At 37.3% G+C, this 461,373-nt stretch carries 435 protein-coding genes, 8 tRNA genes, 3 pseudogenes and 1 riboswitch (1 of these 447 cut by a window edge); of the genes and pseudogenes, 178 read left to right on the top strand and 268 right to left on the bottom strand.

Going from position 1 to position 461,373, the window contains the following annotated elements:
* Positions 1-64: 64 nt before the first annotated feature.
* The 5 genes from msrB to AC106K_RS02460 all read right to left on the bottom strand — a co-directional run bounded on the left by msrB (position 65) and on the right by AC106K_RS02460 (position 3,365).
* Positions 65-1,174: a peptide-methionine (R)-S-oxide reductase MsrB gene (gene msrB / locus AC106K_RS02440; protein WP_482443258.1), complete on the bottom strand. Its 1,110-nt coding sequence runs from the start codon at positions 1,172-1,174 to the stop codon at positions 65-67.
* Between the two features lie 17 nt (positions 1,175-1,191).
* Positions 1,192-1,638, bottom strand: a complete 447-nt coding sequence (locus AC106K_RS02445) for a DUF417 family protein (RefSeq protein WP_482443259.1) — start codon at positions 1,636-1,638, stop codon at positions 1,192-1,194.
* An 80-nt stretch (positions 1,639-1,718) separates the two neighbouring features.
* On the bottom strand, positions 1,719-1,988 hold the full coding sequence (locus AC106K_RS02450; RefSeq protein WP_482443260.1) for a hypothetical protein: 270 nt from the start codon (positions 1,986-1,988) through the stop codon (positions 1,719-1,721).
* Positions 1,989-1,996: 8 nt separating this feature from the next.
* Positions 1,997-2,551 carry an RNA polymerase sigma factor gene (locus AC106K_RS02455; RefSeq protein WP_482443261.1) on the bottom strand — a complete coding sequence of 185 codons (555 nt, stop codon included), beginning with the start codon at positions 2,549-2,551 and terminating at the stop codon, positions 1,997-1,999.
* A gap of 22 nt (positions 2,552-2,573) precedes the next feature.
* Positions 2,574-3,365 (bottom strand): hypothetical protein, encoded by a 792-nt coding sequence (locus AC106K_RS02460; protein ID WP_482443262.1) that lies wholly within the window; start codon positions 3,363-3,365, stop codon positions 2,574-2,576.
* A 113-nt stretch (positions 3,366-3,478) separates the two neighbouring features.
* Here AC106K_RS02460 and alaS point away from each other — a divergent pair, with 113 nt between their 5' ends.
* From alaS to AC106K_RS02490, 6 genes are all read left to right on the top strand, one after another.
* The gene (gene alaS, locus AC106K_RS02465) at positions 3,479-6,082 is read left to right on the top strand and encodes an alanine--tRNA ligase (RefSeq protein ID WP_482443263.1); all 2,604 of its coding nucleotides are present in this window, start codon (positions 3,479-3,481) and stop codon (positions 6,080-6,082) included.
* An 870-nt stretch (positions 6,083-6,952) separates the two neighbouring features.
* A complete protein-coding gene (locus AC106K_RS02470; RefSeq protein ID WP_482443264.1) occupies positions 6,953-8,431 on the top strand; it encodes an alkaline phosphatase PhoX in 1,479 nt (492 codons plus the stop codon).
* 66 nt (positions 8,432-8,497) lie between these two features.
* Positions 8,498-10,312: a cytochrome-c peroxidase gene (locus AC106K_RS02475; protein WP_482443265.1), complete on the top strand. Its 1,815-nt coding sequence runs from the start codon at positions 8,498-8,500 to the stop codon at positions 10,310-10,312.
* 230 nt (positions 10,313-10,542) lie between these two features.
* On the top strand, positions 10,543-12,867 hold the full coding sequence (locus tag AC106K_RS02480; protein WP_482443266.1) for a hypothetical protein: 2,325 nt from the start codon (positions 10,543-10,545) through the stop codon (positions 12,865-12,867).
* Between the two features lie 75 nt (positions 12,868-12,942).
* Positions 12,943-13,179 carry a hypothetical protein gene (locus AC106K_RS02485; protein WP_312299881.1) on the top strand — a complete coding sequence of 79 codons (237 nt, stop codon included), beginning with the start codon at positions 12,943-12,945 and terminating at the stop codon, positions 13,177-13,179.
* Positions 13,180-13,187: 8 nt separating this feature from the next.
* Positions 13,188-14,657 (top strand): M20/M25/M40 family metallo-hydrolase, encoded by a 1,470-nt coding sequence (locus AC106K_RS02490; RefSeq protein ID WP_482443267.1) that lies wholly within the window; start codon positions 13,188-13,190, stop codon positions 14,655-14,657.
* A 159-nt stretch (positions 14,658-14,816) separates the two neighbouring features.
* Here the strand turns inward: AC106K_RS02490 and ilvA are convergent, their stop codons facing one another.
* The 7 genes from ilvA to folP form a co-directional block, all read right to left on the bottom strand.
* Positions 14,817-16,079 carry a threonine ammonia-lyase IlvA gene (gene ilvA / locus AC106K_RS02495; RefSeq protein WP_482443268.1) on the bottom strand — a complete coding sequence of 421 codons (1,263 nt, stop codon included), beginning with the start codon at positions 16,077-16,079 and terminating at the stop codon, positions 14,817-14,819.
* Between the two features lie 15 nt (positions 16,080-16,094).
* Positions 16,095-17,141 carry a ketol-acid reductoisomerase gene (gene ilvC, locus AC106K_RS02500; protein ID WP_482443269.1) on the bottom strand — a complete coding sequence of 349 codons (1,047 nt, stop codon included), beginning with the start codon at positions 17,139-17,141 and terminating at the stop codon, positions 16,095-16,097.
* A gap of 42 nt (positions 17,142-17,183) precedes the next feature.
* A complete protein-coding gene (locus AC106K_RS02505; RefSeq protein ID WP_482443270.1) occupies positions 17,184-17,465 on the bottom strand; it encodes an ACT domain-containing protein in 282 nt (93 codons plus the stop codon).
* Positions 17,466-17,484: 19 nt separating this feature from the next.
* Positions 17,485-19,206 carry a biosynthetic-type acetolactate synthase large subunit gene (gene ilvB, locus AC106K_RS02510; protein ID WP_482443271.1) on the bottom strand — a complete coding sequence of 574 codons (1,722 nt, stop codon included), beginning with the start codon at positions 19,204-19,206 and terminating at the stop codon, positions 17,485-17,487.
* Positions 19,207-19,216: 10 nt separating this feature from the next.
* Positions 19,217-20,896, bottom strand: coding sequence for a dihydroxy-acid dehydratase (gene ilvD, locus AC106K_RS02515; protein ID WP_482443272.1), 1,680 nt, complete (start codon positions 20,894-20,896; stop codon positions 19,217-19,219).
* A 179-nt stretch (positions 20,897-21,075) separates the two neighbouring features.
* The gene (locus AC106K_RS02520) at positions 21,076-21,948 is read right to left on the bottom strand and encodes an aminotransferase class IV (protein WP_482443273.1); all 873 of its coding nucleotides are present in this window, start codon (positions 21,946-21,948) and stop codon (positions 21,076-21,078) included.
* A 370-nt stretch (positions 21,949-22,318) separates the two neighbouring features.
* Positions 22,319-23,185 carry a dihydropteroate synthase gene (gene folP, locus AC106K_RS02525; protein WP_482443274.1) on the bottom strand — a complete coding sequence of 289 codons (867 nt, stop codon included), beginning with the start codon at positions 23,183-23,185 and terminating at the stop codon, positions 22,319-22,321.
* A 391-nt stretch (positions 23,186-23,576) separates the two neighbouring features.
* On the opposite strand from folP, the gene AC106K_RS02530 reads away from it, so the two are divergent.
* The 6 genes from AC106K_RS02530 (at position 23,577) to AC106K_RS02555 (ending at position 29,202) form a co-directional block, all read left to right on the top strand.
* Entirely contained in the window at positions 23,577-24,143 is a 567-nt protein-coding gene (locus tag AC106K_RS02530) for a DUF1599 domain-containing protein (RefSeq protein ID WP_047096948.1), read from the top strand.
* Position 24,144: 1 nt separating this feature from the next.
* On the top strand, positions 24,145-25,254 hold the full coding sequence (locus AC106K_RS02535; RefSeq protein ID WP_482443275.1) for a BT_3928 family protein: 1,110 nt from the start codon (positions 24,145-24,147) through the stop codon (positions 25,252-25,254).
* Between the two features lie 110 nt (positions 25,255-25,364).
* Positions 25,365-25,715, top strand: coding sequence for a TerB family tellurite resistance protein (locus AC106K_RS02540; RefSeq protein ID WP_482443276.1), 351 nt, complete (start codon positions 25,365-25,367; stop codon positions 25,713-25,715).
* A gap of 22 nt (positions 25,716-25,737) precedes the next feature.
* Positions 25,738-26,142, top strand: coding sequence for a hypothetical protein (locus tag AC106K_RS02545; RefSeq protein WP_482443277.1), 405 nt, complete (start codon positions 25,738-25,740; stop codon positions 26,140-26,142).
* 13 nt (positions 26,143-26,155) lie between these two features.
* Positions 26,156-26,917 (top strand): triose-phosphate isomerase, encoded by a 762-nt coding sequence (gene tpiA / locus AC106K_RS02550; protein WP_482443278.1) that lies wholly within the window; start codon positions 26,156-26,158, stop codon positions 26,915-26,917.
* Positions 26,918-27,264: 347 nt separating this feature from the next.
* Entirely contained in the window at positions 27,265-29,202 is a 1,938-nt protein-coding gene (locus AC106K_RS02555; RefSeq protein WP_482443279.1) for a T9SS type A sorting domain-containing protein, read from the top strand.
* 172 nt (positions 29,203-29,374) lie between these two features.
* On the opposite strand, the gene AC106K_RS02560 is transcribed toward AC106K_RS02555, so the two are convergent.
* Positions 29,375-30,643 carry an esterase-like activity of phytase family protein gene (locus tag AC106K_RS02560; protein ID WP_482443280.1) on the bottom strand — a complete coding sequence of 423 codons (1,269 nt, stop codon included), beginning with the start codon at positions 30,641-30,643 and terminating at the stop codon, positions 29,375-29,377.
* A 260-nt stretch (positions 30,644-30,903) separates the two neighbouring features.
* A riboswitch (cobalamin riboswitch) is annotated at positions 30,904-31,095 on the top strand.
* A 66-nt stretch (positions 31,096-31,161) separates the two neighbouring features.
* On the opposite strand from AC106K_RS02560, the gene AC106K_RS02565 reads away from it, so the two are divergent.
* Positions 31,162-32,274 carry a T9SS type A sorting domain-containing protein gene (locus AC106K_RS02565; protein WP_482443281.1) on the top strand — a complete coding sequence of 371 codons (1,113 nt, stop codon included), beginning with the start codon at positions 31,162-31,164 and terminating at the stop codon, positions 32,272-32,274.
* 324 nt (positions 32,275-32,598) lie between these two features.
* Here the strand turns inward: AC106K_RS02565 and clpP are convergent, their stop codons facing one another.
* The 3 genes from clpP to AC106K_RS02580 form a co-directional block, all read right to left on the bottom strand.
* Positions 32,599-33,282 (bottom strand): ATP-dependent Clp endopeptidase proteolytic subunit ClpP, encoded by a 684-nt coding sequence (gene clpP, locus AC106K_RS02570; protein ID WP_047097798.1) that lies wholly within the window; start codon positions 33,280-33,282, stop codon positions 32,599-32,601.
* A gap of 113 nt (positions 33,283-33,395) precedes the next feature.
* Positions 33,396-35,381: a DNA primase gene (gene dnaG / locus AC106K_RS02575; protein ID WP_482443282.1), complete on the bottom strand. Its 1,986-nt coding sequence runs from the start codon at positions 35,379-35,381 to the stop codon at positions 33,396-33,398.
* A 150-nt stretch (positions 35,382-35,531) separates the two neighbouring features.
* Positions 35,532-36,272 carry a T9SS type A sorting domain-containing protein gene (locus AC106K_RS02580; RefSeq protein WP_482443283.1) on the bottom strand — a complete coding sequence of 247 codons (741 nt, stop codon included), beginning with the start codon at positions 36,270-36,272 and terminating at the stop codon, positions 35,532-35,534.
* 159 nt (positions 36,273-36,431) lie between these two features.
* Here AC106K_RS02580 and tsaE point away from each other — a divergent pair, with 159 nt between their 5' ends.
* From tsaE to AC106K_RS02625, 9 genes are all read left to right on the top strand, one after another.
* Complete coding sequence (tsaE, locus tag AC106K_RS02585; RefSeq protein ID WP_482443284.1) at positions 36,432-36,833, top strand: tRNA (adenosine(37)-N6)-threonylcarbamoyltransferase complex ATPase subunit type 1 TsaE; 402 nt, start codon at positions 36,432-36,434, stop codon at positions 36,831-36,833.
* 68 nt (positions 36,834-36,901) lie between these two features.
* Entirely contained in the window at positions 36,902-38,092 is a 1,191-nt protein-coding gene (locus AC106K_RS02590; protein WP_482443285.1) for an alanine dehydrogenase, read from the top strand.
* Positions 38,093-38,464 carry a hypothetical protein gene (locus AC106K_RS02595; RefSeq protein ID WP_482443286.1) on the top strand — a complete coding sequence of 124 codons (372 nt, stop codon included), beginning with the start codon at positions 38,093-38,095 and terminating at the stop codon, positions 38,462-38,464.
* A gap of 19 nt (positions 38,465-38,483) precedes the next feature.
* Positions 38,484-39,257, top strand: a complete 774-nt coding sequence (locus tag AC106K_RS02600; RefSeq protein WP_185287361.1) for a histidine kinase — start codon at positions 38,484-38,486, stop codon at positions 39,255-39,257.
* Positions 39,232-39,942 carry a LytR/AlgR family response regulator transcription factor gene (locus tag AC106K_RS02605; RefSeq protein WP_482443287.1) on the top strand — a complete coding sequence of 237 codons (711 nt, stop codon included), beginning with the start codon at positions 39,232-39,234 and terminating at the stop codon, positions 39,940-39,942. Before AC106K_RS02600 ends, AC106K_RS02605 begins: the two co-directional genes overlap by 26 nt.
* A 108-nt stretch (positions 39,943-40,050) precedes the next feature.
* Positions 40,051-40,440 carry a hypothetical protein gene (locus tag AC106K_RS02610; RefSeq protein WP_482443288.1) on the top strand — a complete coding sequence of 130 codons (390 nt, stop codon included), beginning with the start codon at positions 40,051-40,053 and terminating at the stop codon, positions 40,438-40,440.
* Between the two features lie 97 nt (positions 40,441-40,537).
* A complete protein-coding gene (locus AC106K_RS02615; protein ID WP_482443289.1) occupies positions 40,538-42,814 on the top strand; it encodes a cation:proton antiporter in 2,277 nt (758 codons plus the stop codon).
* 95 nt (positions 42,815-42,909) lie between these two features.
* The gene (locus AC106K_RS02620; RefSeq protein ID WP_482443290.1) at positions 42,910-43,407 is read left to right on the top strand and encodes a hypothetical protein; all 498 of its coding nucleotides are present in this window, start codon (positions 42,910-42,912) and stop codon (positions 43,405-43,407) included.
* Positions 43,408-43,442: 35 nt separating this feature from the next.
* Positions 43,443-43,964 carry a hypothetical protein gene (locus tag AC106K_RS02625; RefSeq protein WP_482443291.1) on the top strand — a complete coding sequence of 174 codons (522 nt, stop codon included), beginning with the start codon at positions 43,443-43,445 and terminating at the stop codon, positions 43,962-43,964.
* 284 nt (positions 43,965-44,248) lie between these two features.
* Here AC106K_RS02625 and AC106K_RS02630 read toward each other — a convergent pair whose 3' ends face one another.
* Positions 44,249-44,902: a hypothetical protein gene (locus tag AC106K_RS02630; protein ID WP_482443292.1), complete on the bottom strand. Its 654-nt coding sequence runs from the start codon at positions 44,900-44,902 to the stop codon at positions 44,249-44,251.
* A gap of 297 nt (positions 44,903-45,199) precedes the next feature.
* Here AC106K_RS02630 and AC106K_RS02635 point away from each other — a divergent pair, with 297 nt between their 5' ends.
* The 6 genes from AC106K_RS02635 to AC106K_RS02660 all read left to right on the top strand — a co-directional run bounded on the left by AC106K_RS02635 (position 45,200) and on the right by AC106K_RS02660 (position 50,623).
* Positions 45,200-45,853 (top strand): hypothetical protein, encoded by a 654-nt coding sequence (locus AC106K_RS02635; RefSeq protein ID WP_482443293.1) that lies wholly within the window; start codon positions 45,200-45,202, stop codon positions 45,851-45,853.
* Positions 45,850-46,731, top strand: coding sequence for a DUF5991 domain-containing protein (locus AC106K_RS02640; protein WP_482443294.1), 882 nt, complete (start codon positions 45,850-45,852; stop codon positions 46,729-46,731). The genes AC106K_RS02635 and AC106K_RS02640 overlap by 4 nt, the downstream gene beginning before the upstream one ends.
* 167 nt (positions 46,732-46,898) lie before the next feature.
* Entirely contained in the window at positions 46,899-47,741 is an 843-nt protein-coding gene (locus tag AC106K_RS02645) for a prephenate dehydrogenase (RefSeq protein WP_482443295.1), read from the top strand.
* Positions 47,742-48,108: 367 nt separating this feature from the next.
* A complete protein-coding gene (locus tag AC106K_RS02650) occupies positions 48,109-48,375 on the top strand; it encodes a DUF2089 family protein (RefSeq protein ID WP_482443296.1) in 267 nt (88 codons plus the stop codon).
* A gap of 17 nt (positions 48,376-48,392) precedes the next feature.
* Positions 48,393-48,974, top strand: a complete 582-nt coding sequence (locus AC106K_RS02655) for a YIP1 family protein (protein WP_482443297.1) — start codon at positions 48,393-48,395, stop codon at positions 48,972-48,974.
* A gap of 5 nt (positions 48,975-48,979) precedes the next feature.
* Positions 48,980-50,623 carry a serine hydrolase domain-containing protein gene (locus tag AC106K_RS02660; RefSeq protein WP_482443298.1) on the top strand — a complete coding sequence of 548 codons (1,644 nt, stop codon included), beginning with the start codon at positions 48,980-48,982 and terminating at the stop codon, positions 50,621-50,623.
* A 204-nt stretch (positions 50,624-50,827) separates the two neighbouring features.
* Here AC106K_RS02660 and AC106K_RS02665 read toward each other — a convergent pair whose 3' ends face one another.
* From AC106K_RS02665 to AC106K_RS02695, 7 genes are all read right to left on the bottom strand, one after another.
* The gene (locus AC106K_RS02665; protein ID WP_482443299.1) at positions 50,828-52,246 is read right to left on the bottom strand and encodes an L-serine ammonia-lyase; all 1,419 of its coding nucleotides are present in this window, start codon (positions 52,244-52,246) and stop codon (positions 50,828-50,830) included.
* A gap of 101 nt (positions 52,247-52,347) precedes the next feature.
* Positions 52,348-53,691 carry an ammonium transporter gene (locus tag AC106K_RS02670; RefSeq protein WP_482443300.1) on the bottom strand — a complete coding sequence of 448 codons (1,344 nt, stop codon included), beginning with the start codon at positions 53,689-53,691 and terminating at the stop codon, positions 52,348-52,350.
* Positions 53,692-53,789: 98 nt separating this feature from the next.
* On the bottom strand, positions 53,790-54,440 hold the full coding sequence (locus AC106K_RS02675) for an alpha/beta hydrolase (protein WP_482443301.1): 651 nt from the start codon (positions 54,438-54,440) through the stop codon (positions 53,790-53,792).
* Between the two features lie 288 nt (positions 54,441-54,728).
* The gene (locus AC106K_RS02680) at positions 54,729-55,355 is read right to left on the bottom strand and encodes a YceI family protein (protein ID WP_482443302.1); all 627 of its coding nucleotides are present in this window, start codon (positions 55,353-55,355) and stop codon (positions 54,729-54,731) included.
* A gap of 78 nt (positions 55,356-55,433) precedes the next feature.
* Complete coding sequence (locus AC106K_RS02685) at positions 55,434-56,000, bottom strand: YceI family protein (protein WP_482443303.1); 567 nt, start codon at positions 55,998-56,000, stop codon at positions 55,434-55,436.
* Positions 56,001-56,146: 146 nt separating this feature from the next.
* The gene (locus tag AC106K_RS02690; RefSeq protein WP_482443304.1) at positions 56,147-57,196 is read right to left on the bottom strand and encodes a glucokinase; all 1,050 of its coding nucleotides are present in this window, start codon (positions 57,194-57,196) and stop codon (positions 56,147-56,149) included.
* Positions 57,197-57,312: 116 nt separating this feature from the next.
* Positions 57,313-57,876, bottom strand: coding sequence for a hypothetical protein (locus AC106K_RS02695; RefSeq protein ID WP_482443305.1), 564 nt, complete (start codon positions 57,874-57,876; stop codon positions 57,313-57,315).
* A gap of 383 nt (positions 57,877-58,259) precedes the next feature.
* On the opposite strand from AC106K_RS02695, the gene AC106K_RS02700 reads away from it, so the two are divergent.
* On the top strand, positions 58,260-59,639 hold the full coding sequence (locus tag AC106K_RS02700; protein ID WP_482443306.1) for a DUF1800 domain-containing protein: 1,380 nt from the start codon (positions 58,260-58,262) through the stop codon (positions 59,637-59,639).
* Positions 59,640-59,685: 46 nt separating this feature from the next.
* Positions 59,686-60,870 (top strand): DUF1501 domain-containing protein, encoded by a 1,185-nt coding sequence (locus AC106K_RS02705; RefSeq protein WP_482443307.1) that lies wholly within the window; start codon positions 59,686-59,688, stop codon positions 60,868-60,870.
* 310 nt (positions 60,871-61,180) lie between these two features.
* Here the strand turns inward: AC106K_RS02705 and AC106K_RS02710 are convergent, their stop codons facing one another.
* The 3 genes from AC106K_RS02710 to AC106K_RS02720 all read right to left on the bottom strand — a co-directional run bounded on the left by AC106K_RS02710 (position 61,181) and on the right by AC106K_RS02720 (position 62,936).
* Entirely contained in the window at positions 61,181-61,318 is a 138-nt protein-coding gene (locus AC106K_RS02710) for a hypothetical protein (RefSeq protein ID WP_482443308.1), read from the bottom strand.
* Positions 61,319-61,400: 82 nt separating this feature from the next.
* Complete coding sequence (locus tag AC106K_RS02715; protein ID WP_482443309.1) at positions 61,401-62,420, bottom strand: helix-turn-helix transcriptional regulator; 1,020 nt, start codon at positions 62,418-62,420, stop codon at positions 61,401-61,403.
* A gap of 180 nt (positions 62,421-62,600) precedes the next feature.
* Positions 62,601-62,936: a HopJ type III effector protein gene (locus tag AC106K_RS02720; protein ID WP_482443310.1), complete on the bottom strand. Its 336-nt coding sequence runs from the start codon at positions 62,934-62,936 to the stop codon at positions 62,601-62,603.
* Positions 62,937-63,680: 744 nt separating this feature from the next.
* On the opposite strand from AC106K_RS02720, the gene AC106K_RS02725 reads away from it, so the two are divergent.
* The 3 genes from AC106K_RS02725 (at position 63,681) to AC106K_RS02735 (ending at position 66,708) form a co-directional block, all read left to right on the top strand.
* Entirely contained in the window at positions 63,681-64,481 is an 801-nt protein-coding gene (locus tag AC106K_RS02725) for an RtcB family protein (protein ID WP_482443540.1), read from the top strand.
* A gap of 114 nt (positions 64,482-64,595) precedes the next feature.
* A tRNA-OTHER gene (locus tag AC106K_RS02730) sits at positions 64,596-64,707 on the top strand.
* Between the two features lie 249 nt (positions 64,708-64,956).
* Positions 64,957-66,708 carry a hypothetical protein gene (locus AC106K_RS02735; RefSeq protein WP_482443311.1) on the top strand — a complete coding sequence of 584 codons (1,752 nt, stop codon included), beginning with the start codon at positions 64,957-64,959 and terminating at the stop codon, positions 66,706-66,708.
* Positions 66,709-66,878: 170 nt separating this feature from the next.
* Here AC106K_RS02735 and cobC read toward each other — a convergent pair whose 3' ends face one another.
* Genes cobC through cobT form a run of 3 tightly spaced genes read right to left on the bottom strand, consistent with a single transcriptional unit; the run spans position 66,879 to position 69,223 of the window.
* Positions 66,879-67,433: an alpha-ribazole phosphatase gene (gene cobC / locus AC106K_RS02740; RefSeq protein ID WP_482443312.1), complete on the bottom strand. Its 555-nt coding sequence runs from the start codon at positions 67,431-67,433 to the stop codon at positions 66,879-66,881.
* A complete protein-coding gene (locus AC106K_RS02745; RefSeq protein WP_482443313.1) occupies positions 67,418-68,200 on the bottom strand; it encodes an adenosylcobinamide-GDP ribazoletransferase in 783 nt (260 codons plus the stop codon). Before AC106K_RS02745 ends, cobC begins: the two co-directional genes overlap by 16 nt.
* Positions 68,201-69,223 carry a nicotinate-nucleotide--dimethylbenzimidazole phosphoribosyltransferase gene (gene cobT, locus AC106K_RS02750; RefSeq protein ID WP_482443541.1) on the bottom strand — a complete coding sequence of 341 codons (1,023 nt, stop codon included), beginning with the start codon at positions 69,221-69,223 and terminating at the stop codon, positions 68,201-68,203.
* A 300-nt stretch (positions 69,224-69,523) separates the two neighbouring features.
* Between cobT and AC106K_RS02755 the strand changes: the two genes are divergently transcribed.
* The 11 genes from AC106K_RS02755 to AC106K_RS02805 all read left to right on the top strand — a co-directional run bounded on the left by AC106K_RS02755 (position 69,524) and on the right by AC106K_RS02805 (position 78,587).
* On the top strand, positions 69,524-70,273 hold the full coding sequence (locus AC106K_RS02755) for a nucleotidyltransferase domain-containing protein (RefSeq protein WP_482443314.1): 750 nt from the start codon (positions 69,524-69,526) through the stop codon (positions 70,271-70,273).
* Between the two features lie 16 nt (positions 70,274-70,289).
* Positions 70,290-71,021 carry an ATP-grasp domain-containing protein gene (locus AC106K_RS02760; RefSeq protein ID WP_482443315.1) on the top strand — a complete coding sequence of 244 codons (732 nt, stop codon included), beginning with the start codon at positions 70,290-70,292 and terminating at the stop codon, positions 71,019-71,021.
* A gap of 4 nt (positions 71,022-71,025) precedes the next feature.
* Positions 71,026-71,460, top strand: coding sequence for an AAA family ATPase (locus tag AC106K_RS02765; RefSeq protein WP_482443316.1), 435 nt, complete (start codon positions 71,026-71,028; stop codon positions 71,458-71,460).
* Complete coding sequence (locus tag AC106K_RS02770) at positions 71,450-72,232, top strand: tRNA(His) guanylyltransferase Thg1 family protein (RefSeq protein WP_482443317.1); 783 nt, start codon at positions 71,450-71,452, stop codon at positions 72,230-72,232. The genes AC106K_RS02765 and AC106K_RS02770 overlap by 11 nt, the downstream gene beginning before the upstream one ends.
* Before the next feature lie 73 nt (positions 72,233-72,305).
* Positions 72,306-72,437 (top strand) — tRNA-OTHER (locus tag AC106K_RS02775).
* Positions 72,438-72,540: 103 nt separating this feature from the next.
* A complete protein-coding gene (locus AC106K_RS02780) occupies positions 72,541-73,917 on the top strand; it encodes a TROVE domain-containing protein (protein WP_482443318.1) in 1,377 nt (458 codons plus the stop codon).
* Between the two features lie 43 nt (positions 73,918-73,960).
* On the top strand, positions 73,961-74,878 hold the full coding sequence (locus AC106K_RS02785; RefSeq protein WP_482443319.1) for a WG repeat-containing protein: 918 nt from the start codon (positions 73,961-73,963) through the stop codon (positions 74,876-74,878).
* A gap of 75 nt (positions 74,879-74,953) precedes the next feature.
* Complete coding sequence (locus tag AC106K_RS02790) at positions 74,954-75,907, top strand: hypothetical protein (protein WP_482443320.1); 954 nt, start codon at positions 74,954-74,956, stop codon at positions 75,905-75,907.
* A complete protein-coding gene (locus AC106K_RS02795) occupies positions 75,904-76,614 on the top strand; it encodes a tunnelling fold family protein (protein WP_482443321.1) in 711 nt (236 codons plus the stop codon). Before AC106K_RS02790 ends, AC106K_RS02795 begins: the two co-directional genes overlap by 4 nt.
* Before the next feature lie 6 nt (positions 76,615-76,620).
* Positions 76,621-77,532 carry a hypothetical protein gene (locus AC106K_RS02800; protein ID WP_482443322.1) on the top strand — a complete coding sequence of 304 codons (912 nt, stop codon included), beginning with the start codon at positions 76,621-76,623 and terminating at the stop codon, positions 77,530-77,532.
* Complete coding sequence (locus AC106K_RS02805) at positions 77,529-78,587, top strand: nucleotidyltransferase domain-containing protein (RefSeq protein ID WP_482443323.1); 1,059 nt, start codon at positions 77,529-77,531, stop codon at positions 78,585-78,587. The genes AC106K_RS02800 and AC106K_RS02805 overlap by 4 nt, the downstream gene beginning before the upstream one ends.
* Before the next feature lie 152 nt (positions 78,588-78,739).
* On the opposite strand, the gene AC106K_RS02810 is transcribed toward AC106K_RS02805, so the two are convergent.
* Positions 78,740-79,084 carry a TfoX/Sxy family protein gene (locus tag AC106K_RS02810; RefSeq protein WP_482443324.1) on the bottom strand — a complete coding sequence of 115 codons (345 nt, stop codon included), beginning with the start codon at positions 79,082-79,084 and terminating at the stop codon, positions 78,740-78,742.
* Between the two features lie 169 nt (positions 79,085-79,253).
* On the opposite strand from AC106K_RS02810, the gene AC106K_RS02815 reads away from it, so the two are divergent.
* The 6 genes from AC106K_RS02815 to AC106K_RS02840 all read left to right on the top strand — a co-directional run bounded on the left by AC106K_RS02815 (position 79,254) and on the right by AC106K_RS02840 (position 87,266).
* The gene (locus AC106K_RS02815; RefSeq protein ID WP_482443325.1) at positions 79,254-79,769 is read left to right on the top strand and encodes a DUF2975 domain-containing protein; all 516 of its coding nucleotides are present in this window, start codon (positions 79,254-79,256) and stop codon (positions 79,767-79,769) included.
* Position 79,770: 1 nt separating this feature from the next.
* Complete coding sequence (locus AC106K_RS02820) at positions 79,771-79,974, top strand: helix-turn-helix domain-containing protein (protein WP_047097842.1); 204 nt, start codon at positions 79,771-79,773, stop codon at positions 79,972-79,974.
* A 208-nt stretch (positions 79,975-80,182) separates the two neighbouring features.
* On the top strand, positions 80,183-81,055 hold the full coding sequence (locus AC106K_RS02825; RefSeq protein ID WP_482443326.1) for an ABC transporter ATP-binding protein: 873 nt from the start codon (positions 80,183-80,185) through the stop codon (positions 81,053-81,055).
* Between the two features lie 2 nt (positions 81,056-81,057).
* Positions 81,058-84,303: an ABC transporter permease/M1 family aminopeptidase gene (locus AC106K_RS02830; protein ID WP_482443327.1), complete on the top strand. Its 3,246-nt coding sequence runs from the start codon at positions 81,058-81,060 to the stop codon at positions 84,301-84,303.
* 102 nt (positions 84,304-84,405) lie between these two features.
* On the top strand, positions 84,406-84,846 hold the full coding sequence (locus AC106K_RS02835; protein WP_482443328.1) for a MarR family winged helix-turn-helix transcriptional regulator: 441 nt from the start codon (positions 84,406-84,408) through the stop codon (positions 84,844-84,846).
* 5 nt (positions 84,847-84,851) lie between these two features.
* On the top strand, positions 84,852-87,266 hold the full coding sequence (locus tag AC106K_RS02840) for a TonB-dependent receptor domain-containing protein (protein ID WP_482443329.1): 2,415 nt from the start codon (positions 84,852-84,854) through the stop codon (positions 87,264-87,266).
* A gap of 327 nt (positions 87,267-87,593) precedes the next feature.
* On the opposite strand, the gene AC106K_RS02845 is transcribed toward AC106K_RS02840, so the two are convergent.
* On the bottom strand, positions 87,594-89,834 hold the full coding sequence (locus AC106K_RS02845; RefSeq protein WP_482443330.1) for a polyribonucleotide nucleotidyltransferase: 2,241 nt from the start codon (positions 89,832-89,834) through the stop codon (positions 87,594-87,596).
* A 441-nt stretch (positions 89,835-90,275) separates the two neighbouring features.
* Between AC106K_RS02845 and AC106K_RS02850 the strand changes: the two genes are divergently transcribed.
* Both AC106K_RS02850 and AC106K_RS02855 read left to right on the top strand, forming a co-directional pair.
* Positions 90,276-91,691, top strand: coding sequence for a sugar MFS transporter (locus AC106K_RS02850; RefSeq protein ID WP_482443331.1), 1,416 nt, complete (start codon positions 90,276-90,278; stop codon positions 91,689-91,691).
* A gap of 225 nt (positions 91,692-91,916) precedes the next feature.
* Positions 91,917-92,276 (top strand): DUF4260 domain-containing protein, encoded by a 360-nt coding sequence (locus AC106K_RS02855; RefSeq protein ID WP_482443332.1) that lies wholly within the window; start codon positions 91,917-91,919, stop codon positions 92,274-92,276.
* 283 nt (positions 92,277-92,559) lie between these two features.
* On the opposite strand, the gene rpsO is transcribed toward AC106K_RS02855, so the two are convergent.
* Positions 92,560-92,829 (bottom strand): 30S ribosomal protein S15, encoded by a 270-nt coding sequence (gene rpsO, locus AC106K_RS02860; RefSeq protein WP_045494446.1) that lies wholly within the window; start codon positions 92,827-92,829, stop codon positions 92,560-92,562.
* Between the two features lie 173 nt (positions 92,830-93,002).
* Here rpsO and AC106K_RS02865 point away from each other — a divergent pair, with 173 nt between their 5' ends.
* The 4 genes from AC106K_RS02865 to AC106K_RS02880 all read left to right on the top strand — a co-directional run bounded on the left by AC106K_RS02865 (position 93,003) and on the right by AC106K_RS02880 (position 96,675).
* A complete protein-coding gene (locus AC106K_RS02865) occupies positions 93,003-93,551 on the top strand; it encodes a pyruvate decarboxylase (RefSeq protein ID WP_482443333.1) in 549 nt (182 codons plus the stop codon).
* Positions 93,552-94,248: 697 nt separating this feature from the next.
* Entirely contained in the window at positions 94,249-94,419 is a 171-nt protein-coding gene (locus AC106K_RS02870) for a hypothetical protein (protein WP_156172927.1), read from the top strand.
* Between the two features lie 169 nt (positions 94,420-94,588).
* Positions 94,589-95,911, top strand: a complete 1,323-nt coding sequence (mgtE, locus tag AC106K_RS02875; protein ID WP_482443334.1) for a magnesium transporter — start codon at positions 94,589-94,591, stop codon at positions 95,909-95,911.
* Positions 95,912-95,937: 26 nt separating this feature from the next.
* The gene (locus AC106K_RS02880; RefSeq protein ID WP_482443335.1) at positions 95,938-96,675 is read left to right on the top strand and encodes an ABC transporter substrate-binding protein; all 738 of its coding nucleotides are present in this window, start codon (positions 95,938-95,940) and stop codon (positions 96,673-96,675) included.
* On the opposite strand, the gene AC106K_RS02885 is transcribed toward AC106K_RS02880, so the two are convergent.
* From AC106K_RS02885 to AC106K_RS02895, 3 genes are read right to left on the bottom strand one after another with little or no spacing between them, the layout of a single operon-like run.
* Positions 96,672-99,020, bottom strand: coding sequence for a mechanosensitive ion channel family protein (locus tag AC106K_RS02885; RefSeq protein WP_482443336.1), 2,349 nt, complete (start codon positions 99,018-99,020; stop codon positions 96,672-96,674). The two genes, AC106K_RS02880 and AC106K_RS02885, sit on opposite strands and share 4 nt — an antisense overlap.
* A gap of 51 nt (positions 99,021-99,071) precedes the next feature.
* Entirely contained in the window at positions 99,072-99,521 is a 450-nt protein-coding gene (locus AC106K_RS02890) for a GAF domain-containing protein (RefSeq protein ID WP_034692242.1), read from the bottom strand.
* 12 nt (positions 99,522-99,533) lie between these two features.
* Positions 99,534-100,961, bottom strand: a complete 1,428-nt coding sequence (locus AC106K_RS02895) for a TonB-dependent receptor (RefSeq protein ID WP_482443337.1) — start codon at positions 100,959-100,961, stop codon at positions 99,534-99,536.
* A gap of 54 nt (positions 100,962-101,015) precedes the next feature.
* Here AC106K_RS02895 and AC106K_RS02900 point away from each other — a divergent pair, with 54 nt between their 5' ends.
* From AC106K_RS02900 to arsB (AC106K_RS02925), 6 genes are all read left to right on the top strand, one after another.
* Positions 101,016-101,783, top strand: a complete 768-nt coding sequence (locus AC106K_RS02900; RefSeq protein ID WP_482443338.1) for an MBL fold metallo-hydrolase — start codon at positions 101,016-101,018, stop codon at positions 101,781-101,783.
* Positions 101,784-101,875: 92 nt separating this feature from the next.
* Positions 101,876-101,955: transfer RNA gene (locus tag AC106K_RS02905), tRNA-Leu, on the top strand.
* Between the two features lie 154 nt (positions 101,956-102,109).
* Positions 102,110-102,436, top strand: coding sequence for an ArsR/SmtB family transcription factor (locus tag AC106K_RS02910; protein WP_482443339.1), 327 nt, complete (start codon positions 102,110-102,112; stop codon positions 102,434-102,436).
* A gap of 58 nt (positions 102,437-102,494) precedes the next feature.
* Positions 102,495-102,947 (top strand): DUF6428 family protein, encoded by a 453-nt coding sequence (locus AC106K_RS02915; RefSeq protein ID WP_482443340.1) that lies wholly within the window; start codon positions 102,495-102,497, stop codon positions 102,945-102,947.
* A gap of 27 nt (positions 102,948-102,974) precedes the next feature.
* On the top strand, positions 102,975-103,586 hold the full coding sequence (locus tag AC106K_RS02920; protein ID WP_482443341.1) for an arsenate-mycothiol transferase ArsC: 612 nt from the start codon (positions 102,975-102,977) through the stop codon (positions 103,584-103,586).
* A gap of 21 nt (positions 103,587-103,607) precedes the next feature.
* On the top strand, positions 103,608-104,642 hold the full coding sequence (gene arsB / locus AC106K_RS02925; protein ID WP_482443342.1) for an ACR3 family arsenite efflux transporter: 1,035 nt from the start codon (positions 103,608-103,610) through the stop codon (positions 104,640-104,642).
* Positions 104,643-105,031: 389 nt separating this feature from the next.
* Here the strand turns inward: arsB (AC106K_RS02925) and AC106K_RS02930 are convergent, their stop codons facing one another.
* The 21 genes from AC106K_RS02930 to AC106K_RS03030 form a co-directional block, all read right to left on the bottom strand.
* Positions 105,032-106,126 (bottom strand): T9SS type A sorting domain-containing protein, encoded by a 1,095-nt coding sequence (locus tag AC106K_RS02930; protein WP_482443343.1) that lies wholly within the window; start codon positions 106,124-106,126, stop codon positions 105,032-105,034.
* Positions 106,127-106,770: 644 nt separating this feature from the next.
* On the bottom strand, positions 106,771-106,935 hold the full coding sequence (locus AC106K_RS02935) for a hypothetical protein (protein ID WP_482443344.1): 165 nt from the start codon (positions 106,933-106,935) through the stop codon (positions 106,771-106,773).
* A gap of 965 nt (positions 106,936-107,900) precedes the next feature.
* Entirely contained in the window at positions 107,901-108,668 is a 768-nt protein-coding gene (locus AC106K_RS02940; RefSeq protein ID WP_482443345.1) for an FRG domain-containing protein, read from the bottom strand.
* Positions 108,665-109,276, bottom strand: coding sequence for a hypothetical protein (locus AC106K_RS02945; RefSeq protein WP_482443346.1), 612 nt, complete (start codon positions 109,274-109,276; stop codon positions 108,665-108,667). The genes AC106K_RS02940 and AC106K_RS02945 overlap by 4 nt, the downstream gene beginning before the upstream one ends.
* Complete coding sequence (locus AC106K_RS02950; protein WP_482443347.1) at positions 109,273-111,024, bottom strand: patatin-like phospholipase family protein; 1,752 nt, start codon at positions 111,022-111,024, stop codon at positions 109,273-109,275. The genes AC106K_RS02945 and AC106K_RS02950 overlap by 4 nt, the downstream gene beginning before the upstream one ends.
* Before the next feature lie 225 nt (positions 111,025-111,249).
* Positions 111,250-111,465, bottom strand: coding sequence for a hypothetical protein (locus AC106K_RS02955; protein ID WP_482443348.1), 216 nt, complete (start codon positions 111,463-111,465; stop codon positions 111,250-111,252).
* A gap of 197 nt (positions 111,466-111,662) precedes the next feature.
* Positions 111,663-112,607 (bottom strand): hypothetical protein, encoded by a 945-nt coding sequence (locus AC106K_RS02960; RefSeq protein WP_482443349.1) that lies wholly within the window; start codon positions 112,605-112,607, stop codon positions 111,663-111,665.
* A 3-nt stretch (positions 112,608-112,610) separates the two neighbouring features.
* On the bottom strand, positions 112,611-113,981 hold the full coding sequence (locus AC106K_RS02965) for a DUF4280 domain-containing protein (RefSeq protein WP_482443350.1): 1,371 nt from the start codon (positions 113,979-113,981) through the stop codon (positions 112,611-112,613).
* A gap of 107 nt (positions 113,982-114,088) precedes the next feature.
* A complete protein-coding gene (locus AC106K_RS02970; RefSeq protein ID WP_482443351.1) occupies positions 114,089-114,616 on the bottom strand; it encodes a hypothetical protein in 528 nt (175 codons plus the stop codon).
* Between the two features lie 155 nt (positions 114,617-114,771).
* Positions 114,772-115,167, bottom strand: coding sequence for a hypothetical protein (locus AC106K_RS02975; protein ID WP_482443352.1), 396 nt, complete (start codon positions 115,165-115,167; stop codon positions 114,772-114,774).
* On the bottom strand, positions 115,139-116,434 hold the full coding sequence (locus AC106K_RS02980; RefSeq protein WP_482443353.1) for a hypothetical protein: 1,296 nt from the start codon (positions 116,432-116,434) through the stop codon (positions 115,139-115,141). The genes AC106K_RS02975 and AC106K_RS02980 overlap by 29 nt, the downstream gene beginning before the upstream one ends.
* Positions 116,422-117,120, bottom strand: a complete 699-nt coding sequence (locus AC106K_RS02985; RefSeq protein WP_482443354.1) for a hypothetical protein — start codon at positions 117,118-117,120, stop codon at positions 116,422-116,424. The genes AC106K_RS02980 and AC106K_RS02985 overlap by 13 nt, the downstream gene beginning before the upstream one ends.
* Before the next feature lie 18 nt (positions 117,121-117,138).
* Positions 117,139-118,767: a T6SS phospholipase effector Tle1-like catalytic domain-containing protein gene (locus tag AC106K_RS02990; protein ID WP_482443355.1), complete on the bottom strand. Its 1,629-nt coding sequence runs from the start codon at positions 118,765-118,767 to the stop codon at positions 117,139-117,141.
* Positions 118,768-118,779: 12 nt separating this feature from the next.
* Entirely contained in the window at positions 118,780-119,901 is a 1,122-nt protein-coding gene (locus AC106K_RS02995; protein ID WP_482443356.1) for a DUF2931 family protein, read from the bottom strand.
* Positions 119,902-119,951: 50 nt separating this feature from the next.
* Positions 119,952-121,811: a type VI secretion system Vgr family protein gene (locus AC106K_RS03000; protein ID WP_482443357.1), complete on the bottom strand. Its 1,860-nt coding sequence runs from the start codon at positions 121,809-121,811 to the stop codon at positions 119,952-119,954.
* A 267-nt stretch (positions 121,812-122,078) separates the two neighbouring features.
* A complete protein-coding gene (gene tssD, locus AC106K_RS03005; protein ID WP_047096374.1) occupies positions 122,079-122,483 on the bottom strand; it encodes a type VI secretion system tube protein TssD in 405 nt (134 codons plus the stop codon).
* Between the two features lie 387 nt (positions 122,484-122,870).
* Complete coding sequence (locus tag AC106K_RS03010) at positions 122,871-123,566, bottom strand: VIT1/CCC1 transporter family protein (protein ID WP_482443358.1); 696 nt, start codon at positions 123,564-123,566, stop codon at positions 122,871-122,873.
* A gap of 113 nt (positions 123,567-123,679) precedes the next feature.
* Positions 123,680-124,600, bottom strand: coding sequence for a carbohydrate kinase family protein (locus AC106K_RS03015; RefSeq protein WP_482443359.1), 921 nt, complete (start codon positions 124,598-124,600; stop codon positions 123,680-123,682).
* Positions 124,601-124,661: 61 nt separating this feature from the next.
* Positions 124,662-125,387, bottom strand: coding sequence for a hypothetical protein (locus tag AC106K_RS03020; RefSeq protein ID WP_482443360.1), 726 nt, complete (start codon positions 125,385-125,387; stop codon positions 124,662-124,664).
* A gap of 89 nt (positions 125,388-125,476) precedes the next feature.
* Complete coding sequence (locus tag AC106K_RS03025; protein ID WP_482443361.1) at positions 125,477-126,823, bottom strand: MFS transporter; 1,347 nt, start codon at positions 126,821-126,823, stop codon at positions 125,477-125,479.
* A 6-nt stretch (positions 126,824-126,829) separates the two neighbouring features.
* The gene (locus AC106K_RS03030; RefSeq protein ID WP_482443362.1) at positions 126,830-128,266 is read right to left on the bottom strand and encodes a mannitol dehydrogenase family protein; all 1,437 of its coding nucleotides are present in this window, start codon (positions 128,264-128,266) and stop codon (positions 126,830-126,832) included.
* 486 nt (positions 128,267-128,752) lie between these two features.
* Between AC106K_RS03030 and AC106K_RS03035 the strand changes: the two genes are divergently transcribed.
* The 6 genes from AC106K_RS03035 to AC106K_RS03060 all read left to right on the top strand — a co-directional run bounded on the left by AC106K_RS03035 (position 128,753) and on the right by AC106K_RS03060 (position 135,038).
* Positions 128,753-129,598: an RteC domain-containing protein gene (locus AC106K_RS03035; protein WP_048499058.1), complete on the top strand. Its 846-nt coding sequence runs from the start codon at positions 128,753-128,755 to the stop codon at positions 129,596-129,598.
* 248 nt (positions 129,599-129,846) lie between these two features.
* Positions 129,847-130,200, top strand: a complete 354-nt coding sequence (locus tag AC106K_RS03040) for a helix-turn-helix domain-containing protein (protein WP_482443363.1) — start codon at positions 129,847-129,849, stop codon at positions 130,198-130,200.
* Between the two features lie 12 nt (positions 130,201-130,212).
* Entirely contained in the window at positions 130,213-130,521 is a 309-nt protein-coding gene (locus AC106K_RS03045; RefSeq protein WP_482443364.1) for a helix-turn-helix domain-containing protein, read from the top strand.
* Between the two features lie 85 nt (positions 130,522-130,606).
* Entirely contained in the window at positions 130,607-132,067 is a 1,461-nt protein-coding gene (locus AC106K_RS03050) for a DUF3945 domain-containing protein (protein ID WP_482443365.1), read from the top strand.
* 6 nt (positions 132,068-132,073) lie between these two features.
* Positions 132,074-134,167 carry a type IA DNA topoisomerase gene (locus AC106K_RS03055; RefSeq protein WP_482443366.1) on the top strand — a complete coding sequence of 698 codons (2,094 nt, stop codon included), beginning with the start codon at positions 132,074-132,076 and terminating at the stop codon, positions 134,165-134,167.
* Positions 134,157-135,038 carry an ORF6N domain-containing protein gene (locus AC106K_RS03060; protein ID WP_162031335.1) on the top strand — a complete coding sequence of 294 codons (882 nt, stop codon included), beginning with the start codon at positions 134,157-134,159 and terminating at the stop codon, positions 135,036-135,038. Before AC106K_RS03055 ends, AC106K_RS03060 begins: the two co-directional genes overlap by 11 nt.
* A gap of 92 nt (positions 135,039-135,130) precedes the next feature.
* On the opposite strand, the gene AC106K_RS03065 is transcribed toward AC106K_RS03060, so the two are convergent.
* The 8 genes from AC106K_RS03065 to AC106K_RS03100 all read right to left on the bottom strand — a co-directional run bounded on the left by AC106K_RS03065 (position 135,131) and on the right by AC106K_RS03100 (position 139,422).
* A complete protein-coding gene (locus AC106K_RS03065; RefSeq protein WP_078704224.1) occupies positions 135,131-135,340 on the bottom strand; it encodes a GDCCVxC domain-containing (seleno)protein in 210 nt (69 codons plus the stop codon).
* Positions 135,340-135,942, bottom strand: coding sequence for a mercuric transport protein MerTP (merTP, locus tag AC106K_RS03070; RefSeq protein WP_003002375.1), 603 nt, complete (start codon positions 135,940-135,942; stop codon positions 135,340-135,342). Before merTP (AC106K_RS03070) ends, AC106K_RS03065 begins: the two co-directional genes overlap by 1 nt.
* A gap of 5 nt (positions 135,943-135,947) precedes the next feature.
* On the bottom strand, positions 135,948-136,313 hold the full coding sequence (locus AC106K_RS03075; RefSeq protein ID WP_003002377.1) for an ArsR/SmtB family transcription factor: 366 nt from the start codon (positions 136,311-136,313) through the stop codon (positions 135,948-135,950).
* Between the two features lie 82 nt (positions 136,314-136,395).
* Positions 136,396-136,812: a bleomycin resistance protein gene (locus AC106K_RS03080; protein WP_482443367.1), complete on the bottom strand. Its 417-nt coding sequence runs from the start codon at positions 136,810-136,812 to the stop codon at positions 136,396-136,398.
* 87 nt (positions 136,813-136,899) lie between these two features.
* Entirely contained in the window at positions 136,900-137,931 is a 1,032-nt protein-coding gene (gene arsB, locus AC106K_RS03085; protein ID WP_482443368.1) for an ACR3 family arsenite efflux transporter, read from the bottom strand.
* A gap of 3 nt (positions 137,932-137,934) precedes the next feature.
* Entirely contained in the window at positions 137,935-138,549 is a 615-nt protein-coding gene (locus AC106K_RS03090; protein ID WP_072885949.1) for a low molecular weight phosphatase family protein, read from the bottom strand.
* Between the two features lie 19 nt (positions 138,550-138,568).
* Positions 138,569-139,033, bottom strand: a complete 465-nt coding sequence (locus AC106K_RS03095) for a DUF6428 family protein (RefSeq protein ID WP_003002385.1) — start codon at positions 139,031-139,033, stop codon at positions 138,569-138,571.
* A gap of 59 nt (positions 139,034-139,092) precedes the next feature.
* Positions 139,093-139,422 carry an ArsR/SmtB family transcription factor gene (locus AC106K_RS03100; RefSeq protein WP_482443369.1) on the bottom strand — a complete coding sequence of 110 codons (330 nt, stop codon included), beginning with the start codon at positions 139,420-139,422 and terminating at the stop codon, positions 139,093-139,095.
* Positions 139,423-139,648: 226 nt separating this feature from the next.
* On the opposite strand from AC106K_RS03100, the gene AC106K_RS03105 reads away from it, so the two are divergent.
* Both AC106K_RS03105 and AC106K_RS03110 read left to right on the top strand, forming a co-directional pair.
* A complete protein-coding gene (locus AC106K_RS03105) occupies positions 139,649-140,086 on the top strand; it encodes a DUF1896 domain-containing protein (RefSeq protein ID WP_047094741.1) in 438 nt (145 codons plus the stop codon).
* A complete protein-coding gene (locus AC106K_RS03110; protein WP_482443370.1) occupies positions 140,073-145,511 on the top strand; it encodes an N-6 DNA methylase in 5,439 nt (1,812 codons plus the stop codon). The genes AC106K_RS03105 and AC106K_RS03110 overlap by 14 nt, the downstream gene beginning before the upstream one ends.
* Positions 145,512-145,517: 6 nt before the next feature.
* On the opposite strand, the gene AC106K_RS03115 is transcribed toward AC106K_RS03110, so the two are convergent.
* From AC106K_RS03115 to mobC (AC106K_RS03175), 13 genes are all read right to left on the bottom strand, one after another.
* Complete coding sequence (locus AC106K_RS03115) at positions 145,518-146,339, bottom strand: RteC domain-containing protein (protein ID WP_088583401.1); 822 nt, start codon at positions 146,337-146,339, stop codon at positions 145,518-145,520.
* 261 nt (positions 146,340-146,600) lie between these two features.
* Entirely contained in the window at positions 146,601-148,874 is a 2,274-nt protein-coding gene (locus AC106K_RS03120; RefSeq protein ID WP_482443371.1) for a multicopper oxidase family protein, read from the bottom strand.
* Positions 148,875-148,887: 13 nt separating this feature from the next.
* Positions 148,888-149,343 carry a heme-binding domain-containing protein gene (locus tag AC106K_RS03125; RefSeq protein ID WP_482443372.1) on the bottom strand — a complete coding sequence of 152 codons (456 nt, stop codon included), beginning with the start codon at positions 149,341-149,343 and terminating at the stop codon, positions 148,888-148,890.
* A gap of 32 nt (positions 149,344-149,375) precedes the next feature.
* Positions 149,376-149,795 carry a hypothetical protein gene (locus AC106K_RS03130; RefSeq protein WP_070566707.1) on the bottom strand — a complete coding sequence of 140 codons (420 nt, stop codon included), beginning with the start codon at positions 149,793-149,795 and terminating at the stop codon, positions 149,376-149,378.
* A gap of 26 nt (positions 149,796-149,821) precedes the next feature.
* The gene (locus tag AC106K_RS03135) at positions 149,822-150,346 is read right to left on the bottom strand and encodes a DUF305 domain-containing protein (RefSeq protein ID WP_076390110.1); all 525 of its coding nucleotides are present in this window, start codon (positions 150,344-150,346) and stop codon (positions 149,822-149,824) included.
* Between the two features lie 11 nt (positions 150,347-150,357).
* The gene (locus AC106K_RS03140; protein ID WP_482443373.1) at positions 150,358-151,023 is read right to left on the bottom strand and encodes a DUF3347 domain-containing protein; all 666 of its coding nucleotides are present in this window, start codon (positions 151,021-151,023) and stop codon (positions 150,358-150,360) included.
* Between the two features lie 6 nt (positions 151,024-151,029).
* Positions 151,030-153,150, bottom strand: a complete 2,121-nt coding sequence (locus AC106K_RS03145) for a heavy metal translocating P-type ATPase (RefSeq protein ID WP_448345694.1) — start codon at positions 153,148-153,150, stop codon at positions 151,030-151,032.
* A gap of 18 nt (positions 153,151-153,168) precedes the next feature.
* On the bottom strand, positions 153,169-153,414 hold the full coding sequence (locus AC106K_RS03150; RefSeq protein ID WP_228451958.1) for a phosphoribosylpyrophosphate synthetase: 246 nt from the start codon (positions 153,412-153,414) through the stop codon (positions 153,169-153,171).
* A gap of 74 nt (positions 153,415-153,488) precedes the next feature.
* On the bottom strand, positions 153,489-154,370 hold the full coding sequence (locus tag AC106K_RS03155) for a DUF3347 domain-containing protein (RefSeq protein ID WP_024566627.1): 882 nt from the start codon (positions 154,368-154,370) through the stop codon (positions 153,489-153,491).
* A gap of 726 nt (positions 154,371-155,096) precedes the next feature.
* A complete protein-coding gene (locus AC106K_RS03160; RefSeq protein WP_024566625.1) occupies positions 155,097-155,318 on the bottom strand; it encodes a heavy-metal-associated domain-containing protein in 222 nt (73 codons plus the stop codon).
* Positions 155,319-155,417: 99 nt separating this feature from the next.
* Entirely contained in the window at positions 155,418-157,835 is a 2,418-nt protein-coding gene (locus tag AC106K_RS03165; RefSeq protein ID WP_482443374.1) for a heavy metal translocating P-type ATPase, read from the bottom strand.
* 85 nt (positions 157,836-157,920) lie between these two features.
* Positions 157,921-158,484 (bottom strand): helix-turn-helix domain-containing protein, encoded by a 564-nt coding sequence (locus tag AC106K_RS03170; protein WP_482443375.1) that lies wholly within the window; start codon positions 158,482-158,484, stop codon positions 157,921-157,923.
* Positions 158,485-158,622: 138 nt separating this feature from the next.
* On the bottom strand, positions 158,623-160,623 hold the full coding sequence (gene mobC, locus AC106K_RS03175; protein ID WP_482443376.1) for a conjugal transfer protein MobC: 2,001 nt from the start codon (positions 160,621-160,623) through the stop codon (positions 158,623-158,625).
* Between the two features lie 207 nt (positions 160,624-160,830).
* Between mobC (AC106K_RS03175) and nhaA the strand changes: the two genes are divergently transcribed.
* Genes nhaA through AC106K_RS03190 form a run of 3 tightly spaced genes read left to right on the top strand, consistent with a single transcriptional unit; the run spans position 160,831 to position 164,357 of the window.
* On the top strand, positions 160,831-162,162 hold the full coding sequence (gene nhaA / locus AC106K_RS03180) for a Na+/H+ antiporter NhaA (RefSeq protein ID WP_482443377.1): 1,332 nt from the start codon (positions 160,831-160,833) through the stop codon (positions 162,160-162,162).
* 9 nt (positions 162,163-162,171) lie between these two features.
* Complete coding sequence (locus tag AC106K_RS03185) at positions 162,172-163,038, top strand: ion transporter (RefSeq protein ID WP_047098924.1); 867 nt, start codon at positions 162,172-162,174, stop codon at positions 163,036-163,038.
* A 14-nt stretch (positions 163,039-163,052) separates the two neighbouring features.
* Positions 163,053-164,357, top strand: coding sequence for a DUF389 domain-containing protein (locus tag AC106K_RS03190; protein ID WP_482443378.1), 1,305 nt, complete (start codon positions 163,053-163,055; stop codon positions 164,355-164,357).
* A 1-nt stretch (position 164,358) separates the two neighbouring features.
* Here the strand turns inward: AC106K_RS03190 and mobB are convergent, their stop codons facing one another.
* Both mobB and mobA read right to left on the bottom strand, forming a co-directional pair.
* On the bottom strand, positions 164,359-165,642 hold the full coding sequence (gene mobB, locus AC106K_RS03195; RefSeq protein WP_047098922.1) for a conjugal transfer protein MobB: 1,284 nt from the start codon (positions 165,640-165,642) through the stop codon (positions 164,359-164,361).
* Positions 165,643-165,644: 2 nt separating this feature from the next.
* A complete protein-coding gene (gene mobA / locus AC106K_RS03200; protein ID WP_482443379.1) occupies positions 165,645-166,082 on the bottom strand; it encodes a conjugal transfer protein MobA in 438 nt (145 codons plus the stop codon).
* A gap of 731 nt (positions 166,083-166,813) precedes the next feature.
* Between mobA and AC106K_RS03205 the strand changes: the two genes are divergently transcribed.
* The 18 genes from AC106K_RS03205 (at position 166,814) to AC106K_RS03290 (ending at position 182,010) form a co-directional block, all read left to right on the top strand.
* Positions 166,814-167,581 carry a ParA family protein gene (locus AC106K_RS03205; RefSeq protein ID WP_482443380.1) on the top strand — a complete coding sequence of 256 codons (768 nt, stop codon included), beginning with the start codon at positions 166,814-166,816 and terminating at the stop codon, positions 167,579-167,581.
* Positions 167,582-167,585: 4 nt separating this feature from the next.
* Positions 167,586-168,035 carry a DUF3408 domain-containing protein gene (locus tag AC106K_RS03210; protein ID WP_031504351.1) on the top strand — a complete coding sequence of 150 codons (450 nt, stop codon included), beginning with the start codon at positions 167,586-167,588 and terminating at the stop codon, positions 168,033-168,035.
* 11 nt (positions 168,036-168,046) lie between these two features.
* Complete coding sequence (locus AC106K_RS03215; RefSeq protein WP_482443381.1) at positions 168,047-168,682, top strand: conjugal transfer protein TraD; 636 nt, start codon at positions 168,047-168,049, stop codon at positions 168,680-168,682.
* A 158-nt stretch (positions 168,683-168,840) separates the two neighbouring features.
* Positions 168,841-169,134, top strand: a complete 294-nt coding sequence (locus tag AC106K_RS03220) for a helix-turn-helix domain-containing protein (protein ID WP_072885921.1) — start codon at positions 168,841-168,843, stop codon at positions 169,132-169,134.
* Between the two features lie 4 nt (positions 169,135-169,138).
* Complete coding sequence (locus AC106K_RS03225; RefSeq protein ID WP_072885920.1) at positions 169,139-171,430, top strand: Piwi domain-containing protein; 2,292 nt, start codon at positions 169,139-169,141, stop codon at positions 171,428-171,430.
* Positions 171,418-172,323 carry a hypothetical protein gene (locus AC106K_RS03230; RefSeq protein ID WP_088264065.1) on the top strand — a complete coding sequence of 302 codons (906 nt, stop codon included), beginning with the start codon at positions 171,418-171,420 and terminating at the stop codon, positions 172,321-172,323. The genes AC106K_RS03225 and AC106K_RS03230 overlap by 13 nt, the downstream gene beginning before the upstream one ends.
* Positions 172,324-172,521: 198 nt before the next feature.
* Complete coding sequence (locus tag AC106K_RS03235; RefSeq protein ID WP_002978490.1) at positions 172,522-172,827, top strand: DUF4134 domain-containing protein; 306 nt, start codon at positions 172,522-172,524, stop codon at positions 172,825-172,827.
* A gap of 11 nt (positions 172,828-172,838) precedes the next feature.
* Positions 172,839-173,168: a DUF4133 domain-containing protein gene (locus tag AC106K_RS03240; protein ID WP_048499039.1), complete on the top strand. Its 330-nt coding sequence runs from the start codon at positions 172,839-172,841 to the stop codon at positions 173,166-173,168.
* A complete protein-coding gene (locus tag AC106K_RS03245) occupies positions 173,165-175,669 on the top strand; it encodes a TraG family conjugative transposon ATPase (protein WP_482443382.1) in 2,505 nt (834 codons plus the stop codon). The genes AC106K_RS03240 and AC106K_RS03245 overlap by 4 nt, the downstream gene beginning before the upstream one ends.
* 26 nt (positions 175,670-175,695) lie before the next feature.
* Entirely contained in the window at positions 175,696-176,328 is a 633-nt protein-coding gene (locus tag AC106K_RS03250) for a DUF4141 domain-containing protein (RefSeq protein ID WP_024566596.1), read from the top strand.
* 3 nt (positions 176,329-176,331) lie between these two features.
* Positions 176,332-177,327 carry a conjugative transposon protein TraJ gene (traJ, locus tag AC106K_RS03255; RefSeq protein WP_024566595.1) on the top strand — a complete coding sequence of 332 codons (996 nt, stop codon included), beginning with the start codon at positions 176,332-176,334 and terminating at the stop codon, positions 177,325-177,327.
* A 19-nt stretch (positions 177,328-177,346) separates the two neighbouring features.
* The gene (gene traK, locus AC106K_RS03260) at positions 177,347-177,970 is read left to right on the top strand and encodes a conjugative transposon protein TraK (RefSeq protein WP_024566594.1); all 624 of its coding nucleotides are present in this window, start codon (positions 177,347-177,349) and stop codon (positions 177,968-177,970) included.
* A 12-nt stretch (positions 177,971-177,982) separates the two neighbouring features.
* Positions 177,983-178,411, top strand: a complete 429-nt coding sequence (locus tag AC106K_RS03265) for a hypothetical protein (RefSeq protein ID WP_116096923.1) — start codon at positions 177,983-177,985, stop codon at positions 178,409-178,411.
* Between the two features lie 39 nt (positions 178,412-178,450).
* Positions 178,451-178,714: a nitrogen regulatory IIA protein gene (locus AC106K_RS03270; RefSeq protein ID WP_443655651.1), complete on the top strand. Its 264-nt coding sequence runs from the start codon at positions 178,451-178,453 to the stop codon at positions 178,712-178,714.
* The gene (traM, locus tag AC106K_RS03275; RefSeq protein ID WP_474470604.1) at positions 178,701-180,044 is read left to right on the top strand and encodes a conjugative transposon protein TraM; all 1,344 of its coding nucleotides are present in this window, start codon (positions 178,701-178,703) and stop codon (positions 180,042-180,044) included. The genes AC106K_RS03270 and traM (AC106K_RS03275) overlap by 14 nt, the downstream gene beginning before the upstream one ends.
* A gap of 24 nt (positions 180,045-180,068) precedes the next feature.
* Complete coding sequence (traN, locus tag AC106K_RS03280) at positions 180,069-180,968, top strand: conjugative transposon protein TraN (protein ID WP_275153938.1); 900 nt, start codon at positions 180,069-180,071, stop codon at positions 180,966-180,968.
* Positions 180,969-180,988: 20 nt separating this feature from the next.
* A complete protein-coding gene (locus tag AC106K_RS03285; RefSeq protein ID WP_275153937.1) occupies positions 180,989-181,549 on the top strand; it encodes a conjugal transfer protein TraO in 561 nt (186 codons plus the stop codon).
* 11 nt (positions 181,550-181,560) lie between these two features.
* Positions 181,561-182,010, top strand: a complete 450-nt coding sequence (locus AC106K_RS03290; protein ID WP_275153936.1) for a DUF3872 domain-containing protein — start codon at positions 181,561-181,563, stop codon at positions 182,008-182,010.
* 195 nt (positions 182,011-182,205) lie between these two features.
* On the opposite strand, the gene AC106K_RS03295 is transcribed toward AC106K_RS03290, so the two are convergent.
* The 3 genes from AC106K_RS03295 to AC106K_RS03305 form a co-directional block, all read right to left on the bottom strand.
* On the bottom strand, positions 182,206-182,760 hold the full coding sequence (locus AC106K_RS03295) for a dihydrofolate reductase family protein (RefSeq protein WP_482443383.1): 555 nt from the start codon (positions 182,758-182,760) through the stop codon (positions 182,206-182,208).
* Positions 182,761-182,846: 86 nt separating this feature from the next.
* Positions 182,847-183,269 carry an rRNA adenine methyltransferase gene (locus AC106K_RS03300; protein ID WP_116096909.1) on the bottom strand — a complete coding sequence of 141 codons (423 nt, stop codon included), beginning with the start codon at positions 183,267-183,269 and terminating at the stop codon, positions 182,847-182,849.
* Between the two features lie 75 nt (positions 183,270-183,344).
* Positions 183,345-183,911, bottom strand: coding sequence for a Crp/Fnr family transcriptional regulator (locus AC106K_RS03305; RefSeq protein WP_116096907.1), 567 nt, complete (start codon positions 183,909-183,911; stop codon positions 183,345-183,347).
* A 193-nt stretch (positions 183,912-184,104) separates the two neighbouring features.
* Between AC106K_RS03305 and AC106K_RS03310 the strand changes: the two genes are divergently transcribed.
* The 3 genes from AC106K_RS03310 to AC106K_RS03320 all read left to right on the top strand — a co-directional run bounded on the left by AC106K_RS03310 (position 184,105) and on the right by AC106K_RS03320 (position 185,419).
* The gene (locus AC106K_RS03310) at positions 184,105-184,416 is read left to right on the top strand and encodes a helix-turn-helix domain-containing protein (protein ID WP_002995989.1); all 312 of its coding nucleotides are present in this window, start codon (positions 184,105-184,107) and stop codon (positions 184,414-184,416) included.
* Between the two features lie 28 nt (positions 184,417-184,444).
* Positions 184,445-184,690 carry a helix-turn-helix domain-containing protein gene (locus tag AC106K_RS03315; RefSeq protein ID WP_443655652.1) on the top strand — a complete coding sequence of 82 codons (246 nt, stop codon included), beginning with the start codon at positions 184,445-184,447 and terminating at the stop codon, positions 184,688-184,690.
* 279 nt (positions 184,691-184,969) lie between these two features.
* The gene (locus tag AC106K_RS03320; protein WP_116096903.1) at positions 184,970-185,419 is read left to right on the top strand and encodes a response regulator; all 450 of its coding nucleotides are present in this window, start codon (positions 184,970-184,972) and stop codon (positions 185,417-185,419) included.
* Here AC106K_RS03320 and AC106K_RS03325 read toward each other — a convergent pair.
* The 7 genes from AC106K_RS03325 to AC106K_RS03355 form a co-directional block, all read right to left on the bottom strand.
* Complete coding sequence (locus tag AC106K_RS03325; RefSeq protein WP_482443384.1) at positions 185,416-186,396, bottom strand: bacteriophage abortive infection AbiH family protein; 981 nt, start codon at positions 186,394-186,396, stop codon at positions 185,416-185,418. The genes AC106K_RS03320 and AC106K_RS03325 overlap by 4 nt on opposite strands.
* A 29-nt stretch (positions 186,397-186,425) precedes the next feature.
* On the bottom strand, positions 186,426-187,001 hold the full coding sequence (locus tag AC106K_RS03330; RefSeq protein ID WP_275153933.1) for a hypothetical protein: 576 nt from the start codon (positions 186,999-187,001) through the stop codon (positions 186,426-186,428).
* Positions 187,001-188,152: a HEPN-associated N-terminal domain-containing protein gene (locus tag AC106K_RS03335; RefSeq protein ID WP_275153932.1), complete on the bottom strand. Its 1,152-nt coding sequence runs from the start codon at positions 188,150-188,152 to the stop codon at positions 187,001-187,003. The genes AC106K_RS03330 and AC106K_RS03335 overlap by 1 nt, the downstream gene beginning before the upstream one ends.
* 291 nt (positions 188,153-188,443) lie before the next feature.
* A complete protein-coding gene (locus AC106K_RS03340) occupies positions 188,444-188,938 on the bottom strand; it encodes a DUF1281 family ferredoxin-like fold protein (RefSeq protein ID WP_482443385.1) in 495 nt (164 codons plus the stop codon).
* 2 nt (positions 188,939-188,940) lie between these two features.
* Positions 188,941-189,348, bottom strand: a complete 408-nt coding sequence (locus AC106K_RS03345) for a hypothetical protein (protein ID WP_482443386.1) — start codon at positions 189,346-189,348, stop codon at positions 188,941-188,943.
* Between the two features lie 51 nt (positions 189,349-189,399).
* The gene (locus AC106K_RS03350; RefSeq protein ID WP_482443387.1) at positions 189,400-190,473 is read right to left on the bottom strand and encodes a DUF932 domain-containing protein; all 1,074 of its coding nucleotides are present in this window, start codon (positions 190,471-190,473) and stop codon (positions 189,400-189,402) included.
* Positions 190,474-191,052: 579 nt separating this feature from the next.
* On the bottom strand, positions 191,053-192,303 hold the full coding sequence (locus AC106K_RS03355) for a site-specific integrase (protein ID WP_482443388.1): 1,251 nt from the start codon (positions 192,301-192,303) through the stop codon (positions 191,053-191,055).
* 280 nt (positions 192,304-192,583) lie between these two features.
* Here AC106K_RS03355 and AC106K_RS03360 point away from each other — a divergent pair, with 280 nt between their 5' ends.
* Positions 192,584-193,588 (top strand): LacI family DNA-binding transcriptional regulator, encoded by a 1,005-nt coding sequence (locus AC106K_RS03360; protein WP_482443389.1) that lies wholly within the window; start codon positions 192,584-192,586, stop codon positions 193,586-193,588.
* A 13-nt stretch (positions 193,589-193,601) separates the two neighbouring features.
* On the opposite strand, the gene AC106K_RS03365 is transcribed toward AC106K_RS03360, so the two are convergent.
* Entirely contained in the window at positions 193,602-193,910 is a 309-nt protein-coding gene (locus AC106K_RS03365; protein ID WP_482443390.1) for a low affinity iron permease family protein, read from the bottom strand.
* Between the two features lie 214 nt (positions 193,911-194,124).
* On the opposite strand from AC106K_RS03365, the gene lgt reads away from it, so the two are divergent.
* Positions 194,125-194,961: a prolipoprotein diacylglyceryl transferase gene (gene lgt / locus AC106K_RS03370; protein WP_482443391.1), complete on the top strand. Its 837-nt coding sequence runs from the start codon at positions 194,125-194,127 to the stop codon at positions 194,959-194,961.
* 111 nt (positions 194,962-195,072) lie between these two features.
* On the opposite strand, the gene AC106K_RS03375 is transcribed toward lgt, so the two are convergent.
* Positions 195,073-195,828, bottom strand: a complete 756-nt coding sequence (locus AC106K_RS03375) for an SDR family oxidoreductase (RefSeq protein ID WP_047096383.1) — start codon at positions 195,826-195,828, stop codon at positions 195,073-195,075.
* 730 nt (positions 195,829-196,558) lie between these two features.
* Between AC106K_RS03375 and AC106K_RS03380 the strand changes: the two genes are divergently transcribed.
* Positions 196,559-196,987 carry a cold shock domain-containing protein gene (locus AC106K_RS03380; RefSeq protein WP_047096384.1) on the top strand — a complete coding sequence of 143 codons (429 nt, stop codon included), beginning with the start codon at positions 196,559-196,561 and terminating at the stop codon, positions 196,985-196,987.
* A 241-nt stretch (positions 196,988-197,228) separates the two neighbouring features.
* On the opposite strand, the gene AC106K_RS03385 is transcribed toward AC106K_RS03380, so the two are convergent.
* The 8 genes from AC106K_RS03385 to queG form a co-directional block, all read right to left on the bottom strand.
* Positions 197,229-198,671, bottom strand: a complete 1,443-nt coding sequence (locus AC106K_RS03385; protein ID WP_482443392.1) for a TolC family protein — start codon at positions 198,669-198,671, stop codon at positions 197,229-197,231.
* Positions 198,652-201,774, bottom strand: a complete 3,123-nt coding sequence (locus tag AC106K_RS03390) for an efflux RND transporter permease subunit (RefSeq protein WP_482443393.1) — start codon at positions 201,772-201,774, stop codon at positions 198,652-198,654. The genes AC106K_RS03385 and AC106K_RS03390 overlap by 20 nt, the downstream gene beginning before the upstream one ends.
* A gap of 28 nt (positions 201,775-201,802) precedes the next feature.
* Positions 201,803-202,891: an efflux RND transporter periplasmic adaptor subunit gene (locus tag AC106K_RS03395; protein WP_482443394.1), complete on the bottom strand. Its 1,089-nt coding sequence runs from the start codon at positions 202,889-202,891 to the stop codon at positions 201,803-201,805.
* 60 nt (positions 202,892-202,951) lie between these two features.
* Positions 202,952-203,284 (bottom strand): hypothetical protein, encoded by a 333-nt coding sequence (locus AC106K_RS03400; protein WP_482443395.1) that lies wholly within the window; start codon positions 203,282-203,284, stop codon positions 202,952-202,954.
* A gap of 687 nt (positions 203,285-203,971) precedes the next feature.
* On the bottom strand, positions 203,972-204,424 hold the full coding sequence (locus tag AC106K_RS03405; protein WP_482443396.1) for an SRPBCC family protein: 453 nt from the start codon (positions 204,422-204,424) through the stop codon (positions 203,972-203,974).
* Positions 204,425-204,434: 10 nt separating this feature from the next.
* Positions 204,435-205,085, bottom strand: a complete 651-nt coding sequence (locus AC106K_RS03410) for a murein L,D-transpeptidase catalytic domain-containing protein (RefSeq protein WP_482443397.1) — start codon at positions 205,083-205,085, stop codon at positions 204,435-204,437.
* Between the two features lie 2 nt (positions 205,086-205,087).
* The gene (locus AC106K_RS03415) at positions 205,088-205,771 is read right to left on the bottom strand and encodes a TIGR02117 family protein (protein WP_082126163.1); all 684 of its coding nucleotides are present in this window, start codon (positions 205,769-205,771) and stop codon (positions 205,088-205,090) included.
* Positions 205,772-206,130: 359 nt separating this feature from the next.
* The gene (gene queG / locus AC106K_RS03420; RefSeq protein WP_482443398.1) at positions 206,131-207,069 is read right to left on the bottom strand and encodes a tRNA epoxyqueuosine(34) reductase QueG; all 939 of its coding nucleotides are present in this window, start codon (positions 207,067-207,069) and stop codon (positions 206,131-206,133) included.
* Positions 207,070-207,382: 313 nt separating this feature from the next.
* Here queG and AC106K_RS03425 point away from each other — a divergent pair, with 313 nt between their 5' ends.
* From AC106K_RS03425 to AC106K_RS03435, 3 genes are all read left to right on the top strand, one after another.
* Entirely contained in the window at positions 207,383-207,682 is a 300-nt protein-coding gene (locus AC106K_RS03425; RefSeq protein WP_047096392.1) for a rhodanese-like domain-containing protein, read from the top strand.
* Positions 207,683-207,710: 28 nt separating this feature from the next.
* On the top strand, positions 207,711-208,328 hold the full coding sequence (locus AC106K_RS03430; protein WP_482443399.1) for an HD domain-containing protein: 618 nt from the start codon (positions 207,711-207,713) through the stop codon (positions 208,326-208,328).
* A 196-nt stretch (positions 208,329-208,524) separates the two neighbouring features.
* Positions 208,525-209,010 (top strand): hypothetical protein, encoded by a 486-nt coding sequence (locus AC106K_RS03435; protein WP_482443400.1) that lies wholly within the window; start codon positions 208,525-208,527, stop codon positions 209,008-209,010.
* Between the two features lie 36 nt (positions 209,011-209,046).
* On the opposite strand, the gene AC106K_RS03440 is transcribed toward AC106K_RS03435, so the two are convergent.
* The 11 genes from AC106K_RS03440 to AC106K_RS03490 all read right to left on the bottom strand — a co-directional run bounded on the left by AC106K_RS03440 (position 209,047) and on the right by AC106K_RS03490 (position 219,076).
* Positions 209,047-209,892, bottom strand: coding sequence for a GLPGLI family protein (locus AC106K_RS03440; RefSeq protein WP_482443401.1), 846 nt, complete (start codon positions 209,890-209,892; stop codon positions 209,047-209,049).
* A 165-nt stretch (positions 209,893-210,057) separates the two neighbouring features.
* Positions 210,058-210,828 (bottom strand): alpha/beta fold hydrolase, encoded by a 771-nt coding sequence (locus AC106K_RS03445; protein ID WP_482443402.1) that lies wholly within the window; start codon positions 210,826-210,828, stop codon positions 210,058-210,060.
* A gap of 8 nt (positions 210,829-210,836) precedes the next feature.
* Entirely contained in the window at positions 210,837-211,781 is a 945-nt protein-coding gene (locus AC106K_RS03450; RefSeq protein WP_482443403.1) for an NAD(P)H-dependent flavin oxidoreductase, read from the bottom strand.
* A gap of 101 nt (positions 211,782-211,882) precedes the next feature.
* Positions 211,883-212,389: a hypothetical protein gene (locus AC106K_RS03455; protein ID WP_482443404.1), complete on the bottom strand. Its 507-nt coding sequence runs from the start codon at positions 212,387-212,389 to the stop codon at positions 211,883-211,885.
* Positions 212,390-212,523: 134 nt separating this feature from the next.
* Complete coding sequence (locus AC106K_RS03460; protein ID WP_482443405.1) at positions 212,524-213,891, bottom strand: peptidylprolyl isomerase; 1,368 nt, start codon at positions 213,889-213,891, stop codon at positions 212,524-212,526.
* A gap of 86 nt (positions 213,892-213,977) precedes the next feature.
* Entirely contained in the window at positions 213,978-214,901 is a 924-nt protein-coding gene (locus AC106K_RS03465) for a PfkB family carbohydrate kinase (RefSeq protein ID WP_047096397.1), read from the bottom strand.
* Positions 214,902-214,929: 28 nt separating this feature from the next.
* Entirely contained in the window at positions 214,930-215,487 is a 558-nt protein-coding gene (gene gldD, locus AC106K_RS03470; RefSeq protein ID WP_482443406.1) for a gliding motility lipoprotein GldD, read from the bottom strand.
* A gap of 44 nt (positions 215,488-215,531) precedes the next feature.
* On the bottom strand, positions 215,532-216,566 hold the full coding sequence (gene mutY, locus AC106K_RS03475; RefSeq protein ID WP_482443407.1) for an A/G-specific adenine glycosylase: 1,035 nt from the start codon (positions 216,564-216,566) through the stop codon (positions 215,532-215,534).
* Positions 216,567-216,707: 141 nt separating this feature from the next.
* Positions 216,708-217,169 carry a hypothetical protein gene (locus AC106K_RS03480; protein WP_482443408.1) on the bottom strand — a complete coding sequence of 154 codons (462 nt, stop codon included), beginning with the start codon at positions 217,167-217,169 and terminating at the stop codon, positions 216,708-216,710.
* A 77-nt stretch (positions 217,170-217,246) separates the two neighbouring features.
* Positions 217,247-218,608, bottom strand: a complete 1,362-nt coding sequence (locus tag AC106K_RS03485; RefSeq protein WP_047096401.1) for a DUF5458 family protein — start codon at positions 218,606-218,608, stop codon at positions 217,247-217,249.
* 21 nt (positions 218,609-218,629) lie between these two features.
* On the bottom strand, positions 218,630-219,076 hold the full coding sequence (locus AC106K_RS03490; protein ID WP_482443409.1) for a type VI secretion system contractile sheath small subunit: 447 nt from the start codon (positions 219,074-219,076) through the stop codon (positions 218,630-218,632).
* A gap of 353 nt (positions 219,077-219,429) precedes the next feature.
* On the opposite strand from AC106K_RS03490, the gene AC106K_RS03495 reads away from it, so the two are divergent.
* Positions 219,430-220,476 carry a hypothetical protein gene (locus AC106K_RS03495; RefSeq protein WP_047096403.1) on the top strand — a complete coding sequence of 349 codons (1,047 nt, stop codon included), beginning with the start codon at positions 219,430-219,432 and terminating at the stop codon, positions 220,474-220,476.
* Between the two features lie 65 nt (positions 220,477-220,541).
* Here the strand turns inward: AC106K_RS03495 and AC106K_RS03500 are convergent, their stop codons facing one another.
* The 4 genes from AC106K_RS03500 to AC106K_RS03515 form a co-directional block, all read right to left on the bottom strand.
* The gene (locus tag AC106K_RS03500) at positions 220,542-222,638 is read right to left on the bottom strand and encodes a M13 family metallopeptidase (protein ID WP_482443410.1); all 2,097 of its coding nucleotides are present in this window, start codon (positions 222,636-222,638) and stop codon (positions 220,542-220,544) included.
* A 558-nt stretch (positions 222,639-223,196) separates the two neighbouring features.
* Positions 223,197-225,254 carry a M13 family metallopeptidase gene (locus tag AC106K_RS03505; protein ID WP_482443411.1) on the bottom strand — a complete coding sequence of 686 codons (2,058 nt, stop codon included), beginning with the start codon at positions 225,252-225,254 and terminating at the stop codon, positions 223,197-223,199.
* Between the two features lie 228 nt (positions 225,255-225,482).
* Positions 225,483-228,881 (bottom strand): trifunctional glycoside hydrolase family 18/polysaccharide deacetylase/glycosyltransferase family 2 protein, encoded by a 3,399-nt coding sequence (locus tag AC106K_RS03510; protein WP_482443412.1) that lies wholly within the window; start codon positions 228,879-228,881, stop codon positions 225,483-225,485.
* A gap of 90 nt (positions 228,882-228,971) precedes the next feature.
* On the bottom strand, positions 228,972-230,222 hold the full coding sequence (locus tag AC106K_RS03515) for a CinA family nicotinamide mononucleotide deamidase-related protein (protein ID WP_482443413.1): 1,251 nt from the start codon (positions 230,220-230,222) through the stop codon (positions 228,972-228,974).
* A 114-nt stretch (positions 230,223-230,336) separates the two neighbouring features.
* Between AC106K_RS03515 and AC106K_RS03520 the strand changes: the two genes are divergently transcribed.
* Complete coding sequence (locus AC106K_RS03520; protein ID WP_482443414.1) at positions 230,337-230,810, top strand: DUF7832 domain-containing protein; 474 nt, start codon at positions 230,337-230,339, stop codon at positions 230,808-230,810.
* 285 nt (positions 230,811-231,095) lie between these two features.
* On the opposite strand, the gene AC106K_RS03525 is transcribed toward AC106K_RS03520, so the two are convergent.
* The 6 genes from AC106K_RS03525 to AC106K_RS03550 all read right to left on the bottom strand — a co-directional run bounded on the left by AC106K_RS03525 (position 231,096) and on the right by AC106K_RS03550 (position 236,241).
* A complete protein-coding gene (locus AC106K_RS03525; protein ID WP_482443415.1) occupies positions 231,096-231,635 on the bottom strand; it encodes a lipocalin family protein in 540 nt (179 codons plus the stop codon).
* Positions 231,636-231,708: 73 nt separating this feature from the next.
* A complete protein-coding gene (locus tag AC106K_RS03530; protein ID WP_482443416.1) occupies positions 231,709-232,443 on the bottom strand; it encodes a LytR/AlgR family response regulator transcription factor in 735 nt (244 codons plus the stop codon).
* Between the two features lie 75 nt (positions 232,444-232,518).
* Positions 232,519-232,950, bottom strand: coding sequence for a DUF6326 family protein (locus tag AC106K_RS03535; protein WP_482443417.1), 432 nt, complete (start codon positions 232,948-232,950; stop codon positions 232,519-232,521).
* 11 nt (positions 232,951-232,961) lie between these two features.
* Positions 232,962-233,651 carry a DUF4386 domain-containing protein gene (locus tag AC106K_RS03540; protein ID WP_482443418.1) on the bottom strand — a complete coding sequence of 230 codons (690 nt, stop codon included), beginning with the start codon at positions 233,649-233,651 and terminating at the stop codon, positions 232,962-232,964.
* Between the two features lie 94 nt (positions 233,652-233,745).
* Positions 233,746-234,474, bottom strand: a complete 729-nt coding sequence (locus tag AC106K_RS03545) for a PA3715 family protein (protein ID WP_482443419.1) — start codon at positions 234,472-234,474, stop codon at positions 233,746-233,748.
* Positions 234,475-234,486: 12 nt separating this feature from the next.
* Positions 234,487-236,241, bottom strand: a complete 1,755-nt coding sequence (locus tag AC106K_RS03550; protein ID WP_482443420.1) for a tetratricopeptide repeat-containing sensor histidine kinase — start codon at positions 236,239-236,241, stop codon at positions 234,487-234,489.
* A 535-nt stretch (positions 236,242-236,776) separates the two neighbouring features.
* On the opposite strand from AC106K_RS03550, the gene AC106K_RS03555 reads away from it, so the two are divergent.
* From AC106K_RS03555 to AC106K_RS03565, 3 genes are all read left to right on the top strand, one after another.
* On the top strand, positions 236,777-237,451 hold the full coding sequence (locus AC106K_RS03555) for an SIMPL domain-containing protein (RefSeq protein WP_482443421.1): 675 nt from the start codon (positions 236,777-236,779) through the stop codon (positions 237,449-237,451).
* A 324-nt stretch (positions 237,452-237,775) separates the two neighbouring features.
* Positions 237,776-239,377, top strand: a complete 1,602-nt coding sequence (locus AC106K_RS03560; RefSeq protein WP_482443422.1) for a DUF4139 domain-containing protein — start codon at positions 237,776-237,778, stop codon at positions 239,375-239,377.
* 19 nt (positions 239,378-239,396) lie between these two features.
* Positions 239,397-240,587 carry a VWA domain-containing protein gene (locus AC106K_RS03565; protein WP_482443423.1) on the top strand — a complete coding sequence of 397 codons (1,191 nt, stop codon included), beginning with the start codon at positions 239,397-239,399 and terminating at the stop codon, positions 240,585-240,587.
* 109 nt (positions 240,588-240,696) lie between these two features.
* Here the strand turns inward: AC106K_RS03565 and AC106K_RS03570 are convergent, their stop codons facing one another.
* The gene (locus AC106K_RS03570; RefSeq protein WP_482443424.1) at positions 240,697-241,902 is read right to left on the bottom strand and encodes an NAD(P)/FAD-dependent oxidoreductase; all 1,206 of its coding nucleotides are present in this window, start codon (positions 241,900-241,902) and stop codon (positions 240,697-240,699) included.
* 115 nt (positions 241,903-242,017) lie between these two features.
* Between AC106K_RS03570 and AC106K_RS03575 the strand changes: the two genes are divergently transcribed.
* A complete protein-coding gene (locus tag AC106K_RS03575) occupies positions 242,018-242,398 on the top strand; it encodes a SpoIIAA family protein (RefSeq protein WP_482443425.1) in 381 nt (126 codons plus the stop codon).
* 132 nt (positions 242,399-242,530) lie between these two features.
* On the opposite strand, the gene AC106K_RS03580 is transcribed toward AC106K_RS03575, so the two are convergent.
* Complete coding sequence (locus tag AC106K_RS03580; RefSeq protein WP_482443426.1) at positions 242,531-243,733, bottom strand: MFS transporter; 1,203 nt, start codon at positions 243,731-243,733, stop codon at positions 242,531-242,533.
* Between the two features lie 177 nt (positions 243,734-243,910).
* Here AC106K_RS03580 and AC106K_RS03585 point away from each other — a divergent pair, with 177 nt between their 5' ends.
* Entirely contained in the window at positions 243,911-244,810 is a 900-nt protein-coding gene (locus AC106K_RS03585) for an AraC family transcriptional regulator (RefSeq protein WP_482443427.1), read from the top strand.
* 401 nt (positions 244,811-245,211) lie between these two features.
* On the opposite strand, the gene lipA is transcribed toward AC106K_RS03585, so the two are convergent.
* Positions 245,212-246,078: a lipoyl synthase gene (lipA, locus tag AC106K_RS03590; RefSeq protein ID WP_047096421.1), complete on the bottom strand. Its 867-nt coding sequence runs from the start codon at positions 246,076-246,078 to the stop codon at positions 245,212-245,214.
* A gap of 107 nt (positions 246,079-246,185) precedes the next feature.
* On the opposite strand from lipA, the gene AC106K_RS03595 reads away from it, so the two are divergent.
* Entirely contained in the window at positions 246,186-246,824 is a 639-nt protein-coding gene (locus AC106K_RS03595; RefSeq protein WP_482443428.1) for a hypothetical protein, read from the top strand.
* A 192-nt stretch (positions 246,825-247,016) separates the two neighbouring features.
* On the opposite strand, the gene AC106K_RS03600 is transcribed toward AC106K_RS03595, so the two are convergent.
* The gene (locus tag AC106K_RS03600) at positions 247,017-247,577 is read right to left on the bottom strand and encodes an RNA polymerase sigma factor (RefSeq protein WP_065396932.1); all 561 of its coding nucleotides are present in this window, start codon (positions 247,575-247,577) and stop codon (positions 247,017-247,019) included.
* A gap of 229 nt (positions 247,578-247,806) precedes the next feature.
* Here AC106K_RS03600 and tyrS point away from each other — a divergent pair, with 229 nt between their 5' ends.
* Positions 247,807-249,102 (top strand): tyrosine--tRNA ligase, encoded by a 1,296-nt coding sequence (gene tyrS, locus AC106K_RS03605; RefSeq protein WP_482443429.1) that lies wholly within the window; start codon positions 247,807-247,809, stop codon positions 249,100-249,102.
* Positions 249,103-249,294: 192 nt separating this feature from the next.
* On the opposite strand, the gene AC106K_RS03610 is transcribed toward tyrS, so the two are convergent.
* Positions 249,295-249,801 (bottom strand): outer membrane protein, encoded by a 507-nt coding sequence (locus AC106K_RS03610; protein ID WP_482443430.1) that lies wholly within the window; start codon positions 249,799-249,801, stop codon positions 249,295-249,297.
* Between the two features lie 186 nt (positions 249,802-249,987).
* Between AC106K_RS03610 and AC106K_RS03615 the strand changes: the two genes are divergently transcribed.
* Positions 249,988-251,982 carry a sensor histidine kinase gene (locus tag AC106K_RS03615; protein WP_482443431.1) on the top strand — a complete coding sequence of 665 codons (1,995 nt, stop codon included), beginning with the start codon at positions 249,988-249,990 and terminating at the stop codon, positions 251,980-251,982.
* A complete protein-coding gene (locus AC106K_RS03620) occupies positions 251,972-252,610 on the top strand; it encodes a response regulator (RefSeq protein ID WP_482443432.1) in 639 nt (212 codons plus the stop codon). The genes AC106K_RS03615 and AC106K_RS03620 overlap by 11 nt, the downstream gene beginning before the upstream one ends.
* Positions 252,611-252,659: 49 nt before the next feature.
* Here AC106K_RS03620 and AC106K_RS03625 read toward each other — a convergent pair whose 3' ends face one another.
* Complete coding sequence (locus AC106K_RS03625) at positions 252,660-253,091, bottom strand: hypothetical protein (RefSeq protein ID WP_482443433.1); 432 nt, start codon at positions 253,089-253,091, stop codon at positions 252,660-252,662.
* Positions 253,092-253,335: 244 nt separating this feature from the next.
* Here AC106K_RS03625 and AC106K_RS03630 point away from each other — a divergent pair, with 244 nt between their 5' ends.
* The 3 genes from AC106K_RS03630 (at position 253,336) to AC106K_RS03640 (ending at position 255,948) form a co-directional block, all read left to right on the top strand.
* A complete protein-coding gene (locus AC106K_RS03630) occupies positions 253,336-253,974 on the top strand; it encodes an alpha/beta hydrolase (protein WP_482443434.1) in 639 nt (212 codons plus the stop codon).
* A 123-nt stretch (positions 253,975-254,097) separates the two neighbouring features.
* Positions 254,098-255,417 (top strand): retropepsin-like aspartic protease, encoded by a 1,320-nt coding sequence (locus tag AC106K_RS03635; RefSeq protein ID WP_482443435.1) that lies wholly within the window; start codon positions 254,098-254,100, stop codon positions 255,415-255,417.
* 3 nt (positions 255,418-255,420) lie between these two features.
* Positions 255,421-255,948 (top strand): hypothetical protein, encoded by a 528-nt coding sequence (locus tag AC106K_RS03640; protein WP_482443436.1) that lies wholly within the window; start codon positions 255,421-255,423, stop codon positions 255,946-255,948.
* Here AC106K_RS03640 and AC106K_RS03645 read toward each other — a convergent pair.
* The 3 genes from AC106K_RS03645 to AC106K_RS03655 all read right to left on the bottom strand — a co-directional run bounded on the left by AC106K_RS03645 (position 255,941) and on the right by AC106K_RS03655 (position 257,964).
* Positions 255,941-256,969 (bottom strand): L,D-transpeptidase, encoded by a 1,029-nt coding sequence (locus AC106K_RS03645; RefSeq protein WP_482443437.1) that lies wholly within the window; start codon positions 256,967-256,969, stop codon positions 255,941-255,943. The genes AC106K_RS03640 and AC106K_RS03645 overlap by 8 nt on opposite strands.
* Positions 256,970-257,238: 269 nt before the next feature.
* The gene (locus AC106K_RS03650; protein ID WP_482443438.1) at positions 257,239-257,526 is read right to left on the bottom strand and encodes a hypothetical protein; all 288 of its coding nucleotides are present in this window, start codon (positions 257,524-257,526) and stop codon (positions 257,239-257,241) included.
* An 18-nt stretch (positions 257,527-257,544) separates the two neighbouring features.
* Positions 257,545-257,964 carry a hypothetical protein gene (locus tag AC106K_RS03655; RefSeq protein WP_482443439.1) on the bottom strand — a complete coding sequence of 140 codons (420 nt, stop codon included), beginning with the start codon at positions 257,962-257,964 and terminating at the stop codon, positions 257,545-257,547.
* A 203-nt stretch (positions 257,965-258,167) separates the two neighbouring features.
* Between AC106K_RS03655 and AC106K_RS03660 the strand changes: the two genes are divergently transcribed.
* On the top strand, positions 258,168-258,350 hold the full coding sequence (locus tag AC106K_RS03660) for a bacteriocin-like protein (protein WP_482443440.1): 183 nt from the start codon (positions 258,168-258,170) through the stop codon (positions 258,348-258,350).
* Positions 258,351-258,513: 163 nt separating this feature from the next.
* Here AC106K_RS03660 and AC106K_RS03665 read toward each other — a convergent pair whose 3' ends face one another.
* The 5 genes from AC106K_RS03665 to AC106K_RS03685 form a co-directional block, all read right to left on the bottom strand.
* The gene (locus tag AC106K_RS03665) at positions 258,514-260,169 is read right to left on the bottom strand and encodes an SWIM zinc finger family protein (RefSeq protein WP_482443441.1); all 1,656 of its coding nucleotides are present in this window, start codon (positions 260,167-260,169) and stop codon (positions 258,514-258,516) included.
* 3 nt (positions 260,170-260,172) lie between these two features.
* Complete coding sequence (locus tag AC106K_RS03670; RefSeq protein WP_482443442.1) at positions 260,173-263,517, bottom strand: WGR domain-containing protein; 3,345 nt, start codon at positions 263,515-263,517, stop codon at positions 260,173-260,175.
* Positions 263,518-263,562: 45 nt separating this feature from the next.
* On the bottom strand, positions 263,563-265,077 hold the full coding sequence (locus AC106K_RS03675) for a retron St85 family RNA-directed DNA polymerase (protein ID WP_482443443.1): 1,515 nt from the start codon (positions 265,075-265,077) through the stop codon (positions 263,563-263,565).
* A 439-nt stretch (positions 265,078-265,516) separates the two neighbouring features.
* A complete protein-coding gene (locus AC106K_RS03680; protein WP_482443444.1) occupies positions 265,517-266,356 on the bottom strand; it encodes a GLPGLI family protein in 840 nt (279 codons plus the stop codon).
* A 131-nt stretch (positions 266,357-266,487) separates the two neighbouring features.
* Positions 266,488-267,144 carry a hypothetical protein gene (locus AC106K_RS03685; RefSeq protein ID WP_482443445.1) on the bottom strand — a complete coding sequence of 219 codons (657 nt, stop codon included), beginning with the start codon at positions 267,142-267,144 and terminating at the stop codon, positions 266,488-266,490.
* Between the two features lie 351 nt (positions 267,145-267,495).
* On the opposite strand from AC106K_RS03685, the gene AC106K_RS03690 reads away from it, so the two are divergent.
* Entirely contained in the window at positions 267,496-268,680 is a 1,185-nt protein-coding gene (locus AC106K_RS03690; RefSeq protein ID WP_482443446.1) for a hypothetical protein, read from the top strand.
* A gap of 339 nt (positions 268,681-269,019) precedes the next feature.
* On the opposite strand, the gene AC106K_RS03695 is transcribed toward AC106K_RS03690, so the two are convergent.
* Positions 269,020-270,111: a hypothetical protein gene (locus tag AC106K_RS03695; protein WP_482443447.1), complete on the bottom strand. Its 1,092-nt coding sequence runs from the start codon at positions 270,109-270,111 to the stop codon at positions 269,020-269,022.
* 739 nt (positions 270,112-270,850) lie between these two features.
* Here AC106K_RS03695 and AC106K_RS03700 point away from each other — a divergent pair.
* Entirely contained in the window at positions 270,851-271,468 is a 618-nt protein-coding gene (locus tag AC106K_RS03700) for a Crp/Fnr family transcriptional regulator (protein ID WP_482443448.1), read from the top strand.
* A gap of 465 nt (positions 271,469-271,933) precedes the next feature.
* Here AC106K_RS03700 and AC106K_RS03705 read toward each other — a convergent pair.
* From AC106K_RS03705 to mobC (AC106K_RS03850), 30 genes are all read right to left on the bottom strand, one after another.
* A tRNA-Asp gene (locus AC106K_RS03705) sits at positions 271,934-272,007 on the bottom strand.
* Between the two features lie 30 nt (positions 272,008-272,037).
* Positions 272,038-272,111 (bottom strand) — tRNA-Asp (locus AC106K_RS03710).
* Positions 272,112-272,143: 32 nt separating this feature from the next.
* Positions 272,144-272,217: transfer RNA gene (locus AC106K_RS03715), tRNA-Asp, on the bottom strand.
* A gap of 298 nt (positions 272,218-272,515) precedes the next feature.
* Complete coding sequence (locus AC106K_RS03720) at positions 272,516-273,598, bottom strand: AcrVA2 family anti-CRISPR protein (RefSeq protein ID WP_024566025.1); 1,083 nt, start codon at positions 273,596-273,598, stop codon at positions 272,516-272,518.
* A gap of 103 nt (positions 273,599-273,701) precedes the next feature.
* On the bottom strand, positions 273,702-275,732 hold the full coding sequence (locus AC106K_RS03725; protein ID WP_482443449.1) for a hypothetical protein: 2,031 nt from the start codon (positions 275,730-275,732) through the stop codon (positions 273,702-273,704).
* Positions 275,725-276,207 carry a hypothetical protein gene (locus tag AC106K_RS03730; protein ID WP_024566023.1) on the bottom strand — a complete coding sequence of 161 codons (483 nt, stop codon included), beginning with the start codon at positions 276,205-276,207 and terminating at the stop codon, positions 275,725-275,727. The genes AC106K_RS03725 and AC106K_RS03730 overlap by 8 nt, the downstream gene beginning before the upstream one ends.
* A 9-nt stretch (positions 276,208-276,216) precedes the next feature.
* Complete coding sequence (locus AC106K_RS03735) at positions 276,217-277,140, bottom strand: hypothetical protein (RefSeq protein WP_024566022.1); 924 nt, start codon at positions 277,138-277,140, stop codon at positions 276,217-276,219.
* 228 nt (positions 277,141-277,368) lie between these two features.
* Positions 277,369-282,537 carry an Eco57I restriction-modification methylase domain-containing protein gene (locus tag AC106K_RS03740; RefSeq protein WP_482443450.1) on the bottom strand — a complete coding sequence of 1,723 codons (5,169 nt, stop codon included), beginning with the start codon at positions 282,535-282,537 and terminating at the stop codon, positions 277,369-277,371.
* Positions 282,530-283,210, bottom strand: a complete 681-nt coding sequence (locus AC106K_RS03745; protein WP_024566020.1) for a hypothetical protein — start codon at positions 283,208-283,210, stop codon at positions 282,530-282,532. Before AC106K_RS03745 ends, AC106K_RS03740 begins: the two co-directional genes overlap by 8 nt.
* Positions 283,211-283,282: 72 nt before the next feature.
* Positions 283,283-285,553: a hypothetical protein gene (locus tag AC106K_RS03750; RefSeq protein ID WP_024566856.1), complete on the bottom strand. Its 2,271-nt coding sequence runs from the start codon at positions 285,551-285,553 to the stop codon at positions 283,283-283,285.
* A gap of 57 nt (positions 285,554-285,610) precedes the next feature.
* Positions 285,611-286,300: a hypothetical protein gene (locus AC106K_RS03755; RefSeq protein WP_024566425.1), complete on the bottom strand. Its 690-nt coding sequence runs from the start codon at positions 286,298-286,300 to the stop codon at positions 285,611-285,613.
* 13 nt (positions 286,301-286,313) lie between these two features.
* Positions 286,314-287,198, bottom strand: coding sequence for a M23 family metallopeptidase (locus tag AC106K_RS03760; RefSeq protein WP_080666757.1), 885 nt, complete (start codon positions 287,196-287,198; stop codon positions 286,314-286,316).
* Positions 287,199-287,200: 2 nt separating this feature from the next.
* Positions 287,201-289,189 carry a type IV secretory system conjugative DNA transfer family protein gene (locus AC106K_RS03765; protein ID WP_024566427.1) on the bottom strand — a complete coding sequence of 663 codons (1,989 nt, stop codon included), beginning with the start codon at positions 289,187-289,189 and terminating at the stop codon, positions 287,201-287,203.
* A complete protein-coding gene (locus AC106K_RS03770) occupies positions 289,189-289,551 on the bottom strand; it encodes a hypothetical protein (protein WP_024566428.1) in 363 nt (120 codons plus the stop codon). The genes AC106K_RS03765 and AC106K_RS03770 overlap by 1 nt, the downstream gene beginning before the upstream one ends.
* Positions 289,552-289,562: 11 nt before the next feature.
* Positions 289,563-290,432, bottom strand: coding sequence for a DUF4138 domain-containing protein (locus tag AC106K_RS03775; protein WP_024566429.1), 870 nt, complete (start codon positions 290,430-290,432; stop codon positions 289,563-289,565).
* Positions 290,433-290,436: 4 nt separating this feature from the next.
* Positions 290,437-291,651, bottom strand: a complete 1,215-nt coding sequence (gene traM, locus AC106K_RS03780) for a conjugative transposon protein TraM (RefSeq protein WP_024566430.1) — start codon at positions 291,649-291,651, stop codon at positions 290,437-290,439.
* A 35-nt stretch (positions 291,652-291,686) separates the two neighbouring features.
* Entirely contained in the window at positions 291,687-292,040 is a 354-nt protein-coding gene (locus AC106K_RS03785) for a hypothetical protein (RefSeq protein ID WP_024566431.1), read from the bottom strand.
* Between the two features lie 2 nt (positions 292,041-292,042).
* The gene (traK, locus tag AC106K_RS03790) at positions 292,043-292,657 is read right to left on the bottom strand and encodes a conjugative transposon protein TraK (RefSeq protein WP_024566422.1); all 615 of its coding nucleotides are present in this window, start codon (positions 292,655-292,657) and stop codon (positions 292,043-292,045) included.
* A 41-nt stretch (positions 292,658-292,698) separates the two neighbouring features.
* On the bottom strand, positions 292,699-293,934 hold the full coding sequence (locus tag AC106K_RS03795) for a TraJ family protein (protein ID WP_024566432.1): 1,236 nt from the start codon (positions 293,932-293,934) through the stop codon (positions 292,699-292,701).
* Between the two features lie 2 nt (positions 293,935-293,936).
* Entirely contained in the window at positions 293,937-294,767 is an 831-nt protein-coding gene (locus AC106K_RS03800) for a hypothetical protein (protein WP_024566855.1), read from the bottom strand.
* A 3-nt stretch (positions 294,768-294,770) separates the two neighbouring features.
* Complete coding sequence (locus AC106K_RS03805) at positions 294,771-295,436, bottom strand: hypothetical protein (RefSeq protein ID WP_024566854.1); 666 nt, start codon at positions 295,434-295,436, stop codon at positions 294,771-294,773.
* Positions 295,437-295,442: 6 nt separating this feature from the next.
* Positions 295,443-296,165 (bottom strand): hypothetical protein, encoded by a 723-nt coding sequence (locus tag AC106K_RS03810; RefSeq protein ID WP_024566502.1) that lies wholly within the window; start codon positions 296,163-296,165, stop codon positions 295,443-295,445.
* A 9-nt stretch (positions 296,166-296,174) separates the two neighbouring features.
* A complete protein-coding gene (locus tag AC106K_RS03815; RefSeq protein ID WP_024566503.1) occupies positions 296,175-296,828 on the bottom strand; it encodes a hypothetical protein in 654 nt (217 codons plus the stop codon).
* Entirely contained in the window at positions 296,815-299,901 is a 3,087-nt protein-coding gene (locus AC106K_RS03820) for a TraG family conjugative transposon ATPase (protein WP_024566441.1), read from the bottom strand. Before AC106K_RS03820 ends, AC106K_RS03815 begins: the two co-directional genes overlap by 14 nt.
* A 10-nt stretch (positions 299,902-299,911) precedes the next feature.
* Positions 299,912-300,226, bottom strand: coding sequence for a DUF4133 domain-containing protein (locus AC106K_RS03825; RefSeq protein WP_024566442.1), 315 nt, complete (start codon positions 300,224-300,226; stop codon positions 299,912-299,914).
* Between the two features lie 3 nt (positions 300,227-300,229).
* Positions 300,230-300,550 carry a DUF4134 domain-containing protein gene (locus AC106K_RS03830; protein WP_029728815.1) on the bottom strand — a complete coding sequence of 107 codons (321 nt, stop codon included), beginning with the start codon at positions 300,548-300,550 and terminating at the stop codon, positions 300,230-300,232.
* A 113-nt stretch (positions 300,551-300,663) separates the two neighbouring features.
* The gene (locus AC106K_RS03835) at positions 300,664-301,203 is read right to left on the bottom strand and encodes a hypothetical protein (protein WP_024566558.1); all 540 of its coding nucleotides are present in this window, start codon (positions 301,201-301,203) and stop codon (positions 300,664-300,666) included.
* A 38-nt stretch (positions 301,204-301,241) separates the two neighbouring features.
* Positions 301,242-301,895: a ParA family protein gene (locus AC106K_RS03840; RefSeq protein WP_024566473.1), complete on the bottom strand. Its 654-nt coding sequence runs from the start codon at positions 301,893-301,895 to the stop codon at positions 301,242-301,244.
* 59 nt (positions 301,896-301,954) lie between these two features.
* Positions 301,955-303,445: a relaxase/mobilization nuclease domain-containing protein gene (locus AC106K_RS03845; protein ID WP_024566853.1), complete on the bottom strand. Its 1,491-nt coding sequence runs from the start codon at positions 303,443-303,445 to the stop codon at positions 301,955-301,957.
* Positions 303,442-303,801 carry a plasmid mobilization relaxosome protein MobC gene (gene mobC / locus AC106K_RS03850; RefSeq protein ID WP_024566520.1) on the bottom strand — a complete coding sequence of 120 codons (360 nt, stop codon included), beginning with the start codon at positions 303,799-303,801 and terminating at the stop codon, positions 303,442-303,444. The genes AC106K_RS03845 and mobC (AC106K_RS03850) overlap by 4 nt, the downstream gene beginning before the upstream one ends.
* A gap of 933 nt (positions 303,802-304,734) precedes the next feature.
* On the opposite strand from mobC (AC106K_RS03850), the gene AC106K_RS03855 reads away from it, so the two are divergent.
* From AC106K_RS03855 to AC106K_RS03865, 3 genes and pseudogenes are all read left to right on the top strand, one after another.
* Complete coding sequence (locus AC106K_RS03855; RefSeq protein WP_139173984.1) at positions 304,735-304,884, top strand: DUF1016 N-terminal domain-containing protein; 150 nt, start codon at positions 304,735-304,737, stop codon at positions 304,882-304,884.
* Between the two features lie 60 nt (positions 304,885-304,944).
* Positions 304,945-305,022: pseudogene (locus AC106K_RS03860) on the top strand (DUF1016 N-terminal domain-containing protein); the annotation flags it as partial.
* Positions 305,022-305,435 carry a PDDEXK nuclease domain-containing protein gene (locus tag AC106K_RS03865; RefSeq protein ID WP_051354964.1) on the top strand — a complete coding sequence of 138 codons (414 nt, stop codon included), beginning with the start codon at positions 305,022-305,024 and terminating at the stop codon, positions 305,433-305,435. The pseudogene AC106K_RS03860 and the gene AC106K_RS03865, both read left to right, overlap by 1 nt.
* A gap of 122 nt (positions 305,436-305,557) precedes the next feature.
* Here the strand turns inward: AC106K_RS03865 and AC106K_RS03870 are convergent, their stop codons facing one another.
* The gene (locus tag AC106K_RS03870) at positions 305,558-305,947 is read right to left on the bottom strand and encodes a response regulator (protein WP_024563766.1); all 390 of its coding nucleotides are present in this window, start codon (positions 305,945-305,947) and stop codon (positions 305,558-305,560) included.
* 298 nt (positions 305,948-306,245) lie between these two features.
* Between AC106K_RS03870 and AC106K_RS03875 the strand changes: the two are divergent.
* Positions 306,246-306,545: pseudogene (locus tag AC106K_RS03875) on the top strand (heavy-metal-associated domain-containing protein); the annotation flags it as partial.
* Here AC106K_RS03875 and AC106K_RS03880 read toward each other — a convergent pair.
* Both AC106K_RS03880 and AC106K_RS03885 read right to left on the bottom strand, forming a co-directional pair.
* Entirely contained in the window at positions 306,464-307,516 is a 1,053-nt protein-coding gene (locus AC106K_RS03880) for an SAM-dependent methyltransferase (RefSeq protein WP_024563767.1), read from the bottom strand. The pseudogene AC106K_RS03875 and the gene AC106K_RS03880 overlap by 82 nt on opposite strands.
* Complete coding sequence (locus AC106K_RS03885) at positions 307,503-307,940, bottom strand: DUF1896 domain-containing protein (protein ID WP_024563768.1); 438 nt, start codon at positions 307,938-307,940, stop codon at positions 307,503-307,505. Before AC106K_RS03885 ends, AC106K_RS03880 begins: the two co-directional genes overlap by 14 nt.
* Before the next feature lie 232 nt (positions 307,941-308,172).
* Between AC106K_RS03885 and AC106K_RS03890 the strand changes: the two genes are divergently transcribed.
* The 3 genes from AC106K_RS03890 to AC106K_RS03900 are packed head-to-tail and all read left to right on the top strand — an operon-like array spanning position 308,173 to position 309,355.
* A complete protein-coding gene (locus tag AC106K_RS03890; protein WP_024563769.1) occupies positions 308,173-308,547 on the top strand; it encodes an ArsR/SmtB family transcription factor in 375 nt (124 codons plus the stop codon).
* On the top strand, positions 308,544-309,146 hold the full coding sequence (merTP, locus tag AC106K_RS03895) for a mercuric transport protein MerTP (RefSeq protein WP_024563770.1): 603 nt from the start codon (positions 308,544-308,546) through the stop codon (positions 309,144-309,146). Before AC106K_RS03890 ends, merTP (AC106K_RS03895) begins: the two co-directional genes overlap by 4 nt.
* Complete coding sequence (locus AC106K_RS03900; protein WP_080666754.1) at positions 309,146-309,355, top strand: GDCCVxC domain-containing (seleno)protein; 210 nt, start codon at positions 309,146-309,148, stop codon at positions 309,353-309,355. The genes merTP (AC106K_RS03895) and AC106K_RS03900 overlap by 1 nt, the downstream gene beginning before the upstream one ends.
* 96 nt (positions 309,356-309,451) lie before the next feature.
* Here the strand turns inward: AC106K_RS03900 and AC106K_RS03905 are convergent, their stop codons facing one another.
* The 11 genes from AC106K_RS03905 to AC106K_RS03955 form a co-directional block, all read right to left on the bottom strand.
* Positions 309,452-310,117: an ORF6N domain-containing protein gene (locus AC106K_RS03905; protein ID WP_024566510.1), complete on the bottom strand. Its 666-nt coding sequence runs from the start codon at positions 310,115-310,117 to the stop codon at positions 309,452-309,454.
* Positions 310,118-310,142: 25 nt separating this feature from the next.
* A complete protein-coding gene (locus AC106K_RS03910) occupies positions 310,143-310,469 on the bottom strand; it encodes a DUF6660 family protein (protein ID WP_316928746.1) in 327 nt (108 codons plus the stop codon).
* Positions 310,470-310,527: 58 nt separating this feature from the next.
* Positions 310,528-310,935: a Fur family transcriptional regulator gene (locus AC106K_RS03915; protein WP_024563773.1), complete on the bottom strand. Its 408-nt coding sequence runs from the start codon at positions 310,933-310,935 to the stop codon at positions 310,528-310,530.
* 1,187 nt (positions 310,936-312,122) lie between these two features.
* Complete coding sequence (locus AC106K_RS03920; RefSeq protein ID WP_236617493.1) at positions 312,123-314,780, bottom strand: multicopper oxidase domain-containing protein; 2,658 nt, start codon at positions 314,778-314,780, stop codon at positions 312,123-312,125.
* Complete coding sequence (locus AC106K_RS03925) at positions 314,780-316,927, bottom strand: copper-translocating P-type ATPase (protein ID WP_482443451.1); 2,148 nt, start codon at positions 316,925-316,927, stop codon at positions 314,780-314,782. The genes AC106K_RS03920 and AC106K_RS03925 overlap by 1 nt, the downstream gene beginning before the upstream one ends.
* A 95-nt stretch (positions 316,928-317,022) precedes the next feature.
* Positions 317,023-317,310 carry a DUF305 domain-containing protein gene (locus AC106K_RS03930; protein WP_482443452.1) on the bottom strand — a complete coding sequence of 96 codons (288 nt, stop codon included), beginning with the start codon at positions 317,308-317,310 and terminating at the stop codon, positions 317,023-317,025.
* 51 nt (positions 317,311-317,361) lie between these two features.
* The gene (locus tag AC106K_RS03935) at positions 317,362-317,508 is read right to left on the bottom strand and encodes a hypothetical protein (RefSeq protein WP_236617491.1); all 147 of its coding nucleotides are present in this window, start codon (positions 317,506-317,508) and stop codon (positions 317,362-317,364) included.
* A gap of 4 nt (positions 317,509-317,512) precedes the next feature.
* Entirely contained in the window at positions 317,513-317,986 is a 474-nt protein-coding gene (locus tag AC106K_RS03940) for a heme-binding domain-containing protein (RefSeq protein WP_024563777.1), read from the bottom strand.
* Positions 317,987-318,228: 242 nt separating this feature from the next.
* Positions 318,229-318,816: a DUF3347 domain-containing protein gene (locus AC106K_RS03945; protein WP_024563778.1), complete on the bottom strand. Its 588-nt coding sequence runs from the start codon at positions 318,814-318,816 to the stop codon at positions 318,229-318,231.
* A 17-nt stretch (positions 318,817-318,833) separates the two neighbouring features.
* A complete protein-coding gene (locus tag AC106K_RS03950) occupies positions 318,834-319,259 on the bottom strand; it encodes a hypothetical protein (RefSeq protein ID WP_024563779.1) in 426 nt (141 codons plus the stop codon).
* A 6-nt stretch (positions 319,260-319,265) separates the two neighbouring features.
* Positions 319,266-320,144, bottom strand: a complete 879-nt coding sequence (locus tag AC106K_RS03955; RefSeq protein WP_024563780.1) for a DUF3347 domain-containing protein — start codon at positions 320,142-320,144, stop codon at positions 319,266-319,268.
* A 1,111-nt stretch (positions 320,145-321,255) separates the two neighbouring features.
* Here AC106K_RS03955 and AC106K_RS03960 point away from each other — a divergent pair.
* The 10 genes and pseudogenes from AC106K_RS03960 (at position 321,256) to AC106K_RS04005 (ending at position 334,088) form a co-directional block, all read left to right on the top strand.
* On the top strand, positions 321,256-321,741 hold the full coding sequence (locus tag AC106K_RS03960; protein WP_024563782.1) for a hypothetical protein: 486 nt from the start codon (positions 321,256-321,258) through the stop codon (positions 321,739-321,741).
* A gap of 240 nt (positions 321,742-321,981) precedes the next feature.
* Positions 321,982-322,359, top strand: a complete 378-nt coding sequence (locus AC106K_RS03965; protein WP_148305492.1) for a hypothetical protein — start codon at positions 321,982-321,984, stop codon at positions 322,357-322,359.
* Positions 322,360-322,624: 265 nt separating this feature from the next.
* Entirely contained in the window at positions 322,625-323,212 is a 588-nt protein-coding gene (locus tag AC106K_RS03970) for a DUF3347 domain-containing protein (RefSeq protein WP_024563784.1), read from the top strand.
* A gap of 61 nt (positions 323,213-323,273) precedes the next feature.
* Positions 323,274-326,468: pseudogene (locus tag AC106K_RS03975) on the top strand (efflux RND transporter permease subunit).
* A gap of 16 nt (positions 326,469-326,484) precedes the next feature.
* Positions 326,485-327,732, top strand: coding sequence for a TolC family protein (locus tag AC106K_RS03980; protein ID WP_482443453.1), 1,248 nt, complete (start codon positions 326,485-326,487; stop codon positions 327,730-327,732).
* Complete coding sequence (locus AC106K_RS03985) at positions 327,729-328,913, top strand: efflux RND transporter periplasmic adaptor subunit (RefSeq protein WP_024563788.1); 1,185 nt, start codon at positions 327,729-327,731, stop codon at positions 328,911-328,913. Before AC106K_RS03980 ends, AC106K_RS03985 begins: the two co-directional genes overlap by 4 nt.
* Before the next feature lie 6 nt (positions 328,914-328,919).
* A complete protein-coding gene (locus tag AC106K_RS03990; protein WP_024563789.1) occupies positions 328,920-330,140 on the top strand; it encodes an efflux RND transporter periplasmic adaptor subunit in 1,221 nt (406 codons plus the stop codon).
* Between the two features lie 930 nt (positions 330,141-331,070).
* Positions 331,071-331,412 carry a heavy-metal-associated domain-containing protein gene (locus tag AC106K_RS03995; RefSeq protein WP_029728820.1) on the top strand — a complete coding sequence of 114 codons (342 nt, stop codon included), beginning with the start codon at positions 331,071-331,073 and terminating at the stop codon, positions 331,410-331,412.
* A gap of 51 nt (positions 331,413-331,463) precedes the next feature.
* Positions 331,464-333,695, top strand: coding sequence for a TonB-dependent receptor (locus AC106K_RS04000; protein ID WP_024563791.1), 2,232 nt, complete (start codon positions 331,464-331,466; stop codon positions 333,693-333,695).
* Between the two features lie 159 nt (positions 333,696-333,854).
* On the top strand, positions 333,855-334,088 hold the full coding sequence (locus AC106K_RS04005; RefSeq protein WP_024563792.1) for a hypothetical protein: 234 nt from the start codon (positions 333,855-333,857) through the stop codon (positions 334,086-334,088).
* Between the two features lie 411 nt (positions 334,089-334,499).
* Here AC106K_RS04005 and arsB (AC106K_RS04010) read toward each other — a convergent pair whose 3' ends face one another.
* The 8 genes from arsB (AC106K_RS04010) to AC106K_RS04045 are packed head-to-tail and all read right to left on the bottom strand — an operon-like array spanning position 334,500 to position 339,968.
* A complete protein-coding gene (arsB, locus tag AC106K_RS04010; protein WP_024566852.1) occupies positions 334,500-335,531 on the bottom strand; it encodes an ACR3 family arsenite efflux transporter in 1,032 nt (343 codons plus the stop codon).
* Between the two features lie 6 nt (positions 335,532-335,537).
* Complete coding sequence (locus AC106K_RS04015) at positions 335,538-336,029, bottom strand: GNAT family N-acetyltransferase (protein ID WP_024566851.1); 492 nt, start codon at positions 336,027-336,029, stop codon at positions 335,538-335,540.
* Between the two features lies 1 nt (position 336,030).
* Positions 336,031-336,642, bottom strand: a complete 612-nt coding sequence (locus AC106K_RS04020; RefSeq protein ID WP_024566850.1) for an arsenate-mycothiol transferase ArsC — start codon at positions 336,640-336,642, stop codon at positions 336,031-336,033.
* 15 nt (positions 336,643-336,657) lie between these two features.
* Positions 336,658-337,431 carry a metallophosphoesterase family protein gene (locus tag AC106K_RS04025; RefSeq protein ID WP_024566259.1) on the bottom strand — a complete coding sequence of 258 codons (774 nt, stop codon included), beginning with the start codon at positions 337,429-337,431 and terminating at the stop codon, positions 336,658-336,660.
* Position 337,432: 1 nt separating this feature from the next.
* Positions 337,433-338,494 (bottom strand): ArsO family NAD(P)H-dependent flavin-containing monooxygenase, encoded by a 1,062-nt coding sequence (locus AC106K_RS04030; RefSeq protein ID WP_265429367.1) that lies wholly within the window; start codon positions 338,492-338,494, stop codon positions 337,433-337,435.
* A 47-nt stretch (positions 338,495-338,541) separates the two neighbouring features.
* The gene (locus AC106K_RS04035; RefSeq protein WP_024566257.1) at positions 338,542-339,015 is read right to left on the bottom strand and encodes a DUF6428 family protein; all 474 of its coding nucleotides are present in this window, start codon (positions 339,013-339,015) and stop codon (positions 338,542-338,544) included.
* 55 nt (positions 339,016-339,070) lie between these two features.
* Positions 339,071-339,637 (bottom strand): hypothetical protein, encoded by a 567-nt coding sequence (locus AC106K_RS04040; protein ID WP_024566256.1) that lies wholly within the window; start codon positions 339,635-339,637, stop codon positions 339,071-339,073.
* Between the two features lie 4 nt (positions 339,638-339,641).
* On the bottom strand, positions 339,642-339,968 hold the full coding sequence (locus tag AC106K_RS04045) for an ArsR/SmtB family transcription factor (RefSeq protein WP_024566255.1): 327 nt from the start codon (positions 339,966-339,968) through the stop codon (positions 339,642-339,644).
* A gap of 622 nt (positions 339,969-340,590) precedes the next feature.
* Here AC106K_RS04045 and AC106K_RS04050 point away from each other — a divergent pair.
* The 3 genes from AC106K_RS04050 (at position 340,591) to AC106K_RS04060 (ending at position 342,206) form a co-directional block, all read left to right on the top strand.
* Positions 340,591-340,953, top strand: a complete 363-nt coding sequence (locus tag AC106K_RS04050; RefSeq protein ID WP_024566254.1) for a hypothetical protein — start codon at positions 340,591-340,593, stop codon at positions 340,951-340,953.
* A gap of 152 nt (positions 340,954-341,105) precedes the next feature.
* Positions 341,106-341,795: a hypothetical protein gene (locus AC106K_RS04055; RefSeq protein ID WP_024566253.1), complete on the top strand. Its 690-nt coding sequence runs from the start codon at positions 341,106-341,108 to the stop codon at positions 341,793-341,795.
* A 189-nt stretch (positions 341,796-341,984) separates the two neighbouring features.
* Positions 341,985-342,206, top strand: coding sequence for a hypothetical protein (locus AC106K_RS04060; protein WP_024566252.1), 222 nt, complete (start codon positions 341,985-341,987; stop codon positions 342,204-342,206).
* Positions 342,207-342,424: 218 nt separating this feature from the next.
* Here the strand turns inward: AC106K_RS04060 and AC106K_RS04065 are convergent, their stop codons facing one another.
* Positions 342,425-343,465 carry a PDDEXK nuclease domain-containing protein gene (locus AC106K_RS04065; RefSeq protein WP_024566251.1) on the bottom strand — a complete coding sequence of 347 codons (1,041 nt, stop codon included), beginning with the start codon at positions 343,463-343,465 and terminating at the stop codon, positions 342,425-342,427.
* Between the two features lie 286 nt (positions 343,466-343,751).
* Here AC106K_RS04065 and AC106K_RS04070 point away from each other — a divergent pair, with 286 nt between their 5' ends.
* Together AC106K_RS04070 and AC106K_RS04075 are read left to right on the top strand one after the other, a co-directional pair.
* The gene (locus AC106K_RS04070; protein ID WP_024566250.1) at positions 343,752-344,648 is read left to right on the top strand and encodes a phospholipase D-like domain-containing protein; all 897 of its coding nucleotides are present in this window, start codon (positions 343,752-343,754) and stop codon (positions 344,646-344,648) included.
* Between the two features lie 226 nt (positions 344,649-344,874).
* Complete coding sequence (locus AC106K_RS04075) at positions 344,875-345,348, top strand: PH domain-containing protein (protein WP_024566249.1); 474 nt, start codon at positions 344,875-344,877, stop codon at positions 345,346-345,348.
* A 186-nt stretch (positions 345,349-345,534) separates the two neighbouring features.
* Here AC106K_RS04075 and AC106K_RS04080 read toward each other — a convergent pair whose 3' ends face one another.
* The 10 genes from AC106K_RS04080 to AC106K_RS04125 all read right to left on the bottom strand — a co-directional run bounded on the left by AC106K_RS04080 (position 345,535) and on the right by AC106K_RS04125 (position 350,636).
* A complete protein-coding gene (locus tag AC106K_RS04080; RefSeq protein ID WP_024566248.1) occupies positions 345,535-346,341 on the bottom strand; it encodes a PRTRC system ThiF family protein in 807 nt (268 codons plus the stop codon).
* Positions 346,338-347,048, bottom strand: a complete 711-nt coding sequence (locus tag AC106K_RS04085) for a PRTRC system protein B (RefSeq protein WP_024568778.1) — start codon at positions 347,046-347,048, stop codon at positions 346,338-346,340. Before AC106K_RS04085 ends, AC106K_RS04080 begins: the two co-directional genes overlap by 4 nt.
* 27 nt (positions 347,049-347,075) lie before the next feature.
* A complete protein-coding gene (locus AC106K_RS04090; protein ID WP_024568777.1) occupies positions 347,076-348,242 on the bottom strand; it encodes a hypothetical protein in 1,167 nt (388 codons plus the stop codon).
* A gap of 78 nt (positions 348,243-348,320) precedes the next feature.
* Complete coding sequence (locus AC106K_RS04095) at positions 348,321-348,539, bottom strand: PRTRC system protein C (protein ID WP_024568776.1); 219 nt, start codon at positions 348,537-348,539, stop codon at positions 348,321-348,323.
* Positions 348,540-348,567: 28 nt separating this feature from the next.
* Entirely contained in the window at positions 348,568-348,741 is a 174-nt protein-coding gene (locus AC106K_RS04100; protein ID WP_482443454.1) for a hypothetical protein, read from the bottom strand.
* The gene (locus AC106K_RS04105) at positions 348,738-349,292 is read right to left on the bottom strand and encodes a PRTRC system protein E (protein ID WP_024568775.1); all 555 of its coding nucleotides are present in this window, start codon (positions 349,290-349,292) and stop codon (positions 348,738-348,740) included. Before AC106K_RS04105 ends, AC106K_RS04100 begins: the two co-directional genes overlap by 4 nt.
* Positions 349,293-349,303: 11 nt before the next feature.
* The gene (locus AC106K_RS04110) at positions 349,304-349,768 is read right to left on the bottom strand and encodes a hypothetical protein (protein WP_024568774.1); all 465 of its coding nucleotides are present in this window, start codon (positions 349,766-349,768) and stop codon (positions 349,304-349,306) included.
* A gap of 26 nt (positions 349,769-349,794) precedes the next feature.
* Complete coding sequence (locus tag AC106K_RS04115; RefSeq protein ID WP_080666752.1) at positions 349,795-349,992, bottom strand: DNA-binding protein; 198 nt, start codon at positions 349,990-349,992, stop codon at positions 349,795-349,797.
* Positions 349,993-349,994: 2 nt separating this feature from the next.
* Positions 349,995-350,204, bottom strand: a complete 210-nt coding sequence (locus AC106K_RS04120; RefSeq protein WP_080666751.1) for a hypothetical protein — start codon at positions 350,202-350,204, stop codon at positions 349,995-349,997.
* A 33-nt stretch (positions 350,205-350,237) separates the two neighbouring features.
* Positions 350,238-350,636: a single-stranded DNA-binding protein gene (locus AC106K_RS04125; RefSeq protein WP_024568773.1), complete on the bottom strand. Its 399-nt coding sequence runs from the start codon at positions 350,634-350,636 to the stop codon at positions 350,238-350,240.
* Between the two features lie 753 nt (positions 350,637-351,389).
* Here AC106K_RS04125 and AC106K_RS04130 point away from each other — a divergent pair.
* Positions 351,390-351,566, top strand: a complete 177-nt coding sequence (locus tag AC106K_RS04130; protein ID WP_024568772.1) for a histone H1 — start codon at positions 351,390-351,392, stop codon at positions 351,564-351,566.
* Positions 351,567-351,643: 77 nt separating this feature from the next.
* Here the strand turns inward: AC106K_RS04130 and AC106K_RS04135 are convergent, their stop codons facing one another.
* From AC106K_RS04135 to AC106K_RS04175, 9 genes are all read right to left on the bottom strand, one after another.
* Positions 351,644-352,477 carry a toprim domain-containing protein gene (locus AC106K_RS04135; protein ID WP_050019641.1) on the bottom strand — a complete coding sequence of 278 codons (834 nt, stop codon included), beginning with the start codon at positions 352,475-352,477 and terminating at the stop codon, positions 351,644-351,646.
* 421 nt (positions 352,478-352,898) lie between these two features.
* Entirely contained in the window at positions 352,899-353,996 is a 1,098-nt protein-coding gene (locus AC106K_RS04140) for a hypothetical protein (RefSeq protein ID WP_024568771.1), read from the bottom strand.
* Between the two features lie 66 nt (positions 353,997-354,062).
* Complete coding sequence (locus AC106K_RS04145) at positions 354,063-354,269, bottom strand: hypothetical protein (protein ID WP_024568770.1); 207 nt, start codon at positions 354,267-354,269, stop codon at positions 354,063-354,065.
* 57 nt (positions 354,270-354,326) lie between these two features.
* Complete coding sequence (locus AC106K_RS04150) at positions 354,327-355,034, bottom strand: helix-turn-helix domain-containing protein (RefSeq protein WP_071447188.1); 708 nt, start codon at positions 355,032-355,034, stop codon at positions 354,327-354,329.
* 2 nt (positions 355,035-355,036) lie between these two features.
* Positions 355,037-355,288: a DUF3853 family protein gene (locus tag AC106K_RS04155; protein ID WP_050019637.1), complete on the bottom strand. Its 252-nt coding sequence runs from the start codon at positions 355,286-355,288 to the stop codon at positions 355,037-355,039.
* The gene (locus tag AC106K_RS04160; protein ID WP_071447186.1) at positions 355,285-355,848 is read right to left on the bottom strand and encodes a hypothetical protein; all 564 of its coding nucleotides are present in this window, start codon (positions 355,846-355,848) and stop codon (positions 355,285-355,287) included. Before AC106K_RS04160 ends, AC106K_RS04155 begins: the two co-directional genes overlap by 4 nt.
* A gap of 19 nt (positions 355,849-355,867) precedes the next feature.
* A complete protein-coding gene (locus AC106K_RS04165) occupies positions 355,868-356,128 on the bottom strand; it encodes a helix-turn-helix domain-containing protein (protein ID WP_069214546.1) in 261 nt (86 codons plus the stop codon).
* A 164-nt stretch (positions 356,129-356,292) separates the two neighbouring features.
* Positions 356,293-357,144 carry an RteC domain-containing protein gene (locus AC106K_RS04170; RefSeq protein ID WP_050019635.1) on the bottom strand — a complete coding sequence of 284 codons (852 nt, stop codon included), beginning with the start codon at positions 357,142-357,144 and terminating at the stop codon, positions 356,293-356,295.
* Positions 357,145-357,212: 68 nt separating this feature from the next.
* Positions 357,213-358,859: a helix-turn-helix domain-containing protein gene (locus AC106K_RS04175; protein WP_071447183.1), complete on the bottom strand. Its 1,647-nt coding sequence runs from the start codon at positions 358,857-358,859 to the stop codon at positions 357,213-357,215.
* 304 nt (positions 358,860-359,163) lie between these two features.
* On the opposite strand from AC106K_RS04175, the gene AC106K_RS04180 reads away from it, so the two are divergent.
* The 4 genes from AC106K_RS04180 to AC106K_RS04195 are packed head-to-tail and all read left to right on the top strand — an operon-like array spanning position 359,164 to position 361,384.
* Positions 359,164-359,391, top strand: coding sequence for a hypothetical protein (locus AC106K_RS04180; RefSeq protein WP_050019633.1), 228 nt, complete (start codon positions 359,164-359,166; stop codon positions 359,389-359,391).
* 17 nt (positions 359,392-359,408) lie between these two features.
* Complete coding sequence (locus AC106K_RS04185; RefSeq protein WP_157837397.1) at positions 359,409-359,576, top strand: hypothetical protein; 168 nt, start codon at positions 359,409-359,411, stop codon at positions 359,574-359,576.
* 9 nt (positions 359,577-359,585) lie between these two features.
* Positions 359,586-361,091: a MauE/DoxX family redox-associated membrane protein gene (locus tag AC106K_RS04190; protein ID WP_050019632.1), complete on the top strand. Its 1,506-nt coding sequence runs from the start codon at positions 359,586-359,588 to the stop codon at positions 361,089-361,091.
* 23 nt (positions 361,092-361,114) lie between these two features.
* A complete protein-coding gene (locus tag AC106K_RS04195; protein ID WP_050022320.1) occupies positions 361,115-361,384 on the top strand; it encodes a DUF6520 family protein in 270 nt (89 codons plus the stop codon).
* Positions 361,385-361,422: 38 nt separating this feature from the next.
* On the opposite strand, the gene AC106K_RS04200 is transcribed toward AC106K_RS04195, so the two are convergent.
* The 3 genes from AC106K_RS04200 to AC106K_RS04210 all read right to left on the bottom strand — a co-directional run bounded on the left by AC106K_RS04200 (position 361,423) and on the right by AC106K_RS04210 (position 368,317).
* The gene (locus AC106K_RS04200; protein ID WP_071447181.1) at positions 361,423-363,963 is read right to left on the bottom strand and encodes an alpha/beta hydrolase family protein; all 2,541 of its coding nucleotides are present in this window, start codon (positions 363,961-363,963) and stop codon (positions 361,423-361,425) included.
* Entirely contained in the window at positions 363,950-365,335 is a 1,386-nt protein-coding gene (locus tag AC106K_RS04205) for a RagB/SusD family nutrient uptake outer membrane protein (RefSeq protein ID WP_071447179.1), read from the bottom strand. The genes AC106K_RS04200 and AC106K_RS04205 overlap by 14 nt, the downstream gene beginning before the upstream one ends.
* 114 nt (positions 365,336-365,449) lie before the next feature.
* Positions 365,450-368,317, bottom strand: coding sequence for a SusC/RagA family TonB-linked outer membrane protein (locus AC106K_RS04210; RefSeq protein ID WP_071447177.1), 2,868 nt, complete (start codon positions 368,315-368,317; stop codon positions 365,450-365,452).
* Between the two features lie 652 nt (positions 368,318-368,969).
* On the opposite strand from AC106K_RS04210, the gene AC106K_RS04215 reads away from it, so the two are divergent.
* Complete coding sequence (locus tag AC106K_RS04215) at positions 368,970-369,299, top strand: hypothetical protein (protein WP_069214539.1); 330 nt, start codon at positions 368,970-368,972, stop codon at positions 369,297-369,299.
* Positions 369,300-369,514: 215 nt separating this feature from the next.
* Here AC106K_RS04215 and AC106K_RS04220 read toward each other — a convergent pair whose 3' ends face one another.
* The 9 genes from AC106K_RS04220 to AC106K_RS04260 form a co-directional block, all read right to left on the bottom strand.
* Positions 369,515-369,709, bottom strand: a complete 195-nt coding sequence (locus AC106K_RS04220; protein ID WP_139119575.1) for a hypothetical protein — start codon at positions 369,707-369,709, stop codon at positions 369,515-369,517.
* A gap of 941 nt (positions 369,710-370,650) precedes the next feature.
* Positions 370,651-371,901 (bottom strand): chloride channel protein, encoded by a 1,251-nt coding sequence (locus AC106K_RS04225; RefSeq protein WP_071447176.1) that lies wholly within the window; start codon positions 371,899-371,901, stop codon positions 370,651-370,653.
* Positions 371,902-371,964: 63 nt separating this feature from the next.
* Positions 371,965-372,333 (bottom strand): DUF488 domain-containing protein, encoded by a 369-nt coding sequence (locus tag AC106K_RS04230; RefSeq protein WP_071447174.1) that lies wholly within the window; start codon positions 372,331-372,333, stop codon positions 371,965-371,967.
* A gap of 86 nt (positions 372,334-372,419) precedes the next feature.
* On the bottom strand, positions 372,420-372,821 hold the full coding sequence (locus AC106K_RS04235) for a cytochrome C (RefSeq protein ID WP_071447172.1): 402 nt from the start codon (positions 372,819-372,821) through the stop codon (positions 372,420-372,422).
* A 10-nt stretch (positions 372,822-372,831) separates the two neighbouring features.
* Positions 372,832-373,092 (bottom strand): hypothetical protein, encoded by a 261-nt coding sequence (locus AC106K_RS04240; protein WP_050022327.1) that lies wholly within the window; start codon positions 373,090-373,092, stop codon positions 372,832-372,834.
* Positions 373,093-373,113: 21 nt separating this feature from the next.
* Positions 373,114-374,109 carry a cbb3-type cytochrome c oxidase subunit II gene (locus tag AC106K_RS04245; protein ID WP_071447171.1) on the bottom strand — a complete coding sequence of 332 codons (996 nt, stop codon included), beginning with the start codon at positions 374,107-374,109 and terminating at the stop codon, positions 373,114-373,116.
* Positions 374,109-375,842: a cbb3-type cytochrome c oxidase subunit I gene (locus tag AC106K_RS04250; protein WP_071447169.1), complete on the bottom strand. Its 1,734-nt coding sequence runs from the start codon at positions 375,840-375,842 to the stop codon at positions 374,109-374,111. The genes AC106K_RS04245 and AC106K_RS04250 overlap by 1 nt, the downstream gene beginning before the upstream one ends.
* A gap of 92 nt (positions 375,843-375,934) precedes the next feature.
* Positions 375,935-376,534 carry a Crp/Fnr family transcriptional regulator gene (locus AC106K_RS04255; protein ID WP_071447167.1) on the bottom strand — a complete coding sequence of 200 codons (600 nt, stop codon included), beginning with the start codon at positions 376,532-376,534 and terminating at the stop codon, positions 375,935-375,937.
* Between the two features lie 47 nt (positions 376,535-376,581).
* Positions 376,582-377,466: an AraC family transcriptional regulator gene (locus AC106K_RS04260; RefSeq protein WP_071447165.1), complete on the bottom strand. Its 885-nt coding sequence runs from the start codon at positions 377,464-377,466 to the stop codon at positions 376,582-376,584.
* A 98-nt stretch (positions 377,467-377,564) separates the two neighbouring features.
* Between AC106K_RS04260 and ccoN the strand changes: the two genes are divergently transcribed.
* The 3 genes from ccoN to ccoG are packed head-to-tail and all read left to right on the top strand — an operon-like array spanning position 377,565 to position 381,500.
* Complete coding sequence (gene ccoN / locus AC106K_RS04265; protein WP_071447163.1) at positions 377,565-379,826, top strand: cytochrome-c oxidase, cbb3-type subunit I; 2,262 nt, start codon at positions 377,565-377,567, stop codon at positions 379,824-379,826.
* 11 nt (positions 379,827-379,837) lie between these two features.
* Positions 379,838-380,014, top strand: coding sequence for a cbb3-type cytochrome oxidase subunit 3 (locus tag AC106K_RS04270; protein ID WP_083383414.1), 177 nt, complete (start codon positions 379,838-379,840; stop codon positions 380,012-380,014).
* Positions 380,015-380,042: 28 nt separating this feature from the next.
* Positions 380,043-381,500 (top strand): cytochrome c oxidase accessory protein CcoG, encoded by a 1,458-nt coding sequence (ccoG, locus tag AC106K_RS04275; protein ID WP_071447161.1) that lies wholly within the window; start codon positions 380,043-380,045, stop codon positions 381,498-381,500.
* Positions 381,501-382,189: 689 nt separating this feature from the next.
* On the opposite strand, the gene AC106K_RS04280 is transcribed toward ccoG, so the two are convergent.
* From AC106K_RS04280 to AC106K_RS04300, 5 genes are read right to left on the bottom strand one after another with little or no spacing between them, the layout of a single operon-like run.
* Positions 382,190-382,534, bottom strand: coding sequence for a hypothetical protein (locus AC106K_RS04280; protein ID WP_071447293.1), 345 nt, complete (start codon positions 382,532-382,534; stop codon positions 382,190-382,192).
* 13 nt (positions 382,535-382,547) lie between these two features.
* Positions 382,548-382,961 carry a hypothetical protein gene (locus AC106K_RS04285; protein ID WP_034870146.1) on the bottom strand — a complete coding sequence of 138 codons (414 nt, stop codon included), beginning with the start codon at positions 382,959-382,961 and terminating at the stop codon, positions 382,548-382,550.
* 23 nt (positions 382,962-382,984) lie between these two features.
* Positions 382,985-384,574 (bottom strand): efflux MFS transporter permease, encoded by a 1,590-nt coding sequence (locus AC106K_RS04290; protein WP_071447294.1) that lies wholly within the window; start codon positions 384,572-384,574, stop codon positions 382,985-382,987.
* Positions 384,575-385,633, bottom strand: a complete 1,059-nt coding sequence (locus AC106K_RS04295; RefSeq protein ID WP_071447295.1) for an HlyD family secretion protein — start codon at positions 385,631-385,633, stop codon at positions 384,575-384,577. It abuts the gene before it with no gap.
* Between the two features lie 3 nt (positions 385,634-385,636).
* Positions 385,637-386,959 carry a TolC family protein gene (locus AC106K_RS04300; protein WP_071447296.1) on the bottom strand — a complete coding sequence of 441 codons (1,323 nt, stop codon included), beginning with the start codon at positions 386,957-386,959 and terminating at the stop codon, positions 385,637-385,639.
* Between the two features lie 133 nt (positions 386,960-387,092).
* On the opposite strand from AC106K_RS04300, the gene AC106K_RS04305 reads away from it, so the two are divergent.
* From AC106K_RS04305 to AC106K_RS04355, 11 genes are all read left to right on the top strand, one after another.
* Entirely contained in the window at positions 387,093-387,884 is a 792-nt protein-coding gene (locus tag AC106K_RS04305; RefSeq protein ID WP_071447297.1) for a helix-turn-helix domain-containing protein, read from the top strand.
* 624 nt (positions 387,885-388,508) lie between these two features.
* A complete protein-coding gene (locus tag AC106K_RS04310; RefSeq protein ID WP_071447298.1) occupies positions 388,509-388,895 on the top strand; it encodes a group III truncated hemoglobin in 387 nt (128 codons plus the stop codon).
* A 527-nt stretch (positions 388,896-389,422) separates the two neighbouring features.
* A complete protein-coding gene (locus AC106K_RS04315; protein ID WP_069214536.1) occupies positions 389,423-389,854 on the top strand; it encodes an RrF2 family transcriptional regulator in 432 nt (143 codons plus the stop codon).
* A gap of 55 nt (positions 389,855-389,909) precedes the next feature.
* Positions 389,910-390,371 carry a hypothetical protein gene (locus AC106K_RS04320; RefSeq protein WP_071447299.1) on the top strand — a complete coding sequence of 154 codons (462 nt, stop codon included), beginning with the start codon at positions 389,910-389,912 and terminating at the stop codon, positions 390,369-390,371.
* A complete protein-coding gene (locus AC106K_RS04325; protein WP_069214534.1) occupies positions 390,352-391,128 on the top strand; it encodes a class I SAM-dependent methyltransferase in 777 nt (258 codons plus the stop codon). Before AC106K_RS04320 ends, AC106K_RS04325 begins: the two co-directional genes overlap by 20 nt.
* Before the next feature lie 16 nt (positions 391,129-391,144).
* Positions 391,145-391,567, top strand: a complete 423-nt coding sequence (locus AC106K_RS04330) for a c-type cytochrome (protein WP_083383417.1) — start codon at positions 391,145-391,147, stop codon at positions 391,565-391,567.
* A 43-nt stretch (positions 391,568-391,610) separates the two neighbouring features.
* Positions 391,611-392,336, top strand: a complete 726-nt coding sequence (gene ric, locus AC106K_RS04335; RefSeq protein ID WP_071447300.1) for an iron-sulfur cluster repair di-iron protein — start codon at positions 391,611-391,613, stop codon at positions 392,334-392,336.
* A gap of 12 nt (positions 392,337-392,348) precedes the next feature.
* On the top strand, positions 392,349-394,592 hold the full coding sequence (locus AC106K_RS04340) for a nitric-oxide reductase large subunit (RefSeq protein WP_071447301.1): 2,244 nt from the start codon (positions 392,349-392,351) through the stop codon (positions 394,590-394,592).
* 79 nt (positions 394,593-394,671) lie between these two features.
* Positions 394,672-395,124 carry a hemerythrin domain-containing protein gene (locus AC106K_RS04345; protein WP_071447302.1) on the top strand — a complete coding sequence of 151 codons (453 nt, stop codon included), beginning with the start codon at positions 394,672-394,674 and terminating at the stop codon, positions 395,122-395,124.
* A 193-nt stretch (positions 395,125-395,317) separates the two neighbouring features.
* A complete protein-coding gene (locus tag AC106K_RS04350) occupies positions 395,318-395,509 on the top strand; it encodes a hypothetical protein (protein WP_482443542.1) in 192 nt (63 codons plus the stop codon).
* Between the two features lie 7 nt (positions 395,510-395,516).
* Positions 395,517-395,765 (top strand): hypothetical protein, encoded by a 249-nt coding sequence (locus tag AC106K_RS04355; RefSeq protein ID WP_139174032.1) that lies wholly within the window; start codon positions 395,517-395,519, stop codon positions 395,763-395,765.
* Between the two features lie 250 nt (positions 395,766-396,015).
* Here the strand turns inward: AC106K_RS04355 and AC106K_RS04360 are convergent, their stop codons facing one another.
* From AC106K_RS04360 to AC106K_RS04475, 24 genes are all read right to left on the bottom strand, one after another.
* The gene (locus AC106K_RS04360; RefSeq protein ID WP_482443455.1) at positions 396,016-397,371 is read right to left on the bottom strand and encodes a site-specific integrase; all 1,356 of its coding nucleotides are present in this window, start codon (positions 397,369-397,371) and stop codon (positions 396,016-396,018) included.
* Between the two features lie 133 nt (positions 397,372-397,504).
* Positions 397,505-397,578 (bottom strand) — tRNA-Asp (locus tag AC106K_RS04365).
* A 35-nt stretch (positions 397,579-397,613) separates the two neighbouring features.
* Positions 397,614-397,687: transfer RNA gene (locus AC106K_RS04370), tRNA-Asp, on the bottom strand.
* A gap of 130 nt (positions 397,688-397,817) precedes the next feature.
* On the bottom strand, positions 397,818-398,135 hold the full coding sequence (trxA, locus tag AC106K_RS04375; RefSeq protein WP_482443456.1) for a thioredoxin: 318 nt from the start codon (positions 398,133-398,135) through the stop codon (positions 397,818-397,820).
* Positions 398,136-398,218: 83 nt separating this feature from the next.
* Positions 398,219-399,394, bottom strand: a complete 1,176-nt coding sequence (locus AC106K_RS04380; protein ID WP_482443457.1) for a cysteine desulfurase family protein — start codon at positions 399,392-399,394, stop codon at positions 398,219-398,221.
* A 2-nt stretch (positions 399,395-399,396) separates the two neighbouring features.
* Positions 399,397-399,864, bottom strand: coding sequence for a hypothetical protein (locus AC106K_RS04385; RefSeq protein ID WP_482443458.1), 468 nt, complete (start codon positions 399,862-399,864; stop codon positions 399,397-399,399).
* 24 nt (positions 399,865-399,888) lie between these two features.
* Positions 399,889-400,476, bottom strand: a complete 588-nt coding sequence (locus tag AC106K_RS04390) for an HAD-IB family hydrolase (protein ID WP_047099028.1) — start codon at positions 400,474-400,476, stop codon at positions 399,889-399,891.
* Positions 400,477-400,480: 4 nt separating this feature from the next.
* Positions 400,481-401,206, bottom strand: coding sequence for an SDR family NAD(P)-dependent oxidoreductase (locus AC106K_RS04395; RefSeq protein ID WP_047099027.1), 726 nt, complete (start codon positions 401,204-401,206; stop codon positions 400,481-400,483).
* The gene (locus tag AC106K_RS04400; RefSeq protein ID WP_047099026.1) at positions 401,206-402,525 is read right to left on the bottom strand and encodes an FAD-binding oxidoreductase; all 1,320 of its coding nucleotides are present in this window, start codon (positions 402,523-402,525) and stop codon (positions 401,206-401,208) included. The genes AC106K_RS04395 and AC106K_RS04400 overlap by 1 nt, the downstream gene beginning before the upstream one ends.
* Positions 402,522-403,409 (bottom strand): decaprenyl-phosphate phosphoribosyltransferase, encoded by an 888-nt coding sequence (locus AC106K_RS04405; RefSeq protein ID WP_482443459.1) that lies wholly within the window; start codon positions 403,407-403,409, stop codon positions 402,522-402,524. The genes AC106K_RS04400 and AC106K_RS04405 overlap by 4 nt, the downstream gene beginning before the upstream one ends.
* A gap of 38 nt (positions 403,410-403,447) precedes the next feature.
* On the bottom strand, positions 403,448-404,296 hold the full coding sequence (locus AC106K_RS04410; RefSeq protein WP_482443460.1) for a hypothetical protein: 849 nt from the start codon (positions 404,294-404,296) through the stop codon (positions 403,448-403,450).
* 1,128 nt (positions 404,297-405,424) lie between these two features.
* Positions 405,425-406,114: a YiaD family glycine zipper/OmpA-like lipoprotein gene (locus AC106K_RS04415; protein ID WP_047099024.1), complete on the bottom strand. Its 690-nt coding sequence runs from the start codon at positions 406,112-406,114 to the stop codon at positions 405,425-405,427.
* Between the two features lie 26 nt (positions 406,115-406,140).
* Entirely contained in the window at positions 406,141-406,632 is a 492-nt protein-coding gene (locus AC106K_RS04420; RefSeq protein WP_047099023.1) for a lipocalin family protein, read from the bottom strand.
* Between the two features lie 124 nt (positions 406,633-406,756).
* The gene (locus tag AC106K_RS04425; protein ID WP_482443461.1) at positions 406,757-408,463 is read right to left on the bottom strand and encodes a S8 family serine peptidase; all 1,707 of its coding nucleotides are present in this window, start codon (positions 408,461-408,463) and stop codon (positions 406,757-406,759) included.
* Between the two features lie 173 nt (positions 408,464-408,636).
* Entirely contained in the window at positions 408,637-409,251 is a 615-nt protein-coding gene (locus AC106K_RS04430) for a WbqC family protein (RefSeq protein ID WP_482443462.1), read from the bottom strand.
* Positions 409,252-409,262: 11 nt separating this feature from the next.
* A complete protein-coding gene (lepB, locus tag AC106K_RS04435) occupies positions 409,263-409,940 on the bottom strand; it encodes a signal peptidase I (RefSeq protein ID WP_482443463.1) in 678 nt (225 codons plus the stop codon).
* Positions 409,940-411,595, bottom strand: coding sequence for a signal peptidase I (lepB, locus tag AC106K_RS04440; protein ID WP_482443464.1), 1,656 nt, complete (start codon positions 411,593-411,595; stop codon positions 409,940-409,942). Before lepB (AC106K_RS04440) ends, lepB (AC106K_RS04435) begins: the two co-directional genes overlap by 1 nt.
* A 135-nt stretch (positions 411,596-411,730) precedes the next feature.
* Positions 411,731-412,432, bottom strand: coding sequence for a 4-hydroxy-tetrahydrodipicolinate reductase (gene dapB / locus AC106K_RS04445; RefSeq protein WP_185290165.1), 702 nt, complete (start codon positions 412,430-412,432; stop codon positions 411,731-411,733).
* A 61-nt stretch (positions 412,433-412,493) separates the two neighbouring features.
* Positions 412,494-413,132: a DUF5683 domain-containing protein gene (locus AC106K_RS04450; protein WP_482443465.1), complete on the bottom strand. Its 639-nt coding sequence runs from the start codon at positions 413,130-413,132 to the stop codon at positions 412,494-412,496.
* Positions 413,132-414,022 (bottom strand): ParB/RepB/Spo0J family partition protein, encoded by an 891-nt coding sequence (locus AC106K_RS04455; protein ID WP_047099018.1) that lies wholly within the window; start codon positions 414,020-414,022, stop codon positions 413,132-413,134. The genes AC106K_RS04450 and AC106K_RS04455 overlap by 1 nt, the downstream gene beginning before the upstream one ends.
* A 62-nt stretch (positions 414,023-414,084) precedes the next feature.
* On the bottom strand, positions 414,085-414,858 hold the full coding sequence (locus tag AC106K_RS04460) for a ParA family protein (RefSeq protein ID WP_047099017.1): 774 nt from the start codon (positions 414,856-414,858) through the stop codon (positions 414,085-414,087).
* Positions 414,859-415,023: 165 nt separating this feature from the next.
* Positions 415,024-415,872, bottom strand: a complete 849-nt coding sequence (locus AC106K_RS04465; RefSeq protein WP_482443466.1) for an energy transducer TonB — start codon at positions 415,870-415,872, stop codon at positions 415,024-415,026.
* Between the two features lie 582 nt (positions 415,873-416,454).
* Entirely contained in the window at positions 416,455-416,745 is a 291-nt protein-coding gene (locus AC106K_RS04470) for a hypothetical protein (protein ID WP_482443467.1), read from the bottom strand.
* Between the two features lie 122 nt (positions 416,746-416,867).
* Positions 416,868-418,154, bottom strand: coding sequence for an adenylosuccinate synthase (locus AC106K_RS04475; RefSeq protein WP_047099014.1), 1,287 nt, complete (start codon positions 418,152-418,154; stop codon positions 416,868-416,870).
* Positions 418,155-418,310: 156 nt separating this feature from the next.
* Here AC106K_RS04475 and AC106K_RS04480 point away from each other — a divergent pair, with 156 nt between their 5' ends.
* The 6 genes from AC106K_RS04480 (at position 418,311) to AC106K_RS04505 (ending at position 422,044) form a co-directional block, all read left to right on the top strand.
* Positions 418,311-418,937 (top strand): hypothetical protein, encoded by a 627-nt coding sequence (locus tag AC106K_RS04480; RefSeq protein WP_482443468.1) that lies wholly within the window; start codon positions 418,311-418,313, stop codon positions 418,935-418,937.
* 9 nt (positions 418,938-418,946) lie between these two features.
* Positions 418,947-419,873: an alpha/beta fold hydrolase gene (locus tag AC106K_RS04485; protein WP_482443469.1), complete on the top strand. Its 927-nt coding sequence runs from the start codon at positions 418,947-418,949 to the stop codon at positions 419,871-419,873.
* A 42-nt stretch (positions 419,874-419,915) separates the two neighbouring features.
* Positions 419,916-420,461 carry an AAA family ATPase gene (locus tag AC106K_RS04490; protein ID WP_482443470.1) on the top strand — a complete coding sequence of 182 codons (546 nt, stop codon included), beginning with the start codon at positions 419,916-419,918 and terminating at the stop codon, positions 420,459-420,461.
* A gap of 122 nt (positions 420,462-420,583) precedes the next feature.
* The gene (locus tag AC106K_RS04495; RefSeq protein WP_482443471.1) at positions 420,584-420,742 is read left to right on the top strand and encodes an HTH domain-containing protein; all 159 of its coding nucleotides are present in this window, start codon (positions 420,584-420,586) and stop codon (positions 420,740-420,742) included.
* Between the two features lie 33 nt (positions 420,743-420,775).
* A complete protein-coding gene (locus AC106K_RS04500) occupies positions 420,776-421,294 on the top strand; it encodes a HEAT repeat domain-containing protein (protein WP_482443472.1) in 519 nt (172 codons plus the stop codon).
* 126 nt (positions 421,295-421,420) lie between these two features.
* A complete protein-coding gene (locus tag AC106K_RS04505) occupies positions 421,421-422,044 on the top strand; it encodes a hypothetical protein (RefSeq protein WP_482443473.1) in 624 nt (207 codons plus the stop codon).
* A 62-nt stretch (positions 422,045-422,106) separates the two neighbouring features.
* Here AC106K_RS04505 and AC106K_RS04510 read toward each other — a convergent pair whose 3' ends face one another.
* On the bottom strand, positions 422,107-423,699 hold the full coding sequence (locus tag AC106K_RS04510) for an ABC-F family ATP-binding cassette domain-containing protein (RefSeq protein ID WP_482443474.1): 1,593 nt from the start codon (positions 423,697-423,699) through the stop codon (positions 422,107-422,109).
* A gap of 195 nt (positions 423,700-423,894) precedes the next feature.
* Between AC106K_RS04510 and AC106K_RS04515 the strand changes: the two genes are divergently transcribed.
* The 5 genes from AC106K_RS04515 (at position 423,895) to AC106K_RS04535 (ending at position 427,576) form a co-directional block, all read left to right on the top strand.
* Entirely contained in the window at positions 423,895-424,449 is a 555-nt protein-coding gene (locus AC106K_RS04515) for a phosphoribosyltransferase (RefSeq protein WP_047099007.1), read from the top strand.
* 157 nt (positions 424,450-424,606) lie between these two features.
* Positions 424,607-425,185, top strand: a complete 579-nt coding sequence (locus tag AC106K_RS04520; protein ID WP_047099006.1) for an adenylate kinase — start codon at positions 424,607-424,609, stop codon at positions 425,183-425,185.
* A gap of 64 nt (positions 425,186-425,249) precedes the next feature.
* Complete coding sequence (obgE, locus tag AC106K_RS04525; RefSeq protein WP_047099005.1) at positions 425,250-426,233, top strand: GTPase ObgE; 984 nt, start codon at positions 425,250-425,252, stop codon at positions 426,231-426,233.
* A gap of 126 nt (positions 426,234-426,359) precedes the next feature.
* Positions 426,360-426,848: a DUF6438 domain-containing protein gene (locus AC106K_RS04530; protein WP_482443475.1), complete on the top strand. Its 489-nt coding sequence runs from the start codon at positions 426,360-426,362 to the stop codon at positions 426,846-426,848.
* 77 nt (positions 426,849-426,925) lie between these two features.
* Complete coding sequence (locus tag AC106K_RS04535; RefSeq protein WP_482443543.1) at positions 426,926-427,576, top strand: porin family protein; 651 nt, start codon at positions 426,926-426,928, stop codon at positions 427,574-427,576.
* Positions 427,577-427,648: 72 nt separating this feature from the next.
* Here the strand turns inward: AC106K_RS04535 and AC106K_RS04540 are convergent, their stop codons facing one another.
* From AC106K_RS04540 to AC106K_RS04550, 3 genes are all read right to left on the bottom strand, one after another.
* Positions 427,649-429,136: a T9SS type A sorting domain-containing protein gene (locus AC106K_RS04540; RefSeq protein WP_482443476.1), complete on the bottom strand. Its 1,488-nt coding sequence runs from the start codon at positions 429,134-429,136 to the stop codon at positions 427,649-427,651.
* A gap of 611 nt (positions 429,137-429,747) precedes the next feature.
* Positions 429,748-431,451 (bottom strand): T9SS type A sorting domain-containing protein, encoded by a 1,704-nt coding sequence (locus AC106K_RS04545; RefSeq protein WP_482443477.1) that lies wholly within the window; start codon positions 431,449-431,451, stop codon positions 429,748-429,750.
* A 21-nt stretch (positions 431,452-431,472) separates the two neighbouring features.
* The gene (locus tag AC106K_RS04550) at positions 431,473-432,615 is read right to left on the bottom strand and encodes a hypothetical protein (protein WP_482443478.1); all 1,143 of its coding nucleotides are present in this window, start codon (positions 432,613-432,615) and stop codon (positions 431,473-431,475) included.
* Between the two features lie 291 nt (positions 432,616-432,906).
* On the opposite strand from AC106K_RS04550, the gene AC106K_RS04555 reads away from it, so the two are divergent.
* Positions 432,907-434,211: a DEAD/DEAH box helicase gene (locus AC106K_RS04555; protein ID WP_047097997.1), complete on the top strand. Its 1,305-nt coding sequence runs from the start codon at positions 432,907-432,909 to the stop codon at positions 434,209-434,211.
* A 58-nt stretch (positions 434,212-434,269) separates the two neighbouring features.
* Here AC106K_RS04555 and AC106K_RS04560 read toward each other — a convergent pair whose 3' ends face one another.
* The 8 genes from AC106K_RS04560 to AC106K_RS04595 all read right to left on the bottom strand — a co-directional run bounded on the left by AC106K_RS04560 (position 434,270) and on the right by AC106K_RS04595 (position 442,461).
* Positions 434,270-435,418, bottom strand: a complete 1,149-nt coding sequence (locus AC106K_RS04560) for a hypothetical protein (RefSeq protein ID WP_482443479.1) — start codon at positions 435,416-435,418, stop codon at positions 434,270-434,272.
* A 2-nt stretch (positions 435,419-435,420) separates the two neighbouring features.
* The gene (locus AC106K_RS04565) at positions 435,421-436,188 is read right to left on the bottom strand and encodes a TatD family hydrolase (protein WP_482443480.1); all 768 of its coding nucleotides are present in this window, start codon (positions 436,186-436,188) and stop codon (positions 435,421-435,423) included.
* 5 nt (positions 436,189-436,193) lie between these two features.
* On the bottom strand, positions 436,194-436,715 hold the full coding sequence (locus AC106K_RS04570) for a DUF4269 domain-containing protein (protein WP_482443481.1): 522 nt from the start codon (positions 436,713-436,715) through the stop codon (positions 436,194-436,196).
* Positions 436,716-437,666, bottom strand: coding sequence for a GSCFA domain-containing protein (locus AC106K_RS04575; RefSeq protein WP_482443482.1), 951 nt, complete (start codon positions 437,664-437,666; stop codon positions 436,716-436,718).
* 77 nt (positions 437,667-437,743) lie between these two features.
* On the bottom strand, positions 437,744-438,715 hold the full coding sequence (locus AC106K_RS04580; protein ID WP_062676428.1) for a polyprenyl synthetase family protein: 972 nt from the start codon (positions 438,713-438,715) through the stop codon (positions 437,744-437,746).
* 101 nt (positions 438,716-438,816) lie between these two features.
* Positions 438,817-439,959, bottom strand: a complete 1,143-nt coding sequence (locus AC106K_RS04585; RefSeq protein ID WP_482443483.1) for an inorganic phosphate transporter — start codon at positions 439,957-439,959, stop codon at positions 438,817-438,819.
* Between the two features lie 12 nt (positions 439,960-439,971).
* Positions 439,972-440,610, bottom strand: coding sequence for a DUF47 domain-containing protein (locus tag AC106K_RS04590; protein WP_027374906.1), 639 nt, complete (start codon positions 440,608-440,610; stop codon positions 439,972-439,974).
* Between the two features lie 153 nt (positions 440,611-440,763).
* On the bottom strand, positions 440,764-442,461 hold the full coding sequence (locus tag AC106K_RS04595; protein ID WP_482443484.1) for a DEAD/DEAH box helicase: 1,698 nt from the start codon (positions 442,459-442,461) through the stop codon (positions 440,764-440,766).
* A gap of 227 nt (positions 442,462-442,688) precedes the next feature.
* Here AC106K_RS04595 and AC106K_RS04600 point away from each other — a divergent pair, with 227 nt between their 5' ends.
* From AC106K_RS04600 to AC106K_RS04620, 5 genes are all read left to right on the top strand, one after another.
* Complete coding sequence (locus tag AC106K_RS04600) at positions 442,689-443,999, top strand: TolC family protein (RefSeq protein WP_482443485.1); 1,311 nt, start codon at positions 442,689-442,691, stop codon at positions 443,997-443,999.
* Positions 444,000-444,002: 3 nt separating this feature from the next.
* A complete protein-coding gene (locus tag AC106K_RS04605; protein ID WP_482443486.1) occupies positions 444,003-445,271 on the top strand; it encodes an efflux RND transporter periplasmic adaptor subunit in 1,269 nt (422 codons plus the stop codon).
* 101 nt (positions 445,272-445,372) lie between these two features.
* Positions 445,373-446,122, top strand: coding sequence for an ABC transporter ATP-binding protein (locus AC106K_RS04610; protein ID WP_482443487.1), 750 nt, complete (start codon positions 445,373-445,375; stop codon positions 446,120-446,122).
* Positions 446,123-446,145: 23 nt separating this feature from the next.
* Positions 446,146-447,375 (top strand): ABC transporter permease, encoded by a 1,230-nt coding sequence (locus AC106K_RS04615; protein ID WP_482443488.1) that lies wholly within the window; start codon positions 446,146-446,148, stop codon positions 447,373-447,375.
* Positions 447,376-447,458: 83 nt separating this feature from the next.
* Complete coding sequence (locus AC106K_RS04620) at positions 447,459-448,124, top strand: DUF2461 domain-containing protein (RefSeq protein ID WP_482443489.1); 666 nt, start codon at positions 447,459-447,461, stop codon at positions 448,122-448,124.
* A 66-nt stretch (positions 448,125-448,190) separates the two neighbouring features.
* Here AC106K_RS04620 and AC106K_RS04625 read toward each other — a convergent pair whose 3' ends face one another.
* Together AC106K_RS04625 and AC106K_RS04630 are read right to left on the bottom strand one after the other, a co-directional pair.
* Complete coding sequence (locus tag AC106K_RS04625) at positions 448,191-449,981, bottom strand: DUF262 domain-containing protein (protein WP_482443490.1); 1,791 nt, start codon at positions 449,979-449,981, stop codon at positions 448,191-448,193.
* On the bottom strand, positions 449,971-451,332 hold the full coding sequence (locus AC106K_RS04630) for a DUF262 domain-containing protein (RefSeq protein WP_482443491.1): 1,362 nt from the start codon (positions 451,330-451,332) through the stop codon (positions 449,971-449,973). Before AC106K_RS04630 ends, AC106K_RS04625 begins: the two co-directional genes overlap by 11 nt.
* Before the next feature lie 218 nt (positions 451,333-451,550).
* Between AC106K_RS04630 and AC106K_RS04635 the strand changes: the two genes are divergently transcribed.
* The gene (locus AC106K_RS04635; protein WP_482443492.1) at positions 451,551-452,345 is read left to right on the top strand and encodes an FkbM family methyltransferase; all 795 of its coding nucleotides are present in this window, start codon (positions 451,551-451,553) and stop codon (positions 452,343-452,345) included.
* Between the two features lie 9 nt (positions 452,346-452,354).
* Entirely contained in the window at positions 452,355-453,854 is a 1,500-nt protein-coding gene (locus AC106K_RS04640) for a lipopolysaccharide biosynthesis protein (protein WP_482443493.1), read from the top strand.
* A gap of 150 nt (positions 453,855-454,004) precedes the next feature.
* Here the strand turns inward: AC106K_RS04640 and AC106K_RS04645 are convergent, their stop codons facing one another.
* From AC106K_RS04645 to AC106K_RS04665, 5 genes are all read right to left on the bottom strand, one after another.
* A complete protein-coding gene (locus tag AC106K_RS04645; RefSeq protein WP_482443494.1) occupies positions 454,005-455,147 on the bottom strand; it encodes a cytochrome-c peroxidase in 1,143 nt (380 codons plus the stop codon).
* Position 455,148: 1 nt separating this feature from the next.
* Positions 455,149-456,738 carry a DUF6850 family outer membrane beta-barrel protein gene (locus AC106K_RS04650; protein WP_482443495.1) on the bottom strand — a complete coding sequence of 530 codons (1,590 nt, stop codon included), beginning with the start codon at positions 456,736-456,738 and terminating at the stop codon, positions 455,149-455,151.
* The gene (locus AC106K_RS04655) at positions 456,728-458,071 is read right to left on the bottom strand and encodes a DUF4876 domain-containing protein (RefSeq protein WP_482443496.1); all 1,344 of its coding nucleotides are present in this window, start codon (positions 458,069-458,071) and stop codon (positions 456,728-456,730) included. The genes AC106K_RS04650 and AC106K_RS04655 overlap by 11 nt, the downstream gene beginning before the upstream one ends.
* An 18-nt stretch (positions 458,072-458,089) precedes the next feature.
* Positions 458,090-460,786, bottom strand: a complete 2,697-nt coding sequence (locus tag AC106K_RS04660; protein WP_482443497.1) for a TonB-dependent receptor plug domain-containing protein — start codon at positions 460,784-460,786, stop codon at positions 458,090-458,092.
* Positions 460,787-460,997: 211 nt separating this feature from the next.
* A protein-coding gene (locus AC106K_RS04665) for a hypothetical protein (RefSeq protein ID WP_482443498.1) crosses the window boundary here: on the bottom strand, positions 460,998-461,373 show its 3' end. Its footprint extends 671 nt past the window's final position; only the last 376 of its 1,047 coding nucleotides appear in the window; its start codon lies beyond the right edge, outside the window — the gene reads right to left on this strand; the stop codon is at positions 460,998-461,000.

The following is a 461,373-nucleotide window of genomic DNA, read 5'->3' on the forward strand; positions in this document are numbered from 1 at the left end:
GCGGCTGAACCGAAGGTTCAGCCGCCCCACTCAATCAGAGATTCAAAAATCTCCTTCTTTCATCTTACTTTTTATCTAACAACGGAAGATATTTTCCGTATCCTTTTGTTTCCATTTCCGCTTTTGGGATAAACTTCAGTGAAGCACTGTTGATACAGTAACGAAGCCCTCCTTTATCTGCAGGACCATCCGTAAAAACGTGTCCTAAATGAGCATCCCCGGTTTTACTTCTTACTTCCACTCTGGTCATTCCGTGCGTACGATCCAGCTTTTCGTCAATTAAATTCTTGGTAATCGGTTTTGAAAAACTTGGCCATCCACAACCGGACTCAAATTTATCCGTTGAAATGAATAACGGCTCACCAGTCGTAATATCAACATAAATTCCTTCACGGGTTTCATCCCAGTATTCATTCTGGAAAGGTCTTTCGGTACCGTTTTCCTGAGTGACATTATATTGTTCTGCTGTCAGTTTTTGTTTTAAAACCTTTTTATCCTGTTTTTGATATGAGGTTGCTTTGGGAGCTGCCGGAAGCGGGTTTGCTTTTTTGGCCATTTCAAACAAGCCCGGTTCGATATGACAGTACCCGCCTGGATTTTTATCCAGATAATCCTGATGATAATCTTCTGCTCTATAGAAGTTTTTCAACGGAATGGTTTCTACCAATATCGGCTTACTGTAGTTTTTTGCCAGTTTCTGTACTTCACCTTTCACCACTGCTTCATCGGTTTTATCTGTAAAATAAATTCCTGTTCTGTACTGATTTCCCCTATCATTTCCCTGTTGATCTTTAGTGGTAGGATCAATGGTTTTGAAATACAGATCGATCAGCAATTTCAGGTCAACCTGTTCAGGATCATATTTTACTTTTACAGTTTCTGCAAAGCCTGTGGTATGGCTTACCACCTCTTCATAAGTAGGATTTTGGGTATTTCCATTAGCGTACCCTACCTCAGTACCTACTACCCCACGAATCTGCTGAAAGAAATGCTCTGTTCCCCAGAAACATCCACCTGCAAAATAAATCTCTCTTGCGTTCTTATTGTCCATAATTTCCTGTTTTTCTTTTTTATTTTCGACTTCAGTGGGCTTTGTTTTTTTAAAAAGCCCGGATCCTGCAGCAAACACTGCGATACCCAGAATGATTCCGAGTACGATTAATATATTTTTCATATTTAGCTTTTTACTCATTATTTATTATTTTGAACGATCATCAATCCAAATCCTAAAAGCATAAGATCTTTCAGAATAAAGAAGTCTGTCACAGGCACTCCATCTACCACTTTCCAAATTCCAGGAGTCGTAAAAAGATAGCTCAATGTTACCAGAAACGTAACGATCATTCCTATTCCTGCATATTTTTTTAATACAGCAAATTTCGCACTAAATATCAGGAGTAAGGCAATGATAATTTCTATCACGCCGATAAGGTTTGACACTGCCTGAACACTCATTATCTTATATACGAAAAAAGTTAAGAAATGGTTTTCAACCAGAGGTTTTATCGCTGCTGCTTCTGTAGGGGTAAATTTGAAGATTCCGATCCAGAGTAAAATAAGGGCTGCCCCAAAAAGTGAAATGTAATATCCTGCTCCGGATAATTGATTGTGATTCGATTTCTGTACTGTTCCGACCATACTTTTAAATTTTTAAATGAATACTTCGTTGTTTTCAGAAGTATAGTCGGTGGCTTTTTAAAATCCTGACAGAAATTTTCTCAGAAATTTAATTTATCGATCATTTTATTTTTAAAATCCTGAATTTCAGACTCATTAATTTCTGTTTTCTTTTCTGAAAGTGTCTTTTCAAAAATAGAATCCAGCACTTTAAGCTTTTCATTATACATCTTACACCATTTGCAGATCATAATGTGCAGGCTAAGCTTTCGGTTCTCTTTGGGTGAAATAGAACGGGCATTCCGCTTTTCCATCAGCAGAGTGGCCTCGCTGCATGGCAGAAATAATATATGTAGAATTTTTCTTATCATTGTATATGTTATCCTTTTGAAAACCAGTTAAATTCCAGACATTCCCGAAGCTGCATCCGGGTTCTTTGAAGGATCTTCCATAGATTAGTCGTTGAAACATTCAATTCCTGACTTACTTCCGGTGCTTTTTTTTCTTCAATATAATACATTTTCAACAAAATTTTCCATCTGGCAGGCAATTCATCCATGCATTCTTCCAGCGTTTTATTAAAGTCTGCATTATCCAAAAGCTCATCCCCGGTGACTGATACATCCCAGTCTTTCAAAACATTATTACTTTTCCAGGATCCGGTCTCATCAAAAAAGTGATCAAGTCTGATATTCGGTTCGGATTTATATTTTTTTCGGTAAAAATCGGCAACTTTTCTGTTCAGAATAGCCATCAACCAGGTTAAGGGCTGACTTTTTCCTTCAAAAGAATCATAGGACGAGTAAGCTGCCAGAAAAACATCCTGAACAATATCCTCTGCATCTTCCTTATCCGAAAGCAAATACACTGCTTTTTTCAAAAGGGGACCGGAATATTGGTCTATCCAGCTTTTAAGGACTTCATTCTTCATCATCTTTATTTTTTATCCGGAAGAATTATAGTTCCAGTTTTAAATCATAATATCTCAGAATATTCATAGGTGAGCCATCTTCAGCAATAGCCGGTGCCACTTTCTTGTTCTTGTAATAGGCTTTCAGAGCACTTACCACACTCATATCAAAGAAAAAATCATTGGAGGACATATAAATCTGCTTTACAATAAGTTCTCCTTTGGTCGTAACATTATAAATGATGGTCATAGGCCTTGTCTTTGAAGAATCTGCATTATCTGAAATTCCGTTGGAGGATATTGCATTGGCCACATGCTTTTTCCCGCATTCATTGAGTTCATGCGGATTATCAGAAAATTTTTCACATCCAGGAAAAACAGTATACCGTTTCATCTGTTTATTGGCATCATAAACCTTGTATTTTTGGAAGATTCCAACATCTTTATTGTATTTGATATAGGAACCGTTAATTTTATCTATAGCCTGAGTATAGAAAAGATTCGACAGCTTTTCATCTTCCTTCACCTTGAGAACGACGTGGTCTTTTTCGAAATTCCTAAACTGAATCAAAAGTAACGAATCTGCTTTTAGAATTTTATTTTCAACGGGAGTTCCAGGTGATAATGCAGAAACCTTTCCAGTAGTCCTGCTTTCCTTTAATTTCCGCGCTTCATCCCCTATCGCCAGGATTTCCAAAATGGAGTTGACTGTCTTTTCCTGCTTTTTCAAACTGGTCTTTAATTCCGGATCTTTTATGGCATTGATTTCATTAAACATAAATGCTTTCTGGGCAAAGGAAAGGTTGAATATTACAATAAAAAATAAAATGAGTCTCATTAAACAGCTTTAAGAAATCAAATATATAAGAATCGCTAGTTTCAACAAAGTGTTTTTTTCTTTAAATTTGCATCTTATCAAAATTTGATATTTAAAAAAGCAAAAGCAATACTATGACATCACAAGAGATACGTCAAAAATTTTTAGATTATTTTAAAAGTAAGGAGCACTTGATCGTTCCTTCAGCTCCTATTGTGCTGAAAGACGACCCTACCCTTATGTTTTCCAACTCCGGAATGACACAGTTCAAGGATTTTTTCCTTGGCTACAAAACCCCTACCGCCCCTAGAATTGCCGATACTCAAAAGTGTCTGAGAGTTTCAGGGAAGCACAATGACCTGGATGATGTAGGTAGAGATACTTACCACCACACCATGTTTGAGATGTTAGGAAACTGGTCTTTCGGGGATTACTTCAAAAAAGAGGCTATTGCTTTTGCCTGGGAATTACTGACTGAAGTATACGGAATTCCAAAAGAAAATTTATACGTAACGATCTTCGAAGGAGATGCATCAGAAAATCTGGACAGAGATCAGGATGCTTATGATTTCTGGAAATCTCACATTTCACAAGACAGAATCATCAACGGAAATAAAAAAGATAACTTCTGGGAAATGGGTGAAAGCGGACCATGCGGACCGTGTTCAGAAATCCATATTGACCTGAGAACTCCTGAAGAAAAAGCAGCGGTTCCGGGAATTTCCCTTGTGAATCAGGACCACCCGCAGGTAGTGGAAGTATGGAACCTGGTTTTCATGGAGTTCAACAGAAAAGCAGATAAATCTCTGGAAAAACTTCCTGCTCAGCACGTAGATACGGGAATGGGCTTTGAGCGTCTTTGTATGGCGCTTCAGGGAAAATCTTCCAACTATGATACGGATGTTTTCACACCGCTTATTGCTAAAGTTGAAGAACTTTCAGGGAAGAAGTATACCGGAATTTTAGAAAACGAAAAAGATATTGCCATCCGTGTGGTGGTAGACCACATCAGAGCGGTTTCTTTTGCAATTGCAGACGGACAATTGCCTTCCAACGGAGGAGCCGGTTATGTGATCAGAAGAATTTTAAGAAGAGGAATTTCTTATTCTTACAGATTCCTGGATATGAAAGAACCTTTCCTTTACAAATTGGTTGCTGTACTGCAGGAACAAATGGGAGCTTTCTTCCCGGAACTTGAAAAGCAAGGAAAATTGGTGGCTGAAGTGATCAAAAGTGAAGAAGATTCATTCTTGAAAACAATTGAAAACGGCTTGATCAGAGTAGAAAAGCTGATCCAACAGACAATTGCAAACCACCAGAAAGTATTACCAAGCGAAGAAGTTTTTGAATTGTATGATACATATGGTTTCCCTGATGATTTAACAAGAATTATTGCTGAAGAAAAAGGCTTAACAATTGATGAAGACGGATTCAAAGCTGAAATGAAGAAACAGAAACTTCGTTCAAAAGCAGATTCTGCTCAAAAAGTATATGACTGGGTAAATCTTGAATCAAAGCCTGAAACATTTGTAGGCTACGACCAGATTGAGTCTGAAACGTATATTACAAGATACAGAAAGGTAGAAAACAAAGATGGTGAATTTTATCAGGTAGTCCTGAGCAGCTCTCCTTTCTACCCTGAAGGTGGTGGACAGGTTGGTGATAAAGGGGTATTGGAAAATGCAACCGAAAGCTTTGAGGTATTGGAAACCAAAAAAGAAAACGGATTGATCATTTCCCTTATCAACGGTCTTCCTAAAGATGCCGGAGCTCTTTTCTATGCTAAGGTAAACGCTTCGGAAAGAAAGAATTCTCAGGCCAACCACTCTGGGACTCACCTTCTGCACGAAGCTTTAAGAGAGGTTTTAGGAACTCACGTAGAACAGAAAGGTTCTTATGTAGGTCCTGATTATCTTCGTTTCGACTTCTCTCACTTCAATAAAATGACTGAAGAAGAATTAGCTTTAATTGAAGAAAAAGTCAATAATAAGATCAAAGAAAGCATTGCTTTACAGGAATTCAGAAGTATTCCTATCCAGGAAGCTTTGGATAAGGGAGCGATGGCTTTATTTGGTGAAAAATATGGTGACAATGTAAGAATGATCCAGTTTGGAAGTTCAAAAGAACTTTGTGGAGGAACTCACGTAAAGAACACCAGTGAAATCGGTCACTTTAAAATTACTTCTGAAGGTTCTGCAGCTGCAGGGATCAGAAGAATTGAGGCGATCTCAGGAGATAAATCTGAAGAATATTTCAAAAATCTTGAAAAACAGATCATCGAACTTTCTCAGTTGCTAAAGTCTAAAGATGTTGTAAGATCTATCGAAAAACTGATCGAAGAAAATGCATCATTAAAGTCTGAAGTAGATGCTTTGAAAAAAGAAAAAGCAAAAGGAGAAATCGGTGAATGGAAGAATGCCTATGAGCAGAAAGGCAATAAGCAGCTTTTGGTAAAGAAAACTTCTCTGGACGCAGGGTCTGTAAAAGACATCGTATTCCAATTGAAGAAAGATATCCCAACTTCTGTGACGATCATTCTTTCTGATGCGGACGGAAAACCTATGATTACTGTAGGAGTTTCTGACGATCTTGCAGCAGATTACCAGGCTGGAGCTATCGTAAAAGATCTTGCAAAAGAGATCCAAGGTGGTGGCGGTGGAAACCCTGGCTTTGCAACAGCTGGTGGTAAGAACCTTGACGGACTGGAAAATGCTTATCAGAAAGCATTGAATATTTAAGAATAGTATCACTATTATACATTTTAAAACAGGCTGTTTCATTTTTTGAGACAACCTGTTTTTCTTTTTATTTAACGCTAAGGTTCGCAAGAAATGTCTCATGCTATTCTAAACATTTCGTTCGCAAAGGCACTCTATTCAGCAAAAAAAGCAATGATTCAACAGCTGAGTGTAACGCCTTTGCGAACGAAAAAAAATAGATAAATAAAAACTTTTGCGCACTCTGCGTTATATTATGAATCTGTGAGCTTTTTTTTGCCACGGATCCACGATTTTTTTTTGTTTAACGCTAAGGTTCGCAAGAAATGTCTCATGCTATTCTAAATATTTCGTTCGCAAAGGCACTCTATTCAGCAAAAAACGCAATGATTTAATAGCTGAGTGTAACGCCTTTGCGAACGAAAAAAAATAGATAAATAAAAACTTTTGCGCACTCTGCGTTATATTATGAATCTGTGAGCATTTTTTTGCCACGGATCCATGAATTCTTTTTTGTTTAACGCTAAGGTTCGCAAGAAATGTCTCATGCTATTCTAAACATTTCGTTCGCAAAGGCACTCTATTCAGCAAAAAACGCAAGGATTCAATAGCTGAGTGTAACGCCTTTGCGAACGAAAAAAGATGAATAAAAACTTTTGCGCACTCTGCGTTATATTATGAATCTGTGAGCATTTTTTTTGCCACGGATCCACGAATTTATTTTTATCAATGGAAAATCGAGGGGTGTTGTATTTTATTTATATTCATTCTAATTATTGATCTTCGCTTAACAAATCAGCATTCAATCTTAAACTATTTGTTTCGTCCTCTTAAAATGTAATTCACAATAGAACTTTAGTTTTGTCTTAATCGAAATTCAAAAAAACAATTATGAAAATTAACAAAACTATTGGAGCTTTAGTCTTTGCAGCGCTGGCTTTTCAAAGCTGTAATGATGACAATAACGGGGATACGAGTACCCCTGTGAATGACAAAATCAAAATTGAAAACTTTTCCAAGGAATCCGCTTTTGTCTATGGAATGCCTGGTTTTGAAAATTTAAATATTACCACATTAATCTCCAGTTCCGATGTTCTTCCGGGCTCTCCTGATTTCGTTTTCGGAGGCCAGCCGGACGGGATGGGAATCATGAAGGATCCTAATTCTGACGGCTATCTGATGATTACCAACCATGAAATCAAGCAATCCGTATCAAGAGTATATCTGGACAAGACCTTCAAACCTTTCAAAGGAGAATATATCCTGAATGGAAAAGGAGGATTCACAAGATTATGTTCTGCCACTCTTGCCACTCCTGAGACTCATGGTTTCAGCGCATTTCTTACAGCAGGTGAATCAGGTGAAGAAAGTATGGTTCATGCTTTAAGCCCATTGGCACCTACTTCCCAGGCAGCAGATAAAACCAGAGTAAAGCCGGCATTGGGAAAAGCTTCTATGGAAAATGCTGTTCCGCTTCCTAAAGACGTTTCTAATGGTAAATCCTATATTATCATCGGTGAAGATCAGTCTTATTCTACGTCTCATCAATCTGCAGGACAGCTGATCATGTATGTAGCCGATACGCAAGGTGATCTGGATAACGGGAAATTATATGCATTGAAGAGAACCAACAACAATTATACGGAAACGGATATGACAAAAGGAAGCAGCTATGACGTAGAGTTTGTTGAGATTCCTAACGCTAAAAACCTTACCGGAGCACAGATCAACCAGAAAAACATCGATAATAATGCCATCCGTTTCTCAAGAGTGGAAGATGTAGACTACAGAAAAGGAGCTGGAAAAGGAAGAGAAATCTACTTTACAGCAACCGGAGAATCTTCTGACGGAATCAATCCTAAACCGGGATTAACGATGTGGGGAAGAGTGTACAAGCTTGTTTTAAATACCAATAATATGCTAACCGGGAAACTGGAAGTAGTCGCTGAAGGTGATTCTAATCCTGGTAACAACCTGATCAATCCTGATAACCTTTGCGTTACTGAAAACTTTGTTTACATTCAGGAAGACGGCGACTCTTACTATAAAGCAGCGAAGCATGATTCTTACATCTGGCAGCTGAATATCGCAACGAAACAATACAAGCCATGGCTGAATATGCAGCACAACAGAAATAATGCAGCATGGCAGACTGCTTATAACCAGTCCGGAGATCTTCAGAAATTCGGTTCATGGGAATTTGGAGCAATGGTTGATATTTCTGACATCATTGGTGTTCCTAATACATTTGCTGTGAATATCCATTCTCACACATGGCAGTTGGATAAATTTTTAAATCCTGACGGTTCCGGCATCAACACCAATAAAGAAGGTGGACAGACTGTCATCATCAGAAACGTAGAAAAATAGTTTTAATCATTCAATAAACCTCCAAAGTATCAATAGAAAAATTTCTGTTGATACTTTTTCATACTTATGAAGAAGCTTTCAAAATACCCAATCCTTTTATTTCTATACTCAGCGGCGGCACTTTTTATTCTCTCCTACTGCAAAGGAGAAAAACAACAACCCATAAGTGAAGATCTGGGCTCGGTAAAAAAAGAAATCCTGAAAACAAATTCCGAATTTGAAAAACAGATTGGTGAACTCACCCGTCTTGTTTCCAATAATGCAGAAGAAAAGGTGATTCAGCAGAAATTTGAAGCGCTTCGCAAAACCTATAAAGGAATGGAATGGGCCATAGAATATTTCCTCCCTTATTCTGCCAGATTTATCAACGGTCCTGCCCTGCCTGAAATTGAAATGGACGAACATACTGAAATAGAACCCGAAGGCCTGCAAGTCCTTGAAGAAATGCTGTATCCTTATGACAAAGCCAATAAAGATGAAGTCATCAGATTTCTTACAAAGCTTAGCAGCAAGTCTAATGCGATCAGTGTCAATTTTCAGGCGATTACCATTGACAAAAGCCAGACCTTTGATGCCCTGCGACAGGAAGTTTTCAGAATCTCAAGTTTAGGGATTTCAGGATTTGATACGCCTGTTTCCGGAACGTTTTTAAAGGAAATACCTTATTCGTTGGAAGGAATCAGGCAGACTTTACAGCAAATTGCTACAGATAAGTCTAAAGATAAAGTATTAAAAAGTATTAATACTCAAATTGATACGATCATCAGCATTCTGAAAAAGAATACAGATAAAAACACATTTGATTATGCAGGTTTCATCCCTGATCATCTGAATCCTCTGGCTTCTTTAATGCTGGATTTTCAAGAACAGGAAAAAATTGGAAATGTGGACGTCACGACTGCTCTGAATAAAAATGCAGCCACTTTTTATTCGAAAAATGCGTTTAATCCTGATGCATTCAGCCCTGGAAAACAGTATGCTTATTCTGAGGAGAAAGCAGCTCTCGGGAAAAAGCTCTTCAATGATAAAATTCTTTCAAATCATAATAACAGAAGCTGTGCCACCTGTCATATCGCTGAAAAAGCATTTACTGATGGTCTTCCTCAATCGATGTCGCTTGGTAATACAGCACTTTCAAGGAATGCACCATCTCTTAATTATGCAGGGCTTCAGCATGGTCAATTTTGGGATATGAGAAAAGATGATCTGGAAGGACAGAGTTCTGATGTCATTTCCAATAAGGACGAAATGCATGGCGATCTTCATACCATTTTGTCGAAAATCAACCAGGACAAAAATTATCTTTCAGAATTTAAAAAGATTTATAAAACCTCCCAAACTGAAACGTGGCAGCTTCAGAATGTACTGGCAAGCTACATCCGTTCTCTGGCGAAATTCAATTCTGATTTTGATGATTATATGAGAGGAAACAAATCTGCCATGACCAAAAATCAGCAAGAAGGTTTTAATCTTTTTGTAGGGAAAGCCCAGTGTGCCATCTGTCATTTTCTTCCTCTGTTCAACGGAACAGTACCCCCAACTTTCAAAAAAACGGAACAGGAAGTACTTGGAGTAGCTATCAATGGAGAGAATAAGGTTTTTGATCAGGATCCCGGCAGAGGAAAGTTCCACGAAACGGTTGCTACCCTGCAGCATTCTTTTAAAACTCCTACGCTCAGAAACATCAGCAAAACGGCTCCTTATATGCATAACGGAGGTTACAGAACGCTGAAAGAGGTGATGAATTTCTATAACAAAGGCGGTGGTAAAAGTTTTGGATTTAAAGTTGAAAATCAAACGCTTTCAGATAGTCCGCTACAGCTCAGTGATGCGGAAATAGACGCTATTATTGAATTTATGAAAGCTTTGGATGACCGATAAACCTGAGAATCAGACTGGCATTGATTGACTTCATCAGATTCCGGGATTTTGAATCATTAAAAATTATCCATTGAAAGATTAGATCAAATCAATGTTAACCTCTCTTAAAAACTTTTCTAAGAGAATAAATATTATTAATTTTGACCTTGTTTTTTTACATGAAAAGGGGTTTACTGTTATTATTTTTTCTGATGTTCTTTTTGGGGTATTCGCAATCAAAAATAAAGGTTGTGGATGACACCAGCCAAAAGCCTGTCTCCAATGCAAAAATATCATGTAATAACAAAGTTCTTGGTTATACTGATGAACAGGGCACCCTGGAATTTAAAACAGATTGCAGAAGCATCAGTATTGATGCCGATTCTTATCAGAAAGAGACTGCCGCTGTAGAAAGCAGTATGGAAGTTTCCCTGCTCAAAAAGAGTTCGAAAACAACCGCTATCGAAGCAGTAGTCATTGAAGATAAAAGTGATCCCAGAGCTTTAGAAATTCTGAAAAAAGTAAACAAACTCTTCAACGAGAACTCTCCGAAAAGTTTAAAATCCTACTCTTATAAGTCTTATGAAAAAATATCTCTGGATATTGATGAAGACAGCATTTCTCAATTCCAGGAATATTTTAATGACCTGAATGTTTTCAAGAAGAAGAGAGAAAAGGATTCACTGAATAACATCAATGCGAGAAAGATATTTTCAAAAAGCAAACTCTTCCTTTGGGAAAGAGCACAGGAATTCTTGTACTCAAAAAAATATGGGGAAAAGATCAATATTCTTGACAATAGGATTTCAGGACTGAAACAGCCTATCTATGAAATGATCGCCCTTCAGCAGAGTAACAGAGATGTTGTTCCAGAGCAGGTGAAACCGGAAAACAGAGGGCTTTACAAGTTCTTTCTGTCAGATACCATTGAAATTGACGGAAGGAAAAATTTTGTGATCAGATTCCGTGAAGTGAATTATAAAAATCCGGACCGAAAAAGAAAGTACAACGGAGCGATCTATGTAGATACGGAAACCTACGGAATAAAAAAGATCGAGAATATCAGTAAAAACAAAAATGACGGGATCATCACCAGTACCTGGGTGTTTTATAACAACAAATGGTTTCTTGCCCACGAAAAAGCAAAGCTTAAAATGGGTAAAATGGCTATGGATGACAAAGACCGTTTCAATAAAAAGGACAAGAAAAGTTTTGGAACGTATGCTTTCCTGACCTCCAGATATTTTGATTTTGAATCTCCTATCGACGAGAATCCGAAAGACTTTAAAGGATACACCTTCTCTGTAAAGAGCATTGACGGGCATTCTCTGGACAAATACAGAACTGATCCTTTAACCAGCAGAGAGCAGAATACCTATAAAACCATCGACAGTTTAGGAAAACAGTATAAAATAGACAGTAAAGCTCAGATATTATCCGGATTACTGAATGGGCAAATCAGGGTAGGTTCTGTAGATTTTGCTGTAGATGAAGTGGTGAATTACAACTCTTATGAAGGTTTCAGATTGGGATTAAAGGCCAAGATCAATGAGAACTTCAATCCTTACTTTTCACCGGATTATTATTTTGCCTATGGGGTAAAAGACAGAGCGTGGAAATATGGTATGGGGATCGATGTGAAAACCACTCTGGAGAAAAACTCAATTTTCAGATTTGAATTTTACGATGATGTAACGGCTTCGGGAGAGTTTAACCGAAAGCTCTGGAATTTCAAAATGAGAATGATGAACTTCGGGAATAACCTGAACAATGATAAATATTTCCACTTCAAAGGAGCTTCATTATCTTATCTGAATGATGTAACGAACGGCCTTACCCTGGCTTTAGCCGTAAGAAGAAATATAGAAGGAGCAGAATTTGATTATCAGTTCAGAGACCGTGGAACTTCCTACAAAAACTTCAACACATTATTTACCTTAAAATACTCTCCGAATTCTACCAATATCATGACTCCGCAGGGAAAATCTCTGATCGATCAGAAGTATCCTGAGCTCTATTTCAACTATGAGCAGAGTTACAGGCTACTGGGTGGAGACTTCAATTACTCCCGTTTTGATGCACTTTTTGTTCATAATTTCAAAACACCGATCGGGACTACCGGTTTCAGACTCTACGGAGGAGTGGTTCTGGGAGAAGCGCCGATCTGGAAAAACTTTACGATGAACGGACTGGCTTCCCCGGGGAAAGATTTCAACTTCAACCTTACCTCTTATCTTGGGTTTGCCACTCTTGAAGGGGGTAAATATTATAATGACAAATTTGTAGCCTATTATTTCACCCACAAACTTCCTTGGTATTTCAAAAGCTTTGGTCACAATGTTTCCAGCTTTGATTTTGTATTAAGAGGAACCATCGGAGATATGAAACACAGAGAATACCATCAGTTTAAGTTCAGAAAGCTAGACCACCTGTATCAGGAAGTAGGTCTGGAATGGAACAATTTTCTTTCCAGCTATTTTAATCTTGGGGTTTTCTACAGAGTTGGGTATTACGCTACGCCTCATTTCAAAGAAAATTTTGCCATTCAGTTTAAGCTGAAGTTTTTGGAATTTTAAGATTCCGGGAAATGCAAAATCTGTAATTTTGAAATATTTTTCAAAAGCATTCAACGACACTATATAAAAAAGAACATGCAGAAAATCGAAATCAAAGCAGAACAGTTTTTTGAATTATTAAAATTAAAAGACACGCCGATGTGGGAAATTTTCTCCCAGATGATCGATGGAAATGAAAAGGAGATTATCTTTTTAGACAATGAAGACAAGATCCTTTTTAATTATATTTTACCTTCTAATCAGGAAAAACTGGAAGAAGACAGAAAAGAGTTTTCTAAACAATTCTCTGATAAACTTGCTAATATGAACTAAAAAGACAGATGAATAAAAACTATATTCTTTCACTGCTGGGCCTGTTTCTGTTCAGTATCGGAAATGCTCAAAGCTATAAAAAACCGTTGGTTTCTGCCATTAAAGAAGCTGACCTCAGAAAAGACATGTACGAACTTGCCGCCGATCAGTTCTGGGGACGGGAAGCGGGAACACTGGACGAGTTAAAAGTATCGATGTGGCTGGCTGATAAAGCTAAAGAAGCCGGAATGAAACCTGCAGGAGACAATGGTACATTCTTCCAGTTTTTTGATATGTACAGACATCAGATTATCCCACAAAGCAGCTTGAAAATAGGAGATCAGAATCTTAAATTATGGAAAGACTTCCTTGTTGCTGAACCCGTAAATGCATCTTTGGATGCTGAAATCGTGTACGCCGGAAATGCTGAACCTGAAGATCTTTCTAAACTGAACATCAAAGGTAAAGTGCTTGCTGTAAACGCTTCCGATAAGAATATTTCGAAAGATATGACCCTTTTCGTAAGAAGATACCCCGGGTTTGTCCGCACCAAATATTATAATAAAGCTTCCGAACTGGGTGCTAAAGCTATTATTTTCATTACCGATGATATTTCTGAGCAAAGCTGGGTAGAAGTACTTCCTCAAATGACAAGAGGCAGCTATGGTGTGGAAGGTTTAAGAGAAAAAATCACCAATAATCTTCCTGTATTGTGGATCAAAAGAGAAAATGCCGGCTGGGTAAAAAATAACCCTAAAGTAGCATTGAACCTGATCACGGAAACGTATAAATACCCTTCTGTAAACATCATCGGAAAAATAGAAGGAACTGATCCGGTTCTTAAGAATGAATATGTATTACTGAGTGGTCACCAGGATCACGACGGAATCAGACATCCGGTAAAAAATGACACCATCTACAACGGAGCCGATGATAATGCCAGTACCTGTGTAGCCATGCTGGCCATGGCAAGAGCCTATAAAAAGCAGCCTGGGAAAAGAAGTATTTTATTTGTATTTCACGGGGCTGAAGAAAGAGGATTATTGGGTTCCAGATGGCATGCAGCTCACCCTGTCGTTCCGAAAGAGAAAATTGTAGCCGTACTGAATGGCGACATGATCGGAAGAAACGACAACAATGAGGCGGCTTTATTGGGGGGAAATGCACCTCATAAAAATTCGGATGACCTTGTAAAAATGGCCGAAGAAGCCAATAACGAAAGTACAAAGTTTAAATATCTGAAAGACTGGGATTCTCCCAACCACGCTGAATATTTCTACTTCAGAAGTGATCACCTTCCCTATGCCAAAATCGGGATTCCTGCTGTATTCTTTACCAGTGTCCTGCATGATCAGTACCATACACCACAGGATGAATCTGAGAACATCAACTATAAAAAGCTATATAAAATGACTGAATGGATGTACAGAACATCCTGGAAAGTTGCGAACGAAACGGAACGCCCGAAAGTGCTCCCGAATTTTTCGCTTGAAAGATAAAAACAAAAAAGCTTCACAGATTGTGAAGCTTTTTTCATCATTGGGTTTTAGAATCTGTGTTTAATACGAAATAATTGAATAGGGATTGGCTATTAAGAATGGTCTTATTTAAAGATATTCTTCTTCATTATTCTTAACAACCTAATGATGCTGAATGGTTCAGATAAGCAGGTTCATCAGCGACGGATCATTGTTCAGATAGTTGACAAAAAAATCATATTCTTTCATTTTACTGATCAATGGGGAAAAGTCTTTGTTTTGCTTTAAAGCGATTCCTACTACAGCAATTCCTTTTTCTTTTGAATTTTTCTGAGTGTACTCAAAATATGTGATGTCGTCATCAGGCCCCAACACATCCATTACAAAAGTTTTCAATGCTCCGGGACGCTGAGGAAACCTGACCAGAAAATAATGCTTCAGGCCGGCATACAATAATGCCTTTTCTTTGATTTCCTCCATCCTGGTGATGTCGTTATTGCTTCCGCTGATAATGCATACTACATTTTTACCTTTTATCTCTTCCCTATACTTTTCCAGGGCTGCTACAGAAAGTGCTCCTGCAGGCTCTACAACAATTGCGTCTTTATTATATAATGAAAGAATAGTCTCACATACCAGCCCCTCATCTACCGTTACCATATCAGACAGCACTTCTTTACAAAGCTCAAAAGTGACTGCGCCTACCTGCTGCACAGCTGCACCATCTACAAACCTGCTTATTTTTTCAAGAAGTACGGGCTCTCCTTTTTCCAGTGCCTTTTTCATACTTGCAGCGGCTGAAGGTTCTACCCCAATAATCCGGGTTTGTGGTGACAGCTCCCGAAAAACGGTACACACCCCTGCAGCCAGTCCTCCACCCCCAATGGGTACGAAAAGATAATCTATAGGTTCCTCCGTCTGTTCCAGAATTTCCATTCCTACGGTCGCCTGACCCTCAATAATCGCCGGATCATCGAACGGGTGAATAAACACTCCGTTATTTTCTCTGCAAAATTTCACGGCAGCATCTTTCGCTTCATCGAAAGTATCCCCATACAGTACTACTTCAATAAAACTGCCGCCGAACATCCTTACCTGTTCCAGTTTTTGTCCGGGAGTAGGCAGCGGCATGAAAATCGTTCCTTTCACTTTCATTCTGTTGCATGCAAACGCGACTCCCTGAGCATGGTTTCCTGCACTGGCACAAACAACTCCTTTCGCAAGGCTTTCAGGGGTCATAGTGGCCATTTTGTTATAAGCTCCTCTGATCTTATAAGATCTTACCTGCTGAAGGTCTTCTCTTTTAAAGCTTATGTTTGCTCCATAAATAGCAGAAAGATTATTATTGCTGGCTAAAGGGGTTCTGATCACTACATTTTTAAGCCTTTCCTCCGCCTTGCAGACATTCTCCAGAACGGAGGAGCTTACTTCTTCTTTCATCATTTTTTTTCAGATTGATTAATTATTCTCCGGTCTGAGGCTTCGTACGGTTTTTCCGGCTTTCCACATTTCACTTTCTCTTAGCTCAGTAAGCTCAGCTTCCAGTTTTTCTCTGTAATCCGGCTTGCTGTTACTGTCGATGGATCTTTGGGCTTCGTTACCTTTCGCCACATTGTCATACAATTCTTCAAATAAAGGCGAAGTAGCATCTCTGAAACGCTTCCACCAATCCAATGCTCCACGCTGAGCAGTGGTACTGCAGTTCGCGTACATCCAGTCCATTCCGTTTTCCGCAACTAACGGCATCAGGGATTGGGTAAGTTCTTCCACAGTTTCATTAAAAGCTTCTGAAGGGCTGTGCCCATTTTTTCTTAAAACATCATATTGTGCGGCAAAAATTCCCTGTACAGCTCCCATCAGTGTTCCTCTTTCCCCGGCAAGGTCACTGTATACTTCTTTTTTAAAGTCTGTTTCAAACAGATAACCACTTCCAATTGCAATTCCCAGCGCTGTTACTCTTTCTCTTGCTTTTCCTGTAGCATCCTGATATACCGCAAAACTGCTGTTCAATCCTCTGTCCTGCAGGAACATTCTTCTTAATGAAGTTCCGGATCCTTTGGGTGCTACCAGAAATACATCTACGTCGGCAGGAGGAACAATTCCTGTACGCTCATTGAAAGTAATCCCGAAACCATGTGAAAAATATAATGCCTTCCCTGGGGTAAGATGTTGTTTTACTTTAGGCCAGTATTCGATTTGTGCGGCATCACTCAGAAGGTAGCAGATAATGGTCCCTTTTTCCAGTGCTTCTTCAATCTCAAATAAAGTTTCTCCCGGTACAAATCCGTCTGCCACTGCTTTATCCCATGATTTTGAGTTTTTTCTCTGCCCTACAATCACATTGATTCCGTTATCCTTCTGATTAAGTGCCTGGCCAGGTCCCTGTACTCCATAGCCGATAACAGCTACTACCTCATCTTTTAATACTTCCTGAGCCTTTTTTAGGGGGAACTCTTCTCTTGTTACTACGTTTTCTTCAACTCCTCCAAAATTCAATTTTGCCATTTTTTTTGATTTTATTTATTATTTTTTTGATGTAATGTATGTTTAGCTGGCATATTCCATTGCCGTAAAATGTGGATTCTTGTGATAATGTACTTCCAGCACATCTACCTGTTTTTCCATTTGTCTTGTGATTTTTTGTACTGATTCTTCTGTTTCCCGAATAACGATGACAAACTTTTTTACGCATTCGGTCTCAGAAGGTCCTACATTAAAGGTGACCATCGAAATTCTCCTTCTTGAAAAAATGGCGTTGATCCGGCTGATCAGGCCTAAATAATCTTCTGTATACGCTGTAATGGTATATTCTTTATGTTCTGTTCTCATTTTTGTCTCTTTTAAAAATTTATTTATCATTCAGTACGATCTCTGAAACACTTTTCCCCTGTGGAATCATAGGAAATACATTATGCTCTTTTCCCGTCATCACTTCAAGAAGGAAAGCTCCTTTATGATCAAGCATTCTGCGCAGAGCAGTTTTCAATTCTTCTCTTTGGGTCACTTTGAAGCCTTCTATACCATAACCTTTGGCCACTTGTACAAAATCCGGACTCTGAATATCTACAGACGAATATCTTTCCTCATGAAATAACTCCTGCCACTGCCTTACCATCCCCAGATAGCTGTTGTTGAGAATTAAAATTTTAACATCAGGGCGATACTGCATAATGGTTCCCAATTCCTGTATATTCATCTGTACTCCCCCATCTCCCATTATCGCAATGACCGGACGATTCTTTTCTCCATAGGCTGCTCCGATAGCTGCAGGAAGGCAAAATCCCATCGTTCCCAATCCGCCGCTTGTCACATTCGTCCGTGAATATCTGAAACTCGAATATCTGCAGGTAACCATCTGATGTTGTCCTACATCGGTAACAATCACTGCATTCCCATCCGTCATTTCATTAAGACATCTGATCACTTCCCCCATTGTGATTTCTCCTTCCAGAGGGTATAATTCTTTACGGATCAGTGTACTGTCCTCAATTTCAAAACAGTATTTAAACTTCTGATGCCATTCGGTATGGTCTCTTTTTTTGATCAAAGCAGTAAGAAGCGGTAAGGTTTCTTTACAGTTTCCCAGTACAGGTACGTCTGCTTTTACATTCTTATCAATCTCCGCATTATCAATATCCAGATGAATGATTTTGGCCTGCTTCGCATACTGATCCAGTCTTCCTGTCACCCTATCATCAAAGCGCATTCCCACTGCCATGAGTACATCACACTCATTGGTCAGTACATTGGGACCGTAATTTCCGTGCATCCCTACCATGCCGACTGCCTGAGGATGATCTGTAGGGACAGCGCCCATACCCAGAACAGTCCACGCTACCGGAATTCCTGATTTTTCAGCAAATTCCAGAAATTCTTTTTCCGCTTTCCCCAGCATAATACCTTGTCCGGCAATCACAAAAGGTTTTTCCGCCTGATTGATCAGATCTGCTGCTTTTTCGATGTTTTCTATCCTGGGAACGGGATCCGGTTTATAGCTTCTCAAGGAGTGACATGGAGAATAGCCTTTAAATAAGACATGCTGCAACTGGGCATTTTTAGTAACATCAATCAATACAGGACCGGGTCTGCCAGATCTGGCAATATAAAAAGCCTTCGCCAGTACTTCCGGAAGCTCATTGGCATTGGCCACCTGGTAGTTCCATTTGGTAACAGGACTTGTAATATTCATCACATCGATTTCCTGAAAAGCATCCGTCCCTAGAAGGTGTTCGAAAACCTGTCCTGTAATGCATACCAAGGGGGTATTATCCAATAAAGCATCCGCTAAACCGGTGACGAGATTGGTGGCTCCCGGGCCACTTGTTGCCAGTACCACTCCGACTTCCCCTGATACCCTCGCCAGTCCCTGAGCCGCATGTACGGCAGCCTGCTCATGGCGGACCAGAATGTGCTCCAGTTTTCCCTTGTAGTCGTAAAGGGCATCATAAATAGGAATAATGGCTCCCCCCGGATACCCGAATACTGTTTTTACCCCTTCCTGAAGAAAGGCTTCCAGTATGATCCGGCTTCCGCTAAGTTCTCTTTCGATAGATCTGTTTAAATGCTCCATGATATTGTGATTATGAGATTTCATCCGTTACACAGCCTTCAGCAGCTGATGACACGGTTAATGCATATTTATAGAGTAATCCTTTCTGTACTTTAAGGGAAGGTTTTTGCCATCCCTGTTTTCTTTTTTCAATTTCCTGTTCTGATACTTTGAGCTGTATGGTATTGTTTACCGCATCTATTTCAATGAGATCGTCATTTTCCACAAAGGCAATCAAGCCTCCTTCATAGGCTTCCGGAGTAATGTGCCCCACCACAAAGCCGTGGGTTCCGCCACTGAATCTTCCATCAGTGATCAGGGCAACACTGCTTCCCAATCCTGCTCCGATCAGAGCGCTCGTTGGTTTCAGCATTTCAGGCATACCGGGTGCTCCTTTAGGACCTTCGTTTCTAATGACGATGACGTCTCCATGCCGAACCGTTCCATCCTGAATTCCTCTGATCAGGTTTTTCTCACCATCAAATACTCTTGCTTTGCCTACAAAGCGCTCTCCTTCTTTTCCGGTGATCTTGGCCACACTTCCTTTTTCCGCAAGATTACCATACAATATTCTCAGGTGGCCGGTTGCTTTTACCGGTTCCGAGAGAGACCGTATGATCTTTTGTTTATCGAAATCAAGATCGGGAACATGTTCCAGATTTTCAGCCAGTGTTTTTCCCGTGACAGTCAGACAGTCTCCATGCAATAATCCCTGATTTAAAAGATATTTCATTACCGCCGGTATTCCTCCGTGCTCATGCAGATCCTGCATCAAATATTTTCCGCTTGGTTTAAGGTCTGCCAAAACCGGAGTACAGTCACTCATTTTCTGAAAATCATCCTGATTCAGTGGTACACCAACGCTTTTGGCCATTGCTATAAAATGCAGTACGGCATTGGTACTGCCTCCAAGAATCACGATCATACGCAAGGCGTTCTCAAAAGCTTTACGCGTCATGATGTCCGATGGTCTGATGTCTTTTTCCAGCAATATTTTCAGATATTTTCCCGCTTCATGGCATTCATCCTGTTTTTCTTTGCTTAAAGCAGGATTTGAAGAGGAGTATGGAAGGCTCATTCCCAATGCTTCTATTGCTGAAGCCATAGTATTGGCTGTATACATTCCGCCACAGGCTCCTGCACCGGGACAGGAATTTTTGATCACCCCATTAAAATCTTCTTCGGAGATTTCTCCGGCAATCTTCTTCCCTAATGCTTCAAAAGCTGAAACAATATTGAGCTGTTCTCCTTTATAGCATCCCGGAGCAATGGTTCCGCCATATACCATGATAGAAGGTCTGTTCAGTCTTCCCATCGCGATAATGGTTCCAGGCATATTTTTATCACAACCCGGTAAAGCGATAATCCCGTCGTAATACTGTGCCCCGCAGATGGCTTCAATACTGTCTGCAATCACATCACGGCTTACCAGTGAATAGCGCATCCCATCTGTACCGTTGCTCATCCCGTCACTTACTCCTATGGTATTAAATATCAGCCCAACCAGTCCATAATCCCATGTTCCTTTCTTCACCATTTTAGCAAGATCGTTGAGGTGCATATTGCAGGTATTTCCGTCATACCCCATACTTGCAATACCGATCTGTGCCTTGTGCATATCTTCTTCTGTAAAACCTATCCCGTACAACATGGCTTTTGCGGCGGGCTGTTCGCTATTCTGCGTGAATGTTTTTGAATATTTATTTAGCATATTTATTCTGCTTTTTCTGTTCTTTTCATCTTTTTATGATGAAGTTTTTATTTAATTCCGGTCCAAAACTACAGCTTGTTATATTTTTTTCATTTTCCTTTTTTAAGAAAACTACAATACTCAACCGTTTAAAAAACAAACGTATCTTACTGATAATTAAATTTTTAAATTCTGAAAATTTACAATGACAGAACTCTTACCCTTTTTAAATAGGCCTGTTGTACACGAGCACTTGCTGTGTCCGTCCAGTTTTTTGTAAAAGGAACATCATCAAGTGAATCCAGAGCTACGATTTCTGCAGCTGTACCACAGAAAAATCCGGCATCTGCACCGCGCATTTCTTCCGGTTTAAAAAATGTTTCTTTTACGGGAATATCGAGTTCACTACAGATCTCCAAAACGGTCTGTCTTGTAATTCCCGGAAGGATACTTCCTTTAGCAGGCGTAAACAGCATTCCGTCTTTTTCATAGAATACATTGGCTCCGGAACTTTCGGCAACGTTTCCGTTTTCATCCAATACAAGGGCTTCGTCATACCCTTTGTCTTTGGCATCCTGACAGGCCAAAATGGAGTTGACGTAATGTCCTCCTACTTTCGCTTCCACTTTGAAGGCTTTAGGGTTCGGACGTTGGAAGTCTGAGGTCATGATCTTCATTTTATCTGCCAGGTATCCGTTACTCCACTCCCAGGCTAGTAGAGAGAGGTAGGATTTTTTTCCTTTTGAAAGGGACATATTGGGTGAACATGTAACTAATGGACGGATATAAGCATCTGTGAAACCGTTTTTTTCTAAAAGCTCATAGGTAAGTGCCGTAAGCTCTTCTACGGAATAATCGAAAGGAATATGCATCAGTTCTGCTGATCTTTTCAGTCTTTCATAATGTTCTTCTGCTTTAAAAATCCTTGTTCCATGGTCTGTGCTGTAGGATTTAATACCTTCAAAAACAGAGTATCCATAGTGAAGTGATTGTCCGTAAAGATCGGTTCCTGCCTCGCTGGCTTTCATAAAGTTTCCGTCGAAATAGATAACGGTGTCGTCGTTGTAATACATGCTATAGGGGTTTAAAATTGAATAAAAGGAATAAAAAAAGCCCTCTCACGCTGTGAGAGGGCTCAATATATGTACAGTCATACACGTTCCTTCTCACAGACGTAAGGGAATAATAATGACGATAATAATTACTGCTAATAACTGATACATATGCTGTACAAATAAAAAAATTAAAACAAAAAAAAGCCGCTTCAAATATGAAACGGCCGTATATAATTTAAATTAAAAATCTATTTTTAAAATGCCGTTTCCTTACTGTTGTAAATGACAACAGCTGCAATAGAAATGACAATAATATTTTTCTGATTCGTAAAATTCATGTTGCAAATGTATAAACTTTTTAATTACTCACAAGTTTTTTTAACACTTTTTATTTTTTCTGCAAAAAATAAGTAAGTGTTTCCTTTGCTTCAGCAACATCGTGAACTCTTAAAATTTTGGCTCCCTGTTCCAAAACTTTCAGGTGGAGTTTTTGGGTTTCTTCATTAATATCCAGTGGTGATTTTCCGAGAGGTTTGTAGATGAATGATTTTCTGGAAATCCCTATCAGTAAAGGTAATCTTCCCCAACCCAAATATTCGGTTTCACTGATCATTTTCATCTGGTCTTCCACTGTTTTTCCAAAGCCGAAACCGGGGTCCAGAATGATGTCATTTACTCCTTTTTCCAGGAGTGTATTTACCTTCTCAGAAAAATACCGGTTTACCTCCAATGTGATGTCTTCAAACCTGATTTTTTCATGCATCGTTTCGTAAGACGGATTGACGTGCATCAGAATGTAAGGAAGCTTTGTTTCTGCCGCAGTATCAAACATTTTTTCGTCATACTGTCCGCCTGAAATATCGTTGATAATGTCAATTCCTTCATCATATCCAAATCTCACGGTATCAGCATAAAAAGTGTCCAGGGAGATCAAGGCTTCCGGGAACTCTTTTTTGATCTGAGAGATCATATTTCCGATTCTGCTGATCTCTTCCTCACTGCTTAGAAATTCTGCATTGGGGCGCGTAGACTGTGGGCCAATATCGATAATTTCTGCTCCGTCTTTCAACAGTTTCTCAGTCTGTTCCAAAGCTGCCTTTTTATTGTTAAATTTCCCGCCGTCAGAAAAAGAATCCGGAGTAAGATTGAGAATTCCCATGATCTTTGGAGTGTCCAGCAATATCAGTCTTCCGTTGCAATTGATGGAATAGGTTTGGGAGTGAGAGGGTTGGAGAGTCGGAGAGTTTGAGAGCATGTGAGAGGGGGATTGATAAATGATGAATGATTTTTTGATTATTGCAAAATTAAGAATTTGTGAGATGTATTTAGGGAAAAATTGAGATAGAAATAGATGGAGATAACAGATAGCAGATAACAGACATCAGATAGCAGACAACAGATAATAGATAATAGATAATAGATAATAGACGAAGAGATGAGAGACTTGAGAGACTTGAGATATTGTCCTCAATCAGCAAGTTTCCTCTTTGCTCCCTTCTCTCTTTCAGTCTCCTTTCCTCTTCAGCTTCCTTTTGCCCTTCCTCCCTTTAGCAATTTCGCCCTCTCGGCTTTCTTCGCCTTCTCAACCTCCTTCCCCTTCTAAAATTTCAAACCGAATTCGTATATTTGGAAGATTAAGAAAATTTATGCTAAAAACATCAGTACAATTCGAGAAAGTTATCAGTCAGTGTCGTGATCTTTTCGGTAAAAAACTACAGGATTACGGTGCAGCATGGAGGGTTTTAAGACCGAGTTCCATTACGGATCAGATCTACATCAAGGTCAACAGAATCCGCACGCTGCAGATGACCGATATAAAAATGGTGGATGAGAGTGAGGAAGACGAATTCATCGCAATTGTCAACTACTCTATCATTGGACTTATTCAGCTTGAAAAAGGACTTTCCAATGATTTCAACGAAAATAAGGAAGAAATTATAGGTCTGTATGACAAATATGCCGGTGAAGCGAAAGCTTTAATGGAAAGAAAAAATCATGATTATGGTGAGGCATGGAGAGATATGAGAATTTCTTCGATCACTGATCTTATTTATCAAAAGGTACTGAGAACTAAACAAATTGAAGACAACCAGGGTAAAACCATCGTTTCTGAAGGGCTTGATGCCAACTATTTCGATATGCTGAACTATGCTGTTTTCTGTCTGATTAAATTCTCTGAAAAAAATAATCAATTCGAACCCAAAACTATTTAATATGATCAAAGGTTTATTACGCTTTATTATTGCTGTCATTTTTATCCTTTCGGGCTTTGTAAAAGCTGTGGATCTGGTAGGATTTTCTTTCAAAATGGAAGAATATTTCTCACCTGCTGTTTTCAATATGCCGTTTTTTGAAAAATTTGCGCTGCTGTTTTCCATTATTGTAGTGGTGCTTGAGCTTTTCCTCGGATTTATGTTATTGTTGAAATTAAAGCTGAAATTTACCTTATCATCATTAATAGCTCTTTGTGTATTCTTCGGATTCCTTACTTTTTATTCTGCTTACTTCAATGTGGTAACGGATTGCGGATGCTTCGGTGATGCGATCAAATTTACGCCTTGGCAGAGTTTCTTTAAAGATGTAGCCCTTCTGGCGGGTCTTATTCTACTGTTTGTATTATACAGAAAAGAATTCCGTAAAAAGGATGAGTATGGAGTAACCAGAAAAGAGCCATCTAATAAGTTTAAATATATTCTTTTAGGTATTTTTTCTCTGATTATGATTTACATTATGGCTCAAGGCATTATGCATGAACCTATGATTGATTTCCGTGATTATAAGATCGGAACAGACATCAAAGGAGAAAAGGCTAAGATCAGTAAAAATCCTTCTGAATATAAAACGTTCTACTCTCTGAAAAATCAGAAAACCGGAGAAGTATTAAGAGTCAATCAGGATGATTATATCAAAGAAACCAAATACTGGGCAGAAGGCTCACCATGGAAGATTGAGGAGGGAAAAAATGAATCTGTCCTTGTAAAGGAAGGTTATAAATCTGAGATCGTAAAATTTAAAATAGAAGATCCTTCAGGAATGGAACTTACAGAGGAAATCATCACGGCACCAAAAGCTGTTCTGGTTTTTTCTTATCATCCCAAAGAGGTTTCTGCTGACCTTCTTCAAAAGGTAGAGGCCAAAGTGAATGCTCAGAAAGGAGCCCTTATCTATGGTATTTCTACAGAGCCAAGGACTTTTAAAACCATCAAAAATGCCATGATGGATGGTACAGCAATCAAAACGATTGCCCGCAGCAATCCGTTTGTCCTGATCCTTGAAAATGGAAAAATCATAGACAAACAGCCTGCAAAGGACTATGTAAAATAAATCTGAATCGCCAGTTTTACCTTGCTGGTGAATGATGAATTTCAAAAAAACTTAAAGATTAAAATCTGGAGGTAGTATAACTTTAAACACTAAACTTAATTATAAAACTTATGCAAAAATCAAATAAATCAATAGCAGGTTACCATTTATTAATGATCCTTTCTTCTGTAGACGGAGAGTTTGCTCCTGAAGAAGGAATGCTTGTACAGCAATACCTGGCTGATGAATTTCCGTTCAGAATGAATCTTGACAATGAATTGGAAACACTTGCGCTTTTACAGCCTGAGGAATGGAAAGATCACTTCGAATTCCACGCAAGATGCTTCCATGATGATTCTACAGAAGATGAACGTGTAAAGTTTGCTCAGTTTGCCAAGTCCCTGATTAAAGCCGATAATAAGGTAACTGAAGAGGAACATACCTTCTATGTTCTGCTGAAAAACTTATGGGGATTATCATAAACATTGATTTAAAGAAAAAACCATGAAAAAATTATTTGTGTTATCTCTGTTGGCTATAGCAACGGGATTAACAGCTCAAAAGAAGGAATATGATCCCAAAGTAATGGGATGTTATAAAGGATCAGAAGTCAATCAACAGATGGAAGGAGTCTCAAAATATTGGGTATCATGCAGACTGGAGAAAGGCAAAAGTATCTTGATGTTTGTAGCCATCAATCAGGATGGTAATGTGGTACAGGAAACGGAAAACGGCAGCTGGTGGACTAAAGACGGAAAATACTATGAACTTCACAACACAGATAAGGTGACCGATATTTATAATTATGAGGTCCTGCCTAATGGTGATGTTAAGTTTCAATCTATCGAAATGATGGGTAAAAAAGACAATACCTATTCTTTCATTGATACAAAAATAAACGAAGATTAAATAAAAAATAATTATGAGAAGAAAGATAGTTGCAGGCAACTGGAAAATGAACAAAAATGTAATTGATGCACAACAATTGATGATTCAGTTACTAAGCTATAAAAACAACAATACTACCAACTGTGAGGTATGGATCGCTCCTCCTTCTTTGTATCTGATGATGGCAAAAGACATCTTTGAAAAGGATGAAATCGGCGTGTTTTCTCAGGATATGAGCGAGCATGAAAGTGGCGCTTACACAGGGGAAATCTCTGCAGATATGCTGGAATCTATTGAAGCAAACGGATCTTTGATCGGTCACTCTGAAAGAAGACAATACCACGGAGAAACTGATGCTCAATGCAACAAAAAGATCAAATTGGCTTTGGACAAAGGGCTTACTCCTATCTATTGTAATGGGGAAACGCTTGAGCAGAGAAAGGCAGGTCAGCACTTTGACGTAGTAAAGAACCAGACTGAAGAGGCTCTTTTCACACTTTCTGCTGAAGAAATTAAAAAAGTAGTGATTGCTTATGAACCGGTTTGGGCTATCGGAACGGGAGAAACGGCAACACCAGAGCAGGCTCAGGAAATCCATGCTCACATCAGAAGTATCATCGCTGCGAAATACGGGCAGGAAGTAGCTGACGAAATCTCTATCCTTTACGGAGGTTCTGTAAAGCCGGATAATGCTAAAGAAATTTTCTCTCAGCCTGATATTGACGGAGGTCTTATCGGAGGAGCGGCGTTAAAGCTTGAGGATTTCTCTAAAATTGTTGAGGGATTTAATTCCTGAATATTTCCAAAATAAAAGAAAGAATGATATTTCTTAAAAAGTCATATCATTCTTTTTTAAAAAGTTAGATGTCAAGGGCAGAAAATTACATTAAAAATGCATTCATCGCATTACTTTTTTGCTGCGTTCTAATCAAGATTTCTAAAAAAAGCACCATACATAAGGAATGTAATATCATTGTTTTTATATAAAAAAACCAAAAAAAACTGCTTTTTTTAGATTTTCATACTGAAAAATATTAAAAACTCAGGAATTCATCATTTTTTTTAGCAACATACTATTATTTAGCTATATTGCATTACTGATAATATGTAAAATCACATTATACAGTTAAAAAAACATTAAAAATGAAAAAAATTCTACTTACACTTAGTGTGAGCTGTTTTACGATGGCTTACACTCAAACTTTGAATTTCGTAGATTCTAAGTTTAAAGCTTTGATGCTCACTTCTAATTCAACCAATGAGATTGCTAAAGACCAAAGTGGAGCCAGCATAGCAATTGACACCAATGGAGATGGAGAAATACAGCTTTCTGAAGCGCAACAGGTAAAAATTCTTACAATAAAGCAGGATAAAAATTTCAAGTATATAGATCCTTCAGGAGCTATTTGGGATCCAGATAATATTAATACAACGTATTATTTGGATCATCTACCCGATGGTATTACTGATGTATTACTCTTCCCGAATGTAGAAGAATTGTACCTTGCCGATACTAAGGATGCTACCATTAGCTTTGTCAACAACTCCAAAATAAAAAAAGTAAAAGACTTTGATGCCCAAGGTTTTACCGGTTCATTTAATATTAATCTAACTTTCGATAATTGTACAGCTTTACAGGACTTAAATAATGTAGTTAATTCTAATTACAATTCCTATGGAAACCAAGTAAACCTAACCATTAAAAACTGTTCTCAAATTAACAGCGATGTAATTCTTCAAGCTTCACTTCTTAAGGAATTGTATCTGGAGAACTCCAGCATCAGTACATTTGCTTGTCATGGTGAGTTCCTACAAAAAATAACAATAACTAATGATACTTCAATTACTAAAGTTTCTGCCTATGAAGAGATAGCTTTGGGTTCTTCGTCTGTAAATCGTTACATTGATTTCAAAGCCACTAACTGTCCTAATTTATTAGAAATCAAATCAGATTCAAATTATTTTAATAACAGAGGGCAATATTTTAACCCAATCAGCCTCAGCGCCTGTCCTTCTTTGAAGAAAATCTTAGGGGTGAGCTCCCCTACCTTAGATTTTTCAAATTTCGGATTAATTAATTTGGAAGAATTAGATTGTTCATATTATAATAAAAATGGTTACACTGGGTCAATGGTGGGAGGCGCACAATATGCTGTTGGGAATTTAACCTCATTAAATTTATCCGGCCTTCCTAAACTTAAAATTTTAAGAGCATTTAACCAGCCCATTACATATGCAAATTTTACTGCTGCACCCAGTTTAGAAAATATAGATATTACCAATTCCTCTGGTTTTATGAATACTGTAGATGTAAGTAACCTGACCAATTTACATACTCTAAAAACAAATACAATTTTCACAAATTTTGATCCATATCCTAATTCCAGGGTATTAAAAAGCATTACAGCGGAAAATTGTACCGCTTTAGTGAATTTAGATTTTCAGACTCATCATTCTTTAGAATCACTTAATTTATACAATTGTTCCGGTTTACAATCTTTAATTCTTCCATCTTTTTATCAATCCTATTTTCCCAATTTAAGTTATTTAAATATTAAAAAGTGTTATTCTTTGAAGACATTGGAAGTTTCCAGAACTCCACTTACTTCTATAGATGCTTCAGACTGCTCACTTTTAGAAAATTTTTATTTAAGTTATGTAGACAATTTACTATTTGTTAATATTAAAAATAATTCTATAGAAACAAATACCTCATTTAATAATTACAATAGTAATTTATCTATGTGTGTAGATAATGCGCAACTTGCCAGTCTGCAAACGACTTATCCAGATATTACATTTACTTCAAATTGTGGATCTACATTAGGCACAGACTCTCATGATTTTGATAAAAATGAAATAAAATTATATCCAAATCCTGCAAAAGATTTTGTAGAATTAAAATCTAAAGAAAACATTAAGAATATTCAATTGTTTGATGAACAGGGGAGATTAATCATCAACAGAAATTATAATCAAAACCTCATCAAAATAGATTTATCTTCTCAAACCAGTGGTATTTATTTACTAAAAATAAAAACTGATACATCTGAATCTGCAAAGAAAATTATTAAAAAATAAATTATTGTCTGTTTATCTATCAATTCCGGCTTATCAATCCATATGAGTATTAGTCAGAAATTTCTTATTACAGGCTTTTTTTATCCATAATTTTCTTTAAAAATAAAAAAACTTGATAAAATAAAAACGGCGGAATCTTCGATTCCGCCGTTTTCCGTTAAAAAAAATCTAATTATTGAATATCGACTACATACATTGTTCCTTTATCTACCTTTCCTGTTTTAGGCAGAATTTTCGCCTTAGGATTACCGTTTCCATCATCTACCACTCCAAAATCATCATCATTGAAAACAGCCAGTTTATTATTTCCTAAATAAACGATTCCTTCAAATTTATCATGTTCATATCCCAGTTTTTTCACCAGATCCACTGCCAGTGTCTTTGAAACCGCTTTAATCCCTGCATTGGTAATTTCATCCCATGAACATTGCTCCAAAGCTTTACCGTTTATCTTCATTCCGTCTACAGCGTTAATGTCTGTTCCGGTTACATCTGTAGCATTGGCCAGGTTGATTCTGTATACTTTTTTAATACCTCCCTGAGATCCGAAATTACCGTCTCTTTCGATCACTAAAAATTCATTATTGCTTAATGCTGTAATATCGCACACTGAGTCAGAAGCTCCACCATCCTGTCTGTATAGAAACTGTTTGGTCTGTCCTGTATTAGTATCAAATGTCACAATTCTTGTGAGCGTGGTATTGGTTGCCAGTGCCTTTGTAGGGACAAACATCATCGACTGTATGGTACCTACCAGCGTTCTTCCGTCCGGGGTCATACAAAGTCCTTCCATTCCTCTATTGGCTCTTCTTTTGGCCAGCACGGCAGGCAATTTTCGGGGTCCGGTATTCACACCGATCGGGCTTATTCTCTCCATCTCCATTCCTTCTGCACTGTAATGAACGATATGAGGGCCATATTCATCAGAAACCCAGAATGTACCATCCGGTGCAGCCACGATACTCTCACTGTCTAATCCATAATTATCCGTTCCTAAGATATTTCCCGAAGCATCATAGGCAATTTCTCCTGTACTTCCCATACCTACAGGGTTTGGAAGGCCTGTGATAGGTTTTCCGGCTGGATTTTTAAGCTTTATATATTTGATCACTTCAATATTTCCGTCTGCATTCACTTTGAAATGCATAATGGTAGGTGTAAAATCAGGAGTAAGGAATTTCTTCCCGTTCAGATAATCCGTATTAGGACCTCTGTCTGTAATGACATAAAACTCACCTTTTCTGGTAGGATGGGCTGCTGCCCCGGAACCAAACCCGCCATTGATCACATCTACCCCATTGATGGTAGCCAGTTTAGTGAACGGAAATTCCTGAGGAAGTTTAGAATAATTGATGGCAATATCCTGGTTGTTCAGCGTATCGTCATCTTTACATGATGCCAATGCAGCCAACATCAAAACAGATAATAGTAGTTTTTTCATATTCTCTTTTATGGCTGCGAAAATATACATTGATTGTAAACTGATCTTGAATATAATGATAATTGTATTTTAACAATAGAACCTGTAAAATGAATTCAATATAAACATTAATACATCGAATTACAATCTGAAAATACAAACAGAAACCCAAATTATTTATGAATTTATAAAAAAACTCTTCTCTAACAACATACTGAGCCCTTTAATAACAGAAAACCGCATTATAATTCACAAAATGAACCTCAAAAATTTATATGATATATTTGCAGCGTTTTTAAGGTTGAACATCGTTCATTAATAGGGAATCAAGTGAGAATACCATTCAATTCTTGAGCTGTACCCGCAACTGTAAGCTGTTTTACCTGTAGCTATATAATACCACTGAGCCAATTGCTTGGGAAGGTTTGCTATAGGATGTGAGCCAGGAGACCTGCCTTGAATACATTTTAACTTCAGGAAGACATGTATGTTTTTTCTGTCTATAAGTTTCGGGAATAAAACTTTAATTTAATTATATCATGAGAAAAATCTATTTCTTCTTCTTACTGCTTAGTATGCAGTTTTTCTTCGCCCAATTTACAGAAAACGACATTAAATTCTGGGTGGGAACAGGTTCTAAAAAGGCTTATTTCATTGCCGATTTCAATGACAACAACAGTCCAAAATCTTATGCATGGGGGTATCGTTTTGATGCTAACAATTTAAACGCGGAAGACATGATCAATGCTATTATATCTGCAGAACCTAAAATGGAAGCGGATATTCCTTCAGGATTTCTATACAGTTTCAAATACAATCATCATGCCCCAAGCACCGATGATAGTTGGATAACCTGGACTGGCCTAAGTGCCGGGAATATGTCTAATCAAAATAATGGCGTAGGATATACAACTTTAAAAGATGGGCTATGGTTTGGGATCAAATATGGTTTGGATGATGTGAATATTCCTCCTTCCACTCCTGTTCCTGCCTACAGCTCTCAATGGTATACTTCATCTCAGATTACCAACTGGATTGGAACCGGAACCAATAAAAGTCTTGTTGTTCTAGATTTTGGAACCAATAGCTCAAACGGTAATGCCCATTCTTTTGTTTTTGGAATCAAATACAACGGTACCTTAACAGCTGAGCAGGCACTACAGCTGATCCAGTCTCAGACTTCTTATTTTAATTTTACATCAGCCAACAATCAGGTTTCTACTCTTTCATTAAACAGCTTTACCGGAAATACTTCCGGATCAGGTAGCTGGAAAGTGTACAAAGGAAAAGATCTGTCGAGCTGGCAGAAAAAAAACAATCTATCTCAAATTCAATTAGGTAATAATGACTGGCTGGGCTTAAGTTTTGGAGAAAGAAGACCGTTTACCCCTACAGAAGCAGCCAATGCTACGCTGGGAGTTTCTCAGGTCAATAAGAAAATTGTGGGTGTTTATCCTAATCCGGCAAGTGATTTTATCAAGATCGAAACTTCAGAAAACCTGAAAGAGGTGAATGTTTATTCTGTGACGGGTCAGAAAGTGATGACTTCACAGGCTTCAAAAATCAATATTCAGGCTTTAAATAAAGGAATTTATTTTGTTGAGATTAAAACTTCTGAAAGTTCTACAATCCACAAGATGATTAAGAAATAAAAAAGCACTCTTGAGGTGATTTTTTGGGAGGGAGTGACAAACTTCTGCACAAAAAGTGCTGTTACCATTGCCTGAATTGGCTTTATTTTTTTAGCCACGAATGCACGAATTTTTTATTAGTACATTCTAAGACATCTGCAAATTATATCTTGTTAAATTGATAAAAGGTTCGTCTCTTTTTACAACAGCAAACCTTCTATAGACAAGGTTCCAAAATACTGCATTAATAATAGAATTATGTTCTCTGCTATTTTATTCGTGCATTCGTGGCAAAACAAAAAACGCATCCATTGGATGCGTTTTTATATATGATTCTAAGATCAATTATTTTTTCTCAGCTCTCTGTAGAACCTCATCTACCATTCCAAAGCTCTTCGCTTCTTCTGAAGTCATCCAATAATCTCTGTCAGAAGATTTCTCTACCCACTCATAAGGCTGTCCTGAATGGTGAGCGATAATGTCATAAAGCTCCTGCTTCAATTTCAACATCTCTCTAAGGTTGATCTCCATATCAGAAGCTACTCCCTGAGCACCTCCTGAAGGCTGGTGGATCATTACTCTTGAATGCTTAAGCGCAGAACGTTTTCCTTTTTCTCCGGCAACCAATAATACAGCTCCCATTGAAGCGGCCATTCCTGTACAGATTGTTGCCACATCAGGCTTGATGATCTGCATAGTGTCATAAATACCTAAACCGGCATATACGCTACCACCAGGCGAGTTGATATAGATCTGAATATCTTTTGAAGGGTCTGCACTCTCAAGGAATAAAAGCTGTGCCGTAACGATGTTGGCTACCTGATCATCAATTCCTGTTCCCAGGAAGATAATTCTGTCCATCATCAAACGGGAGAAAACGTCCATCTGAGCAACGTTCAATCTTCTTTCTTCCATGATGTACGGAGTAAGGTTCGTTGGACCATACATTCCCATATACTGATCGGTAACAAGACCGTTGTTTCCTAAATGTTTTACAGAGAAGTCTCTGAATTCCTTTTTAATGTCCATATTTCTATTATGTATTATTTTAACTAATATTTTCGAAGTTTAAATTACAATATTTATTCCTAAAATTTTATAGGACTTTTTGTCACAGAATCTTAGCAAACCTTGTCTCTAAACTACCTTCTTCGATCTACATAGATACCTTTGATGGGTGAATACTCGATAATATTACTCAGTCTTATCGAAGCCTGTTTCAGCAAAGTAATCTTTTTGATCAGCTCATAGTACTTCATTTCATCGGTATTGCTGTACTGATCGAGTTCTTTTGCCGTTTCAGTAATCAGATAATCAATATATCTGTACTTGTGCAGCAATACATCTCCCTGAATCTGATCAGCCACTTTATCTCCATAATTGGGCGGATAAATGTTTCTGGAAGCCCAGTTTTCAAGCTCATCCAACGGCATCAGAGCATCCACGACTTTACTGGTGATCTCTTCGTCCATAAAAGATACAAAAAAGTTTCCACTTCTCAGCTCATCTTTCTGAATCCCCTCCCTTACCTGATTGATAATGATCTCATTTTCTTTGACTAAAAATGTATACTGCTCTTCTTCAAAATGATGAAGGATCTCCTCAATGACTGTAATCTGGTATTCTTCATTCTGCTCGTTTCTTCGCTTCAGAATTATATCTCCAAACATCAGCATATGATCAACCAGCTTATTCTCCATAAACAGGACATCAAACAGGAAAGGATCTTCTCTTTCCTTATCCGGTGGGACAATCTCCATCTTGGGAGCCGCCTTTTCCTTTTGCTGCTGCTGAACGTGATGGGTCTGATTCTGGGTAATCTGCTTCTGAACATCCAGTTCATTGAAAAGACTCTGCTCAGAGAGTCCAAATTTATTGGAAACCTCTTTAAGGTAAACCTCCCTTTTCAGCGCATTCTGTACAAAGGAAACCGATTTTACAATATCCCGTATCGCTTCTGCCTTTTTGATAGGGTCATTGCCTACATCACGTAAGAGAATTTCCGCTTTGAAGTCGATGAAATCCATCGCTTCATTTTCAATATATTTCTCAACATATTCCTGCGGATGTTTTCTGGCGAAAGAATCCGGGTCATCCCCATCCGGGAATAGCAAGACACGGATATTCATCCCTTCTGTCAGCAGCATATCAATGCTTCGGAAACTGGCTTTGATCCCGGCATTATCTCCATCGAAAAGGATCGTGACATTTTCTGTAAGCCTTTTGATAAGTTTGATCTGCTCTGTAGTCAGGGAAGTTCCCGAACTGGCCACCACATTCTCTATTCCGGACATGTGAAGTGAAATCACATCCATATATCCTTCTACCAAAAGACAGCCGTTCTTTCTTGAAATGGCCTGCTTACTTTGGTTTAATCCATAAAGGACATTCGACTTATGATAGATTTCGGTTTCAGGTGAATTGAGGTATTTTGCCGTTTTGACATTGCTCTTCAGAATCCTCGCTCCAAATCCCAGTACTCTTCCGGAAAAACTGTGAATCGGGAAGATAACCCGCTCCCGGAAACGGTCAACGCCTCCCGGAGTATTCTCAGGGAAAATAGAAAGTCCTGATTTTTCAAGGATTTCTTTGGTATATCCTTTCTCCAAAGCATAAGCGGTGAAAGCATTCTTCTTTTCCGGAGAATATCCCAACTGGAATTTTCGGATAATATCATCTTTAAGCTCTCTTTCTTTAAAATAAGAAAGCCCTATACTTCTTCCTTCCTGGCCATCCCAAAGTATTTCCTGAAAATAGGTATTGGCCACCTCATGAATCTTGTACAGAAGGTCTTTTTCCGTCTGTGCATTCTTGGCCTCTTCAGAAATTTCACGCTGATCTTCCTCGATCTCAATGCCATATTTTTTGGCAGCATGACGAAGGGCTTCCGGATAGGTAAAGTTCTCAATTTCCATCAGGAAAGAGATCGCTGTCCCTCCTTTTCCGGTAGAGAAATCCTTCCAGATCTGCTTACTGGCAGAGACTACAAAACTTGGTGTTTTCTCTTCATGAAACGGGCTGAGCCCCTTATAATTAGACCCTGCTCTTTTCAACTGCACATACTCACCCACAATCTCTTCTACTCTGATCGTGGAGAATATTTTATCTATGGTCTGCTTGGAAATCATAGTACAAAAATACACATAAAAAAAAACCTTACAATTATATAAATATACTTATACCTGACATGGTATAAAGTATAACAAGATCAGACCGGTGCTAATAACAAAAAAGATCTCCTTTACGAAGATCCTTATATTCTATTATTAAAAGTAAATTTATTTTTTTATAAATACCTTCGTTGAGGTATTACCAGACTTGTCTGTAAATTCTACAATATAATTTCCTGTACTTAGATTTTCTACAGATATTGAGTTATTATTAATTCTCGGACTTTCTATTTTTTTACCTTCCATTGTATAAATGGTAGCAGAAATGATATTTTTTTCTGATTTGAAATTCAAGTTTTTTTCTGCAGGGTTTGGATACACTCCTGTTTGCTTATTTTTCTTTTCTATATCAGCTGTTGAAAGAGTAAGAGCTGTTACATTCAAAGTATAAGCAACAGTTTGTGGAGAAGGCCATGAAGAAATCAGGATATAATAGGTTTGGCCCGCAGTGACGGCAAAATTATCTACAATTAAATCGTCCCCGTCAGAAACAATTCCTTCACAGGCAGCATAGTTTAAGCCAATATCTGCACAGCTGTTATAAACAAATAAACCTGTCCATCCAATTCCACCGGGGATTTCAATTTTAATCGTACCCGTAGAAGTTGCTGTATAAGAATAAATAACATCATTTCCTCCATGGTAATAATTACCAAATTCATCTGCAGACCCACTACATGCAGGACTATTGTCAGGATCCGGATCATAATTATCTGCATAATTGGCTGTATCATCCGTAGTAGTATACGGCAAAGAACTTATAACAATAGGATTTGTGCAGGTTGTCCCTACCTGAGCCTCCGTTATTCCGAAAAAAGAAATAAATAAAGCTAAGTAAATGTTTTTCATAATAAATATTTAGTGTTCAATCAAATATACATATTTGTTAGTAAAAAATTAAAACAAACACCCGAAAAACAGTAAAAAATCACAACAAAAATCAAAATACAACAATTATCATCAATTCAATTTATTATAAAAAACATAATTTAGACTTAAATTTGACAAATGAAAATACAATCATTACAGGAATGGCAGCATATTGTAGATGAAATCATTCCTAATCTAAAACACAGCATACTTCTTTTGAAGGGAAATCTGGGAGCCGGGAAAACCACTTTCACTCAGTTTCTGCTTAAAAATCTGGGCAGCGAAGACGAGGTGAACTCCCCTACCTATTCTATTGTGAATGAATACAACACCCCCAAAGGAAAAGTATATCATTTTGATCTTTACCGCCTGAAAAACATCGAAGAAGTATACGATATTGGGATCGAAGAATACCTTGATAATTCTTTTCTATGCATCATCGAGTGGCCGGAAGTCTATGAAGAAGAGCTGTATGGGCTCAACTACCACACAATGAGCATTGTGAACACGGGTGAAAACAGAGAAGTTTCATTCGATTAAATATTATGTATCTTTGCTCATTAATTGAGTGTAAAAAAACAATCTGTAAGACATAATTTAATTTAAGGATGAGTACAAATATTTTTACTCCTTTCACAGAAGAAGAATTGATGCCGAAAGAGGAAAAATTGGAGGTTATAAAAAAAGGAAAACAGTTCAGTATTGGGATTCCTAAAGAAACCTGTCTCAACGAAAGGAGAACCTGCATTACTCCTGACGCCGTACAGGTGTTGGTAGAGCACGGTCATGAGATCATTGTTGAATCAGGAGCCGGACAAGGTTCGTTTTTTACAGATTTACAATATTCAGAATCGGGGGCGAAGATCACCAATGATCCTAAGGAAGCCTTCGCACAGGACCTCATCTTAAAGATTAACCCTCCCACCGAAGAGGAAATTGATTATATGAAAGCGAATACCTATCTGGTTTCGGCACTTCAGATCAACCTCAGAGACAAGGAATATTTCTTAAAGCTTGCAGAGAAAAAAATAAATGCCATCGCTTTCGAATTTATCGTTGATGAATACAAGCAATTGGCTTTGGTAAGACTCATCGGTGAAATTGCAGGAACCGTTTCCATTTTATATGCTTCTGAATTATTAGCCTTATCAAACGGTTTAATGCTTGGAGGCATCACAGGGGTAAGACCTGCAGAAGTGGTGATTCTTGGAGCAGGAATTGTAGGGGAATTTGCGACAAAAGCTGCCATTGGTTTGGGAGCCAGTGTCAAAGTTTTCGACAATTCACTTTCTAAACTGAGAAGGCTTCATACGATGGTAGACAGCCGCGTCCCAACTTCCATTATAGATCCTAAAGAACTCAGCAAAAGCTTAAGACGTGCTGACGTTGTGATAGGCGCTCTTCCAAGATTAAATATGACGCCTATCGTGACCGAAGATATGGTCATGAAAATGAAAAAAGGCAGTGTCATCATCGATATTACCATAGACAACGGTAAGGTGATTGAAACCTCAGAACTTACCACAATGGAAGATCCTTACATCATCAAACATGGTGTTATCCACTGCGGGCTTCCAAACCTTACTTCCAGAATGCCTAGAACAACAACAAAGGCCATTTCAAATTTCTTCCTTTCCTATATTTTGAATTATGATGAAGAAGGCGGTTTTGAAAATATGCTGATCCGCAAAAACGAAATGAAGCAGAGCTTATATATGTACAAGGGAAGACATACCAAAAAGATCATCTGTGACCGTTTCGGACTTACGTACCACGATATCAATCTTTTAATTTTCTAAATGAAAAAACTGAAATTTTATGCAATAGGCTTCGTTCCGGGGCTACTGATTGTATTTTTTATTTTAAACAAAAAAGGAGCAAGCTGCAGCGGATACCTTCCAAACAGCCGTGTAATTGCAGAAACCCTTTCCAAAGAATTCAAATATTCTGAAGAGGTAAAAACAGCGATGGCTGATTATAAGATCGATGAAAAATTCATCAAAGACAGCATCATTACCAACGGAAAAGTAGATTTTGACAAAAGCCACGCACAAAAGAAACCGTGCCCGGATTATCTTCTGACCTATCCTGAAAAAAATCCGTCTTACGAGATTACGTTTGACAAATGTGAAGAAACGGTAACGGTAATCAACCTGAAGAAGCTTAAATAATTTCTTTTAACAGACCGATATGGGAGGCAATTACTACATGATTCATGATTATCTGATATTCATCGGAGTTTTTGCCATTTTCCTTTTTCTGACAACCAGTATTTATCTATTCAGCCAGCATCAGAAACTGAAAATTAAAAATGCTAAACTGTCTGAAGCCAATAAGATCATCGAACAGCGATTGAATGAAGTGAGGCTGGAACATATCGGTACAAAGCTGAACCCCCACCTTTTCAAAAATATTCTGAACTCGGTTCAGTCCCATGCTTACCAGACTTATATGTCTTTGGACAAGCTGGCGAATGTGCTGGATTATATTTTATACGAAAGCAATAATAAGTTTGTAAGCCCGAAAGAGGAACTAACTTTTGCCTTAAGCCTTATTGAAATCAACAAGATCAAAATAAATCCTTTATTTGATTTCAGGATCAAATCCAGAATCAATAAATCCGATTCTGTATATGAAGAAAAGGTTTTTGCTCCGCTGATCTCTGTTGATCTCATTGAAAATGCCTTCAAACATACCGACTTTCTGGCTCAGGATTCGTTTATTTCCATTTCGATGGAGCTTGAAAACGGCATTTTTACCATGAAGGTCAGCAACAAAGCTTCTCTGAAAAATATTCTTGAAAAAGAAAAAAGCGGCTTTGGAAGCCAGTCTTTTGATCAAAGGCTTAAAATGATCTACAGTACCTATTATCAGTTGGAAAGAAGTTCAAAAAACGGAATCTTTACTGCAGAATTAAAAATCAATTTAGGAGAATTCTATGATAAAATGCGTTATTCTGGATGATGAATTGCTGGCAATAAGCTACCTGAAACTTCTATGTGAACAGATTGATGATGTAGAAGTCATCAAGGCATTCAACGATCCTAAAATTTTTCTGAAAGAAATTGATACCCTCGACTGCAATCTCTGCATTCTGGATATTGAAATGCCCGGAATGACAGGTCTTCAGGTAGCCGAACTGATCTCCGGTTCCAAAAAGATCATCTTCACAACCGCTTACAAAGAATATGCAGCAGAAGCCTTCGATCTGAATGTGGTAGACTATGTAAGAAAACCCATTAAAAAAGAACGCCTGATCCAGGCTTTTGAAAAGGCTAAAGAGCAGATCGCTACCGTTCAGAAAAAAACCTTTATCGAATGGAATACCAACATCGGAAAGACCATTATTCCTACCGAACAGATTGTCTACATCAAAACTTCAGAAATTGACAGCCGGGACAAGGATATTACCCTGAATGACGGAACAGTCATTGTTTTGAAAAACCTTAACTTCAAAAATCTCCTGGAAATGCTTCCTTCCAAAGATTTTGCACAGATCAATAAAAAAGAAATCATTGCACTATCTTCCATCAAAGTATTTACCACAAACGAAATTATCACTACCATCCTTACCGAAGGTGAAAACTTTTTAAGACTCCAGATTGGAGAAACCTATAAGAACTCACTGATGGAATGGTTCGGAAAATAAACCCTTCAAACATTTACGGTTTCATTACATAAAGCTTTCTCTTCATTACATCCCTGTTATTTGTAGCATTGTCCCAACGTACTTTTACTTCCGATTAAATGATTAATAATGAAAAACTGTCTTTATGCAGTAGGAATTCTCCTATCCGGGCTGTGCTTTTCTCAGGAAACCGCTTCAAAGGTCAAAGCCTCATTTTTTGAGGGAATCGCAGTTGCCGGATATGTAGATCATGGGGCATTCATCAACTTTACAGGGCCTAACATCAGCCTCACCCACAAAAACATAAAATGGATCGCAGGAATGCTGCCATCTCTCAGAATCAAAGAAGACCGCTCACCGGGAACAAAGAACAGCCCCGTGATGCCTACTTTGGGAGTTGGATTTACGATGGTTTACAAAAAAATGGTATTCCAGATTCCGGTCTATTATAACGCCAAAACCCCGGATCAGAACGGAAATTGGAAGGTAGGAGCCGGCATTGGTTATTCATTCAAATAGGTTTTATTACATTTTTTAGAACATTCGTTACATTTTAAAAAAAAGAGTATTTAACATAACTATATTCTTATCAACTTTGCATTAAAATATTGGAATCATGAATTTGGGGAAATACAGAAATTTAATTTTCTACATCACTACTATAGCCGTTTTTTCCTGCCTGATGTACTTCTTTATCATAGAAGGACAAACGCTGGAAATCAAAGAAAATATTGTCACCAAAACCAGCAGTGGTTCTACCTGGGAAAACTTTCAGGAGTCTTTTAAAACCAATCTTCATCATCCGTTGGCTTTATTACTGGCCCAGATCGTCACCATCATTCTGACGGCAAGACTTTTTGGATGGATCTGTATGAAGATCAAGCAGCCCAGCGTAATAGGGGAAATGATTGCCGGAATTGTTCTGGGGCCCTCTCTTGTAGGAATGTACTTTCCTGAGTTTTCAGCCTTTCTGTTTCCAAAAGAATCGTTAGGTAATTTACAATTTCTCAGCCAGATAGGTCTTATTCTCTTCATGTATATTGTGGGAATGGAACTGGATCTGAGTGTACTGAGAAAAAAAGCTCATGACGCTGTGGTGATCAGCCATGCCAGTATCATTATTCCTTTTGCATTGGGAATTGGTCTTTCTTATTTTATTTATCAGGAATTTGCGCCTACAGGAATTCAGTTTACTTCTTTTGCTTTATTTATAGCAATCTCTATGAGTATTACGGCATTTCCGGTATTGGCAAGAATTGTACAGGAACGGAATCTCCAGAAAACCAAATTGGGAACCATCGTTATTACCTGTGCTGCGGCAGACGATATTACAGCGTGGTGTATTCTGGCAGCGGTTATTGCCATTGTAAAAGCAGGTTCTTTTACCAGCTCCATCTATGTAATCATTATGGCCATTGCCTATGTATTTTTAATGATTAAGATTGTAAGGCCTTTCCTGAAAAGAATCGGGGACCTTCAGGCAGGTAAAAATACCATTAACAAACCGATGGTAGCCATTTTCTTCCTGACACTTATTCTCTCTTCCTATATAACGGAGGTTATCGGAATCCATGCATTGTTCGGAGCTTTTATGGCTGGGGCTATCATGCCTGAGAACACAAAATTCCGTACCTTATTTATTGACAAAGTAGAAGATGTGGCATTGGTATTACTTCTTCCGTTATTCTTTGTTTTTACGGGACTCCGTACACAGATCGGCCTCTTGAATGACAGTCACCTGTGGATGACAGCGGGATTCATTATCCTGACTGCTGTTCTAGGAAAGTTTGCTGGAAGTGCACTCACCGCCAAATTTGTCGGCATCAACTGGAAAGAAAGTTTAACAATCGGAGCCCTTATGAATACGAGAGGTTTAATGGAACTTATTGTATTGAATATCGGATATGACCTTGGTGTATTGGGACCTGAGATCTTTGCAATGCTTGTGATCATGGCTTTGTTTACCACATTCATGACAGGCCCTGCATTAGACTTTATTAATTTTGTTTTTAAATCTAAAAAAGAAGAAGAACCTGTACATGAGAACGATTCGAAATACAGAGTACTTCTATCTTTTGACAAACCTGAATCCGGAAGTACCCTGCTGAAGCTTGCCCACGATTTTACCAATAAAATGAACGGAAATAAAAGCATTACCGCCATGAATATTGCTCCGGTAGATGAAATGCATGCTTATGATATTGATGAATATGAAGACTCTCAGTTTCAGAATGTCATCGAAACGTCCCAAGAGCTCAATCTGGAGGTCACTACCTTTTTCAAAGCCTCTACCGATATAGAAAATGATCTTACCAGCATTACCAACAAAGGACATTATGATCTTCTTCTGATCATGCTCGGAAAATCTATGTACGAAGGAAGTTTATTGGGAAGACTATTAGGATTTACAACGAAGATCATCAACCCGGAAAAACTCCTGAACACCGTGAAAGGAAAGGGAAATATCTTCAACAATTCGCCTTTTGACGATTTTACCCTTCAGATTTTAGACAAAACCAATATCCCGGTAGGTGTTCTGGTAGAAAAAGACTTTCAGACTGCCAACAAGGTATTTGTTCCGATCTTCAACCTGAGTGATTTTTATCTGCTTGAATACGCCAAAAGGCTTATCAATAATAACAATTCACAGATCATCATCCTGGATGCTGCAGGACAGATCAGAAATAATATTGAAGTGAAAGAACTGATCAGAAGCATCGAGCAGGTAGCTCCCAATCATATTACATTGTATAATGAAAAGAAGATTGAAAAAGAGTTCCTGAATGCTCAGGATCTGATGCTCATCAGCAGCAAAAGCTGGAAAAACCTGATTGATACCAAAAGTCTGTGGCTTTCTGATATTCCATCAACATTGATTATTTCAAATCCATAACACACACCGATATTTCTATTTCTAAGAAGCTGTAAATATTATCTGTTGTCTGTAAAGAAAAAACAGGTATATTTATAGCTTCAATTTTTTGGGACATGCTGATTCACAGTGAAGAGGGAACGATAGAGCTGGAAACCTTTAATACAAAGCTATATAAGGGAATGTTGTTTGAACAGCTGCAACAGACTGATTTCTATAAAGGAAAATATCATTCGGTGTGGGATGTAAAAACGGGATATTTTTGGTATTATTTCAACACCATAGAAGTAAAAGGATACCAGGTTTACCTGAACCTCTGCTTTTTAGGAGATCAGCTGGACAGCATCCATATGAATACCTGGGAAAACAGTGATGCCAAAGACTGGAACGATTGGACAGAAAAAAAAGAAATGCAGATCTATGAACGGAACAATACATTTCTGAAGCTGATCCTCGGAATGTCTCCCACCCAAAAAAAGAAAACACCTTATCCAAGCTGTTCTTTCCTGTTCCCCTGGGGAAGTGTATGGTCAGTCTACGATCCCCGAAGCGCCAGCAGCCTGATGGGAATCAGCTTTAACGGAGAAGAAAAAAAACAAATAAATAACTTATAACCAAAGAATAAGATCGTAATATGTGCCGATATGCCATGATGGTTTACAAACGTCATTATGCCTGTTTCAACTGCCAGAAAACATTCAAACGCCGGGTTTTAAAAGACGTGGACAGAGATGCTGCTATTTCTGTAGATGCCAAATGCCCGGAATGCGGAAATCTGATGGCCAGTATGGGACTGGATTTTGAATCCCCCGCAAAAAACGATCATAAACAATGGGCTCATATCCGGAATCTGTATACCGTAGGAATTACTTTTCATTCTTGTGGCTGCTCAGGACCGGGATACATTCCTCAGGACCGCAAAGCGATCATCACTTATCTGGAGAAGATCCGCTCAGAATATATGCATGAACTGGTTTTCTGGAGATACCGCAGAGAACCTGAGAACAAAAGAGAACGTGAAATAGAATATCAGAAAAACGGCCGACACCTGTGGGCCGTCAGCAATAATGCATTCAAACAAACCGTGACCAATCAGGAAGGGATCAACTATTGGATCGGAAAGATAAAAGAAGTTGAAGAGCGGCTGAATCTTATCCGGGAGACGAAATAATTTACATCCCTGAACCTTATATTGAAATAATTCATAAAAAATCCACTCCAAGAAAGACCAGCATCGGCACGTTATCATTTCATTCAATAGGAACGGACTTTAGTCCGTTTTACAAAAAAACATTTTCCGATTGGCTTTAGCCAAAACTTACATATACTGTCGTTTATACTGAAACATTACAACTGAAGACGTCACATTCCCCTCCTTCGGAGGGGTGGCAAAAATTCAAAGAATTTTTGACGGGGTGGTTCCTTCCCCTCCCCTGGTTCCCCCTCCCCCTCTTTCTACTTCTCTTTCAACAGCTTCAACAACCTTTTCAGATCCTCCCGCATACTCTTCTCTTCCTCAGCCATATATTCTCCACTAAAAGGAGCCCCACAATCCTGACTGTTCACAACATGAATCAGATTGCCTTTCTCAAAATAATTTCTGGTTTCCATGATCTCTGATTTCTTGAAATCAAAAGTTTCCGTATCATTATTTTCTTTCATGACTTTAACGTCATAAAAGATCGGACGATTGTATTGGTAATCTTTTTGAAAAACAAAAGACAGCTGACCGTTTAGCAGGTAATATTCTATCAATCTCTGCCCCATTTCCCCATAATGTCTCGCAAGAATCTTTTCCAGTCGATTATTTTTAAAGAAAAAGGTAGCCTCACCTCCTTCTGCCGATTCTCCTTCAATACTTTTTTTGCGAATGGATGTCCATTTTGTAATAGAATTGATCCTTTTAAAATTAGCCTGAATAGGTTTCAACCGGTCCTTTAAATACTCATTGGCCGCAATATCGTCTTCATGAGACGCTGCTTTGATCTTTACCGTATCTTTTTTAATCTTACCGGAATGACCTGAAAATTCATCATTGAAACTTCCGGCATATCCAAAATTGATAAAGACCAGTAAAATAAAAATTCCAAACGCATATCTGCTTTTCATGACGGTGTGTTTTTACGTTATTTAATGAAAATTAAAATTATTAAAAATAAACAAGATGATAGGGTACTAAACGATACAGAATGCTAAATTTTATACAGACGTAACATTAAAATCACTCATTGATAACCCGGAAATTATACCTGATTTCAGCCATTTTTTATCAACTTTCCAGGTACTACTTCATCTGAAGTAACGATAAAACTTATATTTACTTTGAAAAGGACAGCGTTACCATTATGAAAAGAATATTCCCAATTTATTTTTCACTGTTTCTTACCAATAGTAAAAATCTGGTGAATGGAGGAAAAAGCTTTAAATACTGTAAAACTGATGTCCAAAACAGATAGCCATTTTTTAAAAAACAATATGATGATCAAAAAACAATATCCCGCCTACTTTATCCTCTTCTTTGTCTGTATAGCGTGCCTGTTTTCATGCAGGAAGACTCAAACACTTACGCAAGAGATTAACAACCGTGACAGTATAGCTGTACAGACCTATCTGAGTAAGGTTTATCACCAAAAGATCAAAGATACCATCAAGGGATTCTGGACGTATTCGAGTTCTGACAGATCAGACTCTTTATGGCAATTCGGTTTAATTTTTCAGAAAGGTAAAGAGAATGATAGCATTTACGGTACCTATCATTTGATCAGACAGGGAGATAAGCAGGAAGATGGATTGCTCAAAGGCATACTGATCAAAGAAAAAATAACCGCAGAGCTTTACCATCCTAAGGAATTTCCCGGTGAAAAAAGCAAAATAGAGCTTACAGAATGGGATGAAGGAAGTTATAATGCGATGCTGCTAGACTTTATCAAAGTCCCGGAAAGGCTTTCTTATTTATCGGGAACATTTATCTTACAAAGATTTGGACGCCGTGAACCTGAAAGAGTTATAGGTTGCGCATATCCGGGACATATAAAACGACGCAAACGCACTTCCAAATGAAAAAAATCAGTTTCGTTATCCTCAGCTTATTGATGCTGGCAGGCTGTAAAAATGATTCAAAACAAGCTTCCAAAGAAACCCGCAACACCGAATCTTCCGGAAAAGGCCGTCTTGTGGTAAAAGCAATAGATACAAATTTGTCCGGTACCTGGAAATATATAAAAAAAGCCCCGGGAGCCGAAGTGCCTGAAGAAATGCTGACAATAAAGATGGTACAGAGTGGGAATCTTATAAAAGCTCAATATTGTGCCATTACCCGCAGTGGCGGAAAAATCGACTGTGAAAATGATCCGGTAAATAATATTACAGGAACCCTTAAAGACGGAAAGGTAACTGCTGAGTTTTTCAGCTTCTTCGGTTCTCCCAAAGACAAAGGAAAAGTGGAAATAACGGCCAATAATGATGGTACATTGACATGGAAAGTCAAACAATTTCCTGAGGGCTTGTTTTATGGCCCATCTGAATGTATTCTCACCAAAGAAGAAAACAGAAAAACAGCTTCAAAAAAAGAAGCGGCTGCAACGCTTCAGCAACAATGGAAAGGAGAATATTCTTTGTCTATAGATTATGGGAAACTGGATGAGTTTTCTGAAATGGAAAGAGACTACAATCTGACCATCACTAAAGACAGCTGTATGTTCTCCGGATTAGGTTACAAAACCTATTTTACAGATGTTTGCAGCATCACCGGTGATCAGGACCAGATCATTGTAAAGTATATTCAACAGATTGAAGGTGATCAGATGTCAAATCATGCTCCTGTAGATACATTAGCGGTTGTATTTAGGAAAAATGGTAAATATTATCTGAAAAGTGAGATCGTTGCCAACAAAGACTGGCAGTATAATATTCCGATTCAAATCAGGAAGAAATCATAAAAATGCATCAACTTTAAAAAAAAATTTATAACTTCGCTTCGTGAATTTTAACAACGGAACATATTATTACGGAATTTTTAACTCAGAACTGGGATAGGGATTCTTATGAACATAACTTAAAACCTCGTCCTTGACGAGGTTTTTTTATTTTACAAACAATTTAAAAGATGAAAATAGGTATTATAGGAACGGGATTGATCGGAGGTTCGATGGCTTTGAAATTAAAAGAAAAAGGAATTACCAACTTTATTTACGGTATTGATAACGATCAGCAGCATATCAACAAAGCACTCGAACTGAACATCATAGATGAAGGAACGGATCTTGAACAGGGGATAAAAAACTCTGATCTGATCATTATTGCCATCCCAGTGGATGCAGCCCGAAAAGTTTTGCCGGGAGTACTGGATCTTATCTCAGATCACCAGACCGTTATGGATGCTGGCTCTACCAAGGCAGGAATTGTAAAAGCTGTAAAAGATCACCCGAAACGATCAAGATTTGTAGCCTTCCACCCCATGTGGGGTACAGAAAACAGCGGTCCGCAATCTGCCATCGCTGACAGTTTTTCCGGAAAAGCTGGAGTAATCTGTAACAAAGAAGAATCTGCCGAAGATGCTCTACAGACCGTAGAAAAAATTGTGGAAGCTCTGGACATGCATATGATTTACATGAATGCAGAAGACCATGATATTCATACCGCATATATTTCCCATATTTCGCATATTACTTCTTATGCCCTAGCCAATACGGTATTGGAAAAGGAACGTGAGGAGGAAACCATTTTCCAGCTTGCCAGTTCCGGATTCTCCAGTACAGTACGTCTTGCCAAATCTCACCCTGAAATGTGGGTTCCTATCTTTAAACAAAACAAAGAAAATGTTCTGGATGTTTTGAACGAACATATTTCCCAGCTCAGAAAATTCAAATCTGCACTGGAAAAAGAAAATTATGAATACCTGGAAGAACTGATTACCAATGCCAACAGAATCAGAGGAATTTTAAGATAAAATAACAACCAACAAGTTGATACCGGAAGAAAGAGAATGAAATTACATCAGCCTTTTTCTTCCGGTTTTTATTTTCAGATGTATCGGATAAAATAGCTTCGTCACAAAATATCAGAACTTTACCCCCTAAATATCCGCTTTATTATTCAGGAGTAAACCATTATTATACGTTCATTACAGCACATTTTTCAGGTACCGCAACTTAAGACGTCATATTCCTCTCCTTTGGAAGGGTTGTTATTTGACAAGGTATTTTCCCTTCCTATTTTCCTGTTTTACATTTCTTATCATTGAATCAATTTTTAATAAAATTAAAAATTATTTTAACTTTATTAAAAAAAGTATTACTTTCGTAAAAAAATAATTCATGAAGCTACCCATAATCTGCCCAAGTTGTGATCATACACTGAACGTAAGCCAGATGAAATGTCCAAGCTGTAAAACAGAAGTAAACGGTGACTACGAACTTCCGGTCCTCCTGAAACTCAACCGTGAAGAGCAGGACTTTGTTCTCAACTTTTTCCTCTCCAGCGGAAGTATTAAAGAAATGGCTAAGCAGGCCGGGCTTTCTTACCCTACCATGAGAAATAAAATGGATGACTTGATCACCAAAGTGGAACAACTAAAAAAATAACCTGTAAACTCATTTGTATGAACTGGAAAACCATTTTCAATCCGTTTGAAAGATTTGATGATAAACTTCTGCTCCTGATCGGAATTCTTACCATACTTCTTTCTATTGCTGTAGGATACTGGACAGGAACGTCATTCAACAGTATTTATAAAATTGGCAATTTAGATCCCGTTTCTCTTAAAATCGTAGCTTTATCTACCCTGGCCAGCTTTATTTTCGCCATCATCATCCTTTTTATATTGGGTAAAATACTGAATAATAAAACCAGGTTTATAGATATTGTCAATACGGTTCTAATATCTCAACTCGTTCTGGTGATATTGCAATGTACAGAAAAAATACCCTTTATAGATGATGCAAAAGAAAGAATGATCACTTATGCTCAGCATCCTTCTGATTCTATTCCTCTGCTAGATACATCCATTATGATGGGGACAGCTTTATTCAGTATTACTCTACTAACCTACAGCATCGTTCTCTTTTATAACGGTTTTAAAACAGCAACCAATATCAAAAAATGGCAGCATATTGCGCTCTTTGCAGTGGTCTCTTTAGTCTCCGTTATTATTTGCCAAATCCTAATGTCTAAATTTATTTAAATACCATGAAAACTCAATTAATTGCAGTGCTGGTCTTCCTGGCACACTTTTGTCATGCCCAAATTGAAGGAAACTGGAATGGCGAACTGGACACCCAGTCTATGAAATTGCCCGTTATCCTTAAAATATCCAAAAAATCAAAAGGCTATACTGCTACCTTGGTAAGCCCCAATCAAAGCTCCAAAGAAATTCCTGTAGATAAGATCAGTTTCAACAATAATGAACTCAGTTTTGATATTGAGAACCTCAGAGCAGGCTACAAAGGAACCTACAAAACAGATCATTTTGAAGGAGACTTTCTTCAAAACGGGAGAACAATGACCCTCAACTTTTACCGGAATGCCCAATCTGAAAGTTCCGAGACTTCGGATGTTCCTTTTCTTAACGGTAAAGCCATCAATACTCAGAAAATCGATGATTTTTTAAACTATATGGTTCAGAATAACCAGGTCATAGGAAGCGTTGCCATATTCCAAAACGGATCAGAAGTGTATCACAAAGATTTTGGTCAGCAGCTTTTATCCAATGTAAGCTATGATAAAAATACAGGGTATCAGATAGGTTCTATCAGTAAACTTATTACTGCGGTGATGCTTTTACAACTTGTAGAGCAAGGAAAACTAAGCCTTACAGATCCGCTTTCAAAATTTTATCCTGATATTCCCAACGCTAAAAAAATCACCATCCGACATATGCTGAACCATACCAGCGGATTGGGAGATTATGTTGGTAAAACCGGGGGTAACTGGCTTTTTGATAAACCCGTGGGTGACGCAGCGATCATTGCAGCCATCAAAAAACAAGGAGCAGGTTCCAAGCCTGGAGAAAAAACGAGATATTCAAATTCAGCCTATTTTCTATTAAGCAGAATTCTGGAAAAAATTCATGAAAAACCTTATCATCAGATTTTAAAAGAAAATATCCTGGCAAAAGTCTCAATGCCTCATACTTTTTCAGTACTCGACCATTCAAAGAATGTTTTTAAATCTTACGAACTTAAAAATAACACCTGGAGCGAAGTAAAAGATTTTAACTTTCAAAACTGTATCGGGCTGGGAGATATTACCTCTACTCCAGAAGACCTGAATATCTTTATTAATGCATTGTTTAACGGTAAATTCATAAAGAAAGAAACCCTGGATATGATGATTTCCAATAAAAATGAGAAATTTTTCGGACTCGGAATGATGAAAATGCCGTTTTACAACATCACTTTATACGGACATGGAGGAGATACGGCAGGAAGTCATTCTACAGTAGGCTTCGAACCCACAGACCAATTATCTTATGCGATTACCATCAATGGTGAGAAATTCAATCACAACAGTTTCTACGTAGCACTTTTGAATCTGATCTATGACAGAGACTATAAATATCCTGTGTTTGGTCAGACTAAAGCTCCGGCTCCTGAACTGGAAAAATATGTGGGAGACTATACCTCAAAAGATATTGATATGGGGTTAAAAGTATTTGTCAAAGAGGGTACATTATATGGACAAGGTACCAATCAGGCTGAATTCACGCTCACTTCTGTAGGAAAAGATCAGTTCACGTTTGACAAAGCAGGTCTGAAACTCGTATTTATGCCGGAAAACAATCAGTTTAAACTCACACAGGGTGACAAAACGTTTCTTTTTAATAAAAAATAGAACATCCGGTAACTATAGTGCTTTTTTAATTGCCTGTAGAGGTCCGATTCCCTTCATTTGAGTTGAAGATGCCAATATTCCACTCCTCTTGAGAGGCGGCAAAAATTCTTTGAATTTTTGCCGGGGTGGTCCTTTCTCCTCCATTCTAAAAAAAATCCTTAGACAGAAGTCTAAGGATTTTATATTGTAAAAGGATGTTTTATATTAACATTCCGGAACATTCACTGCAATCGCCAGTCCGCCCTCAGAAGTTTCTTTGAAGCGGTCACTCATAGCCTGTGCCGTTTCCCACATAGTCTGGATCACTTCATCCAGAGTTACTTTTGCTTTGGCAGGGTCACTTTCAAGAGCGATATTTGCTGCTGTAATGGCTTTCATTGCTCCCATTGTATTTCTTTCGATACATGGGATCTGTACCAGACCTTTAATAGGGTCGCAAGTCAGCCCAAGGTGATGTTCCATTGCAATTTCTGCTGCCATCAGCACCTGTCCTACACTTCCTCCAAGAATCTCTGTAAGACCGGCTGCCGCCATTGCGGAAGACACTCCGATCTCCGCCTGACATCCACCCATTGCTGCAGAAATCGTTGCATTTTTCTTAAATAATGTTCCGATCTCACCCGCTACAAGCAGGAATCTTGCAATATCATCTTCACTGGTAAAAGGGGTAAAGGCCTGTGCATACATCAAAACTGCCGGAATTACTCCACTCGCCCCATTGGTAGGTGCCGTAATGATCCTTCCGAAGCTTGCATTCTCTTCGTTCACAGCCAGTGCAAAGCAGGCAATCCATTTGTTGATATTCGTGAAGTTCTCTTCAGCATCTACAACAAGCTGGAACCATTCATCAAGATTTTTATAGATTTTATCTCCTAAAAGTTTTCTGTTAAGACCTGCGGCTCTTCTTGTTACGTTAAGACCTCCCGGAAGAATTCCTTCCTTATTTACACCTTTATAGATGCATTCTTTGATCTGTTGCCAGATATAAAGGGCTTCTGCTCTTGTTTCTTCCTGAGTTCTCCAGCTTTCTTCATTGATCAGGATCAGATCTGAAACCCTGCTGAATCCTAATTGCTGGCAATATTTTACAATATCAGAAGACTTATGACAAGGGTATAATGTACGTACACATTGTTTTTGAATGGAATTTTTTTCCTGGCTTGCAATAAATCCGCCTCCTACAGAATAAAAGTCCTGAACAAGCTCGGTTCCGTCTTCAAACACTGCCTTGAAAATCATTCCGTTAGGGTGAAAATCAAGGGATTTCTGCATATTTAAAACCAAATGATGCCCATAGATAAAAGGAATTTCTTTCTCCCCGCCAAGGTTGAGAATCTGATCTCTTTTTATGGTCTCTATTTTTTCATCAATTTTTGAAGTATCGATTGTCTTGAAATCTTCACCATTCAGCCCCAGCATTCCGGCAATATCTGTCCCATGACCAATCCCCGTTTTTGCGAGTGAACCAAAAAATTCAAGAAAAACCTCTTTCACTTCTTCAATTGATCTTTCTCTTTTTATAATTCTGATAAATGCAGATGCTGCATTCCAGGGTCCCATCGTATGCGAACTGGACGGACCTATTCCTACTTTAATAATCTCAAAAACCGATATTGATTCCATAAATATATCTTCATTTTCCTCAAAAACAAAGATACATGATAAATCCTAAAATCAATCTTCAAATCTTTAATGAAAATTGAGATCTGATCAGAATATAAAAGCTATTGCAGATATTCTTCATGCTGAGAGAGGTCAAGCCCTTTGTTTTCAGACTCTTCAGAAACTCTCAATGTAATTATTGAATCTGTAATTTTATATAAAATTAATGATCCAAAAAAGGTGAAAACAGAAACTAAAATCAGGGCAGCCATATGATGAAGAAAAACCTGAAACCCTCCATGAAGCAGACTTGCATTTTCACCATGAGCAAAAACAGCCGTAAGAATCATTCCCATAATCCCTCCTACTCCATGGCAGGCAAAAACATCCAGAGTATCATCTATTTTCTTCAAGGGCTTCCAGTTGACCATCACATTAGAAACTATTGCGGTGATAAATCCTATAAAAAGACTTTCCTGAATACTTACAAAACCGCATCCCGGAGTAATGGCCACAAGCCCCACTACAGCTCCGATACAGGCTCCTAAAGCAGATATACTTCTTCCATTGATTCTGTCGAAAAAAATCCACGTCATCATCGCGGAAGCGGAAGCAATAGTAGTGGTACCAAAAGCAGTGGCTGCTGAAGCGGAAGCACTCAACGCTGAACCGGCATTAAACCCAAACCATCCGAACCAAAGCATTCCCGTTCCCAAAAGTACATAAGGAATATTGGAAGGCTCGTGATGCGGATTTTTTCTGTTTCCAACCATCAAAGCTCCTGCAAGTGCTGCAAAACCAGCACTCATATGTACCACTGTTCCTCCGGCAAAATCTTTCACTCCAAAATATTTGTTCAAAAGTCCGTCAGGATGCCATACCATGTGACAAAGCGGTGTATAAATAAAAATGCTGAAAAGAATGATAAACAATAAATAAGAAATAAAACGAACCCTTTCTGCAAAAGAGCCTGTGATAATAGCAGGGGTAATCACGGCAAATTTCATCTGAAAAAGGGCAAACAGAATAAAAGGGATAGTGGGAGCCATTATTTTATGGGGCAGATTGCCTACTCCACAGAAAAACGGATAGCTTAACGGGTTTCCGATAATACCGTAATGTTTTCCACCCAAGGTAATCCCCAGTGAATTTCCAAAAGATAAAGAAAAACCTACGACCACCCACACCAAAGAGATAACTCCTAAAGCAATAAAGCTCTGCAGCATGGTAGAAATTACGTTTTTCCTACCCACCATTCCTCCGTAAAAGAATGAGAGCCCGGGCGTCATCAACAGGACAAGGCCTGCCGCAGCCAGAATCCAGGCAACATCAGCCCCAACAATTTTATCTTCACTTAAAAATTCTCCTGTATCAGGAATATCCGTAACCGGATTCCAGAACAATCCGCCAAATGCCACAAGCGTAATGATAGAGAACGAAACGATCCATTTAAGTCCAATTTTCATAAATTTATATTTACACCCATTAAATTTAAATATAAATTTATAAAAAAATCACAATTTTAAAACAATACCCCTATTAAAAATACTGCATTTAAAAAAAATTACACATTTTCAACAAATATCTCTTTCAGTATTTTGGAAACTTCTCTGGATTTTGTCGCCGGAAAAAGATGAGTTCCTCCTTTCACTACATAATCAGGATTGGAATAACGAATTGGAAATACAATATCTTTATCTCCCAATATCTGAATCACGTTAGGATTTTCCTCAAATTTCCACTCAGAAACTTTTTCTACTGACCATTTGAGATAATAAGGATCTTTTACTTTAAAATATTGCAGAAGTTTTGGGTTTTTAGGATCAAACAGCTTTCGGATAACAGCATATACGTTGGCTGCCTTATCATTGAACAAACCTACCGGCAATAGTCTTGGAATTTTGGTAACCTCACCGGTCTTTATAAATCTGGACTTTTCCTTATCGGATTTTATACTGCCAAGAATAATGACCTTTTCAGCTGGTTTCAGTTGATTGATCTCCTGCACAATAATTCCTCCGAAAGAATACCCCAACAAACAAAATGGTTCTGAATCGTCTACTTTATCTGCCATTCTTTTGACGTAAGCATCAAAAGGTTCATTTTTTTCAGGGATAAGCCAATCTATAAATATCAATTCAAAGTGCTTGGGAAACTCTATTTTTTCAAGTACTTTGAAATCTGCACCCAGACCGCTTACAATATACATTTTCATACTACTAATTTATAAAAAATTGAAAAAGAATTTTACGGTTCTTATAGAAAATTTCAAGCCGAAATCCTATGGAATGACAAAGTGTATGAATAAAATGAGCGCTCTATGTCATTCTGATAGAAATCTGACAGCACCTATAAAAAAGTGGTATATAATTTTATTTAAATGGAAAATGTAAACATTTCCCTCTTCAGAAGGGGTGGCTTTATCTTTCTCCACTCTCACTATCCCACAAAAAAAGAGCAGCCCCTCAGAACTGCTCTTTTGTATCAATATAAATCTTTAATTTTATTTTTTCTTTTTTGGTACTCTGTTCTCATTATCCAACATTTCGGTAGAAACTTTGAACTGAATATCCATTTCGTTTTTAATGAAATAATCTTTCAATGAAGATTGATAGAATACTTTAAAGTCTCTTCTGTTCAAAGAGAACTTAGCAGACTCAATAGAAGTTGTAAACTGAGTCACATATACATTCGCAGGGAAAGAGATTGTTTTTCTTACTCCCTTAAGGGTAAGGTCTCCATATACCGTAGAATTATACTCATTGTTTGCCAAAGGAATAATCTTAGTCAAATGGAACTTAGCAACAGGGAATTTTTTTACTTCGAAGAAATTAGAACTTTTCAGATCATTGGTCAGCTTAATCTGATCTTCGTCTGAAACATCTCCCGCCATCAGACTTCTCATATCTATAATAAACTCTCCATCTACAAGAACGGTATGGTCAAAGTTGAATTTCCCGCTTTTTAATTTTATTGTTCCTGAGTGGGAAGTTTCCTGGGTTTTTACAACCTTATATCCCCACCATCTGATCTCTGACGAAGTCACTTTTGAAACTTTATCAAATTTCTTTTGGGCAGAAACAAATGATATGCTTGCGCACACCATAGCAAACAATAGTAATCTTTTCATTCTTTTTTATTTACAATTCAACAAAAATAAAAAAAAGTGTAGAACTTCTACACTTTTAACAATCTTTTTTTGATTAATTTATTGAGCAGTTACCTTTACCACCATATCAATGTCATCTTTCACAAAAACATCCTGCATGGTAGACTTGTATGCTACATCAAATTTCTGTCTGTCGAAAGAGAATTTGTTAGATACTAAGCTTACTACTCCTTTGCTGTAAGAAATCTTTGCAGGGAAAGTAACCGGGCTAGTTTTTCCTTTTACAGTAAGGTTTCCTGTTACTAAAGAGTTGTAGATTTTATCGTTGTTTTTCTTTACCGCGGTAATTTTGAAACTTGCAGTAGGGAATTTCTCTACTTCAAAGAAGTCACCGTTCTTAAGGTGTCCGTTTAGTTTCTGCTGATATTCTCCTGTAAGGTCAGTAGCGTTGATAGACGTCATATCCAGTACAAAGCTTCCTCCTACAAGTTGGTTTCCTTTCATTACCATATCTCCTGATTTTACTTTTACTGTACCATCGTGAGAACTTGCCTCAGACTTTGCTACTTTGTATCCCCACCAGTGAACATCAGATGCTACTACTTTTTTGGACTGTCCGAAAGCTAAACCACCAGCTAAAACTGCTAATAAAAATATTTTTTTCATTGAATAGAATTATTTACTTATTTAATAGCACAAAGGTAGCTATCTTATTCGATAGATGACGTTGATGTAAATCAAGAAATTTAATTATTTTTATGAATAATATCATCCCATAAAAAAACTCCGAATTTCTTCGGAGTTTTTATTTTTTATACTTGATAGTAGGCGGTGTAAAGAGCCATCCCTTTTAGTGCCGTATGATTTTGCTTGACCAGATAGATCGGAATATTTCTCAGCATTCCTTCCATTTTATCACTGATCTTGAATTTTTCATAGAACTTGTCTTTATCAATATATTCTCTCACGATCTGAGGAATATCTCCGGCGATCAGTAATCCTCCGGTAGCTTTTACTTTCAATGTTAAGTTATTCGCTTCACGTGCCAGGAACTCAAGGAAAGTATCCAGCGCGATTCTGCAGATCAGTACATTCTCTTCTACAGCTGCTTTATACAATTCTTCTACAAAATTTCCCTGAGCAAGACGTTCTCCCAGCCATTCCGGCTCCGGATGTCTTTTTACGTCTCTCAGGAATCGGTAGATATTGAATAAACCTGTTTTGGAAAGTACATTTTCCCAGCTTACAATTCCATAGATATTATTTAAGAACTGGTAGAATTCGACTTCTACATTGGTTCTTGGAGAAAATTCAGAATGTCCGCCTTCAGTAGCGAAAGGTCTCAGGTATTTTCCGTCAAAGAAGTAACCTGCCTCTCCCAATCCGTTTCCTGGAGCAAGAATGGCTACATTTCCTTTTTCAAGGTGACCGCTTGTATAGATTGCTTCAAGGTCGTTATCTTCAAGTAGAGCCATTCCGTAAGCAGATGCTTCCAGGTCATTCAGCATTTCTACTTTTTCGAACCCGAAATCTCTGGCATATTCTTCTATATCTAAATTCCAGCCCAATCTCGCAGGGCTGCTTTTTCCGTCAAGTACCGGGCCTGGTACAGCCATTCCAAGACGTTTTACATTCTCCAGCTGGTTATCCTGAATAAACTTCTTCAAAATATCAGAAAAAGAAGCGTATTCTTTAGTGGAATATACATTCTGGAGTTTTATCTCAAGACCTCCGTTACCGGAAACAAAATAGCCTAAGATTGTCATATCTTCACGGAGACTTGCCCCAATGATAGAAACATTATCATTATTACTGTTCTCTACTCCTGGTAAATAAAGTGGAAATTTTGGATTCAGAATCATAACCTCAAATTTTACCAAATATAATAATTGTTTTTGTAAATCCTGCACAGAACAAAAAAACCTTTCCACTTTCGTGAAAAGGTTTTGGTTAATAATTGTTTATATATTAAATCTAACTACTTTCCTAATGGAATATTGTAACCGAATCCTACTCCGATATTCCCCACATTATAGTCCTGACCAGCTAAATCTCCTTTTGTTCCTACAAAAACCTTCTGGTATTGTACGAAGAAGTTCCAGTCTCTGTTGTGGTATCCGATCTCCGGTTTAAGGTAAAAACCTCCGCTTGCTCTTTCAACATTGGTATTGGATGCAACTGTTTTATCTCCAACCAGGAAACCATATCCTAAGTCTGTTCCGAAATAGAAACCAGTCTGTTTTGGATAAATTCTGATTAAAGCTGCTACAGGTACTACTCCTACATCATTGTTTTTATATCCGTTGTTGTCTTTTCCAAAATAGTGAGTATATCCTGATGCGATACCTAAACCAAATCCTGGAGTGATCAGGTTCTGATAAGCTACATCTACTCCTACGGCAGCAGAAAGATTATCTGCAGGAACTGCTAAACCAACATTTGCGCCCACTTTGATCATATTGTTCATTTTAGAATCCTGTGCGCTTGCTATACCTGCTGTTAAAATCCCAGCCAGTAATATTGCCTGTTTAAACATTTTCATAACTCTAATTTTTAAATTTTACTAAACAAGAGGATGTAAAAATCGTGCCAAGGAAGGCTTTTTCGTTGATTTTAACACTCAAACAAACTATAAAACAATGAATATCAATACCTTATTTTTAACAAAATTTAAATGTTTGTTTAACAAAATTTATCAAAAAAATGATCCTGAAAAGTGAATTAAAGAAAAAATACCAGAAAGGAAGTTGGAAGATGGAAACAGAAGGTCATATCCTAATATAATATAAAGTCAATTCTGTTTGTTTTATAAATTTAATTTCCGGCTTCTAGCTTCTAGCGAATATAATAATATTAACAATCTTTAACCCGTTATTATTTTAACCTTTTTCTTTCAATCTCATCAAAAAAATAAATGTTCTCACCATGGCAGATTCATTATTAAAAAACAAACATCTTCTTTGGCGTGCAGGGTTCGGTATAGGAATCAATCAGATTAATGATCTGAAAAATAAAGATACGAAAACACTGATGCATGAGCTCTTCAAAGAAGACAGCTTCAGTGAAATCTCATACGATACTCCCGATGCCGATCCTACAGCAGACTATATGAACGCTACCGCCCCGGCAGAAAAGAAAAAAGAAATGCAGCGACTCAACCGGGAACAAAACAATGAACTGAATCTGAACTTTCTGGATAAAATAGTGAACAGCAAGGAACAGCTGAGGGAAAAGATGGCCTTCTTCTGGCACGGGCATTTTGCCTCCAGGGTAATCAACCCAAAATTCAACAGACAGCTTCTCAATATGATCCGGAAACATGCGTTGGGAAATTTCAAAGACCTGCTTTTTGAAGTAAGCCAGTCTCCCGCTATGCTCAACTTCCTGAACAATCAACAAAACAAAAAAGACCATCCTAATGAAAATTTTGCCCGTGAAGTGATGGAACTGTTTACCATGGGAAGGGGAAATTATACGGAAAAAGATATTCGGGAGGGAGCAAGAGCTTTTACCGGATGGAGCTATGATAAAGAAGGAAACTTTAAAGAAAGAAAAAACCTCCATGATGAAGGAACCAAAACTTTCCTCGGAAAAACAGGGAATTTTGACGGAACAGATGTTCTGAATATTATATTGGATCAAAAGGCCACTGCAAAGTTTATTACAGCAAAAATCTATAGATTTTTTGTGAATGAAAAAGTGGATGATGAGATCGTCAACAGGCTAAGCACCAATTTCTACGCTTCCGGATATGATATAAAAAAGCTGATGACCGAGATATTTTCAAGTTCCTGGTTTTATGATCAGAAAAATATCGGAAACAGAATAAAATCTCCCGTAGAGCTCATGGCCGGAATCATGCGGATACTTCCCATGCATATCCAGAATCCTGAAAACCTTATTGTTTATCAGAAATTATTGGGGCAGATGCTCCTCTACCCTCCTAATGTGGCAGGATGGCCCAACGGAAAATCATGGATCGACAGTTCTACTCTGATGCTGAGGCTTCAGGTTCCACAGATCTGGTCCGGACTTCGCCCGTTAGAATACAGTCCAAGGCAGGATGATGACCTCGATATGGGGATGAAATCTAAAGAAACAGCATTAAACAAAACCTTTAAGAACCCGAATATCTCTATAGACTGGAATCGTGTAGATCAAATATTTGCTCATAAAAACTGCCAGGATTATCTGATTCTCAATTCCCAGAATCTGAATATGGATGCTGTAAAAAGTTTCTCTGATAACAGCACCAAGATGAACATTATCAATCTGATGTCAACTCCGGAATACCAATTGATGTAGATTGCAGTTAGCCGGCATCACCCACCTTTATCCTAAAAGCAAAATTATGTTAATCAAAAGAAGAGAATTCCTCAAAATAAGTTCATTGGCCACTGCTTCCCTGCTGATGCCCAATTTCCTGAAATCAATGACATTGGATGATGCTCTGACGCCCAATCAAAATATTCTGGTCGTCCTTCAGTTTACGGGAGGTAATGATGGTCTCAATACGATTATTCCGGCCAGAAATGATATTTACTTCAGGGAAAGGAAAACGCTTGCCATTCAGGACTCACTGGCTTTGACCGATGAAGCAGGCATCAACCCTTCTCTTTCTTACTTTAAAGAGCTTTTTGATAATGGCGAACTTTCGGTCATGAACAATGTTGGCTATCCCAATCCTGACAAGTCCCATTTCCGAAGTATGGATATATGGCAGTCTGCCAGCAGAAGCGATGAATTCCTTGATACGGGATGGCTCGGACGGTTTCTGGATGAGGAATGCTACCGCTGTGAGCACCCTACCCAGGCACTGGAAGTAGATGATATGCTCAGTCTTGCCCTGAAAGGAGAAAATAATAAAGCATTCGCCTTTAAAGATCCCAAAAGGCTTTACCAGACCAGCCAGGAGAAATATTTCAAATCACTATATGACCATCACCACGATGATGAAACGGTTTCTTATCTTTATCAGACTTTAGGGTCCACGATCAATAATGCCGGTTATATTTTTGAAAAAAGTAAAGCAAAAAAAACAGAACAGATCTACCCGAACTCTCAATTGGGAAAAGATTTCAAAACTGTAGCCTCACTGATCAAATCTGACATCAACACCCAGGTTTACTATCTTTCTATCGGAAGTTTTGATACCCATGTAAACCAGAATGACAGACAGAAAAAGCTGTTCGATGATATAAATGATGCCGTAAAATCCTTTGTAGCCGATATGAAAAGTAATGGTCTCTTCAATAATGTACTGCTTATGACCTTTTCTGAATTCGGACGCCGTGTTGCCCAGAATGCCAGCAATGGAACGGATCACGGAACAGCCAACCAAATGTTTTTCATCGGTGGAAATCTGAAGAAGAAAGGATTACTGAATGCTCTTCCTGATCTGCAAAACCTGAATGAAGGCGACCTCATCTATAAAGAAGATTTCAGAAAAGTATATGCCACCATCCTTAAAAACTGGCTGAAAGCAGACTCTTCCAAAGTCTTGGGATGGAAAGATGGAATTTATGATTTTATATAAACACCCAAAGTTTTTATTTAATCCATAAAAGACACAAAAGCTTTAAAACAAACACTTAAGTGATATTAAGTGACAAAATTTGCACGCGCCCCCTAAGCCTTTGAAAATATTAAACTTCCTTGAATATTACATGAATATCTCAATGGAAAGACCGTACATTCCCCTCCTCCGGAGGGGTGGCAAAAATTCTTTAAATTTTTGACGGGGTGGTCATTTTCCCCCACTCCTACCACACCTTATATCACTACAAAAAAAAGAGACCATCCCATAATGACAGTCTCTTTTCAATAATTTTAAATTTTAACTACGCTTAAGCAGTAATCTGCTTAGGTTCTTTCTCGTTCTGATTCTCTTTTTTGTCAAGTTTCTCAGATATTTTTTTAACAATATATTCTATTGCTATAGGTGCTATGATTGCAATTAATGCTTTGAATATTCTTGATCTCATAATGTGATATTGTGAGGGTATATATGCAATTTCCAAGCCAAGATTTTTTATTGTCCAATACTTTGGTGAGAATGCAGACAGTTTATTTCTCCTCCGGTACAATCAGATTCTGATAGTTTTTGATCCCTGCGCTGAACTTTTCTTCCATCTTCTCTCTTAATTTTTTGGGTTTATGAACGATCAGAGAACTTCCAAACCCCAACAATAATCTTTCCAGCTCAAAATTGATCTGCACAGAGATTTTAAACAGAGTTCCATTATGATCTTCACGGATGATCTCCTGGCTTTTATGCAGGGGTTTTGTTTTCACATAAGGTGAATTTGCCGAGTCTACCCAGAAAACTACTGATTTGGGAACAATACCCTCAGAGACAGTAACGCCTACAATATCTTTGAAATACTCATCACCATCCAGATCTTTGTCAATATACTGATGGCTTTCATTCACTTCAATATTTTCCATTCTGTCCAATGCAAAGTTGTACATTTTCTGTTTATAGAGACAGATCAGAAACCATCGGTTATTGAATTCCTTCAGCAGCTGCGGGTGAACTGTATAGATGTTGGATTCTCTGGCGGTAAAGCTTTTATAAAGAATATTCAAAACTTTTTTACCGGCAATACTTTCATAGAGAATGTCAATGTGCTCCAATCCTTTCAGCTGTTCGTTTTTATCCAGATGGATAATAGATTTCTGGCTGGTGGCATGAATGGAATCTTCCAGTTTCTGAATCACCCCGTTCATTTCTTTAAACATCGAGAAATCTTTGAACTGCTTCAGGATCTGGACCGCATTATTCATTGCTTTCAGGTCGCTGTCATTTACAGAAATATTATGAATACTGTAATCAGGATCACTGTAGCGGTAATATTTTCTCTCATACACCTCAATGGGCGCTTCATAACCGAACTTTTCACTCCGCATATTCTGCAGATCAAGTTGTACGGTCCTTTTACTCACATAGGATTCTTTGCCTTCAAATTCAAATAAAGCTTCGGAACATTCATCAATAAGATCTTCCAGCGTATATTTTCTGTATTTGTTCTTAAGACATTTATCGAGGGTCTTATAGCGGATCAGGGCATTTTTGTTGGATGACATGGTGTTGATTTTTAGTTAGGCAAAATTGCAGAAGGGTAAAAGAGCAAAATCGTCAATGCACAAAAAGAGGTAATTGCTGATATGGCAATAAACTCTATTTTTCAAGCGGTTACACTACTGATTCATTATAAAATTCCTCAGCAGATTTGCCTTTTTGCGATACTCCTTTTTGCTTAAAAACTATTTCTCCTTCAAAGCATTTCCTTCAAAAGTAATTCCTTCCCAACCAAATTTCATGAAGTTTCTGATGTTCTGATGATCGTCCCCTTCCGGATTTTTCAAAACATCTTCTCTGTAAAATTCTCCAAAAAGCCTAAGGGTCTTTTCTTTTGAAAGATCCTGAAGACTCGCATAGCTGAACACCTTGCATGAACCGTTATTCTGCCCGGACTGGTTGGTAGTATCCCCATTTTTAAAAGCTGTAGGTGTAAACTCATAATTTGCGTCGATATAAGCAATAACATCCGTAAACTGGATCGTTTCAGGAAAATGTGTCAGTTGTTCTAATAATACCATAAGGATAGGTTTTAAATGATTACGGCACTCAACAAATTCACCTATTGTATCTTTGCTTTGCCTTATTTTTAAACTTTTTGTAAAAATAATTAAAATTTCTTTACCTACGCAAAACTATTGCGCAATAATGATCTTACTTTGCATCATCAAAATGAAATAAAGATGGAATTTAATGGAAATCATTTAATCGAATTAGGATATAGACCAGCAAAATGGTTTAAAGATGCCATTACCTATATCAATGAGAATCATCTGGATGAACATCAGATTGCAGAATATCTGGTACAATTCAAGCAACCAGACCTTATTCCACTTCATGATACAGCTAAAGATTTTGTCATCAACATCAGAGCCGAACACGAAAGTGAAAATGATAATGTGGAGAAAGTCATCAAAACGATGAAAGTGTTGATGAAAACCCCTACTCTGACCAGAGGAGCCTTGATGCCGGATGCCTGCCCTACAGGTCCTGAAGGTTATATCCCTGTGGGAGGTGTGGTGGTTGCCCAGAATGCCATTCATCCGGGATTCCATAGTGCAGATATTTGTTGTTCGGTAATGTTGACCGATTTTGGTAAAGCCAATCCTAAAGAGATTCTTGATGCCGCACACGCTGTAACGCATTTCGGATATGGAGGAAGACCTAGAGGTGAACAGATGCCGATGTCTCAGGAACTGATGGATGCCTTCAGAGAGAATGATTTCTTAAATGATGAGAAATTAATAAGCATTGCCCGTTCTCATATGGGAACTCAGGGGGATGGAAATCATTTCCTTTTTGTAGGAATTTCCAAAAATACAGGAAATACAATGATGGTGACTCACCACGGATCGAGAGCTCCGGGAGCTGCTTTATATGATAAAGGAATGAAGGTGGCCAACCGTTTCAGACAGGAAATTTCCCCTGAAACGTTGAAAGAAAACGCCTGGATTCCTTATGATACGGAAGAAGGGAAATCCTATTGGGAAGCCCTGCAACTGATCAGACAATGGACTAAAGAAAACCATACTTCTATTCATGATGCTGTACTGAACAAACTGGAAATGGAGAAAGAAAACAGATATTGGAATGAACATAATTTTGTCTTTAAAGATGGTGATCTGTTCTATCATGCGAAAGGAGCTACTCCACTGGATGATAAGTTCATGCCTGATATTACAGGACCGAGACTGATCCCACTGAATATGTCTGAACCGGTATTGATCGTTCAGGGAAAAACGAATGAAAGAAACCTTGGTTTCGCCCCTCACGGAGCGGGAAGAAACTTCAGCAGAAGCCAGCATAAAAAATCCATGGCTCATAAAACAACTGAAGAGATCTTCAATGAGGAAACAGCAGGATTGGATATTCGTTTCTACTCCAATGAAATTGATATTTCTGAGCTTCCAAGTGCTTATAAAAGCGCAAAAAATGTAAGAGCGCAGATTGAAGAATACGGATTGTGTGAGGTATTGGATGAAGTAATGCCGTATGGATGTATCATGGCCGGTGATGTTCAGAAGAACGCACCATGGAAGAAAAAGAAGAAATTCAGAAAGGCATGATTGATAAATAAACCTGGTAGGTCTTTGAAAACCTGTTAGGTTAACAAAAAAACTAATAATAAAACCTTATGGATATGAAAGTCTGTAAGGATATGAAAACTTTTCAATAAGGCAGGGGCAGTAGCTCAGATGGTAGAGCAACAAGAATTACTTTTCGCTGCAGGCATATAAAGTTCCTATCAACCACCAGGTTTGTGGGTCACAGGTTCGAATCCTGTCTGCTCCTCAATACGATGAAGATGATTCTATTCAAACGTTAGTCATTTTCATGGGTAAAAAAATATAAGGCAAAGAAAGTTCCTATATATTCCAAGTTTACTTTCCGCCTTTTTACAAAATATAAAGCAAAGGGAGTTCCTATTACACATTAAAGGTTTTTACTCCCAGCTTTTTATAAATTATAGGTAAAAGGAGTTCCTATTACCCTTCACTTTTAATGAATCTTACTCCTCACTTATTTTTTAAACTTAAAACAATGAAAACACTTAAACTATTCAACGCTGTACTGTCCAGAAAATCGGATGAAGCCCCTTTTATTTCCGATAGTGGTTTAGTGATTGAGTCGGATGCACTTTGGGCGAAAAAGCAAATCATAAGCTATTATTCAGAGGAAAAGCTTAGCGGTAATGCTCTTAACAGAACCTTCCATAAATCCTGGGAGAAAATTAAAAACAGTACCAGATTCAATCTGTTCTTTGAGCAGATCACACATTACATTTCTACCTATGGAAGCCAATTTCAGGATAAAGTTTATATTCCGGACGAGATCCTGAATATCCCTGAAACAAAACTTAGCCTCAACATTATCAAGGCTTATTCCAAGGAAGAAATGACAGAGAAGTGCCTTGAGCTATTGAGATCCGGTATTGCTTTGAAAGAGGAAACATTGAATGATATATTCGCCATTCTGAAGGATGAACTGAAGTATACGTTCACAGGAAAGGAAAATATCAGAAACAAGGAAGCCATTGTAAGAGTGGCAGACCTTTATAAGATCTACCCGGAAAATCCAGTGGAGTTTTTGAGATATGTCATTTTCAAAACCACCGGAACCAGTACTCTGATCAAAAATCAGGAACTGATAAAGGAAATCAAAGAAAGTAAATTCAACCCATCAAAGCTGTTTAAAAACTATGGATTGGAAAAGCTTGCAGAGATCTTTAACAGGTTTAAACCTTTGTTTCTGGCGTATAAAAAAAGATGTCCGGAAACCATTAATAAGCTTTCCAAATTATCAAAAATACATCATCTTCCATTGGTCTCTAACCCGCTGAATGATGCTACCAACACATTATTGGAAGAAAAAGATGTGCACTGGCTGGATCATGCAACGCCGTTTGCTCTTTTCAAAGCGCTGTCAGCATGTTATTTAAGAATGTATGGTCAGGATACTTTTGTCTATAGAATCAGAAACGGAAAATCATGGGTGAAGACAGGAAGAAACAGTGATGTCAACGAAATGAACTTTGATTTTATTCTCTCCTATCTGAAAACCAGATTTGATCTTTCGGGAAAGAAATTCTACTTCCCTGAAGAGGTAGAGTTCGGACTTCCTACTTCTGAAAAAATGTTTGTTGGAAATATTCCGACAGGAACAAGATTCTCCGGTGAAAAACTTGCCGTAGGAGTCTATTGGGAAGATGCATGGGGAGCTCAGGACCTGGATCTGTCCGGATTGAATATTACCGGAAAAGCAGGTTGGAATGCTGCCTATAACCAGGGAGACGGAAACCTGATGTATTCCGGAGATATGACTTCTGCCCCTACAGGAGCTGTAGAATATCTTTATGCCAACAGCGGACTGAATACGCCGACTCTGGTCATGAACAATGTTTACTATGGAGAAGCCAACTGCGGTTATAAAATCGTTGTCGGAAAAGGAGATCATATTTCGAGAGATTATATGATGAACCCTAACCTTCTTTTTGCTGAAGTGAAATGTAGCTCGATCCAAAGACAAACTATTCTTGGAATGTTACTGCCCAAAGGTGAAAAACAGACTTTCGTACTTCTGAATTTCGGAGCCGGACATTCCCATGTTTCAGGAAACTCAGAGATTGCGGTGCTGGCAACCAATGCACTTTATCAGCAATGGTACGAACCGATGTCTTTTAATGTACTTATAAAGGAATTGGGAGCATCAGTCGTAACTGAACAAACTGAAGCAGACTATAATTTTTCGCTGGAAGGTTTGGAAAAAGATAGTTTTCTCAAAATATTTAAATAATTTTTTCTTGCGTCATCTGATGAAATCGGGTGGCGTTTTTTTGTGGAGAAGAAGAGCTGTGAGGAGTTGTGGTGACCACCCCGTCAAAAATTCTTTGAATTTTTGCCACCCCTCCAAAGGAGGGGAATGTACAGTCCTTCAATTGAAGAATTTATCATCGTATTGAAGAATTACACATTCATCTTTTTTACAGAAAAATAACCTTCATTCACTTCAATAATGACTTTCTTACCATAATCAATCTGAATATTAAACATATTCTCCAGTGGAAACTGAAGTACAGCCTGAAGAATAAGCCGTATCACTCCGGCATGGGTAACGACCAGAACTTTATTGACCTCTTCTTTCTGAACAAGTTCGTTCCAGAAGCTGAGTACACGGGTTTGCATTTCAAGCAGATTTTCACCACCCGTAGTTTTTACATTGACAAAATCTTTGTACCAGGGAGCAATCTCTTCTTCCGGAATAGCTGTCCATTTTTTCAGTTCCCATTTCCCGAAATTCATTTCTCTCAGCCTTTCGTCCGTTTTGTAGCCGAATTTAAAATAATCTGCCAAAAGACGGCAACGTTTTGATGGGCTTGAAACCACAAGATCAAAATCATTATCCAGGTTTATGTTCTGAAATTCTTCCAGATAATTTTCCCGGAGAGGTATTTCCGCAAATCCATAACACAGATTTTCAGGATTGTCTACTGCAGTATGCCGGATCAGATGAATTTCCATACGATCATTGTTCCTAAATAAAATAATACTTCACATACCTGTTGTACAGACCCCAGACAATCTCCGGTATAGCCGCCGATATGCTTTTTAAAATACCATCCCATATAGATTTTTCCTAAATAAGCCAATGCAAAAGCAATGATCAACCGCCAGTCCGGGATCAGTACAAAAGAAAGTAAAACACTGATAAATCCTACCAATAAAGCCATTCCATCCAATGGTTTATTCGCCAAAGGCTTAGATTTACTGGCATCAATATCTGTAACATACTGATGGGTATAGATCATTGTTCCTGAGATAAAGCGGCTTGAGGTATGGGTTAAAATGATAATCCATAAGGTTTTCATCAAATCAACTGTTCCCAGAGCCTGAATACTGAAGAACTTCAATGCAAACAACAGAATAATCCCAATGGTTCCATAGGCACCAACCCTGCTGTCTTTCATGATGGTAAGAATCTTTTCTTTTCCATATCCGCCTCCGAAACTGTCACACATATCCGTAAACCCGTCTTCATGGAAAGCTCCGGTCAGCAAAACACTGGAGATCATCATGAGAACGATTCCTATCTCAAGATTAAAAAGCTGAGAAGAAAGATACAAAATAGCCGCATTGATCAGCCCTACCAATAATCCGACCCAGGCAAAATACTTCTGAGATCTGTTCATGATCTCACTGGAATACGGAATGGTAAACGGAACCGGAATCCTCGTGAAGAACATCATTGCCGTGGCAAAATAGATCAGTTCATTCTTTACAGCTTTCATTTATTCTTTATTTGAAACATGAGCATCTTCAAAACTTGACATTTCATTCAGGAAATTTACCGCACTTTGAATAAGTGGATATGCTAATGCACAGCCTGTTCCTTCTCCCAGGCGCAGGTTCAGGTTCAATAAGGCTTTCTGCCCCAGTAATTCCAATAGCTGAAGATGTGCATTTTCATCGCTTACGTGGCAGAATATACAATTGTTTAGAATTTCAGGATTCTTTTTCCAGGCTGCAGCAATGGCAACTGTTGCGATAAATCCATCTATCATGATCAGCATATTCTGGTGGAAAGCTTCTTCCATAGCTCCGATCATCTGGGCGATTTCCAGCCCTCCGAAAGTCTGAGCGATTTCATCTACAGTAGTCACTTCCGGATACTTCTCTATGGCCGAAGATAAGATATTGATCTTATTCTGCAGCTGATCATCATTCAGTCCGGTTCCTCTTCCTATGCAGCTTACAATCGGTATATCAAACAGCTTACTCATCATCAGTGAAGAAGCAGAAGTATTTCCTATTCCCATTTCCCCAAAACCAATACTATTACATCCTGTTTCTGCAATTTCAGCCACCACTGATCTTCCGTTTTCAAGTGCCTGCCGATATTCTTCAACAGTCATTGCCGGCTCTTCCAGGATATTACGGCTGGATTTTCTGACTTTTTTATCCAATAAATTCAGTCCTTCAGGAAAATCAAAATTCACTCCGGCATCTACAATTTTGATCTCAATACCCTGCTGTCTGCAAAAAACATTGATTGCAGCACCACCACCCAGAAAATTCATCACCATCTGATAGGTGACTTCCTGCGGATAAGCACTCACTCCCGCCCTGGCAATTCCGTGATCGGCTGCAAAAACCACCATATGTGGCTTTAACAATTGAGGAGAAAGGGTATTTTGAACCATTCCTATTTTGTGGGCAATATGTTCCAGGTGGCCTAATGCACCCAGAGGTTTGGTTTTAAAATCAATCTTATGCTGTAATTCGTTTGATAACATGAATGTAAATGTAGTTATGTTAAATGAGAAAGTGCAATATTAGTGAAATAGAGGGTATTTTGGGGAATATACAATGTAAAAAGTAAAATGTATTGATGACAGGTATAGAAGACAAGAGATAATAGATAATAGACAATAGATAATAGACAAAGAGATGAGAGACCGGAAACTCCTAAGAAACTAAACTTTAGATTTGAAAATTATAAAACGGCAACATTAAACCCTCTCACCCTCAAACTCTCCCACTCTCAAACCCAAAACATCTGCGCAAAAACACTGCGTACACCCTTCTTTATTTTGCTTTATAAATTGAAAAAAATGACAACCAGAATATTAGAAAAAATAAAAGAAGTTGAAGCAGCAAGGGGCATAGAAGTTCTTCTGGCTGTGGAATCAGGAAGCCGGGCCTGGGGATTTGCCTCGCCTGACAGTGATTATGATATACGTTTCATATACCGCCATGAAAAGGACTGGTATCTTTCTCCCTGGGATAAGGATGAAACCATAGAATTTATGACAGAAGATGATCTGGACGGCTCCGGATGGGATCTTCGAAAGACTTTTCACCTGCTGCTGAAGTCGAACGCAGCTTTACTGAGCTGGTTCTACTCGCCTATTGTTTATAAGAAGGATGAAAGATTTGTGGAACTTTTCAAACCTTTGGCAGACGCCTGTTTTTCTCCTATAGCCGTTTCCTATCATTATCTAAGCATGAGTAAGAAATACCTTGAAGCCTGCAGAACTGATGAAGTAAAATTAAAAAGTTATTTTTATTGCCTCCGTACTGCATTGACCGGAAAATGGATCATAGAAAAAGGAACAGTTCCACCTGTATTGTTCAATGATTTGCTTATATTGGCAGATGATGAAGTAAGAACAGCCATAGAAAATCTTGTAGCTCTGAAAGCAACAAAAGGAGAAGCCTATTATCATCCGAATGACTGGAAATTATTTGACTTTATGGAAAAAACCATAACAGATAATGAAGAAAAATCAAAAGGACTGACAGGAAGTAATGCTGATAAAGCTGAAATGGAAAGAGTCTTCAGGGAAATACTGCATCTGTAAATAAAAACTATAACTCATGAAAAATATAATCGCTCTGTCTCCTATGTATACGGAAGACAGCAACAATCTGAAAAAAGCATCCCTCAGTTCACCTTATGAACTGAACCGTTTCAATGCCAAATGGAATGTTCCCGAGGAATTTCGTGGGGATGTGATTGCGGTGTATGGTGAGGATATTTATGCAGAAATTGTTGCTGAGCAATGTCATTTAACCTTGCTTAAACCTACGGATGACTGGCTTGCTCACATTGATGAAGATTTTACAAAGCGTAAAATTTCTTACGGTCAGCTCAAAAACTTCATCGATCAGGAAAATATATTCATCAAATGTTCTGATTTTAAAAGCTTTAAAGCCGGAGTTTTCCAAAAAGTAACCGATATAAAAGGTTTTGATTCTCTGGATCAGGAAATTACCGTTTTCACGTCAGAAGTTGTGGAATGGGATCTTGAGGTAAGGTGTTTTGTTTTCAATAAGGAGATTAAAACTCATTCTTCTTACTGGCGAAACAACGCTTTTGATACCCACCCACTGTCTGAAACGGAACAAAAGGAAATGTTTTCTTTTTTTGATGCATTTATCCAAAAATATGCTTCTACTCTTCCAGAAGCCATTGTCCTGGATTTTGGCATTATCAAAGGAGAAGGCTGGGCTCTGATTGAGGCCAATCCGGCATGGTGTTCCGGGTTGTATGCCTGTGATCCGGAAAAGGCTTTGGAGGTGATTGTGAAAAGTTGTATTAAAAATTAGAATCATGGAAATGATTATTTTTATAGGAATCCCTGCCAGCGGAAAAAGCTCCTTGTACAAAGAGCTTTTTTTCAATTCACACATCAGAATAAGCATGGATCTCCTCAATACAAGAAATAAAGAAGGGAAACTCCTTCAGTATTGTTTTGATACCCAGTCTAAAATGGTCATCGATAATACCAATGTATCCTCAAAAGAAAGGAAAAAATATATTGATCTTGCCCGTCAGAACAAATATAAAATCTTAGCTTATTATTTTGAATCTGATATAAAGACATGTCTCGAAAGAAATAAAAACCGTAAAGATTTTATCAATGAGATCGGGATCAAAGCAAAATTTAAAGAACTGGAGCCACCTTCTTTGGAAGAAGGATTTGATAAAATAGTACAGGTAAAGATCATCAATACCCAATTTGAAATCTGTGATTATGAAATTTGAAGAAATTGAAATTCTGATGCGAAAAAATGAAACACTTTCCGAACAGTATATATTGCCGGAGAATTTCATTATTGTAAGATTAGACGGAAAAGGTTTTACAAAGCTGACTAAAGAAAAGCTTTCATTAGAGAAACCTTTTGATCAAAAATTTAGCAAGGTAATGACCGATACGGTTAAACATCTCTTTAACTCAGGATTCAGAATCATCTATGGCTATACCCAAAGCGATGAAATTTCTCTATTGATCCATAAGGACGATAATACCTTCAGCAGAAAAATAAGAAAGATCAACTCTGTATTGGCCGGGGAAGCCAGTGCTTTTTTTAGTCTTCAGTTTCAGGAGATTTGTGTGTTTGACTGCAGGGTCATTGCAATTCCGAATCAGGAAATGATTTTGGACTATTTCTACTGGAGACAGGAAGATTCGCACAGAAATTCACTATCAGCCTACTGCTACTGGACCTTGAGAAATAACGGATGTAATGCGAAGCAGGCTACTGAAAAAATTGAAAAACTATCGATGGCCGATAAAAATGAATTGCTTTTTCAATATGGAATTAATTATAATAACATCCCTTTCTGGCAAAAAAGAGGAATAGGAATCTTTATAAAAGAAACAGATAAAATGGGTTATAATCCTCTTACAAAGCAAAACGTAGCTTCGATGCGGAAAATTCTTCATGTGGAACAGGAGCTCTCAGTAAGAGAAAACTACAGATCATTTATCAACGCTATAGTAAAGAATGCTCTAAAAAAAGATACAAAAAAGTAATTTTTTTCAAATAAAATAACACTACGCAAATACATTGCGCATCAACTCACTTATTTTGCATCATCAAATAAGAGAGACTGTAGCTCAGAAGGATAGAGCAACGTAAAAATACTTTATATAATTTTAATCTGCTTCGGCAGGTGTGATCATAAAGTTACTTCGCATTCCACGCCGTAGGTCGCCGGTTCGAGTCCGGCCAGTCTTTCTGATGAAGTGGTGTGAGATTAAGGTTACTTCGTAATTTAGATACAAAACCAAGCCTTAATCGGTTTTAATCACTTCTTTTTATTCATTTAAAAACTAATGGTATGTCAAAATTTAACACAAAAAAAACTGGGTTCGACTCTGGTATCATCGCCGGAACATTGACAGATACAGCCGGAAAATACTCAGATTATGAATTGCTGAGAAGGGTAACACTGGCCAACCTGCTTTTTGAATCCGATTATTACCAGTCTGCCGATACAATCATGGCGCAGATTGAAGATCTATGTCATAAAGTGGATGGAGAAAAGATCATTGAACTGGCCATCGAATGCCGTTTCGAGCAAAAGCTGAGACATACTCCGCTATGGCTGCTTATTCTTGCCAATGAAATTCATGGAGTTTCTGTGAAGGATGCCATTGCCAAAATTGCCAACAGACCGGATATGACCATTGATTTACTTCAGATGCTGAAAGTAAGAAACGGTTCTTATAAAATGTCTAAGCCAATCAAAAAAGGACTGGCCAAAGCTTTTGATCAATACGATGAATATCAGATCGCCAAATACAGAAAAAGCAATATGCTCTTATCCCTGGTAGACGTTGTGAATCTGGTACATCCAAAACCAACCGCTAAAAATGAACATGCATTGAAAGCGCTTGTTGAAGATACTCTTCGGCCTGCCAACACATGGGAAGCGGCTCTTTCTCAAGGTGCTGATAAAAAGGAAACTTTTGAAAGAATGATCTCTGAAAAAAGCTTAGGTTCTCTGGCTATTCTGAGAAATCTCAGAAATATGACTGAAGCCGGACTGTCAAGAGAAAATATCAGAACTGCGATCTCACAGGTCAACAGCTCATGGCTTACTCCGTTGAATTTTCTGGCAGCTCAAAGAAATGCCGTAGAATTCACTGCTGATATTGACCATGCGATGGAAAAATGTTTTTCCGGAGAGAAGATCAAAGGAACGACAATTTTAGCCATTGATGTATCCGGAAGTATGGGGCAGATTACCTCTTCCCAGTCTCAGTTTTCAAGGATGGATCTTGCTTTTGCCATGGCAGCTGCGGGTTCTTATATCTTTGAAGATCTGATCCTTGTCTTTACGGCTGGAGACGATCATCAGAGAACAGGAAAACACATGATCTGGAGCAATGGTAAAGGACTTGGATTATTTAATCATTATCGGTCAATCAATGCTGAGGTAGGCCATGGAGGAATCTTTACCTATCAGCTGTGTGAATGGCTGAAAGAAAAAGGATATGCAAAAGATGCTGAACGACTGGTCGTAATCTCCGACAGCCAGGATATTGATGCGCATTACGGACTGAGCAGAAAGCCGGATACGTCACCGTATAAAACGTCTTATATCATTGATATTTCAACCCATACCCATGGTATAAAAACCGGGAACTGGACCGCAGAAATCAATGGATGGAGTGACAAAGTATTTCATTATATTAAAGCTCTGGAAAACTAATGTTTTTCAGAGTTTTTTTTCTAAAACCCAACCAAAGAAAACCATGAAAAAAAAACTAAAATTCAGACATCTGAATGAAGAATTTGCCATTGCTCAGGACAGGGAGAATGAAAGATACGGACTGTACAACAAAATTACACAGACTTTCGACATTCCTGTGATTTACAAATATCTTGATCCTGATCTTGAAAAAAGCCAGCTGCTGGCAGCAGAGAATGAATACGGTTTATATGGTTATCTGAATCTAAAAAATGAAGTTATTATTCCCTTTCAATACGAACATGCCACAGGATTTCGGAATGGGTTTGCATACATCAGCAGGTTTACAGAAGAAGACGGCAGAGGAATAGCTTATGAAGGCGTTATCAATGAAAAAGGAGAACCCCTTCTCCCTATGGAATATGAGAAGCTCTACATTCAGCATCCTCATCATTATGCCATTGTACAGAAGAATGGAAAACAAGGGATCATCACCCTGGATGAACAGGAAATTATCCCTCTGGAATTCGACCATATTGAAACGTTCTGTTATAGTAACGGGGAATTATTTGAGTGTACCCAAAATCAAAAAACAGGTGTTTACGATGTGAAATCAGGCAAATTTGTTATTCCTTTGGAATTAGAAAGCATAGAAGATAGTTTTATAATCAATACAAATCCGGGTTATATATACTATATTTTTACCAGAAACGGACTTCAGGCTTTGGTAAAATTTCAAAATGAAACTTTTACTTTCCTTACCGACTATATTTATACCCATATTGATCATCTTGAAATGTCTGAAAATAGAGTCAGAGTGGCTAGGAATGGGCTCTGGGGAGCTACAGATATAGATGGAAAACTGATTATTCCTTGTGAATATGATTGGATCGATTATGCAAGGAATGGTAAGATAAAGGCAGAAAAAAGTGGGAAAGAATATATTTTAGACCTTAACGGGACCTTAAGAGAATCAAAATAAGGGTAAGTTATCTTTTAGAAAGAAGATTATAGACTATTTTTGAAGAGTATTATCCATACAGCATAAAACATAACCATGCAAAAAGAAAGCATCATCACCATCAACCGGACAAAGGAAAATTCCAATTTGAACTGGGCCCTAAAACGTTACCTCCCGGGTTTTAAAGACGGTCAGAAAACGATTACCGGAATCTATTTCCCATGGGAACAGCTCTTTGAAAATAAAGAAAATATCACAGAGATTTCTGAAAAAATCACACAGCTTTTCAATGAATATGCGGCTAATCATTCTTTTGGAAGCATTCATTATCAACCTCAGCACAGAGATGTCTTTCTTTGTAGAATAGATGTATTTTCTTCCTATTACTGGATTGAATTTATTTATACAAAAAACCGATGGAATCTCAAAACCAAAAACTATCAGTGGGAAGATGAATCTTTTATTCTATCTCATGGAACATCCGATGACCAGGATTTTATCGGTACCCAGATCGGATATAAGATTCTTTTCTATTCCTACGAACATCGTCCAAAAGATGAAAACGGGTACAGAAAAAGAAAATACAGTCTGCCTGTTTATACCAACAAAGAAAATTTTCTCAACAGCCATTATCAGTTTTATTTTTCAAAAAGTGACGGATTGAGAAGTGATCTTAGGGTAAGAAGTGTCGATCTGCTGATTGATAAAGATTTTGATTATTTCTTACATATCTACTCTAACGAACGCTCAGAAGATACAGGACGTCCACTGGATTTCATCTGGCAGGGACAGCTTCCTAAAAAAATTCTTTACCAGATTCTGGAAGTTATTCATCAAAATAAAACGTACAGATATTATGGCGGCGGCCCTATATTGGACCTTCCCCAAACACATTTTATGTTTAAGATCAATGAAAATATCCATACTGCCGGCATTCTTTCTTTTACAGATGAAAAAGATCCCGATCTTAGCAATCTGGAAGCCCTGGAAACGGCCATTATAGAATGGGTAGACAAAATTGTTGAATTACAAAAAGAAGGATTATCATGAATTATAAAGTCATCTACAACGAGGAAAAGCTTAAAGACTTCATCAACTGGCTTCCGGATCTGCAGCCTAATGAACAATACTATGTGCAGCTCCTGGCAAGAAGAAAATACAACCCGGAAACCGGACTAAAATCTGACAAAGCTCAGTTAAAACGTTTTACCACCACCAAGGAAAGACTGTTTCATAAAATCAGCCAGCTTGAGCTTCCTATCGGGCGTTACGAATCTGGAGATGTTGACGTTTCTCAGGATAATCTGGCACTGTATATCACTCCCAATCCAAGGGATCTGCATAAAGCTTCTTTATTGCTGATGCGGGAAATTTCAGACAAACTGATCAGAAATGACAATGCCATCAATCCGCACACATTGTCTTTGAATATTATCCAGACCACCACTTCAAGGAAAATATTCTTCGATCTTGATATTGATTTTAAAACGGAAAACCATCAGATCGCTATTGACAAATTCCGAAAAGATATAGAAGATTGTCTCAATACGGACTGCCTCAGCTTTATCAAAACCAATGGCGGGCTGCATTGCCTGATCAAATTGGAAGATATTGAAAAGGAATATCAGAAAAGCTGGTACCAAAAGGTTTCACAATTGGGCTGCGATGAATATGAAGTAACTATGAACGGAGATAATGTGCTTCCGGTACCCGGAGGTGTGCAGGGAATAGATTTTTCACCTTATTTTTTAGATTAAATAAGTATGTGTACAGCCAATAATGAAATAAAGTTTTGTACTTGTGCCGAAGGGAATATTGATGAAATCAAAAATATTTACATCTGGACTTTGAATCGGTATATGGGTTCGAAAGAATCAAGAATAAGAGGGATCATCATGCGTCCTATCGAAGATTTTGAAAACGGGATTTCCACGGACGGCATCCTCTCAAAATTAAATATGGGAAATATCTTTGATTTTGAATATACTCCTCAGGAAAGAGATACTTTACAGATCCATTTTAATGCAAAGCACAGAGTCGAATATCAATATTTCTCATTAATATTTAAAGATAAAATATGGCAAAAAGGCCGTAATCCTGCTTTCACAAGCAAGGAGGAAAAAATTGCAGAGGGAGAAGTGCAGATTATGTACAAAAAAGAAAATCTTTTTCTGAAGCATTGTGAAGATTTACAGGCAAAATATGGAATTGAAATACCGGAATCGGTCAAAATAAAGGCTTCCGGCTTACCCATTGATTCATCAGATCCTGTTTATCTGGCTATAAAAAACTTCAAAGAATGTAAGATTTTCTACACCGAAGATTTTATAGAACTTGCTGCCCGGAAGTATTTCGATACACATCCCAATACTGAGAGCTCAGAGAAATTACAATTGATGATCGATCAGGCTCAAAACAGCTTTTCATTACCGGAAAAAAAGTTTGTCTCTCACGAAACAGATTTCTCTTTTCTTAACGACTGTTTTCATGATCTAAGTGGCAATATTGGCAAAGGCGTGGTTATTGCCATTCCTATTCAGGATCGTGAATATCTTATCGTTAATGGATTCCTGTATGGAAGAACAGTAGTCAGAAGTCAGAAAGATAAAAGATATTTTAAGAATAAAAATCAAAAATTAAAATACGAAGGCTTTGAGTCTTCTAAAAAATCATGAACATCCAGGACCTAAAAAATAAAAACCTCATCCTCTTCGAAGCTATCTCGGGAAGCAGAGCTTTTGGATTGGCAACGGAAAATTCAGATACGGATATAAGGGGAGTATATTACCTGCCGAAAGAAGATTTCTTTGGGCTGAACTATATTCCGCAGATCTCTAATGAGACGAATGACATTACGTATTATGAAATCGGAAGGTTTGTAGAGCTGCTTCAGAAAAACAACCCGAATATTCTGGAAATTCTGGCAAGTCCTGAAGATTCTATTCTGTATAAAAACCCATTGATGGACCTTTTAAAAGCTGAAGATTTTCTATCAAAATTATGCAAAGACACGTTTGCCGGATATGCCGTTTCACAGATCAAAAAAGCAAAAGGACTCAATAAAAAGATCTTAAATCCTGTAGACAAGGAAAGAAAATCGATTCTGGATTTTTGTTTTATTTTAAAAGGTCAGGGCTCCGCATCATTGAAACAATGGCTTTCAGAAAATGGAAAAACTCAGGAAAACTGTGGTTTGGTCAATATTGATCATACCAAAGGAATGTTTGCTCTATTTTATGATGAATCCGGAAGTTTAGGCTATAAGGGTGTGATTCAGCATGAAGAAGCTAATCAGGTTTCCGTGTCATCCGTTCCTGAAAATGAAAAGCCAGTTGCTTACCTTTTTTCTAATCTGGATGCCTACTCTACCTACTGTAAAGACTACAGAGAGTACTGGAAATGGGTATCTGAACGCAATGAAGACCGCTACAATGTCAACCAAACCCATGGGCAAAATTATGACAGCAAAAACATGATGCACACCATCCGTCTGCTGCAGTCCTGTGAGCATATTTTCAAAACCAATTTATTGGAAATCCGTGTCAAAAACCGTGAGGAACTTCTGGACATTAAAGCAGGCAATCAATCTTACGAATCGGTCATGCATACGGCTGAAGACCTGATTCAGTCTATTGAGCATTATCATTCAATATCCACTCTTCCGGATTTTCCGGATTTAAAAAGAACAACAGATATTCTGATAAAGATCAGAGAGAATTTATATCAATAAGACAACCGACTGGAAGATAAGTCATTAGCCATTGGTAAAATTAAAACTCTTCCGGTCACTTTTCTCACTCCCAAACTCTCCCACTCTCAAACCCTCAAACCCTCTCACCCAATAACCCTCCCACTCTCAAACTCCCTCACGCAACACCTCACTCACCTCTTCTTCGAAGCCTTAGCAATTTTATTATACTCAAGGCAGATTTTCATCCAATATTCAAAATCGGAAGGATGCTGAAATCCCGCAGGTTCTACATAGCAGTAATCTTTGAGCTGCTTCCCTCTCATGATCATGGGAAGAAATCCCACTTTCCCTGACACCTCATCTTCCAGGTCGGGATTATAACGGCACATCAGATTGTCATGACTGATATTGATACACATCTTTCCGTTGACAAGAAATGCCAAACCACTGAACATCTTTTTCTCTTCAACCTCAATATCATCAACTGTTGAGAGCCATTCTCTCACCCTGTCTGCGAGATCAATACTATAAGCCATGATTTTGTATTTTTTATTTATTTAAAATTAATGAAAAACAACGGTCAGTACAATATTTATCAACTTTAATCCGGAAGTCTTTAATTTTAAAAATAAAATTTCATTTAAATTAATTATTGTTTTACGATAATTAATTATACATTTGCAATATCAATTTAATGATCATGACATGAACCAGACCAAAATTATTTCAAGAATACTATTTTATATCTGCTCATTACTTTCAGCCGGATATTTAATCATGGTATTGTATTCATTGCTTTGCCTTATAACAGGTTTTTCAGTGACCCCCTACAAGAATGGCCAATATCTGCACATTAATCTGCCTTTCACACAACAGCCATTTCTGAATATCGAGAACAATTATCCGTATATGATCTTTTCATTTCTGTTGGTATTGATCGCTTATGGAATCTTTTTCTGGTTTTCCGCTAAAGTTTTCAGAGTGTTTTTCCAGCAAAAGCTGTTTACAGTAGAAAATATCGCACAGCTTAAGAAATTTTACCTGTATAATATTTTTTTCCCTCTTCCTCTGGCAGTGATAGCCAGTTTCTTTGTAGAAGTGGAAAGTATGGTATGGGGACTGGTGTTTATTCACTTTATGCTTGGAATTTTCTGCCTGTTTCTTGCGAATATCTTTAAGCAAGGACTACATTTGCAAAACGAACAAGATCTATTTATATAAAATGCCAATTATAGTCAACTTAGATGTCATGCTAGCCAAACGAAAAATGCAGAGTAAAGAATTGGCAGAAAAACTAGGGATCACTCCCGTCAATCTTTCCATTTTAAAAACCGGAAAAGCCAAAGGCGTACGATTTGATACCCTGGAAGCCATCTGTAAGATCCTGGATTGCCAGCCGGGGGATATTCTGGAGTATAAAGAGTAAGGGTTTAAGGTTTAAAGTTCATAGTTTCAGGTTTCAGGTTTCCTTTCAATCTTTTGAGGTTTGAAAACTGAAAGTCTTATCCCTTCTTTATCTTTGAATCCCTCAGTCTCTCATCTATTCGTCTATTCTCTCTCCGTCTTTTTATTATTCAACACAACAGTAGTCCTCAACCGGATTGCCTGTCCTTCTATTATCCAAACACAGCCTTATGAATACATTATCCATCAACAACCTGAGCCTCACTTACAAAAATGGTTTTCAAGCCATTAAAGACATTTCCCTTGAAATTAAAAACGGAATGTTTGGTTTGCTGGGGCCCAATGGAGCCGGAAAATCATCTTTAATGAAAACGATTGTCGGACTTCAGAAACCAACTTCAGGGACCTTAGTTTTCAATGGAATCGACATTGTGAAAGACCCTGATTATATTAAAAAGAATCTGGGATTTCTTCCTCAGGATTTCGGTGTTTATCCTAAAGTTTCCGCTTATGATCTGTTGGAACATATCGCAGTATTAAAAGGTATTACAGATCAAAAAATGCGTAAAAACCAGATCCTGAATCTGCTCGAAAAAGTCAACCTTTCAGATTTTGCCCAAAAAGAAGTTCATACGTTCTCCGGTGGAATGAAACAGCGGTTCGGAGTGGCCCAGGCTTTATTAGGTGACCCCAAAATCATCATTGTGGATGAACCCACGGCAGGACTGGATCCGGAAGAGCGCAACCGTTTCAATGCCCTTCTCAACGACATCAGCCAGGACGTTATCGTTATCCTATCAACCCACCTTGTAGAAGATGTGAGAAACCTCTGCTCAGAAATGGCGGTGATGAACCACGGTCAGATTCTCAGAAAAGGAAAACCCGGAACTCTGATGGCAGAACTTGACCGCAAAATTTGGTCAAAACCAATTCATAAAAACGAACTGGAAAGCTATAGCTCCAGCTACGAAATCATCAGCAGACAACTCCTGGAAAGAGAGCTTTATATCACCATATTCTCAGAAGAACACCCTAAAGATTTCAGCCCTGTAACCCCTTTGCTGGAACACGTTTATTTCCATACGCTAACTCAAAAACCTTAGTCATGAATACTATATTTTTATTTGAAGCCAGACGCTGCACCAAGCACTGGCTCAGTTATCTTATTGTCCTGATTTTAATATTCCTCGGCATCTTTTGTGGCAGCCAGTTCAACCTTTCGGTTGGAGAAGGAATCTACCTGAACTCGCCTTACACATCGGGATATATGACAGGTATGCTGAGTCTTGCCATCATCTTTTTTGCTACCGTTTATGCTTTGCAGCTGCTTTTTAAAGATCAGGATTCAAAGTTCGATAGTATTCTGTTTTCATTTCCGTTTTCAAAACTCACCTATCTGAAAGGCCGATTCAGTATCTATTTTCTGCAAACTTTTGTAAGTTTTTTCTTTTTGATAACGGGTTTTATCATAGGCCAGCTTATGCGTACCGGAAGTGAAATGCAGGATCATTTCAGTATCGGGTATTATATTTATCCACTGTTGATTTTCGGGCTTATCAATAGTTTTCTGGTGTGCAGTTTTCTGTTTTTCATTTCTCTGATCATCAACAGAAAACTTTTAGTCGTTGTGGGTGGGTTATTCCTCTATATCTTTTATATGATTGTTTTACTGTTTTCCAATTCACCTTTTATGGCAGGAAGCCTTCCACAGTCATTGGAAACACAGCAGATTTCTGCGTTACTGGATCCTTTTGGTCTTTCTGCATATTTTATGGAATCCCGGGAGCTTACGGTTCATCAGAAAAACACCCAGATTGTTCCTTTTACAGGCTATCTGCTGCTGAACAGAATTCTGTTTCTCCTCTTATCCGGAGGGCTTCTCCTGCTTTCGGCCCGATTATTTTCTTTCTCCAATACTTCAGGAAAAAAAATAAAAAAAACTGACGGAAAAACACAGACCGTATCCAAGGATATTCCATCAGAATATTCCGTTACAGCCTCTAGTTTCGGATCAAAAGCATCTTATCGGTCCATCTTGTCTTTTGCAAAAATTGACCTGATCTATCTGTTCAAAAGTATCAGTCTTCCTGCTGTTTCTATTCTGCTGTTGTTCTGTGTAGGAATGGAAATGTATGCAGAAATAGAAAAAGGGATCCGTCTTCCCCAAAAATATGCAGGTTCGGGGCTTATGGCCTCTACAATCAATGAGAATTTTCATTTGCTCGGATTACTGATTGCAGCCTATTTTCTGAATGATCTGTATTGGAGAAGCCGTTCATCAGGATTCTTTATGATTGAAAACAGTACTTTTTTCTCCAGAAATCGTTTGGTAGGCCACTTTATTTCCATGAGTGTTCTTTTATTCTTCTTCACAGTCATTTTAATTGCACAGGGTATTGTGTTCCAGGCCGCCTATCAATATTTCCATATCAATTGGTCTGCTTATCTGGGTGTTTTCCTTTTCAATACTTTTCCATTGCTTTTATTTTCCGGATTGCTTCTGTTGATCAATGACAGGATTTCCAATAAATTCATTGCACTGGGGATTTCCATTCTCGCCGTCTTCACCTTGGCAGGTCCGGTTTCAGGGAAGATCCTTTCCTATCCTCTTTTAAGAATATTTTCTGATTTTAAAGGCAGTTACAGCGATTTCAACGGATATGGAATCTATACAGCGGTATTTGCGCAACGTCTTTTATTTGGTATGGGAATTCTCTCGTTTTTGTGGATTCTGAATCGGTTTATTAAAACTAAAAAGTTTCCACTTATCCAGACCACATTCTGTGTTGTTCTCTTACTGTGTGGGATTGGAGCAGGTCTTTTATTTATTAAAGGCTATATTCCAAAAGACCAGGAACAAGCCATACTTAGTTCGGTTCAGTATGAAAAACAATACAAAAAATATCAAAATCTTCCCCAGCCGGAAATTGCTGATATAAGCACAGACATTCAATTATATCCTTCGGAAAACGCTTACCATATCACAGGAAAATACCTTCTTAAAAATCAGACGGAACACCCCATCAGTAAAATCCTGATCAATTTTAATGATGATCTGAAGCTTGAATCTGCAGTTTTCACATCCGGGTCTGAAATACAAACCATTCATGAGCATACTGCCGAAATTATTTTACAACAGCCTATGCTTCCGGGTAGTACGGCTCTTCTAAGTTTCGGACTGTCTTACAAATGGCGTGCAGTCAATGGTCATCAGTCTTTCAATGCAATCATCGGGAACGGTTCTTTCATGAGGATCAGCAGGTATTATCCATCTATTGGGTATCAGAAAGACTATGAAATTCAGGACCAGCAGACACGCCATCAATATGCACTGGAAAAACTGGCCGTATTGAAAAAACCGGAAGCTCCTGAAGTTTTAAGAAAAGATTTTATCAATCTGAATATGACCGTTTCTACTGAGAAAAATCAGACGGCTATAGGAACGGGAGATCTTGTAAAACAATGGACAAAATCCGGCAGAAATTATTTTCAGTACAAAGCTGATCAGATCCCTTTCCGTTTTGCCGTTTCTTCGGCAGCCTATACGATGAAAAGCATGAATTATAAAGGGATTGCGATCAATATTCTGTATCATAAAAACCATTTTGAAAATGTAGATCATCTTCTTAACAATGCAAAAATTACTTTAGACTATTGTCAGCAGAATTTTGGACCCTACCCTTTCAAATCCATCACCTTTGCAGAGATCTCTTCTTTTACCAGAGGATTTGCGGCAACAGCCTACCCGTCTGCGATCTTTATGCCTGAAGATATGATATTCCATGCCAATATTCAGGCAGACAAGAAACAGGATGTCATCAATGAGCTTGCCGGGCACGAACTTTCTCATCTCTGGTGGGGCAACAGCCAGATCAATCCGGATGACAGAGAGGGAGCCGTTATGCTTACAGAGACTCTGGCGATGTATACCGAAATGATGCTTTATAAAAAAATGCATGGGCGGGAAAAAATGATGGAAAGAATACAGGTACATCAACAGATCTATGATAATGAAAAAGGATTATCTGAAAGTCTTCCGATCTATAGAGCCACCGGTGATGTTCCCCATATTTCTTATTCAAAAGGTGCTATTGCAATGGTCAGATTAAGTGATTTAATCGGTGAAAAAAAGGTCAATACAGCGCTGAAAAACTTTCTACGAAATAATCAGTATCCGAAAAAACCGGGTTCATTGGATCTTCTTAATGAATTTTATAAAATTTCTCCTGATGCTGTAACCAGAGAGCAGATTGACCGATTATTCAAAACCACAGAAGATAAGCCCTCTCCTCCAGATCCTCCTAAAATATCCGGAACGGCAAAAATGAGTAGTCCTATAGACAGCTTTTAAATTTCTATAAAAATAATTTCAGATCGTTGTAACAAAATAAAAAAGTGATCAACAAATTAATTGATATATCAATAATTGATATATCATTTTAAGTCTGAAAATATGGAAAAATTAAATTCAATTATATTCTACAACATAGATAAAGCGATCAGAGCCTATAGAAACTATGCACAACGCCAGCTGAAAGCACATGGTTTTACCATTACTATAGATCAGTGGCTTATCATCAAAGCTATTCTGGAAAACCCGGGAATTACCCAGAATGAAATTGGTGATCTTGTTTTCAAGGACAATGCTTCTGTGACCAGAATAATTGATTTGATGGTAAAGTCTGACTATATCACTCGGCACGTACATCCTGATGACCGCAGAAAGACGAATCTGAACGTAACGGATTCCGGAAAAGAGGTCATCATAAAGGTTCAGAATATTGTTGAAAAGAACCGCAAAACAGCATTAAACGGCATTACAAAAGATGAGCTTGAGGTCATGTATTCTGCTTTACTGAAAATTTCAGAAAACTGTCTAAACCCTAAAAAGTAAAAAACATGACCAGAATATTCACCCTCATTTTTATAGGGCTGTTGATTTTTTTCAGCAGTGCGCTTTCTGCCCAGGCGATACAGAATCTTTCATTGTCAGGTAATATCAAATCTGACAAGGCTGAACAAATGGAAATCAACCTCCTGGATACGGACCAGAAGTTAATCAAAACAGAAGTTGCAGATTCTAATGGTAAATTTTCTTTCAGTGACCTTAAAGGAGGAAACTATCGTCTGAAAATCAACAAAAATGGGTCTGAGGTATATCATTCAGACCTGATTTCACTGGCCGAAAATACGACATTGCCTTCTATTGATCTGAATGTAAAATCAATTGAAGGGGTGACGATCACCAAAACCAAGCCTCTCATTGAAAGGCAGGATGGCAAAATGATCATGAACGTTGAAAACAGTATTGCCAGCACCGGAAATTCGGCCTTTGAAGTATTGGAAAAGGCACCGGGAGTCAGTATTGACAACAATGACAATATCAGCCTTCGGGGAAAAGGAAATCTCCTGATTCAGATTGATGGTAAAAACACACCTATGACCGGAAGTGATCTTGCCAATTACCTGAAAGGAATGCCTTCTTCTACGATCGAAAAAATAGAATTCATCACCAATCCTTCATCCAAATACGATGCAGCAGGTTCTTCTATCATCAACATCAAGCTTAAAAAAGAGCAGCGAAAAGGGACCAACGGAAGTATTTCCACGTCTTTGGGAACAGGGAAATATGTGAAAAACAACAACAGCTTCAGTATCAATCACAGAAATAAGAAGATCAATATTTTTGCCAACTACAGCTTTGCGTACAGGGAAGCTTATAACGGATTGGTTCTGGACCGGAACTTCTATGAAAACGATGTCTTTCAGAAAACCTACGTACAGGATAATTTTTTAAAATTCAAATTCAATAACCACATCGCAAAAGCCGGAATGGATTATTATATGAATGATAAGAATGTAATAGGTTTCTCTGTTGGTTTTATCTCTAATAAATTTGGTCTTAACGGTGATAATTCCAACATAACGTTAGGCAACACCCACCTTCCTGAAAGCACTTTCAATACCCTGAATACGTCTAATGACCAATGGACCAATGTCTCTGTGAACCTCAATCACAAATACACCATTGATTCTTTGGGTTCTGAAATTTCCACTGATTTTGATTATATTAATTATTCCAATTCTTCTCTTCAGAATTTTGAAACAAGAACTCATGATATTGCCAGTAACCAGAATCAGCTTGATATTCAGAAAGGTGATATGAACGGAAAGCTCAATATCTATTCATTAAAATCTGATCTTACCAAAAATTTCAGCAACGACTGGAAACTGGAAACCGGGATCAAGACCAGCTTTGTAAAAACAGACAATGACCTGAAATTCTTCAATGCTACTACTGGAGTACCTGTCCCGGATCTCAATAAGACCAATCACTTTATTTATGAAGAGAACATCAATGCGGTATATGGTAACCTGTCTAAAAAATGGGATAAGTTCAAAGTGATTGCAGGTTTAAGAGTTGAAAATACCAATGTAAAAGGAACTCAGCTTACCACCAACCAGATCAATAAAAGAAATTACACTCAATTGTTTCCAAGCGCAGTGGTGGCTTACGATCTAACCGAAAACAGCAATCTGGAAATCAATCTCAGCAGAAGGATTACAAGACCCAGCTATAACCAGCTCAATCCGTTCAAACTCTATCTAGATCCAACAACCATGAGAGCCGGGAATCCTGATCTGAATCCACAGACCACGATGAATTATGAACTGACTTACAGTCTTTATAATAAGTATTTTGCGACATTGAGCTACAGTAAAACTTCGGATAATATTACAGACATTCTTAAACCTATTGTAGAAGGTGGCCAGAATGTAACGGTACAAACCTTTGAAAACCTAAATTCTGCATCTTATTTTGGATTAAATCTGATCGCTCCTGTAAAGATTACAAAATGGTGGGATATGAACAACAGTGCCAATTTTTACTATGGCTCCTACACGGGAAATGTTTCCGGAACCCAGATCAACAATAAAGGGAATTTTACGTTCAGCATCAACAGCATCAATTCTTTTAAGCTGGGAAATGGCTTCACTGCTGAATTAACAGGAAATTATAAGGCAAGAGAAATCTATGCTTACCTTAATGTGAGTCCGAACTGGTATCTGAATATCGGAGCGCAGAAGAAATTCAAAAATAACAGTGTTCTTAAGCTTTCTTTCACTGATATATTCTTTACCAGCAATATCAAAGGGCAAACCGTTTATAACAATTATATCGAAAATTTTGCGGTGAAAAGGGATACCCGTGTGGTAACGCTTTCTTATACGTATAATTTTGGATCTTATAAAAATGGACAGCCAAGGAAAACGGGAGGAGCGGAGGATCTGAAGCAGAGAATAGGCAACTAAACTTCGTGCAACTGTTGTAAAATACTGAGGAATAAGAATTTGCGTTACCCTACAAATAAAATTGTATACCGCTGAATATTGCCACGAATGCACGAATAAATCATCTATATGCTTAATTTTATGTATTATATAAAAAAAATATTCGTGCATTCGTGGCAAAAAATACCAGCTAACTCTTGCTGGAAATCTTTGATCTTCTTGCGTCTTAAAACTTCAGCAACATGTCAATCCTTGCGCCTTTGCGTTTTCCAACAAAAAACAAAACAATATCTACAAAACAAAAATCCCTCAAAAAATGAGGGATTTCTTTATATCTAAGAATGAATCTTAAGCTTCGTTAGAAGGCGTTGGATTTTCCGCAGGTTTTTCACCTTGTGGCTTTTGTCCTTCCGGTCTTCTCTGTCCGTCTGGTCTACCTTGTCCTTCTGGTCTTGGTTTACCTTCTGGTCTTGGAGGTCTTGGTAAAAGAACTTTACGGGAAAGCTTCATTTTCTTACGATCATCGTAACCCATAAATTTAACTTCTACTTCATCACCTTCAGCATAAGGAACTTTGTCTAAACGAGCCCATTCGATTTCAGAAATGTGAAGAAGACCTTCTGTTCCTTTAGCAATGGCTACGAAAGCACCAAAGTCCATTACTTTCACTACTTTACCTTTGTAAACTTCACCTACAACCGGTACGAAAGTAATTTCGTTGATCTTAGCAATAGCAGCATTGATCTTTTCTCTGTCTGTTCCTGCGATTTCGATACGTCCGATTTCTCCGATCTCTTCGATAGCAATAACCGTTTCAGTATCTTTTTGTAATTGTTGGATAATTTTTCCACCAGGCCCGATTACTGCACCGATGAAGTCTTTAGCAATCTCCATTACTACCATCTTCGGAGCGTGAGGCTTCACGTCTGCTCTAGGAGTAGCAATTGTTTCAGTGATTTTATTCAGGATGTGTAATCTTCCGTCTTTAGCCTGCATCAAAGCTTTCTCCATGATGTCCATAGATAGTCCCTGGATTTTGATGTCCATCTGACAAGCTGTGATACCATCTGCAGTACCTGTTACTTTGAAGTCCATATCTCCAAGGTGATCTTCGTCTCCTAAGATATCGGAAAGTACAGTAAATTTACCCGATTTTTTATCAGTGATCAGACCCATTGCAATACCAGAAACCGGTTTTGTAATCTGAACTCCCGCATCCATCAATGCTAATGTACCAGCACAAACTGTAGCCATTGAAGAAGAACCGTTAGATTCAAGAATATCAGAAACGATTCTGATGGTGTATGGATTTTCTGCAGGGATAACTGCTGTTAATGCTCTCTGAGCTAAGTTTCCGTGTCCTACTTCTCTTCTTGAAGTACCTCTTAAAGGTCTTGCTTCACCTGTTGAGAATGGAGGGAAATTATAGTGTAAGAAGAATCTTTCGTCGTGCTGCGTAATTACGCTGTCGATCATGTTGGCATCCTTTACAGAACCTAAAGTTACAGCTGTTAAAGACTGAGTCTCCCCTCTTGTGAAGACCGCAGAACCGTGAGCTCCCGGAAGGTAATCGATTTCTGACCAGATAGGACGGATCGTTTGCGGATCACGACCATCAAGACGGATATTGTCTTCAAGGATCATTTGACGCATTGCTTCTTTCTCTACGTCATGGTAATATACTTTAACGAAAGGAGTTACTCTTGCCAATTCTTCTTCGTTATCAGCATATTGTGCCAAGAACTCTTCACGGATTGCTTTGAATTTGTCTCCTCTTTCTTCTTTATTGGATGGAGTTTTTGCTACTTCATATACTTTTTCATAGCAGTCTTTCCATACTTTCTCACGAATTTCTTCGTCGTGCTCTTCGTGGCTGTACTCTCTTTTAGGGAAAGCTTTACCTACTTTAGCCGCTAATCTTTCCTGAGCTTCGATCTGTTTTTTGATCTCTACGTGAGCGAAGTTGATCGCTTCAAGCATTTCCTGCTCAGAAATCTCCTTCATCTCTCCTTCTACCATTACGATGGAGTCTTTAGTAGCTCCCACCATAATATCAATATCTGATTTTAATAAATTTTCATAGCTCGGGTTTACGGATAGTTGTCCGTCAATTCTTACTACTCTCGCTTCAGACATTGGTCCATCAAAAGGAATATCTGTAATAGCGATCGCTGCAGAAGCTGCCAAACCTGCCAATGCTTCAGGCATCACTTCTTTATCGTAAGAAATTAATGAGATCATCACCTGAACTTCAGCGTGGAAATCTTCAGGGAAAAGAGGACGCAATACTCTGTCCACCAATCTCATTGTAAGCACTTCATCATCAGATGGTTTTGCTTCTCTACGGAAGAAGTTTCCAGGAATTCTTCCACCTGCATAGAACTTTTCTCTGTAGTCTACCGTTAATGGTAAAAAGTCTACACCAGGATTTGCTTCTTTGTTGGCTACAACGGTTGCTAAAAGCATCGTTCCACCACATTTCACCACTACAGATCCGTCAGCCTGCTTCGCAAGCTTCCCCGTTTCAATAGTGATCTCCCTGCCGTCTGCAAGGGTAATCGTTTCTATAAACGCTTGAGGTATACTCATAAATTTAATTCTTTATACTCCGTATTGAGTATGATTAATATTTAAACTCTTTAAATTTCGTTTGCAAAGGTACTATATAATAATGATATATTAAATTTTTCAATTGCATAAATAGACTGTCAAAATACAAAAAATTGGCTATCAGTTTTATGAATATCTCAAAAAATACCATGATCAAATCCGATTGCCAACTTATTTTTAAAAATAAAAGCAGGTTTTTTTATGATTTTATATGGATAAAAGCGGTTGTTTTTGTATTATTGTCTCAAAAAATGTAAATAACATTTTAAATCTATAAAAAGTATACATTTCATTATAAAAACCATTGAAAGAATTGCAAAACCATAGGCTGATCCCTATATTTGCCCTACTTCACCAAATACAATGCTGTAGGCAAAAAAAGCTAAGGAAGATATTTCCTGAAACAATAAATAAATGTTTATGAATAATAAAGAAGTACAAACTCAAAGCAGGAATTATACGGTACCGTTGATTACCATCACCCTGCTGTTTTTTATGTGGGGATTCATCACCTGTATGAATGACATTCTGATCCCTTATCTGAAACAACTTTTCAAACTTACTTTTTTCGAATCTATGCTGGTACAGTTCTGCTTCTTCGGAGCTTACTTTATCGGATCTTTGATTTATTTCCTGATTTCTATTTCCCAGGGCGACCCCATCAATAAAGTGGGCTACAAAAAAGGAATTTTATTCGGGATCGGTTTGGCAGCACTGGGATGCATTCTGTTTTATCCGGCAGCCACTTTTTCTTATTATCCTTTATTTTTGGGAGCTTTATTTATTTTAGGATTAGGGTTTACGGTATTACAAATTACGGCCAATGCTTACGTTTCATTGCTTGGTTCAGAAGACTCTGCATCCAGCCGACTGAATATGACCCAGGCTTTCAATGCTTTCGGAACTACGATTGCACCAGTATTAGGTGGGCATTTAATTTTCGAATTATTTTCTGAACCGGACGGAACTTTCAGTGCGGTAGCCACAAGAATTCCTTATTTGATCTTCGCCGCTATCCTTCTGCTGGTGGGATTATTAATTTCAAGAGTAAAACTTCCTTCATTTCAAACAGAAACTGAAGAAACCGTACAAGGTTGGGGCGCATTGAAATTCAACCATTTGAAATTTGGAGTTTTTGCGATGTTCTGTTATGTGGGAGGTGAAGTTGCTGTAGGAAGCTTCATCATCAGCTTTCTTGAAGAAACCATGAGGTTCAATGAAGCCATCAGTAAAAATTATCTTTCTCTATATTGGGGTGGAGCCATGATTGGACGTTTCTTAGGCGCTATTTCATTAAATCACTCTATTAGCCAGGCTAAAAAAGCAGTTTTCATGCTAGGTGCGGCTGCATTGGTCTTCCTGGTAATTTTCAGTATTGTCAACCTGAGTTTTGAGCAAATAAGCTTTTTCTTAATATTCATATTATTGAATTTTGCAGCATTTTTTGTGGGTAAAGCAGCTCCGGCAAGAACACTTTCTATTTTTGCAGCCATTAATGTTATTCTATTGATTTCTACTATGGTGAATCATGGCGAAATGGCGATGTACAGTGTTTTAGGAATCGGAATTTTCAACTCTATCATGTTCTCAAACATTTATACATTAGCGATTTCAGGATTAGGAAAATATACCAGCCAGGGTTCTTCTTTAGTGGTAATGGCTATTTTGGGCGGAGCGATCGTTCCTATTTTCCAGGGACTTTTAGCGGATCGGTTCGGGGTACAACATTCGTTTATCATTCCGGTATTTTGCTACCTTATCATTCTGATCTTCGGAGCGTACTGCACCAAATATCTTGGACACGTAGAAACTACTGAGGCTAAATCAGGACATTAAATATTTAATAATACGCATATAAATAATGCTATAGGCTGTTTCATTTTTGAAGCAGCCTATTTCTTACCATATAAGGACATAGATTAATAACCATGAATTATCTCATTCGTGTATTCCTGGCAATTAAAAACAGACTGATCTTCTGAGAACATTAGCATCTTAGTATGTAACTTTATATCTGAAATCACGACCTATTTTATCACATACCTTAAGCTTTTTATCCCGATGAAGATCCAGTTACAACTTGAATACGCAGCATTTTTACTATTAGGAATTTTTGCATTTGCCCATACAGGATATTCCTGGTGGTGGTTTGCTGGATTATTCTTTGCTCCGGACCTATCTATGCTTGGATATACAATCAATACTAAAGTGGGTGCATTTTTCTATAATCTCTTTCATCACTTAGGAATAGCTATTATTGTTTATATTGCCGGGACAGCCTTATCTCTACCCTATTTACAGATGATCGGAGCTATTTTATTTTCCCATTCCGCCTTTGATAGGATATTGGGCTATGGATTGAAGTATCCGGATAGTTTTCAGAATACGCATTTGGGGAAGATTGGGAAAAAGATGGAGTAAGTACTTATTGCAGAGCGTTTACCACCCCGTCAAAAATTCTTTGAATTTTCGCCATCCCTCCAGAGAAGGGGAATTTACAGCCCTTCAATTGCATCATCCTATTTTTTACGAATAATAACCTATGGAATAGTACAATTTAAACATTGGTTTGCTCATACAGTTTGGCATTCCGTAGGAATCTAAATCTTTTTTTATTATCACATGAAAATCAAAAAGCTTTCCAATACTACACAAAAAAAAGCAACCTCTTTCGAAGTTGCTTTATTTTGAAAATCTTTATAGATTATTTTCTTAATCCTAATGCAGCAATAATTGCTCTGTATCTTGCGATATCTTTTTTCTTAAGGTAATCTAGTAAACTTTTTCTCTTACCTACCAATTTCACTAGAGATCTCTCTGTGTTGAAATCGTGACGGTTAGCCTTTAGGTGCTGAGATAAGTGATTAATTCTGAAAGTGAAAAGAGCGATTTGTCCTTCTGCGCTTCCTGTGTCCTGTGCAGATTTTCCGTGTTGTGCGAAAATTTCCTGCTTTTTGTCTGTTGTTAAGTACATTCCAATATTGTTTAATGATTATTATGTAACGGGTGCAAAATTACGACTATTTTTTGAATCTGCAAACATTATTGATTTCATAAATCAAATTTGATAGAAAAAAATGTTAAAAATTTCTTAATTAATTTGATGAAATCCAACGAAAAGGCAGTAATTTTGCATTCGAATTACAAATGAAAAAAATTATATCCTTTATAGCAGTTCTTACTTTTTTATTCATCGGCTTTACTTCGGTAAAAGCACAGAAGAATGCTGATGATAAAGTAAAAAAAGTTCTATACTTCAATCCCGAGGTAGAGCCTGATATTGATGAAATAAAAGATCCTACGAATGCTGCTTTTTTCGATGCTGTTTCAGATAATTTCGGCGGAAGAAGAAACAAAATGCTGCGGGCAGAGGTTCAGGTTCCTTTCGACAGCATAGACAAACAGACGATCATGGATTATTGCGTCAACAATGATGCAGATTTTGCGATTGTTTCCAAAGTAAGATATTTCAAGGTAGGTCTTGGAAAGTATGTATTCTCTAACCAGGTCGTGGTAAGCATGAAACTTTTTGGTTCTGACGGAAATCTGGTCACCGAAACGGATCATGATACCTACAGGAAAAATATGCGTTTACTGGGTTCTACAGTCAATTCCGTCAAAATAGGTACGGAAGGTGCTATAAAAGGGATTATAAAAAAACTGAGAAAGCTAAAACCGACAGAAGCAGAACTTTAAGTTTTAAACAAAGCTAAACTGCTGTTCATTAATAACTCACAGTCTATTTTTCAGATATGATTTCTCTTCTTTAAAGAGTGATTATCACGGTAACATATCATTTTTTGCCATTCATAGACATTTTCCTACATTATATATCTGATTTTCAAATCCCTGAACATCTTTCTTTAGTTTAGTTTTTCATTAAATCTAAATCGTTATGAAAAATTTAAATCTAAAAAAGCTGAGCAGAAACAGCCAGAAAGAAATTTTGGGAAGCGGCGGAGGAGGCATTCAAAAATGCAATTACTCTTTTGAATGTCCGTGAGGATCATGCTGCAGGAAAGCCTGCGTCTATTATCCCTGCCCTGAATTATAAAAATTTTCGCTGAAATGCAGAACACTTGCTGACCATAAAGCAAGTGTTTTTTATATCAAAAATAAGAAAAACCTCACAAACAACTGAATACCAAATAAATATTTTCACCAACTAATGAATAATATGAAAAATATTTATTAATTTAGTTCAACATTAAAACTAAATCATATGAAAAATTTAAAGAAACTCAGCAGAGAAAAGGCAAAGCATATTAATGGCGGAGTCATTGAAAGATGCAGCGAAACAAGACCGTGTTTTATTGGATTTTGCTGTAGAGGAGCCTGCATGGAATATGCTTGTATAGATTAATAAGCTTTCTAATTGTTTAAACTAATCATTATGAAAAATCCAAATCTCAAAAGACTGAACAGAACTGAACAAAAGGAGATCAAAGGCAGCGGCCCGGTTAAAAAATGCAGTACCAGCGCACAATGTGACCCCGGCCAATGCTGTGAAGGAGGAATGTGTATGTACTCTCCTATTATACAATGTGAACCTATTTTTGAATAATATAGGCTATTATGATTTTTTAAAATTTAATTTTTGAACACCTGCTCCCACGGGTGTTCTTTTGTTCTTATAATGAAGCAATAAACTTTAATTAATCCTTAATTTTCCCAGTTTATTACTCAGTCTTAAAAATTTGAATTATTTTTGCATATCCAAAAAATTTCACGTTTTGAATTCTAGAGACGAACTTATCTTCAACCCAGCCGATATTGCCGAAACTCTCAGCGACCTTCCTGCTGACGAGAGGTTGTTGGCATTTTTGAAAGTTCCGAAAGAGTACAAAGCTGAAGTTTTTTCACACCTCGACCCTGATTTTCAAGAAGATACCATCAGAAGTATTGGAAGCGACGAAGTTTCTGAAATTCTGAATGCGATGACTCCCGATGACAGGACCGCTCTTTTTGAGGATTTCCCGGATGAACTTATCAAATACTCTATCAATCACCTTAATCCGCAGGAAAGGAGGATTGCTTTAAAGCTTCTGGGATACAATTCAGATTCTATTGCCCGTCTGATGACTCCTTATTACATCCAGATCCGTAAGGAATGGACGGTAAAAAGATGTCTTCAGCAAATAAAAAAGGTAGGACGAAGGGTGGAAACCATGAACTACCTGTATGTAGTAGATGAAAGAAACCGACTGATTGATGACCTTGCCATCGGAACTTTACTATTGGAAGAGGAAGACACATTGGTTTCTGATATTACGGATAATCATTTTGTGGCCATTACCACTACGACTTCCAAAGAAGATGCCGTTACGTATTTTGAGAAGTATGACCGCGGCGCTCTTCCCATTATTACGGAAGCCGGCGTTCTGGTAGGAATTGTGACTATTGATGATATTCTCGATCAAATCGAACAGCAGAATACGGAAGATATTCAAAAATTCGGGGGATTGGAAGCATTGGACCTTCCTTATACCCAAACGTCCTGGACCGAAATGATCAAAAAGAGAGCAACCTGGCTGATTATTTTATTTGTTTCGGAAATGCTTACTGCTTCGGCAATGGGGTATTTTGACAAAGAGATTGAGAAAGCTGTTGTTCTGGCCTTATTTGTTCCGCTGATTATTTCCAGTGGAGGAAACTCAGGATCTCAGGCAGCGACTCTGATCATCCGTGCTATGGCTCTTCAGGAAATCAGCCTTAAAGACTGGTGGTATGTCATGAGGAAAGAGATCGTTTCCGGACTATGTCTGGGAGCTATTTTAGGAGCTATCGGGTTTATCAGGATTATGCTTTGGCAGCAGGTAGGCTTTTTTGACTATGGTCAATATTGGGTGTATGTAGGATTAAGTGTTTCTGTTTCTCTTATTGCGATCGTATTATGGGGTACTTTATCCGGTTCTATGATTCCATTTGTTTTAAAGAAATTAAAACTCGACCCTGCAACTTCTTCTGCTCCTTTTGTGGCCACATTGGTGGATGTTACAGGACTTATCATTTATTTTACAGTGGCCGGACTTTTCTTAACCGGAAAACTTTTGTAATTTTAGGCATCATCTAAAATGCCAATATGAAAATCGTTTCACTTGTACCCTCTATTACTGAGGCTTTATTCGATCTCGGGCTGACTGAAAAAGAAATCATCGGCCGGACAAAATTCTGTATTCATCCTCAGGATAAGGTAAAAAACGTAGCCATAATAGGTGGTACAAAAAACATTAATATCGATAAGATCAAAGCTTTACAACCGGACCTTATTCTTGCCAACAAGGAGGAAAATGTGAAAGATCAGGTAGAGGCTTTAATGGATGATTTCAAGGTAATGGTAACCAATGTAGAAACCATCGAAGACAATTATTATCTACTGAAAAACTTCGGGAAACTTTTTGGAAAAGAAGAAAGGGCTCAGGCTTTTAATCTTAAAATCTACGATATTCTCACCCATGCAAAACTCGAAACGAGTATAAAAGCAGCTTATCTCATCTGGAAAAATCCATATATGACTGTTGGCTCCGACACTTTCATTCACAGAATTTTATCGGAAATAGGATTTGAAAATATTTTTAAAAATAAAACCCGCTACCCTTCCATAACCGCTGAGGATCTTTCTGAAGCTGATGTCATCATGCTTTCTTCTGAGCCTTTTCCATTTAAAGAAAAACATATTGAAGAACTTAAAGCCATCTATCCTGAAAAAAAAATCATGATTGTAGATGGCGAAGCCTTTTCCTGGTATGGAACCCATATTGCAAAGTGCGGGAATTATTTTAATGAAATGCTTACTGAAGTAATGGCTGAACAGGATTAAATTTTAACCGAAATACCATTTTCTTTAAAACTGCTGAACAGACTCTGCTTTACGATGCTTACCGTTTCTTCGATGCGGTAAATGCTGCACCAGAATTTGATCAGGATTCCGTAGTTTCCTTCGGCAATGGTACTGTAATAAATCTGATAAGGCTTTGTCTGATCAACCTGTGAAACTTCATGAAGTGTACTTTCTGCAAGTTCATTGATTTTATCCATAGATTCTGTCTCCAGCACTGTTAAAGTGATTTCAACCAGTTTCAAATTATCGGTATAGGTCCAGTTGGTAATATTCTGAGACAGTATCGTTCCATTTGGAATGATGATTTCAGCCCCGTTAGGCGCATTGATCTTTGTGGTACGAAGTCCCATAGACTTTACTCTTCCCGTCTGGGAACTGACATCAATAATATCACCTATCTGAATAGGTCTGTCGAAAATAAGAATGATCCCGGACACAAAATTATTGACAATACTCTGCAGACCAAGCCCCACTCCTACTCCAAGAGCTCCGATCACAATGCTTATTTTATCGAGAGGCATTCCTGAAGCGGCTACAGCCAGAAGATACCCTGCAATGAGAATCAAAAGTCTGGTAATCAAAAGTCTGGAATGCTGCTCTTTGTTGATATTTTCTTCGTCTTCATCCTCAATCTCCCCAAAAAAGTAGGCTACATATTTCTGAAGCAGATGGGCCGTCCAAACCAAAGCCAGAAAAAGTAAAACACTCCCAAGAGTAAATGTAAAACTACCTATGGTATTGGGATGCGAAAGGATTTTTATAAATAATGCCCTGGCAGGAATCCACAGATTAAGATTAGACGCCATCACTGCAAATCCGCCGTACCCTAGTATCAGGATAAAAGGTTTTCTCAGATTGGAAGCCAGACTTTCATGATCAAAAAGCTTACTTATTCCTCTTTTGACTCTGGATTTATAGATCTGAAGAAGAATAATCTCTGTAATAATCTTTAGCAGGATGTTGAGTGAAATAATCTGAACAAATACAGTAATTCCGGTAAGACTTAGGTTCTGCGCCAGAGAAACCCGTCCAAACAGATTGAGAAAAACCGAAAACAGACTGAAAATCATAAAGATGGTGAGGCCCAGTTTAAAAGCCATCTTATTATAAGGCAGATGATCTGTATTTTTAAACTTCAATAAGGTATATCCTATTGATACAATATTAAGGAGTATAAGCAGACATCTTCCAAATAAATCTGCATTAAGGAAAAGACTCACCAAACAAATCAGGATGAATACCGCCATAATAAAAAGCCAGCTTCTCACTTCACGATGTTCCCATGATTTCCTGAATAATAAAAAGATACACACGATAAGGCCCAACTGAAGGATTTCACTGAAGGTAGCCGGAGCATAAAGGTTACTCACCACGGCAATACATATTCCTACAAGAAGCAGGGGTATAAAAAGTCCATTATTTAAATACCTGAATTTTAAAAGACTGAGATTATCAAAATAACCAGCTTTTTTGATGTACTGTAAGTTTCCTTTGATATACCAGCTCAGCAAAAGCATAAAAATAGCCAATAGAACCAGGCTTACCCAAATTGTCCTGAAATAATAAACGGTTACAAATTTTTCAATTTTGAAATTGTCCGCGGTTTCCTGCTGCACATTTTTCTCTGAAATACCAGCTTTACCGACCTTCCACAAAGCGGGATATTCTTCTTTAAAAAGATCGATTCCTGACCTTTGCAGCCGGTCTTCCAAGGTACCCATGGCATCTGTAATACTGGTTTTGTATTCCAGCATCTGCCTCTTTTTTTCATTCAGAATTCCCTGATTGGCATTCAACAGGCTATCTGTCTTTTTATACTGTTCATTCAGGGCCATCAGTTCAGGCAAAAACTGCTTGATAACGGCTGTATCTTTTACAAGCTTAATAAGCGTTGCGTTGTCTTTTAAACTGACTACCTGCTTTCCAATTCTGTTGAATTTAGCATCCTGTGCATTAATGAAATTATTCTGATTTTCAATTTCTTTCCTAATCCCTACCAGTTCATTCTGATACATTTGTTGATTACGAACATTGAGATCGGCTCTTTTAATACTGGCCAGAATAAGCTGTAGTCTTTCATCGGTAGCTTTCATATCACCGAACACTTTGTATGCATCAATACCAAATTCAGCATCTGTATGGGCATTACGGAGTACTCCGTCTACTTTTTCAATGATAAGGAGGTAATCTGTGGCAGAAGTTTCGTCGCCAAACATTTTGGGAGCCGGAAGAGAATCTTTTTTAGGAGCTTCCTGTGGGCGATACCAATTAAAAAGGAATAAGCACAGCAATATAAGCCATGCATGGGTGTTTATTTTCATCATTTATGTTTTAAAAAGTTAAAATCTTGTAATTTTCGGTGGGAACTCCGAAAATTACAAGATTTTAGATACTTCGTTACAAAGCCATTCCAACAGTTCACGGTCTTCTTTCGTGAAAGGATCTATGGTATGGGAATCAATGTCGATCTGACCGATATTTTTTCCGTCTTTGAAGATCGGAACAACAATTTCTGCTTTTGTATCAATCGAACAGCTCAGATAATTGCTTTCTTCATGTACATCAGGAACAACGAATGTTTCATTGGAAACGGCCACCTGACCACAGATTCCCTTTCCGTAAGGAATAATGGTGTGGTCTGTAGGAGCTCCTACATAAGGCCCCAGAATCAATTCATCTTTATCCCCGTTTTTAAAGTAAAAACCTGTCCAGTTGAAATAAGGAATTTCCTGATCCAACAGGTGGCATACTTTTTCAAGTTTTTCTTCTGTATTATGCTTAGGACTTTCAAGAATAGAGGAAAGTCTTTTCTTTAATTCTGACATTATAATTATTTTTTAAGAGAATTGTTTTAAGGAAAGCTCTTCTTTATAGCCGAACATTCCACGCTCTTTGATCATTTCTGCTACGCCTTCCGGAACCTGAGTTTCCCAGCCTTTGGTACAACATGCTATTTTCCTCAATATTTCTCTTGAGTAAATTTCTAAAAATTCCGGGTTATAATTCGTAATATCTACAATACGATTGTTACGTTTGAAGTATTTGTACAATTCTTTAAGATTCTCCTCTACTTTAAGGTTTGAAGAATCCAGCAGCTGATGGGTTTCAGGATCTTTATAAGGGTATAGGTATACTCTCATTCCGTTTCTGAAGAATTTACCGAATGCCTCAAGGATTCCTCCTGATAAATTTTTATAGTATTTCTCATCAAATACCATCAACAGGTTGTTTACTCCCATTGCGACCCCAATATCTCCGCTTGTATAAGACGCAAAATAATCGATCAGTCTGTAATATTCTGAGAAGTTTGAAATAATAACGGTGTATCCCAGTTTCCCCAGGATGTCTACTCTATCCAGGAAGTCTCTTTCATCAATATCACCATCGGCTCTAAGGTTGGAAATCGTAATTTCAATTAGGACTTCTGTTTCTTCATGAGTACAGGTGGCATCTTTGAAAAACATATCCATCCCGTTCCGAAGCATATCAATATTAACCTTTGTTACCGGTCTGAAGCTTCCTCTTACCGCAAAAATATTCTTCTTGTACAGGACATCAGCCGGAAGCATATTACTTCCCTGAGAATTGAAGATCACCGCATCGGTCATCCCGTTCTTTACCAACTGTAGAGACATCAGTCTGTTGTCTACATAGGCAAAAGCGGGTCCGCTGAAATCGATCATATCAATTTCCAGATTATCTTTTGCAATATCATCGTATAAAGACTCTACCAGGGTTCTTGGATTGTCAAAGTAATTGAAAGCCCCGAAAATCAGGTTTACCCCAAGGTTTCCTAAAGTTTCCTGCTGTAGGGTAGCATCATTTTCTTTGAATTTTACGTGAATGACGATTTCATTGTAATCTTCATTTTCTTTCGTCTGAAAACGGATTCCTACCCAGCCGTGGCCTTTCACTGTTTTATCAAAATTGATCGTCGTTACGGTATTGGCATAAGAGAAGAACTTTCTGTCGGGATTATTATCTCTGGAAATCCTTTCTTCAATCAAAGCCACTTCATAACGAAGCATTTTGCGAAGTCTGTTCTGGGTTACATACCTGTTTTTTACTTCTTTTCCGTAGATGGCATCACTAAAATCTTTGTCATAAGCAGACATTGCCTTAGCAATCGTACCGGAAGCTCCCCCTGCTCTAAAAAAGTGACGAACAGTCTCCTGCCCTGCTCCAATCTCTGCGAAAGTACCATAAATAGTAGGATCTAGATTAATTGTTAATGCTTTTTGTTTAGGAGTTAGTTTCTGATACATTAGGACATGAAATTTTTTGTAAATTTACCAAAATTAAACCAACCTCAAAACAAAATGAAGTTGAAATTTTTAGGAACCGGTACTTCCCAAGGTGTGCCCGTTATAGGCTGTACATGTGAAGTGTGTACTTCCCAAAATCCCAAAGACAAACGTTTACGCTCTTCCGTCATGGTGACTACGGAGGAAAATAAAAAAATACTCATCGATTGTGGTCCGGATTTCAGACAGCAAATGCTTACCAACCACGAACATAACGTAGATATTGCGCTGATCACCCATGAGCATAATGATCATGTGATAGGGCTTGATGATATGCGGCCGCTTATTTTCAAGAGTGGAAAAGATGTCCCCCTCTACTGTTATTCAAGAGTAGCCCATGAAATTAAGAACCGTTTTCCTTACGCCTTTGCAGATGTGAGATATCCTGGTGCACCCGCTTTTGAACTCCACGAGATCGAAAACAAACCGTTTAAGGTTTTAGATACTGAGATCACTCCTATTGAAGTGATCCATTTTAAGATTACGGTCTTTGGATATAAGTTTAAAAATCTGGCGTACATTACAGATGCCGGCTTTATTTCTGAAACTGAAAAGGAAAAACTGAAAAATTTAGATGTGCTGATTTTAAACTGTATCAGAAAATTCGACCCACATCCTGCCCATTTTATCCTTCCGGATGTCATTAAACTGTTTGAAGAGCTAAAACCTAAAAAATTATTTTTAACCCACATCAGCCATCATTTAGGTGTGCATGACATTGAAGATAAACAACTTCCACCCGGAATGCACCTTGCTTACGATGGTTTGGAAATTAATTTTTAAAAAAAATTCTTCAAAAAGCTTTTGAACATTGAAAAAAGTTCCTATATTTGCACACCAATTTGAAACAAACATCATGTTTGAATCAACATCAAGCCCAGGTGGCGGAATTGGTAGACGCGCTGGTCTCAAACACCAGTTCTTAGGAGTACCGGTTCGATCCCGGTCCTGGGTACACAAAAACCCTGCAAACGTTGTTTGCAGGGTTTTTTATTTTCAATTAGGCTTCATAAAAATTAGTCGTCGTGTAAAACATCGTGTAAAAAGTTTTAAAAAATTTTTCATTTCAAATATTTAATCGTAATATTGCGATATAATTATTCTAGATTATGGGAGTAACAAAAACTGATCATTTTACAGAGGAGCAGAATAAAATCGCGATCATTGCAAAAGCATTAGGTCATCCTGCCAGAATTGCGATCATTGAGTATCTGCTAAAAGTAAATACCTGCATTTGTGGGGATATTGTCAATGAACTTCCTTTAGCTCAGGCAACAGTATCTCAACATTTAAAAGAACTAAAAAACGCAGGTTTGATTAAAGGGAATATTGAAGGGACAGCCATTTGCTACTGCATTGATGAAAATACTTTTGGAATACTGAAAGATTATTTTTCAAAAATTATTCTGACTGTTACCAATCAAAAATGTTGCTAAGGCATTTTTTTTAAATAGATTTATCGTAATATAGCGTTTAACCAATAAATAAAAAACAATGAAATTATCTGAAATCAAAGTCATTTTACCGACACTAGAAAATGGAACTTTTGTTCCTGAACATTTTCATGTAACAGAAGTAGGAACAGTGACAAAGCATTTTATCGACTGTGGCGGAACCATCCGAAATGAAAAAGCCGTCAACTTTCAGTTATGGAATGCTGATGACTTTGAACATCGTTTAAAACCTACAAAGCTCTTAAATATCATCAAGCTATCAGAAGAAAAATTAGGAATTGAAGATGATGAAATTGAGGTTGAATATCAGGATACAACCATTGGCAAATTTGACTTAGAATTTAACGGGAAAAATTTTGTGCTTAAAAACAAAACTACAGCGTGTCTGGCTCAGGATGCTTGTGGAATTCCTGTAGAAAAACAAAAAGTAAACTTATCTGAACTTTCTAACCTTCAGACTTCTTGCTGCACTCCAAATTCCGGATGTTGCTAAATTCAATACATTAAAATCAGATAAAATATGTATCCGAAACTAATACAAACAATAGAATTACTGAAAAATCAGAAAATCAGTGAGGAGAGAAAAGCTACTTTAGTACCACTGGTTGATTTTATTCAAAAAAGGCTGGAAGAACGAAAAGAAGTAACCATAAACTTCATTTGTACTCATAATTCAAGAAGAAGCCATTTATCACAAATCTGGGCACAGGTTGCAAGCACTTATTATAATGTACCGAATGTGACTTGCTATTCAGGAGGAACAGAAGAAACCGCTATGTTTCCTAAGGTAGTAGAAACGTTGGAAAACCAGGGATTTTCAATTAGTAAAATTTCCGATACGGAAAATCCTATCTATGCTGTCAAATATGACGAAGACAGACACCCAGTCATAGGTTTTTCTAAAAAATATGATAATTCTTTTAATCCGATGCATGGTTTTGCGGCAGTCATGACCTGTTCTCAAGCAGATGCAGGCTGTCCTTTTATTGCAGGAGCAGATCAACGTATTCCCATCACTTTTGAAGATCCGAAAGTTTCTGATGGGACATCTGAACAAACAAAAGTTTATCATGAAAGGAGTTTGCAGATTGGTGCTGAAATGTTCTACTTCTTTTCTCAGATAAAAAAGTAAAGAATAATTTAAACAAACGTAATGCAGCCAAAATTAAAATTTCTTGACAGATTCCTTACTTTGTGGATATTCCTGGCCATGTTTTTAGGAATAGGTTTAGGATATTTCTTTCCTCATATTTCTGAAATTACCAATTCCTTATCAATAGGAACTACAAATATTCCACTGGCAATAGGCTTGATTATTATGATGTACCCGCCATTAGCAAAGGTTGATTATTCATTATTGCCTAAAGTTTTTCAAGACAAAAAAGCCATTGGAATTTCTTTGCTGCTGAATTGGGTGATCGGCCCGGTTTTAATGTTCCTGTTAGCAGTCATTTTTCTTAGAAATGAACCTGATTACATGATTGGTTTAATTCTTATTGGCTTAGCAAGATGTATCGCAATGGTACTCGTGTGGAATGATCTGGCTAAAGGAAACCGGGAATATGGAGCATTATTGGTCGCTCTTAACAGCTTATTTCAGGTAGTGAGTTACAGTTTTATGGTTTGGCTTTTTATCAATGTCTTGCCGGAAAAGCTGGGTTTAGCTAGTTTTAAGGTAACTGTATCAATGAAAGATGTTACAGAAAGTGTTTTGATATATTTAGGAATCCCCTTTCTGGCAGGCTTTTTAACCCGTTATTTTTTAACTCAATTCAAAGGTTTGGAATGGTACAACAGGAAATTTATTCCCAGAATATCTCCACTGACATTATATGCACTTTTATTTACGATTGTACTAATGTTCAGTCTTAAAGGTGATAAGATCTTAGAATTGCCATTGGATGTTTTAAAAGTAGCTGTACCATTAATCATCTATTTTGTATTAATGTTCTTTATAAGCTTCTTCATAAATAAATTATCAGATGTTCCCTATGACAAAAATGTATCAATTGCTTTTACAGCCACTGGAAATAATTTTGAATTGGCCATTGCTGTAGCGATTGCTGTTTTCGGAATTCATTCTCAACAGGCTTTTGTAGGGGTCATCGGGCCATTGGTAGAAGTCCCCGTCTTGATACTGCTTGTAAGGATAAGTTTGTGGCTAAAAGAAATAAATTATAAGAGATAAATTCAAAACAAGGAGCGACGAATGACTTGTATTTTGATGAAACAGGAAATCTGAAAATCATTAAAATTAATCCTATTATTCTAAAGTCTTCTTTATTTCACGGCTTCCCCATCTTTTTCCGTATATCTGTTGCTGTGAAATTCAATTCAGATTATTATTCTTTTATATTAGTCCCAGATTTTGTACCTAGATTCTAAACTTTTTAGGAGAAAAACAAAAAAAGCCGTATGAAAAATTTCCATACGGCTTCGTTTAGCAAAATTGTTTTGAGACCTGTTCTTTTAGATGGGAGGAAGCGTATAAATAGCTTTTATGTACGCTCCTATTTCAGCATGATGTTAAAAGGCACTAACAGGATTATTCATTCTTATGTAATAGAAACCGCCACTTTAATTCTTTATAATCTTCTCCGAAATCTTTTTACCATCAGCAAAATAAATTTCTACCATATAGGCCCCTTTTACCAGATGACCTACATGAACGGATGTAATTTCCTTTTCATTCACTTCCAGAGTTCTTCCGCCTATCATATTATAGATCACTACTTTTTTTACAGGCTGTTTTGACTGAATGTGTAGAATGTCTTCTACAGGATTAGGATATATGGTCATTGCTGACTGTGAAAGGTTAATATCATCAACACTTAAGCAACCTCCGCTAACTACAGTCACAGGTAAGCGTCCTAAACTTTCACATAAATTTATTGTTTGGGATGCATAATAAGTCGTTCCACTCACCAGTGGTGTGGTAGGCGGCAAAAGGTTTCCTCCGGTATCATACCATTGAATATTGGTACCGTTAACGACAAGTTGAGAAATGGTATTTCCTGCGCAAAACTGCTGCGTATTACTTCCTGTCGGTAATGGTGTACTGCATTCTTCAAATATTACATTGTCCAGATAAGCAAAGTTTCCGGGCTGAGACGGCAGATTCCTAACCCCTTTAAATCTAACCCTATTAGTTCCGGCAGGGAGAAGGATCGATTTTGTTACCCATTGTGATGGAGTGGGATTATAAAAAGGACTCAACATGCTAGGTCCGGTATTCAGCTCACCATTTATTCCTATCTCATAGTTATGTGCTTCTGTATAAGTTGCTCCTAAATCTGAAGAATATTCAAGGATGATATGATCATCAGCAAAAACAGTCTGCAAAGCTGGTGGCATTATATATCGATTGACCGCTGCAAAATCAAAAGTTAGTCTTATCCATCCTCCTCCTGAAGATTCAAGAACAGGAGAAATCAAATAATAGATAGAAACTCCCTGTGGACTATAAAAATTATACATAAGGCATCCCTTCTCCCCATTTGGAGAACCAACAGCCGGATTGGGACCAACAAGCGTAGGGGACAAAGAATAATCCCATTGAGACTGTGTTGGAGTACCACCGAACTTTTCTGAATAAGGTAATGTAACCTGTGAAAAAATAAACACAGGAAACAATACCATACAGAACAATACATGAAAATTGTTTTTTAGCATAGAATTTTAAAATTAGATCATCAATACTTTATCATATAAAACTGATATAAAACGTCTCTTTATCAATCAAGAAAGATTCGTTATAACATCAGTTATTGTAAACAAATGTATTTTTAATCCGTCTTGAATAAAATGCCAGATATCTATTATTTTATGTAAAAATGGCAGGTAAATAATCCTTTTTCATTTTGAAAAATTCTATTATTCTTCAACTTTGTTCATTTCCATACCCTTTCTATCATATATCTATTCAGGTTGAATTGGATTAAGAAGAAATCTAAATTTCATCATTTGTGTTTTAGTTGTGAAAAAAACAGAGCGTAAGGATGAAAATAAAGTGAATCACAATTAACACTTTTTCCCGATCAAAAGACTTATTTCCATCCTTGATGCTCTTTAATCTCTCATAAACCAATATTTAACCTAATAGAAATCTCTTTAAATTTGTATTCATGTTTTGTTTCTGATAAAATTGACCAAAATCACGTCCATTTTACCAACGTTAGAAAAAGGCGGGAGCTGGGGTTAGAAAGTAAGACTTCCAAAATCATTGTGTTTTTTAAAATTTATTCCCGCCTAGAACTAACTCAATATTACTTAATATGATTCCTTTTATTGAAGGACGTATATCATTCTGCCAGCAACTAGCCTATTTTCATTCTTAACTGTAATTCTATAAACATCCGCATCATAAGCTCATTTTTAGAATTACTGATGTAGAGATTACTTTGTATCTGTAGTTTTGATTTTGGGGCATGAACTCCAATTTCTCCTACATTCCTGTTGGTGATGTTATCTGTAATGATCATTGTTTCTTTACTACTATCATTACCATCTGAGGATGAGGTTTGTCCCTATACATCAGCAAAAAGGAAGAACTACTCTCTACTTTATGAGAAAAAGTTTATCATGGTTTAGTTTCTTATCCTTAGTTCTATATAAAAATTTTTGTATTCAAATTCAATTTCAGAAATTGACAGCAGACCTGAAAAGATTCACTCGTCCTTTTTATTCAGGAGCGTCTCTGATGAAAATGAGAAACTGTGTAACAGTTAATGAAAGGGACCTCTGGTCCGCAGAAATGTAAGATTTGTTCATAATTTTTTTTTTGTGTTTTTAGAAAAAGTCATTGACTTATTGGTATGTACAAAAGTATCAGTACTGGGAATAAAAAAAAATAATAGATATCTATCATTTTTAAATAAATTTATTTTGCAAAAAAACAGACAACACTAAAATTCCCTCTTTGATTATTGCGATCAGCAGATAAAATATTCTTAATATACCCTAATTGGTATGAAGTGTATTTATAAATGTTTCAATAGGATTGAAAATCTTTCCTTCCGGATATTTTTCAATAGATCAACCATAGATCAAAATAAAATTACTTTCCGTCCGGAAGTTTTAATTCAAATTTTATGACTTAGAAAAAATGATAGATATCTATTATTTTATATCTCTTACATTCATCGGATATTGCAGATCTAAGTTTATCTGGGTTTGGATAAGCAATCATTAACAACTTATTACCATATGATGAAATATAATACTTTAAAAGACAGTTTTAATTCTGAAAAAATAAACTGAAAAGCCTAAAACAATTTTTTGTTTTGTTTGTTACGAAGTGCCATTCAGAATACTCTGCTTTTATTTCTATTTAACAATTTCTTTGAAATTTCTACTTTTTCCCTAAAAAAAAGATAGCATTGTATTCTGAACCCGGCACAAAACTCCTGATGTCTTTTTGACTTCAGGAGTTTATTTTTCTTTCATCCTACAAATTATATTTCTTATTCAATAACGCTGAGAGATTAGGTACATCTGGGAAAAGGGTAAAATCATTGATTCCGAACAGCTTCAGATAAGTCATGACTTCAGGTATGGTCTCTTCCGGAATTTCTACTTTCTTCCAGATATTTTCTTTTTCTGCAATTTGCATTTCCATCGGGGCCTGATCTCTTCCCTGAATCGTAAAATAACCGTTTTGAGAGATCAATCTTCCGGATTTCCTGACCGGATAAATGGCTAGAGGATGTTTCCACCAGATTCCATCCTTGAGATTTTCGGGATTCTCCATCTGCTTTTGCAGCATACCTCGGAATGAATATCCGTTTTTATGGTTCAGATGATCAGGATCATAGAAATCTCTATGCCGGGTACTGTACGCATTGAGAGCAAATGGATTTAGGAGAATAACTTCCGGCTTATGACCTTTTTGATAGCTGCATAAGGCAAAATACAAGGCAGCCCCAAGATTATCTGTCCAGTCGAGAATTCGTGTTTTACAGTCATAATGCTGCATATGGAACAGAATATCCCAGTCTGAAAATTTACGGTCATGGATTTCCATTGCTTTAGATCTAAACTCATAAAAGATAGATTCTTCGCTTTTCAGAGAGTAGTTTTTTCCTCGGAAAATATTGGGAATAAGCTTATAACTTGTATCTGAATGCCCGCGGAAAAGACATTCTTCATCAGGACCTAAATTCAGTTCCTGTTGTTTTTCAAGGATCTGGTTGACAAAGTTGGCAAATGTTTTCATTTGGAATAGATTAAACAGGTTGAAATAGAATTCTTATAGAGTCCGAAAGATTTTGAAATCAGGCCAATAATCAGTATAAAACCAAAGATTCCCCATAGCACTCCACGCCAGTTTCTGAATAGCAGAATATCTGTAAACGCTAAAGCAACAAGGGTCATGATTCCTACAATCCATTTGAAGATCTGCACCCATTTAAAAGGTCCGAATATAAATTCCGGATTATTTGCCTTGTAAAAACTGTAATTCTCTGTCCAGTCCAAAGCCATATAGACCACCCCAAGACACAATAATACAGTCAGGATACCAGACCAGAAAGTTTTCGTCTTGGTATCTTTTAATTCGCTTTTCTGTTTCAAGGCATAGAATATAAGGAAAAAGCCTCCGAAAAAGACCGCAAAATTATCATAGTGCAAAGTAAGGCAATCCAGAGTTTGGTGATAAGTACTCAAGCTATTGAACGCTGTTCTAAATTCCTCAAGATCTTTGTATATAGGAGGCGATTGTAAGCTATTATGTTTCTTATACTGAAAGAAAGTCATAATTCCCCATAAAACGGATGATGTAAAAAAACAGATCCGAAGCAGCAATCTGATTAAAAAATTATTCATGATAAAGAATTTTCTTGTTGGTTTAAACGGTCACGATCTGCTTTATACTCCTTCCAGTCAAAGTCTTCAAGAAAGCTCAATGCAGCTTCAACTCCTTTTAAGAATAAAATTTCTTTTTGCTCAAATGAAAGCCCGAAGTTCAGCCAATTGATCTTAGTCTGATAGGCTTTTATTTCAGCAATACTATGCTTTCTGTAAAACGGATTAACCGCCAAAAAGGAAGAATCTTCGTTATTCCGGAGGGTATTGATCACATTCCCCACATATCTGCCGAAGGTGAGCTTTTGTCTTTGATTGGCAACAGGTTTTTCATCCATAATCCGGGCTCCCATTATGGGAACTCTAGCCTCCTTGATATGGCTTTGATGAAATAGATTGATTGGAAAATTGGACAGGGATCCCCCATCAATAAGAATTCCGTTCGTAGAGCGGTTTTTTATCCCTTTATCTTTCATCCAGTCTGCGTCTTTATTAACGGGAAGAATTTTAGGTTCAAAAAACAAGGGAATAGCCATGGATGCTCTGACGAAAACAGCAGGGTTAAAAGACACAGAGCCAAAATTATAAAGATGCTGATCTCTTGGGAAAACAATTTTACACTGATTGGCAATATCTGTGGTTACAAAAGAATAGTCAAAGCCGATTTGTTTTTCAAGCTCTTCTTTTATCTTTTTATTTTCTTCAGTTTTGGTATTTTCATTAAGATTTACGGATGCTAAAATTTCTTCATCTATTCTATTTTTTTCAAGTGGAGATTCTTCATCTCTTATGAGATATAATTTGGGAAGTTTCGGATGATGAGATACCCCGGATTTTTCCAGATTTTCTTTAGAATAGTTCTTTTGGTTATCCATTTCCGAGATGATATTGGAATACCATTTTTCCTCTTTGTTTGCTTCAGGCTCAGCCATTTCCTCTGCATGATTGAAATATTCATCGTGACCTGCCATAGATTTAAGTTTCGCATGTTCTTCCACCGCAACTATCTTTCCTTCATTGGTATTCACAAATTTTTTCTCAAACTCCATTTTTCCCTCTGCTTTTTTCTTCAGTTGATCCTGAGTGGTAATTCCGGATTTCTTCAGTTCATTTTTCAGAAAACCTTCAAAAACTTTTCCGGGATTAATACCATATTTGTATCGATTGAGCCTCCACAACAAAATCAGAATCACCAATGACATCCCTGTAAAAAGAGACATAAAAATAAGATAAGCAGGGAACATATCAACGCCGGCATAGCTTAACAAAGGCAATATGATCAATGCGAGTGCCGCTATGGCCAGATAAGAAATCAGGATATTGCTGATCAGCCCCGGGCCTCTGCTCAAAGAAAATATCATAAACTTGACAATTCCCAGTTTGGCATCCACAAAACTCCTCATATTGAATCTTTTATCATCATACATCATCATATCAAACAATTCTGCAGACTTCGGATCATCCTTTTCCCCCATGGAGGCAAGAAATAAGGTATTAATGGCTCCGGCACTGGTTCCCGCCAATCTTAAAAACCTGATTCCCAAATACTCGAGAACAAAAACATAACCCACCAGAGATATTCCCAACGTTCCACCTCCTTCCTGTACAAAATTGACCCATTGAAGTATTTTACCATCATCATTTTTTGAAATCGCATCCGAAAACCTCTTATTTTCCAGTTTTTCTAAACGCTGTGCGAGGTTTCCCTCTCTTCCTTTAAATTTCTCTTTTTCATATTTACTTTTAATGAATTCTAAATCTTTTTTCATGGCTCATGATTTTAGTTTCTTAGTTTAAAGTTTGTTATTTCATCAGTATACAAAACCTTTTATTTTCGCAGTAATCAGAATATTGGTTTTGATCGTTTTGTAGACTTCTTCAGGGAAATTCATTTCATTACAAATTTTGCAATTATATCCTGCCCTGTCAATTACCCATTTGGGTAATATATTTTAAAAACAGCCTATTGATAAGTCCTGAAAAGCAAATATTTTTCAGACAATTAAAGTATTTCTGTTTTTCTTAAAGAATAAATGAATTGATTTCCAGGTAGAATAAACCTGTTGTATTTCTAATTTCAGTTGGTCAGCCTTCAGAATGCTGATTCCCACAAGATCGCTTAAGGCAGAAACCGCACAACTTGCATCGGAGCCACCTGCATTTACCCTACCACCATGCCCCGGATCTATCATAATGATTCCAGTTTTCATGATATAAGTTTTTATAAAGTTAATGAAAATGCATGTGCTTAAAAAATAATTATTCTAAATATGGATAAAAAGGTATTTATTTTAAAAATCCTCACCATTTTTAAGAGAAAAACTCCCGGGAATTCCACGGGAGTTTTTATTGTAATGGGTAAAGCTGCTTTATATTTCTTTATATAAATGGTGCTTACTTTGAAGCTTTATTTTGATGAATTGATTTTTGAAATATTCCCTGAAGTGAGCATAAACTCTTTGGAAGGGAAATTCTTATAAGAAATCTGTTTGATCTCATACCTGGTTTCTTTGCCTAATCCTACCTGAAATGAGGTTACTTTTTCATCATATCTATTTTTGTTGGCATCGATCAGTATTTCAGAATCTGTAATAAGTCGGCTTTCAACATTGGTATGTTTTGTATATTTAAAAATGTCTTTATTGGCAGATAACAGTTTCTTTTCTATTTCCTGATCTCCTTCTGTGGATTCTTTTAAAACAGATTCTAATGTTCCGGCTTTATTGTAGGTGAATTTAAGATTCCATTTGTCCAGATAATCGCTGGCCTGGCTTCTGTGAGATTCCATATACCCTTTTATTATTTTAAAATCCTTATGTTTATATTTTGCATAGGATGAAATATATTTTAAGTCATCAAGGTTATATCCTGTCAGAAAGTCCTCCAGAAAGTCGATCAGGTCAGGAATGTTCAGGTCTTCACCAATGTTTTTCTGTACATATTTATAGTAGAGATCGTTCAGATAAAAAGTGTCTTTATCTCCAATTAATATTTTTCTTTCCTTATCATCAAATGCAATGGTAAGTTTTGTACTGTAACTTCCGTTTTTGTAATCCAGCAAAAGCTTTTTCTGATTTTTTGTCAAGGTACATATATTGGGAACTTCCTTTTCTGATACCTGAGTATCATTAAAACGATAGAAAGCTATACTGTCTTTTTTAGGGTTTGATATATAAATAAGACGGTTCAGGCTTACCTGATCATTTTTATTTACCTTCCTGTCATCCACATATTCTCCCCTATCGATCGTTTTGTTGACAATCTGCGTTATGGTATATGATTTAGGTACCTGAGCACAGGCATTGATGTGAAATATCCCAAGGATAAGCAATATATACGCTAATTTTCTCATTGATTAAGCTTTTACTTTTTTCCAAAATATAGTATATCCAGCAACACGGGTTGCTTCTAAACCAAAAGACTGCTTTGCTGCATTCTTATAGTAAAAGTTACCTGTCGTCCAATAGTCTTCTTTTGCAAAATCCGCATTAGGAATTGCATAAACTGCTTTATTTTTTTCTTTTACGATTTTGTGCGTATGATTGCCTTTATCACACTTATCATCATGAATTGAGTTGTAGGCTAAGGTTGAACCTCTTCTTCCTGTTACTTTGCCAACAAAAGAATCATAGAGGCTCTTACTGATTTTAATATAGTCATATTCATCAAATTTATTATGGCCATATTTGGTTTTACTGTCAGGTTTTAGATCTGTATCAATTCCCCAGGCCAAAAAGTCTTCTCCATCCCATTGCGTCGCATTGTCGGTAGGATCATTTTTCACCTCATCTACATCTCTTAGAAGAGCATCAATTGCACCGGCTCTGGAATGTAAAGAAATGGTATCTTTTTCGGTGGTTTTCATTTCAACTTTATCTTTGGCATCCACACTTGAATAGCTTGAATTCAGCAATTCGAACATTGTTTTTCCAACTCTTTTTGCTTCATTGTAATTGGTGTGTGCTATGTAAAGATATTCTTCTTTTTCAGATGATAAGCCTTCATGTTTAATAATATTGCAGACTTTCTGGAACTCACTGTGTTCAATTTTCAGTTTTTTAGGGCTTTTGTAAATATCTTCTTCTGATCCTTTCCCTTCACACGCATATACGTCTGTTTCTTTTCCTATTTTTTGCCCCGTTACATTGCCTTCAAAGGTTCCGTTATAATTGTAAAAGTAACCGTTGATCTTTTCTTTTGATTCAGGCACCGGAGCTCCCACTGCATCTACAGTTTCCGGCTGATGAACCTGTCCGCTGTCTGTAATGGTAATATTCACTCCTCCATAGGTACAGGGAATTGTACTTTTTTGCAGTAACACCGGCTGTTCCTGAGAAAGGTAGGTTCCCACGTCTTGCCAGTCTCTTACATTCATAACGGCGGTACAAGGAACGGCTGCATTCGGGCTCTTTTTACAGGTTCCCAGAAACACAAGACTCTTAGGCCCTCTCTCTTTGATGGTGGCTGTTTTCTTGTCCTGTATGGTAGGAGTATCGTAATTGACCTTCATGATTCCTTTGGGATTGGTGCATAAGACACATTCCAAAGTAGCTGTATCGATGACCACTTTCAACCCGTCATCGGTACTGTCCTTTTTTTCGTTTTCGGCACGCTTTTCCTCCATTTTCTTACTGTTGGCAGCCTTTAACGCTTCACTATCCTGAGGTGTCGCCGGATTCTGAGTTTCCGGTGCTGTATTTTCTTTATCTTTATCGAGGTTATCCATAAGTAATTGAAAAATGTCTTATTCAGATTGTAAAATTTTCTGTGAATGTGGTATCATTCCAATGGTTTGTCACCCGCCAATTTTAAATAACAGTCAAAATACTTTTCCTATTTATCTTCTAAATACTTTTCCCTTATTGTCTTTATTGAATCGAGATTAAAATTATTGATTTCAATTTGCCCAAAGTCTTTTTCAGTATATACCTCTGTTGGAAATTTATCTTCAATATACTTTTTAGGTGGTAAAGAATCATCAGCAGGAAGGCTGTTGACCAGATTAAAGCTATATTTATCAAGTAAAAAATTATTCATTTTACTATTATATTTAAAGGTGAAATATTCTTTTAAGTACTGGCCGCCTTTATTGGTACAATAAGTCTGTTCAATTGTAAAATACAATCTTTTCTGAGTTATTTTATTAAAACTATTCTGATCACAGTCTGATAACCCGGGATAGATCATATCGTTATTTAAAGCAATAATCTTTCTTTTTGAAGAACTTATATTTTCACATAGGACAAATTTTCTTTTATGATCTTTTTCAAAAATAAAAATTGAAATTTTTTTGGAAATAAAGCGATAGTCCTTTTTAAAAAACAATTTATAATCCTCTTGTTGAAAATCTTTTACATCCATATACCCCCCTACTTTCTGAGCTTTAACAAAGTGAAGGGTGATTACAGCAAAAAATAAGATCATTAATTTAAAGAGACTTGTTCTTACATTCATTTATCTTAAAAACTTTTTTGGTTATTTGTATTCAAAATAAACACATTACTATCTTTTTTAAATCACCTCTCAGCTTTTTGCTCAAACTCTTTAAGAACTTTAAAATAATACTTGTTTTTATACTTATTGAAATAAAGTCTGTCACCAACAATATTATTTCCTAAAAAAGTCCGTTTGATAATCAATAAATTCTTCTTGCAACAATCAACAGTAACTTCTATTTCAGCATTGCTCCAATAATTAACGGTTTTTATATTTACATTTTTCCCCAGCCATTTATTTTCTTTTTTATCTATTGATAAATAAACACTATCTGCCTCCACTTTCTGATGAACGATGATGTTGCTATTTAAAACCTTACTAAAAATCTTTATTTCCTGAGCATTAGCCAGAATTCCAAATAGTATAAAAATCCATAAATAGATAATTTTATTTTTTCTTATTAACACAATTTTCATATTTCATAATTTCTTTTAGATCTGCGACATATTTAATTCTTTCATTCAAACCATTAGGATGTTTTACCTTTCCATTAATCCCTTGTGACACATACAATGTATTATCCTGATCTGCAGCAACATTCATACTCAATCCAATAGCATTAACTTTGTCATCATTTTTCCAATACCAGCCAGCCGAATCAAAAGCATAATCAATATTTGTCGCTAATAATTGAGCAAAAGGAATCAATTTATCCTTATAAAATTTTTTATCATTTAAGCTCTCCTTCGTTTTATTTACTTTATTATAATATTTTACATAATTGTAATCATGGGTAATTTGCATAAAGCCTCTTCCTTGAAAATTATAACCGCCGCTATAATTTGATGGTGTATTTTTTTCTGTCCGCCCTTCAAATGTAGCTCTAAACCTATGAGACTCATGATGAGCCTGCGCAATAAAATGAATTTTTCTAATACAAGTATTAATATCATAATTTCTAAGTGCCTTGTTGATTGCATCTGTTACTTTATCATAAGTAGAATCTCCCACGGTCAAATGCTCTACACGTTTAACATCAGATTGATTTGCAAATAATAAATCTTTAGTATGAGGCATATCATACACCGTTAAAGCAATTTTTTTCACCACTTTTTTCTTCACTCCATTTATAAGTTCAACCTTTTTTTGTGTAGTATATCCCATAATTTCACCTTTCCTTAATGCAACTACAATTTCTTTTACCTCATCTGGTGTAAAATCTCTATTACAAAAACACTTTTTTTCATCCTTTTGTTCCGGCACTGGTGCTCCTACTGCATTAACCTTTTCAGGCACATTTATTTGCCCTGACGTTATAAATTCTATTTTCCCGGTTTCGGGTGGAATATTTCCCGGCATTTTTCCTATTCCGGGTAAAGTGGATTTCTTGAGCAAAACATAGTTATCCTGCACTTTCACCGTTCCGAAATCCTGCCATTCTGCAAGACTAATCATTTTAAAACCATCATAAAAAGTAAAATTGGCAACTTGTTTCTCTACAATGGTTCCGGTAAGTTTATCCTGAGTGGTCGGTACATCACTCAACACTTTAAATTCTCCCAAATGAGCATTGAATTTTATTTTAGCTCCATCTATAGCCAATAATAAACCTTCATCATTTTTGTCTTTTTCTGCATTCTCAGCCCGCTTCTCCGGCATTCCCTTACTGTTTCCAGTATTAGTCTGCCCATTATTCTGAGTCTCAGGAGTAGTTCCTTCTCCATCATTCTTTAACCTATCCATAATAATGAATGTTTTAAATGGGTATTATGCTTTTTGACTTCTGTAAAACCCTCTTCATAATGCCCTTTTTTGAACTGTAACAGACCTCCGAAATGATCAACCTCCGTTCCGTCAAGATTCTCAGGAGAAATGGTTAAAATCATTTTATTACCCTCTTTTACAGGGGTCACAATTTCTATAAATCCATCCGGAGACTGTCTTTTTCTTCTGCTGTCAAATGGTTGCAACAAACCGTTGAAAAGCAGTCCGAACATATTATAGCCTCCCAGAAATTCTATTAAATCCTCTTCGTTGTCCAGTAAACTGCTGATCTGTCTGAAGTAATTTTCAATAGCCTCTCCTTTGTGGGTATTGGAAAGCCTGTCAACAATTTCCGGCCATCTTGAACGGAGAAAACCGATATTATCAACTCTCATGATATTTCCATCGTGATCCACCGTCAGTTCCAGTTCATCAAACAGATAGCTGATTTGTTTTAAAAATTTTCCTGCTGCATTATCATCGTTTGAAAAATTGAAATCAACGACAAGAATCTGATATTTAAAACCGTCTTTTTCATTCCCCAGATAATAAATTTCAGCTGTTCTTACGTAACTTTTCTGAGTACTGTAAGAGGTATCCGGATTAGAAGTAACGATCGTTTCAAATCTGTAAGTTTTGCAAAGATTCTTTAAAGGATGTTCCAATGTCAATTCATTTATAGCTTAAAATTCCATTCTTATTCGGTCATCAGTCGGTGCATAGGCAAGTGTATCCACCAGTGTATTGATTTTTGCAGACCGGTGCAGATACCTGTTTTTGAGTTTTCTGAGGAGATAATCTGATCGGTATGCTGTAACCACCACTTCATCTAGTGTTTTTGCCATCACCGGCTTTTCAGAAGAGGTTTCAGCAGGTTCTTCTACAGGAGTTTCTTCAGTCTGAGTTTCTTCTTGATGTTTAAAGTTCCCTTTAAGGGTCCAGTTTTCATTCTTTTCTATGATATGTTCTTTCATATAGGCTTTCACCTCATCCAGGAAAGGATCGTTCAAAGCATAGTCAGCCATTATCTTGGAATAGAGCAGGCTTTCATTCTTTTTATTGAGATAAGGTAAAGCATAATCACACATAAAATGAAGCGGTATAAAGCTATATCCTCTATACAGAAAACGGGTTCCGGTCAATACATACTTCCAATGCGCTTCTATTGCCAGTTGTCTTTCTGTGAACCAGCCCTGTTCTATTAATTCATCTCTGTACCCATGCAATGAACTTGAAAAATAAGCTTTCTCAAGCCAGACATATTCCTGTCCGGTTACTCCTTCCGCAGGGTCGGGTTGGTATCCTTTTTCACTCAGTTCTGCGGCAGACATCACATCATGGTTATAGCTTCCCCCCACATCGCTGTGTACTCCCGGGAAATTCCGTTCAATACCTGATTTAAGGTCAACATCCACAAATCTTGTGAGAGAAAAATTCTTACGGTGTTCGTCTGCAGCTGTAAAATGTACTGCTTTCTCAGGGGCTCCCAGTTCATGCAAATGAAGTTCATCAACCTTTTTCCTGAAGTTAGGAATAAGAAGGCATGTAGGATCGTAAGAAGCAACCGTATCATAGACTCCAATGAATCTGACTTTAATGGTCATAGAATCTACCAGTTCACGGTCTATTCCCGCCTGAAGAAGCGAGGTTCCGAGATGCCCAAACTGAGGAAGAAGCCCATTTTTCACCCATGATTTTTCGATTACCATAAATTCGCTGGTCTCATGGTCTACTTCCATTTCCATAGCCCCTTCTACGGGAGGATAATACAATTTCGGGGGATAAGCATCCAGCTGTAAATTGTAGGCAAAATTCCGTGCTGCAGCGGCTCCGCGGCTAAATCCGAAAATATCTATAGTAAGTTCAACTTCTTCTACCTGAGTTTCAGATTTTAACTTCAAAAAAATCTTTTCTGCCAGAGCCTTACAGCCATTTCTTACTTTTCCTACCACACCAGTTTTCCCACGCCCATATTTAAACCCCGCACCTGAATCGTCCTCTTTGTCGGTTGTAGCAATTCCTTCTATATAAAAGGAATATACATCTTTCAGGGTACACATATACTTTCTGGCCACATTCGTAAAATCATTGCCAAAGCTATTGTCATCCTTAGCATATTTTTCGAAGATTTCTTTTTCTTCTGCAGTGGCAGAAACGTTACGGAACTCTCCTTTTCTTTCAACTTTCTTACGGATCTTGGTATTCTCCATATTGTTCCTTGTACCATCAAAGAAAATTCCATAGGTCAGTTCTAATTTTCCTGGACCAGGAGGTTCCGGATTTCCTGTATTATAAACAAGTGTTTTGCCCATAACTTAAAAACATTAATACGTGAATTTTGTTTTCCCGATAAGAATTTTATTCTTTTTCAACCAGATTTCATCATTTCCGTTGATCAGTTTCACCGCTGCTGCCGTTTTAGGAATGTTTACCTGGACCTGTAAAACAATCTTTGCATCAGGATCGGCTTTTGATATTTCTTTAAATGCAGAAAATATTTCGTCTTCATCAAATTGAATCTGACAATAATATCTATTCCCATCCAACCAGGTTATATTCATTTTACTGGGTACCGAAAGCTGATTAACCGTAGACCATAACAGGTTTTTAGGAATAATCTGAGAATAATCTTTCAGTTGGGTTTCTCCGAACAGGTTTTCATTTTCTCCATTAAAATGAAAATAGAAAACCTCTTTCAGCTGCCCTTTATCCGGCGGAATAAATTGTAAACTCCAATTGTATCGCTGTCTGTATCTGTCCCACAATCCGTAAGGAATAGGTTTTCCTTCATTGGCCTGTACCACTTCTTTAGGAACAATACCAAATTCATGGATAATTTTGCGCTGATACTCCGGATCAAACATATTTTTCTGAGGACCCGGGCTCAATGCATCGATTTCAGATTTTGGTATTTCTATTTTTTTTCCCTGATACCTTCCTACTTCTACCTGTCTTCCTGCCCCTGAAAGCCAAATGACAACAACGCCACCCGGCGCAAATCCTACAATGATCTGATTATAATTTTCTTTTCTCGGTTTGGGATTATCCTGACTCATTGAAGGAACCAGATACCCTTCCTTGAAGAGTTTTGAGATTTTTTCAAAGTCTATATCGGTATCAATTTCATAAAATATTTTTTCAGCATAAGCCACCCAAATCACATGCAAATGGTTAGGAACCGCTTTTTCTCCATTACTCATTCCTCTGTTGGCATCTCCCCATATTCCGCCTGTTGTTCCGCTGAATAAACTTGTAAATTCTCCGTTTTCGGACTCCAATCCTCCACGATATACATCCACAGGGTAGCCTAAAGGGGCTGAGGTGGCATCCAGCCATTCATATCTTGTCATTGCTTTTGTTTTTGTTTTTTGGTGATCTTTCTTTTCCTGACATGAGATCTGGATAAAGAATAACACACTTAGAAAATATTTTATGAATCTGTTCATTATAAAATTATTTACGGCAATCCGGGAAAGCTTTATTTCCCTGATGTACATTAGCCTTTGTTTACCTTGGCATCTATTTTACCAAGCATTTTGGCCACACCGGAGCTCTGTAATAAAATATCACCGTTTTTCGCTTTATGAGTCGTTGTGGAGGTAGTTTCTTTCAGATCTCCCGTTACATTGATTGTTTTATTTTCATTAACGGTCTGTTTATAGTTCTTTGAGGTAAACTGGTGATCATTGGTAATATGAGTTGTATTATCGTTTCCGACACTGGTTTTCATATTTTTACCTACGTTGATGGTAAGATTTTCCCCGGCATTAAAGGTCATATTCTTAGGAGCAGTAACGATAATATTTCCTTTACCATCCATAAAATAGTTGTTCCCGCTCGGGTCTATAATATTGACACTACCTTCTGTATCATTCATCAGAATTCTGATTCCGCTTCTGGTCTGTATAGATTTCAGATGATTATCTACTCCGCCCCCAAGCGCAGTTCCGCCATGGAACATTCCGCCCATTACAAAAGGCCGGTCCGGATGGTTATGTACAAAACCTACCATTACCTGATCTCCTACTTCCGGAATGGCCACGTATCCTCTGTTTTGGGTGATCTGGTCAGTTCCTCCCGCATCAGGGGACATCATTCTGATAAAATTGGTGGTATCATGAAGTTGCCAGTCAAATTTCACTGTAATTCTTCCCTGGTTCAAAGGGTCTGTATTGGAAATTACGGTAGCAATCTGTGGTTGTGCAATAGGGATTGTAAAGTCAGGGGTCGGAATATATCCCGTGTCTGAAGCAATGGCTTCAAATCTGCCTTTATAACGTCCCAGAGCATCTACTTCATGCGTTACTTCCGTCATCATCAGTTTGGTAAAATAGGAGGTTTTATTGGTATCTGTTTTGCGCATATTAATATCAGCGACACATCCCGGATATAAGAATGGGATTGTAGTTCCTCCTGAAACGGTGAAAACCTCTACGGCTTTGCTTCCCGCTGTACTGGTCTGGGAAATCACGACATCCATATCGGTTGCCGCTTTTATTGGAGCTATCTGTAATGATGGGGTTTTGAATATTCCGTCATTGTTCTTATAAGCTGTTTTGGCTAGATTCCCTACATGCTTTATAGGGGTTTCTCCTGAAGAAAGTTTAGCATTTGAGCTGCTGTTGTATCCGTAGAAATGAGGTTTTATGTGTACTGCTTTCAGCTCGACATTCACATCGGAAACGTTACTTCCGTAGATCAGTTCCAATGCTTTATTCTGTGGCGGCATATTTCCGAAATGCAGTATTTCGCCGTCATAATAAAACTGCTCTCCATAAGCTTCTGCCATTCTGCAGAGATAATTGTAATGGGTTTCATTATACTGGGCACTGTAAAGGATCTGCGATGACGCTTTAGCATTGACACTTACATCAAATTTACTATTCTCTATTCCCTGTTTGATCACATCGGTGGCAATAATTCCCATATTAACAGGTTTTTCGCCGCCGAAACTCTGGGTATGAGGAGCTGCATCCAGTAAAATTGTTGGGCTGTGCCCTTTTAAAACAATATTTCCCAGACTGTGATTTTCCTGGCTGAAGCCTACTTTTGTAATGACCCCAACAAAGGTTCTTTCCGGGCTGCCTTCTACATCTTTATATTTGAATACAACTGTTAAACGTTTTCCTAAAAACTGCTGAGCATCTTCAAGGTCGTGGTTTTGTACCCCATCTAAGGTGTCATGCGCCAGTGTGAGTTCAAATTCATGATGTTTTTTTACACTCTGCTGCAAACGGAAATGTTTGAAGTGCCTGATCATTTTGCCTTCAATCACAATATCCAGTTTCACCACACGGTTGATTCCAGGAATATGATTCTCCGAAATCTTTTCGGAATTCGAGGTATTTTTGTTCATATTAGGTAAGGTGTTTGGCAAGATCTTTATTTTTGAAAAAAAATTCTAAAAACAGATGACCTTTATATAAAGTTATAAATTTCTCACAATATAAAATCGACTTTTATACGTTTTATCTTTAAAATTACAATAAATTCAACATAATTTTTTGCAGATTTATCTTCTGTATTGAAGAGAACAATGCAAGCCAAAAAAACAGAACAGCATCTCCCCTTCAGGATGTACCATTCTGTTTTATGTGTATCTGATTAATAAGAATTCGGTTTCTTATGAAGGCCAAGCTCCAAAATAAGCAGAATTTCCTAGATCAATTTCTTCTGCACTTACCACAAAGCTGATGTACATACTGTTTTCATCTACTGCATCAAAGTCTACTTCGTGCTGAATGACATAGCCGTTTTTCCACTTTAATGTGGTCAGTGTTCCTTCTTCGTGAGATTTGTTGAAGACCACTTCTCCTACTGTCGGCTTATATTTTCCGTTCAGTAAGCTTTCAAGGATGTCTGATTTATCAGTAGCTTCTACTGTAATCTTGATTAATGCATTGGAAGGATCTGATGCTACACGTCCGGAAACATCCGTAGCTCTGGACACGCTGTAGTTCAGCTTTAATAATTTCTGCCCTTCTCCGTTGTTGAATTTTAAAATTCCTCTTGAATTTCTTTCTGCCATGATGGTAAATTTTAATCGTTAATATCTTGTGATTTGTTGTTGCTTATATCACCAAATTTAGATGTATTTATCTTATGGGAAGTATATTTTCAGGTAAATCTGAAAAAGTGTAGTACTTCTACGACTAACAAATGTTAGGGTATTTATTAACTGTAAATCATCAGGTTACCATCAAATCAGGAAAAATCATTATTTCCTTACAGATTTCGTCCGTCTTTTGAAAGCACATCTCCCCAACTCATGATCAGTATTGTCATAAGCCCAGGAAAATTTTTGTGCGTGAAAAAATAAAAGCGTTTGTAGAAGATCATTACGAATGCTTACATAAGCTCAGCAAGCATAGCCCTTAAGTCTTGTGAAAAATTTAAATTTAAACTTATTTATATCTTATCCTGCACTTACGCCAAAAAGATGCCCGACCAATGCGGTCACTCCCATTGCCACAGTTCCCCAGAAGCATATTCTGAGCATCGCAATTCCGATATGAGAGCCTCCGGTTCTGGCGGAAACGGCTCCTAAAAGCATCAGGAATATTATTGAAAACCCATATTGAAAATATACCATCTGGCTGATCGGAGCAAGAAGTGATACGGTAAATGGTAATAAAGCCCCAACTGCAAATGAGCCAAATGAAGCGACAGCCGCCTGCAAAGGTTTGGCCTGAGTGATTTCATTAATTCCCAGTTCATCACGGGCATGGGCTTCCAGAGCGTTGTGTTCTGTAAGTTCAGTGGCTACCTGCAAAGCGGTTTCTTTGCTTACACCCCGGCTTTCATAAATTTTAGCCAGTTCTCTAAGCTCTATTTCAGGCATTGTTTCGAGTTCTCTTTTTTCGCGTATTAAATCGGCTTTTTCTGTATCTTCCTGCGAACTTACGGATACATATTCTCCTGCGGCCATCGACATTGCCCCCGCAATCATTCCTGCCAGTGCAGCAAGGATAATGATATGACGTTCCGGCTCTGCAGCGGCCACTCCAATTACGATACTTGTAGTAGACAATAATCCGTCATTAGCACCCAGTACTGCCGCCCGAAGCCAGCCTACCCGGTTTACATAATGTTTTTCCAACTGATGATGCATAAGAAAATATTTCTGTGATGATAGATGATATAAGTCTGTACCCCAAACTCAGGTTAAAGTTACCAAATGTTTCATCAAGAATCATTTTAAATTATAAAGCACCTTTTGCTGTTTCAGCTTAAAGCATGAACAGGATGTTGATTTTTAAACCTGATAAAATCTTCGAGTGAATATTCCGGACATGCCCCTTCCTGAGAGGTGATAAATGCCCCTAATGACACGGCCTGAACCATCGTCTCATGAACAGAGCTTTCTTTTTCCAATTTTTTGGAAAGGAATCCTGCCAGGAATGAATCTCCACTGCCCACGGTGTCTTTTATGGTAACCGGTATGGTAGGATACAGATAAAAATGGTCCCGATCTGCATAGAGCGCTCCCTTACTGCCTTTGGAAATAATAATTTCTTCGAGATCAAACTGGTCCTGAAGGTATTTGATCCCATCTTCTTCAGTAGTATACTCTTTTCCTAAAAAATCCAGCATCATCCGCATTTCCGCTTTGTTGAATTTGGCCAGATGAGTTTTATGGAGTAAATCTTTAATCATTCCCACTTCGTAATAAGGCTCTCTGAGGTTGATGTCAAAAACATTGTAATGACTTTCTTCAAGCAGCTGGAATAATGTATTTCTGGATTTTTCGTTCCGTGCTGCGAGTGTTCCAAATACCAAAGCATCTGCCGAATGGAGGATTTCCCGATTTTCCTTCGTTGCCTCAATAAAATCCCAGGCCACTCCTTCTACAATATCATAATGTGCCTCATTATTTTCATCTACGGTAGCGATTACGGTACTTGTAGGATATTGGGTATTGATCTGAACATGGTCTGAAGGAATATTCCAGTGTTTCATTTTATGCAGCAAATCACGCCCGAGCTGGTCATCTCCTACGCTGCTTATCATATTGACATCCAGACCCATTCTGGAAAGGTGATAAGCTACATTAAAAGGAGCTCCGCCCACTCTTTTCTGTTCTCCCGGAAAAATATCCCAGAGTACTTCTCCAAAACAGACTGCTTTATTTTTTTGATCTTCCATTATATAAAAGTAATTAAATGTGTTGAGTTTATAAAAGGTTTAATCTTTTGATTTTTTAAATTCAGAATGAATAGGCCTGTACAGAAAACTGAAGAAATGCATTATTATTGACAGGATTCCACATTCCCCATATTCCGACAGGAATTTTATATCCCTGAATGGTAAAGCTTTTTGAAAGAATAAGACTGATCTCATTGAACCCGGATTCTTTAGCAAAAAAATTATTCTTTTCTCCGTTGTTGTTGAATGCAAATCCGTATCCTACTCTTCCACGCACTTCAAGGTCATCTTTTTTATAGACAGGATATTCTCCGGAAACAAATGACGAATATTTATTCTCCGTATTTTCACTATTACGGTCTCTTCCGAAAACTACCGTATTCCAGCTGAGCACTAAAGGAAACCTGTCACTTATGGTATAGTAAGATCTCATATCCCAAAAACGCCCGGTTTGTTTCGCTGAATAATTAAAAAATTCCTTGTTGTTGTAAGTGGCTCCCGGAGAAAAGTTATAAATATCCCATAATTCTAAAGTAAGGTGTTTGTTTTTATATCCTATATAGTTATTGAATTCTTTATAAGAGCTATCCACATTCCCCCCGGCCCAGAATCCTGCATAAAAATTTTTGTAATCCAAATGTACATCTCCGGTATAAATAAGTCCTGCTGAGACTTCAATTCCCCGCCATAAATGGCTGTTTCTAAGCTGTAACGCCGAATGTATTTCCTGTGCTCCTATAAAAGACGCAATGGTGCAGAAAACAAGTGATAAATAGATTTTTGACATAGTAAAAGTGTTTTTAATAAAGACCGTAATTATCCTGTATCCGGTAATTGAATACAGGATAATACACGGGTTGTGAAAAAAATATATGATTAGTGAATAAGGTCTTTTTCTCTTATACGCGACCCAAAAAGGGCATAAGCCAGCATCAGCAATTCACAGATTACGGTAAGCCACCAGGTCCATCTCCATGAGCCTAAAATATCCGCCATCCCCCCTTGGATAAGGGTAAAAACAGCCCCACCAAATACTGCTGAAATAAAAATTCCGGATGCTTTTGAGGTATATTTATTGAGTCCTTTTATGGAAAGGGTGTAGATACAGCTCCACATTGATGAATGCAGAAGCCCGATGGCCACCAGAAACCATAAATTTTGCGTAATCATAGAGGTTAAGGCAAGGACGGTCGCAAGAACAGTAGTGGTAATCAGTTGCGTTCTTGCAGAAATGTTGCTTAAAAAGCTTGATATGGCTCTTCCTACAAGAAATCCGCCCCAATACAACGTGGATAATAGCGCATGGATTCCCAGATCCATCCCTCCGATAATAATATCTGTTTTTCCGAAGAACGTAATCGGATGCCCGGAATCCATCAGTTCAAAAGCATATAAGTTGATATTAGCTCCAATAGCTACTTCTGTTCCAACATAAAAAAAGATGGCTAAAACTCCCAATACAAAGTGTCTGAATGACCAGATGCTCCGGTCCAGTTTTTCTTCTCCCACTACTCTAGTATGCGCCAAATCGGGAAGATGAAGTCTTTTAGTAATAATCATTACCGTTAATATGCATACGATAAGCACTGAAAGCGGAAGCAAAAGCTGTCTGATCTCAATATTTTCAATAGAAATCCCGCTGAACATCACTACCGTCACAAAAAACGGTGCTGAGGTAGTTCCTATAGAATTAATTGCTGTCAGAATATTCAGACGCTGTACGGGTTGTGTTCCTTTCAGTTCATATGAGGCAGCGTAAGGATTTACAACCACCTGGATAATAGCCGCTGAAGTCCCCATCAGATAGGATCCGATGACAAAAACAATAAATCCAAAAGGAATAACAGCATCTTTTATACTAAATTTTAACTCAGGATACTGATCTCCAAACCATGATGAACACAAGTACATAAAGAGCCCTGAGATCATAAATAAAAGCCCGCGCAGAATCGTATTTTTATATCCAAAAGCATTTACCCATCTGCTTCCCAAAGTTCCGTTCAGAAGGTATCCTAAAAAGAAGAAAAAGGAGATCAGGGTAGTAAATGTATTCTTCAGGCTGCCGGCATGGCTCAGAAAAGTGAATTTCAGAGGGGCCTGTAACTGTTCATTCACCGTGGTCAGAAAACCTACGATAAAATAAATAAATGTAATGATCGCGAACGGCAATATAGCGTTGTTGGTCTTATTGTCTGAGGACGTTATCCCTGGATTTATTTGCATGGCTTGTTATTTTATGATTGATTGTAACACCGAAACCATTCCTTCATTTTTAATTTCTTCTGCAAACCGGGTAAATAATTGTATAAACTGTTCAGAGTCTTTCAGTGAAACCGCTTTGAAAGCAGACAGTTCTAAAAAGTCTTGTGAATTTTCACTGTTGATAAGCGCTTTATCTTTTTCAGTCATCCAAGGCTCTCCTATTTCAAAAATATTGCCCTGATCATCTGTTTTATATTTAAGATAATGTCTGTAAGAAGCGATCAGAAAAGCAGGTCTGGTAAGGTCTGCTCCTGCATTGATCATTTTTTCAAGGTTAGGAATGATGTAAACCGGAAATTTTGAAATTCCATCAAAGCACAATCGGCTTACCTGGTCGCTTACACTATGGTTGGCAAATCTCTCAATAAGGGTCTCTTTGTATTTCTCAAGATCTGTATTTTCAGGAGCAGGTACAAAAGGGGTGATGTCTGTATCCATGAAAGTGCGGATCAGTTTCACCAGATTTTCGTCTCCCATCGCCTGATCTACTTTACGGTATCCCATCAGAAAGGCAGGATAAGATAATAAGGTATGGGAAGCATTCAGCAGGCTCAATTTCATATTTTCAAATGCGGTAACATCATTTGTAAATTCTACCCCAACTCTTTCCCAGGCAGGCCTTCCTGCAATAAAGCGATCTTCTATCACCCATTGTGCAAAGTCTTCGCAATACACGGGTGCATGATCATTTGTTCCGTTCAGTCGGTTTAATCTTTCTACATCTTCAGGAGTTGTAGCTGGTGTAATACGGTCTACCATACTGTTCGGGAAAGTTACATGGTTCTCTACCCAGGCTGCCAGTTCTTTATCCTGAGCTTCTATAAACGTCATAAAAGCTCTTTTCGCCGTATTTCCGTTGTGCTGAAGGTTATCACAAGATAGTATGGTAACCGCATTTCCACCCTGGATTTTTCTTTGGCGCAGGCCTTCTGCAACGAACCCAAAAACAGTAGCCGGAATGGCTGGCTTTTTCAGATCATGCTGTATTTTTTCATCATTCAGAAGAAATTCTCCCGTCTCTTTATCCAGATTATATCCACCTTCTGTAATCGTTAAAGTGATAATTTTAATAGCATTATCTGCTATTTTTCTTACTACTGCCTCAGGGTCTTCAATACCCCAGATCAGTTCTTTTAATGAGCCTATTTTATAAACCTCATCTTCTCCGTTTCTTCCGCAGACCGTGAGTGAATAATTAAGATTTTGTGCTCTCAGATTATTGACGATTTTTTCATCTGAAGGCAGTAAACAGACTCCACAAATACCCCATTCATGCTGGTCTTTATCATTCAACAGCATATTGGTATAAAATTGTTGATGAGCTCTGTGGAAATTCCCTACTCCAATATGCAAAATTCCCGGACGGATTCCAGAGACATCATAATCATAATAAATCATATCCATAATCGTAAAATTGTTAAAACATTTATCAATTCGTTAAATATATATTAACAAATAATTAATTAATTATTTTTTTTACAAAATCCATATTGGGAACGTTCCCAAAAATCAGGGAACGTTCCCAATTGCCTATTTTTTTATTATTTTTAACAAAAAAGATTAATATAGCCCAAAGTGGCTAATAAAGAGTAGTTTACAAGAACCGAAAGTGCTATCGGTAACGATTTAGTAATGGTGCTTACTGCACTCGCTTTCATCTGATTACCTTGTAAATCATTATTGCAAATTTAATAAAAAAAGGGTTAAGTCGTAGTGTACTTAACCCTTTTTCTGCTTTTCCAATATACATCAAAAAGCGTAATTGGAAATAAATCTTTCCCAATATGGGGACACAATGTGATAATGGTTTACATATTATTTCCAAGTTTTGGTATATCAATTAAAATGTGGTTCCGAAACAAGTAGTGATAACTTTTAACAGACTAAGCTATGGAAATCGTGTTGAGTAAAATATTATCGCAAATTCAGCATCAGGAAGATAATCTTTCTTCTCAAATTATGCAAACTGCTGATGAGGCTTACCAAATGACCTTATTCCTGAAGGAAATGCTATTTACTATAAAGATGAAAGTCTTACAAACCGGATTTAAGGATGAACAGCAGGAAATCAATTTTTTCAAGAACATTAAACCGCAGATTTTAGGAAAACTAATTTATTACAATAAAGTATTCCGTATTGAAACCACCTGTCCTGTAAGTACCGGGAGAATACATCAAAGCTATTTTGAAAACCAACTGAAAATCCTGAAATCCGAATATAAGGAAAGCATATCCAATGAAGATTTTTACAGGTACTACCGTGCAGGCAGAACAGACCGTGACCACAGTTATTTCAGGCTCGGAAAAGTCAATTACCACGATGGTTTAAAGAGTGCCGTATTTGAAATTGACCTTAGCTTTTCAACCTACTACGATAACAAAGTTGCCCACATTATAGCCAATGAATTACTCTATACTTTTTTGCTTACCAAAATCAATCCTGAAAAAAATCCCGATACCATTTTAATGAACGGGGATGCAAGCAAAGACATTTCGTGGACTAATTCACAAAATGCACTGATAGAATTGATTTACGCCCTGTATGCTTCCAATTCTATTGCATACGGTAAAATAGGCATCAGAAAATTAGCTCTGATTTTTCAAATCTTATTCCGAACGCCCTTGAACGATATACACCATTCTTTCCACCGAATGAAAACAAGGGCAGGCTCCCGGACGGCGTTTTTAGACCAACTCAAAATTTCCCTCGAAGAGTATATGGATAAAGACCTTTAGCCGTAACAGCAAAAGTGTTTCAAAGCAGTACATTTTGTGTACTGCTTTTTTTGTCCATATCTGCCAATTGGCAAAAGTTGGCAAAAAGCTACAACAAAATAACTGAAACACGCTAAAACCCTTATTAAACAAGGATTTTCCTCATTGCAAAAAAAAATCAAAAAAGTGCCAAACCAATGGGTAAGCATTGGCAGACAAACACTGCCACACTTCTGAATTTTGCCCTGTGAACATTAAACAGCAGTGCAATGAATATTATAACAGTTGACGAAGAAGTGTGGAAGCACCTCAATGAGCGGTTGAAAGCCATTAGCGAATATATCCTCAAACTGGAAGATACAAGCTACGATAGTTTGTGGCTCAACAATCACGAAGTCTGCCAGTATCTCCACATCAGCGAAAAAACATTGTGGCGTATGCGCACCAATGGGCAGATAGCCTTTTCAAAAATGTACGGGCAGTATTACTATACGATTGGTGCTATCAAGGAAATGCTCAACGCTAACGCTGTGCAGACCTCCGATGAATATGTAGAGCAGCTTATGGCGAAAGGCAAAAGCTATATCGAAAAAGGCAGAAAGCTGAAATCAGGTAATAATTAAAAGCGTACCCGTATGAATATCAACAAAATGGAATTTGTGGCGTGGATGGAACGCATAATGGATAGGCTGGACATTCTTGGCAATCACATAGACGATTTACAAAAGAAGCGCAACAGCATAGACGGCGAAGAATTACTGGACAATCAGGATTTATTGCAAATGCTGAAAATCAGTAACCGTTCCCTGCAACGGTATCGCTCCATAGGCAAGCTCCCTTATTATACCATTAGCGGAAAACTGTATTACAAACTGTCTGATGTGCATCAGTTCATCAGGGAAAGTTTTAACCCTCCCTTGCCCAAACTGGATGCCAATAAATGACAAACGCTGCCTTTGAATGCCACATAACGCAAATCAGTGAAGGCTTCCTTTACATTCGACCGTGAAATTTTAAAATTTTCAGACTATGAGCGAAGAAACAACAAATAAACAGGAAATGCCCGAACAGCTTTCGGACATCTTACTCGTACTGGATAAAGAGAAAATGAAAATCCAGGCGGTAAAGAGTATAGGCGAAAACGGGAAAATGGAAACCGTTGACCCTACCAAGAAGAACCAAAATCAGTTTATGCGTGTGGACAAAAGCGGCGATTTCTTTTCCAACTTCTTTTCCAATTTTTTCAGCCAGTTAAAGAACCCCACAAACTTTACTTTCTTCAAAGTACCTGCCCCGGTTGCTGCTGAAAAAGCAGAGGAATTACAAAAGCACGTAGATAAGCCCACTCCACAGGGCGAAAAAGTGCTGAAAGAACACGAGGTAAAAACCGAACCTCAACCCGATAAAAAACAAGAAAATCAAAATAATATGGCAACAGCACAAACAACAACGGAAACAAGCGAATATCGCTACAAGCCGGAGCAGATTGATTGGGACACAATGAAAAACCTCGGATTAAGCAAAGAGTATCTTGAAAAAAGAAACCTGCTCGACCCTTTGTTACGAGGTTACAAAACCAATGAGCTTTTACCGATAGGTATCAACCTCGGTGGCTCTATCCTCCGTACGGATGCCCGCCTGTCTTTACAGCAAGCGGAAGACGGCAATGTTATCGTGGCAATACACGGTATCAAAAGAGAGCCTAACCTCCACTTTGAGTTTTTCGGTCACAAGTTTACGGACGAAGACAAGAAAAACCTGCTCGAAACGGGTAATATGGGGCGTGTCGTCAATTTGGTAAACTCCAAAACAGGCGACCTGATGCCGTCCATTATCAGTATTGACAGGCTGACCAATGACGTGGTTGCACTGCGCACGGAGTTTATAAAAATTCCCGATGAAATTAAGGGCGTAAAGCTGAATGACGAACAAAAACAAACGCTGATGGAGGGCAAACCGCTCTATTTAGAGGGTATGATTTCCTCGAAAGGAACGGAGTTTTCGGCAACTGTACAATTCAATGCTGACAAACGGTATGTTGAGTTCCTGTTTGACAGAGGCAACAACAATCAGCAGGCGCAAACGAACCAACAGAACACTCAACAAAGCAATCAGCAAAGCCAACCGCAAGAAGCTCCAAGAACTTTCAGGGGCAAAGAACTGGATGATGAGCAGTACAATAAGTTCAAAGCCGGACAAACCATATACGTTGAACTGAAAGATAAAAAAGACCAACCGTATAAGGGTTATATCACGTTCGACAAAGATACCGGAAAGACCAATTTTGAGTTTCCAGGTCAATATAAAGCAAGAGTGGAACCTGCTGAAAGCCATAAAACGCAGACTGCCGTCAATTCTGAGGGTAAAACCAACGAAGCGACCAAGAACGTCCAAGAGCCTTTGAAGTCCGGGCAGCAAAGACCGAAAAACGAGAAGCAGCAGGAGCAACAGGATAACAAGCCTGCAAAATCCAAAGGCAGAAAAATGTAATACAGTATGAAAACAATTATTGCAGAAAAACCAAGCGTAGCAAGGGAAATAGCCGGACTTGTGGGAGCATCCGATAAAAAGGACGGCTACCTGACAGGTAACGGCTATTTTGTTACGTGGGCATTCGGTCATTTAATAGGACTGGGAATGCCCGAAGATTACGGCATTTCGGGATTTGACAAAGCATCCCTGCCGATATTGCCCAAACCCTTTTTATTGACCGTCCGCAAGGTCAAAAAAGACAAAGGGTACACCGCCGATACTGGCGCATTAAAGCAACTGAAAGTCATTGAACAGCTTTTCAAGCAAAGCAATAGCATTATCGTTGCTACCGATGCAGGTCGTGAGGGCGAACTCATTTTCAGGTACATTTATGAATACCTGAAATGCAGCAAGCCTTTTGAACGCCTTTGGATAAGTTCGCTTACCGAAAAGGCAATAAAGCAAGGCTTTGACAACCTGAAAGACGGGGCAGCATTTGACGGACTGTATCAGGCAGCACAAGGCAGAAGCCGTGCCGACTGGCTTGTGGGCATCAATGCTACGCAGGCATTGAGCATTGCCGCAGGCAACGGTATCTATTCGCTCGGAAGAGTGCAAACGCCCACACTGGCTTTGATATGTAAACGCTACCTCGATAATAAGAATTTTACGGTAAAGAAATACTGGCAGATACAATTAGCGCACAATAAAGCCCAGGTTGATTTTAAAAGTATTTCCGCTACCAAATGGGATGAAAAGCAGCTTGCTGATGATACCCTTAAAGCCATTCAGCGTGGCGCAACGGCAACCGTTACATCAGCAGAAACCAAAAGCGTTACGGAACAACCGCCCTTGCTTTTCGACCTGACAGGTTTACAAAAGGAAGCCAACAAAAGGCTGAAATTATCTGCTGAAGCAACGCTCAATATTGCGCAAAGCCTGTACGAAAAGAAGTTTATCACTTATCCACGTACCGGAAGCAAATACATCCCTGAAGATATGTGGTCAGAAATTCCAAACCTTGTGCGGGCTTTGCAGAACCGTGAAGATTGCAAGCAAGCCCTTACCAAAATCAAATGGGGACGGTTCAACAAACGTATCGTGAATGACCTCCGTGTAACGGACCATCACGGTTTGTTGATTACTGATAAAGTACCGTCGGTACTCAATGCAGACGAAAACAAGATTTACAATATGATTGCGCTTCGATTGCTCGAAGCCATATCACAAGCCTGTGTCAAAGAAATAACCGATGTGTCATTACAGGTATTACACTACGACTTTACGGCAAAGGGCTGTAAAATTCAGGAAGCGGGTTGGCGTTCCATTAAAGGAAGTTTTACCGATGACGGCGAAGAGCCAGTGCAGGAATTACCTGAACTGCGTAAAGGCGACGAACTTGCCATAAAGGAAGCTGCCGTTTTGGAAAAGAAAACCAAACCGCCAGTGCTTTACACCGAAGCCGGGCTTTTGTCGGCTATGGAAACCGCAGGGAAAGAAATTGAGAACGAAGAAGAGCGCAAAGCCCTCAAAAATATCGGTATCGGTACCCCTGCAACAAGAGCCGCCATTATCGAAACCCTGTTTACCCGTAATTATATCCAACGGGATAAACGTTCTTTAATCCCTACAGAAAAAGGATTACAGGTGTATGGGCTTGTTAAAGACCGGAAAATTGCGGATGTGGCAATGACCGCCGAATGGGAACTGGCATTGCAGAAAATCGAAAATAACGAAGCGGATGCCGGAACGTTCCAAAAGGAAATGGAAACCTATGCCAAATCTATTACTGATGAATTGCTGCAAACCTCTATTGCAAGCACTAACCAACCCAATCTGACCTGCCCGAAATGCAAAAGTCAGCAGCTTATTATCCGTGACAAGATTGTGAAATGCCCTGATGAGGCTTGTAACTGGGTACAGTTCCGCACCGTCTGCGGTGTACAAATCAGTATCGAAAATGTAACAAGCCTTGTCAATAAAGGCAAAACCTCTCTTATTAAAGGAATGACAAGCAAAGCGGGAAAGAAATTCGATGCTTACATCATTCTGAAAGAAAACGCTGAAAGTTCCTTTGAGTTTGAGAAAAACAAAAGCAGTAAACGCAATGGAAAATAAACCGTCAATCGTACCCAAAGAAATCAGGAACCTGATTTATACTATCCGGGGCAAACAGGTAATGTTGGATAGCGACCTCGCTGCCTTATATCAGGTAGAAACAAAGAACCTGAACAAAGCCGTTAAACGGAATATTGAGCGTTTTCCTGTATCATTCTGCTTTCAACTGACCGAAGAGGAAGTTGAAAACTTGAGGTTCCAAATTGGAACCTCAAGTTTAAATTACGGTGGCAGGCGTTATTTGCCCTATGTTTTTACCGAACAGGGCGTTGCAATGGCATCTGCCATACTCCGGTCTGATATAGCCGTTAAAATGAGTGTGGAAATAATGGAAGCCTTTGTAGAAATGAGGCGTATGCTTATCAGCAACGCTTCTTTGTTTCATCGTTTGGATAATATCGAATTAAAGCAACTGGAAGCCGACCAAAAATTTGAAGAGATTTTTAAGGCTTTGGAAAGCGACAAGCTGCACAGCGAAAAAGGCATTTTCTACAACGGGCAGGTATTTGATGCCTACACCTTTGTTTCCGATATTATCCGAAGTGCCGTAAGCTCAATTATCCTGCTTGATAATTACGTGGATGATACGGTGCTTATTTTACTGGGTAAGCGTAAAAACAATGTAACCGCTACAATCCTTACCAAAAGCATCAGCAATCAGTTACGGTTAGACTTACAACGCTACAATAGCCAATATCCTCCAGTAACTATTGAGGTTTTCTCCGATGCCCACGACCGATTTTTGATTATTGATAATGCAGAACTCTACCATATAGGAGCATCACTCAAAGACCTGGGCAAAAAATGGTTTGCGTTTTCAAGAATGGATATTGAAGTCGGCAGGATGCTCCAAATCTTAAATAATGAATAAAAAACCTCTGATAATTCGGAGGTTTTTCGCTAAATAGGTTATACTCACAAATTTAGACAAGTAGCTTTCTAAAGTAAATTATTAAGCTTCTCTTATTTACAACAGCTATTTCCTGCTTGTATTGGCGGGCATTTTACAGTACCATAACTGCAATACACACAACAATCCCCCTGTAATGGTTTTAATCTTGTTTTGCAATTTTCACATTCATAAAAATACTGGCAAGCATCTGTTGGCATTGTTTCCTCTTTTTTGTGTCCACAGTTTGGGCAAGTTATTATTGATTTTAATTTAATTTCCATTATGATATAACTTTACTTTTTAGTGATTTATAACCTGTCGAATTGATAGCTTTTTCGATTTCGGCAATACTTGTTTGCTTGTTGTCAAACTTAACAATAGCGTTGCCTTTCTCATAGGAAACGACAACTTCGATAATTCCTTTTAGTTTGCTAATCTCTGTTTTAATATGATGTTCACAACCTGAACAAGTCATCCCTTTGATTGTAAACTCAACTTTCTGGATTTTGGAAGTTTGGGTAATAATTGCTTTACTTTCGGTCTTTGGAAAAAAGATGTGGGCATAAAGGGGAAATGACAAAAGTAAAGCCGCCATAACAGTAATAATTCCTAAAAATGATTTTGTTTGCATAAAATTCGGTTTTTCATTTATTTCACATTCACAGTCAATTTGCTTTTTGGGTTTCAACTTTTGAAACCAAGCAAAACCAAGCACTAAAATTGTCAAGCCAATAAAATATGGTCGGAAAGGTTCGAGCCAAGAAAAGGTTGAAGCAATCCCGCTTGTCCCTGCTATTAGAGCTAAAACAGGCGTAATGCAACATAATGACGCAGCAATTGCTGTAAAAAGTCCAGTGCCGATTAGTTTGTTGTCCGTTTTCATATAGTTTATAAAATTTTATTATCATCAAGTATTTCAAAAAATGGGGTCAACATTTTTTCATACTCTTTTGTCAATGAATAAAAAATAGTTTGTGCTTTTCTTTCCGTTTCAATTAGTCTACGGTCTTTGAGCTTTCGTAAATGTTGAGAAATTGCAGAAATTGTCATACCGAGAATATCGCTTAAATCACAAACACATAGTCGTTTTTCTTCATAAATCAGAAACAGGATTTTCAGTCTTACATTGTTTCCCGCCAATTCAAGTCCATTCGACAAATAGTCAAACGAACCGTGAAGTTCTGAAACTCGTTCTTTACAGCGATTGATTTGTTTAATGTCCGCCTGTTGTCTTATACAAGAAGTACTATCCATGTTGCAAATATAGTTAATTTGCTTATTTAAGCAATTGCTAAAATACAAAAAGTTAAAACCGGCTTGGTTGAACTGTTTGTTCCTACTGTATATTTTCGTAAAAGGTTAGTAAATTTCCGTATAAGTCCAAAGTTGCAAATTCTCTTGTGTCGTAGTAAGTGGTTTCTATTTCGGTTTTTTCATTGTGTAATACTTCCTTTTCTTTTAGTTCTTTATACAGTTCGTCAATGCCTTCTATTTCAATCCGGCAACTGTGTGTACCTGCCAAAAAACTTTCCGCTCCGCTACTAATCGGTTTGAGAAATAAAAAAATACTTTTCCATTTCCAGCTATAATTACAGGAAGCCCATAAATGTAAGTCTATACCATTCCTAATTAATATTGCAAAGGTTTCTTCCATATGTCTGCAATCAAAGCCCAATCGGGCTTTATAAAAGGCAACTGCTTTTTCAATATCCCGAACAGGAAATGCAGGTATGGTCTTTATTAGTTTTATCATTTTCGCGATATTATTTTAATTATTGAACCTTATATTTTTTGTACATCTGTTGAAATCATATTGCCATTTCATAACTTTTGCTTGTTTCTAACTGTAATACTTCTTCTTTAACCATAAACTTGCACGTACTAATAGAATTAGTACCGGAACTTCTACCAACGGTCCTATAACGCCTACAAACGCTTGTGGGGAATGAATACCGAAAACGGCTATTGCTACCGCTATTGCCAATTCAAAGTTGTTTCCTGTGGCTGTAAATGCGATTGAGGCGTTTTTGTCGTAAGGAACTTTAAGGGATTTGTTGATAAAGAAGCTGACGAAAAACATCAGTACAAAATAGATGATTAACGGTATAGCTACTTTTACCACATCCATTGGCAGTTCTAATATTTTATCTCCTTTCAGACTGAACATTAATACTATAGTAAAAAGTAAAGCATATAATGTAATGGGCGATATTCGGGGTACAAATTTCCTGTTATACCATTCTATACCTTTTGATTTTACCATTGCGTAACGGCTTATAAAACCTGCTAAGAAAGGAATGCCTAAGTATATCAATACGCTTTCTGTAACATCTTTCATTGATACGCTTACATTGAAATTTGCCAATCCTAATTTGCTTGGTAATACATTGATGAACAGCCAAACTAAGAAGCTGTAACTTATTATCTGAAAAACACTGTTTAACGCCACTAACATAGCTGTATATTCTCTGTTTGCTTTAGCTAAGTCACACCATACGATTACCATTGCAATACATCTTGCCAAACCTATCAATATCAAACCTGTCATATAATCGGGTTCATTGCGTAAAAACAAAACGGCTAACCCGAACATCAATATTGTACCGATAACCCAATTGAGCAATAAGGATATACCGATTACTTTTTTATCCTTAAATGCTTGGGGCAATAATGAATAATCCACTTTTGCCAATGGCGGGTACATCATCAGTATCAGACCTATTGCCAAAGGAACGTTTGTAGTGCCTACGGATAAAGCATTTGTAATTTTTGATATTCCCGGAAAGAAATACCCTAAACCTATACCTGCTGCCATTGCAAGGAATATCCATAAGGTAAGGTAACGGTCAAGAAATTTTAGTTTTGGTTGCATTGGTTATTGACTGACTTTTGAAAAAACATAAAACATTTCCGTTGCTATCTGTAAACTTCTTTCTGCATATACCTGTGATTGCTCCGGTGTATTGTCTGAAATTTTAGGGTCTTCAAATGTGATAGGTATCCTTTTTTCTGCACCTGCAATAAATGGACATCCACCGTCTGCCTGTGAACAGGTCATAATGGCTGTAAATGCTGATACTGGGTTGAAAGGACTATCGTACTTTTTTGAAAAGCCGATAACAGGCAAAGCATTATCGCTGTATTTTATGGCATATACAGGGTTATTAGTATCTGCGATTTTGAAAATGTTAAACCCCTGATTAGTCAATGTTTCTGCAACTTTCGGAAATAGTGACGTTTCTTCCGTACCGCCCGAATAACAATGTACATTTGGTATATTAAAATGTGCTGACGCTACCTGTGCCCAAACCTGTGATAAATGGCTTCTTCGGGAATTGTGGGTACAGATGAAATTGATATTTATATCCTGCCTGTCGTTTACTTTTTGCTGTATAAAATCAATCAGCGGTTGTAATACGGCTTTACGTTCTTCGCTGATGCTTTGTACATCAATTTTGTTGTTAATGATTTCGATTAGTTTTTGATACATCGCATTTTGTTTTTAGTGTTTAGCAACATCCCGAATTTGGTGTACAGCAAGCATTATTCAGCTCTGATAATTTTACCTTTTGCTTTTCGGCAGGAATACCGCAAGCATCACTTGCCAGGCAAGCGGTTTGCTTGTTTTTCAGTACAAAATGGTTTCCGTTAAAATTCAAATCGTATTTACCAACCGTTTCGCTTTGGTATTCTACTTCTATTTCGGCATCTTCAATACCCAACTTTTCTTCGGATAGCTTAATGATGTTTAATAGCTTTGTTGGCTTTAATCGGTGTTCAAAATCGTTGGCATTCCATAATTGGAAATTGACAACTTTTTCGTTTCTAATTGTTCCGCCACAATCAATGAAGTGTTTTGTAATAACACCTATCTCGGTAACGTGAAAGTGTTCGGGTACAAATGTTCCGTTCTCTAATTGAAATTCAACATTATCCAATGCTGGTAAGATTTCTTTGATGTTTGATAGTTTCATTATTTTTTTATTTAATTGTTATATTGCTTTATTGCGATTAATGTGCTTAAAAAAAATGCTTAACAGCATTTATCAACCTCTACATTATCTATAAAGAAAGCATTGAGTTCCTTTTTAATCTGCTGCCAAACATTTTCATCAATACAGTAGCACACACTTGTCCCTTCTATATTGCCTTTGATGATACCAATGTTTTTAAGCTCTTTTAAATGTTGTGAAATCGTAGCCTGCGCCAATCCTAATACTTCCACTAAGTCATTACAAATGCAAGCATTCTGCTTGATGATGTATTGCAGGATAGCTATACGGGCAGGATGAGCCAGTGCCTTTAAAGTGGTTGCCAAGCTGTTTTGCTGTTCTGTAAATATTTCTGTTTTTGTTACGCCCATCTTATTTGTAATAATATATCGCAATATTACGATAAATATTTAAACCACAAAAGTAGTTTGTGAAAAAACATATAGCCAAGCACCAATTCTGTATAAATAATCAGTTCAATTTTCTATTGTAAATCGCCAAATCCTGCCTTTCAAAGCCAAACGCTGCAACATTATCAAAGGCATTTGCTCCTGCTTATAATTTTAGGATTTAAGTAAAATTCTAATCAAAATAAGTATGGATGTACAGCAAAAAGACCTGTCGTATTTCAGATTACGACTGCAAGAATTATTAAACAGCAGCTTTCCCGAAAAGGCACACGACCAAAAATTTATTGACCAACGGTCTTCGTGGGCTGCCAATGCTTATGAGGGTGCTTTCCGTTCGGGAAACGCCGTTGAGCAATGCGACGAAATAGCCAACTACATACTTTTTGAGGGCTTGCACTTCTCCAAGTTCGACACGGTTTTCAAAGTGGTATGCAATGAATTTGATACCATAATGGCAGACGAGGAACTGCGACCGTTCGCCCTTAAAATGTTTCCCGTTTGTGAGCCTGTTTTCGCAGGATATGAATTAACTGATGATTTCGCCAACGGAAATGAGTTTGATTTACTCTATACCGAACTGACCGGAACCATCTCAATATGGATTGAGGAAAATGGGCTTCAGTAAGCGGTTCCATCTCCAACAGAATATTGATGCCCTGCGAATTGTTTTTAAACTGGAAAAGGAGAAACGGCAAGCCACCGTAGGAGAAAGACTGCTAATGATGCGATACAGCGGATTTGGCGGTCTTAAGTTCGTTCTGAACGCCGTAGAAAACGAAATAGACATCAATCATTGGAGAAAAACAGAACACGACCTTTTTCCACTCACGCAGGAACTCCACCAACTCCTCAAAGACAATTCCCAAGACGATAAGCAATACCGCAGGTATGTGGACAGTATGAAAAGTTCCGTGCTGACGGCTTTTTATACCCCGCCAAAGGTTATAGATGCCATTTCATCTGCCTTGCGGGATAATGGTCTGCACATTGATAAATTCCTCGAACCCTCCGCAGGTATCGGTTCATTCATCCAATCCTTTTCGGAAAATCAGAAAGCCAGTGTTACCGCTTATGAAAAAGACTTGCTTACAGGCAAGATTTTAAAGCAGCTTTACCCCGAAAGCAATATCCGTATCAACGGTTTTGAGGAAATTCCCGAAAGGGAACAAAACAACTATGATATAATCGCCAGTAATATACCGTTCGGCGATACTTCTGTATTTGACCTTTCTTATTCACGCAGCAGAAACAGCGCAAAGGAACAGGCTGCCCGAAGCATACACAATTACTTTTTTCTGAAAGGTGCTGATATGCTCCGTGAGGGTGGTTTGTTGGCTTACATCACTTCGCAGGGCATTCTGAATAGCCCTAAGAACGAACCCATACGCAGGGCGTTGATGCAGGATAATAATTTGGTTTCGGTTGTAAGACTGCCCAACAATCTGTTTACCGAATATGCAGGTACGGAAGTGGGCAGCGACCTGATTATCCTGCAAAAAAATACGGCAAAACAAAATCTGACCGACAGGGAAGATCTGTTTTGCCAAAGCAAGCCAACCGAATACAATACGCCGGGCAATGCGCTCTTTCAGGACGGTACAAGAATTATCCATACCGACCAAAAATTAGATACCGACCCATACGGTCAACCTGCCTTAATCTATACGCATAAAGACGGTGTTGAGGGTATTGCCAAAGATTTGAAACAAATGCTTTCCGAAGATTTTGGGAACCATCTGAATTTGAATTTATACAAAGGCGAACGCAATGATGAGCCTATGATACAAATTCCGATTGAACCAAAGGTTACACCTCCGGTCATAGACCCTGCAATCGTTCAGCAAAAACCGCAGCTTATAACCACTCCGGTAGTCCATCAGGAAAGCCCACAGGAACTAAAACAACTAAGCATTTTTGACCTGTTTGAAAGTGCGGGTGAGCCTGTAATGGTGCTTGCTCCACCTAAAAGAACTACCCAAAACAAAAGGCAAAGTAGTAATAAAAGAAGAGGCACAATAGGTCGTCAACCCGACCTGTTCAGCAGTGCCAGGCAGCAACCTTATACACCGCTAAAATCCAATGGTGCTACCAATGGAAAAAGCCAAGTAAACAGCAAAAAACAGGAAGCCATCGGCGACCTGTTTTCACAAATAAACGGCAATGGCCAGTCTGATAAGACTGCCATTCCCGTTACCGATATTAACACCGTTCCTGAACCTGCTCCGTATAGCGGCGAACTGCAATTATTCCACCGGAATGATTGCCTTGTGGTGGATAACGGTTGGGTCGGCTATTTGCAAGAGGTGGATAAGGAAGACAAAAAAGCTATCTTTCATCCATTGCAATTGCCGTCGGCACAGAAAGCAAGAGCCGAAGCCTACATAGCCGTAAGGGACAGTTATATCAACCTGTACCAAAAAGAAGCTGAAAAACAGACCGAACACAGGGAAGAACGGGAAACCCTGAACCTGCTGTACGATGCCTTTACCAAAAAATACGGCAATCTCAATACTGCCGACAATGCCAAGCTGATAAAAACAGACAGTGCAGGTAAAGAAATCCCCTATCTGGAGCGTGTCATTGGCGGCATAATCCATAAAGCGGATATTTTCAGCCGTCCGGTCAGTTTCTCTACTACCACGTTAGCAACCGACAATCCCGAAGAGGCTTTAGCTGCCTCCCTGAACAAATACGGAAATGTGGATTTGGACTTTATGTCCGAAATCAGCAGCCTGCCTGCCGATACCCTGAAAGAAGCCCTGCACGGGCGGTTGTTCTACAATCCGCTACAACAGGAATATGAAATAGCCGAACGTTGGATTGCAGGCAACGTGGTGGAGAAAGCAGATGAAGTAAGAGCCTATCTCGAAAACTATCCCGATGATACCGAAGCCAAAGAAAGCCTTACCGCTTTAGAGGAAGCCCGACCAAAACGTATCGAATTTGAGGAACTGGATTTTAACCTCGGCGAACGGTGGATACCTACCGGAATTTATGCCCGTTTCGCTTCGCATTTGTTCGATGCGGATGTACTGGTTCATTACTCCGAAAGCTCCGACGACTTTTCCGTAAAGTGTCATCAGGGCAATATGCACATTTGGGAAAAATATGCGGTCAAAGCGGAAAGCCGCACGTTTGACGGTATTGCCCTGCTTAAACACGCCCTTGTCAATACCACGCCTGATATTACCAAAAAAGTAATGGTTGGCGACCAAGAGGTTAAAGTACGGGATATGGAAGCCATACAAATGGCGAACACCAAGATTGACGAAATCCGTACCGCCTTTACCGACTGGCTACACGCACAGAACGATGAGTTTAAAAACAGGCTGACCGACCAGTACAACGATACCTTTAATTGTTTCGTTCGCCCAAACTATGACGGAAGCCATCAGGAATTTCCGGGATTAGACCGCAAGGGAGCAGGCATTGAAGACCTGTATTCAAGTCAAAAGGACACCGTTTGGATGATAAAGCTGAACAACGGTGCTATCTGCGACCACGAAGTAGGCGCAGGAAAAACGCTGATAATGTGTACCGCAGCGCAGGAAATGAAGCGTTTGGGATTAGCCCATAAGCCGATGATTATCGGGCTGAAAGCAAATATACCTGCCATTGCCGAAGACTACCGTAAAGCCTATCCACACGCCAAAATCCTTTATCCGGGTATTGATGATTTTACGCCGAAAAAACGCCTGCGGATTTTCGGGAATATTAAAAATAATGATTGGGATTGCGTGATACTTACGCACGACCAGTTCGGAATGATACCGCAATCGCCCGAAATACAAAAGGAAATCCTCGAAATAGAACTGGACAGCGTAGAGCGCAATCTCGATGCCCTGAAATCGCAGGGCAAGGAAGTGACAAGGGGAATGCTCGCCGGGGTAATCAAGCGGAAAGAAAATCTTGAAGTAAAGCTGAAAACGCTGCAACACGATATTGAAAACCGTAAGGATGATATTGTGGACTTTAAGATGATGGGCATAGACCATTTGTTTGTGGACGAAAGCCACCAGTTCAAAAACCTGATGTTCAACACCCGTCATACACGGGTTGCCGGACTGGGGAACGTGGACGGCAGCCAAAAGGCACTGAACCTGCTGTTTGCAATCCGCACCATTCAAGAGCGTACCAATGCGGATATGGGTGCAACCTTTCTTTCGGGTACAACCATCAGCAATTCATTAACGGAATTGTACCTGCTGTTTAAATACCTGCGCCCCCGTGCATTGGAAAAACAGGGTATTCATTCCTTTGATGCGTGGGCAGCTATCTATGCACGGAAAACGACCGATTATGAATTTTCGGTAGCTAACAATATTGTAGCAAAAGAGCGTTTCCGCTACTTTATCAAAGTGCCGGAACTGGCACAGTTCTATTCTGAAATCACGGATTACAGAACGGCTAAGGATATTGGTATTGACCGCCCCACTAAGAACGAGGTATTGTACAACATACCGCCAACGCCCGACCAAGATGCCTTTATCCAAAGCCTGATGCAGTTTGCCAAAACGGGCGATGCTACTTTGCTCGGTAGAGAACCATTATCGCAAAGGGAAGAAAAAGCAAAGATGCTCATTGCGACGGACTATGCCCGTAAGATGTCGCTCGATATGCGTATGGTAAGTGGTATATACGACGACCATCCCGACAACAAGGCTTCGCATTGTGCGGTAAATATCGCCAAGTATTACAACCAGTTCAACGCACAGAAAGGAACGCAGTTCGTTTTCTCGGATTTAGGAACCTATAAGCCCGGCGAATGGAACGTGTACTCCGAAATAAAACGCAAACTCGTGGAAGACCACGGCATACCTGCGCACGAAGTAAGGTTTATTCAGGAAGCGAAAAATGATAAGCAACGTAAGGAACTTATCAACGGAATGAACGAGGGCAAAATCCGTGTACTGTTCGGTTCTACAAGTATGCTCGGAACTGGCGTAAACGCACAGAAAAGAGCTGTTGCCGTTCATCATTTAGATACACCGTGGCGACCGTCTGACCTTGCCCAAAGGGACGGGCGGGCAATCAGAAAAGGCAATGAGATTGCCAAATTCTTTGCCGATAATAAAGTGGCTGTGATTATCTATGCAGTTGAAAAATCGTTGGACAGTTACAAATTCAACCTGCTGTATAATAAGCAGCTTTTCATCGACCAGTTAAAGACTAACAACCTGACCAAAAGAACGATTGACGAGGGAAGTATGGACGAAAAATCGGGAATGAACTTTTCGGAATATGTGGCAATCCTGTCAGGAAATACAGACCTGTTGGATAAAGCCAAACTGGAAAAACAGATTGCCGGACTGGAAAGCGAAAAGCAGGCGTTCAACCGCTCTAAATCCAGTGCCAAATTTAAGGTACAGGATTATATGGAAATGTTGCAAAGCACTCAATCCCGTTTGAGCCGGATGAGTACCGACTGGGAAAACTTACAGCAACGCCTGCAAAAGCGTTCGGACGGTACAATCGAAAACCCTGTGCTGTTAGATGGCTTGCCGCCCAATGCAAATCCGAAACAAATAGGCGCAAAACTGAACGAGATTGCGAACAAAGCCCGCACGGCAGGCGACTATCGTGAAATAGGCAACCTCTACGGGTTTCAATTATTGGTTAAAACAGAACTTCCAAAGGATAATTCAACACTCGAAAGGGTCAATAGATTTTTTATAACTGGCGAGGGCAATATCAAGTACACCTACAATAACGGTCTGATGGCAAAAGACCCCGAAACCGCCGCAATGAATTTTTTAAGGGCTTTGGAAAAACTGCCGGGCTTTGTGAAGCAGGAGCAGGAGAAAATCGCTGAAATACAAAAAGACCTGCCGATACTTCAGGAAGTGGTTAACGGTACTTGGGCTAAGGAAAGTCGATTGAGTGAGCTTAAAACGGAACTGGCTGCCGTAGAAAGAAAGATACAGCTATCTATTACGCCGGAAACCAAACAAGATGCTTCGGAGCAGGCAGAAAAGCAGAATGAAGCCCCAAAGGTGCAGGAAAGCATTATACGAACAAAAGGCGTTCATTCACCTCGTGGCGTATTATAATAGTCGTTACTTTTCGTCCTTTTCGTCCATTTTTTTTATTAGGGCTTCACACAGGCTGTCAAGGAATTTGGTTCGGTTTATCTTACGGGCTTTCAGTTCCATAAACGTATGGTAAAAATCGCCCAATTCAATATTAAAGGCATCTTCAAATGCTTTAGCAATCAATTTTATGTCTGTATTCCCATTGTTAAATACACCGTGGGAGTACAGTGCATATATGAGTTCCGTCAGTGCCGTTTTACTTGCCGTCCATTTCAATGAATTGTCCGAACCCCTTTTCACATTGATGTTATTGAGCCTGTCTTCCAAATAAACTTGTATCAGGTCATTGGCAATAATCTTGGCAACCTTATAATCGTGTGAAGTAGAAAAACGATGGTCTGCTTCAAAATAAAATGTGTCTAACCACAGCCTTATATCGTGCATGCCACGCACAAAGAATTTTTCGTCAACGAAAGAATTATTGCTGCGGTAATACTTGTAAAAATCAAGGTTGTTTTCAAAGAACCTTTTTAGCTTTTTCAGTTCTTTGGTAAAATATTTCTTGGTACGCTTGTTCCCGTAGGGTCTTCTTGTTTCGATTTTATAGATGGCATTGTAGTAGATGAGCTTTGAAACAATAACAGGTTTCTGATACTTGAAAAAATGGATTTCTTCTTCCATATTCTTAAAGTCATTTTTCAGTACAAAGTCCTTTAAGTCGGCAAGGCTTTGTATGATATGGTGTATAACGGCTTCAATTCTTTTTATGGGGCAGTCGGTTTCAATCTCCAGTTCCTGGATTGCAGTTTCCAATTTAAGATATGTTTCATTGTAAAATTTATCCATTCGCTTCATTTTGATGTAATATATTATTGGTTAATACAGAAAAGCTAACACTGTTCGTATTAGCTTATGATGCAATTACTGCTTAAAAAAATTCAACCTCTACCGTATTGATGATGGAACGATAGATAGATTTTTGTTGCATACTTTAAAGGGTTGTAGTATGATGCAGGTTAGTCTTTGCGAATTACACCTGCATCACCTCCTTTTTTTTACCGATATTTTTTTACGGTTATGCAGTTTACAACCCTTAGTTATTTAATTTTAATAAGTCAATGCCAGCCCCACACCAAAGCCCATATCGCTATCATAGTGGGTACGTATACCTATATTCTTATTAATGATATACCTAAGTTCTCCCATATACTCTAAGTCGGTATTCACCATAAAACCACCTCTTAGTCTTTTTGAAATTGGTATATCTTCACGCATTAACTGCAATCTCACAATTCCATCATGATATACTTCTGCCTGAAAATTGACCAGCATAGGTAACGTATACATAAACCCTAAACTGAACGCCCTGCGGGTGTCTTTCTTGTTGGTTTGTCCAAATATGTTCTTTTCGTGTTCATCTTCTCCCATTTTACGGTAGCGGTAATCAAAACCTACAAAGGGCATGAACCATTGCATCTTTCCAATGTATCTACCTAAATGGGTTTCTACTTCATAACCGTGCATACTATTATAGCCTAAACGCCATTCTGTTCCTAATTGGTAGCGTGCATTCATTAGCATAGCTTCTCCATCATTACCATTGGTTGCAAAATCGTTTTGTGCCATAAAATGAGGCATATTACTTTCTCTTTGCAATTCTTTATAGGCTTTTGCCTTGTCGGGTAGATAGGGGTTATTGTAGTCTCCAACTTCAAAGACCCTGTTCATTCCCGCCATCATGTGATATAATATATGGCAATGAAAGAACCAATCACCTTCCTCATTTGCTAAAAACTCAATGGTATCTATTTCCATAGGCATGATATCCAACACATTTTTAAGCGGCGATTTTTCGCCTTTTCCGTTTATCACCCTGAAATCAAATCCGTGAAGATGCATTGGATGCCGCATCATTGAATTATTATAAATGGTAATCCGTAGAATTTCTCCTTTTTTTACAGGTATTTTGTCAGTTTCCGAAAGTATTTTATTATCCATGCTCCATACATAGCGGTTCATGTTGCCAGTAAGTGTGAATTTCAACTCTTTTACAGGCGCATCATTTGGAAGAGAGGTGTTATAAGGTGATTGCAACATAGCATAATTTAATGTTTTGATGTCTCCCAAGGCATTAGCGTTGTAACGGTTAGCGTCTTTATCCATATCCATACCCTCATGCTTACTGTGGTCTGCTTTTTTTGTTGCATCTCCGGTAATTTCGGGATACATCACTACATTCATGTCCATTTGGTTAAGGCTCATCTTCATGCCCATATCGTCCAAATCGCCATTCATTTTCATCATATCGTTCATCATCTTCATCCCCTCGAAATACTTCAATCGTGGGAGTGGAGAAATAAGCTGTTTGACCCCATCACCTATAAAGTAACTCGCAGATTGTGTCCTGTCTTCGGTTGTTGCTAAGAACTCGTAAGCCAAACCATCTTGAGGGATAGTCACTACAATATCGTAAGTTTCAGAAACGGCAATGATTAACCTGTCCACCTCTACAGGCTCAACATCATTCCCATCATTCGCTACTACTGTAATTTTTCCTCCAGCATACCGTAGCCAGAAATATGAAGACGCCCCTCCATTGGAAACACGCAATCTGACTTTGTCGCCTGCTTTTAGCTTTTTACCATCAATTGTTTTCAAATCGGTGCTATGGCTACCATTTATTAGGATTTTATCATAGTAAACGTCACTGACATCCATCGCCAGCATCCGCTTCCACTCGTTTTTTACCTTTACCCCTAATTTTCCCTCCTTAATAGCTTCAACATATGATTGTGTTGCGCCTTTCTTAATGGCCGCCCAATCATTTGCATTGTGTAGCATACGGTTGATATTATCGGGGTTAAGATTTGTCCACTCACTTAATATAATTGGAACGGTCGGCAAATCGTCAATTCCTTTTCTGAATGTCTTATCATCGCTTCTTTTCTTCATGATAAAACTTCCGTACATGCCAATCTGCTCCTGCAATCCTGAGTGGGAATGGTACCAGTGCGTACCATGCTGGATAATCGGAAAACGGTAGGTGTAGGTTGTGCCCGGTGCGATGGGTTTTTGTGTAAGCCAGGGCACACCGTCTTCTTTATTGGGCAGGAACACACCATGCCAGTGAAGTGATGTGCTTTCTTTCAATTGGTTGTGCACCACTATTTCGGCAGTGTCGCCCTCGGTAAAGGTAAGGGTGGGCATGGGGATTTGCCCGTTTACGGCAATTGCCCTTTTTTGCTTACCTGCATAGTTGACAAGCGTATCTTTTACATACAGCTCGTAATGCACCACTCTCTGTGCAAACAGCGTTTGCGTGCAAAGCAGTATCAGCACTGTTTGCAAAATTCTTATAGGTATTTTATTATATCTGTTCATGATTTGAAAAATTTTATTTAATGCTGTCTTCCATTGTGCTAAACCACACTATCAAAACCTGCTTATCCTCCGGTGACAATACTGCATTGCGATGAATTAGTGTGTATGATGACAACGGCATTTCCCCGTCCTTAACCTGCCCGGCCATAGCCCTGAACTTGTTTCGCTGCCTGCGGAAAGAATAGTCGCCAAATTCGCTAAAGTTGAGTTCCTCTTTCCCCTTTTTTATATGCTCTGCCATGTACCATGCGCCGGGCTGGATACGGCTGTACCACGGATAATGGGTATTGTTGCTATGGCAGTCATAACAGGACTGAACAAGGATAGCCTTTACATTTTGGGGTACGGCGTACACCCTTTCGATATGGGTGGCTGGCACTTCAACCGCCTGGTTCCGTAAGGGCTGAAAGAACTGTATGGCAATCAGGACGACAGCCAGCCCCAATATGATTTTCTTCTTTATGGTCATAATTATTTTATTGTGGCTTCATCTTTTTGTGTCTACTGTTTTTTCACATACTTGGCATAATTCTCCTTGTTTTCAAAATAAGAAACTTCACCGTTATTTCCTGTCACAGCAATCACCGCATTAGCTTTGTCTACCTGCTTATGGGAATAGGGGTCTATCGCCATCCGCACGGTCGCATCTTTTGGAATACGTTCCTTACACATTTCGCAACATCCGTAATAGGTTTTACCATCAAATTTTACTTCAAACTGCTTTTTGCCGATATAGGCATCGTTGACCATGCAGACTTCATCCGATGGAACCAATTCACCTATTTGGGTAGTATGTCCGTTGCTTTCCGGAGTTGCCTGCGAATGCTGCTGTTCCGCTTCATCCTTATTTGACCCCGCCTGACCGCAAGCGGTGAATAGCAGGGTTAATAAGGAAATAAAGCCAATTATTATTTTGTTCATGTCCAAACTTGTTTTTTTAAATTTTATTATTTACTTTCTTCAAACTCTTTTAGCTTGCGCTTCATTAGTTCAATTTCTTCCGCTTGGGTTTTAAGTATATTTTTTTGCAGCTCTATCAGTTCCGGGTCGGTCAGGTGTGCCTTTTCGGACATCAATATGGCTGCTGCGTGATGGGGTATCATACCCTTTGCAAACTGCTTGTCCCCGACATTGATTTGTTCCCTGATACCAAACCATGAAAAGATGCCAACAGCAACCGAGATGATGGCTATCGCCCAATTCATCTTCCTGTTGGGGTACATTACTTTCATTATCGCTAATTCGATAAGCAGCATTGCCGAGGTCATCAGCAGGGTCATGTACAAATTGTTGATATTGGGTATCAGGTTCTGCCACCCGTCAATCATGGAGTACATGATAAAATACATCACTGCGAACATTGCGACAGCCATCACCGCAAAGCGTTTGTACATGGCCGAAGCATGTTTTGTATTGTGCGTGCCATGCTCCGAGGAATGACCCGCATGGTGACTGTTTTGCATATTTTCCATAACCCTGAATTTTATTTGCTGTTAATTGTTTTTTCCACCTTACCGCAGGTCAGCATTTTAGAACCGTAGTAAGGGTTTTTGATTTCCTTGTTTTCGCTGAACCAAACAGCACCCTTACCGTCATTGAACATCGGGCAATGGTCCTGATACAATGTTTGCGATGTACCGAACAAATCAATCAGGTCTTTCAAATCTTCGCCAAGCGAGGCCAAATGTTCCCGCTGGTGGTGGATGTTGCCGACATTTTCCCCGATATGTTCTGCGTGTTCTTTAGCATCGTCCGCTATGTCCATGTACTTTTTGTGCTTATCGGCAGGAACGGCTTTCATGTCCACTTTATTCAGGGTAGCTAACAGCTTTTTCCCTGAACTGGCGGCAGCTTTGTCATCGTCCGAAACAAGGGCGTTCTTTAAGGACAGATAATCGGTAACTATGGGCGCAATAGAAAAGTTTTTTGCTTCTTCTTTTCCTGTTGCTTTTGCTTCCTGACCGCTCGGAGTTTCACTCACAACGGGCGCAGCTACCGTATCATCCTCTTTTGGTTGGGAAGCTGACTGTTCTTGTGATACAACAGCAGTATCACTTGAAGACTGCTCGTTTTTGTTGGATGCCTTATTGCATGATACTGTTACAAATGCCATGATAACAGCAATGATTGATAATGTTAGATTTTTCATTTTTATTTATTTTTTGATTTTTAAAAAACTTGCGTTAATAGCCACTACAATGGTGCTTACACTCATCAGCACAGCACCCATAGCGGGACTTAAAACAAAATTCGGATAGAGTACGCCTGCCGCAAGCGGTATTGCCACCACGTTGTAGCCAACCGCCCATATCAGGTTCTGTACCATCTTTTTGTAGGTAAGTTTGCCGAAGTCAATCAGTTTGACCACATCCCTCGGGTCGCTGTCTACCAATATGATATCCGCTGTTTCGGCAGCCACGTCCGTACCGGAACCCACGGCAATGCCCACATCTGCCTGTGCCAGTGCAGGTGCATCATTTACACCATCACCAGTCATTGCTACGATTTCGCCTTTTGCCTGAAACTCCTTTACTTTCTCCTGCTTGTTGTGCGGAAGCACATTAGCCAAATACCCGTCCATACCCAATTTTCCGGCTACGGCAGCAGCAATCCTGTCGTTGTCCCCGGTGAGCAGAAAGGACTTGATGCCCATTTTTTTGAGTTCCTCAATCGCCTGTGCCGAACCCTCACGGATGCTGTCTGCCAAAGTAATGATGCCGATTACCCGGTCATCAATGAGGACAAAGTTGACCGTTTCGGCCTCTTGATTGATTTCGTTTGGAATTTCAGGCAGGGAAAGGTGGTTTTCGGTGAAATAATTCGGGCCGCCAGCTACGACATTTTTCCCGTTCACAACACCTTTAACACCTATGCCCTGCATATAGCTGAAGTTTTCAGACTTCCATAAGGCAAGGCTCTTTTCTTTCAATGTAGCCATAATGCCTTTTGCAATATGGTGTTCCGAATTTTGCTGTACTGCGGCAGCATACTGGATAACCTCATCGGCATTATATTCGTCTGTTAACGGTATAACCTTTTCTACGGCATGGGAACCTTTGGTGAGCGTTCCGGTCTTATCAAAAATGACAGTGGAAAGTTTTCGGGTGGTTTCAAATGCCGTACGGTTGCGGATGAGCAGGCCATTGGTCGCCGAAAGCGTTGTGGAAATGGCGACTACCAACGGGATAGCCACGCCCAATGCGTGCGGGCAGGCCGTTACCATTACCGTCACCATTCTTTCAAGCGCAAAGGCAATATCTCCACTGCTTGCATACCAATAGGCAAATGTGCCTATGCCCACGGCAATGGCAATAAAGGTGAGCCATTTGGCAACTTTGTCCGCAAGGTTTTGCGTATTGGACTTAGTAGCTTGTGCCTCCTGCACAAGATTGATAACCCTGTTCAGGTAGCTGTCTTTTCCAACGGCTGTTACCTTAACTTTCAGCGCACCATCACCATTGATAGAGCCTGCGATGACCTTTCCGTCCTTTTCCTTTTTTACGGGAACACTTTCTCCGGTAAGCATACTCTCGTTGATATATGAAAGCCCATCCAGAACCAATCCGTCGGCTGGAATTTTTTCACCCGGTTTTATGATAGCCGTTTCACCGCTTTGCAGGTCTTCTAGCTTTATCTTTACAGCTTCTCCGCCTCGTTCCACGGTAACATCGTTGGGCAGTAACGCTACCAATGACTGTAATGCCCGTGAAGCAGCCATTTGGGAACGCATTTCCAGCCAATGCCCTAACAGCATGATGTCAATTAGGGTTGCCAGTTCCCAAAAGAAATCCATACCCTGCAAGCCAAATACAACGGCTACGGAATAGACATAGGCTACGGATATGGCGATAGCAACAAGTGTCATCATCCCTATGGCTTTGGCTTTCACCTCGCCAATCATTCCCTTTAGGAATGGTAAGCCTCCATAGCAATAAATCACCGTACCCAATGCCAGCAACACATATTTATCGCCATTGAAAGCAAGCGAGAAACCTAACCATTGCTGTATCATGTGCGACAGGAGCAGTATAGGGATTGTAATGACAAGGCTTATCCAAAAACGAGTGAGGAAATCACCTGTATGATGTCCCTCATGTTTATTAAAGTTTTCGTCAGCATGGCCATGTTGAGAATGCCCGGAATGCCCATGTCCTGATTTTTGTACATGAGAAACTGAGCTACCGCCAACGGGAACCAGTGCCATGCCACAAAGCGGGCATTTGCCTGGTTCGTCTTTTAGCACCTGCGGGTGCATGGGACACGTGTATTTTTTCATAATAAGGGGTTTTAAAAGTTATGTTGCACTTAATTTTTTTGCCATCTCATGGGTCATTTCTTCGGCATAAGCACCATAGGCATCCACAAGTACGCCTTTATTCTTACCATCATTGGACGATATGGCATAAATCACGGCATTGTTATCAGGACTGCTGTCGAGGCTTTCAAACCTATGGGTTTCCGTAACCGTAAAATCCTCCGGTTTTAGTTTCAGGCTCCTTGACGCACAGTACAGGCAGTCCGGCAACAGACTAAAGTCCATACTGTATCCACGCTGTCTTAGGTCTTTAAGCGCCTGCACCATGTCATTGTACTGTACCATAGCTTTCAGACCTGTTATTTAATGGTTTCGACCGTACTGCCGCAGGTAAGCATCTGTGAGCCGTAATATGGGTTTTTAACAGCATTCTCTTTACTTAGCCAATTGGCTCCCTTACCTCCATTGTACATAGGGCAGTGCTGGTAATAAACGGGAGTATCCTGTTTAGACACTTTGGCCAGTGTGTAGATGCTTCCCGAAAGTGCCGCAAAAGCACTTCTTTGTTTTGCAACATCTTTTGATTTTGAAATGCTTTCCGCATTGGCCGTCAAGTCCTGCATCACTTTCATCCAAGCCGTATGTTCCTCTGCCGATAGCTTATTCATATCGACTGCTTTAAGGGATGCAGCCAATTCAGCGGCTTTGGCAGATGCGGTCGCCGCATCGGTTTTTATCAAAGCGTCTTTAACTGAAAAGTAGTTGTCAAATACAGCTTTCAGTTGTGATTGGTTTTGGGCTGCATCTTTGTTAGCGGGTGCTGCCATTTGGCTATGGTCGTGATTGCCATGTCCGGCATTCATGTCCATTCCCGCCTCCTTGTTTTTGGCAACCGTCTTTACTGGTCTATCATACTGGCAGCAACCAGCCAGTTTAGCATATACGTCATCCGGCGCACGGAACTTCTCACTGTCATAACCAGCCAAAGCGATACGTTTCAGGATTTCATCCTGATTTGTTTTGTCGCCGTCATACGTGAGCGTAGCCATCTTGGTATCTTTGTTCCAGTCCACGCTGGCTACCTTTTTTACGTTACCTGCTTTTTCGATGGTGGTTTTGCACATACCACAATTGCCATAAATTTTTACGGTTTCCGTTTTCGCATTCTTGATTTGTGCAAACACGTTTATTGATGATAGTAATACGGCGATTACCATCACTATTTTTGATAATGATTTCATAATAATATACATTTTCGGAAAAGGGGTATTAGCAAACCCATTTCCCTTGAATTTTAAAATAAATAGTACAAATAGGGGATTTGCAAAAGCCGGAATAGCTTTTGACAAGGCACACCTATGGCTATCAGGCCATAGTTTTAGCTTATTTTAGGAGGTAGCCAAATGAAGAAAAATCCCGAAGAATAGTAGGCTTCCTTGAAACCGAATTTTTGCTTTTTAACTTCAGCAAATGGATTTTTAGCTTTTAATTCGATTGGGATTGGTAAGTATAGGGAGGTCGTTGAAGCACTGCATCTGCAAGAGCTATGTGAACAACCACCATCGCAGTTGCCGCTTTTGCATTTTTTGCAGGATTTGCCCTTGCAACCTTTTTTATGTTCTGATTTTTTGGATTTCTCTTTTGCGCAGGACCGCTCGGTCTTTGTCGAATTTTTGGAACAAGCAAAACTCTGGCTTGGTATCATAAAGAAAACCAGACAGAAGAGTGTCAAAATGCCTATATGTATTCTATAATTTTTCAACTCAACAAAGTTACAAATAAGATTGGTTTTTTATATTGTTTTTACAATTTTTTTTGCTATATAGGCAAAATTTCTCTATACAACAAACAATGTTACGACCACAACAAGACATCCTCTTACTTCAGGATTTGATGAAATGCCTTTTTCAGCAACCCAACCTTCAGAAAATTCGGTCGGAAAAAGGACATTTCAAAATGTAGTTGGCTTAGGCATTCAAAGGTTCTATTTTGAAGCCTGCCTTTTGTACAGTCGATATTACTTCCTGCTCGGTAATGCCCTCGGACTTCACTGTAAGTACCTTGTCCTTGTTGGCCGTGTCCACTTCCCAATGGCATATGCCCTCTGCCTTGTCCAAGTGCGGCTTTACAGATGCGATACAACCGCCACAATTGATGTTCGTCTTGAATTGAAATTGTTTATTTTCCATTGTTTACAAATTTTAGAGTTATCTGATAATGCAAATTTCCGTACTATTCAGTTCAGTATTGTTGTGTAATTTCTTGTTTGATTTGTGAGATTTACTGTTTTATTTCTTCCACTTCAACCGCAGGCTGTTACTGACCACGCTCACGCTGCTCAATGCCATTGCCGCACCCGCAATCATCGGGTTGAGCAGAAAGCCGTTAACAGGGTAAAGGATGCCTGCCGCTACCGGAATGCCGATTACGTTGTAGATAAACGCCCAGAACAGGTTTTGCTTGATGGTGGCTACGGTCTGTTTGGACAAGCGTATTGCCTGCGGTATCTTGGTCAGGTCGGACGAAATGATGGTCATCTTGCCTACTTCCATTGCGATGTCTGAACCTTTGCCCATTGCTATACTTACATCGGCTGTTGCCAAAGCTGTACTGTCATTGATACCGTCCCCAACCATTGCAACTACTTTACCTTTACGCTGTAACTCTTTTACAAAATCGGCTTTGTGCTGTGGCAATACTTCCGCTTTGTAATGCTTAATGCCTGTTTGTTCTGCAATGGCTTTTGCTGTGGCTTCGTTATCGCCTGTAAGCATATACAAATCAATTCCCATTTCCTGCATTTCTTTGATTGCCTGTACCGATGTTTCTTTTACTTTGTCGGATATGGCTATTACTGCAAGTGCCTGTTTACTGTCTGCAAACCAAATAATGGTTTTAGGCTGTAAGCCCCATTCATCGGCTTGTTGTTGTAATTGTTCGGGAATACTGACATTGTTTTCTGCCAACAGTTTTTTATTGCCTACAAAATAGGTTTCGTTATTGTAATCGGCTTTTGCTCCTTTACCTGTAATGCTCTCGAATTGTGTTAAAGTTGTGTTTTCCGCTTCGTTAAGATGCTTTACTACTGCTTCGGCTAATGGGTGTTCCGATTTTTTTTCAATGCTTACTAAAATGCCTTTGGTGGTATCGTCATTGTTGAGCCATTGAATGCCTGTTACCTCTGGTCTGCCCTCTGTAATCGTTCCTGTTTTGTCTAATATAATGGCATCTACTTTTTTGGCTAATTCCAAACTTTCAGCATCTTTAATTAAAATGCCTTTTTCAGCACCTTTGCCCACTCCAACCATAATTGCCGTAGGCGTAGCCAATCCCAAAGCACAAGGACAAGCAATAACCAATACCGTAACTGCCGCCAATAATCCCTGCACAACTCCGTTATCGCCACCCAATACCAACCATAAAATAAAAGTGAGTATTGAAATTCCTATGACAACAGGCACAAAAATCCCTGCAATCTTATCTACCAACTTTTGTACAGGGGCTTTACTGCCTTGTGCGTCCTGTACCATTTTGATGATTTGGGCAAGCATTGTTTCTTTGCCTACCTTAACGGCTCGGAATTGAAAACTTCCTTTTTGGTTAATCGTTCCTGCAAATACTTTTTCGTTTTCTTTTTTCAGTACAGGTACAGGTTCGCCACTCAACATACTTTCATCAACGTAAGAACTGCCCGAAGTAACCATACCGTCCACTGCAATTTTTTCGCCTGATTTTACAAGAATAATATCGCCTGCGTTTACATCTTCAATGGCGGTTTGTTTTTCCGTTCCGTCTGCTTGTATTACGATAACGGTTTTAGGCTGTAAGCCCATTAACTTTTTAATGGCTGATGAAGTATTGCCTTTGGCTTTTTCTTCTAATAATTTGCCTAACAGAATGAATGCGATAATGACGGCTGCTGCTTCAAAATAAACGTGGGCGTGTAAACCTCTTTGATGCCAAAAATCGGCAAACAGCATATTGAACACACTAAAAAGGTATGCAATACCTGTACTCAATGCTACCAATGTATCCATATTCGCAGAACGGTGCTTGGCTTGTTTCCACGCATTTACAAAAAAATCCCTGCCCAACCACACTACAACAGGTGTAGAGAATGCCCACATAATTTCATTGCCGTAAGGCATATCCATAAAGAACATACCGATAACAACGACAGGCAAAGACAGGATAATTGCCCATAAGGTTTTAGTCTTTAATTTTTGGAATTTTTCAGCGTGAATAGTTTCTAAGGTTTCCTGCTGTTTGGTTTCATCTTCTACCAATAAATCATAACCGACACCTTGCACCGCCTTTTGCAGTTTAGTAGCATCGGTCATATTGGGCAGGTATTCAACGGTAAGATTGCCTGTTGCAAAGTTTACGGAAGCATCAACAACGCCATCCTGATACTTTACAATACTTTCGGCACTACCTGCACAAGATGCACAAGTCATACCCAAAACAGGGAATATATTTTTTACTGTGGAAACGCCATATCCTAACGCTTTGATTGCTTTAACCGCTTCGCTTACAACTTCGGTATTCTCTACCGTAATAGCTGCCCTACGGTTGTTTAGCTCTACTTTGTGGGTTGAAATGCCTTTAACCTGTGCCAATCCTTTTTCAACGATTAACGCACAATGTTCGCTTTCTACATCTTCCAACGGAAGATAAATGATTTCTTTATTATTATTCGTTGCCATATTCTGCTTGCTTTAATTAACACTGCAAAATTGGCAATTATATTAGGGGTGGCTATTGTGGAATTTTGTATTTGATTTGTAAGATTTACAAATTATCTAACGGCTTCCTTTTATCTTCTTTTATTTGTTTGAAATGGCTTGGTGTTAGCCCTGTTACTTTTTTGAATTGATTGCTCAAATACGCTACACTGGAATAGTTCAGGCGAAAAGCAATTTCACTCAAAGACAGCTCATCATACACCAACAATTCTTTTACTTTTTCAACCTTTTGGGCGATAAAGTATTTTTCAATAGTTGTACCCTCTACTTCTGAAAACAGATTGGACAGGTAATTATAATCGTGATGCAATTTATCGCTCAATACATCTGAAAGATTGATTTTTACATCATTATCCTGATGGTGTACCAAGTCAATGATAGTGTTTTTTATCTTCTCTATTATCCTGCCTTTTTTATCGTCTATTATCTCAAATCCCAATGGCTCTAAAGTTTTTACCAAAGCATCTTTTTTTGCAGGGGTTATCTCTTGGGCTAATGTTACTTCGCCCAACTTTATATTCTTAATACCTAAACCGAGTTTCTGCAATTCATTTTGCACCACCATAATGCAACGGTTGCAAACCATATTTTTTATAAAGAGTGTATTCATATTTATTCACTGCCCACATTTTGTATTTAATATAAAAGCAATAAACAAATTTACGATTTAAGTTGAACTACGCTTTGCTCTTCGTTTAATTCATTTACAATGATTGATTATTTTAGGGCAAATACTAATGATTTAGAATTACTCCTGCTGTACCAAATGCTGTAAATTCGGGTCATTCTTGATACGCTCCATTTCACTTACAACAATATTCAGGATGTCTGATTTTATCTGTTTGTAATTGCTTTCAATTTCCTGTTTCATCTTATCCTCGCCCTGCTCATTTACAAAAGAAAGGATTTGTGGTATCTTTTGATAGGCTTTGGTTTCTGCGGATACTTTTTCATTATCTACTACGATTTCAGCGTGGAAAATCTTTTGCTCGATACGTTCATCAAAGTTATCCGACACTGAACCCACAAACATACCCTGTGTTAAAGTTGAAATTTTGGAAGCCGGGATAAGGCTGTCTAACTGTGTGGAGATAGAGGTAGATTTATCGTTGCGGTTAATGGTCATACTTTGGCGTTTCTGCAATACTTTCCCGAAGCGTTCCGATAGGCTTTTAGCCGTTTCTCCAACCACCTGACCACTAAATATATTGCCGACGGTGTTTTGTATTACCTTGCTCTCTTTGTCGCCGTAATCCCTTGTTAATTGCGAAAAATCCTGAAAGCCCAAACATACCGCTACCTTATTACTTCTCGCCGTTGCGATAAGATTGTCCAGTCCCCTGAAATAAATCGTCGGCAACTCATCTATGATAACGGAACTCTTTAGCTGTCCTTTTTTATTAATCAGCTTTACAATCCTCGAATTATATAAACCCAAAGCTGCGGAATAAATATTTTGACGGTCGGGATTATTACCCACGCACAAAATTTTCGGTTCTTTCGGGTTGTTGATGTCGAGCGTAAAATCATCCCCTGTCATAACCCAGTAAAGTTGCGGGCTTATCATTCTTGACAACGGAATTTTTGCCGATGCTATTTGTCCTTGTAACTGGTCTTGTGCGCCGCCTTGCCACGCATCCATAAAGGGCGATAAATAATTTTCCAAATCGGGGTATGAGGTTAAAATCGTGAACACATCTGAATACTTTTTGTTCAGCAATTCAATAGCGTGTGGGAATGTACAATATTTGCCATCATCGTAGATTTTCAAATACCAAATAATGGCAGCCAATAGGATAATTGGACTTTCCACGAAAAAATCCCCTTGCTTCTGTATCCACGACCTGTTAAGGTTCAGCATTATGGTATATGCGGCTTCGTAGGCATCTGAAATATCCGTCATAAAATCGGGATTTAGTGGGTTGCAACGGTGGCTCTTGCGTGGGTCGTCGAAATTTATCACGTAAAATTTCGGCTGAACTTTGTACTTATCCCTGTGCTTCAGCAAATGATTGTAGGCGATAGTCGAAAGGTCGTCAAACTTGAAATCGTAGATGTACATACTAAAGCCTTTCTCTATCTGCTGCTTGATGTAGTTGTTTACAATAGCATAAGATTTACCGGAACCCGGAGTACCCAACACTATTGATGCCCTGAAAGGATTGACAATGTTTATCCAACCGTTGTTCCATCTGTCTTTGTAATAAAATTTGGTGGGCAGGTTAACGGAATACTCATTTTCCATCAGCTTGGTTTCCTGCTGAAAGCTCTCGTTCTCGTTATTGAAAACATCGTCCATTAAATTGTTTTTCAGTAATCTGCTCATCCATACGCCTGCCATCAGCAAAGCGATATATCCTAACGAAATCGTAAGCATATAAAGAAATGTGCCTGTTGCCGGAGGTAGTTTTAGCAACGGTGTGTTCAGGAAGAACAGCACAAACCCAACGCCCAAAGCCACGTAAATTTTAGACCAGGTTATCTTCTCGTTTTTTACGCCCTTTGTTCCTAAGCAGCTTAAAGCCAACAAAACCAAAGCAAATGCTTTGGTGTAAAGTGTATGTGAAAACAAACCCGCCGTTCGGTCGAAATTGCCTAATATCTTGTTTATTACTTCCAACGTCCACCCACGTTCTAAAAAGAAACCGTAGCAGAACCAATAAAGGTGCATCAGCACCAAAAGAATACTGACTGCCCGCATAAAAGCCATTATCTTGGCAAGTCCTCTTAAATCGTCTTCTCCCTGCATTATTTTAAGTTTTAATGTTCGGGCGTGAATTTATGGGCTGTGTAGTGTGGTAATAAGAATGTGGCAGGCATTGGCGGTGCGTGGCGGTGTTTGGCTGAATTGTGTCGATAATATGCCTGTAATCGTATGGTATTTTGTAAATTTGTGCTTTTATTTTATCGGAAGACTTGCTTTCCAAGTCTTTTACAGCCGTATAACGAAATTGAAATGAACGAAATCAAGAAAGCTCCTATTGACAGGGTGGTTACACCTATCCAGAGATTTATACAACAGGAAAAATCCGGCGGATTAATATTAGGTATCAGTGTAATTATTGCTTTATTTTTAGCCAATTCGCCCTGGTATCACGAATACCACCATTTTTTTGAACAGAAATTAGGTTTTCAGTTTAACGGAAGTACCTATCTGGAATACAGTTTCCACCATTGGATAAACGATGGGCTGATGGCAATTTTCTTTTTTGTGGTGGGATTGGAATTGAAGCGGGAAATTGTAGCCGGAGAACTATCCAACCCGAGAAAAGCGTTGCTCCCTATTGCCGCCGCAATAGGCGGAATGCTTGTGCCTGCCCTTATTTATTTCGGCTTAAACCCGACAGGCGAAGTGCAAAGCGGTTGGGGTATTCCTATGGCAACGGATATTGCCTTTGCTTTGGGTGTTCTGTATCTTTTGGGCAATCGTATACCTCTGGCGTTAAAAGTTTTTTTAACAGCATTGGCTATTGTTGATGATTTGGGAGCGGTATTGGTTATTGCTTTTTTCTACACTTCCGATATTTCGATGATGAATTTGGCTATCGGTTTGCTTTTTCTGTTAGCAATGTACATTGGCAACAAAATGGGTGTAAGGAGCATTTTATTCTATGCAATCTTGGGTATTGGCGGTGTTTGGACAGCGTTCCTATTGTCCGGTGTTCACGCAACCATAGCCTCTGTTCTTGCGGCATTTACCATACCTGCTGATGTGAAAATAAAGGAAGATGTTTTCATTGAAAGAATAAAAAAACATTTGGGAAGGTTTGCAAGTGCAGACCCCAATAATAAAGTCCCTACGTTGACCAATGAGCAACTTCACATTCTCGAAAATGTAAATGCAGATACAAACCACGCCATTCCGCCATTGCAGAAGCTGGAACACGCAATGCACCCTTTTGTAACCTTTATTATCATTCCCATTTTTGCCTTAGCCAATGCAGGTGTTTCTGTATTGGATATTGATGTTGATGAGCTGTTCAGCACCAATGTAGCTACCGGTGTAGCGTTGGGTTTATTGCTGGGTAAAGTTATAGGCGTAGTAGGTTTCACTTGGCTTTGTGCAAAATTGAAGATAGCCCCATTTCCCGATGGTATGAATATGAAAAACCTTTTGGGATTAGGACTGCTGGCATCTATCGGGTTTACGATGTCCTTATTTGTAACCGAATTGGCATTCACACACGAAGAATACAAGGTACAGGCAAAGGTTGGTATTTTTATAGCCTCTCTTATTGGCGGTGTATTAGGTTATATGGTATTGAGCAAACAAAGTAAGAAAAACTAAAACCTGCTTATGCCGAACTATTTTGACAATCCCAAGAGTAAACTTGACCTATTCCGTCAGAAAATGTATATCATCATATATGGTGTGAATACTCCTGCTGGAAAGGCTTTTGACGTAGGCTTGCTCATAGCTATCTTGCTAAGCGTTTTTACCATAATGGCAGAAACGGTCGAAGGTATCGACCATACTTACCACAGGGAACTCATCGTTTTAGAATGGATTTTTACCATCATCTTTACGTTGGAATATGCGTTACGGATTTTTGTAAGTAAAAAACCGTTAAAATATATATTCAGCTTTTACGGTATCATTGATTTGCTTTCTATATTGCCAATGTTCCTTTCTGTCTTTATCAAGGGCAGTCATATTTTAAGTAGTTTCAGGATTTTAAGATTACTCCGACTGTTCAGGGTGCTCCGGTTGATTGAATTTGTTGAGGAGTCTGCAAGACTTAAAGTGGCACTGATGGCAAGCAGAGCCAAAATAATGGTATTTCTTTACACCGTATTAATCATTGCCGTATTGATTGGTACATTGATGTATTACGTTGAAGGACCTCAAAACGGTTTTACAAGTATCCCCAAAAGCGTGTTTTACACTATTGTTACGCTGACCACCGTAGGCTATGGCGATATGGTGCCGACTACCGCTTTGGGGCAGTTTTTGTCAATGCTACTAATGGTTACCGGTTATGGTATCATCGCTGTGCCTACCGGAATTGTAGGTGTAGAGATTGCAAAAGAGGTAAGAAAATCCATCGGCAAGGAAAAAGAACATAACAAATTGAACGGTATAGTGTGTGCTCATTGCAATAAGGAAGGTCATCGGGATGATGCCAAATATTGTTACAGTTGCGGGCATTATCTCAATTCCTAAACTTAACAATTCTTATGAGCAATAAAATATTTGACTTTATCAATCTTCATAACGGAGAGGAAGACAAAAACAAAGTACTCGAAAACGTAACAGCCAACATCTCTTTTCGTGGCTCAAACCTGTGGATTTTGGCTTGTGCCATTATCATCGCCTCTATCGGGCTAAATGTAAACTCTACTGCCGTAATTATCGGAGCGATGTTAATCTCTCCTTTAATGGGACCGATTGTAGGTGCGGGTTTTGCATTGGGGACTTACGACTTTGCCCTGCTTAGAAAGTCGATGAAAAACTTATTGATTTCTACGGTAGTGAGCTTGCTTGTTTCGGCATTTTATTTCTATTTAAGCCCTTTCAAAGATGTACAATCAGAACTATTGGCAAGAACTTCTCCCAATATTTACGATGTGCTGATTGCTTTTTTTGGTGGGTTGGTCGGCGTGATTGCCATTACAAGGGTAGAAAAAGGAAATCCAATTCCGGGCGTGGCTATTGCAACGGCATTGATGCCACCTTTGTGTACCGCAGGTTACGGATTGGCAACGTTTAATTTGTCCTATTTTGCAGGAGCGTTTTATCTATATACCATCAACTGCTTTTTCATTTGTATAGCCACGTTTTTTGTGGTTAAATATTTGAAATATCCCGCTACGAGCTTTAAAGGCAAACGCTTTGAAAAACAAATACGGTTAGGAATTACCACATTGGTGATGATAATGATAGTTCCGAGCTTTTATTTAGCCTATAACCTTTTCAACGAGAAAAAATTTACCAATACCGTTGAAGACTTCATCAATTCAGAGTTCAGTAGCAGAGGCTTTACAGTGATTTATAAAAAACTGAACTATAATGCCAGTCCCCGAACGGTGGACATCGCTTTCCTGAATAAGAAGTTGGGCAAAGATGAAATAGCAATGTATAATCGCCTGCTTGACGAAAAAGGTATTCATAATACCGTATTGAGTTTCCGGCAGAACGAGGAAGACATCAAATCCGAAATATTGAGTGAAATAAACAAGCAGAATGCTTCTGTTTCCGAGAAAGATGTAACCATCAATAATTTACGACAAGAGTTGGATAAATACAAAGTCAGCGAACCAAATCTTGTAAAAGAAATGAACATACTTTTTCCCGATTTTAAGAATATCAAATTGGGAAAAATTGAAAAATATCCGAATACCGATAGCACAAAAGTTCAGTTCTTGGTATTGTACAATGCGGGTAAGAAACTCAAAAATGAAGATAAAGACAAAATAAAACAATGGCTGAATGAACGGTTAAGCAGTCAGGAAGTTTTATTGGTGCAAGATGAGTTTTTATAAATTATCTTCTTTTGACACGCTTTCTTTTCTTCTTCATTTTATTGGCAAAATCTTGTTCCTCGTAATCTTCGCCCTGTGCTTCGGGCAATAAACCGCCCAATGCTTCAATCAAACCGTCTTCGTGTTTTTCAGTATGTAAAAAGTCGAACAAATGGTGTGGTTCTTCCGCAGGAAGATCCGCATCATTTGATGTGGATAGTTTTGGTTGTGATACGGCAGGTTCTTTAATATCGGGTTTGATGTTATTGTTCCAATAATCATTAAAGGTATTGGCGGAAAGTTCCTTGCTTAAACGTGAACCGTTCCATACGATTTTGGAATTGTGGTCGATAAAGGTCATTCCGTATATACGTCCTGCATCGTTTCTTCGCACTACAACATTAATACCCTGTTCTCCTAATTGCTTTTTAAAAGCCTGTTCGTTGTTTGTGGATTGCAGGGCAATGGTAACGGCAGATTTTAGGGTCTGTTTGGTCGGGCTATCTTTCAAAGCCGTTTTGCATTTCGCAAAATGCAATTCCAAAGCCGGAAGCCCTGCGTTCTTTCCAAAAAGCGAAGCCTTGAACGGATGTCCGGCTCTTTCGCCTTTTTCATTTAGCGGAATATATAATAAGCCCTGCTGCATCTTTCCCTGCAATTCGCCCTCGATTTTCTCGGCGGTAATGTTGAACAGGGAAAGCAAAGCGTTATACTCTCCCAAAGTTTGGTACTGATAGTAGTTCGGCAGGTGTCGAATGACCGATGCAATCTGACTTTTTATATCGCCTGCCCGATAATCCACGGGACGGAAAACCTTGTCTGTTTGGTTACGTTCCTTATCTGTTGCGGGTATCAAACCGTGTTTTCTTTCCAACTCACGGCACACATTCATTGACCGTATTTTCTCAAATTTATCCGAAATCTTTACGCCCTGTTCGTCCACGCAGACCGATACAATATGGATATGACTGCGGTCAATATCCGTGTGTTTGAAGACTACAAAAGGCTGTTCGCCGTAACCCATTTCCCGCATATATTCTTCCGCCATTTCCCTGTATTGGTCATCGCTTACCTTATCTTTCGGGTCGGGATTGAGCGAAATATGCAAGGTGTGATATTGCGTATTGCGATTTGCGATGAGGTACGGCTCAAAAGATTGGGTTAATTGAGAAACGGTATATGCTCCGTTTGGCGTTTCGATTATCTTATTGGTAAACAGAATTTGTCCGTTTTCTTTCTCCACTTTCAGATTATTATACGCCAATGCACCGTACAGATTTTCACTTCTTCCGATTTTTGCTATCATTTCTAACGCTGTTTTTTCAGATGTTTTTCCTCAAATTCTTCAGTAAGCTGAATGATTTTTTGGCAGAGCATCGCCATTTCAGCCGTTTGTTTTTCCAGTTTGTAAAGGAATGCAGCGGCTTTTTTCTCGGAAAAATGCTTGTACAGTAGCTTCACAACCTGATTATAGTTCACACCTACGGAGCGAAATTGACTGTGAAACGAAGTCAATCGCATATAGAAATCAACTGTTCCTTTGTCAATCTTAACTGACTTCATTTCCTTACTGAACAGCAGGGAGATGATAAACTTTGCTTTATTGGGCATTCCCGATGCTTCAAAAAGCGACAAAAGTTTGGCGTTTTCTTCGTCCGTAAGACGGAAAACGTGGCGATGGATGCTTGGGTCTGTTTTGGGTGTCCGTCCGCCCTTATTCTGTTTTCTGTAACTGTTCTCGTTCATCACAAATCCATTTTAAAATCCATACAAAACCCTGACTTCGGAAGGTGTTTTCTGCCCCCTGCAAAGGGCAAGTTGTTTTGAGGCACGAACTCGGTTTCGAGTGCCTCAAAACACAACTTGCCGTGTTCCGGTGAACACAAAAATCCGCCCTGCGGGACGGATTGAATGTAACAGGGAAAAACGGCTCGTTGCCGTTCCCGTTACCTCCTGATTTGTCAAAATCCTTTTGCATAAATCCGTTAATAAAAAAACTTTATACAAAGTAAAGCCCTGTTTACGAAAGCATTGCACAGTAACACAGTGCCAAACACTGCCTTTGACCGCCAAACACTGCCACACGCCTACAACGGAAAGAATATCCATAGTTCTTTGTACCAGATTTCAGGCAGGAACTCAATCAGGGCGGATAGATTGACAGCTTTCAGGAATGCAGGCAATCCTGAAAGCCTGACGACTGGATTGCAAAAATGCAAGAGTTCAGGAGTGATAGCCTGACGGCTTGCAAGCAATCAGGATTGCCCTCCCGAATGCAGGATTACAGGAACGCAGGAATGACGGCTATCCCGCCTGATAGCATACAGGAATGAGTGCCGTCCTGCCGTATCGCAGACAGGCAATCAAGAGTTCCGTCAAGATTGCTGGCTATCCTGCAAGGAAGCCTGAACGAAATCAGGAACGCCTGCTTGTCCGTAGGACTGCCTGCAAGAAAGTAAACTTTAAATTTTTAAAATATGGAAGCAAAAAAGAAACCTCTGTTTATTGCCTTTTCTTCTCAAAAAGGCGGTGTCGGTAAAAGTACATTTACCACGCTTGTCGCCAGTACGATGCACTATCGGTTAGGCTACAACGTAGCCGTATTTGATGCGGATTTTCCGCAGCACAGTCTGATGAAAATGAAAACCCGTGATTTGGCAATGGTAATGGAAAATGAGGCGTTGAAAAAACTGGCGTATAAGCAGTTTACCACCATCAACAAAAAAGCCTATCCCATTATGCAGCACAAAGCAGATAGCGTACTCGATGCGGCGCACGAATTTGTAAACACTTCTGCCGTTCCGCTTGATGTGCTTTTCTTCGACCTGCCCGGAACTGTGAACACGCCCGGCATCCTGAAAGCACTGGCAGGTATGCACCACATTTTTACACCCATCACAGCAGACCGTGTGGTAATGGAAAGTACGCTCATCTTCACCCAGCTTTTACAGGACGTGATTATGAAAAAGGGCGAAACTTCCATACAGACCATTAACCTGTTTTGGAACCAGGTGGACGGCAGGGAAAGCACTCCCTTATATGACGTGTACAATCAGCTTATTGAGCAACTGGGGTTAAGCCTGATGCAAAGCCAAATCAAGAACAGCACCCGTTTTCGCAAGGAAAGCGAAGCGGACAGCAAAACGGTTTTCCGTTCTACGGTAATGCCTCCCGATGAGCGTTTGATGAAAGCCTGCCAGTTAGACCTGTTCATCAGCGAATTTTTAAACATCATTCAATTGTAGTGCTATGGAAAAAGATAATAAAAGAAAAGTCACGCCGGACATTAACGAGGAAATGATGATGAACCTGATGGTGGACGGCGTTAAAAAGGACGGCTTACAGCTACCGCCCGAACCTGCTGAAGAGCAGGTAAAGGAAGCGGCAAAAGACGAGGTGCAGCAGGAAGAATTACCACAAAGCAAGCCTGCACAGCGGGAAAGGAACCGCACAAAGAAAAATCTTGACGGAAGCTACGGCGAACATTTTTTGAAAACCCACTCGATGACGAAGCGGGGCGATAAAAGTATTTATATCCGGCAGGAATACCACGAACGGCTATCCCGTATTGTACAGGTCATTGGTAAAGATGCCATACCCCTGTATGCCTATCTTGACAACATACTGGAACATCATTTTGAACTGTTTGAAAAAGCCATTACCGATGATTTCAACGAAAAGTTTAAACCCATTTTTTAAAATAACTGATTATGGAAATAGTAATTGTGATTTGCCTGCTCGTCGTCATTGTCCTGCTTTTGCAGGATAAGATTTTCATTCATAAAAGGTCGGAGCAGAAGCCCACGCAGGAAAAAGTTAACCCGAACCTGCCCGATATTATGGGGCAGCCCAAGCCAGTAAAAAGCCATTCCCTGCCAAACACTGCCAATGAAAGCCAAATAACGGAACCGGAGATAAACCCTGATAATTTAGACATTCAATACGACGAAAACGAAAACGTCAGCATTCAAATTCCGCAGGAAGAACTGGACGAAGTTTTCAGCAATATGCCTGATTTGGAGGAAGAGGAAGAAGAATGGAACAGGTACGGAATATCCGGTGGCGATAACGGTTTTGCCCAAGGGGTTACCTACGACGAACTAAGCTCCGTAGGGGCGTTGCTCCAAAAAGAGAATTTGGAACAGGCTCAAAAGGAAACAGCGGTAGCCATAGTTCAGAAATTACAGGGAACCGAATTATTCAGCTTACTGGAAAATTCCATTGAGGGTGCTTCCCGAAAAATTGCCGAGCTTTTGGATAGCAAACTTTCATCTGAAAGCGATGACGGTTCTTCCACCTTGCGGAAAAGTGATTTGGATGATTTTGACATTGGGGAGTTTGTGTGAAATATCTACTCTTTTCTTAAACGTCGTATAGTAGATGCTTTATAAGGACAAAAGGAAATATTTATTATCCTTTTGTCCTTTTTATTTTCTATAATCTTTACTAACCAAAAAGTTAATAAAATTTCATTAAATTTGACATAAAGTGACAAGTCATTGAAATGGAACTCCAAAACTTCGGAATAATAGTTAGGAAACTAAGAGAAAAGAAAGGGCTGCTGCTAAGACAAGTTGCTGCTATTTTAGAAATAGACACGGCTCTTATTAGTAAAATTGAAAGAGGTGAAAGAAAAGCTAACCGAGAGCAAGTTGCCAAATTAGCAGAAGTCTTAGATGTAGAGGTGGATGAACTTTTAGTTATTTGGCTTTCGGACAAGATTGTGGAAATTTTGGAAGAAGAACCGTTGGCATACAAGGCACTTAAAAAGTCAGAAAAACGAATACAAAAGAAGTAATGATATGCAACTAAACTACTTTCCAATTAAGTTTGAGTTTGAAGAATACCAGATTAAGACAGAACCTTATTCAGAAGAACGGCTTAAAGAGCTAAGGGCATTATATAATGCAACTCATTCTTTTTTTAGGAATGGTGACTATATCTATATATCAAACAAAGAAGGAGAAGATACAATCCTGACAGGAGAAATTATACCTAAGAGAATATTTGATGATAGTCAGGTTACCGCTTCGTTGATTAAACATCTTTTTTTCAGGACATTCAAAGAAAGATTTCCGAACTATATTCCGGTGGATTTTTATCCATTCCGTTTTTTTTCTGCACAAGCTAAAGATGATATTATTTACAATGCACTACCGGAAAATCTTAGGAAGCGTATCGCATATAAAAAACTGATTGAGGTTCAATTACGTCTAACTGAGATAAATGGAATTAAACAATTTGGTTTTCTTATCAATATAAAACGTAATTGGGTATTTAACAAATCTTGTTTAGAACTGCATTCAGAAGGCTATAACTTAATAGGTGTTGATGTTCTGTATGCGGAGATACTTCCAGGTTTAACAGAAGTTCTCGCACCTAATGAAGAACTATTAGGAGTAATTGCTGAAATAGTTGATGATAAGGCGAGAATTGAGACTAACGAAGGAATTAAGGAATACCCTCTCAACCAATTATTCATCAAGAAATCCAAATATAATATAGGTAACTATTTATCATTTGCTATTTCACAACAGAAAAGTGATGAAATAATGAACCTTATTGAGAGTAAACGTTCCGATATTTACAATACAAAAGCGTTGTACGATGAAATTTTAAAAATATCAAACCATTTATTTTGCGAAAATGCAGCCCCCATTTTATTTCACAATAAAGATGGCTTTTGTTTTACAGTTAACAGCCAACCGTTATCGGTATCAAATAGTATTGAGCTAAAAACTCCCACTTTTATTTTTGACCCCGCAGCAACTAAAACAAATAGTTCTAATCCAGACTTAGGCTTGTCAAATTATGGACCATATGATAGTTCAATTTTTGACATTAAAAGTCCTAACGTGCTTTGTATTTGTAATAGAAATAATAGGGGCAATTTCACAAAGTTTCTCTCGAATTTGAAAGATGGGATACCTCAATCTCGATATTTTCAAAAAGGACTTCAGAAAAAATACGATTTGCAGGATGTGATACTTAATATAAGGGAAATACAGGCTTATAGCATTGATGAATATCTAAATGTTATCAGTGGTTATGATGAAAACAAACCGCATTTGGCAATTATAGAAATCCCTGCAAGCTTTAAACGTCAAGCAGATTTAGCAAACCCTTATTACCGAATTAAAGCTAAGCTTTTATCATTAGAAATTCCTGTACAGTTTGTTACATCTGAGATAATAGGTAATCATAACGAATATATTCTTAATTCGGTTGCTCTTCAGATTTACGCTAAACTTGGGGGAACTCCGTGGGTTCTTCCTTCTCAACGCTCCGTTGATAAAGAAATAATTATTGGTATTGGTCATAGTTGGTTGAGAAAAAATCAATATGCCGGTGCTGAACAGAACCGAGTTGTGGGTATCACAACATTTATGTCAAGTGATGGTCAATATCTACTTGGAGATAAAGTTAAAGACGTTCCATTTGAGGGCTATTTTGAAGAGTTACTAAAAAGTTTAAAGCAATCAATTATAAGACTTTCCACCGAACAAGGATGGTCTGATGGAGATACGGTTAGGCTAATTTTTCATATCTTCAAGCCCATCAAAAACACTGAATTTGATGTTATTAGTCAGTTGGTTCGTGATATTACCCAATACAAGATTAAGTTTGCGTTCGTTACGATAAGTACTGTTCATCCAACAATGCTGTTTGATATAAGCCAATCTGGAATATCTAAATACGGTAGTAATGTGATAAAAGGACAATATATACCAAATAGAGGGAGTAACGTTGTTCTTGACGAGAAAACTTGTATCGTGCAAATGTTTGGGGCAAATGAATTGAAAACAGCCAAACAAGGTATAAGTAAGCCAGTCCTAATAAATATCAGAACGCCACAAGGAAATTATAATAGTAGTGATTTAAATGATTTGCTGTTCTATGATTTAGGATATATTACCCAACAGATTTTTTCATTCACGTACTTGTCCTGGAGGAGTTTTTTACCTGGCGAAGAGCCTGCGACAATGAAATACTCTAATCTCATTTCAAAGCTTTTGGGGAAAATGAGAAATATTCCAAATTGGGATGCTGATAACTTAAACTATGGTCTAAAAAGAAAGAAATGGTTCCTTTAGAAGAAAGAATAGGTTATTTGGCAAGAGTGAGTGAGAATGCCAAGCTTTCAGCTTTCAATGATTTCTTATCTGGAAAAGTTTACATTACTGCTTCAGGTCAAAACTCCAATGAAAGCGAAGAAATCTTTTATGGTTTAATAGATGCTATTTTATCAAACAATAAACTGAATTTTGAAAGTTACTATAATAAAAAAAATAAGAGTAAGCCGAGCAAAGGTTCTCCAGCACCATTTGTTAATGATGATTTCTTAATCTTTTCCTTAATATCAGGTATAGTAAAATTTAATTTAGATAAAACTTGGATAAAAGATATTGTTTCTATCAGGAACAGAAACTCTATAACAATAACATTTGAAAATATATTAAATGAAAATTATTATAGTACAAGTAATCTACCGGAAATAGTTTTTATGTTTTTAAGCATAAATGGTCAGTCTTTAATGACTAATGATTTTGTAGGTTTCACATACACAAGAATTACCGGAAATGTAAAATTATTTGAGAACAGAAGTGACTTTCAAATCCTATGTTCACTTAAAGCTTACGATACGATATTCTTACTGAAAGACGTTCCTGACAAAAAAGAGGTTGACCTCTTAAAGAAATTTAATGCAAATTTTATTAATCGAATTAAGTATATATCTTGGATAGTTCAGGCAATGCTATTTGGACTGTTGGTTTATGCAATTCTTAAACTTCCAAATTATAGTCCAGAGTCTATAAAATTTATAGATAAGTATAATTATGCATTTACAATTTTTGGAGCATTAGGACTTAGCTTTTTAGGAAATGTAATACCTGTAATTAGGAATACATCTCAAAAGATAATTATGCAGCTATTTGGATATCCTAAAGAAATGCTAAATGACCTAAAAATTAGTAACAACTCATAATGTGATTGTTTTCTGAAATTAATAAGTAATATTTGAAAGGGCATCAGTTAACTGATGCCCTTTTGCTCTAACAGCCACTCACAGCCAAACACTTCCTTTGACTGCCACTTTCTTATAACGCCTCTTTTTCCACAAGACATTTGTCCCGAAAGCTCGCAAGGTGCGGGATAAACAGTAACAAATTAATGTGTTTCAATTATGGAAAAACAGAGAAAAAAAGTTTGGCTGGCAGCCTTGGCAATGCTGTCAGCAATTGGTGCGTTCGCACAGGGAAACGGCTCGGCAGGTATCAACGAGGCTACCCAAATGGTAACCTCTTATTTCGACCCCGCTACCCAATTAATTTACGCCATCGGTGCGGTCGTTGGGTTAATCGGAGGTGTTAAGGTGTACAACAAGTTCAGTTCGGGCGACCCCGACACGAGCAAGACTGCGGCAAGCTGGTTTGGTGCGTGTATCTTCTTAATTGTTGCGGCTACCATCCTGCGCTCATTCTTCCTTTAATCCTTTGCCTTATGAATTACAATATCAATAAAGGCATCGGAAGAACGGTGGAATTTAAAGGGTTGAAAGCACAATACCTGTTCATTTTCGCAGGCGGACTACTCGGTACGCTTATCCTCGTGATGATAATGTATATGGCTGGCGTAAACTCTTACGTCTGCCTGTTCCTGGGCGCAGGCGGGGCTTCGCTCATTGTGTGGCAGACCTTTTCACTGAACAGGAAGTACGGCGAACACGGGCTGATGAAAATTGCAGCCAATAAACGGCATCCCCGCTACATCATCTGCCGCAAGCCTGTACACCGCTATTTAAAATTCACGCCTAAACAGAATGCCGTATGAGAAATGTAGCAAAGACCACCACACTGGAAAACAAATTTCCTTTGTTGGCAGTAGAGAACAACTGCATCTTATCCAAAGATGCGGATATTACCGCCTGTTTTGAAGTGCGGTTGCCGGAACTGTTTACGGTAGCTTCTGCGGAATACGAAGCCATACACTCCGCCTGGCACAAAGCGATTAAAACCTTGCCTGATTTTACGGTCATTCACAAACAGGATTGGTACATCAAGGAAAGTTATGCACCTGATTTGGCAATAGAAGACCAGAGTTTTTTATCAAAGTCTTACCAACGCCATTTCAACGAACGACCATTCTTAAATCACTACTGTTACCTGTTCCTGACGAAGACCACTAAGGAAAGAATGCGGATGCAAAGCAACTTCAGTTCGCTTTGTAAAGGCACACTTATACCAAAGGAAATCAGGAACAAGGAAACGATACACCGCTTTATGGAGGCGGTCGCCCAGTTTGAGCGCATCGTGAACGATAGCGGTTTTGTAACCCTGCGACGTTTGACCGAAGAGGACATTATCGGAACGGACAATACACAGGGATTACTGGAACAGTACCTCACGTTATCGAAGGGAGCCGCAACACCAATGCAGGACATCGCACTCGGAAACGAAGAGGTACGCATCGGCAACAAAAGGTTAAGCCTGCACACGCTTTCCGATACGGACGACCTGCCCGGAACAGTATCAGCAGATACCCGTTTTGAAAAGCTATCAACCGACCGTAGCGACTGTCGCCTGTCATTCGCTGCACCTGTGGGTTTGCTGTTAAGCTGCAACCACATCTACAACCAGTACATTTTTTTGGATAACAGCGAAGACAACCTTCAAAAGTTCGAGAAGTCCGCACGGAATATGCACTCACTGGCAAGGTACAGCCGTGCCAATCAAATCAACAAAGAGTGGATAGAAAAGTACCTGAACGAAGCCCACAGCTTCGGGCTGTCCTCCATCCGTGCGCACTTCAACATTATGGCGTGGTCGGAAGACCCTGCGGAACTGAAACAGCTAAAGAACGATTGCGGTAGTGCATTGGCACTGATGGAGTGTAAACCCCGGCACAACACTACGGATGTGGCTACCTTGTACTGGGCAGGAATGCCGGGCAATGCAGGCGACTTTCCGAGCGAAGAAAGTTTTTACACGTTCATTGAGCCTGCATTGTGCTTCTTTACGGAAGAAACCAACTACCACAATTCGCCCTCGCCGTTCGGTATCAAGATGGCTGACAGGCTTACAGGAAAACCTATCCATTTGGATATTTCCGACCTGCCTATGAAGCGTGGTATCATCACGAACCGGAACAAGTTCATACTTGGTCCCTCCGGCAGTGGTAAATCATTCTTCACTAACCATATGGTACGGCAGTATTACGAACAGGGCGCACACGTACTGTTGGTAGATACGGGTAACTCTTATCAGGGCTTATGCGAACTCATCAAAGGAAAGACCAAAGGCGAAGACGGTGTTTACTTCACTTATACCGAAGATAACCCGATTGCCTTTAACCCTTTCTATACCGATGATGGCGTGTTCGACATTGAGAAAAGGGAAAGTATCAAGACTTTGATACTGACTTTATGGAAACGTGATGATGAGCCGCCAACCCGTTCGGAAGAAGTTGCCCTTTCCAATGCAGTAAGCGGTTATATCGAGCGTATCAAAACGGAAGATGTTTACCCGTCATTCAACGGTTTCTATGAGTATGTAAAAGGCGACTACCGCAAGGTACTGGAAGAAAAGCAGGTCAGGGAAAAGGACTTTGATATTGCCAACTTCCTGAACGTACTCGAACCCTATTACAAAGGCGGGGAATACGATTACCTGCTGAACTCCAACAAGCAGTTAGACCTCTTATCCAAACGCTTTATCGTGTTTGAGATTGATGCGATTAAAGACCACAAAATCCTCTTTCCCATAGTCACGATTATCATTATGGAGGTGTTCATCAATAAGATGCGCCGACTGAAAGGTATTCGTAAGCTCATCCTGATTGAAGAGGCTTGGAAAGCGATAGCGAAAGAGGGAATGGCGGAATACATCAAGTATTTGTTTAAGACCGTCCGCAAATTCTTCGGGGAAGCGATTGTAGTAACACAAGAGGTTGACGACATCATCCAGTCGCCCATTGTGAAAGAAAGTATCATCAATAACTCCGACTGTAAAATCCTGCTTGACCAACGCAAGTATATGAACAAGTTTGATGACATACAGGCGATGCTCGGACTTACGGACAAAGAGAAAGGGCAGGTACTTTCCATCAATATGAACAACGATGCGAGCCGACTTTACAAAGAGGTTTGGATTGGCTTAGGTGGTACGCACTCGGCAGTCTATGCCACCGAAGTTAGTTTGGAGGAATACCTCGCTTACACGACCGAAGAAACCGAAAAAATGGAAGTAATGCAGCTTGCTTCCGAATTGGACGGTAATGTAGAACTCGCCATTAAACATATCGCAATGCAAAGGCGGGACAAAGCAAATCAATAGTCATTAACATTTTAAAATTCAGAACAATGAAAAAAGTATTGTATCTGGTGTGTACGGCACTGATGCTCGCCGTAGCACCGTCAGCAAAAGCCCAGTGGGTGGTAACCGACCCCGCAAATTTGGCTTCAGGGATTATCAACTCTGCGAACGAAATCATACAGACTTCTTCGACCGTGAGCAATGTGATAAAGAACTTCAACGAAGTGAAGAAAGTGTACGACCAGGGCAAGGAATATTATGACAAGCTGAAGGCTATCAACAACCTTGTGAAAGATGCCCGTAAGGTGCAACAAACTGTATTGTTGGTAGGCGATGTGTCCGAAATGTACGTGCAGAATTTTGGTAAGATGATGAACGACCCAAATTTTACCCCACAGGAATTGGTCGCTATCGGTAACGGTTATTCGGCACTGCTCAATGAAAGTACCGAACTGCTGAAAGAATTGAAGCAGATTATAACCGCCACAGACCTTTCGCTGAATGACAAAGAGCGTATGGATATTATCGACCGTGTGTACAAAGAAGTTAAGGATTACCACAGCCTTGTACGCTACTATACCAATAAGAACATTTCTGTAAGCTACCTAAGAGCGAAAAAGAAAAACGATGCCCAAAGAGTGCTTGAACTCTACGGAACTGCTAACCAAAAATACTGGTAAACTATGGAATGGGATAATCTTCACGAACTCCTGCGGTCGCTTTATGATGATATGATGCCGCTTGCAGGCGATATGGCGGCAGTAGCTAAGGGTTTGGCGGGATTGGGAGCATTGTTCTATGTGGCATTAAAGGTTTGGCAGGCTTTAAGCCGTGCCGAACCTATTGATATGTTCCCTTTACTGCGCCCGTTCGCTTTAGGGCTTTGCATTATGTTCTTTCCGACCATTGTTTTGGGAACCATCAATGCGGTATTAAGCCCGGTGGTAGTAGGAACCCACCAAATACTCGAAGACCAGGTGCTTGACCTGAACAAGCTGCAACAGCAGAAAGACCAGTTGGAATACGAGGCAATGGTAAGGAACCCCGAAACCGCCTATATGGTATCAGACGAAGAGTTTGACAAAAAACTGGACGAACTGGGATGGTCGCCCTCCGACATTGGTACAATGGCGGGTATGTATATGGACAGGCAAGCCTACAAGATAGAGAAAGCCATAAAGGATTGGTTTCGCAATCTATTGGAAATACTCTTTCAGGCGGCGGCTTTGGTCATTGATACCATACGAACGTTTTTCCTGATAGTCCTCTCCATACTCGGACCAATAGCCTTTGCTATTTCCGTATGGGACGGATTTCAGTCTACGCTCACGCAATGGCTCACGAGGTACGTCAGCGTTTACCTGTGGCTTCCCGTTTCGGATTTGTTCAGCTCAATGTTGGCAAGAATACAATCCCTCATTTTAGAACGGGATATAGCAATGCTTGCCGACCCCACCTATATACCTGATACGAGCAATACCGTGTACATCATTTTTATGATTATCGGCATCATCGGGTACTTTACTATCCCGACAGTAACAGGTTGGGTAATCCAAGCCGGAGGCGCAGGAAACTTTACCCGCAATGTAAACTCCACAGCAATGAAAGCCGGAAACATCGCCGGAGCAGGCGCAGGCTCAACAGTTGGAAACATCGGCGGTAAACTGATGAATAAATAATCATTAATCATTCTAAAAAATGGAATTTAAAACGCTAAGAAATATCGAAAACAGCTTTAGGCAGATAAGATTATATGCCATTGTGTTTGCGGTTCTCTGCATTAGCGTGGTAGGTTACGCCGTATGGCGTTCCTACCGCTTTGCAGAAGAACAACGCCAAAAAATCTATGTACTGGATAACGGCAAATCCCTGATGCTTGCCTTGTCGCAGGATGCGAGCATCAACCGCCCGGTTGAAGCAAGGGAACACGTCAGGAGATTTCACGAACTGTTCTTTACGCTTGCACCCGACAAGAACGCTATTGAAAGCAATATGAAACGTGCGTTCAACCTTGCCGATAAAAGTGCTTTTGATTACTACAAAGACTTGTCGGAAAAGGGTTATTACAGCCGTATCATTTCGGGGAACGTACAGCAACGCATAGAGGTGGATAGTGTCGTGTGCAACTTCGACAACTACCCGTATGCAGTGCGTACCTATGCCAAACAGTTCATTATCCGGTCAAGCAACGTAACCAGGCGCAACTTGATTACTTCCTGCTATCTCGTCAACTCCGTTCGTTCCGACAACAATCCGCAGGGCTTCAATATTGAAAAATTTGCAGTCGTGGAGAATAAGGATATAGAGGTTATCGAACGCTAAAAAAATAATCTTATGGAAGCATTATCAGATTTAAGCACGTTCGCAAAAATCCTTACCGACAAAGGATATAACGGGTATTTCCATACGCAGGGAGCGTATGCCGGAAAGCTGAAAGACAGCATCAGCGAATACCTCGAAAGTTGCCAAAAAGGTGCAGACAGTTTACCTAAGCAGGACTTACTGCTGACAGGCTACCTGCAATGGTCAGGCGATGACAAGCCCCGTATAGAATGCAGTATGTGGGTAAAGTACCTAAATGGCAAATTCTCATTGAGCCGTATGGAGGTAGCGAAGAAAGACGGCTTTGGGCAATTACTCAAAAAATCGGAACTGGCAAACCTGTCCGTAATGTCCGCACCCAAATTAACGGAAGCGGTCGCACTGGTCAACGATGCGCCGAAGCAAACGGCGGGTAAAAGTCCTAAGCGTTTCAAGCTATAACACAGAAATAGTAAGGCTATGAAAAAATTAAAAGCAAATATGGACAGGTACTTTGATAAGCTGGACGAACGTTGGCGGGCTTTGCCTTTACGCAAACAGCACCGATATACGCTGTACTTCTTTGTGGGTTATCTGCTGCTTACCGTAGCGGTCATTGGCAAAGTGATGTACGATACCTCAAAGTCCGGTAATGATATGGTCATAGAGCATATCGAGAACCCTGTCCTCAAAAGTAAAAATCCTGCAAGGTTGCAGGATAGTGTATCAACAATTTTAAAAAATCAGATTTATGAAAGAAAATGAGAACAAAAAATCGGTTGTTCGGGTAACGGAGGGGAACCCGTCAGCAACCGCTGATGTGCTGCAAGACGGCACACAGAACAAAGCCGAAAAGCTCAAAAAGCCAATCATATTCGGTTTAATGGGAATTGTCTTCTTGGGTTGTATGTACCTCATATTTAAACCGGGCGAAGATAAAAAGGCGATTGAAAATATCGGGCTGAACGATGCCGTGCCACAGGCTACCGGAGCAGGAATGCCCGACGATAAAAGCAAGGCGTATGAGCAGGAAATGCTCGAACGCAAAGAGCAGGAAAAGCGTAATGCACTGACCACGCTTTCTGATTATTGGAATACTGAAGACAGTGCATCTGCTGACAATGAAGATAGTTTACCCGAAGAAGACGAAAGCAACGGCTTGGGCGGTAGTGGCAGAACTTCAGGGCGACAAGGCAATCCTGCATTGAACAGTTACCGTAATGCACAAAGCACACTGGGTTCATTCTATCAGGACAACAATTCTGAAACAATGGAACTGCGTAAGCAAGTGGACGAACTTAAAGCAAAGTTGTCGGAAAAAGATGTGCCACCTGTGGCCACCGTTGACGACCAACTCAAATTAATGGAGAAATCCTATGAAATGGCTGCAAAGTATCTTCCGCAAAATGCCAATACCGGAAATGCTGCTCCCGCCAACGGTGCAACTACTGGGGCTGCGGGTGCTAACCAAAAAGAGCAATTTGTATCGTTCACACCAACAAGAAAGAACATTGTATCAGCCTTGTACCGTGAACCGTCTGACAGTGCCTTTGCAGCCGATTGGAGCCAAACAAAAAACCGTGGGTTTTATACCGCAGGTTCTACTGAAGAGATAGTGCAGCCTAAAAACAGCATCAAAGCCTGTGTACACGAAGCCCAAACGGTAGTTGGGGAAACGGGTGTGCGTTTACGCCTGTTAGAGCCTGCCAAAACCCCGCAACGTACCATCCCTAAAGGAACGATTGTAACGGCAAACGCTAAATTTCAGAATGGCAGGCTGCAATTAAAAGTTACCTCCGTAGAACTGGAGGGCAACATCATCCCGGTGGATATTACCATTTATGATTTGGACGGACAACAAGGCTTGTACGTTCCGTATTCGCCGGAAATGAACGCCCTTACCGAAATGGCGGGCAATATGAGCCAGACCGGAGGAACAAGCGTAATGCTCACACAGAATGCCGGACAACAGGTAGCGGCTGACCTAAGCCGTGGAGTGGTGCAGGGTATTTCGGGCTATTTCGCTAAGAAAGTAAGAACGCCAAAGGTTATGCTGAAAGCAGGCTATCAGGTCTTCCTTGTATCTAAAAAATAATTTTGAACTCAAATAAATAAAACAATGAAAAATCATTTAAAAACCTTTTGGGCTATTGCCCTGCTACTCGGCTTTGCCGTAACAACTTTTGCACAGGACAGTGCAACTGTAAAAACACCGCTTGCATTGGGCAAGATAGAACCGTACCGTATGGAAGTTACCTACGATAAAACTTCGCACCTGATTTTCCCGACCGCCATTCGTTACGTGGATTTGGGCAGCGAATACCTGATTGCAGGTAAGGCTGAAGATGCCGAAAACGTATTGCGTGTAAAAGCATCGGTAAGGGACTTTGAGCCGGAAACGAATTTTTCCGTTATCACGAATGACGGGCGTTTTTACAGCTTCAATGTGTATTACAGTTCCTACCCGGAGGCAATGAGCTATGACCTGCTCACAATGCAAAAAGCAGTGAATAAAGCCAAAGGTAACGATGTGCTTTTTGAGGAACTGGGCAACAATTCTCCCTCACTGGCAGGCTTGCTTTTGGAAACCATTTACAAGAAAGATAAGCGCATTGTAAAGCACATCGGGGCTAAGAGTTTCGGCATTCAGTTTATCCTGAAAGGGATTTATATACACAACGGCAAATACTATTTCCATACGGAATTGAGAAACCGTACCAATGTGCCTTTCGAGATTGATTTTATCAATTTCAAAGTCGTGGATAAAAAGGTAGCCAAACGCACCGTAGTCCAAGAACGCCCTTTAACTCCTTTGAAAACTTACAAGCCATTGGACGGCATTGCCGGAAAATCGACCGAACAAAACGTGTTCCTGTTAGACCAGTTTACCATTGCCGATGACAAGGTATTGCTGATTGAGATTTTCGAGAAGAACGGTGGCAGGCATCAAACATTGCAGGTCGAAAATTCCGATTTAATCAAAGCCCGTTTGATTAACGATATGCACCTGAAATTTTAATAACCCTTTAAAGCAAGAATATGAAAAAGTATATCTATACCGTGCTGCTTGTCCTGATAGGCATCACGGCTACACAGGCACAAAGGATGCTGCCTAAGCAGAAAGGATTGGAAATAAGTGCAGGTGTATTGTCCGATGATAAGATTGGCAATGATTATTACATCAGCGCAGCAATGACCGTAAACGGCAAGGACGGTAACTACCAACTTTGGGCGTTGGAATATACCCACCAGTACCACGATTACAAAGACCTGCGCATACCGCAGGAAGCCTATTCCGCAGAGGGCGGTTACAGCTTCTTCCTGTTGGGCGATGCCCGAAAGAACATCACGCTGAATTTCGCCGTAACAGGCGTGGTCGGCTATGAAAGCATCAACCGGGGAGAAGCGATGTTGTACGACGGTGCGAAGATATTGAGCGAAGATAATTTTATCTACGGAGCAGGCGGTCGCCTCACTTTTGAAACGTACCTGTCCGACCGTTTTGTACTAGTCCTGCAAGGACGTACAAAAGTCCTTTGGGGTACAGACTTAGAACAGTTCCGACCGTCCGCAGGTGTGGGATTAAGGTTTAACTTTTAAAACAGAAAACAATGATAGCAATATTCAATAAATTCAGAATAGGATTACTGCCGATATATGTATTCCTGGTAATCCTCACAGCTTCGGTAACGTTGGTATCTTGTAGCAAAGATGATGAACTCGAAATACAGAACGATTTTCCTTTTGATGTAAACGTGATGCCTGTTCCAAAAGATGTATCTACCGGGCAGACAGTAGAGATACGCATTACCATACAGCGTTCAGGCAATTACAGCAATACGCAGTATTTCCTCCGTTACTTTCAGTTCGACGGGCAAGGCACATTGCGGTACTATGATGAACCGCCGTACCTTCCCAATGACCAGTACCAATTACCAACGGAGCAGTTCAGGTTGTACTACACTTCAACGTCTGCCGTATCACAGTCCTTTGATGTTTGGATTTCGGACAACTTCGGGAACGAAAAACAAGTGAGCTTTCAGTTTAACAGTACCGATTAACGGTAAAATTCTATAAGAGCAAAAACCGACTTCAATGAGGTCGGTTTTTTTGTTTTTGGTTTGCCCATACTTTCATAGTAACCGTCAAACACTGCCTTTCAATACACATTTTCTCCGGTATTTCCGGTTTGACCGACAGGAATGTTACAATGTTACAATGAACAACCGTACCTGCAAAACGCTATTATTGGTCTTTTATCTTTTCTTTTGCGGTTGATAATAAAATATTGTCACACCAGTGTCGAGGATTTTTGTATTTACAAGTTTCAAAATAATTCTATCATTTATTTGCTCAAATAATGGTAAACCTTTCCCTTCAATTATGGGATGGGTACAAATTTGAAATTCGTCTATAAGGTCACAGTTTAATAATTCAATAATTAAACTCCGACTTCCAATTAAAATATCCTTTCCTGCTTGTTGTTTGAGTTCGATAACTTTTTCGTTAAGTGAATTATCTGAAATTTTCGCACTGTCCCAGCTTGTTTCTTTTAGAGTTTTGGAGAAAACAAGTTTTGGAATTTTGTCTATTGAAATTGCAAAATCATCCATTGATTTTTTCCCCGATGGATTTTGCAATAAGGTTTGCCAAAACTTCATTAGTTCAAAGGTTGTCCGACCATATAAAATAACGCCACCATTATTTATTAGGTCAGAGTAATGTTGATGAAGTTTTTCGTCCACTATTCCCACTGTATGGTCACAAATTCCGTCAAGTGTCATATTAATTGCTGCTATTACTTTTCTCATATTAAATCTTTATTTGCCTGAAATTTATTTTCTTTTTGGACAGGATATTATCTCTGCATTGTTCAGTCGTTGTTCCAAATAGGTTTTTATGTTACTCTTTTTATACCATTTTTAATACCCTCTATAATCATATCTCCATAGCCATTGTCGGGTAATTTGTTCGTAAAAGAAAGAGCTAATTGATAATTCTTTTTTGCATTTACAAAGTCGTTCAGGTCTTCGTAGCATTTAGCAATATTTAAATATAACGAAGGGTAAGTTTCTTTAATAGTATCTTCATCTATTTTAAAAGCTAATTGTAAAGCGGTTTCGTCCCATTTCAGCTTTTCTTCAACACTTTTCTGATATCGAGCTACATAATGAGCAGCAGTAAATTTTTCAAAGTCGTTTGTAGCTTCTTTCCAAGCTTGTAGGAAAAGTCTGTTTGCATCTTTTAGTTTACCTTTTCCTTCCAAGTTCATACCTTGAGCACAGAGTTTAACAACATTATTGTCTGGGTCGAATAGCATATTGCTTAATTTAAAATGTGAGTAGCAAAATTAATGTGCTGTAAAAACCTGTGCATTGATATAGGTCAAAAAATCTCATTTCGATTTAAGTCTGCTTAAAGTTTCTTGGGTTATGTCGAGGTACGATGCAAGTATTTTGTTCGAGAGCCGTTGAACAAAGATTGGTGTTTCCGCCATTAATTTGTCATAGCGTTGTTTAGCAGAAAGTGTTACAAGGTTCTCTATTTTTTTGTTTTGATAGAGATAAGCCATTTCCAAAAGTGTTATATAGAATTTTTCCCATTGGGGTATTTCAGATATTAACTGATAAAAATCTTTATGGCTTATTGAATATAATTCCGAATTTTCAAGCGTATCAACAAATTCAAATGATTGTTGTTGTGAAATAAAACTATAAATAGAGGTTGCTATGCTATTTTCAAAAGCTACATACCTTGTCTTTTCTTGTCCTTGTTGGGTTATGTAATATGTCCGAATACAACCACTGTGTACAAAATATAGTTCTTTACAAATTTCTCCTTCCAAAAGCAAGGTCGTGTTTTTTTTGAAGGTCTTTAACTTAAAGCAAGCTGCTATTTTGTCGATTTGATTGTCGTCAATATTTGTATTAGCCCTTAAATAATACTTCAGTTTTCCTATCATAAGATTTTATATTGTTGAGGCGGCTTTCATATTTTTCAAAAGCATTTATCTTCTTTCAAATTTACAAAATAATTCCCTTCGGGAATTACAACTATACGCCAAATGCTGCCTCTCAAAGCCAATGGCTACAACATTCTGCTGCCGCTTGCAAAGCCTTGATAAATTCGACTTCCCTAGCAAAATTGAGCAAACAATGGAAGTAATCGCAATACAAAAATCCGCACTGGACGGAATGAAAAATGAGCTGAAAGCACTTTTGGAACTGACCGAAAATGCCACGCAGAAATACACGCCAATTTTTGCGCAAGAGCAATGGCTCGATAACCAGGAAGTTTGTTTGATGATGAACATTACCAAGCGGACTTTGCAGACGTATAAGGACAAAGGGTTATTACCTTATTCCCGACTGAACCGTAAGAATTATTATAAACGCTCGGATGTACAGGCTTTGCTCGAAGCCGGACAGCCGTACAATACTGCCGAAAATGGATTTATTCACGAATGACAATGAAGAAATCATTGCCCATCAGGAAATGATTGCACAGCTAAGAAGCCGTATCGAAAGCATATTGAAAAACTACCGCCCTGTAATGAACGGAGAAATTTATCTATCGAGCGAAGATGTGTGCAAACTGCTCCATATCAGCAAACGCACTTTACAGCAATATCGTGATGATAGCATTCTGCCGTACATCCAAATAGGCGGTAAGATTATTTACAAGGAAAGCGATATTCTGACGATACTGGAACAAAATTATATCTCCCAAAAAACAGTTTGACTGTAATCTTTTTTGTATTATATGCGGTCAAAAAAGTACAAGTTTAGTATCTTTGTTGTCGAAAATATAGAAAATACTTAAAGTTGTTTTTGCTTTAAGTTCCGCATTAGAAACTGGTAATTTTTAAAACCCCGGAACGAATAAGTAAGAACGCTCACGTTATGGCGTGGGCGCTCGCTTATTTGGGGGTCAGGCGTACCAGTGCCTTAATGCCAGTAAGTGTGGTTGCCTGCGCTTCTTTTTTTGTGCAGGGCTACATCAACACAAAAAAGGTATGATATGGAAACTGGTACAGCAACGCAAGAAATTACTCTTGCCTTTATCAATGATAGAAATCCAATTTTAGATTTGACCTGTAACGACCTTATTGCTTCAGGGCTTGAAGTATTATTTCGTTCGGAAAACATTGAAGAAGGACTATCTCAATTATCCCCATTAAAAGAACTTCCCAAAGTTTGCATTGTTGACCTTGATTTTTACAACAGTGATGTATTGGCACAGCTTCAAAAATTAAGGACACAATATCCAACCATTAAGCTGATTGCGCATAGTGATATTGATGCAAAAAAAGCCATAAATCCTCTTTTAGTAATTGGTTTTACAGGTTATCTGCTGATTGGCAGCGATGCAGACGATTTTAAAAAAGCCATTAATGTTGTTATCAATGGCGGAAGATATTTTAGTATGGGTGTAGCGAATATTGCACAGGAATATTTTACTTATAACTAAATCTGCTTTTTTAAATCTGTAATTTTTATTTGGGCAATATTGTTGTTATTTATTCCAAGTTGCGACAGTGTTTCTTTATGTGCTTGCTTTTCAAGCTCACTGTAATACGAAACATTCCAAATTACATTTTCATTTAGTTTGGTTTTTAATACCTCAAAATATTTTAAATCTACTTCTGAAATAGAATGCCCTAAGACAATAACGTTTTCAACTTCTGTAAGATTGGTAAAAAAAACAATATTGTTTTCTATAATTGTAGTTGTATTTTTAAATGCCTTTGTATAATAAGATAGTATTTCTTGTTTGGCACTTTCATAAGAGTAGTCATATTCGTCAGCCTTTTGTTCACGCCATTCGTATAATTCCTCTTCGCTTAATCCTTGTGGCGGTTCTTCTTCTTTCTCATCAAAATTTGCTGGGTCAGTTCCGTGCCCTAAAATAAGAGTACAATTTTCTGTATCTGCTCTGTTATGAATATAAGTTATTCGTTCTTCGGGAATGCCGTAGCCTTCCTGTAGTGTTTTTGTATAATTGAAATTTAAAAAATGGCTATCGTTTTCTATGTCAATTAGCACATCGTCAGAAATACTTTCGTATTTGACTTTTAGAATAAACTTATTAAAGTCGCTAATTAGAGTGGTCGTTAAATCCTTAATGATTTCTTCCATCTCTATCTGATAACTATGCCAATCTCTATCTCGAAAATCTTCAGCACCAGGGCGAGCAATTAAGTCGGAATTATCGTCCAATACCGATAAATAATCCAAGTCAGCTAAGGCTTGCTCAAATCTTGACCATAACGCATACTCTTCATCTGTCAATTCAGGATTTGTAATATCAGGAAGTCCATAATAATTTAATAAGAGTTCATAAACCTCACTATTATTTTTAGCCAAGTACTTTGCAAAACTTTGATACCTTGTGTCTAATTTATGATGGATGTCAAATCCATTACCAATAATGTATAATGTTTTCATTAATTCAGTTGTTTAATCTATTTTTTGGGTTATAAACCACTTCGTTTTCCAAATATTGGGTTTAGCTTATCCCAAAACTGCTGTTCAAGAATTTCGACAATGAAACGCTCAATAATTTCATTGCTTTCTGAAATGACTTCGTATGCAAAAATATTCAAATCATATTCTAAACAATTGTCCCACTTGCATAAATGCAAACTATAAACCCGAGTTCCTTCTGTGCCAAGATGGTTCTTAATTCTTGTCTTGAAATCAGTCGTTGAGCTTCCAACATATAATATATCCGTTGAAGTTTTGTTGTACCGGGAAAGATTAACACGGTCTTTATTCTTCACTTTTAGTTTATTAGCTGATTGATAATCTTCAAAATATTCAATCAGTGTGCTTAAAATTTTCGGGGATTTTATCTGAATGATGTAAATGAGTGGGTTGTCACTTTTAGGGATTTTATGCAGATAATTTGAGAGCGTTTCCCTATCTCTATATTCCGATGAATGAAAGGAAATTTCACAGAACGGTCTAACTGTTATTTTTGAAATTTGCTTAGCTATATTCAGTGCAAACTCCTCAGATTGCTTTACAATATGTTCACTGTCAATTTTCATTAAATGATTTTCTTTCTTTTCAAGTTATTCAATTTTACTTTTTCTCTGCTTAGTTCGTCATCCCAAAAAAACACTGCCGATTGATGATTTCTATTTTGTGATGAGGGATAAATAATTCCCGATATTTTATTCTTCCTATTTTTATTGAATGGATACCTTAAAAATTCAGTCACAACTTGAGTTGGAACGTATTCGGTATGTTCTTTACCATCCTTAATAATTTGTTGCGTTATATCCCTTACAAATGAGTATAGAAATAAAATAAGGTAATATCGTTTCTTGTCCTTAATGCCAAAAATGCTTGGGATTTTAGGCAGCTTATTAAAATCAACAATAACCTGATTTTCTAAGGTTTCAAATTCCGCAATTGTTACATACCTTTTGTATTTATCCGTCCTGCTTATGGTTTCTAAAATTGCTGTATCATCATCAAAAGCGGAATAAAACATTGATATTCCTGAAGGGCTAAACCGATTTGGATAAATTGCTTTTTTGTTTGGGGGAGCAGTGATTTCGTTAAAATCTGTAATTTTTGTTTTGAAGTCGTGTTGTCTACAACGATAAAGTTTTGTTCCTGCCGGGATAATCTTAATGATATTTAATTTTGATATAAGTTTACCAACCTCTTGTAGTATTTGCAAGGCTTTAGGCAGGCTACTGTCTGCTGAAGAAAAAAGGTAGCGGGACTTATGTTTAATGATTTCTTTAAAGTAATTCCACTGAAATTCTAAATCATCTTTAATATTGTCGTAATACAGGTCAGGTTGAGCCCAAGCAATATCGTCAATTGAGCCAACGATATCCTCTACAACCTCGAACGGTTCTGCATTTAACTCTATGAGTTCCTGGATAAGCTCATCCGGCGTATAGATTTCTCCAAGATAACCTCCCTCTCTTGAATTGTAACTCATAAAATTGGCGGCATCTTCATAAAAGTTAGAAATGCCATCCATAATAAATTCCATCAAATCTTCAAGAGGAACGACCTTTAGTTCCTTAGCACAATAATCGCAATAACCATCGGTGTAATTATGTTTAATGAAATTCTTGATGCTTTTATCGTCAATGTGCTTGATACAAATATTCTTATCTGGAATATTGCTTAAATGTCTACTTTCTAATTCAAGCCATTTCTGTTTAACTCCTCCCATATTTAATTTGCAATTTTTCGCTATATAACAAATTTAGTAAATTTAAAAGGACGCTTGAATTCGCATTTGTGAAGTCAAAAATCAATTACTATCAAAGAAAAAGACTAATCAGTGGGATAATGAATATCCCACGCAATAATGTCGCAACCTGTTTGGTACAATGAAAGAAAGGGTGTTGTGCGAAGCAGTGCATTTTAGCAAAGGGGTTGCACCGCTTTAATGCAAAAAGGCTGCCCGACCATCGGGAGGATCTGTCTTTTTGCCGCCCGACTTTTCTGGTCAGGCGGTGTTTTAAACTTTACTACTATTAAAATGATTTTCTATTTTACGCTCTAACAAGGTGTCGAGTATTTCCCACTCGCTGTCGTACTCCTTGCCCTCAAAATGGTAGGTGTCGGTTTCCTCGTCTAATTCATAGCTGTCAAAGTCCTGGCTTTCTAAGCAGATGTCCTTTAGTATGCCATCTTCAAATATTGCCTTGCCGTACACTAAGCAGCCCAATTCTTCATACTCGTGTGTAAAGTCCACTTTGAAATGTTCGGCTATCTGCTTAACGGCTTCCGTGTTTGGCGACCATTTTGTTTCATACTGGAACACGCCCGCACTTTCATTATCCTGACTGATATTGTAGAAATAATCTCCGTGCGTGTCCTGTACGAAATCGGGCAGTTGTCCGCAGTTGTCTTTCTGCTCCTTTTCAGCCATTGATTTGAATAGCTGTGTTATCTGTTCTATTGCTTCGGCTGTTCCCTCAAAAACAACCCAGTTGTTGCACCAATTAGCCATAATTATTTATCGTTTAAGGTTATCTGTAAAAATTTGTCGCTCCCAAAAAGTAGGTGTATCGCCTGTTTTAATTGCGGGTCGCATTGTGCATCCTCTGTATATTCAATTAGGCAATGGACAGCGAAAATTGAATGGTGTCCGTCAAAAAAATGCTCGGTAAACCAGTGCGGGCGTTTCCAAAGCGGTTCATTTTTCGTTATCCCTTTTTGTGCATTCTGCACAAGCCTGTACCAAAATTCAGCGGTGAAAAATCCCTTTTGATACCAACCCTCACGAAAGGCGGTTTCATTTTGCAGGAAGTAGTCACATTGTGTTTTTATAGCGTTTTGCAGGTTCTCCAGTTCTGCGGGAAACAGTTTGCATAACAAGCCCGCTTTATCGAGATTGTCCATTTTATCTAATGCTTTCATATCTTTTGTTTTTAGTAGGCGACCACCTTTGCAGGCAGTCGCCATTGTTGATTAATTGAATTTGAAAATCTCTGCTCCCGAATAGGCAAAGTCTGTACACAGTTCAAAGGCTTTTTGGGTCTTTAGCTGTGCTGTACCACCCATTACAATAGATTGTAGTTTGGCTTCGCCATCCCTGTAATTGCGTACATTCTGAAAGTAACCTGTAACGGCATTGTAAGTCCCGAATAATGTGCCTTTGGTAGTTGCCATTTGTTGGGTGTCGCTTATCATAGCGTATTCAAAGGCATCATCTACGGTGTTTTTGAACACGGTGGAAACTTCATCTTCCGCACCTTTTTTGAGCAATTTAAACGTTTCTTTGTTCGGGCAAAGTGCCAACTGGATTAGCTTTCTTACTTCTCGGTCTGTTACCCTTACTTTAGCCCAGTCATTAAAAATGTTCTCTAACTGTGTGCTTAGGGTGTTGGCAAGTCCCATAACCTTGTGAGCGTTTTCAAGGCGTTGTTTTGCTCCTGACGTGTGTTTGATACGCACTACGTTGGTCATACTCCGCAATGAAGCGTTAAGGGTGTTTTGGCATACGATACGGATAGGGGTAAATGCTGCGGTAATACTTCCGCTACCGTCGTGGCTTGTGGTTAAGAAAATGTACTTTTCTGTTACGTCGTCGCCGTTACCTACACGGATATAGTCGGGTAGCTTGGCAGTGATAAAAATGCGTTCCCCGTTGCCCAATGCCCCTGCGGTTTCGTACAATATTCCCTCGCCTCCACCTACAATAGCATCAAAGAAATTAAATGCCTCACGGTTTTGTACGATATGGTAGTCTTTGCCTACTACACCCAATGGTGTATTGGTGTCGGTGCGGAGTGTGGCGAAACTGTTAGGTACTAAGATGTCATTGGCTTCAATCAGTTCTCCGCTGTCGCCTATGCTCATTGTTCTGCCCTGTGTGAACAGTGGGGATTTGATAACCTCGTAGTCTAAACCTGCGTGTACGATTGCTTCCTCGCTTGTTGGGTATTGCTCTACGATTTGCCCCAAACCGTGCCACGCTTTTTGTTGAACGCTGAAAAATGAATGACGTCCTGTTTGCTCGTTGAAATTGATGTTGTGTGCCATAATGCTAAAATTTTGATGTTTGAAAAAATTGTTATTTACTCACTCGCTTTTCTCGTTTCCCGCTTCCTGTTGTGGTTTGCTCCGCTTCGCTTCGCATAAATTTTTCCAAAAGAAAAACCGGAAAAAAGAAAGCAGATAATCCAAGCGGGCAACAGCGCAAAACCGAAAGGAAACGGAATAAGTCCCGGAGGGTGGCAAGGCAACACACAGCAACTCGGCGAAGCCAGCATTTTGCCTTGCCATTATGCCGTAGTCTTTTGGTTGGGCGTGTGGGGTGGCTGCCCGCTATAACTTAGCTGCCTTTTTACCGGTTGATTGTGGAAATTTTCTATTCTAAATTTTTATGGCATTAATGACCAGGCTATGATAGCCTGTAATAGAGATTTGAAAAATGGAATAGCAAGGGGCGTTAGATAAGGGCTTCGTTTTTCAATTTTCTATTTAGCAAGTAGGTAATAAGCTCTTTTACAGTGTTGGACTGGGTAGAGGAAAGTAAATGTGCTTTACCTACACAAAAAGTATGGGCATAAAAAAAGCAGAACCATTAAGTTCTGCTCATTGTGATTACATAAAAGCCGATTAGATTGCCATCATAAACGCTTCTTCCATAGCCTTGAATTTAGGGGTAACTAAATCCATATCCTTACTGATTTTTTGGCTTGTGATTTTAGCGTAAATCTGTGTGGTGGAAATGTTTTTATGCCCCATCATTTTGCTAAGGCTTTCAAGCGGTACGCCCTCGGTCAAAAACATTGTTCCGAAAGTATGCCTTGCCGTGTGAAAGGTTACTTTTTGCTCCGTAATAATCTCCGCCTTTTCAACCAGTTTGCCTATGTGTGTATTGCAGGTTGCATTAGTCGGAACCGGAAAGATAAATTCATTCCTTGTCGTACCCTGATACTTCTCAATGATACGTTTGGGGATTTCCATTAACCGAACATTGGAAGCAATATCTGATTTCTTTCTCCTGCTGATAATCCATTGATGACCGTCAAAGAATGATTGAATATTGTTCCTTGTCAGTTTCTTAATATCCGCATATGCAAGTCCGGTAAAGCAACTGAAAATAAACAGGTCTTTTACCAGTTCATATCGTGGATGGGACGGTATGCACATCATCAGCTTTTCTACATCTTCTTTAAGGATATAACCCCGGTCGGTTTCTTCCATATTGATGTCATAATCCTGAAACGGATTATCACGTATCAAGCCCTTTTTAATAGCCAGTTCAACCAAACTTAATACAGGCATCGTGTACACCCAAACCGTATTGTGGGAAGATTGTAAATCATACCGTAGGTAAAAATCAAACTCACGGATAAAATCGGCAGTTAATTCCCGGAAAGCCATATCGTCACGATGATAGCGTTCCTTAATAAACGTGGTAAGATGATTGTAAACCGTGATATACTTGTTGTAGGTGCTTTGTGAGCGTTCTTCCTTTTCGACCAATTTTTTAAAATCCTCATTTTGGTCGTTGAAAACTTTTAGGATAGCATCATCCATTACACCCACACCTAAAAACGACAGCTTTACTTTTTGGGCGGTCGCAAAGCCCTCGTGCTTCAGCATATCTTCATAAATCTTGTCGATACGCCCACGTATGTTATCCAGTTTTTTATTGATGCTTAGTGCCTGCGCACTTTTGCCCTGTACTCGTCCGTGTTTTAAATCCCAGTTATTGGGGTTTATTTCTAACTTTGTTCCGAAAGTTTTGGGTGTTCCGTCGATGGTAATACGTGCCATAATTGGTGCATTACCGTTCTTTTTCAGTTCGTTCTTTTTCAGATAGAAAAGCAGTTTGAACGTCGATTTTTTTGTCTGCTCCATAACTCAAATGTTTAATGTTTAAAATTAAATTACATTGAGTTACAAGGGAATGTAGAAAAGGGCGCAAAAGACTGAAATATAATCAGTTAAGCCATATCATTACCTTTGTCAATCGGTAACGAATTAGTAACCTAACCTTGTCAATTTAAGCCCCAAACCTATCAGACACCGACTTCCGAACTAAGACTACTCTTTTTATAAAGCCTTGTATAGCAAAGGTTTTAACCGTTTTGCTTATTTTTGCTTTTTACTAATCTTTTTTATCCAAAAAACATGCCTGATGAGACGTATTACGATTAAAGATCTGTCCAAATTTTTGTCATTATCTACCTCTACCATCTCCAGAGCGCTCCTTCATGATAAAAATGTAAATGAAGAAACGAGAAAAAGAGTACTGGATGCGGCAGAAAAATTGGGGTATAAACCTAACCTTACGGCATTAAGTTTACAATCGGGACAATCTAAGACGATAGGATTTGTAGTCCCGGAAATGATCACCCCGTTTTCTTCGAAAGTTCTTAAAGGAATTCAGAATATTCTGTATCCGCTAGGGTACAGAATCATCATCACACAATCAGACGAAGATCCTCTTATCGAAAGGAAAAATCTGCAGCTGATGGAAGAGTTTAATGTGGATGCCATTATTATCAACCTCTGTCATGAAACTCAGAATAATGATATGTATGAGCATATCATGAACCAAGGAACGCCTTTGATATTCTTTGACAGGCTCCCTCATCAATCTCTGGATGTTTCGAAAGTGATTATTGACGATTATATTAAATCTTCATTAATGGTAGAATATCTGATTAAAACAGGAAGAAAAAGAATTGTACATATCATGGGTCCCTCCACGATCCCCAATGTTACGGAAAGGATGAATGGCTATAAACGCATTCTCACGAAATACAATATTTTTGATGAAAGCCTGATTGTACAAACAGATGGAATGACTTTTGAGCACGGAAAAAAAGCGATCAGACAAATATTGGATAAGAATGTTCAGTTTGACAGCATTTTTGCGTTCAGTGATACCCTGGCCATGGGAGCGATGAATTTTCTTCTGGAACAGAAAATAAGTATTCCTGATGAGGTATCTGTAGCCAGTTTTTCAGGAACGGAATTGTCATCTATGGTGTATCCTCAGCTCACCAGTGTACAGCAGCCTTTGGAAAAAATGGGTGAAGCGGCCGCAGCGCTGGCATTGGAAAAAATAAAAGACAGTAAGGCTCCGAGCAGAACTGTGCTGATGGATGCAGAGCTGGTTTACAGAGCTTCAACTTAACAGGTAATTTCAATTATTTATACCGATAATAGGTAATTTCCTTTTCCGGTTTTTCATCATTTTCGGCGAGGCTTTCGGCACGCTGGATTTCTACATTTTTATGGAAATCCTGAAGCTGATTCAGCTCTTCTTCCTTTAAATCCTGAAACCGGTGTTCCAGCATGCTTTTCTTACTCGCAGCAATCAATTCATCAAGTTTGGCCTGAAGCTCTTTAAGGTCCCTGCTCTGTGTATTCTTTAGGAATATTACAGCAAGTCCTGTAATTCCCAATAAGGTATAACCGGGCCAATGGGCCAGTTTGTCAAAAATATTTTTTATCATAATGGTATATTTTAAGAAGTTGGTTTGATAGTCACCCTGATAAAAGGAAAGGAAATTTTCAGGTTTCTATTTTTGCAATGGTACATCATTAAAGGTATACAAGATACCGCTAACAGTTTATGATTCAGATCATAGATCACCTGAATGCTATCGTTTTATCCGGAAAATCCTATTTTCTTATTTTTGCATCCACAAAACTCCGACAACAATATCAATGAATTTATTATACATCAACTGGGACATCAATCCTGAAATCGCCAATATTTTAGGAATCCCTTTAAAATACTACGGACTATTATTTCTTACAGGGCTTGTTTTATGCCTGAACATTTTAAAACATATTTATAAAAAAGAAAACCTCAGCTCAAAAGCGCATGATGCCTTATTTTCTTATGCACTGATCGGAATTCTGTTGGGAGCCAGGCTAGGGCATTGTCTTTTTTATGATTTCGATTATTATTCTCAGCATCCGGTTGAAATACTTTTACCTATCCAGCAAGGTCCGGACGGAGCCTACCACTTTACAGGATTTGCCGGACTGGCAAGCCACGGTGGCGGAATTGGACTTGTGATTGCTCTTCTGCTGTATGCCAGAAAATATAAAATCCCGTTTATGACCATACTGGATGCCATAGCCATTGTACTTCCGCTAGGCGGTACTTTTATCAGGCTGGCCAATCTGATGAATTCGGAAATCATTGGGATACCTACTGATGTGCCATGGGCTTTCATTTTCAGACAGGTTGATGATCTGCCGAGACACCCGGCCCAGCTTTATGAAGCGATTTCCTACATGATTATTTTTCTGCTTGTTTACTTTATTTATAAGAAAAATATATTCAGGATCGGACAGGGATTCTATTTCGGGATCAGTATTCTGCTCATCTTTGTGATGAGAATTCTGATTGAATTCATCAAGGTAGATCAGGTTGAATTTGAGCATGGAATGAGTCTGAATATGGGTCAGCTTCTGAGTATTCCTTTTGTGCTTCTGGGATTGTTCTTCATGATCAAAAGTATGAGAGAAAAGGGAAAAATCAAAACAACGTAATCGCTGGTACTCCCTTGATTCTTATTCGTTAAGAGAACGTTTATACGTATTCAATAAAAAACTCACTGAAAGTCTTTTTTCAGTGAGTTTCTTTTTTAGCGTAATAAAAGATTATCTTGTAGTATAGCCTCCGTTTGCAAAAATAGTCTGTCCAGTGATCCACCAGCCATCAGTGACTAAAAACTCAACCAATGGGGCAATATCTTTAATATCAGTAAGTCCTCCCAATGCTGATGCCGATTTGTGGTAAGCTACTGCATCATCTGTTTCCTGGCCGTAGAAGAAAGGAGTATCCATTGGACCTGGCGCTACTGCGGTTACAGAAATACCTCTGCCCCCGAATTCTTTGGAAGCAGCTCTGGTAAAATGTTCTACCGGTGCTTTCGCTCCTGCATAAGTGGAATACAGACCTGTATATGCCGCTAATAATGAAGTTACGATGGTACAGATCTTCCCATGATCATTCAGTTTTTTACCTGCTTCCTGCAAAAAGAAGTAAGCTGATTTTGAATTCACATTGAACATGGTATCATATTCCGCTTCTGTAGTCTCTGCAAAAGGCTTTTTCAATACCATCCCTACTGTATTGATCGCAACATCTACTCCGCCAAAACGGGAAATAGTTTCATCAAAAAATCGGGTAATATTCTCTACTTTGGTAAGGTCGCCCTGAAACAGAAATGCTTCGGCTCCCAGCGCCTGAACTTCGGCAAGCGTTTTTTCACTATCTGCTCTTGAGCTTTCACTATTATAGTGGATGGCCAGCTTTGCTCCTTTTGCAGCAAAATCTCTGCTTAATAATCCTCCCAGGTTTTTACCTCCCCCGGCGATCAAAACAACTTTTCCATTTACATTGTGTGTTGACATTCTTTTTTGTTTTAAATGTTAATAAAGCAAAGATGGATAATAAATAAGATCTCAGCATGGTGAAATTTTCGGAAATTGCATTAAAATTAAGATGATCTATTGGAATGTGCTGATGTACGCATGAAACGGAGTAAAAAAAATCCAGAATTTATACAAACACCTTTTTTATAATATTCTACTATCTACCAATCAGATACGGGTTAAAGCACACCTTTAGTATTAAACACTTCTTTTCCGTTTTCTAAAATATGTGAATTTTAGGCACAACATTTGATACTTCCCACCCGTATTATACACCACTTCATTCTATAATATATTTTTTTATAATCCTCAGCCTGCTGGGGATTTCTTATAAACCTTATCAATTGCTTGATCTGATCTTCAATTCAGCCCTATAAGGTATTCAGCGACAGGACTCCTGAAAACCATTTCTGATAATCAATCATTTAAAACCTGATTATTCATTTTATTGTTGTATATTTGTACGCTAGTAACCAAGTCAATATTTTGTTTTCTGTAACGACGAGAATATCTTTTTATTCAGTCTTTGCTTTTTGAGCAGCCATATTTTTTAACTTTTATTCTTCTACCCAGAACAATACTTGTCGGAATTTTAAAGCTCTGTATGATTGGGAATATCCAAAGGCAGGAAACAACGGCAGGCTTTATAGGTCCAGAAAGACCTGATTGAACCAATACAATTTAAGAAACTAAATACTAAAAATAATTTATGGCAGATTCTTTTTCTAAAAAGGAAAATTTCAAGAAAAAAATTCAAAAGCAAAAAGAAAAAGCGCTAAGACGCGAAGAACGTAAAACGAACAACAACAAAGGTAAGGACATGGAGGACGTATTCATGTACGTAGATGAATTCGGAAGATTAACCTCTACTCCACCTGAACAGAGACAGGAAGTAAACCTTGATGATATTCAACTGGGTGCAGCTCCTATTATTGAAGAAGATCCAAGAAAAACAGGAATTGTGACTTTCCTGAGTGAAAAAGGATATGGTTTCATCACGGAAGATAATTCTAAAGAAAATATCTTCTTCCACAACAACAACTGTGTGGAACCGGTAAAAAAGGGGAACAAAGTTTCTTTTGAAAAAGAAAAGTCTCCAAAAGGATTTTCTGCAGTTGAAATCCAGATCGTCAAATAATATCTGACCCATCAGCATATTTTCTATAGATGAAGATATGTTTTATACAATACAGAAAGCCACCTTTTCAGGTGGCTTTCATCATACATCGTAAAAAAATAAAAATGGGCCGGTTTACAAAACCGGTAAAAGAGTATTATTACATATTTAAATCTGAATAAGGCTTTAAAAAGTATTAAGGACAGTTTTCTTTTGAAGGAAATTACTCCTACTGCCCTTAATAACTTCATCTCTTAATGATCTAATCCAATTTTCCGCCCAGTGCTTTAAACAGCAGAACATTATTCCTTGTATTCTGATGCTGGAACTGCAGCAGATCCAATTCAGCAGTCAGCTTACTCTTCTGAGAATTGATCAGCTCAAAGTAATTGGCATATCCTGTAAGGTATAAATCATTGGATACCTCAACCCCACGGTCAAGAAAACCAACTTCCTCTGCTTTCAGTTTCAAAACCCGTTCATAGATCCTGGTCTGTTTCAGAATAGACTGAAGTTCATTGAATGCAGTGGTAATGCTTTTCTGGTAATTCAGGAAGGCAATTTCCTGCTCTTTACTGGCTACTTTAAATTCGTATTTCAATTGTCCTTTATTGAAAACAGGAACCATTAATCCACCTAAGAGCTGTCCGGCCAGTGAGCTTGGCTTAAACAGGGTTTCCACAGAGAAAGAATTCAGTCCAAAGCCGGCTCCAAGATCGATTTTCGGGTAAAAAGCAGCTCTGGCAGCTTTGGCATCGGCCTGGGAAGCTTCCAAAACGTAATAATTAGCCGCAACATCCGGCCTCGAGTGAATCACCGCTTCTACATTAATGGTTTTGTTTAAAACATCCATATTGGTAGGCATCAGTATTTTCCCACGTTTTACTTCTCCTCCATAACTTCCCGTAAGTGTGGTAATCGCCTGTTCTACTGTAACAATCTCTACTTTGATATGCTCAATCTCAGCCAGCCAGTTGTTGTTCTGGGCTTTAAACTGTTGTACGGCAAGTTCCGTAGCTTTTCCTACTTCACGCTGTGCCAGTACAATTTCGAATGCCCGTTGCTGAAGTTTATAGTTTTTCTGATAAATAGCCAGACGGTTGTCTAAAGCTACCAGTTGATAATACAAATTGGCAATATCTGTGAAAAGCTCTACCTGAAGTAACCGGAGTCCTTCTGTAGAAGCCAGAAACTTCTTCTGTGCCGCAATTCTTTTATTTTTCAGTTTCCCCCAGGCATCAATTTCCCAGCTGCTTCTTGCTCCCAACCAGTAATTAGGTGTAAAATCACGGTTGATCTTCTGATCTTCGGTAATATTGGGTGAAAGATTGGTATCATAATTTCCTACTCCTTCCATCGTATATTTGCCATATCGGTTGCCGGAAACTTCCGCCCCTATCTCAAGAGAAGGTAAAAGATCCATTTTTGAACGCTGGAGGAAGCTGTTGGCAATCTCTACTCTTTGCTGGGCAATCTGAAAATCAGGATTGGCCTGTACTACTTTATCAAAAAGGTCAAGCAAGTGTGCATCTGTAAAATAGGCTTTCAGATTCAGCTGCTGAAATTCCTCTGAACTTGCGGTTTTAATTGGAGTTTCGGGCAGTGTCTGGGCTTTTTTCAGGTCAGCTACCTTAGGAACAGCACATGAAACCAGGCTTAATGCAGCGATTCCGTACAATATATGTTTATGATTTGATCTTTTCATCTTTCTTCTTATTTTCAAGTTTTGCAAAGAATATATACAGTCCCGGAATGACAACTAATCCAAAGATGGTTCCCAGTAACATCCCTCCTGCCGCAGCAGTACCAATGGAACGGTTTCCTATCGCACCTGCTCCTGATGCAATACACAGAGGGATAAGCCCTGCAACGAAAGCAAAAGAAGTCATCAGGATAGGACGGAGACGCTGCCTTGCTCCTTCAATAGCTGCAGGAATAATATCAAAGCCTTGTTTATTCCGGGCTACGGCAAATTCTACAATCAGGATTGCATTTTTAGCCAAAAGTCCAATCAACATGACCAGGGCAACCTGTGCATAGATATTATTATCTAATCCGGCTGCTACCAAAGCAATGTAGGAACCAAAGATTCCTGTAGGTAAGCTTAAAAGTACGGGCATCGGAAGAAGGAAACTTTCGTATTGTGCAGCTAATAAAAGATAAACGAACAACAGACAGATCAGGAAGATATAAACAGTTTGGTTACCTGATAAAATCTCTTCTCTTGTCATTCCGGACCATTCGATGTCAAAACCTCTTGGAAGGTTTTCTTTGGCCACACGCTCTACTGCGGCAATGGCATCTCCCGAACTGTAGCCATCGGCAGGCTCTCCGTTGATCATTGCCGACATATACATATTGTACCTCGTCAATACTTCAGGACCATAAACTTTCTCGATGGTGATGAATGTTGAGAATGGTACCATTTCTCCTTTATCGTTTTTAAGATAGAGGTTCAGAATGCTCTCCGGGGTATCTCTGTGCTCCGGGCTTGCCTGAACCATCACTTTGTACATCTGGCTGAAACGGATAAAGTTGGTGGCATAATATGATCCCAGCATAGTCTGTAACGTTGACATTGCATTGTCTACTGAAACTCCTTTTTTAGCGGCCATATCATAATCTACATTGATCATATACTGCGGGAAAGTAGCATCAAAACTGGTAAAGTTATTTTGCAGTTCCGGAGCGGCATTCAGCTTTTTAACAAAATCTTTGGTGATCTTATCCGTATTCTCAATCGTTCCTCCGGTTCTGTCGAGTAAACGCAATTCAAAACCACTGGTATTTCCGAACCCGGGCACGGTGGGTGGCGCAAAGATCTCGATCTGGGCATCGGCAATGCTTTTTGTTTTTTCTGAAAGTTCTGCAATCAGGTCATTGACTGAGATTTTTCTCTCTTTCCAGTCTTTAAGGTTGATCATCGCCATTCCATAAGAGGAACCTGCAATTTCTGTTACAATGCTGTATCCGGCAAGGGTCGTTACATTTTCTACTCCTTCAATTTTCTTTGCCAATACTGTTACTTCATCCAGTACTTTTTCTGTTCTTTCTACTGTTGCTCCCTGAGGAGTGGTCACACTTACATACACCATTCCCTGGTCTTCCATCGGGATAAATCCGGTTGGCAGGAATTTACTGGTTACAAAGGTTAATCCTACAAACAGGAACAATAAGCCAAAAGTAACTGTCGTTCTGGTCGCAAATTTTGACAAAACCCCAACATATCCATTGGTCAACCGATCAAAACCGGTATTAAAACTCTGGAAGAAACGATCAACGATTGTTTTCTTTTTATGATGGTCATGAGGTTTTAAAATAATTGCACAAAGTGCCGGAGTAAGCGTCAGTGCATTGACTCCTGAAATAACGATACTGATAGCCAGCGTTAATGAAAACTGTCTGTAGAAAACGCCTACAGGACCATCCAAAAACGCTACCGGAATAAATACGGCAGACATTACGATGGTGATCGCCACGACAGCTCCTGCAATTTCTTTGGTGGCACTGATGGTGGCATCCATCGCATTCATTCCTTCTTCCATTTTTACATGGACGGCTTCTACGACGACGATGGCATTATCCACCACAATTCCGATAGCCAGTACCAGCGCAAACAAGGTTAACAGGTTGACTGAGAAATCCATCATATTCATAAAGGCAAAAGTTCCTATCAGTGCCACAGGAACTGCCAATACAGGAATCAATGTTGAGCGCCAGTCCTGCAGGAAGATAAATACAACGATTCCTACCAGAATAAAAGCTTCGATAAGGGTGGTGAGTACCGCACTGATGGAGGCATCCAGGAATCTGGAAACATCATAAGCCATATTATATTCCATTCCCGGAGGAAAAGAAGAGACTTTCAGTTCTTCCATTTTAGCCTTTACGCTTTCGATAACTTCAGAGGCATTGGAACCCGGACGCTGTTTCATCATAATAGATGCGGAAGGTCTTCCGTCCGTTTTGGAAACCATTCCGTAGTTCATCGCTCCAAATTCTACTTTGGCAATATCTTTCAGTTTCAGAATTGTTCCATCTACATCAGATCTGATGGGAACTTCTTCGTATTGTTTAGGTTCAAAGAATTTTCCTTTATATTTAATGACATACTGAAGCTGGCTGGAAGTTTTCCCGGAGGTTTCTCCCACTTTTCCCGGAGCCGCAGAAATATTCTGTTTTTGAAGAGAAGTAATCACTTCATCTGCTGAAATATTATAGGCTGCCATTTTCTGTGGGTCCAGCCATACTCTCATGGAATATTCTTTCTGCCCCATGATCTCCGCACGCCCTACTCCGTCAATACGTTTCAGCTCCTGAAGAACATTGATGTCCGTAAAGTTATAAATGAACTGTTCATCCTGGCTTGGGTCTGTACTGGTAATATTGAGGTACATCAGCATACTGTTGACCTCTTTTTCCGTCGTTACCCCGGCGCGGATTACCTCTTCCGGCAATTCATCAAGGATGGTTGTTACTCTATTCTGAACGTTTACTGCAGCTACATCGGGATCTGTTCCTACTTCAAAGAAAACCTGAATCAGGGTAAGCCCGTCATTGGAAGTCACTGTTGACATATACGTCATCCCCGGTACTCCATTGATGGCACGTTCCAGCGGAAGTGCTACTGCATTGGCAGATACTTCGGCATTCGCTCCCGTATACTTTGCCGTTACCGTTACAGAAGGCGGTACAATATCCGGGAACTGAGTGATTGGCATTTTCAGAAGTGCCATGATCCCAAGGAGTACAAATACAATGGAAATAACCAACGAAAGCACCTTTCGTCTTATAAACATTTCTACCATGGTAAATTGATTTAAAGATTATGAAAGGTTAATATTTCTTTTTGATTTTGATTACATCACCATCTTTCAAAGACTGAGTCCCTTCATAAATGATTAAATCTCCTTTTTTAAGACCGCCTTCCACCATATAGGAATCTCTCAGGGTGGCTCCGATCTTAATGCTGGTCATTTTCACTTTGTTCTGTTTATCCACTACAAAAACATAAGTCTTGTCCTGGATAGAAAATGTAGACTTCTGTGGAATAAGGATCGCGTTATTCTGTTGTTCGGAAATGATAAGTTTTCCCGAAGTACCGTGTTTGATCAGATGGTCCGGGTTAGGGAAAAGGGCTTTATAACGGATAGAACCTGTAGTTCGGTCGATTTCCCCTTCAGCGGTCTTTAAAGCTCCATTAAACTGATAATTGACTCCATTAGGTAGTGTCAGCTCAATCTTCTGATGATTCCCGATCTTATCATTGGCCAAAAGCTCAAAGTATACGTTTTCCGGAATGGAGAAATAGGCATAGACCTCATTAAGCTGGGATAATGTAGTCAATAAAGTTCCATTTTCCACCAAACTTCCGTCTTTAAGCGGAATGACATCAATCACCCCATCAAATGGAGCGGTAATCTTTGTAAAACCTATTTTCTGAAGAACCGCTCTTTTTTCTGCATCAGCAAAGGCATTTTTGGCCTGGGCAGATGAAAGTTTTGCTTTTACCATTTCCAGTTCATTGTTGGCAACAAACTTTTTAGCATGAAGACTCTGGATCTGCTTCAGCTCTACTTCAGCAATCCGTACATCAGCCTGGGTCTGTTTCAAAGTGGCATTGGCTTTTAAAAGTTCCATCTGCAATTCAGCATCGTTGATCTTAAACAGAGGCTGCCCCTGATGAACAAACTGCCCCTCATTCACATAAATATGCTGGATAATTCCGCCAATTCTGGAACGCATCTCCACGTTCTTTTTAGCCTGAATATCCGTTACAAACTGATTGCTTACAAGGGTATCTTTTTCTTTGATTTCAAGTATGGGAACTTCTTTCTCTTTCTGACTGTCTTTTTTCTTGTCTTTACTGCATGACACAGCGAATAATATTGCAAAGCTGCAAATTATTACGTTTTTAAAATACATTTTTGAATGTTTAGGTTATAAAATCTTCGTTAAAGTAATTTGGTATTCAATAACTTAAACCTAAAACAACTGGAGGAGATGGAGAAATGATTTGACCCCACAGATGATAGAGACCGCAATCTCAGGAAGCTTTATTTTCGGAATTACTTTTAATATTCCTGAAAAATCTCCAACGGCGGAATCTTCTTTACGGGTAGAATATTTTACGATTTTAGAGGCTGCAGGCAATGCATGCGTATTCATATCTGCCTCTTCGTAAACATCCAGCAGGTGAATATTATTCAGATGAGGTACATGGGGAATATCCTGCAACGAATTTTCTGCCCAATTCGAGTTGAAAAGGGTAAAAACCAGTATGATATAGAATAAGAAAAATGACCTCAGACCTGCCATGTCAATCAGAACACATTAGTTTTTCGTAAAAAACGATAATCCCGCAAAAGTAGTGATTTTTACTGGAAAATCCGGCCATTGAATTGTTAAAAAAACTTAAACAATGAATGAATAATTCTATTAATTTGAGTTTGGATTTTCTGGATCATGCTTAAAAGCTGTGGTAAAAGAATTGAATACCGATTGATTATTCTAAATTTTATAGACACAAAGAATTAGTGATTCGAATACTTTATTTTAAAAGGCTAAGTAATGCAACTTCGTCGCTGATGAACCTTTGTGACAATGCGATCGTTTCTTCAGATCGATTGAAAATCGATCCCTTCTTAGCTCACTTAAATAAAGCATACACAAACATGAAGCTTTGCGTGAAACCCTATATCCACAACTGTTGATTCTAATCTGTGAAGAATAGAACATTTTTCCTCTTTAGATTAACCAAACTTTTTGCCTAGTCCATAACTTTTGAGATTGATCCGATTTCTACAGAATGATCAACAAGATGCTAAGTTTATTCATGCACACTGTCATTCCACAGGAATACAATCTCTAAAATTCAGAATCAGAATAAAAAAATAATATCTCTGATTATTGATGGTTTTAGGTTTTGGCTGAAGCCAATCGAAATTTTGTTTTTTTATTAAACGGGCTAAAGCCCGTTCCTATTGAATGATTAAAATTTTATAGCTAGAATAATTTGCTGAGGACTCTGAAACGGTAATCAAAAATGTATTCCAATTTCTTTTTTACGAAAAGATTGTGGGCCATTTCTCCCAGAAATCCCATTGGAAGTTCGTAATCAACAGTATCTCTCATTAAGACTCCATTTTCATTGGGAATAAATTCATGGTGATGATTCCATAATTTATAGGGTCCTTTTTTTTGAAAATCGATAAAGCTTTTTTGAAAATCTACGTGTACGATCTCTGTCTGCCACTTCATTTTTATTCCCAATAATGGAGATACGTAATAATCGATAAGCATGCCTTCATAGATCTCATCATCTGTCATTTCTGTCAATACCACAAAGCCCATGTCTTTTGGCGTAATCTCTGAGAGATTATTGGCTGAGGAAAAGAATTTCCAGGCTGTTTCTATATCACAGTTGAGTTGTTGCTCACGGAAAAGGGTATGTCTCATCTTACTTCTTTTAATTATAAATCCACATCAAAACGGGTTTTCCTGATTTTTGAATCATCGGATCAATTTCCCTCATGGCATTATTGGAAATGGTGGGACACCCCCAGCCTTCCGGTGAACCTTTGGGAAAGACTTCTTCATCACTCATCTGATCCCAGGAGTGAAAGACTATAAATCTTTTCAGGGCATTGCTATTGGTTTCTTCGAGACCGTGCATCAGGTATTTGATATTGATTCCCCAATCGCTGTATCCTCTTCCCTCCAGCCTGTATTTTCCTAAAGATGAAAGGTGACTTCCGTCTTCATTACTGAATCCAGGATTTGACTTAGACTCATCTTTACTCCATGAATTGAACCCACAGCCGTGGCCTACCAGATATTGTTTTGTTATGGAACCTGTTTTAAAATTCCAGACAAAGAAACGCTTTATTCCGGAATGAAGACTCATATCGATCAAAATACAGAAATCGGTATTGAATTTCTTTGAGGTACAGAATTCTAATGCTTCCCCGGCTTTTATTTTTATTTTGGATAGGTCTGCTTCAGGTTTCTTTTCAACGGCCACAGTCTCAGGAATAGCTTTGTCTCTCTGTTCTTCTTTTTTATCATGAGTACAGGAAACAGCGAAAAGCAGGGTACACAATAGAAAAGTACGGTACATTCTTATTTGTAATGCTGAAAGATTCCAAAATCTGATGGTGTCCAGAGTGCGGCTTTCTGACCGGCAGCTTTTAAAGCGTTATTCGACCATGTATTGCAGGTATACATAAAGCTATATGTCCCTTTAGCATCATAGAATGCGTCATTATCCCCATATACGGCATTGGTAGGAATTAGCATAAAATTGCCGTTCTGATCCCTGTCGAACTTATCTTCTACATATTTCACCAGATTTTCATACTGTCCTCTGCTGATCATGATCATCTTGCAGTCTTCGCCTTCTTTCATGGTTCTGTAATAGGTACAGTGCATTGCTGAGTCGCTTAACCAAAATGCTGCTTTTACAGCGGTTGAAAATTTGAGGTCTGCCCATGTGGGAGTATCGAGATAAAAGCCTTTGTCTCCCCATCCTATTCCGATATAGCTGTAATCTGTTTTCTTAGATTTTGTATCGGCGAAAGGTATTTTAAGACTCCAGTCCTGAAGATCATTTTTTACAGGCATCACAATATCGGTATGCACTCCATTGGTATAGATATAGATGGGAATTTCTTTCTTTTGGCCGTCATCTTTGGCAGAAACAGGGATATAAGGGATCAGTAATCCCAGAACAACATAAATAACCACAATTCCCAGAATGATTCCCAGAATTTTCAGAATATACAGTAATACAGATTTCACAGTCATGTTTTTTAATAAAATTTAATCTACATTTTTATGTAAAAGTATTTGTTTTAATCGAAAAAATGGTTATATTTAGTTACGAAATATTCATAAATATGCGTAAAAATACCAAGTCCCAAAAAAGATTTAAAGTAAGAGTGAAAACGGCTCCAAAAAGAATACAAAAAAAACGTTGATTTTCGGTGAGATCTGATCTCCTGAGAGTCAATTTTTCTTTTTAGGAAAGGCTTTTCAGCTCATTTATCTTTATTAATCTTTACCTCCTCAGAGCTAAAAATCTAAGGAATGGTCGATTATCAGCTTTAGTTTGGAAGTCAGAGAAATTCCAAAGAAGGGATTGTCACCATAAGTTTGGGCCAAAATCAGTCTGAAGATTTCTGTAAAAATTCAATATTCCGCTTCAGGCCTGCAAATTTGGTTCTTTTCACCGGTGATTTTCTGAAGATCTCAGAGAAGATTTCCTGAGTAAGATCCTTCCATTCTCCTTTTGTGAAATTTTTCAATGCTTCATTAGGCATGAACCTGCTTTGCTGATGAGGAGCAGCAAATCTGTTCCACGGGCATACATCCTGGCAGATGTCACAGCCAAACATCCAGTCTTCCATTTTATCTTTGAAATGATCCGGAATTTCGTTTTTCAGCTCTATGGTGGCATAAGAAATGCAGCGGCTTCCATCAATGATCTTTTCGGAAACGATGGCATCTGTGGGACAGGCATCAATACATTTTCTGCATGTTCCGCAATGATCTGTAGTTTCATGATCTGGAATCAGCTCGAGGTCACAGATAATTTCCGCCAGAAAGTAAAAAGAACCGCTCTGCCTGGTAATAAGATTGGCATTTTTCCCCACCCATCCTATTCCAGATTTCCGGGCCCAGCTTCTTTCCAAAACAGGTGCAGAATCTACAAAGACTCTGAATCCGAATTCTCCGATCTCTTCCTGCAGTTCTGCAACCATCTCACGGAGAATTTCCTTGATCACCTCATGATAATCTTCTGCATAGGCATATTTTGAGATTTTATAGTTCTCAAGAATCGATATTTTTTCTTTAGGAAAGTAATTGTATGACAATGAAATCACCGATTTGGAACCTTCTACCAAAAGCCTTGGATCCAGTCTTTTATCAAAATGATTTTCCATATACTTCATTTCGCCATTGAAGTTATTCTTAAGCCATTTCTCAAGGCGCGGTGCATCCTCTTCCAGAAAATCGGCTTTGGAAATGCCACAACTCTGGAATCCAAAACTTTTTGCCTTGGATTTGATCAGTTGGGAATATTTTTCAGCGCCTGCGTTCATAATTTCACCCTGCAAAATTAAGATTATTTTATCAATCTTCCGGTTTTCAAAAATCCGGTGTAATATCCCCACAGATCCTGGAATTCTTAATGTGTAAAATCTTTTGAGATCTATTTTCTCTGTAAAAAATGTGCTGTTCCTCTATTCTATCACCTAGATAAAGTTAAAAATTTATATCTGTTCCATTTCAGAGTGGCTTTATTTTCCATTTCATGATGGTTTCCTTTCTGAAAAAATTATGTTTTAATTAGGATTTTTTTCAAAAAAAAATTGCGTAATTTCGTTCATAATTTAATGTTTAAAATAAACAACTATGTCTTTAATAGAAGTAATACAATCCGGAAACTATGAATTGATCGACGTTCGTGAGCCTATGGAGCTTGAAATGGACGGTAATATAGAAGGAGCGAAGAATATTCCTCTTGGTGAAGTAGAAGACAGACAAGATGAGATTTTGTCTATTGAAAAACCGGTAATCTTATTCTGCAGAAGTGGAAACAGAAGCGGAAAAGCATTGGAATATCTTACTTCTCAAGGATTGAAGGACGGTTATAACGGCGGAGGCTGGGCTGAGCTGAAAGACGTTCTTGAAGCAAACAGAGGAACTTTTTAAAAAGTTCCTTTTTTTATCCCCTTTCACCATGAATCTAAAGGATCGGTTTATACGGCTTTGTTCCCCTTTTACCAAAAATCAGGACCTTATTGCCCGTTTATGGAAAGAGATTGAAACAAAATATACTGAAAAAGGCAGATATTATCATGATCTCCTGCATCTTGGGCGTATGTTTGAGGAACTTGAAGCGATAAAAGACTCTATTTCAAATTTTAGTCTGGTTTCCTTTTCGGTATTCTATCATGATGTCATCTATGATGCTACTTCTAAATCTAATGAGGAGAAAAGTGCATCAACGGCAAAAAAAAGGCTTACTGAACTAGGCTTAAGCAAAGAAGAGACTGCCATTGTTTCAAATCAGATCATTGCTACAAAATCCCACCAGAATTCTGAAAATTCAGATATTAATTTTCTGTTGGATGCCGACTTATCGGTTCTTGGAAAAGACTGGAAAACTTATCTGGATTATACTCAAAAGATCAGGAAAGAATATTCTATTTATCCTGATTTCCTTTATAAACCCGGCCGAAAAAAAGTGCTGAGACATTTCCTTGAGCTTGAAAGCATCTTCAAAACCGAATATTTTAAAGGAAAATACGAGGTTCAAGCCAAAGAAAATATTGAAAAAGAACTTCAGTTATTATAGAAGAAGCTTCAATTTCTATTTTCCCAATATTCTATTGATTTCAACAGGTCAATTTCGATGATATTATGTGCAATATGTACAAATTTCAATAATGAAAGCTAACCTAACAAATATCATTAAGATAAAGACTCATAAGCTTTAAACAATAATCTTTCATTGAGTTTTTTTCCTTATTTTTACTCATTATAAATAACGTATGAGAAAAATCGTATTGATGGGACTAGCCTCTTTGGGAGGTTTTCTAACAGTAAATGCACAATGTAAAACGGTATCTACCCTTACAGAAAATTTTGATACCTGGAAAGATATTAATAAATGCTGGACTGCCCAGGCAGGAAAAGCAATGCTATACGCCACTGACAAAAGGATTGTATTTTATTCGATGACCAGCCCGGGAGAAAATATGTATCTGATCACACCCAAAATTAAAGCAGGAAATTATACCCTTTCTCTTGATACTTCAGATAACGGAGGAGAAACAACGCTTGAAGTATTCTCTGTAAACAATGCATCTGATCCAAAATCATTTGTTTCAATCGTAAAATCTTCAAAGATAACAGGAGATAAAAAGACCTTCAATATCTCTTTAAAAAAGGATTCAAATCTGGGACTGAAAGTCTTGCTAAACGGAATACATCAGGCCGTTTATCTGGATAATTTTTCTTTACAGCCTAAAAAATAAAACTTAAAAAGAGATGTTATCTGACATCTCTTTTTTTTACTTGTTTACTGCTTTCAGCAGATCAATTTCAATGATATTATTATCTTTTTTTACGTTTTCTTTAGCGGCTACTTCTATTTCTCTAAGAACCTGAGCGCCTGTCCGTAAATTGCCGGAACTGTCTCTCTGATCAGGAATTTTCCCCTCTATATACAACTGCTTTTCAACAGCAGCAGGATCTTTTCTGTATTTTGTATAATACTTTTGGTATTCATCCCTATTAAATTCTACTTCTTTTGCAAACTGGTAGCGCTCCGGATAAGAATAATCATCAGGAAGATTTGATATACCTACCAATTCAAAAATATGACTCTTGGTAGCATCCTCCATCTTCACGATAAGCCCTGGAAGTCCGTGAAATTTATACGGTCCATCCTGAAGAGGGATAGCTTGTGTAAACCAGGCATTCCATGCTCTTCCTGCAAAATTTAATGATGCTTTTTGTGCATTATAATTCAGTATTTTCTGCTTGTCATTAAGAATCTTCCAATCCAGTTTTCTTTCGTCATTGACTTTTATTCTCATTTGGGCTGAGTTTCCCAACGTTTTATAAAATACTTTACCTCCTTTTTTCTCGATGGTGTACAATACGGTCAGGTCCATGGGAGGCATTATCATTTTACCTTTATTGGCAGGCGCCATAATTGTGGAGTCAGACTGATATTTTCTTTGGCTGAAAAAGGAAGATGTACTATTACCTGACACCTCCAAAAACATAAATTCTTTCACCACATTTGCTTTATCCGTAGAATCCGGAATAAAGGTATACTGATAGATGAAGCGCTTATTCTGCGCTGATACAAACTGCGTAAAAAGAAAGAAGATAAAAACGAAATATTTCATGGTTTATTCTGATGGTTTTGGTGAGCATCAATATACATATTTATTCGTTTACTGAAAAACACTTTTTAGGAGTGTCTACAAAAGAGATCTATATTTCTTTTAATAAAAAAGCTATCTCGTTTCTGAGATAGCTTCATCTGTTTATTGTGTGGGTTTTATTATATACTAAAACTTATTATTGATAAATTCTGCAGCTCTTTCCAGCACCAGCTCGGGAACTTCTTTATGTGGAGTGTGTCCTACTTCCGGAATGATGTATTTTTCAGCAGTTCCGCTTACCTGAGAAACTGTTTTTTCAACCTGATCCAATGTCCCGTATTCATCGGCCTCACCCTGAATAAACAATAGAGGACAAATAATCTGTTTCAAAAAATGTTCGATGTTCCAGGCTCTGTAATCATCACGAGTCCATGTCTCTGTCCAGGCTCTGAATAAGGTTTCCACCTTATCTCCATGATATTTCTGCAGACGTTCCGGAAGATTTGTGGTCTTATAGGCTTCCCAGGCATCATAAACTCCCTTTAAAGTCACTTCTTCTACAAAAATATGCCCGGCTTCACAAATTACGGCTTTTACTCTTTCAGGATATTTTGCTGCAGTAAGCAATGCAATGGTTCCACCATCACTATGTCCGAAAAGAATGGCGTGATCAATATTCATTTCAGCCAACAGATTGTTTAATAAATCCGCTTCAAGCTCCATATAGTTCACCGGTCTTTCATGGGTAGGCATCGGATATGATTTCCCATATCCTAACCGATCATAAGCAAGAACGTTGCATTGTGCTGCTTCAGATAATTTTGCCGGAAAATCTCTCCAAAGCTGTGCAGACCCCAGTGAGTCGTGTAAAAACACAATGGTAGGTCTGTTTTCAAATGAATTATGATATTCTGTATATAGCTTTTGTCCTTTTACATCAATTATTCTTCCTTCCATTCAGCAATTTACAATGTTGGCATTTTTACCTCTTCAAATTCTTTTAACAGTTGATTAAAAACAGCTTCTACGGGAAGTATATCATCAATAAGAGCAGAAACCTGTCCTATTTCCAGCTCGCCATCTTCCATATCACCTTCAAACATTCCTTTTTTGGCTCTTGCTCTTCCCAATGAAGCAATTAAAGCTTCTTTATTTCTTCCGCCCTGGTAGATTTCTTCCAGTTCATTGAAAAATTTATTTTTAACCATTCTTACAGGGGCCAGTTCTTTCAGGGTAAGATGTGTATCTCCTTCCTGCAGCTCCGTAATTTTCTTTTTCCAGTTTTCATGGGCACTTGCTTCTGTAGTCGCTGCAAAACGGGAACCAATCTGCACCCCGTCAGCTCCTAAAATCATAGCCGCTTTTATCTGTGACCCCAGTGCAATACCTCCTGCTGCGATCAACGGTTTGGAAATATGTTTTCTTACATTGGGAATAAGGCAGAATGTTGTGGTTTCATCTCTTCCGTTGTGCCCGCCAGCTTCGAAACCTTCCGCTACTATTGCATCTACTCCTGCATCTTCACATTTTACTGCAAACTTGGTGGAAGACACTACGTGAGCAACCTTTATTCCTTCTTTCTGAAGAGTTTCCGTATATGTTTTCGGATTCCCGGCTGAAGTAAACACTATTTTCACGCCTTCTTCCAGAATGATCTGAATAATTTCCTCAAGGTTCGGATACAGCATAGGAACGTTCACTCCAAAAGGTTTATCCGTTGCCTGTTTGCATTTCTGAATGTTTTCTCTTAAAATATCGGGATACATACTTCCTGCTCCGATAAGGCCAAGCCCGCCACAGTTGGATACCGCAGAAGCCAGTTTCCATCCTGAATGCCAGATCATTCCTGCCTGTATAATTGGATATTTGATATTGAAAAGCTCTGAAATTTTATTTTGACTAGCCTGCATATCATGAATTTTTTTTGCCGAATTGAAATCTATAAAATTGCTCATGCGTAAAAATACTAAAAACAATGATTGCCAGACCTCTCTATTCCTTATAAAATATGCTAAATATTAGTTTTTTTATACGGTGCTAAAACTTTATCTATAACGGAACTGACTTTTAAAAATTTCTGAATGAGTTTGATTATATTATCCTGAACATTCTCTTCCTTAAAGTCAACCCAACCTTCCATCAAGGTCAGTGGACCAAAGTCCAGACTTAGATTAGGCCAATCTTCTTTGTATTTCAAAAATTCATTTCTAAAATCCTGTGCAAAATTTCGGCTTGACAGTGAATAATTTTTCAATTCCCTGAGCTTTAAAGCATGGATATTATAATACATCTTCCCTTCCCGAATCGTTTTATCATTGATCCATATGGAAAAGAAAATCCGCCCTTTTGCATCCAGCGGTGATAACACATCTCCAGACCATTCAAGTTTATAAACTTTAAGCGCTACAGATTCCAGAACCCTATCTACATTTACTTTTAAATCAAAAGTCTCAAATCTTTCCTCAGGAATTTTTGCTACAGCAGAGCGAAACTCTTTAAGATAAAAAAGATAATCCATCGTGTCAGTTTTGGTAAAGGTATCAAAAGTCCTGTTTACATCTATAGAATAAGCCTTAAACTTAATTTGGAAAAATGATTTTTCCCTTCTATATATTCAAAAAAAAACCTTCAGAAATTCTGAAGGTCTTGATTTTATTTTTTGATGGATTCTTTTTTCCAGTTAGCCTTAAAGCTACAGTTATCGTAACGGCCATCTATAGAAATGAAAGTTGTCGGTAATTTAGAGTTGACAAACTTTTCAATCATTTCATTTTTCTTTTTATTCAGCGCCATCTGCTTGATTCGGCTGAAATCGCTTTCTAAAGTAATCTGGTGAGCAGGAATTTCGTCTTCCAGTTTAAGGATTTTCACTACTTTTCTTCTGTTCTCTTCTTCATCGAAAGCAGTTGTAATATCTCCTTTATTCAATCCTGCCAATTCGTAACTGATGGTTCCAGGAATACTTTCTCTTTCAATTTTATCGGAACCGTCTGCTCCCGGGATAATCCCAGCATTAAACTTGGTTCTTTTATCATCTGAAAACTTGAAAGCAGCATCTTTAAACGTCATTTTCTTATCCAGAATAAGCCCTCTGATGCTGTCTAATTTTGCTTTTGCAGTCTTCATCTCGTCATCTGTAGGAGTAGCTTTCAAAAGGATATGTCTTGCATCATATACCTTACCTGATCTTTTCAATAACTGAATAATATGAAATCCGAATTCAGACTCAATAGGGTCAGAAATTTCATTTTCCTGAAGGTTTAGGGCAGCTGCTTCAAATGGCTTCACCATCTGTCCTTTGTTGATGTTTTTATATAAACCTCCGTTGGCCGCAGATCCTTCATCTTCTGAATAAATTCTCGCCTGGCTTTCAAAAGTTTCTCCGCCAAGAATGTCCTGCTTGATCTTCTTCAGCCTGTTGATCAGGTCCTGCTTATGTGCTTCCGTCAAAGTAGGATACATCATAATCTGAGCCAGGGTAACCTCTTCTTTTACCTGTGGCAACTGCATTTTATACATGTTGTAGAAGTCAGTCACCTCATTAGGGGTTACGTCTGCTTTGTCGGTAATTCTACCATATTTTGCCTGTCCGTAATATTGGTCTGTATCGATTTTCTCGATAGCATTCTTCATTTCGTAAGCATTTCTGAACTTATAAGCGGCAAGCAATGTTTTTTCATCCGGAAATTGAGAAAGCAACTGACGGTATTTTGCGTTAGCCTGTTCTTTGATCGCAGCAGAACGGTTTTCGATCAATGTATCTTTTTTTGCTTCATATACAAGAAGCTTATTGCTGATAAGGTTTTCAAGGAACTCACATTTGTCTGTATTACTAGCTCCCTGCTGTTTTCCATAATTCATCTGCTCGATTACATCTGATTCCAAAACGATTTCGTTCCCGATAACAGCAGCAATACCATCCACTAAATCTCCTTGTTTTAGCTGGGCATTCATCATATTTGAAGAGAACATCATCATGAAAATCCCAAGAAGAAAAGTGATTTTTAGTTTATTTGTCATTTTACTATTTTAACAAGTTGCAAATTTAGAATTCTTAACGAATTTCACTCAATTTTTTATTATAAATATTTCTTAAAAAGACTTATTTACTGCAGTTCAACATCAAATGTCGTTAATTCTTTGAATTGTCTCAATCTGCTGAACATATCAGACTCCTGTACTTCCTGAATTCTTTCAGTTCCAAATTTTTCAACAGTAAATGAAGCCATTGCAGATCCTACGATCAAAGCAGATTTCATGGTATCGAAATCAATTTTTCCTTTTTTAGCAAGGTAAGCCGCAAAACCTCCGGCAAATGTATCTCCGGCTCCTGTAGGATCGAAAACATCTTCCAACGGAAGTGCAGGAATTGCAAATACTTTATTGTCATGGAAAAGAAGTGCTCCGTGCTCTCCTTTTTTGATGATCACATACTCAGGACCCATAGTGTGGATCTTTTTGGCAGCTTTCACTAAAGAATATTCTCCGGAAAGTTGTCTTGCTTCTTCATCATTGATGGTAATAACGTCTGTTTTTGCAATCATTTCCATCAGAATATCCAATGCGCAATCCATCCAGAAATTCATGGTATCAAGGATAACAAGCTTAGGACGGTTGTTCATTTTTTCAAGGACAGATAACTGAACTCCAGGGTGTAGGTTTCCAAGTAGTAAGATCTCAGCATCCTGCATTGAATCCGGAATTTTAGGATCAAAGTTCTCCAATACGTTTACTTCTGTAGCCAAAGTATCTCTGGTGTTCAGGTCATTGTGATATTTTCCTGACCAGAAGAATGTTTTTCCTTCTTTCACTACTTCAATTCCTTCGATGTTTACTTCTCTGTTTGTGAACATATCAAGATGCTCTTGTGGAAAGTCTCCTCCTACTACAGAAACAATACCGGATTTAACGCCTAAAATAGATGATGTAATTCCAATATAAGTGGCTGCACCACCCAAAATTTTGTCCGTTTTACCAAATGGTGTTTCAATTGCATCAAATGCAACACTTCCTACAACTAAAAGTTTCATATATTTTTCAATGTATATTAAAAGTAAATTATTTTTTCCACTCAAAAGTGTCCAGCAGGTGTTTCATATCGTTTTTGATATAGTTCACAGCAGGAGCCAGAGAGTCCGGTTTCGGTCTCGTATTAAAGTATAGATAAGCAGTCACGAAGTGTTTCGTACTGTCTGTAATGTAAAACTGAAGATTGGAAGCACTCTGCCCTTTCAGCTCGTAGAAATTCCCATATACCTTTTTTTCAGGGTATTCAAAGGATTTTGTATCGATAGAACTGGCTTTGATGGTGTGCTCATACACCATTTTTTCAGCTTCCTTGATGTGTTCTGCAAAGTCATTCTGTATCGGATAATAGGTCACGAAAAGTTTGGCCTTCATTTTAGGATAATTCAGATAGAACCAGCAAGGTTTCTTAGCCGGTGCAATCGAAGCAAAGTCCGAGTATTCAAAGGTATAGGCACAATCATTGTCAAACTTTTGGTATTTCGGTGTGGGGTATTCCAGACGCAGTTCTCCGTAAGGTTTCGGGGTCGTGTCTTTTCCACATGAAATTAAAAGCAGTGATACAAAAATAAAAATGACTTTTTTTATCATTTTGCAAAAGTACAAATTAGATTTCAGATTTCGGAAGACAAATTTCAGTCTTTCAGAGAGTTTTGAATGTAATTTTCCAAAGGCTTTGGAAAGGATTTTTCATGAGAGCCTTCAACGTCTGTAATCAGGTATTGATTTTCAGCGATAAAATGCTTCCAGATTTTCTCTGAAGCCACCTCAACATTAAAAATTTCAATGCTTAAATTCTTGTGGGTCAGCTTATGGGTAACCGTTTTTGAACTGGTAATAAACTGTTCCATATCAGTGGAAATCGCAGGCGGAAACTCAAATAGTTTTTTCCAGATGAAGTCATCTCCCCTCTGACGGATCAGAAATTTTCCGTTTCTGTGAACAAAATAATAAGTCAGAGCAAGATCTTCTGCTTTTACTTTTTTAGTTTTTACCGGATAGGCTGAGATGTTTTGGGTAGAAAATGCAAGGCAGTCTTCATTGATGGGACATTCTCCACAGAGAGGATTTTTCGGTTTACAGATCTCTGATCCTAAATCCATCATCGCCTGGTTAAAATCACCTACATTTTCCGGCATTACTAAAGTTGCCAGTTCAGAAAAATAATTGAATGCTTTTGAATTCGAAATATCAAAATCATCTGCAAAAAGACGGCTCAGAACACGGTAAAAATTACCATCTACGGCCGGAGTTTTCCCACCGAAGCATATGCTTGAAACTGCAGCCGCAGTATATTTCCCTACACCTTTCAGTTTTAAAATTTCTTCATACTGATCAGGAAACACGCCCTGATACTCATTCATGATCTGTTGGGCCGCTTTATGAATATTGATTGCTCTTGAATAATATCCCAATCCTTTCCAATACAGCAAGACTTCATTTTCTTCGGCTTCTGCCAAAGTTTTTACATCGGGAAATCTTTCAATGAAATTATTGTAATGATTGAGCCCCTGGCTGATCCTTGTCTGCTGAAATACGATCTCACAGATCCAGATCTTATATGGGTCTTTTGTCTGTCTGAAAGGCAGATCTCTCGCATTGTTTCTATACCACTCCAAAAGCCTGTTTCCTACATGAAGAAACGCTGTATTTCTGCTATCCTTATCCAAAAATTTTTTGTTTAATTTTTTATAAAATGCTTCGGTTTCACTCTGCATCTATTGCTAACATTCACCATGTCTTGCAATGCATAGACCGGGAGTTTGCAAACGAAGTTGACGAAGCATTTTTAGATTCTGCAAAGATAAAATTTATTTATCAGCTTTCACAGAATATACAGGAGCAGCTTTTAGCCACTGGTATTTCAGATTTCGTTCTTTAGCTATAAAACGGTAGCCTTCGAGTTTTTTCAGATAGACATACATGGAATCGCTGTTTTTAATCTTCAGTTTATAGGGAGACAAAAACATCATCGGCATTTCTACAGCAGAATCTCTTACGGTTTTCAATACTTTTCCGGAGCTTACTTTATAGAGAAAAAAAGATTTCCCCCGGCCTTTTGAGCTGTCTGCTAATTTTACACCTGAACTTGCCAGAACCATTTCACTGCCATCAAAGCATTCTTCCCTGTTCATAATATAGGCTTTACCTTCCTGGCGTTCGTCTGCAAAAAGGTCATTTTCATAGGTTCCCGGACTCTGGTATTTTTTTTCACAACTCACCAGAAATATCATACATAAAGCAGGCAGCCCCAGGATAAGTTTTTTTTTCATATTCAAATTCATAGATATTGGTAGAAAAAAACCGATGTAAAAAATGCATCGGTTTTTGATATTTTAAATAAGTATTATTACTCCTGAGTGTATTCTGCATCCCATTCGTTACCATCGTCTCCCTTGTGTCCGTCAAGTTTGATAACGAAACTTTTTGTAGGGAAATAAGGCGTCATACGAATATCCAGCCATACTCTGTCTTTGTTTACTCTATCCTGCTCGAAACGAACGATCTTGAATTTCTCGATCAATTTGTCCGGTCCTTTGATATTGTCTAAGAAGGTTACGATTTGTCTTCTCAGATCATCTTCATTTTTAGCATTCCAGTTTTCGAAAGCTCTTCTGTTCAGGAAGTCCAGTAATACTTTGGTTACATAGTCGAATACACGAACTACGGAATACGTCTGAAGACCAATGTTGTCTCCTGTAAATAAGGTCTTTGCAGAGAAAGCCATAATTTTTCCGTATTCGTTGACCATTGGTACAAGACCCATTTTTTCCAATTGAGAGATTTCACTTTTCTTCAATTCGAATTTTACGGCGTCTACTTCGTTGATGTTCCCATGTTTTTTACCTGCTGCCACCTGAGACATTAAAGTCTTGTGGATTTTTCCTGCCAATGAAGTGGAAGGTGGAAGTTCTACGTTTTCTTCTTCTCCTACTTCTTCAGCTTTTCCACGTCCTACCAGCCAGTTACACGTCATGATCACGTTACTTCTGTGAAGTTCACCTCCGGTAAGGTTTGCAGAATGGAACAAGTCTACTACGTCATCCGGCTTATCAAGGTTGGCGAAGTCTGTAACCATCATTACTTTGTTCTCGTTACAGATTTTTGCCCATTTCTCGATTACCTTATTAGATCCCAGGTATCCTGGTATTGCAAGGATTGAGTAGTTATCTCTAAGGTCAAGACGGTCGTAATAGTTTTTGAATTCTTCAGAAATCGCATCAATGAATAAAGGGTTATCCAAATCAGAAACCTGATCCAGACTTGCATTCACGATGCTTACGTTATCCACTTTATCCAATTCTGTATTTTTGTAGAATTGAGCTACGGTTCTGTAGTTGGTTTCCAACAAACGAACGGCATCCAGTGTATTTTTAAGGTTTTTCTTTAAGTTCTGATCAGCCTGCTGTGCTTTATTTTTGCATGTATCGGCCATTTTATCTGCAGATTCGTTACCTTCTAAAAGGCTTACCCAAAGATTGATCTTCTGAAGAAGTTCTTTTCTTTCCTCTGCTTTATTGCCGTCATTAAGGAAAATTTCCTTTCTTGCTTTTCTTGTAGGGTTCATATTGGCAATACCGTCTACAACGGATTCAACAAAGCCAAAACCTCCCATTTTATTGAGCTCTGCAAGCGGGTTGCCCTTCGGCTGCCCTGAGTGTTGCTGCTGTCCCTGCTGCTGGCTTTCCTGTGCCTGTAATTTGCTATCCATGATTTAATGTAAAGTCTTTAATTATTTTTCAAGTTCTTGTGCCACTTCTTTCAATACTTCTATGAACGCAGCTCTTGTCTGATCGTTCTCCAGCATATTGCGTAGAATTTTATTTGTTTTCAGCTGACGTACAATTTTGTTGTACTGCTCCTGCTCCATGCTCAATTGCTGCAGATAGTCTGATTTCTGAGTAAGGTTTTTAGGAGTAAAGTCGCCAAGATTTTGAAAACGGAATTCTTCTTCTACCATTCCCCCGTCTTCTGTTTCGTGCTGTACTGCTACAGAAGGCTGGAAATGTCTGAAGACGTCTTCTACTGTTTTTAATCCTGTTACAATTTCAGGGGTGTAAGATTCTTCAGTTGTAAGCTGGCTTACTATCAGTGATTTATTTTCCTGTATTTCCTGAATAGCTTCATTAGCGTCTACTTTTACCTCGTTTCCGCCAACACCATAATTAAACATTGCCATATTATTATTATTTTGAGATTTACTATTTTGTTTTGGATCTGTCTTTTAGTCATTTACTGACAAATCAGTTCAATGACCAATCCAAAGTTTAAATTTAAAAAAAAACTGTAACATACAAAATTTTGATAAGATTTTTCTTGTCTTATTAAAAATCCTCTGCACTTATTTAACATAAAATCAAAATCTTATGATGTCACTAAGCTATGAAAAATAAACAAAATAAGTTATAAAAATATAAAATAAAATCTTTGAGTGTTTTTGCGCTTATCCAAAATTCCTCAACCCCTCTAAAAATAAGAAATCCTTCGGTGTGATGAAAAAATACTTTATATTTAAGGAAAGTAAACAGCGGCATGAAAGATGTAAAAATAGCTTTTAGAAAACCCATATTTCCTGTTTCCGAGTCTTTACAGCAATATTTGGAAAAATATAACAGAACGACTAAAATTCACTTTCTGTATGAAGATCTCCTAAGGTTCAGTGACAGTGTGAATATTCTGGATAAGGAAGGGAAAGATACTTTGTGGCTTGGGGTATTGTACCCTGAATATGAGTTTAAAGAAATAGAAGCCAACCTAAATAAAATCTATACCCTCCTCCATTCTGACGGGGATGAAGCTACTTTACCTTATCTGAAGGTGGATACGATCGACTTTTGTACTTTCGGGAATTCTAAACCTTTCCGAATTCGGGTAAGAAATATTCTGAATGATAATTATACTAATTTTTATATCAAACAGGCAGATGCTTCCCGGATATACGGACTGGAGCTTGAAGACCTGCTTTCTCCCAACCGGATTAATTTTCTGATTTATAAAAACACTTTGATAGAGGAACATATTCTGGGAATTCCCGGAGATGTATTTATTCAGAAGCATATGTCTAACTGTACCGAACTGGAAAAGGCACAGATTTCCAAAGAATTTGTAAAATTCAATGAACGCTGCCTCATTGGTCTTCTCGGTGACATGCGTTCTTATAATTATGTTGTGATTCCTATCCATGATTTTGACCAGGTTATTTACAGAATCCGTCCTATTGATTTTGATCAGCAGACTTATGAAGGGAATCTGAAGGTTTATCTTCCCCAGTATTTCAAAGAAAATAATCAGATGGTCAATATGGTCCTGGAAAAGTTGAAACCGAGCTCTATAGAACAGTACCGAAAGGAGGTGCGTTCACAAATTGTAAAAAGGGTGACCAGCAGTAAAACCAGATTCGATGAACTGATTTCTATTATGAAAGAAGATAATATTGCACCGGAAGCCAATGTTACAGAGCTAAAGACGGCATTGCGAAAACTCACTTACGATGTCAATTTCAAATATTGTAAAACGATGGGTGACATTCTGGAAACGGGTATCAATTTTGTGCTCCGGAATTATAAGAAAGCTTATTAAAAAGAGAATCCGCCTCCCATTAAGTTGAGGCGGATTCTTTCTTTTCTAACAATTCTTTGATAGTACTACCAAATTTTTATTCTGTCCTGAGGAGCTTTATACATTTTGTCGCCAGGTTTTATGTCAAATGCTTTAATGAATGAGTCCTGGTTCACCAACGGTCCAAATGCTCTGAACATTCCCGGAGAGTGTGGATCTGTTTTCACCTGATTGATCATATATTCATTGGTTGCTTTCGTTCTCCAAACGGTTGCCCAGCTCATAAAGAACCTCTGATCCTGAGTAAATCCGCTGATCTTACCTGGATTTCCTTTGTCTTTCAGGTACATCTGAAGGGCGTCATAAGCTACTGCTACTCCACCAAGGTCACCGATATTTTCACCGCTTGTAAATTTACCATTCACAAAGCTGCCTTTTACCGGCTCATAAGTGCTGTACTGAGCTGCCAGCTGTCCTACTTTGGCATCAAAGTTCTTACGGTCAGCCTCTGTCCACCAGTTATTAAGGTTACCATCACCATCGAAACGTGAACCACTGTCATCAAATCCGTGAGAAATTTCGTGTCCGATAACGGCTCCGATACCTCCGAAATTCACGGCTGCATCTGCTTTAGGATTGTAGAAAGGAGGCTGAAGAATGGCTGCAGGGAATACGATTTCGTTATTTGAACCGCTATAGTAAGCATTTACAGTCTGTGGAGACATTCCCCATTCTGTTTTATCAACCGGTTTTCCTACTTTATCCAGATTTCTCTGATACTGCCAAGCGGCTACATTCTGTAAGTTGGCATATAATGATCCGCCCTGTTTTGGAGATTCTACTTTTAACTGGCTATAATCTTTCCATTTGTCCGGATAAGCAATCTTCACCGTAAATTTGGACAGTTTTTCCTGAGCTTTCACTTTGGTTTCAGGAGACATCCAGTCGATACCGGCAATGTGAGATTTAAATGATTTTAAAAGGTAATCAATATAAGTTTCCATCTGCTGTTTAGCTTCCGGCGTAAAATATTTGTCTACGTAAAGTTTACCAAAAGCTTCTCCAAGAACGCCGTTTACAAGCGTAAGTCCTCTTTTGTTCATTGGACGCTGTTCTTTTTGCCCCTGCAGATCTTTAGCATAAAAATCAAATCTGATCTTCTCAAGATTTTCATCAAGGTTACTTGCATTACCGTTGATCAGGTGATATTTCAGATAATCTTTTAATAAAGGAAGATTCTTCTGCGTCATGAACTGATCCATATTCTGGTAGTATTTCAGTTCTCCGATGATCACTCTGTCTGTGTTAACGCCTGCCTGCTTAAGGTATTTTGCAAGATCAACGTTTTTCACTAAACCGGATAGTTCAGAAACATTTTTAGGGTTATATCTTAAGTTCGCATCTCTGTTCTGCTCTAATGTCAACAGGTAGTTTGCCAGCTGCTTTTCAAAATCTACTACATTCTGTGCAGCCTGAGTTGAATTTTTATATCCTAAAACACCGAATAATTGTCCGATATAAGCCTGATATTGTCCTAATGTTTTAGTGTTGGCTTCATTTACTTTCTGATAATAATCTCTTCCTAATCCAAGATCCGGACCGCCAAGATATACCGCATTCATTTTAGAATTCTTCATATCAGCACCGGCTCTCCATCCGTAGAAAGAGTTATCGCCTAATACAGTAGCTTCTAAAAGGTATTTCTGCAGATCATTCAGGTTTTTAATGGCATCAATTTTCGCCAGATCCTTTTTGATAGGTGCTAAACCTTCAGCATTTCTTTTAGCAGTATCCATAAAGGAAGCATAAAGATTCTGAATCTTCTGTCCTTCGGAACCTGCAGGATATGTTTCGGTAAGGATTTTGTTTAAAATATCCAATGAAGCATCATCCACATTTTCTCTCAATGCATTGAAAGATCCCCAATTTGCTTTATCTGAAGGAATCTGAGTAGTTTTCACCCAATTTCCGTTCACATAGCTAAAAAAGTCATCCTGCGGACGGACACCTGTATCCATATAAGACAGATTAATCCCTTCCTCTTTCACTTCTTCTTTTACCGGCTCCACAGCTACAGCTGTAGTCTCAGTTTTTTTCTCCGTCCCCGCAGTCTTTGCCGCACCACACGAATTGAGAAATACAATACCCGAAAGGGCAAGTATTCCAATATTTAGCTTTTTCATTAAAGATAATTTTTGATTTTACACAAACTTATCAAATATACGAACTTTAATGATAAGTGATGAAGGATAATTGATAATTGATGCGGGTATGAGATTTGGGGTAAATATTTTTTAAATTATGAGGTGAGATTTTTATTTTTAGGTTTTGGCTAAAGCCGGATGGAGATTGATGGATAGGGTAAGAGGCTGTCTCAAAAGGTAAACTAATGCTCTGAGAATCTCCTAAATGACAAAATTTGTCAGACAGGAGTCCGAGAGAGGGGGTACTTTTGAGACAGCCTCTTCTATTGATGGATGAATGATATACAAGGTGTCGTAGACCACCCCATCAAAAATTCAAAGAATTTTTGCCACCCCTCCGGAGGAGGGGAATGATGGAAGCCATTTTCTATTAATTTTGTTTAAGATGATTCCTAAGCGTTGCCCTATTACCTATTACCTATTACCTATTACCTATTACCTATTACCTATTACCTATTACCTATTACCTATTACCTATTACCTATTACCTTCCTTTCAAAAACAACAAAACCGCCCATTGCTGAGCGGTTTTTATTTTTACCAGATTTTGATTCTGTCTTCCGGAGCTTTGTATAGTTTATCTCCTTTTTTCACATCAAATGCTTTGTAGAATGCATCAACGTTAATTAGCGGACCGAAACTTCTGAAATATCCTGGAGAGTGTGGGTCAGTTTTCACCTGATTCACCATATATTTTTCACTTGATAAGGTTCTCCAAACGGTTGCCCAGCTTAAGAAGAATCTCTGATCCTGAGTGAATCCGCTGATTTTTCCTGGGTTTCCTTTATCTTTAAGATACATCTGAAGGGCATCGTAAGCAATGTTTACTCCTCCTAAGTCAGCGATGTTTTCACCGTTTGTGAAGGTACCGTTTACGAAAGTTCCTTTTACAGGCTCATATTTGTCATATTGAGCAGCAAGGGCTTTTGTAGCTTTTTCGAAGTTAGCTTTATCTTCCGGAGTCCACCAGTCTACAAGGTTACCTTCTGCATCAAACTGAGCACCTGAATCATCGAATCCGTGGCTCATTTCGTGACCGATAACAGCTCCGATACCACCGAAGTTTACGGCTGCATCAGCCTGAGGGTTAAAGAATGGCGGTTGAAGGATTGCTGCCGGGAATACGATTTCGTTGTATACCGGGTTGTAATAAGCATTTACCGTTTGTGGAGTCATTCCCCACTCTGTTTTATCAACCGGTTTACCGATTTTAGCCAGATCTTTATTGTATTGCCATTCACCGATATTCTGAAGGTTTTTGTATAGTGTACCTCCTTTAGATTCAGGAATGATTTCTAGTTTTGAATAGTCTTTCCATTTGTCCGGATAAGCTACCTTCACAGTAAATTTATTCAATTTCTGCATTGCTTTCTCCTTGGTTGTAGATGACATCCACGTTAGATTATTGATGTGAACTGCGAAGCTTTTCTTTAAGTAATCGATCAGTTCCACCATCTGAGCCTTCGCTTCAGCCGGGAAGTATTTCTCAACATATAGTTTACCGAATGCCTCTCCCAAGTTTCTGTTGATCACTTCGAAACCTCTCTTATTCAATGCTCTCTGCTCCTGCTGACCTCTCAGGTATTTAGCAAAGAAGTTAAACTTCATATCTCCCAGTTTTTCGCTCAGGTAAGAAGCACTTCCATTGATCATGTGGAATTTCAGATAATCTTTGATTACAGGAAGATTCTGAGCATTTACCAACTTATCAAAGTTTTTGTAATAGCCTAGTTCTCCGATGATGATTTTATCTGTATTTACCCCTACTTTTTTAAGGTAAGCAGGAAGATCTACTCCTTTTACCAAAGCAGAAAGCTCAGCCATTGTCTGAGGATTGTACTGAAGGGTATTATCTCGGCTTTGTTCGTTTGTCAGGTAAGTTTTTGCAATACTTTTTTCGTAGTCAACAATACCTTTTGCTGCTGCGTCTGCATTTTTGTACCCTAATTCTTTTAGCATAGAAGCTACATATTTCTGATATTCAGCAATAGCCTCTGTATTTTTTTCGTTTACTTTCTGGTAGTAATCTCTTCCTAATCCAAGAGATGCTTCTCCCAGGTAAACCGCATTCATATTAGAATTTTTCAGGTCTGCATATACTCCCCATCCGTAAAAAGCATTTTCGCCTTCTTTCGTTACAGAAGCAAGATAGTTCTGAAGGTCAGTCATGTTTTTGATGGCATCAATTTTATTCAGATGATCCTGAATAGGCTTGATTCCGTCAGCATTTCTCTTCTCCATATTCATGTAAGAAGCATATAAATCCTGGATTTTCTTTCCTTCACTTCCTTCAGCAAATTTATCCTTCAAAAGAGAGTTCAGGATCGTCATGGAATTGTTATCCGTATCTTCTCCCAGTTTGTTGAAACTTCCCCACGTCGGCTTATCGGATGGAATTTTAGCTGTTTTCATCCATGTTCCACTCACATAGTTATAAAAATCATCCTGTGGACGTACCGAAGTGTCCATCAAGCTAAGGTCTAAACCTTTGTCTGTGTTATTTACTGCTGTTTTAACAGCTTTAGCTTGTGCGCTCATCGTATTTTGAGTGCAGATCCCTGCTATTAGAAACAAAGAAAGCGTTAGTTTTTTCATTATGATAACAATTTATATAATAGGTATGATTTATTTCGTATTTGTTACTTTTTTGTAAAACAAATTTAAACAAATAACATCAGTGTATGATAAGAATTTATAATTCAGCTAGATTTGAAGCGGGATGATGGAAGCTGGAAGTTATGAAATGGCTATTCTATTAACCAAAACAAACTTACAGTCTCATTCAGCCAACATTCAGCCTGATAAACAAATTCAGATTCCCTATTAAGAAGTCGTTATCTCCTTTACATTTCCTGTTCTTTTCAGGAAGCCCCAGGACTGTATTTCGCCTTTCAATGCTTTTCTTAAACTTTTAAATAATACAATATACATCAGCCATCTATACCCGAATCTCTGCGGAATGATATACAACAGATTAGTCAGTTTCTCCCGCTGCATGATAAAGGCTATCAAAGCTAATGATGCATCTACCAGAAGGAAGATCAGGTAATAGCTGAATATTTTGCCTCCGTTTCCGGACAGTATTCCCAAAAGCATGATCACGTCTGCCAATGGTGAAAAGAACGGAATGATATATTGGAATAATAAAATATTCGGCATGGCCCAAAGTCCCAGTCCTTTATATCTGGGATTAAGGAAAGTCTGTCTCTGTTTCCAGAACATCTGCATGATTCCATAGGTCCAGCGGAAACGTTGTTTTAAAAACTGTTTCACGGTTTCCGGAGCTTCTGTCACGGCAACAGCTCTGTTTTCATTGGCAACGGTGTAACCTTCTTTCAAAATTTTCACTGTAATATCACAGTCTTCAGCCAGCGTATCGGAAGAATATCCGCCTGCTTCCAGAACAACCTCTCTTCTGAATGCTCCAATAGCTCCCGGAATTACTGTGATGGCATTAATATTGGCATATGCCAGACGGTCAAAATTCTGACTGGTTGTATATTCTATAGCCTGCCATTTGGTAAGCCAGTTTACGGTATTTCCAACTTTCACATTTCCTGCCACAGCTGCAATTTTTTCTTCAGGATCTGCATTTAAAAATCTTGCGATAAGATATTTTACGGCATCCTGCTGCAGTTTGGTATCGGCATCAATACAGACTACATATTCAGCATCGGTCTGCGAAATCCCAAAATTCAAAGCCGTTGCTTTTCCGCCATTCGGTTTGGTGAAGATTTTCAGTTTCGGATGATCAGGAAATGCATCTTTTGCTTTTTCATAAGTTGAATCTTTACTTCCGTCATCTATCATGATGATGTTAAAATTCGGATAGGTCTGCTTCAGTAAGTTATGTAAGGAAGAGACAATATTCACTTCTTCATTGTAGGCAGGAACGATAATGGAAACCTTCGGATAGGATTCCAGAACGGGAAATTCGCTCAGTTTTTTCTCTTTTTTTCTTTCTTTAAAAGCCCAGTATGCCATCAGGATCAATCTGATCAATCCCAATACGATGAAAATAGTAAACAATGCTACCAGAAAATGGCTTATTCCATAGATGGCAGTAGCCAATACCAGATTAAGCTGCATTACATAATATGCTCTTGTTTTAGGAACTGCCGGCATCAGCTCACTTTTACTTTTATGCAGGATACTGGTAAGGTTGGTAAAATGATACCCTTGTTTCTGCAAAGTAGGAATTAAGATTTTCAATGCTTTTACCGTTTCTTCTCTGGTATCTCCTCCTGCATCGTGAAGCAAGATGATATTTCCTCTCTGCTGCTTGATTCCGGCCATAACACGTTTTACAATTTCATCCGCTTTTATTCCCGGCTGCCAGTCTTCCGGATCTATATTTTCACCAATATCCAGATAGTTCTGCTGTCTTGCCAGTGCTACCGGAATGATCTCTTCAGATGTCGTAGGTTCGGAGTCTGCATTATAGGGAGCTCTGAACAGAATAGTGCTGTGCCCTGTTATACATTCTATCAGCAAACGTGTCAGTTTCAGTTCAAGCAAAGCTCTTTCCGGGCTTACTTTTGCTACATTTTCGTGAGTGAATGTGTGGTTTCCTATTTCATGGCCCTCCCGATAAATTCTCTTCACCAGTGGAAGATTCTTTTCTGCATTCAATCCTACCAGGAAGAAAGCCGCCGGAACATGATATTTGGACAATACATCCAATATCTGAGGGGTATATGTTTCATCGGGACCATCATCAAATGTCAGCACCAACTCTTTTTGAGGGGCACTTCCATATTTTTTCACTTCATAAGAGCTTGGATAGGTGATGTAGTTTTCATCGGTAATGATCTTTTCTTTCGGATCAATTTCCAAAGCTATTTTTCCGTCGTGAGGAGTATTCAGTACATCCAGCACTTCCCCATCTCCAATATAATCGACCATGGTCTGCCCTTTCACATTTTCAAGTGTTTTTAAATTGAGCCTGGAAAGTCCGGCAAACGTAAGATCTTTATCATAAAAGTTCCAGATTCTGCTATCTTCACTTCCCAGTCTCCAAAGTGCGGTTCCTGCCAATGGGTATTCGGATGAAAAACGCATTGTATTGAAAATAGAGGCCGCATCATTGAAAAACACGGTATGTGTGAAGTTCTTAGAATCGGTATAAGAGTAATTCAGATTAAAGGTATTGTCATTGAAATCGATTACGGCTTTGCTGGCATGAGCTTTTGTAATAGCCTGCATATAAGTAACAGAAGTGTTGTCATCCTTATTGGTACTCCAGTCATAACCGTATGCTCCCAATCCCAATATAATTTTATGAGGAGATGTTTTTTTCACCACTTTACCTGTCTGTTCTTCTATCCATTTTTGAGAAGAAACAGGGCCTGCATCGCTATCCGGAGAATATTCATCATAAGCCATCAATACAAAATAGTCTACATAAGGATCGAGTTTCTGGATATTGTAATCATCATTATCCGTCATAATATCCATGGTAACCAATAGCTGATTCTGTTTGAAAGTTTCTGAAAGCTCTTTCATAAAGGCAATCAGGTTTTCATCAGAATTCAGGTTCATATCTTCAAAGTCGATATTGATTCCTTTGAAATGATATTTGATACATTCCTGGGTTATTTTCTGGATCAGATTGGTTCTTCTTTTCGGGTCATTAAGCACTTTTGCCAATCCTTCTGAGCGGAATTCACGATCAGAGTTATTACTCAGCATCGGCATGGCTGCAACTCCTGTTCTCTTGATGATTTTATAGCCTTCAGGGTCTACATTGGTTTTCAGATCTCCCGTTTTCGGATCAATAAAAAACCATTCCGGGAAAACAAGATTGACGTGTCTGATATTTCTCTTCAAAGACATGAGAGACTGCGGATCCCAGGCTACATAAAATGCAGAGCGAATCCCACCGGGAAACTGCGCCCAGTTTCGATTTTGATTTTTATATCTTTCTGCTCTTGCTTTCTGAATTTTGGCAAGATTGGTATGGATTGTTTTTTCGGAAATAAAGCTTCTGAAACCTTTGTATTCTTTCGAAATTTTATTTTCCTGAAGATAAGGTTTGTTGGCTGTGATTACAGCTTTATAATCTTCTTTAAAAGGTATTTTAGGACTTCTGTCCAGGGTCATCATCAATCCCAGGGCCAAAAGAAGGAGTACCGCAATAAAGATAAATATGCGGCTTCCCCACTGTACGCTTTTCCAGCGTTTTTTACTGTTGGTCTGGAAGATCTGTTTGGAATTTTCCACGATTTTCAAATTTTAATGAATGATTTTCAAAAAGTGTGAAAAAGCTCATTAAAATTAATTAAAAAAAAATTAAAAAAGAATCCTTTTGGTTTAATGTGCCACCAGAAGTCCCACAAGATCCTGAATCACCTTTTGGGAAACAAAATCCATGAAGTCTACTCTTTCCAAATGCGGCATATATAATTTTGAAGTTACTTCTTTATCCCCTATTCTGATGGTATAAAACACTGTTCCCACATCTTTACCGTCCTCTCCTTTTCCCGGACCTGCTACTCCTGTCGTGGAAAGGGAAATATCTGTATCAAACAAATTCTGACAGCCTTTTGCCATTTCCTGTGCCACCTGTTCGCTGACTACGGTAAACTGGTCTACGGTTTCTCTGGAAACATTCAGAATCTTGATTTTTTTCTCTGTGGCATAGGCGACCATTCCGCCCAGGAAATATTTTGAACTCCCGGAAACTGAGGTGATCATTTTAGCCAGTTCACCTCCGGTACAGCTTTCTGCTGTAGAGATCGTCAGTCTTCTTTCAGTAAGTATTTCTGCAAGAATATTTTCGATTTTATCTTCGGATACAGCAATTACATGATCACTTAATAGCGGTAACAGCTTTTGAATTTCTTCTTCAGCCTGCTTCTGCAATTCATTTTCATTGCCACCTGAAGCCGTCAGCCTAAGCTTTACACGGGTTCCTATAGGGAGATAAGATAATGATGTATTCTCCGGTAAAGCAAGTTCCCAGCCTTCAATCATATCGGCAAGAATACTTTCGGGAATCCCAACAACAGAAACGATTCTGGTGTGAATATAATTGAGACTGAATTTCTCCTGCAGATAAGGAATGATCTGATCTTTGATCAAAGGTTTCACCTCATAAGGAACTCCAGGCAGACTGTAACAAAGCTTTCCATTCAGCTCCATCATCATACAGGGAGCTGTTCCGTAATGATTTTGAAAAACAACAGATTTGGTAGGGACAAATGCCTGTTCTTTATTTCTTTCCAGAATATCTGCCCGTCCTCTTCTTTCCATATATCCTTTAAGATGATTAAAGGTAACCTCATCCAGCGCAATTTCATCATTGAAGAATTCAGCCAGTGCTTTTTTGGTCTTATCATCACGGGTTGGCCCCAGCCCTCCTGTTGTGATAACGAGATCTCCCAGCTCAAAGGCTGTATTTAATGTATTTTTGATTGTTTCAATTTCATCTGAAATAGTCAAGATCTGTATAACTTTGATTCCTATATTCTTCAGCTCAGTAGCAATAAAATTAGAATTGGTATCTACGGTATTCCCAGAAAGGATTTCGTCACCAATGGTGATCAGAACAGCTTTTTCCATGTTTTGTTTTCGAAAAAAAATCTGATACAAATGACGGAAAATTCCCGATACCCGGCAATATAAATTGATTTTTTCTATTTTTGACGGAATTTATTTTAAACTACAAGAAGAATTATGTCTAAATATGATGATGCTTCATGGCATTATGGCGGTGATTTTCCGGAAGGACTTCCTCAGAAACACGGAGCAACCCATACGGGAATGTTCCTGAACTGGTGCATTAATAATGATCTGATCTCTGAGGAACTGAAAGAAGATGCCGCAGAGGAAATCGAGCAGGTGAAACGACGAGAATTAACGGGTGCAGAGTTTGTAATGGATTGCTGCGACGGAAAGTTTTCTGAATATGATCTGAATGATCTTGGAAACAGTTTTGCCAAAGATTATTATGCCGATGATACTGATTTTGGGAATAAGTACAGCTCTTTTGCCGATGATTATGTCAACCTCTTTGATACTAAAGCTGAAGAAAATGACTATGAATACGAAACTTTCTACCACATCGAAGATACTTATGAGAACTATGATCTGATGAAACAGGTTATTGATTACCGCTTTGAGGAGTGGAAGGAGTATTTGGGGAGCTGAGGAAGAGGTAAAAGGGCGAAAGAGCGAAAGGGTAAAAAGGCAAAGGAGGCTGAGAAGGCGAAGAGAGCAAAGAAGGATTAGTTATAAGATAGTAATAAGCAATAAGCAATAAGCAATAAGCAATAAGCAATAAGCAATAAGCAATAAGCAATAAGCAAAATTAATCAATGATAGATGTGCCTATATATTTAAATACATTTGTACATCTTTACTTTTTTGCTTCCTCAGCTTTCTTCGCCCTCTTCGCCTTTTTACGCTTTCGCGCTTTAGCTTTTCTCCCTCCTACTAATTATGTCTCACCCAGATCAATTCTCCCGTATCATAGCCAATTTTTCTTGCTTTTTCCAGGAAACGCTGGCGGATGCTTTCGGGAATGCTGGTGGTGCGTGAGAGGATCCATAAATATTTTAAGCTGCTACCGGCAACCAGGGCATACTGATAGTCTTCATCAATATCAATGACATTATAACCGGCCCAGATGGGTTTGAAAAATGAGACTTTCAGCCGGGCTTCGGTGGGGTCTTTTACAAACTGGGCCTCTCCAATTGATTCATTCCAGACTTTTTTCAGGTAATCATAGCCTTTATTTTTAACCTGAACACTTCCATCCGGGTTTTCTGAATATTCAGCCGTGACATTATCCATGTTTTTTTCAAAACGATAATCGAAACGGGCTATTTCATACCATCTGCCCAGATATTTTTTTATGTCAAAGTTCTTTACCGCTGTTGCACCTCGCGGAATTCTTACAGAAAACGAGTTAAATACGACCAACCCCAGTGCTCCCAACGAAACGGGAATTATTATTTTATGAAGAGTTTTCATAACAGATTATTTTGTGTAGTTCTGATAAAAACGTCAAAAATAGTGCCTTGGGGCTGTTAAAGAACAATAAATTCTAGGAAAAGACCTTCAGGAAATTGTCTTTGAAGCTTCCTGAAACTTCTATTTCCGTATCATCAGACAGCATTACGGTTCCACTTTTATGGTATGATTTTACAAAACCGCTGTTGATGATATGAGAACGGTGTACTCTCACAAACGGACTTTCCAGCAGGTCATCAAAATGTTTTAGAAACCGGCAGACCATTTTCTTTGAGCCATCGGTAAGGTAGACCTGTGTAAAGTTTCCGTCTGCCTGCAGCCTGACAATGTCTTCTGTTTTTACGACATCGAAACCTTGCAAGGTAGGCAATATAAGTTGTTGCTTTTCCGGCTTCAGTTTCAGATTTTCCAACAAAATTTTATTCCGGTTGAGCTCTTCTTTTTTCTCCAGACTTTCAGCAACTTTATTGACGGCCAGAATCAGTTCCTGGATGTCTATAGGTTTTAAAATATAATAACTCGCCGATTTATTTAAGGCCTGAAGCGAATATTGGGAGAAAGCTGTAATGAAAATAGTTTCGTAAGAAAAATCTTTTGTAGCTTCCAATACATCAAAGGCATTTCCAAAGGGCATTTCTACATCCAGAAATACAAGCTGTGGCTGTTTTTCAGCAATCAATGGAACCGCTTCTTTGATGTTCTCGGCTTCACCCAGAATTTCCACCTGTGGGCAGTATTTGGTGAGGTAGCTTCTCAGAACTTCTCTGGCGATGATCTCATCATCTATGATTACGGCTTTTATTTTCATTGAAACAGGTTTAGGTTTCTGATATATTTCCAGCCTGCAAATTAGGAATATTTACCTATTCATACAATCTTCTACCTATTCCGAAGAAGGTTGTTCCTTTTTCCATTCCCAGGCATATTTCACGATCAGAATTGTCATAATAGATTCCAAAGCGGCCAGAAAAGTGTAAAACAAATACCAGTCCGAAAAGGATGAAATCCCGATCAATATCATTACACCACTAAAAAATATTCCAAAAACAATATTCAGCAACCTGTTGATCGATGGCTTTAAAATAAGAGAAAGAAATACCATAACTGCAGGAATTGCCAGAACTACTGAGGCAAAAAATAATTTCATTGGTGAATCCAGCAGATTATTTCCTTCTACAAGCCCTTTCGCTTTTCCCGGCGTATATAATTCAAAATAATCTCCATACAGATAACATAATGTAACAGAGATCCAGAGCCCGGCAAGAATGATCTTTACATTCACCGGAGTATCGTCCAGTTTTGCAGCTTGATTCATGATGAGTGTATTTAGTGTTTTTTATTTTTAACTCCAAAGATGAGCAGCCATAAGCAGATTCCGATTTCTCCTATCGTTGCCGGTAATGTGATATAATTCGCGATTGAATAATCTGAAAAATGAGCAACCAGAGTTCTTCCAAAGACATTCGCCAGATACCCAAAACATCCAAGCATTAAGAAAACCCCAAGAGTCCTGGGTAAAAACCCGGATTTATAGACCAGATACCCAAAAGGAAAAAGCCACGCCCCCCAAAAGACCTGCGCAATTAAAAGTCCTTTGTTATAGTTGCTCAACAAAAGCATTATCTGTGCCTGCAGCTGTTTTGCATCAAAAGCTTTCAGATAAACGGCTCCTTCCACAATGGTAAGCACAGAAAACTTGCTTTGAAGATTGATAAAGGAAATGGGAATACTGATAAGAGCAAGAATGACCATCAGTTTTGCGTAGGTTTCATCTACGTTTTTCAGAAATTGATATAGCGCCAAAGGAAGTAAAGTAAAAGCGATATAGCAGATGATATTGCTGGCAATACCTAGCCTGAACAATTGTGTTTCTGAAGAAATATTATGAAAAGTCAATACAGGGTCCTCCCATACAATCAGTTTTGATGGAACGTACATTAAACTGAAAAAACCGGTTACGATAACCATGAGATAAAAAAATCCTGCGAGTCTGGCTGTTTTACTGTTCGTATTCATTTTGGTTACGTTTTTATCTATTAAGACAATAACTTTCCCAAAATGGTTACAGTTTTTAGGTATTATTTCACATACAACATGGTCCGGCTCAGAATTACTGATATTTTCCGTTTCTGAATTTTAAAGTTTTATAAGTAGTTTTTGAAGTTTCTTTGCCGTCACACTCTCCTTTTACCTCTTTGTTGACTGTTTTAACGGAAATGGTTTTAATGGTAAGATCCGTGAAATTGTTGGTTTTGGAATTTCCCATCATGATATAGGAACTATCATCCTGAAATTCACCATTGCAGCGGGTATCCCATTCTCCATGGCTTGAATCCAGTTCAAACTGATCAAGAATTTTTTTAAGCGTTTTACCCTCGGGATAATATAATGAAATTGTTCCCGAACCATAAGGATTAGGCCTGCTGCTGCCTACAAAATCAGCCTTTACTCCGAAAGCCCGGATACCTGTACTAATGGTATACAGCCCTGTATCAATAGTGAAACTTCTTAAAATTACCGCATCGGAATTTAATTCTGTGGGATCAAAATACTGGTTTTTTATGGTTCCTTTACTGTCTGTAATTACAATATAGTTGCGCACGGTAAAAACATAATCCAGGTCCTTCTCCTGATTTATGATAACGGGAATGACTGCAATATAGGAATCTTCTGCATTAGGCATCTTTTTCTCCGTACAAAGTTCTTCTTTGATCTTTGTTTTATCGAGGTTTAAGCTCTTCAGAATATGGTTCAGTCTGATACTGTCAAAATTCTGTCCGTAAAGGATTCCGGAGCATAAAGTAATGAGCAGTGTCAGCAATAGTGCATTTTTTTTCATGGGTCATCATTTTTAAGCCAGATTAATTCTGATCGTAACTAAAACTCCGCCACTATCTTCCTTGTCTTTCACAGAGCAGGTAATATCTTTTTTATACAGATCATTCAGAAGCTGAATTCTTTCCAGGGTATTTTTCATTCCCCGGCCTTCTCTTGCTTTTTGATGCTGGGTTTTCTGCTTTTTACTTTCCTCAATACCGATTCCGTTGTCTTCAATAAGGATATTCAGATATTGATCATTTTTTGTAAAGTTCAATTTTAAAAAACCTTTTTCACTTCTGTAACGGAGGCCGTGCCAGACAGCATTTTCTAGAAACGGCTGTATAAGCATTCCCGGAACCTGGAGATTCTGCATATTCAGATTTTCATCTACTTCAATTTCGTAATCGAACTTATCTGCAAAACGTGTTTTTTCCAAAGCAAGATAATTCTGAAGAAGATCCAGCTCCTGTTGGAAAGGGATAAAATCTTCGGTAGAGTTTTCCATTACCCCACGCATCAGTTTTGAAAATTTGGTCAGGTACTGATTAGCTTCCAGCTCATTATTGGTCGCAATAAAATGGTTGACACTGTTTAGACTGTTAAAAATAAAATGCGGATTCATCTCTCTCCGAAGCGACTGAAGGGCAATTTTCTTATTTTTGATCTGAACTTTTTTCAGGGTTCTGAAAATAATAAAAATCAATCCTGTCAAAAGAATCAAAGCCGCGATCAAACTGTAATTGAATACGTTTTTCTTGCGAATCAGTTCATCCTTCAGCTCTTTTTCTTTTTCCAGCTGTGAGATTCGCTGCTCGGTATCTTCCAGAATTTTATTATCGATAAGGCTTCTGTCTTTGGACACAAGATTCGGAAGTTTTCCTAGAAAATCCCGGTACAATTGTACAGAAGCATCCGTATTTCCGGATATAGCATAGAGGCTGTCCAGCTTTTTTACGCTTCTCTGAGCTTCCAGAGTATGGCCTTTTTCCAAAGCAATTCCGTAAGCATTTTTCAACAGGTTTACCGCCTCCCCAGGATCATTTTTCTTAATATAAATATCCGCCAGCTCCTGAATCTGATTCACTTTTTCCTGTGAATTTTCTTTCACAAAATCTTCTTTCAGGACTTTCTTTTTGGCTTCAATGGCTTTCTCATAATTCTTATTTTCAACATAGAGATCAGCCAGTTTCTGATTGATGGCCAGCGCCTGCTGTGGAGCTTCTTTTTTTGAGATTTTATAAGCATTATTCAGGTTTTCTTCCGCTCTGGAAACATCCTTTTGCTGTATATTGACCTCTGCAAGCTGGCTATAGCTCTCTGCAAGATCCGCCTGCTCGTTTTCTTTTTTACTCAGACTGATATTATTCTGAATCGCTTCTGCCCTCAACTCGGGAGTTGGAGAAGAAAGTCTTGCTACATCATTGGTATTGACTGCTTTATTTTTTTCACTGTAGCTCATCTGAGCTGCCATACTGTAATTGCTGATGGCAGGTGTTATTTTATTCTGCTTTTCCTGAGATTGCGCCAGTTTTCTGGTCGTGGTTTCAAGATTCTTTTTATCATTGAGAGTCTGATAAATATTTCGGGCCTTAATCAGGTATTCTTCACTTTTGGCATAGTTGCCCTGATTGTAATAATCGTTGGCCATTCCTACATAGGTATCGGCGACTCCCTTATTATCGTTCTTATCGACTGCTTTTTTCAGTTTCGAAGCCGATTTCAGGACTTTGGAAACCCGTGCAGTATCCTGTGCGACGAGGGTATTTCCCCACGCCAATACTATCATAAGCAATATTTTAAAAACTAATTTCACAGATTTCAGATCTTTACTGCAAAGTAAGTAAAACTTTATTGATCGTCTTCTATTCTTTACCAAGTCAAAACCCTATTTCACCCAGTTTGAATTGTTTAGAAGTGTTTTGATTGAAATATTAAAGTATTTTGAGAGGATAAAAGTAGTAAGGTAAGTCTTTTAAGAATATGGTGAGGATTAAAAAATGATCAGATGAATTATATCTTCGTTATTATCGATATTAAGTTTAGGCTAAAGCCAATTGAATCTTAATTTTTTTGTAAAAGGGCTAAAGCCCGTTCCTATTGAATAAAGATAAATTGAATACATATAATCTGTCACCATTCGAATTCAGTTTTAATAGCTATAACAAGGGGAGTATAGTCAGGAAACCGATCATTCATATTTATTTTTAAAGTTCATTCCGGCAACTCACCAAGTGAAACTTCCATTTCACCAAGTCTCCCTGTTTTCAGTTTCAGATCGTGGTAATTTTACATCAGAATTTAAAATTTAAAAACAGGAAATTATGAAATTGAAACATTTTTTATTAATCGGAATTTTGACCTTAGGGAGCTTTGTAAACGCTCAGGAAGTAAAGAAAAACGCCATTGAAGTAACAGGAGTGGCAGAAATGGAAATTGAACCGGATGAAATTATCTTCAGCATCGGAATAAAAGCAGATAACAAAAACGATCTGGCAGATAATGAAAAGAAATTGTTTGAAACGCTCAAGAATGCCGGCGTGAAGAATGAAGACATCAAATTCAAATCGATGTACCAGAATATCTACTCCAAAACGGCCAAGTTTTCTAAGAATTATCAGTTTAAAGCCAGTACGAAGTCAAATATCAGCAAGATTTTTGAAGATCTGAATCAGAAATGGGTAAGCAGTCTGAATATTGCTGAGGTAAAGAATACTAAAATTGCTGACTTCAGAAAAGCAGTAAAAATCAATGCCTTAAAAGCAGCTAAAGAAAAAGCAGATTATCTGTTGGAAAGCATGGGTAAAAAGGCTGGAAATGCTCTTGAAATCGTAGAAATAGAAGACTACACAAGCGATATGGTACTTCCGGTTGCTTATAAAGGAAGAATGAATAGTGTACAAATGGAAATGGCCGATGCCCCGGTAGATGATTCTTTTGATAATATTGAAAACATCAAACTGAAATACAGTATCAAAACGAGATACGAAATTCTTTAAATAACAGGTTTAAGAAGGCTGCCGAAAGGCGGCTTTTTGTTTTTCTACGGATGCACAAATGAATTGATTGTTTGGACGTAAAAGCCTGTCGACTTATCAAAATAAAGGCTTCGACTCCGCTCAACCTGACAGTTCCAAAACCAAGAATTTAGTATAGAATTGTTACAGGGAGCGGAATCGAAAGATCTCCTTAAGCACTAAGCATCTGGATAGTCTATTTCTCATCTGATAATCCTCACCAAGTGAAAACCATATTCCACCAAGTCTCCCCATTTTCTGCTCTCAATACGGATAATTTTACATCATAATTCAAAATAATAAACAATGAAACGCTATCTTTTAATAATCACCTTATTTTCTTTTGTCTTCTCTGAGGCTCAGGAAATCAGAAAGGAAATCGAAGTAAAGCAGGCGACCGTATTCCTACAGGGAGCAAAAGTTTTCGGCAGCACCAATGTAAGTCTTCAGAAAGGAAGAAATAGGATAAGAATTGTAAATCTCCCTAATAACCTGGATGAAAACACTTACAAGATCAATCTTGAAAAAAATACGACACTTGTTTCTATCACTCCTCAAAGCAACTTTCTGAAAACAGATGAATTGTCGGACGGAGAAAAGAAACTTGATGATGAAAGAAAAAAACTGAGAAGACAGGTCAATCTTCTGAACATTCAGATCAAGAATTTATCCGGTGAGCAGAATATCATCAATGATAATTTAAAAGTCTCCACCAACGATAAGACAACCCCACAGGAGCAACTGATCAAGCTTACTGAATTTTACAGAAAGAGAATGCTCGAAATCGACAATCAGGTTTTTCTGTTGAGTGAGCAAAAAAATGTTCTGGATGAAAGTATTGCTAAGCTCGACAAACAATCTGCTGAAGAGCAAACTCATAAGAATACCAACAGAAAAGAGCTTTTGCTTGAAATTCTGGCAGACAATGAAACCAACCTCAACCTTGGAGTCAGCTATATTGTTTCTGATGCCGGCTGGGTGCCGTCTTATGATCTGCGGGCCGAATCTGTGAAGAAACCTCTTGAAATGGTGTATAAAGGAAAGATTTACCAGAAAACCGGACAGGACTGGAAGAATGTAAAGCTCTTCGTTTCTACTTACAGACCTTCGTACAACCAGGATCGCCCTATCCTGTCACCGCTTTATGTTGCTGAATATACACCACACAGTCCTGCTATGGAAGTTGCCAGCTATAAGTTTAAAAAAGAGACCGTCGCGGCCAATGCTTATCAGATGCGGGCAGATGAAGTAGCAATTCCAAGCCAGATACCCGTGGCTTCTGTTTCGGATAATCAAATGAATGTCATCTATGAACTGAACTACAACCAGACCATTCTGAGCCAGGAAAAAGAGCAGTATGTCATTCTTGATAAAAAACAGATTGATGCTACCTATAAATACCACACGGTTCCGAAGCTTAATAACCAGGTATTCCTGATGGCTTTTGTAAAGAACTGGCAAAGCCTCAACCTCATCAACGGGGAAGCCAATATCTACTTTGAAGATAATTATATCGGGAAAACCAATATCACCAGTAATTATGTAAAAGATGAATTCCCAATCTCTCTTGGTGTAGATGAAAGAATTACGGTAAAGAGAATAAAACTTGAAGATAAAACTTCACAAAAAGCAATGAACTCCAACAAATGGGAAACGGAATCTTACCAGATCAGTATCCGAAACAATACAAAAACCAGCATTGAGCTCGAAGTTCTTGATCAGCTTCCGATCAGCGAGAATTCCAAGATCCAGGTAAAATCCATAGATATTGGTGGCGGCAACTTCGACGAAAAAACAGGGAGTATTCTCTGGAACAGGAATATCGGTTCCGGAAGTACCGAAAAGATCAGCTTCTCTTATGAAGTGAAATATCCAAAAGACATGCAGGTACAATATTACAACAGATAACCTATAAAAAAATAATAATATGACAACTTTAAAAATCTTAACAGTAGCAACAGCAGCCTTCTTAAGCTCCGGCACTATTTCGGACAGCAGCTGCTCTAAAACGAATACAGACCACAGCAGAATATCGGTACAAAATGCTTCTGCCATACCGGTGAATACGGCCTCAAAGGATAATAAAATCCAGGTTGCTATCTTGCTTGATACGTCTAATAGTATGGATGGACTGATCGACCAGGCAAAATCAAGGCTTTGGAACATCGTCAATACATTAACCACACTGAAGTATAATGGTCAGTCACCTCAGATAGAAATCGCCCTTTATGAATATGGAAATGATGGTATCCGTGATGAAAACTATATCCGTCAGGTCACTCCTCTGACTCAGGATCTCGATCTGGTTTCTGAAAAATTATTTGCTTTAAGAACCAATGGCGGAAGTGAATACTGTGGTGCTGTCATCCGTGATGCCTCCAACAATCTGAATTGGGATGGCAACGAAAAAAGTATGAAACTGATCTATATTGCAGGAAATGAGCCTTTCAATCAGGGAAGAGTTGACTATAAAGAAGTGATCTCAAAAGCAAAGAATAAAAATATCTATACCAGTACGATTTTCTGTGGCAGCCGTGAGGAAGGGATTCAGAGCTTTTGGCAGAATGGTGCAGCAACGGGAGGCGGCAAATACTTCAATATCGATAGTGACAAAAAAGTAATCTATATTGAAACACCTTATGATGTCAGAATTTCTGAGTGTAACGCAAAACTGAATGACACCTATATTTACTATGGAAACCGTGGTTCTGAATATAAAATGAAACAGATTACCCAGGATAAAAATGCAGAAGTACAATCGGTTTCCAACCTGGTGGAAAGAACGGTATCCAAATCTAAAAAGAACGCCTACAAAAATGAGCACTGGGATCTGGTTGACAGAGCTGAGAAAGATGCAGGTTTTATTGCGTCTGTAAAAGAGAGCGAACTTCCTGCCGAGCTGAAAGGAAAAAACAAAGAAGAAATAAAAAAAGCAATTGCTACGAAATCAGCAGAACGGGAAAAGGTTCAGAAAGAGATTGAGGAATTGTCTAAAAAACGACAGACGTATATTGATGGAGAAATGAAAAAAAGAGGAACAGCTGATTCTGATGATCTTGGAAAAGCGATTGAAAATTCTATTCTGGAACTGGCCAAAAAGAATGGATATAGTCTGTAAGGCAAACTGAGTTTTAAGGCGGGTTACGGCCCGCTTTATTCTATTTTTTTATGGAATTAAATTGCTCCCGATTCTGATCCTTCCGGAAACAGAAGATTTTAAAACATTTTTATCTTCCAAATTTAAAATACCTTGATAGTGGATGTTTCTTATTTTTCATAAATACAGAAGCCATTTCCATTCCTGTTACCGAAAAAGTAATTCCGTTTCCTCCAAATCCCAACACAAAATAGGAGTTTTTGAACTTCTCATGCTCTCCGATATAAGGAAGACCGTCTTTTGTTTCTCCAAAAGTTCCCGCCCATACAAAGTCGGTGTAAAAATGATAATCCGGTTTTATTTTCTTTAAAGATTTCAGGATTTCTTTTTCCTTCTTGTCCAGTAAAGCATCTCGTTTTCCGGCATCGTAAAAATCTTCATCGCCACCGCCTATCAAAAGCCTTCCATCATCAGTGGTCCGCATATACAGATAAGGATCGTCAGTATTCCATACCAATGTATTTCTGATATTTTTGAATATATCCTGATCGGTTTCAGAAACGATGGCATAGGTACTTTTCAGGTTGACAAAGTTTTCCTTCAGCAATTCTTTACTTTCATAGCCAATACAGTAAATGATCTTTTTAGCCCGGATCTGAAATCCTCTTTCTGTAAAAGCTTTATTAAAACCTTTGTGATACTCTACTTTCATCAGCTCCGTTTTATCAAAAATCTTCAAGCCCTTTTTTACATTGTGTTGGCATAATTCGTGGGCAAACTGAAAGGCATCTATACTTGCTCCCTGTTCTGATAAGATTCCGCCATAGGTATTTTCAAATCCGAACTGTTTTAAAATCTGTTTCTCAGATAGCCACTTCACCTCAAATCCAGATTCTTTTCTGGCTTCATATTCTTTTTTCAGCCATTCTGTATCTTTCTTTTTTGAGGCAAAATAAAGTGATTTCTTACGTTTGAATCCTGCATTGGATCTTATCTTTTTCGAGAGTTTTTCAATAGAATCAATGGCTTCACTGCAGGCTTTATAACTTGCAACAGCTCCCTTCTCTCCTATTTGCCCGATCAGTTGATAAAGCGGAATATCTATTTCATATTGCAGCATTGAAGTCGTTGCAGAGGTACTTCCGTTGCAGAGTTCCCTTTTGTCGATAAGAATTGTGTCATAGCCATCTTCTATCATCTGGTGAGCGATAAGGCTTCCGGTAATACCACCTCCCACAATAAGAACATCACATTGCTGATCTGCCTGCAGGGACGGATATGAGGCTATAAGGCCATTCTTCAAAAGCCAGAAAGGTTCATTTGATTTAAGATCCATATTAATATTTTACATTAAAAATAACAATATTTATACCTATTTTAACTATTTATATTCAATTTCTGGTGCAGTTATTGTTGTTCTCTTACCATCAAACCACCATAAAATATTTATTATGATCACAATTATTCCAGAAGCTCCGGAGAATGTTGTGGCATTCAATGCCACCGGAGAAGTAACGAAAGAGGATTTTGAAAAACTGGTAATTCCGAGGATAAAAGAAAAGGTCGACCAGTTCGGTGAGCTGAATTACTTACTGTATCTGGATACTGATCTGGATAATTTTACCATGGGAGCATGGCTTGAGGATATGCTTTTAGGGCTAAAAAACCTTGCAAAATGGAATCGTTCAGCGATTGTTACCGATAAGGAAGGTATCCGTAACTTTACCAGTATATTCAGTGTTCTGATGCCGGGAGAATTTAAATCGTTCCCCAAAGAAAATTTATACAATGCGCTCTACTGGTGCAAAAACGGCGATGAAGTAGAGGCGTAACCCGATGAATAACAAAAGCGCCTGTTTCGTTTTGAAACAGGCGCTTTTTATATTTTTCTCTGATCCGGAAAGCGATGTCATTTTTTGAAACAAACACCTGCTCAATCAGTAAAATTCTTGAGAGATTCCCTATTATTTGTCACATGAAATACATTCTGCAACGTCTTCATTTTCAGAAGAGGCCTCTGTACTGTACAGGTACATATATCTTACACTGATTACAAACCCGATGAAAGTCATTCCCACACCAACCAATGAAGGATAATTGAACGGCAATCCGTATTCCAACGGAATTCCACCAAAGAAGGCTCCCATTGCATTGGCAATATTAAATCCGGCCTGCATAAAAGCAGCTGCCATCATTTCACTTCTCGGTGCCGCCTTCATCATCATAATATTAATAGGCGCAGCAATCGACATGGATAAAGCACCACACATAAATGTCAATACAAAAGCAATATTCTGATGCTCGGAAAGCAAGAATACCCCTACCAGAGAGATCATCATCAGAAAGATCAGTAATGCACAGGTTTTTTCAGGTCCTAATTTGTCTGAAATAACTCCTCCTGCCAGGTTACCTACCACCATACCGGCTCCGGCAAGAACCATTACATAGGCCATTTGACTGCTTTCCACTCCGGAAATCCCCGTCATTAGAGGAGTAATGTAGCTCAACCAAGTGAAAAGTCCTCCAAATCCGATCGCTGTAATCCCCAACACCAGCCAGGATTGCTTCTTTTTCAGGAATTTCAGTTCTTCCAGGAAATGAGTATTCTGGTTAGCTTCCATAGCAGGAAGCCACAATTTTAAAAACAACAGGGCAAATATCCCAATTACCGCTACAATGGCAAAGTATAATCTCCAGTGGAAAGTATGTCCTATATACGTTACCAGAGGAACCATTACCAGATTGGCTACGGTAAGCCCGGTAAACATCATCGATATATAAAACGCTTCTTTTCCTTTCCCCGCCATTTTAGCAGCAACCACCGTTCCTACTCCAAAGAATGCTCCATGAGGAAGTCCGGACAGGAATCTGATGACCAGCATGCTTTCATAATTGGGAGCTATTGCAGAAAGTCCATTGAATAAAGTGAAAAGGATCATAAAAGCGATCAGTACTTTTTTAGGCGGAAATTTTACAGAGTACCCGATAAGGAGAGGCGCGCCGATTACCACTCCCATGGCATAAGCAGAAATCAAATGTCCTGCCTGAGGAATCGTGATCTGCAATGTTTTTGCAATATCCGGAAGCAGTCCCATTACGGTAAACTCCGTAGTTCCTATTCCCAGGCCGCCTATTGCCAGCGGTATTATCCGTTTATCGATCTTCATTGTATATACTTTTCTGAATTAATGGGGTTGAAATAAAGAAAGATGAGCCCTCTTTATTTTGAAAGTGCAAAATTCGAAAGAAAGATTGAATTTTACTTCTTTTGAGATGATAAAAATTTGCTCCATATTAACCTTTTTATTTAATTTTAAATTCAGAAACAATCAAATGAGAACACAATGAAAATTCAGAAAGAAAATATTACGTTTGAAAAAGGGAAATCATTTAAGCTTTTTGCCCCTTCTCTGAAAAACTGTTTTTTCTGGCATTATCACCCTGAAATAGAACTGGTATATGTAGAAGCTACCAACGGAATCCGGCATGTCGGCAAGAATATTTCAGGCTTTACGGACAGTGATCTTTTACTGATAGGTTCCAATGTTCCGCATCTTAATTTCGATTATGGTATCCAGACAGAATGTAAACAACTGGTTTTACAGATGCGTGAAAATTTCCTTCAGGACATTATCTTACCTGTTCCTGAATTTGAAAATATAAAAAACCTGCTGGAAAGGTCTTACCTGGGACTGTCGTTCTCCGGAAAAACAAAAAATACAGTCGTTGAAAAGCTTCAGATCATCAAGGATAAAAATACTTTCGAGTCATTAATAGGATTGATTGAAATTCTACAGATTCTTGCAGATTCCAATGAAGTAAAAGAGCTTAATAAAGAGGATACCAGAATCAAATGGTTCCTGAATGACAAGATCAGGATGGGAACTATTTATGATTTCATCCATGAAAATTATGATAAAAAGCCCAACGTCAACGATATTGCTAAAATCGTGGGGCTAAGTACTCCTGCTTTCTGCCGTTATTTTAAGAAACAAACCAATATGACCTTCACCGATTTTGTCAATAACTACAGAATCAACCAGGCAAAAATATTCCTTTTAAAGGACTATTCTGTAACGGAAGTCTGCTTTCAGGTAGGTTTTGAAAGCCTTTCTTATTTTAATAAACTATTTAAACAACATACGGAAGAAACCCCATCTGAATTCAAGAAAAAGCATTTCAGACCGATTGAAATCAATGGACGGATTGGAGTGATTACGAAGGAGTCTTCCTATCATAAATAAAGCATCATCTATTCGTATTTGCGTTGCGTGAATATTGAAGGTTTTAAGTTTTGGCTAAAACCGGATGAATGTTTTTTATAGAGAAAGCGGGCTAAAGCCTGCTGTTATTGTTGAGCTATTGGTGAGTGACGAATTGTGATTGGATTGTTGGAAAACCACCCCGTCAAAAATTCTTTGAATTTTCGCCACCCCTCCGGAGGAGGGGAATGAAGTACGTCTATCATCAATGATTGCCAATAAATTGCGCGCAACTTCTAACTTCTAACTTCTAACTTCTAACTTCTAACTTCTAACTTCTAACTTCTAACTTCTAACTTCTAACTTCTAACTTCTAAAACCTATCATCTGCCACCTCCCACCTAAAAAAACAAAAAACCGCTCATTACTGAGCGGCCTGTATCTTAGTGAATATGTTTCTCTGCGTGATAAGAACTTCTTACCAGTGGTGAGCTTTCAACGTGTCTGAATCCTAAGCTTCTTGCAAAATCTCCGAATTCGTCAAATTCTTCCGGAGTAATGAATTTTTTTACAGGAAGATGTTTCTTGGTAGGCTGAAGGTATTGTCCAAGCGTAATGACATCTACATTGGCATTTCTGATGTCTTCTATAGTCTGGAAAACTTCATCTTTCTCTTCTCCCAACCCAAGCATTACTCCTGTTTTGGTTCTTCTTTGTCCTGCTTCTTTCAAGTATCTCAAGACATCAAGACTTCTTTCATATTTCGCCTGAATTCTTACTTCTCTGGTCAGACGTTTTACGGTTTCCATATTGTGAGAGATCACTTCAGGAGCTACTTCTACCAATCTGTCAAGGTGTTTTGTAATTCCCTGGAAGTCAGGAATCAATGTTTCCATTGTAGTTCCAGGAGAAATTCTTCTTACGGCGTTTACCGTTTCTCCCCAAAGAATAGATCCCATATCTTTAAGATCATCACGGTCTACAGAAGTAAGTACCGCGTGCTTGATCTTCATTAATTTGATTGAACGGGCTACTTTTTCAGGTTCATCCCAGTTTACATCAAGTGGTTTTCCTGTTTTTACACCACAGAATCCACAGCTTCTTGTACAGATATTTCCAAGGATCATGAAGGTTGCCGTACCTTCTCCCCAGCATTCACCCATATTCGGGCAGCTTCCGCTTTGGCAAATTGTATTTAATTTATATTTATCTACCAAAGTTCTCAGCTCTCTGTAGTTCTTTCCTGTAGGAAGTTTTACACGAATCCACTTTGGTTTTTGAACGGTAGTATCTTGAACTAAATTTTCCATTTATTTCTCAAATTGAGGTTCAAAGTTAGTGATTTTTTTATCGAAACAATCAAAGACAGACATTGATGAAACAGATAATTTTGTAATTTGAAACTTCAAAATATTTTATGAAGACCCCATTCTGCATCTTAGCTCTTATTTCCAGTACATTTTGTTTTGCCCAAAAGGAGTTTCAGCCCAAAGGTTCTACAATTCATGAAACCATCGATGGAGACCTTGATGGAGATAAAGTTCCTGAGAAAGTAATCGTTTATAACATCCCAACAAAAGATGACTCGGGAGATCTGCGGGAAATCCAGATTTTAAAGAAGGTCAATAATAAGTGGACGATTCTGGAGAAATCCGGAAATGCAATTTTAGGAAGTAAAGACGGCGGAATGATGGGTGATCCTTATATGGGTACAAAAATTGAAAAGGGCATTTTAATCATCAGTCACTACGGCGGAAGCAGTTGGAGATGGGCTGATACAGATAAATACAGGTTTCAGAACGGGCATTTCGAATTAATTGGAAATATTTCTGAATCCGGCAGGGTTTTTGAGTTTTGTAAGACTATTGATTTTAATCTATCAACGGGGCAAATTATCTACACAAAAACAGTTGAAAATACTAAGGATCCTCAAAACGGTAAAAATGAAACTGAAAAATATATAAAAAAAGGTATAAAAATCAATCTGCAAAACAGAAATCAGGGGAAACATAGAAAAATAATTCTGCCACAGACTAAAGAGGAAGTTTATATTTAGGTAAAGTCACAAAACTTAAGTTTTGACTAAAGTAATTCTGAAAGTAAACTTACTGGGGAAACGCAAAAAAAGAAGATTTTTTAATGCCACGAATACACGAATAAGATGAAAAAATTAGTGCATTCGTCGCATTAATCTTTTCCATTGTATCTGAAAAAAAATCTTATTGTCCGCTATGCTTTCCTACAAAAATCAGTTATCTTCGAATTCGTTGTTTTTTAGGAGTTCAGCGAGAACTTTTTTAGCACGCATCACACGAACCTTTGTATTGGCTACAGAAATTCCCAGTTCCTCAGCAATTTCTTTAATGCTTTTTTCTTCAAAAAATCTCAGTTTGATTATATCCTGATAGTTGGCATCCAGAGATTCAATGGTTTTGATGATTTTCTTCTGTTCTTCTTCAGAGATCAGAAGTTCTTCCGGAGATTTTGCATATTGATTTTTAACTTCATCAAGGTTTTCGATGGAGTCTTCATTTTCGCGGCTTTTTTTCCGCCAGAAATCAATAACCGTATTCTGAGCAATGGTCAAAATCCAGGTTTTAAACTGAAAATGAGGATCGAACATATCCAGCTTCGACAATACTTTGGAAAAAACATTTACCGTAATTTCATCGGCATCATTTTCATCTCTCACTTTTTTCATTACAAAAGAGAAAACATCCACCCAAAAAACATTGATGAGTTTAGTCTGAGCCTTCTGATCTTTATCTTTGGCCTTCTGGATGAGCAGGAATAGCTGTTCGTCGTTCATTAATAACAAATATAGATTATTTGGGGCGAAAAAGCAAAGGAGTAAAATGATAAAGGGCAAAAGGGTGAAAAAGCAAAAAGGCTAATTGATGAATAACCATCCCTATCCTCCTCAAATTAAATTACACTACCCTTTTTACGATTTTGCGATTCTGCCCTTTTGCTTTTTTCCCCTTAATACTTCTGAATTTACTATCTTTGCAACTTAAAATTTTAAAGCAAAAAATCAAATGAATTCCTTTATAGAAGAACTAAAATGGCGTGGTCTGTTTGCCGATATGATGCCAGGAACCGATGAACAACTGAATAAAGAGGTAACTACTGCATATATTGGTTTTGATCCAACTGCCGATTCTTTACATATCGGAAGCCTTATCCAGATAAAAATTTTAGCTCACTTCCAGCAGCATGGTCATAAACCAATCGCTTTGGTAGGAGGTGCTACAGGAATGATCGGAGACCCATCCGGTAAATCGGCAGAAAGAAATCTTCTGGATGAAGAAACCCTTTTACATTATGTTGACTGTCTGAAAAATCAGCTTTCAAGATTTCTGGATTTTGCCGGAAACGAGCCCAACAAGGCTGAGCTGGTAAACAACTACGACTGGATGAAGAATATTTCTTTCCTTGATTTTGCCAAAAATATCGGGAAGAATATCACCGTGAACTACATGATGGCTAAAGATTCTGTAAAGAAGAGATTCTCGGGAGAAGCTGGTGCAGACGGAATGAGTTTTACGGAATTTACGTATCAGTTGATCCAGGGATATGATTTCCTTCATTTGTATCAGAACAATAATGTAAAACTTCAGATGGGAGGTTCTGACCAGTGGGGAAATATCACTACCGGTACAGAATTGATCCGTAGAAAAGCTCAGGGAGAAGCATTTGCATTAACGGTTCCTTTGATTACAAAAGCTGACGGTTCTAAATTCGGGAAATCTGAAAGCGGAGAAAACTACTGGCTGGATAAAAAGAAAACATCCCCTTACAAATTCTACCAGTTCTGGCTGAATGCTACGGATGAAGATGCTGAAAGATTCATCAAGTTCTATACATTTTTAGGAAAAGAAGAGATTGAAGCATTAATAGAAGAGCACAAAACAGCCGCTCACGAAAGAAAGCTTCAAAAGAAACTGGCTGAAGAGGTAACGGTTTGGGTACATGGAAGAGAAGAATATGAGAAAGCACTGAAAGCTTCTGAAATCCTTTTCGGACGTTCTACTGCTGAAGATCTGGTAAGCCTTGATGAAGAAACATTCCTTGAAGTTTTTGATGGTGTTCCTCAAAAGGAAATTGCAAAAGCAGATGTATTGGGAGTAAACATCATTGATCTTCTTTCTGAAAAATCAGGATTCCTGAAATCTAAAAGTGAAGCTCAGAGAGAAATGAAGGGTAATTCGATCTCTGTAAACAAACAAAAGGTAAATGATACTTTTACTGCTAATGAAACCGATCTTATCGACGGAAAATTCCTGTTGCTGCAAAAAGGTAAAAAAAGCTACTTTATTGTAAAGGTTCAATAAGCCTGAAATATTATACAACACAAAAAAGACTGTTTTTTTACAGTCTTTTTTTTATGATAACAAAGCCGTGAAAAAAACATCCACGGCTTCATGAGAAAACCACCATTTTAAAAACTATACGATCATGATAGTTATAAAGGCTACAAAAAAGTTGTATATAAAAGTATTATCTAGTTGTGTTGGTTCTCTATTTTAGAACTTATAGGTAAGTCCTGCTTTTCCGCCAGAAGCCACGGAACCTCCACCCAATTCGACGTGTGCAGCAAGGTTTTTAGTAAAGAAATATCGGGCTCCGGCTTGCCCTGCAAATCCTATTCCTGAAGATTTGCCATCAAAATAATCGTAATCTGTTCCGTTATATTTATAGGAAAATGAATTGTATGCTAATGTTGCCCCTGCATAGATGTCCCATTTATTAGGAATCTTAAGCAATGTATTGAAGTGGTAGTTTCCATTGGCTCCTATTCCCAGCCAGTTTCCTTTTATATTCCCTGTATATTTCTCAGTAGCATAGCTTGCTTCTACTCCTATGGTAATGTCATTGTGTATTGCATAGTCAACGCCTACTGATATAGGCAATCCCCATCCATTGGCTGCACCTATATCCACATTGATCTGAGCCTCCCCTTTCTGTATTCTCTGTGCTGTAACACTTCCAAAAAGGGAAATCATCCCCAGTATAAACATTCTCTGTTTCATTTTAAGTATTTAGTTTTGATATGTATATTTTCTACATCTGCAAAACTATCAGAGAATACCACAAGGTACAACCCTTAAAAAAGCGTATTTTTTTCTACCGATTTTTAGGTATTTTCTATCGCTGTATTTTTAATTATATTCACATTGTCATAAAAAACCTGAAGATAACGTTAAAAAATTAAACTGATGAGGAGATTATGGTGTATTCTATATATTTTACTCCACTTTACCATAAAGGCTCAGGGGCTTTTTCCTCTGAATGAAAAAAAATATATAGACAGCCTTCAGCTCAGTATCAATGCTCATGTAAATAACACTTCCAAAGCGCATGCTTATTTTCTTTTATCCAATTATTATAAAAATACAGATACTCTTTTAAGCAAACAATATCTGGCAGCCGGAAAAAATGCCGGAGGAAAAGACCTGTTCACAGGAGCGGTTTATGATTACTACGAAGGGCTCTACTATCAGGATCTGAGTAAAGAAAAAGCAACAGAATCATTCCGTAGGGCTATTGAGAAACTTTCGGGTCTAAAAAGCCAGAAGGCAGACCGCTATCTGTCTTTGTCTTGGTATAATTATGGGATTTTGCAGAAAAATAAAGAAGGCTACCCTTTCCTGATCAAAACCATGCTTGAGAAAAGCATTCCTACTGCCGAAAAATATGGAGACAGCAAGCTTCTCGGTTTTTTATACTCACAACTGGCCCTGATGCTGACTTATAATGCAGAGTTTGAAAAGGCTGACTATTACAATAAGAAGGCGCTCCAGATTCTTGAAAAAAAAGCCCCTAATTCTACAGAGCTTTTCTATGCCTATCTCAATACGAACAGTAATTATTGCTATCAGGCCAAATGCAGTATGGGAAAGCAATTTTTAAATAAAGCCGGAAATATGATCCGTCCCTATCCTGATTCGTCTGCCAATACGTTTTATTACTATAATAAAGCACTGTACTTTATTGGGCAGCAAGAGCACCTCGAAGTTCTTCAAACCATTGAAAAGGGATTGTTTTATGCCAAAAAATTCCATCAGAAACTGCTGATACAGATGTTTTATTTTCACAAATATGACACGTATAAAAAACTGAAAAGGTATGCGGAAGCTAAAAAACTTCTGGAAGAAATTTTAGCAGAAAAAACACTTTCTCAGGATCTTAATAACAGGAAGACCATCTACAGCCACCTGTCCAGCATCAATGAAATCATGGGAAACCCCAGTGAAGCACTGGTCTGGGAGAAAAAATATTCTAAGCTGAATGACAGCTTAAATGCTGAGAACGTAAAACTGGAAATCAATAAACTGGAAACCAAATTCAATACTTCCGAAAAAGAAAAAAAAATAGCGTTTCTGAATGCTGAAAAGAATCAGAAAGAAATGGAAGTCAGCCAAAAGAACTCTTATTTATGGGTATTGAGCCTGGTACTCTTATTATTTTTAAGCCTTCTGATCTTTTTATTCATTATTTACCGGAACAACAAAAAGCTTTCTGAACAGAAGGAAATCAATCTTCAGCAGAAAATAGAAGATATTAAACAAAAGGAGGAGCTCGCCCTTACCAAAGCCATTCTGGAAGGAGAAGAACGGGAAAGAGAGCGTATCGCAAAAGACCTTCATGACGGCCTTGGTGGTATGCTGGCAGGCGTCAAAATCAATCTTTCAACCTGGTCTGCCAATCAACTGGATCCCGAACAGCATCAGGACTTTTACAAAATTATGAACCAGCTTGATAATTCTGTAAAGGAACTCAGACATGTAGCCCGAAATCTGATGCCTGAATCTCTTCTTAAATTTGGGCTAGAAACAGCACTCAGCGACCTGTGTGAATTTTACACCCGAAAGGATATGGAGATTTATTTTCAACCTATAAATATTGAGAAAAATCTTTCACTGACGGTTCAGCTTAATATTTACAGAATTGTACAGGAACTGCTTGCCAATGCTATAAAACATGCAGAAGCCAGCAATATTCTGCTGCAGTGCTCCCAATCCGGAGACCGTTTTCTGATCACCATTGAGGATAACGGAAAAGGCTTTGACAAAGATGTGGAGAAAACCACCAAAAATTTAGGCCTCCGCAATCTGAAAAATAGAGTCAACTATCTGAAAGGAAAAATGGAAATCAACTCAGACAGCCAGGGTACAACAATTAATATAGAACTCAACATCCATGGAGAATAAAAAAATAAATATTGTGATCGTAGACGATCACCCTATCGTCATCGAAGGTTTGAGAATGATGCTGAACAGCCAACCGTTTTTCAACGTGGCAGAAAGTTTTACTTCTGCTTCGGAAGTCATCAGTTTTATCCAGTCTCATCAGGTTGACATCATCCTTCTGGATATTGCTTTACCGGATGCCAATGGCACGGAACTATGCCGGGAAATAAAAAAAATATCACCGGAAATTTCCGTCATCATGTTCAGCAACCGTTCTGAGCGAAGCATCATCATGCAGTCTATACAAAACGGTGCCAGTGGCTATCTTCTCAAGAATACATCGATCAGTGAACTGGCAGTATGCATCAAAGGAGCTCTTTCAGGAGATATTGTCTTCTGCAATGAAACGAAGCAGATCATCAGCAGGCCTTCTCAGAATGATCTGCCCATCCCAAGACTTACTAAAAGGGAAAAACAGATCCTTCAGATGGTAGCTCAAGGAAAGACAAGTAATATCATTGCCGAAGAGCTTTTCCTGAGCCCGCTTACTGTAGATACGCATCGGAAGAACCTTCTTCAAAAATTCCAGGCTAAAAACTCAACGGAGCTGATCAACCGTGCTGTACAACAGCATATGATTGAAGAATAAAAAAACCGCTTTGAAAGCGGTTTTATGTTTATATCAATAGGTAAATATTTTACGGCTCCAGAAAGCTGAAATCCAAAGAAACATATTTGTCTCCTTTTCCTTGTACTTTTGCTGTTCTGACAATTTCTCCATCTACATAAAGATTGATTGTCAACTCAGATTTATCTTCCGGCAATGTTGCTCTTGCATCAAGATTCAGCTGTGCCTGGCTTGAGTTTACAAAGAATTCTCCACTATTCCATGCTGATTTCAAAGGGGTCACAGGGTTACTTAAAATAGTATTCTGAACAGTACCTACCTGAGTAACAACAGCGATAAGCTCTCCTCCAGTAGTAGTTTTTGCCTCAAACTGAACAACATGATCCTTAAATTCTTCGTCATCATCTTTTTTACAAGAATTCAGAACGGTAATCGCAGAAAATAATAAAACGAATAAAAAAGAAAGTCTAAGTAAACTTTTTGAATTGTAAAATTGCTTCATTTCTCCAAATAGATTTTTTAATGTTTCAAATATAAGTTTTTTATTAATATAAAAATAACTTTTATGAAAATTTTCCAATAAAGATTTGCAAATAATATCAAATCAACAAAACTTAAAAACACTTCATAAAACACAATAATACAGCACAAATCATCAATCTTTGAATATAAAACACAGGGTTATGAAAGTTCTTGTATGAATAACAAAAGTGGTATACCATCTGATTTATAATTATATTTGCTGTATGAATTTAGATTATCTAGTAAGAGAGCCGGAAAATATCACTCCCAGCACTCCCGTTCTTTTTATGCTTCATGGCTACGGCAGTAATGAGCAGGATCTTTTCAGTTTCAGAGAAACCCTTCCTGCCGACTGGCTTATCGTGAGCTTCAGAGCTCCGAGAGATACTCAGTTTGAAGGATATTCCTGGTATGATATTAATTTCAATGACCCTGAAAACTTTATCGATGTACCTCAGGCCAAAGAATCTTTGAACGCCGTATTGGAAAGCATCATGAAGATCATTAATAATTATGGTCTCACAGAAGGAAAAACCCATTTGTGCGGCTTCAGCCAGGGAGGAATATTGTGCTATGCACTGGCTTTAAAATATCCTGACCTTTTTAATTATGTAGCCTGCCTGAGTGCTTATCCTGAAGAAAAAATACTGGATGGCATCGTGAAAGACAAAAAGAAACTTGAAAAACTCAGATTCTTTGTTTCTCATGGTACTGATGATGCAGTTATCCCATTAGAATGGGGAAGAAAAGCAGCTGATCTTCTTTATGATCTGAGCTGTTATTTCACTTTCAGAGAATACATGAGCGGTCACGGAGTGAATCAGAAAAATTATATGGATCTGATGGAATTTTTCTCCAAATAGATCTGATTTATTTTTTTAAATAAATTTAACATTCCACACTACTTCATTGTAGTTTATATAAACATTCCTGCATTTGGAATGTTTTTTTATTAAGCATATTGATAAATTCACTAAATTCAGTAAATGAAATTCAGACTTCTTTTACTGGGATTATTTTTAAGCATTTTCATGAATGCTCAGAATACTTTTGAACTGATCAATACCCAAAAAGCAGTCATCCCTTTTAAGTTTATCAATAACCTTATTTTTATCCCGGTCAATATCAACGGTGCCGAGCTTACCTTTCTGCTGGATACCGGAGTTTCAGAAACTATTCTTTTCAGTCTTGATAATAAGGAGCTCAAACTTGGAAATGTTGAAAAGGTTAAATTTTCCGGGCTTGGAGGAAGCATAAGCATTGATGGACTGAAGTCTGACCGCAATACAGGCCGGATCAGTGATGCTATCGTCAATACCTCAATGTCATTGTATGTGATTCTTGATGAAGAATTTAATATTTCATCTCATGTAGGCATTCCTGTTAATGGCGTTATCGGGTATCATTTATTCAAAAATCATCCTATCTTCATCGATTATGTATCCAAAAAAATAACGGTTTACGAAAATTCTGATGTGGTAAGAAAGAAAATCAGAAAATTTGAAGAGTTCCCCATCACGATTGAACAGGGTAAACCTTACCTTTCTGCTGATGTGGAAATGACAAACGAAAGAAAAACTTCAAAACTGCTGATCGACCTTGGAAACAGCGATGCAATATGGCTCTTCCCTACTCTCATTAAAAACTTTGTGTATAACAGACCCAATATTGATGATTTCCTCGGCCGGGGATTCAATGGGGACATTTATGGTAAACGCAGCAGAATCCATAATTTTTATCTGGGAGATTTCAAGTTTGAAAAACCTCTTACCGCAATGCCGGATGAATTCTCCATCCAGCACGTCAACCTGGTAGAAGCCCGAAAAGGCTCTATCGGTGGCGAAATTATGCGGAGATTTACTGTAGTTTTCGATTATCCCAACCAAAAGCTATATCTTAAGAAAAACAGAAACTTTAACGATCCTTTCAACTTCAATATGAGCGGACTCGACTTCAAACAGGATGGCCTGGAATGGGAACAGGACAGGGTAAAAATTGAAACCCAGAGATCTGCAGCCGTAGCCAATGAAATTTACAGAGATTCCTTTCAATATAAATTCAGTTTAAAGCCTATATTTTACATTTCAGGAGTAAGAAAAGATTCTCCGGCCTATGCAGTTGGGCTGCAGAAAGATGATAAAGTCATCAGCATCAATGGAGACAGAACCGCAGATATGACCCTGGAAAAAATTGTAGAACTGATGAAGTCTTATGAAGGACGAAATATCACCATGGTGATTCAAAGAAAAAATGAACAGCTTACCGTACGTTTCACTCTGGAAGACCCAATTCCTTATCAAGAATAGTATATGAAAACCGAAGAAACCACCTTAGACAGAATAAGAACAAGACCCAGATTCAAAATGTTTACCCATCTCACCAAAGAAGAGTACGCAGATAATCTGAAAAAATACCTTGCTGAGCATAAAAAAGAATTTTCTGGCAATATCAACAAAGAAGTAGCGACCATCTGGGTAGAAACGAAATATGACAGCTACTGGAAACCTCATCTTGCCTTAAGGATAGAAATAGAAGAGGAAGATACTGTGATCCGGGGAGTATTCGGACCCAGCTCTGCAGTCTGGACATTCTTTATGTTTCTTTATTTTTTCTTTTCCATTTTCTGGATGACCTTCTTCACTATGTATTATGTGGAAAAACAAATAAAAAGCGCTGAATACCCGTGGGCACTGAGCGCTTCTTTTGTGATGTTATTTTTTATTCTTCTCACTTATATTGCAGCCAGGTTTGGGCAGCATAAAGGAAAGGAAGAAATGCTTAAACTGAGACAGTTTGCTGAAGAATCTACTTTACAGTTTGAAAAGAAAATTACTTAACAGACGGTTCTAAAGGCTTTTCACTTTGAACAGGTGCAGCCATAGCTTTTGCTGTTTTGATGGAGTCTGCCACTCTTTCTCTGTTGCTTTGCTCTTTCAGCATTTTCGGAACATCCGGTTCCAGAAGCTTGGTAAGCTCTTCAACAGATATATTATTGGCATTCGGGTCATCTAGAAGCTTTTTCCATGGTCTTCTTCCGCCCCAGTTGTAATCTCCAAATACCATTACAGCAGTTCCTCTCGCTTTGGTAGTGGCACCACCGGGAGCCAGAATCCAGGTATCGGCATAGGAATACAACCATTGAGCGTCTTTTCTCAATAATCTTAAACATGAGTGTGAAGCCGGGTATCCAGGCAGTGTATATTCATGCCAGCCTATACCACCGATGTTGTGGATATTGAAGTTATAAGGAAGTTTCCATTCGCTGCTGACAGTAGAGATGGACAGCTTCTTTTTCCAGTTGGCAAAGGTAAGCCCTCTCGTTGTCTGGGCTGTCTTTTTCCCCATACTGGTAGGCCCCCATTTTACAAGGCTACCGTTGGAGTATACTCCATAAGCCTGAATAGGATAGGAAAAGATTACAAATTTATTCACTCCGCTTAATACATCCAGCTGCATCGGGAATGGTGAATACGCCATCAGTGTAGTATCTATTTTGGCAGGAACCACCAATGTATCGGCATTCCATTTACTTTTGGAATCCAGCCTGTTTAAAGCTAAAATAGCCGTACGCTCTTCAACACTGTATTTCTTACTGAACTCCGCATAAACGGAATCTCTCATCTTTTTATCTTTGGGAAGAACGAAAGCATTATAAAAGCCGTTCTCCTGCATAGCTGGCGGCAAAGATTCTTTTTTTACCACCGGAACAGAATCTTTTTTTACAGAATCTTTTTCTGCTTCCGGAGTTTCTGAAGCGGAAACGGTATCTTTAAAAGTATCGCTTATTTTTTCAATTTCTTTTTTACAGGAAACAAGAAATACGGCACAGAAACATGCGTACAAAAATGATTTTTTCACAGATATGTTCTTCATAAATAATATCGGTCATTAAGTTTGGCTACCCAGTACAAATATCAGACCTAAATTTGAATCCTAAAAGACATTATTGAAAATACCGTAAAAAAACGGAGGTTTATGAATGGCCGTTAAGGAGTGTTTTTTTCAATTCCTGAATTTCAGAGAGGTTTAAAGGTTTTCTTAAAGAAATTATTCATCAGATTTTTCTTTTGTACTCATCCATTATTAGGTATATCTGCTCTGTGCATCCTATTTTTTAATAGTTCAATCTAAGACAGTAAGTCAATAAGAAACCTTACCACCCATAAAAAAGCAACAAATGCCAATATTGAGAACTGAATTTTATTGGCAATTTTATTTCCGAATTTCCAAACGAAGATCCTATCTATCACTACTACCAACAGAACCGGAATTAAACCCAAGAGAATATACATTCCAAATAAAGCATCAGGTGCTGAAACTCCCGTCATCAACATAATGGAAACAACCAATCCTATAATGATAGCTGCGATTCCTAAAATAAAAAACAGGGTCCAGTTTTTCAGTTGTTTTCTCATAGATTATTAATGATCATATTATTGGACTATTGTATAGAAACGGACCTTCAATCTGTAATAGAAAAATATCCAGGTAATCAGCCATGGCAGGTTCATCATCAGAAAAAAGAATATATCCTCTCTACTGACCTTTCCATCCCAAATGGTAGAAAGAGAAGCAATAGCAATTACCGGTAACAGAAACCAGCATAATGCAGTCTTAATCTTGCCTTGAAATGGTCGTAAAATTGATAACAAACTGCTAAAAGAAAGTATACTCAGAAAGAACACCCAGAATATAGCAAAACCGTACGCCAATCCACTCATATCACAATTTCTGGGATACTCTCTTACTTCTCTGGTAAGACTTAAGAACACCATTAAAAGAATAAAAGTGACCAATGTGGATATAAGCCAGGTTTTCAGGATAGACATCAGGATAAATTTCTTTTTCGTCATCAGAATAAGAGTTTTTTACTAAAATAATGATAAAACATGGAATAAACAATGGCTATTTAATCCCGAAGCAGCCCGATCGTAATCTTTTAAAAAAACGTCTGGTCTTATATCAGCCACACTTGCTGAAGATCTGAATACACTTACTAACTAGCACTTGAAACTGAAGGTTTTTGTTTTGATCTTTATCTCCTAAAAAAAATCATATGAAAAATCTAAAAAAACTTTCAAGAAACAACCTTAAAACAGTACAGGGCGGTGTTAATTTCCCGGTAATCAATGTAAGATGTATGAATTTTTATTATTGTGAACGTACAGATAGCTGCGTCCTTTCAGCGGCTCAATGTCCTTCTCCTCCAATTATTATAACTCCGGCCACCAAACTCTAGTGAAGGAGTTAATAAACCCATAAAAGGAAGTATTAAAATATCTTTCTTAACGGAGATTTCAATAAACGCAACTGTAAACATAAAAAGTCTTCTATTTTTAGAAGACTTTTTGTGCTCCAAAGGGAACAGAACTTGTGCTATTCTCCTTTGTATATGAATATATTTATCCCAAAACAGCTGAACTCGGCCTGTTAATCATCATTCTCGTTGCCAGAATATGCTCACAAGGTCCTTGTCTCAATCCGTTTTTTCTATAAAAATAACATTGACAGTTTCCGTCGGTTAAACGTTGATCTTTATCGATGAAAGCTTCTGTTTTATAGGGTGAACCATTGTCTTTTATTGTTCCCCGGATATTGAGAATATCATCTTTTACACTGTAATCAATTTTCACCTTCCCTTCAGTAATCAATCGGTCTGCTTTTTCCTCTAACGGGCTTGAAAAACGTAGCTGTTTCATGTCAAGAGGCTCCTGAGTCAGTTCACGGACTCTGTACAATCCTGAGTTGAGATCATAAATGACTCTTCCCGCCTGGGTGTAAGAGGTAAGTGAAGCGGAAATGGTAGCTGTATCCAGATTCAGTTTTCTTGAAAGTTCAGTGGCCGTCCCAAACCAGGTCTCCTTTAAGCCATTGAAAACTTTTTCCTGAGTCAGTAAGTCTACATGACTTCTTGGTGCCATCAGGTCGAAATTTCCGGCCCTGCTCCAGTCATTGGTCGTCCATCCTGAAAGCCCCAGAGTAAAGGACATATCTCCCAGATCTGCAATATAAAATGAAGGCAATCCGTTTCCTAGCAGAACAACTCTGAAGTTTTTGGTAATCGGAATTAATCTTTCCAGGATTAGCAACCTTCTTCTCCCCCAGATTCTGATCGTTTTACTTTCCGGTCCTTTATAGATAGAACGGTGAAAAGTTAAGACTTCATACCATGGCTCAAAAACGGCCTGAATCGGTTTTCCTGGTTCAAGAATAAAACGCAGTGCTCTCGGTCCTTTTTTCTCTTTAAATCTCCTTAAAAACTGACAGATACTGAAAATATCCATCGGATGAAGATCGAAAGAAGTTGCCGGTAAAGTCATTGCAGAACTTACCTGTAAAAATCCACGAACCCAGGAATCTGGCAAATCTATTTTTTCTTCTTTGTACACTTCTTCGTTGGTCGTAAGTGCTTCAAATCCTGAAGGGTCAATTTTAAATTCAGTATCCTTATAGTCTCTTATTTTTTGGAATTCGTTATAAAGCGCAGCCGAATAATCAATATTGGTGGTTCCACACTTGAATTCGTTGATTTCAGTAAAAACGTTGTAGTTGCTGCTCAGTTTCCCATAAGTGGATTCATCCTGACTGAAACATTCAAAGAAAACTTCGTCGGGATGTACTGTAATAACGGGATCGAGAACAAACCAGGCATCTTTGTCTTTTTGGTACAGATAATCGAAATACGCTCTTTTTGCCGTATTGAAAGGGCCTAAAACCTTGTTTTTTTCTTTATAAACCTGATCCAGCTCTCCCCTTACTTCAGCCATTCTTTGTCGGACTTCTTGTATCTGAAATTCCGCCATATAATCGCTCAGCCAAAGCTTTTCCTGTTCAGCTACCCATTCTCTGTACTCCGCTCTGTCTTTCGGTTTGAAACGGAGATCGGAAACCACCACATCATGCAAAGCTGAAATCGCTTCCCTGAATGGAATCTTTTTATTGAGTTTCCCTACAAAAAATGTGGGATCTCTTTGCAGATCAGGTGAAAAGCTCATTTGCGTACCCGTTGCAGAGTTCGTAACGGCTGTATCTTTATGAAATTTATAATCGAATAGCATGACTTAAGAGATTAATTGGAGATGAACATTCAGTTGAGGGTAAATCATTTTCAGTTCAGAAATAATATGGATGCATTTCGCTTTATCCTGAATAGCTGTTGTTGCTGATAAATCATCTAAAATTCCGCTGACAATTTCAGCTGATTCCGTATTTTTTCTTCCTTCATTTTCCAGAAAAGTGAAAATCCGGTTTTTAGCAGTTCGTGCCCTGTTTACCCTTGAAAGTACGGAACGGAAATAGAAGTTCAGTTCGTTCAGTTTTTCAGGACTGTCTGTTGCATATTCTTCAAGATAGGAAGTCACAAAAAGCTGAATATTCTGGCTCGGATGCTGGCTCAGTTTGGTCAGGTATTCCAGTCCCTGCTCTTTTTTGAAGAATTTCATGATCAGATTTTTCCCGAAACGTTCTACATCAGCACGTACAGAATCTACAATTCCGACCAGGCAATCTGTATCCCAGTCTTCATCTGTAAATTCAGTTTCGAAGAAATGAAATGCAAATGCTCTGGTATCATCCCATTTTGCATCCAGAATTCCCAATGCATGATTACGGTCTGATTTGATTCTTTCAACATTATTTTTATAAAAATTCCATGCCCATTGCCTTACTGCCAGAAACTCATGATTCGCCAGCGTAATAACCTGTTTCAGACTAAATTTGCTGCTATCTTTTATTTTTTTCAGCAATTCTACTCCGAAAAGCTGGTTTTTCACACTGTTGGCAAACACCAATCTGATGATTCGCTTTACAGGAATGACATCGCTGTATTTTGAAACCATTTTTTCAAGGTAGTCTCTGAATACCTGATGAGCATCTTCAAATTTCTGTTCAGTCATTAAGAGCTCAAAAAGCCTTTCAGTAGTTTGCAGCTGAATTTCAGATTGTGACTCATAATTATCGTTCAATGAAAGAACACCTTCTACTATTTCCTTGTAGCCTGAAGAAAGCAGTTCAAGAGTTTGCAGCCAGTTTTTCTCAATTTCCTCTTTTGAATATTGTTTTAAAAGGCTCACTCCATTTTGTCTGATAGATTCGTTTTCATTATTCAGAAGCAATTCGATAATTGACATCGGAAATTCTGTAGCAGGATATTTCTGAGATTTGGAAAGCAGGATTTCGCTGGCCAAAAACCTGTTATTATTCAACGGAGAAGTCAATAACTGAGCAACAATATCCCAACTGATCTCAGAGAAATCAGAAGCTGCAATTATTTTCAGCTTTCTGGTGGCTGCTTCTGCCATATTGTTGTTTTCCTCATTATTTTCCAGAGCAATCAATTGTATAATTACTTTTCCAAGGATAGCTTTTTGTCTTTCTTCGGAGAAAGAAGCTTTTTGAAGTAAATTATTGATGAATTCATCGGATCCTTTCTGTGAGTTCATCACCAAAAACATAATAAAATCTGTGGAAGAGAGAAAATGCTGTGTATTATTTTCTATTGTTGTTTTTGCCCAGTTTCTTGCTTTTTCGTGGTCAGAAAGTAAAACCTGTGCTACAAAATTTTCATCTTGTCTTAGTTCGGTCTCTCTTTTTGCCAAAGCATCAAAACCTAAATTCTGAGGGTATTCTGAAGGCTTTTTCAACAGACTAATCATCATTTCGGGTTCTATTCTCTTCAACAGATCCTCATATTTTGAATGAACAGACAGGTTTTCGTAAGCAAACTTCATCACGAGGTTCATTTTTCCCTGCATCAAAAGCTGAATGTAAGCTTCAGGCATTTCGTTCCAGAACTCAGGATAAAGTTCAGGTTTTGAAATGCTTGATTCATTATCCGCCAAAGGAAGTTCCTGACCAGCCTGAGAGTAAGTCTGTTTTTCTTTATTTGAGCCAAAAATATTTTTAAAGGCACTGATGATATTATCCAGGCCACCTTCCTGCTGTTTCTTAGCGGAAGAATTTTCCGAAGCCGCTGCGTCTTTATTGGTATCTGATTCTACCTTGGTGAGTTTATCTTCCTGATAATAGTATTCTGAACTCCAGAATTCTTCTTTTGTTAAATAAAACTGAAGCTTAGAATCCATTTTACGGTTGCTGTCATTTCCAAAAAGTATGGTCGTAAGAAGCAAAGAATGGTAGCATTCAGGGAAATCAACTACGGTAAAATAATATCTTCTGGCTTGCCAGTCGTAATTTCCGTAAGTATTTAAAGGTCTTTTGACCGCAGGAGTGTAATCTGCATCAGAATATTGAATAAGGGCATTCACTGCAAATCTTACATATTCTTTTGCTTTATTTCTTTCTCCAAGCCCTTTTAAATAGTAAAAACCATTCTTCTGAAAATAGAACTTGGTGAAATTTGAAAATGCCAGTCTGCTATCATTACGGGAAAGCTCTTTTTTTAGATTAACATACCCTCCGAGCTGATAAAAATACTGATCAGTATTCCAGGACTCCTGATCAAGGCAAGCTGTTCTGGTGAACATCGGCGTTTTCTTTTCAAACAAAAATGAAAGCATTCCCAAAATCTGGGCATCATCTCTGAAACGGGCAAGTTTGTATATCGCCCGGATATTTCTGAAATAAGGCGATTCAAACGGAATCTGCCATATAATATTTTCAATAATCTGAATCAAAGAAGGATAAGCCTTCGATAAAATATAGAGACAAGTCAGTTCATCCGCTTTTTCTTTTTTAGCAAATCTCTCGGTGTACTGATTTTTTAAACTTTCATAATCTCCTTTATCAATAGCAGATTTTATTTCGGAAGGCAGACTTTCCAATAATTCTGAAACAACCTTTTCCTGCTCCAAAGCTTCACCAATTGTCAAAAGAGCGTCAAAAGCAACATTTCTGATATACTGTTTCTGCCTTGTACTGTTGGCAATGCTGTGAAGAAGCTCGGAAGCCTGAGTGATCTTTAATGTTCTGATCGCAAAAATGGAAGCATACAACTGCATTTCGTCTCCCTTTGTAGCCAGTTTCAGGATATAAGGAACGGCTTCTTTAATCTCCATTTGAGCTGCTTTCCAGATGACACGGGAGGTTTTCCATTCTGTTTTGAAAGTATTGATTCCCTGAGTAGCATCCTCCAGACGTTTCAGTATAATACCTTCCTTGGAATTCAAATTCACAGCCTCCAATGAAGGAAGCTCTACAAATACTTCTACTTCCGACTGGTAGCCTTTATTTCGCTTTTCTTTTTCGAGTTGATCAAAAATACTTTCAGCTTTTTCTTTGGAAACAAATTCAGGAGTTTTACTGCCTTCTTTCAATGTTGCTCCCCGTTTTCCGTAACGGAAATTGACAATAAAGGCATCGGGATTGATTTCACAAAGATCGATTTCGTAAACTTTATCCGATTTTCCCTCGTGGAAAAAGAGTTTCGTTTGTTTGATGATTTTCATCTATCTTATTGCTTAAGATGTTGTTATTAGGTGTTTGGGCTCAGGCTAAAAAATATTCCACCAATCTGTTTTTTCTTCTTTTGGTGTTATTATTTCTTCTTTACGTTCGGGAACTTCGATGATTTCTGTAAGTACCGGAATTATTTTCACCGTCTCTACCATCGGTTTACCGTGTTTTGCAATAATTGCATTTAGTTTTTCTTTGAAGACTAAAGCTTTGGAAGGATTTACCATATTCACAAAATTGATATATCCTTCAACGGCATTGATCAGGTGGAATGCTTTTCCCCAGGTCTGGTTTTGCCATCCATTGACTTCAATATTATGTAAAAGTGCTCTGAATTTTCTCAGTTTCTGCCTCTCAACATTCAGTTTTTCATTCACAACGATTCCCGTTACTTTCTGCTGATGTTTGTTTCTCATGATATGAAGCTTGTCAGGATGAACGGTAAAATCTTCGTCGCTGATTACCTGTTTTACAAAATATAAAAGTTTATTTACATTTTGTTCGTTAGCCTGATGGGCAGAAAAGGTAAGATCATCCGCGTACCGCGTATAAACAAATCCTAATTTCTGAGCCAGGCCCTGTAATCTTTTATCCAACTTATAAACAATCAGATTGCTTATTGCCGGACTGGCAGGGGATCCCTGAGGTAGAAAACGGTCTCCTTTATGAGCGAAATATTTAACGCCATCCAATACAATTTCTTCTGTGTGAGCCTGGGTACAGGCTAATGCAAAAATAGTTGACAGCTGTTCTGAATAACCAAGCTTCGCAAACAGACCTTTTACTCTTTTATAGCTGATGGACGGGAAGAAATCCTGCAGATCGATATTGATGATAATATCTTTGCCAAGATGAGGCTCTGCGTTGGTAACAATTGATTTTTCTGCAGTGAAACCATGAACGGTCTCTCCTACCGGAATTTTATTTAATATATTTTCCAGAATCCATTGCTGGAAAATTTTCAGTTGTAATTTCGGGGCAGAAATTTTTCTTTTTCCGCCTGATTTTTTAGGAACCTCAAAAATGTGATAATGAGATTTTCTTGAAACTCTCCTGTGAAAAGCCAGATATTTTATTACGGAAAGGCTGAAACCGGATTTTTGACTGAAATCTGATATGTTTTCAAAAACAGGAAGGGAAAACTGGCCCAGCTTTTCTGCATCAGAATCGGTTTTTTGAAGTCCTTTCGAAACATGTTCGCCAAGATAAATGATCTGCTGCTCCTGTAATTTCTTCCAGTGATCGGCTTTGTCCTTTAGCTTTTGTTCGTTTTTTTGTTTGGTAACTTCTCTTTTGGCTTTTGCTTCCTGCATCCGTTTTGCACGCATTTCACGAAGCATTGCTTCCTCATTGCCGTACTTTCGGTCTTTTGCCAATAATTCCTGTAATTCCTTCTGTAAAACGACTTCTTTCTGTATCAACTGTTCCGGTAAAGAAGGAGTGGATGTTTCCTGCCAAAAACCAAGCCTTTTCATTTCTTCCAAAATATAGCTGTCTTTGGAAGATGCTTTTATGCGGTCGTAAATCTGTTGTCTGCTGAGACTTTGTGACATGGTTATGTGTTTTTATAAATAAAAAGCCCTACAATTGAATAGGGCTTTGTTTTTTGGGATATACCTTCGTATCTTCTGAGAACTATATCTATCAACTCCAGAAATGGGTACTAGTATGTACCTTTATTTTCCCGGAAAATGAACTGAAAAGGTATATACTAGTACCTATTTCACCATTAAAGATAGTATGTAGTGCAGTATGCTAAGCAATTTTACATCGATGACGAAACATCATCATTTCTTAAAAAGAAAAGCAAGGATCTATCTTTGCCAAATATATAAAAAAAATTGTAATAGCATCAAATAGGAATTAATTTGTTTATATTTTCTACTTTCTGATATTATATTATAAACAAAATCAGCTCTTTTGGATCAGAATCAGAAGTTATAGGGATAGAATTTTCAACGCAAAACTTACATTATATGATTACCCAAAACTCTAATCTTTGGGGTAAGGAAATACTTTATCGATCTCAATGGGATTATAGTATTTCTTAATTTCGGCTTGTGTCGATTTTGTCAATTCATTGAATTCTTCCTTTTTCGTTATTTTTCTTCCGTTAATTTGAACATCCCAGTTAGGTTGAAAATCTGTTCGCATTTTAGAATACGGATCATTATAAAATTCTACATTCAGTTTTACCCAAGTATTATAATTCAGTTTTATTGGGTTCATCGAATAATGACTTTCTAAAAATTCACTCGTGTCATAAGTCTTCCCTAAATTTTTATTACGGACAAAACTATAAATAAAGTTCTGTCTGTCATCCTCAATCAATAAAATCAGTCCCGGCAAACCCCTGAATTTGTATGGTCCCTCTGAAATTGGAATATCCGTTGTAAACCAAGCATTCCAATTTCTTCCTCCAAAATCGGTAGTAGCTCTTTGTACCTTATAATTTCCTAAAACCTTAGTTTCTTTTTCAATTTTCCATTTTATCTCGTCATTGCTTTCAAAAGCATAATAAAATGGCATCATTCTGATTTGTTCAAAATTCAAATTTACATTTGTTCCTCTTTTCCTTTTTAGCGTTTGACCGGTTTGACTTGTATGTTGATCATATTGATGATCCGGAAGTTTCATCAATGAATCACTCTCAATAAAACCATACTCATAAAATTTTATGTCATTCGGATTTATATCTAATACCATTTCCTCTTTTTCATAATCTCCCTGTAAAGAATCAGATTTATATTTTAATTCATAAATAAATCTATTGGTTTGTGAAAAAGAAATAATACTATAAACTGACAGAATTAAAGTGATATATTTTTTCATCTTATTGTGTTTTGGTTCCATTACAAATAAAAGAAATTTTATAGTAAAGTATGGAATTTTATTATTAGAATCTCATCCAAGCCATTCAGTCCTGATTCTAGAATTATCTTGCAAGTTGTTGGGCATTTATTTTATGGATATTCAAATCCAAATTCATAATACCTCAATTTGTCTTTACAAAACGTATATGTTGCAAAGTAGACAGGCATATTGTTATTTTTTAATATTTTCGTCTTGCTGTCTTTTGGATTTTCTATTCTATAATAGATTTCAATGCAGTCTTTTGTACTGTCTACCACGGCAGAGCATTTACCCAGTTTATCAATAACCTGTTTTTTGGTCAACCCGAGTTTAATTCCTTTCTCTGTTTGAAATGTGTCTATTTGAAGTTGCTTGTAGCCGTGGTCAAGCTTATCTGAATAAGAAACGCTAAAAACAGATATTTGATTTTTTCCGTCACCAGGATGCTGTGTCAATGTTAATGTCTCAGCGTCCATTAGCGAATAAAAATGATATTGTCCTCTTTCATCAGTTTTATTGTCTTTCCCAATAATCTTGTCAGCAGTTTTGAAATTTCTCAGTTCTATCCCACAAAGTGAAGTGTCCGGTTCCAAAAAGTCACAATTAATCGTTTTGAGTTTTTGGATTGCTTCACTTAATAATCTTTCATGTTTATCTGGCTCAGGTACAAACTCAAGCCGCTCGTCTTGTTCAGCAGTTTTTGTTTGGGAATTATTGCAGTTTGTCAATAGTAGAATCAATAAAAAAAGTGTCAGGATATTTTTCATCTTTTTTGTGTGGTGTATGTTTATCTGGCTGCTAATTTTCAAATATACAAAACCTTATGATAAAGCAAAAACAATATCAGATATATCCAACTCATTGTCAAATAGTTAAATATTATTGAGCACGCTAATGACTAATTGTTTCATTTTTTCACATGTTTTATTGAGACAAAACCAGATCAGTTACTAAGTTTCTTTTTTGAGAATCATAGTACTGGCTTAAAATGGGAAAATACGGAGAATGTAACAGGGTAAAAATTATGTTTTCAATGATCTTTTTCCTCTAAAAATGAACACTTAATGCTATGAAAGTGAAATAATTTAAAGGGGGATCACGTTATTCATAAAAACACAATGAAAAAATATATTACAATTTACTTTTTAGTCTTTTGGACTGCTGTATTTTCACAACAAGAAGATAATATTATCAAGGAAGCTACTTTCTATTTTACATTAGATCAAGATGGAAATTTTAATGGGAAAGGAGCAGAATTCATCAAAAACAAAATTACGGAATCTCAGTTCTTTTTAATTGGAGAGCAACACGATATACATTCTATAGAAACATTGGTAAGTTCTTTAATACCCTTTTTTAAAGAAAACGGATATGATCATTATCTCACTGAGATAGGCCCGGTATCCTCAAAAAAACTTTTGGAACTAAGTGAAAATTCTTCTTCTTTAAGATCATATCATTCAAAATATTTATCTCAAACCGGTATCCCACCATTTGGGTTCTTCAGAACTAAAGAAGAAGAAAAAACACTTCAACAATTGAAAAAGTATCATATTAACCTTTCGGGAATAGACTTTGAAAATTATGCTTCTTATCTTTTTCTGATTGATGAACTTTATAAAAATTCAGATAAAGAAAAAGTTTCTGCAGATTTATATCATAAAGTGTACACACTCATCAAGTCTGAATATAAAAAAGGAAAAAATAACTTCAATCCAGACCTGATGAATACTCTACTGCATTCCAATGAATTGAAAACCTTTTTAACACTCTCCAAAAACAAAAAAAATCTCCCTTTAATAAAAGAATTCGAAAAGTCTTTGAGTATCAATCATCAGATTACACTAGGCTTTTGGCAGCTTCGGGTTGATAATATGAAGCGTAATTTTTCCCAATATTATCTCGATCATAGTTTAAAACAAGATCCTGTAAAAATATTTATTAAACTTGGGGCTGTTCATACGGCCAGAGGAACAAGTTTCAGCGGAAACCTGGAAGTAGGTAATATGATCTATGAACTGGCAAATGTAAATCAGTCAAAGTCGTTTTCTATGATCAGTTTTCCCAGGTACCTCTTAAATAACAAAACAGGAAAAACGGAAAATCTCATAGAAGATGAAGATAAGGAACTGCTAAAATATGCCTTTCCAGACCAATGGACCGTTGTAGATTTAGACAAGCTAAAAGAGCTAAGTATAAAGCATAACATTCAACTCAATAATACTATCGTTAGCTATATCCAAAAGTACGATGCTATTGTTATTCCTCCTGCAACAAAATATTCTGAAAAATTAGATCAATAGGTAAGCATATAAAAAAGTGGATATTTCTATTTTGGCTGTATTTCATCCGTCTTTACGAATCTTTATATATCATCGTGATCAGGATTATTCTTTATTTGATTTATAGTTTTTACTGATTAGAAGAGCAACTGAAAAACTCAACCTTTTTAAAACATTATTAAAAAGGTTGAGTCATTCTCAGGAAAAGAAGCTTGAGATCATCTGTGTCTACATCAGACTTTCTTTTCTGATTTCAGTATTGAAAATAATAATATTTCAGGATAAGATCAGCTTTAGCTTCTTTTGCCATTAAAAGAGGGAACAAATAACAGGAGAAAAAATATTGTTATTTATCTCAGATTAGAATAATTCCAATGCCAAAGAGTAAGGTTCATTTGCAGCACCCCACCCATTATTATAACCACACAATCCATATAAATTGGCTACAAAATTAATGGGATTATAGTCCCCTGTACGTACTTCATTGGTAGCAAACTGATAGTAGTATCCCCATCTGTTTCTCCAGTCACCGTCAATATTCTGATAGGTATTATAATTAGCTGGGGTAAATGTAAAAGTACTATAATCATTACCATGCGTAAACCCGGACCAATGGCCTATGCAAAAAACACTTACATTACCTGAAGGAGCATTGATCAATCTTATCTGTAAGCGGTTAATCCCACCAATCACCGCCCATCTGAACTGTAGATTCATTTCAGGTGCAATCAGTGTAGGTTTGGGAAATCCATCGGTATCGATATTTCTACCTCTGTGCTTCACTTTATAGACTTTACTTCCTTCGGAATCAAAGAGGGTACGCCCTACCGTGACATCACAACCGGGAGCTCCCGCTACAGCAGGTAGTGCAAACGTTGCCAAAACAGGTGAAGAGGCGCTGGGAGTTCCCGTCACTGAATACAACAATTCCCCTGATCCTACGTTTGTCTTTCCGGATTGTAAGGTTGCTGTAAGACCTGTTACTCCTGTGGATACTATTGGTGAACCTGCCGGATAAATTCCTCCATTACCTCCTGTATAAGGCACTTTCATTATTCCTGAATAGGCTACACCTGAAGTATAAGTTCCCGGAAACAGTTCGGCTCCGGTACAGGTAAGGGTATTAATTGTACCGTTTACTGTGGTAGAATTATCAAAGACCCGCCACGAAGTGCCGTTCCAGAACATATATCCTTCATAAGTAAGTCCACCAGTTCCTAAATTATAGATCAATAATCCATTAGCAGGTGAAGGGATCGTGGTAGCATCTGATGCTGATAGTAAAGCTACCTTCGGACCTAAGAACCCCTTCTTATTACCATTAGGCAGAGAGGTTACATCCAGATGTAAAATAGAAGAAGGATCCGGATTAGCAGTTCCTATTCCCACCTGGGAAAAAGACATTATGCTTATCCATAAAGCCACTGCTATTAAAAATTTGTGATTGCTCATTTTACTGTTATTTAAGGTTATTTATTTTACGGGTTTGTGAGCCCCCCGCTTTTGCAGTTGCATTCCGGTATGGATTGACTGTAGGAATACTGTTGTAAACTATTTGCTATTGCTTTTATATTTGTAAGCTTTCGCAACTTGCTGTACATAAGAGAAATTGTACAGAGCACTCTGATTGAAACCTATGAAGGTTTTCTTACCAGTTCTGTTTGCATAGACTCAGACTGTTTTCTAGCATTTTAAATATCTCCCGCAGTATAGGAGTTCAAAAATACTAGTGGTTTTTTTGAGTCAATGATAAGTATCTAATAGGGATGGCCTCTAAAGCATTTAGAAGCCAATACCCTATCATGATTGCAATATTTTAATCTGCTTTGGATTATTAAACACAACAAAACTCAACCAAAACTGATAAAATATCCTGATTACAAATTTCGTATCTGCTCTCTGTAAACAGGTAAGAAAACTGATAACAAAACTTGTCAGAAAATTACCTTGTGTTAATTTCTCATTTGTAAATATTAACCTAAAACAGTATTACACAGTATATCTATTCTATATATTGCTTAAAAAGTATTAATAATTAATTATTTTATTTAAAATACTGAAAACCAACATGTAATAATGTTTTTATTATTTAAAAAATGTATTTTTGTATAAGTCAGCAAGCCATATCAATTTTTTATTTGAATGTAAAAAGGGCCATAACTGTTTTATTAATCATTAGAAAAATAGGATAATGTATAATCTTGAATTTGAAGACAGGGCATTTTCCGGGCAATTGATTGCAGACATTCGAAAAAACTGGGACTATTTTTTTCCTCTTTCAGATGAAGAATTTTATCTGAAGCTTTCTAAACTGAAACAAAAGAGTTTCAAAAAAAACGAATATCTGCTCAAAAAAGGTGAAGTTTGCTCAGAATACTTCTTTTTGACAAAAGGAGCCACAAAGTATATTGAAGAAAAAGATACTCTGGAATTTATTATTGATTTTAATTTTGAAGGAGAATGGTGTGGAGATTATTATAGCTTCACTACGCAAAAACCCTCTTATCTGTCAATAAAAGCCATAGAAGATGTGGAAGTTTTTTCACTAAGTTTTCAGGACAACAATGACCTTCATAAACTTAATATCAACTATGAAAGACTTGAAATTAATATGGTAAGAGCTGCCTATTTTTTGGCATTGCAGCGCCTTGTACAATTTAAAAGCAATACTCCTGAAGAAAACTATCTTCAGCTTCTCCATCAGAGACCTTTTATCTTCAAAAGAGTGAAAATACATGATATTGCCACGTATCTTGGGATTACCCCACCCAGCTTAAGCCGGATTCGGAGAAAAATAATGACGAAATAGTTTCTTATCGTTACACCAAAGTTAGTTCAATTCAGTTTTTTCCAGCATAACACAACGGTTACAAACCATATTTTTAATAAAGAGGGATCAGTACCAAAAGTTGAGGGCAGGATTGTAATTATGGAATTTAATTTAACACAGAGTATTTAACCGCTTATCTGATATTTTCAAGAGAGCAAATGATGGAATCAATTTCATTGATTCTTTCTAAGCAAATGCACGTCAATTAAGCTTCTTCAGCGACAAAGCCACACTTCTTAGCTTCCTAAAATAAAAACATTTGAATTATCTTTCTTTGCAATTAAAAAATGACCTGTTGTTTTAATAAAAAGTATAGATTTTGTACTAGTTCATAACTTTTATTCCTGATTCTTGATGTTTCATAAATAAGTCGATTAGTTGTCAACTTATTTCAGGACGGGACAAATAAACAAAAAAAGTCTTCTATTTCTAGAAGACTTTTTGCGATCCGGACGGGACTCGAACCCGCGACCTCCGCCGTGACAGGGCGGCATTCTAACCAGCTGAACTACCGGATCAATTTTTTAAAGAAATTGAGAAAACTTCTGCGATCCGGACGGGACTCGAACCCGCGACCTCCGCCGTGACAGGGCGGCATTCTAACCAGCTGAACTACCGGATCAATTTTTTTAAAAGAAATTGAGAAAACTTCTGCGATCCGGACGGGACTCGAACCCGCGACCTCCGCCGTGACAGGGCGGCATTCTAACCAGCTGAACTACCGGATCAATTTTTTAAAGAAATTGAGAAAACTTCTGCGATCCGGACGGGACTTGTACTTTTTCAAGAAAAGCCCTATCCATAAGCTTTATACTGTTCTCTTATTTTATAGGTCACCGAATAGGTCACTTTTTATAAATAAGTTTGAGAGCGTCTGTTTTTAACTGGTGCAAAGATATAGATATTTTTATTCTTAACAAATAAATTAAGTATTTTTCTGTTCAAACAACTGTAAAGACCAGACTATCAAATATATTTTTTTGGTAAAATACTCAATTTACCAGAAAACAAATCTTCTATTAACTTTTAAACAGTATAAATATGCCCTTTTCGAGGCTCACCCCTTTCTTTATTAACAATTGTAGGCATTATCCAAATCAATTTTGAGTCATTTAAATTTTCACCAAATTTTTGGTTCCTCCAATGTCCTCTTCGCCAATGAGGATTAAGTTCTCTTCCTGAATTATCTAAAGGCTTTGCTGCGGTCAACCTATACCCAACATATTTAACTTTAGTAAATCCATTCTGTAATATTTCTGAATGAACAACTTCTTTTTTTCGTTTAGTAGTTGCTTTATCTAATTTATTTTTTAAATGAACAGGTAGATCGACTGGATATTTCTCATCAATGTCAACTTCTTTAGTTGTCAAATACAGGAGGCAATTGATAATGAAATTAATTGTTCTATCTACAAATTGTTTATGAATGCTATATAAGCCCTTTTTTGTATCCTCATCTCTATCATCAAACATTGGGGTACTTACAAATCCATCTTTATCAAAATTTATAGCATCTTCAATTGTCTTCAGATTATCTTTCCTATCAAGGAAAAGTAATATTGAATGAAATCCCCGCTCAGTATCCCAACATAAATCTTTGTTAATATTCCAATATTTTCCAATATATTCTTTGCTGACAAAATCTATATTTATTGCTCTTTCATAGTCCTTCCCATCATGATACTCATCTCTGATAAAGGCACCTTCAATGATTTCAGAACTATCTTCTTCAAAGGGAATTTTTGCTGATGATAAATCAATATAAAAGTCTGAATATGGCAATTTAATTAGAGAAATATCAATATCAAGAACGTCAGTTTGTTTTAGTAGATCAGTTATATTTTCTGAGAAATGAAAAATGTTTCGCCCTTTTTCCTTCCACTCTTTCCATATGTAAAACTCTTGCAATAGATAAGCTCGTTTTACGCCTTCCCTCTCAGAAACATCTTCAAGATCAAGCTTTGTTCCCCAATTGCCTTCATCTTGATAATACGGAACATCCTTCCCTCTACAAAATTCTGCAAATCGCTTAGTGTTTTTCAGATGCTTTTCAAATTTATTTTCTAATGCAATTTGGTTTGGATAATATTCTAAATATTTTTTAGACATTTTTTTCACATCAAAATTAGTATAATCATTAATTCATAGTCCCTTTTAATCGATAAAATTCATCCACAATAGGTTATTTTTACCTAACTATTAAAACAATCTCTTACTTTATTGGTTTTATTAAAGTTTCGTTAATACGGTTTAGGGAAAATTCAATTTTTTCCGTCGATTCGTTAAATGTCTCATCAGAATTTTCAAATGAAGCAAAGACAATCATTTGTTGTTCCTTAAATTCAGATAACTCTTTTAGAAAAGATTTAAAGCTTTCAAGAGAAGCATCCTGTTGTTTAGGTTCATCAAACATTAAAAACTGAGGGTGATTTCCATTATAATTTACTGATGTTTTCATTAATGAAATAGTAAATGCCCATATACTTCTTATGAAATCACTAGCAGAAGAATCAAATTTAATACTATAAAGCTCATCAACAATTGGGAAGTAATTATCTCTTGAAATCTTTATACTGTTGAACGATTTGCTTGTATATCCAAATTTTTGTAAGTACGAAACAAAATTATTTTCCAGATCAATGATTTTATTAGCATCCTTTTCAGATAAGTTCAGTTTTGGTAATTTTGATACTGCCGATTGGATTTCAATATGTTCTTCAATCAAAGGAATTAAGTCATTTTTTAAAGATTCAAATTTTTCAATCGTCTTACTATAAAAGTTTATCCTTTGATTAAAAATGAATTTTTCTTCAATTTCAACTACCGAAGGAACTCTGGAATCCTCGACTAATTCCGTTTTTAGATTCCTTATTTCTTTTCTTAATTTCGTTGAAGCTTGCTGATATAATTCAGATTTAGCTCTTTTGTCTGTAATTAATTTTTTCTGTCCCGATATATAGACCTCAATCATTGCCATCTGGGACTCAAGATATTTAATATTATCATCTAATCTCATAGGTGTATGATTAATATCACTCGGTAAAAGATCTTTAACCTCTTGGGTACAAGTTGGACAAATGTTTTGTATGGATTTTATGTCTTGTTCTGCACCAAGTTTATTTAATTTTTGTACGCCTTTATTTTTCCTTAAGTCTTCAGAAATATTTTTGCTCTGATTTTGATATTGTTTTAATTTTTCAATTTCACTAGTTATCTCAGGTAGTAACAGTTCATAATTAACTACAATTTTATTTAGCAAATTCTGCTTTTCTTCTAATTCTTTCTCATATTTGCTTGAATTTTGACCTACTGTATTGATTGTGTTGTCAAAGGTTACAAGTTCATCTCTGAGTTCTTGTAAATATTCTTCAATTCTGATATTGGAATTTTCTTTTTTATAAAGAAGCTTAATTGAATTTAGATCATTTATTATTTCAGGTTCTGAGCTTATTCCAGTAAGTTCTGAGCTGGATCTGTCAGCTAAATAATCCATTTCATTAAATACCTTTTCCCACTTAGTTTGTAGTAAGTTTCTACGGATATTTATTTCCTCTCTTTTTTCATTATTTTCAAACACATCCAAATTCAACAGATATTCAACTATTCGCTGATTGAGGTCTCGTATTGAATATATTGGTGCAGTAATAAAGTAATCACTCCATCCTTTTTTTTGTTCAATAATAAAGGAAGAAGCTAATTGCTGTAGATAAATTTGGGTATAATCTCCTTTGTATGTTATAACTTTTGGTAAATCTATTTCCAGAAACTCACATAGAAATTTATGAAAGCCAAAATCATTGTCTGAAGCACCTCCCTTATCATGAACCCACATCTGCCTTTCGTCTGTAATATCCTTCAAATTGGTTATGTAGTCTCCAAAAAAAACATCTACTAATTGGGATTTTCTATTTGGTGTTTTCACTCCACGTCTTATAGTTATTATTTGTCCATGTTGATTTTCAATGACCAAGTATATATAAGATTGAATGATATTGAAGTACTGCTCATTTCGAGGGTATTCTACTTTGTCTTTTAAAACAGATTGAAGAGTCTTTTCAAATTTTCCTCCTAATAATTCTTCAAATCCTAAAGCATAAATTATCGATTGAAACAAGGATGATTTTCCTGTGGTATTGTCTCCTCTGACAATATTCAGTCCCTTTGAGAATTTATGTTGAGCCCCAAATATTCCGGCATCAGTGTTTATTTCAATTTTTAATCGGTTGATTTTTAGTTTAGTCATATTCAATTTTCCATTGTTTAATCATCGAATTAAGTCTGCTGTCTGTAATTTTATTTTTACCAACAAACTTTAAAAAAGTAATTTCCTTTTCAAAAGCTTCGGAATCTAAAATTGAATCACAAAACTGATTCCCTTTTTCCGTAAGTTTGTACTTACTTGTAGATGTCAATTCACAAAGATTGTCTGCAATAGCATATTGCAATGCTCTATTTAATGCGGGCTCAATACTCCACACCTGAAATTCATCTTTATAATTACTTAATATGAATTTTTGAAATAAGACCATATTCTTGTCAAATTTCAAAACCCATGAAAATAAATGAAGCTTCAGTAATGATGATGTTTCACCAATACAACAAAATTTTAACACCAAAAGAATAATACTTATTTTATAAGTTGGTCTGTAATCAACGGGAATTGGAATTGGTTTCTGTTTAAAGGTAATTCGTTCAAAGTTTATTTCTGAATTTTCCATGATTATTTTTTATTCAAAATCAATTGGACATCTAAGTATCCAGTCTGCTAATATTTGTTCTGTCAATTTTTCAATAGTTATTTCATTTAAATAAGGAAGTGTAATCCTAACTCTATCTTTAAGATCTTTTTCTATTGTCGAATATAATTCAGTACTGCTAGAAGCATTAGTTAAACAAATTTCTTCAACTTTTTTCTCAAATTGAGATACAACTCTAATTAACTTTTCATAGTCATCTGGAAATTTCTGCTGTAGCCTATTAATAGTAATATTACCATTTAGGAAATTTGAAATAGTGATTTTTGTTAATTTCTCAATTTTCCTATCACGATTATTTGCTGTTGCAATAATTCTATGCCCATTTTTCCGATTCGCATTTTCAACAAGATCAATTTCGGAATTTATCCATTGAGCGGCATTCTGATCTGTTTCATCTTGATGATTAATTTCTATTTTCCTGCCTTTCCCATCAATAATAAGAGGTATCTGCTCCGAAAAAAAATCTAGATCATGAATAAGAATGTCAAAATTTGGATCCAGAATGTCCAATTTTTTTTCTTTGAATTCTTCAGCTTTTTCAGCACAATGACGTACTAACTCTTTATTTTGATATCTAGGAGTGACAAATATCCATTGTAATATTTTTTGATTACCTAAATATCTTTTGAGTTCTTTTTCATTAGAAATTAATTTTCCTAAATCTTTTGTAATTTTATCTCTTTGCTTTCCATAAAGTACATCAGCATTATAATTTTCATCAGGACAATAGCATTGAAAAACTTTTCCTGCTCTTGTATATCCTTCAATACCTAAGTCTCCCTGCCATGCAGGAAGCTCTTGATAACCTTCTTTTTCGTATTTATGTTTAAAACATAATTGACAAAATTCTTCCCATGAATTTCCATCAAAATCACCATGTTCAGTTTTATACATATAGTTAAAAGTCAATAAATTTGAATTATAAAAATAGTTAAATTTTCTAATATATTATTAAATCAAACCAGTTATTCACTAAAATTTGACATATTGTATTCTATTTTTACACAAAAAAATTATCTCAAAATGTAATTGAGATAATTTTTCTAATTTAGGTCAGTTATATTAATATTCTTATTTTGTCAAAGTGAAGGAAACATTGAAGTATCTCTGAATATTTTCCATTTATCTTTTCCTAATTACAACTGGATTATTCTCTATGTTTATATCTTCTTTTTGGCTTAACACTATATCCGAAGAATCTTCAACATTCATACTAAGTACAGGGTTAACTTCCAATATAGCATTAAACAAAGTTCTATTCTCAGCAGCTCTTTCTCCTACATAATCTTTATTCTTATTAACTTTCAACTGCTCATCTTTTTCCTTTTGATATTGTTCTATTAATTTCTCTTTTATTTCAGGAAGCTCTTCTAACTTTTCATCCAACTCTGTAATTTTATCTTCAGTAGCTTTTGTCTGGTCCTCAATTTCTGTAACATTCACTCCTTTTTCAGCCAGATACCCGATTGTTTTTTGAACTTCTAATTTTGTAAGATCAATTGTTTTCTGATAGGAAGAAAGCTGATTTTTCCAATATTCAGCATTTTCTCCTTCTTCCTTAGAATATCCTAAAATCCTATTATAATTATGCTGCGCCTTGGTTACATCCTCCTGGACTTTAATAAAATCTTCATACTTCCTTAATACAAAGGCTCTATCTGCAAGAAACCTGCTTTTCTCATTTTCAATTCGCTTTTTTATGAGCTCAATTTCAATACTAGCTCTTGTTTCCGGATTGGTAATAATAGCAGTTTTTAATTCCTGGGTACTGATGTCTGATATATCCAAAACATCTGCCCCTTTCTTCATAGCTTCTAAATATCTAGATTGTTTCGATTGTAACTTTTGGAGCATGAAAACATCAATACTATCATTGGTTAGCATAAAATTTATTCTTACATTTTCATTTTTGTTCCCCTGTCGCCATGCACGTCCTTCCACCTGCCGCAGAGCAGTAAAATTATAGGGAAGAGAAAGTATATATACATCTGTTGTGTTTTCCTGAAGGTTCATCCCTTCCTGAATCGCTTCACTACCGATAATTACTTTTATTTTCCCAGAATTAAAATCATCCTGAATCTTTAGCCTGTTAGGTTTACTTGTCGCTCCGGTAATAATTCCAATTTCTTCAGGCTTATAGCCTACTTCCTGTACCAGATATTCTTTCAGCTTTGGAAATTCTGCAACAGCTAATTCTGAATAAATAATTTGCCCTAAGTCCGGTATGTCTTTCTTATTCTGGCGGATCAGATCCATAGTCTGTTTCAGCTTCGGAGAATTTTCTATAAACTCCTTTATCGTAGGAATTTCTCCATCATAATAAATCGACAGATATGGAGAAATTGCAATCAATCGGGCATTGAGAATATGAGTCAAGATTGCTCCTTTCTCCGTTTCGCTAAAACTCTCGTTGAGCAAATCATACTGCTCTTTCGTCAGATCATTTTGCTCGGTTTTATATTCTTTATTGATTTTGTTAGGCCGCTTCAGCTCCGGATTATCTTCTTCTCCTTTGATGTCAATAAATTCAGACAGTAGCTGCTGGAAAAGAGAATTGTTTTTAAACCGTCGAACATTAGCTTTGAATTTAACATCTCCTCGGGCATCGATCTCCATATCATTATCCGCTTCCATAAAGGTTTCAAAGAAATTATTGACATTGAAATAACCAGACTCTTCGAGACGTTTATTAGCGATCAGGGATAAAATCGAATAATATTCCAGAGGTTTATTGGTGAAAGGTGTAGCCGAAAGCAGCGTTATGTTTCTACCATTATTTTTATCCTGAATGTACTGCGCAGCCATCCACGTATTAATTCCCAGTTTTGATGTCTGCTGGTTCTGACTCCTGAAATCCGAAGCAAATCTACGGTCTTCCACTCTAACCTTTCCTACAATATGATTGGCATTGTGTACTTCATCATAAGTAAGGTGATCAAATCCAAAATCTTCCCAGTCATAGATTTTGCCACGCTTCATCTTTCCTTCCACCTCCTTTTCTTTTTCCAAATCTTTCTGAAAATCCCTTTCGCTAATGGCATTTACACTTTTCAGCTCACTTTCAGAAATGTAAGAAAATTTGGAAGCCAATTCCTGAGTAATGCTCTCAGAAAAGCCGATATTATTAAAACCTTCGTAGGTAACTATAGTAATTTCTCCGTCCTTATTATCAAACTTTGAGAGGTCGTAATCTTTACCAAGATTCCCCAGCACATTCATTTTAGCATTAGGAATTGTTTCAAAGATCGTTTCTACCCATTGTTTAAGAATACTCTCATTAGGAACAACAATAAGTGGTCTTTTTGTATTTCCACGTTCCACCGCCTCGTGCATGGACAGTATTCCTGACAAGGTTTTTCCAAAACCAACCTCGTAGGCTAATAATCCGACACCTTTTGTGGTTTGTCTTCCGATTCCTGCTTTCTGAACTTCGGTTAACTTTAACTCCCGTCCTTTAAAATTCTTATGGATTTTAGAAAATAGCGGAAATTTCGAATAGTCCGGAACATGGATATTATTATAGCTCCTGTTAAAGTCTTTTACAAAACGTTGCCTTAGTTCATCTGATAATTCTTCCCGCAAAAATTTATAAAACAAATCATTGGCAGCAGCTTTTCTCCTTTCACGAACTAAAGCATTTCTTTCTTTATCACTTCCTGTAACCGTTTCATTATCTACAAAACTTCGGACTTCCCATGCTGAAGAACCAGCAAAAGCCTCACTGGATAATGTTCCGACAAAATCTTTAAACTTATCAGCAAGATTGTATGACACCATTGCCGGCTCTGTTTGTCTTGTCTTAGAATTCCACTGATCTTTTTCTACATAACCCAAATCAAATTGATGTATAAACTCATGATTCGGACTGATAAAGATCTCATCCAGTGATTTTGTCTTAGGCAAAACACTTTCTAATAGTGCCTTTTGTTTCTCATACTGGTTTTCCGTTCCTCCAACAGCATATTTATCTATGAAGTCTTTTTCCAGTTGTCCCAATTTTGCATAAATATTCCCCTCTGTATAATAAAAGTCGTGTACCCATTTTCCTCCAATATAGTTGGCAAATTGAGAGTGCTTTCCATGATTATGTAGAGTCCCGTCATAAGAAGTATCCTGAAATGCCTCAATCTGCTGCTTAGAAAGCTCAGAGCTGTTTTGGAGCGAAGTATTTACAATATCATCAGATTTAAGGAATTGGTATTTTAGAACTCCTTTTTTAAGCTCTACCTGAGTCTGAATTCTATACTCTGTATTTTTCCCACTATAAGACTGAATAATCTTATCCGCTCTCTGAAGAATATCATCAATTCGATTTTGATCGAATTTCTGAGGTTCACTGGTAATTTGGGATTGAAGTTCCTTGTATTTATCAATCTCATTTGTAATAGCAGGAGATTTAAATTTTACTGCATTAAGGGCTAAAAGTACCTGTTCAACTTTTTCCTGAATTTCAGTAAGGTCTACTTTATCTGGCACAGTATCTGTAATACTTTCCAATTTGTCCCCCGAATCCTTATTTTTTAAGATGATTTTAGGTTCTTCAGCTTCAAGAAATAGATCTTCGAAAAGATTCCCGATTCTTTCAACTTCCTTTTTGCCCCTCTGCCGCTCTATTTTTAATAAAGCATCTTCTAAATTTCCATGAACATAATTTTCTTTTCGCCCAAAACGATTAGTTTTTTCACGGGTTTTACCCAGAATTTTTTCAGGATTAATTTCAAAATAATCGGAAATATCTATGGAAATTTTCTGCGAATCCTTTTTTAGAATAATAATATCCGTGCCAATACCAGTTCCGGCAAAAACTCCACTGGGCAAACGGAATCCCTCTACTAACTGCGCATTTTTTAACTGGTTTTGTCTGTTTAGCCAACCAGACGGAAGTACCATTGCCAAAATACCATCTGGTTTTAAAGAATCTAAAGAACGTTTAACAAAATAATCTTCATATTTTGAGATTTTTGGTTCTTCTCCCAACCCTTTGTAAAGTCCCCGATGTTCCCCGTAGGGTGGATTACCAATAACCAAATCATATTTTTCAGAGAATTCCTTTTTATTACCCTTTTCATCAATAAATTCCGTTTCAAAGGAGCGGAGATGAATCTCAGCTTCAGGATGAAAGATTTTTGCAATTTTTGCAGTGGTTTCATTAATTTCAAAGGCTGTAATATTTGTCTTTACTCCCAATTCTTTTGCAGCATAGAGAAAGTTTCCTGTTCCTACACTGGGCTCTAATACCGAAATTTCCTGTCGGTTTTTAAACTGATCTTTGATTAAATTATGAATAGCATCTACAATCTTTGAATCAGTGTAGTATTCATCTAATATTCCTCTACCTTCTTTCGCTGTACCGCCACTTTTGAACCGTCCACAGACATCTTTCAGATCATCCGTAAGATTAAAATTTTCATTTAGAATAATTTTCCGATCCTTTGAAACAAAGCAGGTTGCAGAAACAATTTCTGCAACCTGCTCATTATTAACTTTCTGACCTTTGTATTTTGAAATAAGAATGGCTACATCCTCATTATTTTTATGGGATGTATTTAATTCTGATCCTGTTCTGTCGGATAAAGTTCTCCCGGATATGATTCCGCCCACGGAATGTTTTCTTCCTTCATCTTCTTCATCATTTTGCGGTTGTGTTCCAGAAGTGGATCTTTCTCTTGCTGCGTTTCCCAAATTGCTCCACCCTGTGCCTGCAAGTCCATTTCCAACATGGTTGCTGCCCATAGTTTGTCCTCCTTGGTTATTTCCGTTTTGCTCGGATTGGCTGTTTGGGATAGGTTTTCCAGAACTTCGTTCAGAAGCTTCGGTTCCCAAGTGCTGAGTGTCGGAAATTCCGTTTGATCTAATATTAATGTATCCATCTTGTGATTTTCTTTGTTCGACTAAAATACTACTTTTCTTTTGAAGACCTAGTTTGTTTTCTAAATATTCACTTAAATTTTGATTGCCGCTTTCTGAGATTCCATATAATGGACGAATATCCTTTATATTCTTCCCATTCATGTCTGTAAGAATTTTAAGGGTCATCATATTTCCCGCTCTGTCTCCATCCAGACAAAGAAATATTTTACCAGTATAGTTCTGATACCTGCCAATAAACTTTTTGGTATTTTCTCCGGAATGAAGCGCAACAAGAGTTCTGTTATTATTCTGATTATTTAATTTCAGAAGTTCCAAAAAAGAATATTTATCCTTAATGTTTTTAAAAACAATAAGCTCGTCCTTATTTCCTTCTATTATGGAAATATCATCATCTTTATATACTAAGCTATTTTCACTCACTTTCTCGGCTTTTTACAAAATGATTAAATTCAAAAAGTTCTTTAGCACTAGCATCCCAGTTCTTTCTGGGCAATAATTGAAGGGTCACAAATATGTCGTCCTTCTTATTATAGGAATCGATACGCTCTAATCTCCCGTTATAATCCTTTTCTGCATGTTTATACAGTGAATACGGTAAAATTGTATCTGTTGGATAGATATAAAATCTTGTATAAGTCCAGGGAGAATTAATCTCAAAGCGCCTGTACTTCTTCTGAAATAAGATCGTATCAGATAGATTTCTTCTGTTCCTATAATTAGGAATCCACTCTTTTGAAAACACAGCTCCCTCTTTCTTGTTCCAAACCAGAAAAGGCTGCCTCTTCTTAGAAAGGTCAGAAAAAATGAGATTACTCTCCACAAGGTCAAAAGGATAACAAAGTGAATCTCTGATATAATACATTTGCTTACTCATTTCAGGAAATGAAAGATCAGGAACCTCTTCTATAAGCTCATTTTTAGAGTAATTTAGTTTTGATACATGAAAACTCTGCATTTTAACCAGTCCTTTGGAAGCATCAAAATAGACATTCGACATAATATCAATTCCTCCTTTATCAGATTTGATTTCTTTATGGCAGGAACTGATGGTGAAAAGAAAAAGCAGGTATGGAAGTATTAAATTTATTTTCATATTAAAGGATTTAAAAAAAAGCGGCAAATCATTCTTAGACTTGCCGCTTTAAAATAATGGACAGGTATAATTTTATCGTTTAATGCTTTGCTCCTTTACATTGGCCTTATCGTGCCCTCTCTCATCTTCCATCCCCTGCAAAGGCTTGTTGGTATTGATCCTGGTCATATCCTGATCATAAAGGTTCAGATTCTTGTATTGTGGGTTTAAAACCGCTTTTGCTTCAACCACCTGATCATTCTCTTTTATCTTTACTTTAACTATATTCCCTTTTTCCAGAGATTTGATAGTGCTGTCTTTATACTCTGGTTTATCGAATACCAGGTTGGATTTTTCTACAATCTCAGCAGTATCAATACCATAGTTTTTATAAAAATTCTGGAATTTGTAATTTCCTTTTTCAGTTTTAGGTTCACTAAAATCGAACCTCACAAACGCTGGCTCCTTTTGATCAGTCTTGGGATTCAGAAACTCTATTTTCACACTGCGCCCTTCCAGAAGGTTTACAGCTTCCTTGGCGGTAAAAGTATTTTCCCGGTTTACCGGAAAATTATGGGACATCTCTTCATTTTTATCGTTTGTTAATTTTGCGTGATAAGAATTAAGAAAAACACCACCACTTTGAGTTTTATTGAATTTCAAAATAAAATCTACTTTATTTCTGGGCAGAGCCTTATCGGAAGAGGATTTAATTTCAAATTCATTTTTCTTTGATTTAATTCCTTTTTCCAAATCCTTGTGAAGCTTTTCATCTTCTCCAAAACCAAGATATTTCATCTGGTCTTTTAGGTATTGTACCTGATTAAATTCTTTTGTTGTTTCCATAATGTTAGAATTTTGGTTGTTAAACTTTATATCATTTATTGTTAATATTTTAAAGGAAGGCAAGTTATCTTCGTTTAGATAGTTTTTTAAAATTTCGCCATTTCCTAATAATTCATAAGATTCGCCGTATTCCTGCTTTTCCAATAAGCCAAAAACTAATGTGTATTTATCATTCTTCGATAGTTGGTGTCCATCAAGAACATCAGGTATTTGATCCAATTGTTGCTTTGTCAAAGAATAATCATCGTCTGTTGTTCCAAATTCAGTTTTTTGCGCATAAGCTGCTCTTTGATTCTCAGTAATCTGTAATTTTTCAAGTATGAATTCATTTTCTTTCATAAAGGTTCTGTAGTTGAGCAGATCTTTTTTTTCATCTTCTGAAAGTTTCGGGGAAAGATCATTTTTTGCCGCCTTTTCTTTTAAGCTCTGTTCCGCAAAGATTCTAAAGTCGAATAATGTTTGTGGATGGTCATAATGATCTCTCAGAGTTCTCCATCCACTGCCATCGGGTAACCTGTATTCCTGAGTTTGAAGATCATAGCTGTAGTAGCTATTTTCACTCGGGCTTATCAACGAACCGCTACCATCAGCATATTCCCGCCAGATCCATCCTTGCGGAAGACCGGATGCGGGAACCAGATTTTCGTCAAAATCTTCTTTAAAAAACAGATCTTCAAATCCAAGATTGTTTTCTTCCCAATCAAGATCACGGGTACTTTTCCGGCTTTCAGGTGAATCTTTGATGAGTTGATTGACTTCGATATTAAAGTTATTCTCTACTCTTTCGTATTTGTGGTAATGGTAAACCATTCGTTCCTCAATCTTTCTATTGTCTAATCCTGAGCTTAAATCAGTCCTATTCTGAAATTCTTTTGCCCATAAATCGAAAAGTAAATTGTGCCGATCTGACGGATTATCTATTCTGACTATTGTATTTCTTTTGTTATCTACAAACTGTAGGATTTTATCATCATCATAATTATTTAGAACTTCTACCGCATATTTTGCCGTCATATTTCTGAATTTTTCCTGAAAACTATTACCAATCAATTCATTTATAGAATAAGGATGAGTATTTACAGAATGAGCCATTTTAGCTTTATTCTTAAATTGATAAATGGCAATGAACTTTTTTTCCTGACCGGAAAACTTCCGTTCACCGTCCTTAAACCATTGTTCCGGGGACGTATTTTTCATCTCTTTTACAAAGTTTTTATAAGCCCTGGTTATCGGAGTAATATTCTTATCATACCAACTTAAATCATTGACTAATTCCATATTTTTTTGATTATTGATAGTATGTTTTTCTAATTTTTGCTCTTCCGTATCAATGGCACGTAAGTCAAAAGGATCTGCATCCAGCCCGTAATCAAACGTATAGCCGATGGCTTCGCATTCTTCCTGAAAAATGGCACAATCATTATAGTCAAGACCTTCGTACATTGCCTTTTGCTGCCACTTATCACATACGGTCTTCAGTTCTTCAGGAATAAGCTCATAATCTTCAAATAAATCCATTCTTAAATTTTATTTACTTTGAGATTCTACTATATACTAGGTTTATCAACAGGGGGGCTATCTTCTAAAGCCCCTTTTTTCATCCCGCTCATGCTCCTCTTCTTCTCTCATTTGGTTACCATCCTGGTAGAGATCAGGATCGTTTACATTCAACTGAACATCCGATTTTTCCTGTTTTTGGAAAATTCCATCAACAATATCTATCTCTCTTGATACTATATTCAGATCACGGGAAATCTCTTTTGCTATTTCAGGTGGAAATCCTAGCTCTAACTTATCCTGAATAAATGCCTTGAGCTTTAATAACTCATTTTTATAGCGACCAAATTCCTGAGCATCCTTTTTATCTGCAATGATGGCGGTAAGTTCAGTAGCATGTCTAATCAAATCAAACTCAAATACTTTTCCCGTTTCTTCATCAAAGACAAAAGCTTTCTTTTCAAGTCCCGGAAACCCGGGAGGCAATTTATTTGAGACTTCTTTTATATCAGTGTATTCAATTCTCTTTTCACTGTTTTCAAGGAGTTCCGAGAGATTTTTATCACGTTCTAAAAAAATGACATTAAGCCGGCTATTGTTCTCAACGAGCTGAAAAGTGGCTCTTCTTTTATCATTGTCCGCAACGATTGTATATCCCTGTAAAAACCTCTGAATATCTTCAGGACTTAATTTTTTGGAAAATGTATTGTCCTGGTCGATAATTCCATATTTCTTCAGCTGATCTGTGGGTAAATTGTTATTTTTCATTTTTTTAATCTATTTAGTAGGGTTTGTATAATGCTGTACTGGTATTAGGATGGTTTACCATAAGGTTACTGGCTCTTATTAAATCATTTAGAAAATCAGCAGGGTTAATGCTTTGTCCGAATTCTTTTACCGAAAAATGTAAATGAGGCCCTGTAGAATTTCCGGTATTTCCACTCTTTCCAATGATAAATCCGGCTTTCACCAGCTCTCCGACTTTGTAATAGCTCTCCGATAAGTGCAGATAAGCCGTTTCAAAGCGGTTAAAGTGCCGTACTTTAATATAGTTACCACCGCCACCAGGGTCCCAACCACTGGCTGTTACAACACCATCCATTACTGCATATATATTTTCATAATGAGCTTTTAAATCAATACCTCCATGCATTCTCTTCGTACCGAAAATAGGATGTACCCTCGTTCCATAAGGAGATGTGATACTCATCGTATTACGCAGAGGCATTACAATTTTTGATAATACTTCTTTAGGCTCTTCTACAAAATCATATAAAGCACCGGAGGTTTGATTTTTTAAATCCTCTCTTTTTTTCTCAGACCTAAGCTGAGTCACCAGAAGTAAAGAATCTTTTATTCTTTGAATATCTCTTCTGAAATTATTTACATGGCTATATTCTTTCAGCAGTATCTTTAAAGAATCGATGTCATTCTTCAAATCCGCTTTTGTGGTTGTATTAAAGATGTTTTTCCAAAAGTTTTTTCCATTTTTTTTGTTTAACTGCTCATCCTCTTTTGCCGTTTCAGTTATCTTCGAGCTTTCGGTTTTCTTAGGCTGCAAGGGTGAAAGTGTATTGAATTGGGCAGACGTAAAACTGCTTATTAATAGGAAAATGGGTAAAACCATCTTGTAAAGCCTGGCAATTATTATTTTATTCTGTATCATAATTATGCTTTTACTAATTCTCTGACGATTAATTCCACTTCTTTATTAATTTTTCTAAAATTGGTCATCAGGACCTCTTCTTTACGATTAGCTCCTGCTTTATCTATAAAAGAGTAGTAAGTCGGCATTGTAACATAATCCCTTTCTTCTTCTTTAATGGCTTTCATATCTAAATTGATCTTACCATTTATCGCAGAAGTTTTATATTCTTCGGTATTATTTTCTTCCCCCTGAGCAATAATCCCTGCCATTTCCCCGGTTTTAAGTGCTGCTATTTTTCCTGCGGGAATCATAAAATCCATTTTCTCATTGATACTGGTGGTTGTTCCTTGCTGAGAGATTGATTGGGAGTATGATTTCTGTTTTATTTTACCAAAAAGCTTTTCAAGCCAGTCAAGCGTATTTTTATCTCTTACAGAGCCTGATAGAATATTTCCAACAATCGCAGAGATAGTATCTGCTACTTCCTTCTTGTAAAACTGGCGAAGCTGTGGGAGTTCCTGAAGACCTAACATTACGGCAACCTTGTTACTTCTTGCTGTGGCAACGACATTATCAATTTTATGAATGTAAATCGTCGGAAACTCATCAGCAATAATACCTCCCGGCAAATTGTTTTTGGAGTTTATTAAACGCAGTGTCCTGTTGAGTACCGAAGAATATAAGGCGGAGTTAATATCCTGAGTTCCCGGATCTGAAGCCAGAATAATAATGGAAGGGTTATTCCGGTCCGTTATTTTCAGTTCCACTTCATCACCTGAAAACACCCAAAAGCTTTCCTTAGTAGCCAGTCTGGACAAAAATATCTTGAGTGTTCCAACCTGCCCCTCTAATTGGTCAAAAGCCTTATTTTCATAAGCTGATTTAAAGGGTGATAATAAAGAATACAGCTCCTCATGATTAAAAAGTGTATCGAAAATTTCCTTATAACTTCTGTTCATAAAAGAAAGTATATGAGGTAGATCCGAATATTTTCCATTCTCGTGGGTAGCAAAAAAATAAATACAGGAGGAAAGAAAATTAATCGCCGATTGGGTAAAGAACTGATCAGATCCTCCTCCGGAGCTGGTACTGCCCTTTTGTAGAGAAGATACCATAGCTTCTGCCATTTCCTGCGCCTCTGCCAGAGTTTTTACATATTCTTTTTTGAAAGGGTTTACCCTTTTTGATTTTTCAACCTCATTAAGGTTAATAACGTGGAAGCTATAATTATAATCAGAATCTTTACTCTTCTTAAGCAGATAATGGTAATAGGCAATCTGACCCAGATCAGGAAACTTAAAATCATAAATCATAAGACAAAATCCTTTGGCTATCATCTGCCTGATAGCGGGATTGATCACGCCAAAAGATTTACCAGAGCCCGGAACGCCAATTACCATTGTCCCGCGAAATGGATCGATATTTATCCACCCCTCATGCTTTTTACCTCCATACCAAAATATATAGGGAACATTGATACTGGTATCAGATTGTACAAGCTCCTGGTTTTGATCAAAAGACTCTTCTTCCACATTCCACCTATCTTTTCCCATTTTCTGCTGCATCAGTTTGGAAATACTATCTGCTCCCATCTGAAGAATCACTGCTCCCAGAAAAGAAAGAAAAGCATAAACAACCTGATAAAGATTCATTCCCGGAAAGATTTTAAGTAATGAAGAATCTCCGGCTTCTTTTTGCCAAACCAAAGAAGAGAACATCATCACAAGCCCCAGTACCATAGGAACAACTATTTCTACAGCGATATTTAAATCTTTCTTTTTCTTGGCTTTTGTACCGATGGCTACTAATCCTATCAGAATAAGTGTCGCAAATTTGGCATTGACAGGAGGGTAAATAAAGCTCATCTTAGAAAAGTTCCTAAGTAAATTCGTGAGTACCGGAATATCTGCGTGCAGATAAAATAGTGATGCACAATCCAACGCAACTACGGCATATACCACTTTTTGCAGGAATCCGTAAATCCTGATCTGATGCTGCTGTTCTTGCATTAGGAATAATTTTCAAAGTATTCACTCAGTAGTTTATGTTCCTCCAATAGCTTGTTGTGCAGCTTCTGTTGCTGTTGCTGTAATTTTTCATGATCTTCATGTATTTTAACAAAATTGGTATTTAACAGATTCAATTGGTCAATTAATTGACGTCCTCTTTTTTCAACCCTTTCTAAAATATATGATCGATTTGCCTCTTCAGGTATTTTCTCATACCAGTCTTTAAGGATTAATAATTGTTCATAATCTTTTATAAGTTCTTTCTGCTTTTTTTCAAAAATGCTTATACAAACCGAATAATAGATAATTGCAATTAGCATGAGCCCAAAAACTATAATGGCGATAATTTTAAAATTGTCCATGATATTGATAATTAAAAAGTATCGGCCTTTAAAATATCCGAGTAGTTGATCTTCATTTCCAGAGTTCTTCCGGAAAGCTGCTCTTCTATCATACGAATTATCATCACTTTAGAATTCGGGTAAGTAAATTTTTTGAACACATAAATATTCCTGAAATTTTTCCTAAAATATTTTTGAGCATTCAACTGAAAAATCGGGGTCATTTCAATGCTCTGATTATTGGTAGCCTTATGAATCTGCTTATCCTCTACAGAAAATTTCAAAGCTTCAATGTCATAGCTTAAGTTGGAATTGTTTTTAAATGTCATATCCAAGAAAATGTAATCACTCATGACATAGACATTATTGAGCTGAACACTGAGTCTAAGGTTTTTCTCTTGCCGAATCGGATCTTTTTCTGATTTTGTCTGAATAATATTCAGTGCAAATTTTCTAAGCTCGAAATTGGAAAACACCATTTTATTAAACTCTATAGGCTGCATTGCCTCTGGTTGAATATGGACATTGGTAACAGTACTCCTGGTTTCAGAATTCTTGTAAACTGCTTTATATTGGGCAATAAATGACTGTGCTACTACCGTGATAATGCCAATTTGATCTCCGTTGCTGTGTTCAGATAGGTTTTTATTTCCCTCTTTATCGCTCACATTAGACTTATCTGTAATTTTGACCCTGGCAATATGGCTCAATGGTAAATCACCAGTCAGCTGCTGAGTTGAGAGATCAACATATTGGATGGGTTCCGGAGAAATTAGATGAAGGCTGATTCCTTCAGTAATGTCTATTTCCGGTAAATCCGAAATAGCCTGCTGCTTTGTAGCGGTCTGTGCAGTAAAAAATTGAGCTATGAAAATAAGTAACGTATATAATAGAGCTTTCATCTGTTTATTTTTTTTGTTGGTTTTGTGAGTCTTTCATTTGTTTTTCATCTATCAGAAATACCTGTGAGCCATATTTTAACTTGGCTTTATTGGTTTTAATCAGATTGGCAATGGACTTTGAAGTGGAGGTGAATAACTTGGAGCCTATACTGGTGAAAAATCCCTGTCCTCCCATATCCATCTGCGTTCCCTGTACGGAGTTACTTCCCATTTCCCGGATCATATCCCGAAAAACGCTCTCCGGAACATATAGTCCTTTCATTCCATCGACATCGTATATAGACAAGTTGACAGGATAGATTTCTCCTTTAATGAATGCAGAAACTATAGTAAGATTCACCCTTTGCATCGAGAATCCAGAGATTTGTCCATACAGTATAGAGCCTTTCTCTAATCTTTTAGTTCCCACGAAAATGTCCTCTAATAGCCTCAGCCGGATTCTGCTTCCTAAATAACCTTTGTTATTTTCGTCAATGACCGCTTTGATAAAACTATTTTCCCTCTCTCTATAAAAAGCATTAAACTCACTGTTGATCCCTGATTTGCTGACATTGAATGTTGAATTAAGGAATTCTTCAAGCTTTTCCTTACTGGCTTTCAGCTTTTCTTCAGCCATGAGTTTATTTTGGTATTCAGGATCTCTTGATTTTTCTAAAGAATCCATCACCAGCATCTGTTGTTTCAGATATTTAGCCGGATCAGGAGCCTTCTCATTATTTCGAGGTTTTGTTCCTGGACTTTCCATAGGACTACTGCTTTCCCCTCTCCCATATGATTTATTGTTCAGCATTCGGATAATCTCCGAAGACCTTTTATAGTCTCTGTCGTTATTTTGCTCTTGTTTGGGATTATAGTAAGAGGATGAATTTCCCTTGGACCCGTATTCGTTTTGTCTTTTGGATAGGGTTTTAAGTGAATCTATTTTTCTTTTTTGAGCTAATGATAATTGGTCTTCATAGTGTAATAAACTATCCTTCTCTTTGTCAAGCCCTTCCAGCATTGTTCTGTTATCCTCTTTTTTGAAAAATGCATCATAAGCATCATTTTTACTCATAATAGAATCCTTAGACTCACCAAGGGAAAGAGAAAGCTCTTTGGGTTTATCCGTAGGCGGCTCCTTTTGGGTAAACCCTGCTCCCACATAAGCAAAAAGAAGCAGGAATGGCAAAGCCAAAAGAGGCAGCACATATTTTTTTTCCTTAAAATTCAGTTTTTTCATTGAGTTTCGATTTTTAGATAAATTGCCCCCCGGTGCTACCGGTCATTTTTTAATTGCTGATATTGGTTAAACAAATATTCAATCCTCAAGCTGTCCTGTTTTTGCAGTTGTCTCTCGTACCTTTTCACTTTTAAAATTTTAAGCTCTTCCACAATCTTTTTCATCTCTTTTTCATTGTTTACATTAGGATTCTGGGGCATCTGACTTTTGGAATAAAGAGTGGGAGATTTAATTTTAAATACCGTCCCCAAGGGAAAGAAAATGCCTTGAATCAGAGAACCTACAAAGGACACTGAGAGAAAAATCATCGAATAGGTAAAAAACTTTTTAGGATGATGGACTATCCAGTCCAAGCATTTCCGCCTTGTTTGTTTAAATAAAGAGTTCATGGCTAATACGAATTTTTAGATTGATTAGAAATGTCTTCATTATCGATGATACGCCAGTTTCTGAGGATCACACCATGCGGGTTGTTAGGACTGCGAATGAGATCTTCAAAGAAACCCTCTGTGATTAATTTTCGGGTAATAATGGATGACTTCCTGGTAATCATCTGTTTTCCGAAAAAAACGAATTTCTTTTGCTCCGGATTTAGGGTTATCGAATCCGTATGGATACTAACCATTGAACTCGAAGCTATAATCTGGTTATAGAAACCTTTTTCTCTTAAGTTGGTGTATTCTTTCTTTCCACTGTCATCAATCAGATAAAGGGATTTCTGAATATTGTCCTTGATATAGGTATCGTCAGGAGCCAACGTGAAAAATAATCTGTGAAAAAGTTCAATCTGAGCTTTATATTCAACAGGTCTGTTGAGCAAAACATCGGTTTGCTTGGCCAAAACCGGAACGCCATTATCCAATATGTAAATGGATTTTCTGGAATCTTCAATGATTCTGTAAGCAAAGAAAAAACCACCGATAACAATAAAAACAGCAAAAGCAATACTCGCCAGAGAAACAATCTTGTTAATCTTTATTCTTTGTTCAATATTTTTGATAAGCATTTTTATTTTAGGAATTAGAAATTAGACACTAAGTATTTTATTTATTTTCCATTTTTCATGGCTCTGTTTACTCTGCCGGATGCAGAGCCTGCCGCAGCAGATTTTGCAGCCGCTACACCTCCTGTTTTGGCTGCTAGTATTGCCGTTTTTACAGTACTTGCCATTTTACCAGCGGCATTCTTCATTTTGGTCATTACTCCTGCTCCTCCAGCCGTTACAATCGTATCAGCAATTGTAGGAGTCATTAAAACACCTATGCCTGTAACGATATAAGCAACACATGTAAAAAGCTGATTATAGATCATTCCTGAATTATTAATGTAGACCATTAGAGCATCTAAATTGGTAACAGTACCATCTGTTAAAAGTGTATTGTAGCGGTCTATTTCCATAGTATAACCGGAAGCAATGAGTTGCTGACCTATATTGATAATGGTATAAGCAACGAAAGTGTACAGATTGATGTTGATGAATTTAGAAACCCAGCTGTACAGAGAGTTTTCAAATCCCGGAACAAGAGCCATTCCCACAGCAATAGGCCCCAAAATAATGAGTATATAAGCCCAAATCTTCTGAATAAAGAAAATAAGATAGACACAAATCCGAAGAATGGAGAGGCAAATAAATTCAATGACTTCAGCTACTAATTTTTGCATCTGGAATTGCATTCTGATTTGCCATTCTTTAATAGGCTGGATAAGTTTATCTAATCCGTCACTAATATCAAACCAGGAGTCATCTGCATCTTTACCCGTATTCTCAATAACCTCCTGCTTGGCATCTTCACTGGCTTTGAGCTTTATGACGGCATCCAATAACTGTTGTTGCTTCTTGAACCTTTCTACTCTTAAATCATTGACCTCTGATTCTATATCACTAAAAATGGCGACTCCCGGTTCTGCAATCGCTTCAAAGGGAGCTTGAATCAAATTCACGAATCCTGTCCAGTAGATCAGGGTAAATCCAATCAAAACAGGTTTTAGCATAGGCATAATTTCCCATTCTCTGTCTCCCGCAGCCATTTGCCATCCCATATACCCCAGATACATCAAAGCACCTAATCCGCCTATGGCCTTTCCAACCAGTGCAGCATCATTTGCACTATCCTGAACACTGGTATCGAGCTTTGTAAATACCTCCATAAACCATTTCTCAAAAGCACCATCACCTTTTAAAAACTGAAGTAAATTACCATAATCACTGTCTGTTTGGGCAAAGCCCATTACTGGTAGTACTATTGCCAGTAAACAACAAAATAAGGTTAGCTTTTTATTCATATTTAATATCGATGTTTGTATTGTTGCATTATACGCTCGGCACGCTGCTTATCTGATGCCGAAGTCCAACCCGAAGGCAATGCAGAAGGAGAATGATCTTTCAAAATATTTTTATAATCCAGAAGAAGGGTCGTCTTGTTATTTTGCTTTCTTAATTCCTGTACAAATTTCCTCCACCGTAAGAGTGTTTCGTGGTACATTATAAAGCGTTTTCCCCTTGGCATATCCATAGATCGGGACATAGCGTATTTCTCTTTAATGAGATCAAGCTCCTCCTGAAGTCTTTTGAGTGTTCCTGTAGTATGAAGTGTTTCATAAGCCTCCTGATTTTTCAGCCGCCATTCCATAAAATTTTGTGGCGTATCAGGAAATTCTGTGATTGGCTTTAACATCCGCTTGTAATACAAGAGCCATAACGGATCAGCATCTACAGTAACACTCGTCCAATGGGCAAAATCCTGAACGCTCCTTTTGTAAATGGTATCGGAAGCTGCCTTTATTTTTTTAGCCTCTTCTTCCTCATATTTCAATTGAGCAAATCGCTGATTCTGCACTCCTGTAGGCTTTAATGGTCTTATGTCCTCTCCATCCTTATAATCTCTATTGATATTTGGAGCCCACATCCCCCATACCGTGGCGTAAGCAAAATTGGTTTGAATCCCTAAAAAATATTTGGGATAGGGTCGCCAGTCTCCCCAGCTTTCAAAAACCATTCTTTTATGTTGGGCAACAATGGCAGGATCATTCAGGCGCTTTACACTCACTTGTGCAAAAACACCCATAGTTATAAACAAGAATGAAAAGCCTATTAATTTTCTGAATTGATATTTCATCGTTTAATTAAATATGTATTTATATTTTTGAATAATATCTCCTACAATCGCTCTGTCGACATTGATATAGTTCCTGAGGACAGGGACCTGATAGAGATAAGGGATCTTCTTGGCATTCTCTAAGCGTAAAATGATATAGAGAATATTACCATTGATGTTTCTAGCCCTTGTAAATACCTTTTCCAAAAGCATTTCCCGATCCATAGCATCCATCAAAAAGTCTTTGTTTTCATTTAATATATCCGCCGATACTTCCTGCTGAAGCTTTAGTACCTGTTCTCCTATTGCGCTATAATATTTTGAAACTAAAACCGCATATTCAGGATGTTGTATCGATAAATCCAGCATTCTGTTAGAATTGCTTACGATTTTTCCCACATACTGATAGAGATAGATGAGCTTTTTACTCTGGGTAAGGGCTGAATTAACATTTTTCAGCTGCTGATAGATATACTCCTGAATGGCAATTACTTGTGCAGTCTTATTTTTAATCTCATTATAGAGCTCATTTTGCTTTTCATAAGAATCTAAAAACACCTGCTCACTTCCTAAACGAACGCCGTGATTGACGGTAATCTGGGATAACAGCTTGTCATTAATCACTATCTGCTGGCTTTTTACGTAAACCGCAGAAAACACTATAATTCCGAAGGTTACTATTTTTTTCATTTCTTATTAAAAGGATTTGATATTCTTCATGATATTTTCCACAACCTGCCTATCCCTGTTGACATAATATTGGAAGGCTCTCTTATTCCTTAGAACTTTGGCTTTAATGTCACGTATTTTTAAAAGCATGTGGGTAGAATTCCTGCTAAGGGTTTTCACCTCTCCTAAAGCATAGTCCAATAAAATTTTACGCTCCGATTTTTCCATTTGGTTGATCGCTCCGTAAGAGAGGATAATTCCTGTAATCAGGCGGGTCACCATTTGCAGATCATCCACATACTGCACTCCGGAAGGTAAAACCGTTATAATGGAATAAGGTGCTGTACTCAATTCATCAATAATGGAAGCCTGATTTTGAGTAATTTTCTTAACCTCCCTGCTCATCGCTACTCCGGTTGGAATGGCCTGCAGAGCAAATGAAACAATCCTGAGCCTATCCTGTACCTTAGTAACCTTATCCTTAAAGCTATTCCACTCGCTTCTGTTGGTGGTCTCAATACCAGCATTCAGAGCCTGATTCTTTCGCATTTCCTTTTGCCTGTCATGCTCTTTCATCGTGGCATTGATCTCTATATTCATCATCGGAAAGGAAACATTTTCTTTCTGCCAGGCAGGGGTGGAACCCCCTCCTGAAGAAGTTAATACCACATAAACTACCGGAATAAAGAGGCGTAGAAAAATCTTTTTTTTGAGCCCATAAAGTCGGTGAAACTTATTTCTCGAGTTCATACAAAAAATTTAAAAATTGCGTTTGTATCGGTTCATAATGTCTTCAACAATAGCCTTATCCGTATTGATGTATCCCGCAAAAGGATTAATGGAATTCCAAAACCCCAGTCTATTAGCCTTTTCAAGTCTCAGTTTTATGGCCAGAAGCCACAGCTTTAGACTTTTTACATTTCCCGAAATATTATGCAGAATTTTATAGCGATCACCTGCCGTAGCAAGGTTGAGCTCTCCCGAAGAAAGAATATCCGATACATCTGTTACGATTTTCAAACTTTGCTCATACGTTTTTTGGGACGCTTTAGTTCCAAAAATGGCGTACTGTGGATGTGCAGAAGCTAGTTGAACCACATCAGAAGAATATTTATAACACTTATTTAGTTCTGAATAAATTTCTTTTACCTGAAGTCCATTTTGTAAGGTTCCGGAAACTTCTTTTAAACCTTTGAGTATTCTGTTCTGAATATCATTAGCTGCCACCATCTGGGTTCCTACCCACATTTGTGCATCCTTCAGCTTGGAAGTTTCCTCTATGACTTCATTCTGTTTGGCTTTCAGGTTTTCTGAATACAGGATCATCGCTGCTGTTACCGTAGGATCTATATAGGTATTTTGGGCATATAGTAAGCTTCCGAATCCTAAAAAAAATAAACTAAACTTTTTCATATTCATAGACTTCTCTGTTGACTAATTCCGAAAAACTGATGTTATAATCTTCTAATTCCTGAGAAATGATTTTGAAGATATTTTTACCGGCATTCTCCTTCCTGTTCTTAAGCTCATGATAGAACCTAAGAACCTTCTGATCTAAAGGTCTTTTATACAGATTTACTAAAGAGACCATACTTCCCATTTCATCCCCGAAGTTCTTCACCTGGTCTACAAAAATTTCCAGAGCTTTATCATAGTTCCCATACTTTTGTACATAATATTCAACAGCCGATTTTTCAGGTTTTTCCGTAGTATAGGTTAAATACTGCTCGAGAGATACCTCGTTACCATATACTTCTCCTTTAGAACCTCGTTTCAGATAAAATTCCTTGAAACGGCTTCGTCCATGCTTATTATTTAAGTTGTTGATCGTGAAAATCTTATTCTGCTCTACTTTATTTAAGGATAATAAAGCCGCTATACGATCAAAATTGTCCTTGAATTTGGTCTGATCCAGAAGGATAAACGTATCGGAATTATTGATAATACTGTCTTTTACAACAGCATTTCCGATAATATCATCCAGTTCCTGGGTTACCACCACAGCTTCACCCCAGAATTTCCTTACTGTCTTATAGAGATATAAAATATATCCACCCATTAATTTTGATGCAATCGCCTTCCATGCTTCTTCGATTATAAGGGCTTTACGACGATCTTTTCTGAGTCTCATTTTCTGGATGAAAGTATCCATGATGATAAGTGTTACAATGGGGAAAAGCTTGGGATTATCTTTCACATTATCAATTTCGAAAACAATAAAAGGCTCATCAAATAGTGTATTGTCAGCACTTTCATTGAGTGTAGTTTCATATCTTCCGCCTTTGTAAAAATCCCTTAGAACAAACAGGAAGGTCCTTAAATTAAATTCTCTTTCCGTTATTCTGTGCTTTTTATTCCCAAGGTAAAGAGGCAGAAATTTGTCGCAGTACTCATAAAATCCATTGAAGGAAAGTTCTCCTGTATTAAGCTTCTCTTCCAGTTCCTTAATCTTTTTAATGAGAGTCTTTTTAAAAGATTCATTCCACTCCTTCGGATCGTTGGGCTTTTTTATAATTTCATTAGCCTGAATGATCATCAGTAGGGTTTCATTATAAGCCCTGCGCTTTTCTTCACTACTCAAAATTTCATAAGCCTCATAGACTTTATAGAATTTTTCACTGTCATAATCAGGATTATTCACGTTTTTATCCGGATGATATTCAATCGCCAATTTTCTAAAGGCTTCTTTAACTTCATCAGAATCAGCATCGAAAGCTATTCCCAGTACATCATAATAACTATGTCTATCCGACATTTCTTCCTCATAGTCTGCAAGAATATCTTCTTCATGAATATTATATTTACTTAAGTAGAGCATTAATTCTTCAGAGCTTTTATGCTTATACCATTCTGTTCCGGAATTGAAATAAGTATGATAATAGGACATCAGTACATTGTCCAATATGGATTTCTGTGCAGAGGTCATCATAGCATCCGGTCCTTGCCAGATGAGAAAGATCAGATTAGTCAAAAACTCTATTTTTTCAATATTGAATTCTTTCTTATCCATCAGAAAAGGATTCATCGTAATTGGCTTTTCTTCTGTATACTGAATATATCGCCCACCTTTGTACATACATGTTCCCGAGTAGGAATCTCCTGTATCCACGATCACAACATCATAATTATAAGTAAGATACTGCTCTACGATATTATTCATTAAAAAGCTCTTGCCTGATCCGCTGGGTCCCAGCACAAACTTATTCCGGTTATTGATTCTTCCGATTTTCATCGGTGAATCCGCAGGATCAACTTTTATAGGGACTCCCTGTCTGTCGGTAAATCTTAGGTAGAAGCTGCTTTCTTCATTCAAAGGGTAGCTTTCTTTAAAAAAAAAACAAAGCGCAGCTTCGCTTGTCGTCATAAACAGATCATATTCCCTAAGCTCTGTAGCATTGCCCGGAAGGGCGGCCCTGAAAAGCTCAAGCTGATTGTAGGCATTCTTCGAAACAATAATTCCTTTGGTGAATAGCTTGTTCTCAATCATAGACTGGATATTTTCCATTTTTTCCAGCGTAGGCGCTGAAAACAAAATGGAAAAATGGGCATTGACTACTAACTGACCGTCTATAGCGATATTATGAAGCAGCGTCTGAATCTCCTCAGCAATAATGGCATTGGAAGGAGAATTGTTAGCAGCACCTTCGTGCTTTTTCTTCTTTTTATCAAGTTCCCTTTGCTGCTGTGCCTGATGTGGAATGGTAATGACCTGGTTGTAGATAATCGTTTCGTAATCTTCCAGCTCACCTATAAAAGTGAAATTATCTACTGCCGTTTCTCCGGCTGCCCCATTACCTCCCAATAGAGAATATGGTTCTATTTCAGAGGGTAAATCAATCTTTTCAACATCGACATAAGAAATATTCTTAACAAACCTGCTTCCTATTTGCAAATACTCCTCAGTACTTTTAATATTATCATAAGTCGGAGTATCTCTAAGCTGCATGGATAAAACTCCGGACAGGTAATACTCAAAGTCTTTTTCAAATAAGAACTCCGGCTCACAGTTATTTTGTTTTAAAAGCATAAACACCTTCTGGCATTTGTCCCGGAGTTCTTTATAGCTCTTTTCTGTTATATTGCCACCGGTCGCTGACCGGCCGTTTTTCTTTATTTTATCATTAATAATATCTGTAAACAGTAAAACTGTATCAATGGTTTTGAAAAGTCTCCCCTCAAAATGCTCGGAGTATTTCTGTTGCAAAAACTGATTGGATTTCTCAGCTGTGTATCTTTTTTTGGCGAAAATATCAAGCTTTTGAACAATTCTTCCTTCTCCGATAATGGATACTACCTGATTCAAAACCGTATGGAAATGGAGATAATGATCCGGATCTGCTGAGTACTGCTCCACCATATTTCTAAGCCTGATCCCTATAATTGGATTTCCATACTGCCCGAACAGAACATCAAAACCCCAATCATAATTTTCCCCATAGTCACAGCCGATGAAAGGAATAGTAAATGCTTGTTTTTTTGTTTTCATATAACATTATTTATTCTTTATTGGACATACCTTCACCTTTCTGTAAAAGCTTTTTATTGTTTATCCTTTTTGGAAAAATGAAAATTTGATTACTATTTTTAGTCTTATCGTACAGTCCGTATTTGTCCTGTCTTCTGAAGATCAGATAAACACCGCCTCCGGTCGCTAAAAGCCCCAGTAAAGAGCCTAATAGTCCGAACTTGGACAATATGAGAGCTGCAATGACCCCGCCTCCGATAACACCCACGGCATAAAAAATATATTTGCCTTTGAGCCCGAAGAATACAAGAGGCTTTTTCAGCCCCTTGTATAGGTAGAATCCCATGACTTATGCAAAGAATGAGGTTACGAATTCCGGTACTACAATTAGAAAGATCATCGCTCCGCCATAACCAAGGATTTCTTTGTTCACATCCTGGTCTCCATTGGTCCATTTGTTATATACTCTAAGACCTCCAATAAAGCCTACTAATCCGCCCACGGCTTTTAAAATCAGTTTAATAGGGTCCCAATAGTCCTTAATATCACTGGCTGCATTTGATATAGCCGTTGCTCCTCCCTGAGCAAATGCAGGAGTGATAGCGAGAAGAATTACACAGGCTGTCAATAACTTTTTTACCACTTGATGGCATTTAAATTTGTGATTCATAATGATTAAATTTTATTATCAGAATTAGATTTTATGCTTAGAATTGGGCATAAGGGGTATGCTATCCTCATGGGTTAAGGATCATACAGGGTAATTTTTGAAGTGTTTTTTGCTTAAATTATAGAGTGGTAGACTTTCTGTCCATCGTAGTTAGCGACCATTTGAACAGTTGTCTCCGATAAATTCAGGAGCTCTTTCCAGTGGGATTTAGTTTTCTCCTTTTTTTCGCTCTTAGAATCCTGATCTGACATATTAGATACAGGCTGAGATGGGTTGGCGTGATCTGGCTGATTTCTTTCTTCTACTGCCGGAGCGCTGTTGTTTTTTGCTGGTAAAGGCATATCATCAATATCCTGTTCAGCTTCAAATCTTTTCCTTAAGTCTTCCAAATCCGGTTGCTCTTCACTGGAGGATTGTGTTGGAAGGTTAAGTTCCCTTTTCAAAAAAGATTGGGGAGTTCGGATGTTTTCAACATCTTCAATTCCGATGGAAGTCGGAATCTGGTCCCGAGTCTTGGAAAAATCACCAAGTGAAAATTCCTCAGTTAAATCTACATGTATGATTTTCTCTTTCCTTAAAAACAGATCATACAGGATATTTCCGGCATAGTACAGGAAATAAAGTCCCAATAGAATTAGTGAATACTTTATCATTTCTTATTTTTGATTTTGTTTTTACTAAATGACTAGCCTTAAAGAGTAATTTGTAGTGCTTCATTAATCTGGTCTATGATTTCATTGAATGGCTTTTTTATAGCATATTTTTGTTCATAAGTCAGCTTTCGGGTATCAATGGTCTGTAGACAGTTTCTCTTATACACAGGGCTTTCAATCAGGGTTCCGTATTTTGAAATTTCTATATCCATTTCCTTTTGGTTGAGATATTTATAGCCTTTGTCATATTTGGAACGGATAAAGATCCGCTCTGCCTCACTTTCAAGAAGTCCCAGTAGGTTTTTAAATACCAGGGTAGATTTTACCGATACATCAGAATATTCAAAAGGAATAATGATGAAATCGCTGTAAATGAGTAGATCACTGTATTTTTGATCGAGTGTACCCGCCAGATCAAACAGGTAGATTTCTTTACTCTCCTTTAAATCAATAATTTTTTCTAAATCTGCAAAAGGCTGCTCTTCATCATCATTTCCTATAACTTCCACATCATACAGCTTGGGCAGCTCTAAAGATTCATCTTCTTTCCATTTATTAAAGAAGGACTTCTGATAATCAAAATCAAACACATTGATCTTTCTTTCAGATACAATGGTTAGATAATTGGCAAATGCTAAGGCAAGCGTGGTTTTCCCCGCTCCCCCCTTTTGGGTTGCGAACGTGATAATCATAGTATGGTTGTCTGTTGCTGGTTTATTTTTTATTGGAAGCCGAACCTCGGCCGGCCGGCTTATCGATTTTTCTTTTTACGTCTTTTCTTAAGTTCCTCCTCCGCAGGATCTTTTCCAGATCCTCCTGAAGATTTACTGAATTGAAAAATCAAATCATTAATACTTTTACTCAGCTCCTTTGTAAGCTTTTCATTTTGACTTACCGAAACCTGCTGCTGGTGTAGATCTGGATTTAAAAACCTTTGATAACCCCTCTCTCCTATTAACTGTTCCAGCTCTCCTACATAATGTAATTTTGAGTGAATAGCATAATATTTATCGTCCTTGGATTTTATAATATGAACATCTTTTGGACTCTGTGTTTTAACATACTGCTTTACATCCCTCCTAATAGAGCCAAACACTTCTCTATTCTTACTTTTCTTAGTTTCAAAAAGCATAAAATCTTCTGGTACACCATTAGGATTCTGGCGCTTTAAATATGCTATCAGGACCTCTTTAGAAGCTTCATCAGCTATATTATAATCCTTTAGCCCTTCAAAAAGTTTTTTATCTATGGTTTCAGCAGTAAATTCAAACAGCTCATTCATTTTCAAAATATCGCTTCCTTTATACACCGATCCTGTCTTATGGTCAATCAAGCTATATCCGAAAGGTTTAAGATCGACAGCTGATTTTTCTTTATTAGAAATATGAAATACAATATCAACCCCAAAGACATCTCTCAATTTTTTCTGAAGCTCACTCTCAAATTCAATTTTAGGGAGCGTTTTTGTTTTTAGCTTTTCCTCCGGTAACATAGCCTCTTGTGCTCTATGGTCTTCAATCTTAAACACTTTGCACGAGTACAGTTCTTTGTATTTTGAGAAAATCGCCTTAAGCTGCTTCGCTCTGGAATCATTTTTATGATTACTTAAGTTTAGTTCGGCAGTATTAATTGTTTTTTCCCGAACTCCGTTTTTCAAAATATCCAGAGCATTCTCATCATTCTTGTTTTGGATAAGCTTAAATCCGTTTCTTTCCAAAAGCAGTTCCAATTGCTTAAGAGAACCATATCGGTAACCTAGTAATTTTCCTATTTGCTCCTGCGAGTTTACCCCATACAGCTTTTCCATAACCTGGCTTAATGCTTTCTGGGCTTTAAGCTTTTCATAACTGTCATTAATTTTCTTATCCGTTTGCTTGTCTACACGGGTTGAAATAATGTGTATGTGGTTATTTTCAGTATCATTATGGAATACCGCTATATAAGGCTGCTGCCCGTATCCCAGCTCATTCATAAAATTTTCTGCAATACTCGTGAGCTCGTCTTTCGTATGCTCTTGAAACTTCGTGGAAATAGCAGCATGAAACTGAGGCTTCTTTACCCTTTCATTATTTGAAACAGATTTCAAATAGTCCCGAACATCCTGCTGGCTACTGTTTTCGTTAATGGAAGAAGGAAAATTTTTCATCAGCATCAGTTCTCCCGACCCTTTCTCTACTTTTTTGTCATTATACTGCACTCCGGGAAAACCTGATCCCGCAGGTTCCATGATCTTCACAATCATCTTGCAAGCATTGAATAGATTTTGGAAAAGATCATATTCTGCTCTCTCTTCAATTTTTCAATTTCAGAAAGCTTATCCAGGAAATCTTTCAATGCCTCTTCAGAAATAAACTTTTGTACATTTACGATTCTTGCAATCTGGTTAATATTGGTTTCTATCTTGATAAAAATATTATCCTGTTTTTCAATGAAAGCCATTACCTTTCGCCTTTCATCATTCAGAATTCTGTTCTCTACCGAATGGGTAATCAGGCTAGTTAGGGAAATTTGCTTTTTTGAGCAGATCCTTTTCCAGTTTTCTTTTCTGGATTTTTGGATTCTTATGATAATTAGGTCTTCTTTTCCATCTTTTTCCATTTCTAGTTTTTCCTATGGTAAATAAATAGTCGAGATTTTATCAAAAAAATAGCTCTTCGCTTCTTGGTAAGTAAGGGGTAATATTGTCCCTTAAAAAAATGACAGAAAAATAAATCAGTGTTTTCATTTTGTTTTGATTAAAATTTCTTTTGCAAAATTGGGGCATAAAAACACTGAAAGCAATAGTATTCATGGGGCGTGGGCTAAAAAAGAACACGCTGGACTTATCTGGAAGATCTGGAGATTAAAAAAGAATGTACTGGGCTATTCTGGATGATTGTACCTGATTTTCCCAAAATAAAAAAAAACGAGTTCCGAAGTTTTTTCCCCTTTTTGCAAAAAAGGCAAGATCGTCTTTGGATCATACAACTTGAAAAGTTTGTATATACAAAGACACATCTTGCCTGTTAAGGCGCAACCATTTTTCAAAGCTCTGAAAAGCATCTACTCAAATCAATAAAATACTAATAATCAATCAATTGATTTTATTTGCGCATTTTTGCTGTTGAAAGAAAGAAATATTGGCGCAGGAAAATACAGTACCCTGTATCTATTTTACTCAGGTAAGAATACTACCTGATACTATTTTATGCAAGTACTACAATATGGTGGGTAAATTTTACTCAGGTAAAATGAAAACATGGGCAATTTTTACGTAGGTCTCAATTTTTGGCTGGGTTATTTAAGATCAGAATGTACCTGATCTTTTTTTGTACATGTGCTGCAATAAGATGGGTAAATAGTAGTCAGGTCAAAAGAAAGACAATGGGTAATTTTTACGCAGGGGTCAACATTTTACAGATATCGTATGATTTGGGCAAACAGTATTTACACTATTGGAAAAACTTGAATGCCAAAAAAAGTTTTCATAAAGTCTAAAAGAGTCCATTAATTAATATGGTATTGAAAAAACAAGTTTTGTATCTTTGAAAAATGGCAGAAAAACCTCAAAACTCCAGTAAGACTTTATACAATTCGATTGCACAAATTATTATTGATGCAAAATCTGCAGTTTACAGAAATACTAATGCAATAGTACTCAAGATGTATTGGGAAATTGGTAAGCTGATTATTGAAGAGTAACAAAATGGGCAAAGTCGTGCCCAATATGGAAAGTCTACACTTAAAAACATCGCCAATCAGCTGACTCTGGAATTTGGAAAAGGATTTAATGAACGGAATCTCAACAATATGAAGGCTTTCTTCAGTTCATTTCCAATTTGGAACGCAGTGCATACCGAATTAAGCTGGACTCATTACAGAATAATCAGCGAATTGAAAGCCTTGATCACAGGGTACAGTATATGCTCCATTATATCGAAGGGAACTGGAATACATGGACTTTGCAACGAAATATTGATAGTCAATACCTTGGAAGATTGCTGAAATTTCCGAAAAATGACAGTAGAGAAACTTCACACTTTCTTAAAGACCCCTACATTTTTGAGTTTTTAGAGCTTCCGTCCGATAACTCTCAAACGGAAATTCAAATAGAATCTATTCTTATCTCTCATCTCCAGCAGTTTCTAATGGAACTTGGAAAGGGGTTTGCTTTTGTGGCAAGACAGCAGCATATTGTCACAGATACCTCCTATTTTTTCATTGACCTTGTATTTTATAATTATTATCTCTAATGCTTAATCCTGGTAGATCGTAAAACGCACAAACTTACATGAAAAAGAATATTGATGATATTATATATGAAATTTAATAAAATTTATCATTGAAATTCGGATACGAAAATGATTGCTAATAGTTACTTGGTCGCTACTTCAATGGCTTTTCTAAAATCATCTGCATCGCTACCAATAAGCAGATAACCTGCAAAACCAATCTCTAAAAGAGATTTTACTGTTTTTTCTGTATCAATATCACTATGGGCAATCAGCTTAATGGTTGGATATTGCGTTCTTAATTTTTGAAGCTGCACAAGCACATTCTTGTTGTAAAAATCAAGGTCGATAATGCAAACTTTGGGAAGCTCTTTTAATGCTGATAATTGAGATAATCCGTCTTCAATGTTTTCCGAACGAAATAATACTTCAAGCCCTGAAGCAACGAGGTTGTCGCAGTTCAAATCCAAAATCGGACTGTTATCATTGATAAAGGCAAGAGTAATTCTTTGTTGTGCTGTACCAGTTTCCATATCATACCTTTTTTAAGTTGATGTAACCCTGCACAAAAAAGAAAGCGCAGGCAACTACACTTACCGCACATTGAGGCACTGGTATGCCCGACAACGAATAAGCGAGCGCCCACGCCTATGACGTGAGCGTTCCTACTTATTTGTCCCGTTGTCTAAAAATTACCAGTTTTCAATGTGGGACTTAAAGCAAAAACACTTTAAGTTTTTTCTATATTTTCGAGGGCAAAGATACTAAAATCGTTCCTTTTTGACAGCATATAATACAAAAAGGTTAAAGTAAAACTGTTTTGTGTGAAAAATAATTCTGCTCCAAAATGCTCATTATATCGCTTTCCTTATAAATAATCTTACCACCTATTTGTATTGCGGTATGTGTAAAGCCACTATCGAAAAAGCAGGCAACGTGAACAAGGTAGCCAGTGTAGAATGGAATAAAGACACTAAAATGGCTACGCTCACTTATGACGGTAATAAGACCAATCAGGATGAAATATTGAAACGTATCGCTTTGGCAGGTTACGACAGCGAAAAGTTTTTAGCACCGGATGATGTGTATGCAAAGCTACCGGGATGTTGCCAGTACGACAGGGAATTAAAGCCAGTCGCAAAATCTAATGATGCGGGTGGCTTGCTTTGGCAAAACAGATCTTCCCTGTCGGTCAGATTTTCTTTTGCCGTATTTTTTTGCAGGATAATAAGGTCGCTGCCCACTTCCGTACCTGCATATTCGGTAAACAGGTTGTTAGGCAATCTTACAACCGAAACCAAATTATTATCCTGCATTAACGCCCTGCGTATGGGTTCGTTCTTAGGGCTGTTGAGGATGCCCTGTGAAGTAATGTAAACCAACAAACCGCCCTCACGGAGCATATCAGCACCTTTCAGAAAAAAGTAATTGTGTATGCTTCGGGCAGCCTGTACTTTGGCATCGTCCCTGCTTCGGGAAAAGGACAAATCAAATACGGAAGTATCGCCGAACGGGATGTTACTGGCGATTACATCATAGCTGTTTTGTTCCTTTTCGGGGATTTCTTCAAAGCCATTTATACGGATATTGCTTTCGGGGTAAAGCTGCTTTAAAATCTTGCCTGTAAGCAAGTCCTTTTCATAAGCGGTAACACTGGCTTTCTGATTTTCCGAAAAGGATTGAATGAATGAGCCGATACCTGCGGAGGGTTCAAGGAATTTATCAATGTGCAGACCATTATCTCGCAAGGCAGATGAAATGGCATCTATAACCTTTGGCGGGGTATAAAAAGCCGTCAGTACGGAACTTTTCATACTATCCACATACCTGTGGTATTGCTTATCGTCTTCGGAATTTTCTTTGAGTAGTTGGTGGAGTTCCTGCGTGGGTGGAAAAAGGTCGTGTTCTGTTTTTCTCCAATGATTGATGTCTATTTCGTTGGCTACGGGGTTCAAAACGAATTTAAGACCGCCAAATCCGCTGTATCGCATCATTAGCAGTCTTTCGCCTACGGTGGCTTGCCGTTTCTCCTTTTCCAGTTTAAAAACAATTCGCAGGGCATCAATATTCTGTTGGAGATGGAACCGCTTACTGAAGCCCATTTTCCTCAATCCATATTGAGATGGTTCCGGTCAGTTCGGTATAGAGTAAATCAAACTCATACCCGTAGGCGAAATCATCGGTTAGTTCATATCCTGCGAAAACAGGCTCACAAATGGGAAACATTTTCAGGGCGAACGGTCGCAGTTCCTCGTCAGCCATTATGGTATCAAACTCATTGCATACCACTTTAAAAACCGTGTCGAACTTGGAAAAGTGTAAGCCCTCAAAAAGTATATAGTTGGCTATTTCGTCGCATTGCTCAACGGCGTTTCCCGAACGGAAAGCACCCTCATAAGCATTGGCAGCCCACGAAGACCGTTGGTCGATAAATTTTTGGTCGTGTGCCTTTTCGGGAAAGCTGCTGTTTAATAATTCTTGCAGTCGTAATCTGAAATACGACAGGTCTTTTTGCTGTACATCCATACTTATTTTGTTTAGAATTTTACTTAAATCCTAAAATTAGAGGTAGCAGCAAATGCCTTTAATAATGTTGTAGGGTTTGGCTTTGAAAGGCAGGGTTTGGCGTTTCAAATAGTAAATTGGAGAGAAAAGTAGAACCTCATTATCAAGTTTTCTCTAAAAATTTGAAAGTTGGGAGGATGTAAATTTGTATTTTAGCAATTGCTTAAATAAGCAAATTTGCTATATTTGCACTATGGATAATACTTCGTGCATAAGACAACAAGCAGACATTAAACAAATTAATCGCTGTAAAGAACGGGTTTCAGAACTCCACGGTTCGTTTGATTATTTGTCTAACGGACTGGAGTTGGCGGGAAACAATGTAAGATTGAAAATCCTGTTTCTGATTTATGAAGAAAAACGACTTTGTGTTTGTGATTTAAGCGATATTCTCGGTATGACAATTTCTGCAATTTCTCAGCATTTACGAAAACTCAAAGACCGTAAACTAATTGAAACGGAAAGAGAGGCGCAAACCATTTTTTACTCGTTGACAAAAGAGTATGAGAAAATGTTGGAACCATTTTTTAAAATACTTGACGATAACAAAATTTTAGAAACAATATGAAAACGGACAACAAACTAATTGGGACTGGACTTTTGACTGCAATAGCAGCTTCATTATGTTGCATTACACCTGTTTTGGCTATCATAGCAGGAACAAGTGGACTTGCTTCAACTTTCTCTTGGCTCGAACCTTTTCGTCCATATTTTATCGGGTTAACTATTTTAGTGCTTGCTTTTGCTTGGTATCAAAAATTGAAACCGCAAAAGAAAATTGACTGCAACTGTGAAACAACTGAAAAATCAAACTTTATGAAAACAAAATCATTTTTAGGAATTATTACCGTTATGGCGGCTTTACTTTTATCATTTCCGCTTTATGCCCACATCTTTTTTCCAAAGACCGAAAGTAAAGCAATTATTACCCAAACTTCCAAAATTCAGAAAGTTGAGTTTACAATTAAAGGGATGACTTGTTCAGGTTGTGAACACCACGTTAAAACAGAGATTAGCAAACTAAAAGGAATTGTCGAAGTTGTGGTTTCCTATGAGAAAGGCAACGCCATTGTTAAGTTTGACAACAAACAAACAAGTATAGCAGAAATAGAAAAAGCTATCAATTCGACAGGATACAAATCACTAAAAAGTAAAATTATATCATAATGGAAATTAAATTACAATCCGTAATAACCTGTCCAAACTGCGGATACAAAAAAGAGGAAACAATGCCGACAGATGCTTGCCAATATTTTTATGAATGTGAAAATTGCAAGACAAGATTAAAACCATTACAAGGCGATTGTTGTGTGTATTGCAGTTATGGTACTGTAAAATGCCCGCCAATACAAGCAGGAAATAGCTGTTGTAAATAAGAGAGGTTTAATAATTTATTTTAGAAAGCTACTTATCTATATTTGTAGGTATAGACCTCTTTAGTAAAACCCTCCGATAATTAGGAGGGTTATTTTTTATGGCTTATTCAAGATTTGAAGCATCCTGACGACTTCAATATCCATTCTCGAAAAGGCAAACCATTTTTTGCCCAGGTCTTTGAGCGATGCCCCGATGTGGTAGAGTTCCGTATCGTCAATAATCAAAAATCGGTCGTGGGCATCAGAGAAAACCTCCATATCTACCGGAGGATATTGGCTATTGTAGCGTTGTAAATCTAACCGTAATTGATTGCTGATACTTTTGGTAAGGATTTTAGCTGTGACATCATTGTTTCGCTTGCCCAACAAGGTTAGCACCGTATCGTCCACATAATTATCAAGCAGGATAATAGAGCTTTTGGCACTTCGGATAATATCGGAAACAAAGGCGTAGGCATCGAACACCTGCCCGTTGTAGAAAATACCTTTTTCGCTATGGAGCTTGTCGCTTTCCAAAGCCTTAAAAATCTCTTCAAATTTTTGGTCGGCTTCCAGTTGCTTTAATTCGATATTATCCAAACGATGAAACAAAGAAGCATTGCTGATAAGCATACGCCGCATTTCTACAAAGGCTTCCATTATTTCCACACTCATTTTAACGGCTATATCTGAACGGAGTATGGCAGATGCCATTGCAACACCTTGTTCGGTAAAAACATAGGGCAAATACTTTATTAGTGGAGGAAATGCCAAACGCCCCACCTATAAATGCATTTGCTAAAAAATATTAAGCATTAATCTTTGGCGGTTGCCAAATGTTTCCGTGGTAATTGGAAATGAAATTGAAAGCCCAAAGTGGGAATTTTTGCTGTTTGCCGAAACTCGGCTTTGTCTCGCTTATTTTGAACGTTTGAAACGTAAAATTTACAACGGTATGACAACTGGCGCAAGAACAAAAAGGGCTGCACACATCTTTGCAGTTCGTTTGGTCGTTGGAGATTTTAGTAAATTCTGATTTTGAAGAATTGCTAATATTTATATCGCACGCATCAGTACAGGGCATTACGGATAATGCCAAAAAATAGATACTGAATAGGATTACAAATATTTTCATCAGACTGCAAATATAAAAAATATTTTAGTGCAATCGAATTGCAAAGTTGAAAAGGATATTAGCTACAACGGTCGCATTTACCTTTTAGGACCAAATTAGCACCTTCTAATTTGAAGTTTTGGGGGATATTAATATCTGGAATTTCTGTTTCAGTAAGGCAAAAAGTGTGTTTACATTCGGTGCAATAAAAATGAGTATGTAATTCTGACAAGTCGCAATTACAGCCCGATTGGCAAAGTGCGTATTTTATTACTCCGCTTCCATCATCAATGGTATGGATAAGTTTGTGGTCCAGAAATATTTTGAGCGTTCTGAATAAAGTGACATTATCAGCTTTTTCAAATTGCTCCGCCAATTCTTTATGACTTACTGCATATTGTTGTTTCAATAGCTTTTCTGCTACCAACAAACGCATAGCTGTGGGTTTTATATTTCTTTGCTGTAAAATATTTTCTAATTCAGTCATTGTAATTTAATTTTCTATCGTCCAATCATTGTTGCCATCTTCATAAACTGACATTTGGTCAATAATGCTATTTGCTGCACATGTGCTATAATCATTTATGAAAATGCCTTTTGCTCCGTCTTTTTGATTTCTCATAGCATAAAAAGCCTCATCTTCCAAGTCATTTTAGCTCCATAAAACAATTAATTTTGGCAACGATATTATTAACCAACCTAAATATAACTAAGACAAAATTACTATATTCAAGCAAAATAAAACCATTACCAATGGAATCAGAGTTAATAGATTTAGAACTTAAAATTAAAAGATGCTAGAGAAATTTCAAAAGAAGAATGATTGTCTTATTGGAGTCCTCAACGAGAATTATATCAATAACAATGATGTGCACAAAAAATCACAAGGTTCTATTATTTAATTGATAATTGTTCCGAAAGAGGAAGAAATTTAAGATCGGTTATTAGAAAAAACCTTCAACCTCTTCTTGACTTATTTTCTTCTCTAGTACTACAAAACATCAGGTAAAAGTTCCATCATCATAATATTCTCTTTGTAAAGCATAGAATAAATCATTAGTTGTTAATACAGACATAATTACAAATATTCTGTGAGTTATTGTTTTCACTATGCGGATATTTAAAATGATTTACTTATTTAGAAAGAGAGGGTTACTGCCCTCTCTTTCGTTATATAAAGATAGCAAATAAATACGAATTCTCTGTCGTTTCATTAATATTTACCAATCGCTAATTTGTTGTTTCAAAGGTCTTGTCCTTTGCTCCAATGGCAAGCAGTATTGCACTGCGAAGAGTGTTGTTTTATTATTCGGCAATTTGATTGGTTTTCCGACTGCCTCAAATATTACTTCTTTCGGAGTAATATCATAAATGGAGCATAAAGCCTTATAGGCAATTTTCCCCATAGCGATTATATAATTAGGTTTATTATATCAATTAATTTCTTGAAATACTGACTAGTTTCCATACATCAAGTTTCTTTCACTGGCTTACTCATATTATCTGTTTCATTTTTTTAATACCTATAAAAATAGCTTATGAGTATTATTGTTTGGCATATACCTTATTCCTTCAAGAGATAACTTAAAATGTTGAAGAAATCTATTACCCTTTGATTGGTACATGTAACTTTTTCTTCCTTTCAATCATTTGATAAATTTATCACTAAAGTAATTAATAAGACAGCGTTAAGCCCAATCCCCAGCCCATGTCACTGTCATAATGGGTAGAAAAAGCCGTATTTCTTGTCATAATATACTTTAGTCCCAACATATATTCTTTGTCTGTATTTACAGAAAAAGCACCTCTTAATCTCTTGGTCAACGGGATATCTTCTCTTCTTAATTGTAAACGGACAATGCCATCAGTAAACACTTCAGCCTGAAAGTCAACCAACATGGGCAATGTATAAACAATTCCGGCACTTAAGGTTGCTCTTTTGTTCTTGGTATTTTTTTGCCCAAACATATTCTTTTCAATTTCATGGCTTCCAAACTCACGGTATCTCCAGTCAAAACCGATAAAAGGCATAAGCCATTGCATTTTACCAATATATCTTCCCAAATGGGTTTCGGTTTCATATCCATGCATATTGTTATATCCCAATCTCCATTCAGTTCCCAGGTTCCATCTGGTATTCTGCAGCATAAATTGTCCGTCATTACCATTTGAAGCAAAATCATTTTCAGCCATTACATGGATTTCATTGCTTTCTTTCTGCAGGTTTTTATATGCTTTTTCCTTATTGGGAAGTTCAGGATTCTGATAATCACCCACTGCAAAAACCCTGTTCATCCCAGCCATCATGTGATATAGAATATGACAGTGAAAAAACCAGTCCCCCTCGGTGTTTGCTGCAAATTCAATGATATCCTTTTCCATAGGCATGATATCCAATACATTTTTTAGGGGAGATTGCACACCACTGCTGTTCAATACCCGGAAATCAAACCCATGCAGGTGCATAGGATGACGCATCATTGAATTATTTATTAGAGTGATGCGCAGAATTTCGCCTTTTTTCACGTGAATTTTATCGACTTCAGAAAGTACCTTATTATCCATACTCCAAACATATCTGTTCATATTTCCTGTAAGGGTAAAAGTCAGTTCTTTTATGGATTGATCTTTAGGTAATTCTGTATTATATGGCGATTTAAGCATGTCATAGTTTAATGTGACAATGTCGGAACTGCCCATATCATGCTCTGAATGATCCATATTATTCTCATCCATTTTCATTTTCTGGTCAGCTTTTGAACCTTTTTCTTTGCTCCCTGTAATCTCAGGATACATTACTGTATTCATATCCATTTTTTGAAGGGTCATGTTCATTCCCATATCTTTCATATTCCCATTCATTTTCATCATATCGTTCATCATCTTCATTCCCTCAAAATATTTAAGCTTGGGTAGAGGTAAATTTGTCTGTCTAATACCCTCACCGATATAAATAGAGGTTGATTTGGTACGATCTTCCGGTGTAACCAACAATTCATATGAGGTATTTTTTTCAGGAATTGTTACTACAATATCATAGGTTTCTGAGACACCTATTATCAATCTGTCTACTTCAACGGGTTCCACATCATTCCCGTCATTAGCTACCACAGTGATTTTCCCCCCTGCATAATTAATCCAAAAATAAGAAGAAGCTCCTCCATTTGATATTCGTAATCTTACCTTATCTCCAGCTTTAAATTGACTGAGCTGTTGCTCACTGGCACCATTTATCAAAAATTTATCATAGTAGACATCACTTACATCCATCGCCAGCATACGCTTCCATTCATTGGTCACTTTGGTCTTAAAATGGCCTTCTTTAATTGCTTCCCAATAACTCTGTGTCGTCCCTTTTTTTATGGCAAACCAATCATTGGCATTATGGAGCATCCGATGAACATTATTAGGATTAAGATTAGTCCATTCACTTAGTACCAGGGGCACTGCTGGAAGATCATCGATCCCTTTTCTAAAAGTAGGATCATCCATTCTTTTTTTCATAATGAAAGAACCATACATTCCAATTTGTTCCTGAAGTCCGGAATGTGAATGATACCAGTGTGTACCGTGTTGAATAATAGGAAACCTATAGGTATATGTTGAATGAGGCTTAATAGGTTTTTGCGTCAGCCATGGAACACCATCTTCTTTGTTAGGTAACATTACACCATGCCAGTGAAGTGAAGTTTCCTCATCCATTAAATTGTGGACTACGATCTCAGCCGTATCCCCCTCTGTAAATGTTAATGTAGGCATTGGAATCTGACCATTTACAGCAATACCTCTTCTGGGTTTTCCACCATAATTTACTATGGTGTCTTTTACAAAAAGATCATATTTCACAACTTTTCCTCCTGTGATTGTTTTGTAGGGAAGAACAGGTATTTCTTTTTTCTCCGGCGAAGCCATATCCATTACCTGATGGTTCATCTCTGTTTCCTTTAGCACAAGCTTCATTCCACACTTGGGGCAATTCCCCGGTTTATCTGACACAACCTCAGGGTGCATTGGACAGGTGTAGACCTTCTTCTTCATGTCATCCATTTTAGCTGGCATGCCCTGCATTTTGGAGTGGTCATACTCTGTATGATCAGCAGGTACTTCTTTATTGACAATTTTCGGCTGAGTACTCTTTACCGTTTCTTTCTTAGCCAATTTTTTTACTTTAATATTTTTTTTGACCAGATCCATCCCACAAATAGGACATTTTCCCGGCTTTAATTTTTGAACCTGCTCATGCATAGGACAGGTGTAAATACTCTTTGTTTCCTGAGCATTGACGTTTATACTTAGGATAAGCATAAATATGATATACAAAAAATGTTTCATTATTTATTTAATTTATTTTTTAGTTGGTTTTCGTTCAATTTCAATAATCCCGCATTAGCGGCCACGACAATAGTACTAACACTCATCAGGACAGCTCCCATTGCTGGGCTAAGCAAAAAACCCGGGTAAAGTATCCCGGCAGCAAGTGGTATTGCAATGATATTATACCCGACAGCCCATAGTAGATTTTGGATCATTTTGCGATAAGTGCGCCTTCCAAAGCCTATTAACTTCACAACATCCCTGGGATCGCTATTAACAAGAATAATGTCAGCAGTCTCTGCTGCCACATCAGTCCCCGAACCAACTGCAATCCCAACATCAGCCTGGGCTAATGCGGGAGCATCATTAACGCCATCCCCTGTCATCGCAACGATTTCACCTTTTTTTTGGTATTCTAGAACTTTTTCCTGCTTATTGTGAGGTAGAACATTTGCTAAATACCCATCCATTCCTAACTTGTTTGCTACTGAAGCTGCTACTTTTTCATTGTCACCAGTGAGCAAAAAAGATCTTATTCCCATCTGTTTCAATTCAATAATAGCATCTTCCGATCCGTCCCGCAAACTGTCTGCAAAGGTGATCATTCCAATAAGTTTACCTTCAATTAAAACGTAATTTACCGTTTCGGTATCCTGATCAATTTCAGATGGCACGACCGGCATTCCCAGTTTATTTTCAATAAAGTAGTTTGGCCCAACTGCAATAACTTCTTTTCCTTCCACAATACCTTTCACACCTATTCCCTGCATATACTCGAATTTTTCGGATTTCCATAATAACAATCCTTTTTCATTCAAAAAAGCCATGATACCTTTGGCAATATGATGTTCTGAATTTTGTTGTACTGCAGCAACATATTGGATAATTTCAGCCTCGGAAAAACCACCGAGTGCCAACACACGTTTTACCGCATGGGAACCTTTTGTTAATGTGCCAGTTTTATCAAAAATAATCATTGTAAGCTTTCGGGTTGTTTCGAAAGCTGTACGGTTACGTATCAATAATCCATTTGTTGCTGATAATGTTGTTGATATTGCAACGACAAGAGGAATTGCCACCCCTAGTGCATGTGGACATGCAGTAACCATAACAGTAACCATTCTTTCCAGGGCAAATGAAATATTGTTACTTGAACTGTACCAATAGATAAAAGTTAAAACACCTACCATTATGGCAATAATAGTCAACCATTTGGCAACCTTGTCTGCAAGGTTTTGTGTATTTGATTTTGCAGCCTGGGCGGATTGCACCAGATTGATCACTTTACTTAAGTAGCTGTCTTTACCAATACCTGTAGCTTTTATCTTTAACACACCATCTCCATTTATTGCGCCTGCTATTGCTTTTGAACCTACATCCTTTTTTACCGGAACACTCTCTCCTGTGAGCATACTTTCATTCACATATGAAAAACCTTCGACCACATCTCCATCAGCAGGAACCTTCTCCCCGGGCTTAATGACAACAATATCATTTTTAACTAATTCATCTAATTTTACGTGAAGGGCCTGACAATTTCTTTCCACTGTTACATCATTTGGAAGCAGTGCAACCAAGGACTGGAGGGCTTTGGATGCTGCCATCTGAGAACGCATTTCGAGCCAGTGCCCAAGTAACATGATATCGATCAATGTGGCCAATTCCCAAAAGAAATCCATTCCTTTCAGCCCAAATACCACAGCAGAAGAGTAAATATAGGCTACTGAAATCGCCAGAGCTACCAAAGTCATCATTCCAATGGCTTTTGCCCTGACTTCCCCCATCATTCCCCGTAAAAATGGAAAACCGCCATAGATATATAAAAATGTTCCCAAAGCAAAAAGAACGTAACTGTCTCCTTTAAATCCTAAGGTAAGTCCTACCCATTGCTGGATCATATGTGACAGAAACAGAATTGGAACGGTAACGATAAGGCTTATCCAGAAGCGTTTGAGAAAATCCCCGGTATGATGTCCTTGATGCTTATCATAGGAATGATTTGCAGACTCATTATGGGAACTCTTTTCTTTATTACTTTCTGCATGTTGATGTGTCGTATGTGCCTGTGAATTTCCTATGGCAACCAATGTCATACCACATAATGGACACTTACCTGGTTCATCCTGTATTACCTGAGGATGCATTGGACATGTATACTTTTGCATTGCTTTAGATTTAGTATTTATAATTGGATTTGTTAAATCAAAATGAATGATCTGTTACTTCTTTTCAAGCTCTTTTATTTTCGACTCCATAAATTCTATTCTTTTTTCTGAGAGGAGATTATATCCTGCGCCTGCTTTTTTACCTCAGGATCCTCTAATTTGCCTTCTTCTACCATTAAAACAGCACCTGCGTGATGTGGGATCATTGATTTTAAAAATTGTACATCCTTCACCCCCACCTGATATCTGACGCAAAGAAAAAATATCAAAGATGCACCTATTGCTAATCCGGTAATCAATACATTGAATTTTCTATTTGCATACATTTTATCCATCATCAAAATCTCAACGACTATCATTGGTGCAGCCATTAGCCCCGCCATATAAAACTGGTTGAGATTGAAAATGATATTCTCTATTCTATCAACCATTACCTACATCAAAAAGAACATAAGGATATACGAAACTATCGCCATCCATAATAATCTTTTGAAATTTCCTTCTCTGCGCTCGGCATTTGCATCAGTTGGCATATTCATTTTAGATGAATGTCTTTTGGATTCGTAATCTGATGTTTTCATAATCTTAAGGATTTGTGTTTAACTTAGAATTAAAGAAATTTATCAAAATTTGCCGTTCATTTTGGTTTAACTGCGCATCACTATGAATTGCAGTATAAGATTTTAATGGCATTTTTTGCTCCTGAATCTGATGAATAATCTGCGTAATTTTGGAGTTAGTCTTCCGGGGACCATATGTAGACAATTCGTCAAAATTAAGTTTATCTTTGCCATTTTTAATATGATCTGCCATGAACCAGCCCATGGGCTGAACATTGGTGTACCAGGGGTACCTTGTGGAATTGCTATGGCAATCATAGCAGGAGGACCGAAGCAACGCACTTACTTTCGCCTCTGGCTTAAAAGATTTTTCAAACATTTGTCCACCAGGTACAGTCGAAATATTTCTTTCAGGTCTGTAAAACTGTATGGCAACAAATAATACCAAAAATCCTATGGTGATTTTTATCAAACGTGTATGTTTTGACTTGAATTTCATTTAGTATTGGTTTGATTCTAGTTTTATTGCAATTGATTCATTATTTCATATATGAAATTAAGAAGAGCGTTGTTTTGGTTGGCAATGAATTTTTATTTCCTATCTGCAATCTTCACTTTAACAAAATTCTTAACAGGTCATTTCTTAAATAGCAAATAGTGGGTAAAATTAGTTGGCTGTGGTCAGCATTCTGAAATACCTTTTTACAGCCAACTCAATGATCTCCTCAAGTTCTCAGGTTTTTATTTCAATTCTTCCTGAACTTCGCCACAGGTCGACATTGCTTTTCCTAAATAAGGGTTCTTAACCTCTTTAGTGCTGCTAAGCCAAATAGCTCCTTTATTATTGTTATACATAGGACATTTTACCTTATATAATGGTTTTTGCGTTCCAAATGTTTTTGTTATATCATAAAAATCCTTACTTAATATTGCAAAATGTTCTCTCTGGTGCGCTATATTTCCAATATTGTCAGCAATATGCTCAGCATTTTCTTTAACATCGGCTGCGATATCATCATAAGATTTCTTCTCTTCCTGTTTCATGCCTCCGGTCTCGATTTTCGCTAAGGATTCCAACATACCTTTTGCAGCTGCTCCCGTCTCTTTATCATCATCATTAGATAAAGCGGTTGCCATATGCTGGTAATGAGAATACAGTTCTGTAAAATCTGCCTGCTTCGTTTCGGCAGCATTGGCATTAGTTACGGTAGAATCTATTTTTGAAGCTGGAACTTGTTCCGCTTTTTCAGATTTCTTTTCTGAATTATTGTTACAAGCTGTTAATGCTAATACTGAAGTGGCAGCAATGCCTAAGATTAAATGTTTCATTGTAATGATTGTTAAGATTAATTTTTATTTTTTTTAATATAATCAGAGTAAGTTGTTTTATTTTCGAAATAAGATACTTCACCGTTATCACCGGTTACAGCTATGACAGCAGTAGCCTTATCCACTTCTTTTTTTGAAATAGGGTCAATTGCTGAACGAACCGATGCTTCCTTTGGAATTCGCTCTTTACACATCTCGCAGCATCCGTAGTACATCCTACCTTCATACTTCACCTCGAACTGCTTTTTTCCCATAAAAGCATTATTGACCATACATACCTCATCACTTGGTACTATTGTACCTTTTTCCATATTATTATGTACAGAATGATCCATACTCATTGTATTTTGTTCATTATTTGCATTAGTTTCCTTTGATTTTTCACTACAGGAAGTCAATGCTATTACCACCGAAATTAGGGCGGCTAAAAAAAAATATTTCATAGGTTACTATTTGATTGTTTCAGTGGTACTTCCACATGTTGACATTTTTGTTCCATAATATGGATTCTTAATTGCAGAACCTTTACTTAACCAGTCAGCTCCTTTTCCATTATTGAACATGGGACAATGTTGATAGTAAACAGGTGTATTCTGTTTAGATACTTTTGCAAGCTCGTACACATTTTTAGAAAGTAATACAAAAGCATTTCTCTGTTTTGATATATCTTTTGTTTTTGAAATTCCCTCTGCATTGGATAATAAGGTGTTCATCACTTTCATCCATACAGTATGCTCGGTAGCGGATAATTTATCCATTTGTACTGACTTAATTATACTTGCTAAATCTGCTGCTTTAGAAGAAGCAATCTGGGAATTATCCTTTGTAAGCGCATCTTTTATAGAAAAATAATTATCGAAAAACCCGCTAAGCTGTGACATATTCTGCATGGACTTTTCAGCAGAAGAATTCATATTGTCATGATTATGGGTACCATGATCCATTTTCATCGCCATTTTATCGCCCTTTGATTGATTTTCGGTCTTCAGATCTCTCTTGTACTTACAGCACTCAGGTAATTTTGCAAACGCATCATCTGGTGCTAAAAAACTTTCGTTATCAAATCCTGCCAAAGCAATTCGTTTTAAGATTGAATTTTCATCCGTTTTCTTACTATCATAAGTAATAGAAGCTAACTTAGTTTCTTTATTCCAGTCTACTTTCGCTGTTTTTTTATCGTTTCCGGCGTTTTCAATCATTTCTTTGCACATAGCGCAGTTTCCGAAAATTTTAACGTTGACAGATTTTGCATTTGAAATTTGTGCAAAACCATATATACTTGACAGTAATACAGTGATTACCATCAATATTTTTGATATTGATCTCATTTTGTTTTGATTTTAAAAAAATAAATTGAATAATAAAGTCATCGAAAGCACTAATTGCTTACGATAAGACGTAGTTATGGCTATCAAACCATTATTCTATGCTATTTTTGGCGGTTGCCAGATGGAATGAAACCCAGAAGAATAAAAGGGTTGTTTATAGATTGGGAATGATTTTTTATTCTCAAAATTGTAAATATTCTGTGAATATTTAAAGCTATTATAAATACAAAAGGTTGTTGAAGAATTCTGGCAGGACGATTTTCCACAATTTCCGGAACAACCGGAATTTCCATGTTGCTTATGATGACAACATTCTTTTTTACACGAAGTTTTGCCTTGATGCCTGTTACAGGATAATTTTTCTATCCTACTTCCCTTGAGGGAAGTAGAGTTACATGCAGAAACAGCTACTGGTGTTAACATGAAAACCAGTAAGCAGATACTTATTAATATGTTCAATATTCTGCACATAATAAATTAAACTAATTTCAATAGTCCATTATTTAATACAAAATTAATTCTTTTTTTCTAAATAATAATCATTTAATATAAACTTCTTTACGTTAAAACATATAATGGAAGAAATAAAAGGAATAGCCATAGGACATTATAATGTGTCATAGAACAACTCCCAAAAGTCTCAGAAATATTTTAATAAATCGGAACTGTAAAAAATTAAATATCGTAATTATAACAACTGTAATTGTTGATATAATCCTTATTCATAATGTTTTACATATTGCTCATATCATGCCCTGTCATTGGATTTGCTCTTTTTTGAAAATAAACTCACTATCAGATAAAGATCTGAAACAACCACTTCATTACCTGAACTAATACATGGGACTATCAGATTCAATACCTGTCCTAATCAACTTACTATTGAATACGTTTAGGATGTTTTGATTCAAATAGTTGCAGAGTTATAATCTCTTATTACTGAATCTGCAGGTAAAGTAAGTGCATTACGGAACTGATTACGAATAGTGACATGTACCTGCATCCTCGATTTTAACACATTGGCATTATTAGGGCAGAAATACGCATCAAGCCTATTCTACTGGAAGGGATTATAAGACATGAAAAAGCAGGAGAATTTGGAGTTTCTTATATGGGAGGTATTTATAATAAATTTCAGGATGATGGCCTCCAAATTGACGATAAAAGAAGGTTGCAGGTTTTTGCATTGGACTATAATAATACAATATCAAAGCTGGGAACTTTTATTACTGCAGAATGGACATGGGTAAAAGTAGACGTTCCTGAAACTTATACGCAACAATATGGAAACAGGCAGCATGGAGGGTTTGTAGATATTGTACAACCTGTTATCAAAAGAAAAGTTTTAGGCTGGGAAAATGCAGTTGTTAATTTAGCATGCCGTTTCGAGTATGTGGATTGGAATGTAGGGTATTTCAGGGAAAACAACAGCCAAATTGGAGATGATCTATGGAGCATTATGCCTGCAATTAGCTTCAGACCCAATTCACAGACTGTTTTTAGGCTTAATTATAGGTTTCAGAAACAGAGAGATATTTTTGCAAACCCTGCGGCAACCACAGTAGGCTTTAGTTTTGGGATTTCTACATATTTTTAATTAATTTGATCGGGAACATCAAATGCTGAATGTTTGAAGTATTTCAGTATAAAATTTTAACTATTAATTATTATTATAGAATGCTACAATGAATATATTAGTCCTTTTCTGGTTTGAATCCAAAGTGAAAAATTATCTGAAAATTTAATTTTCCATAAAAACTATTCATTAACATTCGTACCAAAAAAAAAATACTATAATTGCAAATATTTATCTTAACTTTGTTTAAAACTTGATGTTTTGAGAGTAAAACTTCATATACTGTCATTGATATTGATTTTTGGTATTTTTTTTATACCGGATTTTTCATATGCTTATGGAGCTCATATTGAAAAAAAACAATGGGAAAAGACTTGTTGTGCCAGTAAGCACATCGGTAAAGAATGTTCAAAAAATTGCTGCAAAAAAGAGAAAGATAAAAAAAACGGTGGTTGTTCAGGAAAATGCAACATGATATTTTGCGGAAGTCCCTCTCCTTTTTTTGCATCCACACCTTCAATTTATGAGGATTTTTTATTCTCTCAGGAACTAATGACGGTAGAAAAAAATTTTTCATATCGCAATCCCCATTATTCATTAGTCTTATATTCTATCTGGCAACCGCCTAAAATAAACTAGTTTTTCACAGAGTAGCCATAGTTATGTCTTTTTTAGAATGTGCTGCCTTTATTATTTCCAGTATCTCTAATAATTTTCAAAAGGAAATCAATTTTTAAACAATTGGTAACAATAAGTGTATTGTTATCGGTTCTTTCTTTCAAAACACTGATAAGAATACAAATCCCGGAACCATAAAAATCTATGGGGTAAGAGAAAGTATAAAGAGTCATGTGTGAAATATTAAAAAAATCTTTAATCATTAATACAAACTATCATCATTACAATGAAACATTTAATCTTAGGCATTTTTGCTATATCACCAAATACTTTAACAGGATACAGCAATAGTTCTGAAAAAAAGTCTGAGGATGCTGATCATACTTCCGACTCTTCGATGGAACCATCTGCTGCAATTGGTAAAACTTCCATTTTAAAAAATACAGATTTTGGCGGACTATTCTCACATTATCAACATTTGGCTTCTGCCTTGTCTACCGATGACAATAAAGGAGCTGCAAATGTAGCCAATGGTATACTGGAAGCTTTATCGAAAATCGAGACCAGCAATTTCAACACTGAGCAGAGAAAGACTTATAATGATATTGCATCCAACATTAAGGAAAATGCAAAGCATATAGCCAATAATGGTGGAAGTATAGCGTACCAGAGAGAGCATTTTGCAACTCTGAGCCAGGACTTTTATGATATAGCAAAATCTTTTGGTACGGAAACCCCTGTATATAAAGTTGACCGTCCAATGTTTGACAACAAAAAAGGTGCAATCTGGCTAAGCAGCCATAAAGAAGTTAAAAATCCTTATTATGGAAAAGCAATGGCTGCCTGTGGTGAAATTCAGGAAAAATTAAAATAGAAATCATATGGTTCAGAAAATAATCGAGCTGTCCTTACGAAACAGGTATATAGTGTTGCTTATGGCAGCTGTCTTGTTCATCTGGGGTATTTCAGCTGTTAAAAAAAATCCGATTGATGCTATTCCTGATCTTAGTGAAAATCAGGTCATCGTTTTTACAGAGTGGATGGGAAGAGGACCACAAATAATAGAAGACCAGGTTACCTATCCTCTGGTAAGCAACCTGCAGGGCATTCCAAAAGTTAAGAATGTGAGAGGCACATCGATGTTCGGAATGAGCTTCGTGTATGTGATATTTGATGATGATGTGGATGTCTATTGGGCCCGTACCCGTGTAATGGAACGACTCAATTATGCCCAAAGATTGCTTCCTCAAGGAATAAGTCCGACATTGGGACCTGATGGAACTGGTGTCGGCCATATCTACTGGTATCATTTGGACGCCCCCAAAATGGATCTCGGAGAACAGCGTGCATTGCAGGACTGGTATATCAAATTAGCCTTACAGACCGTTCCGGGCGTAGCAGAGGTAGCTTCCTATGGAGGTTATGAAAAGCAGTATCAATTAGTTGTTGATCCGGTTAAGCTGCAATATTATAATATATCCCTTATGGATGTTATGAACAAAGTTAAAGCAAACAATAACGATGTAGGCGGACGGAAATTTGAAATGACCGATATGGCTTATATCATAAGAGGTTTAGGATATATTAAAAACACTTCGGATCTTGAAAAGATTGCTGTTGGTAATTATAATGGAATACCGGTAAGAGTTAAAGATATAGGGAGTGTACAGATGGGCGGGGATCTGCGATTGGGAGTATTTGACCAGGACGGAGAAGGGGAAGTAGTCGGTGGGATTGTTGTCATGCGTTACGGCGAAAATGCAGATCAAGTTATAAAAGACGTAAAGGAAAAAATGAAAGATATTGAAAAAGGACTGCCACCAGGCGTTACTTTCAAGACATCATATGACAGAAGCACTTTAATAGAAGCTGCCATAGATAACATTAAAAACAAACTTATTGAGGAAATTATAGCGGTTGCACTCATTGTGATCTTTTTCCTGTTCCATTGGCGAAGTGCCCTGAGCATTATCATCCAGATCCCTATTACCATTGCGATAAGCTTTCTTATTTTAAATGCATTGGGGCTTTCTTCCAATATCATGTCGTTAACAGGAATTGCACTGGCAATAGGAGTCATTGTAGATAATGGTATTATCATGTCAGAGAATGCTTACAGAAATCTGTCGGTTTGGCAAAACGAACGTAAACAAAAACCCAATTGATATATGAAAACGAATTGGTTTAAGAACATTTTTACAAGAAAACAGAACAAGGTTGTGGAAGACTATGAGAAAATTCCGGAAGATGTCAGAATGAGCATCATTGAAAAATCCTGCAAACAGGTTTCAAGAGGAGTCTTTTTTTCAACCGTTATTATTATAACTTCTTTTCTGCCCGTATTCATGTTGACGGGACAGGAAGGAAAACTATTTCACCCCCTAGCCTATACAAAGACCTCCATTATGGTAGTGGATGCTCTGCTTGTTTTAACCTTAGCTCCGGTATTGATTTCCTTTTTTATGAAAGGTAAATTCAAAGATGAGCAAAAAAACCCTGTTAACAGAGGATTGGAAAAGCTTTACGAGCCTTTGATCAGGTGGTGTGTGAAGTGGAGAAAGACAGTGTTGGGGGTTAATATCGCCGCTTTACTGATCAGTATACCTATGATACTCAACCTAGGGAGAGAATTTATGCCTCCGCTAGATGAAGGTTCGCTGCTTTTTATGCCGGTTACACTGCCTGATGTTTCCAACTCGGAAGCAAAAAGGATCTTACAGGTGCAGGATAAAATTATAAAATCTGTTCCGGAGGTAGCCCATGTTTTGGGTAAAGCAGGGAGGGCAAATACAGCCACGGATAATTCCCCGATCAGCATGATAGAAACCATTATTTTACTAAGACCACAAAAAGAATGGAGAGAGGGTATTAGTAAAAATGACATCATTAACGAGCTGAATGCAAAATTACAGATCCCCGGCGTTACCAATGGTTGGACCATGCCTATCATCAACCGTATCAATATGCTTTCAACCGGAATCCGGACTGATGTTGGGGTGAAAGTTTATGGACAAAACCTGGACAGTATTTATGTACTGTCCCAAAATATAAAATCTGAGCTTAACGGGATTGAAGGGATCAAAGATATGTATGTTGAGCCGATTACAGGCGGTAAATATGTGGATATAATAATCAATCGGGATGAAATAGCAAGATATAACCTAAGTATTGACGATGTTAATGCCCTTGTAGAAAGTGCTTTGGGAGGAATGAAGCTCACCACTACAGTAGAGGGAAGACAGCGGTTCTCAGTAAATGCAAGGTATGGGCAAGACTTTCGAAACAATATCGAAGCATTGAAACGCCTTCCAATGCAAACCATGGACTTTGGTGCGATTCCGCTGAGCGCTGTTGCTGAAATTAAATTATCAGAAGGACCTCCTATGATCAATTCGGAAAACGCCATGTTGAGAGGAACAGTTTTGTTTAATGTAAGAGACCGCGATCTAGGCAGTACTGTAGAAGAAGCCAGGGCAAAACTAAGCAATATGGCAGGTAAAATGCCCAAAGGGTACTTTTTAGAATGGAGTGGACAGTACGAAAATCTGATCAGAGGAGAACAGACCTTGAAAATGATTATGCCCATTGTTCTTGTAATTATATTTCTCTCCATGTATTTTGCATTCCACTCCATGCGGGAAGCGTTTTTTAATCTTATCAGCATACCGTTTGCCCTGATCGGGGGAGTTTTTATGATAAGCATTTGGGAAGTAAACCTCTCAGTTGCTGTAGCCGTTGGATTTATTGCCTTATTCGGTCTTGCAGTAGAAACAGGAATTGTCATGGTTATTTATCTTAATGATGCCATGCAACAGCTGGTCAGCATAAAAGGAAACAGCAGGGAGGCTATCAACAGCGAAGATCTGAGAGAATATGTAATCAATGGAGCGGCAAAACGTCTGCGCCCAAAAATAATGACGGTATGCGTTACACTTTTCGGCCTGGTTCCCATATTATGGAGCACCGGTGTGGGAAGCGATATGATGAAGCCCATTGTGCTTCCTATGATCGGCGGAGTTTTTACTTCGGCAATCCATATACTGTTGGTCACTCCTATCATCTTCCTGATGCAGAAAGAATATGAACTTAAGAAGTTTGGGAAAATCGACGTACTGGATGCCGCCCATTAATCATAAAATTTTGAAAATGAAAAAAACAATATTTATTGCATTGCTGTTGCTTCTTTTCGGGAATGCAGGTGCGCAGGTAATGTCGCTCCAAAACATAATCGACAGCATTGAAATCACCCACCCGATAGTCAAAATGTATGACAGTGAGATCCGATCTATGGATCAGGCTGCAAAAGGGGCTCGCAACTGGATGCCCCCGACTGTTGGTGTCGGTCAGTTCATGACCCCGTATAATGTCAATCTATGGAAAAGAAGAGGAGAAATGCAGGGAATGGGCTCTGTCATGATTTCAATAGAACAAATGTTTCCTAACAGGAAAAAGCTGGATGCAGAAGAATCATACATGAAAGCCATGTCATCTGTTGAGAAAGAAAATAAAAAAGCAGGAATAAATCAGATTGTACAGGATGCAAAACTTCTTTATTACGAGTGGATTATTATTTTGAAACGGTTGTCCGTGGTCGATGAAAATGAGAAAATGCTTGATTTTATGATTAGGAATGCAGAGATCCGCTACAAAAACGGAACAGATAAGATCAGTGCTTATTACAAAGCAAAAGCTGCTCTTGGAAATACCAAGAATATGAGACTGATGTACGAAAATAATATTAAGGAAAAACGTATCAGACTCAATGCGCTGATGAATAGGAATGTCCTGATTTCTTTTGATATAGATACAACGGTTGTTTTCAATGACTATTCAACGATACTATTTGATAAGGCATTATTCAATGAAAACCGAAGTGATCTTAAGTCTTTAGATCGGCAGATCAATTTAACAGTATTAAAACAAGAATCAGAGAGGCAAAGCCTGAAACCGGAATTTGGAGTTCGATTTGAAAATATGTTTGGGTTTGGAGGCCAACCGACACAATACATCTTAATGGCTATGGTAAAGCTTCCCTTTTTAAGCTGGTCATCAAAGATGAACAAAGCCAATATCGAAAGTCTAAAGTGGAAAGCAAATGCACTTGGATTTCAAAAAGAAATGATGGTGAATGAATATAGTGGAATGGCTTATGGAATGCGCAATGAATTTGATCTGAAAAAAAAGCAGCTGGAATTATACCAAAAAGAAATCATACCAGCCCTGAAAAATAACTTTAAGACTATGCAGCTGGGATATGAACAGAATACCGAAGAACTGTTTATGCTCTATGATGCATGGGAAAAGCTTAATATGACACAATTGGAATATTTTGACATCATGTCGAAAGCTATAGAAATGCAAGTAACAATAGACCGTTTAATTGAGAAAAGATGAAATACACAGTTTATACTTTATTGATTACCCTTATTTTAAATGGCTGCGGTAAAAATGATGACAGTAATGCAAGTGGCTCAGGGCATGATGTTCATAAAAATATGAAACAGATTAAAAAAAATTCCAGTCAAAATGGAAAAAATAGTATTGAACTCAATGCTTTACTTAAACCAACCAATGAGTTCGTGGTCTCAACGATTTCTGTTATTTCTTTACAAACCGGAGAAAAAAAAATTAATATTACAGGTTTGGGTATAATTGATTATGATACCAGGCAGATTGGAAATATAGCAGCACGGGTATCGGGTCGGATTGAAAAACTATACATCAGGTATAAATACCAAAAAGTAGTAAAAGGGCAGAAAGTAATGGAAATATATAGCCCCGAACTGATGGATGCCCAGCAAGACCTGCTGTTCCTGCTTAAAAATGATAAATCTAACCAGGCAATGATAGCTGCTGCAAGGCAGAAGCTTTTGTTATTGGGAATGAGCAGCGGACAGCTGCAAAGCATCACCAAAAGAGGAACTCCGGATTTTACGGTATTCGTTTACAGCAGTTATACCGGACATGTTCATGAAGCCGGAACCCCTACATCTATGAAACCAAAATCCACTGCTACAAATGCTATGCCCGGCAGCTCGTCTATTTCCCTTGAGCTGCCTATTAAAGAAGGAATGTATGTTCAGAAAGGACAAACAGTTTTTAGCGTGTTTGATCCCAATAAAGCCTGGGTCTCATTGAACATTTTTTCTAATGAGATATCCATTGTAAAAAAGGGCCAATTGGCAACCGTTATTCCGGAAGTAAACCCCAATAAGAAATTTGTTCAAAATATAGGATTTATCGAACCTTTCTTCAGGACTGGAAACAAAACACTTACAGCACGAATTTATTTTGATAACAGCAGATTAGGGCTTCCTATCGGAAGTCAGGTCAAATCTGAGATTGCCTCTAAAAAATCAAGCAGTTGGCTGCCGAAAGAAGCCGTCGTTTCTCTGGGGCTTAGCAAAGTGGTTTTCAAGAAAGTTCAGGATGGGTTTATAGCCAGTAAAATTATCTCAGGCATCGAGACAGATGGTTATGTCGAGATACTGGAAGGGATCTCTCAAAAGGATTCTGTCGCCGGAAATGCACAATACCTTATGGATAGCGAAAGTTTTATCAGAACAAAAAACTAAAATAATATGAGATATTTTTTTATTATAGCTTTATTATGCTCCTTCACTGTATTTTTATCTTCCTGTAGGAAGAAGCAAGAGCAAATCCATATTCATAATGATAGTGGTTATTATACATGCTCGATGCATCCGCAGGTTGTCGCCGACAAACCCGGATTATGCCCTATTTGCCATATGGAACTCATATACGTCAAAAAGAACAAGAATGCAGACCTTAATACCTTAGAGCTGAATGAGGAACAAATCAGGTTAGGAAATATTCAAACAGATACGGTAAAAGAAAGAGCTCTTAGTGATAAGGTCACACTTACCGGTACTTTAAATTTCAACCAACAGGATATCGTGTCGGTAAGCTCCAGAGTGATGGGAAGAATTGAAAGGCTATACTATAAAAACATTGGAGATTATGTTGTCAAAGGGGCACCGTTGGCAGAGATCTACAGTGAAGAACTTAACAATGCTCAACAAGAATATCTTTTGGCATTGGAAAAAAAGAAGAATTTTGATAATTTGGAAACCATTGATTTTTCACAGCTTATCAATAGCGCTAAAAATAAATTATTACTCTGGGGGATGACTGAGAAACAGATCGAATTTTTGCAGCGGAGTAAGAAAACGTTGCCGACTACAACATTTTATAGTACAGCTTCCGGATACATAACCGATCTACGCATCACAGAAGGAGGCTATATAGAAGAAGGGGGTACCCTTGTAACCCTTGCCGGTTTATCGACCTTGTGGGCAGAAGCACAAGCATATTCTTCCCAACTATCCGCAATCAATAAAACAGGGACCGCATCTGTCCGGATTCCGGATCTGAATAACAAAATAATCCATGGAAAAATCGATTTTTCTAACCCTGAACTTAATCCTTCAACAAGAATTAATCTGATAAGGGTATCTATACCCAACCTAAATAATGAATTGAAACCCGGAATGCCGGTATATGTTTTTCTCGAATCTCACAAAAGCAATAGCATAACTATGCCTATTGATGCCGTGATCCGGAATGGGGGAAGTACAACTGTCTGGGTACAGACAGGTGAAAGAACATTTAAAAGCAGAATGGTGACAACAGGGATAGAAACAGGAAGCCGGATAGAAATTGTTTCGGGACTGAAAAAAGGGGATATCGTGGTTGTTTCAGGAGCATATCTTCTCAATAGCGAATATATATTCAAAAACGGTGCTGACCCAATGACCGGGCACGATATGAGCAATATGTAAATAATGAATGTATGAAATTTAATGCGAAAAAGCCGGTCAGGTTAGAGTTGGATCACGAAGTAGACTTTAATGATACAATCTATTAAAAAAATAAGTTAATAGTTGTTACCTAAATCCCATTTTTTTAAAGTTGTTCCATAATAGAAATTGTGGAAACTTACAGATTGTTCCATAATATAGTCCAAAAAGTAAAAAACACGATGAAAACAATCAAAACTGTTAATGGGCATAAAGGTTAAATGTGTTAATTTTGCTGCAATGAAATTTCTTTATTTTTTACTTTCATTATATACTTTCTTCCTTTTGGAATTTTCTTGCCAAGAGAGTGGTAACAATAGCTGATATTTCATCCAATACTAATTATTTTATTAACTAATATTGGGTTCAAACCAAAAATGGGACAAAATGTTCATTTCGAGATATAATTAATTTTCAATATTCTATAGAATGGAAAAATTAAGCCATAACATAATAAAAAAGAATCAAAAAAAGTGTATTTTTGCGAAGCAATGAACTTTTTTAAGTACATATTAATAACATATATTTTATTCCTTACGATCAAACCAGGAATAGAAGCTATTTCATTGCAGGTGAGGACAGAACAGGGCTGTTGTAGTAGACACTGTATCCCAATTCAATCAAATAACCATAATCAGAAAAAAGATAACGACGAAAAAAGCTGTAATCCTTTTCAAGTATGTAGTAGCTCTTGTTTTTTACATGTCGCTTCTATTCCTTTTTTTGAAATAGTGTCTAAACCGGATATATCGACCCAACAATACTTCTTTTACCAAACTGTATTTTCCTCACAGTTTGCTTCTGATTTCTGGCAACCGCCAAAGTTTGTTTAACATCTGCTAATTTCTATGATAATGTTCCAGCTTCTTTGGGACTTATCTCTGTATGTTTTATAATCTTAAAATCAGAAAAATGAATTTCATAAAATTATTCGTTGTGGCATTACTATTAACAGCCACGACCAACATTGCGTTTTCTCAAACAACAAGCACAAAGCAGACAATGGACAGTTCAAAAACTGCCACTGTAAAAGTTAAAGGTGTTACCTGCTCAATGGACGTAAAAATGATTTCTGCTAATGTAGAAAAGTTAAATGGCGTGAGCAGTTGCAAACCCGGAAAGCAAGGAACAACAACAACTTTTGATGTAAAGTTTAACCCTGCATTGATAACTGAAAAAGAGATTTTTGCAGCCGTTGAAGGTACAGGAAGTTGTGAAAATCCTAAAGAAAGACCATATAAAGTAAAACAGTAAATAAGGTAGGGCAAAGCAAATTTGCTTTGCCCTTTATTTAAAAATCAGGCAATGAAAAAATATATATTCATTGTTGGTTTGCTGTTTTCTTTTGTTGGTGTTTCAGCACAAACCATTTTAGGAAAAGTAACCAACAAAAAAAATGAACCATTAGTCGGTGCAAATATTCATTGGCTTGGTACAACCACAGGTATATTAACAGGTTTCAAAGGAGAATTTGAAATAGCAATCAAAGATGTTTCTGAAAAGAAACTTATTGCAAGCCATGTAGGATATGACAACGATACGATAGCAGTCAGTAATCAGACATTCGTTAAGTTTACATTAGGAAAGCCCCAAACACTTGATGAAGTTGTCGTTTCAAGCCAACGGGACGGGGTAATCATTTCAAATATTAAACCTATCAAAACCGAGCAGATTACACAAACAGAACTTAGAAAAGCCGCTTGTTGCGATTTGGCTGGTTGCTTTGAAACCCAAACAACCGTTCAACCGCAGACAACCAATATAATAACCAACTCAAAAGAGCTTCGTATTTTGGGTTTATCGGGTGTTTATAACCAGGTTTTGATTGACGGCTTCCCAATGATACAAGGCTTATCATATACTTATGGCATAAGCAGTATTCCGGGTACATTGGTTGACAATATTTATGTATCAAAGGGTGCTAACAGTATTATTCAGGGTTATGAAAGCATTAGCGGACAAATCAATGTTGAAACAAAAGAGGCTGATAAAACAGATAAATTGTTGCTCAACCTGTATGTAAACAATTTTATGGAAAAGCAATTGAATGCCAATTATGCTTTTAAAAAAGGAAAATGGAGCAATCTTACGGCGTTTCATACGGTACAGCCAGCTAATAAGATTGACAGGGATAAAGACGGTTTCTTAGACTTACCATTGCTTACCCGCTATATGATTTTTAATAAATGGAAGTATGGCAATGAAAAAGATTGGGGCTGGAACAGCAGAATTGGTGTACGTTTTTTAAATGAACAGCGAATTGGCGGGCAGACCTCTTTCGATGCCAATAGCGATAAAGGAAGCACTAAAGTTTATGGGCAATCAGTAAAAATCAACCAGCCTGAAATTTGGACCAAAACGGGGTATCGTTTCAATGACAAGCACAATATTGTATTGTTTGCTTCGGCGTTTCATCAGGAACAAAACTCGTATTTCGGGACTGTAAAATACGATGCCCGGCAAACCAATTTTTACGGGAACATTCAATATGAGCTGAACTACGATAAACACGATTTAAAAACGGGTATCAGCTTTCGTCATCTGAATTTGAATGAAGATATTGGCTTTACAGACGCTTTTCTGCATCGGACTTATGCAGGAAACTATCAAAAATTGGAAAATATCCCCGGTCTGTTTGCTGAAAACACAATGCGTTTTTTTGATGATAAGCTAACCTGGATTGCAGGGGTTCGGGGCGACCATCACAACCAATTTGGTTTTCAGTTTACACCAAGAACATTACTGAAATACGATATTAATCCCAAAACCATTATTCGTGCAAATATCGGAACAGGTTGGAGACCTGTAAACTTGTTCAGCGAAAACATCGGATTACTTGTTAGTTCAAGGGACATCATTTTTGCAGAACAATTAAAACCGGAAAAGGCTGTCAATTTTGGATTTAACCTTACTCAAAAGTTCAATACGGAAGATAATAATTTATCGGGCTATTTCAGTGCCGATTATTACAGGACAGATTTTCAAAATCAAATCTTCCCTGATTATGATACCGATCCTACCAAAGTAATCGTAAAGAATTTTACGGGAACAAGTGTAAGCAACGGATTTCAGGCGGAGTTATATTTAAAAATATGGCGGAGGTTTGAGTTTAAAACAGGATATAATTATTTAGACGTACATAGGAAAATTGGAGAAACAAAGCAGCTTCTGCCATTTAACCCTATGCATAAAGTCATTACCACCTTTAGCTATAAACCATTGTCGAACAAGTTTCATTTTGATATGAATGTACACTGGTATGGCAAACAGCGTTTACCTGATACCAAATCAAATCCAGTAGAATTTCAGCGACCTGATTTTTCAGAGCCATATACGATCGTAAATGCGCAGTTCACTTATAACTTTAAGAAATTTGAAGTGTATGCAGGTTGCGAGAATATTTTTGACTTCCGGCAAAAACAGCCGATAATCAGTTGGCAAAACCCGTTTAGTCCCTACTTCGATACGTCTTCTGTTTGGGGGCCGGCAAGGGGTCGAGAAATGTATATAGGAGTAAGGTTTGCACTGAATAATTAATACCCGAAGTAAAAATTCTTTTAATCACAGCCCCGATTTTTTCGGGGCTTTTCTTTTGCGCCAAATCTTACCATTCAACGTCAAACACACCCACATTTACAGAACACCTTAAAACCTTTCCTAATTTCCTTTTCTGACACAAAAAAGAGAGGAAAGGATATGGAAGTGATAACTATACCGAAGTCTGTTCTTAAAGAACTGACCACAGAGCTGGACGAACTGTTACCTCGTATCACGGAGGCAAACAAAGCGTATGTAGGCATTTTCGACGAAGAAAGACGGTTCGACAATCATGAGCTTTCCTTTATGCTCGTATTACCATACGTGCACTCTAACATTGTAAAGACAATAGCTTTTGCCATTCTCGAAACTGAACAGAAAGAATTATTATAAACTTTCGGGTGTACAAGGTTTGCTTACTTTTGATATCCACACAAAAAACAAATGAATATGGAACTTTTTGATAATGATACCGAAGGAATTGGATCCTACAAAAGATAATATGGGAAATAAGCAGAAAGCCAGTTTTCAGTTTAATCCTCAAAGTGTGGGAACTTTATAAAAGAATCATTTAAAAGAAAAAGCTATTTCATCAGAAATAGCCTTTTCTTTTCGCAATCGAAGGTTATAAAGAATAACCTTTTAACTCTTTGTAACCTTTTTGAAAAAATTGATGTAATCAAATTTTCTTCAATAGGGTTACTCCTTGTGATTTGCGAAAAGATGTTTCCGACCAAAGGAAGGAATTATCTTTCCGCCTGATTTTTATTACTAAATTTCAATTCGTTTAAATTTAGTGTTGTTTTAATTATAGTATTTTTTCTTTAACCATAAACTTGCTCTTACTAATAAAATCAAAACAGGAACTTCAACTAGAGGTCCAATTACCCCTACAAAGGCTTGTTGGGAGTTAATACCAAACACTGCAATAGCTACTGCAATGGCTAATTCAAAATTATTTCCTGTCGCAGTAAAGGCAATAGATGCATTTTTGTCGTAAGGTACTTTTAGGCTTTTATTGATAAAGAAACTAACGAAGAACATTAGAATAAAATAGATTATTAATGGTATCGCAACTTTGATTACGTCCATTGGAAGCTCTACGATTTTTTCACCTTTCAAACTGAACATCAAAACAATCGTAAATAATAAAGCGTATAATGTAATCGGGGAAATTCTTGGAACAAATTTTCTATTATACCATTCTATCCCTTTTGATTTTACTAAAATGTATCTGCTTAAAAACCCGGCTAAAAAAGGAATTCCAAGATAAATAAGAACACTTTCCGTAACATCTTTCATGGAGACGCTGACATTGAAATTGGCAAAACCTAATTTACCAGGCAGAACATTGATAAACAGCCAGACAAAAAAGCTGTAAGTGAATACCTGAAAAATACTGTTTAAAGCTACCAGCAGAGCAGCATATTCTCTATTCCCTTTTGCTAAATCATTCCATACTATGACCATAGCAATACATCTTGCCAAGCCGATTAGGATTAATCCTATCATATAATCGGGCTCATTTCTCAAAAATAAAATAGCAAGGACGAACATTAAAACAGGTCCAATAACCCAGTTTAGCAATAGTGAAATACTAATTACCTTTTTATCTTTAAAGGCAGTCGGTAAAAGGGAATAATCCACTTTAGCCAGGGGAGGGTACATCATTAAGATCAATCCAATTGCTAATGGGATATTCGTTGTACCCACCGATAATGAATCTGTGACCTTTGAAATACCAGGGAATAAGTAACCTAAGCCAACACCTACTGCCATAGCAAGGAATATCCATAAGGTTAGGTATCTATCAAGAAATTTTAATTTTGGTTGCATGCTATTTTAATTTAATCCTATTGTTTTACTTCTTCTTTCCATAATTACTGTGTCACGCCAAGTATCTCCAAGCTTTCCGATTTTTTCACGGTGACCTATTATTCTAAAACCCGCCCTTCTATGAAGAGCTATTGTTGTTTCATTTTCAGGAAACATCCCGCTTTGTAATGTCCATATTCCATGGATCTCACTTTCCTCTATCAATTTTGACATCAGGGCTTTTCCTATACCTTTCCCTTTGTGGTCATTGGAAATATAAATACTCACTTCTGCCACTCCACCATACACGCAGCGATCACTAACACCAGATAATGCTGCCCATCCAACTACAGTATTGTCAATCACCGCAGCAAAACGGCTATGTTTTAATTTACTTTTGTCCCAATGTTCCCAATTAGGAACGGAGGTTTCAAAAGTCGCATTTCCAGTTTCAAGGCCCTGTCTATAGATTTCTGCGATTTCCGGAAACTGTTCCTCACCAAATGAAATTATCTCCATACTATTTCTTTATTTGTGAAAAAACATAAAACATCTCTGCCGCTATTTGTAAACTTCTTTCTGCGTAAACCTGGGTTTGTTCCGGGGTATTGTCAGAAGCTTTGGGATCATCGTATTTTACAGGAAATCTTCCTTCTGCTCCAAACACAATCGGACAGCCTTCATCCGCATTATTACAGGTCATAATTGCCCCGAATTCACTCTTTGGATTAAACTCGTTGTTATATTCTTTGGAGAAACAGATGACAGGAGCTTCATTTTGTGCGTACTTTACTGCATAAACAGGATTTTCAGTCTCGCTAAGCTTTTGGATTTGAAAACCTTGGTTACTTAACGTTTCTGCTACTTTTGGAAACATCGCCGTTGCTTCAGTTCCACCTGAATAGCAATATACATTCTTAACTCCAAAATGATAAGCCATGGTCTGTGCCCAGATCTGTGATAAATGACTTCTTCTGCTATTGTGGGTACAGATGAAATTTAAACGGATCGTCTGGTCAGTTTCTATTTTATTCTGTAGGTAATCAACTAAAGGTTGTAAAATTATTTTTCTTTCTTCTGATATCGCACCAGCTGGAAGTGATTCAATACTTTTTAAAATTGTTTGGTTCATGTCTAAAACTTAAAATTAATATCCTCTTCTTAAATTTTCTGCATATTCATTAGGTAGTGGGCTATTTTCCACTGCTTGTGCCGCTTTTTCAATATCATAATCAAATCGAATAAATTCAACTTTGATACTGTCTTTGTTTAGCACAGAACTATTATCATTGATCGTTAACATAACATAGGCTCCACGCACATCATTATCTTTTGGCTTTCCAACAGAACCGATATTAACAGCATGACGATAATGTGGAAGATCCTCATTTCCGGAATTTAAAATACGATGATATGGTTTGTGGGTATGTCCGAAACACATAATATCTGCATCTGCCTGCTCCATGATTCTTAGCATGCTTTTTTCCTCCCGGTCTTCAAACAGATATTCATTTATTTTTCTTGGGCTGCCATGTACTAAAAGAAGATTTAATTTGTCTTCATTAAGCTGGAATTCAACTTTGATGTGTGCAGGAAGTGTTCGCAAATAGGAGCGTTCATCGTCCTTCATAATGGAGTTTGTAAAAGAAATGGAAATACTACCATTGTCTTTTTCACTGTCAGTTTTATAGGCGCAACCACAATCGTTGCTCATACGTCCAATGCCAAAATCATAATTTCCAGCAATGGTTGGTATTTTCCTTTTGCGGATCTCATTGACCACTTCGTTGGGCCAAATATTGTAACCTACAAGATCTCCTAAACAATAAATACTATCCGGATTACGGATTTCTACATCATTAAAGAAAGCTTCCAGTGCAGGTAAATTAGCGTGAATATCACTGAATAATGCAATTTTCATTTTAGTTATTTTGGTTTAAATATTCTTCGATTTCAAGAATGGTTTGTTTTGCTATTCTGTTTACTCCTATTAATGTTGCGGAGGCATAACCAGTCCAGTTGCCATATCCTACAAGCCATAGTCCGTTCACTTCTAAGGACTTGCTTTCTGTAGTTTTTGCAATGCCCTTTTCATCCGTTTCTATAAGTGATTTAAGATAAGAGGTATTGTAACCGAAACCTGTGCACCAAATAATGGCATCAAATTCCTCTTTTTCACCATTGTACCAGATAACCCCTTTATCGTATAGCTGATGGAATGTCCCACTTGATACAAATACGCCTCTTTGTTTAGCTTCCTTAACGGTTGGAACCATTACGATATTACCTAAGTTGTATTGTGATGAATCAAACGGTTTTCCTTCTTTTTCCGCCTTGTATCGGGCAGAGGCAACAGTGAATAAATAATAGCCATCTACATCATCAGGTAAAAATTCGGGCTCCTTTTTGGTTGACCATTTTACAGAGGTAACTTTTGAAAGCTCTGCAACAATCTGTGCACCTGAATTACCTTCGCCTACTACTAATGTTTTCAGTCCGATAAATTTTTCAGGGTTCTGATATTTTCCTGAATGAATTTGTAGACCTTTATAATCTTCTATTCCATCAATCATTGGGATCAATGGATTCTCCCAAGTTCCGGTTGCTGAAATAACTGTTTTGGCTTTAAAAATCCCTTGAAGAGTATGAACGTAAAATAAACCTTCATTTTTTTTAATTTCAGTAACTTCAGTACTCCTTTGAACATTCAGTTGATAATGGTCTTCATACTTGCCCAAGTAATCAATTACTTCTTGTCTTAGCGGAAACTGATGTTCAGATTTAGGCATTAACCAGCCTGGTAAGGAACTGTACTCTCTAGGAGAAAAAAGAGTCAGACTATCCCAGGTATGGAGCCATGCGCCGCCTGGAACAGCCTGTTTATCCAGTATAATATATTTCAATTTTGCTCGTCTCAGATAATATCCACAAGCTAAGGCACTCTGTCCTCCTCCAATAACAATAACATCAAAAATTTCTTCCATTGATTTCTTATATTGTTTAGAAGTTATATACTATATTGTCCAGATATTTAGCAACAACCACCTCCGGGTGTACAAGAATTGCTTTGACTTACACTTAATTCAGAAAGGTTTTTATTTTGCTTTTCAGAAGGAATACCACAAGCGTCTTGGGCAAGGCATGCTGTTGTTTTGCTTTTCAATACAAACGTTTTTCCGTTAAACTCCAGATCATATTTACCGATCGTATCGCTTTGATATTCTACTTCGATCTCAGAATCTTCAATTCCTAATTTCTCCTCAGAAAGTCTGATAATACTTAATAATTTTCCAGGTTTTAAACGATGCTCATAATCATCCGCATTCCAAAGCTGAAAATTTACAGCCTTTTCATCACGGATTACACCACCGCAATCAATAAATTTTTTATTGATCTGACCCACTTCTGTAACATGGAAATGTTCAGGTACAAATGTTCCGTTTTCTAATTGAAATTCAACATTTTCTAATGTTGGAAGAATTTCTTTAATTTCTGATAATTTCATTGTTTTAATATTTTATAGTTATAATGCAATATTGCGATATTTATTAACAAATTTTTTAACAGCATTTAAGCTTCATCTTTTTAAAGTAATAATTGAATTTCGGACTATAGACCAGAATATGTAAAAGACTTATTATAATTGCTCCCGGCAAAAGATTTATTGCTATAATCTTAAATGTTTGATAGTTTTCAATCTGTTGAAAATTTTCAATTAATCTGATTCCATCAGAGTCAAGATTAATTTTAATCACTAAAAAAACAGCGATAGCGGCAAAGTGGAATCCATTTACCAAAAGATGAACAATATATTCCCATCGTGGCAGGCCCCCCATAAACGCTCTACTATCTTTTTCAACATATGCGTCTACCAACAAAGTGATAATGTCAGTAACAATCAAAATGCAGCCAAATAAAAACAAATTATTGTTTTCAATATTAATGAACAAAGAAATAAGAATGCCAGTAAATAATAAGGCTCTAATTGTATGGGTAAGATGTTCAAAACGGCTTTCTTTATGTTGATAAAGACGGTATTTGTATAGGTGTAAGAATACACCGTCAAATAATGCTAACAGCGAATAACTGATCAACAATATTGAGGATATTAAGAAAGCGATTTCCATATTCTTAACAACATTTTTGGTTAGTTACCGTAAAAATTATTTTTGAAAAATATTCTTTTAATATGCCAAAAGTATTTTCGTCAATACAGTAGCAAACTGAATTACCTTCGATACTTCCTTGTATCAATCCTGCATTTTTCAGTTCTTTTAAATGTTGTGATACGGTAGGCTGTGCTAATGGTAATTCATTCACAATATCTCCAGTGATACAAGTATTGACTTTCAATAAATATTCTATAATAGCAATTCTTGCCGGATGCCCCAAAGCTTTAGCAATAACTGCAATTTGATTTTGACTATCTGTAAAATGATCTGTCTTCGTAGCTCCCATAACTAAATTATTATATTGCAATATTACGATATTAATTGATAATACAAAACTTTCTAAGATTTTTTTTACTTTTTATTTGGATATGAACTTAGGATGCTCAGGAAAGTCGTCTACTTTTTTCAGAGTTCTGGAAAACGCTCGTATAAGAACATAAAAAAACTAATAATCAGATAATTGATTTTATTCATACGTTTTTGATGTTGAAAGAAAAAAACATGGCAAATATTGAAGCTCGGAAAATACGCTGAGCTGTATCCATTTTACTCCGGGTAAGAAGAAAACCTGATACATATTTACGCAGGTTCAGCTTTAACCTATACCCATTTATGATCAGCATGTATCTGATACTATTTTGTGAAAGGGCTGTAATAAGGTGGGTAAAATTTTCTCAGGTTAGAGAAAAATATGGGTAATTTTTACGCAGGCTCCAACTTTAGGATGTAATTATTTAAGAGTAGAATGGACCTAATACTATTTTGCTCACGTTTTGTAATAAAGTGGGTAAAATTTACTCAGGTTCCTTCATCAATAAGTATATTTTACCCTAAATAAGTAAGTAATTGATCCCTGCAAGAGAGATATTTTGGAAATTAGTCGTATTTTAGATTTAAATAAAAATAGTATGGCTGAATTTACAAACAAATCATTTGATTACACAGATATTGTAGCGGGCATTGAATATAAGATCAAAGTATTGATTGTCTCTGCACCTGATGATATTCAGATCTCTAATATGGATACCAAAGAGGCAAAGGGATTTATTTTTAACATAGCTGTTAGCACTGAGCCACGCATTTCAAATGACTATTTTGATACAGCAAAACAGTACGTGTACGTATTTGGAAGGGAAGGTGAGCATAAATTTGGCTATCTTGAAAACAGTAATCTGGTTGAGACTGCTGAAAATCGCTTTATACAACTACTGACGGTTCATACGCAGGAAATTCTTATGATTGCCGGGAATGAAGGACACTTCTATTTATAACTGTTTATGTTATTCACACTTTTTGATGATATTTTAGAACATTGTTTTAAAAGACTTCGAAAGGCAAATGTTTTTACTATCAGTTTTATGTATAAAAGAATTATATGGAGAATAAGTCTCAAAAAACGACAAAAACATAGAGATTATAGCAAATGAAGAAGCAAAAGAAGAATTTTGATTCATTGATCGAACCAATCAACAACTATTTGGAATCATATCACGCTGAACAAAGGATTGCGAATGCTGAGGCGCATTATTCAAAAACATTGGATTGTGTTAATGCTCTTGCCCAAATTTTTAAAGAATGTTTATCTTATGGGAATTTTAAAGACGAATGGGATTATGATAAATTCTATGAGTTTCTTTATGGTCCCGAATTAATCATTACGTCAATCAAAACAAATTGTGGTTATAAATTAGGGATTAACGACAAGGGATTATATCTATCAATGAATTTACATTATAGTGAAAACTTGCGTTACATGGATGACAAATACTGGAAGTTGTTATTAGCACTCTCTGATTTTAAGGATTTTGAATATGAAGAATATGAATTTATCAGAGATGAGAGAAGAAATGAATTTCCAGAACTTTTCAAAACAAACAAAAGCATGATTTATAGAATTATGCGTAAATATATATTTGATTTTACTGAAACGCATTCAAGCTATCAACCAGGAAGTGTGGGAAAATTTAAAATTATAGCCCCTTTTAATGAAGATTTTAGTCAAAGTGTTAAAAAATTTTGTGAAACATTTAAGATCATGTATAAACTGAATTATGATTTATGGAAAATTACCGATCTAAAAAATAAGAAGACAGCAGCTAGAGATAGATATTAAATAGTGAAAGATTTATTCAGCAATTATTGTAAAGCACATTAAAGCTTAATTTAGTCTTATTACATCTTCATCATGAAGCTATTTTTGTAAATTGACAAATACACCATATAAACTTGAAACCTTGTAGTCCGAAACCAACCTAAACTCAAAATCTTTTGGAAAATCCCAAACCCAATAAAAATTAAATCTATGATTGTATTTCTATGTATTGATTATTTTAGAAAATCCGTAAATTGGAATTACCCATTTCTTCCAAGAATCGGAGAAAAATTATTTACGACAGATTTCTTCCCCCATGAAGAACTTAAAGAACCGGAAGATTATTTGGTTGTCACTGATGTGATTTGGCATAGAGAAAATACAGAATCGAAAGAATTGTGTGTAAGTTTACTATTAGATTACCAAAAATAAGGTAACCTCAAAAAAGATGAAAAAAAATAAGCTTTATATTTTAGTAATAATAGCAATAATTATCTTATTTCTGATCTTTATTTTTGAGTATGAAAAAGGAGTAGAAATAGGAACCTGGGGAGTGAATAGATCGATTAACTGGGGATGGGACTTTGGATTTTGATAAAAATTAATCTCACAAAACGATGTGTAAAAGCTATGAGAAGTTTTTTGATCTTTTATTGTTCTTCGTCATTGTTTTTGTCAAGCTGCTCAATATTTTCTTTTACCAGTTGCTCTAATTGGTAAGTGGCAACTCCCAATGGTTTATCCATTCCTCTCATAGCATATTCTACTTTTACATTACTTTTTGATGCACAAAGTAATAATCCGATAGTGGGCTCGTCGGTTGGGGTTTTAAGCTTATCATCTATGGCACTGATGTAAAAATTAAGCTTCGAGATATATTCGGGTAAAAACTCTCCTGCCTTGAGCTCAATAACAACATACGCATGTAATACCGTATGATAAAAAAGTAAATCTATTTTGTAGTCCGTATCATCAACTTCAACCGGATACTGTCTGCCTACAAAGGCAAAACCTTTTCCCAGCTCCAATAAAAAGTCAGTAATTTTATGGGTCAGAAGCTTTTCTATTTCAAGTTCTTTTACTTTTTCAGAAAGCATTAAGAAATCAAAATGATAGGGATCCTTAAAAATACTTTTTGCTAGATCGGATTGATATTCTGGTAGAGTTTGTTCAAAATTATGGATTGCCTTCCCTATTCTTCCATATAAATTACTCTGAATTTGTAGCAGCATCACATTTCGGCTCCATTCATTTTTGACGGTTTCTATGATATAAAAAGCTCTTTCTGCTGTATTCTTCACTTTGGTTAACAGACTGATATGATGATACCATGTAATTTGTGCAAGTGGCACTTGCAGAAGTTCACCACCAGATTGTGCAAGTGGCACTTGCACTATTGGAAATTCCGGATATGCTTCTGCAAAAGCACGCATATATTTGAGATTTCTAACAGAAAACCCTTTGCTTTCAGGAAAATTCTTAGCCAAATCTGATGCTAGAAGGTCAATAATTTTACTCCCCCAACCATTTTGTTTTTGCTTTTCAATGATAGAATTTCCGATTTCCCAATACAGGGTCAATAATTCTGCATTGACCTTTAAAGCTGTCTGGGTTTGGGTAAACTTTATTTTATTGGCTATAAATGCTGTCCAATCCTGGTAATCTTTATAATAGATAATTTCATTACTCATATAATAGCATATTTTTATCCTTACAAAGATAACAAAAAGACTCTGGCTGTAAATTGTAACAAAGCAATAAAAGCCTACAAACTACCCGATACACAGAAAAATTAACAATAAAGAATTGCTATTGATTGATATTTCTTTCTTATCACAATAATTTCTCTATCATTACCAAAATTTATATGACAATTTAAGATTAAAATTTTAACTTTATTAGCCATTTGATATTTACATTTGTATTCTACAGAAATGTTTTATATCTGTATTTATATTAAAATCACAAAACATTAAAATGAATTTTTTAACAGGAAAAGAATTAAACGAAAAAATATATGATACCATTTATAACTCAGAAAAGTATCTCCTAATTCTATCACCATTTATTCAATTAGACCCGTATTTTAAAAATGAGGTCTTCAAAACACATTTAAATAATTCAAATGTTCATATTATCATAGGTTTCGGGAAAAATGAGAATAATGTAAACAAAAGTTTTGGAAAAGAAGATTTTGGCTATTTTACACAATTTCCTAATATTACTATAGTTTATATTCCTAATCTGCATGCAAAATATTATGGAAATGAAAATAAGTCTGTGGTTACTTCTATGAATTTAATAGATTACTCTTTTATAAATAATATTGAATTTGGTGTTTATTCCGAAAAAAAACTAATATCCATCAACCAGAATTCATTTTTCGAATCTGCTGTCAGTACATGTTTTAATATTGTTGAAGAAGAAGGCTATACGATCTTTGTTAAAAGACCTAAATATGAAAAGAGATCAATATTTGCCAAAAACTATGTAGGTTCAGAGGTAGAGCTAAATTACATCGAAGACTTAATAAAATTCGGTCAGGTATCTAAAAGAAGATTGTCCGATTTTACAAATGAAAAGTATGTAAATATTGCCCTAAAAGACCAAAGGAGATCAAGAGAGGAATATCATGTTGAAAATACCAGTAAACAAACCAAAATAATCAGCAACAAAGGATATTGTATTAGGTGCAGGACTACCATAAAATTAGATTTGGAAAAACCTTTATGCTGGGATTGTTATAAAACATGGTCAGTATATGAAGATCCTTTTTACAAGGAAAAATTCTGTATTTCGTGTGGGAAAGAAAATAATACAAATTTTAATAAACCTGCCTGCCTTACATGCTTCAAGGAATTAAAGAAAAAATAAAACAAATATAAAATCCGCAGCCTCTTTTAAAAACATAAGGTAATAGCTTTTGAATTGTTTTTAAATGGGGTCGCTCCGTTTTTCGCAAAAATGCGTTTCCGATCAAAAGAAGGAATTGCATTTTTGCCACATGATTTTTCCTTAACTAAATTTCAGGTAATCTTCAATAGTTTTTCATTATTTTTCACTAAATTGGGATAGTTTTATTTTAAGAAAAGCTTTGACCATGAAAGACTTACTTACTGATTTCAAAACTTCAGCCGAATCTGTAAATTATGAAGCCCAAGTTCATTGGATCTCTTATGTTATTCCTGTTTTCTTTATAGTAATCGGTTCTGTGGGGGTTCTCTATTTTCTATTGCTCGGATACAAATTTATGTTGGGGTTTATGGGCATTATTTCCTTGTTCCTTATTTTTCTTTTTATCAAAGGGATCATCGCTGTAATTCGGAATAAGAATACCAAAATCTACGTTACGGATAATCATCTTTCGTTTACCACTGGGATGCTAGGAAAAACACTTTCCGATCTCTCGTTAAATAAGCTTGAAGGAATGCAATTACACCAAAGCTTTTTAGGTAAAACATTAAATTTCGGAACATTGGTTGTTACTACCGGAGGAATGACTCACTCATATTTCATTGCAAATCCGATGGAGCTAAGGAATGTTTTGCTTCATTCTCAAAAATGGTCCGATTAAAGAATAGTTTATTTAATCTGGAATAATTGCTATAAATCAATCTCGCAACCTTTTTTCAAAAACATACCCTGCTAAAATGTGGCAATGTTTTTAGAAATGGGGTTGCACCACTTTCCGCAAAAATACGTTTCCGACCAAAGGGAGGAAATGCATTTTTGCCGCCCGATTTTTCTCAGGCGACAGAAATTATGCAAGTTTTATCGGTTGGGAATGAAAACTTTTCAGATAAAGAAAAAATCCCCTGTTTTCTGTCAATCCGTTACGAAATAAGCTCCATAATAGAGAGCTTCCCATCTGGGCCAGTGCTGAATTGATAAACAAATCCTGCTTCTCCAGTGCTTCTGTCAGTGAACAGCTAGGCGTATCGTCGAACTCTTCGGATTGTTTTAGCAAATCTCCAAATTCATCGGTGATTAAAGGTAAATGATCCACCGTATCATATTTCTCAGAATTGGGTTGTTTAATTGTTCCTATGGTAGCTAATATTGCCTGTGCTGTATGTTGATTATTGCCATAGTCTAACCAATAAAGGGGGCGGTCAGCATAATATCTGCCATTATTCAGACTTTTTAATATATCAGCAATTTCAAATCTTGCACTCACACTGTCAACACATGATATATAAATATTTGAAAGAATATTTTTAGAAAATTTTTCTGATTCACTCTTTTTAAATTTTTGTGTTTCTGCTTTCCAATTCGTTCCCATCCAACGGTTAGCACGGTTGATTAATGCAACGGACTTGTATAATCCTATTTCCGATTCTGCAAAACGTTGCCTCCCTAAATTTGCTTCGGTAATGAGATCATCATCCCACAACCGCACTTGTAGCCCTGCATGTCCCAATTGAATCAGGCTGTGATTCATTTCCATTAATGCTGTCAATACTTTTGAGCCTGTTCCCCCTGCACCGATCAGGTTAATGGTTACAGGGTTGGTCGGATTAATCAGGTAATTGTCTGTAAAATGAACTTTTGTTTTTTCGCTTGTCATGGCAGTATATTTTTAAGGGTTTTATTGGTCTTTTTTAATATTTCTTTTGGAAAGGTTTTATCAGTATCAATAAGATTTTTCCAAATGCTTACACAGTTGCCATTGGTAGGATTATGGTTTAAATGGCTGAACCTGCTGTTAAAAAAATAGCTTTCCCAAGCACGGATAAATTCCTCAACCGATGCTGAATTTTTAATATCCACACCAACTGTTCCCATACAGACACTTCCGTTTTCATAAACATTAAAAAAAGGAGCATGATATAAAACTGTTTTTTCTGTGGGTCTTTTGTCTGAAGTGAGAGCAAATACGGTAAGATGCTGTTTTGAAGCCATCCACAGCATGGGTGGAGTATGTGCTATACCATTAGAAATTTCAAGGGATTCGGTAAAGAATAGTTTTACTTTTTTGGCTTTGGTATACCATATCACTGAACCCTTTTCGGTAGGATTGATATATAGAACATGGGTGGGCAGAATACTTTCAGGTTTTAAAAATGCTTTGCTTTTTTCTTTTTCCGTATTAAGCGACTTTGCAAATATTTTAGCTTCTCTTTCGCTTAAAGGATGGGCATTAATGGGATTTCCGTCTTTATCCATATCAAAATGTTCTACATAAGTATCTTTATCATCGTCTTTGGTCTGATAAATGACCAGAGCTGAAACCGGATGATACAGTGTTCCGAAGTGATCGGTTATATCTTTCATGATGTTATATTTAAATGGTATTATACTTTAAATGCTGTTCAGAATATCAATTAATCTTTCTATCAGGGGAAAAATGCAGTTTTCAAAATCAAGGTTATCATTGCTGACATTTGTTCCGTCAAATCTTTTTTGTGTGGATGGTTCTTCTATTTCCGTACATTCCTGAAATTCTGTATTAACGGAATCAAATAAAGTCTGAAACAATATTCCTTTATCATCTGCGCAGAACGAAACATACTTTTCCATTGTGATGGTTCTTTCATGATAGTCCTCATCATAATCGTCATGAGCTGTATTTCTTTCGCTCCGCTGAATATTTCTGTAAATAGTAGCATCGGGAAACGTTTCATAGAGGGCAAGGGTATCACAGGCTAATAAAAGACAATCGGTTTCAAAGGAATCTCTGTTTTCAAAACGATTGATTCTCTCTTTAAATCGGGCTAAATTCTGATGATTGAATATTTTTTGCTCCACATAATCACCAATCCACTCGCTTTGCTTTATTTCACGTAAATATTCAGGGGTATCTTCGGTTTCATCATTAATGAGCCAGTCCGAAATCATTTCATACATCCAGCACAGGTAACTTTCCTGTTTTCTGTAGTATGGGACATCTGCGATGTGATACAGATAGGAACAAACGGATTGCAAAAGCTGTACAGCCTGTCTATAATTGGGATTTTTAGATAATCGGTACAGTGGAATTATCGGAATATAATATAAAGTAGCTCCTGTATTATATCTTTCTTCACTTAACAAATACGTTTTCTTCTTATCCTGTATCAAGCGAATTTTCTCCCAATTCTTTGTTTTAATTTTTAACTGCTTTTTGATATCCTCTATGGCAAAAGCAATATTGTAAGGAAAACCTAAATGTTTTGACGGTGCAGGTGTGATTCCGTAATTTTCGGTCAATTGGGAAAGGGACTGGTAAAAATCCCTTTCCATTTTGCCTGTTTTCTTCTCATCCTGTATGGATGGCGTGTCTATCAGCTTAGGCAGAAACGAGCATTTTAGAAAAGCATAGGTAGCATGGCTATTGGTACTGCTTTCATTTTGTCTTTCTGTATTTCGCTGGCATCCTTTGGTCTTTGCATCCAATGGGTGAACTCGCCCAACTGTTTGTGCAGTTGCCTTTGTTTTTGCTGTTCGGGAAGCTGTATTTTTCCCGATATGATTTTTCGTTGCATTCATGATAATTTTGTGATTGATATTTCGTAAATATTGGTTGGATTTAAAGCAGATTACTAAAAATCCAACCATAATAATGTATCAGCCTTTCGTACCCATTACACTTTCAAAACGGTATTCTACCGTGTCATTCCTGATCTGTGGTGCAGAGACTTTTGCAGTGGTTAAAATGGGGTAAGTATTAGCGTAAAAGTTCATCACGGCTTCAACACTCCATTTCGGTTCGGGGTCTGTCAATCGAATTTCCTGTCCGTTATCTCTCAGGATAAAAACTCTTTCTAATTGGGTTGCAAGTAACATAATTGTTGATTTTCTGATTTGACGTATTTTATTTTACTATTTTCCTGCCCTTCATCTTTAGTCCGATAATGGCTCTCATTGGGCAATTTTCTATTGCCATTATCTGTTGTATGGCTCCCTGTTTTCCACTCATAGAATTTATTTGGAATCTTATTCTACCCTTACCATGTTGTAAGGTTGCTATATAGGTTTCTATAATCATGGCTGTGGATTAATGGTTGTGGTAGGCGTTTTTTCCTCACTGAAAAGGTTATGTGCAAAGTGTCTTTCATATTCATCCTGCTTTGTACGGATAGTTTCTGCATAGTCGGGATATTCAGAAGCCTTTGGAAGTGCTGACCATGCGCCTTTGTAGTTGCCTTCCTTTTCGAGTTCTTCGGCTTTTTGAAAAGCATCTTTGCATTTTTTTTCTTTGGCTTCCTTTTCTTTTTTCTCCTTATCGGATTTTTCTTTTTCCATTACGGATTGCTTTTTGGCTTCTTCTAATTGCTTCATAAAGCTTTCCATATCGACCATCAGTCCCGAAGCGGTTTTTAATGGGGCTTTAATGTGTTCAAAAAATCCGGCATCAAGCTCGTCTGCCGTTCCTTTAAGGTTAAGAGGAGGTATGATATTTTTTGCTTTATCTCCACATCCATCATTTTGTACTAATATGGAAACCACTATTTGGCTTTCGTTGGCTTTGGCAATGGTTAGAATCAGCTTACTGTTAATATCCATTTTGGCTATTTGATTGAAAAAATTGGTTTGCATAATTTGTTGGGTTATGGATTAATTACTAAATGAGTATTGAAGTCTATAAGTTCCCATAATGAAAACTCCAACGTCCTAAATTCTTCTTCCGTATGCTTTCCATAGGCTTTATAAATGGCATTTCCATCCTTAGATACCTGCATCTGGTAATGACACAGACTATTTTTAGGTTGTTTCAGTTCTTTTAAATCTTCTTTCTCTAAGTCAATGAAAACTCTGTTTCTCTCAGAGAGCCACTCTTCAACCACAGGATAATATACTTTCGAAAATCTAAAGAACTCCACATGGGTGTCGAAATAGTTTAGAGACTTTATATCTTCATCATTTTCAATGATTTTTATAACTTCAAGGCGTTTCTTTTGGGTTTGTTTCCACTCCCCTGTAATGTCGATAATAGCAAAGTCGCAGGCATCCCATTCACTGTTGGTTTTTGCTTTTACAAGTAAATATTCCGTTGGTATATCAGATCGTTTCATTTTTTGTTTTTTTTATGTTATAAATTCTATTTCTCAGAGGTATAAACCCCGTTCACGTAGTAGCCGATAAGCTTTTCCCAAAGCCGTATTAAGCCGTTGGTGTCTACATAATATTTTTCCGTCCGACTGCAATAAATGATGTATACAGGGACATCTGCGTACTCTTTATTATAGCTATACGCTTTTGCCAATTTTTTGGCTTCGGTTTTTGATTGTGTTTTCATAGTCAGGGATTTTCATAGATGTATGTTCCACTTGTTTTCATGGGGTCTGCACCCTCAGTCAATCGGATTTCCTTGTTAAATTTCAACGACAAGCTTCTCGCATAGTGTATCGCTGTTGTCCTGTCACAATGGATTTTGAAGTATATGGCTACCTGCTCCCATTCTGTTCGGTCATTTCGGGACTTCATCTGAAAATTATATTGTGATTCCATAAATGCTTTTTTAAGATAATCTTGGGTTAAGTATTAAAATGGTAAATCATCATCCGTATCCCCTGCAAAAGGATTGTTTGATTCTTGCGTTGCAATTTGCTTCGGTTCACTTTCAACATTTCTTCCACCTCCATAAACCTGAATGTATGATGTATGAAAATTCAATCCTGAACGGATTTCTCCATCTTTGCCTATCCATGCACTTGAGCTGATTCTGCCTGATAATTCTACCAAAGTTCCTTTGGTAAGGATTTTGGCAACATTCGGGCTTATCCAGTACGAACAATTGTAATAGGTTGTCACCTCTTTGCGTTCTCCCTGCTTGGTCTTGTAGCTGTCATTGATGGCTACTGAAAAGTTCACGACCTGTCTGTCGTTTTTCAATCTGTTGATTTCTGCGTTTTTGGTAATTCTACCGACAATTGTGTTCATAATATTTTGTTTTAATTGTTAATCATTACTTTTTTTCAGTTGTAAAACTTTGAGTGATTTGATTCGGTATCGAGGACACTCGGCTTCTTTCTTTTCACCTTTTCCAATGGGAAAAGCATTATTTATTTTTTTTGTTTGATTATTCTTATGTTAAAGAGCGACTGTTTGATTCGTATAACTGAGGTTCCGACTTTTTCTTTGCTAAATGACCATAGTACAGGATCAGGCACTTAAAACCGAAATGGAAAAATGAAATGAAGGCTCTGAAATCTTTTTGTCCGTAGGATTCAGGAGTGTCTGGAAAAATTGTTGGAGCGGAGTGGAGAGAATTTTTGTAGAAACCCAAAAAGATTTTTTTGAGTGAATGACCTGTACTACATTTGCTACAGTAAAAAGTGAAAAAACTACAGTTATATATATGAATTGAATAAGTGATATTTAACCTTGGAATGATCTAAAACAATAATGAATAATTGGATTTTTCCTTGTGTTGATGTGATTTTGAAGTCTATTTTCTTATCAACGTCATCAACATTCAAGACCGAAATTCTAAAAATTAACAGTTTTATTGAAGGTTTTATATTTTTGTTAGCTGATGAACCTGAAAAAATTAGGTATATTAATTTGAAAAAAATTTTCAACTCATGAAATTACCTCCTAAATTATGGGACCGGTATATAAAAAATGACAAGTAAATTATTTGCAATATGGAAATAAACAAGATTATATTTGCAACCTTAAAATCCATTTTTTATGAAAGAACTATTAGAAAAAATTAACGCAGAATTTGAAACTTTTAAAACAGACTCCAACCTTCAGCTTGAAAAAGGAAACAAAGCAGCCGGAACAAGAGCAAGAAAAGCAGCTTTGGAATTAGCCAAGATTCTAAAAGATTTCAGAAAAATTTCTGTGGAAGAAAGCAAGAAATAGTCAAAAGCTTCCTCTAGATGGAGGGGGCTTTATTTTTGTAAAGCTCTATAATGAGCATTTAGAGAACCAGTTACTCATTATATCTTTTGGCAAAACCACTCATTAAGATCCTTAAAATCTCGATAAATTAGAGAACAGTCCTCTACATATTTATATTTCGTTAATATTTTGTTTTTAGTGATATCTCCATTAGAATCATTATCAAGAAAAAGGTAAATTTTATCGTATTCATCAAGTGTTTTCATTACTTTGAAAAGCATTACCGTAGAATTAAGAATCAGATAATCAGAATTTTTAGCTTTATCTATATTTTTGAAAGTCAGGTAATCTAAAAACCCCTCAAATACCGTGATTTCTTTATTGTTTTGTTCTCCCTGAATCAAAGTCACATCCTTTTTTCCTAAACAGATTTTTGAATACGCATTGCGGATTTCAAAACCACCTGAATTATTTTCAAAGGCAATTCCGAAATAATTTTTCCCGTTTAATTCATAATGCAACTCTTTAACCAGATCTACCTGCTGATAAACTTTCCTCATTTTAAGATATTGAATTAAAACCGGATGCCCGATTCTTTTTACTTCCAATATCCTGTAATGAGGCCCTGTTGTAACCTCTTCCTTTTGTTTTTGATCCTGTATTGAAAAATCAAATTTTCCAAGGTATTTCAAAGCTTCCGAAACAGAACATTTTTTCACCTGCTGAACAATGGAAATGATATCATAACTCTTTCCTGTTCCAAAATCAAATGCTTTATTTTTAATAAAATCGACAGAAAGACTAGGAATCTTTTCGTCCCTGTCAAGCGCAAAATAAAAGGCAGTTTTCCCGTTTTCTTTCACAGGAAAAAGATTGAAGGATTCTAAAACCGTCCGGATTCCGACTTTCTGTTTGATTTTTTCGCAATTCATTTTTTTTCTTTTTAAAGCAATTTTTTACCCGGGATTTCCCTTTTAATAAAAAAAAGACTTTTATTATCTTTTAAATAAACTTTTAATAGTTCGTGGTATCCGCCTGTCACAAAGCGTTTGCAATGATTTTCAAATGAGCGCAATTCCGAATTCCGAATGAGTGCAAATCCGAAATACAGATGAGCGCAATTCCGAAAAGATGCCCTTTACCGCATGAGTGCAAATCCGAATTGAACTATTTTTTCATCATTTCTTTTTAGCGTATCTGTCATCTTCACTGGCTTTACAATATCGGAATGAGTGCAATTCCGAAATCAGCTTCATAAAATTCTAAATTTTAACAATTCCTTAACTTCAGCGAGTGCAATTCCGAATTCCGAATGAGTACAAATCCGAAATACGGATGAGCGCAATTCCGAAATCAGAGAATCACGGGATAACCGTTGGGCAGTATTTCCCCCATTTTTGTTTCTCTGTATAGCTGTAAAATAAGTTCCTGTATTTTGTTTAAAAAAGCCGTTCCCTGATAATTCGTGGATTTTGTCCCTTTCAGCCTGTTCATCCTTATAAATTCGCCAAAAGCCTTTTCTATAAGTTGACGGGTTTGCGGAATAGTCTTGTATTGGTAGGAAAACTGGAGCATTTCCCGTTGTCCCAGGCCATACCTTTTCTGAAAATAATAGAGCCTCTTTGCAATTTTTGATTTCTCTGCTGTGTGCTCCGACATATCGGTACCGCCTACTATTTTATTGTAAAAAGGATGAATGAAAATAGAATCATCTTTGTAATGATAATTGAATGAAAGGGTATTATACCTGTTGAAATTTATTTTTGCAGTTTTGAGGAACTTGAAACAAAAATCATTCGCGGTTTTATAGTTCAGCCCAAACTTTTTGTTCAGTGACAAAAGTTTCATGGTGGTTCCACCTTCTGGAAGTTTTGAAAGCCAGATGGCAAAAATAATATGCTTGTTGTTTCTGATGTTATACACCAGATTGTAAAGGATGTAGTTATATTCAGGTATAATCATCAGCTTTTTCAACCAGTAGCTGCTGATCAGAAAGCTAGTATATCCACGTTGGTCATAACTCGGGTTGGAAATAAGCCCACCGAATGTTCTAATCTCTTTTCCTTTTGAGTTTACAGATTTATACCAGCCCATTTTGAACCGGGCAAGAAACTCATAGGCTTCCACAACCTGCCTGGTTGAGCCACTCGGAGAGATTTTACTGTTCCTGATTTTAATAGAGGCAAAAATATTATTTTCGGTTTCAAATTCTTCATCAAATAAAGAGAGCTGCTTTGGACGGTCTTCAGGGCGGAACTGCTCACTACTGATAATCGAGATAATATTAAAAATAACACGAAGCGCATTGATGGGAATATCAGCCGCCTCCTGATCTTCAAAAATAAAATCGTCCACAAAATGATTGCCCAGGCGTATTCTACCTGGAATTCTCTCATCTTTATCTTCAAATATTTTTCTGACAAGTCTTACATCTTTTTCCAGAATAGCCATAATCTATTTTTGTTGTGTACTTTAATTTTGTTCTGCTTAGGGTAACTTCATTCTGATCGAAAAATCTTACAGCAATTTAATTTTCTCACTTTTTAATGTTTTTGAACCCTCATTAAGATTATAATACAGGTAATCTCCTGTCTCATCTGCCCTGAAAACTCTTTTCTCCACTTTCCCGAAATTGGGTATTCTAACTTTTTGAATTCCCTGATACTCGGCAATAATTCCATTGAGATTTACTTTCTGTCCAGGTTTTATATCTGATAGTTTCATTTTTACAGTTTTAAAATTTTAAATAGATAAACACCAATACTTATGTTCTTTAAAGGATTATTTTGGAGGTTTAATACTAGGAATTGAATCTAAAGACAATTGTCCGTTATCGGTCCTGTTTTTTATATAAGGCAAAAGATTTTTCAATGAGGATTTCCAGCTGGTTATGGGTTTTCCTAAATTATTGCACCAGTTACAATTTGCCCATAAAGCGTACCTCTCCTTAATAGCAGAATGCATAGATTCTTCATAGCCGCTCAGCGTTTTAGCATAGTCTATAAATTCTTCCAAAGAAGGGATGTTGGCTATTATTGTAAAAGGTTCAGGCTCTCTATTATCAAAGGATGCCTTCTCTTTCTGTTCTGTAGTTTCGGGAATACTCATAGATAAACCAACCGGTGGTAAATTTTCAATCTTTTCTGTGGTTGCTGTCTGAGAATTATTCTTGATTTTTAGCTTTTGTCTTTTTTCTTGGCTAAGAATTTCTAAAGGATAATCTCGCACTATTCTGTAAGAACAGGAATACCCGTTTTTACTTTCGTACCGGACCAGCCCTGCATTCCGCAGCGCTTCTCTTGCAGATTTTACCGTTTTTCTTGTTAATCCTAGTATATTACCAATCGCTACGTCGGAAACAGTAACATCGTATCCATTATTATCGTTCGCTAATTTCAGCAGATACAGGTATATTGCAACAGCAGTGGTACCCAGTTGCGCTTTTGGGCCGGATTCCCAAAACTTTTGTATAAGCTCCTGATAATACATCGCTACTTCCTGCCAAAAAGCTCTAGTACTTTTTGCTTATCAATGATGATAATTTTCCCCTTTTGGATAATGGCTTCATCCAACATTCCGGAAGATTTTATTTCAGATGCCTTTGAAACGGAACATCCCAGGACTTTTGCTAATCCCTTGAGTCCGTATTCATGTCTGTTTTCCGAATTGAGGTTTTTGATAATTTCCAAAAATTCCTCAACCGTCAGCTTCCAAAGGGGTGTTTGTGGATCTATCTTTTTCATTTCCTTTCTTTTATTGATTTTAGCCTACCTTTTTTTTCCTTTGAAATCCAATTCCTTGCAGCAGCCTGCCAGCTGTTCATTAATTTCCCGTCACTTAATTTCCAATTCTGGGAATCGTAAAAGGAATAAAATTCATGTGCCTGAGCAGAAGGTAGATCACGCTCATTAAAATATAATTCTACTTCATAAAACTTAGGTGCAGAAAACACACTTACCTTTTGTATGGTTAATTCTTGCTCCCAGAATGTTTTGTTTATTAATGATTCAGGCTGATCAAAATCTACAATCTCAATTAAGCTTCCTTTATAAGGGTCGTAACTGGGGAAATACATAATAAATCCAGCCAAATGTAATTCTCTGATACACTTGTGATAGGTTCCTAAAGATTTTACCTTACCCAATTGCATAACTTCTGCACGAGAAATGCGAAAAGGGCTTTGAAATCGGTTCATGCTCCAGCACTGAAAAAGTGCAACATAAATACTGATATGTGATGGATGTAACCGGTTATCTTTAATCACATGCGCAAAAAAATTGATGATATCTTTAGTCTGATTCATGATTTCCTGTTTTCTGTGATTATTTAGAATCCGTAAGCAACTTCTCAATGTCTTTGTAATTATAATACAAGATCCCCCCTATCTTCGTATAAGAAAGGGTTCCGTTGATTCTAAGATTCTGTAAGGTCCCGGAAGAAATATTCAGAAGCTTTTTGACCTCCGAAGTACGGAGCCATAGTTTCTGTTCCGTCGTTCTTGTCTGAAGTATTTCTCTAATTGCCTCCAACAGCTCTATTTTAAATTGCTGAAGGTCTTCTTTGGTGATAATGGATATTGCCATGATTTCAAAAATTATTTTATTTGACAAATTTTCGAAATCAGGCGGGATTTCTTTCGGTAGGTCTTCGGTACTACCGAAAGATTTTTATATACCCCTTATCAATAAAGGAATTGTGGGAAAAGTACTAATAATTTGATTTATTGTGTACAAACAGGGAAAAACGCCTATTGATCACCATCCTGGAATGATTGATTCAAATGATCACTGAGCAGCTGAAGGAATTTAGTTGGGTTGGTTTTCCTGCTTTTTATCTCATGAAGTGTCTTATAAAAGTTTCCCAGGTTAATATTGAGTGACTTTTCAGTAAATTTAATAATCTCGCTAAACTCAATATTGCCACCATTAAATGAACGGGTATTGTGGAGCGCATATAGAAGTTCCACCAAAGCAGATTTTGAGGCCGACCATTGGAGCGGGGATTTATCGGTTATCTTCTCGTATACATATACGTTAATTTCTGCTATGGATTTTAAAAGGAATTTTTCCAATCGGTCATTGGCAATAATTTGGGAAATAAGGTGGTCATGTGAAGTAGCAAATTTTTCATCATAATCATAAAGACCGGATTCTATTTTCGTTTTCAGATCAAACTGATTCCGGACGAAATATTTTTGATCAAGATAGGTGGCCCTACGCCTATAGTACTCATAAAAATCGATATGGTTTTCATAAAAATTTTTCAACGCTTCCAATTCGCATTCAAAATATTCTTTCAGGCTTAACTCTCCTGCATTTGGTTTGGCTGCCTCAATTGATAAAAGCTTTGAAAAATAAATAAACTGCGAAATAAAAGCCGGCTTGATTTCCTTGAAAAAATATACTTCGGCCGCAACAGCCGAAAACTCATATAAGCTTACCTCCTGCTTAATGATTCTTATAACAGAATCTATTTCCATTAATGATCTCTCATATAAATTAATAGGATCATTTTTCAGTTCAAAGCCGATCTGTTCAATCTTTTTCTGTAAACTCAGTTGTAATCGCTTACATTTTTTAAAAAACAAGTTAGCATGCATATTTTAAATAAAAAGTAGAAATTTTTAAGTATTAAAAATGATAAAGCTGTTATTAAATATAAATAAGTCTACGGATCACCTGTCTCATCATTGATTTTTTGAATAAATTCTGAAGGAGTTAAAGCAGTTAATTCTATAAAAAATTTAGAAAATTTGGGTCTGTTGGCAAATCCGCATTCATCAGCTATCGTATCAACAGAATACTTCCTCCATTGTGCATTGGTTCTTAGCATTTCCTTAACATACTCAATCCGCAAGTTATTGAGATATGTATTATAATTTGTTCCTTTATATTCATTAATAACCGCCGATAAATAAGCAGTATTCGTTTTTAGCCTTTTTGCAAGCTCATTTTGGGTAAGCCCTTTTTCTAAATAAAATTTGTTTTGTTCCATTATTTTGAGCTTTTCCAATATTTCGTTTGTCAGATTCTCAGGCAACTTGGATAGTTTGGTCGAAACCGTATCTTTATGGTTCTCTTCTCCTAAAGTCTGATCACCTGCAATCTGGTACTTTTTAACCCTTTTTTTCACCTTGAAATATCTTACAGAAATTAAAAGCAAAGCTCCGAAAGAAATCCCGGCCACAATATATCCGTAAAATGCTGAGGATTCCAATCTTTTTTTGGATGTAAGCAAGTCATTGGTATCATATTCTTTAATGATTTTTCCTGAGAGGTATTTAAAATCATTATGCATCATCCGGTCAAACCGCAGTAATTGTTTGGTATAATACAATTCTTTCTTGTTATCATTTTTATCTTTATAATGTATGATAAGTAGCTCAAACGCTTCCCTTACTGAAGGATGTGCAAAATTTCGTCCCAGAAATATACTATCTACTTTTTCTAAATAATTAATACCTTCATTTTCATTGTGATTTCTTAATAGAATTTTACCTTTTAAAAAATAGATCAGCGATGCATTGGTAAAATCACTTTTCTTTTCAATGCCTGCCAAAGCAATATTAAAATTCGACAATGCCTCTCGGTCATTTTCTCTTAGATAGTCTAGAATCCCACTCAGCTTATAAAAATAGCTTCTTTCTATATAAAAATTTTTATCCTCGGCCGAAGCCTCCAATCCTTCATTAATAAGATCGGAAACCTCATTTATTTTTGATTGATAAAACAGACAGATACCCATCTGATGAAGGCTGTTCAAATATCCCTTCTTCATATTGTATCGAAGATTGGGAAAATCTGTGGAAACACTTGTATCTCTATAATAAGATCGGCACTTTGAAAAAAGTGTAAAGGCTTCTTCATAATATCCTAGATAACTTTTGACAACTCCTATATGGTACATATTTTTATGATACAGATAGGGATCCTTACTTTTGCTTAAGTATTGCCAAGCCCTCAGATACTCATCAAGAGCCTTCTGATATTTTCTGTAGGTAAAGTAGTAAACACTTCCTTTTGTTAGGTAGGAATTTCCAATAAGATCGGGGTCACCTGCTTGGGAGGCGGCCCATACAGCACTATCTGCATATTCTATTTTTTTATTCCTCGAAAAGCTGACAGCGTCCCGATACGCCTGGGTTAGCTCCTTATAATTTTTAAATGCTTTCGCTTCTTTAATATATGCATTGACAAACTCCAGGGCACGTTCATCGTTTTCTTCAAAATTATCATAACGAACTCTGTAATCAGAATATTCCTGACCATTAACTAAAAAGCAAAAGAACGTGAAAAAACAGAATATTATTTTCAAAATAAAAACAATTTAACCATATAATGTCAATGATATTATAAATATAATTCAAAATTAAGCAAAATGAACCAAGCAAAAAATTATTTCTGCACTTTAGGAATTACACTTAACAAATCCAATAAAAACACCTGATTTACAATCAATTATATCATTACTACATATTGAGCCTATTTATAAATAGGCTCCTAAAAATTTATAAATGGGCTCCATCAACCTTTTTTTTCGAAAAATTCATGCTCTAAATTCGCTTTCAGAATTCTAAAAAACTACCGGCCGGGATTGTTAATTATTTAATCCCAAAATCATGAAAACCAAAATATTAATACTGCATATTGTTGCAGGAATTTTACTTTCATTTGTTATTTTATCCTGTCGTGAAGAAAGCCTTCCGGAGATTCCTTATCCGGAGATGCCTGTCATTACGACTGAAAGAATGGTCTCAAAAGCAGACACTACCCAACTTGAAAAAGAATTGGAACCCAGTGAAAAAGATCCGCCAAAGGACCGGGACAACTGGAAAACCAGTAAGTAACCAAATTTTGAACCAACATGGAGACTCAGGTGCCACTCATCATTGAATCGGGAACGGCCTGTCCCGTTAGTGGAATATGGAAAACCATAGGACCTCTTACTACTACCATCACGGTAAATGAAAAATCTGCTATGCCTACCTATTGTGGCGTAAAAGTACGCTGGATATTGTTATACCATTGTTAAAATCTTATTATGAAAAAGAAACTGACACAACTTGCCATATGGATTGCTTATTTTTTTATCCTGTTGTTTTGCTACGCATCCATCAGTAAAATATTTGATTTTGAAAACTTTCAGGTTCAAATTGCCCAGTCTCCATTGTTAAGCGCTTATGCTATAATAATTACCTATGGAATACTTTTCCTTGAACTTTTGGTCTGCTTCTTTTTGATATTTGATAAAATGAGATTCATTGGATTGTACGGTTCCTACATACTGATGGTTCTCTTTAGTATCTATATTTATCTTATCCTCAATTATAGTGAGTTTATTCCCTGTTCCTGCGGGGGGATTCTTGAAAAAATGGATTGGCAAACACATCTCATTTTTAATCTGATATGTGTCCTAGTTGCTGTAGTTGCCCTTAGTATTGACACGTATGCAAACCACAAAAAACAAGGGAAGCTCTTCTTCAGCCTTCTAATCACAGCAGGGCTCTGTATCACCGGAATGCTCATCATGTATCAAAAGTCAGAATATATTCTTAAGAAAGATAATGGTTTTCAAAGAAGATTTTTACAGCATCCTATCCTTAAAAATGGTACGTATGATTTAAAACTGAACTCCTATTATTTTGCCGGCTTTTCAGGCGATACCCTATATCTTGGGAATTACACAGCACCGTTCTCACTCACAAAGATTACCCATTTTACGGGAATGGAACGAAAAAATCTGCAACTCAGCCGTACAGACATTAGTTTCAGGTCTCCCCTGCTTGAAGTTACAGACGGTCTTATCACGTTGTATGACGGAACAATCCCGATCATTTTTGAAGGAACAACCGGGAGCAATAAGCTCCCTGAGCAAAATATTGGAAAGACCTATTTCAGGAAAATCAAACGAATTGATCATAATAACTTTCTCATAGGTGCTTTCCACCGCAAAAAGCAGATTCAGAGTCTGGGGATTATCAGTAAAGGAAGCAAGGATTCTGTAAGGTTTAATCCAGAGCTTTTGGAAAAGAATAAAGAAGGTTTTTTTGAACCCGATGGGCAATTAAATTATGATTCTTTCACTGGTAAGGTTGTTTATGTTTACCATTATAAGAACATGTTTGTAGTTACTGATCGAAATCTGAAATCAAAACATGTATTCAGGACTATTGATACCGTCAGCATCCCGCGGCTAGGTCTTTCCCACTTAGCCGATGGCAGCAGAAAGCTTAACAATCCGCTGGTGGTCAACAAAAGGTCAATTGCCTATAAAGGGGTTCTGTTTGTGGAGTCGGACCGCAAAGGAAAGCTGGAAAAAGACAGGGGTAATAAAGCCATTATACTTGATCTTTATTCTATTCAAGAGCAGAAATACCTTGGCAGTATCAGTATTCCCAACAGGAATAAGGAGCAACGTGTACAATTTACCATACAGGGAAACAAATTGTATGTAATGATAGAAAATGAACTGATCAGATATCGTTTTGCGCAAAACATCACTCAACATTTCATTTCAGGGGAAGCCGAAAACCTGTACAAAGAGTAGGCACCAATAATAAATTTATAACAATGAAAAAAATGAGAAAAATCGCATTGCCATTGGCTATCCTGTTAATCGGAGCAGGCAGCGCGTATGCTACCAATGTAGCATCAGAGACTAAAAAAGCTGATATTCCTGGATGGAAAATTGATCTTGAAAATCCGGAACAGCCTTGTGTCATGACAAGTCAGCTTTGTACGACAGATAATACTGGTATTGTCTGTACAGTAAGTGACGCTTCTGGTGTCCATGACCTGTATGAATCCAGTTGCGAAACAGAATTATTCAGAATTCCTTAACTGTTAGCTATTACTAACTACTAAAAGAAGGGTGCACTTTATTGAGCACCCTTTATGTATTTCTGTATCCAGGGGATATTTCTTTCATCCTTTAAATGATAATTAAACCAATCCAGAATTTTCAGGGTAAGGTCTTTCTGAGCTTCAGCCCTACTTAAACTGTGGCCTTCCTTATCATAAAACAGGGCAATAACAGGCTTTCGGTATTTTCTTAATGCAATAAACATCGATTTGGTTCCTTCCGGGCTTACATTGCCATCATCAGTCCCCGTCCACAACAGCATGGGTGCACTGACATTCTGAACAAACATTATCGGATTATTTTTGATATATTTTTCAGGATTTTCTGCCATCGTAGCCTTAAACCAGTACTGGCGCCCTTCATACCTGTAATAGTCGGGAGCATTAAAATGATAATTGTACGCATAATAAGTCCGTACCACATCAGAAACTGCTGATCCTGAGACATAGGCTGCAAAACGGTTTGAATGACCCGCAATAAAATTGGTTTCATAACCGCCAAAAGACTGTCCCATGAGTCCAATCTTTGTCATATCTACATTCCTAATCTTCTGTAATTCGTCTAAGGCATTATTAATGCTTTCCAGTGCTGAAATTCCTGCTCCTTTGTCAGATTGCGAGATATCAGCAAGCAGTACGGCGAAGCCCTCCTCCATCAACAGCGGGATATTCAGCCCTGTGGGATTCGAGAAGGAAGGTCGCAGGAATCTTTTGGTCATATAATCCTGCTTCTCATACACATGGATAACAACGGGATATTTTTTTGAGCGGTCATAATTCAGCGGCATATACAAAGCTCCGCTTATGGTTTCACCGTCCGAACCTTTGTAGCAAATTTTAATAAGCTCTGCCTGTTCAAATTTCTGATTCTTCTGATCTGAAACATAAAGAACTTTTGGATTTTCCTTCTCTTTCTTTACTACAAGCCTTGGCCGTTTATTATAGTTTTCCTCAATCCAGTAATAATTTTCACCCTGATTCAGCCTTTTAAATGCCGTGATCTCATCAGGGGTCGGTTGTTGAATGATATTTAGCTTCCTGTTTCTTAAACCGGCATAAATGATATGACTGGTCTTCGGATCAGTGATTTTTAACAGCAAGCTCTTTTTGATATCTACGGTCCTGAAGTCTCTACCGTATCCTAATTCCGTACTGGTTCTTGTAAAATCCACCAGCTCGATTTCTGAATCATCATTTGCAGTAAACATTTCTTTCATTTTCTCAGTGGCCAGATTATATTCAGAGATCCTGTTTCCTCCTACCCATAGAACTTCTTTCTCAGAAGTAAAATAAGGAACCATAGCCGCAGAAACCTTTACATCTTCCATCACCAGAGTTAACGTATTGTACAGCTGCCAGTTGTTTTCCCTCTGAATTAGCAGGTACTGACCTGACGGTGAGATTACCATCTGTTTCCGCACATCCGTAATCAGGGTATAGGTATCGGTTACCGCATTCCACAAATACAGCCTGTCAAAGCTATTTCCTCCCGCTTTATCCATTTTATCCACCTGCTGCTTGTCAGTTTCATACATCAGGTAGCGTGAATTGCCGATAGCAGTCTCCCCAAAATATCCGGGACGGGTTATCAGAACCTGTTTACCGCTTACCGGCTCCCATTCCACCTGGATAAATTCGGATACCGGCTTCACGTATTTTTTAAGATCGAAGTCAGTCCCGTACCAGATATCAACCATTCCTTTTGCAGGCGGGATTCTCTTTCCCAATTTTAGGACAATACTATTATCAGAATGCGAAGGATTCAGCATCATCTGATCATAGCCATCATACCCGCTTCCATCAAAAATATATTGTTTTTTATCCTGAGAAACATAATAGAGGTTGGTCTTGCCTTTCTTTCGGGTCTGAATCACAAAGCCTTTCTTGTTCATTCCTGAAGGCAAAATATTGCTCAGCTCATCATGGGTCGAAAAGATTGTTTCAAAAACTCCATTCTTTAAAATTAATGCTTCAATCAGATCACCTGTCTTTCTCCTGGCGATGGTCTCATCCCCTTCAGAATAGATATGCTGAATACCGGAAATACTTTGTCGAAGGCTAAGATCAGTATCATAAACTTCCAGCCTGCTTTCATCTTTTTCAGTATACAGCACCATAAAGGCATGCTGCTGTTTATTGTAGATAAACTTTTTTACGTGTTGAAAAAAACGGGAATTTCCGGTTTCGGGATAAAGATACTCCAATGTATCTTTTGTCTGTATCGCGAGATCGTTTCCCACCCAAATGATAAAATCAATATTTTTTCTTTCCGTTCTGTGGTCTATATCTCCTGTTCTTTGCAGCATCATATTCTTTGTCCCGTCAACAGAGAATATATACCATGCCAGCCATTTACCGTTATCAGAAGCCTCGGGAAATTTCATTTCTTCGGTATCCTTAACCAGCTTTTCCAGATGCTCATACCGCTGGGCTGAAAGGTTTTGTGGCATAATAATGAGAAGAAATATCCATAATATCCATACTACTACAGAGAAATTTCGCCTTAGGAAAGATTTGAAAGTGATACAATCAATATGTGACGCCTTAATATCCATCATTTTGTGGTGTTAAGTGACTATTCAAAAGCATTTCTTTCTGCGGCAACGGCAGATATTGATTGGTCGCTTTCCAGTTAGGCTTTACCGGTTGTAAGAGATCCAGCTGTCCCCACCGTTTCAGGTCTATAAACCGACTTCCATGTTCTGCAAAAAATTCTTTTCTTCTTTCATTTTTAATTTCTTCCATCGCCTGAGCCTGCGAAATGGAAGTACTGAGTGGTGTTAACCCCGCCCTTTGTCTTGTCTGATTGATGAAAGGAACTGCTTGGGTTGTTTTGTTCTGCATGGTTAAAGCTTCTGCCAGCATCAGGCATACATCCTCTAACCTGTAGATGATAGAATATTCTGTCGTATTGGTAGCGGTAGTTATTTTATATTTGGTCTGCTTATAATTGGTCTGTGAACCAAATACCACCGGAGTAAAATAGTATTGCCGTCGAAGATCGGTGGCTGAAAAAGAACTTATAAGATCCGGATTCAAAATAAATGAAGTAGGCGCGCCCACAAAGTTATAGAGCACGGCTTCACTTGTCGGGTCAGTATTGTTCTTAGGTTTCAGCTGCCAGATAATATGCTTTCCTGTTTTCTGAAATACTTTAGAAGGGTCATTTTGAAAAACATAGTCAGCATTCTGAATAATCGTCTGGCATAAAACTTCGGTTTCCTGCCATTTTCCCAGCATCATTTTCATTTTAGCCTGTAAAACCAGGCCTGCTGCCTTATTAATATAAATCCTTTCTGCATTCCGGTATGCTGAGGGCAGAAGGTTCACCGCTTCCGATATATCGGCTTCTAGTCTTGGCAGGAATTCATTCTTAGGTATTCTGCTTAAAGTCGAGTTATAGACATAATCTGTTGTAGTAGTGTAGGGAATCTCCCCATACATCTGGTAGAGGTAATAGTAAATAAGGCTGCGGACCAGCATTGCCTCTCCCTTTATCCTGCTTTTTGCTGATACCGAAAGGCTTTTGGATTTTTCCACACCTTCTATAATGCTGTTGGCCATATACACCTGCTGATAAGCCGTAGTCCATACCTGGCTCACAGTAGCATTGGTTGCCAGCAGCTGGTTATGGTAGATATCCAGGATCCCGTTTCCGGCGCTGGTGAAAACGCAAGTAATATCATCGGTATAATTTCCGAGTAAAGCACCGGAACCGTCTGTCGTGCCACTGATCACGGAACCGGTCCATAGTCCCGAGTACAGTCCAGCGAGCGCCGCATCTGCGGTTTTCTCATCTTCAAATACCTGTTCTGTGGCCAGCTGGTTGTTCGGAAAATCTGTTTCTATAAATTTCTCACACGATACTGCGCTTAAAGCAGCATAAAGCATCAAAAGAAGCGCTATTATAGCGTTTATAATATTTTTCATTGTTAGTTGCTAAAAGTTATTACATATAAAATCATCAATTATCTCAATCGTTAATGATCCCAAATCTTTATCTTTAATTTTTAATCACTAATCACTAATCATCAATCTTAATCGTTAAAAAGTCACCTGGAATCCCAGGGAATAGGTTTTTAGGGGTGGAAGGTAGCCTACGAGATAAAACTCCGGGTCCATTCCAAAGTAATTGGTGATGGTCAGAAGGTTTTGTCCCTGCACATAGATCATAGCTTCTTTGATGCCCAGCTTTTGCATGGGAATGCGGTAGTTAAGCTGTACATTCTTCAGCCTGATATAGGAAGCATCACTTATTGCCGCTGTTGAGTTCTGAAAGAACCCGTGCAGGGAAAGCTTCTGGGGGTTGTACCCTGCTGAATATTCCATATAGCTGCCTCCTGGGTTAGATGGAGACCATGCGTCCAATACTTCTACAGGCTGATTGCTGAGTGCTCCGGGCAGAAGCATCTGGCGGTTGTAATTCCAGTTTCTCTGTTTTACAAACTGCCACAGGAAAGATGCTGACCAGTTTCCCCACCTGAATTGAGTTGACCATCCGCCAAAAAATCGGACGCCCAGTTTTTCTACTGCCTTATTATCGTCAGGGGAGGTAATTTTACCGTCACCATTGAAATCTGTAAACTTATACAATCCGGTGGCAGGGTCTATGCCTTCATACTGGTACACCTTAGCAATAGTCGTAGGGTATCCGATCATATACTGATTGGAATAGGTAGAACCTTCGAGGTTCGGAAATTCTACAAGCGTATTCTTGGGAATGCTCAGGTTAAAAGAGGTTTCGTACCTGAATTTTCCTTTTCTTAAAACCTGAACCGAGGTATCAAATTCCCAGCCTATATTCCTGATCTTTGCCGGAAGATTGGATTGTACGGAAGGAAAGCCCGTGGTGGATGGAAGGGGAATTCCTACCAGCTGATTGGAAGAGGTGTTTTCATAGTAGGCACCTGAAAAATTAAAGCGTCCGTTCCAGAGTCCTACTTCCAGGGCCAATTCTTTTTTCAGAGTCTTCTCCCAGCTGAAATTAGGGTTATACAGCCGCGCCGGATTTAAACCGGTCTGCCCGTTATATATACCCGATGAAATAATATAGGTATTGAGATATTGGTAATCTCCTATCTTATCGTTTCCTGTAGTTCCCATGCTTCCTCTGAGTTTACCCATGCTCAGCCATTTTACCTCTTTCAGAAAGGGCTCTTCCGAGAAAAGCCATGCCGCGCCTATTGCTCTAAAGTTCCCGAAACGGTTATTGGCACCAAATCGGCTAGAACCGTCACGCCTTCCGGTAAGGTTCACAATATATCTTTTCTTCAGTTGATAATTAAAACGGGCAAAAACTGCCGTATAGTTATACTGGCTCCGAACCTGATCAGAAATGGTCTTTACGCTAGCGGCTCCAATATTATCAATCAAAGCATTGCTCTCAAAGCCTTTTCCCTGAATAGCTCCCTGCTCCGATTGTGTTTTCTGCAGGGTTGCTCCGAGTAAAAATTCAAACTGGTGATTTCCGGTTTTGTAAGCGCCCACCAGTTGGGGTTCGAGGATATAGGAAAAGTTCACCTGGTTATTCCGGGAAGAGGTGGAATTCATACTGGTCTGTCCAAAAGAAGGATTATTTATTGTATGGGGCTTTATCGAGCGTTCTTCGAAATTCTGATAGCTGATTCCGGCATTCATTTTTAATGAAAGGAAAGGAAACAGCTTATAGGACACATTAAGGCCGTTATTAAAAAAGGCGGTCTTATTGGAGTACTCGCTCAGAAGCGAAGCCACCGGATTGTTAAATGTTCCGTTCTCCCAGTTGATGCTCCCGTCTGCAGTATAAAGTGCCGGCGCATTGGGGCTCAGCATAATACTCTTTAGCGTAAGGTCATCATTCTGCACATTGTTCTGCTGAAAAGAGAAGGTATTTACCAGGTTAAATTCCAGTTTTCTGTCAGGGGTGAAATAGCTGAAATTGGCATTGATGTTATTGGTTTTATATTTGAAGTCAGCCGGCAAAACAGTGGTCTGCTCATTATGGCCGTAGCTGATCTGGTAAGAAAAGTTTTCAGAGCCGCCACTCATCGACAGTTGAACGCCGTAGGCATCTGCCATGTTTCCGATCAGTTCTTTCTGCCAGTCGGTGTATCGGGATTGGTCCCAGGTTCCGTTGATGTCATACATGGTAGCGGGATAGGCTACATTATCATTCTGGAATGCATGGCGACGCATACTGATGTACTGCTCCGTGTTCATCATTTCCATAGGCCTAGTAATCCTGCTTAAGGAATACGAGGTATTAAGCTTGAGCTCAGATCGTCCTTTCTTTCCTCTTTTAGTGGTTACAATGATCACTCCGTTGGCTCCTCTTGATCCGTAAATAGCTGTGGCATCTGCATCTTTTAATATCTCAAAGCTTTCAATAACGTTTGGGTTGATAGCGTTCAGGGGATTTATCGAGGACCACGGAAGGATTTTATTAGAATATAGCGAAGGGGTCTCGGAAGCCTGTGGAACCCCGTCTATAATATATAAGGGTTCATTACCCTCACGTCGGATACTGTTCTTTCCCCTGATCTGGATCTCAAATCCACCTCCCGGAGTTCCGGTATTCTGGGTAATGCTTACCCCCGACATCCTTCCCTGGGCAGCAGACAGTACATTAGATACAGGCTGGTTTTCGATATCTTTTGCCGATACTTTTGCTATGCTTCCAGTGCGCTCCTTATCTTTGACTTTATAATACCCTGCATTCAGTACCACTTCTTCAATATGGCTTACTTTTTCTAAAGCCAGCTTGTTTGAAGGTGATAAGGTATCGGATTTTGTCCTGAGTATGGAAGCTTCAGAGGTATTCTTTCGGGAGATCATATCCGAATTGTTCTGTACCTGCGCCGGAAAAGAGCTTCCTGCTACCGTCAGCATAAGGACACAAGAGATGCCCCCAATGCTGATATAGGATTTTTTCATACTTTTGTAAAAGTTAATGGTTAATAACTATTAATGCTCTTTCCTGCCTCAGCTGTCAACTTTTGCGGAAAGGGCTTTTTTATTTCTTATTGTTCTGTAACAAAAAGATAACTAAGTATCATTATAATAGGTGTTGCTTATTTTCATTTGATGGTCTTTTATGGTTACATTGTGTTTTTAAATATTGTCTAGGAGGAAGTTTTGGGAGATTACAAAACCTCCAACCTAAACACATCATAAAGAATTAATATGAATGAAATTAACCTCGAGTGTGAACTGTAAAGCTCCAATGGATGCGCTGCCATTGTATCCTATCTAATCTTTATAGTAAAAGCAGCTTAGAGAAATGTAGAGAAGGCGGACATCATTGAAAAAACAGCGTGGAACTCTACCTACCGTATCAGAGGTACTGGCATACCCTTTACCACGAATAAGAGAGCCCACGCTTAGAACGTGAGCAATCTGCTTATTGTCTTGTGGTAAAATGAAAAGTGCCAGTTTTCTGATACAAGATTCTAAGCGAATAGCTTCTAATATTTTTTGAAGTTTCGCAAAATTACAATTAAGTAACTTCTTTTACAAAGATAAGAAAAAATATTTCGGTATACAAAACTATACCAAAATATTTTTCATTATGTGCTTAATTGCATGTATGATTAAAGAAAGTGAAAAAATTATAATTATAAAAACTGCGATTACTTTGCGTAAAATGCTAAGTAACAATAAGAGTTACTCAGCAAAATCGGATGGTAGTATGGACATAGTCAATAGTTATGATAAAATAGCTGCAAACTCTAATTCAGAACTGACCAAAGCTACAGTAAACGGTGCTTTTAGCGGAAAGAAAAGGTCAACTATGGCAACTATTGTTCTTATTGTTGAGTCAATGGGTTATACAATGATTGATTTTGCTGAAATTTATGATAAGCTTTCGGAAAGAGATGTTAGTAAATTCAGAGAAGAAATGCTTAAAAAAAGTTAGTAAATTCCATAATTATATTTCAACCATTCTGTTATTTGTTAATAGATAAATAGACTGCGAGTAATTTATGGGAATAATGATAAAAGAATTAGAGAGCAAATTGCTCTCTAGTTCTTCTAAAATATAAATTGTACAATCTGTTAAAATTGACCCGTGTTCAGTTGGTTTTTGATGAATATAAATCGTCTCTTTCAATGCCCTTTCTTAAAGGTCGGCTAAATCTTGCTGATAATACTGCATGTATCGCCATCATAAAAAATCCACTCCTGACCGTTATCATCGGTAAAATAAATTTCTTTATTATCAGGATAATAAAGCCCTACGAATCTTTCTCCTATTCGTATTTTAGAGCCTTGTTCTAATTCCTGTTCAATTTTTAGAACTTCAAAAATAACATAATATTCAGTCATTATATATTTAATTTTCATCAGGCCAAATACCATAACCCTTATTATCTATCAAAAAATGATTTCCTGTGGGAAACTCTAAATATGGTATTACGAAAGAAGCATTAAAATCTTCTCCCGATCGCATATACCTACCATTTAAAGTTTCTGTTCGAGGATGTCTTAGCCCGTTTATTTGAACATTAAAATTAAAGCTTTTACTTAAAGCTATTAATGTGTTCAATTCAAATAATTCAGATATGAGGGAATTTAACAAATATTCAGTTATTATTCCAAGTAATCTCTATTGTTCATTACATATGCTAAAAAAAATTTTCATAGTTAAATTTTTCTCCAAAAGTGACTACTCTATTTTCTAAAAACATAATGGTACGAATTTACATCTATTTTCTGAGATAATCAAAATTCTACATTTTCAAAGTGAGTAATTTAGTGGGTAGCCTAAACTTCAACTTTATAGAAAAAGAGATTTAAAAAGACGGTTCAAATCTCTCCAAAATTAAAAAAATACGTAAATTGCAAGAGAATAATTTTATTTCCATCCATAACTTTATCTAAATTTAAGCTTAAAATGCTATGAGGCTGTCAAAAACCTCAAAATAAATTCCCTGAATAATAAATTTTGGGGGATTTTTTGTTAATTTTCTCTTAATGTTATCCGATAAAAGTCTAAGTTTCTATTTTAAAATACAAAAGTTTTACTATTTAAGAAAATTAATCGTAAACTTGAGTAATAATAATTAACAAGAATTATTAGGTGATTTGGTGTGAAGCCTCATACTTTTGGGGCTTTTTATTTTTATTAACAACCAAAATTTAGTTAATCAATTTTGATTTTTATAGTTTTCGAAACCATCTTTTAACTTTATAAAATTTTGAAAGGTTGACCTTAGTGACTTAGTTTAAACACTTTTTAGAATGGAATATACTCACTGGTATTATTGTTAACTTTTAATATTATATGTATATACATTGTAAGGTATAATTCTCTTAGCTAAGTTTTTCGAAATCAAACATCCTAATAATATTGGAAAGAACAACACGTATCCATTAGGCACTAGATTACACACCAGAAAAAGTGCAGTTAAAGGAGCATAAATAGATGCCGATAAAGTAGCAGCAGCTCCAACTAACACAAAATTTACATAAATTAAAGAGGTTCCAAAAAAAGTATTGCAAAAAAGCGCAAAGGTAAATCCTAAAAATGCGCCTGCCACAATACTAGGTGCAAAGACACCACCATCTCCTCCAGCTCCAAGAGTTAGAGAAGAAGCCAATGGTTTTAGTAAGATTAGAAAAAGAAGAAAAAGAAAAGAATAACTTTTGGGATGGTTTAGAATTTCCGATAAAGAATGATAACTATCTCCATACAAAAACGGAAAACAAAATATTAGTCCCCCTACAATTAAAGCTCCCAAATTTACCCTCAAAAAATTATTGGAAATTCCTGAAAAAAAATCCTTAATCTTAATAACTAAAGTTGTAAAATAAACGGATAAAACACCTCCAAATAAACTTAAGATTACAAAAAAAGGAAGTGCAGACCATTTCCATCCAATAATTTCAAAAGAGAGTAATGGTTCACTCTTTATAAAATAAAGAAAAATAGCGGAAATAATAGCTGACGCAGTACAGCTTATAAAAAGGGTTTTATTAAACTTTCTTGCAATTACTTCCATAGCAAAAAGCCACCCTGCAATTGGACTTCCAAATAATATACTTACTCCGGCAACAACTCCTGCGCTAATAAGTTCCAATTTGTAAATATTGGCAGTAAAATGTTTTTCATATACTGAGTTTCCTAAAGTTGCTGTTGCAACGACAGTCGATACTTCAATTCCTGTGGAGCCTCCGAAGATTACAGTAAGAAATCCATTAAAATAATGTGATGGAATTTTGAAAAAAGGTAAATGATCTTTTCTTTGATCAATAGTTTTATAAATTTCGGTGATTCCTTTATTTTTTCTATTCAAGAAAAGGTATTTTCTTAAAAAATAGATTGCTGTAATTCCAATCGTCGGCAAAAATACAAAACTTAAGGTATTTTCTCTTTCCGCAAAATGAAATATGAGTTTTTGAAAATATTCAGTAATTAACTTTAATGAATACCCTAAAAAAGAGGCGCAGATACTTATTAACATAGAAATTAACACTAATCTGAAATAATGATGTCTTTGTATACTTTTTCTTTTCATTACCAATATAAATTCAAATTTTCACAAAATTAAGTATTGGATAAATAGATTCAAAAAAAAGCTTTATGATATTTTATCATCTAAAATCAAATTTTCTAAATATTTTTTTAGTATCAATGGATGACAATGTTGTTCATCTTTTGCACCATAGACCAATGTGATGAGATCTTGTTTTTTATTTCGATCTAGAAATTCTTTTCCAGGATCTTTTTCTTTGAGCTCGATTTCGTATTTTTCTGAAAAGCTCTTCCAAAGTTTTGGATCGTGATGAAACCACTTTCGAAGTTCAGAAGAAGGAGCAAGCTCTTTATTCCATTCTTCTATATGGGCATTTTCTCTAGAAATTCCTCGAGGCCATAACCTATCAACTAATACGCGGTATCCATCTGTGGGAGAATAAGCTTCATAGATTCTTTTAAGTTTTATTTTCATTCATTGTATTATTAATGTTAGATAGATTCTAAAAATATCATCAAATTTCTTTCTTGAGAAGGCTAATAAAATTGAACATATATAATCTAAAGACTAAAATTCGTAACAATATAAAAAGCTGCCCAAGCTATAAATACTAAAGCAATAACCCAAACCCAAACTGGAATCGTTCGTGGATTTTCACTTCCTTTTATAATGAAACTTTGATTCCTACCTGTATCATATGCATTGAGCATTAATGGCAATGTCCCGTTGACAGTTTCATTGTCAGATAACCCCTCCATATGAATAATCGGTCCATTGCGCACATTAAAACGTATGATTTTCAGACCTTCTTTATTATCAAATTTGCTGACAATTTTTAAAGTATGTTCTCCGTCCGCCAACTTCGTAGTGTCGAGATTGAAAACAATAGGAGTCTGAAGTTCTGCAATAGGATTCGATTCCCCATCAATATATAAAAAGACTATGGCATTATGTTTTGACATTTTCTAAGATTTAAAAATCCAATATATTATTTTTGATATGCTTTTTGTTATTCTCGTTTGGTTTGATTAAAAATTTGAAAGAATAAAACAATGTTCCAAGGGTAATTATTGCAATAATTGCCACAATAGCCCAATCCCAGTTTGATTCCGGGCCAGTACCATGCGTAAAATCCTGTGTTATTTTGGGTTGCTGAAGCTTACACGCATCGCAAGCCTGAACATATCCAGTCCAAAAGACAAAAACAGGAATTATAAACTTTAATTTTTTCATTTCATTTTATTTTATTTTATTTTATTTTATTTTATCCATGATTATTTTTACTTCCTCAACTGTTACTTTCTTGCCATTATTTCCCCAGCTTGTTCTTTCATGATTAATGAGGGCAGCCACATCTTCAGGTTTGAAATTAGCATTGGTTCCTACCGCTGGCATTTCTCCAAATTGAGGAGCCAGACCATTATATCCTTTCATAATAATAGTAACATACAGTTCCAGATTATCTCCTAATACCACTTTGTCGCCTTTCAATGGTGGGAATGCTCCTGGAACTCCTTCTCCAGTTGCTTGATGACAGGTAGCGCAATTGGCTATGAATAAAGCCTCTCCATCAGGAAGGTTATCTCCTCCAGCATTTCCTTCTGCTTTTTTCTCTTCTTTTTTATACAGAAATTCTCTTGCCGGAATACTCTTCGGAAGTTCAGTCTGTTTAAGGCTGAGTAGATATGCAACGAGATCACTGGCATCTTTTGACGGCACAATTTTTCCTTTAATTCCTTTTCTGAATGCGTCAGGAAGACTGATTTCCTTATCTCCGGGATCAAGCTGGTCTTTAACTAAAAATAGCCATTTATAAGAAGGCATAATAGATTGGGGAACTACAGATCTAGGATTGAATAGGTGAGAATATTGCCAGTCTTTACTAGATTGTCGAGCTCCAATATTGGTAAGATCAGGACCTGTTCTTTCCGTTCCCATGAGAGTAGCAGTATTCTGGAAAAGATTGAGCCTCTTGTTTCTGGCATAATCTACAGCCAAGCTTGGACGATTACCAAACACCTGATCCATATCTACATTACGAACCTGCTGGGTATGACATGCTACACAGCCTTCACGAATATAAATTGATTTTCCCCGACCTTCTTCTTCTGTAAGTGGTTTACTTCCCTGTAAAGGTTGATATACTTTTTGGTTGTTCAATGCAGGAAATATGCATATAAACAGGGTCAGAAAAAGGAAAAATGCCAATGCTGAAGAAAAAAGTTTCTTATGGTCACTAAAAAAATCCATTATGCTTTTACTTGTTTATTGTGAATGATTTCTAAAATCTCGTCTGGTGTCTGAGGAAGTTTTATTTCTTTTTTGGGCTTTATCATTCTGTAAAAATTATAGGCGAAGATGATATGTGACAACCACATCATTGTTCCTCCGATTGCTCTCCACAGCCAGAAAGGCATCATATGTACAACTCCTTCAATAAATGGTTTTTTCTCCATCCACATCATTCCTTTTTCTGTAGAACCTACCATTAATGAAACGGTATATACTAAAACCCCAACTAAAGCTAACCAAAAATGTAATCCTACGGTAATACTTGGTGGTTCATAAGAAGTAAGTCTCGGCACTAAGGTATAAGTGAAAGACCATAGCATGAATGTAATAATCCCATACATTGTTAAATGCGAATGAGCTACTGTAAAATCCGTAAAATGCCATAACAAGTTGGTAGCTCTAAACGCCTCTGCTGTACCTTGTAGTGAACCTGTAAAATAAAAAATAATAGAAACTACATAAAAAGGTAACACATAACTCAATTTCAAACGATGCCAAGATCCTCTAATAGTCATCATAAAATTAATGCTTCCTGCAGCTACGGGAATCACCATTCCCACACTCGCAACAATAGCAATAGTCTGCATCCACCAAGGGATAGCGCTAAAAATAAAGTGATGAGTTCCAATAAGAGTATAAAATAAAATTTGTGTCCAAAACGCAAGTATGCTTAAACTATAAGAATACACTGGACTATTTAGTTCTTGTGGAAGAAAATAATACATCAACCCCAAATTAAAAAACATAAACCACATCCCTACACCTTGATGCATAAAATATCCCTGTGTAATAGTTTCGCCTAAACCATCTTGCCAAAATGGAAAATAAGCAACCAATAATATAACTACCACGAACATCATCGCCGAAACTATGTACCAATTGGAAACATAAATTTCTTCTGTTTTTCGGAACGCAATAGTATTGATATGATTATAAATACTAATAATAATTCCTGTGGCAAAAAGGAGCATAATGGGCCAAATATATTCTCTATATTCTCCACCACTATTATTAATCCCCGCCATTAAAAAAATACTACCAAGAAATACAGCAGAATTCATTAATACTAAAGTAGCATATCCAATCTTAAGATTAAAAATCTTTGTATTACCCACTCTTGGAATGACATAATATGAGAAACCTATCATTGCCATAGATGCCCACCCCCAAAAAACCATATTGGTATGTACAGGTCTAAGTCTTCCAAAACTGAGCCAGCTAACGTGGTCTGCATCTGGAGCAACAAACTTAACTCCAAGATATTCTCCCACAGTGGTCCCCATAAAAAGCCAAAATACACTACAGCCAAGAAACCAAAGGATTAATTTTTTTTCATCATCAAGAATTTTAATATTTCGTCCCTCTTCTCTTTTAGTTTGTAGAAAACGAATATCATGTATTTCATTTGCTTGATTTACTAAGCCTCGTGGGTCTTTTACTATTTTATTAGATGATAGTTCATTCCCTGAAAGTTGAAATTCGAGTTCTTTTTTACGTTCTTCCAATGTAGAAATCTCTCCAGGTTGAAGATGATTGACGTATTCATAAATTCTTTTAAGTTCTTTTTTTTTCAACGTATCAGAAATCATCCGATTTACTCTTATTAAAATAAGAATAAGTGCAAAAATGATAGGAAGTAAAAAAAGAACAATTGTAATTTGTAAACCAGGCTCATTAAGAAGTTCGTCCATAGTATAAGTTTTAAAAATAACTTTTATCTACTTAAAATTATCCCGAATATTTATATTTTAATTATGATTTCAATCACAACTGTTTAATTTATTTAATAGTAAATTAATCCTTTTTTTATCCTAAGTAAATTGTTTTTTTCCATTAATTTAATTACTCGTATAACAGTTTCTACCCGCAATCCGGTTAGATTAGCCATTTGTTGGCGTGTTAATGGAATAATATATTCCGAATCTAGATCATTCTCTATGCAATAGATATTCTTAAAATAATTCATTAACGTTTTAAGTCTCATACTAGGATCATTAGAAAATATATGTTGCGACATAATCATTTTATAATATAGTCTGCGTGAAAGACTTTTGTTAATTTCTATCGCATATTCAGGATGTTCGGCCAACAGCTTAAAAAATTCTTTAGAAGAAATCTGTATAATCTTACAGTCTGTTAAGGCTACAGCATTAGTTGGATACTTTTCATTAATAAATAATAAGACTTCGCCAAATCCTTGTGGTGCATTAATAATATTCTGAATGAATTCTTTTCCATCTTCACTGTAATTATTAAGTTTAACTATTCCTGATATAATTTGAAAATAACTGTTACAAGTCGAGTTTTCCTCATAGATAAAATCCCCACTATTATACTGTGCGATATTATAACTATATTTTTTTATATGTTTTTCAGAAATCATTTTTATTAATGGTAAATTATTAAATTTATAATATTATTGAATCACTTTTAAAACTTATTATAATACTGCTTTCGAAAAGCATCGGGAGTAAATAATGTATATTTCTTAAAAAATTTAACAAAGTAGGACGGGTCTGAATAATTTAATGTTTCAGCAATACTTGTAATTGATAAATCAAAATTTACCAAAAGTCTTTTCGCTTCCAGAATAATTCTATTTCTAATAATTTCACCCGCCGATAAATTAATTTGCTGCTTACAAATGAAATTCAATTGGTTAGGGGTTATATTTAAAAAAGTAGCATAATCTTTGGGTAATTTATATTGATGAAAATTACTTTCTACAATCTCAATAAATTGCTTTAATATTAAAGAATTATAATTCGTGTTAATAAAGATAGTTTTGGAGGTAATATCCTTCCCTGCAAGTGCACAAATTTGGAGTATTAAGGATGCAATCATAATTTGCGACCAAGGTTGAGTATCGGTCATTTCTTCAATAATATCTTCAAAACAAAGTTTCAACTTAAGCTGATTTTGTATGGAAATACTTACCATTTGATCACTTTCAAATAGATTAAAAAATGGAAACTGATCAATTAACGAAGAATTAATCTTAAGTTGATCAAAAAAGGTGGTTGAAAAGTTAATTACATAACCTTCTGTATTTTCATCCAATCTCCAACTATGAACCTGATCTGGCCGCATAAAAAAAATCTTTTCAGGAGTTACTTCATATGTTTTGAAATCGATTAGATTTTCACCATATCCTTTTACAAAATAGGTAACATGATAAAAAGAATGTCGGTGAACTTTTGTTGTTCCAGGATTTCGGTCTAAAAACTCTGAAAATCTATCAATGGTAAATACTTCATTAATCGAATTACACGTCGACAGGCCTTCAATTTCAAATGTAGGATAAACCTCCTTCATACCTTATTAATTATAATATTTTAATCATCATAAAAATAACTATTTTTTCGATGATTAACACCATAAATAAATAATAGTGGTATATTAACTTTGACGTAATGGAAACACAGAAATTTTACTATGATAATACCATAGTGCGCGCATTTCTATATGCAACAATAGTTTTTGCCTTAATAGGATTCGTTTTTGGACTGACTGCAGCTCTGCTTTTGTTTTACCCTGAACTACCCGAATTTATTTTTGGAACAGATGATGAATCTATTAATATCCTAAGAAATGGAGGTATTCAAGCATTAATAGATACTAATGGCGCCTTCGGATTTGGCCGAATAAGAATGTTACATACAAATACTGTAATTTTTGCATTTGTTTGTAACAGCTTTTTTATTGGTGTATATTACTCTATACCCCGACTTTTAAAAACCGAAATGTTTAACAAAACATTAAGTTGGATTCATTTTTGGACATGGCAGTTAATGGTAGTAGTGACCTTTATTACTTTTTTCATGGGAATCAATACATCAAAGGAATATGCTGAACATGAATGGCCCATCGATATACTTCTTACTTTTTCATGGGTCATTTTTGGAATTAATATGTTTGGAACCATTTCAAGAAGAAGGGTTAGGCATCTATATGTTGCAATTTGGTTTTATTTGGGAACTTGGATTGCAGTAGCAATGCTTTATATATTCAATAACCTTGAAGTCCCTTTATCATTTACAGGATGGAAATCATATTCTGCTTATGCTGGAGTAAAAGATGCCATTGTGCAATGGTGGTATGGTCATAATGCAGTTGCATTTATTTTAACCACTCCAATTTTGGGGTTAATGTATTATTTTTTACCAAAAGCAGCCGAAAGACCTGTTTTTTCATATAAACTCTCAATTATTCATTTCTGGTCATTAATTTTTGTATATATCTGGGCGGGACCACACCATCTTCAATATACAGCAATACCAGCATGGGCACAAGCTGTAGGTACTGGTTTCTCAATTATGCTAATTGCTCCCTCATGGGGAGGAATGCTTAATGGATTATTGACACTGAGGGGATCTTGGGATAAAGTACGAGAAAATCCTATTTTAAAATTTTTTGTCGTTGCAGTTACTTGTTATGGTATGGCAACTTTTGAAGGGCCATTATTGGCAACTAAAAACATCAACAAAATCGGTCATTTTACCGACTGGGTGATAGGTCATGTTCACCTCGGAGCATTAGGCTGGAATGGTTTTATGGCTTTTGGTATGATCTACTATCTTATTCCAATTCTATGGAGAACAAAAATATGGTCTGTTAAGTTGGCGAACTGGCATTTCTGGTTAGGAACTTTAGGAATTATTTTCTACGCAGTACCAATGTATATTTCAGGATTTACACAAGGCTTAATGTGGAAACAATTTAACCCGGACGGGACATTATTGTGGAAAAATTGGTTAGATACAGTAACGGCAATTATCCCCTATTTTAAAATGAGATTTTTAGGTGGGTTATTTTACTTTTCAGGTGCTATTTTAATGGTTATCAATCTCGTGGCTACTGTTAGAAAAGGATCATTCCAAAAAGAAGTTCTGGCAGTAGCACCAACTTTGGCAAATATCAGTAAGAAAAGAAAAGAAGGAGAGGGTATACACCTTTGGCTGGAAAGATTACCTATCTTATTCACAGTATTATCATTTATAGCAGTATCGATTGGAGGAGCTGTGGAAATAATACCAACCTTGATGCTTAAACAAAATGTACCGACAATTTCAGCCGTCAAACCATATTCTCCTTTAGAATTAGAAGGCAGAGATTTATACATCCGCGAAGGTTGTAATGCCTGTCATTCCCAAATTGTAAGACCATTTCGAGATGAGATTGTAAGATTTAACGGCAAAAATGGCCAGTACTCTAAGGCAGGGGAATTTGTTTATGACAGACCATTTCTTTGGGGTTCAAAAAGGACAGGACCAGATTTACATAGAGAAGGTGGTAAAAACCCAAGTTCTTGGCATTATAAACATATGTATAATCCTAGGTCCACATCGGCAGGCTCTATTATGCCTCGTTATCCATGGTTAATAGCAAATAATTTAGATCGTTCTAAAATGATCGATAAACTAAAATTCATGAAAAATACATTTGATGTACCTTACAGAAAAGCCGAAATTGATTCAGCTGACAAATGGGCAGATAATCAAGCATCTAAAATAGTAAAAGACATTTTTTCAGAGGCTACAGACTTAAAAGAAGCCTATACTAAAAGACCACAAGGTGAATTAGAAAAGAAAGAAATTATTGCACTTATAGCCTATCTTCAAAGATTAGGTACGGACATAAAAACAACTGATATAAAAACAGCTGATAACAATTAAATATACATGAAATGATTCCTCAAAACTTTAAAGACATATTATCAAATACTGATTATGCAGGATTTTATCAAGCGTTATCTACGATTATTTTTTTATTATTTTTCGTTACTATCATACTTTATATTTTTACTAGACCAAAAAAATTCTATCATGAAGCAGAGCATGCTCCTCTCCGTGATGATCAATAAAATTACAATTTATATATACTAAACTGAAATGTTAGAAATAAATGAAGAAGTCGCTCGCGGCGGACAGGGACAAGTTTTAAACCCTGAGACTTATAGAGATTCTATAGGGACAATGGAACAATCAGGAAAGAGAAAATGGGTTTTCCCAAAAAAACCAAAGGGTAAATACACCAATTACAGAGAGCTAGTAAGCTATATTCTCTTGATTATATACTTTGCTATTCCATTTATTAAAATTAATGGAAACCCTTTCTTTTTGTTAAATGTCATTAATGGAGAATATTTTATTGCGGGACAGCCTTTCTATCCACAGGATTTTTTTATTCTTACTCTAGGTGCTATTGCTTCTCTTATTTTCATTATTGTTTTCACTATTGCCTTTGGAAGAATTTTTTGTGGTTGGATATGCCCCCAGACAATTTTTATGGAATCGGTCTTTCGAAAAATAGAGTTTTGGATTGAGGGTGATCGCAATAAACAAATGAGACTTGATCGACAAGAATGGAATACTGAAAAAATTTGGAAAAGGGCTCTAAAATGGTCTATTTATATTGTCATTTCTCTCATCATCACCCACATTATGTTTATGTATATTGTTGGTTATGAAAAGGTGTTTAAAATCATCTCAGAAGGGCCGTTTGCGCATATCACCAACTTTATTGTTATGATTCTTTTTACAGCCACTTTTTATTTTGTGTTTGCATGGTTTCGAGAACAAGTTTGTACATTGGTTTGTCCATATGGAAGATTACAAGGTGTATTAATTGATAAGGAAACTATTAATGTTTTTTACGATTTCAAAAGAGGTGAAAACCGTTCCAAATGGAGGAATGGGGAAGACAGAAGAGCTACAGGAAAAGGTGACTGTATCGATTGTTATCAATGTGTAGCAGTTTGCCCTACAGGAATCGATATTAGAGACGGTCAGCAATTGGAATGCGTAAATTGCACAGCGTGTATAGATGCATGTGATGAAATAATGGAAAAAGTAGGTCTACCAAAAGGGTTGATCAGATACGCATCAGAAAAAGAGATTGAGACAGGAGCTCCTTATAAGTTTACTGGTCGAATGAAAGGTTTTGCAGCAATTTTGATATTATTGATCGGTTTTTTAGGTTTTCTTCTATCAAGCCGAGGAGAAATGGAAGCGAAGTTTATCAAGCCAGCGGGTAGTACATTCTTTGTAAAAGAAGGAAAAATTATCAACACATATAATTACACGTTTCTCAATAAAACAAATAATAAAAAAATTGTTACCATAAAGGTTATCGAACCGGCGCACGCTGAAATTAATTATAGTGCTTCTAGTAAAATAATTGTGGATCGTGATAAAATATCGAAAGGAACCATCAACATTAGCTTTCCAGAATCACAAATGAATCTATCTAAACAGAATATTACCATAGGTGTATATGATTTGAATGGGAAATTAATTGATTCTTATCAGACTTACTTTGAAGGGCCATTTAAATTACAAATACCTTAAAATATTAAAGTGTTTTAAACTATAGCTTTAGTGTTTAATTTATCACCTATCCAAACATGAATTTTAAAAGATGAAAATGGATAGGTGATTATTTTTTTTATAAATTACTTTCATTTAATTTAATATTTTCCACATGATGATGCAATTATAAGGTCGAAACAAAGAGAGTAGTGAAAAAATAAAATCTTGTTAAAAATCAAAAGTTTAAATATTATAAATTTGAGAAAAAGAAATAAAGTTCCAGCTTGAAAAATCACATATTTATACAAACAAAACATATACACAATAAAATAATTCATAAAAACAACTACTTGTCTTCTTATGGGTCTGTTTATTATCTTAAATCTTTTCTGTAATCTTATAAAACCTTGAAAAATTACCAAAGTAGTCAGTTAAAAAAGAATAAATATAAAATATTAAAAGTCAGTTAAAAAAAATCTTAAGTTTTTAAAGACTCAAAATATCAAGCATAAATTGTTATTTACACAGTATGTAGAATACAATATTATTTTAAATTCTAAATAAAGTAATTAAAAATCGATCGTAAATAAAATTAATTGTAAATTGACGCGTAGTACTATCCCACCATATGAATTAGTCAATACTTAATCTGACAGTTATAATCAAATTAAATAACTTTAAAACAGATTAAGTATTGACTAATTCAATTAACGAGTAAAATATTTTTCTTATTTTTTATTCCAAAAACACAAATTACAAATTTCTTTTATTCCATTTCTAATTTTCTTGAACAATTCTGAGAATTCAATAGTATTCTGAGCTATGTCAATTGAGGTAGCTATTCCTTTTATATTGTTATTTGCATTTGATATTGCAAAAACATAAATTACTTCAGAGTTGTCGTCATAACATTTATATATTTTATCAACTTTAAACCCCAAAGCAGGAATTTCAGAGTCTTTTGCTTTAATATTATTTATTAAAGCAAAAGACTCTGTTAATTCATTTTGCAAAAGATATCCATTATCTAAAAGCTCTGATATTGTTTCGCTCAAAATTCTTATTTCCTCCATATTTGATATATTCTTACTCCCAACTGCCCTGCATCGAAATACTTAAACTATCGGTTTCAATCTCCATATCAATAGGGAAAACAATTTTATAGTCATCCATATCAATATCACATCTTCCAATATATCCTGAAGTCTCACCCCAAAGTTCTAAGTGATAATTTTTACCATATAGATTCATACTTGGCGAAGGATACATCTTTAAAGTTGCTGGCAATGGTAATACACTTGGATATTCTTCAGTTTGTGCAATCGACACAGGTAAATCTTCAGAAAAAGCCTTTATATATAGTTTTTGTTCTGGTAAGCTTTGTTTCTTTGAATATTCAAGAAGTTTTACTGTTTTTAGATGAAAAGTATTATCATCATTATTACAGGAAACAAGACCAATTAATATTGAAAGACTGATTAATGTCTGTTTTAATTTCATAATATAAGTACTAATTAAAAAGTTTAAGCCGGTGAAAGTCTTCGGGATCTAAGATATACCCGAGTTCTATTGATATACGGAAATATTGCAATAAGTACCATGATGATTAATAAAAAAATTGCCATCATCTCGTAATAATCCATAGCAAAGCGAATTTGAGTTTGTGTATTAAGGTGTTTAATAAGTAATTTCTCAGATCCTTTGGAAGAGATTCCCTCTACCATACCTTTAGCATTAAGCTTTGTATTTTGTTTATTTAAAAAGTTTTTTACCATAGGATCTATTCTTGTTAAATGATCCTGAAAGGCATTATAATGCATACTTTTCCTAAAAAGCTCGAAATAATTTATTATAGCAATACTTGTAGCATAACCAAAATACCTTATAGCTAATGCGGCGGCGGCGGCGGATGGACCTAATGAAACTGGCACAGAGGAAATAATATAGACAATAGTGGGAACCATGATAAAGCCCACACCCATTCCCTGAAGAAATAATGGTAGAAAATAATTAAATTCATCAGCTTCTATGTCAAAGAGATAATACATATTTATATGGAAAACAAACAGCAAACAAAATCCTGATAACCAAATATTTCTGATTTTCTTTTTTTGCAGGATCATTGCAGCAGAAATAATAACTCCAGTTATTATTCCCAAAATATTAAAAACATTAATATAAGAGAGATAAAAAGGATCAAACTTCAATACTCCAGTAAAGTAGTTATTGGTAATACCTGATGCAAAACGACAAATATACATAGCAAAAAGAACGATTAAACCTACTTTACAATTTCGATAAGAAAAAATACGTAAATTGATATAAGGTCTCTTCAATGATTTCTGACGAAATATAGAAATAATTAACAAAATTATTATAGTAAATAAACTACCGGAAATTCTAATATCATCAAACCAATAATACTCTTGTCCAAATACATTAATATATCCTATAAGTGATAGAATAATACTATACAATACAAAGCTTTGCCAATCCAATTTGTATAAAGGAAATTTAACTTGTAATCTAAAAGAATTCATTCCTGTTATTATAAACAACAAACATGGGAAGAAAGAGAATATTGCAAACTTATAGACGATGTTAAAGTTGTAGGAATCTATTAGTTCTGATGTAATCAGATTATTGAAAGGTAAAGCACAGAGTAATGTACCAAAAAATACTGAAAAACCAATCTCTCTCGCACGTTCACTTTTCAACCTTGTGAACATTAATGATAAAGAGATATTTACATTGCATGCAAATAACATTCCTTGTATAAATCTTAAAGGAAATAATATATAAACATCTTTTGTAATATAACACACCAAACAGGCAAGCATTTGCAGAGTAGTAAAAATTATAAAATATTCTTTTGCAGCTAGGTAAGTAAAAAATCTTCTTTCCAGAGAATAAAATCCAACATATCCAGCGTAAAAAAGCGCCACTGCAAACTGCATGTCTGCAGGTTCACTTCCATAATACCCTGCTGCTGCATTAATGTTAGCTAGGGGAAGAAAAAAAATTACAATTCCAGGTAGAGTCATAATGAAAAGTACTATTTTCACCATCCAGTCAGGAATCCAAGGTTTAAATATTGGGATTGCTGTATTCATTTAACTATGTTTTTTAGCCGCAAATACGTTAACATTCATACCTACCTTTAAAACATTTATCTCTTTCCGGGAACCATCTACTCGTATTCTTATTGGAATACGTTGAACAATTTTAACATAATTACCTGTAGAGTTATCAGGTGGGAGTAACGAGAAGCTCGAACCCGTAGCTGGAGAAAGAGAAATAATAGTCCCTTTAAATTCTTTGTTGGGATATGCATCTGCGATAATCTTTACTTCATCACCTATTTTCATATCCTTAATTTGAGTTTCTTTATAGTTTGCAACAACCCATTTATCTGTATCGTCATTCACAATAAAGGCAAGAGTTTCGCCTGCATCAATCATTTGACCTACTTCAACTGTACGCCTTCCCATTCTTCCATTATAAGAAGCCGTAATATAAGTATAAGTAACATCTAATTTATGTCTGTTTAGTAATGATTTTAGCCGTTGAATCTCCGCTTTTACAACTTTTTTTTCTGCTCGGATATCTCCGATTTTTGAGAGTGACGCAGCGTAGTTTTCTTGAGATGATTTATATTCACTTTTATCTACATCAAGTTGTGCCTGAACCTTTTCTAATTGTTGTTTAGTAGCCGATTCTTCGTTATATAATTTCATATATCTATCATAGTCCAATCCTTGTTTCCATACTTTTGCTTTGGTTGCCGCAATTTGTGCCCTAGAAGAAGAAGCTTCATTCTCCAATGTATTAATGGTACTCTCTAGAACAACAATTTGAGCCTCAGCTTTTGCAAGAGATGCTTGTGTTTGTTCTTGTTGAAGAACATATTCTCTATTATCAATTACCAAAATTGTATCTCCTTTTTTTACATTTTGGTTTTCTTCAAACTTAACATCAACAATAAAACCTCCAGCTCTGGAAATAACAGGATTAACATATTCTTGTATTTGCGCATCATTTGTCTGCTCATATCGATAATAATTAATTAAAGTTTTCGCACCCCAGACTATAAGCCCTAAGAGAATTAAACTTGCAATCCAACCTGTAATTTTAGTAACAAACCTGTCAGTTACCGTATACTTTTTTTTCATGATTTATAAAATACCTATAATGTTTTGTAGTAAGTAATATTTGTTTTGCGCCATTATTTTTGCAGCTTCAAGCTCAAATTTTGTCTGCAGAAGTTGTACATCTGCATCTAACAAATCTGTAATTAAAGAAGTCTGATTAAAGTAAGTGTTTTTAATAATTCTTGCATTTTCTCTTGCATGAGCTTGATTAGCCTCGGCTACTTTTATCTGTTCCAAGGCTTCTTGATATCTAAGGAAGGCTTCCTTTACTTGCTGTCTTACTTGATCTTCGGTATTTTTATGGCTTTCTTCTTCTTTTTCAAACTCTATCTTTGCAGCTCTTACTTTATGGGTATTATGATAAAAAGAAGATAAATTGAAAGACGCTTTTAAACCTACCACTCCTAAAGAATACCAATATGGATTATAAGGAAATAAGAAAATTTGTGGATTTGCATAATAAAATTCTCCGTACATTCCGATCTTGGGTCTCATATTAGCTTTAATTTGATCTATTTTTATCTTACTGAGTTCAGTTTTATGCTCTGAAATATGATAATCAAACGAATGTTCTAAAGCAATTCTTAAATATTCTTCATAAGGGATAGCATTGTTCCAAACCTCAATTGGCTCTTCTGGAACCACAATTTGATCATCAGGAATTCCCATAATAATATTCAGTTTTTGAGTTGCAATAAGAATATCATTTTCTATAGTAATTAATGCCATTTCACGTCTGGAAAGCTCAAGTTCTATTCTCAAAACGTCACTCTTTAACACAACACCATTTTTTAATAAGCTGCGTATTTCTTCCAGCTGTTTTTTTTGGTCTTCAATATCTTCTTTTATAAGTTTTCTGAAAATTAATATTTTTTGTAAATCTAAATACAAATTAGCCGTCTTGTAGTGAATATCAGAAACTGCCTGCTCTTTCTCAATTTCAGAAATCTTGTGAAGTGTTTTTTCTTCCTTAATTTGTAAATTAAGTTTATTTCCATTATATAGATTAAGGTAAAAATCAGCACCTGCTCTGTAGAGTGTATGTATTACTTCATGTTGGCTAGGTTTAGAAAATAAACCATTTTCATAAATCGGTATATTACTTGCTTTTTCTGCGCTTCCTTTTATCTGCACTTCGGGAAGTCGCTCAGCTTTAAGATCTTTTACTTCCTCGGCGGAAATACCTACCTCCAAATGTTTTATTTTGATATGGCGACTGTGTTCTTCTGCTCTGTTCCAAGCATCTTTCAGTGAGAGTTTTAATGTGTCTGTATTCCAAACAGGGTTCTGGGCCCATGTCGAAAAAGTTATTCCAAACATTAGCAATCCGGTGAGATAATTTTTCATTAAAAAATTTAGAATTATTGTATTGCAAATCTACATCCTTTACATAAAAAAAAATTATCTATAATAGTCATTCTTTTCATGATTCCAGCCAAATCATTATCTTTGTATACAATAAATACATCATTGATAGATTATGGGATTAATTAATTCATTACCAGATATAGATAAGAATGATAAAAGTGTATTTGTAATGCATGAAAAATCTGAAAAATTGATTCCAGTTCATAAACACACTAAAGGACAGCTGAGTTATGTAGAAGGAGGTATAGCCTATATTACTATAAGCAATCGAACATATGTTGTTCCCGCAAGACATTTCTTTTGGATTCCACAAGGTTTAGAACATATTTTACAAATTGGTCATTCTGCCACTGTATTACGATCATTGTATTTTTTTGCTCACGACGATTTATCAAATCCTTTCTTCAGCCGCCTTGGTATCTATCCTGCCACAGAACTTTTAATACAAATGATCAAATATACTGAAATATGGGATGAAAAACATGTAATATCTACTGATGAAAATTTTGAATTTTTAGTAGCATTAAAAAAAATTCTACCTAAGACCCATCAACACCCATTGCCTATCATTCTTCCAACCACCCAGAACAAGAAAACTATGAATATTGTTTCATATCTTGAATGTACAATAGAAGAAAAGCATAGTCTTGCCAATGTAAGTAAAAAATTCGGATTGAGCGAACGCTCTCTATCGCGTCTTTTTAAAACAGATCTGGATATTTCTTTCCTCCAATACCTGAAAACATTAAGAATTATCAAAGCTATTGAACTTCTTCTTAATACAAATAGATCCATTAATGAAATTGCATATAACGTGGGCTATAGCTCTATTAGTTCATTCAGCGATACTTTCCATGAGTTTACCCGATCTAGACCTTCGGATTTAAGGAAATTAAATAATTAAATATTGTTCCTTATGGTAATCAAAAATATAAACATCATAAAGGTTAATTCTTTGAAAATAATTATTCTCAAAAATTTCGCAAAATGAAACTAATTAAATGATATAAATTGTTATCATAATAAATCAAACATCTTTTCGCTAGGCACTGGTCATCTGTTAAATACTGTCTTTCATATTTTATACAAATAAAGATGAATCACTTTATGATAATTTCATAGAGCAACTTTTATCTTTGCAAAATTGTATTGATTATTTCAATTTAAGTTAGTGTTTCAAACGGTTTCATATTTTATTAAAATAAAATTTTGTTAACACGTATCACTATAATGTAAGGCATATGATAAGCTTCCTTGTTCTAAATCTAAGAAATCCTTTATTCAATTCTTTCAACTTAAATTTCAGCTCAAAGTTGAAATATAAAACTCAATTCCTTTGCTTTATTTTTTTAATATGTTGAACAGTTTAAATTATTAATATTAATTCTATTTAAAATTTCATCTTCTTTTTGAAAATAAAGTATACTAACGAAAAAAAAGCAATAAAAGACAAAATTATCTTTTATTGCTTTTTTTTCATACCTTTGAATTTGTAAAATTCAAACTTAAATATTTTATTTTTTTCATTATGAAAAATGATATCTACGATCTCCATGATATAAAAATTCTGATAGATTCATTCTACGGAGAAGTACAAAAAGATACATTAATTGGTGGTATTTTTCATGGAGCTATCCAGAACTGGCCAGTACATTTGGAAAAAATGTACACCTTTTGGCAAACTGTTTTATTGGGAAAGCATACTTACAGTGGAAGTCCATTTTCACCTCATGCTCAAATGCAGCTTGATACCATTCACTTTGAACGTTGGTTATATTTATGGTCGAAAACCATAGATACGTATTTTGAAGGAGAGACTGCAGAAGAAGCTAAGTGGAGAGCTGAAAAAATGGCATCACTCTTCCTTATAAAGATTGAGCATCTCAGAAATCAAGGTTCTAAATCGTTAACATAAAAAATGGAGCATAGTGGGAAATTCTTACTAACATTGGAGCATTCAATAAGGAGTTGCTAAATGGAACATTAACATTAAACAAATATTTTTTTAATCAAATAAAAGACACTAAAGTCTTTTAATAATCAATTTCATATATGACAAACGAGCAAAAAAAACTGGTAAAAGGCACTGTACCTGTATTAAAAGAACATGGTATTTTATTGACAACACATTTCTACAACCGTATGTTTCAGCATAATCCCGAATTGAAAAACATATTCAATATCGGGAGATGAGTTAATTCTGAGAGATGTATTCGGAACAGTATCATATAAGGGAGAAGTGATACCTTTCATGAGTTTACACAATCCAGGCCATCAGATCTCAAGAAAAGCAGTAAAGCGTTCCGTACTCCTTTTGCAACCTTCCCATAAAGATGCGTGTCAAATCTTTTCATGATCTTTATCAAGCTTCATTAAAATAAAAGAGTTTTTTATCTTTTATTAAAAATAAGTTTATATATTTGCCCTATAAAATCAGTTACAATGTTTTCCAAAACCTGCGAATATGCTTTAAGAGCTTTAATTTATATTGCCCAGCAGTCTAAAAATGACAGCAGAGTCGGAATCAAGGACATTTCAAAGAGCATTAATTCTCCTGAGCATTTTATCGCGAAAATCCTTCAGGACCTGAGCAGAAAAGGATTTGTACAATCCGCAAAGGGACCGAATGGAGGGTTCTATATGGATCAGAAAAACCTGGACACCAGTATTGCTGATATTGTAAGGGTAATTGACGGTGATAAACTGTTTTTCGGATGCGGACTCGGGCTCGATCAATGCTCTGAAATTCATCCCTGCCCTCTCCATGACCAGTTTAAAAGTATCAGACAGGATCTTCGCATTATGCTTGAAACATCCAAAGTACAAATGTTTGTAGATAACCTGGATTTAAAATTGACCTACCTTAAAGCATAAAAAATTTAAACTAATAAAAAATAAAAAGGTCTTAATGTATTAAATAATCAAAAAAATGAAACTCTGTCTTAAAAGTCCTGTTGTACTCATGCTATTCTGTCTTATGGCAGGAATGTTTATAACAGTAAGCTTTGTAGAAGCTCCCCTGAAGTTTCAGGTAGAGGGAATAACCCTTTCAACAGCTTTGAGGCTGGGAAAACTGATGTTCGGAATCTCTACAAAAATACAGGGCCTATTTCTGATCCTGATTCTGATATTCATGACAATCAGCCAGAGCCACTATACAAAATTGGATTTTACAATCATCATTGTTTTACTTTCTATCCTGGTCTTAGAACAGTTTTGGATGCTTCCGGTTTTAGATGAACGGGCAGATCTCATTTCGTCCGGTAAGCCACTGGCTCCTACTCCGCTGCATGATTATTTTATTTATGCCGAAACAGCAAAAGCCATCATTCTGATCCTGGCTGTTGTATTACAATTTAAAACCCAACCCAATGAAAACAGATCCTATTGAAAAAATGTCCGCCCACTGGCTGCTGGCCAAGATCGGTAAAAAAGTCCTTCGTCCGGGAGGTTTAGCGCTTACCCGAGAGATGCTGGCTATGCTGAATATTACCCCCGATGATCGTGTAGTCGAATTTGCTCCGGGTCTTGGTTTTACCGCAAAACTCACTCTGGAAAAAAATCCGGCATCTTATATAGGCATTGATGCCGAACAGGAGGCTGTAAACCTGTTGAAAAAGAATTTCAAATATACTTCTGCACAATTTCAACTGGGAAATGCGGCGCAGAGTTCACTAGCTGATCAATCCACCGATAAAGTATATGGTGAAGCTATGCTGAGCATGCATGCCGATCACAGAAAATCTGAGATTATTCAGGAAGCTTCAAGAATCCTGAGACCTCAGGGCTTTTATGCCATCCATGAGCTGGCCCTCGCTCCTGACAGTCTGGATGAAAATGTAAAATTCCAGATTCAGAAAGAGCTCGCTTTAACCCTGAAGGTAAATACCCGCCCACTCACCATTCCGGAATGGACTCATTTACTGGAAAAAGAGGGATTTAAAGTTTTAAAAACAGAAACAGCACCGATGCACCTGTTGGAAATTAAAAGAATAATCAGCGATGAAGGCTTTTCCGGATTCCTGAAAATCGCAGGAAATGTGGTCACGCAACCTAAAATCCGTTGCAGGATAATGCAAATGAGAAAAACATTCAAAAAATTTGAGAACAACCTTTGTGCGGTGTCCATTCTTGCACAAAAAGTATAAATCATTATCAATTATTATGAAAGCACAACTTATAAATACAGCAATGATTTTGAGTGTATTAGCAATAAACTTATCATGTTCTGACAAAAGCGGAACAACTCCTATACCAGTACCTGAACCTTCCACAGAACAGACGCCGTCTCAACCTGTCAGTGCCCCCGAACCGGCTGTTGCCCCAAACACTTCCGGTAATCCCAGCCTTACATTGATTGAAAGAGCGGATTGCCTTGCCTGTCATAAAATAGATGCCAAATTAATCGGACCTTCTTACCAGGATGTAGCTGCAAAATACACCGAAAAAGATATTGATCAGCTGGCTCAGAAAATCATTGACGGAGGAAAAGGCAACTGGGGCGATATTCCGATGACGCCTCATGAAGGATTAAGCAAAGACGACGCTCAACAGATGGTAAAGTACATTCTTTCGCTCAAAAAGTAATCAAAAAAATTTAAAATAATAAAAGACAAAAAAGTATTATATTATGGATACAAGAACAGATTTAATAGGAAATATGGTAGCAGAAGACTTCAGAACCGCTGCTATCTTTAAAAGACACGGAATCGATTTCTGCTGCAAAGGCGGAAGAACGATAGAAGAGGCCTGCAGCAACAAGAAACTCGATCCTGAAAAAATTTATGCAGAACTGGAAGCAATCCCAAAAAACGAAGGCTCTTCCATCGATTTCAACAGCTGGCCACTGGACCTTCTGGCAGATTATATTGAGAAAACGCACCATCGTTATGTAGAAGAGAAAACTCCTGTTTTGCAGGCTTTCCTGGATAAACTATGTAAAGTTCACGGAGGCAGGCATCCTGAATTATTCGAGATCAACACCTTATTTAATGAATCAGCCCACGACCTGGCCGCTCATATGAAAAAAGAAGAGCTTATTCTGTTTCCTTTTGTAAGAAATATGATTAAAGCTAAAATATCAGGCAGCCATCTGCCACAACCAGCGTTCGGCACCGTAGAAAACCCGGTGAATATGATGCAGCATGAGCATACTGTGGAAGGAGAACGCTTCAGAAAAATAGCGGAGATCACAGATGAATATCTTCCCCCTGCCGATGCCTGCAACACATACAAAGTAGCCTTTGCCATGCTCCAGGATTTTGAAAATGATCTGCACAAGCATATTCATCTGGAAAACAATATTCTTTTCCCAAAGGCCATTCAGCTGGAAAAAGAATTCACTGTTGAATCTTAAAAACTGCTCCGAATGACACCTAAAAAACTTTGGATAGGACTTGCTATTGTGATGATTGCCTCATTTGCAGTTCTTATATTTTACGGAACCGAAATCTATAGAAAAGTTCCTCCGATTCCGGATCAAATAGTAAGTACAGACGGGACAGTGATTGCCACGGGACAGGACATTAAAGATGGTCAGAATGTATGGCAGTCTATTGGAGGACAGACCGTGGGAAGCATCTGGGGACATGGCGCTTATATTGCCCCTGACTGGACTGCCGATTATCTTCATCGGGAAGCGGTTCTTCTGCTTGACGAACTGGCCAAAAAGGAAGGTAAGACATACAAAGAACTTCCTGATGATGAACAGGCAAAGTATCAGGTACTGCTGAAAAAGGAGCTCCGTACCAATACTTTCAATGAAAATAAAAATGAGATCGTCTTTTCTCCTGAAAGAGCAAAAGTACAAAAGCAGCTTTCTCAATACTACTCCAGATTATTCATGAATGATCCTTCCATGTCGGAACTGCGTGATCAGTATGCCATTCCCAAAAATACCATCAAAGATAGCGGAAGGATGGCCAGAATGAATACCTTTTTTGCATGGAGTACCTGGGTTTGCATTACAGAAAGACCCGGAGATGATGTCACCTATACCAACAACTGGCCTCATGATGAGGCTGTAGGGAATATTCCGCCTCCATCGCTCCACCTGTGGTCAGGATTCAGTGTACTGTTACTGTTGGCTTGTGTCGGGCTTCTGGTATTTTATCACGCAAGGAATAAAGAGGAAGAAATCAACGAAGCGCTTCCTCTTGAAGATCCTCTGCGGAATATGAAGCCTACACCATCTATGAAAGCTACTTTAAAATATATCTGGGTGGTTGCCTTACTGATCCTGGTTCAAATGCTTGCCGGAGTCATTACAGCCCATTACGGAGTCGAAGGAAGTGGTTTCTACGGCATTCCTTTAGATCAGTTTCTTCCTCAATCTGTTTCCAGAAGCTGGCACGTCCAACTGGCGATATTCTGGATTGCTACCTCATGGCTGGCTACAGGATTGTATATAGCACCAGCGGTTTCGGGATATGAGCCCAAATATCAGAAATTAGGTGTCAATGTATTGTTCGGAGCGTTACTGATCGTTGTGCTGGGATCTTTAACCGGGCAATGGCTGGGAGTGATGCAAAAATTAGGGTTGGTAGATAACTTTTTATGGGGACATCAGGGATATGAGTATGTAGAACTGGGGAGAATCTGGCAGATTTTATTGCTGATCGGGCTGATTCTCTGGCTGATTTTGATGGTAAGAGCATTACTTCCTGCTTTAAGACGTAAAGACGGAGACCGCCACTTACTCCTTTTGTTTACTCTTTCTTCTGTAGCAATTGCCATGTTCTATGGCGCCGGTCTGATGTATGGAAGGCAAACTCATATGGCTATTGCCGAATATTGGAGATGGTGGGTTGTACACCTTTGGGTAGAAGGTTTCTTTGAAGTTTTTGCTACCGTAGTGGCGGCATTCTTATTTACAAGATTGGGATTATTACACCTGAAATCCGCTACCAATGCCGTATTATTTTCTACTATTATTTTCCTTGGCGGAGGTATTTTAGGTACTTTCCATCACCTGTATTTCAGCGCTACGCCTACTGCTGTGCTTGCTTTGGGAGCTACCTTCAGTGCATTGGAAATTGTACCTCTTGTCCTGATTGGTTATGAAGCCTATCAGAATTATCAGCTCAGCAAATCTACAAAATGGATTCAGGCCTACAAATGGCCAATATATTGTTTTATCGCCATGTGTTTCTGGAATTTCCTAGGAGCAGGAATCTTCGGATTTGCCATCAATCCTCCGATTGCCCTGTACTATATCCAGGGATTAAACACAACGGCTGTTCATGGTCATGCTGCTCTGTTCGGAGTATATGGAATTTTAGGAATCGGATTGATGATGTTTGTTCTCAGAGGTCTGTACCCGGACCGCCAATGGAATGACAAATTAATAGGTTGGGCTTTCTGGCTGACCAATATCGGATTATTGGTTATGGTGACAATAAGCCTTCTTCCTATAGGTATTATGCAATCGGTAGCCTCTATTAAAGAAGGATACTGGTATGCCCGTTCCGCAGAATTTATGCAGACGGATATCATGCATTTCTTAAGATGGATGCGGGTTCCCGGCGATATTTTACTAGCTGCCGGAGAATTTCTGCTGGTTGTTTTTATCATCGGGTTAAAATTCGGCTGGTCATTGAAAGAAAAACGATAATATAATCTTTACTTTAAACCTCATAGGTTTCAGAAACTTATGAGGTTTAGTTTTCTTTTTTTATTTTAATTAAAAAATCATGAAGCGTAACCAAAATATAATTCTTCTTTCACGGGATCATCATTTCGGATTACTTTGCAGCTGGAAAATCAGACAAGGACTGAAGAAGAAAGTTGAAAAGGACAGAATTATAAAGTATATTCTTCACTTCTGGCAGAATCATCTGGAAGAACATTTCAGAGATGAAGAACAGGTCCTTTGTGCTCATCTTGAGGATGAATATACTGAACGCATCAGGTCAGAACATGCTCAGATAAAGGTACTGACTTCTCAAATCGAACACTCGGAAGATACCCGTCTACTTTCTGATTTTGCGGAACTTCTTGAACAGCATATCCGTTTTGAAGAACGGAACTGGTTTCCCCATTTGGAGGAAAAACTTAACCATGCTGTTCTGGACAGGATCGGAAAAGAACTGGATCATATTCACCATGAGAAAAAAGATGTTTATGCTGATGAGTTCTGGAAATAACTTCTATTAATATTGTATCTTTAAACTATAATTCCGGAAAAGTTTTAAAGCAGTATGGATGCATTATCAAAGAATATGAATGCGGAGATTTTATCTATGAGGAAGGGATGAAAAGCAGTTCTTATTTTCAAATCTTATCGGGAAAGGTAAAGCTGAACAATTTCAGCGAAGATGACCGTAATTTATCCAGAATATCTTTGAAGCTCCGCAATCCTTCGGAGAAGTATTACTCTTCATTAAGGAAACCTATCCCACCAATGTCATAGCATTAACGAATTGCAGCATTTTTGAGCTTCCCTCCAAAAAATTTCTTTACCCTGTTGAAAGATCATCCACAATATTCGGCAAAGATCAACGAAAATCTTTCCCGGCGATTTCATTATAAAATGGTAATGTCACGACATATTTTCTCTAAAGATCCCAACATCCGACTTAAAGTTTTAATGGACTACTTCAAAGATACCCGTTATGTAAAAGATAAACAAACAGAATATCTGGTTCGTCTAATCCGCAAACAAATGGCTGATCTCACGGTATTACGTTTAGAAATGGTGATCCGTGCCATTAAAGCGATAGAAAAAAGAATCTTCTTACGATCAGGAACAAACAAATTTACTATTAAGTTGAAAACTCATTTATGATTGAGATCACAATCGTAAAAGGTGACAATATATTATAATGTAACGAATTATATCTTTACGTAGCAAAAAAAATTAAATTTAACTTACACACATCCTAAACTAATTGTACAACTTGATTTTTGGATTATGGACCATAATTTCTTGATCTAAGGGATAGTAGGTAATTATTTTAAGATTGATAATTTTCGCATGTAATATGTCCCTTCTGCATTCTGTCATTAGTACAATTTATTTTCTGAAAATAAATCCATCATCCAATCTTCTTCATTATCCCCTTTTTCTCCAAAACACTCTTCAAAATCAACATATCTTCACTTACTTTCTTATCCAAAATCTTTGCATAATGCTGTGTGGTTTTCATGTTTTTGTGCCCTAACATCTTACTTACACTTTCCATTGGAACTCCGTTAGCCAAAGTTATTGTTGTCGCAAAGGTGTGACGTGCTATATGATAGGTTAATTCTTTATTGATACCACACAAATCAGCAATTTCTTTCAGATAAGCATTCATTTTTTGATTGCTGAGAATAGGAAGTAATCTTCCACTATTTACACAGGTCGGATGATTTTTATATTTTTCAACGATATATTCTGCTTGGGCAAGCAATGGAATATTAGAGGTTGTTTTCGTTTTTTGTCGCTTGATAAAAATCCATCGGGTTCCATCTAATCCAATATTGATGTTGTTGGTAGTTAACTTTCGAGTATCAATATATGCTAGCCCCGTATAGCAGCTAAATAAAAAGATATCTCTGACCAATGATAGTCTCATATTTTTGAAATCTTTGGTAAAAAGTTTTTCTAACTCCTGCTCATTAAGAAATACTCTTGTTACTTCATCAAATTTTGAATCATAATTCATAAATGGATCTTTTTCCAACCAATCATGATTCAAGCAAATTCTGATGATCTTCCCAAAGTTCATAACATACTTTACGGCTGTATTATTACCACAAAGTTTTTCAGTTCGTAAAAAAAATTCAAAATCATTGAGAAAGGCATAATTAATTTTTCTAATATCAATATCAGAAATATCATATTTCCACCGCAAAAATTCTTTGGTATGGCTTAAGCAGGTTTTATAGCGGGTTAAGGTTCCCTTAGCATACTCCTTCCCTACTAACTTCTCCATCCTCTCATTATGATCCTGAAATATTGGGATCAACATTCGATTTTTTTGATCTCTGCCCAATAGTCTGTTCTTAATAATTTCACAGCTTACCGGTTCACTTTCTCTTATTAGTTCATGATAGGTATCATAAATTTTCTGCTCAAATGTTTTAAGATAAAAATTTAGTGATTTGCATTCTTCTGAAGACCCTTTTACACTTTGAGCCGGGGAGTTCCATTTAGAAGGTAATACAGTCCGTTTTGTACTGATTTCAGAAATTTTTCCGTCAATAGTAATTCTCATGTAGATGGGTGCTTCTCCCTGAGTGTTGATTTTAGCTTTTTTGAGATAAAAAAGTAGGTTGAATGTCTTATTCATATGTGCCGTTTTTAAAAATTTCAAATTAAAATCATTAAAAACATCCCACAAGATGTTCAATTTCTGAACAAGCCCATGAACAGGCTTTTTTCTTACTTTGCAGTGACCTTTTTTCAACCTTTTAAACAGGTCACTGAATAGGTCACTTTCAGATTGTGGTTTTTTAGCTCCATTTGGAACAGGCACAAAACAAAAAATGCTGTAAAACATCTATTTTACAGCATTTTGTACTATTTTGATTAAATAGTTGCGATCCGGACGGGACTCGAACCCGCGACCTCCGCCGTGACAGGGCGGCATTCTAACCAGCTGAACTACCGGATCTAATTTTGTTTTAAAAGTAAATTGATAAACTTTTGCGATCCGGACGGGACTCGAACCCGCGACCTCCGCCGTGACAGGGCGGCATTCTAACCAGCTGAACTACCGGATCATGTTTTGTGTGAAAGAACTTCGTTTCTTTTTCGTGGTTGCAAAATTACACCTTTTTTTAATACCTGCAAATTATTTTCAAAAAAAATACCCTCCAATTACGGAAGGTATTCATTATCACAATTGTTTTTTTACAAGTGAGCGCTTAATTTTTCAGCGATTACCTCTTTTGGAGTTACACCTACTAGTTTGTCTACTACCTCACCGTTCTTAAAAATAAGAACTGTAGGGATATTTCTGATACCATACTGCATCGAAATTTCCTGGTTGTTGTCCACATCTACTTTTCCTACTACTGCTTTTCCTTCAAAATCTGATGCAACTTCTTCGATGATTGGTCCTAAAGTTCTGCAAGGTCCACACCATACTGCCCAGAAGTCTACTAATACCGGTTTTTCTGATTTTAAAACCGTATCCTGAAATGAGCTGTCTGTAATTTCTAAAGCCATTTTTGTCTCTTTTATTTTAATTAATATTATTTTCTTTTTCCCATCTGTTGAGTCCTCAAAATTACGACTTTTACATCATAAGACTATCTATGCTCAACATTAGTTTTTTCTATAGTGTAATCGCTTGAAATTTCCTTTAAAGCATCCACTAAGGTATCAATCTCTGCCTTGGTCGTCATATGGCTGAAAGAGATACGTAACGGCGTACAGTGATCCATTTCATCCTCAGAAAGTACCATCATCATTACCATGGAAGGTTTTGATGCTCCCGAAGAACATGCACTTCCCTGAGAAATTGCAATTCCTTTCATATCCAGCTGAAGCCCGATCAATGGGTTTTTATAAGGCAATAAAGCGCTCAATACCGTGTAAAGGCTGTTTTCTTTCTCAGCACTTCTTCCGTTGAATTTGATGCCTTCTATTTCAGCAGATAATCTTTCGATAGCATAATCTTTGATGTCCTGCATATGTTGGGTATATTCCTCCATATGATTCAATGAAAGTTCCAATGCTTTCCCAAGTCCTACGATACCGCTTACATTCTCTGTACCGGCTCTCAGACTTCTTTCCTGAGGCCCACCGGTAATAATTCCTTTAAGGCCTGTTGCTTTTCTTATAAAAGCAAAACCTGATCCTTTAGGCCCATGAAATTTATGAGCACTGCAAGAAGCAAAGTCTACAGGAATATCAGAGAAATCAAGGTTCATATGAGCCATGGTCTGTACTGTATCTGAATGGAAAAGTGTATTATGTTCTTTGCACAGTTCCGCTACCTTTTTAAGGTTCATCAGATTTCCTATTTCATTATTGGCGTGCATCAAGCTTACCAATGTCTTTTTATCTGAAGCTTTTAAAAGTTCTTCTAATTTATTGAGATCAATATCACCCTTTTCATTCGGGCGGATATAGCTCACTTCTACTCCTTTTCTGGCTTTCATATCCAGAATACTTTCAGAAACACATTTGTGCTCCAGAGGAGAGCTGATGATCCTTTGTACGCCGAGATGTTCTACAGCGGATTTGATGATCATGTTGTTTGATTCGGTTCCACAGGAAGTGAAAATGATTTCAGCAGGAGTTACATGAAGATAGTCTGCAACCTGTCTTCTTACATTTTCAATAAGGATTTTTGCTTCCTGCCCAAAGCTGTGCGTTGAAGACGGGTTTCCGAAATTCATTTTCATAGTGCCCACCATTGCATCTATGACTTCTTCTGCAAGCGGAGTGGTTGCGGCATTATCTAAATATACTTTATCCATTATTATTTTGAATATTTTAATTCTACGGAGGTAAACTGGTAATCTGCAGGAACGGTAAAAATAATCCAGGGATTAGACATCACCTGAATTTCCATTCCACCGGACGGTTCCCCGGCCGGAACTTCAACATATAGGATCTTGTTTTTCACGGATACATCTCTGATTTCTGTGATCCTGTGACTTCCTGATCTGAAGCTGCCTAAGTTGTATACAACAACTTTTTTATTCTTTGGAAATTTCGGATAATCTGTGGCGGGTTCTTTCCCGAGATTCACCCATCCGAAACCTGTTTTTATCGTGTTACGAAAATCCTTCTCGTCTTTAAGGATTCTAAAGCCAGGCTGATCTGCCCCGCCCTGCGATTCCGATATAAGAAGTTCTGCCTTTTTCTGCATAGAAGAATCCTTTTGAGACGGTGCATTCGCACAACTCATCAGAATAATCATCAAAGCAAATAGCAGACTTTTCATTTTTTACACTTTTACCTCCCAAAATTAATGAAAAAATTGGTAATGTCCCTCATTTGCCCACTTCAACATTGGCCGATCGCCGGAAGTATCACCAAATGCGATAATTTTATCGTACCTGGAATCGTTGATTTCTTCTTTTATCCGCACCAGTTTTTCTTTTCCGTTACAGTTTTTACCGATAAAGTTTCCTGTGAAAACACCGTTCTTAAACTCTGCCCGTGTAGAAACAAGCTGCATTTTCAGTTCATCGGCAAAAGGCTTCACCCAAATATCCAGTGACGCGGTTACCAATAAACTTTGTGTATTATTCCTATCGATATTTTTTATAAAGTCGAGTGCATTCTCCCGTACGATTTTAGGATAGTGATGTTCAAAAAACTGTTTAGACTTCAGCTCTATTTTTTCCTGAGTTTGTCCTTTCAGAATGGAGCCGATAAAGCTTTTCTTCACTTTTTCTGTTTCAGCCAGTTTGAGTTTCAACAGAATGAAGAGCGGCACATGTCTCAAAAATTGTATCCGGTATTTTGTAGAATCGTAGAATTTAAGATACATAAACATGGTATCCTTATACGTCAGTGTCCCGTCAAAATCAAAACAATACAATTTTTTCATTTTTTTAAAGCTTTAATTTTTTGAATATAAATTCAGGAATATTCCTGATGATCAACATAATGATACTCCAAACCGGCAAAACATACGCTACATTCTTTTGCTTTTTAAAGGCTTTATAAATGCAGGCAGCAGCCTGTTTTGGGGTAGCAGTCAACTTAGGATTCAAAGGCAGACCTTCAGTCATTTTGGTGGCCATAAATCCAGGTTTTATGGTAAGAACATGTACTTTTTTATCAAACAGATAATTCCTTAACCCGCTTAAATAAGCTGTAAAGGCTGCTTTTGCACTTCCATAGATAAAGTTACTCTGTCTTCCTCTATCTCCTGCCACGGACGAGAGCCCGATGATTGTTCCTGATCTTCTGCTTTCAAATTTGTGGGCAAAATAGTTCATCAGAGGTACCAGCTTTGAATAATTAATATCAATGATACGCTCTGTATTCCTGTTATCATACAGCCCTTCTTCAGTTCCTTCTCCCAAATATCCTACGGCACAAAATAATACATTTGAGTTGATATTATCAAATCTATTGTAATCAATTTCTTTCATCAGGTCAATTTCAATGACTTCCGACTGTTGCAGAAACTTTACATCAATATGCCGTGCAAATCTTTCTGTAGTTTCTTTATTTGAGGTGAAAAGATAGATTTTTTCAAATTTTTCTCCTTCCTGAAGTGTTTTCTCCACAAAAGCCTGTGCCACTTCAGACGTACTTCCCAGAACTATCATTATGAGTTGTTGTTTATGATTCTTTTGTGCTGCAAAGACACAAATTTAGGGTTTTGAATATTTTTCAGATAATTGGTCAGTGATGATCTGCTCATACTGTCTTTGGTAAGATAAATTCTTCCTCCAAATTCCTGTACGATACTGTCCAGCTGATCTACCAGTTTCTTCAGCTTTGAATTCACTTTAAAGTCCAGAGCCAGGGTATATCCTTCCACCGGAAATGAATTATAGGCCTCCGGATTGTGTTTTCCGAAAAGTTTTAAAACTGCCAGGAATGATCCGTTTCCACTTTTGGCAATGGTTTCCAGTATTCTTTTCATCCCTTCCTTCCCTGCTTCTTTCGGAATTACCATCTGATATTGTATAAATCCTGATTTTCCGTAGATCTTATTCCATTCATTGATCGCATCCAGAGGATAGAAAAATGTTTCGTAGTCGATAAAGTTTTTAACCTCTTTTTTAGACTGCTTTTTATAATACAGCCAATTGAATATTTTTACCGTCAGTGCATTCAATACAAATCCGGGAAAGTAAAAAGGAATGGTAGGCTGTAGTTTTTTCTTTAATCTTAAAGGAGTTTTACCCATACTCTGAGGCAGCTCGTGCTGAAAGGCATGCTCACCTCTCATCAAAATACTTCTTCCAATATCTTTTCCTTTCTGAAGACAGTCGATCCAGGCTACTGTATAGGTCCAGCTTTCGCTTTCATCAAACAGTTTAAAGATCTCATCAAGGTTTTCCGCCTTAATGCTTTCCTGACGAATGTAGGCAGATTCTATATTTTTAAGCTTAAATTTTGCGGTAAGAATAATTCCGGTGAGTCCCATCCCACCAATGGTAGCCCAGAACTTTTCTGAATTTTCCTCTCTGGAGCAGGTAATGATTTCTCCATTTTCAGTCATTAATTTAAATTCAATCACATATTCTGAAAAACAACCTTCTGCATGGTGGTTTTTACCGTGTACATCGGAAGCAATAGCTCCACCGACTGAAATAAACTTCGTGCCCGGAGTCACATACAGGAAGTATCCCTGCGGAACGGCGATCTCCAGTACATCGGAAAGAAGTACACCGGATTCGCATTCTATCACTCCGTTTAAACGGTCGAAACTGATGAATTTATTTAATTTTTTGGTAGAAAATATGGATTCTCCCAACGAGGCATCTCCATAGCATCTTCCGTTTCCTCTTGCGATGATCTCATTGTGATTGAGTACAAATTCTTTTATCTTTTTGAAGCTGTCCTCAGATCTCATTTCTTTTTCCACTACCGGGAAGTTTCCCCAGTTTGTAACTTTCTGTGTGAAATTCGGCTTCATTTTTTAAAATAAATTTGGATTAAAAATGTGGCGACCCAAAGTAATAAAGTGACCTGTATGTAACGGTCTCTGTATACAATTTTGGTAGGTGATTCTGTTCTGTTGTACACCAGCGTCTGCTGAAGGTATCTCAATAATGCAAATACAACAAAAACTACTGTATAAAAAACCCTTTGATGGAATCTCGCCTGAACTTCCGGCGAAAGGGTAAACATCAGATAGCATACGATAGCCAGTGTAATGGAAATGGATAATGCAATATCTGCAAACTGAACGTTATATCCATCCAAAGCTCTTCTTGTTTTTCCTGAAACCTGTGCATTGATCAATTCGCCTCTTCTTTTTCCGATGGCCAATACCAATGCCAATACAAAGGTCAGTAGAATAGCCCATTGTGATATACTGATCCCGGTGATATATCCACCTGCCAGTACGCGTAATACAAATCCTATCGCAATGATGAATATATCAATGATTGGAACATGCTTGAGTCTGAAAGTATAGGCAAGGTTCATCACTACATAGAAGCCAATGATGGTGGCAAATTTCCATAATGACTGATGAAAGTACGTCTGTGCTAAGAATACAAGTACAATATCCGTAATCACCAACCCGATAAGAATTCCTATTGCTTTTGATTTTGAAATCGCCCCGCTGGCCAAAGGTCTTCTTCTTTTCTCAGGATGTTTCCTGTCTGCTTCAATATCATTATAATCATTCAGAATATAAACGACACTTGCTGCAAGGGAAAATATGACAAAGGCGAAAATACTTTCTGTAAGCAGATCAAGATTGGTAATATTACCTGAAAAAAACAGAGGGACAAATACAAACAGGTTTTTTACCCATTGCTCTACTCGGAGCAGCTTTAAATATTTCTTCATTTATGCGGTTTCTGATGTAAAAATAATAAAATAAAAATTTATTTTTTGGAAATATTCAAAAGTGGTGGACAATTTTGGATTTCATCTTTATAAAAATATCTAACCCCATTTTTTATATTATTCATTTCCAAATAATTGACAGATAAATTTCTATTATTCCTTATACTGTCAATATATTTTTTGTTGAGCCAAAAAAAACTATTATCAAATATAATCGGTACAAAATTATTTTTGAAATATTCTAAAGAATAAATATTTGTCCACTTTGTCCAAACCCCATGAGTTTCAATAACGTCCGGATTTGACAAAGGTAGATATGTTTCAAAATAAGAATATCCTTTTTTTGCCAATTCTTTGTTCGTGAGTAATGCAGAATCGATAATATTTATTTTGTCAAAGCCCAAACCTAAACCTCCTACATCGGGAACCATAAATTTTATTTCTTTAAGGCTAAGTACATTTCTCAAAGAATCAACGGATTTTCCTGTAAGTCTATAATTTTCAGGAGTAACCATAGAAACAGATTCACTATCATACTTTGACAGGTCTAACTTCTTGACTTTATCTTTAAAAAATTCAGGTAAGAATTTATTTTGAGAAAATCCTCCGAATATGGCGGTTTCATAGATCTTTTTGTATAAAAAACAATTAGAAGCTAATGTTAAAATGGATACGGCTACAACCAGTAAATATTTCTTTCTAAAAGAAAATGATGTTTGCTGCAGTTTTTCGCACAGCATTATAATAATGAAGGGATAGATTGCAAATGTCATTCTTCCCAAATACCCCGAATTTGTTCCCGAAACTAATGAAAAAACAAGAAAAGAAATAATAAACCAGAATTTTATATCTCCAAAACTTTTTTTAAGCTGTGTTGTAATGATCACAAACAACAACAATATTAGAGGAAAAAAATAGTTTTTAATAAATTCAATTCCCCCTTCCCATTTTATTCTTCTTGTTCTCGAATAGGGTGGGTTCATCTTTGCGGTGATTGTATTAGGTACTAATGCTCCGAAATAAAAATAGCGGATTATTTCGGTGACAGAAAACATCAACAATGTAAAAACAAGTAGTTTAATAAGATAATTCCGTTCACTTTTATTAAAAACAATCTGTGCAAAAAGCGCAGAACACAGATAAAAAATGGTTTCAAAACGGATTAACAACAATATTACAATTACAGGAAAAATCCATTGACTTTTTTTCTCATAACACCAAAGAAAAAGTAGCAGAAAAGCTGATAGCGCCGTCATTTCCATCCCGTTGCACATTTCCATCAGAAACATTGGAACAATTCCCAAAATCCCAACAATCAGCAAACTGACATAATCATTGAAATTCTGTTTTTTCAGAAACCGAAAAGTCAGTAACATTGTCACTAATGTAAAAAATAATGTGCTATATTGAGAAAACCTGATAGTTTGGTAAAAATCAGGTGAAAAAACTTTGACAAATATCGCTGTCAGAAATACAATAAAATTGCTGGAAGAACCTTCTACGATTTCGCTACTTGCAGTTAAAGCATATTTCCCGACAGTACCGAGAGTTTTCCCATAAGCGAGCGTAATGGCTCCATCATCCCATGCGTAAGAACCAACATAAGATATGATAAAATGAGAAAACAGGATATATAAAAAAAGTAGCAATATTGCCAGAAACTTGAATGTTATTCTGTTCATACAGATATAATTTTATTGTATCAAAACTGGAGGATACTTTCTGGAAGTAAATCAAGATTGATAATATTACCTAAAAAAAACAGGGGGACAAATACAAACGGGCTTTTTAGCCGTTGTTCTGCTCGGAGCAGTTTTAAATTTTTCTTCATTTATGTTATTTATTTCGAAATCTTTATTTCTTTTTGGTGGTTATATCATCTTTTGTGTTATGAAAGGGATTTTGAATCATAAAGATTTCAATTGCAAAAATAACAAATTCAAAATTTCCAGCATAAAAATACAAAAAAAACCGCCGGGGCGGTCTTTTACGAAAATATTTATATGTTAAATTAATTACTGCCCTTGCTTGGCATCATTAATCATTTTCTCATTTGCAGTAATCGCGAATTCAACTCTTCTGTTTTTAGCTCTTCCTTCGTCAGTATCATTGCTTGCAACCGGCATGTTTTTCCCTTCACCTTTTGTGAACATTCTGCTACCTGCAATTCCTTTTCCAACTAAGTAAGCTTTTACAGCGTCAGCTCTTCTTTGAGAAAGGGCCATGTTGTACGCATCTTTACCTACGCTGTCTGTGTGTCCGTAGATGTTGATATTAGTATCTGGGTTATTACTTAATACTGTAGCTAATTTATCAAGGTTAGTCTGAGCAACAGAAGTAAGGTTTGAAGAGTCGAAAGCAAAGTTTACAATACTTTCATTCATCGTTACTTTGATACCGTCACCTACTCTTTCTACCTGAGCTCCCGGTAATGTTTCTTTAATATCTCTGGCCTGCTTATCCATTTTGTTACCGATAACGTTACCTGCAACACCACCGATAATACCGCCTAATACGGCACCGATTGCCCCATTTCCACCTTTTCCTACATTGTTTCCAAGGATTCCTCCAAGTACGGCTCCGGATGCAGCTCCTACTGCAGTACCTCTCTGTTGGTGATTAGAATTCTGAACGGCTTCACAGCTTGTCAATAATAATGCTGATGACAAGAAAAGAGCTCCTACGTATGTTTTAGTAAATTTCATTTTTTTTGATCTTTTATGTTGATAAATTATTTCATTCCTGTTCTCTGGAAGTTGTAAACTACTTTTACATTACCTCCTTCAAACGGAACGTCCTGCTCCAGTGAAAACTGATCTGTAGTCTGATTGATCAGAGTAAGTGTATACCCTGCTGTATTTTGTTTAGCTTTCGTACCTGAAGCAATTTTTTTAAACATAAACGTATTACCGTTTTTTACTTCAAATTTGATAGGCTGTGTAATTGCCGGGCAATTTCCACCACCGTTTAAAGTATACGCCCCTGTCCAGTTATTAGGAATCAGTCTCCAGTGGCTGCCTACAAAGCACTGTGCATCTGCACCTTCGTCAAAAGGCTTAATTTTATATCCTTTTTCGTAATCTACGCTCACGATCTGCCAATCTCCTTTCATGGTAAGGAAATCTGCTCTTTGATTTTGAGATGTAGCTGCTTTATTTACAGAGGAACACGACACTGCAAAAAGTGATGTTCCTAACATCCCTGCAAGTAGTAACTTTTTCATTTTGTTGTTTATTATTTTGTTAGTATAAAGTTACAAAAAACCGTGCCAAAATTGAAAATAAAAAATAAAAAGTCCGAAAAAATCCGGACTTTTTATGGTTTCTCCTTAAACACAGGGAGATAAACTATTTTTTAACAGCCTTTTTTACGGATTTGACTTCGCTGGACTTACGTTTCGAAGGGCTGGCCGTACTGGTGGATGTTTTATCATTATAGAAATGAGTGTAGGCGTATTCTGCTGCTTTTTTCAGGTCGATTACTCCTCCGGCCTGTGATTCATTTACAAATCCGTTGGCGGTGCTTGGATTGCTGCTTTTTACCAGAGCCTCAATAATCTGATAAGGTTTTAGATCCGGCATATATGCCAACAGCAAAGCTGCCCCTCCTGCTACAACAGGTGAAGCCATTGAAGTTCCCTGAAGGTATTTGTATTCGTTTTTGGGTACGGTAGAATAGATTTCTTCTCCCGGAGCAAAAACATTAACCATTTTTTTGTTGAAGTTAGAGAAATCTGCTCTTAAGGCATTATTTTTATTAGTACTTGCGCCTACTACAATAACATTATTGACAAAAGGTTTTTCATCATTAACATTTTTAAAGTTGGTAGGATATGCCAGATGCTCGGCTACATCTTCATTTTCATTTCCTGCTGCTTTTACCAGAAGAACATTTTTATCTTCTGCATATTTGAAAGCATCCCAGACCACATTTTTACCTGGAGACACTGGTTTTCCGAAGCTCATGTTTAAAACTTTGGCTCCATTATCTACAGCATATCTGATCGCATTGGCAACGTCTTTATCTCTTTCATCTCCGTTAGGAACGGTTCTTACAGACATGATCTTGGCTACTTTGGAAGCTACACCATACTGTACTTCTTTTCCTTGTGGAAGACCAGCTATGATTCCTGCCACGTGGGTTCCGTGCTCTGCATCTGTTCCTTCGTAGTGGTTGTTTCCGTAGATTTTTTCAGAATAGTCATCATAGTTATCTCCTACAATTTCTTTTCTCGGATCATAATTCAGGTCATACTGTTTTTCTGCAGGGGCAAAGTTATCTATCGCCTCTTTCATATCCTCCTTCATTTTTTTCTCAAACTCAGCTGCTGATTTTCCTTTGAAATCAGGGCTCGTAGAAATCTGACCTAAAAAATCCAGGGCAATAGCATCTCTCTGATCTGTAGGGGCTTTGATTCCTCTGATTGTTTCTGCTGTTACAGGTTTTCCTGCCAGCAGTTTTACCATATTAGGGATCAGCTCATTCAGTATAGAATAGGTTCGGAAGTTTTGCTTAGCCTCAATACTTTTTTTGCTATAAAGATCTTTGGCTTTCATGTACATCTCAAACTCATCTCTCATCTTAGCCTGGTTGGCTTTATTCTTTGTAGAATCAGGACCTTCGAAGATCGGTTTGTATTTGGCCACCACTCTTGTCACTTCCATATTGTCGATACCAATATCTCCGTTTTTTCCTCCTATAAAGTTCCATCCATGTACATCATCGATATATCCGTTTCCGTCATCATCTTTTCCATTTCCCGGAATTTCATTAGGATTGGTCCATATATTTTTCACCAGCCCCGGATGATCTACCTGTACCCCACTGTCTAAAACTCCAACGATAACGGTTTTAGGTTTCAGACCTTTGGATTCTAAATATTTATAGGCGTTTGCTGTATTTACACCGTATACTTTTGAAGTGGCAAAATCTTTATGATACCAGGTCATCAGATCTTTATCTTCTTTGGGGTCAATACTTTTAGCTTTAGACTCCTGTGCAAAGGAGAGATTAAAACCTGCTAAAAAAACGGCAGCTAATAATACCTTTTTCATTCGTATATTTTTATTTATTAATTAGTCTTATGGAACGCCTTATCTTCAGATTCTGAGTGTCAAAATTTGCCACAGGCGTTTCATATGTTGATATTTAATTTAAGTCATATACAATCAGTATCATTTCTCTGTTTTATGGTTGAAAATTTCCTTGACAGGGAGAGTGTGTACTGCTATGACTGTTTTACTTTTTTTATGTAGGCAAGCGATTCAGGGCCTTTGTTGCAAATAAGGTCCAGAACCGATAAATCTTTCTGAAATCCTAATCTATCTGAGAAAGTCTGGTAATATTCCTCCATTTCAAATTCTGAGGGATGTTTTGCCGAGAATTTTTCTCTTAAATTGATTCCGTCCGGATTTTTGATATATTCTTCATTCAAAGAGTGTGCCTTTTCTGTTTTTAGTACCTGTTGGATTACTTCTAATCCTTTAAGGTTAAAATCCAAAAGAAATTTTTCTTTCAAATCAAAGATTTTTCTGAATTTATCTTCATAGTACTCAAAATAAGGCGAGCTTTGGTAAGCTGTCTTGATCGACTTCCAGTGAAGGGTTCTCCAGTCTTCCGTGTATGAGATTTCGATGTCTTTCATTTCTCTCTTCCCATTATGGTTCATAGGAATGATCAATGAAAGTTTTCCATTGGCCCCATAGATATTCGCTCTGTTTCTATAGGTTTGTTTAGGAAAATGCTCAAACTGTTCAAATATAATTTCGTTTTCAGCATCCAAAAACACTGAAAACCATGAAATTGGGGGCATATAAAATGCCGGCAATAAAATATTTTGCATAATAATAAATTCTAATTTTTAGGATAAAAAATCCTTCCGACGACCTCATTTTCGTCAACAAAGCCAAGGTAGCGGGAATCTAAGCTTGCATTACGATTATCTCCCAGTAAAAATAACTTTCCACCCGGAACCACTATAGGCCCAAAATTATCAGCATTCCATTCTTTATGATGGTATACTTTATCAATATCCGGGCTGGGATTGGAATCTATAAACCGTTCATGAAAAAAATTACCGTTAAGCTCTTTATCACTCAATTGGGTAAGAAAATAATTTTCATCCAACTGAAAAATTTCATGTTCATCAATTCCTTTGAAAATAAGGTCATTCGCGTACGCCCTGTCTATTTTATAAGTATGTTTAACATTAAATCGATCAATCAATACTCCATTGACATATACGTTTCCATCTTTAATCCATACTTTATCATTTTCCACTCCTATTAATCTCTGTACATAGACTCCTTCCGGATAGGCCGGATTTCTTTGATTATACGCGAGCATTGTAAATTGATCATACGGTAAAATATTACTCATAAAAACAAATGATCCTCTTTTAATGGTGGGCTCATTTCCAGCCTGTGGCACAAAAGCATATTGCAAAACCCCTGAGAGTTTTGCAATAATAAAAAGAGTTACAATAAAGCTTCCTGTTAGCAGGACTTTATTAAATATTTTACTTTTAAACACTATTCTTCCGTGTTTTTCTTTCTGAATAATTTCACAAAGTATTCCCATCCGAAGAACAGGATCAGGATCATTGCTGCAATCCACCAGTAAGAAGTTTTGTTTGCTTCTCCTGTATTGGTTGCTTTAAACATTCTGTCCCAACGGATCTTGAATGGTGCCTGATAAGAAGAGCTGCTGTCAGAGAATGCTCCCTGAAGACTCATCCATGTAAACATTGGTTTTCCAACGATATTTTCTTCCGGAACGAAACCAAAGAATCTTGCGTCCAATGATGCATCTCTGTTGTCCCCTACCATCATATAATAATCCTGTTGGATCGTATAGCTGGATGCTGGCTTACCGTTGATGAAGATCTGATTATCTTTTTCTGTTAAACTGTTATGTTCATATTCAGAGATAATCCATCTGTACATAGGAAGTGTTTCTTTGTTGATTGCGACAACATCTCCCTTTTTAGGAATTCTCACCGGCCCATACCAATCCTGGTTCCAAGGTTTATTAACCGGGAAAATAGACTGAGTGGTATCGATACTCTTAGTATATGCTGTTTTATCAGCATTCAATTTGTATTGAATTGCAGCCATGCCTTTGGGTAAAACACTTTCTTGCATATCAATTACATTTGGCAATGCTTTAATATCCTTAGCTACTTTATCTGTTAATCCCTGAAAAGTATACGTAAAACCATTATCCGACTGTTCTTCTCTTACAGGCAAAAAACCATAGCCTTTATATAATGTTGGAATATCAAGTTGGCTTGAAGTATTAACTATATATGCATGTTGTACTTCCTGATCTCCAAGAACTGTTTCAGGCTTTCCGTTCACGAAAAGTCTTCCGGCTCTCATTTCGAAAGTATCCCCTGCTGTAGCCACACATCTTTTTACGTATGGATCTTTTCTATCGATCGCTGTATGTACAGAATCCTGAGGATAGTTGAAAACAACTACGTCATTTTTTTGTGGCTTATTGAATTGTAATATTCTTGTATAAGGTAATTTTACTCCGTCTACATAAGATTTCGGGTCATCCTTAGGGTTTCCTTTCTGTCCTGTATCCATAATGGTTCCCTGAAGGAACGGGATTGCAACTGGACGCATCGGCAATCTGTATCCGTAGCTCCATTTGTTGACGAAAAGGAAGTCTCCTACCAATAGTGTTCTCTCCATAGATCCTGTAGGAATCCCGAACGGCTGGGTTACAAAAACGTGAATGATGGTTGCAAAAACAACTGCAAAAGTAATAGATCCGATAAAGGTATCTTTCTTTTTGTCATTTTTCTCTTCGTCTGTAAGGAACAGTTCGTTTGCATTTTCATCTTCTAATTCTAAATCTTTCGAATAGTTGATCACCGCCATATAAATAAACGGCAGGATCACAGTAAGAATATGGTCTTTGAAAAGTGTTTTTCCAAACTTCTTCACTAAGTAAAGGTGAAAAACAGACATCATGATCGGTCCTACGATCGGAAGGTAAGACAAAATAGCCCACCATTTCGGATGTTTTGTTTCTTTCAGAATAATGAAATAGTTATAGAAAGGGATAAAAGCCAATAAAGGGTTATACCCCATTTTCTTGAACATCTTCCAGGATGAAATCCCCATCAATACGGATAAAATGAGGACATACACTGTATAAGTTAAAAAATAATTCATAAATTTTTTGTGCCTATTCTTATGATATAAATGATAAATGATGAGTAATAAATGATCACAGCTGTTCGCTATTTACAATTCACTATTCATCATTATCCTGTTTATTTGTCTGCAATTTACAGAATTTGTTACAAATTAAAGTCCCAAAACGTCTTTCATTGCGAAGTTGCCTTTTTTATCTCTGATCCACTCAGCAGCTACTACAGCTCCTAATGCAAACCCGTTTCTGTTGAACGCAGTATGTTTGATCTCAATTTCATCTACTTCGCTTCTGTAATATACGCTGTGGGTTCCCGGAACTTCATCTTCACGTACGGCAAAGATTCCAAGCTGATGCCCTTCCGTTTCTTCAAGTTTCCATGCATCAAACTTCGGATTGTTCTGGATGATGCCTTCTGCGATGGAAATTGCAGTCCCGCTCGGTGCATCTTTTTTATGGATATGGTGAATTTCTTCCAGTTGGCAAGAATATTCATCTACGTTTTTCATCAGGTCAGCAAGCTTTTCGTTTAAAGCAAAAAACAGGTTTACGCCTAAACTAAAGTTTGAACCATATAGGAATGCTGTATCATTTTCTACAGCCAGTTTTTCTATTTCAGCTTTTTTATCCAGCCATCCTGTCGTTCCGCAGATAACCGGAATTTTATTTTCCAGACAGGCTTTGATGTTCTCAAACGCCACTTCCGGCAGAGAGAACTCAATCACAACATCCGGATTATTAAGATTTTCAGCAGTTGGGGTTTCTTTCAGACGGGCAACTACTTCATGACCTCTTTTCTGTGCGATCTCATCAATGATCTTACCCATTTTACCGTAACCGACTAATGCTATTTTCATATAATCTTTTTATTTTTTAATGCGACACTCTTCCTAAAGAATTGTACGTCTGTGTTGTATACTAAAATCTATAACTTAAACTAAACCCTGTTTTCGGGGTATCATATCCATACTGATCCTGAATAAGTGATGGTTTGAAACTCAGGTCCGGATCATGGCGGCTTTCGTAAAGATGGGCATCTACTACCGCATCTACAATGTTCAGAATATAGATCAATCCCGTAATGGCAATGGCATAGTCTCTTTGTCTTTTGGATCTGTCCTGGGCATTTCCCAAAGCTCTTTTATCCAGCCATGGGTGGCTGTCTACGAACTCATTAGGTGTTCCATTAAGCTTAGCCACATAATATTCACGGTACTTTTTGTATTGGTTATCATTCCATACTGCAATACCTACTCCCGCTCCCACAGCTCCCCAAACAATAGGGATTTTCCAGTATTTTTTATTATAGAACTGGCCCAATCCTGGTAAAACTGCTGAATATAAACCGGCTCTGGTAGGATTTAGTTTTACAGTCTTCTTTGTGGGACCGTTCGCTTTCTCCAGATCTTCAATGATCTTTGCCTCCGTTTTACTTGGTTTTATCGTACGGGGTTCTTCTTTCGGAGGAGCCTGCATCCGAACGGTATCGATTGGTTTAACTTGTGAGTAAGCCAATGCAGCAATACACAAGAAAAATGTGAAAAATATTTTCTTCATTATTTAATATGGGATAAAATATATTCCAGCTCTTCTTCATTTTTGAAGTCCAGAACAATTTTACCTTTTTTACCATTTCCAGAAGTTTTGATTTCTACCTTTACGTCTAATATATCAGCAATGGTCTTCTGGGCCTTTTTATAATTATTGGAAAGCTCCACACTTGCTTTTTTTGCAGCCGGAGACTTTGGATTCTTCAATGCAGCAGCAGCCTGCTCTGCCTGACGAACGTTTAGTTTTTCTTTGATGATCAGATCGAATAAAACCTGCTGATCTTCTTCGCTTTCAAGACTGATGATTGCTCTTCCGTGTCCTGCAGAAATCTCTCCGCTTCGGATGGCATTCTGAATATCCGGATTCAGTCTCAATAATCTGATCGAGTTGGTGATGGTACTTCTATCTTTTCCTACTCTTTGGCTCAGGTTTTCCTGAGTAAGACCGATCTCTTCCAAAAGTCTATGATACGTCAAAGCGATTTCAATAGCATCAAGGTCTTCTCTCTGGATGTTTTCAACAAGAGCCATCTCAAGAAGTTCCTGATCGTTTACTAAACGGATATAGGCAGGAATAGTCGTTAAACCGGCAATTTTAGTTGCTCTGTAACGTCTTTCCCCGGATATGATTTCAAACTTCTCACCGTCTTTTCTCAAGGTAATCGGCTGGATCACGCCTAAGTTTTTGATAGACTGTGCAAGTTCGTTTAATGCTTTTTCATCAAAATAAGTTCTCGGCTGCGTTGGGTTCGGATAAATATCTTCAAGCGCAACTTCCACAATATTTCCCACAAACTTATCTGCTCCCTCATCGGTAGCTGAATTGACAGTTGCTTTGGATTCTGCACTTAAAATGGCGCCCAAGCCGCGTCCCATAGCTCTTTTTTTGTCCTTCATAGATATAAATGATGTTGGATAAGTGATGACCAGCATTCACTTATTAGCCATTTATTATTAATTTAATTCTTTACTAAATTTTCGTTCTTCAAAAGAACTTCTTCAGCCAACTGAATGTACTGAACGGCTCCTTTACTTTCAGCGTCATAGTTCAGGATACTTTCTCCGAAACTCGGTGCTTCACTCAATCTTACGTTTCTGCTGATGATGGTTTCAAAAACCATTTCAGGGAAGTGTAAGTTCACTTCTTCCACTACCTGATTAGAAAGTCTTAATCTGCTGTCATACATCGTCAGAAGAAGTCCTTCTATTCCAAGGTCTTTGTTATGGATTTTCTGAACATTTTTTACGGTATTCAGAAGTTTTCCTAATCCTTCCAATGCAAAGTACTCACACTGGATCGGAATGATTACTGAGTCTGCCGCTGTAAGGGCATTCACGGTAATAAGACCTAAACTCGGTGCACAGTCGATAATGATATAGTCATAATCATCTCTTACGCTTGCCAATGCTTTTTTCAGCATATACTCACGGTCTTCTTTGTCTACCAATTCGATTTCCGCAGCGACCAGGTCGATATGTGACGGAATAATATCCAGGTTCGGAGTCGCAGTTCTTTTGATACAAAGTCTTGTATCTGCACTGTGCTCTAAAAGATTATATGTAGAGTACTGAACATCCTCAACACCCAGACCGGATGTAGCATTCGCCTGAGGATCAGCGTCAATGATTAATATTCTTTTTTCCAACACTCCTAATGCTGCTGCCAAATTTACAGCGGTGGTTGTTTTACCAACACCTCCTTTCTGATTAGCAATACCTATGATTTTTGCCATTATTCGAACTTTAAGTTTCAAAAATACACTTTTTTCTTTGCTCCCGGTGAATGGGGAAAATCAAAATTGAGTTAAAATATTGTTAATAAGCATTTTAACGATAAAAAAAATTATCCACAAAAAAAAATCTTTGTGGATAACTATTAAAAATTGTTTTCTGAACAATTAATCAAACTTCATAGAAATCGGAAATTTGAAATAACTTCTTACGAATTCGCCTTTTTTATTTTTGGCAGGAATCCATTTTCCTTTGTTTGAGATTGATTTGATTGTTCTAATTGCCTCATTATTAAAATCGGCATTGGTTCCATTAGCTTTTACCCCCGAAATCGTACCGTCCATTTCTACAATAAAGGTTACTGTTGTTTTTACCAATTCTTCTGATTCAAATCCTGAACCGTCAAAATTGTTCATTACTTTATTTCTGAAGGAATCTATTCCTCCTGTGAAATTAGCTTCAGAGCCTAATTCTCCAGCTTCTGCAATTTTATTTTTATCCACCGGATCGGAAATCACAGGCTGAGTTTTTACAACCGGCCCATCTCCCCCGATGGTACGGGGAACAATCGGAATGTAAACATCTGTTTTAGCGTCTTCGCCTTTTGATGTTTGTACACTTGCTACAGCATTTGTTTTGTCCTCTAACTCTTTTTTCTCATTAGTAACAATCGCTTTTGGGTCCGGCACTGTATTATCATAAGTTTTTACAGCTGGAGGCGGAGTGGCTGGTTTTACAATCTGTGCAGGAGGATCTTTCGGCTTTTCTACTTCCTGAATTTCGACAACTCTTGGAAGCTCAAATACTGGCCCTGCAGGTGTTTCTGCAGGTTTGAATGCTGAAATCACAAACGGTGTAATCGACACTGCTGCCATTAAACTGGCTCCTATAAAAAGTGCTTTGGTTAATATTCTATCTGATTCGGTTCTTAATACATAGGCTCCGTATTCCCTGTTACGGTGCTCAAAGAGAACTTCGTTGAAACGAAATTCCTGGTTTTGATTCTGTTGTTTCATCACTACTACTATTTAAACTGTTAAAAAAAATGATTATTAGTTCGTTAGTTCTTATCGATAAGCAATGTTTCAATATCAAAAGATCTGCCAAAAAATTATCAAAACAACATAATATTAGAAAATTTTATGATAAAGTATAAAATTTAACATTTTGAAATTTAATATATATTGGTAAAACCACTTTACTTTTTAAAAAATGTTTAAAAAAGAAAAATATGATAGAGACTGAAAAGAAGAAAGTTTTAAAGCTGGTTGATTAAGTCTTGAAAAATTGGCTACTTATATTATTCAGGGTCTTACAAACCATTGTTTTGAGGATAAAAACAAAGACTTTCAAACTCATTCATATCCATTACTTCTATACATTACTTTAACGCAAGGTTCGCAAAGCTATATCAATAGGTAGCTTTTATTTTCCGATCGCGAAGGCACTCTGTTCAGCAAAGTCTAAGTACTGTCTTTGTAAGTAAAATGCTTTGGAGAATATTTCTTCTGGTTTGGGTAAAAATCTTTGGGACTATGACGTTAAATAAATCAGGAAATCTATACTTAGTACGAATTGAGGTTATTTAAATTGATTCTTTATGTAAAAATCATCAGTAAAAGAATCAGTGGGATTAATAATCCTAAAGAATTTACAATGATCAGAATAATTGAACTCACCTTTGCTTTCTTATAACTTTTAACGGCAAAATAAATAGCAGCAGTACTAAACAATAAAGTACAGGCAATAAATAATATCAATAAAAAATCAGAAGACACGCTAATCGGCAGTCCTAGGTAAACAATTATTAAAACAGCATATGCAATCGTAAAATACAGACTGATTACAATATGGTCCAGGATACGTTGAGGCACTTTATTATTTTCCATCTGATTAATATTTAAGATTAAAGATAAGATTTTTTACCCATGTCAAGTTTTAAACCTTGACATGGGTAAAAAAAAGAGACTATCAAATGATAGCCTCTCTGTTATTTTATCTCTAAGGAATATTAGAATAATTCTTTTCTGATGATGTTCTGACTTCTCTCAGGACCTACAGAAACCAAATATACGTTGATTCCTAAATATTGCTCGATAAACTCGATGTATTTCTGAGCATTGTCAGGAAGTTCATCATAGCTTCTTGCTTTGGTAATGTCTTCGCTCCAACCTGGTAAATCTTGGTAGATTGGTTCGTAGTTGTATAATTTTTCTGTTGAAGAAGTGAAATAATCAATGATTTTTCCGTCTTCAGTTTTATAATGCGTTACTACTTTCAGGTTTTCAATTCCTGTAAGAACGTCAAGCTTAGTGATAACAAGATTGTTGATTCCGTTGATCATACAAGCATGCTTTAAAGAAACAAGATCTAACCAACCTGTTCTTCTTGGTCTACCTGTAGTCGCTCCGAACTCACCACCAATCTGTCTGATGCTTTCTCCCAACTCATTATCTAATTCTGATGGGAAAGGTCCGTTTCCAACTCTTGTACAGTATGCCTTAGCAACACCGATTAAGTTTTGAAGTGATGTTGGCGGAACCCCTGCTCCTGAACATACTCCTCCTGTAGATGGAGAAGAAGAAGTTACGTATGGATACGTTCCGAAGTCAATATCAAGCATTAATGCCTGTGCTCCTTCGAATAAAACGTTTTTACCGTCTCTGATCGCCTCGTTCAGCTCTAATTCAGTATCAACGATTCTGTCCTGAAGCTGTTTTCCGATTTCTAAATATTCGTTGTAAATTTCTTCAACGTCTAATGTCGGTTTTCCGTAATATTTTTCAAAAAGAGAATTTTTAACTTTTAAGTTTTTCTCGATTTTGTCTCTTAAAATCTCAGGATTCAAAAGGTCTACCATTCTGATACCAACTCTTGCGATTTTATCTTCATAGCAAGGTCCGATTCCTTTTTTGGTAGTTCCAATCTGAGTTCCTCCGTGTTCCTCTTCACGGTAAGTATCCAAAAGGATGTGGTAAGGCATGATCACATGCGCTCTTCTGCTGATAAAAATGTGATCTGTTCTCAAGCCTTTGCTCTCGATCTGACCAACTTCTTTAATGAAAGATTTAGGGTTTACCACTACTCCGTTCGCAATGATACATTTCCCTTTGCATTGAAGAACTCCTGAAGGAAGAAGGTGTAGAACGAATTTTTCATCACCTACATAAACCGTGTGACCTGCGTTGTCTCCACCCTGGAAACGCACTACATAGTCCGATTTTGCTGATAAAACATCCGTGATTTTTCCTTTGCCTTCATCTCCGTACTGAAGACCTACAACTACATAAGTTGACATATTTTACATTTGTTTTTAGATTCATGCAAAATTACTTTTAAAAAATTGGGTGGGCAAATTTGAGGGGAATTTTATTTTTGGGTGGGGTGGAAATCATAAGGTTGAAGCCATATTTTTGACATTTATTATTATATTTGAAGTTAATAAATTACATAAATGAAGATATTTCTTGGTTCACTAATTGGAATTATTTTAACAAACATTTTTAATAGATTATCAATTGCAAACAAATTAAATAATTATAGAAAACTAATCTTAAAATATAACGACGAAATTGCTCTTCCAAAATCAACTGCATACATTTCAGACTTTGATAAAACAAAATTTTACATTCTCAATTATTATTCGATAGTATTTGAAAAAAATAATTTCAATGGAAAATTACAACTAACTTACGATGCTATGCCAATGTTTAACTCTGAAATTTATAAATCAATTCCAAGCGAGTATTTATTTAGACTCTTTACAGTAAGAAATGATTATTCAAAATTTATTGATATAATCTACAGTATTGACTATTTAAAAGAAAATTCACCTTTAAATATTTCAACTGATTTCACAGAACAAGTAAAAGAGCATATATCATATAAAAATTTAAAACCAGAAGAAACCACTGAACATTTCAAAAATTGTAGTTTCCTTGAAGAAAATACGGATTTATACATTTCTAAGATTACAAATTATACAAAAAGAGCTAATTCCTTAAAAGAAGAATTAAATGACATAAACTCAAATTTAAATGGACATAGCATATACTGGTTATTTAGATATGTTTTTAATTAATATTTTATTATGCTTTTATCTCATAAATCCTCATATCATCCCTCCAACTTTAACAAAGCCTCCCAGCTATACTACACTCTGTTTTCTCCTGAGACAGCAAAAGCCACTTTACTCATCGTCCACGGCATGCAGGAACACAGTGGTAGGTACTCAGAAATTGCTGAATATTTTACCAATCAAGGAATTGCTGTATTGACGTATGATCATTTGGGACATGGAAAATCTGTAAAAGATAGAAAAGAGATTGGCTTTTTCCAACTTGAAAAACCGGACGAAAGGCTTATTTCAGATGCAGAAATGATGGCAGATCATCTTGCAGCGCAATATCCGGATGTTCCGCATTTTATTCTGGGGCATTCTATGGGATCTTTTGTGACCCGATGTCTGCTTCAAAAGGCTGGTAACAAATTTTCAGGAGCTATTATTACGGGAACAGGTGGCCCATTACCGGGAATTGATCTATTAAGAGGATATTTATCGTTGGCCAATACCATTGCTCCCCGTCACCGCACTTTTTTAAATTCTGTTTTTACTAAGGTCAACAATAAGCATTTTAAAGAAGACAAAAACTTTAGTGATACCAGCTGGCTGAGTGTAAATACTGAAAACAGAAAAGCTTTTGAGCAGGATGATCTTTGTGGAATTCCTTTTACTCATAATGCATTTTATACTTTGTTCACGATCTATAAAAAGGCTACGGCAAGAAACTGGGCCGCCTCTATTTCCCAATCTTTGCCTTTGTTGTTTGTAAGCGGGCAAAATGATCCGATTGGTGATTTTGGTAAAGGGGTAATGCATACCGTCAACAATTTAAAGGCTGATGGTTTCCAGGATGTGGAAGTAAAAATTTATCCGGAAATGCGCCATGAAATTCTGAATGAAAATATCCGTGCAGAGGTACTGAATGAAATCTACCATTGGATGCTGAAACATTAAAATCTCTTGTAAATTCCGAAGATTTATAAATAATAAGAAGTCATGAGAATACATATTTTCGGGGCATCCGGTTCCGGAGTAACTACATTGGGAAAAGCGCTATCTGAAAAACTCAATATTGAATACTTTGACAGTGATGATTTTTTCTGGCTTAAAACAGAGCCTCCTTTCACCGAAAAACAAAGTCCTGAAATTAGGAATCAAAAGGCTTCTGATATTCTTCATCATACCAGAAACTGGATTTTCGGAGGTTCGATGATCCATTGGGGTGAAAATATTTTCCCAGCATTCGATCTCGTTGTCTTTCTTTACCTTCCTCCGGAAATAAGACTGGAAAGACTGAGAGCAAGAGAATATGAAAGGTATGGCGATGAAATCATCATCAATCCGGAAAGGGTAAAAAAGTTTGAGGAATTTATGAGATGGGCAAAGGACTATGATTACGATACAGGCATTGCCAACAGGACTTTAAATGCTCATCGTGAGTGGCTTTCTAGGGTAAAAGTTCCTTTTATTGAATTATCCGGTGAATATGAGATCAATCAAAAGATGGAAATCATTCTGGACGCGATCCGTCAGGCAAAATGATCTCTTAAATAGTATAGCTTTTAGCTTACCTCACATTCGTCAGAACAATTCTGACTCCAGTAATTGATCTTACATGATCAGGTATTCATTATTTTTATAATTTTGACCTTTATGTCTAAACAATGAACAGAATCGACAGGCTTATTTCTGTACTCACTACTCTGCAATCTAAAAAATTTGTAACCGCTGATTATATTGCAGAAAAATATGAAATCAGTATCAGAACGGTTTACAGACATCAAAGCATTTCTGGCCAGTTTATTTTCGAAAGGAATTCCTAAATTGGAACACTGGAAAAATCAAAATTAATCACAATGACCATAGAAGAACTTTTTAAAGACAAGGCTACGAAAGCAAAAGAAAAAACAGAGATTATCAGCCAATGGATTCTCGACACTTCCCTACCGACTGATGAACTCATTGCTTTTGCTGAAAAATCAAAGGATCCTGTAAAAGGTACCTGCGTAGAAGCTATGGAATATGCAACGAAACAGAAACCTGAACTGGCAGACGAGACTGTATTTACATTCGTCACTCAAACCCTTACAGAAAAAGCGCCCAGAATAAAATGGGAAAGTGCCAAGGTCATAGGCAATACCGCTCATTTATTTCCTGAAAAATTAGATAATGCTATTACGAATCTAATGACCAATACGGAACATGAAGGAACTGTTGTCCGTTGGAGTGCTGCATTTGCGTTAGGGGAAATTCTGAAAATGAAAACGAAGCACAATAAGACTCTGCTTCCTGCACTTGAGAACATCAGTGAAAAAGAGGAAAAGAACAGTATCAGGAAAATTTACCTTGATGCTATCAAAAAGACGAAGAAATAGTTTTTAATGAAATAAAGAAAATGGAAAGTTCTACTCCTTAAAAGTAGAACTTTCTAAAATTTATGTTTCTCCATTTCAAGATAACTTTCAATATAAATAATATACTGAACTAATACCCATAAAAACATGCATGAAAATTACAGAGATGAATTCATAAAAATAGCCAGAGACTATCTTTTAGAGAATTTCGGGGATACTGTTGATATATTCGAAGATGAAATTGAGGAATATGAATATGCTTTTCGCTTTTATTACCAATCTAAAAAGTACTTAGAAACCAGAATATTTGAACATCAATATATGGGACCCGGCCCTTTATTCGTTTTAAAAACAAGCAAGAAAGTCATTTCTTACGGAAGTGCTTCTATAGGAATAACTGCCCAAGTTCATTTAATCAACAAATTAAACAAAGAAAGGCTCATCAGACTTTATTACAAAGATTATGATATTTGGGAAGGCAAATACAATCTGATCATCAATGAGATTACTGATGATCAGGAGTTAGGATTTGAGGATTTCATCATTGAAGATTTTGTAAAGGTTCTTCTAAAACATAAAATCTGGGATTCTTCCCGTTATGATAATGAGAACAATAAGAGTCATTATTATACTAAAGAAGAGTTGGAACAAGCTTTAAGGGCAGGCCCGCTCCTGTTAAAAAGTCATTTTTGTGAGAAACTGGAAGATCTTCTTGTTGATCTTATCAATACCAATATATATCTCGATTGGACCTTATCAGAAGTTAAATAATGAGCATTCCGCAGGGATCTTTCAATGATTCAGATTCCTGCGGAGTGTCCAATAGAATATTTTTAAGATTGCAACAATACTTCACCACTCATTCCCAACTCTCCCAGAAAAACCTCATCATGTGAAATCACGAGCAAAGTTCCGTGATAATCTTTAATAGAATGGGTAAGGATTTCTACATTTTGAAGGTCTAAATTATTCGTTGGTTCATCAAGAATAATCATGTCGGGAGCTTTATTACTGATAGAAAGCCCACACAGCAGAAGACGCAGCCGCTCTCCCCCACTCAGGACATCACAATTTTTGTCCCAGGTTTCTTTTCCGAATAAAAATCTTGACAGCAATGTTTTCACCTCAGATTCCTGTAATGCATTATCATTGAACTGTTGGGCAAAATCATACACCGTCGCATTTTTATCAATCAAAGAATATTCCTGATCAATATAGATGCTTTGAAAATCTGCTCTCTCAATTTTCCCTGTGGAAGGCTGTAAATCTCCCAATAATAATTTGATCAAGGTAGTTTTCCCTGAACCATTCGCTCCTTTAATGGAAATTCTGTCGCCACTTCTGATTTCAAGATTGAGATTTTCTTTCCAAAGGTTATCTTCAAGGTATTGAAAATTAATTTCTGTTGCCGAAATTAAAAATTTCCCGGTATGCAGATTTGAGTCATTAAAATTCACTTTCATCTGATCCGCATTTCTCACTGACGAGCGTAGATCCCGCAGATCACCGGAAATATCATTGATTTTCTCAGCGTGCACAGATTTTAATTTTGAAGAATTTTTCTCGGCATTATTCCGCAGCGTGTTCATCATAATTCTCGCTACACCGGATTTTTCCTGCTTTCCCTTCCCTCTTGCATCAAGTTTTTGCTTTCTTTCCAATGTTTCACGTTCTTTTTCTCTGGCTTTTTTCAATGCCCGTTCTTTAGCATGAATATCGTTTTGCAATGCTTCATTTTCGACCTCTTTTTGTTCGGCATAAAAGTCATAATTCCCACCATATGCTGAAATTCCCTGATTACTCAGTTCAAAAATCGTATCCACAAGATTGAGCAATACCCGGTCATGGCTGACGATGACAACGGTTGCAGCTGTAGTCTCAATAAGATCATATAATAATTTTCGCCCTTCGAGATCCAGATGGTTTGTGGGTTCATCCAGAATGATTATTTCAGGCTGGCTGATCTGAATGCCTGCCAGAAAAACTTTCGTCTTCTGACCGCCACTTAAGCCTTCAAGCCTATCGCTAAGTTCAAATCCTTCCAGTCCCCAATGTTGTAAAGCATTCTGACAGCGTTCTTCGATTTCCCAGTCATCATTTAACAGATCAAAATAGACCTGATCGACTTCTCCTTCTGTAATTTTTTGGAGAGCGAGTAATTTCTGATCTATTTGCAGACATTCGGCAATGGTCTGATCATTAAAGTTTCCAAACATTTGCGGAACATAGAAAATATCGCCCTGTATATTGATATTCCCTTCTAAAGGCTGTAGTTCTCCGGCCATCATTTTCAGCAGGGTCGATTTTCCCATGCCGTTGCTTCCCACCAAAGCAGATTTGGTGTGCGGTTGTATTGTTAAATTGATATGATTGAATAGCAGATTTCCTCCCGGAAACCCAAAGGATATATAATGTAGTAAAATCATGATTTCTTTCTTAATAATGGTTAAACACCGACAACTCTTGGGTTATCGTTGGATGAAAGCTGAAAGAAATTATATCCTACATGTCTGTATTTATGGGTTTTGAAAGAACAAAGATAGTATAAATCCCGGATTAAACACAAAAAGATTTTATTCAAAAATCAAAAATCCGTAACTTTGCCACCTACTAAAAATTTTATGGAAAGCATTAAAGTTCACGACAAAACTTTCGTTCCTTATTTAGAGGATGCCGAAATTCAGGAAATTGTAAAAGAGACAGCGTTAAGAATTTATGAAGATTACAAGGATGAAGTTCCTGTTTTCATTGGCGTTTTGAATGGGGTCATCATGTTCTTCTCAGATCTTTTAAAGTATTATCCGGGTGAGTGCGAAATTGCCTTCATTCAAATGAGTTCTTATGTAGGAACAGAATCTACAGGAATCGTTTATCAGAAAATGGAGCTTACTAAAGATGTAAAAGACCGTCATATCATTCTTGTGGAAGACATCGTAGACACAGGAAACACGGTTGAAAGTCTTTTCAAATACTTCAAGGAAACACAACGTCCTAAATCTGTAAAGCTGGCTAGTTTCTTACTGAAACCTGAGATCTATAAGAAAGATTTCAAGCTGGATTATATCGGAAAGGAAATTCCCAACAAATTTGTACTTGGCTATGGATTGGATTATGATGAATTAGGAAGAAACCTACGTAATCTTTACCAATTAGCAGACGGACAAATCAACCATTAAAATGGCTATTAGCTTCTAGCTTCTGGCTATTAGCTTTTAAAATAAATATCTAAAAAAAGTAAAATATTAACTTAAAAAAGCTAAAAGCAAAAAAAGCAAGCCGCTCAAAGCCAAGAGCCCGAAGCAACATGTCAATTGCTGGCAGCGAATCAACATTATGATAAACATTGTTCTGTTCGGCCCTCCAGGAAGTGGAAAAGGAACACAAGCTCAGAATCTAATCGAAAAATTCAATTTAAAACAGGTTTCAACCGGTGATCTTTTCAGATACAATATGAAAAATGACACTGAACTTGGAAAACTGGCTAAGTCATATATCGATAAGGGAGAATTGGTTCCGGATCAGGTAACAACAGATATGCTGATCGACGAGATCAGAAAACCTACGGATACCAATGGTTTTATTTTTGACGGATACCCAAGAACTACTGCTCAGACAGAAGCTTTGGAAAAAATCGTTAAGGAAGAGCTGAATGACAAAATTGATCTTTGTCTTGCTTTGGTAGTAGAGGACAAAATTTTGGTTGACAGACTTCTGAAAAGAGGTGAAACCAGCGGAAGATCAGACGACAGCAATGTAGAGATCATCGAAAACAGAATTAAAGAATATTACGCTAAAACAGCAGAGGTAGCCGAACTTTATAAGCAGCAGGGAAAATATGTAGAGGTAAACGGTGTAGGAGAAATTGATGAAATTTCCCAGAAACTTTTCGCTGAGGTAGAGAAAATTAAATAATCGGGGTCCGGGATACGGGATTTAAATTTTCGTCCCGTAGCTCGCAACTCGTAACAAATACTATATGTCTAACTTTGTAGATTACGTAAAGATCCATTGTAAAAGCGGACACGGAGGTGCTGGTTCTGCCCACCTTCGCCGTGAAAAGTATATTCCTAAAGGTGGTCCTGACGGAGGCGACGGAGGTCGTGGAGGTCATATCATCATGAGAGGAAATGCGAATGAGTGGACTTTACTTCCTCTCCGATACACCCGTCACGTAAAAGCAGAACGTGGTGAAAACGGAGGAAAAAACCAGCTGACCGGAGCTTACGGAGCTGATGTTTATATTGATGTTCCGGTGGGAACGATTGCCAAGAATGAAGAAGGTGAAATCATCGGTGAGATCATGGAAGATCAGCAGGAGATCATCCTGATGCAGGGTGGTAAAGGAGGTCTGGGAAATGAGCACTTCAAATCTTCTACCAACCAGACGCCAAGATATGCACAACCGGGTCTTCCTGGTGAAGAAGGCTATATTGTCTTTGAGCTTAAAATTCTGGCAGATGTAGGATTGGTAGGATTCCCAAATGCCGGAAAATCTACACTTTTAGCATCTGTTTCTGCGGCAAAACCTAAAATTGCCAATTACGCTTTTACCACGTTAACTCCCAATCTTGGAATTGTAGACTACAGAAATTACAAATCTTTTGTAATGGCTGATATTCCGGGAATTATCGAAGGTGCAGCGGAAGGAAAAGGATTGGGACACAGATTCCTTAGACATATTGAAAGAAATTCTATCCTTTTATTCTTAATTCCTGCCGATTCTGAGGATCACTTCCAGGAGTTTAAAATTCTGGAAAACGAGCTTAAGGAATACAATCCTGAACTTCTGGATAAGGACTTTATTATTTCCATTTCAAAATCCGATCTTCTGGATGATGAACTGAAGAAGGAAGTTTCAGCTGAATTCCCTGAGAACAAAAAACCTTTGTTCTTCTCAGGAGTTACAGGAGAAGGTCTTGTAGAATTGAAAGATACGATCTGGAAACATCTGCACGGATAAAAATATGATCGATAAAATACAATAAAGAGGAGCAATAATGCTTCTCTTTTTTTGTGCCCAAAGCTCTTAAAGTAAAATTATCTGTTAATTGGAACAAATATTGAAAGACTCTCTAAAAAATAAGCTATGAAATATTTACTAGGCCTTTGTGCATTTATATTATTGTTTTCCTGTACTTCTCAGAAAGCAAATTCAGAATATTCTAAAATCGAATATGAAGCCACCCCGTGTTTTGGGTTCTGCCCTGTTTTTAAGATCACGATTAACCCGGACAGAACTTCCGTTTTTGAAGCAGAGCACTTCAACTTCACAACTCAACCTTCAAAAGATGAGTTTTCCAAACCTCGTGAAGGAACGTTCAAAGGAACCATCAAAGAAAAAGATTACCATAAGCTGATCAGTCTCCTGAACGGGCTGAATGTAAAAAGCCTGAATGATAAATATGGTAAACGAAATATTACAGACCTTCCTACGTCTTACCTGAGAATTGGTTTTGCAGACGGCACTACCAAGAATGTGGAAGATTACGGAAAACATGGCAATGAAAAGCTTTCAGAAGTGTATCAGTTTTTTGAAAATCTCAGAAAGAATCAGCAATGGACTAAGGTGAAATAGACCTTATAAAAATATTTAAATTATCTTTACCGTAATAATTCCTTCTTTTTGGGAGGAATTTTTTTTAATTATTAATCATTCAAAAACATGAAGAAGAAAAACATTTTTTTCTTTTAACATTTGCTTTCTCAACAATTTTTAATGCACAGGAACAAACAAAGAGCTCAGAATCCATGAGCTTTGGTGTAAAGGGAGGATATAATTTATCCAATATGCAAATTTTTGGTAATCAACTGGATTCAAAATCGTATTTCTACGCAGGTATTGTAGCAGAACAACCTTTATCTCCAAAATTAGGAGTACAGGCAGAGGTCCTTTATACACAGCTTGGAGGTAAGATTGCCTATCCAACGGTAACAGTGGTAGGAAATGAGGTGGTAAATGCCGGAGATGTAACTTACAACTACCTTTTTAATCAGATACAGGTTCCTATTTCATTAAAATATTATTTCATTCCCAATCTCTCCGCTTCAGTAGGGATGAACTTTGGATTTAATATCTCAAAGAATGTAGAAACAAACAGTATATTTGGCTTTTTGTCTCAACCCACACTTGATGGAGTAAAAACGCTTAATTTATTTCCTTTCCTGGGAGCAGAATATAAGCTCAATGAAAAGTTTTTTGTAGATGCACGATATAATTTCAATTTCATAGAAATGAATAAAACCAATGCAATTCCAATAAAAGCAGGCTTTTTGCAGGCAGGTGTAGGCTATAAATTTAAATAACATTGAATCTAAATAAAAAATAAATGGCTGCCTCAAATGAGGCAGCCATTTCCACAATCAAACCTATATTTATTATTTAATAAATGGTTTTGTTATCATTCCTGTTTCTGTCGTCATCTTAACAAGATAAGATCCGGACGGAAGTTGTCTTACATCCAGTCTATTGCCGCTTACTTCCACCTTTACTTTTTTACCAGCCATATCATATACTTCCACTTCTTTGATTTTTGCAGAAGTCTTAATGTTCAGAAAATCTTTAACAGGGTTAGGGTGAATACTAATATCAGTATTGATGGCCTCAGATTCTCCAAGATTTACTGTCAGGGAAACCCTCTGCTGTTTTATATTTTCCTTCAAGTTCTGTCTGATCGCAGAATTTTCACTTGTACCGGATGCTTCACCACCGTTTTTACAACCTGCACAGCCTCTGAAGGTAATTACAGAATTAGGAAGATACTTCCACCCGGTTTTACCTCCTAAGTAAAGGTTATTTAAATCTACAGATGCTGAAGAAAATGTATTCGGATTGGTAATTTTACTTAAATACCCTGAAGCGTTAAGATCTAAATATATATCTCCATATCTGCTGATCTGCATTCCGTTAGTCCGTAAACTTGAATTTGAATTATAGTATACTTGTCTGTAAATAGCAGTATTCGTAGAATTGGCAAGATCAAATGCAAATATTCTGGATTCATAGTTTCTTCCTACGTATAGTATAGAGGCATCTCTGGTAAATTCTCCAATGTTGGGAGCCTGCCCTGTGATGGTAAGTTCATAATCATTCGTAACACGTCCTGTTTTGTTATCGAAAGAAAATACTTTCGTATCCAAATTAGGCCATCTGGCATACATCAGATAATTAGAGAAATTCTTTGACTGCCCCACACCCGGAGAAATCTTCAGAGCACTGTTATAATTTCCTACTGTCATTGCGGCATTCAGTAAAGTACGGGAGTCATATGTTACCCCCTGGGCATTGACAAGATAAGAAATAATAGAATTTCCATCATTGGTAACAATCCAAAATGCTTTTCCGTCGGCATGTCTTACGATACTGAACTGAGGTTCAATATTTTCATCCTGATATGCTGTATAAAGCACTTCCTTTTTATAATCACTGCGAACAGCTCCCAATGGTAAACCATCCGCTCCCAGATTCCCTTGTGACATATCTACAATAGAATATTCTAAAAAGGGAGTATTTCCAATAGGGTGAGATTTAGACATTGTAATAACATAATACCAACTGCTGTTAGCCGGATGCTGTGCAATAGCTACACCTAGTGCATTCTCACTTCGCAGGTCTCCATTTTGCATCAGCTGGTGCTGTCTTGTCAGGATCTGCTTTCCGTTGGTATAAAACAGTAAATTTCCGTTGAGATCACTTATTGATCCTGTAGCAGGTCCGGATTGCTGGTTGTTGGTAAGTGCTACCGGAGCGGCCTGATTTGTGAAATTAACGGCGGCATTGTTTCCGAAATACCAGTTATTATTTTCTAGCTGAGAGAATAAGAATAACGGGGCAGACAATAAAAGTGTTACAAGAGTTTTTTTCATTTTTCTATTTTGTTAGGTTTAGTTTTTTGGTGCTTCTATCTATTTGCTGTTCATGAATAGGCAATGACAGTCCTTCAGTCTTTTAAACAAAAGAATGAGTAAATACCGATAAATTAATATCTTACTATCGGGTCGTGCTAGAACCGCTTAAGAATAGTTATAAAAGAATCAGTGTTTTAGAATATCACTTCATCTTTTTTATGAGAAAATGGGGTTGAATCGCTGCATTTTTGGTAAGATTCCATGATTGTGTATTTTCATAACAATCAGTAGAATAGTATTTTCTTTTCATGGTTGATTTATTGTTGATTCAAATATAGATCAAAAATCTATTTTGCCTTTCTCTAAAACTTTAATAAATCATTACGACTTTCAAAACATAATATGAACAAAAACGAAAAGATTAATTAAGTTTAACAGCAAAAATCAATAATTTAACACGAAATAAACACTGTTAATATCTGACTGGACAAATACGCTCCAAACTCAATAGAGACTTACAGATTGAAGCAGGGTCTACATTTAAAAAAAGCTGCCTCATTTCTGAGACAGCCCTTCTGCTTAATTTTTCTAATCCTATCATCTGCATCAGATTTTCAGGATCCTTCAATTTATTTTACAATAATTTTCCTTGTCACTCTCGTTCCTTTTTCAAGGGTAATATTCAATGCGTAAGCTCCTTTGACCATGGATTTCACATCGATAGTATTGCCTTCCCCTTTCAGCACCATTTTTCCTGAAAGATCGTAGAGTTCCCAGGCTGTCACTTTAGCTTCTGACTGAATTTTGATAAAATCAGATGCAGGATTCGGATATATTTGAATATCATTATTGTTTTCCGCCTTCTCCTTCTTATCCAGTTCTAAAAACATTTTTACAGGCGCTGATTTTTTATATTCTGATCTCGATAGCCTATCGCAGGGTGCTATAAAACCATAATAGGATGCGCCCTTTCCAATAAAGGTACCTGGTAAAAGATTAATGCTTGCGCCTGCCTGCATGGTTATATTATGCTTTCCGCCCAGAATATAGTGATCCTGTGTTGTTATCATTTTACCTATTTTGTAGTAAAAAGCCATGTGAGGTTCTGAGAGAAGCGTCATATAGCCTATACAAGGATAATATCCTTCGAATCCGGAGTTATCATGTATAGGGACCAGTTGAGGCAGTCCATATTTAGTTGTTGATTTCCCAAGGCTTACTGCATTCAGATTTACACTCATATTGGAATTATATACGTCAGGATTTAATACTTTTCCCAAGTATGATTTACCATATCTGCTAATATAAACGTCTCCGTATTTATTCCTCTGAATCCCTGTGGCTGGAGAAGATGTGTTGGATGTATCGTGAAAAATTTCTGTATACTGAACATTTGAAGATGTTGAATTGACGAGATCCACCGCATAAATATTGCCATAACCAAGAAATAATACAGATGCATCCCTATTAAATTCCGGTAAATATGATTTCAGTCCTTGTACATGCAAAGAAAAATCATTGGTAATGAGTCCTGTAGAGTTATCGAATGAATATACCTGATTGAAATAATAGGTATTCGGTACATTTCCTGCATAACCATCCAGCCAGAAAGAAATACACAGAAGATTAGAATAATTTGAATTATTAACCTTGGGAGATGCCTTAATGCTATAATATTTCCCGGCACCTAAATTTAATGGAAGACTCAGATCGCTCACAATGGGCTGCCCATTGCTGAATCCGGTATTGTCAATCTTATAGGTATTCAGACTTGAACCATTAGGTATTAAAACCCAGTAATCTTTCTTGTTTGAATCAGCAACAACAGTTACCGCTTCTGAATATAATTTATTCCCAAATTGATCAAGAACTGCAATATTTTTTTTATCCTTTACCACATCACCTAATGGAGCTCCGTCTGCTCCAGTCCCTCCTAAACTCATATCAACAATTGAATAATTAATAGCGTACTGCCCTACATAATTTTCGCCCGTGATAAAAACGTAATACTGATTGCTATTTTCCGGATTTTTAACAATGGCCAGCTGCTGTGAACTATTATTAGAACTGAAATCCAAAACACCATTCAACATAATTTCGTGTTCTCTGTTCCATACTTTTTGACCATTCATATAGAAAAGCAATTTCCCACTGCTATCACTTACTGTACCACATGCTTCAAAAGCATCCATCTCACTATTTGTTAAATAGACAGGTGTAGAAGCTGAAAAACTGACAGCAGCCTTATCCCCAAAATACCAATGATCATTCTCACCTTGAGAAAATAAAAACAGGGGTATCGATAGTAGTAATGTTATATAAAACTTTTTCATATTCTTCATTTTATATACTCATTATTTCACTTTCTTTTCAAGAGCTTCAATTCTCTTTTGCTGCTCGATATTGTAAAGGGTAAGTTCTTCTATCTTTTTCAGGAGAAGAATATTCATTGCTTTCAGCTCTATACCATTTTTGATGGCTTCTTCTGTAGTAGGAACTTCCGGTAAATGGCCATTTTTATTGATAAACTGCTCAACCTCATTCAACGGCATCAGCTTGTAATCTTTTTCAAAGACATAATCTGCCCAACCATTGCTGTCAGCAATATCTACTTTCACTTTTTCAGTTCTGATTCCGTCTTTTACAAAAAGTTTGTATTTCTCGCCATCCTGCGCTACTCCGTCAGCAGGTAGCTGAGAGGTGAACTGGCCGATGCCTATTGTTCCGTTGTTTCCTACAATCCAGTTTCCTATATTCAGTTCATTGGAAGGAATCGCTGCCACAGGAACAATATTATTTCCTATATAAATATTGCTGTCTCCTTCAGTAATAAATTTGGCATTAGAAAATCCTACATTAATGTTATTAGACCCTTTTTTGAGTGCTCTGAATGAGTCCCCTCCAATAATATTATTATAGTTTCCGGATTCAATATATCTCAAAGTACTTGTTCCAACAGCCAGGTTAAAATCTCCTACTAAGTTTCCTGATCCCATAGTAGAATTTCCAATACCAACATTTCCTAGTCCTGTACGGAAATACTCCAAGGCATTCATTCCTACAGCTGTATTATAATTACCAGATATGGTGTTTCTCATAGAATTAAATCCTATTGACACATTCATAGTCCCATTGGTAAATAATGACATAGCATTCGTTCCAACTGCAGTATTTCCTCCTCCATCTGTAAGCTGAGTAAGGGCACCCATTCCAAATACGGCATTATTGCTCGTCGTTGTCTGGTCCATTCCGCCTCCAAAGAATAAGTTTTTATCCCAGATTTGTCCTGCCGTTGTTACACCGTGAAAAATAAATCTTCCTTCGGGAGTGATTCTCATTTTTTCAGCATTATTGGTCTTTAAAATTAAAGACTGGTTATCTGTAGTTCCGATAAAGTTGGTGGTTGAATTGGTTCCTGAGTTTCCAGTAAGATTCCAGGATTGCGCGCTCGCTTGTATACCTGCAACAGCTGCAAGTAAAATGATTGTTTTTCTCATGTTTAAGATTATTAGTCCTCCAAATATATACATAAGCCCCTTAAATAGGCTTATATAATTTCATAAAAAAATTACAGATTAATAAAAATTCACCTTAAAAAGTATAAAAACGAAGAGAAATCCTTAATAACACAGCAATAATCTTAAAGAAGAGTCTCACCGATTCTTTAGCTTGAAAACCAATAAATACTTGAAACCGGCAAGAAAATCTTAATTTTTTTTAAACTACCTTTGCAAAACGTAATTCTTTCAGACAGAGGGAATTTTTATTTAAATTTTAAAATCATTCATTTGAATTTTACAGACTTAAACTTAATAGAACCTATTGCGAAAGCGATCCAGGAACAGGGATACACGACTCCAACTCCTATTCAGGAAAGATCTATTCCTGATATATTAGAAGGCAGAGATTTTTTGGGCTGTGCACAAACCGGTACAGGGAAAACTGCTGCGTTCTCTATTCCAATTCTACAGAACTTATCGAAGAATAAAATTTCGAACAACCATATAAAAGCATTAATTCTTACCCCTACCAGAGAATTGGCCATCCAAATTGAAGAAAATATCAATGCTTATGGGAAATACCTTCCTTTAAAACAACTTGTTATTTTTGGAGGGGTAAAACAGGGAAACCAGGAAGCTGCTCTGAGAAAAGGAGTTGATATTCTGGTAGCTACTCCGGGAAGACTTCTTGACTTTATTGCTCAGGGTATTATCAGCCTGAAGAATCTTGAGATCTTTGTCCTTGATGAAGCAGACAGAATGCTTGATATGGGATTTGTACATGATGTGAAAAGAATCATCAAACTTTTACCTCAGAGAAGACAGACTCTGTTTTTCTCAGCGACAATGCCTGCTGAAATTCAGAAACTGGCTAACTCCATCCTAAATAATCCTGTAAAGGTAGAGGTAACTCCTGTGTCTTCCACTGCTGACACCATCAAGCAATCCGTATATTTTGTTGAAAAGGATAACAAACTGAATCTGTTGTCTCATATTCTTCAAAACGATATTTCAGATTCTGTACTGGTATTTGCCAGAACGAAGCACGGTGCTGATAAAATTGCCAGAAAACTTCAAAAAGACAATATATCTGCTGAAGCGATTCACGGTAATAAATCCCAGAATGCAAGACAGAATGCACTGAATAATTTCAAATCAGGGAAAACCAGAGTCTTGGTCGCTACGGATATTGCAGCAAGAGGAATTGATATTGATGAATTGAAATTCGTAATCAACTTCGAGTTATCTGACGTTTCCGAAACGTATGTACACAGAATCGGAAGAACAGGTAGAGCCGGAGCAGAAGGAACCTCCATTTCTTTTGTTGACGGACTTGACCTTCTGAATTTAAAGAATACGGAAAAACTGATCGGGAAGAAAATTCCTGTCATCAAGAATCACCCGTTCCATACAGATGATCTTGTAGCTCAGAAAAGGGATTCTAATAACAAACCTGTTTCAGCAGGTGGTGAAAAGCCCAAGACTTCTAACTCCAATAGCTCAAGGTCCAATAAAAACCGTAAGAAGCCTTCTACAACAGCTTCTGTAGGATTCAAAAAACCTAAAAACAAGAATTTCACCAGAAAGAAATAAACTGAAACCCTTCTCATTTTTTGAGAGGGGTTTTATTTTTATAAAATATGACCTGTTTCTATCCGACTATTTTTTGTTTTGTATAGCAATACCCGATAATAGAGAAAGGTAAACAGGCTGCCAGATAAGTAGTAGAAAAGAAGTTATTCTGGTAGGATACTCCTAAAGTAAAGTACTGCTCACCCAGAAAGCTCACCATGACCAAAAAGGTAATATACGCCGAAAAATAAAATACGGTTTCTATCTTTTTTGCATAAAATGAGGCTATTATTGCCAGTACAATAAAAAACAGCATGACCAATTTATTGCTTTGCCCCTGAAGGGTTAAAGGATTATACTGCATCAGATGGTCAAGATTTTTAGCCGGCAGCAATACAGTTGCCAATAATAAACTTACGGTCAGTAAGAAGCTGAGTCCAAACTTTATTTTCTTCTCCCAATTGGTATTCCAGAAAGGCTGTAACAGGAAAATAATAAGAGGAATGATCACCACGCTTCTCGTAAGGCACAAAACACCTACACAAATCCCCAACAGAATGGGCTTTTGGAAATAATCCTGTCTGAATCTACTGCTCCAGAAGAGAATAAATGCAGCAACGGCAATAAATGATGAAATAAAATCACTTTTACAGACAACATCATAAATATAAGCCAGCGATACTCCCAACATTAATATAGCAGTAAAACGCACCAGATTGCTTTTGAATTCCAGCATAATCGTGTAGGAAAATAATAGGAAGGCCCCCACCTGAAGATACCCTACATTCCCCAGAAAATAAAATACACTCGATAAAAGCAGCTGCCCCGGAAGATAAGAAGACAGATTTCCCATAAAATTAGGGGTATCATAGATGTATTTCCCTTTGAACCAATATTCTAATGAAAATTCTAAGGTCTGCCATCGGTCGATATTCATCTTGTAAGGATCTTTCATGACATGGCACAGACCAATATAAGCTATGCTGATACAGGCAATGAGGATATAAACCAGTTTCCTGGTCCATATTTTCTTAAGCGGCGGCCATTTTCCCAAAGAAAACAGGAATAAATTCGCTACAAAGAAAACCGCTACCAAAACACTGACCGGAACAAAAGACTGCCTGATTCCGTACTTGGTCAGGAATAAAAGATTGACTATAAAATAAACTGCAAACAGTAAACCTCTATTCAACTGATTACTTTTCACAGATTTCAGCAATCCGTTCATTATTAGTCGTTTTTAAATAGATTTCGGGCATTTTCAGTCGTAATCCTGTCTATTTCAGAGAAATCCTTACCGTAAATGTTTACCAGTTTACCCGCAACCAGATCAAGGTATGAGCTCTCGTTTCTTTTCCCTCTATGCGGTACCGGAGCCAGATAAGGTGAATCGGTCTCCAACACAATTTTATCTAGAGGAATTTCATTCAGAAACTGATCAATTTTCCCGTTTTTGAAAGTCACTACTCCACCGATTCCTAAAATGAAATTAAGATCGATAGCGTGTTGTGCCTGCTCCAGGTTTCCTGAAAAACAATGGAAGATTCCTCTTAATTTAGGGTGTTTCTTTCTTTCCAGCACCTCAAATGTTTCGTCAAAGCTTTCTCTTGTATGAATCACAATCGGAAGGTCTTTTTCGATGGCCCAGTCAATCTGCTGTTCAAAAGCTTTTACCTGAATATCCAACGTTGTTTTGTCCCAGTACAGATCAATCCCGATCTCTCCTATTGCAGGAAAATGTCTCTGATCCAGGTAATTCTTAACGATCTGTAGTTCTTTTTCCCAGGATTCCGGTTTTACATAGCAAGGGTGCAGTCCCATCATTGAAAAGATCTGTCCAGGATATTCTGCTTCCAGCTGCAACATTTTTTCATGGGATTCAGAATCGATGGCCGGAAGATAAAATTCATTTATTCCTTTATCTAAAGCTCGTTGAATAGCTTCTTTTCTGTCTTCATCAAATTCTTCTGCGTATAAATGGGTATGTGTATCAATCATTTTATTTAAATTTTCAATAGATCTTCGTAAGGGTTTTCAAGTCCCAGCAATATTCCGAAAGCCGGTTCAGTCTTTATTCCCTGTTTTTTAAGCTCTATTATTTTTTGTTTAAACTCTTCTCCTTTTTCCTGTAATATTTTGTGTTCGGCAATCATATGAAGGTATGCGTTCTGCTGTGTTGTAGGCTTATTCTGTCCAAAAATCTCGATGGGAAACTCTTCCAGTATAAAATTTAACGTAATACATTTTTCGCCATTTATGATCGGATATTGTACGTCCACATCATAAGGAATAAACCTGCTCAACATTAAATCATCAAGAAAGTCTTCTTCAAATCTTAAATCTACATCCAAAATAATATCCAGATCGCTTCCATTGATGTCAATTTCTATAGGAACAGTTCCTGCCAGAATTGGAGAATAGTCTTTCAAATTCTCAAAAATACGGTGCTTTGTCAGAATTTCATAAGCCTTTTTCTGTCTTTCATTTCCGTCCTTCAGATAATCAATCCTGGTAAAATCAATCATTTAAAATATTTTATGTTTTACCTTTTTGCGCTGGTTTTCAATCCTCTGATCCAATTTTTCTCTGAATTCGATAAATTTCGGATCTTTCTTATCACTGGTCTTATGTTCTAAGGCTCTGATGATTTTGAAATTTTCTTTAATAAAGTTTTGGGTTTCGCCTGAAAAATAAGCATTCCCAAATTTGTCAAAAATATAATTAACAGCCTGGGTACTCGGGTGAATCATATCTTCTTTGTAAAAACGGTAATCCCGCAGGTCATCCATCAAAATCTCATACACCGGAAGATAATGACAGTCTTCAAATAGAGAGATCGATTCGTGAATAGCTGTTATTAACTTAGATTTACTGAGTTGATTTTCTACCATTCCATCTTTGGTATGTCTTACAGGAGAAACGGTAAAAAGGATCTGTACCCCTTCTTTACAAATATCTTTCAGTTCCAGGATCGTGTTATAAATTGAACCTGTAAGTTCCTGATGGGTAAGCAGTCTTTTTTCAAAAAACTTCTGCGGAATCTTGTGACAATTGGCAACCAGCTTTTTCTTGGGCAAAAATTCATAGATAAATGAAGAGCCATAGGTGATAATGATCCAGTCAGCTTCCTGCAGAAATGCATTGCCGTCTTCAATGGACTTATTGATCTTATCCAGAGTCTGATGAATATACCGGGTATCAAAGCTTGTATGGTGATCTAAAGAGATATATTCTTCGTTATAGGTAATCAGCTCTTCTTCTTCATAGAAAGATGAATCGTGAAGCCTTTGTACCGCATTGTTGATCGAAAATGGATTAAAAATCGTTCCAAAAGGATTATTAAGGGTCTGAAGCTGTCCGTCTTTCAGAAGATCGGTCATTTCAGAGGCAAAACATGACCCTATTGAAAATATTTTATCCTCAATTTCTATTTTCTTCTCTGATACAGGGATGTCAACTTCGGTTCTGAATTTCATTGTATAGGAATTGGGTGGCAGGAAATAAGTGGCAGGTAAATATTGTTTTACCTGCCACCTAGTCTTTGCTGCCTATATTAGCTTTCTCTTCTCAGCAGGTAATTTGCCAATTCGATGAACGGTTTTTTCTTTTCTTCAGGAACATCAATTTTCTGAAGGTAGCTTTGTCCGATCTCGTTATGCTTTTCGATCAGACGCAATGCTTTTTCGTCAACTTTTGTTCTTCTGAAAATCTTTTCTACCCCATACACCTTGTCCACATTCTCTGTCTTTTTAGAGTACCAGTAGTCAAGTTCTTTTCTTTCCTCATCTGTTGCATGCTCTCTTGCCAACAGGTATAGAACGGTCTTTTTATTTTCATAAATATCCCCGGCATGCTTTTTCCCAAACTGAGCCTGATCTCCAAATACATCAAGATAATCATCCATAATCTGGAATGCGATTCCGATATGTTTTCCGAAGTTGAAAATCGCTTTGGCATCTTTAAAATCAGCTCTGGCGATCAACGCTCCGATCTCAAATGAGGAAGCACTCAAAACTCCTGTTTTGTAGGTGATCATTCTGATGTAATCATCAAAAGTAACATTCTCCTGAGTTTCAAAATTGATGTCATACTGCTGGCCTTCACATAAAAGAAGTCCGGTATGGGTAAATATTCTGATACAGGCTTTGAAGATTTCAGGTTCAAGGTCTTCAAAAAATTTATAAGCTTTAAGCATAAGCCCGTCTCCTGAAAGGATTCCTACATTGAGTCCGTGTAAAGTATGAATGGTAGGTTTATTTCTTCTTAAAGGCGCTTCATCCATAATATCATCATGAATCAGCGTAAAATTATGGAAAAACTCGATCGCCAGCGCCGGTTTGATTGCCTGCTTAAGATCTCCACCGAACATATCACACGCCATCAGCACCATAATAGGACGAAGACGTTTTCCACCGTGGGAAATAATATAGTTCATCGGGTCATACAACTCCGAAGGTTTATCTTTAAAAGTATATTTAGTGATGGCGTCTGCAACAATCTGCTGGTATCTGTCTAAAAATTCCATAAAATCTTATAATTTGAACAAAAATACGATTTTTCGAGGCTTTATAAAACAAAAAACTTTGTCCGTTTGGACAAAGTTTGTATGATAATATGATTTGTATTTTAAAAAAGGAAAGTTACCACAAGATAGGTAATTCCTGCTACGATGGCAGAGATTGGAATGGTTAATACCCAAGCCCAAAGAAGGCTTACCGTGATCCCCCATCTTACTGCTGAAATTCTTTTCGTCAACCCTACCCCAATGATAGAACCTGTGATCGTGTGTGTTGTAGATACAGGAATACCGAAGTGGTCTGTAATGAATAAAGTGATAGCTCCTGCAGTTTCTGCACTTACACCTTCTAATGAAGTTACTTTTGTAATCTTCGTTCCCATTGTTTTGATGATCTTCCAACCCCCACTCATTGTTCCTAATGCAATGGCAATAAATGATACTAAAGGAACCCAGATATAATGCTGTGCAAAATAATCAAAACGTCCTGCAGAAGGAATATCAAGGTACTGTGCATCCTGAAGCATATTCACGTGATAATAAATTACCGCTGCCCCAATGATCCCCATTACTTTCTGAGCATCATTCAAACCGTGTCCTAAACTAAACAATGCTGATGAAGCCAGCTGTAATCTTTTGAAAGATTTGTCTGCTTTGTGTGGGTTTGATCTTTTATAAAGGTGTACAATAATTAATGTAATGATGATTGAGATGACCATCCCTATGATCGGTGCCATGAAAATGAACAGGAAGATAGGAATTACTTTATCAAACTTCACTACCCCCTGATGAGTTACCTGGCTGAAAGCTTCTTTAATGGTTTCCCACATCCCAAGCTCTGGCTGTGCTGCCGCTACTGCATGATAATCCATCATGAAAGCATGCATAAGAGCCGCTCCTAAGAATCCTCCGATCAATGTGTGTGATGATGATGAAGGGATCCCAAACCACCAGGTTAATAGGTTCCAGGCAATTGCCGCAACAAGGCCGGAAAATATTACCTCAAGGGTGATAAAATTCTCATTAACGGTTTTGGCAATTGTATTACCAATCTTGAATTCTCCAATGATATAAGCAGCAATAAAGAACGCTGCGAAGTTCCAAAGCGCCGCCCAAAGTACAGCCTGGAATGGAGTTAAAACTTTTGTAGAAACTATAGTTGCAATCGAGTTGGCAGCATCATGGAATCCATTGATGTAATCGAAGATCAAAGCCAACGCAATAATAACTATAAGTAAAATCGGAAATTCCATTTTTGCTATGTATTAGGCGTATTTAATCATGATGTTCTCAATCGTATTGGCAACATCTTCTGCTTTGTCTGTTACAATTTCAAGATAGTTCAATACAGATGAAACTTTAATAATGTTGATCGCATCATTGGTTTCAAATAATTCTACCATTGAATTGGAAAGCAGGTCGTCTGCAATATTTTCAATAGAGTTCACCTTGATACAAGCTTCTTTTACCTGCTCCATATTTTTGAATCCTTTAAGATTCTTCATGGCATTCTGAATTTCAAGACATGCTTTATGAATCAGTAAAGAGAAGTCTGAATAAGCCTTCATCTCCGGAGATTTGTATAAGAAAATATATTTTGTAGAAGCGTAGATATAATCCGCAATATCATCTAATCCTGTTGCCAGTGTATGGATGTCCTCACGGTCAAAAGGAGTAATGAAGTTTTTCCCTAGTTCTACGAAAATTTCGTGAGTAAGCTCATCATTCTTGTGTTCGAAGTCACTCATCTTCTTCAACATTGAGTCGTCATTAAGATCAAAATCCTTGATTCCTGTGTTGAATTCTTCTGACATTGCAACTAGGTTTTCAGTTACCTTTTCAAAAAGTACAAAGAAGATTTTATCTTTTGGTTGAAATGCGTGGAAAATATTACCAATTCCCATTTTTTAGTATTTATAATTCGTGTGCAAATTTCTTAAAAAAGGATTGTACGTGAAACTATATAACATTAAGTTTTGTTAACATTAGGTTACCCACTGATTATCAAATAAAAAAACCGACATTACTGCCGGTTTTGTATGATATAAAAAAGGGAATTAGTTAGCTACTTCAGCCCTCATATCTTTTCCTTTAAACTTCATCGATTGAATGTTACTTAAAACATTGTCTTTGAATGATTTTTCAACCTCAAAGAAAGAGAATTTCTCTAAAATCTCAATATCACCAATTTCTGCTCTTTTCTTGGTTTTTCCACCAGCAGTAGCTTTATTGATAATATCTAAAACATCAAGCTTCTTCAAATGGTCTTTTTTACCAAGGTTGAAGAAGAATCTTACCATGTTTTCATCTTTTCTTCTTGGCTTTCCACCACGGTCTCTGTCTCTTCCACGATCTCTGTCTCTGTCGCGACCTCTGTCTCTATCTCTGTCACGTCCACGATCTCTTCTTGAGTAGTCATCGTCTCTGCTGCTCAGCTTCTGCTCCATCAGGTCATGCTTGTCTTTGTAGTACAATGCAAGATCTTTCAACTGGAACTGCAGCAACTGGTGCACCAATTCTTCTTTTGTAAAGTTGCTCAGATCCGGGATTAAGCTATCATCAAACTCGAAAAGATCTTCGTGCTCCGTCAATAGTTTTTCGAATACACCACCTACCTGAGCTTTGATAATATCATCACCTGTAGGAACGAATCTTTCGTTGATTTCAATTTTTGTAGCAGATTTGATTTGCTTCAGTTTTCTGCTTTCTTCAGGCTTGATCAAAGCCATAGAAATACCATCTTTTCCAGCTCTACCTGTTCTTCCGCTTCTGTGAACGAATACTTCAGGATCATCCGGTAAAGAGAAATGGATAACGTGAGTAAGAGAGTTTACATCCAATCCTCTTGCTGCAACGTCAGTCGCTACAAGAATATCGATATTTTTCAATCTGAACTTCTTCATTACCGTATCTCTCTGCGCCTGAGAAAGATCTCCGTGTAATGCATCAGCTGCATAGCCATTCTGCATTAAGAAGTCTGCCACCTCCTGAGTTTCCATTCTTGTTCTACAGAAAATAATGGAATACTGGTTAGGGTTAGCATCGATCAATCTCTTCAACGCTTCTTTTTTCTGACGGTATCCTACCACATAGTATTCGTGTGTAATGTTCTTCTTCACTTCGTTGATAGAACCTACTGAAATACGGTGTGGTTTTGTAAGATAATTTTTGGAAATTCTTTCCACTTCCTTGTTCATCGTTGCAGAGAATAAGAAAGTCTGTTTTGTTTCCGGAGTTTCGCTTAGAATGGTTTCCAATTCGTCTTTGAATCCCATAGAAAGCATTTCATCAGCTTCGTCTAATACTAACCAATGAATCGCAGAAAAGTCTAATGCTTTTCTGTTGATAAGATCGATTACTCTACCAGGAGTTCCCACAATGATCTGTGGTTTATCCTTCAGAGATCTCATCTGCTCTACAATACTACTTCCACCATAAACCGCAGTTGTTTTGATGTCTTTCATATACTTAGAGTAATTTTTTATGTCTTTCGAAATCTGAAGACATAATTCCCGTGTCGGACAAAGCACCAATAATTGGATTTTGCGACTCGTATCGTCAATCATATCCAAAATCGGAAGCGAAAACGCTGCTGTTTTGCCTGTCCCTGTCTGCGCAAGTGCGATCAAGTCGCGAATATCTGAAAGAATAAAAGGGATAGTCTGTTTTTGGATTTCTGTTGGGCTTTCGTAGCCCAGTTCGCCAATTGCCTTAAGAATATCAGGACTTAAACTGGTTTCCGTAAATAAATTCATTAACTATTTTAAAATTTTTGCAAAGATACAATAAATATTTGACTTGTTTTTGAACAAAGTTTTAAATAAGCAAACTTAAATTCAGAATCTTTTAATATATTTTTAATTTTTAGAAAATTAAATCTAAAAAATCAAGCCTTAGGTTAAAAAGTTGTTAAATATTATTTTTTTTTATTAAATTGGATTAATTTTTTCAGTGTTATTTATGAATTTTCAAAAATAAAACTATGAAAAGCAAATTTTTCTTTTTGATATTCTCATGTATAGCCTTTGAAATATTTGCACAAACACCCAATTATCCGGCCACCTGGACGTTGGAAAATTGTATTGAATATGCAAAAGAGAATAATATTTCCATCAATTCTCTAAGGCTTTCAAAAAATTCTGCACAGCAGGATCTGCTTCAGGCAAAAGATGCAAAATATCCGAACCTGAGCGGAACTGTTTCACAAGGTCTTTTTGCCTTAAACGGAAGTGACGGCCTCCATATGAACGGCGCCCAATCTCAAAGTATAGGAGCCAATTCTTCCATGACCCTCTATCATGCCGGCTATATCAAAAATAATGAAGCTTCAAAAAACTTATTGGTACAGATGGCTGATCTGTCTGTACAGGAATCCGAGAACAATATCACCCTCAACATCACCCAGGCTTATCTGAATATTCTGATGAATCAGGAAAATATTGTTTCTCTGGAAAATGTTCTGAAGACGACACAGACCCAACTGAAACAGGGCAATCAACTTTACGGTGCCGGAAGCCTTTCCAAATTAAATTACCTCCAGATTCAGTCACAGGTGGCCCAGGATCAGTATAATCTGACCGCAGCCCAAAACAATCTGCGAACCAATATTGTCAATCTTAAACAAATTTTGCAGCTGCCTTCCAACTATGATTTTCAGATCGTAAAACCGGACACGATAGTAGTAGACAATCAGCTACAATCTTTACAGGAAGTTCAGAATCTGGCACAAACCCAACGTCCTGAAGTAAAGTACGGTGAACTGAACCTTGAAAATTCAAACACCAATCTGAAAATGGCAAAAGCCTCCATTCAGCCCACTTTAAGCCTGACCGGAAATATTTCTACCAATTATTCGAATGGAAACGGCAATTATTTTAATCAATTGGGAAATAATTTTTATATGCCCGTCGGTCTAAGTCTCGGAATTCCGATTTACAATAACAGAATCTATAAAACCCAGATTGAAAAATCAAAAATTGCCATTGAGCAAGCCAACCTTGATTTGTTGAACACCAAAACGGTCCTTAATCAGCAAATTGAGCAGTCTTATATCAATCTGCAGAATGCTTTATCACAATACGATGCTGCTTCCAAACAAATGGACATCAGCAAACAGAGCTATGACATTGTCAACGCACAAATGAAGATCGGAAGTATTGATTATGTACAGCTTCAACAGCAGAGACTGCTTTATATCCAGTCTATTCAAAATTATCTGCAGGCCAAATACACTGCAGTTCTCAATAAACAGATCTACGAATTTTATGCAGGTAATCCTATAAATCTGAAGTAAGCTATGAAAACAAAGAATAAAAAATGGTTGTATTGGGTTGTGGGTGGCATTATTGCCCTTGTTGCCGTATGGTTTTTCTTCATCAGAGAGAAAGAAATAAAAATTCAGCTGGAAACCGTAAAACCTGAAATGGGGGAAATTTCCAATTCTATTACCGCCACAGGAACCATTCAACCCGTAGATACCGTTGCCGTGGGTACCCAGGTATCGGGAATCATCAAAAATATTTATGTAGATTTTAATTCTACTGTGAAAAAAGGGCAACTACTGGCCACTTTGGATCCTGATCTGCTTAAGTTCCAATCAGATCAATATCAGTCTAATTTACAGAATGCTAAGAGTAATCTTGCTTATAATGAAATCAATATCAACAGACAATCCCAGCTTTATAAAGTGGGGGCGATCAGCAAGGCCGATTTCGACAATGCCACCAATCAGTATAAAATGGCAAAGGCACAGGTAGGTACTGTAACCGCTCAGCTTGCTACAGCCAATAAAAACCTTTCTCTCACCAATATTTACTCCCCTATAGACGGCACAGTTCTCAACAGGAATGTAAGTGAAGGTCAAACGGTTGCTTCAAGTTTCAGTACCCCTACGCTCTTCAGTATTGCCAAAGACCTTACCAAAATGAGGGTTCGCGCGTCGGTAGATGAAGCTGATATTGGAAATGTAAAAGTAGGCCAGAAAGCCAGCTTCACTGTTGATGCTTTTCCTGATGAAACCTTTAAAGGAGAGGTTTCGGAAGTCCGCCTTCACCCTACCGTTTCCTCGAATGTCGTGAATTATACCACAATCATCAATGCGGATAACTCCGGTCTAAAGCTTAAACCGGGAATGACGGCCAATATTACGATCTATACTCAGGTTTTGGAAAATGTGATGAAAATTCCGGTCGCAGCAACGAGTTTCCGGCCAGACAGTCTGATCATCAAAAAATATAAGATCAACTCTCCATTTGCCAACGGTAAAAAACATGAGAAGGGACAATGGAAGAAACAAAATAAGAATAAAGATAAAGGTACAGGGCCAAAAGATGAAGCAGCCGTTTGGGTTATCGCCAAAGACAGTACTCTATCCCGTAAAAAAATCAAAACCGGAATGGATAATGATACCGAAATACAGGTTGTTTCAGGGTTGACTAAAAATGACAACATCATTACAGGCTATAAACTTCTGTCTAAAAAATCCTCCGACGCGCAAGCAAAAAGCCCGTTCATGCCTCAAAGAAGAGGTGGCGGCAACAATAAAGGTGGCGGTGGACCGCGATAAAAACAATTATAAATCAAACAACAGCTAAACCAATAACTAGCAACTAGCAACTAGCAACTAGCAACTAGCAACTAGCAACTAGCAAACCTAAAACAAAAGTCATGGCAGAAAAAATTCTGGAGATCATCGATCTTAAAAGAGAATTCAAAATGGGCGAAGAAGTTGTGCATGCTTTAAAAGGGGTAACGTTTTCTGTAGAAAGGGGCGAATTCGTAACCATTATGGGAAGCAGTGGCTCCGGAAAATCTACTTTGCTCAATATCATAGGCTGTCTGGATAAGCCTTCAGGTGGAGATTATATTCTGGACGGAGTCAATATTAAAAATCTTGACCGGGATGAGCTGGCTGTTCTCCGGAACCAAAAGATCGGCTTTGTTTTTCAGGCCTATAATCTTCTTCCCAGGACTACTGCAAGAGAAAATGTGGAGCTTCCCCTTCTGTACAACTCGAAGGTTTCTACAGAAGAACGCCACAAAAGGGCTTTAAAGGCTCTCACCGCTGTAAAGCTTGAAAACCGGGTTGATCACCTCCCCAACCAGATGTCCGGAGGTCAGCAGCAGAGAGTTGCCATTGCCCGCGCTCTGGTGAATGAACCTGTAATGATTCTGGCGGATGAAGCAACCGGAAACCTGGATACCAGAACGTCTTATGAGATCATGGCCCTTATGCAGGATCTTTATCGTCAGGGCCGAACCATCGTTTTTGTAACCCATGAACCTGACATTGCCACTTTCAGCAGCAGAACCGTTACCCTCAGGGACGGAAAAGTTATCAAAGACGTTCGGAACGATAATATAAAATCAGCCAAAGAAGCCCTGGAAAACCTTCCGGTGAATGATGATTACAAATAGTTTTACACTGAAAATCTACTGATATGAACCTCTCCAATCTCTTCAGAATTGCCTGGAAAGCCCTTTTAAGAAACAAGCTTCGTGCATTTTTAACCATGCTCGGTATCATTATCGGGGTGGCTTCAGTGATTGCGATGACTGCCATTGGAGAAGGCTCAAAAAAAAGCATCAGTGATCAGCTTTCTTCTATGGGTTCCAACATGATCACCATACGTCCTTCCAGCAATGTGAATGTTTCCGGTGGAGCCAGAATCGGAGCTTCGGGGCTGCAGACTCTGAAGCCTCAGGATGCGGATGCGATTTCAAAAGGCGCCCCTGATGTTTCTTATGTTTCTCCCGCCGTACAGGCTAACGGGCAATCTATCAACGGTCCCAACAACTGGCCTACTCAGTTACAAGGGGTGAATGAAGAATATTTTAAAATCCGAGACTGGAATATTGCAGAGGGTAACCTTTTTTCCCGAAAGGATGTGACTTCTTCAAATAAAGTGTGTCTTTTAGGACAAACGGTCTACACCAATTTATTTCCCAATGGCGAAGATCCTATAGGAAGTATTATCAGATTCAACAAAGTCCCGATGAAGGTGATCGGAATTCTGGCTTCAAAAGGCTCCAATGCTTTCGGGCAGGATCAGGATGATGTCATTATCGCTCCTTTCAATACGGTTCAGAGAAGGTTTTTAGGAATCACCTATGTTCAGACCATTTATGCTGCCTCTACCAACGAAAATACTTCACAGCAGGCTACAGATCAGGTTTCGGAGATATTAAGAAAACAGCACAAATTACCTGTTGACGGAAGTAATGATGATTTCAGTGTAAGAACTCAGGCTGAACTGATTTCCACAATGAGCTCCACCAGCCAGCTTTTGACCGTTCTTTTATCGGCGATCGCCGGGATCTCCCTGATTGTTGGGGGAATCGGAATTATGAATATTATGTATGTTTCTGTTACTGAACGAACTAAGGAAATCGGTTTAAGAATGTCTATCGGAGCAAGAGGAAAGGATATTCTGTATCAGTTTCTTATTGAGGCCGTCCTTATCAGCATTACAGGAGGCATCATCGGGGTCTGCTTGGGCCTACTCACCTCAAAACTGGTCACCATCTTCCTCTCATGGCCTACTTTCATCACAGAATCTTCTATTATTGTCTCTTTCATTGTATGTGCGGTTACCGGAGTTTTCTTTGGCTACTATCCTGCCCTGAAAGCGTCAAAACTTGACCCTATTGAAGCATTGAGGTATGAATAGTTTTTGTACATTTGAAATACGTGAACATAGAATCGCGCATTATTTCAAAAAAACAGCAAATCTTCAAAAACACCTTACACCATATGTCAGCAAACATTTCTTCCAAAACATTTGATTTTTTAAAGAAGCTAAGCAAGAACAACAACCGTGAATGGTTTAATGAAAATAAAGGTCTTTATACGGAAGCACAGCAGAATGTAGTTTCCTTTCTTGATGAACTGATTAAGGAGATGTCCGGTTTCGATGAAGAGCTTGCTAAAATAGACAGCAAAAAATCATTGTTCAGAATTTATCGTGACACAAGATTCTCAAAAGATAAATCACCTTACAAAACCAATTTCGGTGCTTCTCTGGGAATGGGAAAAGGCAATCAGAAAGGCGGTTATTATCTTCATATGGAACCCGGAAAATCATTTCTGGCAGGCGGAATCTATATGCCGGAATCTTCTGTTTTGAAAGAGGTACGTAAAGAAATTTCTTTATATGGCGAGGATTTTCTTAAGATTGTCAACAACAAGGATTTTAAAAAGCATTTCCCGGAGCTTGATCAGGATGATAAACTCAAAAAAGTTCCTCAGGGATTTGAAAAGGAAGATCCTATGGCAGAATATTTAAAGCTTAAAAACTTTATCGTAGTCTATTCTCTGAAAGATGAAGAGGTTCTGGATAAGAATGCCGTAAAGAATATGACCAAGATTTTCAAACTGATGAAACCTTTTAATGATTTTCTGAATACGCCGTTTCAGTAGTTTCTTATTTATCAATAGCACTTATTATAGAAAAAAATCCTCGCCATAAAGACGAGGATTTTATATTTATTTACCTTTATAAAATTCCAGTAAAGATGTCATCTCTGCCTGGTGTGTCTGTATTTCTTCAGTACTCCAATGATCTTCTTTTTCACCGGAAAAACACTTATACATCAACAATCTTTTTAAGCTTGTATTGTCATTAAAGAATTCTTTCTTATAGGACGGATGCTGATCATTTGCCGAAGAATTCTGAGCGCCTGAAATAAGACATAAGTTCCCAAAGGAATGTAGAACTTCCGGCTTTACATCCATTGCTTTTGATTGTGCCAGTAAATGTTCTTTTGAACTTAACTGACGGAACCTATAGGTATTCCAGCTTGCTTTATCAACTTTCTTAAGAATAGAAGCAATCTCTTTCGGTGGATCCTCATCTTCATGGCTGCCCCTTAAGAAGTCAAAATAAATTTCCCATAATATGTATTCAAAATAATAGAAAACTTTAGCGGTTACCTCCCCATAGTTCAGAGATGTCATATCCAGCTGGTATAGTTTATCAGATAAAGTTTTAAATAAAACATCATAAAGTTGGGTATCTTCTTTAGGTTTCACCTCTAAAACTGAAATAAGCCAGTCTTTTTTGTTTTCAGAAACTGTGGAATAATAAAACATAGCCTGGAGCATTTCTATTTTATCTTCAGTCTCATGGTTTTTAAAGGCAGATTCTTCAGTTTCTATTCCATCATTTATTTTGTATGTTCGGATTCCCCATTTTGACTCCTGATGGAAAAGATCATTTTTTATAACGAAACGATCAAAATAAATTCTTGTTTTCAGCAATTCTACGATAAAAGCTTCTGAATTCTCATAGTCTTTAAATACTTCCAACAGTTTTTTATCATCAAACTCTTTTAAGTTATTTTCAGTATCAGTAAGATAAAAAGTATAAAGAAGAAAAGTAGGAAAATCTAGAACAGAGCGAAACACATCAGCTTTTTCCTGTTCATCCTGCGTAAAGCCTCCCGGAATGGAATAATTGGAAATAATACCTGATAAATCCTGTGAGCACCCAGCACCCTCCGCTTCTCTTGTTTTTTTTTCCCAATCAGCATATTCTGAGATTAACTTCTCCCATGATAGATTGTCCGGATCGGCAAATATTTTCAGACTCAAATTCTTTTCAAAATTATTCCAAATATAATCTCCCATATTCGAACAAGCATCCCATATAGCAGAAAACAAATTAGATTTGAGTGTATCATTATTCAAAACTCCCATCAACCGGGCTTTAAGAATTTCATGTTTTTCCAACTGTTCCCCACGGTTGTTCATAATTTCGAAATAATGATTAAGCTCTGTTTCTGATGGCAACTCGGTTCTGAAAATAAATGTGTTTTGGAAAAACTTTATAGAAAATTCTTTTTTATCAATTCCTTTTTCATGCAGAACTTCATTGATAATTTCTACTCCACGGGCAAGGTTTTGTGATTTCTCATTTTTAGGAAGTTTATTCAGGGCTGAACCTTCTTTGGAAATATGTTTTAAAAAGACCTCACACTCTGCTCTTGCCTGAAATTTCAGGTTAAAGTCTTTTTTGTTTTCATCAAGAACCGCCTGGATCAGATTCAGTGTTGTATGACGCTGCTGCCCATCTACCAATTCATAAGAACCATCTTTTCTTTTGAAGGTCACCAGTGTTCCGAGGTAATATTTTTGTCCGGGACCAATATCGTTAATATCTTCTATAAGTTTGGAAATCTGTTCCTCCTCCCATTCATAGTTTCTCTGATAAATAGGAATAATATAAGTGTCATTGCTTAGAATCTCAGCAATGGATACAGCTTCTTTAATTGGCATTTTCAAGAACCGGTTTTTTAGTTTTGTTTATAAAATCATGTATTTCCTTTGCTCCTTTCACATATTTATCCTCGTCCCATTCCTTATCATAAGAACAGTAAAGATCAGAATGCAGCTCCTCCGGCGTATAAGAATCTTCAATTAAAGAAAAAAACTTTTGAGCATTGTAAAAATTCATTATACTGATCTCATTAATAGACTTATTTTCAAGTCTTAGCTGATAGGAATTTTTATAGAATTCTTCGTAGAAAGTCCTGTTTAAGCACTGTACATCAAATCTGTCAACAAAGTGGAGACAAATATTTTTATACATATTCCGAACCTTCTCATCACCTTTTCTCCACCAACCATGATACCCGAAACAATACTCTCTGTTGAACTCGAAAAAATCTTTATTCAGTTCTTCATCAAAAAGCTCTTTTTTCAGTTCAATATAGTGGAAAACATAATCAAAAAAGGCTTTTCCATTGATAATTGGCATCGAGATCTGAAAAGGAAAAGATTGAGAAATATTAAAATTTTTAAGGAGTCTGTCATTTTGTGCGTTACCTACTGCCCCATCCAATATCCGAAGTGATGTTTCATATCGAAATTGTCTTGGCACATGGAGGCTGATTCCTTTGAACTCGCTGATGTCATTTTTGGTAAAAAAATATTTACTTTTCCCTTTTGTCCAGTTTCTTATTCTGAACAAATGCTCCTGCAGAATTTCAAGAAGAGGATTTCCTTCTTTCATAATATATTCTTCCCATTTCTCCGTATATTTCTCCATTTCAGATTCAGAATGCAGATCTTTTTCCATTTCACGAAGATGAAATGCTTTCAATAAATCATGTGGATAAAGAGATTTCCCCCGTGAGTTTTGGGAATCAAAAAGCTGAAAAGCTTCATCTTCATCAAAAACAGTAATCAGCACCAGCTCACATCCCTGTTTGATTTTTCTAAGAAAACCTTCTTTGCTAAGGGTTTTCGATCTGAACCAGTTTTCTATCTGCTGATAATTGAATTTGATATTGTTTTTGGAAATTTTATTTTCAAAATTTTCGTTTTGTAACAAAACATCTCTCTCTCCTAAATAATGTAAAATCAGAGAAAGTGTTACTAACCTTTGCTGTCCATCTACGATATTATTGATTCCATCTTCCTGATGAATAATAATACTCCCGATTCTATAGACAACATTCTGCTTTTTTAAATATATATTTTCATATAAATCGTCTAACAGCTGAATCACATGCTCTTTCCTCCATTTATAGGGTCTTTGGTAATTGGGGATCGAGAGTTTCATTTCTCTTTTATCCAATAGATAATTGAGTGGCCTCTCTTCTAAAACAGGAATATTTTTGCTCACGGCTTATTAATTTTATCAAATATAAAAATTCATTCCTATATTTCCAGCCAGACTCACCTGCCACATGAGTATAAAGTAAATCCAAAAGAAGCTAAATTCCAATTCATTAATTAAACATCATTAATTTTAACAACTGAAAATCAACAAATTATATTTAACGTTTTTTAAGATAAGTTTTACATTTTTGTTTATCTTTGCTGTTCGTCAAAAAGCTAAGGATGTCTTTATACCAAAAAATTGCAGAAAAACTACAATACATAAGTCCGAATTTTTATAAAAAAAGATATTTTAAGAATTTAAACAATCTTAATAAAAATAATTTTTCAGAACGTAATGTAGAACCGGAACTGGTATGGATCAAGGAATACCTTCCTAAAAATGCTGTAATACTGGACATTGGTGCGAATGTAGGAACTTTCCTTTATCAGTTGGAAAACAAATTGAATCATGAGCACATCTATGGTTTTGAGCCTAACAAAAAGCTGTACCGACGATTGAAAAGACTGTTCCCCTCTATGCGGGTACTTCCTTTAGCCCTTTCTGACGAAAATATGACAGCGGAATTTAAAGTTCCGGTGATCAACGGGAGAACGATTGCCTCCCGTGGTACTTTAAATACTTCTTATAAGGAAAAAGGAGAAGAAAAAAGCTATACAGAGAAAGTAAAGGTCATCAAGCTAGATGAATGGGCGGCTCTGGAACATTTCAACAGACTGGATTTCATCAAAATAGATGTTGAAGGCAATGAAATAAAGACTCTTGCAGGAGCCCGAGAAACCATCAGACAGTTCCATCCTACCTTAATGGTTGAAATGGAACAGAGACACCACCAAACTCCTATATGGAAAGAAATTTCTGAAGTGATAAGCTGGGGATATGAAGCCAAATATCTCAACAGAGACAGCTTTACGCTGGAATCGCTTACAGAAGAAATCATATTACAAAATACAAACGACGAAAAAAATAAAACTCAGTACATCAACAATATTATTTTTATACCTAAAAACATTTAAAACAACTTTATGAGTGTAGTAGCGAGACAAGGCTTCAAATATTCCATTATCGGTTATATTGGTTTTTTGTTGGGTACTGTTTCGATCTTTATTTTCATGAACAATCTTGAGTTCTATGGAACCCTGAGATACATCATGCCAACCGCCGAAATGCTGGTGCCTTTTGTAGTTTTTGGAATTTCTTATTCTAATGTAAAATTTTTCAATAAGGTGGATAAAGATGGGAAGCGGCAAAATATGCTCTCACTTTCATTAGCAGCTGTTTTTATCAATTTCATTTTGTTTTTGGTTGTTTTTTTTCTGATTCCATACTTTTTTCCGGGATTTAAAAATATGAAAGCATGGAAGATTAAAGAGGTCATTCTTCCTCTTACCCTGCTCCTTTCATTCTGTGCTATTTTCAATAAATACACCTCCAATTATAAAAGGATTGTTGTTTCCAATATTTTTGATAATCTTTTCCCTAAAATTGCGAATCTGGGGGCTTTCCTGATTTTCATTTATTTGGTTTCCCGCTACACGGAAGCATCATCAATACCGGAAACGGCTGCATTGGCCTTTTTCTTCGGAATGTTTGTTTTAATGTTTGCCGGATATGTTTTTTATACGAATAAACTCGAAAAAATCACACTTGATTTCAGCACAGACTATTTCAAGAAAGATGATTTTTATAAAGAATTTGCTGCCTACAGTTTTTTTGGCTTTTTAGGAACATTCGGAAATTACCTGGCCATCAACAATTTTATGATCGGTGAATTTCTGGGAATGGAAGAAAATGGGATCTATTCCACGCTTTATGCGCTCATTTCTTTGATCTCTATTCCTCAGTTAGGTTTATTCAATATTTCAGCACCTATTATCAGTAAAAATCTTGCGGATGGTGATATGGAGGGCTTGGATAAATTCCATAAAAAAACCTCCTTAACCCTCTATTTCTTAGGGGCTGTATTATTTTCCTGTATCATGGTCGGGTTTCCTTATCTGACTCATTTTATGCCTAAAAATGGGGTAATGCTCAGGGAATATGAACCTGTGGTCTGGATCTGGGGATCGGCGGTTCTTATCGATTTGGCAACAGGATTCAACGGAAACATCATTTCACTTTCCAAGCATTACAGATTTAATATTCTCGTGATGCTTATTCTTGCTGGTCTTACTATTGGATTAAATTTCTATTTTCTGAAGAATACAGACCTGAAACTGATAGGTATTGCTTTGTCAACGGCTATCTCTTTAACAACGTATAATGTGGTTAAAATTGTTTTCAATTATTTTGTGTTTAAAGTATCTCCTTTCACCATCGAGATGATCTTTGTTTCCATTATCTGTACGTTGGCGATTACGGTAGCAATTGTTCTTCCGAACTTCGATAATAACTTTATCAATCTTATTTACAAGCCCGCTGTGGTTTTGCTTTTAATTTTCATTGGAAATTATTTCACCAAAGTATTTCCGGTTGAGAATTATCTCAACAAGAATTTCATCAAAAGCATTTTCAAATTTAAATAGAACGCTAAGATGTAATTTAGATACAGTACCGCTTAAAACACTTGCAGTATCAGGAATATCAACCTTCTACTTCAATTAAGTACTATCATATAAAACAAAAACGCTCCAAATAGAGCGTTTTCTTATTTCTGAATGCAGTATCTCTGTCTATTATTGAGTAGGAAGTTCAGGAGGTCTCATTTTATATTTATAGCTGTTAAGTGTTTTTAAAAAAGCTACAATATTAAAAACCTCATCATCTGTAAGGTTCAGTTTGACAATCATTCCAGATTTATGAGGGAATTTCGGGTCATTCACCTGATTTGCTTTGGGAATTTCTCTTCCCATTCCGGCATTATACATCATCACAACATTGGCCAGTTCCGGAAATAGACCGTTATGCATATAAGGTTTATTATCTGTAACCTCTCTCAGGGTAGGTGTTTTAAATTTCCCGACATCTTCATTTTTCAGAGTCTCCATATATCTTCCCAAATCTTCATATTTTCTGCCATAATAGGTAAGACCGAGATTATGAAATTTCTGATCTGAAAAGTAAGGTGTATTGTGGCAATTGATACAATTCGCTTTAGTACGGAATAAATGAAGTCCGTTGATCTCAGCATCGGTAAGTTCATTTTTCTTTCCGCCAATAAATTTATCAAAACGGGAGGCAGGACTCACCAATGTTCTTTCAAAAGTTGCAATTGCCTGAGAAATCCTGTCTTCAGTAACGTCCTTCGTTCCGAATGCTTTTTCAAAATAGGTTCTATATCCTTTTATCTTACGTATATTTTTTGTTGCCAGCTTATAGTGAAGATTCATTTCTACAGGATTTTCAATCGGAGATTTCACCTGCTCTTCCAGCGTCATGGCTCTTCCATCCCAAAATAGAGTTTTAGCATACCCTATATTCACCAAAGTAGGGGCATTCCTGGTACCAGTCTGCCTGTTATGACCAAAAGAAACCCTGCTTCCATCTGCCCAGCCCAGATCCGGATTATGACAGTTGGCACAGGAAATCTGCCCGGATCCTGATAAACGCGGATCAAAAAAAAGCATTTTCCCCAATTCTGCTTTATCTTCAGAATAGGGATTATCTTTAGGAAACTCCATTTTAGGAAGTGCTCCTATATCCTGAAATCCTTCTTTAGCCTCATCAAAGAGAGAGACCTTAGGCCATAAGGCATGATTTCCACTTCCATACATTTCGCGCAGCTCTGTAACAGTATACCCTGTAGGATCATTCGAGGTATGCGCAGACATTATGATCACTGATGCAATAGCGAGTATTACCAGATATCTTTCCTTCATTTTAATAAAATACTTTCAGTGCGAAACTAGCAATAAAGTTCGCATTGCCGTTATAGCCTGGTACCGCCTGTTTATAGTCATTAGCAGCAAGCCAGTTTTGTGTTAAAACTCCTTCCATTTCATATCGGATCTTTCCCCTGTTCATTTTATACTTCAGATTAAGGGTAAGCCCCAGCTTTTCAGAAGCATCGTAGGCATAATCCGGAATGGCAATTTTCTGTACAAATATATTTTCTTTATTACTTTCATAAGGAGTGTATACAAAGTCTTTATCAACAGGAAGATAGAGATACTGGTCCACTCCTAATGCCAGTTTATCATCAGAATTAATACGAAATTCTTTTTCATACCCCACACGGTATTGGAAATAATTAATTTTCCTGTTCAGGACAACCGAAATATCCTTTACATTATTCTGTCCATACAACAGATCCAGGCGAATTTTTTGAGATTCATTTTTTGAATTAAACCAACTTACACTATTATTCCATCCCAACTGGTATTGATGCAGCCTGTAAGTTCTGTACTTAAGCTCATAATTAAAATTATCATCCAGCTGATCCCAGAAATCAAATCTCGAAGCCCAGTTATATCCATTAAACCTTCCTAAAAAGTTAGCATATATACTATGTCTATCGGTTTTTAATCCTGAATACTTATCATAAACTCTGTAATTCCGATTATTTGTATCTTTATAAGTATAAATTTTATAAAACCGCTCAATAAAATACTGATAATCATACCCGGCGCTGAAATGAATATTTCTGTTATTGAATGCATACTCCCCTCCCCAGATATAACCGTCAGATTTATACTCAGTTGAAGAATAAAGAGTTCCTTTGTACTGGGTTCCATATCCTTCATTATAACGGATATATACACTGTCATTGGAAGGAACATTGGTATTCAGATTGACATACATAATGTCGTTTGCCCTATAATCATTAAAATATTTTCCTTTTGCAAAAAGGCTATGCCCTTTCCAGTTCAGACCAATTTTTGAAAATACATTATATACATAGTGGTCTGTTTTCGGACGTGGATCTGCATCTCTATATGCTTTTGTAAAGTTACCTTCCACTCCCAGCTGGGTAATCAGAAAATTTACAGGTCTGTATGCCAGGACTCCATAAATATTATAATCCTGCTTCAACCAATCTGCTGCCCGTGGAGCATAAAAATAGGACGGATTATGGATAAAGGACTGATTGGTAGTTCTTTCTTCTGTTAAGATAAAAGGAACGGCGTATTCTTTTTCCCGAACCGCATTAAGTCTTCCGGAAAGCGCAACCTTCGGAGAAAGCTGAAATACACCTTGTGAATTGAAATTAAAGCCTTCAGATTTCTCAGGAGACTGAATTCTTTTAAATCCTTGTTTATTAACCGAATAATTAAAAGATGTCGCAGAGAAATCCAATGGGTGAAAGAAACTCAGATATGGATTTTCCAGCCTGATATTTTTTTCTACTGTACTGATATCGATACTATCAAGCCTGGTAACCTGGGAAAACAGCCTCTGATTGACCATTAACAGCAGGAGAACCAATAGGCATTTATTGAGTGATCGTCTATTTTTATAGTTATTGTGCATTTCCTCTTGGATTAGCTTGTATAGTGGTAAAATCATTTTGTGAGTTATTCGTATCCATAAGAACGACTCTTCCTTTGATGATCTGCTTTGTTTTTCTAATGATAGAGTAAGAACTGTAATCTGCATAAGGGGCTCCTGCAGCATTTTTTATGAAAGCTCTTGTAGCATCAATACTTACCGGTAAATCTTTCGGAGCTTTCTGCTCTTTATCTGTAGTATCTACTCCATCAATAATAATTTCTTTGGGAATTCTTACAAACAATGCTCCGTTTAAACTTTTAGGACTCGGTACTTTTGCAAAAGAAGCAATCTCACCCGGTTTTGCTTTAAAAATAATAAATGCGGGTCTTGAAGTAACTACCAGTAACATATCTCTGGAATTCACTGCCCAATGCACAATTTCCATATCGGGAACCAATATATTTTGAATATCATACAAATAAGGACTTCCGCCATTGGCAGTGAAATAATCCCCCAGATAAGTTTCAAAGTCTGCTCCACTCAGATCTACGGTCTTTTCAGGATCTTTAATGCTTACAGACTGTCCGTTAAGATTATCATAAGGCGCTTTGTGGTTGATAGCAGTCTGAGCAATAACAATACTCTTTCCCGGTAGTAAAGGATGATCTTTCCCTGTACCAGGTATTCTGATGATGGTATTTGCATATACAAAATCTGTATTGGCACTTCCACCAATTGTATTTCCTGTAGACTTACTCCAGTCATATTGTCCGTTTGCCAGTGTGTAAGAAGTAACATTACTATTTGTATTTCCTTCTAAAAGGCCCACATATAAACCATCTACGTATACTGTTTCATCAGAATTATTATAGATTTCAAGGAAATGATCTCTGAAACTGGCCCCTTCAGTATTGGAAGAACCCGCATAATAAACCTGCTTGATGACAAGATCTTCTATCCTTCCTGAAGAAAGTGTGACTACTGTTGCCGAAACATTCACATTAACAATCACTTTCTCCTGCATTCCGCCAAAATAAACTTCAGGATTGACGGTAGGTATTTCAAACGTATCTTCGTAATCCTGTTTAGACATCGTCATGTCTGCAGTAATGTTATATGTTCCGGGAAGAATAGCATTAAACTTCAATTCTCCGTTGGCATCGGTTTTTCCTATAATTTTATCTCCTGTAGAAGTATTTTCAAGGATGATATTTACATTGGCTGCTTCTTTGCCTTCCAACTTGGCGTCGTATTTAGCGGCTATTGTGAAAGGTACCGGCTGAAGATCACTGCCACTTCCGAAATCATCGTCTCTTTTACATCCTGTAAGTAGAATAAGAGGTAAAACCAAATAAGTTATTATATTTTTCATAATACAAAAAGTATTTTATTAAAATTTATATGAAATATTAGCTCCAAAAGATGCTGGGCTAAAGTTTTCGTAAAGAGTTCCGTATTCATTGTATGCTTTAAGGTTGAAAACATTATTCACATAAATGGAAATTCTGAAACCGCTTAAGAAATCTTTCGTGACCCTAAGATGTATATTGTGTAATGTTTTCTTTCCCAAACCGGATAGAGATTCTTTAGATTCCTTTCTAAAAAGAGGCTGATATTTTGGATTACTTCTTTCTTCTTCCGGAATGAGCACTGTATTAAGATTCTTATCTATATATCCGATGGGATAAATATTTTGGCCTAACGTTATCCTTTCATCAATTAAAAAGTGGTCGGTACGGAGACCTATGATCAACCCAGAAGAAGGTAAATGGTAATCAAAACTAAAGCTGGCTCTTGCCATATTGGCATTTGAGTAGGTATCGTTATATAATCCGTACTGAAATGCAGGATCCGGGATATCCAGGGTTGCTATTGTAGGTATACCTTCGTTTTTTTTACTTTTCGTTTTTACGTAGGAAGCATTAAAGCCTGTTATCAGGTTCAGTGCTTCTATCTTTTTAAAAGATACCATAAGCTCCAGCCCTTTATCAGTAGACTCATAACCGTTGATGATTCTGTTTTGCAGGTAATAGAACTTATCCTTCCCTACGATTTCAAAAGTAGGAATTTCAGTTCCCACTGCTGTTATTTCCACTTTGGCTTTATCCATCATTTTTGCAACGGATATAGTGCTGAAACCGTCGAAAAGTTTATTATAATATCCGGTAAGATTTACATAGGCAAAAGGAAGCTTATAATCTATCCCAAATTCTGTTTTCCAGCTTTTTGATGGTTTCAAATCCACATTATCACCTGGAGTCACAACGGTCTGCATAATTCCCACTGTATAGTATCCCGGAAGGCGATAATCTCCCAGTAACAGGTCAAAATACCTTGGCCCTGTATACAATTGGTTCAGAGAAGGAGCTTTGGATGTTAGCCCTACTCCCGCACGAAGGGTAAGGTTTCCCATCTGATAAGAGGTATTTACCCTCGGAGAAACTGTGGATCTTCCATTTTGAATATCATATCGCATTCCCAGGTTGGCCCGGATGCCATGTTTATTATTTAATCTTTTAAAAATATTATCCTGAACGTAAAAAGCATATTGTGTAGTAGCCAGTACATTATCCTGATAATTATAGTCTCTTACTCCGTTTGCTGTTCCTCCAGCAGTGGCAATGGTAGAAAACTGTCCGGCGGTACCATATTTTCCTTTTCCAAGGTTATCTCCATATCTAAAATTAAATCCAGCAGAATAGGAATGAACCCATTTTTTAGACGTAGTATATACGCCATCGGCACTTGCATTGAGGTAAACGTTTATCGGTTTCCCATCCACGTAGGTCATATTCTCATAACTTGGCGGGGTATAAGGTGCATAATACACACTGTTTTCCGTTGCATTACCATAGGGGCGGGCTCCCTGGTTCAGAAAATACTTTCTTTCTGTAAGCTGTGTGGCATAGCTCAGTCCTATGTCTGCTCCAATAGTTTTAAATATTTTTTTAGTTCCTTTAAAAATATATTTAAAATTGTCACTTATGGTAAAGCTTTTATTGTTACTGCTGAGTACAACACCCTGAAGATCATCAGGATCTTTTTTCCCATTACTCGTATTCTGGGAGAATGCAAAAGAAAGCTTATTTTTTATTCTGTTCTTATTGATACCCCAAAGAACATTCGTGCTAAACCGGTTATAACCAACAAGACTTGTCCTTGGATCAACAATAGAATTCATATAATCTGCCGAAACGTTGAGTGCCTGGTCATTTTTTAAAGAAAATCCTCTGGCAAGCCCAAGCTGGTAGGTTCCTTCCCTGATGGAAGCATCCAGACGCAGCGGAGACCTTTTGGCAAATGTGGTCACCTTAATCAGTCCCGAAGTCAGATCTCCATATTTGGCATCAGGAATTCCCTGGATAATTTCTATACTTTCAATATTTTCTGTGGGAATTTCTCGTAAGTCTACCCCGAAATTAGGTTGCGAAGGCGTTAATGTACCTGATTTCCCTGCTGTAGTGGTAAAACTGATTCCGAATGGTGAGCCATAGGCAGAATTATAGCTTTGCATATTTTCATTATTAGACAATGCAATATCATTCACCATTACCTGTACCCCAAAAGCTTTGTTTCCTGCCTCATCTCCGCTTAAAGTAGTAGTACTCGAAGTTATTGATGCTCCGCTGGCTGTACGAAAAACAATATTTTTAAATTTTGCATTATCAAATGGCTGTATATACTGACCCGGTAATTGCTGAAGGACGTCACCAATAGAAAAAGACTGTATATTCTGAAGAGCCTCCTGCTTGATTTCTATTTCAGAGAAATTTTTCTTTTTAGCAGTAAGCTCAATTCCATCTATTCTAATATCTGAAACAACATCTGTATAAACTATTGTTGCTTTCTTATCTTTCACAACAAGTTTCTCGTTCTTTTTTAAAAAGATGGTTTGGGGAGCTTGCCCGGGATGTTTAATAATAATTTCACATCCTCCTGTATATGTAATATCTTCTCTATTAGCATATATCATTTTGCATTTTTTCACTTCGAAAGTACCCGTATTCAGGTCAATATTTCTCTCCTGAGCATACAAAATAGTAGCATATCCCATGAATAGGACTGCGCTTAATACAATTCGTTTCAATTTTTTATAATTAGACCGCGAAGTTATTTATAATTTTTCTAAATAAAAATAATCGAGTATTGAAATTTATCATTCCTTTAATAATTACAACAAAAAATTTCGATTTAATCAATTAATACACCACATCGTGAAAACTATACTCTATATCAAAAAAGGAGCTCTATCATAGGTAGAGCTCCTTTTTATATGCAAATATTGTAATCAGATCGGGTTATTTAGAAATAAGACTGAATAACATTTCCTCTGTTTTTTTCTGAATTTCTATTTTGCTATAATATTTTTGAAAATCAAAATGAAGGTGGGTAAGTTCATTCAACTGGTCCAGAATATTTTCTTTTTCAGGAATGATAAAATCGAGTTTTGATGGGTAATTTGAAGGAAAAACAGCCAATTTTCCATAGGCAATAGCGTCACCAAAATTCCCTGTCATTTTAGAAACGCCATAAGTTTCTTTTATACTGAAAAACGCTGTCTCCTGTTGAATAGGACACCACAGGACATCTGCTTTCTGCATCCATTTTTCAAAATCGTCAGAAGATACTCTTTCAGAAAAATAGGTGATTTTGACTTTGTCATGGAGTTGCTCA

It is taken from the genome of Chryseobacterium sp. FR048 (assembly GCF_056844665.1).

Excerpts from the sequence above, each read along its gene's own strand:
- AC106K_RS02445 (WP_482443259.1), bottom strand. The coding sequence starts at position 1,638 with ATGGTCGGAACAGTACAGAAATCGAATCACAATCAATTATCCGGAGCA.
- AC106K_RS03405 (WP_482443396.1), bottom strand. The coding sequence starts at position 204,424 with ATGAGACATACCCTTTTCCGTGAGCAACAACTCAACTGTGATATAGAA.
- AC106K_RS03930 (WP_482443452.1), bottom strand. The coding sequence starts at position 317,310 with ATGGCGGGGCTAATGGCTGCACCAATGATAGTCGTTGAGATTTTGATG.
- AC106K_RS04135 (WP_050019641.1), bottom strand. The coding sequence starts at position 352,477 with ATGAATTGCGAAAAAATCAAACAGAAAGTCGGAATCCGGACGGTTTTA.
- AC106K_RS04105 (WP_024568775.1), bottom strand. The coding sequence starts at position 349,292 with ATGCAAACCAATTTTTTCAATCAAATAGCCAAAATGGATATTAACAGT.
- AC106K_RS03630 (WP_482443434.1), top strand. The coding sequence starts at position 253,336 with ATGAATTTAGATTATCTAGTAAGAGAGCCGGAAAATATCACTCCCAGC.
- AC106K_RS03365 (WP_482443390.1), bottom strand. The coding sequence starts at position 193,910 with ATGATAAAAAATATTTTTGACAAACTGGCCCATTGGCCCGGTTATACC.
- AC106K_RS02845 (WP_482443330.1), bottom strand. The coding sequence starts at position 89,834 with ATGAGTATACCTCAAGCGTTTATAGAAACGATTACCCTTGCAGACGGC.
- AC106K_RS04200 (WP_071447181.1), bottom strand. The coding sequence starts at position 363,963 with ATGATGGATATTAAGGCGTCACATATTGATTGTATCACTTTCAAATCT.
- AC106K_RS04320 (WP_071447299.1), top strand. The coding sequence starts at position 389,910 with ATGAAACTCTGTCTTAAAAGTCCTGTTGTACTCATGCTATTCTGTCTT.
- AC106K_RS03075 (WP_003002377.1), bottom strand. The coding sequence starts at position 136,313 with ATGGATAGTACTTCTTGTATAAGACAACAGGCGGACATTAAACAAATC.
- AC106K_RS03250 (WP_024566596.1), top strand. The coding sequence starts at position 175,696 with ATGAAAAAAGTATTGTATCTGGTGTGTACGGCACTGATGCTCGCCGTA.
- merTP (WP_003002375.1), bottom strand. The coding sequence starts at position 135,942 with ATGAAAACGGACAACAAACTAATCGGCACTGGACTTTTTACAGCAATT.
- AC106K_RS04510 (WP_482443474.1), bottom strand. The coding sequence starts at position 423,699 with ATGATTTTACTACATTATATATCCTTTGGGTTTCCGGGAGGAAATCTG.
- AC106K_RS04590 (WP_027374906.1), bottom strand. The coding sequence starts at position 440,610 with ATGGGAATTGGTAATATTTTCCACGCATTTCAACCAAAAGATAAAATC.
- AC106K_RS02825 (WP_482443326.1), top strand. The coding sequence starts at position 80,183 with ATGAATACATTATCCATCAACAACCTGAGCCTCACTTACAAAAATGGT.
- AC106K_RS03755 (WP_024566425.1), bottom strand. The coding sequence starts at position 286,300 with ATGAAAAATAACAATTTACCCACAGATCAGCTGAAGAAATATGGAATT.
- AC106K_RS03745 (WP_024566020.1), bottom strand. The coding sequence starts at position 283,210 with ATGAAAATAAATTTAATACTTCCATACCTGCTTTTTCTTTTCACCATC.
- AC106K_RS02460 (WP_482443262.1), bottom strand. The coding sequence starts at position 3,365 with ATGAGACTCATTTTATTTTTTATTGTAATATTCAACCTTTCCTTTGCC.
- AC106K_RS03360 (WP_482443389.1), top strand. The coding sequence starts at position 192,584 with ATGAGACGTATTACGATTAAAGATCTGTCCAAATTTTTGTCATTATCT.
- alaS (WP_482443263.1), top strand. The coding sequence starts at position 3,479 with ATGACATCACAAGAGATACGTCAAAAATTTTTAGATTATTTTAAAAGT.
- AC106K_RS03655 (WP_482443439.1), bottom strand. The coding sequence starts at position 257,964 with ATGACGAAAAAGAAATTTATCCTGATGTCTATCCTGAAAACCTGGCTT.
- AC106K_RS03060 (WP_162031335.1), top strand. The coding sequence starts at position 134,157 with ATGGAAAATAAACCGTCAATCGTACCCAAAGAAATCAGGAACCTGATT.
- AC106K_RS04460 (WP_047099017.1), bottom strand. The coding sequence starts at position 414,858 with ATGGCAAAAATCATAGGTATTGCTAATCAGAAAGGAGGTGTTGGTAAA.
- AC106K_RS04635 (WP_482443492.1), top strand. The coding sequence starts at position 451,551 with ATGTCTTTATACCAAAAAATTGCAGAAAAACTACAATACATAAGTCCG.
- AC106K_RS03795 (WP_024566432.1), bottom strand. The coding sequence starts at position 293,934 with ATGAATAAAAAGCTAACCTTATTTTGTTGTTTACTGGCAATAGTACTA.
- AC106K_RS04100 (WP_482443454.1), bottom strand. The coding sequence starts at position 348,741 with ATGATTATAGAAACCTATATAGCAACCTTACAACATGGTAAGGGTAGA.
- traJ (WP_024566595.1), top strand. The coding sequence starts at position 176,332 with ATGGAATGGGATAATCTTCACGAACTCCTGCGGTCGCTTTATGATGAT.
- AC106K_RS04055 (WP_024566253.1), top strand. The coding sequence starts at position 341,106 with ATGAAGAAGCAAAAGAAGAATTTTGATTCATTGATCGAACCAATCAAC.
- AC106K_RS02900 (WP_482443338.1), top strand. The coding sequence starts at position 101,016 with ATGAAGTTGAAATTTTTAGGAACCGGTACTTCCCAAGGTGTGCCCGTT.
- AC106K_RS03100 (WP_482443369.1), bottom strand. The coding sequence starts at position 139,422 with ATGGGCGTAACAAAAACAGAAATATTTACAGAACAGCAAAACAGCTTG.
- AC106K_RS02560 (WP_482443280.1), bottom strand. The coding sequence starts at position 30,643 with ATGAAAAAACTACTATTATCTGTTTTGATGTTGGCTGCATTGGCATCA.
- AC106K_RS04390 (WP_047099028.1), bottom strand. The coding sequence starts at position 400,476 with ATGAAAAAATTGTATTGTTTTGATTTTGACGGGACACTGACGTATAAG.
- AC106K_RS04120 (WP_080666751.1), bottom strand. The coding sequence starts at position 350,204 with ATGGAATCACAATATAATTTTCAGATGAAGTCCCGAAATGACCGAACA.
- AC106K_RS03165 (WP_482443374.1), bottom strand. The coding sequence starts at position 157,835 with ATGGCAACGAATAATAATAAAGAAATCATTTATCTTCCGTTGGAAGAT.
- rpsO (WP_045494446.1), bottom strand. The coding sequence starts at position 92,829 with ATGTACTTAACAACAGACAAAAAGCAGGAAATTTTCGCACAACACGGA.
- AC106K_RS04565 (WP_482443480.1), bottom strand. The coding sequence starts at position 436,188 with ATGATTGATACACATACCCATTTATACGCAGAAGAATTTGATGAAGAC.
- AC106K_RS03640 (WP_482443436.1), top strand. The coding sequence starts at position 255,421 with ATGAAAACCGAAGAAACCACCTTAGACAGAATAAGAACAAGACCCAGA.
- AC106K_RS02955 (WP_482443348.1), bottom strand. The coding sequence starts at position 111,465 with ATGAAAACTGGAATCATTATGATAGATCCGGGGCATGGTGGTAGGGTA.
- AC106K_RS02535 (WP_482443275.1), top strand. The coding sequence starts at position 24,145 with ATGATCAAAGGTTTATTACGCTTTATTATTGCTGTCATTTTTATCCTT.
- AC106K_RS03935 (WP_236617491.1), bottom strand. The coding sequence starts at position 317,508 with ATGAAAACATCAGATTACGAATCCAAAAGACATTCATCTAAAATGAAT.
- AC106K_RS03000 (WP_482443357.1), bottom strand. The coding sequence starts at position 121,811 with ATGAACAAAAATACCTCGAATTCCGAAAAGATTTCGGAGAATCATATT.
- AC106K_RS04470 (WP_482443467.1), bottom strand. The coding sequence starts at position 416,745 with ATGGAAAATAATAAAGTGCCTCAACGTATCCTGGACCATATTGTAATC.
- AC106K_RS04235 (WP_071447172.1), bottom strand. The coding sequence starts at position 372,821 with ATGTCAAAACATAATGCCATAGTCTTTTTATATATTGATGGGGAATCG.
- AC106K_RS03190 (WP_482443378.1), top strand. The coding sequence starts at position 163,053 with ATGAGCAATAAAATATTTGACTTTATCAATCTTCATAACGGAGAGGAA.
- AC106K_RS03805 (WP_024566854.1), bottom strand. The coding sequence starts at position 295,436 with ATGAAAAAAATAGTAACCTTCGGAATTATAGTGTTTTCTGCGGTTTAC.
- AC106K_RS03185 (WP_047098924.1), top strand. The coding sequence starts at position 162,172 with ATGCCGAACTATTTTGACAATCCCAAGAGTAAACTTGACCTATTCCGT.
- lepB (WP_482443464.1), bottom strand. The coding sequence starts at position 411,595 with ATGAATTATTTTTTAACTTATACAGTGTATGTCCTCATTTTATCCGTA.
- AC106K_RS03330 (WP_275153933.1), bottom strand. The coding sequence starts at position 187,001 with ATGAAAATTGACAGTGAACATATTGTAAAGCAATCTGAGGAGTTTGCA.
- AC106K_RS04090 (WP_024568777.1), bottom strand. The coding sequence starts at position 348,242 with ATGAATGCAACGAAAAATCATATCGGGAAAAATACAGCTTCCCGAACA.
- AC106K_RS03300 (WP_116096909.1), bottom strand. The coding sequence starts at position 183,269 with ATGCTATTCGACCCAGACAATAATGTTGTTAAACTCTGTGCTCAAGGT.
- AC106K_RS02505 (WP_482443270.1), bottom strand. The coding sequence starts at position 17,465 with ATGAGAACAGAACATAAAGAATATACCATTACAGCGTATACAGAAGAT.
- AC106K_RS02870 (WP_156172927.1), top strand. The coding sequence starts at position 94,249 with ATGAAAAATCCAAATCTCAAAAGACTGAACAGAACTGAACAAAAGGAG.
- AC106K_RS02935 (WP_482443344.1), bottom strand. The coding sequence starts at position 106,935 with ATGATCATTACAGATAACATCACCAACAGGAATGTAGGAGAAATTGGA.
- AC106K_RS02805 (WP_482443323.1), top strand. The coding sequence starts at position 77,529 with ATGAACATCCAGGACCTAAAAAATAAAAACCTCATCCTCTTCGAAGCT.
- AC106K_RS04480 (WP_482443468.1), top strand. The coding sequence starts at position 418,311 with ATGAAGATATTTCTTGGTTCACTAATTGGAATTATTTTAACAAACATT.
- AC106K_RS03385 (WP_482443392.1), bottom strand. The coding sequence starts at position 198,671 with ATGAAAAGATCAAATCATAAACATATATTGTACGGAATCGCTGCATTA.
- AC106K_RS03215 (WP_482443381.1), top strand. The coding sequence starts at position 168,047 with ATGGAAATAGTAATTGTGATTTGCCTGCTCGTCGTCATTGTCCTGCTT.
- AC106K_RS04005 (WP_024563792.1), top strand. The coding sequence starts at position 333,855 with ATGGAAGTGATAACTATACCGAAGTCTGTTCTTAAAGAACTGACCACA.
- AC106K_RS04290 (WP_071447294.1), bottom strand. The coding sequence starts at position 384,574 with ATGAATACAGCAATCCCAATATTTAAACCTTGGATTCCTGACTGGATG.
- AC106K_RS04070 (WP_024566250.1), top strand. The coding sequence starts at position 343,752 with ATGAATTTTTTAACAGGAAAAGAATTAAACGAAAAAATATATGATACC.
- AC106K_RS03340 (WP_482443385.1), bottom strand. The coding sequence starts at position 188,938 with ATGGCTAATTGGTGCAACAACTGGGTTGTTTTTGAGGGAACAGCCGAA.
- AC106K_RS03485 (WP_047096401.1), bottom strand. The coding sequence starts at position 218,608 with ATGGATAGCAAATTACAGGCACAGGAAAGCCAGCAGCAGGGACAGCAG.
- AC106K_RS03355 (WP_482443388.1), bottom strand. The coding sequence starts at position 192,303 with ATGGAGCAGACAAAAAAATCGACGTTCAAACTGCTTTTCTATCTGAAA.
- AC106K_RS04210 (WP_071447177.1), bottom strand. The coding sequence starts at position 368,317 with ATGAAAAAATCCTATATCAGCATTGGGGGCATCTCTTGTGTCCTTATG.
- AC106K_RS03480 (WP_482443408.1), bottom strand. The coding sequence starts at position 217,169 with ATGAAAAAAAAACTTATCCTGGGGCTGCCTGCTTTATGTATGATATTT.
- AC106K_RS04140 (WP_024568771.1), bottom strand. The coding sequence starts at position 353,996 with ATGGCTATTCTGGAAAAAGATGTAAGACTTGTCAGAAAAATATTTGAA.
- AC106K_RS02785 (WP_482443319.1), top strand. The coding sequence starts at position 73,961 with ATGAAAAAAAAACTAAAATTCAGACATCTGAATGAAGAATTTGCCATT.
- AC106K_RS02625 (WP_482443291.1), top strand. The coding sequence starts at position 43,443 with ATGATGGTTTACAAACGTCATTATGCCTGTTTCAACTGCCAGAAAACA.
- lgt (WP_482443391.1), top strand. The coding sequence starts at position 194,125 with ATGAATTTATTATACATCAACTGGGACATCAATCCTGAAATCGCCAAT.
- AC106K_RS03785 (WP_024566431.1), bottom strand. The coding sequence starts at position 292,040 with ATGAACTCTTTATTTAAACAAACAAGGCGGAAATGCTTGGACTGGATA.
- AC106K_RS02725 (WP_482443540.1), top strand. The coding sequence starts at position 63,681 with ATGGGAACTCAGGGGGATGGAAATCATTTCCTTTTTGTAGGAATTTCC.
- AC106K_RS04500 (WP_482443472.1), top strand. The coding sequence starts at position 420,776 with ATGACCATAGAAGAACTTTTTAAAGACAAGGCTACGAAAGCAAAAGAA.
- AC106K_RS02715 (WP_482443309.1), bottom strand. The coding sequence starts at position 62,420 with ATGTCATCCAACAAAAATGCCCTGATCCGCTATAAGACCCTCGATAAA.
- AC106K_RS04530 (WP_482443475.1), top strand. The coding sequence starts at position 426,360 with ATGAAATATTTACTAGGCCTTTGTGCATTTATATTATTGTTTTCCTGT.
- AC106K_RS04015 (WP_024566851.1), bottom strand. The coding sequence starts at position 336,029 with ATGGAGATAATTTCATTTGGTGAGGAACAGTTTCCGGAAATCGCAGAA.
- AC106K_RS03760 (WP_080666757.1), bottom strand. The coding sequence starts at position 287,198 with ATGATACAGAATAAAATAATAATTGCCAGGCTTTACAAGATGGTTTTA.
- AC106K_RS04020 (WP_024566850.1), bottom strand. The coding sequence starts at position 336,642 with ATGAACCAAACAATTTTAAAAAGTATTGAATCACTTCCAGCTGGTGCG.
- AC106K_RS03350 (WP_482443387.1), bottom strand. The coding sequence starts at position 190,473 with ATGGCACACAACATCAATTTCAACGAGCAAACAGGACGTCATTCATTT.
- AC106K_RS03115 (WP_088583401.1), bottom strand. The coding sequence starts at position 146,339 with ATGGATAAATTTTACAATGAAACATATCTTAAATTGGAAACTGCAATC.
- AC106K_RS03565 (WP_482443423.1), top strand. The coding sequence starts at position 239,397 with ATGACAACTTTAAAAATCTTAACAGTAGCAACAGCAGCCTTCTTAAGC.
- tyrS (WP_482443429.1), top strand. The coding sequence starts at position 247,807 with ATGAATTCCTTTATAGAAGAACTAAAATGGCGTGGTCTGTTTGCCGAT.
- AC106K_RS04085 (WP_024568778.1), bottom strand. The coding sequence starts at position 347,048 with ATGAAAGATATAACCGATCACTTCGGAACACTGTATCATCCGGTTTCA.
- AC106K_RS03285 (WP_275153937.1), top strand. The coding sequence starts at position 180,989 with ATGAAAAAGTATATCTATACCGTGCTGCTTGTCCTGATAGGCATCACG.
- AC106K_RS03090 (WP_072885949.1), bottom strand. The coding sequence starts at position 138,549 with ATGTATCAAAAACTAATCGAAATCATTAACAACAAAATTGATGTACAA.
- AC106K_RS03455 (WP_482443404.1), bottom strand. The coding sequence starts at position 212,389 with ATGGATTATCTTTTTTATCTTAAAGAGTTTCGCTCTGCTGTAGCAAAA.
- AC106K_RS03600 (WP_065396932.1), bottom strand. The coding sequence starts at position 247,577 with ATGAACGACGAACAGCTATTCCTGCTCATCCAGAAGGCCAAAGATAAA.
- AC106K_RS02675 (WP_482443301.1), bottom strand. The coding sequence starts at position 54,440 with ATGAAAATGTATATTGTAAGCGGTCTGGGTGCAGATTTCAAAGTACTT.
- AC106K_RS04575 (WP_482443482.1), bottom strand. The coding sequence starts at position 437,666 with ATGAAATTCAGAACCGAAGTTGACATCCCTGTATCAGAGAAGAAAATA.
- dapB (WP_185290165.1), bottom strand. The coding sequence starts at position 412,432 with ATGAAAATAGCATTAGTCGGTTACGGTAAAATGGGTAAGATCATTGAT.
- arsB (WP_024566852.1), bottom strand. The coding sequence starts at position 335,531 with ATGCAACCAAAATTAAAATTTCTTGATAGATACCTAACCTTATGGATA.
- AC106K_RS03445 (WP_482443402.1), bottom strand. The coding sequence starts at position 210,828 with ATGGAAGGAAGAATAATTGATGTAAAAGGACAAAAGCTATATACAGAA.
- AC106K_RS02685 (WP_482443303.1), bottom strand. The coding sequence starts at position 56,000 with ATGAAAAAAATATTTTTATTAGCAGTTTTAGCTGGTGGTTTAGCTTTC.
- AC106K_RS04285 (WP_034870146.1), bottom strand. The coding sequence starts at position 382,961 with ATGAAATTAAAACAGACATTAATCAGTCTTTCAATATTAATTGGTCTT.
- AC106K_RS03880 (WP_024563767.1), bottom strand. The coding sequence starts at position 307,516 with ATGGGCTTCAGTAAGCGGTTCCATCTCCAACAGAATATTGATGCCCTG.
- AC106K_RS04205 (WP_071447179.1), bottom strand. The coding sequence starts at position 365,335 with ATGAAAAATATTATAAACGCTATAATAGCGCTTCTTTTGATGCTTTAT.
- AC106K_RS03495 (WP_047096403.1), top strand. The coding sequence starts at position 219,430 with ATGAAAGATGTAAAAATAGCTTTTAGAAAACCCATATTTCCTGTTTCC.
- arsB (WP_482443368.1), bottom strand. The coding sequence starts at position 137,931 with ATGCAACCAAAACTAAAATTTCTTGACCGTTACCTTACCTTATGGATA.
- AC106K_RS02975 (WP_482443352.1), bottom strand. The coding sequence starts at position 115,167 with ATGAAAATTGTGTTAATAAGAAAAAATAAAATTATCTATTTATGGATT.
- AC106K_RS03610 (WP_482443430.1), bottom strand. The coding sequence starts at position 249,801 with ATGAAACAGAGAATGTTTATACTGGGGATGATTTCCCTTTTTGGAAGT.
- AC106K_RS02545 (WP_482443277.1), top strand. The coding sequence starts at position 25,738 with ATGAAAAAATTATTTGTGTTATCTCTGTTGGCTATAGCAACGGGATTA.
- AC106K_RS02745 (WP_482443313.1), bottom strand. The coding sequence starts at position 68,200 with ATGAAAGCTGTAAAGAATGAACTGATCTATTTTGCCACGGCAATGATG.
- AC106K_RS03055 (WP_482443366.1), top strand. The coding sequence starts at position 132,074 with ATGAAAACAATTATTGCAGAAAAACCAAGCGTAGCAAGGGAAATAGCC.
- AC106K_RS03585 (WP_482443427.1), top strand. The coding sequence starts at position 243,911 with ATGAAAATTCAGAAAGAAAATATTACGTTTGAAAAAGGGAAATCATTT.
- traK (WP_024566594.1), top strand. The coding sequence starts at position 177,347 with ATGGAATTTAAAACGCTAAGAAATATCGAAAACAGCTTTAGGCAGATA.
- AC106K_RS03855 (WP_139173984.1), top strand. The coding sequence starts at position 304,735 with ATGGCAGAAAAACCTCAAAACTCCAGTAAGACTTTATACAATTCGATT.
- AC106K_RS02940 (WP_482443345.1), bottom strand. The coding sequence starts at position 108,668 with ATGAAAACATTTGCCAACTTTGTCAACCAGATCCTTGAAAAACAACAG.
- AC106K_RS03735 (WP_024566022.1), bottom strand. The coding sequence starts at position 277,140 with ATGTATAAAACTGAACATGGTGATTTTGATGGAAATTCATGGGAAGAA.
- AC106K_RS03290 (WP_275153936.1), top strand. The coding sequence starts at position 181,561 with ATGATAGCAATATTCAATAAATTCAGAATAGGATTACTGCCGATATAT.
- AC106K_RS02765 (WP_482443316.1), top strand. The coding sequence starts at position 71,026 with ATGGAAATGATTATTTTTATAGGAATCCCTGCCAGCGGAAAAAGCTCC.
- AC106K_RS03530 (WP_482443416.1), bottom strand. The coding sequence starts at position 232,443 with ATGAAAATAAAAGCCGTAATCATAGATGATGAGATCATCGCCAGAGAA.
- AC106K_RS03210 (WP_031504351.1), top strand. The coding sequence starts at position 167,586 with ATGGAAAAAGATAATAAAAGAAAAGTCACGCCGGACATTAACGAGGAA.
- AC106K_RS04130 (WP_024568772.1), top strand. The coding sequence starts at position 351,390 with ATGAAAGAACTATTAGAAAAAATTAACGCAGAATTTGAAACTTTTAAA.
- AC106K_RS04400 (WP_047099026.1), bottom strand. The coding sequence starts at position 402,525 with ATGAAGCCGAATTTCACACAGAAAGTTACAAACTGGGGAAACTTCCCG.
- AC106K_RS03670 (WP_482443442.1), bottom strand. The coding sequence starts at position 263,517 with ATGAAAATCATCAAACAAACGAAACTCTTTTTCCACGAGGGAAAATCG.
- AC106K_RS02555 (WP_482443279.1), top strand. The coding sequence starts at position 27,265 with ATGAAAAAAATTCTACTTACACTTAGTGTGAGCTGTTTTACGATGGCT.
- AC106K_RS04620 (WP_482443489.1), top strand. The coding sequence starts at position 447,459 with ATGTCAGCAAACATTTCTTCCAAAACATTTGATTTTTTAAAGAAGCTA.
- AC106K_RS03065 (WP_078704224.1), bottom strand. The coding sequence starts at position 135,340 with ATGGAAATTAAATTAAAATCAATAATAACTTGCCCAAACTGTGGACAC.
- AC106K_RS03390 (WP_482443393.1), bottom strand. The coding sequence starts at position 201,774 with ATGGTAGAAATGTTTATAAGACGAAAGGTGCTTTCGTTGGTTATTTCC.
- AC106K_RS04170 (WP_050019635.1), bottom strand. The coding sequence starts at position 357,144 with ATGCATGCTAACTTGTTTTTTAAAAAATGTAAGCGATTACAACTGAGT.
- AC106K_RS03160 (WP_024566625.1), bottom strand. The coding sequence starts at position 155,318 with ATGGAAAATAAACAATTTCAATTCAAGACGAACATCAATTGTGGCGGT.
- AC106K_RS03900 (WP_080666754.1), top strand. The coding sequence starts at position 309,146 with ATGGAAATTAAATTACAATCCGTAATAACCTGTCCAAACTGCGGATAC.
- AC106K_RS03835 (WP_024566558.1), bottom strand. The coding sequence starts at position 301,203 with ATGATAAAGTATTCACTAATTCTATTGGGACTTTATTTCCTGTACTAT.
- AC106K_RS02945 (WP_482443346.1), bottom strand. The coding sequence starts at position 109,276 with ATGAATAATTTTTTAATCAGATTGCTGCTTCGGATCTGTTTTTTTACA.
- AC106K_RS03010 (WP_482443358.1), bottom strand. The coding sequence starts at position 123,566 with ATGCATCATCAGTTGGAAAAACATTATGTAAACCGGGTAGGCTGGCTT.
- ric (WP_071447300.1), top strand. The coding sequence starts at position 391,611 with ATGGATACAAGAACAGATTTAATAGGAAATATGGTAGCAGAAGACTTC.
- AC106K_RS03970 (WP_024563784.1), top strand. The coding sequence starts at position 322,625 with ATGAAACATTTAATCTTAGGCATTTTTGCTATATCACCAAATACTTTA.
- AC106K_RS03125 (WP_482443372.1), bottom strand. The coding sequence starts at position 149,343 with ATGACCATAAAGAAGAAAATCATATTGGGGCTGGCTGTCGTCCTGATT.
- AC106K_RS02475 (WP_482443265.1), top strand. The coding sequence starts at position 8,498 with ATGAAGAAGCTTTCAAAATACCCAATCCTTTTATTTCTATACTCAGCG.
- AC106K_RS04080 (WP_024566248.1), bottom strand. The coding sequence starts at position 346,341 with ATGACAAGCGAAAAAACAAAAGTTCATTTTACAGACAATTACCTGATT.
- AC106K_RS03820 (WP_024566441.1), bottom strand. The coding sequence starts at position 299,901 with ATGAAAACAAAAAAACAAGCATTTACTATTCCTTTCATCGGCTGTGAC.
- AC106K_RS02970 (WP_482443351.1), bottom strand. The coding sequence starts at position 114,616 with ATGGATGTAAAAGATTTTCAACAAGAGGATTATAAATTGTTTTTTAAA.
- AC106K_RS03985 (WP_024563788.1), top strand. The coding sequence starts at position 327,729 with ATGAAATACACAGTTTATACTTTATTGATTACCCTTATTTTAAATGGC.
- ilvC (WP_482443269.1), bottom strand. The coding sequence starts at position 17,141 with ATGGCAAAATTGAATTTTGGAGGAGTTGAAGAAAACGTAGTAACAAGA.
- AC106K_RS03380 (WP_047096384.1), top strand. The coding sequence starts at position 196,559 with ATGGCAGATTCTTTTTCTAAAAAGGAAAATTTCAAGAAAAAAATTCAA.
- AC106K_RS03615 (WP_482443431.1), top strand. The coding sequence starts at position 249,988 with ATGAGGAGATTATGGTGTATTCTATATATTTTACTCCACTTTACCATA.
- AC106K_RS04380 (WP_482443457.1), bottom strand. The coding sequence starts at position 399,394 with ATGGATAAAGTATATTTAGATAATGCCGCAACCACTCCGCTTGCAGAA.
- gldD (WP_482443406.1), bottom strand. The coding sequence starts at position 215,487 with ATGATAAAAAAAGTCATTTTTATTTTTGTATCACTGCTTTTAATTTCA.
- AC106K_RS04040 (WP_024566256.1), bottom strand. The coding sequence starts at position 339,637 with ATGGAAATCGCTTTCTTAATATCCTCAATATTGTTGATCAGTTATTCG.
- AC106K_RS02490 (WP_482443267.1), top strand. The coding sequence starts at position 13,188 with ATGAATAAAAACTATATTCTTTCACTGCTGGGCCTGTTTCTGTTCAGT.
- tssD (WP_047096374.1), bottom strand. The coding sequence starts at position 122,483 with ATGGCAGAAAGAAATTCAAGAGGAATTTTAAAATTCAACAACGGAGAA.
- AC106K_RS02605 (WP_482443287.1), top strand. The coding sequence starts at position 39,232 with ATGATAAAATGCGTTATTCTGGATGATGAATTGCTGGCAATAAGCTAC.
- AC106K_RS03885 (WP_024563768.1), bottom strand. The coding sequence starts at position 307,940 with ATGGATGTACAGCAAAAAGACCTGTCGTATTTCAGATTACGACTGCAA.
- AC106K_RS02450 (WP_482443260.1), bottom strand. The coding sequence starts at position 1,988 with ATGATAAGAAAAATTCTACATATATTATTTCTGCCATGCAGCGAGGCC.
- AC106K_RS03335 (WP_275153932.1), bottom strand. The coding sequence starts at position 188,152 with ATGGGAGGAGTTAAACAGAAATGGCTTGAATTAGAAAGTAGACATTTA.
- AC106K_RS02695 (WP_482443305.1), bottom strand. The coding sequence starts at position 57,876 with ATGAAAATGTTTAAACAGGCAATATTACTGGCTGGGATTTTAACAGCA.
- AC106K_RS03815 (WP_024566503.1), bottom strand. The coding sequence starts at position 296,828 with ATGAAAAAGTTTAGTTTATTTTTTTTAGGATTCGGAAGCTTACTATAT.
- AC106K_RS03410 (WP_482443397.1), bottom strand. The coding sequence starts at position 205,085 with ATGTACCGTACTTTTCTATTGTGTACCCTGCTTTTCGCTGTTTCCTGT.
- AC106K_RS03440 (WP_482443401.1), bottom strand. The coding sequence starts at position 209,892 with ATGAAATATTTCGTTTTTATCTTCTTTCTTTTTACGCAGTTTGTATCA.
- AC106K_RS04260 (WP_071447165.1), bottom strand. The coding sequence starts at position 377,466 with ATGAAGGAGGTTTATCCTACATTTGAAATTGAAGGCCTGTCGACGTGT.
- AC106K_RS04150 (WP_071447188.1), bottom strand. The coding sequence starts at position 355,034 with ATGTATTATCAGGAGCTTATACAAAAGTTTTGGGAATCCGGCCCAAAA.
- AC106K_RS03245 (WP_482443382.1), top strand. The coding sequence starts at position 173,165 with ATGAGAAATGTAGCAAAGACCACCACACTGGAAAACAAATTTCCTTTG.
- AC106K_RS02735 (WP_482443311.1), top strand. The coding sequence starts at position 64,957 with ATGAAAACACTTAAACTATTCAACGCTGTACTGTCCAGAAAATCGGAT.
- AC106K_RS03945 (WP_024563778.1), bottom strand. The coding sequence starts at position 318,816 with ATGAAACATTTAATCTTAGGCATTGCTGCCACTTCAGTATTAGCATTA.
- AC106K_RS03810 (WP_024566502.1), bottom strand. The coding sequence starts at position 296,165 with ATGAACTCGAGAAATAAGTTTCACCGACTTTATGGGCTCAAAAAAAAG.
- mobC (WP_482443376.1), bottom strand. The coding sequence starts at position 160,623 with ATGCAGGGAGAAGACGATTTAAGAGGACTTGCCAAGATAATGGCTTTT.
- AC106K_RS04610 (WP_482443487.1), top strand. The coding sequence starts at position 445,373 with ATGGCAGAAAAAATTCTGGAGATCATCGATCTTAAAAGAGAATTCAAA.
- AC106K_RS04000 (WP_024563791.1), top strand. The coding sequence starts at position 331,464 with ATGAAAAAATATATATTCATTGTTGGTTTGCTGTTTTCTTTTGTTGGT.
- AC106K_RS03730 (WP_024566023.1), bottom strand. The coding sequence starts at position 276,207 with ATGGAAAATTCAGAAATAAACTTTGAACGAATTACCTTTAAACAGAAA.
- lipA (WP_047096421.1), bottom strand. The coding sequence starts at position 246,078 with ATGGAAAATTTAGTTCAAGATACTACCGTTCAAAAACCAAAGTGGATT.
- AC106K_RS02885 (WP_482443336.1), bottom strand. The coding sequence starts at position 99,020 with ATGATGAAAATAAACACCCATGCATGGCTTATATTGCTGTGCTTATTC.
- AC106K_RS02830 (WP_482443327.1), top strand. The coding sequence starts at position 81,058 with ATGAATACTATATTTTTATTTGAAGCCAGACGCTGCACCAAGCACTGG.
- AC106K_RS02865 (WP_482443333.1), top strand. The coding sequence starts at position 93,003 with ATGAAAAAAATTATATCCTTTATAGCAGTTCTTACTTTTTTATTCATC.
- AC106K_RS04475 (WP_047099014.1), bottom strand. The coding sequence starts at position 418,154 with ATGTCAACTTATGTAGTTGTAGGTCTTCAGTACGGAGATGAAGGCAAA.
- AC106K_RS02800 (WP_482443322.1), top strand. The coding sequence starts at position 76,621 with ATGTGTACAGCCAATAATGAAATAAAGTTTTGTACTTGTGCCGAAGGG.
- AC106K_RS03620 (WP_482443432.1), top strand. The coding sequence starts at position 251,972 with ATGGAGAATAAAAAAATAAATATTGTGATCGTAGACGATCACCCTATC.
- AC106K_RS04125 (WP_024568773.1), bottom strand. The coding sequence starts at position 350,636 with ATGAACACAATTGTCGGTAGAATTACCAAAAACGCAGAAATCAACAGA.
- AC106K_RS03490 (WP_482443409.1), bottom strand. The coding sequence starts at position 219,076 with ATGGCAATGTTTAATTATGGTGTTGGCGGAAACGAGGTAAAAGTAGAC.
- AC106K_RS03700 (WP_482443448.1), top strand. The coding sequence starts at position 270,851 with ATGTATAATCTTGAATTTGAAGACAGGGCATTTTCCGGGCAATTGATT.
- ilvA (WP_482443268.1), bottom strand. The coding sequence starts at position 16,079 with ATGATGAAAGAAGAAGTAAGCTCCTCCGTTCTGGAGAATGTCTGCAAG.
- AC106K_RS02520 (WP_482443273.1), bottom strand. The coding sequence starts at position 21,948 with ATGTATTACAACGACGACACCGTTATCTATTTCGACGGAAACTTTATG.
- AC106K_RS02700 (WP_482443306.1), top strand. The coding sequence starts at position 58,260 with ATGGCAGATTCATTATTAAAAAACAAACATCTTCTTTGGCGTGCAGGG.
- AC106K_RS04295 (WP_071447295.1), bottom strand. The coding sequence starts at position 385,633 with ATGAAAAAAAAGTATACGGTAACTGACAGGTTTGTTACTAAAATTACA.
- AC106K_RS04340 (WP_071447301.1), top strand. The coding sequence starts at position 392,349 with ATGACACCTAAAAAACTTTGGATAGGACTTGCTATTGTGATGATTGCC.
- AC106K_RS03910 (WP_316928746.1), bottom strand. The coding sequence starts at position 310,469 with ATGAAAATATTTGTAATCCTATTCAGTATCTATTTTTTGGCATTATCC.
- ilvD (WP_482443272.1), bottom strand. The coding sequence starts at position 20,896 with ATGCTAAATAAATATTCAAAAACATTCACGCAGAATAGCGAACAGCCC.
- AC106K_RS03205 (WP_482443380.1), top strand. The coding sequence starts at position 166,814 with ATGGAAGCAAAAAAGAAACCTCTGTTTATTGCCTTTTCTTCTCAAAAA.
- AC106K_RS03685 (WP_482443445.1), bottom strand. The coding sequence starts at position 267,144 with ATGAAAAATATCCTGACACTTTTTTTATTGATTCTACTATTGACAAAC.
- AC106K_RS04450 (WP_482443465.1), bottom strand. The coding sequence starts at position 413,132 with ATGAAGAAAATATTTTTCACATTTTTCTTGTGTATTGCTGCATTGGCT.
- AC106K_RS02995 (WP_482443356.1), bottom strand. The coding sequence starts at position 119,901 with ATGAACAGATTCATAAAATATTTTCTAAGTGTGTTATTCTTTATCCAG.
- AC106K_RS03995 (WP_029728820.1), top strand. The coding sequence starts at position 331,071 with ATGAATTTCATAAAATTATTCGTTGTGGCATTACTATTAACAGCCACG.
- AC106K_RS04520 (WP_047099006.1), top strand. The coding sequence starts at position 424,607 with ATGATAAACATTGTTCTGTTCGGCCCTCCAGGAAGTGGAAAAGGAACA.
- trxA (WP_482443456.1), bottom strand. The coding sequence starts at position 398,135 with ATGGCTTTAGAAATTACAGACAGCTCATTTCAGGATACGGTTTTAAAA.
- AC106K_RS02720 (WP_482443310.1), bottom strand. The coding sequence starts at position 62,936 with ATGGTATTATTAGAACAACTGACACATTTTCCTGAAACGATCCAGTTT.
- AC106K_RS03840 (WP_024566473.1), bottom strand. The coding sequence starts at position 301,895 with ATGATTATCACGTTCGCAACCCAAAAGGGGGGAGCGGGGAAAACCACG.
- AC106K_RS02635 (WP_482443293.1), top strand. The coding sequence starts at position 45,200 with ATGGAGGAAAAAGCTTTAAATACTGTAAAACTGATGTCCAAAACAGAT.
- AC106K_RS03540 (WP_482443418.1), bottom strand. The coding sequence starts at position 233,651 with ATGAATACGAACAGTAAAACAGCCAGACTCGCAGGATTTTTTTATCTC.
- AC106K_RS03550 (WP_482443420.1), bottom strand. The coding sequence starts at position 236,241 with ATGATAGTATTGGCGTGGGGAAATACCCTCGTCGCACAGGATACTGCA.
- AC106K_RS03665 (WP_482443441.1), bottom strand. The coding sequence starts at position 260,169 with ATGCTATTCGATTATAAATTTCATAAAGATACAGCCGTTACGAACTCT.
- AC106K_RS02690 (WP_482443304.1), bottom strand. The coding sequence starts at position 57,196 with ATGATTCTGAATCCAAAATTTCCACTTTATTTACCAGGAGTAGAGAAC.
- AC106K_RS03915 (WP_024563773.1), bottom strand. The coding sequence starts at position 310,935 with ATGACTGAATTAGAAAATATTTTACAGCAAAGAAATATAAAACCCACA.
- AC106K_RS04030 (WP_265429367.1), bottom strand. The coding sequence starts at position 338,494 with ATGGAAGAAATTTTTGATGTTATTGTTATTGGAGGAGGACAGAGTGCC.
- AC106K_RS03720 (WP_024566025.1), bottom strand. The coding sequence starts at position 273,598 with ATGTCTAAAAAATATTTAGAATATTATCCAAACCAAATTGCATTAGAA.
- AC106K_RS03980 (WP_482443453.1), top strand. The coding sequence starts at position 326,485 with ATGAAAAAAACAATATTTATTGCATTGCTGTTGCTTCTTTTCGGGAAT.
- AC106K_RS02600 (WP_185287361.1), top strand. The coding sequence starts at position 38,484 with ATGGGAGGCAATTACTACATGATTCATGATTATCTGATATTCATCGGA.
- AC106K_RS04655 (WP_482443496.1), bottom strand. The coding sequence starts at position 458,071 with ATGAAAAATATAATAACTTATTTGGTTTTACCTCTTATTCTACTTACA.
- AC106K_RS03890 (WP_024563769.1), top strand. The coding sequence starts at position 308,173 with ATGGATAATACTTCGTGCATAAGACAACAAGCAGACATTAAACAAATT.
- AC106K_RS04545 (WP_482443477.1), bottom strand. The coding sequence starts at position 431,451 with ATGAAAAAGTTTTATATAACATTACTACTATCGATACCCCTGTTTTTA.
- AC106K_RS03825 (WP_024566442.1), bottom strand. The coding sequence starts at position 300,226 with ATGGGATTCTACCTATACAAGGGGCTGAAAAAGCCTCTTGTATTCTTC.
- AC106K_RS03040 (WP_482443363.1), top strand. The coding sequence starts at position 129,847 with ATGAATATTATAACAGTTGACGAAGAAGTGTGGAAGCACCTCAATGAG.
- mobC (WP_024566520.1), bottom strand. The coding sequence starts at position 303,801 with ATGGAAAAAGATGGAAAAGAAGACCTAATTATCATAAGAATCCAAAAA.
- traM (WP_024566430.1), bottom strand. The coding sequence starts at position 291,651 with ATGAAAAAACTGAATTTTAAGGAAAAAAAATATGTGCTGCCTCTTTTG.
- AC106K_RS02815 (WP_482443325.1), top strand. The coding sequence starts at position 79,254 with ATGAACCAGACCAAAATTATTTCAAGAATACTATTTTATATCTGCTCA.
- AC106K_RS02915 (WP_482443340.1), top strand. The coding sequence starts at position 102,495 with ATGAAATTATCTGAAATCAAAGTCATTTTACCGACACTAGAAAATGGA.
- AC106K_RS03575 (WP_482443425.1), top strand. The coding sequence starts at position 242,018 with ATGATCACAATTATTCCAGAAGCTCCGGAGAATGTTGTGGCATTCAAT.
- AC106K_RS03765 (WP_024566427.1), bottom strand. The coding sequence starts at position 289,189 with ATGCAAGAACAGCAGCATCAGATCAGGATTTACGGATTCCTGCAAAAA.
- AC106K_RS04025 (WP_024566259.1), bottom strand. The coding sequence starts at position 337,431 with ATGAAAATTGCATTATTCAGTGATATTCACGCTAATTTACCTGCACTG.
- clpP (WP_047097798.1), bottom strand. The coding sequence starts at position 33,282 with ATGGACATTAAAAAGGAATTCAGAGACTTCTCTGTAAAACATTTAGGA.
- AC106K_RS04640 (WP_482443493.1), top strand. The coding sequence starts at position 452,355 with ATGAGTGTAGTAGCGAGACAAGGCTTCAAATATTCCATTATCGGTTAT.
- traK (WP_024566422.1), bottom strand. The coding sequence starts at position 292,657 with ATGCTTATCAAAAATATTGAACAAAGAATAAAGATTAACAAGATTGTT.
- AC106K_RS02670 (WP_482443300.1), bottom strand. The coding sequence starts at position 53,691 with ATGAAAATTGGACTTAAATGGATCGTTTCGTTCTCTATCATTACGCTT.
- AC106K_RS03020 (WP_482443360.1), bottom strand. The coding sequence starts at position 125,387 with ATGTCAAAAATCTATTTATCACTTGTTTTCTGCACCATTGCGTCTTTT.
- AC106K_RS02595 (WP_482443286.1), top strand. The coding sequence starts at position 38,093 with ATGAAAAAACTGAAATTTTATGCAATAGGCTTCGTTCCGGGGCTACTG.
- AC106K_RS04155 (WP_050019637.1), bottom strand. The coding sequence starts at position 355,288 with ATGAAAAAGATAGATCCACAAACACCCCTTTGGAAGCTGACGGTTGAG.
- AC106K_RS03505 (WP_482443411.1), bottom strand. The coding sequence starts at position 225,254 with ATGAAAAAACTAACGCTTTCTTTGTTTCTAATAGCAGGGATCTGCACT.
- AC106K_RS03535 (WP_482443417.1), bottom strand. The coding sequence starts at position 232,950 with ATGAATCAAGCTGCAAAACTGGACGATACTCCGGTGAATGTAAAGATC.
- AC106K_RS03345 (WP_482443386.1), bottom strand. The coding sequence starts at position 189,348 with ATGAAAGCATTAGATAAAATGGACAATCTCGATAAAGCGGGCTTGTTA.
- AC106K_RS04110 (WP_024568774.1), bottom strand. The coding sequence starts at position 349,768 with ATGAAACGATCTGATATACCAACGGAATATTTACTTGTAAAAGCAAAA.
- AC106K_RS03595 (WP_482443428.1), top strand. The coding sequence starts at position 246,186 with ATGAAGACCCCATTCTGCATCTTAGCTCTTATTTCCAGTACATTTTGT.
- AC106K_RS03525 (WP_482443415.1), bottom strand. The coding sequence starts at position 231,635 with ATGAAAACTCTTCATAAAATAATAATTCCCGTTTCGTTGGGAGCACTG.
- folP (WP_482443274.1), bottom strand. The coding sequence starts at position 23,185 with ATGCTCTCAAACTCTCCGACTCTCCAACCCTCTCACTCCCAAACCTAT.
- AC106K_RS02790 (WP_482443320.1), top strand. The coding sequence starts at position 74,954 with ATGCAAAAAGAAAGCATCATCACCATCAACCGGACAAAGGAAAATTCC.
- AC106K_RS03830 (WP_029728815.1), bottom strand. The coding sequence starts at position 300,550 with ATGAATCACAAATTTAAATGCCATCAAGTGGTAAAAAAGTTATTGACA.
- AC106K_RS04570 (WP_482443481.1), bottom strand. The coding sequence starts at position 436,715 with ATGATTGATTTTACCAGGATTGATTATCTGAAGGACGGAAATGAAAGA.
- AC106K_RS03400 (WP_482443395.1), bottom strand. The coding sequence starts at position 203,284 with ATGGCAGGTCTGAGGTCATTTTTCTTATTCTATATCATACTGGTTTTT.
- mobA (WP_482443379.1), bottom strand. The coding sequence starts at position 166,082 with ATGAACGAGAACAGTTACAGAAAACAGAATAAGGGCGGACGGACACCC.
- AC106K_RS02705 (WP_482443307.1), top strand. The coding sequence starts at position 59,686 with ATGTTAATCAAAAGAAGAGAATTCCTCAAAATAAGTTCATTGGCCACT.
- AC106K_RS03465 (WP_047096397.1), bottom strand. The coding sequence starts at position 214,901 with ATGAAACTTTTAGTTGTAGGAAGTGTTGCATTTGATGCAATTGAAACA.
- AC106K_RS02990 (WP_482443355.1), bottom strand. The coding sequence starts at position 118,767 with ATGGGCAAAACACTTGTTTATAATACAGGAAATCCGGAACCTCCTGGT.
- AC106K_RS02820 (WP_047097842.1), top strand. The coding sequence starts at position 79,771 with ATGCCAATTATAGTCAACTTAGATGTCATGCTAGCCAAACGAAAAATG.
- AC106K_RS03960 (WP_024563782.1), top strand. The coding sequence starts at position 321,256 with ATGGGAGGTATTTATAATAAATTTCAGGATGATGGCCTCCAAATTGAC.
- AC106K_RS03515 (WP_482443413.1), bottom strand. The coding sequence starts at position 230,222 with ATGGAAAAAGCTGTTCTGATCACCATTGGTGACGAAATCCTTTCTGGG.
- AC106K_RS04185 (WP_157837397.1), top strand. The coding sequence starts at position 359,409 with ATGGAGACTCAGGTGCCACTCATCATTGAATCGGGAACGGCCTGTCCC.
- AC106K_RS03460 (WP_482443405.1), bottom strand. The coding sequence starts at position 213,891 with ATGACAAATAAACTAAAAATCACTTTTCTTCTTGGGATTTTCATGATG.
- AC106K_RS03425 (WP_047096392.1), top strand. The coding sequence starts at position 207,383 with ATGTCTTTAATAGAAGTAATACAATCCGGAAACTATGAATTGATCGAC.
- AC106K_RS04425 (WP_482443461.1), bottom strand. The coding sequence starts at position 408,463 with ATGAAAAAGGTATTATTAGCTGCCGTTTTTTTAGCAGGTTTTAATCTC.
- AC106K_RS03395 (WP_482443394.1), bottom strand. The coding sequence starts at position 202,891 with ATGTATTTTAAAAACGTAATAATTTGCAGCTTTGCAATATTATTCGCT.
- AC106K_RS03520 (WP_482443414.1), top strand. The coding sequence starts at position 230,337 with ATGTCTAAATATGATGATGCTTCATGGCATTATGGCGGTGATTTTCCG.
- AC106K_RS02680 (WP_482443302.1), bottom strand. The coding sequence starts at position 55,355 with ATGAAAAGATTACTATTGTTTGCTATGGTGTGCGCAAGCATATCATTT.
- AC106K_RS03925 (WP_482443451.1), bottom strand. The coding sequence starts at position 316,927 with ATGCAAAAGTATACATGTCCAATGCATCCTCAGGTAATACAGGATGAA.
- AC106K_RS03435 (WP_482443400.1), top strand. The coding sequence starts at position 208,525 with ATGAGAAAAATCGTATTGATGGGACTAGCCTCTTTGGGAGGTTTTCTA.
- AC106K_RS02835 (WP_482443328.1), top strand. The coding sequence starts at position 84,406 with ATGGAAAAATTAAATTCAATTATATTCTACAACATAGATAAAGCGATC.
- AC106K_RS03555 (WP_482443421.1), top strand. The coding sequence starts at position 236,777 with ATGAAATTGAAACATTTTTTATTAATCGGAATTTTGACCTTAGGGAGC.
- AC106K_RS04095 (WP_024568776.1), bottom strand. The coding sequence starts at position 348,539 with ATGTTACTTGCAACCCAATTAGAAAGAGTTTTTATCCTGAGAGATAAC.
- AC106K_RS03560 (WP_482443422.1), top strand. The coding sequence starts at position 237,776 with ATGAAACGCTATCTTTTAATAATCACCTTATTTTCTTTTGTCTTCTCT.
- ccoN (WP_071447163.1), top strand. The coding sequence starts at position 377,565 with ATGGAAACACAGAAATTTTACTATGATAATACCATAGTGCGCGCATTT.
- AC106K_RS04605 (WP_482443486.1), top strand. The coding sequence starts at position 444,003 with ATGAAAACAAAGAATAAAAAATGGTTGTATTGGGTTGTGGGTGGCATT.
- AC106K_RS03320 (WP_116096903.1), top strand. The coding sequence starts at position 184,970 with ATGGAAACTGGTACAGCAACGCAAGAAATTACTCTTGCCTTTATCAAT.
- AC106K_RS04060 (WP_024566252.1), top strand. The coding sequence starts at position 341,985 with ATGATTGTATTTCTATGTATTGATTATTTTAGAAAATCCGTAAATTGG.
- nhaA (WP_482443377.1), top strand. The coding sequence starts at position 160,831 with ATGAACGAAATCAAGAAAGCTCCTATTGACAGGGTGGTTACACCTATC.
- AC106K_RS03660 (WP_482443440.1), top strand. The coding sequence starts at position 258,168 with ATGAAAAATCTAAAAAAACTTTCAAGAAACAACCTTAAAACAGTACAG.
- AC106K_RS04310 (WP_071447298.1), top strand. The coding sequence starts at position 388,509 with ATGAAAAATGATATCTACGATCTCCATGATATAAAAATTCTGATAGAT.
- AC106K_RS02590 (WP_482443285.1), top strand. The coding sequence starts at position 36,902 with ATGAGTACAAATATTTTTACTCCTTTCACAGAAGAAGAATTGATGCCG.
- AC106K_RS03680 (WP_482443444.1), bottom strand. The coding sequence starts at position 266,356 with ATGAAAAAATATATCACTTTAATTCTGTCAGTTTATAGTATTATTTCT.
- AC106K_RS03150 (WP_228451958.1), bottom strand. The coding sequence starts at position 153,414 with ATGGACTTTAGTCTGTTGCCGGACTGCCTGTACTGTGCGTCAAGGAGC.
- AC106K_RS03845 (WP_024566853.1), bottom strand. The coding sequence starts at position 303,445 with ATGATTGTGAAGATCATGGAACCTGCGGGATCAGGTTTTCCCGGAGTG.
- AC106K_RS04220 (WP_139119575.1), bottom strand. The coding sequence starts at position 369,709 with ATGACTGAATATTATGTTATTTTTGAAGTTCTAAAAATTGAACAGGAA.
- AC106K_RS03940 (WP_024563777.1), bottom strand. The coding sequence starts at position 317,986 with ATGAAATTCAAGTCAAAACATACACGTTTGATAAAAATCACCATAGGA.
- AC106K_RS03095 (WP_003002385.1), bottom strand. The coding sequence starts at position 139,033 with ATGAAACTATCAAACATCAAAGAAATCTTACCAGCATTGGATAATGTT.
- AC106K_RS03310 (WP_002995989.1), top strand. The coding sequence starts at position 184,105 with ATGGAAGTAATCGCAATACAAAAATCCGCACTGGACGGAATGAAAAAT.
- AC106K_RS04045 (WP_024566255.1), bottom strand. The coding sequence starts at position 339,968 with ATGGGAGCTACGAAGACAGATCATTTTACAGATAGTCAAAATCAAATT.
- AC106K_RS04430 (WP_482443462.1), bottom strand. The coding sequence starts at position 409,251 with ATGCAAAATATTTTATTGCCGGCATTTTATATGCCCCCAATTTCATGG.
- AC106K_RS03270 (WP_443655651.1), top strand. The coding sequence starts at position 178,451 with ATGGACAGGTACTTTGATAAGCTGGACGAACGTTGGCGGGCTTTGCCT.
- AC106K_RS03305 (WP_116096907.1), bottom strand. The coding sequence starts at position 183,911 with ATGATAGGAAAACTGAAGTATTATTTAAGGGCTAATACAAATATTGAC.
- AC106K_RS04465 (WP_482443466.1), bottom strand. The coding sequence starts at position 415,872 with ATGAAACAACAGAATCAAAACCAGGAATTTCGTTTCAACGAAGTTCTC.
- AC106K_RS04145 (WP_024568770.1), bottom strand. The coding sequence starts at position 354,269 with ATGAAACTATCAGATATAAAACCTGGACAGAAAGTAAATCTCAATGGA.
- tsaE (WP_482443284.1), top strand. The coding sequence starts at position 36,432 with ATGAAAATACAATCATTACAGGAATGGCAGCATATTGTAGATGAAATC.
- AC106K_RS04625 (WP_482443490.1), bottom strand. The coding sequence starts at position 449,981 with ATGCCAATTAAAGAAGCTGTATCCATTGCTGAGATTCTAAGCAATGAC.
- AC106K_RS02895 (WP_482443337.1), bottom strand. The coding sequence starts at position 100,961 with ATGTATCAGAAACTAACTCCTAAACAAAAAGCATTAACAATTAATCTA.
- AC106K_RS02665 (WP_482443299.1), bottom strand. The coding sequence starts at position 52,246 with ATGGAATCAATATCGGTTTTTGAGATTATTAAAGTAGGAATAGGTCCG.
- AC106K_RS04595 (WP_482443484.1), bottom strand. The coding sequence starts at position 442,461 with ATGAATTTATTTACGGAAACCAGTTTAAGTCCTGATATTCTTAAGGCA.
- AC106K_RS04455 (WP_047099018.1), bottom strand. The coding sequence starts at position 414,022 with ATGAAGGACAAAAAAAGAGCTATGGGACGCGGCTTGGGCGCCATTTTA.
- AC106K_RS04305 (WP_071447297.1), top strand. The coding sequence starts at position 387,093 with ATGGGATTAATTAATTCATTACCAGATATAGATAAGAATGATAAAAGT.
- AC106K_RS03800 (WP_024566855.1), bottom strand. The coding sequence starts at position 294,767 with ATGAAATATCAATTCAGAAAATTAATAGGCTTTTCATTCTTGTTTATA.
- AC106K_RS02960 (WP_482443349.1), bottom strand. The coding sequence starts at position 112,607 with ATGAGAAAATTAGCGTATATATTGCTTATCCTTGGGATATTTCACATC.
- AC106K_RS03080 (WP_482443367.1), bottom strand. The coding sequence starts at position 136,812 with ATGATAAAACTAATAAAGACCATACCTGCATTTCCTGTTCGGGATATT.
- AC106K_RS02755 (WP_482443314.1), top strand. The coding sequence starts at position 69,524 with ATGACAACCAGAATATTAGAAAAAATAAAAGAAGTTGAAGCAGCAAGG.
- AC106K_RS03415 (WP_082126163.1), bottom strand. The coding sequence starts at position 205,771 with ATGACTGTGAAATCTGTATTACTGTATATTCTGAAAATTCTGGGAATC.
- dnaG (WP_482443282.1), bottom strand. The coding sequence starts at position 35,381 with ATGATTTCCAAGCAGACCATAGATAAAATATTCTCCACGATCAGAGTA.
- AC106K_RS02530 (WP_047096948.1), top strand. The coding sequence starts at position 23,577 with ATGCTAAAAACATCAGTACAATTCGAGAAAGTTATCAGTCAGTGTCGT.
- AC106K_RS03770 (WP_024566428.1), bottom strand. The coding sequence starts at position 289,551 with ATGGACAATTTTAAAATTATCGCCATTATAGTTTTTGGGCTCATGCTA.
- AC106K_RS03050 (WP_482443365.1), top strand. The coding sequence starts at position 130,607 with ATGAGCGAAGAAACAACAAATAAACAGGAAATGCCCGAACAGCTTTCG.
- AC106K_RS02770 (WP_482443317.1), top strand. The coding sequence starts at position 71,450 with ATGAAATTTGAAGAAATTGAAATTCTGATGCGAAAAAATGAAACACTT.
- AC106K_RS04075 (WP_024566249.1), top strand. The coding sequence starts at position 344,875 with ATGAAAGACTTACTTACTGATTTCAAAACTTCAGCCGAATCTGTAAAT.
- AC106K_RS03955 (WP_024563780.1), bottom strand. The coding sequence starts at position 320,144 with ATGAGATCAATATCAAAAATATTGATGGTAATCACTGTATTACTGTCA.
- AC106K_RS04215 (WP_069214539.1), top strand. The coding sequence starts at position 368,970 with ATGATTAAAGAAAGTGAAAAAATTATAATTATAAAAACTGCGATTACT.
- AC106K_RS04190 (WP_050019632.1), top strand. The coding sequence starts at position 359,586 with ATGAAAAAGAAACTGACACAACTTGCCATATGGATTGCTTATTTTTTT.
- arsB (WP_482443342.1), top strand. The coding sequence starts at position 103,608 with ATGCAGCCAAAATTAAAATTTCTTGACAGATTCCTTACTTTGTGGATA.
- AC106K_RS02930 (WP_482443343.1), bottom strand. The coding sequence starts at position 106,126 with ATGCTAAAAAACAATTTTCATGTATTGTTCTGTATGGTATTGTTTCCT.
- cobC (WP_482443312.1), bottom strand. The coding sequence starts at position 67,433 with ATGGAAATTCATCTGATCCGGCATACTGCAGTAGACAATCCTGAAAAT.
- AC106K_RS02455 (WP_482443261.1), bottom strand. The coding sequence starts at position 2,551 with ATGATGAAGAATGAAGTCCTTAAAAGCTGGATAGACCAATATTCCGGT.
- AC106K_RS02610 (WP_482443288.1), top strand. The coding sequence starts at position 40,051 with ATGAAAAACTGTCTTTATGCAGTAGGAATTCTCCTATCCGGGCTGTGC.
- traN (WP_275153938.1), top strand. The coding sequence starts at position 180,069 with ATGAAAAATCATTTAAAAACCTTTTGGGCTATTGCCCTGCTACTCGGC.
- AC106K_RS04255 (WP_071447167.1), bottom strand. The coding sequence starts at position 376,534 with ATGATTTCTGAAAAACATATAAAAAAATATAGTTATAATATCGCACAG.
- AC106K_RS03570 (WP_482443424.1), bottom strand. The coding sequence starts at position 241,902 with ATGGATCTTAAATCAAATGAACCTTTCTGGCTTTTGAAGAATGGCCTT.
- AC106K_RS03375 (WP_047096383.1), bottom strand. The coding sequence starts at position 195,828 with ATGTCAACACACAATGTAAATGGAAAAGTTGTTTTGATCGCCGGGGGA.
- AC106K_RS04160 (WP_071447186.1), bottom strand. The coding sequence starts at position 355,848 with ATGAATCAGACTAAAGATATCATCAATTTTTTTGCGCATGTGATTAAA.
- AC106K_RS02710 (WP_482443308.1), bottom strand. The coding sequence starts at position 61,318 with ATGAGATCAAGAATATTCAAAGCATTAATTGCAATCATAGCACCTATA.
- AC106K_RS04115 (WP_080666752.1), bottom strand. The coding sequence starts at position 349,992 with ATGAAAACACAATCAAAAACCGAAGCCAAAAAATTGGCAAAAGCGTAT.
- AC106K_RS04330 (WP_083383417.1), top strand. The coding sequence starts at position 391,145 with ATGAAAGCACAACTTATAAATACAGCAATGATTTTGAGTGTATTAGCA.
- AC106K_RS02810 (WP_482443324.1), bottom strand. The coding sequence starts at position 79,084 with ATGGCTTATAGTATTGATCTCGCAGACAGGGTGAGAGAATGGCTCTCA.
- AC106K_RS02840 (WP_482443329.1), top strand. The coding sequence starts at position 84,852 with ATGACCAGAATATTCACCCTCATTTTTATAGGGCTGTTGATTTTTTTC.
- AC106K_RS02795 (WP_482443321.1), top strand. The coding sequence starts at position 75,904 with ATGAATTATAAAGTCATCTACAACGAGGAAAAGCTTAAAGACTTCATC.
- AC106K_RS04485 (WP_482443469.1), top strand. The coding sequence starts at position 418,947 with ATGCTTTTATCTCATAAATCCTCATATCATCCCTCCAACTTTAACAAA.
- AC106K_RS04540 (WP_482443476.1), bottom strand. The coding sequence starts at position 429,136 with ATGAAAAAAACTCTTGTAACACTTTTATTGTCTGCCCCGTTATTCTTA.
- AC106K_RS03695 (WP_482443447.1), bottom strand. The coding sequence starts at position 270,111 with ATGAGCAATCACAAATTTTTAATAGCAGTGGCTTTATGGATAAGCATA.
- AC106K_RS04250 (WP_071447169.1), bottom strand. The coding sequence starts at position 375,842 with ATGGACGAACTTCTTAATGAGCCTGGTTTACAAATTACAATTGTTCTT.
- AC106K_RS02630 (WP_482443292.1), bottom strand. The coding sequence starts at position 44,902 with ATGAAAAGCAGATATGCGTTTGGAATTTTTATTTTACTGGTCTTTATC.
- AC106K_RS03225 (WP_072885920.1), top strand. The coding sequence starts at position 169,139 with ATGCAACTAAACTACTTTCCAATTAAGTTTGAGTTTGAAGAATACCAG.
- AC106K_RS03045 (WP_482443364.1), top strand. The coding sequence starts at position 130,213 with ATGAATATCAACAAAATGGAATTTGTGGCGTGGATGGAACGCATAATG.
- AC106K_RS04180 (WP_050019633.1), top strand. The coding sequence starts at position 359,164 with ATGAAAACCAAAATATTAATACTGCATATTGTTGCAGGAATTTTACTT.
- AC106K_RS02645 (WP_482443295.1), top strand. The coding sequence starts at position 46,899 with ATGAAAATAGGTATTATAGGAACGGGATTGATCGGAGGTTCGATGGCT.
- AC106K_RS03920 (WP_236617493.1), bottom strand. The coding sequence starts at position 314,780 with ATGAAACATTTTTTGTATATCATATTTATGCTTATCCTAAGTATAAAC.
- AC106K_RS03625 (WP_482443433.1), bottom strand. The coding sequence starts at position 253,091 with ATGAAGCAATTTTACAATTCAAAAAGTTTACTTAGACTTTCTTTTTTA.
- AC106K_RS04270 (WP_083383414.1), top strand. The coding sequence starts at position 379,838 with ATGATTCCTCAAAACTTTAAAGACATATTATCAAATACTGATTATGCA.
- AC106K_RS02640 (WP_482443294.1), top strand. The coding sequence starts at position 45,850 with ATGAAAAAAATCAGTTTCGTTATCCTCAGCTTATTGATGCTGGCAGGC.
- AC106K_RS02910 (WP_482443339.1), top strand. The coding sequence starts at position 102,110 with ATGGGAGTAACAAAAACTGATCATTTTACAGAGGAGCAGAATAAAATC.
- AC106K_RS02760 (WP_482443315.1), top strand. The coding sequence starts at position 70,290 with ATGAAAAATATAATCGCTCTGTCTCCTATGTATACGGAAGACAGCAAC.
- AC106K_RS03025 (WP_482443361.1), bottom strand. The coding sequence starts at position 126,823 with ATGCAAATAAATCCAGGGATAACGTCCTCAGACAATAAGACCAACAAC.
- AC106K_RS03140 (WP_482443373.1), bottom strand. The coding sequence starts at position 151,023 with ATGAAAAATCTAACATTATCAATCATTGCTGTTATCATGGCATTTGTA.
- queG (WP_482443398.1), bottom strand. The coding sequence starts at position 207,069 with ATGAACGCAGGCGCTGAAAAATATTCCCAACTGATCAAATCCAAGGCA.
- AC106K_RS04280 (WP_071447293.1), bottom strand. The coding sequence starts at position 382,534 with ATGGAGGAAATAAGAATTTTGAGCGAAACAATATCAGAGCTTTTAGAT.
- AC106K_RS03450 (WP_482443403.1), bottom strand. The coding sequence starts at position 211,781 with ATGCAGGCTAGTCAAAATAAAATTTCAGAGCTTTTCAATATCAAATAT.
- AC106K_RS03235 (WP_002978490.1), top strand. The coding sequence starts at position 172,522 with ATGGAAAAACAGAGAAAAAAAGTTTGGCTGGCAGCCTTGGCAATGCTG.
- AC106K_RS03870 (WP_024563766.1), bottom strand. The coding sequence starts at position 305,947 with ATGGAAACTGGTACAGCACAACAAAGAATTACTCTTGCCTTTATCAAT.
- AC106K_RS03220 (WP_072885921.1), top strand. The coding sequence starts at position 168,841 with ATGGAACTCCAAAACTTCGGAATAATAGTTAGGAAACTAAGAGAAAAG.
- AC106K_RS02580 (WP_482443283.1), bottom strand. The coding sequence starts at position 36,272 with ATGAAAAACATTTACTTAGCTTTATTTATTTCTTTTTTCGGAATAACG.
- merTP (WP_024563770.1), top strand. The coding sequence starts at position 308,544 with ATGAAAACGGACAACAAACTAATTGGGACTGGACTTTTGACTGCAATA.
- AC106K_RS03775 (WP_024566429.1), bottom strand. The coding sequence starts at position 290,432 with ATGAAAGCTCTATTATATACGTTACTTATTTTCATAGCTCAATTTTTT.
- AC106K_RS03725 (WP_482443449.1), bottom strand. The coding sequence starts at position 275,732 with ATGACTAAACTAAAAATCAACCGATTAAAAATTGAAATAAACACTGAT.
- AC106K_RS02650 (WP_482443296.1), top strand. The coding sequence starts at position 48,109 with ATGAAGCTACCCATAATCTGCCCAAGTTGTGATCATACACTGAACGTA.
- traM (WP_474470604.1), top strand. The coding sequence starts at position 178,701 with ATGAAAGAAAATGAGAACAAAAAATCGGTTGTTCGGGTAACGGAGGGG.
- AC106K_RS04585 (WP_482443483.1), bottom strand. The coding sequence starts at position 439,959 with ATGGAATTTCCGATTTTACTTATAGTTATTATTGCGTTGGCTTTGATC.
- AC106K_RS04490 (WP_482443470.1), top strand. The coding sequence starts at position 419,916 with ATGAGAATACATATTTTCGGGGCATCCGGTTCCGGAGTAACTACATTG.
- AC106K_RS03145 (WP_448345694.1), bottom strand. The coding sequence starts at position 153,150 with ATGAAAAAATACACGTGTCCCATGCACCCGCAGGTGCTAAAAGACGAA.
- AC106K_RS03230 (WP_088264065.1), top strand. The coding sequence starts at position 171,418 with ATGGTTCCTTTAGAAGAAAGAATAGGTTATTTGGCAAGAGTGAGTGAG.
- AC106K_RS03950 (WP_024563779.1), bottom strand. The coding sequence starts at position 319,259 with ATGAAATATTTTTTTTTAGCCGCCCTAATTTCGGTGGTAATAGCATTG.
- msrB (WP_482443258.1), bottom strand. The coding sequence starts at position 1,174 with ATGAAAAATATATTAATCGTACTCGGAATCATTCTGGGTATCGCAGTG.
- AC106K_RS03750 (WP_024566856.1), bottom strand. The coding sequence starts at position 285,553 with ATGGATTTATTTGAAGATTATGAGCTTATTCCTGAAGAACTGAAGACC.
- AC106K_RS04385 (WP_482443458.1), bottom strand. The coding sequence starts at position 399,864 with ATGAAAAGTCTGCTATTTGCTTTGATGATTATTCTGATGAGTTGTGCG.
- AC106K_RS02855 (WP_482443332.1), top strand. The coding sequence starts at position 91,917 with ATGAAGATCCAGTTACAACTTGAATACGCAGCATTTTTACTATTAGGA.
- AC106K_RS04230 (WP_071447174.1), bottom strand. The coding sequence starts at position 372,333 with ATGAAAATAAAACTTAAAAGAATCTATGAAGCTTATTCTCCCACAGAT.
- AC106K_RS04345 (WP_071447302.1), top strand. The coding sequence starts at position 394,672 with ATGAAGCGTAACCAAAATATAATTCTTCTTTCACGGGATCATCATTTC.
- AC106K_RS03430 (WP_482443399.1), top strand. The coding sequence starts at position 207,711 with ATGAATCTAAAGGATCGGTTTATACGGCTTTGTTCCCCTTTTACCAAA.
- AC106K_RS03110 (WP_482443370.1), top strand. The coding sequence starts at position 140,073 with ATGGGCTTCAGTAAGCGGTTCCATCTCCAACAGAATATTGATGCCCTG.
- AC106K_RS04050 (WP_024566254.1), top strand. The coding sequence starts at position 340,591 with ATGGCTGAATTTACAAACAAATCATTTGATTACACAGATATTGTAGCG.
- AC106K_RS04325 (WP_069214534.1), top strand. The coding sequence starts at position 390,352 with ATGAAAACAGATCCTATTGAAAAAATGTCCGCCCACTGGCTGCTGGCC.
- AC106K_RS04600 (WP_482443485.1), top strand. The coding sequence starts at position 442,689 with ATGAAAAGCAAATTTTTCTTTTTGATATTCTCATGTATAGCCTTTGAA.
- AC106K_RS03120 (WP_482443371.1), bottom strand. The coding sequence starts at position 148,874 with ATGAACAGATATAATAAAATACCTATAAGAATTTTGCAAACAGTGCTG.
- AC106K_RS03105 (WP_047094741.1), top strand. The coding sequence starts at position 139,649 with ATGGATGTACAGCAAAAAGACCTGTCGTATTTCAGATTACGACTGCAA.
- AC106K_RS04065 (WP_024566251.1), bottom strand. The coding sequence starts at position 343,465 with ATGAGTAATGAAATTATCTATTATAAAGATTACCAGGATTGGACAGCA.
- AC106K_RS03675 (WP_482443443.1), bottom strand. The coding sequence starts at position 265,077 with ATGTCACAAAGTCTCAGCAGACAACAGATTTACGACCGCATAAAAGCA.
- AC106K_RS04355 (WP_139174032.1), top strand. The coding sequence starts at position 395,517 with ATGTCACGACATATTTTCTCTAAAGATCCCAACATCCGACTTAAAGTT.
- AC106K_RS03035 (WP_048499058.1), top strand. The coding sequence starts at position 128,753 with ATGGAAATCGTGTTGAGTAAAATATTATCGCAAATTCAGCATCAGGAA.
- AC106K_RS03130 (WP_070566707.1), bottom strand. The coding sequence starts at position 149,795 with ATGAACAAAATAATAATTGGCTTTATTTCCTTATTAACCCTGCTATTC.
- AC106K_RS04300 (WP_071447296.1), bottom strand. The coding sequence starts at position 386,959 with ATGAAAAATTATCTCACCGGATTGCTAATGTTTGGAATAACTTTTTCG.
- AC106K_RS04405 (WP_482443459.1), bottom strand. The coding sequence starts at position 403,409 with ATGAAGAAATATTTAAAGCTGCTCCGAGTAGAGCAATGGGTAAAAAAC.
- AC106K_RS03650 (WP_482443438.1), bottom strand. The coding sequence starts at position 257,526 with ATGAGAAAACAACTGAAAAACTGGACCCTGTTTTTTATTTTAGGAATC.
- AC106K_RS04495 (WP_482443471.1), top strand. The coding sequence starts at position 420,584 with ATGAACAGAATCGACAGGCTTATTTCTGTACTCACTACTCTGCAATCT.
- AC106K_RS02850 (WP_482443331.1), top strand. The coding sequence starts at position 90,276 with ATGAATAATAAAGAAGTACAAACTCAAAGCAGGAATTATACGGTACCG.
- AC106K_RS04645 (WP_482443494.1), bottom strand. The coding sequence starts at position 455,147 with ATGAAGGAAAGATATCTGGTAATACTCGCTATTGCATCAGTGATCATA.
- AC106K_RS03240 (WP_048499039.1), top strand. The coding sequence starts at position 172,839 with ATGAATTACAATATCAATAAAGGCATCGGAAGAACGGTGGAATTTAAA.
- AC106K_RS04395 (WP_047099027.1), bottom strand. The coding sequence starts at position 401,206 with ATGATAGTTCTGGGAAGTACGTCTGAAGTGGCACAGGCTTTTGTGGAG.
- AC106K_RS04615 (WP_482443488.1), top strand. The coding sequence starts at position 446,146 with ATGAACCTCTCCAATCTCTTCAGAATTGCCTGGAAAGCCCTTTTAAGA.
- AC106K_RS02485 (WP_312299881.1), top strand. The coding sequence starts at position 12,943 with ATGCAGAAAATCGAAATCAAAGCAGAACAGTTTTTTGAATTATTAAAA.
- AC106K_RS03030 (WP_482443362.1), bottom strand. The coding sequence starts at position 128,266 with ATGGATATGATTTATTATGATTATGATGTCTCTGGAATCCGTCCGGGA.
- AC106K_RS04315 (WP_069214536.1), top strand. The coding sequence starts at position 389,423 with ATGTTTTCCAAAACCTGCGAATATGCTTTAAGAGCTTTAATTTATATT.
- AC106K_RS04240 (WP_050022327.1), bottom strand. The coding sequence starts at position 373,092 with ATGAAAAAATTAAAGTTTATAATTCCTGTTTTTGTCTTTTGGACTGGA.
- AC106K_RS03580 (WP_482443426.1), bottom strand. The coding sequence starts at position 243,733 with ATGAAGATCGATAAACGGATAATACCGCTGGCAATAGGCGGCCTGGGA.
- AC106K_RS04560 (WP_482443479.1), bottom strand. The coding sequence starts at position 435,418 with ATGAACGGATTGCTGAAATCTGTGAAAAGTAATCAGTTGAATAGAGGT.
- AC106K_RS04550 (WP_482443478.1), bottom strand. The coding sequence starts at position 432,615 with ATGAGAAAAACAATCATTTTACTTGCAGCTGTTGCAGGTATACAAGCG.
- AC106K_RS04225 (WP_071447176.1), bottom strand. The coding sequence starts at position 371,901 with ATGAAAAGAAAAAGTATACAAAGACATCATTATTTCAGATTAGTGTTA.
- AC106K_RS02660 (WP_482443298.1), top strand. The coding sequence starts at position 48,980 with ATGAAAACTCAATTAATTGCAGTGCTGGTCTTCCTGGCACACTTTTGT.
- AC106K_RS04505 (WP_482443473.1), top strand. The coding sequence starts at position 421,421 with ATGCATGAAAATTACAGAGATGAATTCATAAAAATAGCCAGAGACTAT.
- AC106K_RS03690 (WP_482443446.1), top strand. The coding sequence starts at position 267,496 with ATGAAAAAATATATTACAATTTACTTTTTAGTCTTTTGGACTGCTGTA.
- AC106K_RS04420 (WP_047099023.1), bottom strand. The coding sequence starts at position 406,632 with ATGAAAAAGTTACTACTTGCAGGGATGTTAGGAACATCACTTTTTGCA.
- AC106K_RS03015 (WP_482443359.1), bottom strand. The coding sequence starts at position 124,600 with ATGGAAGATCAAAAAAATAAAGCAGTCTGTTTTGGAGAAGTACTCTGG.
- AC106K_RS04165 (WP_069214546.1), bottom strand. The coding sequence starts at position 356,128 with ATGGCAATATCCATTATCACCAAAGAAGACCTTCAGCAATTTAAAATA.
- AC106K_RS03990 (WP_024563789.1), top strand. The coding sequence starts at position 328,920 with ATGAGATATTTTTTTATTATAGCTTTATTATGCTCCTTCACTGTATTT.
- AC106K_RS04415 (WP_047099024.1), bottom strand. The coding sequence starts at position 406,114 with ATGAAATTTACTAAAACATACGTAGGAGCTCTTTTCTTGTCATCAGCA.
- tpiA (WP_482443278.1), top strand. The coding sequence starts at position 26,156 with ATGAGAAGAAAGATAGTTGCAGGCAACTGGAAAATGAACAAAAATGTA.
- AC106K_RS04515 (WP_047099007.1), top strand. The coding sequence starts at position 423,895 with ATGGAAAGCATTAAAGTTCACGACAAAACTTTCGTTCCTTATTTAGAG.
- mobB (WP_047098922.1), bottom strand. The coding sequence starts at position 165,642 with ATGATAGCAAAAATCGGAAGAAGTGAAAATCTGTACGGTGCATTGGCG.
- AC106K_RS02965 (WP_482443350.1), bottom strand. The coding sequence starts at position 113,981 with ATGGATAACCTCGATAAAGATAAAGAAAATACAGCACCGGAAACTCAG.
- AC106K_RS04035 (WP_024566257.1), bottom strand. The coding sequence starts at position 339,015 with ATGAAATTATCAGAAATTAAAGAAATTCTTCCAACATTAGAAAATGTT.
- AC106K_RS03265 (WP_116096923.1), top strand. The coding sequence starts at position 177,983 with ATGGAAGCATTATCAGATTTAAGCACGTTCGCAAAAATCCTTACCGAC.
- AC106K_RS03170 (WP_482443375.1), bottom strand. The coding sequence starts at position 158,484 with ATGAATACACTCTTTATAAAAAATATGGTTTGCAACCGTTGCATTATG.
- AC106K_RS02655 (WP_482443297.1), top strand. The coding sequence starts at position 48,393 with ATGAACTGGAAAACCATTTTCAATCCGTTTGAAAGATTTGATGATAAA.
- AC106K_RS04245 (WP_071447171.1), bottom strand. The coding sequence starts at position 374,109 with ATGGATTTTTTTAGTGACCATAAGAAACTTTTTTCTTCAGCATTGGCA.
- AC106K_RS03500 (WP_482443410.1), bottom strand. The coding sequence starts at position 222,638 with ATGAAAAAGCTAAATATTGGAATACTTGCCCTTTCGGGTATTGTATTT.
- AC106K_RS03315 (WP_443655652.1), top strand. The coding sequence starts at position 184,445 with ATGATTGCACAGCTAAGAAGCCGTATCGAAAGCATATTGAAAAACTAC.
- AC106K_RS02980 (WP_482443353.1), bottom strand. The coding sequence starts at position 116,434 with ATGGATAGGTTAAAGAATGATGGAGAAGGAACTACTCCTGAGACTCAG.
- AC106K_RS02880 (WP_482443335.1), top strand. The coding sequence starts at position 95,938 with ATGAAAATCGTTTCACTTGTACCCTCTATTACTGAGGCTTTATTCGAT.
- AC106K_RS02540 (WP_482443276.1), top strand. The coding sequence starts at position 25,365 with ATGCAAAAATCAAATAAATCAATAGCAGGTTACCATTTATTAATGATC.
- AC106K_RS02615 (WP_482443289.1), top strand. The coding sequence starts at position 40,538 with ATGAATTTGGGGAAATACAGAAATTTAATTTTCTACATCACTACTATA.
- AC106K_RS02890 (WP_034692242.1), bottom strand. The coding sequence starts at position 99,521 with ATGTCAGAATTAAAGAAAAGACTTTCCTCTATTCTTGAAAGTCCTAAG.
- AC106K_RS03155 (WP_024566627.1), bottom strand. The coding sequence starts at position 154,370 with ATGAAATCATTATCAAAAATAGTGATGGTAATCGCCGTATTACTATCA.
- AC106K_RS03295 (WP_482443383.1), bottom strand. The coding sequence starts at position 182,760 with ATGAGAAAAGTAATAGCAGCAATTAATATGACACTTGACGGAATTTGT.
- AC106K_RS03545 (WP_482443419.1), bottom strand. The coding sequence starts at position 234,474 with ATGAAAAAAAATGCACTATTGCTGACACTGCTCATTACTTTATGCTCC.
- AC106K_RS03325 (WP_482443384.1), bottom strand. The coding sequence starts at position 186,396 with ATGAAAACATTATACATTATTGGTAATGGATTTGACATCCATCATAAA.
- AC106K_RS04195 (WP_050022320.1), top strand. The coding sequence starts at position 361,115 with ATGAAAAAAATGAGAAAAATCGCATTGCCATTGGCTATCCTGTTAATC.
- AC106K_RS02780 (WP_482443318.1), top strand. The coding sequence starts at position 72,541 with ATGTCAAAATTTAACACAAAAAAAACTGGGTTCGACTCTGGTATCATC.
- obgE (WP_047099005.1), top strand. The coding sequence starts at position 425,250 with ATGTCTAACTTTGTAGATTACGTAAAGATCCATTGTAAAAGCGGACAC.
- AC106K_RS02620 (WP_482443290.1), top strand. The coding sequence starts at position 42,910 with ATGCTGATTCACAGTGAAGAGGGAACGATAGAGCTGGAAACCTTTAAT.
- AC106K_RS04650 (WP_482443495.1), bottom strand. The coding sequence starts at position 456,738 with ATGCACAATAACTATAAAAATAGACGATCACTCAATAAATGCCTATTG.
- AC106K_RS02470 (WP_482443264.1), top strand. The coding sequence starts at position 6,953 with ATGAAAATTAACAAAACTATTGGAGCTTTAGTCTTTGCAGCGCTGGCT.
- AC106K_RS03135 (WP_076390110.1), bottom strand. The coding sequence starts at position 150,346 with ATGGAAAATATGCAAAACAGTCACCATGCGGGTCATTCCTCGGAGCAT.
- AC106K_RS02920 (WP_482443341.1), top strand. The coding sequence starts at position 102,975 with ATGTATCCGAAACTAATACAAACAATAGAATTACTGAAAAATCAGAAA.
- AC106K_RS02950 (WP_482443347.1), bottom strand. The coding sequence starts at position 111,024 with ATGAAAAAAGATTTAGAATTCATTAAAAGTAAATATGAAAAAGAGAAA.
- AC106K_RS03635 (WP_482443435.1), top strand. The coding sequence starts at position 254,098 with ATGAAATTCAGACTTCTTTTACTGGGATTATTTTTAAGCATTTTCATG.
- ilvB (WP_482443271.1), bottom strand. The coding sequence starts at position 19,206 with ATGGAGCATTTAAACAGATCTATCGAAAGAGAACTTAGCGGAAGCCGG.
- AC106K_RS02565 (WP_482443281.1), top strand. The coding sequence starts at position 31,162 with ATGAGAAAAATCTATTTCTTCTTCTTACTGCTTAGTATGCAGTTTTTC.
- AC106K_RS04580 (WP_062676428.1), bottom strand. The coding sequence starts at position 438,715 with ATGGAATTTTTAGACAGATACCAGCAGATTGTTGCAGACGCCATCACT.
- ccoG (WP_071447161.1), top strand. The coding sequence starts at position 380,043 with ATGTTAGAAATAAATGAAGAAGTCGCTCGCGGCGGACAGGGACAAGTT.